The organism is Aquimarina sp. BL5, from assembly GCF_003443675.1.
Taxonomy (GTDB): domain Bacteria; phylum Bacteroidota; class Bacteroidia; order Flavobacteriales; family Flavobacteriaceae; genus Aquimarina.
Genome location: NZ_CP031963.1, coordinates 2,000,243 through 2,461,615, shown reverse-complemented (window position 1 = coordinate 2,461,615; position 461,373 = coordinate 2,000,243). Strand labels below are relative to the sequence as shown.

General features: G+C 32.7%; 415 protein-coding genes, 2 tRNA genes and 2 riboswitches (1 of these 419 running past the window's edge). Of the genes, 219 read left to right on the top strand and 198 right to left on the bottom strand.

The genetic code is table 11. The annotated features are described in order from the left end of the window. Positions 1 to 9 precede the first annotated feature (9 nt). The 4 genes from D1818_RS10635 to fabD all read left to right on the top strand — a co-directional run bounded on the left by D1818_RS10635 (position 10) and on the right by fabD (position 6,166). Positions 10 to 2,364 carry a T9SS type A sorting domain-containing protein gene (locus D1818_RS10635; protein ID WP_118458766.1) on the top strand — a complete coding sequence of 785 codons (2,355 nt, stop codon included), beginning with the start codon at positions 10 to 12 and terminating at the stop codon, positions 2,362 to 2,364. 129 nt (positions 2,365 to 2,493) lie between these two features. Then, complete coding sequence (locus D1818_RS10630; protein WP_162897272.1) at positions 2,494 to 4,467, top strand: tetratricopeptide repeat protein; 1,974 nt, start codon at positions 2,494 to 2,496, stop codon at positions 4,465 to 4,467. Beyond that, a complete protein-coding gene (locus D1818_RS10625; RefSeq protein ID WP_118458762.1) occupies positions 4,451 to 5,206 on the top strand; it encodes a LytTR family DNA-binding domain-containing protein in 756 nt (251 codons plus the stop codon). The genes D1818_RS10630 and D1818_RS10625 overlap by 17 nt, the downstream gene beginning before the upstream one ends. Before the next feature lie 78 nt (positions 5,207 to 5,284). Next, positions 5,285 to 6,166 (top strand): ACP S-malonyltransferase, encoded by an 882-nt coding sequence (gene fabD / locus D1818_RS10620; RefSeq protein ID WP_118458760.1) that lies wholly within the window; start codon positions 5,285 to 5,287, stop codon positions 6,164 to 6,166. Positions 6,167 to 6,248: 82 nt separating this feature from the next. Here fabD and D1818_RS10615 read toward each other — a convergent pair whose 3' ends face one another. The 10 genes from D1818_RS10615 to D1818_RS10570 form a co-directional block, all read right to left on the bottom strand. Next, positions 6,249 to 7,136, bottom strand: a complete 888-nt coding sequence (locus D1818_RS10615; protein WP_118458758.1) for a haloalkane dehalogenase — start codon at positions 7,134 to 7,136, stop codon at positions 6,249 to 6,251. 135 nt (positions 7,137 to 7,271) lie between these two features. Continuing rightward, positions 7,272 to 7,793 carry a hypothetical protein gene (locus D1818_RS10610; RefSeq protein WP_118458756.1) on the bottom strand — a complete coding sequence of 174 codons (522 nt, stop codon included), beginning with the start codon at positions 7,791 to 7,793 and terminating at the stop codon, positions 7,272 to 7,274. Positions 7,794 to 7,803: 10 nt separating this feature from the next. Then, on the bottom strand, positions 7,804 to 8,703 hold the full coding sequence (locus tag D1818_RS10605; protein ID WP_147406105.1) for an alpha/beta hydrolase: 900 nt from the start codon (positions 8,701 to 8,703) through the stop codon (positions 7,804 to 7,806). A gap of 7 nt (positions 8,704 to 8,710) precedes the next feature. Further along, a complete protein-coding gene (locus D1818_RS10600; protein WP_158596899.1) occupies positions 8,711 to 9,217 on the bottom strand; it encodes a TlpA disulfide reductase family protein in 507 nt (168 codons plus the stop codon). Positions 9,218 to 9,260: 43 nt separating this feature from the next. Continuing rightward, entirely contained in the window at positions 9,261 to 10,535 is a 1,275-nt protein-coding gene (locus tag D1818_RS10595) for an amidohydrolase family protein (protein WP_118458750.1), read from the bottom strand. 193 nt (positions 10,536 to 10,728) lie between these two features. Next, the gene (locus tag D1818_RS10590; RefSeq protein ID WP_118458748.1) at positions 10,729 to 12,168 is read right to left on the bottom strand and encodes an ankyrin repeat domain-containing protein; all 1,440 of its coding nucleotides are present in this window, start codon (positions 12,166 to 12,168) and stop codon (positions 10,729 to 10,731) included. 126 nt (positions 12,169 to 12,294) lie between these two features. Continuing rightward, the gene (locus D1818_RS10585) at positions 12,295 to 13,938 is read right to left on the bottom strand and encodes a DEAD/DEAH box helicase (protein WP_118458746.1); all 1,644 of its coding nucleotides are present in this window, start codon (positions 13,936 to 13,938) and stop codon (positions 12,295 to 12,297) included. A gap of 74 nt (positions 13,939 to 14,012) precedes the next feature. Further along, entirely contained in the window at positions 14,013 to 15,197 is a 1,185-nt protein-coding gene (locus tag D1818_RS10580) for an SNF2 helicase associated domain-containing protein (RefSeq protein ID WP_118458744.1), read from the bottom strand. Between the two features lie 63 nt (positions 15,198 to 15,260). Beyond that, the gene (locus D1818_RS10575; protein WP_118458742.1) at positions 15,261 to 16,430 is read right to left on the bottom strand and encodes a DegT/DnrJ/EryC1/StrS aminotransferase family protein; all 1,170 of its coding nucleotides are present in this window, start codon (positions 16,428 to 16,430) and stop codon (positions 15,261 to 15,263) included. A gap of 145 nt (positions 16,431 to 16,575) precedes the next feature. Further along, entirely contained in the window at positions 16,576 to 18,387 is a 1,812-nt protein-coding gene (locus D1818_RS10570; protein WP_118458740.1) for a T9SS type A sorting domain-containing protein, read from the bottom strand. A 208-nt stretch (positions 18,388 to 18,595) separates the two neighbouring features. Here D1818_RS10570 and D1818_RS10565 point away from each other — a divergent pair, with 208 nt between their 5' ends. Beyond that, positions 18,596 to 19,843, top strand: a complete 1,248-nt coding sequence (locus tag D1818_RS10565; protein WP_118458738.1) for a 3-deoxy-D-manno-octulosonic acid transferase — start codon at positions 18,596 to 18,598, stop codon at positions 19,841 to 19,843. On the opposite strand, the gene D1818_RS10560 is transcribed toward D1818_RS10565, so the two are convergent. Next, positions 19,840 to 20,496, bottom strand: coding sequence for a DUF2461 domain-containing protein (locus D1818_RS10560; RefSeq protein WP_118458736.1), 657 nt, complete (start codon positions 20,494 to 20,496; stop codon positions 19,840 to 19,842). The two genes, D1818_RS10565 and D1818_RS10560, sit on opposite strands and share 4 nt — an antisense overlap. A 107-nt stretch (positions 20,497 to 20,603) precedes the next feature. Here D1818_RS10560 and D1818_RS10555 point away from each other — a divergent pair, with 107 nt between their 5' ends. Then, a complete protein-coding gene (locus tag D1818_RS10555; protein ID WP_118458734.1) occupies positions 20,604 to 20,888 on the top strand; it encodes a hypothetical protein in 285 nt (94 codons plus the stop codon). Between the two features lie 79 nt (positions 20,889 to 20,967). On the opposite strand, the gene D1818_RS10550 is transcribed toward D1818_RS10555, so the two are convergent. Genes D1818_RS10550 through D1818_RS10535 form a run of 4 tightly spaced genes read right to left on the bottom strand, consistent with a single transcriptional unit; the run spans position 20,968 to position 24,596 of the window. After that, positions 20,968 to 21,588 carry a deoxynucleoside kinase gene (locus tag D1818_RS10550; RefSeq protein WP_118458732.1) on the bottom strand — a complete coding sequence of 207 codons (621 nt, stop codon included), beginning with the start codon at positions 21,586 to 21,588 and terminating at the stop codon, positions 20,968 to 20,970. 6 nt (positions 21,589 to 21,594) lie between these two features. Then, positions 21,595 to 22,380, bottom strand: coding sequence for a hypothetical protein (locus D1818_RS10545; RefSeq protein ID WP_118458729.1), 786 nt, complete (start codon positions 22,378 to 22,380; stop codon positions 21,595 to 21,597). Positions 22,381 to 22,411: 31 nt separating this feature from the next. After that, positions 22,412 to 23,092 carry a response regulator transcription factor gene (locus D1818_RS10540; RefSeq protein ID WP_118458727.1) on the bottom strand — a complete coding sequence of 227 codons (681 nt, stop codon included), beginning with the start codon at positions 23,090 to 23,092 and terminating at the stop codon, positions 22,412 to 22,414. Further along, positions 23,085 to 24,596 carry a sensor histidine kinase KdpD gene (locus tag D1818_RS10535; protein ID WP_118458725.1) on the bottom strand — a complete coding sequence of 504 codons (1,512 nt, stop codon included), beginning with the start codon at positions 24,594 to 24,596 and terminating at the stop codon, positions 23,085 to 23,087. The genes D1818_RS10540 and D1818_RS10535 overlap by 8 nt, the downstream gene beginning before the upstream one ends. Positions 24,597 to 24,744: 148 nt before the next feature. Between D1818_RS10535 and D1818_RS10530 the strand changes: the two genes are divergently transcribed. The 6 genes from D1818_RS10530 to D1818_RS10505 all read left to right on the top strand — a co-directional run bounded on the left by D1818_RS10530 (position 24,745) and on the right by D1818_RS10505 (position 31,080). Next, positions 24,745 to 25,563, top strand: coding sequence for a GLPGLI family protein (locus D1818_RS10530; RefSeq protein ID WP_118458723.1), 819 nt, complete (start codon positions 24,745 to 24,747; stop codon positions 25,561 to 25,563). A 163-nt stretch (positions 25,564 to 25,726) separates the two neighbouring features. Then, a complete protein-coding gene (locus D1818_RS10525; protein ID WP_118458721.1) occupies positions 25,727 to 26,608 on the top strand; it encodes a GLPGLI family protein in 882 nt (293 codons plus the stop codon). A gap of 29 nt (positions 26,609 to 26,637) precedes the next feature. Further along, positions 26,638 to 29,376, top strand: coding sequence for a TonB-dependent receptor (locus D1818_RS10520; protein WP_118458719.1), 2,739 nt, complete (start codon positions 26,638 to 26,640; stop codon positions 29,374 to 29,376). Positions 29,377 to 29,514: 138 nt separating this feature from the next. Next, positions 29,515 to 30,054 (top strand): hypothetical protein, encoded by a 540-nt coding sequence (locus tag D1818_RS10515; RefSeq protein WP_118458717.1) that lies wholly within the window; start codon positions 29,515 to 29,517, stop codon positions 30,052 to 30,054. A gap of 12 nt (positions 30,055 to 30,066) precedes the next feature. After that, positions 30,067 to 30,579, top strand: coding sequence for a DUF302 domain-containing protein (locus D1818_RS10510; protein WP_118458715.1), 513 nt, complete (start codon positions 30,067 to 30,069; stop codon positions 30,577 to 30,579). A 78-nt stretch (positions 30,580 to 30,657) separates the two neighbouring features. Next, a complete protein-coding gene (locus D1818_RS10505; RefSeq protein WP_118458713.1) occupies positions 30,658 to 31,080 on the top strand; it encodes a DoxX family protein in 423 nt (140 codons plus the stop codon). An 18-nt stretch (positions 31,081 to 31,098) separates the two neighbouring features. Here the strand turns inward: D1818_RS10505 and D1818_RS10500 are convergent, their stop codons facing one another. The 4 genes from D1818_RS10500 to metK form a co-directional block, all read right to left on the bottom strand. Then, on the bottom strand, positions 31,099 to 31,443 hold the full coding sequence (locus D1818_RS10500; protein ID WP_118458711.1) for a hypothetical protein: 345 nt from the start codon (positions 31,441 to 31,443) through the stop codon (positions 31,099 to 31,101). A 135-nt stretch (positions 31,444 to 31,578) separates the two neighbouring features. Further along, entirely contained in the window at positions 31,579 to 31,917 is a 339-nt protein-coding gene (locus tag D1818_RS10495; protein ID WP_118458709.1) for a hypothetical protein, read from the bottom strand. Between the two features lie 202 nt (positions 31,918 to 32,119). Continuing rightward, on the bottom strand, positions 32,120 to 32,482 hold the full coding sequence (locus tag D1818_RS10490) for a hypothetical protein (RefSeq protein WP_118458707.1): 363 nt from the start codon (positions 32,480 to 32,482) through the stop codon (positions 32,120 to 32,122). Positions 32,483 to 32,670: 188 nt separating this feature from the next. Beyond that, positions 32,671 to 33,927, bottom strand: a complete 1,257-nt coding sequence (gene metK / locus D1818_RS10485) for a methionine adenosyltransferase (protein WP_118458705.1) — start codon at positions 33,925 to 33,927, stop codon at positions 32,671 to 32,673. A 369-nt stretch (positions 33,928 to 34,296) separates the two neighbouring features. Further along, positions 34,297 to 34,423: riboswitch (SAM riboswitch) on the top strand. A 121-nt stretch (positions 34,424 to 34,544) separates the two neighbouring features. Between metK and D1818_RS10480 the strand changes: the two genes are divergently transcribed. From D1818_RS10480 to D1818_RS10465, 5 genes are all read left to right on the top strand, one after another. Next, complete coding sequence (locus D1818_RS10480; protein WP_118458703.1) at positions 34,545 to 35,834, top strand: O-acetylhomoserine aminocarboxypropyltransferase/cysteine synthase family protein; 1,290 nt, start codon at positions 34,545 to 34,547, stop codon at positions 35,832 to 35,834. An 85-nt stretch (positions 35,835 to 35,919) separates the two neighbouring features. Then, positions 35,920 to 36,882 (top strand): alpha/beta fold hydrolase, encoded by a 963-nt coding sequence (locus D1818_RS25905; RefSeq protein WP_370449398.1) that lies wholly within the window; start codon positions 35,920 to 35,922, stop codon positions 36,880 to 36,882. Positions 36,883 to 36,894: 12 nt separating this feature from the next. Further along, positions 36,895 to 39,306, top strand: a complete 2,412-nt coding sequence (gene thrA / locus D1818_RS10475; protein ID WP_370449397.1) for a bifunctional aspartate kinase/homoserine dehydrogenase I — start codon at positions 36,895 to 36,897, stop codon at positions 39,304 to 39,306. Between the two features lie 253 nt (positions 39,307 to 39,559). Further along, positions 39,560 to 39,985, top strand: a complete 426-nt coding sequence (locus tag D1818_RS10470; RefSeq protein ID WP_118458701.1) for an OsmC family protein — start codon at positions 39,560 to 39,562, stop codon at positions 39,983 to 39,985. After that, the gene (locus D1818_RS10465; protein ID WP_118458698.1) at positions 39,982 to 41,160 is read left to right on the top strand and encodes a PLP-dependent aspartate aminotransferase family protein; all 1,179 of its coding nucleotides are present in this window, start codon (positions 39,982 to 39,984) and stop codon (positions 41,158 to 41,160) included. The genes D1818_RS10470 and D1818_RS10465 overlap by 4 nt, the downstream gene beginning before the upstream one ends. Positions 41,161 to 41,202: 42 nt before the next feature. On the opposite strand, the gene D1818_RS10460 is transcribed toward D1818_RS10465, so the two are convergent. Together D1818_RS10460 and D1818_RS10455 are read right to left on the bottom strand one after the other, a co-directional pair. Next, positions 41,203 to 42,855: a hypothetical protein gene (locus tag D1818_RS10460; protein ID WP_118458696.1), complete on the bottom strand. Its 1,653-nt coding sequence runs from the start codon at positions 42,853 to 42,855 to the stop codon at positions 41,203 to 41,205. Between the two features lie 311 nt (positions 42,856 to 43,166). Continuing rightward, entirely contained in the window at positions 43,167 to 43,703 is a 537-nt protein-coding gene (locus D1818_RS10455) for a hypothetical protein (RefSeq protein WP_118458694.1), read from the bottom strand. Positions 43,704 to 43,947: 244 nt separating this feature from the next. On the opposite strand from D1818_RS10455, the gene porU reads away from it, so the two are divergent. The 18 genes from porU (at position 43,948) to D1818_RS10365 (ending at position 67,381) form a co-directional block, all read left to right on the top strand. After that, on the top strand, positions 43,948 to 47,142 hold the full coding sequence (gene porU / locus D1818_RS10450; RefSeq protein WP_118458692.1) for a type IX secretion system sortase PorU: 3,195 nt from the start codon (positions 43,948 to 43,950) through the stop codon (positions 47,140 to 47,142). Between the two features lie 175 nt (positions 47,143 to 47,317). Then, positions 47,318 to 47,584 carry a DUF2061 domain-containing protein gene (locus tag D1818_RS10445; protein ID WP_118458690.1) on the top strand — a complete coding sequence of 89 codons (267 nt, stop codon included), beginning with the start codon at positions 47,318 to 47,320 and terminating at the stop codon, positions 47,582 to 47,584. Positions 47,585 to 47,638: 54 nt separating this feature from the next. Then, positions 47,639 to 48,265 (top strand): phosphoadenosine phosphosulfate reductase family protein, encoded by a 627-nt coding sequence (locus D1818_RS10440; RefSeq protein WP_118458687.1) that lies wholly within the window; start codon positions 47,639 to 47,641, stop codon positions 48,263 to 48,265. A 54-nt stretch (positions 48,266 to 48,319) separates the two neighbouring features. Further along, positions 48,320 to 49,258, top strand: coding sequence for a sulfate adenylyltransferase subunit CysD (gene cysD, locus D1818_RS10435; protein ID WP_118458685.1), 939 nt, complete (start codon positions 48,320 to 48,322; stop codon positions 49,256 to 49,258). A gap of 77 nt (positions 49,259 to 49,335) precedes the next feature. Next, complete coding sequence (locus tag D1818_RS10430; RefSeq protein WP_118458683.1) at positions 49,336 to 50,583, top strand: sulfate adenylyltransferase subunit 1; 1,248 nt, start codon at positions 49,336 to 49,338, stop codon at positions 50,581 to 50,583. Between the two features lie 107 nt (positions 50,584 to 50,690). Beyond that, the gene (locus D1818_RS10425; protein ID WP_118458681.1) at positions 50,691 to 52,781 is read left to right on the top strand and encodes a HEPN domain-containing protein; all 2,091 of its coding nucleotides are present in this window, start codon (positions 50,691 to 50,693) and stop codon (positions 52,779 to 52,781) included. Positions 52,782 to 52,833: 52 nt separating this feature from the next. Beyond that, complete coding sequence (gene cobA / locus D1818_RS10420; RefSeq protein WP_118458679.1) at positions 52,834 to 53,601, top strand: uroporphyrinogen-III C-methyltransferase; 768 nt, start codon at positions 52,834 to 52,836, stop codon at positions 53,599 to 53,601. Between the two features lie 21 nt (positions 53,602 to 53,622). After that, positions 53,623 to 54,225: a bifunctional precorrin-2 dehydrogenase/sirohydrochlorin ferrochelatase gene (locus D1818_RS10415; RefSeq protein ID WP_118458677.1), complete on the top strand. Its 603-nt coding sequence runs from the start codon at positions 53,623 to 53,625 to the stop codon at positions 54,223 to 54,225. Continuing rightward, entirely contained in the window at positions 54,212 to 55,267 is a 1,056-nt protein-coding gene (locus D1818_RS10410) for an NAD(P)/FAD-dependent oxidoreductase (protein ID WP_118458675.1), read from the top strand. The genes D1818_RS10415 and D1818_RS10410 overlap by 14 nt, the downstream gene beginning before the upstream one ends. 85 nt (positions 55,268 to 55,352) lie before the next feature. Continuing rightward, complete coding sequence (locus D1818_RS10405) at positions 55,353 to 55,673, top strand: 2Fe-2S iron-sulfur cluster-binding protein (protein ID WP_118458673.1); 321 nt, start codon at positions 55,353 to 55,355, stop codon at positions 55,671 to 55,673. A 93-nt stretch (positions 55,674 to 55,766) separates the two neighbouring features. Next, positions 55,767 to 55,895, top strand: a riboswitch (SAM riboswitch). 190 nt (positions 55,896 to 56,085) lie between these two features. After that, positions 56,086 to 57,087, top strand: a complete 1,002-nt coding sequence (locus D1818_RS10400; protein ID WP_118458671.1) for a homocysteine S-methyltransferase family protein — start codon at positions 56,086 to 56,088, stop codon at positions 57,085 to 57,087. A 3-nt stretch (positions 57,088 to 57,090) separates the two neighbouring features. Beyond that, the gene (gene metH / locus D1818_RS10395; protein ID WP_118458669.1) at positions 57,091 to 59,838 is read left to right on the top strand and encodes a methionine synthase; all 2,748 of its coding nucleotides are present in this window, start codon (positions 57,091 to 57,093) and stop codon (positions 59,836 to 59,838) included. 200 nt (positions 59,839 to 60,038) lie between these two features. Next, the gene (gene metF / locus D1818_RS10390) at positions 60,039 to 60,992 is read left to right on the top strand and encodes a methylenetetrahydrofolate reductase [NAD(P)H] (RefSeq protein ID WP_118458667.1); all 954 of its coding nucleotides are present in this window, start codon (positions 60,039 to 60,041) and stop codon (positions 60,990 to 60,992) included. Positions 60,993 to 61,045: 53 nt separating this feature from the next. Beyond that, positions 61,046 to 62,770 carry a RagB/SusD family nutrient uptake outer membrane protein gene (locus tag D1818_RS10385; protein WP_118458665.1) on the top strand — a complete coding sequence of 575 codons (1,725 nt, stop codon included), beginning with the start codon at positions 61,046 to 61,048 and terminating at the stop codon, positions 62,768 to 62,770. A 97-nt stretch (positions 62,771 to 62,867) separates the two neighbouring features. After that, a complete protein-coding gene (locus D1818_RS10380) occupies positions 62,868 to 63,989 on the top strand; it encodes an acyloxyacyl hydrolase (protein ID WP_118458663.1) in 1,122 nt (373 codons plus the stop codon). Then, on the top strand, positions 63,986 to 64,735 hold the full coding sequence (locus tag D1818_RS10375; RefSeq protein WP_118458661.1) for a head GIN domain-containing protein: 750 nt from the start codon (positions 63,986 to 63,988) through the stop codon (positions 64,733 to 64,735). Before D1818_RS10380 ends, D1818_RS10375 begins: the two co-directional genes overlap by 4 nt. Positions 64,736 to 65,064: 329 nt before the next feature. Continuing rightward, on the top strand, positions 65,065 to 66,990 hold the full coding sequence (locus D1818_RS10370) for a PAS domain-containing protein (RefSeq protein ID WP_118458659.1): 1,926 nt from the start codon (positions 65,065 to 65,067) through the stop codon (positions 66,988 to 66,990). Then, entirely contained in the window at positions 66,977 to 67,381 is a 405-nt protein-coding gene (locus D1818_RS10365; RefSeq protein ID WP_118458657.1) for a two-component system response regulator, read from the top strand. The genes D1818_RS10370 and D1818_RS10365 overlap by 14 nt, the downstream gene beginning before the upstream one ends. A gap of 16 nt (positions 67,382 to 67,397) precedes the next feature. Here D1818_RS10365 and gldA read toward each other — a convergent pair whose 3' ends face one another. Continuing rightward, positions 67,398 to 68,291 carry a gliding motility-associated ABC transporter ATP-binding subunit GldA gene (gene gldA, locus D1818_RS10360; protein WP_118458655.1) on the bottom strand — a complete coding sequence of 298 codons (894 nt, stop codon included), beginning with the start codon at positions 68,289 to 68,291 and terminating at the stop codon, positions 67,398 to 67,400. A 72-nt stretch (positions 68,292 to 68,363) separates the two neighbouring features. Further along, the gene (locus D1818_RS10355; RefSeq protein WP_118458653.1) at positions 68,364 to 68,825 is read right to left on the bottom strand and encodes an Lrp/AsnC family transcriptional regulator; all 462 of its coding nucleotides are present in this window, start codon (positions 68,823 to 68,825) and stop codon (positions 68,364 to 68,366) included. 185 nt (positions 68,826 to 69,010) lie between these two features. Here D1818_RS10355 and D1818_RS10350 point away from each other — a divergent pair, with 185 nt between their 5' ends. From D1818_RS10350 to dnaG, 23 genes are all read left to right on the top strand, one after another. After that, positions 69,011 to 69,985, top strand: a complete 975-nt coding sequence (locus tag D1818_RS10350; RefSeq protein ID WP_199726262.1) for an NAD-dependent epimerase/dehydratase family protein — start codon at positions 69,011 to 69,013, stop codon at positions 69,983 to 69,985. Positions 69,986 to 70,034: 49 nt separating this feature from the next. Next, the gene (gene kbl, locus D1818_RS10345) at positions 70,035 to 71,222 is read left to right on the top strand and encodes a glycine C-acetyltransferase (RefSeq protein ID WP_118458649.1); all 1,188 of its coding nucleotides are present in this window, start codon (positions 70,035 to 70,037) and stop codon (positions 71,220 to 71,222) included. Positions 71,223 to 71,570: 348 nt separating this feature from the next. Next, entirely contained in the window at positions 71,571 to 72,401 is an 831-nt protein-coding gene (locus tag D1818_RS10340; RefSeq protein ID WP_118458647.1) for a prephenate dehydratase, read from the top strand. Then, entirely contained in the window at positions 72,398 to 73,555 is a 1,158-nt protein-coding gene (locus D1818_RS10335) for a pyridoxal phosphate-dependent aminotransferase (RefSeq protein ID WP_118458645.1), read from the top strand. Before D1818_RS10340 ends, D1818_RS10335 begins: the two co-directional genes overlap by 4 nt. After that, positions 73,552 to 74,400 (top strand): prephenate dehydrogenase, encoded by an 849-nt coding sequence (locus tag D1818_RS10330; protein ID WP_118458643.1) that lies wholly within the window; start codon positions 73,552 to 73,554, stop codon positions 74,398 to 74,400. The genes D1818_RS10335 and D1818_RS10330 overlap by 4 nt, the downstream gene beginning before the upstream one ends. Positions 74,401 to 74,445: 45 nt before the next feature. Further along, complete coding sequence (locus D1818_RS10325) at positions 74,446 to 75,528, top strand: bifunctional 3-deoxy-7-phosphoheptulonate synthase/chorismate mutase type II (protein ID WP_118458641.1); 1,083 nt, start codon at positions 74,446 to 74,448, stop codon at positions 75,526 to 75,528. 50 nt (positions 75,529 to 75,578) lie between these two features. Further along, positions 75,579 to 76,532 (top strand): ribosome small subunit-dependent GTPase A, encoded by a 954-nt coding sequence (rsgA, locus tag D1818_RS10320; protein ID WP_118458639.1) that lies wholly within the window; start codon positions 75,579 to 75,581, stop codon positions 76,530 to 76,532. Positions 76,533 to 76,585: 53 nt separating this feature from the next. After that, positions 76,586 to 77,038, top strand: a complete 453-nt coding sequence (gene dtd, locus D1818_RS10315) for a D-aminoacyl-tRNA deacylase (RefSeq protein ID WP_118458637.1) — start codon at positions 76,586 to 76,588, stop codon at positions 77,036 to 77,038. Between the two features lie 25 nt (positions 77,039 to 77,063). Then, positions 77,064 to 78,980, top strand: a complete 1,917-nt coding sequence (locus D1818_RS10310) for a DUF3857 domain-containing protein (protein WP_118458635.1) — start codon at positions 77,064 to 77,066, stop codon at positions 78,978 to 78,980. 16 nt (positions 78,981 to 78,996) lie between these two features. Then, a complete protein-coding gene (locus tag D1818_RS10305) occupies positions 78,997 to 81,021 on the top strand; it encodes a DUF3857 domain-containing protein (protein WP_118458633.1) in 2,025 nt (674 codons plus the stop codon). 1 nt (position 81,022) lies between these two features. Beyond that, positions 81,023 to 81,349, top strand: coding sequence for a nucleotide pyrophosphohydrolase (locus tag D1818_RS10300; protein WP_118458631.1), 327 nt, complete (start codon positions 81,023 to 81,025; stop codon positions 81,347 to 81,349). After that, positions 81,349 to 81,603: a hypothetical protein gene (locus D1818_RS10295; RefSeq protein ID WP_118458629.1), complete on the top strand. Its 255-nt coding sequence runs from the start codon at positions 81,349 to 81,351 to the stop codon at positions 81,601 to 81,603. Before D1818_RS10300 ends, D1818_RS10295 begins: the two co-directional genes overlap by 1 nt. A gap of 1 nt (position 81,604) precedes the next feature. After that, complete coding sequence (locus D1818_RS10290) at positions 81,605 to 82,825, top strand: 3-phosphoshikimate 1-carboxyvinyltransferase (RefSeq protein ID WP_118458627.1); 1,221 nt, start codon at positions 81,605 to 81,607, stop codon at positions 82,823 to 82,825. A 79-nt stretch (positions 82,826 to 82,904) separates the two neighbouring features. Next, on the top strand, positions 82,905 to 83,954 hold the full coding sequence (gene queA / locus D1818_RS10285; protein WP_118458625.1) for a tRNA preQ1(34) S-adenosylmethionine ribosyltransferase-isomerase QueA: 1,050 nt from the start codon (positions 82,905 to 82,907) through the stop codon (positions 83,952 to 83,954). A gap of 366 nt (positions 83,955 to 84,320) precedes the next feature. Further along, positions 84,321 to 85,292, top strand: a complete 972-nt coding sequence (locus tag D1818_RS10280; protein WP_118458623.1) for a chalcone isomerase family protein — start codon at positions 84,321 to 84,323, stop codon at positions 85,290 to 85,292. An 87-nt stretch (positions 85,293 to 85,379) separates the two neighbouring features. Continuing rightward, entirely contained in the window at positions 85,380 to 86,420 is a 1,041-nt protein-coding gene (gene rlmN, locus D1818_RS10275) for a 23S rRNA (adenine(2503)-C(2))-methyltransferase RlmN (protein ID WP_118458621.1), read from the top strand. Between the two features lie 99 nt (positions 86,421 to 86,519). Continuing rightward, positions 86,520 to 87,497 carry a polyprenyl synthetase family protein gene (locus D1818_RS10270; RefSeq protein ID WP_118458619.1) on the top strand — a complete coding sequence of 326 codons (978 nt, stop codon included), beginning with the start codon at positions 86,520 to 86,522 and terminating at the stop codon, positions 87,495 to 87,497. Between the two features lie 184 nt (positions 87,498 to 87,681). Next, positions 87,682 to 89,271, top strand: coding sequence for a S41 family peptidase (locus D1818_RS10265; protein WP_118458617.1), 1,590 nt, complete (start codon positions 87,682 to 87,684; stop codon positions 89,269 to 89,271). Between the two features lie 81 nt (positions 89,272 to 89,352). Further along, entirely contained in the window at positions 89,353 to 89,922 is a 570-nt protein-coding gene (locus tag D1818_RS10260) for an RNA polymerase sigma factor (protein ID WP_118458615.1), read from the top strand. Continuing rightward, positions 89,903 to 90,742 (top strand): hypothetical protein, encoded by an 840-nt coding sequence (locus tag D1818_RS10255; protein WP_118458613.1) that lies wholly within the window; start codon positions 89,903 to 89,905, stop codon positions 90,740 to 90,742. Before D1818_RS10260 ends, D1818_RS10255 begins: the two co-directional genes overlap by 20 nt. Before the next feature lie 75 nt (positions 90,743 to 90,817). After that, positions 90,818 to 91,888, top strand: a complete 1,071-nt coding sequence (locus D1818_RS10250) for a hypothetical protein (protein ID WP_118458611.1) — start codon at positions 90,818 to 90,820, stop codon at positions 91,886 to 91,888. Between the two features lie 525 nt (positions 91,889 to 92,413). Then, the gene (locus tag D1818_RS10245) at positions 92,414 to 95,428 is read left to right on the top strand and encodes a T9SS-dependent choice-of-anchor J family protein (RefSeq protein ID WP_199726263.1); all 3,015 of its coding nucleotides are present in this window, start codon (positions 92,414 to 92,416) and stop codon (positions 95,426 to 95,428) included. A 139-nt stretch (positions 95,429 to 95,567) separates the two neighbouring features. Beyond that, positions 95,568 to 97,529: a DNA primase gene (gene dnaG, locus D1818_RS10240; RefSeq protein ID WP_118458609.1), complete on the top strand. Its 1,962-nt coding sequence runs from the start codon at positions 95,568 to 95,570 to the stop codon at positions 97,527 to 97,529. Here dnaG and D1818_RS10235 read toward each other — a convergent pair. Continuing rightward, positions 97,526 to 98,158 carry a response regulator transcription factor gene (locus D1818_RS10235; RefSeq protein ID WP_091407582.1) on the bottom strand — a complete coding sequence of 211 codons (633 nt, stop codon included), beginning with the start codon at positions 98,156 to 98,158 and terminating at the stop codon, positions 97,526 to 97,528. The genes dnaG and D1818_RS10235 overlap by 4 nt on opposite strands. A 145-nt stretch (positions 98,159 to 98,303) precedes the next feature. After that, on the bottom strand, positions 98,304 to 99,092 hold the full coding sequence (nadE, locus tag D1818_RS10230; RefSeq protein WP_118458607.1) for an NAD(+) synthase: 789 nt from the start codon (positions 99,090 to 99,092) through the stop codon (positions 98,304 to 98,306). A gap of 190 nt (positions 99,093 to 99,282) precedes the next feature. Between nadE and gldB the strand changes: the two genes are divergently transcribed. The 3 genes from gldB to D1818_RS10215 are packed head-to-tail and all read left to right on the top strand — an operon-like array spanning position 99,283 to position 100,990. Then, entirely contained in the window at positions 99,283 to 100,227 is a 945-nt protein-coding gene (gene gldB, locus D1818_RS10225; RefSeq protein ID WP_233558504.1) for a gliding motility lipoprotein GldB, read from the top strand. Next, on the top strand, positions 100,227 to 100,565 hold the full coding sequence (gene gldC, locus D1818_RS10220; protein WP_118458604.1) for a gliding motility protein GldC: 339 nt from the start codon (positions 100,227 to 100,229) through the stop codon (positions 100,563 to 100,565). The genes gldB and gldC overlap by 1 nt, the downstream gene beginning before the upstream one ends. Before the next feature lie 59 nt (positions 100,566 to 100,624). After that, positions 100,625 to 100,990: a GTPase gene (locus tag D1818_RS10215; RefSeq protein ID WP_118458602.1), complete on the top strand. Its 366-nt coding sequence runs from the start codon at positions 100,625 to 100,627 to the stop codon at positions 100,988 to 100,990. On the opposite strand, the gene yihA is transcribed toward D1818_RS10215, so the two are convergent. Both yihA and D1818_RS10205 read right to left on the bottom strand, forming a co-directional pair. After that, entirely contained in the window at positions 100,987 to 101,592 is a 606-nt protein-coding gene (gene yihA / locus D1818_RS10210; RefSeq protein WP_118458600.1) for a ribosome biogenesis GTP-binding protein YihA/YsxC, read from the bottom strand. The two genes, D1818_RS10215 and yihA, sit on opposite strands and share 4 nt — an antisense overlap. A 13-nt stretch (positions 101,593 to 101,605) precedes the next feature. After that, positions 101,606 to 102,370, bottom strand: coding sequence for an alpha/beta fold hydrolase (locus tag D1818_RS10205; RefSeq protein ID WP_118458598.1), 765 nt, complete (start codon positions 102,368 to 102,370; stop codon positions 101,606 to 101,608). A gap of 304 nt (positions 102,371 to 102,674) precedes the next feature. On the opposite strand from D1818_RS10205, the gene mraZ reads away from it, so the two are divergent. The 18 genes from mraZ (at position 102,675) to D1818_RS10115 (ending at position 130,031) form a co-directional block, all read left to right on the top strand. Continuing rightward, on the top strand, positions 102,675 to 103,145 hold the full coding sequence (gene mraZ, locus D1818_RS10200; RefSeq protein WP_118463653.1) for a division/cell wall cluster transcriptional repressor MraZ: 471 nt from the start codon (positions 102,675 to 102,677) through the stop codon (positions 103,143 to 103,145). After that, positions 103,132 to 104,028: a 16S rRNA (cytosine(1402)-N(4))-methyltransferase RsmH gene (gene rsmH, locus D1818_RS10195; RefSeq protein WP_118463650.1), complete on the top strand. Its 897-nt coding sequence runs from the start codon at positions 103,132 to 103,134 to the stop codon at positions 104,026 to 104,028. Before mraZ ends, rsmH begins: the two co-directional genes overlap by 14 nt. After that, positions 104,025 to 104,336, top strand: coding sequence for an FtsL-like putative cell division protein (locus tag D1818_RS10190; protein WP_118458596.1), 312 nt, complete (start codon positions 104,025 to 104,027; stop codon positions 104,334 to 104,336). Before rsmH ends, D1818_RS10190 begins: the two co-directional genes overlap by 4 nt. A gap of 7 nt (positions 104,337 to 104,343) precedes the next feature. Then, positions 104,344 to 106,338: a penicillin-binding protein gene (locus D1818_RS10185; RefSeq protein ID WP_162897271.1), complete on the top strand. Its 1,995-nt coding sequence runs from the start codon at positions 104,344 to 104,346 to the stop codon at positions 106,336 to 106,338. Further along, positions 106,335 to 107,798, top strand: coding sequence for a UDP-N-acetylmuramoyl-L-alanyl-D-glutamate--2,6-diaminopimelate ligase (locus D1818_RS10180; protein ID WP_118458592.1), 1,464 nt, complete (start codon positions 106,335 to 106,337; stop codon positions 107,796 to 107,798). The genes D1818_RS10185 and D1818_RS10180 overlap by 4 nt, the downstream gene beginning before the upstream one ends. Positions 107,799 to 107,853: 55 nt before the next feature. Then, a complete protein-coding gene (gene mraY / locus D1818_RS10175; RefSeq protein ID WP_118458590.1) occupies positions 107,854 to 109,083 on the top strand; it encodes a phospho-N-acetylmuramoyl-pentapeptide-transferase in 1,230 nt (409 codons plus the stop codon). A 1-nt stretch (position 109,084) separates the two neighbouring features. Further along, positions 109,085 to 110,419 (top strand): UDP-N-acetylmuramoyl-L-alanine--D-glutamate ligase, encoded by a 1,335-nt coding sequence (murD, locus tag D1818_RS10170; protein WP_118458588.1) that lies wholly within the window; start codon positions 109,085 to 109,087, stop codon positions 110,417 to 110,419. A 66-nt stretch (positions 110,420 to 110,485) separates the two neighbouring features. Beyond that, a complete protein-coding gene (locus D1818_RS10165) occupies positions 110,486 to 111,718 on the top strand; it encodes an FtsW/RodA/SpoVE family cell cycle protein (protein WP_118458586.1) in 1,233 nt (410 codons plus the stop codon). Beyond that, positions 111,715 to 112,827 carry an undecaprenyldiphospho-muramoylpentapeptide beta-N-acetylglucosaminyltransferase gene (gene murG / locus D1818_RS10160; RefSeq protein WP_118458584.1) on the top strand — a complete coding sequence of 371 codons (1,113 nt, stop codon included), beginning with the start codon at positions 111,715 to 111,717 and terminating at the stop codon, positions 112,825 to 112,827. Before D1818_RS10165 ends, murG begins: the two co-directional genes overlap by 4 nt. Before the next feature lie 3 nt (positions 112,828 to 112,830). Beyond that, on the top strand, positions 112,831 to 114,180 hold the full coding sequence (gene murC / locus D1818_RS10155; RefSeq protein ID WP_118458582.1) for a UDP-N-acetylmuramate--L-alanine ligase: 1,350 nt from the start codon (positions 112,831 to 112,833) through the stop codon (positions 114,178 to 114,180). Next, a complete protein-coding gene (locus D1818_RS10150) occupies positions 114,177 to 114,893 on the top strand; it encodes a cell division protein FtsQ/DivIB (protein ID WP_118458580.1) in 717 nt (238 codons plus the stop codon). Before murC ends, D1818_RS10150 begins: the two co-directional genes overlap by 4 nt. 7 nt (positions 114,894 to 114,900) lie before the next feature. After that, positions 114,901 to 116,250: a cell division protein FtsA gene (ftsA, locus tag D1818_RS10145; protein WP_118458578.1), complete on the top strand. Its 1,350-nt coding sequence runs from the start codon at positions 114,901 to 114,903 to the stop codon at positions 116,248 to 116,250. Between the two features lie 135 nt (positions 116,251 to 116,385). Next, on the top strand, positions 116,386 to 118,383 hold the full coding sequence (gene ftsZ, locus D1818_RS10140; RefSeq protein ID WP_118458576.1) for a cell division protein FtsZ: 1,998 nt from the start codon (positions 116,386 to 116,388) through the stop codon (positions 118,381 to 118,383). A 153-nt stretch (positions 118,384 to 118,536) separates the two neighbouring features. After that, a complete protein-coding gene (locus tag D1818_RS10135) occupies positions 118,537 to 118,986 on the top strand; it encodes a GatB/YqeY domain-containing protein (RefSeq protein ID WP_118458574.1) in 450 nt (149 codons plus the stop codon). 32 nt (positions 118,987 to 119,018) lie between these two features. Further along, positions 119,019 to 119,092 (top strand) — tRNA-Arg (locus D1818_RS10130). Between the two features lie 875 nt (positions 119,093 to 119,967). Continuing rightward, positions 119,968 to 123,564 carry a hypothetical protein gene (locus D1818_RS10125; RefSeq protein WP_118458572.1) on the top strand — a complete coding sequence of 1,199 codons (3,597 nt, stop codon included), beginning with the start codon at positions 119,968 to 119,970 and terminating at the stop codon, positions 123,562 to 123,564. A 5-nt stretch (positions 123,565 to 123,569) separates the two neighbouring features. Next, positions 123,570 to 129,509: a DUF6443 domain-containing protein gene (locus tag D1818_RS10120; protein WP_158596902.1), complete on the top strand. Its 5,940-nt coding sequence runs from the start codon at positions 123,570 to 123,572 to the stop codon at positions 129,507 to 129,509. 18 nt (positions 129,510 to 129,527) lie between these two features. Further along, positions 129,528 to 130,031, top strand: coding sequence for a hypothetical protein (locus D1818_RS10115; protein ID WP_118458568.1), 504 nt, complete (start codon positions 129,528 to 129,530; stop codon positions 130,029 to 130,031). 262 nt (positions 130,032 to 130,293) lie between these two features. Here D1818_RS10115 and D1818_RS10110 read toward each other — a convergent pair whose 3' ends face one another. The 9 genes from D1818_RS10110 to D1818_RS10070 form a co-directional block, all read right to left on the bottom strand. Next, a complete protein-coding gene (locus D1818_RS10110) occupies positions 130,294 to 131,589 on the bottom strand; it encodes an IS1380 family transposase (RefSeq protein ID WP_118458566.1) in 1,296 nt (431 codons plus the stop codon). A gap of 203 nt (positions 131,590 to 131,792) precedes the next feature. Next, entirely contained in the window at positions 131,793 to 131,978 is a 186-nt protein-coding gene (locus D1818_RS25290; protein WP_256371977.1) for an integrase core domain-containing protein, read from the bottom strand. 435 nt (positions 131,979 to 132,413) lie between these two features. After that, positions 132,414 to 135,542, bottom strand: coding sequence for a CHAT domain-containing tetratricopeptide repeat protein (locus D1818_RS10100; RefSeq protein WP_158597019.1), 3,129 nt, complete (start codon positions 135,540 to 135,542; stop codon positions 132,414 to 132,416). Positions 135,543 to 135,790: 248 nt separating this feature from the next. Continuing rightward, a complete protein-coding gene (locus D1818_RS10095; RefSeq protein ID WP_118458561.1) occupies positions 135,791 to 136,534 on the bottom strand; it encodes a CDC27 family protein in 744 nt (247 codons plus the stop codon). 3 nt (positions 136,535 to 136,537) lie between these two features. Continuing rightward, on the bottom strand, positions 136,538 to 137,116 hold the full coding sequence (locus tag D1818_RS10090; RefSeq protein ID WP_118458559.1) for an RNA polymerase sigma factor: 579 nt from the start codon (positions 137,114 to 137,116) through the stop codon (positions 136,538 to 136,540). 622 nt (positions 137,117 to 137,738) lie between these two features. Further along, positions 137,739 to 140,705 carry a carboxypeptidase-like regulatory domain-containing protein gene (locus D1818_RS10085; RefSeq protein WP_118458557.1) on the bottom strand — a complete coding sequence of 989 codons (2,967 nt, stop codon included), beginning with the start codon at positions 140,703 to 140,705 and terminating at the stop codon, positions 137,739 to 137,741. Positions 140,706 to 141,036: 331 nt separating this feature from the next. Then, positions 141,037 to 141,993, bottom strand: coding sequence for a S9 family peptidase (locus D1818_RS10080; protein WP_118458555.1), 957 nt, complete (start codon positions 141,991 to 141,993; stop codon positions 141,037 to 141,039). Positions 141,994 to 142,015: 22 nt separating this feature from the next. Then, positions 142,016 to 142,693 (bottom strand): GTP cyclohydrolase I FolE, encoded by a 678-nt coding sequence (gene folE, locus D1818_RS10075; protein WP_118458553.1) that lies wholly within the window; start codon positions 142,691 to 142,693, stop codon positions 142,016 to 142,018. Between the two features lie 6 nt (positions 142,694 to 142,699). Beyond that, a complete protein-coding gene (locus D1818_RS10070) occupies positions 142,700 to 143,104 on the bottom strand; it encodes a MerC domain-containing protein (RefSeq protein WP_233558628.1) in 405 nt (134 codons plus the stop codon). Between the two features lie 102 nt (positions 143,105 to 143,206). Between D1818_RS10070 and D1818_RS10065 the strand changes: the two genes are divergently transcribed. The 5 genes from D1818_RS10065 (at position 143,207) to D1818_RS10045 (ending at position 147,238) form a co-directional block, all read left to right on the top strand. Further along, positions 143,207 to 143,839, top strand: a complete 633-nt coding sequence (locus D1818_RS10065; protein ID WP_118458551.1) for an ABC transporter ATP-binding protein — start codon at positions 143,207 to 143,209, stop codon at positions 143,837 to 143,839. A 2-nt stretch (positions 143,840 to 143,841) separates the two neighbouring features. Then, positions 143,842 to 145,029, top strand: coding sequence for an ABC transporter permease (locus D1818_RS10060; RefSeq protein ID WP_118458549.1), 1,188 nt, complete (start codon positions 143,842 to 143,844; stop codon positions 145,027 to 145,029). After that, on the top strand, positions 145,022 to 145,459 hold the full coding sequence (locus tag D1818_RS10055) for a hypothetical protein (RefSeq protein WP_118458547.1): 438 nt from the start codon (positions 145,022 to 145,024) through the stop codon (positions 145,457 to 145,459). Before D1818_RS10060 ends, D1818_RS10055 begins: the two co-directional genes overlap by 8 nt. Before the next feature lie 67 nt (positions 145,460 to 145,526). Then, a complete protein-coding gene (locus D1818_RS10050) occupies positions 145,527 to 146,312 on the top strand; it encodes a 5'-nucleotidase C-terminal domain-containing protein (protein WP_118458545.1) in 786 nt (261 codons plus the stop codon). Positions 146,313 to 146,323: 11 nt separating this feature from the next. Next, complete coding sequence (locus D1818_RS10045) at positions 146,324 to 147,238, top strand: bifunctional UDP-sugar hydrolase/5'-nucleotidase (RefSeq protein WP_118458542.1); 915 nt, start codon at positions 146,324 to 146,326, stop codon at positions 147,236 to 147,238. Positions 147,239 to 147,363: 125 nt separating this feature from the next. Here D1818_RS10045 and D1818_RS10040 read toward each other — a convergent pair whose 3' ends face one another. The 7 genes from D1818_RS10040 to D1818_RS25285 form a co-directional block, all read right to left on the bottom strand. Then, positions 147,364 to 148,575, bottom strand: a complete 1,212-nt coding sequence (locus D1818_RS10040) for a GTP-binding protein (protein WP_118458540.1) — start codon at positions 148,573 to 148,575, stop codon at positions 147,364 to 147,366. Positions 148,576 to 148,602: 27 nt separating this feature from the next. Beyond that, positions 148,603 to 149,424 (bottom strand): hypothetical protein, encoded by an 822-nt coding sequence (locus D1818_RS10035; protein WP_118458538.1) that lies wholly within the window; start codon positions 149,422 to 149,424, stop codon positions 148,603 to 148,605. 33 nt (positions 149,425 to 149,457) lie between these two features. Continuing rightward, positions 149,458 to 150,411: a DUF5829 family protein gene (locus tag D1818_RS10030; RefSeq protein ID WP_118458536.1), complete on the bottom strand. Its 954-nt coding sequence runs from the start codon at positions 150,409 to 150,411 to the stop codon at positions 149,458 to 149,460. A gap of 67 nt (positions 150,412 to 150,478) precedes the next feature. Continuing rightward, positions 150,479 to 151,066, bottom strand: a complete 588-nt coding sequence (locus D1818_RS10025) for a HupE/UreJ family protein (RefSeq protein WP_118458534.1) — start codon at positions 151,064 to 151,066, stop codon at positions 150,479 to 150,481. A gap of 13 nt (positions 151,067 to 151,079) precedes the next feature. Next, positions 151,080 to 151,598 (bottom strand): DUF6702 family protein, encoded by a 519-nt coding sequence (locus tag D1818_RS10020; protein ID WP_118458532.1) that lies wholly within the window; start codon positions 151,596 to 151,598, stop codon positions 151,080 to 151,082. 63 nt (positions 151,599 to 151,661) lie between these two features. Beyond that, positions 151,662 to 152,195 carry a hypothetical protein gene (locus tag D1818_RS10015; RefSeq protein ID WP_118458530.1) on the bottom strand — a complete coding sequence of 178 codons (534 nt, stop codon included), beginning with the start codon at positions 152,193 to 152,195 and terminating at the stop codon, positions 151,662 to 151,664. A gap of 15 nt (positions 152,196 to 152,210) precedes the next feature. Then, on the bottom strand, positions 152,211 to 152,399 hold the full coding sequence (locus tag D1818_RS25285; protein WP_147406226.1) for a hypothetical protein: 189 nt from the start codon (positions 152,397 to 152,399) through the stop codon (positions 152,211 to 152,213). A 408-nt stretch (positions 152,400 to 152,807) separates the two neighbouring features. Here D1818_RS25285 and D1818_RS10010 point away from each other — a divergent pair, with 408 nt between their 5' ends. Next, positions 152,808 to 154,076: a S8 family serine peptidase gene (locus D1818_RS10010; protein ID WP_118458528.1), complete on the top strand. Its 1,269-nt coding sequence runs from the start codon at positions 152,808 to 152,810 to the stop codon at positions 154,074 to 154,076. 86 nt (positions 154,077 to 154,162) lie between these two features. Here the strand turns inward: D1818_RS10010 and D1818_RS10005 are convergent, their stop codons facing one another. Beyond that, complete coding sequence (locus tag D1818_RS10005) at positions 154,163 to 154,546, bottom strand: Fur family transcriptional regulator (RefSeq protein WP_118458526.1); 384 nt, start codon at positions 154,544 to 154,546, stop codon at positions 154,163 to 154,165. Between the two features lie 262 nt (positions 154,547 to 154,808). On the opposite strand from D1818_RS10005, the gene D1818_RS10000 reads away from it, so the two are divergent. The 6 genes from D1818_RS10000 to D1818_RS09975 all read left to right on the top strand — a co-directional run bounded on the left by D1818_RS10000 (position 154,809) and on the right by D1818_RS09975 (position 162,138). After that, positions 154,809 to 155,315: a hypothetical protein gene (locus D1818_RS10000; RefSeq protein ID WP_118458524.1), complete on the top strand. Its 507-nt coding sequence runs from the start codon at positions 154,809 to 154,811 to the stop codon at positions 155,313 to 155,315. Positions 155,316 to 155,597: 282 nt separating this feature from the next. Beyond that, the gene (locus D1818_RS09995) at positions 155,598 to 155,903 is read left to right on the top strand and encodes a hypothetical protein (RefSeq protein WP_118458522.1); all 306 of its coding nucleotides are present in this window, start codon (positions 155,598 to 155,600) and stop codon (positions 155,901 to 155,903) included. 229 nt (positions 155,904 to 156,132) lie between these two features. After that, on the top strand, positions 156,133 to 156,828 hold the full coding sequence (locus D1818_RS09990; RefSeq protein WP_118458520.1) for an ABC transporter ATP-binding protein: 696 nt from the start codon (positions 156,133 to 156,135) through the stop codon (positions 156,826 to 156,828). A 24-nt stretch (positions 156,829 to 156,852) separates the two neighbouring features. Then, positions 156,853 to 159,339: a TonB-dependent receptor gene (locus tag D1818_RS09985; protein WP_118458518.1), complete on the top strand. Its 2,487-nt coding sequence runs from the start codon at positions 156,853 to 156,855 to the stop codon at positions 159,337 to 159,339. 4 nt (positions 159,340 to 159,343) lie between these two features. Continuing rightward, complete coding sequence (locus tag D1818_RS09980; RefSeq protein ID WP_118458516.1) at positions 159,344 to 160,795, top strand: DUF3526 domain-containing protein; 1,452 nt, start codon at positions 159,344 to 159,346, stop codon at positions 160,793 to 160,795. After that, on the top strand, positions 160,795 to 162,138 hold the full coding sequence (locus D1818_RS09975) for a DUF3526 domain-containing protein (RefSeq protein ID WP_118458514.1): 1,344 nt from the start codon (positions 160,795 to 160,797) through the stop codon (positions 162,136 to 162,138). Before D1818_RS09980 ends, D1818_RS09975 begins: the two co-directional genes overlap by 1 nt. A gap of 7 nt (positions 162,139 to 162,145) precedes the next feature. Here D1818_RS09975 and D1818_RS09970 read toward each other — a convergent pair whose 3' ends face one another. From D1818_RS09970 to D1818_RS09960, 3 genes are all read right to left on the bottom strand, one after another. Next, complete coding sequence (locus tag D1818_RS09970) at positions 162,146 to 163,192, bottom strand: succinylglutamate desuccinylase/aspartoacylase family protein (protein ID WP_118458512.1); 1,047 nt, start codon at positions 163,190 to 163,192, stop codon at positions 162,146 to 162,148. 252 nt (positions 163,193 to 163,444) lie between these two features. Further along, positions 163,445 to 163,756 (bottom strand): hypothetical protein, encoded by a 312-nt coding sequence (locus tag D1818_RS09965; RefSeq protein ID WP_233558642.1) that lies wholly within the window; start codon positions 163,754 to 163,756, stop codon positions 163,445 to 163,447. Positions 163,757 to 163,853: 97 nt separating this feature from the next. Further along, positions 163,854 to 164,819: a sodium-dependent bicarbonate transport family permease gene (locus D1818_RS09960; protein WP_118458510.1), complete on the bottom strand. Its 966-nt coding sequence runs from the start codon at positions 164,817 to 164,819 to the stop codon at positions 163,854 to 163,856. Between the two features lie 750 nt (positions 164,820 to 165,569). Here D1818_RS09960 and D1818_RS09950 point away from each other — a divergent pair. From D1818_RS09950 to D1818_RS09935, 4 genes are all read left to right on the top strand, one after another. Beyond that, positions 165,570 to 166,406, top strand: a complete 837-nt coding sequence (locus tag D1818_RS09950) for an RsiV family protein (RefSeq protein ID WP_118458506.1) — start codon at positions 165,570 to 165,572, stop codon at positions 166,404 to 166,406. Between the two features lie 78 nt (positions 166,407 to 166,484). Next, positions 166,485 to 167,372, top strand: coding sequence for a YitT family protein (locus D1818_RS09945; RefSeq protein ID WP_233558657.1), 888 nt, complete (start codon positions 166,485 to 166,487; stop codon positions 167,370 to 167,372). A gap of 31 nt (positions 167,373 to 167,403) precedes the next feature. After that, complete coding sequence (locus tag D1818_RS09940; RefSeq protein WP_120752615.1) at positions 167,404 to 168,195, top strand: hypothetical protein; 792 nt, start codon at positions 167,404 to 167,406, stop codon at positions 168,193 to 168,195. Between the two features lie 141 nt (positions 168,196 to 168,336). Continuing rightward, positions 168,337 to 168,666, top strand: coding sequence for a hypothetical protein (locus D1818_RS09935; RefSeq protein WP_118458500.1), 330 nt, complete (start codon positions 168,337 to 168,339; stop codon positions 168,664 to 168,666). A gap of 176 nt (positions 168,667 to 168,842) precedes the next feature. Here D1818_RS09935 and D1818_RS09930 read toward each other — a convergent pair whose 3' ends face one another. Together D1818_RS09930 and D1818_RS09925 are read right to left on the bottom strand one after the other, a co-directional pair. Then, entirely contained in the window at positions 168,843 to 169,373 is a 531-nt protein-coding gene (locus tag D1818_RS09930; protein WP_118463642.1) for a glutathione peroxidase, read from the bottom strand. 61 nt (positions 169,374 to 169,434) lie between these two features. Next, the gene (locus D1818_RS09925; protein WP_118458498.1) at positions 169,435 to 169,872 is read right to left on the bottom strand and encodes a 6-carboxytetrahydropterin synthase; all 438 of its coding nucleotides are present in this window, start codon (positions 169,870 to 169,872) and stop codon (positions 169,435 to 169,437) included. Between the two features lie 1,002 nt (positions 169,873 to 170,874). On the opposite strand from D1818_RS09925, the gene D1818_RS09915 reads away from it, so the two are divergent. After that, positions 170,875 to 172,155 (top strand): FAD-dependent oxidoreductase, encoded by a 1,281-nt coding sequence (locus D1818_RS09915; RefSeq protein ID WP_118458494.1) that lies wholly within the window; start codon positions 170,875 to 170,877, stop codon positions 172,153 to 172,155. A gap of 9 nt (positions 172,156 to 172,164) precedes the next feature. Here the strand turns inward: D1818_RS09915 and D1818_RS09910 are convergent, their stop codons facing one another. The 3 genes from D1818_RS09910 to D1818_RS09900 are packed head-to-tail and all read right to left on the bottom strand — an operon-like array spanning position 172,165 to position 173,242. Continuing rightward, positions 172,165 to 172,533, bottom strand: a complete 369-nt coding sequence (locus D1818_RS09910; protein WP_118458492.1) for a DUF2237 family protein — start codon at positions 172,531 to 172,533, stop codon at positions 172,165 to 172,167. Between the two features lie 21 nt (positions 172,534 to 172,554). Beyond that, positions 172,555 to 172,986, bottom strand: coding sequence for a hypothetical protein (locus D1818_RS09905; protein ID WP_118458490.1), 432 nt, complete (start codon positions 172,984 to 172,986; stop codon positions 172,555 to 172,557). Between the two features lie 34 nt (positions 172,987 to 173,020). Beyond that, complete coding sequence (locus D1818_RS09900) at positions 173,021 to 173,242, bottom strand: hypothetical protein (protein WP_118463639.1); 222 nt, start codon at positions 173,240 to 173,242, stop codon at positions 173,021 to 173,023. Between the two features lie 314 nt (positions 173,243 to 173,556). On the opposite strand from D1818_RS09900, the gene D1818_RS09895 reads away from it, so the two are divergent. After that, complete coding sequence (locus tag D1818_RS09895) at positions 173,557 to 173,901, top strand: hypothetical protein (protein WP_118458487.1); 345 nt, start codon at positions 173,557 to 173,559, stop codon at positions 173,899 to 173,901. 39 nt (positions 173,902 to 173,940) lie between these two features. On the opposite strand, the gene D1818_RS09890 is transcribed toward D1818_RS09895, so the two are convergent. From D1818_RS09890 to D1818_RS09860, 6 genes are all read right to left on the bottom strand, one after another. After that, positions 173,941 to 174,306, bottom strand: a complete 366-nt coding sequence (locus D1818_RS09890) for a hypothetical protein (protein WP_120752436.1) — start codon at positions 174,304 to 174,306, stop codon at positions 173,941 to 173,943. A 102-nt stretch (positions 174,307 to 174,408) separates the two neighbouring features. Beyond that, a complete protein-coding gene (locus D1818_RS09885; RefSeq protein ID WP_118458483.1) occupies positions 174,409 to 174,861 on the bottom strand; it encodes a TPM domain-containing protein in 453 nt (150 codons plus the stop codon). 27 nt (positions 174,862 to 174,888) lie between these two features. Beyond that, positions 174,889 to 175,134: a hypothetical protein gene (locus D1818_RS09880; RefSeq protein WP_118458481.1), complete on the bottom strand. Its 246-nt coding sequence runs from the start codon at positions 175,132 to 175,134 to the stop codon at positions 174,889 to 174,891. Positions 175,135 to 175,375: 241 nt separating this feature from the next. After that, entirely contained in the window at positions 175,376 to 175,600 is a 225-nt protein-coding gene (locus tag D1818_RS09875) for a hypothetical protein (RefSeq protein ID WP_118458479.1), read from the bottom strand. 389 nt (positions 175,601 to 175,989) lie between these two features. Then, positions 175,990 to 176,436 (bottom strand): nuclear transport factor 2 family protein, encoded by a 447-nt coding sequence (locus tag D1818_RS09865; RefSeq protein WP_118458475.1) that lies wholly within the window; start codon positions 176,434 to 176,436, stop codon positions 175,990 to 175,992. 34 nt (positions 176,437 to 176,470) lie between these two features. Next, positions 176,471 to 176,827, bottom strand: coding sequence for a VOC family protein (locus D1818_RS09860; RefSeq protein WP_118458473.1), 357 nt, complete (start codon positions 176,825 to 176,827; stop codon positions 176,471 to 176,473). Between the two features lie 284 nt (positions 176,828 to 177,111). Between D1818_RS09860 and D1818_RS09855 the strand changes: the two genes are divergently transcribed. The 8 genes from D1818_RS09855 to D1818_RS09820 all read left to right on the top strand — a co-directional run bounded on the left by D1818_RS09855 (position 177,112) and on the right by D1818_RS09820 (position 184,369). After that, on the top strand, positions 177,112 to 177,948 hold the full coding sequence (locus D1818_RS09855) for a universal stress protein (RefSeq protein WP_158596941.1): 837 nt from the start codon (positions 177,112 to 177,114) through the stop codon (positions 177,946 to 177,948). A gap of 23 nt (positions 177,949 to 177,971) precedes the next feature. Next, positions 177,972 to 179,393 carry a cardiolipin synthase gene (gene cls, locus D1818_RS09850; RefSeq protein WP_118458469.1) on the top strand — a complete coding sequence of 474 codons (1,422 nt, stop codon included), beginning with the start codon at positions 177,972 to 177,974 and terminating at the stop codon, positions 179,391 to 179,393. A 12-nt stretch (positions 179,394 to 179,405) separates the two neighbouring features. After that, on the top strand, positions 179,406 to 180,182 hold the full coding sequence (locus tag D1818_RS09845) for a patatin-like phospholipase family protein (RefSeq protein ID WP_118458467.1): 777 nt from the start codon (positions 179,406 to 179,408) through the stop codon (positions 180,180 to 180,182). An 11-nt stretch (positions 180,183 to 180,193) separates the two neighbouring features. After that, positions 180,194 to 180,826: a Crp/Fnr family transcriptional regulator gene (locus D1818_RS09840; protein WP_118458465.1), complete on the top strand. Its 633-nt coding sequence runs from the start codon at positions 180,194 to 180,196 to the stop codon at positions 180,824 to 180,826. Positions 180,827 to 180,890: 64 nt separating this feature from the next. Next, positions 180,891 to 181,688 (top strand): sulfite exporter TauE/SafE family protein, encoded by a 798-nt coding sequence (locus tag D1818_RS09835; protein WP_118458463.1) that lies wholly within the window; start codon positions 180,891 to 180,893, stop codon positions 181,686 to 181,688. A 126-nt stretch (positions 181,689 to 181,814) separates the two neighbouring features. Next, entirely contained in the window at positions 181,815 to 183,227 is a 1,413-nt protein-coding gene (locus D1818_RS09830) for a rhodanese-like domain-containing protein (protein ID WP_118458461.1), read from the top strand. 48 nt (positions 183,228 to 183,275) lie between these two features. After that, entirely contained in the window at positions 183,276 to 183,674 is a 399-nt protein-coding gene (locus tag D1818_RS09825) for a rhodanese-like domain-containing protein (protein WP_233558542.1), read from the top strand. Positions 183,675 to 183,724: 50 nt separating this feature from the next. Beyond that, entirely contained in the window at positions 183,725 to 184,369 is a 645-nt protein-coding gene (locus tag D1818_RS09820) for a Crp/Fnr family transcriptional regulator (protein WP_233558543.1), read from the top strand. A 6-nt stretch (positions 184,370 to 184,375) separates the two neighbouring features. Here the strand turns inward: D1818_RS09820 and D1818_RS09815 are convergent, their stop codons facing one another. Continuing rightward, positions 184,376 to 184,981: a bifunctional 2-polyprenyl-6-hydroxyphenol methylase/3-demethylubiquinol 3-O-methyltransferase UbiG gene (locus tag D1818_RS09815; RefSeq protein ID WP_118458454.1), complete on the bottom strand. Its 606-nt coding sequence runs from the start codon at positions 184,979 to 184,981 to the stop codon at positions 184,376 to 184,378. Positions 184,982 to 185,264: 283 nt separating this feature from the next. Here D1818_RS09815 and D1818_RS09810 point away from each other — a divergent pair, with 283 nt between their 5' ends. The 3 genes from D1818_RS09810 (at position 185,265) to D1818_RS09800 (ending at position 186,562) form a co-directional block, all read left to right on the top strand. Next, a complete protein-coding gene (locus D1818_RS09810; protein WP_118458452.1) occupies positions 185,265 to 185,468 on the top strand; it encodes a DUF2892 domain-containing protein in 204 nt (67 codons plus the stop codon). A 118-nt stretch (positions 185,469 to 185,586) separates the two neighbouring features. Next, positions 185,587 to 186,144, top strand: coding sequence for a YeeE/YedE family protein (locus D1818_RS09805; protein ID WP_118458450.1), 558 nt, complete (start codon positions 185,587 to 185,589; stop codon positions 186,142 to 186,144). Positions 186,145 to 186,148: 4 nt separating this feature from the next. Further along, the gene (locus D1818_RS09800) at positions 186,149 to 186,562 is read left to right on the top strand and encodes a DUF6691 family protein (protein WP_118458448.1); all 414 of its coding nucleotides are present in this window, start codon (positions 186,149 to 186,151) and stop codon (positions 186,560 to 186,562) included. Here D1818_RS09800 and D1818_RS09795 read toward each other — a convergent pair. From D1818_RS09795 to D1818_RS09745, 11 genes are all read right to left on the bottom strand, one after another. After that, complete coding sequence (locus D1818_RS09795) at positions 186,551 to 187,555, bottom strand: 2-hydroxyacid dehydrogenase (protein WP_118458446.1); 1,005 nt, start codon at positions 187,553 to 187,555, stop codon at positions 186,551 to 186,553. The two genes, D1818_RS09800 and D1818_RS09795, sit on opposite strands and share 12 nt — an antisense overlap. After that, positions 187,536 to 188,207: a hypothetical protein gene (locus tag D1818_RS09790; protein ID WP_233558544.1), complete on the bottom strand. Its 672-nt coding sequence runs from the start codon at positions 188,205 to 188,207 to the stop codon at positions 187,536 to 187,538. Before D1818_RS09790 ends, D1818_RS09795 begins: the two co-directional genes overlap by 20 nt. Beyond that, on the bottom strand, positions 188,200 to 188,712 hold the full coding sequence (locus D1818_RS09785; RefSeq protein ID WP_147406128.1) for a hypothetical protein: 513 nt from the start codon (positions 188,710 to 188,712) through the stop codon (positions 188,200 to 188,202). The genes D1818_RS09790 and D1818_RS09785 overlap by 8 nt, the downstream gene beginning before the upstream one ends. 11 nt (positions 188,713 to 188,723) lie before the next feature. Beyond that, entirely contained in the window at positions 188,724 to 189,167 is a 444-nt protein-coding gene (locus tag D1818_RS09780; protein ID WP_118458442.1) for a hypothetical protein, read from the bottom strand. 169 nt (positions 189,168 to 189,336) lie between these two features. Next, the gene (locus D1818_RS09775) at positions 189,337 to 189,777 is read right to left on the bottom strand and encodes an Hsp20/alpha crystallin family protein (RefSeq protein ID WP_118458440.1); all 441 of its coding nucleotides are present in this window, start codon (positions 189,775 to 189,777) and stop codon (positions 189,337 to 189,339) included. Between the two features lie 188 nt (positions 189,778 to 189,965). Further along, the gene (locus D1818_RS09770) at positions 189,966 to 190,388 is read right to left on the bottom strand and encodes a hypothetical protein (RefSeq protein ID WP_118458438.1); all 423 of its coding nucleotides are present in this window, start codon (positions 190,386 to 190,388) and stop codon (positions 189,966 to 189,968) included. A gap of 11 nt (positions 190,389 to 190,399) precedes the next feature. Continuing rightward, positions 190,400 to 191,251, bottom strand: coding sequence for a universal stress protein (locus tag D1818_RS09765; RefSeq protein WP_118458435.1), 852 nt, complete (start codon positions 191,249 to 191,251; stop codon positions 190,400 to 190,402). 68 nt (positions 191,252 to 191,319) lie between these two features. Next, positions 191,320 to 192,168, bottom strand: coding sequence for a universal stress protein (locus D1818_RS09760; RefSeq protein WP_118458433.1), 849 nt, complete (start codon positions 192,166 to 192,168; stop codon positions 191,320 to 191,322). A 127-nt stretch (positions 192,169 to 192,295) separates the two neighbouring features. Further along, positions 192,296 to 193,147 carry a universal stress protein gene (locus tag D1818_RS09755; RefSeq protein ID WP_118458431.1) on the bottom strand — a complete coding sequence of 284 codons (852 nt, stop codon included), beginning with the start codon at positions 193,145 to 193,147 and terminating at the stop codon, positions 192,296 to 192,298. A gap of 44 nt (positions 193,148 to 193,191) precedes the next feature. Then, positions 193,192 to 194,109: a universal stress protein gene (locus D1818_RS09750; RefSeq protein ID WP_118458429.1), complete on the bottom strand. Its 918-nt coding sequence runs from the start codon at positions 194,107 to 194,109 to the stop codon at positions 193,192 to 193,194. A 12-nt stretch (positions 194,110 to 194,121) separates the two neighbouring features. Then, a complete protein-coding gene (locus D1818_RS09745; protein WP_118458427.1) occupies positions 194,122 to 194,970 on the bottom strand; it encodes a universal stress protein in 849 nt (282 codons plus the stop codon). A 144-nt stretch (positions 194,971 to 195,114) separates the two neighbouring features. Between D1818_RS09745 and D1818_RS09740 the strand changes: the two genes are divergently transcribed. Beyond that, positions 195,115 to 195,342, top strand: a complete 228-nt coding sequence (locus D1818_RS09740) for a hypothetical protein (protein ID WP_118458425.1) — start codon at positions 195,115 to 195,117, stop codon at positions 195,340 to 195,342. Between the two features lie 28 nt (positions 195,343 to 195,370). On the opposite strand, the gene D1818_RS09735 is transcribed toward D1818_RS09740, so the two are convergent. After that, positions 195,371 to 196,282, bottom strand: a complete 912-nt coding sequence (locus D1818_RS09735) for a universal stress protein (protein ID WP_118458423.1) — start codon at positions 196,280 to 196,282, stop codon at positions 195,371 to 195,373. 118 nt (positions 196,283 to 196,400) lie between these two features. Here D1818_RS09735 and D1818_RS09730 point away from each other — a divergent pair, with 118 nt between their 5' ends. Both D1818_RS09730 and pdxH read left to right on the top strand, forming a co-directional pair. After that, positions 196,401 to 198,803: a heavy metal translocating P-type ATPase metal-binding domain-containing protein gene (locus D1818_RS09730; RefSeq protein WP_118458421.1), complete on the top strand. Its 2,403-nt coding sequence runs from the start codon at positions 196,401 to 196,403 to the stop codon at positions 198,801 to 198,803. Then, a complete protein-coding gene (gene pdxH / locus D1818_RS09725) occupies positions 198,800 to 199,414 on the top strand; it encodes a pyridoxamine 5'-phosphate oxidase (RefSeq protein WP_118458419.1) in 615 nt (204 codons plus the stop codon). Before D1818_RS09730 ends, pdxH begins: the two co-directional genes overlap by 4 nt. Positions 199,415 to 200,685: 1,271 nt before the next feature. On the opposite strand, the gene D1818_RS09720 is transcribed toward pdxH, so the two are convergent. The 8 genes from D1818_RS09720 to D1818_RS09685 form a co-directional block, all read right to left on the bottom strand. Then, a complete protein-coding gene (locus D1818_RS09720) occupies positions 200,686 to 202,218 on the bottom strand; it encodes an alpha/beta hydrolase (protein ID WP_118458417.1) in 1,533 nt (510 codons plus the stop codon). 116 nt (positions 202,219 to 202,334) lie between these two features. Next, entirely contained in the window at positions 202,335 to 202,799 is a 465-nt protein-coding gene (locus tag D1818_RS09715; protein ID WP_118458415.1) for a hypothetical protein, read from the bottom strand. Between the two features lie 20 nt (positions 202,800 to 202,819). After that, positions 202,820 to 203,335 carry a hypothetical protein gene (locus tag D1818_RS09710; RefSeq protein ID WP_118458413.1) on the bottom strand — a complete coding sequence of 172 codons (516 nt, stop codon included), beginning with the start codon at positions 203,333 to 203,335 and terminating at the stop codon, positions 202,820 to 202,822. 157 nt (positions 203,336 to 203,492) lie between these two features. Beyond that, the gene (locus D1818_RS09705; RefSeq protein WP_118458411.1) at positions 203,493 to 203,867 is read right to left on the bottom strand and encodes a VOC family protein; all 375 of its coding nucleotides are present in this window, start codon (positions 203,865 to 203,867) and stop codon (positions 203,493 to 203,495) included. 85 nt (positions 203,868 to 203,952) lie between these two features. Beyond that, entirely contained in the window at positions 203,953 to 204,768 is an 816-nt protein-coding gene (locus D1818_RS09700) for a helix-turn-helix domain-containing protein (protein WP_118458409.1), read from the bottom strand. 99 nt (positions 204,769 to 204,867) lie between these two features. Further along, on the bottom strand, positions 204,868 to 205,833 hold the full coding sequence (locus tag D1818_RS09695; protein ID WP_118458407.1) for a hypothetical protein: 966 nt from the start codon (positions 205,831 to 205,833) through the stop codon (positions 204,868 to 204,870). Positions 205,834 to 206,212: 379 nt separating this feature from the next. Further along, complete coding sequence (locus D1818_RS09690; protein ID WP_199726289.1) at positions 206,213 to 207,334, bottom strand: glycoside hydrolase family protein; 1,122 nt, start codon at positions 207,332 to 207,334, stop codon at positions 206,213 to 206,215. Positions 207,335 to 207,355: 21 nt separating this feature from the next. Beyond that, the gene (locus tag D1818_RS09685; RefSeq protein WP_118458405.1) at positions 207,356 to 209,293 is read right to left on the bottom strand and encodes an FAD-dependent oxidoreductase; all 1,938 of its coding nucleotides are present in this window, start codon (positions 209,291 to 209,293) and stop codon (positions 207,356 to 207,358) included. A 646-nt stretch (positions 209,294 to 209,939) separates the two neighbouring features. On the opposite strand from D1818_RS09685, the gene ccoS reads away from it, so the two are divergent. The 7 genes from ccoS to D1818_RS09645 all read left to right on the top strand — a co-directional run bounded on the left by ccoS (position 209,940) and on the right by D1818_RS09645 (position 216,241). Then, entirely contained in the window at positions 209,940 to 210,134 is a 195-nt protein-coding gene (gene ccoS / locus D1818_RS09675) for a cbb3-type cytochrome oxidase assembly protein CcoS (RefSeq protein WP_118458402.1), read from the top strand. A gap of 1 nt (position 210,135) precedes the next feature. Next, a complete protein-coding gene (gene ccoN, locus D1818_RS09670) occupies positions 210,136 to 212,328 on the top strand; it encodes a cytochrome-c oxidase, cbb3-type subunit I (protein ID WP_118458400.1) in 2,193 nt (730 codons plus the stop codon). 11 nt (positions 212,329 to 212,339) lie between these two features. Then, positions 212,340 to 212,531, top strand: a complete 192-nt coding sequence (locus D1818_RS09665; RefSeq protein ID WP_091407395.1) for a CcoQ/FixQ family Cbb3-type cytochrome c oxidase assembly chaperone — start codon at positions 212,340 to 212,342, stop codon at positions 212,529 to 212,531. Continuing rightward, on the top strand, positions 212,528 to 213,469 hold the full coding sequence (locus D1818_RS09660; protein WP_118458398.1) for a cbb3-type cytochrome c oxidase N-terminal domain-containing protein: 942 nt from the start codon (positions 212,528 to 212,530) through the stop codon (positions 213,467 to 213,469). Before D1818_RS09665 ends, D1818_RS09660 begins: the two co-directional genes overlap by 4 nt. Positions 213,470 to 213,490: 21 nt before the next feature. Continuing rightward, positions 213,491 to 214,915: a cytochrome c oxidase accessory protein CcoG gene (gene ccoG, locus D1818_RS09655; RefSeq protein WP_118458395.1), complete on the top strand. Its 1,425-nt coding sequence runs from the start codon at positions 213,491 to 213,493 to the stop codon at positions 214,913 to 214,915. Between the two features lie 174 nt (positions 214,916 to 215,089). After that, positions 215,090 to 215,536: a FixH family protein gene (locus D1818_RS09650; RefSeq protein ID WP_118458393.1), complete on the top strand. Its 447-nt coding sequence runs from the start codon at positions 215,090 to 215,092 to the stop codon at positions 215,534 to 215,536. Beyond that, positions 215,537 to 216,241: a sulfite exporter TauE/SafE family protein gene (locus D1818_RS09645; protein WP_118458391.1), complete on the top strand. Its 705-nt coding sequence runs from the start codon at positions 215,537 to 215,539 to the stop codon at positions 216,239 to 216,241. A gap of 53 nt (positions 216,242 to 216,294) precedes the next feature. Here D1818_RS09645 and D1818_RS09640 read toward each other — a convergent pair whose 3' ends face one another. The 5 genes from D1818_RS09640 to D1818_RS09620 form a co-directional block, all read right to left on the bottom strand. Beyond that, positions 216,295 to 216,903: a DUF6799 domain-containing protein gene (locus tag D1818_RS09640; RefSeq protein ID WP_118458389.1), complete on the bottom strand. Its 609-nt coding sequence runs from the start codon at positions 216,901 to 216,903 to the stop codon at positions 216,295 to 216,297. A 216-nt stretch (positions 216,904 to 217,119) separates the two neighbouring features. Further along, positions 217,120 to 218,484: an oxygen-independent coproporphyrinogen III oxidase gene (gene hemN, locus D1818_RS09635; RefSeq protein WP_118458387.1), complete on the bottom strand. Its 1,365-nt coding sequence runs from the start codon at positions 218,482 to 218,484 to the stop codon at positions 217,120 to 217,122. 21 nt (positions 218,485 to 218,505) lie between these two features. Next, positions 218,506 to 219,345 (bottom strand): universal stress protein, encoded by an 840-nt coding sequence (locus tag D1818_RS09630; protein ID WP_118458385.1) that lies wholly within the window; start codon positions 219,343 to 219,345, stop codon positions 218,506 to 218,508. A gap of 75 nt (positions 219,346 to 219,420) precedes the next feature. Further along, complete coding sequence (locus D1818_RS09625; protein WP_118463633.1) at positions 219,421 to 220,476, bottom strand: response regulator; 1,056 nt, start codon at positions 220,474 to 220,476, stop codon at positions 219,421 to 219,423. Positions 220,477 to 220,482: 6 nt separating this feature from the next. After that, positions 220,483 to 221,712, bottom strand: a complete 1,230-nt coding sequence (locus D1818_RS09620) for a PAS domain-containing sensor histidine kinase (protein ID WP_118458383.1) — start codon at positions 221,710 to 221,712, stop codon at positions 220,483 to 220,485. 107 nt (positions 221,713 to 221,819) lie between these two features. On the opposite strand from D1818_RS09620, the gene D1818_RS09615 reads away from it, so the two are divergent. From D1818_RS09615 to deoD, 7 genes are all read left to right on the top strand, one after another. Beyond that, the gene (locus D1818_RS09615) at positions 221,820 to 222,224 is read left to right on the top strand and encodes a hypothetical protein (RefSeq protein ID WP_118458381.1); all 405 of its coding nucleotides are present in this window, start codon (positions 221,820 to 221,822) and stop codon (positions 222,222 to 222,224) included. Between the two features lie 93 nt (positions 222,225 to 222,317). Next, positions 222,318 to 222,602, top strand: a complete 285-nt coding sequence (locus tag D1818_RS09610; protein ID WP_118458379.1) for a hypothetical protein — start codon at positions 222,318 to 222,320, stop codon at positions 222,600 to 222,602. A 134-nt stretch (positions 222,603 to 222,736) separates the two neighbouring features. Next, complete coding sequence (locus D1818_RS09605) at positions 222,737 to 223,624, top strand: RsiV family protein (protein ID WP_118458377.1); 888 nt, start codon at positions 222,737 to 222,739, stop codon at positions 223,622 to 223,624. 2 nt (positions 223,625 to 223,626) lie between these two features. After that, complete coding sequence (locus tag D1818_RS09600) at positions 223,627 to 224,256, top strand: DUF998 domain-containing protein (protein ID WP_118458374.1); 630 nt, start codon at positions 223,627 to 223,629, stop codon at positions 224,254 to 224,256. 111 nt (positions 224,257 to 224,367) lie between these two features. Then, positions 224,368 to 224,667, top strand: a complete 300-nt coding sequence (gene trxA / locus D1818_RS09595) for a thioredoxin (RefSeq protein ID WP_118458372.1) — start codon at positions 224,368 to 224,370, stop codon at positions 224,665 to 224,667. 2 nt (positions 224,668 to 224,669) lie between these two features. Continuing rightward, complete coding sequence (deoC, locus tag D1818_RS09590) at positions 224,670 to 225,314, top strand: deoxyribose-phosphate aldolase (protein WP_118458370.1); 645 nt, start codon at positions 224,670 to 224,672, stop codon at positions 225,312 to 225,314. Between the two features lie 6 nt (positions 225,315 to 225,320). After that, a complete protein-coding gene (gene deoD, locus D1818_RS09585) occupies positions 225,321 to 226,019 on the top strand; it encodes a purine-nucleoside phosphorylase (protein WP_118458368.1) in 699 nt (232 codons plus the stop codon). 121 nt (positions 226,020 to 226,140) lie between these two features. Here deoD and D1818_RS09580 read toward each other — a convergent pair whose 3' ends face one another. Then, entirely contained in the window at positions 226,141 to 226,977 is an 837-nt protein-coding gene (locus tag D1818_RS09580) for a universal stress protein (RefSeq protein ID WP_118458367.1), read from the bottom strand. A 148-nt stretch (positions 226,978 to 227,125) separates the two neighbouring features. Here D1818_RS09580 and D1818_RS09575 point away from each other — a divergent pair, with 148 nt between their 5' ends. The 3 genes from D1818_RS09575 to D1818_RS09565 all read left to right on the top strand — a co-directional run bounded on the left by D1818_RS09575 (position 227,126) and on the right by D1818_RS09565 (position 229,324). Then, complete coding sequence (locus D1818_RS09575) at positions 227,126 to 227,398, top strand: acylphosphatase (RefSeq protein WP_118458365.1); 273 nt, start codon at positions 227,126 to 227,128, stop codon at positions 227,396 to 227,398. Between the two features lie 190 nt (positions 227,399 to 227,588). Further along, positions 227,589 to 228,470, top strand: coding sequence for a sterol desaturase family protein (locus D1818_RS09570; RefSeq protein WP_118458362.1), 882 nt, complete (start codon positions 227,589 to 227,591; stop codon positions 228,468 to 228,470). Between the two features lie 107 nt (positions 228,471 to 228,577). After that, positions 228,578 to 229,324 (top strand): YoaP domain-containing protein, encoded by a 747-nt coding sequence (locus D1818_RS09565; protein ID WP_118458360.1) that lies wholly within the window; start codon positions 228,578 to 228,580, stop codon positions 229,322 to 229,324. A 428-nt stretch (positions 229,325 to 229,752) separates the two neighbouring features. Here D1818_RS09565 and hpf read toward each other — a convergent pair whose 3' ends face one another. Next, the gene (gene hpf, locus D1818_RS09560) at positions 229,753 to 230,055 is read right to left on the bottom strand and encodes a ribosome hibernation-promoting factor, HPF/YfiA family (RefSeq protein ID WP_118458358.1); all 303 of its coding nucleotides are present in this window, start codon (positions 230,053 to 230,055) and stop codon (positions 229,753 to 229,755) included. A gap of 389 nt (positions 230,056 to 230,444) precedes the next feature. Here hpf and D1818_RS09555 point away from each other — a divergent pair, with 389 nt between their 5' ends. From D1818_RS09555 to D1818_RS09545, 3 genes are all read left to right on the top strand, one after another. Then, entirely contained in the window at positions 230,445 to 233,222 is a 2,778-nt protein-coding gene (locus tag D1818_RS09555; protein WP_118458356.1) for a helix-turn-helix transcriptional regulator, read from the top strand. A gap of 203 nt (positions 233,223 to 233,425) precedes the next feature. Next, positions 233,426 to 234,283, top strand: coding sequence for a zinc-dependent peptidase (locus D1818_RS09550; protein WP_118458353.1), 858 nt, complete (start codon positions 233,426 to 233,428; stop codon positions 234,281 to 234,283). A gap of 179 nt (positions 234,284 to 234,462) precedes the next feature. Next, positions 234,463 to 235,167 carry a Bax inhibitor-1 family protein gene (locus D1818_RS09545; RefSeq protein ID WP_118458351.1) on the top strand — a complete coding sequence of 235 codons (705 nt, stop codon included), beginning with the start codon at positions 234,463 to 234,465 and terminating at the stop codon, positions 235,165 to 235,167. A 73-nt stretch (positions 235,168 to 235,240) separates the two neighbouring features. Here the strand turns inward: D1818_RS09545 and D1818_RS09540 are convergent, their stop codons facing one another. From D1818_RS09540 to D1818_RS09505, 8 genes are all read right to left on the bottom strand, one after another. Continuing rightward, on the bottom strand, positions 235,241 to 235,774 hold the full coding sequence (locus tag D1818_RS09540) for a hypothetical protein (protein WP_118458349.1): 534 nt from the start codon (positions 235,772 to 235,774) through the stop codon (positions 235,241 to 235,243). A gap of 1 nt (position 235,775) precedes the next feature. After that, a complete protein-coding gene (locus D1818_RS09535; protein WP_118458347.1) occupies positions 235,776 to 236,741 on the bottom strand; it encodes a YpdA family putative bacillithiol disulfide reductase in 966 nt (321 codons plus the stop codon). After that, positions 236,741 to 237,400 carry a ribulose-phosphate 3-epimerase gene (rpe, locus tag D1818_RS09530; protein ID WP_118458345.1) on the bottom strand — a complete coding sequence of 220 codons (660 nt, stop codon included), beginning with the start codon at positions 237,398 to 237,400 and terminating at the stop codon, positions 236,741 to 236,743. The genes D1818_RS09535 and rpe overlap by 1 nt, the downstream gene beginning before the upstream one ends. Positions 237,401 to 237,450: 50 nt before the next feature. Then, the gene (locus D1818_RS09525) at positions 237,451 to 237,858 is read right to left on the bottom strand and encodes a BLUF domain-containing protein (RefSeq protein WP_118458343.1); all 408 of its coding nucleotides are present in this window, start codon (positions 237,856 to 237,858) and stop codon (positions 237,451 to 237,453) included. Positions 237,859 to 237,971: 113 nt separating this feature from the next. After that, positions 237,972 to 238,376: a BLUF domain-containing protein gene (locus D1818_RS09520; protein WP_118458341.1), complete on the bottom strand. Its 405-nt coding sequence runs from the start codon at positions 238,374 to 238,376 to the stop codon at positions 237,972 to 237,974. A gap of 134 nt (positions 238,377 to 238,510) precedes the next feature. Beyond that, positions 238,511 to 238,918, bottom strand: a complete 408-nt coding sequence (locus D1818_RS09515) for a BLUF domain-containing protein (protein ID WP_118458339.1) — start codon at positions 238,916 to 238,918, stop codon at positions 238,511 to 238,513. A 219-nt stretch (positions 238,919 to 239,137) separates the two neighbouring features. Beyond that, complete coding sequence (locus D1818_RS09510) at positions 239,138 to 240,001, bottom strand: RNA polymerase sigma factor RpoD/SigA (protein WP_027395748.1); 864 nt, start codon at positions 239,999 to 240,001, stop codon at positions 239,138 to 239,140. A 177-nt stretch (positions 240,002 to 240,178) separates the two neighbouring features. After that, the gene (locus D1818_RS09505; protein ID WP_118458337.1) at positions 240,179 to 241,147 is read right to left on the bottom strand and encodes a hypothetical protein; all 969 of its coding nucleotides are present in this window, start codon (positions 241,145 to 241,147) and stop codon (positions 240,179 to 240,181) included. Between the two features lie 250 nt (positions 241,148 to 241,397). Between D1818_RS09505 and D1818_RS09500 the strand changes: the two genes are divergently transcribed. The 8 genes from D1818_RS09500 (at position 241,398) to D1818_RS09465 (ending at position 247,782) form a co-directional block, all read left to right on the top strand. Beyond that, positions 241,398 to 242,546: an LA_2272 family surface repeat-containing protein gene (locus tag D1818_RS09500; protein WP_118458334.1), complete on the top strand. Its 1,149-nt coding sequence runs from the start codon at positions 241,398 to 241,400 to the stop codon at positions 242,544 to 242,546. Between the two features lie 2 nt (positions 242,547 to 242,548). Next, a complete protein-coding gene (locus D1818_RS09495; protein ID WP_118458332.1) occupies positions 242,549 to 242,935 on the top strand; it encodes a hypothetical protein in 387 nt (128 codons plus the stop codon). Between the two features lie 164 nt (positions 242,936 to 243,099). After that, on the top strand, positions 243,100 to 244,197 hold the full coding sequence (locus D1818_RS09490; RefSeq protein ID WP_118458330.1) for an acyl-CoA desaturase: 1,098 nt from the start codon (positions 243,100 to 243,102) through the stop codon (positions 244,195 to 244,197). After that, positions 244,187 to 245,245, top strand: coding sequence for a fatty acid desaturase (locus tag D1818_RS09485; protein ID WP_118458328.1), 1,059 nt, complete (start codon positions 244,187 to 244,189; stop codon positions 245,243 to 245,245). Before D1818_RS09490 ends, D1818_RS09485 begins: the two co-directional genes overlap by 11 nt. Positions 245,246 to 245,424: 179 nt before the next feature. Next, positions 245,425 to 246,240, top strand: coding sequence for a hypothetical protein (locus D1818_RS09480; protein WP_118458326.1), 816 nt, complete (start codon positions 245,425 to 245,427; stop codon positions 246,238 to 246,240). A 101-nt stretch (positions 246,241 to 246,341) separates the two neighbouring features. After that, complete coding sequence (locus tag D1818_RS09475; RefSeq protein ID WP_147406187.1) at positions 246,342 to 246,524, top strand: hypothetical protein; 183 nt, start codon at positions 246,342 to 246,344, stop codon at positions 246,522 to 246,524. 150 nt (positions 246,525 to 246,674) lie between these two features. After that, positions 246,675 to 247,043: a hypothetical protein gene (locus tag D1818_RS09470; RefSeq protein ID WP_118458323.1), complete on the top strand. Its 369-nt coding sequence runs from the start codon at positions 246,675 to 246,677 to the stop codon at positions 247,041 to 247,043. A gap of 178 nt (positions 247,044 to 247,221) precedes the next feature. Next, positions 247,222 to 247,782 (top strand): hypothetical protein, encoded by a 561-nt coding sequence (locus D1818_RS09465; RefSeq protein ID WP_118458321.1) that lies wholly within the window; start codon positions 247,222 to 247,224, stop codon positions 247,780 to 247,782. Between the two features lie 75 nt (positions 247,783 to 247,857). On the opposite strand, the gene D1818_RS09460 is transcribed toward D1818_RS09465, so the two are convergent. The 3 genes from D1818_RS09460 to rpsO form a co-directional block, all read right to left on the bottom strand. Then, on the bottom strand, positions 247,858 to 250,362 hold the full coding sequence (locus D1818_RS09460) for a chondroitinase-B domain-containing protein (RefSeq protein ID WP_118458319.1): 2,505 nt from the start codon (positions 250,360 to 250,362) through the stop codon (positions 247,858 to 247,860). Between the two features lie 159 nt (positions 250,363 to 250,521). After that, the gene (locus D1818_RS09455) at positions 250,522 to 252,726 is read right to left on the bottom strand and encodes a polyribonucleotide nucleotidyltransferase (RefSeq protein WP_118458317.1); all 2,205 of its coding nucleotides are present in this window, start codon (positions 252,724 to 252,726) and stop codon (positions 250,522 to 250,524) included. A gap of 250 nt (positions 252,727 to 252,976) precedes the next feature. Next, positions 252,977 to 253,246: a 30S ribosomal protein S15 gene (rpsO, locus tag D1818_RS09450; RefSeq protein ID WP_025664998.1), complete on the bottom strand. Its 270-nt coding sequence runs from the start codon at positions 253,244 to 253,246 to the stop codon at positions 252,977 to 252,979. Positions 253,247 to 253,409: 163 nt separating this feature from the next. Here rpsO and D1818_RS09445 point away from each other — a divergent pair, with 163 nt between their 5' ends. The 3 genes from D1818_RS09445 to D1818_RS09440 all read left to right on the top strand — a co-directional run bounded on the left by D1818_RS09445 (position 253,410) and on the right by D1818_RS09440 (position 255,732). After that, on the top strand, positions 253,410 to 254,240 hold the full coding sequence (locus D1818_RS09445; RefSeq protein ID WP_118458315.1) for a hypothetical protein: 831 nt from the start codon (positions 253,410 to 253,412) through the stop codon (positions 254,238 to 254,240). A gap of 212 nt (positions 254,241 to 254,452) precedes the next feature. Next, positions 254,453 to 254,884 carry a transposase gene (locus D1818_RS25600; RefSeq protein WP_205487263.1) on the top strand — a complete coding sequence of 144 codons (432 nt, stop codon included), beginning with the start codon at positions 254,453 to 254,455 and terminating at the stop codon, positions 254,882 to 254,884. Next, positions 254,848 to 255,732, top strand: coding sequence for an IS3 family transposase (locus D1818_RS09440; protein ID WP_205487267.1), 885 nt, complete (start codon positions 254,848 to 254,850; stop codon positions 255,730 to 255,732). The genes D1818_RS25600 and D1818_RS09440 overlap by 37 nt, the downstream gene beginning before the upstream one ends. 39 nt (positions 255,733 to 255,771) lie before the next feature. On the opposite strand, the gene accD is transcribed toward D1818_RS09440, so the two are convergent. The 3 genes from accD to D1818_RS09425 form a co-directional block, all read right to left on the bottom strand. Beyond that, positions 255,772 to 256,644: an acetyl-CoA carboxylase, carboxyltransferase subunit beta gene (gene accD / locus D1818_RS09435; RefSeq protein WP_118458313.1), complete on the bottom strand. Its 873-nt coding sequence runs from the start codon at positions 256,642 to 256,644 to the stop codon at positions 255,772 to 255,774. Between the two features lie 68 nt (positions 256,645 to 256,712). Next, positions 256,713 to 257,780 (bottom strand): class II fructose-bisphosphate aldolase, encoded by a 1,068-nt coding sequence (gene fbaA / locus D1818_RS09430; RefSeq protein WP_118458311.1) that lies wholly within the window; start codon positions 257,778 to 257,780, stop codon positions 256,713 to 256,715. An 87-nt stretch (positions 257,781 to 257,867) separates the two neighbouring features. After that, positions 257,868 to 260,354 carry an outer membrane protein assembly factor gene (locus D1818_RS09425; protein WP_370449393.1) on the bottom strand — a complete coding sequence of 829 codons (2,487 nt, stop codon included), beginning with the start codon at positions 260,352 to 260,354 and terminating at the stop codon, positions 257,868 to 257,870. 115 nt (positions 260,355 to 260,469) lie between these two features. Here D1818_RS09425 and D1818_RS09420 point away from each other — a divergent pair, with 115 nt between their 5' ends. Beyond that, positions 260,470 to 261,201, top strand: a complete 732-nt coding sequence (locus tag D1818_RS09420; protein ID WP_118458307.1) for an RNA methyltransferase — start codon at positions 260,470 to 260,472, stop codon at positions 261,199 to 261,201. 6 nt (positions 261,202 to 261,207) lie between these two features. Here D1818_RS09420 and D1818_RS09415 read toward each other — a convergent pair whose 3' ends face one another. The 3 genes from D1818_RS09415 to D1818_RS09405 form a co-directional block, all read right to left on the bottom strand. Then, positions 261,208 to 261,930: a porin family protein gene (locus D1818_RS09415; RefSeq protein WP_118458305.1), complete on the bottom strand. Its 723-nt coding sequence runs from the start codon at positions 261,928 to 261,930 to the stop codon at positions 261,208 to 261,210. A 1-nt stretch (position 261,931) separates the two neighbouring features. Next, positions 261,932 to 262,660 carry a bifunctional demethylmenaquinone methyltransferase/2-methoxy-6-polyprenyl-1,4-benzoquinol methylase UbiE gene (gene ubiE, locus D1818_RS09410; RefSeq protein WP_118458303.1) on the bottom strand — a complete coding sequence of 243 codons (729 nt, stop codon included), beginning with the start codon at positions 262,658 to 262,660 and terminating at the stop codon, positions 261,932 to 261,934. A 315-nt stretch (positions 262,661 to 262,975) separates the two neighbouring features. Then, positions 262,976 to 263,773, bottom strand: a complete 798-nt coding sequence (locus tag D1818_RS09405; protein ID WP_118458301.1) for an alpha/beta hydrolase — start codon at positions 263,771 to 263,773, stop codon at positions 262,976 to 262,978. 291 nt (positions 263,774 to 264,064) lie between these two features. Here D1818_RS09405 and trkA point away from each other — a divergent pair, with 291 nt between their 5' ends. Further along, positions 264,065 to 265,414: a Trk system potassium transporter TrkA gene (gene trkA, locus D1818_RS09400; RefSeq protein WP_118458299.1), complete on the top strand. Its 1,350-nt coding sequence runs from the start codon at positions 264,065 to 264,067 to the stop codon at positions 265,412 to 265,414. 1 nt (position 265,415) lies between these two features. Continuing rightward, positions 265,416 to 266,912: a TrkH family potassium uptake protein gene (locus tag D1818_RS09395; RefSeq protein WP_118458296.1), complete on the top strand. Its 1,497-nt coding sequence runs from the start codon at positions 265,416 to 265,418 to the stop codon at positions 266,910 to 266,912. A 239-nt stretch (positions 266,913 to 267,151) separates the two neighbouring features. On the opposite strand, the gene D1818_RS09390 is transcribed toward D1818_RS09395, so the two are convergent. From D1818_RS09390 to D1818_RS09380, 3 genes are all read right to left on the bottom strand, one after another. After that, positions 267,152 to 267,430, bottom strand: coding sequence for a hypothetical protein (locus D1818_RS09390; protein WP_118458294.1), 279 nt, complete (start codon positions 267,428 to 267,430; stop codon positions 267,152 to 267,154). 200 nt (positions 267,431 to 267,630) lie between these two features. Continuing rightward, positions 267,631 to 268,818, bottom strand: a complete 1,188-nt coding sequence (locus tag D1818_RS09385; RefSeq protein WP_118458291.1) for a pyridoxal phosphate-dependent aminotransferase — start codon at positions 268,816 to 268,818, stop codon at positions 267,631 to 267,633. Positions 268,819 to 268,867: 49 nt separating this feature from the next. Continuing rightward, a complete protein-coding gene (locus D1818_RS09380; RefSeq protein WP_118458289.1) occupies positions 268,868 to 269,962 on the bottom strand; it encodes an acyl-CoA desaturase in 1,095 nt (364 codons plus the stop codon). A gap of 137 nt (positions 269,963 to 270,099) precedes the next feature. Between D1818_RS09380 and rsmG the strand changes: the two genes are divergently transcribed. Then, complete coding sequence (rsmG, locus tag D1818_RS09375; protein WP_118458287.1) at positions 270,100 to 270,729, top strand: 16S rRNA (guanine(527)-N(7))-methyltransferase RsmG; 630 nt, start codon at positions 270,100 to 270,102, stop codon at positions 270,727 to 270,729. A 106-nt stretch (positions 270,730 to 270,835) separates the two neighbouring features. Further along, positions 270,836 to 271,435 carry a hypothetical protein gene (locus D1818_RS09370; protein WP_147406122.1) on the top strand — a complete coding sequence of 200 codons (600 nt, stop codon included), beginning with the start codon at positions 270,836 to 270,838 and terminating at the stop codon, positions 271,433 to 271,435. Positions 271,436 to 271,454: 19 nt separating this feature from the next. On the opposite strand, the gene D1818_RS09365 is transcribed toward D1818_RS09370, so the two are convergent. The 5 genes from D1818_RS09365 to pruA form a co-directional block, all read right to left on the bottom strand. Continuing rightward, positions 271,455 to 271,895: a 2-dehydro-3-deoxyphosphooctonate aldolase gene (locus D1818_RS09365; protein ID WP_118458283.1), complete on the bottom strand. Its 441-nt coding sequence runs from the start codon at positions 271,893 to 271,895 to the stop codon at positions 271,455 to 271,457. Positions 271,896 to 271,989: 94 nt separating this feature from the next. After that, on the bottom strand, positions 271,990 to 273,729 hold the full coding sequence (locus tag D1818_RS09360) for a hypothetical protein (RefSeq protein WP_118458281.1): 1,740 nt from the start codon (positions 273,727 to 273,729) through the stop codon (positions 271,990 to 271,992). A gap of 284 nt (positions 273,730 to 274,013) precedes the next feature. After that, the gene (locus D1818_RS09355) at positions 274,014 to 275,273 is read right to left on the bottom strand and encodes a nitrate/nitrite transporter (protein ID WP_118458279.1); all 1,260 of its coding nucleotides are present in this window, start codon (positions 275,271 to 275,273) and stop codon (positions 274,014 to 274,016) included. Positions 275,274 to 275,588: 315 nt separating this feature from the next. Beyond that, positions 275,589 to 276,062: a GNAT family N-acetyltransferase gene (locus tag D1818_RS09350; protein WP_118458277.1), complete on the bottom strand. Its 474-nt coding sequence runs from the start codon at positions 276,060 to 276,062 to the stop codon at positions 275,589 to 275,591. A gap of 64 nt (positions 276,063 to 276,126) precedes the next feature. Continuing rightward, a complete protein-coding gene (gene pruA / locus D1818_RS09345) occupies positions 276,127 to 277,755 on the bottom strand; it encodes an L-glutamate gamma-semialdehyde dehydrogenase (RefSeq protein ID WP_118458275.1) in 1,629 nt (542 codons plus the stop codon). Positions 277,756 to 277,915: 160 nt separating this feature from the next. Between pruA and D1818_RS09340 the strand changes: the two genes are divergently transcribed. Continuing rightward, entirely contained in the window at positions 277,916 to 278,632 is a 717-nt protein-coding gene (locus D1818_RS09340) for an NRDE family protein (protein ID WP_118458273.1), read from the top strand. Between the two features lie 59 nt (positions 278,633 to 278,691). Beyond that, entirely contained in the window at positions 278,692 to 279,702 is a 1,011-nt protein-coding gene (locus D1818_RS09335) for a DUF6695 family protein (protein WP_118458271.1), read from the top strand. Here the strand turns inward: D1818_RS09335 and apaG are convergent. Both apaG and D1818_RS09325 read right to left on the bottom strand, forming a co-directional pair. After that, positions 279,677 to 280,063, bottom strand: coding sequence for a Co2+/Mg2+ efflux protein ApaG (gene apaG, locus D1818_RS09330; protein ID WP_118458269.1), 387 nt, complete (start codon positions 280,061 to 280,063; stop codon positions 279,677 to 279,679). The genes D1818_RS09335 and apaG overlap by 26 nt on opposite strands. Position 280,064: 1 nt before the next feature. Beyond that, positions 280,065 to 281,123, bottom strand: coding sequence for a DUF3667 domain-containing protein (locus D1818_RS09325; protein ID WP_118458267.1), 1,059 nt, complete (start codon positions 281,121 to 281,123; stop codon positions 280,065 to 280,067). Positions 281,124 to 281,505: 382 nt separating this feature from the next. Between D1818_RS09325 and D1818_RS09320 the strand changes: the two genes are divergently transcribed. Further along, positions 281,506 to 285,012, top strand: coding sequence for a starch-binding protein (locus tag D1818_RS09320; RefSeq protein ID WP_118458265.1), 3,507 nt, complete (start codon positions 281,506 to 281,508; stop codon positions 285,010 to 285,012). 49 nt (positions 285,013 to 285,061) lie between these two features. On the opposite strand, the gene D1818_RS09315 is transcribed toward D1818_RS09320, so the two are convergent. Then, complete coding sequence (locus D1818_RS09315) at positions 285,062 to 286,330, bottom strand: DUF5103 domain-containing protein (RefSeq protein ID WP_118458263.1); 1,269 nt, start codon at positions 286,328 to 286,330, stop codon at positions 285,062 to 285,064. 190 nt (positions 286,331 to 286,520) lie between these two features. On the opposite strand from D1818_RS09315, the gene D1818_RS09310 reads away from it, so the two are divergent. From D1818_RS09310 to nqrF, 6 genes are read left to right on the top strand one after another with little or no spacing between them, the layout of a single operon-like run. Next, positions 286,521 to 287,873 carry a Na(+)-translocating NADH-quinone reductase subunit A gene (locus D1818_RS09310; protein ID WP_118458261.1) on the top strand — a complete coding sequence of 451 codons (1,353 nt, stop codon included), beginning with the start codon at positions 286,521 to 286,523 and terminating at the stop codon, positions 287,871 to 287,873. A 4-nt stretch (positions 287,874 to 287,877) separates the two neighbouring features. After that, complete coding sequence (locus D1818_RS09305) at positions 287,878 to 289,122, top strand: NADH:ubiquinone reductase (Na(+)-transporting) subunit B (RefSeq protein WP_118458259.1); 1,245 nt, start codon at positions 287,878 to 287,880, stop codon at positions 289,120 to 289,122. 2 nt (positions 289,123 to 289,124) lie between these two features. Next, on the top strand, positions 289,125 to 289,880 hold the full coding sequence (locus D1818_RS09300; RefSeq protein ID WP_118458256.1) for a Na(+)-translocating NADH-quinone reductase subunit C: 756 nt from the start codon (positions 289,125 to 289,127) through the stop codon (positions 289,878 to 289,880). 3 nt (positions 289,881 to 289,883) lie between these two features. Next, positions 289,884 to 290,582: an NADH:ubiquinone reductase (Na(+)-transporting) subunit D gene (locus D1818_RS09295; protein ID WP_051336378.1), complete on the top strand. Its 699-nt coding sequence runs from the start codon at positions 289,884 to 289,886 to the stop codon at positions 290,580 to 290,582. Positions 290,583 to 290,639: 57 nt separating this feature from the next. Continuing rightward, positions 290,640 to 291,353, top strand: coding sequence for an NADH:ubiquinone reductase (Na(+)-transporting) subunit E (gene nqrE / locus D1818_RS09290; protein WP_118458254.1), 714 nt, complete (start codon positions 290,640 to 290,642; stop codon positions 291,351 to 291,353). A gap of 1 nt (position 291,354) precedes the next feature. After that, positions 291,355 to 292,662 carry an NADH:ubiquinone reductase (Na(+)-transporting) subunit F gene (gene nqrF / locus D1818_RS09285; protein WP_118458251.1) on the top strand — a complete coding sequence of 436 codons (1,308 nt, stop codon included), beginning with the start codon at positions 291,355 to 291,357 and terminating at the stop codon, positions 292,660 to 292,662. Between the two features lie 78 nt (positions 292,663 to 292,740). Here nqrF and D1818_RS09280 read toward each other — a convergent pair whose 3' ends face one another. From D1818_RS09280 to D1818_RS09260, 5 genes are all read right to left on the bottom strand, one after another. Next, positions 292,741 to 293,427: an outer membrane beta-barrel protein gene (locus D1818_RS09280; protein ID WP_118458249.1), complete on the bottom strand. Its 687-nt coding sequence runs from the start codon at positions 293,425 to 293,427 to the stop codon at positions 292,741 to 292,743. Positions 293,428 to 293,648: 221 nt separating this feature from the next. Further along, complete coding sequence (locus tag D1818_RS09275) at positions 293,649 to 294,515, bottom strand: hypothetical protein (RefSeq protein WP_118458247.1); 867 nt, start codon at positions 294,513 to 294,515, stop codon at positions 293,649 to 293,651. A gap of 9 nt (positions 294,516 to 294,524) precedes the next feature. Continuing rightward, positions 294,525 to 296,201, bottom strand: coding sequence for a fibronectin type III domain-containing protein (locus D1818_RS09270; protein ID WP_158597063.1), 1,677 nt, complete (start codon positions 296,199 to 296,201; stop codon positions 294,525 to 294,527). A gap of 111 nt (positions 296,202 to 296,312) precedes the next feature. Then, a complete protein-coding gene (locus tag D1818_RS09265; RefSeq protein ID WP_118458243.1) occupies positions 296,313 to 296,948 on the bottom strand; it encodes a response regulator transcription factor in 636 nt (211 codons plus the stop codon). Between the two features lie 17 nt (positions 296,949 to 296,965). Continuing rightward, positions 296,966 to 298,909: a sensor histidine kinase gene (locus D1818_RS09260; RefSeq protein ID WP_118458241.1), complete on the bottom strand. Its 1,944-nt coding sequence runs from the start codon at positions 298,907 to 298,909 to the stop codon at positions 296,966 to 296,968. Between the two features lie 117 nt (positions 298,910 to 299,026). On the opposite strand from D1818_RS09260, the gene D1818_RS09255 reads away from it, so the two are divergent. Genes D1818_RS09255 through D1818_RS09245 form a run of 3 tightly spaced genes read left to right on the top strand, consistent with a single transcriptional unit; the run spans position 299,027 to position 301,336 of the window. After that, the gene (locus tag D1818_RS09255) at positions 299,027 to 299,905 is read left to right on the top strand and encodes a DUF4846 domain-containing protein (RefSeq protein ID WP_118458239.1); all 879 of its coding nucleotides are present in this window, start codon (positions 299,027 to 299,029) and stop codon (positions 299,903 to 299,905) included. A gap of 52 nt (positions 299,906 to 299,957) precedes the next feature. After that, positions 299,958 to 300,335 carry a Na(+)-translocating NADH-quinone reductase subunit F gene (locus tag D1818_RS09250; RefSeq protein WP_118458237.1) on the top strand — a complete coding sequence of 126 codons (378 nt, stop codon included), beginning with the start codon at positions 299,958 to 299,960 and terminating at the stop codon, positions 300,333 to 300,335. A 5-nt stretch (positions 300,336 to 300,340) separates the two neighbouring features. Further along, positions 300,341 to 301,336 (top strand): FAD:protein FMN transferase, encoded by a 996-nt coding sequence (locus D1818_RS09245; RefSeq protein WP_118458235.1) that lies wholly within the window; start codon positions 300,341 to 300,343, stop codon positions 301,334 to 301,336. Between the two features lie 24 nt (positions 301,337 to 301,360). On the opposite strand, the gene D1818_RS09240 is transcribed toward D1818_RS09245, so the two are convergent. From D1818_RS09240 to D1818_RS09225, 4 genes are read right to left on the bottom strand one after another with little or no spacing between them, the layout of a single operon-like run. Beyond that, positions 301,361 to 302,116, bottom strand: coding sequence for a LytTR family DNA-binding domain-containing protein (locus D1818_RS09240; protein ID WP_118458232.1), 756 nt, complete (start codon positions 302,114 to 302,116; stop codon positions 301,361 to 301,363). Next, positions 302,097 to 303,179 carry a sensor histidine kinase gene (locus tag D1818_RS09235; protein WP_118458229.1) on the bottom strand — a complete coding sequence of 361 codons (1,083 nt, stop codon included), beginning with the start codon at positions 303,177 to 303,179 and terminating at the stop codon, positions 302,097 to 302,099. The genes D1818_RS09240 and D1818_RS09235 overlap by 20 nt, the downstream gene beginning before the upstream one ends. A 10-nt stretch (positions 303,180 to 303,189) precedes the next feature. Continuing rightward, a complete protein-coding gene (locus D1818_RS09230; protein ID WP_118458227.1) occupies positions 303,190 to 303,990 on the bottom strand; it encodes a hypothetical protein in 801 nt (266 codons plus the stop codon). Beyond that, positions 303,990 to 304,409 carry an ABA4-like family protein gene (locus tag D1818_RS09225; protein ID WP_118458225.1) on the bottom strand — a complete coding sequence of 140 codons (420 nt, stop codon included), beginning with the start codon at positions 304,407 to 304,409 and terminating at the stop codon, positions 303,990 to 303,992. Before D1818_RS09225 ends, D1818_RS09230 begins: the two co-directional genes overlap by 1 nt. A 602-nt stretch (positions 304,410 to 305,011) precedes the next feature. Between D1818_RS09225 and D1818_RS09220 the strand changes: the two genes are divergently transcribed. After that, a complete protein-coding gene (locus D1818_RS09220; RefSeq protein WP_118458223.1) occupies positions 305,012 to 305,614 on the top strand; it encodes an RNA polymerase sigma factor in 603 nt (200 codons plus the stop codon). Between the two features lie 27 nt (positions 305,615 to 305,641). On the opposite strand, the gene D1818_RS09215 is transcribed toward D1818_RS09220, so the two are convergent. Both D1818_RS09215 and map read right to left on the bottom strand, forming a co-directional pair. Continuing rightward, entirely contained in the window at positions 305,642 to 306,409 is a 768-nt protein-coding gene (locus tag D1818_RS09215) for a class I SAM-dependent methyltransferase (protein ID WP_118458221.1), read from the bottom strand. Between the two features lie 13 nt (positions 306,410 to 306,422). After that, positions 306,423 to 307,241 carry a type I methionyl aminopeptidase gene (gene map / locus D1818_RS09210; protein WP_118458219.1) on the bottom strand — a complete coding sequence of 273 codons (819 nt, stop codon included), beginning with the start codon at positions 307,239 to 307,241 and terminating at the stop codon, positions 306,423 to 306,425. Positions 307,242 to 307,661: 420 nt separating this feature from the next. Between map and D1818_RS09205 the strand changes: the two genes are divergently transcribed. Further along, positions 307,662 to 308,519, top strand: a complete 858-nt coding sequence (locus D1818_RS09205) for a hypothetical protein (RefSeq protein WP_118458217.1) — start codon at positions 307,662 to 307,664, stop codon at positions 308,517 to 308,519. A 451-nt stretch (positions 308,520 to 308,970) separates the two neighbouring features. Here the strand turns inward: D1818_RS09205 and D1818_RS09200 are convergent, their stop codons facing one another. From D1818_RS09200 to gpmI, 3 genes are all read right to left on the bottom strand, one after another. Beyond that, positions 308,971 to 310,068, bottom strand: a complete 1,098-nt coding sequence (locus D1818_RS09200) for a FecR domain-containing protein (protein WP_118458215.1) — start codon at positions 310,066 to 310,068, stop codon at positions 308,971 to 308,973. 24 nt (positions 310,069 to 310,092) lie between these two features. Then, positions 310,093 to 310,659: an RNA polymerase sigma factor gene (locus D1818_RS09195; protein ID WP_118458212.1), complete on the bottom strand. Its 567-nt coding sequence runs from the start codon at positions 310,657 to 310,659 to the stop codon at positions 310,093 to 310,095. A 176-nt stretch (positions 310,660 to 310,835) separates the two neighbouring features. Next, a complete protein-coding gene (gene gpmI / locus D1818_RS09190; protein WP_118458210.1) occupies positions 310,836 to 312,353 on the bottom strand; it encodes a 2,3-bisphosphoglycerate-independent phosphoglycerate mutase in 1,518 nt (505 codons plus the stop codon). 478 nt (positions 312,354 to 312,831) lie between these two features. Between gpmI and D1818_RS09185 the strand changes: the two genes are divergently transcribed. After that, entirely contained in the window at positions 312,832 to 313,212 is a 381-nt protein-coding gene (locus D1818_RS09185; protein WP_118458208.1) for an ankyrin repeat domain-containing protein, read from the top strand. A gap of 59 nt (positions 313,213 to 313,271) precedes the next feature. Here the strand turns inward: D1818_RS09185 and D1818_RS09180 are convergent, their stop codons facing one another. The 8 genes from D1818_RS09180 to D1818_RS25280 all read right to left on the bottom strand — a co-directional run bounded on the left by D1818_RS09180 (position 313,272) and on the right by D1818_RS25280 (position 331,586). After that, the gene (locus D1818_RS09180) at positions 313,272 to 314,039 is read right to left on the bottom strand and encodes a M48 family metalloprotease (protein WP_118458206.1); all 768 of its coding nucleotides are present in this window, start codon (positions 314,037 to 314,039) and stop codon (positions 313,272 to 313,274) included. A gap of 168 nt (positions 314,040 to 314,207) precedes the next feature. Continuing rightward, positions 314,208 to 314,693, bottom strand: a complete 486-nt coding sequence (locus D1818_RS09175) for a CAP domain-containing protein (RefSeq protein WP_158596984.1) — start codon at positions 314,691 to 314,693, stop codon at positions 314,208 to 314,210. Positions 314,694 to 314,744: 51 nt separating this feature from the next. Beyond that, positions 314,745 to 315,470, bottom strand: a complete 726-nt coding sequence (locus D1818_RS09170) for a M15 family metallopeptidase (RefSeq protein WP_118458202.1) — start codon at positions 315,468 to 315,470, stop codon at positions 314,745 to 314,747. A 172-nt stretch (positions 315,471 to 315,642) separates the two neighbouring features. Next, complete coding sequence (locus tag D1818_RS09165; protein WP_118458200.1) at positions 315,643 to 316,191, bottom strand: ClpP family protease; 549 nt, start codon at positions 316,189 to 316,191, stop codon at positions 315,643 to 315,645. 308 nt (positions 316,192 to 316,499) lie between these two features. Continuing rightward, a complete protein-coding gene (locus D1818_RS09160; RefSeq protein WP_118458198.1) occupies positions 316,500 to 317,660 on the bottom strand; it encodes a gliding motility-associated C-terminal domain-containing protein in 1,161 nt (386 codons plus the stop codon). Positions 317,661 to 318,035: 375 nt separating this feature from the next. Further along, positions 318,036 to 323,177, bottom strand: a complete 5,142-nt coding sequence (locus D1818_RS09155; RefSeq protein WP_118458196.1) for an S-layer family protein — start codon at positions 323,175 to 323,177, stop codon at positions 318,036 to 318,038. A 17-nt stretch (positions 323,178 to 323,194) separates the two neighbouring features. Further along, the gene (locus D1818_RS25595) at positions 323,195 to 324,283 is read right to left on the bottom strand and encodes a hypothetical protein (RefSeq protein WP_199726291.1); all 1,089 of its coding nucleotides are present in this window, start codon (positions 324,281 to 324,283) and stop codon (positions 323,195 to 323,197) included. A gap of 67 nt (positions 324,284 to 324,350) precedes the next feature. Beyond that, a complete protein-coding gene (locus D1818_RS25280) occupies positions 324,351 to 331,586 on the bottom strand; it encodes a hypothetical protein (protein WP_205487262.1) in 7,236 nt (2,411 codons plus the stop codon). A 356-nt stretch (positions 331,587 to 331,942) separates the two neighbouring features. On the opposite strand from D1818_RS25280, the gene D1818_RS09140 reads away from it, so the two are divergent. Together D1818_RS09140 and D1818_RS09135 are read left to right on the top strand one after the other, a co-directional pair. Next, positions 331,943 to 332,015, top strand: a tRNA-Gly gene (locus D1818_RS09140). Positions 332,016 to 332,195: 180 nt separating this feature from the next. After that, positions 332,196 to 333,131: a lysylphosphatidylglycerol synthase transmembrane domain-containing protein gene (locus tag D1818_RS09135; RefSeq protein ID WP_118458194.1), complete on the top strand. Its 936-nt coding sequence runs from the start codon at positions 332,196 to 332,198 to the stop codon at positions 333,129 to 333,131. Between the two features lie 9 nt (positions 333,132 to 333,140). On the opposite strand, the gene D1818_RS09130 is transcribed toward D1818_RS09135, so the two are convergent. Further along, a complete protein-coding gene (locus tag D1818_RS09130) occupies positions 333,141 to 334,241 on the bottom strand; it encodes a glycosyltransferase family 2 protein (protein WP_118458192.1) in 1,101 nt (366 codons plus the stop codon). Positions 334,242 to 334,261: 20 nt separating this feature from the next. Then, on the bottom strand, positions 334,262 to 336,220 hold the full coding sequence (locus tag D1818_RS09125; protein ID WP_118458190.1) for a tetratricopeptide repeat protein: 1,959 nt from the start codon (positions 336,218 to 336,220) through the stop codon (positions 334,262 to 334,264). A 288-nt stretch (positions 336,221 to 336,508) separates the two neighbouring features. Here D1818_RS09125 and D1818_RS09120 point away from each other — a divergent pair, with 288 nt between their 5' ends. Both D1818_RS09120 and D1818_RS09115 read left to right on the top strand, forming a co-directional pair. Further along, positions 336,509 to 337,084, top strand: coding sequence for an acyltransferase (locus D1818_RS09120; protein ID WP_118458187.1), 576 nt, complete (start codon positions 336,509 to 336,511; stop codon positions 337,082 to 337,084). A gap of 3 nt (positions 337,085 to 337,087) precedes the next feature. Then, positions 337,088 to 338,041 carry a Gfo/Idh/MocA family protein gene (locus D1818_RS09115; protein ID WP_199726304.1) on the top strand — a complete coding sequence of 318 codons (954 nt, stop codon included), beginning with the start codon at positions 337,088 to 337,090 and terminating at the stop codon, positions 338,039 to 338,041. Here D1818_RS09115 and D1818_RS09110 read toward each other — a convergent pair. Both D1818_RS09110 and D1818_RS09105 read right to left on the bottom strand, forming a co-directional pair. Beyond that, a complete protein-coding gene (locus D1818_RS09110; RefSeq protein WP_158597025.1) occupies positions 338,034 to 338,720 on the bottom strand; it encodes a GNAT family N-acetyltransferase in 687 nt (228 codons plus the stop codon). The two genes, D1818_RS09115 and D1818_RS09110, sit on opposite strands and share 8 nt — an antisense overlap. Before the next feature lie 53 nt (positions 338,721 to 338,773). After that, the gene (locus tag D1818_RS09105) at positions 338,774 to 339,694 is read right to left on the bottom strand and encodes a glycosyltransferase family 2 protein (protein WP_118458183.1); all 921 of its coding nucleotides are present in this window, start codon (positions 339,692 to 339,694) and stop codon (positions 338,774 to 338,776) included. Positions 339,695 to 339,869: 175 nt separating this feature from the next. Between D1818_RS09105 and rffA the strand changes: the two genes are divergently transcribed. The 4 genes from rffA to D1818_RS09085 all read left to right on the top strand — a co-directional run bounded on the left by rffA (position 339,870) and on the right by D1818_RS09085 (position 345,975). Next, positions 339,870 to 341,000, top strand: a complete 1,131-nt coding sequence (rffA, locus tag D1818_RS09100) for a dTDP-4-amino-4,6-dideoxygalactose transaminase (RefSeq protein WP_118458181.1) — start codon at positions 339,870 to 339,872, stop codon at positions 340,998 to 341,000. Further along, positions 340,990 to 343,236, top strand: coding sequence for a hypothetical protein (locus D1818_RS09095; protein ID WP_118458179.1), 2,247 nt, complete (start codon positions 340,990 to 340,992; stop codon positions 343,234 to 343,236). Before rffA ends, D1818_RS09095 begins: the two co-directional genes overlap by 11 nt. 21 nt (positions 343,237 to 343,257) lie before the next feature. After that, positions 343,258 to 344,700, top strand: coding sequence for a hypothetical protein (locus D1818_RS09090; protein ID WP_118458177.1), 1,443 nt, complete (start codon positions 343,258 to 343,260; stop codon positions 344,698 to 344,700). 174 nt (positions 344,701 to 344,874) lie between these two features. After that, positions 344,875 to 345,975, top strand: a complete 1,101-nt coding sequence (locus tag D1818_RS09085) for a hypothetical protein (protein ID WP_120752488.1) — start codon at positions 344,875 to 344,877, stop codon at positions 345,973 to 345,975. 48 nt (positions 345,976 to 346,023) lie between these two features. Here the strand turns inward: D1818_RS09085 and D1818_RS09080 are convergent, their stop codons facing one another. Both D1818_RS09080 and pepE read right to left on the bottom strand, forming a co-directional pair. Next, positions 346,024 to 346,938, bottom strand: a complete 915-nt coding sequence (locus D1818_RS09080; protein WP_118458172.1) for a glutaminase — start codon at positions 346,936 to 346,938, stop codon at positions 346,024 to 346,026. A gap of 7 nt (positions 346,939 to 346,945) precedes the next feature. After that, on the bottom strand, positions 346,946 to 347,653 hold the full coding sequence (gene pepE / locus D1818_RS09075) for a dipeptidase PepE (protein WP_118458170.1): 708 nt from the start codon (positions 347,651 to 347,653) through the stop codon (positions 346,946 to 346,948). An 83-nt stretch (positions 347,654 to 347,736) separates the two neighbouring features. Between pepE and D1818_RS09070 the strand changes: the two genes are divergently transcribed. The 6 genes from D1818_RS09070 (at position 347,737) to D1818_RS09045 (ending at position 354,633) form a co-directional block, all read left to right on the top strand. After that, positions 347,737 to 348,552 (top strand): carboxypeptidase-like regulatory domain-containing protein, encoded by an 816-nt coding sequence (locus D1818_RS09070; protein WP_147406157.1) that lies wholly within the window; start codon positions 347,737 to 347,739, stop codon positions 348,550 to 348,552. Positions 348,553 to 348,697: 145 nt separating this feature from the next. Further along, the gene (locus tag D1818_RS09065) at positions 348,698 to 349,456 is read left to right on the top strand and encodes a hypothetical protein (protein WP_118458166.1); all 759 of its coding nucleotides are present in this window, start codon (positions 348,698 to 348,700) and stop codon (positions 349,454 to 349,456) included. A gap of 89 nt (positions 349,457 to 349,545) precedes the next feature. After that, the gene (locus D1818_RS09060; protein WP_118458164.1) at positions 349,546 to 350,052 is read left to right on the top strand and encodes a DUF6702 family protein; all 507 of its coding nucleotides are present in this window, start codon (positions 349,546 to 349,548) and stop codon (positions 350,050 to 350,052) included. Between the two features lie 61 nt (positions 350,053 to 350,113). After that, positions 350,114 to 352,426, top strand: a complete 2,313-nt coding sequence (locus tag D1818_RS09055) for a M1 family metallopeptidase (RefSeq protein ID WP_118458162.1) — start codon at positions 350,114 to 350,116, stop codon at positions 352,424 to 352,426. Positions 352,427 to 352,515: 89 nt separating this feature from the next. Beyond that, positions 352,516 to 352,809 carry a twin-arginine translocase TatA/TatE family subunit gene (locus D1818_RS09050; RefSeq protein WP_118458160.1) on the top strand — a complete coding sequence of 98 codons (294 nt, stop codon included), beginning with the start codon at positions 352,516 to 352,518 and terminating at the stop codon, positions 352,807 to 352,809. Positions 352,810 to 353,139: 330 nt separating this feature from the next. Continuing rightward, on the top strand, positions 353,140 to 354,633 hold the full coding sequence (locus tag D1818_RS09045) for a S8/S53 family peptidase (protein ID WP_118458158.1): 1,494 nt from the start codon (positions 353,140 to 353,142) through the stop codon (positions 354,631 to 354,633). Positions 354,634 to 354,907: 274 nt separating this feature from the next. On the opposite strand, the gene D1818_RS09040 is transcribed toward D1818_RS09045, so the two are convergent. From D1818_RS09040 to D1818_RS09015, 6 genes are all read right to left on the bottom strand, one after another. Further along, the gene (locus D1818_RS09040) at positions 354,908 to 355,549 is read right to left on the bottom strand and encodes an O-methyltransferase (protein WP_118458156.1); all 642 of its coding nucleotides are present in this window, start codon (positions 355,547 to 355,549) and stop codon (positions 354,908 to 354,910) included. A 121-nt stretch (positions 355,550 to 355,670) separates the two neighbouring features. Beyond that, complete coding sequence (locus tag D1818_RS09035) at positions 355,671 to 355,880, bottom strand: hypothetical protein (protein WP_118458154.1); 210 nt, start codon at positions 355,878 to 355,880, stop codon at positions 355,671 to 355,673. Positions 355,881 to 356,190: 310 nt separating this feature from the next. Next, positions 356,191 to 357,510, bottom strand: a complete 1,320-nt coding sequence (locus D1818_RS09030; RefSeq protein ID WP_118458152.1) for a hypothetical protein — start codon at positions 357,508 to 357,510, stop codon at positions 356,191 to 356,193. Positions 357,511 to 357,632: 122 nt separating this feature from the next. After that, positions 357,633 to 360,314 carry a CHAT domain-containing protein gene (locus tag D1818_RS09025; protein ID WP_147406156.1) on the bottom strand — a complete coding sequence of 894 codons (2,682 nt, stop codon included), beginning with the start codon at positions 360,312 to 360,314 and terminating at the stop codon, positions 357,633 to 357,635. Positions 360,315 to 360,761: 447 nt separating this feature from the next. Next, the gene (locus D1818_RS09020) at positions 360,762 to 361,202 is read right to left on the bottom strand and encodes a hypothetical protein (RefSeq protein WP_118458148.1); all 441 of its coding nucleotides are present in this window, start codon (positions 361,200 to 361,202) and stop codon (positions 360,762 to 360,764) included. A 135-nt stretch (positions 361,203 to 361,337) separates the two neighbouring features. After that, entirely contained in the window at positions 361,338 to 361,799 is a 462-nt protein-coding gene (locus D1818_RS09015; protein WP_118458146.1) for a hypothetical protein, read from the bottom strand. A 125-nt stretch (positions 361,800 to 361,924) separates the two neighbouring features. Between D1818_RS09015 and D1818_RS09010 the strand changes: the two genes are divergently transcribed. Both D1818_RS09010 and D1818_RS09005 read left to right on the top strand, forming a co-directional pair. Then, a complete protein-coding gene (locus tag D1818_RS09010; RefSeq protein ID WP_118458144.1) occupies positions 361,925 to 362,485 on the top strand; it encodes an RNA polymerase sigma factor in 561 nt (186 codons plus the stop codon). After that, positions 362,485 to 363,297, top strand: a complete 813-nt coding sequence (locus D1818_RS09005; RefSeq protein ID WP_118458142.1) for a hypothetical protein — start codon at positions 362,485 to 362,487, stop codon at positions 363,295 to 363,297. The genes D1818_RS09010 and D1818_RS09005 overlap by 1 nt, the downstream gene beginning before the upstream one ends. A gap of 58 nt (positions 363,298 to 363,355) precedes the next feature. Here the strand turns inward: D1818_RS09005 and D1818_RS25275 are convergent, their stop codons facing one another. Next, positions 363,356 to 363,520, bottom strand: coding sequence for a hypothetical protein (locus D1818_RS25275; protein WP_158596969.1), 165 nt, complete (start codon positions 363,518 to 363,520; stop codon positions 363,356 to 363,358). A 205-nt stretch (positions 363,521 to 363,725) separates the two neighbouring features. On the opposite strand from D1818_RS25275, the gene kynU reads away from it, so the two are divergent. Next, on the top strand, positions 363,726 to 365,024 hold the full coding sequence (gene kynU / locus D1818_RS09000; protein ID WP_118458140.1) for a kynureninase: 1,299 nt from the start codon (positions 363,726 to 363,728) through the stop codon (positions 365,022 to 365,024). On the opposite strand, the gene D1818_RS08995 is transcribed toward kynU, so the two are convergent. Next, positions 365,016 to 365,864 carry an AraC family transcriptional regulator gene (locus tag D1818_RS08995; protein ID WP_118458138.1) on the bottom strand — a complete coding sequence of 283 codons (849 nt, stop codon included), beginning with the start codon at positions 365,862 to 365,864 and terminating at the stop codon, positions 365,016 to 365,018. The genes kynU and D1818_RS08995 overlap by 9 nt on opposite strands. A 137-nt stretch (positions 365,865 to 366,001) precedes the next feature. Here D1818_RS08995 and D1818_RS08990 point away from each other — a divergent pair, with 137 nt between their 5' ends. Then, positions 366,002 to 367,165 (top strand): MFS transporter, encoded by a 1,164-nt coding sequence (locus D1818_RS08990; protein ID WP_118458136.1) that lies wholly within the window; start codon positions 366,002 to 366,004, stop codon positions 367,163 to 367,165. Positions 367,166 to 367,183: 18 nt separating this feature from the next. Here the strand turns inward: D1818_RS08990 and D1818_RS08985 are convergent, their stop codons facing one another. The 9 genes from D1818_RS08985 to D1818_RS08945 all read right to left on the bottom strand — a co-directional run bounded on the left by D1818_RS08985 (position 367,184) and on the right by D1818_RS08945 (position 374,972). Continuing rightward, positions 367,184 to 367,897, bottom strand: coding sequence for a hypothetical protein (locus D1818_RS08985; protein WP_118458134.1), 714 nt, complete (start codon positions 367,895 to 367,897; stop codon positions 367,184 to 367,186). A gap of 151 nt (positions 367,898 to 368,048) precedes the next feature. Further along, positions 368,049 to 368,417: a cupredoxin domain-containing protein gene (locus tag D1818_RS08980; RefSeq protein WP_118458131.1), complete on the bottom strand. Its 369-nt coding sequence runs from the start codon at positions 368,415 to 368,417 to the stop codon at positions 368,049 to 368,051. 56 nt (positions 368,418 to 368,473) lie between these two features. After that, the gene (locus D1818_RS08975; protein WP_118458129.1) at positions 368,474 to 369,022 is read right to left on the bottom strand and encodes a carboxymuconolactone decarboxylase family protein; all 549 of its coding nucleotides are present in this window, start codon (positions 369,020 to 369,022) and stop codon (positions 368,474 to 368,476) included. A 467-nt stretch (positions 369,023 to 369,489) separates the two neighbouring features. After that, positions 369,490 to 369,861, bottom strand: a complete 372-nt coding sequence (locus tag D1818_RS08970) for a DoxX family membrane protein (protein WP_118458127.1) — start codon at positions 369,859 to 369,861, stop codon at positions 369,490 to 369,492. A 28-nt stretch (positions 369,862 to 369,889) separates the two neighbouring features. After that, positions 369,890 to 370,363, bottom strand: coding sequence for a hypothetical protein (locus tag D1818_RS08965; protein ID WP_118458125.1), 474 nt, complete (start codon positions 370,361 to 370,363; stop codon positions 369,890 to 369,892). A gap of 406 nt (positions 370,364 to 370,769) precedes the next feature. Next, entirely contained in the window at positions 370,770 to 371,051 is a 282-nt protein-coding gene (locus D1818_RS08960; protein ID WP_118458123.1) for a UBP-type zinc finger domain-containing protein, read from the bottom strand. Position 371,052: 1 nt separating this feature from the next. Next, the gene (locus D1818_RS08955) at positions 371,053 to 372,717 is read right to left on the bottom strand and encodes a response regulator (protein ID WP_118458121.1); all 1,665 of its coding nucleotides are present in this window, start codon (positions 372,715 to 372,717) and stop codon (positions 371,053 to 371,055) included. A gap of 21 nt (positions 372,718 to 372,738) precedes the next feature. Beyond that, positions 372,739 to 373,575, bottom strand: coding sequence for an aldo/keto reductase (locus D1818_RS08950; protein WP_118463627.1), 837 nt, complete (start codon positions 373,573 to 373,575; stop codon positions 372,739 to 372,741). Positions 373,576 to 373,583: 8 nt separating this feature from the next. Beyond that, on the bottom strand, positions 373,584 to 374,972 hold the full coding sequence (locus tag D1818_RS08945; protein ID WP_118463625.1) for an ATP-binding protein: 1,389 nt from the start codon (positions 374,970 to 374,972) through the stop codon (positions 373,584 to 373,586). Positions 374,973 to 375,161: 189 nt separating this feature from the next. Between D1818_RS08945 and D1818_RS08940 the strand changes: the two genes are divergently transcribed. Further along, the gene (locus D1818_RS08940; RefSeq protein ID WP_118458119.1) at positions 375,162 to 375,962 is read left to right on the top strand and encodes a bifunctional 2-polyprenyl-6-hydroxyphenol methylase/3-demethylubiquinol 3-O-methyltransferase UbiG; all 801 of its coding nucleotides are present in this window, start codon (positions 375,162 to 375,164) and stop codon (positions 375,960 to 375,962) included. Between the two features lie 153 nt (positions 375,963 to 376,115). Next, positions 376,116 to 377,489 (top strand): NAD(P)/FAD-dependent oxidoreductase, encoded by a 1,374-nt coding sequence (locus tag D1818_RS08935; protein ID WP_118458117.1) that lies wholly within the window; start codon positions 376,116 to 376,118, stop codon positions 377,487 to 377,489. Here D1818_RS08935 and D1818_RS08930 read toward each other — a convergent pair. The 8 genes from D1818_RS08930 to D1818_RS08895 all read right to left on the bottom strand — a co-directional run bounded on the left by D1818_RS08930 (position 377,479) and on the right by D1818_RS08895 (position 384,663). After that, positions 377,479 to 378,843, bottom strand: coding sequence for an aldehyde dehydrogenase family protein (locus D1818_RS08930; RefSeq protein ID WP_118458115.1), 1,365 nt, complete (start codon positions 378,841 to 378,843; stop codon positions 377,479 to 377,481). The genes D1818_RS08935 and D1818_RS08930 overlap by 11 nt on opposite strands. A gap of 31 nt (positions 378,844 to 378,874) precedes the next feature. Next, positions 378,875 to 379,816, bottom strand: coding sequence for a sterol desaturase family protein (locus D1818_RS08925; RefSeq protein WP_118458112.1), 942 nt, complete (start codon positions 379,814 to 379,816; stop codon positions 378,875 to 378,877). Between the two features lie 148 nt (positions 379,817 to 379,964). Next, entirely contained in the window at positions 379,965 to 380,390 is a 426-nt protein-coding gene (locus D1818_RS08920) for a VOC family protein (protein WP_118458110.1), read from the bottom strand. A 14-nt stretch (positions 380,391 to 380,404) separates the two neighbouring features. Continuing rightward, complete coding sequence (gene rluF / locus D1818_RS08915; RefSeq protein WP_118458108.1) at positions 380,405 to 381,271, bottom strand: 23S rRNA pseudouridine(2604) synthase RluF; 867 nt, start codon at positions 381,269 to 381,271, stop codon at positions 380,405 to 380,407. Positions 381,272 to 381,293: 22 nt separating this feature from the next. Then, a complete protein-coding gene (locus D1818_RS08910; protein ID WP_118458106.1) occupies positions 381,294 to 382,133 on the bottom strand; it encodes an alpha/beta fold hydrolase in 840 nt (279 codons plus the stop codon). Beyond that, complete coding sequence (locus D1818_RS08905; RefSeq protein ID WP_118458103.1) at positions 382,130 to 382,498, bottom strand: cupin domain-containing protein; 369 nt, start codon at positions 382,496 to 382,498, stop codon at positions 382,130 to 382,132. Before D1818_RS08905 ends, D1818_RS08910 begins: the two co-directional genes overlap by 4 nt. 18 nt (positions 382,499 to 382,516) lie before the next feature. Beyond that, on the bottom strand, positions 382,517 to 383,083 hold the full coding sequence (locus D1818_RS08900) for a hypothetical protein (RefSeq protein WP_118458101.1): 567 nt from the start codon (positions 383,081 to 383,083) through the stop codon (positions 382,517 to 382,519). Between the two features lie 44 nt (positions 383,084 to 383,127). Further along, positions 383,128 to 384,663 (bottom strand): helicase HerA-like domain-containing protein, encoded by a 1,536-nt coding sequence (locus tag D1818_RS08895; protein ID WP_118458099.1) that lies wholly within the window; start codon positions 384,661 to 384,663, stop codon positions 383,128 to 383,130. A gap of 157 nt (positions 384,664 to 384,820) precedes the next feature. Between D1818_RS08895 and D1818_RS08890 the strand changes: the two genes are divergently transcribed. Together D1818_RS08890 and D1818_RS08885 are read left to right on the top strand one after the other, a co-directional pair. Continuing rightward, positions 384,821 to 385,273: a RidA family protein gene (locus D1818_RS08890; protein WP_118458097.1), complete on the top strand. Its 453-nt coding sequence runs from the start codon at positions 384,821 to 384,823 to the stop codon at positions 385,271 to 385,273. 68 nt (positions 385,274 to 385,341) lie between these two features. Beyond that, positions 385,342 to 385,971 carry a 7-carboxy-7-deazaguanine synthase QueE gene (locus tag D1818_RS08885; RefSeq protein WP_118458095.1) on the top strand — a complete coding sequence of 210 codons (630 nt, stop codon included), beginning with the start codon at positions 385,342 to 385,344 and terminating at the stop codon, positions 385,969 to 385,971. Positions 385,972 to 387,361: 1,390 nt separating this feature from the next. Here the strand turns inward: D1818_RS08885 and D1818_RS08880 are convergent. Further along, positions 387,362 to 387,895, bottom strand: a complete 534-nt coding sequence (locus D1818_RS08880; RefSeq protein WP_118458093.1) for a DUF2911 domain-containing protein — start codon at positions 387,893 to 387,895, stop codon at positions 387,362 to 387,364. A gap of 259 nt (positions 387,896 to 388,154) precedes the next feature. Here D1818_RS08880 and asnB point away from each other — a divergent pair, with 259 nt between their 5' ends. Next, positions 388,155 to 389,837, top strand: a complete 1,683-nt coding sequence (gene asnB / locus D1818_RS08875; RefSeq protein WP_118458091.1) for an asparagine synthase B — start codon at positions 388,155 to 388,157, stop codon at positions 389,835 to 389,837. A gap of 130 nt (positions 389,838 to 389,967) precedes the next feature. Here asnB and D1818_RS08870 read toward each other — a convergent pair whose 3' ends face one another. Further along, positions 389,968 to 391,146, bottom strand: coding sequence for a M12 family metallopeptidase (locus D1818_RS08870; protein WP_158597016.1), 1,179 nt, complete (start codon positions 391,144 to 391,146; stop codon positions 389,968 to 389,970). A gap of 514 nt (positions 391,147 to 391,660) precedes the next feature. Between D1818_RS08870 and gyrB the strand changes: the two genes are divergently transcribed. The 9 genes from gyrB to D1818_RS08830 all read left to right on the top strand — a co-directional run bounded on the left by gyrB (position 391,661) and on the right by D1818_RS08830 (position 406,337). Continuing rightward, entirely contained in the window at positions 391,661 to 393,601 is a 1,941-nt protein-coding gene (gene gyrB, locus D1818_RS08865; RefSeq protein WP_118458087.1) for a DNA topoisomerase (ATP-hydrolyzing) subunit B, read from the top strand. 180 nt (positions 393,602 to 393,781) lie between these two features. Beyond that, complete coding sequence (locus D1818_RS08860) at positions 393,782 to 394,783, top strand: DUF6588 family protein (protein WP_118458085.1); 1,002 nt, start codon at positions 393,782 to 393,784, stop codon at positions 394,781 to 394,783. 107 nt (positions 394,784 to 394,890) lie between these two features. Continuing rightward, entirely contained in the window at positions 394,891 to 395,817 is a 927-nt protein-coding gene (gene mdh, locus D1818_RS08855; RefSeq protein ID WP_118458083.1) for a malate dehydrogenase, read from the top strand. An 88-nt stretch (positions 395,818 to 395,905) separates the two neighbouring features. Further along, positions 395,906 to 396,841 (top strand): hypothetical protein, encoded by a 936-nt coding sequence (locus D1818_RS08850; protein WP_118458081.1) that lies wholly within the window; start codon positions 395,906 to 395,908, stop codon positions 396,839 to 396,841. 84 nt (positions 396,842 to 396,925) lie between these two features. Next, positions 396,926 to 397,549 carry a hypothetical protein gene (locus D1818_RS08845; RefSeq protein WP_118458079.1) on the top strand — a complete coding sequence of 208 codons (624 nt, stop codon included), beginning with the start codon at positions 396,926 to 396,928 and terminating at the stop codon, positions 397,547 to 397,549. 227 nt (positions 397,550 to 397,776) lie between these two features. Continuing rightward, on the top strand, positions 397,777 to 400,815 hold the full coding sequence (gene secDF / locus D1818_RS08840) for a protein translocase subunit SecDF (protein ID WP_118458077.1): 3,039 nt from the start codon (positions 397,777 to 397,779) through the stop codon (positions 400,813 to 400,815). Between the two features lie 448 nt (positions 400,816 to 401,263). Beyond that, positions 401,264 to 404,947, top strand: coding sequence for a starch-binding protein (locus D1818_RS08835; protein WP_118458075.1), 3,684 nt, complete (start codon positions 401,264 to 401,266; stop codon positions 404,945 to 404,947). Between the two features lie 110 nt (positions 404,948 to 405,057). Then, positions 405,058 to 405,489 (top strand): helix-turn-helix domain-containing protein, encoded by a 432-nt coding sequence (locus D1818_RS25590; RefSeq protein ID WP_205487253.1) that lies wholly within the window; start codon positions 405,058 to 405,060, stop codon positions 405,487 to 405,489. Then, positions 405,453 to 406,337, top strand: coding sequence for an IS3 family transposase (locus D1818_RS08830; protein WP_205487267.1), 885 nt, complete (start codon positions 405,453 to 405,455; stop codon positions 406,335 to 406,337). Before D1818_RS25590 ends, D1818_RS08830 begins: the two co-directional genes overlap by 37 nt. A 60-nt stretch (positions 406,338 to 406,397) precedes the next feature. Here the strand turns inward: D1818_RS08830 and D1818_RS08825 are convergent, their stop codons facing one another. From D1818_RS08825 to D1818_RS08770, 12 genes are all read right to left on the bottom strand, one after another. Further along, positions 406,398 to 406,892 carry a DUF192 domain-containing protein gene (locus tag D1818_RS08825; RefSeq protein WP_118458073.1) on the bottom strand — a complete coding sequence of 165 codons (495 nt, stop codon included), beginning with the start codon at positions 406,890 to 406,892 and terminating at the stop codon, positions 406,398 to 406,400. Positions 406,893 to 407,049: 157 nt separating this feature from the next. Further along, complete coding sequence (locus D1818_RS08820) at positions 407,050 to 409,875, bottom strand: MSEP-CTERM sorting domain-containing protein (RefSeq protein ID WP_118458071.1); 2,826 nt, start codon at positions 409,873 to 409,875, stop codon at positions 407,050 to 407,052. Continuing rightward, the gene (xrtK, locus tag D1818_RS25900) at positions 409,859 to 410,392 is read right to left on the bottom strand and encodes an exosortase K (protein ID WP_118458069.1); all 534 of its coding nucleotides are present in this window, start codon (positions 410,390 to 410,392) and stop codon (positions 409,859 to 409,861) included. The genes D1818_RS08820 and xrtK overlap by 17 nt, the downstream gene beginning before the upstream one ends. Before the next feature lie 77 nt (positions 410,393 to 410,469). Continuing rightward, positions 410,470 to 411,822, bottom strand: a complete 1,353-nt coding sequence (gene creD / locus D1818_RS08810; RefSeq protein ID WP_118458068.1) for a cell envelope integrity protein CreD — start codon at positions 411,820 to 411,822, stop codon at positions 410,470 to 410,472. Between the two features lie 29 nt (positions 411,823 to 411,851). Beyond that, positions 411,852 to 412,505, bottom strand: coding sequence for a DUF1361 domain-containing protein (locus D1818_RS08805; protein WP_118458066.1), 654 nt, complete (start codon positions 412,503 to 412,505; stop codon positions 411,852 to 411,854). Beyond that, complete coding sequence (locus D1818_RS08800) at positions 412,505 to 412,819, bottom strand: hypothetical protein (RefSeq protein ID WP_120752620.1); 315 nt, start codon at positions 412,817 to 412,819, stop codon at positions 412,505 to 412,507. The genes D1818_RS08805 and D1818_RS08800 overlap by 1 nt, the downstream gene beginning before the upstream one ends. After that, entirely contained in the window at positions 412,816 to 413,277 is a 462-nt protein-coding gene (locus D1818_RS08795; protein WP_118458062.1) for a hypothetical protein, read from the bottom strand. Before D1818_RS08795 ends, D1818_RS08800 begins: the two co-directional genes overlap by 4 nt. A gap of 80 nt (positions 413,278 to 413,357) precedes the next feature. Next, a complete protein-coding gene (locus tag D1818_RS08790; RefSeq protein ID WP_118458060.1) occupies positions 413,358 to 413,651 on the bottom strand; it encodes a transcriptional regulator in 294 nt (97 codons plus the stop codon). Between the two features lie 71 nt (positions 413,652 to 413,722). After that, a complete protein-coding gene (locus D1818_RS08785) occupies positions 413,723 to 414,217 on the bottom strand; it encodes a hypothetical protein (protein ID WP_118458058.1) in 495 nt (164 codons plus the stop codon). 14 nt (positions 414,218 to 414,231) lie between these two features. Continuing rightward, positions 414,232 to 414,843, bottom strand: coding sequence for a hypothetical protein (locus D1818_RS08780; RefSeq protein WP_118458056.1), 612 nt, complete (start codon positions 414,841 to 414,843; stop codon positions 414,232 to 414,234). A 102-nt stretch (positions 414,844 to 414,945) separates the two neighbouring features. Further along, complete coding sequence (locus D1818_RS08775; RefSeq protein ID WP_147406133.1) at positions 414,946 to 415,692, bottom strand: hypothetical protein; 747 nt, start codon at positions 415,690 to 415,692, stop codon at positions 414,946 to 414,948. Continuing rightward, positions 415,655 to 416,437, bottom strand: a complete 783-nt coding sequence (locus tag D1818_RS08770; protein WP_118458052.1) for a carboxypeptidase-like regulatory domain-containing protein — start codon at positions 416,435 to 416,437, stop codon at positions 415,655 to 415,657. The genes D1818_RS08775 and D1818_RS08770 overlap by 38 nt, the downstream gene beginning before the upstream one ends. A gap of 57 nt (positions 416,438 to 416,494) precedes the next feature. On the opposite strand from D1818_RS08770, the gene D1818_RS08765 reads away from it, so the two are divergent. Continuing rightward, positions 416,495 to 416,857, top strand: coding sequence for a DUF1801 domain-containing protein (locus tag D1818_RS08765; RefSeq protein WP_118458050.1), 363 nt, complete (start codon positions 416,495 to 416,497; stop codon positions 416,855 to 416,857). 23 nt (positions 416,858 to 416,880) lie between these two features. On the opposite strand, the gene D1818_RS08760 is transcribed toward D1818_RS08765, so the two are convergent. Both D1818_RS08760 and kdsA read right to left on the bottom strand, forming a co-directional pair. Then, positions 416,881 to 418,281 carry an insecticidal delta-endotoxin Cry8Ea1 family protein gene (locus D1818_RS08760; RefSeq protein WP_118458048.1) on the bottom strand — a complete coding sequence of 467 codons (1,401 nt, stop codon included), beginning with the start codon at positions 418,279 to 418,281 and terminating at the stop codon, positions 416,881 to 416,883. A 317-nt stretch (positions 418,282 to 418,598) separates the two neighbouring features. Further along, complete coding sequence (gene kdsA / locus D1818_RS08755) at positions 418,599 to 419,417, bottom strand: 3-deoxy-8-phosphooctulonate synthase (protein ID WP_118458046.1); 819 nt, start codon at positions 419,415 to 419,417, stop codon at positions 418,599 to 418,601. Between the two features lie 290 nt (positions 419,418 to 419,707). On the opposite strand from kdsA, the gene typA reads away from it, so the two are divergent. Both typA and D1818_RS08745 read left to right on the top strand, forming a co-directional pair. After that, entirely contained in the window at positions 419,708 to 421,507 is a 1,800-nt protein-coding gene (gene typA / locus D1818_RS08750; RefSeq protein WP_118458044.1) for a translational GTPase TypA, read from the top strand. Positions 421,508 to 422,025: 518 nt separating this feature from the next. Beyond that, on the top strand, positions 422,026 to 422,967 hold the full coding sequence (locus D1818_RS08745) for a GNAT family N-acetyltransferase (protein ID WP_118458042.1): 942 nt from the start codon (positions 422,026 to 422,028) through the stop codon (positions 422,965 to 422,967). A gap of 22 nt (positions 422,968 to 422,989) precedes the next feature. On the opposite strand, the gene D1818_RS08740 is transcribed toward D1818_RS08745, so the two are convergent. Continuing rightward, complete coding sequence (locus tag D1818_RS08740; protein ID WP_118458040.1) at positions 422,990 to 424,135, bottom strand: glycosyltransferase; 1,146 nt, start codon at positions 424,133 to 424,135, stop codon at positions 422,990 to 422,992. Positions 424,136 to 424,320: 185 nt separating this feature from the next. On the opposite strand from D1818_RS08740, the gene D1818_RS08735 reads away from it, so the two are divergent. The 4 genes from D1818_RS08735 (at position 424,321) to D1818_RS08720 (ending at position 428,351) form a co-directional block, all read left to right on the top strand. Continuing rightward, on the top strand, positions 424,321 to 425,439 hold the full coding sequence (locus D1818_RS08735; protein ID WP_118458038.1) for a DegT/DnrJ/EryC1/StrS aminotransferase family protein: 1,119 nt from the start codon (positions 424,321 to 424,323) through the stop codon (positions 425,437 to 425,439). Between the two features lie 4 nt (positions 425,440 to 425,443). Next, the gene (locus D1818_RS08730) at positions 425,444 to 426,739 is read left to right on the top strand and encodes an O-antigen translocase (protein ID WP_233558558.1); all 1,296 of its coding nucleotides are present in this window, start codon (positions 425,444 to 425,446) and stop codon (positions 426,737 to 426,739) included. Positions 426,740 to 426,831: 92 nt separating this feature from the next. Then, positions 426,832 to 427,938, top strand: a complete 1,107-nt coding sequence (locus D1818_RS08725) for a glycosyltransferase (protein WP_118458036.1) — start codon at positions 426,832 to 426,834, stop codon at positions 427,936 to 427,938. Continuing rightward, positions 427,908 to 428,351 carry an FdtA/QdtA family cupin domain-containing protein gene (locus D1818_RS08720; protein WP_118458034.1) on the top strand — a complete coding sequence of 148 codons (444 nt, stop codon included), beginning with the start codon at positions 427,908 to 427,910 and terminating at the stop codon, positions 428,349 to 428,351. Before D1818_RS08725 ends, D1818_RS08720 begins: the two co-directional genes overlap by 31 nt. On the opposite strand, the gene D1818_RS08715 is transcribed toward D1818_RS08720, so the two are convergent. Both D1818_RS08715 and D1818_RS08710 read right to left on the bottom strand, forming a co-directional pair. Beyond that, entirely contained in the window at positions 428,334 to 429,284 is a 951-nt protein-coding gene (locus tag D1818_RS08715; protein ID WP_118458032.1) for a glycosyltransferase family 2 protein, read from the bottom strand. The genes D1818_RS08720 and D1818_RS08715 overlap by 18 nt on opposite strands. Then, the gene (locus tag D1818_RS08710) at positions 429,284 to 430,162 is read right to left on the bottom strand and encodes a glycosyltransferase (protein ID WP_118458030.1); all 879 of its coding nucleotides are present in this window, start codon (positions 430,160 to 430,162) and stop codon (positions 429,284 to 429,286) included. The genes D1818_RS08715 and D1818_RS08710 overlap by 1 nt, the downstream gene beginning before the upstream one ends. A gap of 59 nt (positions 430,163 to 430,221) precedes the next feature. Between D1818_RS08710 and D1818_RS08705 the strand changes: the two genes are divergently transcribed. Then, positions 430,222 to 431,052 carry a 2OG-Fe(II) oxygenase gene (locus D1818_RS08705; RefSeq protein ID WP_118458027.1) on the top strand — a complete coding sequence of 277 codons (831 nt, stop codon included), beginning with the start codon at positions 430,222 to 430,224 and terminating at the stop codon, positions 431,050 to 431,052. Between the two features lie 5 nt (positions 431,053 to 431,057). On the opposite strand, the gene D1818_RS08700 is transcribed toward D1818_RS08705, so the two are convergent. Continuing rightward, complete coding sequence (locus D1818_RS08700; protein WP_118458025.1) at positions 431,058 to 431,897, bottom strand: class I SAM-dependent methyltransferase; 840 nt, start codon at positions 431,895 to 431,897, stop codon at positions 431,058 to 431,060. Between the two features lie 26 nt (positions 431,898 to 431,923). Continuing rightward, a complete protein-coding gene (locus D1818_RS08695) occupies positions 431,924 to 432,607 on the bottom strand; it encodes a cell division ATP-binding protein FtsE (protein ID WP_118458022.1) in 684 nt (227 codons plus the stop codon). A gap of 300 nt (positions 432,608 to 432,907) precedes the next feature. On the opposite strand from D1818_RS08695, the gene D1818_RS08690 reads away from it, so the two are divergent. The 15 genes from D1818_RS08690 (at position 432,908) to D1818_RS08620 (ending at position 452,634) form a co-directional block, all read left to right on the top strand. Further along, the gene (locus D1818_RS08690) at positions 432,908 to 434,158 is read left to right on the top strand and encodes an MBOAT family protein (RefSeq protein WP_370449401.1); all 1,251 of its coding nucleotides are present in this window, start codon (positions 432,908 to 432,910) and stop codon (positions 434,156 to 434,158) included. A gap of 38 nt (positions 434,159 to 434,196) precedes the next feature. Continuing rightward, complete coding sequence (locus tag D1818_RS08685) at positions 434,197 to 435,087, top strand: hypothetical protein (RefSeq protein WP_147406132.1); 891 nt, start codon at positions 434,197 to 434,199, stop codon at positions 435,085 to 435,087. A 179-nt stretch (positions 435,088 to 435,266) separates the two neighbouring features. Continuing rightward, complete coding sequence (locus D1818_RS08680) at positions 435,267 to 438,287, top strand: tetratricopeptide repeat protein (RefSeq protein WP_118463618.1); 3,021 nt, start codon at positions 435,267 to 435,269, stop codon at positions 438,285 to 438,287. A gap of 24 nt (positions 438,288 to 438,311) precedes the next feature. Continuing rightward, positions 438,312 to 440,099, top strand: a complete 1,788-nt coding sequence (locus D1818_RS08675; RefSeq protein WP_233558557.1) for a TonB-dependent receptor — start codon at positions 438,312 to 438,314, stop codon at positions 440,097 to 440,099. 83 nt (positions 440,100 to 440,182) lie between these two features. Beyond that, positions 440,183 to 440,995, top strand: a complete 813-nt coding sequence (locus tag D1818_RS25845; protein WP_120752441.1) for a M23 family metallopeptidase — start codon at positions 440,183 to 440,185, stop codon at positions 440,993 to 440,995. A 235-nt stretch (positions 440,996 to 441,230) separates the two neighbouring features. Then, entirely contained in the window at positions 441,231 to 443,147 is a 1,917-nt protein-coding gene (locus D1818_RS08665; protein ID WP_118458012.1) for a DUF1963 domain-containing protein, read from the top strand. Between the two features lie 188 nt (positions 443,148 to 443,335). Next, positions 443,336 to 443,920: an SRPBCC family protein gene (locus D1818_RS08660; RefSeq protein ID WP_118458010.1), complete on the top strand. Its 585-nt coding sequence runs from the start codon at positions 443,336 to 443,338 to the stop codon at positions 443,918 to 443,920. 307 nt (positions 443,921 to 444,227) lie between these two features. After that, entirely contained in the window at positions 444,228 to 445,040 is an 813-nt protein-coding gene (locus tag D1818_RS08655) for an AraC family transcriptional regulator (protein ID WP_118458008.1), read from the top strand. Between the two features lie 70 nt (positions 445,041 to 445,110). Continuing rightward, positions 445,111 to 446,820 (top strand): serine hydrolase, encoded by a 1,710-nt coding sequence (locus D1818_RS08650; RefSeq protein ID WP_118458006.1) that lies wholly within the window; start codon positions 445,111 to 445,113, stop codon positions 446,818 to 446,820. A 539-nt stretch (positions 446,821 to 447,359) separates the two neighbouring features. Then, complete coding sequence (locus D1818_RS08645) at positions 447,360 to 448,064, top strand: RluA family pseudouridine synthase (RefSeq protein ID WP_233558555.1); 705 nt, start codon at positions 447,360 to 447,362, stop codon at positions 448,062 to 448,064. A 194-nt stretch (positions 448,065 to 448,258) separates the two neighbouring features. After that, positions 448,259 to 448,822, top strand: a complete 564-nt coding sequence (locus D1818_RS08640; RefSeq protein WP_118458002.1) for a TetR/AcrR family transcriptional regulator — start codon at positions 448,259 to 448,261, stop codon at positions 448,820 to 448,822. Positions 448,823 to 448,894: 72 nt separating this feature from the next. Continuing rightward, the gene (locus D1818_RS08635) at positions 448,895 to 449,443 is read left to right on the top strand and encodes a carboxymuconolactone decarboxylase family protein (RefSeq protein ID WP_118458000.1); all 549 of its coding nucleotides are present in this window, start codon (positions 448,895 to 448,897) and stop codon (positions 449,441 to 449,443) included. Between the two features lie 238 nt (positions 449,444 to 449,681). Further along, the gene (locus D1818_RS08630) at positions 449,682 to 450,407 is read left to right on the top strand and encodes a murein L,D-transpeptidase family protein (RefSeq protein ID WP_118457998.1); all 726 of its coding nucleotides are present in this window, start codon (positions 449,682 to 449,684) and stop codon (positions 450,405 to 450,407) included. A 5-nt stretch (positions 450,408 to 450,412) separates the two neighbouring features. Next, positions 450,413 to 450,889: a hypothetical protein gene (locus D1818_RS08625; RefSeq protein WP_118457996.1), complete on the top strand. Its 477-nt coding sequence runs from the start codon at positions 450,413 to 450,415 to the stop codon at positions 450,887 to 450,889. A gap of 119 nt (positions 450,890 to 451,008) precedes the next feature. Beyond that, positions 451,009 to 452,634 (top strand): amidohydrolase, encoded by a 1,626-nt coding sequence (locus D1818_RS08620; protein WP_118457994.1) that lies wholly within the window; start codon positions 451,009 to 451,011, stop codon positions 452,632 to 452,634. A gap of 81 nt (positions 452,635 to 452,715) precedes the next feature. Here the strand turns inward: D1818_RS08620 and D1818_RS08615 are convergent, their stop codons facing one another. Further along, entirely contained in the window at positions 452,716 to 453,246 is a 531-nt protein-coding gene (locus D1818_RS08615; protein ID WP_118457992.1) for a hypothetical protein, read from the bottom strand. Between the two features lie 91 nt (positions 453,247 to 453,337). Continuing rightward, the gene (locus tag D1818_RS08610; RefSeq protein WP_118457990.1) at positions 453,338 to 454,108 is read right to left on the bottom strand and encodes a hypothetical protein; all 771 of its coding nucleotides are present in this window, start codon (positions 454,106 to 454,108) and stop codon (positions 453,338 to 453,340) included. A gap of 45 nt (positions 454,109 to 454,153) precedes the next feature. On the opposite strand from D1818_RS08610, the gene D1818_RS08605 reads away from it, so the two are divergent. After that, the gene (locus tag D1818_RS08605) at positions 454,154 to 454,675 is read left to right on the top strand and encodes a DUF2059 domain-containing protein (RefSeq protein ID WP_118457988.1); all 522 of its coding nucleotides are present in this window, start codon (positions 454,154 to 454,156) and stop codon (positions 454,673 to 454,675) included. On the opposite strand, the gene D1818_RS08600 is transcribed toward D1818_RS08605, so the two are convergent. Continuing rightward, positions 454,672 to 455,388 carry a bifunctional 2-polyprenyl-6-hydroxyphenol methylase/3-demethylubiquinol 3-O-methyltransferase UbiG gene (locus D1818_RS08600; RefSeq protein ID WP_118457986.1) on the bottom strand — a complete coding sequence of 239 codons (717 nt, stop codon included), beginning with the start codon at positions 455,386 to 455,388 and terminating at the stop codon, positions 454,672 to 454,674. The two genes, D1818_RS08605 and D1818_RS08600, sit on opposite strands and share 4 nt — an antisense overlap. Positions 455,389 to 455,437: 49 nt before the next feature. Between D1818_RS08600 and D1818_RS08595 the strand changes: the two genes are divergently transcribed. Next, positions 455,438 to 455,956 (top strand): YkgJ family cysteine cluster protein, encoded by a 519-nt coding sequence (locus tag D1818_RS08595; protein ID WP_118457984.1) that lies wholly within the window; start codon positions 455,438 to 455,440, stop codon positions 455,954 to 455,956. A gap of 36 nt (positions 455,957 to 455,992) precedes the next feature. On the opposite strand, the gene D1818_RS08590 is transcribed toward D1818_RS08595, so the two are convergent. The 7 genes from D1818_RS08590 to D1818_RS08560 form a co-directional block, all read right to left on the bottom strand. Next, on the bottom strand, positions 455,993 to 456,487 hold the full coding sequence (locus D1818_RS08590; RefSeq protein ID WP_120752519.1) for a hypothetical protein: 495 nt from the start codon (positions 456,485 to 456,487) through the stop codon (positions 455,993 to 455,995). 216 nt (positions 456,488 to 456,703) lie between these two features. Beyond that, entirely contained in the window at positions 456,704 to 457,363 is a 660-nt protein-coding gene (locus D1818_RS08585) for a hypothetical protein (protein ID WP_147406173.1), read from the bottom strand. Positions 457,364 to 457,596: 233 nt separating this feature from the next. Then, complete coding sequence (locus D1818_RS08580; RefSeq protein WP_118457978.1) at positions 457,597 to 458,286, bottom strand: Lipl32 family lipoprotein; 690 nt, start codon at positions 458,284 to 458,286, stop codon at positions 457,597 to 457,599. Positions 458,287 to 458,316: 30 nt separating this feature from the next. Continuing rightward, positions 458,317 to 458,661, bottom strand: a complete 345-nt coding sequence (locus tag D1818_RS08575) for a zinc-ribbon domain-containing protein (protein WP_118457976.1) — start codon at positions 458,659 to 458,661, stop codon at positions 458,317 to 458,319. A 123-nt stretch (positions 458,662 to 458,784) separates the two neighbouring features. Next, entirely contained in the window at positions 458,785 to 459,207 is a 423-nt protein-coding gene (locus D1818_RS08570) for a hypothetical protein (RefSeq protein ID WP_027393777.1), read from the bottom strand. Between the two features lie 333 nt (positions 459,208 to 459,540). After that, positions 459,541 to 460,185, bottom strand: a complete 645-nt coding sequence (locus D1818_RS08565; RefSeq protein ID WP_118457974.1) for a response regulator transcription factor — start codon at positions 460,183 to 460,185, stop codon at positions 459,541 to 459,543. Next, positions 460,160 to 461,373, bottom strand: partial view of a tetratricopeptide repeat-containing sensor histidine kinase gene (locus tag D1818_RS08560; protein ID WP_147406174.1) — the 3' portion only. The gene runs 964 nt beyond the window's last position; 1,214 of the gene's 2,178 nt are visible here — the last part of the coding sequence; the start codon falls outside the window, past its right edge; it ends in the stop codon at positions 460,160 to 460,162. Before D1818_RS08560 ends, D1818_RS08565 begins: the two co-directional genes overlap by 26 nt.

Sequence of the window (461,373 nt, the reverse complement as noted above, 5' to 3'; positions counted from 1 at the left end):
TGTCAGATTATGAAAAAAATAAAATTAGCGATAATGTTCTGTCTGCTATGCGTGATTTTCGCAAATGCACAGAAAACATATTACGTAAGCTCTCAAAATGGGAATGATAATAACTCAGGACTTGAACAAAATATAGCTTTTGAATCAATTCAGAAAGCAGTTAATTCTGTAAATGAAGGAGATACTGTAAAGATTTTACCAGGAACCTATACAGGAGGAAGTGATAGTCCTTGGAGTGAAATATTTATGTCTATATCTGGATCAGAAGGAAAGTATATTACCTTTTCTGGGGTGCCTGATGCACAAGGAAAATTACCCATAATAATTTCAGCTTCGGTGAAGGGGATTGATTTACTAGGATCCTCATATGTGATTATAGAAAATTTAGAGTTTATTCCGGATAATGAAGATGTAAAAGGAATGATTGATGATCCGTCATTTGGATTAGAGCTCTGGAGAGCAAGAAGAGCTATTGGTATTGATAATGGTTCTCATCATATTATTATCCGGAATAATTATGTACACGATTTTCCAGGAAATGGAATTGCCATTGGAGGATCCGAAGTAGTTTTGATAGAAGGAAATTTGGTGGAACACTGCGCGTTTCAAAGTCGTAATGGAAATAGTGGTATTTCATCTTATCAACCTGCAAATTTGAACGTAAATAGCTTTCCGGAGTATCCGAATCACAGAATCATTTATAAAGATAATGTTTCAAGATACAATGTAAATCTAAGAGGATTTCTTGGAGGAGGTAATAGAATTACAGATGGTAATGGAATTATCGTTGATGATCATATCCAAGATCAAAAAGAAAACGGGATTCCTTATAACAGCAGAACCCTTTTGATCGGAAATGTCTGTTACGGTAATGGAGGTCAGGGAATTAATGTGTTTTCTAGTGATAATGTGGATGTTTATAATAATACGTTATTTGACAATGCACAGAGTACACGTATTTCTAATCCTGCGTATCCAATTGCTGTGGGTGATTCTCAATTATCAATTGGAAGAGTAAAAAACGCTCGCGTTAAGAATAATATTTTGTATAATTCCAATGCGTCAAAAACTACGATATCACGATATCAGGACGAAAATATAAGCTATGATCAAAATATACATTGGAACCTAACTGGAAATCCAGAACCTTTAAGTTCCAATGATCTTATAGCGGACCCAAAATTGAAAAGTATTCAGGCATTAAATGAATCACAAACTAATTTATTAGCTACTACATCTAATCCATTTAATATAAATGGGGCTTCAGCAAAATTATTTACTCCCACAAAGAATAATAATTTTCCAATTCATGATATGAGTTTACAATCTAGTAGTCCAGCAATCGATACTGGTGTTAATGTGGGATTTGGAGCTATTATTGGATCATCAATAGATATAGGGGCAAAAGAATTTGATGGAACAATAAATTCAATAGAGGACAAGATTATTGCTTCATCAGTACCTGATCAGGTTCAACCTGGACAAGAAGTTCTTATAACAATATCGTATGAAGCAAAAGAGGATAGAGATATATCGATAGTTTTTCAATTAGACTCAAATCCTTTTACCGTATACAAATCTAACAAAACTAGAGTTTCAGTAGGGAGAGGAACAATAAATATACCGATTTCTATACCAGAAAACACTCCTATTGGGAACGATAGATATCAGTTTCAAGTATATATTGCTCCCATTGGAGGAAATTGGAATAATCGATTAGACAACCTTAACAAACCTAATATTGATTGTGTTTCGGGTGATTCAGGAACCACCGGAGTTTTAGAAGTAGGAGCAAAAGGAAATTGTTCTGGTGAACAAATAGAAATTCTTCTAGATGACCAATCGGTGGCTCAGTTTACGTTAACTAATAATATCGAAGTTTATCGCTACACGGATTATAAAGAAGGTCAAAATATTAAAATAGCTTTTGTAAATGATGATAATAGTGTTTGTGATTTTAATGCTTATATCGATTGGATTAAAATTTGCAATACTTTATATCAAACTGAAGATTATTCTAGTAGAACAGGATGCGGTTCTTCAGAATGGTTATATTGTAATGGGAATTTTGATTTTGGTGATTTGTCTTGTGGTCAAAACAGAAGAGGAGAAACTAAAATAGAATCAATAGTAGTATACCCAAATCCAGCTCAGCATGCTCTTTTTGTAGAGAATACAGAAGGTCAATCGCTTTTAATAAAAGTTATAAATGTTGAAGGAAGAGTACTTAAATCGTTTAGATTAGAAACAAATGATATTGCAACGAGCATTGATATAGATGATCTCCCTAGTGGAGTGTACTTAGTGAATATCTTTTCAATAAAAAATAGAGAACAAAAAACAATTAAAATTTACAAAGAATAAAACTTGTAGCCATATATTTAATTTAGATAAAGCAGATGTCGAACTAGATCATTTGCTTTATCTATTGTAATTTGATTTTGAGAAAATTACTTCGGTTCATAAAGAAACACTTATAATATCAAGTTGAAATTGTATAATAAACATTTATATTGGTTTTTTTTACTTTCTGCTATAGTAGCGATATCACAGGCTCAAACTAAGAAGAGCGTTGCTAAAAGAGATAGTTTATTAACTATTTATACTATTTGTGAGGATATTGAACAAGCCAAGGCGTCTTATGGTCTCAGCTTGTATTACAAAGATGTAGATATGGATACTTCTTTACAATATGCAGAAACGGCTAAGAAACTATCATTATTACATAGAGATTATGGTTTGTATGCGCGTAGCTTAAAACGACTAGGTGTCATTTATATGTATTCTGAGGATGCGGACTTAGCTCATAATTATTTTAAAAGAGCGAAACGTATCGCAAATGACGAGAAAGATTATTTTCTGATTGCAGATATTCAATCGGATATAGGGTTATTATACCAGAGAGGAAGTGATTATAAAGAATCACTTAGTAATTTGATGGAAGCTTATTATTTTTTTAAGGATAAAGAACCTTCTGTAGAAAAACATAAATCGCTAAATAGACTTGGGATTTTATATTCTAAACTAGATAAAAATAATAGATCTGTTGATATATTCACTGAAGCATTAGACGTAGCAATATGTCTAGGTGAAAAAGATAGAGAAATTACCAGTTATATAAACCTAGCAGTAATACAAACCCAGTCTAAAAATTTCGAAAGCGCTATTATTTTGTATAAAAAAATATTAGATAAGAATCTAGATGATAATCTCACATATCAGAATCAAAAGAGAACCTGTTATAACAATCTAGCATTTAATTATTATAAAATAAAGCAGTATGATTCTAGCCTTATTTATGCTAAAAAATCCTTGAATATTAAACCTGATAAATTATTTGATAGCCGGGTAGCTCAGACATATCGTACTTTGGGGAATGTATATTTGGATATAGGTGATTATAAAAAAGCAGCATCTAATCTTAATCGAGCATTATCCATAGCAGAAGAATATAATATTAAAACAGCCATCATTGATGCCTACAAAGATTTATACAGGTATCATAAAAAAACAGAAAACTATAAAGATGCCCTTGCTTACTATGAAAAATTCACTTCATTAGAATCTAAGTTGCTGGACAATAGTTTTTCTGAACAAATATCGAAAATTGAATCTTCCAAAGTAATTGAGCAAAAAGATGTAGCTTATGCCTCTCTATCAAAAGAGAAAGCAGAAGATAAAAAAGAATTCGAGTCTGATATTGGAAGGATTATTTGGATAATGAGTATCATTTTAATTATTATCTTAATTACCGTTGTGTTCTATATATATAGAAATAGATTGTATTTAGCAGAAAAACAAAAACAAATTTCGATAATGAAATTATTTGCATTACGATCACAGATGAATCCTCATTTTATCTTTAATACAATAAATGGAGTACAAAACTCCATATTGAAATCAGATAAGTTTAATGCTTATAACTACCTGAGTAAATTTTCTCAATCTATTAGGTTGATTTTGGACAATTCTAATGATTCGTTTATCAGATTACAAAAAGAATTAGACCTAATTAAGGTATATGTGGATTTAGAAAAAATACGATTCAGAAATAAGTTGGATTTTACATTAAAAGTAGACCCTATTATCGAGGAACAAAACCCTTATGTTCCTGCAATGATTTTACAACCAATTGTAGAAAACTCTATAATCCATGGCATTAGTAATAAACCTGAAGGTGGTCATGTTTCTTTAATTATAATGGCTTCTAATGATAATTTAAAAGTTATAATTGAAGATAATGGTATTGGAAGAAAAGAGGCTCAAAAGATCAAAATGTCGAAGCCAAAGGGCTTTATCGGAATTACTTCAATAAACACAAAACAACGAATAGAAATTTTGGCAAAATTGGGATATAAAGATGCTAGATATTATTTTGAAGATCTTTTTGATGAAAATGATGAGGCAAAAGGAACTAGGAGTATATTAATTCTGCCATTAAAGAATATGTATGACAAAAATAATTAACGCAATTATTGTAGATGATGAATTAAACGGAATTGAAAACTTGCAATCTTTGATTGTAACATTCTATCCGAAAATTCAAATATTGGGTACAGCCCAAACTTTTACAGAAGCTCAAATACTGTTAGAATCATATGATGTTGACGTAGCTTTTTTGGATATCCAAATAGGTACTAGAAGTATTTTCGAGTTTTTAGAAAAATTCGACAAAATAGATTTTGAAATAATTTTTATGTCTGCTCATAATCACGCTTTGGAGGCTTTTAAATTTATGGCATTAGATTATCTTCTAAAACCTATTGATATTGATGATTTTAAAAAATCTATAAATAGACTTCTTGAAGGTTTGGAGAGAAGATACTTTGCTAATAATGCAAAAGAATTGATAGAACAACTTAAGCTAGAAAAAGACAAGTTTAATAAGATTTCTATTCCCACTTTTGATGGTTATGAAATTGTTTCTATAAGTTCAATTTTATATTGTTTGGCAGATGGTAGTTATACGCAGTTGACACTTAAGGATAATAAAAATATTGTTGCTTCACAGAATTTAAAATATTATGAATACTTGCTAGAGAGTTTTGGTTTTTTGAGGATTCATAATTCTAGCTTAATCAATAAAGATCATATAACTCGTATTAGTAAGTCTGATGGAGGTTTTGTTGTAATGGATAATGGTAAAAAACTATCAATTTCTAAAACAAGAAAAGTGGATTTTTTTAAAAGTTTTAAAATTAAATAGGCTGTTTAAAAACATTTTTTAGATGAATTACTTTTGACATTTATACTTACTTTTGTTAAAATTTTAAATACACAATACATGAACGCATATGTTTTTCCAGGTCAAGGGGCTCAATTTTCAGGAATGGGTCTGGATTTATATGAAAATTCGGAAATCGCAAAAGAACTTTTTGACAAAGCCAATAATATTTTAGGTTTCGAAATTACTAAAATCATGTTTGAAGGAACTGCTGATGAGTTAAAGGAAACAAAAGTTACTCAGCCGGCGATATTTTTGCACTCTGTTATTCTTAGCAAAGTATTAGGAGATAGTTTTCAACCAGATATGGTAGCAGGTCATTCTCTTGGTGAGTTTTCTGCTTTAGTGGCTAACGGAACATTAAATTTTGAAGATGCACTTAGATTAGTTTCTAAGAGAGCATTAGCGATGCAAAGCGCTTGTGAATTAAAACCTTCTACAATGGCGGCAGTGTTAGGATTAGAGGATGAGGTAGTAGAAAAAGGATGTGAAGAAATTGACGGAGTAGTAGTGGCAGCAAATTATAATTGCCCTGGTCAATTAGTAATCTCTGGAGAAGTAGAAGCTATAGAAAAAGCTTGTGAATTGATGAAGGAGAAAGGAGCTCGTAGAGCATTGGTACTGCCGGTTGGTGGTGCTTTTCATTCACCATTAATGGAACCTGCAAGAGAAGAGTTAGCGGCGGCAATAGAAGCAACAACGTTTAATACGCCTAAGTGTCCAATATATCAAAATGTGACTACAACAGCTGTTACTGATCCAGAAGAAATTAAAAAGAATCTGATTGCACAATTAACTGCTCCTGTAAAATGGACGCAAAGTGTACAAAATATGATAAAGGACGGAGCAACGTCTTTTACAGAAGTTGGTCCTGGAAAAGTTTTATCAGGATTGGTGAAAAAAGTTGATAGATCAATGGAAACTATTTCTGCTTCGATCTAAAATAGGAAAAGACTAAAGATAGTAGAACCTCGAAGTTGATTAAGCTTTGAGGTTTTTTTATATCATATATAAAAGCGTTTTGTTATTTAACTCTTAATTCATCTTTCATGAATTTATGAATATACTGTGCTATTTCTTCACCTTTCTCTTCTTGTAGAAAGTGTCCTGCATCTTTAATCTTGATTTTTTGCTGCTCTTTTGCGGTAGGAATTAGTTTATAAAAGAATTTATCCAATCCTCCAAGAATCTTATCCTTATCCGAAAATAATACCAAAGCAGGTTTGTTCCATTTAGAAAGAACATCTCTTGCTTTCTGAATTGGTTTAACTGCAGGATCATTTCTATTAGCTGGAACTAATAAAGGAAAAGCAACGGCTCCTCCTTTATGCTTTCTATTTGGAAAAGGTGCATCATAAGCTTCGAGAACTTCTTTTGATAGTTTTTGGAAAGAACCACGCTTTAGGATTGTGCTAATAGATAATGATGGATGATACTTTGCGTACATCCGCCAGATCTTAAAGAAGAGTGACATTTTTTTACCTACTGGTAAGAAAGTATTTAATACAACAACTCGTTTAAATCTCTCTGGATATTTTGCTAATAAACTTAACCCTAACATACCGCCCCAATCTTGCACAACTAGCGTAATATCGTTGAGGTCTAGTTTATGAATAAAATGTTCTAAAGATCTAAAATGAAGATCGAAAGTATAATTTTTCCATCCCACAATTTTATCTGATTTACCAAACCCAATAAGGTCTGGAGCTATAAATCGATAGTCTTTTAATGTGGGGATAAATTTTCTGTATAGATATGACCAAGTGGGTTCTCCATGAAGCGCTAAGATTGTCTCGCCTTTTCCCTCATCTATGTAATGCATTTTGAAGTCGTCAAAATCAATGAAATTTTCCTGATATGGAAAATCTTTAATAGCTTCGAAACGAGTGAGATCTGTTTTTAGAATTTGCATGTTATAAATTTTATTAGCCGTTTCTCGTGATTATAACATATTCGTCGTGCAAGATCTTATTTCCTGAATTTATATATTAAAAAAATTATTAATTACTTGTTGTTTTTTATAAGAAAGATCAATATTTAAAAAAGATTAGTGGGCGCTATTATCACTTTTTTTGGCTTTAAATTTAGTTTCTAAATAGACTTGTTTCCATTTGCTATCTACATATTCTCCAACCTTAAAATTGTAAGTGTGATCATTTACATATTCCCACATATCAGTCACGATTGATTTTCCATATTGATATTGGTAGATGAGGTTTTTTCCATCCACTGTAATAGCTCCTTCTGTTACGCCTCCAAAAATATCAAACTCCCAGAATTTAATGGTTTTCGTTTCTTTATCAAATTTTCTAATACCGTGGTTACGCCATCCGTATTTTGTTTGTTTTGGATCAACAAACCCTTTGGATCTTGTAATAACTAATGTGTTGTCTAGGTCAAACTTAAAGATGGTTTCTTGCTTAAATACGGTACCATCTCCCCATTTACCTTCAGCCTTCCATTTTTTCCCGATCAAGTTTTTAAATATAGAAAGATCGGTTTCTTGGCTCTGGGTAGATATAGAAATAATAACTATCAAAAGAAAGATCTTAAAGGTCTTTATGGTCATCTTCTAAATTTTATAATTTATTAGTAAATAACCACTCAATTGCCGAGGTAAAATGTTTTTTCCAAAAGGCTTCGTTGTGTTCACCTTCAGGATCGATAATCATGTGGATGTTTTCTTTAGGATGATTTGACGAAAGGATTTGAGTATGCATCTTTTCAGTGTTTTCTGTCATTCCTTGTCCTTCTTTTTTGCCAACCAATAAGAATAGTCGAGCTTCTTTAGGGATAGGGTTATTTTTAGTAAATGTAAAAACATCGTCAGAATACCAATAAGAAGGAGAAAAGATCCCTACTTTGTTGAAAATTTCAGGGTATTCATAGATTGCATAGTGAGAAATCAATCCACCCATAGAACTTCCTATAATTGCAGTATTGTTTTTATCGGCTAATGTCCTGTAGTTATTGTCTATATAGGGTTTAATTTGATTTACGATAAACTTCATATATGCTTTGCCTTCCGCTTCTCCAAACTGTGAGTTTTTCCACGGACTAAGTTCATTCATACGTCTTTCTGCTCCATTATCAATCCCAACAACAATGAGCTCGATATCAGATGTTTTTGCTAGTTGGTTAAGGCTTTCGTCTACTTCCCATTCTCCGGAATATGAGGTGTACTTGTCAAATAAATTTTGTGCGTCATGCATATAAAGCACAGGGTGTTTTTTATCAGATGTATGGTAGCTAGGAGGGAGATAAACTCGAATCTGTCGGTTACGATCTAAGCCAGCTATCTTGAATTGTTTTTCTACTACTTTTACATTAGACTGTGCAGTAGTTTTTAACGTAACCGTATCTGTTATGAGTTGCCTTGCCTCTTCTTTTTGTATAGTTCCAGAAATTTTTGATGCTTGATTCTTACATCCTATAATAAATATTGAAATGAGTATAAGATAAAGATATTTGGTATTCATTTTTTTATTAATTAGAATAGGTTTTTGATAATAAATTATCAATTTGTGTAAAGGAATATTTTCCTATTAAGTCACCTTCGGGTGAAATCAAAAATTTAGCTGGAATTTCTGAAACCCCATATTTTCTTGCAATATCCGATAACAGAACAAATCGGTTTTGATTTACAATTTGATTCTTCCACGTATACCCGTATTTGTCAGCCACTTTTTTCCAAGATTTTAGATTCTTCTCAAGCGCAACAGTAACTATAGTAAGTTGGTTGTTATGTTTTTTATAAAGTGCTACCAATTCAGGGCTTTCTTTAAGACAGGGAGCACACCATGAACCCCAAAAATCCAACAGTACATATTTCCCTTGTAGATTTGATAACTTAAACGGGGTACCATCAATAAGAGTCGTTTCAAAATCTGGAGCTAAATCTCCTTTTTCGGCTGCTGAAAATTTTGTAAACAAATAGAAGATCCCAAATAATATGATTACTCCAAGAATACTATAATTCAATATCTTTTTCACAATTACGAATCTTTTGGGAACTAATCTACAGGCTGGTTATAAATTACTGTTTGTAAACTTTACCCTCTTTCATTACAAATACTACATTTTCCATAGTCTTTATTTCTTCGGTAGGATCTCCATTTACTGCTACTATATCCGCTATAAAATCTGGAGCTATTTGCCCTAATTTTTTGCTCATATCCAATACTTTAGCATTTACGATTGTAGCACATTGTATAGCTGTTATAGGTCGCATACCAGCTTCTACCATATACCCAAATTCTTTAGCGTTTTGTCCATGCTTAAAAACTCCGGCATCAGTACCAAACGCTATACGAACACCTCGTTTATATGCTTTCTTAAAAGTGTCTTGGATCTGAGGTCCTATTTCTAGCGCTTTAGGAACAATAACGTCTGGATAATATCCTTCAATGTTTGCTTTTTCGGTTACTTCTTTTCCAGCTGTAATGGTAGGTACTAAATAGGCTTTCTTTTTTTTCATTAAATCCATAGTCTTAATACTCATTAATGTTCCGTGTTCGATTGTTTTGACACCGCCATTAATAGCACGCTGCATTCCTTCATCTCCATGTGCATGAGCAGCCACGTGAAATCCATAATCTTTGGCAGTTTTACAAATTGCCTTTATTTCGTCTAAAGTAAATTGTGGATTAGAACCACTTTTGGCAACACTTAGCACTCCTCCTGTCGCAGTAATTTTAATGAGATCTGTTCCATTTTTATACCGTTGTCTCACCGCTTTTTTTGCATCTTCTAAGCCATTTACCACACCATCTTTTGGTCCTGGATCTCCAATAATAGTTTTTTTGCTTCCATTAGTTGGATCTCCGTGGCCTCCTGTGCTGGATATGATCTTTCCGGCTGTAAAAATTCGTGGTCCTATAATTTTTTCCTGAGCGATTGCTTTTTTTAAAGAAATATTAACTCCACTTCCTCCAAGATCTCTTACCGTAGTAAAACCTGCCATTAATGTTGCTTTAGCAAACCCAACAGAGTTGTAGGCAACATCTGCATCATTATGGGTGTAACGCTCTAAATAGGCTTTTGGGTTGGATTCACTCTCCATATGTACATGCATATCGATTAGCCCTGGCATAACGGTTTTGTTTTTAAGATCAATAATGATATCATTACTCTCTCCCTCGGTATAACCGATCTCTACTTTTGTGATTTTATTGCCAGAAACAACAACTGTTCTTTCGGTTAGAATTTTACCAGTTTTGGTGTCGATTAATTTTCCGCAATGAAGATAAGTGTCCTGAGCAAAAAGAGTAGTACTTATTAAAACAAAAATGAAGGTATAAAAGAATTTCATAAGCTTATAAATTGTGTGTAGTTGTTTGTGAATGAATTTGTGCTAAATTATAAGATTAACAATTTAAAATAAAATACTGTAATTGATGAAAAATTATGATTTCTTTTAGAAGAATTTGCCGTGATACTTCCTTTTAGGTATAAAACCAGTTTTCTGTTTAGGGCTTTGTTTTAAGATAGATTTTGTCGAGATGCTATAAGTATTTTTTTTGTTTTAAAAATTTAACCATTCCCATCGGTATTTCTTTTCTGGGAATTTTCCGCAAAGGCTTTGTTTTTGCTCCATTTTTGACTAGTAGATTTACAATGTCTTTTTGGTTTTCTCTTGCGGCATAACATATAGGAGGTTCTATATAGATACCGCTTTTAAGTTCCAAAGAAGCTCTTGCATCAATAAGAATTTCCACCTGTTCTATTTTTTTATTTTTTATAGCATGACATAGAGGTGTACCAGTTCGCAGAGAAATGAAATTAACATCAGCGCCTTTTTTTAGTAAATAATATATTATTTCTAAATCGTCATTAGTAGATGCCATACTTAACGCAGTCGTATAAAGGAATGAGTTTGGGTCTTGAATGTAATCAATATTGGCTCCATGTGTAATTAACAAGTCGGCAATCTGTATATGTTTGTTAAATAATGCTGCTTTTAGAGGAGTGTTTCCTAATGTACCTGTTACATTAGGAGAAATACCCGTGGATAGCAGTTTAGATACTGTGTCATATTCCCCTTTATTACAGGCAAATATAAGTTCATCTGTTTCACTTAATATTGGAATTATTTTTTCATCTACAGTAGAGTGTATTTGTGCTTCTGTTGTCTCGGTGACTTTTTCTTGATGAGATTCTTCAAAATCTACACCTGTAATTTCCCAAAATAGTAATGATTTTTTCTGACGTTCTTTTTGTGATAAATAAGCTATGCTTTCTTTGAAATATGAACGTAATGAAGAGTTTAATTGTTCTACATACCTTGTGTCTTTTTCTTTTTTCTTTAATGATAAGGTAGCCATAGTATAAGCAATTAATTGCTCTGGTAAATATCCTTGATTGGTCATTTTCCATCCAAAGCCATTGTCTATTCCAGATTGAAAAACAAATTTGGAATTGCCAATAAAAATTCCAAAACCATATACGATTGCAACAAGATCTGTAAGATGTTCATCGTTTGTAGTGATTCTTTTTTCACCCAATAATTTTTGATGTGCTAGTTCATGACTTATTGTAGCAATTAGGGACTCTGTTTTTTTTAGCTGTGATTTCTCTATACTAATGATGATTTTATTGTTGACTTTTTGATAAGTTCCGGCGGCGCTTTTCCACCTACCGAAATTATCAGCTGGTGTTGTTAGAATACTTCCGTCTTTTTGATATATTGGTTGATCCGAAAAGAATTTTAATTCAATCGGAATATCACCTAAGTTCATGGTGGTTTTGATATAATCTAAAATATAATATGCATCAGATTCATTTTTTTTAAACTCATAATTAGATAAAAAGGTTTCCGGAGAAATCGTAGTCATTTTTAAAACCTTTTCTAATCCAATGCTATCTTTTAGAAAAGTAAGTTTCTCTTCTATCCATAATTGATCTTCAATCGTTACTGGTAATTTTATTTTTTTTCTCCAAAACATAATTGGTAATTGTATTTAGGTGAATTTAGATTAACATCAAGATTTCTTTATTAGGAGACATTGGATTAGAAAGTATGTATGCTCATACTTAAAAATGAATACCTCTTTAAGATAATTTCATATTAATTACCTCAATAATTCCTCTAAATCACTTTCAATATAATCAGGAATCGCGTCAATAGCAATAATCTCATCAGAAAGGTTCTTTTTATGTTCTTGTAATTTAATGATCTTTTCTTCTATTGTGTTTTTAGTTATAAAACGAGTGACCATAACATTGTTTTTTTGACCGATACGATGAGCACGTGCAATAGCTTGTTTCTCAATAAAAGGATTCCACCAGGGATCTAACAAAATAACGTAGGAAGCCTTAGTCAGATTAAGACCTACTCCTCCAGCTTTTAATGAAATAAAGAACAAAGAGATTGCATCGTTTTCCTGAAATTCATTAACAATCTTTTCTCTGTCCGAACCTTTAGTTTGTCCTGTAAGACTGACAAAAGAAATGCTTTGATTTGTAGACCATTCCTGATATAAGTTTAAGTGAGATACAAAAGAGCTGAATATCAGTACTTTTTTATTGGATTTTACTAAGGTTTCTAAATAGGAGGTAACATCTTTAAATTTTCCGGAAGAACTTTCGGTATTATGATTTAGTAATTTAGGATGGTTGGCTAATTGTCTAAGTTTAGTTAATGTGTTTATAATATGAATTTTGTTAGTAGATACAGTATCAATACCTAGTAATAAATTTCTAGCGGCAGATTTTTGAGATTCGTATTCTTTTTCTTGCTCTGTAAGCATCTCTGTGTAGATTGTTTGTTCTGATAATTCAGGTAAATCCTTAGCTACTTGTTCTTTTGTTCTTCTTAGAATAAAAGGTTCTATTAATGCTTTTAGTTCTTTTACACGCTCTTCATTTTGATGTTTTTCTATCGGAGTTTTAAAGTGATCTTTAAAAAAAGGATAGCTTCCTAACATGCCAGGATTGATAAATTCCATCTGAGACCAAAGATCAGATAATGAATTTTCGATAGGTGTACCGCTTAAAGAAATTTTATGTTTTACGTTGATATCATTAATCGCTTTGAATATCTTAGATTCTTTATTCTTGATTTGCTGACTCTCATCAGTGATTAGATACGTAAATTCTGTTTTTTGTAGCGTAACAATATCTTTTGATAATGTAGTATAGGTAGTTAGAATAATATCATAAGTCTCTAGATATGGAGCTATTTTTTTACGATCGCTTCCTATATATTTTGTTATGGTTAAGTGTGGGGCAAATTTCAATATTTCCTGAGCCCAGTTAAATACTAATGAAGATGGTAATACAACTAGTGCTTTTAGATATGTTCTGACCTCTAAAGGATTGCTAAACAGATCTAATCGAATAGTTTTGATATCATCTGGAGCTGGAGCAAGCTGTTCTTTTGCAAAAGCTAATGTTGCGATGGTTTGCAATGTTTTTCCAAGTCCCATATCATCAGCAAGGCAAGCTCCCAATTGATTTTGATAATGCTTTACTAACCATTTTACACCTTCTTCCTGATATGGTCTTAAGGTAGCTTTTAATTTAGAAGATGGTTGGTAATCAATATCAATATTTTCTGAGATATCTAGTTCTTCTGGAGGAACAATCTGTTTTAAGAGCGTATAATTAACTTTGCTAACTAGAATACTATCTTCTTTTACCTTTCCAAAATTTGCTAGGCTTTTATAACGCGTCATCCATTCCAACGGAATAATGAAAATAGATTCATCGTTCATTGGAAAAAAGCGATTATTCTCTTTTATATATTTAATAAATTTAGAAAACGGAATTTCCTGAGAACCAATAAGAACTACTCCTTTGACATCGAACCAGTCATTTTTTTTTTGTTTTGGATCTCGATCTGATGCGGATCAAGATTTACCGATCTGTTTTCCAGATCAGGAAGTATTATCTCAAACCCTTCTTTTTCTAGTTCTTTATGATGTGTTTGAACCCAATTAAAAATAGCTAATGGATCATCAGAAGTTTCAAGCTCAAGCAAAAGATTACTATTGATCGATAGTCCTTTAGATTCAAGTAAAGCTATAATTTCTTTTTCGGCATTAGGATCTCTTTTGATCTGAGTTATTTGAATTTCTTCATTTTCTCCAAAATGTACGTCAGAGGAAGTTTTTTTGGCACTGTTATAGTCAAAAGAGGCTTGACCATAATTAAAAATTACCTTGGCAACATAATTTTCTTTTATGAAATCCTGAATAATTTCTATTCCATAAGATGCTATGTTTTTGTGAATTATGATCTCAAAACCATTCGCAATTACATCTACATTTTTTATAACAGGAATAATAACTTTATCTAGATAGGTTTTAATATGTTTTTTAGCAATAGTAATCTTTTCCTTGCTGAAAAATGGTTTTAATTTGTTAGCATTTAAGTTGCTAATATGGTAAATAGATTTATTAACTGTAATCCAGGAAGGTTCATTTAGTAATATCTGAATGCTATGATTCTGAGGAATTATAACTTTTTCTCCATCTTTTAAAGAAAAAGCATAATCTATTCCTTCATCTGTTTTTGTGAATTCTAAAATTGGATTGAGAATACTAGCACCAATTGATAATCTATGGACTTCAAAAGGGTCTTTTCTTTGAGCATTATGCACTACAGCATATTGGTTCTCAATTAAAAGGGCATAAAAAACAGAAAGCTTATTATTTATGTAATTGATAACTACATCTTTGATTTTTGGATCTTTTAGGATATCCGCTAAACCAAATGTTTTTCTTTTTTTAGCTGGTCTGAATTGCTGTTCTAAAACAGGAATTTTTAGACTAGCACATATTTCTAACAACTGTTCATGCGGTGTCTCTAAGTATGCTATTTTGAAACTAGCTAAAGTCTGAGGAGTAGCCTGCTTTTCTACATAACCAAGGCGGTCATTATTTACAGGTACAATATAGGTTTCTGGTAAAGGGGGAATTCCAGGAAAATTATTATGATCTACAAGATTATAACAAATACAAAATGAATCCATTATAGGCGTTTATGAGTTTTGTAATAATTAATTAAACAACTATGAATAATTAACTTTTTTAGCTTATTTAGTAATAAAATCGATAATAGTTTTTGTGATAAAATCAATTTGTTCATCATCTAATTCTGTATGCATAGGTAACGAAATGACTTCTTTCACAAGTTGATTGGTAACGGGGAAATCAGACTCATTATAACGCTCATCACGATACGCTTTTTGATTGTGTAAAGGTATAGGATAATATACACCACACGGAATTCCAGTGTCATTAAGATGTTTTGCTAATGCATCACGATCTGCATTGATGATACGAAGTGTATACTGATGAAATACATGACAGTTACATGAATCGCAAATTATATCTGAACTAGTTCCACAACTATTTCCTTTTACTTTTGGTGTTATTATATTCTCTACACTTTCAAAAGCTTTGTTATATTTTCTTGCTGCCATTCTTCTGGCATTATTATAAGAATCAAGATTAGGTAGTTTGGCTCTAAGTACTGTAGCTTGTATGGAATCTAATCTAGAATTAACGCCAACTACATCGTGATGATATCTTTTATACATTCCGTGATTCACAATTCCACGAATAGTATGTGCTAAATCATCATCATTAGTGAAAATAGATCCACCATCTCCGTAACATCCTAAATTTTTCGAAGGGAAAAAAGAAGTAGAAGACACATGACCAATAGTTCCTGTTTTGGCAACTTTTCCATCTGCAAATTTATAACTAGAACCAATACCTTGTGCATTATCTTCTATTACATACAAATTATGCTCTTTGGCGATTTCCATAATTTCATCCATATTGGCAGCTTGACCAAATAAATGAACAGGAACAATTGCTTTTGTGTTTGGAGTGATAGCTTTACGGATAGCATTTGGATCAATATTAAATGAATCCGGTTCTACATCTACTAAAACTGGTGTGAGCTGCAACAATGCAATTACTTCCACAGTAGCGGCAAAAGTAAAATCCGCAGTGATAACTTCATCTCCCGGTTTTAGGCCTAATCCCATCATCGCTATTTGCAAAGCATCTGTCCCATTTGCGCAAGGAATTACGTGTTTTACATCCAGATATTCTTCCAATTCTTTTTGAAAACTATGTACTTCCGGACCATTTATAAATGCGGCATTGGAGATGACATCGAGAATAGATGCATCCACACGCTCCTTTATTTGTTCATATTGACCCTTTAAGTCAACCATTTGAATCTTCTTCATAGGATGAGTTTTGTAACCCGACGAAAGTACGAAATAATGACACGATTGCCAATGTGATGACTAAGTTTTGATATGTTTTTTATTAACGAATAGCATCAAAATAGTATCATATTAGCAAACGCTTTTCTTTCAGATGTTTATAATCTTATTTTTTTACGAATTTTATAGTCTCCTTTTTGTTAACCTGCAAAAGATATATACCGCCAGATAATAGTTGTAGATTTTCCGATATGTTATACTGCGAATTTTGATTTACAGGAACAACAAAATCCATAATCTTTTTACCTGTAACATCGTAAATGTCTATTGAAATTTTATCAGAAATATTATATCCCTCAAGTGATAACAAAGCGTAGTTTTTAACCGAATTTGGAGTGATCTTCATAGATTTTTCAGTTTTGTTAAAGATATCACTTGCTCCTTCATCCATATTCAAAGCTTTATTAATATCACCAACTACAAAACCAGAGATGATACTCCTTTTAAAATTGCCGTTACTTTCTGAGTTTAGAAATAGGCTGTATACACCTTCATCAAGATTTTTAGTGTCAAAATAGAAACTACCATCCTTTTTATGGAAAGTAATTACTTCTGGATCATTTTTTAATGAAGTTCCATCAATTTTAGAAGTTTTGGTAATTACACCACGTATTTCCGTATTGACAAGTAATTCACTATTTTTTTTCTTTGAAAAAATATCAACTTTTAATGTGGGATAGTTGTTTTTTATTTGATGTTCTAAAGACATGGTAATTCCATTATTTTGTCTGATAAAAGCGGCAAAACGAGAATCACTTTTCAGCTGAATATTACTTTCAGAAAATGGAATCACTGTTTTATGATCCTCTTGATTATGACTTTTTAGTGTGCTTATTTTTTTTTGATCCTGATCAAAACCCTGAAATTCGGCCGTTGGTTTTTCATGAAGAATTTCTGCCACTGCAAATGAGGAGTTTTTGTCTAATAATACTTTATCATACTCGTTTTCTGAATGAATGATATAATAATTGCTTTCTGTGATAAAATTGGCAGGAGTTTCCGTTTCAAAAGTTTGATTACTATTGCGAGAGCGATTTTGTAGATATGATTTTACATATGGCCAACTAAACTGTCCCAAACTTACATCAATATGATCAAAAAAGGCTCGAAAATCATTTTTCCTGAATACATATTCTGCACCAGGTCTAAGCGTACTTCGATAAGGAGCGACACCATCATTAGCTCCTTGCACTGGAAGTAAAATTCCGCCTGTAGCCGTAAAAGCTGCTCTGGCAAGTAGGTTGGATCCATTAAAATATCCAGATGCCCCTAATACTACAAATTTTTCAGGTTCGTTATTAGGATTATTGTCTAGATAAGGGCGCACTACATCTCTACAGTAATATGTTGTTGATGTTCTTGCTCCTTCGTTTAACCCTGTTAGTCGCCAGGCCCAATTTAACCAAGGCATTTGGGAAATATCGGCCAAATAAGTTCCCCAATAAGGAGTGCCCAACGCAAAAACTTGTTGCACTTTATCCTTTTTTCCATATTGTATCATGGCTGCTTCTGCAGCTTTTCCACCATTACTATGTGCTATAATGGATACATCTGTTACATTATATTTTTCTGTGATAATGTCTATTGATTCGGCTAATAATTCTCCATTAACCCATATACCGCCACCTCTTGTAGTGGCTACAAAAACCGCTTGATACCCTTCATCATATGTTTTTTGATAAAAATTGTTATCAAATAGAAATTGTGTTTGATTTAGATCGATATATCCATGATTAAATAGAATCACTTTTCCATTATAATTAGGTGGAGTAACACCGTGGTGAATTGTAGATTTAAAAAGAGGTCCTATAAAAAAAGGACTAAGTTGATCTGGTTTTGGGAGTTGAACTTCTACAAAATTCTGGGAGCATAATATTGCACAGGAAAACAATGCAATTAAAGTAGTTTTTAATTTCATAAAGCTTAGAGTTTGTGTGATGATAAGTGTCAATTTAGTAATTTTATTGATTTTATTTTGTTAAAAACATAAAAAAACATGTTTATTTTTATTAAAATTTAAATTTCATTGAATTTTAATCAATTTGGCAAATATACTTTTTGAATAGAATGTTTATCAGTTTTTATAAGAAAGAGCCGTATTTTAGCGACGCATAAAATCAGAACTCTTGAATTTTTTATATAATCTTCTTATCTCAGCATTCAATGCGTTGCTTCCGATTATAGGATTAATAAGTCCAAAACTTACACTGTTTGCAAAAGGAAGGAGAACAGTGTTCGAGGTATTAGCAAAAAGTATAAATAAAGAGGATAAAGTGATTTGGTTTCACTGTGCGTCATTAGGAGAATACGAGCAAGGGGTTCCTGTAATGGAAGAGGTTAAGAAAAAGTACCCTACTCATATCTTATTAGTTACTTTTTTTTCCCCATCAGGGTATGAAGTGAAAAAAAATAGTACCCTTGCGGATGTTATTGTTTACTTGCCAATAGATACTAAAGCGAATGCTAGTAGATTTGTGAAATTGGTAAACCCACAACTTGCTATTTTTGTGAAGTATGAGTTTTGGCCTAATTATTTGAAGAAGCTAAAATCTAACGATATTCCTATTGCCATAATTTCTGCCACATTTCGAAAAGATCAAGCATTTTTTAAGTGGTATGGTGGTTTTATGCGATCAGCTTTAAAAACGGTGGATCATTTTTTCGTACAGGATACTACTTCACAACAATTATTAAATCAAGTTGGGTTTGATAATGTTACTATAAGTGGTGATACACGTTTTGATAGAGTATCACATCAAATAGAAATGGATAATCAAGTAGATTTTATTTCAGAATTTATTGGAGATAGACTATGTATAGTTATAGGAAGTTCCTGGTCAGAAGATGAAGAAGTATTTATAGATTTTGTAAACCAGGCTTCGGATGATTTGTGTTTTATCATTGCGCCACATGAAATAAAAGAGAATGGGGTACAAGCGCTAAAAAAGAAGCTGAAACACAAAACGGTTCTTTTTTCTGAAAAAGAAGGAAAAAAAATGAGTGAATATAAGGTGTTTATTATGAATACAATTGGGTATTTATCACGAGTCTATAGTTATGGAGACATTGCTTATGTTGGTGGAGCGATGGGAACATCTGGATTGCATAATATTCTAGAACCTGCAACTTTCGGAATCCCTATTATAATTGGTAAGAATTTTGAAAAATTCAGAGAAGCGAAACAACTCCAGAAGTTAGCAGGGTTATTTTCGGTAGCTAATGCAACCGAGTTTACTAATATCCTGAACAAATTAATCGATAATAAAAAATTCAGACAACAGACAGGTATGATTTCCGGTCATTTTATCAATAGCAATACAGGAGCAACAAATAGGATCGTTAAATATTTAATTGAGAAAATAGATAAATTCTAAACCGTTACTGCCTCATTTAAGTATCTTCTAAAAGGAAGCATTTCTTTATATACTTCAATTACTCTTTCATTAAAATTACCTTGTAGAATTTCTTCTTTTGTCAAAGGATGAATAACAGCAATAGTTTTACGGCGTAATAAGTCTATGTGCTGGTGATCCATTGTATATCCTTTGGGAGCTTTTTTTAAAGAATCTCCATCATCGTATAATTGGCCAAATGTTTTTCGAAAAGTTTTTTTATTTATGATCTTAAGTAATTCATCTCCATTATAGTCAATTGCTTCACGAATACTATTTAGGATTTTATTATCCGGTTTCCAATAACCTCCCGCCAGTTCGCAATCGTTGATGCCAATTTGTATGTAAAAGTCTCCTTGCTTGGATCGTTGATCTAATCCGGCGGCAAAGTGATCTTTGTAAACTGGTTTGTTAGGGTGAAAAAGAAGATTATTATTAATTCTGTTAATTCCCTTTTTGCCAGATGTCGGATAATAATCGGGATCAATTTTAGCAAATTCTGTATCTAAATGATCCAACCAGTCGATAAAAGAATTACGAATTTTTTGGTACCATTTTCGGTTAGCATCCATCCATTCTTTGTTGTTGTTTTGTTGCAATTCAGAAAGAAATTGAAATAAGTCATTGAAATTCATTGTGTTAAAAAAATTAAGATTTTTTGTGAAAACATTACCAAGGTAATAGAAATAGTGAGATTAGAATGGCGTTATAGCCATATAATAACAACTAAAATTTTTATATTATGAAAAAAGTAATTTTAGCATTAGTGTTTTTATTTACTTTAAATGTAGCGTTTGTTTCTTGTAGAGATACAAATAAGGAAACAGAAAATGCCACTGAAGAAACTAGCGAAGTACAAAAAGAAGTTGAAAATACTGCTGAAGAAGCTGTAAAAGAAGCTGAAGCGATTGAAAAAGAAGCAGAAAATGCTGTGAAAGAGGCTGGTGAAAAACTTGACAAATCTTTAGAAAAAGCCGTAAAAGAAGATAATAAGGAAACTGAAACTGAAGGTGAACAACAATCTTAAGAAGTTTAAGTAGAAAGTAAACTTGCCAAAGGTGAGTTTTTAGAAAAAAGAAGGCCTTTCGATTAAGAAAGGCCTTTTATTATTTCTGGAATAATCCGTTTAATTCTGCATCAATACGGTTTATAATATTACCAAGATCTTCTGGATTGTCCACAAAATTAAGATGATCCACATCCACAATAAGTAGATTGCCTTTATCATAGCCATGAGCCCACGCTTCGTATCTTTCGTTTAGTCGGCTGAGATAATCTATGCTAATTGTATTTTCATATTCGCGACCGCGTTTATGAATTTGAGACACAAGATTAGGAATACTGCTTCGTAAATAAATAAGTAAATCAGGGCCTTCTACCACACTTTCCATTAAATCAAATAGAGATTTGTAGTTTTCGAAATCACGATTCGTCATTAATCCCATTGCGTGAAGGTTAGGAGCGAATATGTAAGCATCTTCATAGATCGTTCTGTCCTGAATGATATCTTTTCCACTTTCACGAATCTCAAGAATTTGTCTAAAACGACTATTCAGGAAATAGATTTGTAGATTAAATGACCAACGCTCCATTTTATTATAAAAATCCTCTAGATAAGGATTTTCCAATACATCTTCGAATTGAGGTTCCCATCGATAATGTTTGGCCAATAGTTTGGTTAATGTTGTTTTTCCGGCACCAATATTTCCAGCAATGGCTACATGCATAGTTGATTAATTTTTTTGGGGTGTTAGATCAAAACTGTAAATCTTACTTTGGTGGTAAATATAAAGGATTTCATTAGTAACATAAAACTGTTTTATAGGAATTTCCGGAAGATTTATTTTTTCTATTTCTTTTGTCTTTGTGGAATGATAATATAACCCGTCTTCTTTTAGTAATAACAGATCATCATTAATAATTCTCATATCGATATACCCGTCATTACCACTTCTGGTTAATAAACTTCCATAGACATTGAATTGGGAAAGCGTTTCTGAAGTAAGAATCCAGCAATAATTAAAATTACTATGTAGTTTAGTCGGAAGTTCGGTAATAGGTTGTGTGGTGATTAACGTTTTGTTAGAGATCGTATTAAATAGTTCTAATTGCTGTGTATTATTATCAAAAACCCAAACACTATTATCATTTGCGGGAGAAACCAATGAAACACTCTTAAATTCTGCAATAGTATTAAAGTTTATACGATCAATTTCGGATAAATACTTGTCAACTAGTACAATGGTGTTAGAAGACTCATAGAACAATACAATTTTTAACGGATTCAAAATAGATACTTGTGTGAGTTGGCCTAGAATAAAATCACCAAATTGCCACTCTTGATTATTCCATTTTTTATAAAAAATATTTCCTTTGGTGTAATAAACTGCACCAAAAGAGTCAAGCCCTAAAAAATGATCAGCTCCTAATGAGATGGAATCTCTTGCAATAGCATTCCTCTGAGCAGGACTGCTATAGACAAAACCGAATAAGATTAAAAAGAATAGTGCCTTCTTCATGAATTAGCAAAGTACAAAAATAAGGCCATTTCTAACAAACTAATTTATACCCAAACCCTCTAACATTAATAATCTGAATGGAATCGTCTTGTTTTAATTTTTTTCTTAGCTTGGTGATAAACACATCCATACTTCTACCATTAAAGAAATCATCATCCCCCCAAAGTTTTTTGAGAATCATAGAACGGTCTAATACTTGGTTTTTGTTTTTTACTAAATGAAATAACAAATGTGCTTCTCTATGGGTAAGCTGATGAGATTTACCTTCATAGTTAAGGATCTGTTTTGGGAAATCAAAAATATATTTACCAATTACAAGTGTTTCAGAATTTTGTTGCGTTTTAGTTCTATGAAGTAGATTGTTGATTCTAACTATAAGTTCTTCCATGCTAAAAGGCTTCTTTAAATAGTCGTTGCCTCCAATTGTGAAGCCTTCCACAACATCCTGTGTCTGTGATTTAGCCGTGAGGAATATAATAGGAATCGTATCATCTTCTAATCGAATTTGTTTGGCCAAAGTAAATCCATCTTTTTTAGGCATCATTACATCCAGCACCAATATTTTTGGCGCAACAGATTTATATATCGAATAGGCTTCTTCACCGTTTTGCGCAAGGTGCACTTTAAAGTTTCTTGTTTCTAAGCTTTCTTTGATAATTTGCCCTAATGAAGGCTCATCCTCAGCCAATACTATTTCAATGATTTTATCCATTGGGTAAAGTTATTTTGAAATTAGTTACTTCTTGATTAAGAAATAATTCTATAGTTCCTCCGTGCTTTTCGATGATAGTTTTAGTATAAAATAATCCAATTCCGAAACCTTTTACATCATGAGTATTTCCTTTTGGAACTCTATAAAACTTCTCGAATATTTTATCTTTTTGTGATTTATTTAATGATGTTCCATTATCCTTAATTTCAAGAATAATATGTGAATTCATGTTTTTTAAGTAAACTTCAATAGTATTTCCTCCATATTTGATTGCATTATCCACGATATTATTGATTGCATTTTCAAAATGAAAAGCATCTACTTTTTTCCGTATAGTCGATTTTGTAGAATGAAATTTGATTTTCTTTTCAGAAACACTTGCTTGATATCTGTTTGAAATTGTTTGAATAAGGTGAACAAGATTTAACTCTTCTAGATTTAATTCAAGTTCTTCGCTATCCATAGTAGCGGTTTCTAATATTTTCTCGACCATAGTGTTCAGCTTTCCTAGTTGGTTAGAAGACATCTCCACATATTTTTTAGTTTTTTCGGGGTCGTTTTCGCGATTAAAGTTTTGGATGCCTTCCAGAGCTGCACTAATAGTAGCAATAGGGGTTTTGAATTCATGAGTAATATTGCTAATAAGATCATTTTTCAACTCTGCTAGTTGTTTTTGACGATTAATAATATTCAAAAGATATAAAAGACATCCGATCACAGCACTTACTAGTAAAAATGATAACATAATACCAAAAAGATTTTTCTTAAGAATCATACGTGTAGTATTCATAAAAGATAATTCTAAAGAGCTTCCTCTTGGTAAATAGGATGATTTTGTCTTAGTTTTTAATTCGGACTGATTTATAATGGTGTCGCGCAGATTGAAAGAAGTACCTTTCTGATCCAGAAAAGTAACTCCATAGTTAATATTTAGCTGTTTTCGTTTTAATTGATTCCGGAGAATGGTATCTAAAACTTCTAATTTTAATGAATCTTCATTAATAGAAATTATAATTTTAGAAGTAAGTTCTTCAAAAATCTTTTTTCTTGAATCATTATTTTGGACGTGATTAATTGGACTAGAAAATTTGGAAGTTCCAGACGAATCTAAGTTATGATGCATATGCACATCTCTGAAATTTATACTATCCGCGGAAAAACTTCTGAATATTCTAATATCACTATGAACTGAATCATCAGAAAACGTATAACTCTTAAAATTAACATCCCCAGAATCTATTTTCTTTAGAAATCTTGAAAAACTACTTTTTTTAAAAAAATCTTTAATGTTTGAAGAGTCCGATGAAAATCTAATAGCGTTTCTTTCTGCTAATTCAGTGTAGTATTGATCTACTGCATTGTCTAAACTTATTTGTACATCATTAATTAACTGTTGTTTACTTGCTTCATAATTTTTAAAGTTCCAATAAACCTGAATGTTCAGTGTAACTAGAATTACAAGTGTAATGAAGTATAATACATTTTTATAGCTATTCTTTTGCATACTTCAAAAATAGGATTCTTAAACGATATAAAAACTATCGCTTAACACTCGTTAACACTGGTTAACTGTTTGATTTGTATGGACTCTTCATCTTTGTAAAAGAACAATTAAAATAAACAAATCTCAATAATAACTAAAAGATATAATTATGATAAGATTAATCGTACTGATAGCTCTATCCACATTAGGAAATATCTCTGCACAAGATTTTCAGGGAGTTGCAACCTATCAAACTAATAGGAAGTTGGATATTAAGTTAGATAGCACTCAGTTAAATTCTGAAATGCAGAAGCAGATACATGAGATGATGAAAAAACAGTTTCAAAAAGAATTCACCTTACATTTTAATAAAACAGAATCTGTTTATAAAGAAGAAGAAAGTTTAGAAACTCCGCAACCCTCTACAGGAATTAGGGTAATGGTAGCTGGATCTGGGGCTTCTGATATTCTTTATAAAAATAATAAAGAAGAGCGATTTGTAGCGCAACGAGAAATGCTGGGAAAAATGTTTCTGGTAAAAGATACACTAACTCATTATAATTGGAAGCTAGAGAATGAAACGAAGAAGATAGGAAACTATACCTGTTATAAAGCTACAGCCAAAAGAACAATTCAACGAATAACAAGTATGTCAACTAATAATGTTGCTGAGGAAAATGTAGAAACAGAAGAAGAAATAACGGTTACAGCTTGGTACACGCCAGAGATTCCTGTTAATAATGGTCCTGCTAATTTTTGGGGATTACCAGGATTAATTATGGCTATTAATGATGGTCAACAGAGTATGTTATGCGATAAAATAGTGTTGAGCCCGAAGAGAAAAGTAGAGATTTTAGAATCCAATAAAGGCAAAGTTGTAAATGAAAATAAATTCGAAGAAATTATGCGTAAAAAAATGCAAGAAATACAGGATAGAAGACCAAACCGGGATGATGGAAATAGTATGCAGATACGAATAGGAGGATAATCATCATAATCAATCAAAAAATGTTACAGAAAACTTGTATAAGCCGGTTTTGTATTGACATAAACAGTAGGCAATCAAAAGCTACTTTTTTAGGATATAATTAACTTATTTCTATTAAACCGTAAGCTAATACTAGAGTCTAAATATTTTAAAACTGCCTTATATGAAGACTGCATGTACTTTAGTTATTATTCTCGTAACCTCATTAACAATCGCACAGGATTTTCAGGGGAAAGCTTATTATTTTAGTAAGACAGGAATGGATATGGATTTTGTTAGACGACAAATGTCTGAAGATCAGAAGAAAGCCATAGCCGATCGGATGAAATCTGCTTTGGAAAGAACATTTATACTCACTTTTAATAAAAGCGCTGCAACCTATAAAGAGGAAGCAAAACTAGAGACGACTGAAGTTGGAGGTAGGTGGGGAGCGATGATTTCTGGAATAACATCTAATAACTATTATAAAAATATTAAAACGTCCCAGTATTATGATCAACGAGAATTTTATGGAAAAAACTTTTTGATTAAAGATTCGTTACCCTCTTATAGTTGGACTTTGGTTAATGAAACTAAAAAAATTGGAAATTATACTTGTTTCAAGGCTACAGCTACTAAAAAAGTTAATGAAGTTTTGGACTTTAGAGCTATGAGAAGAAAGGCTAGGGAGCAAAGAGACCGAAGAGAAAAAAGCAATGCTGATCAAGTAAGTATCAAAAACACTTCAGATGAGTTAGAAATATTAAAAGAAATAGAAGTTACAGCTTGGTACACACCAGAGATTCCCGTGAATCAAGGTCCTGGAGCCTATTGGGGGTTACCAGGTTTGATTTTAGAAGTTCAGGAAGGAAGAACAACATTATTATGTAATAAAATAGTTTTGAATGCTGAAGAAAAAGAAGAAATCAAACCGCCTACAAAAGGAAAAGATGTCACGCAAACTGAATTTGACGAAATCACAAAGAAGAAAGTAGAAGAAATGATAGAGCAATTCAGTACACAACGAAGAGGAAGAGGCGGCTTAGGTGGAGGGCGTCGAAATTAGACTTCTTTTTTAAAAAATTAATCAACAAAATGAAGCAAAAAATACTATATACCATATTGTTGGTAGGGATCACTATGTCCGCACAGAAAGTTCAGATTACTGGATTTGTAAAAGATTCATTAGGAAATCCATTAGAAATGGCCAATGTTATCGCTTATAAAAAAGCAGATAATGCTATGACAGCCTATGGTATTACTAATGACTTTGGGAAATATAAATTATCAGTACCCGTAAATGAGACATATAAACTCAGGGTTAGTTTTATTGGACTCTCTGCTAATGATAAAACTATTGCGGTAACTACTCAGGATGTTACAACTAATTTCGAAATGACTTCTGAGGCAGATAGCCTTGATGAAGTAGAAATAGTATATGAGATGCCAGTAGTAGTTAAAGGAGATACACTAGTCTATAACACTGATTCATTTACTAATGGTAATGAAAAAAAGTTAGGTGATGTTTTAGAAAAATTGCCTGGAATAGAAGTAAACGATGATGGAGAAATAGAGGTAGAAGGAAAAACGGTATCTAAGGTAATGGTAGAAGGCAAAGACTTTTTTGACGGAGATTCTAAATTGGCTACTAAAAATATTCCGGCAGATGCATTAGATAAAGTAGAAGTGCTAAGGAATTACGAAGATGTTGGGCAGATGCGTGGTTTACGAAATACTCAAGATCAAGTAGCTATTAACATTAAATTAAAAGAAGGGAAAAAGAACTTTTGGTTTGGAGAGATCACAGCTGGTGCAGGAGTTGGTGAGACTGAACGGTATTTAGTAAAACCCAAATTATTTTATTACAGCCCTAAATACAGTCTCAATATTTTAACAGATTTTAATGATATAGGAGAAGTGCCTTTTACAAGAAGAGATTATTTCAATTTTACTGGTGGTTTTAGAAATATAGGAAGAGGAGGAACATCTTTTAATGTCACGACAGATGATCTTGCTTTTGCAGTGTTACAGAACAATCGTGCCAATGAAATTAATACAAAGTTTGGCGCAGCTAATTTTAGTTTATCTGCTAATAAAAAATTAGATATTAGTGGATATGGAATTGTTAGTGATACCAAAACAGATTTGATCACTACTACCAGAAGAACCTATATTGATGATACGTCAGATTCCATTGATAATACGATAGAAGAGACTTTTGATAATACAGAACAGCGAAGTAAATTAGGATTGTTAAAACTAAGTGCAAGTTATAGACCAAACAATGATTTTAGGTTGGATTATGACATTTTTGGAAAACTCTCCAAACAAGAAGAAGATGATGTTTTCATTTCTGAAAGAGATGATATCTCTGAGGATATCAATGAAAGACTAGAGAATAATCCCTTTTCTGTGAAACAGAACTTAAATAACTATTATACTCTAAATTCAAAAAACATTTTTGCTTTTGAAGCCCAACATCTATTTCAGGAAGAAGATCCGTTTTATAATGCTATTAGGTCCGAAATTCCATTTAGAGGAGTTTTTACTCAAATTACGAATCCAGATGATTCCAGTTTGGATACATATAATCCGCTAGAGGAGTCAGATAGATATAACATCAACCAACAAAAAAATGTAAAAACTAGTAAGTTCGATGCTACACTTGATTATTACTATATTTTAAATAAAAAAAGTAATCTAAACTTCACAGTTGGATCTACGTTAAGTACTCAGAAATTTGATTCCGATATCTTTCAAATTTTAGATAATGGAAATCAAAATGATTTTGAAGCTGATGAATTTACTAATGATGTGACTTATAAATTTAATGATGTTTATGCAGGATTACACTATAAGTTCATCACAGGGATTTTTACATTTAATCCTGGAGTTAGTGTTCATAATTATAGTCTTAAGGATGAACAGTTAGGAACCACTGCTAAGCAAAATGAGTGGCAGGTATTACCCGATTTTTTTGCTTTGGTTCAGTTTAAAAAGAGTGAGAGTTTACGTTTTAATTATTCAATCACCGCTAATTATACAGATGTGAATAATTTAGCAGAAGGATATGTATTTAATAATTATAACTCACTATCCCAAGGAAATAGAAGTCTTGAGAATGCTTTATATGATAATTATTCATTAAACTATTTTAGTTTTAATATGTTTAATTATACTAATATTTTTGCTAGATTGAATTATACAAATAGACGGAATCCTATTAAGAATACTAGTGTTATATCTGGTATAAATAGAGTAAATACTCCAATTAATTCTAATCTTGCGGATCAGATTTTATCAGGTAGTGGTAATTTCACAAGAACTTTTGGTAAGATTAAAGGAAATCTAAGTGCTAATGTAAGTTGGTCTAGTTTTAATAACATAGTAAATACGTTGCCAAGTGAGAGTATAAGTCTTACACAAATGTACCAAACAGAATGGTCTACGAATTTTAAAAAAGGTCCAAATTTCGATTTAGGATATAGTATTACAGTTAATGATTACGATAATAATGGTGCGGAAAGTACTTTTTATACTAGCCGCCCTTTTGCAAGACTAGATTGGGCATTTGCCAAAGGTTTTTTGTTAAAATCTTCTTATAGCTACTACAATTATAGTGATACGAATACCACATTGAATGAGTATAGTTTTTGGGATGCAGAAGTATTTTATCAAAAACCTGATAGTAAATGGGAGTATAAATTTTCTGTTACTAATCTATTAAATACCGAAAGCATAAATAGGGATAGCTTTAATGAATTATTTAACAGTACTTCTAGTTATGTAGTGCAGCCTAGGTATTGGATATTAAGTGTGAAATATAATTTATGACAGTAATGTTTCCAAAAGATTTTAATCTTTTGGAAACATCTATTTAATATATTTTAATAGGGTTTGGTAACATGTTAATCTTATATGAAATTAGAATTTGTTTTGGTTTTAAGTTATCTTTAAACCAAAAGTTATTGGATGTTTAAGGATATTATAGTACTATTTTTATTGGTTTTATTAAGTTCTTGTAATATTACAACACAAAAAGAAAATGTAGAAGATAAGAACAAAGGATGGCAGGTTATTTATAGTAATGATAATGAAGGAAATGCACTGTCTGGTGATATTGATAATCTTAAAAAAGCTGTTCGTCAGGGATGTGAAATACGAGTTGGATGGGGGCAATATAGTGAATACAAGAAAGATGGCTTAACAGGTGTTTTTGCTGTTGAACATACAGCTGATGCGCAATTTTTAACAATTAATAAGGGACATGTATATGCTCAATTATCTAGAATTATGGGGCAAGCTCCTTCTAGAGAGCGGCATCATATTAATCTTGTTAAAACTCATTATTGGCAATCGGTTTTGGGAACAACAGGAGAAATGACTCAAGTATATCTAGATCATTCTGATGTAAATAAAAGCGATGATTATAGTGATAACGTAAAAGTGATCTGGTATGTCAATAGGAATGATTGTAACTATGAAAAAAACGATAATCAGGTTTTGTATTAAAATTTATTTCAAATGAAAAGATTCATTTTTAGTTTTCTATTTACTTTATGTTTGATTTCCTGTAATCAAGTTGTTAATGATACGTCTAAAGCAGAACAAAATGCATTAGAATCTATGGAAATAACAACGCAAAAAGGAGTCATCACTAAAGAAAGTACTAAGAGTTTTGACGAAACATATAGCACCCTTATTAAGGTGCTCGAGAATAATCCTAATTTGAAAATAATAGCCCAATTAGATCATCAAGCAAATGCCGCTTCTGTTGGGTTAACGCTAAACCCAACAAAGATTGTTATGTTCGGTAATCCTAATTTAGGAACTCCTTTAATGCAAAGTGCTCAAACTACGGGATTAGATCTTCCTCAGAAAATATTAGTTTGGCAAGATGATCAGGATATAGTTAGGATTTCATATAATGATCCACAATTTTTACAACAACGTCACGAAATAAAGGATGCACAAGAGATATTGATTAAGATAAGTGTAGCTTTAGACAAGATTACTTCTGTTGCTTCAGGATTATAATTAGCTGAATACGTTATATTTTTTTATTACATTAAAAATCAGTATCTTATGGTTGTGTAATCAATATTTTTTTACATTATGCTAACTATAAAATCATTAAATAAATGGGCTAATGCTCATACGTATTATCCATTAGACCTTCTTAGAATTGCCTTAGGTGTATTTTTATTTTTAAAAGGAATAAATTTCATTAGTAATAGTCAAATATTAGTGGATTTACTAAAACCGGTTCAAAACCTCGCAGGAGGAATGATCGTAATTCACTATGTCGCTCCAGCTCATTTAATTGGAGGAATTCTAGTTGCTTTCGGTTTATTGACTCGATGGTCTGTAGCTGTACAATTACCTCTTTTGATCGGAGCGATCGTTATCAATTTTGTAGGAGAGATGCACATAGCTAATCTGATTGTTGCCAGCGTCGTATTTTTGCTGTGCGTATTCTTTATATTTTACGGTTCTGGAAAACATTCTGTGGACTATTATCTTAAAATGCAACAATAGAAAGAATGGCTTAGAAAATTAATTGTGTATTTTAACTTTGATCGGGCCTCCGCTTGATACATAGTTACCGCCTATTTCGTCAATGTTTATATTCAGTTCATCACTTGTACTTACTTTATTGATATCTACCTTGAGTTTATCGTAGGTATTGATGCCTTTTATATTTACATCAATTTGGTCAGAGGTATCTAGTTTAACCATTATTGTCCCATCATCATTAATAGGCACTATTCCGTAATTGGACGATGTCCCAGTACCGTTTGCATATGCTTTTGGTATAATGTTTATATCTTTTAAAACAATAATACTTAAACAAACGGCAATAATGGTTAGGATAGCTTTAGTGTAACTGTCAGTTCTCATAATGAAGTATTTTATATTTTTAATTGATATCAAAAATTACGCCGATTAGTATGTAACTGTTAATTTTTTTGATTTCTTTCAAAATCTTAGATATCATTAGAATATAAAAAAAATAGACAAACCTCTCTATTACTTTTACCACTCAGTTATTTGTGAATTGGTTTTAGGAATTGTTATCTCTAAGTAAATAGTGTCAATAATCTTTGAGCTATGAATCCCATTCTTATTACTTGTAATTCTTTTTTTATTTCTTCGAATTTGCCTTTTAACCTTTTTCCATTCCCTTTCACTATAAAATTTCTCATTATTATTGTTATAAGATATGCCTTTGTCGGAAACAGGTTCAATAAGAGTATCTTTAGTACTTTTCTCCTTTAGGTTTTCAGAATTACTGTTTTTAGTTTGACTAACTTGTCCGAATACGCTTTGACCAATCCATATCAAAGCTATCATCATTACCATTTTTAATTTCATAGTTCTTTCTTTTTCTTTTTTTATAACTGTTTGATCTTCAAGTGCTAAATTAATATGTTTATAATGATATTGCTAGAGGGAAAACAACCCTTTTTATTTAAGAATTATCCCCTCAACTAGGAAATATGATGTATTGACCACAAAAAAAAGACTGTCGGAAGGACAGTCTTTATAGTATTTATTAAAATGATCAGTGTTTATTTTACCAACCAGATAATTGTGATTTTTTACTGAAACTAGGAGCAGTAACAAAAACAGTGTCTACGGTTTTGGAAACAAAAACTTCGTTATTTTCTGCAACCCTTTTTTTATTATTTAAGATTTGTTTTTTAATATCTGCCCATTCTTCATCAATACAAGAGGTATAGTCTTGATTCAGAGCAGCATTTTCAGAACTTTCAATTATTAATCTATCTGCAGATACAGAATCATCTGCACTGTATTGCCCTTCCTCTATCTTGATATCAACTTCTTTGAGGGATTTAATATTGTTTTTGTAATCTTGTCCAAAAGACAAGCTACAGATACAAAACAATATGAAAGCGATTCCAATTTTTAATCTCATTTCAATACTTTTTTTGATAATTTAATCATTTGTGCTAAAGATATTCGTTTAGAATAATAGTTACTTTAACAATTTAGTATTCGTAGGTCTTCATATAGTATCTGATTTAACGATAAAACTGATTTTATCGTTAAATAAATACTATAAAGTATTGGAGGTTACAAATTTACATCAAATTAATGATAAAATTATATTTTAAAAGCCTTTTTTACCTGATCTACATAGTCCAATTTTTCCCAGGTAAATAATTCTACTTCTTTTTCTACTCTACCGGAGTATGGACTTTCAAAAACTTTTGTTACTATTTTTGATTCTTTTCCCATATGTCCATAAGCTGCAGTTTCTTTATAAATAGGATTACGTAACTTAAGACGCTCTTCAATTGCAGCAGGTCGCATATCAAAGATTTCTGCTACTTTTTCTGCAATTTCTCCATCAGTAATCTCTAAGTTACTGGTACCATAAGTATCAACAAAAATTGAAGTTGGTTCTACTACTCCAATGGCATATGATACTTGCACTAATGCTTCACTTGCAACACCTGCAGCAACTAAGTTTTTTGCTATATGTCTAGATGCATATGCCGCAGAACGGTCTACTTTACTAGGGTCTTTTCCTGAGAATGCTCCACCACCATGAGCTCCTTTACCACCGTAGGTGTCCACAATGATTTTACGTCCGGTAAGTCCGGTGTCTCCGTGCGGCCCACCAATTACAAATTTACCTGTAGGGTTAATATGATATGTTATTTGATCATTAAATAAATCCCGTACATATTTAGGCAATTGAGAAATCACTCTAGGCATAAGTATAGAAACGATATCATTTTTGATCTTTGCTAACATCACATCGTCATCAATGTCAAAATCGTCATGCTGCGTAGAAACAACAATAGCCACAATACGTTGAGGTACATTGTCATCACTATATTCTATAGTAACCTGACTTTTAGAATCAGGACGTAAATATGGAATTTCAGCTCCTTCTCTTCTTAGCTTAGCCAGTTCAAGAAGAATCTTATGAGAAATATCTAATGCCAAAGGCATATAGTTTTCAGTCTCTTTGGTAGCGTAGCCAAACATCATTCCTTGATCACCAGCGCCTTGCTCTTCCTTAGTCTCTCTATCTACACCTTGATTGATATCTTGAGATTGTTCGTGTATAAGAGAAATTACTCCACAAGAGTCTCCACTAAATTGGTAAGCTCCTTTGGTATAACCGATTTCATTAATTACTTCTCTTGCAATTTGCTGCACATCAAGGTATGTTTTGGATTTAACCTCTCCAGCAAGTACAACTTGCCCAGTAGTCACCAAAGTTTCACAAGCTACTTTTGAATCTTTATCAAAAGCTAAAAAGTTATCTAATAAAGCATCACTAATTTGATCTGCTACTTTATCCGGATGTCCTTCAGATACACTTTCCGAAGTAAATAAATATGCCATTCTTTTTTGTTTTTATAGAATAAACTATAATAAATTATGACGGGATTGCAATAAAGAAGCTTTCGATTAGAATAATATTGTATCGAACTGCTTTAGCATTTAATTACTGAAACAGTCTAGTATTCACTTACGAATGCTGCTATTTTCAGCTCTTTAGGGTTGCAATCAGTCAAATCTATCCCTTTTAATAATTCGGCAAAGGTAAAAAAAATGATAATATTGGAAAGTATTTAACGTATCATTAATTTTCTTCCAATGAAAATTTCTTTTTTAGAGCGTTTTTTTCGATACATATAATTTTTAAAACAAATTGTTTCAAGTTTAAAAATAATTACTAGCTTTGCTTCGAAGTTTCTTATACATATTAGTAAGTTATTAAGAAAGGTGGAGGGAATAGACCCTATGAAACCTTAGCAACCCTTTATATGTTCTGATGCATATCAGGATTTTAAAGAAGGTGCTAAATTCTATTCGTCATTGACGAAGAAGATAACTCGATCCAATTACAAGACTTGTAATTGTCGTTTCCTTTCTTTTTAATTTTCTATAACCATACACTAGACGGTGTTTGATGTATTTGAATTTTATTTAATTATTAAAATTTAAAATAGAAAATTATGAGTGCACAAAAATTTGCAACAGAAGCTTTACACGCTGGTCATAACGTGAAAACTAATGGAGGAACAAGAGCAGTTCCTATTTATCAGACAACATCCTATGTTTTTAATGATGCCGATCATGCTGCTAATTTGTTTAATTTATCAGAACCAGGATTTATTTATACAAGATTGAATAATCCTACTAATGATATTTTAGAACAACGTTTGGCAGCTTTGGAAGGTGGAATTGCAGCAGTAGTAACAGCATCCGGTACGGCAGCAATTAATACTGCATTATTAACATTACTAAAAGCGGGTGATCATGTTGTTGCTTCTAGTAGTTTGTATGGTGGAACATATAACCTTTTAAATGTTACTCTCCCAAGATTCGGAATCACAACAACTTTTGTAGATCCATCGGATGCCGATAATTTTAAAAGCGCTGTACAGGAAAATACCAGAGTGTTTTTTGTGGAGTCACTTGGTAATCCAAAGCTTGATGTATTAGATCTTAAAGCTATTTCTACTCAAGCTAAAGCGTATAAAGTTCCTCTTATAGTTGATAATACAGTGGCGACGCCTGCTTTATTGAACCCAATAGAACACGGAGCTAATATTGTAATTCACTCTTTAACTAAATATATTGGTGGAAATGGAACTTCTCTTGGAGGTGTGATCATTGATGCAGGTACTTTTGATTGGTCAAGCGGTAAATTTCCTGAGTTTACAGAACCATCACCTGGTTATCATGGGTTAGTATATCACGATGCTTTAGGTGCTGCGGCATTTATTGCAAAGGCACGAATAGAAGGATTACGAGATCACGGCGCTGCCTTAAGCCCTTTTAATGCATTTCAGATTATACAAGGGTTAGAAACCTTAGAAATTAGAATTAAAAAACATAGCGAAAATGCTCTTTCATTAGCGAAATGGTTACAGGAACAGGATGAAGTTACGTGGGTAAAATATCCAGGATTAGAAAGTGACCCTTATCATAAACTAGCAAAAGAATACCTTCCTAAAGGTCAAAGTGGTATTATAACTTTTGGAATAAAAGGAGGTTTTGATTCTGCTAAAACGGTAGCTAATGAAACTAATATATTTTCATTATTAGCAAATATTGGAGATTCTAAATCCTTGATTATTCATCCAGCTAGTACGACACATCAGCAGTTAAATCCTGAACAACAAGAATCAACAGGAGTAACTCAGGATTTGATAAGACTCTCAGTTGGGTTAGAAGATATAGAAGATTTAAAGACAGACCTAAAAAGTGCGTTTGCTAAAGTAGCCGAAAAAGTAAAATAGATATAATTCATTAGAATTGAGTTTCTAACCTTTTGACTGTAAGTCGGTAAAAAGATTGGTAGCTCTTATGAAGTTAACGTAAAATATGCTCCTACAAGTTCAAATATCTGATTTCATTACCTCTAAAGGCAAAAAGATTGATCAAATGCCTTTGTTTTATGAGGTATTTGGAAAACCTTTACATAAGGCTCCAATAGTTTTGGTTAATCACGCATTGACAGGTAACTCTACGGTTTGTGGAAATCAAGGATGGTGGAGTGGTTTGATAGGAACTGGAAAATGTATAGATACAGATAGGTATACGGTATTGTCATTTAATATTCCGGGTAATGGCTATGACGGTAAAGAAGGGAATTTAATTTCCGATTATAAACTTTTTAATGCCAGAGATGTCGCTATGATTTTTGCAAAGGGATTGAAACAATTGGATATCAATAATCTCCATGCTGTTATTGGAGGATCTGTTGGTGGAGGAATTGCCTGGGAACTTGCAGCTTTAAGTCCAAGTTTAATTGACCATTTAATTCCTGTAGCTACCGATTGGAAATCTACCGATTGGTTAAAAGCAAATTGCTTGGTACAGGAACAAATTTTATTAAATTCTGATAACCCTATCCATGATGCTAGATTACACGCGATGCTTATCTATAGATCTCCAGAGTCATTTAGACAAAAATTTGATAGAAGTTATAATGATGAAAAAAATATGTACAACGTAGAGAGTTGGTTATTCCATCATGGAAATAAACTAGATGATCGATTTACCCTTTCTGCATATAAAGAATTGAATTACATATTAGCAAATATTGATATAACAGAAGGAAGAGATAGTTTTAAAGTGGTAGCAGCTACAATTACATCCAATATCCATATCATAAGTGTGAATTCTGATGGCTTTTTTACTGCAGCAGAAGATGAAATCACTTTTAAAGAGTTAAAAGAGGTAAAACAAAATGTGACGCATCAAATTATAGATTCCGTTCACGGACATGATGCGTTTTTAATAGAATTTGATCAACTCAGTAAGTTGTTAGTAGATGTGTTTTAAAATAATATAAAGATGAAGATTTTAAAATTTGGAGGAAAGTCACTATCAAATGGTGAAGGAATTCATAAAGTGGTTGATATAATAGAAGATAAAGTTAACAATGGCGAATTGATTACCGTGGTGTTGTCTGCAAGGGGAAAATCAACGGATGAATTAGAAGCTATTTTAAATAAAGCCGTTAGAAGTGAAAGTTATCAGAAACAACTAGAAGTATTTAAGCAATATCAAGTAGCTAATTATCCTAGTTTTAATGTAGACGATGAATTCGAAACATTAGATAAGCTTTTTGAGGGAGTATCCCTGTTAGGAGATTATAGTAAAAGAATAAAAGACCAAGTATTGTCGCAAGGAGAAGTGATTTCTGCAAAACTACTTACGCATATTCTTAAAGAAAAAGGAGTGAATGCTAATTTTACGGATGGTAGAGAGTTAATCAAAACTGATGGTAAGTTTGGTGAGGCAGAACCTTTGGATAAATTATCTAAAAAAAATGTAGTTGATCATTTTAGAAAGTATAATGGAGCAACAGTAAATGTGGTAACAGGATTCATAGCTTCTAATATGAATAATGAAACAACAACGCTTGGTAGAAATGGTAGTAATTATACGGCTGCTTTATTGGCAAATTATCTGGATGCAGAAGAATTGCAAAATTTCACCCACGTAAGTGGTATTTATACTGCAAATCCTGATTTAGTACCTGACGCGAAAAAAATAGAAAAACTATCTTTTACAGAAGCGAATGAACTGGCTTATTTTGGAGCTAATATTTTGCACGCTAAAACCATTATTCCACTGATAGAAAAAAATATTCCTTTACGCATTTTAAACACTTTTGATCATAAAAATAAAGGAACTTTGATCACTGCAGAAAATGATGAGAAAGGAATTAAATCTCTTTCTGTTTTAGAAAATGTTTCTTTAATTAATTTAGAAGGAAGAGGTCTGTTAGGAAAAGTAGGAGTAGATGCTAGGATTTTTAAAGCATTAGCTTATAAAAATATAAGTGTAAGTATAATTTCTCAAGGTTCATCAGAGAGAGGTATAGGATTAGTGGTAGAAGGGGATAAAGCAATAGAAGCTAAAAAAGTTTTGGAACAAGAGTTCGAGACTGATTTTTATAAGAGAGATGTGAATACAATCACAGTAGAAAATAACGTTTCCGTAATTTCCATTATCGGACAAGATTTAAGTACTTTTCATCGACCATACAATGCATTGATTAAAAACCAGGTAATCCCTTTGCTTTTTAATAATACTATTTCTGGAAAGAATGTAAGCTTAGTCGTTTATAAAAACCAACTTCATAAGGCATTGAATGTTATTCATGGAGAGATTTTTGGTGTCTCAAAAAAAATAAATATCGCCATATTTGGACACGGTTTGGTAGGAGGAACATTGATATATCAGATTTTGAAATCTGCAAAGAAGATTGAAAAGAGAAAAAAGATTGATCTAAATATTTTTGCCGTTGCGAATTCCAAAAAAATACTTTTAAGTAAAAATGGAATTGATACTAATTGGCGATCCGATATAATAGAAGGAAGTTCTTACGGAATAGAAGATCTCATTAAGTTTGCAGATGAACATCATTTAGAAAATTTAATTGCAATTGATAATACAGCGAGTAAAGTATTTGTAGATAATTATATCACTTTGGTGGAAAATGGATTTGATCTGGTTTCATCCAATAAGGTGGCAAATACACTAGGTTTTGACTTTTATAAAGAACTTCGACTAAAGTTAGACGAGCATCAAAAAAAATATTTTTATGAAACCAATGTAGGTGCTGGATTACCACTAATAGATACAATTAAACTTTTGCATTTATCCGGCGAAAATATTACAAGAATTAAAGGTGTTTTTTCTGGATCGTTAAGTTATTTGTTTAATACTTTTTCGAAAGATGATCGGAAATTTAGTGAAGTATTACAAGAAGCTATTGATAAAGGTTTTACTGAGCCCGATCCTCGTGAAGATCTATGCGGGAATGATGTCGGAAGGAAATTGCTGATTTTAGCACGGGAGTTAGATCTTAGTAATGAATTTACAGATATTAATATCCATAATTTAATTCCTGAGAATTTGAGAGAAGGAGATGCAAATAAATTTTTGGAAAGATTGGAAGAATTAGATGCTGTATACCAAAACATAAAGGATGAACAAAAACCTAATCATGTGCTACGATATATTGGAGATTTACATGGGGATTTATTCAAAGAAAAAGGTATTTTGGATGTTAAATTGGTATCTGTTGAAGAAAGTAGTGCGTTAGGACAAGTAAAAGGATCCGACTCTATATTCGAAATTTATACAGAATCATACGGAGATCAACCAATAGTAATTCAGGGAGCAGGAGCGGGAGCGGCTGTAACTGCTAGAGGAGTCTTTGGAGATATATTAAGATTGACCGAAAAAGGATAGAAAATTAATTGCGTTAGGGATTACTCATTGTTTTTTATTGATTTAAGAGATAGTGAATATAAAACATTTGATGCGGCATCCTTTTTTACGTGAGTTCGAGTGTCCGCCCAGGCGGATTGCCTGCCCGCCTTTGGAGGGTATCGAGAACAAGTAAAAAAGATATAGCAGAAGGCTGACCCTATGATGTCACACTGAGCTTGTCGAAGTGTAGTCGAAAGGTAACGTTCAAATAAAATAGATAAAAACAGATACGATGAAAATAGAATTAAAAAGAATAGATAACGATTATCATTTTGAGTTAAAAAATGAAAGAGGGCATCTAACCTATATAGATAGTAAACCCGAAGTGGGAGGTCATGATTTAGCACCAAGTCCAATGGAATATGTGTTGATGGGAGTTGCAGGCTGCAGTGCGATTGATGTAATTTCTATATTAAAAAAACAACGACAAGAAATTACAGATTACAGAGCAGAAGTAGATGGGTCAAGAGTAGAAATTGATGGAGCGAAACCATTTAAAGAAATTTCGGTTACTGTATACTTAGAAGGAGAGATAACTCCAGAAAAGGCAAAAAGAGCTGCGCAATTATCATTCGAAAAATATTGCTCTGTATCAAAAACATTAGAGCCAACTGCAACGATCAAATATAAAGTAGTCGTTAATAACGAAGAAGTATGAGCTTAAAAAGCCAAAATTTTGAAACACAAGCTGTAAGAACTCAGACAGAAAAAACTCAGTTTTTAGAACATTCTACACCAATGTATCTAACATCAGGATTTGTTTTTGAAGATTCTGAGGAAATGAGAGCAGCCTTTGCAGAAGAGAAAGATCGTAATTTATATAGTCGTTTTAGTAACCCGAATACCACAGAGTTTGTGGATAAAATCTGCAAATTAGAAGGAGCAGAAGACGGTTACGCCTTTGCTACAGGAATGGCAGCAGTGTTTTCTACATTTGCTGCATTGCTAGATGCGGGAGATCATATAGTTTCTGCGCGATCCGTATTCGGTTCTACACATTCGTTGTTTACTAAATACTTTCCTAAGTGGAATATAGAGACAAGTTATTTTCCAGTTAATGAGGTTGATAAGGTAGAAAGCTTAATACAGCCTAATACAAAAATTATCTATGCAGAATCTCCTACCAATCCTGGAGTAGATGTGCTAGATTTAGAGTTACTAGGTGAGATTGCAAAAAAACATGAGCTGTTATTGATTATTGATAATTGTTTTGCGACGCCATATTTACAAAACCCAATAAAATTTGGAGCTGATCTTGTAATCCATTCAGCTACAAAATTAATTGATGGGCAAGGACGTGTATTAGGTGGAGTTACCGTTGGAAAAAAGGAATTGATCAGAGAGATCTATTTATTTTCACGAAATACCGGACCAGCTTTATCACCTTTTAATGCTTGGGTATTGTCAAAAAGTTTGGAAACATTGGCAGTAAGAGTAGATAGACATTGCGAAAATGCCTTAAAATTAGCCAAGTTTTTAGAAGAACATCCTAAAGTGAATTGGGTGAAGTATCCTTTTCTAAAATCTCATCCACAATATGAAGTGGCTAAGAAGCAAATGAAATTAGGAGGTAATATCGTAGCTTTCGAAGTTAAAAACGGAGTAAAAGGAGGAAAAACATTTTTTGATAGTATAAAAATGTGTTCACTTTCTGCTAATTTAGGAGATACCAGAACTATAGTAACCCATCCAGCTTCTACCACGCATAGTAAACTAGCGATTGAGGATAAATTGGCAGTAGGAATTACAGATGGAATGGTAAGATGCTCAGTAGGATTAGAGCATATTGATGATATTATTGCGGATCTAGCACAAGCTTTAGAACAATCATAAAACATATCTAATTTAAAACTAGATATGTTTTATGACTTTTTATTAAAAAACTATTTTTCCATTGCAATAATTTCCTGTTGTTGTGTTTTTTAGAGTATACAGCAGGATAGAGTTCTTTGGAGCATAGTTCTTAAGTGGTATTAAGTTTTCTTTATTAGAAAGTGATTTGCTGATTATTTTTTGTCCAGAAATGTTATAGATTTCGATATTGTAAGAGCCATTGGTTAGCACTGGTAATATTAATGTGTTATTTTTAATGTATATGTTATTACAATCTAATGATGTTTTTGAGGGAACGTTTCTTTCTTTTGATATTATGAAATCTAATGGTTCAAGACAAGATATCTCATCGTTTGAACAGGTTAAATTTAACTCCCATCTTCTTATTTTATCGAAGCCATTAGTTTTACTGAACAATATATAGAATTTATCCCTGTCGATAACTGTATTTGATTTTCCGTATTTATCCATAAATATAGGATAATGCAAATCACTATTACTCCAAGCTTGACCATCCTGATCATCTGCAAAATAAATATCATATCCTTCGCTCCAATTTGTAAGATCGAACGATTTGTGTAAAGAGATATGGTAAGTTTTATTTGTGTGATCGCGATATTCTCTCACTCCTATAAAGTAATCGGTATCTTGAACTTTTGCAACACTAAATCGATGACTAGATCCTAAAATAGAAGTGCTTTTCGGGCCTTCAATTTGAAGAAAATCAGCTAGCCTTTCTTTACTGAAATTTTCAGGTAATGATTTATACCAACCACCATTGTAATAAATTTTGTATGCATTTGGATTTGTGGCTTGGGGTTCTGGAACTCTTATGACTTTGATGCCAGAAGCAGAAATCATTCTTGGGCTAGATTCAGAAAAGAATACATAGATATATCCATTGTATTTAATAGATGAAGGATGTCTTAATCCGCTAGTTAATTTTTCACCTCCTACGTAGTATGGTGAGAATGTAGGAGCCGTTGAATTATTGTCATAGTTAATCTTGGTGGCATTTTTTAAATATCCAGTACTTGGCCAAGCGATTGGTCCCATATCAATATATTTTTCATGACCCCATCCATTTTCTTGATCACTTTTTAACCATGCCATACTTAAAAATGCATAGTAATTTTCTAAAGGGGCAGACCATACAGCAGTGGTGTCGTAGCTTCTAAAGTTGTTTTGATATTCATGACTATAATTCGCGCCATTTTCACCGTGAACAAAACCTATATTAATTATTTTATCTAATTGCTTAATCGTTTCTGCTGCGTATATTCCGGCATAATTTCTTATATGATCAGTTGATCTAGTTTGCCAATTTGCGTGATGGACTTCGCTAATAGTATAGTTAGGTATTCTAACCGAGACGTTGAAATCTGTTCTTTTGGGAATGCAAGCTTCTATAAAACTGTCACATGATCCAGCTTCAGTATTATCTACCATATTTTTTGCAGTAGTTATAAAACGTGAGTTTCTGCCCACTTCGTTGTAAAAATATCCTCTCCAACATCCCATAATTATCCATGGTGGAACTTCGGTAATTATACTATTTGTAGAATTTTCTGCTGAAATTGTAATTTCCGTACCCCTTGTGTTTGGGTTAATTTTTTTTACGCAGGTAAAAGGAGCAGTTTGCGAAATACACAAATTACTAATAAAAAATGCCAATAAAAATGTGATATGCCTCATGTTTCTTTAATTGATAAATTTTTATTTTAAAAATACAGTTTTCCAAATATTTCATCTTCAAAATATTGTTTTATTGATGGAATTCAGAAAAGTAGTTTAAAGTATCTTTTAGTAAGTGTCTTAAGCTTATGATTTGTTACCGTGAATTTTGAAATAAATTATAATTTATCATTTTGTGAGGATAAATTGGCGGTAGTGATTTTTTCATTTCACTAAGATTTTAGTGTATCGATATTTCAGGACGGGACAGTTATATAATAAAAAGGGTGGGGCAATTTTTCCACCCTTTTTATTAAAAATCTTTATAAAGTCTATTGTTTTGTAAATGTGAAAAATGTCATACCTGTTGAAACCTGTGTAAATCCTGAAAAAGGAATGGATTCATTTAGTGCTTTCTCAAGTAAAAGAGTTTGAGAATTCAAACCAGAAATTTTAAAAGACTCCTCAGTTCCTTGAACGTCTAAAATTAGATTCCCGTTTTCAATTATCCATTCTCCAGAAGCTGCGAAACCGGGAGTAGGAATTTCTTGAGTAGTGGTTTCCTGACCAAGAACTGTATTTGTAAGAACGGTAGTGTATCCTCCATCACTTGTAAAAGTTTGAGGGTCTTCAGAAAAAGTAACAATCGTATTAAAATCTTTTCCAAACGAAGAGAATTCAGAAAATAGAACACGAGTTCCTTCAGATTCAACAAAAGTCTGACCGTTATCCAATCGGAATGCCTCTAATTTCCACTCTCCTGTAATTTGAGTTTCATCAATCCCTATAGAAGGATCATTGTCATCACTTCCGCAGGAAAGGAATAGGGTGGTAGAAGTTAAAAATAAAAGTAAAGTAAGTTTTTTCATAATAAAATAATTAATCGATTTATAAATTTATCTGAATGGTAAAATCCAAATAAGGAGTACGAATCAAATTTTAGCCAGAGGCAAAAGTAAAATGATCTATCATTAATTTTCCCACCCGAAAAGGATGGTTTTTGAAAATTGAAAAAATAATGATCGCATTTAGAAATCATATCTTTTCTTAGGAAATAAGAATGGTACGATTCATGAAATATAAAATGTATATTTATTTTATCATTTTGTTTTTATGAAAAGAAGTGTTTTATTATGTTTTGTTGCTTTGTTGAGTGCTTCTTTTTATGGAAATCAACAACAGTTTATTACTGAAAAAGGAAAGGACACAACTAGGCAAATTGTAAAAAAGATTCCTTTATCTCACTCTGTATTGGCAACTGGCAACTGGTACAAATTTTATATAGAGAAAACAGGAATATATAAGCTTACTCCAGAATTTTTATCCAATTTAGGGATTGATGTCGCTACAACAGATCCTGCAACAATTAAAATTTACGGAAATGGAGGACACATGCTTCCTCTTAAGAATAGTAGAAATACCGAGTTTGATCTAAGGGAAAATGCTATAAAAGTAGTGAGAGGAGAAAACGGTAAGTTATCAGAAGGTGGCTATATCCTTTTTTACGGTCAAAGTACTAAGGGATACAATTCAGATAGTAAAACCCATATTAATATATACGATGATAAATCATATTATTTTATCACCACATCTGGAAAGAGAGGAAGAAGAATAATCAATTCAGAATCCTTTGACAAAAAAGCGGATACAATTATTACCACATTTAACGAGGATCAGTTTTACGAAATGGATCAATACAATCTCGGGATGATGGGGAGAAGATGGTTAGGAAATCAAATTAAAAATAATGAAGAAAAACAATTTTCATTTCATTTTCCTAATAAAGTAGATGCAACAGCTATTACCTATAAAATTATGGCAGTAGCTAAATCGAATAAACCATCAAAACTTAAAATTAGTTTGAACCAAAAAGAAGCTGGAGAGATTAAATTTAGACCTGCATCAGATCGATTAATAGCAATAGAAGGTAGTTTAGAAAAAAACAACAAAAGCTATGATGATCCTATTCGGATAGGTTTGCAATACGAAGTAGAGGGTAAAGCACTTGGGGAAAGTTACCTGGATTATATCCGGGTTTCTGCAGAAAGATCCTTGGTAGGATCAGATAAACAATTAAAATTTACGATTCCGAACACTAATTCTAAACGCGAAATTGGAGAAATACAATTGAAAAAAGCAAGGAAAATCTCTGAAGTGTGGGATGTAACAAATCCAGAAGTAGTCAAGGTTTTCGAAAACACATCTTTTTCCAGTAAGTTTTCTTTCAAAACGCAATTAGATACTAAAAGAAAGTTTGTTACGGTCACTACTTCGGATTATTATGAACCCTTAAAACCGTTAGAGAGTATTGTAGAGAATCAAAATCTGAAAGGGACTATTTTTCTTGATGAAGAAAATAATTTTAAAAACATCGATTATCTTATTATTACCGAAAAGGATATGTTAACTGCTGCTGAACGATTGGCAGATTTTCATAGAACACGAAACAAGATGAATGTTAAAGTAGTTCCTGTGCAGAAAATCTACAACGAGTTTAGCAGTGCGAAACAGGATATAGGTGCAATTCGTAATTTTATTAGGTATGTGTATGAAAACGCTTCACATGATAACAAAAAGCTTTCTTATGTATGTTTTATGGGAAATGCTACAGTCGATTACAAGGATATACTCAAGGATAGATCTTTATTAAATACCTACAAGAAAAGTATAATTCCAAGTTTTATGAGTTATGAGAGTTTTTCTAATACGAGATCCTATGTGTCTGATGATTTTTTTGGAATGATGGATCCAGAAGAAGGTGAAATGAAATCAACGGATGATCTTGATATTGTACTTGGACGAATATTGGTTGATACGGATGTAATGGCAAATGATGTAGTTGATAAAACTATTAGATACTATAAGAAAAATTCTTTTGGAGATTGGAGAAATAATGTGCTCCTATTATCAGATGATGTAGATAAAGTGTGGGAACAAGGTATTCAAAGAAATTTGAATAGTTTAGGAGATTCTTTAGTTAAAAAATATCCTTTTTTAAATATTTCTAAAGTATATAGTGATGCATATATTCAAAAATCAACATCTAATGGCGAGCAATACCCAGAGGTAACCAAAACGCTAATAGAGAAAATAGAAAAAGGTGTTGCTGTATTAGATTATTTTGGACACGCGGAGGAAGAAGGTTTCGGTACTGAGTTTTTCTTTACCAAAAAGGATGCTATCAATCTTAAAAATAAAAATAAACTACCATTGTTGATTACGGTTACTTGTCTGGCAACTCGATTTGATAACCCTTTTGATATTTCTATTGGAGAACATGTTTTTAGAAACCCAAATGGAGGTGCTATAGCAATTATTGCAACAACTAGAGAAATATTTATGAATGCAGGAGTTAACATAAATAATGAAATAATGAAAACGCTTTTTTCAGAAAATGGGCCTTACTTGAAACCGGCAGAAACCGTCTTAAAGCTTAAAAATAAATTAAGGTATCAAGATAAAAGAAGCGTTTTTTTTATTGGAGATCCTGCAATGTCGCTTCAGATGCCTCAACCTGGTGTTCATATTACTAAGATTAATGGTATTCCACTCCAAAAGTTTAGAGATACGATAAAAGCCTTAGATAAGATTAGAATATCTGGACATCTAGTAGATGCTTTTGGAAAGATTAAAAAGGATTATAATGGAGAAGTTTTTATCAAGATTTTTGATAAAAAAAACAGTAAAAAAACATTAGGGAATAATAAAATTAAAAATAGGAAAGGAAATCTTATACAACTAGAATATAAAGATCAAGACGTAATAATATATAATGGAGATTTTGATATTGAAAAAGGAGTGTTTGATGCTGAATTCATGATTCCAAAAGATATAAATATGTCAATAGGTAATTGTAAGATAAGTTTATATGCTAAAAAGAATAATATTTTGGAAGATGCGGTTGGTGTGTATGAAAATGTATTATTAGGTGGAATATCAAATGTAACATCACTTGATAGTAAAGGACCAGAGATTAAAGTGTTTATAAATGGTAAAACATCGAAAGCGATTAACATTATTAAAGCTAATCCAGAATTGAAAATTGAGCTTGCTGATGAGAATGGAATGAATGTTTCCACCCAGGGAATTGGACATCAAATGAAAATGATTATTGATGGAAAAGGAAAGCGCGAGGTGATACTAAATGATTTCTATAAGAATAAAGAGAATGGTTTTAAAGAGGGATCAATTTCTTATACATTAGATACATTATCGCCAGGATATCATACTTTAGAAATTAAAGTATGGGATACTTTTAATAATAGCAGTACCAAAAAAATAGAGGTTGTGGTATTAGATTCTTTATAATATTGCTTACTTCGATAATAATCTACTAAATCACTAGGCTTTTTATTAATAATATCATAATTCTTTCATTTCTAGTAATTTTTTCAAAGATTTGGGACTAATGAATAGATTTTTATATATACATTTGTTTAATAACCTAGTATTCCGATAGGGTAATAGGTTTTTTTGAAAAAAAATGATTGTAGATCAAATGATATTAGATAAGGTAGCTACGAAGAAAACATCGTACGAGACTGATAGAACTTCAGAGAAGCCATTGCGTAGTATAGCAAAGGCAGTTAGTTGGAGGATTGTTGGTACATTGGATACATTGATAGTTTCTTACGTTTTAACTGGAGAGATAGCACTAGCTACTTCGATAGCATCAATTGATTTTGTTACAAAAATGATTCTGTATTTCTTTCACGAAAGAATTTGGAATCGTATTAAATGGGGAAGATAATTGCGGTTTTACTTCTCGACTGTGCTATAAGGGACAGAAAAAGAAATATTAAAAATGAAATTTACAGGAAAGGAAATAGAGAACTTAAATAATACGCTAAAGGATAAAACTCCTTTAGAGATTACTCAATGGGCAATTTTAAATGCGAAAAGTCCTGTCGTAACGACAAACTTTAGACCTTATGAAGCTGCAATTCTTAGTGTCTGTGCTAGTTCTCTATCAGATATTCCTGTGATCTGGTGTGATTCGGGTTATAATACTCCTAACACGTATAAACATGCGGAGGAAGTTATTGATTTATTAGAACTTAATGTACAGTTGTATGTGCCTAAGCAAACTTCTGCTCATAGAGATGTGGTAATGGGAATTCCTGATATTGAAGATCCCAAACATAAAGAATTTACAGAGCAGGTAAAACTGGAGCCATTTAAAAGAGCAATGTCGGATTTTAAACCAGATGTGTGGTTTACAAATCTTCGAAAAGGACAAACTGCTTTAAGAGATTCTTTGGATATTTTGAGTTTAGGAAGTGATGGAGTACTTAAGGTAAGCCCTTTTTATTATTACAGTGATGCAGAATTAGATGTGTATTTAGAGAAACATAATTTACCAAATGAGTTTAAGTATTTTGATCCAACGAAGGTATTAGGAAATAGAGAATGTGGATTACATACGAATTAAACTAATTTGTTATTTATTTAGATCAAAAGATTATTAAAAAAAAGATTAAATTACATGGAAGTAATTGAACAAATAAAAGAACAAGTTGTGAATGCAAAAGTACTAAAAGTAAATCCTTTAGAAAGTGAAGCGATTTACATTTTTAGAGAAGTTGTTGCTCAATTTGAGAAGCCTGTTTTACTTTTTTCAGGAGGTAAAGATTCTATAACATTAGTAAGGTTGGCTCAGAAAGCATTTTATCCTGGTAAAATTCCTTTTCCATTATTACATATAGATACTGGTCATAATTTCCCGGAAACTATTGAGTTTAGAGATCGTTTGGTTAAAGAACTTGGTGTAGAATTAATTGTCCGTAATGTTCAGGATTCTATTGATCAAGGTAAAGTAACAGAAGAAAAAGGTAAGTATGCCAGTCGCAATAGTTTGCAGACTACGACGCTTCTTGATGCTTTAGAAGAATTTAAATTTGATGCTGCCATTGGAGGAGCTCGTAGAGATGAAGAAAAAGCAAGAGCAAAAGAACGCATATTTTCGGTAAGGGATGATTTTGGTCAATGGGATGAAAAGAATCAGCGACCTGAATTATTTGATCACCTTAATGGAAAGATTGATTTAGGTCAGAATGTTCGTGTATTTCCGATCAGTAACTGGACAGAGTTAGATGTTTGGAGTTATATTCAAAAAGAAGAAATCGAAATCCCTTCAATATATTTTGCTCATAAGCGTAAAACATTTATTAGAGATGGTATGATTTGGTCAGCAGAGGATGAGGTAGTACATAGGGAAGATGACGAATTGGTTGAAGAAAGATTGGTTAGATTCCGTACCGTGGGAGATATGTCATGTACTGCAGCGGTGCTTTCTGATGCAATTACAATTGATAAGGTTGTAGCGGAAATTAGAGAATCCACAATCTCAGAAAGAGGAGCGCGAATCGATGATAAAAGATCTGAAGCTGCAATGGAAAAAAGAAAACAACAAGGATATTTTTAAAATAAGTTGATAGTTGTCAGTTGTTGGTTAATATATTTTCCATCAACGACCAACCATTAACAATCAACTATAAAGAAATGGACGTATTAAAGATAGCAACAGCAGGAAGTGTAGATGATGGTAAGAGTACCTTGATTGGTCGTATTTTATATGATACAAAATCATTAACTTCTGATAAATTAGAAGCAATCGAAACCAGAAGTAAAGCTAATGGGTTTGATTATCTGGATTTTTCATTAGCAACTGATGGTTTAGTTGCAGAACGTGAACAAGGTATTACTATTGATGTAGCTCATATTTACTTTTCCACAAAAACTAAAAGTTATATTATTGCGGATACTCCAGGTCATATAGAATATACCAGAAATATGGTTACCGGAGCGTCTACTTCACAAGCGTCAATCATTTTGGTAGATGCTAGAAAAGGTGTGATCGAACAAACCTATAGACATTTTTTTATCAATAATTTATTGAGAGTAAAGGATGTGATTGTAGCTATTAATAAAATGGATTTAGTTGATTTTTCACAATCAACATATGAAGCAATTAAGTCTGATTTTGAAAAATTAATTGCAAAAAGCGATTACAAAGAACAGAACATAACTTTTATTCCAGTAAGTGCGTTACAAGGTGATAATGTAGTTGACGCATCTAAAAATACTCCTTGGTATAAAGGTAAAACTTTATTAGAACATTTAGAAGAATTAGATGCTCAGGATGTCTATGAAAAGGCAGAGGTGCGTTTTCCTGTTCAAACTGTGATCCGTCCTAAAAAAGATGAGTTTCATGATTTTAGAGGATATGCTGGTAAGCTATATGGTGGTGATCTTTCTGTAGGAGATGAGGTGACAGTTTTGCCATCCTTAACAACATCCAAAGTTAAAGAGATATTCTTTTTTGACAAGAAATTCGATACAGCTGGTAGAGGCAGTTCTTGCACGATTACATTAGAAGATGATGTAAACGTAAGTAGAGGAGACATGATTGTTAAGTCATCAGAAAAGCCAAGAGTAGAAAAGCAATTAACCGCTACTATTTGTTGGATGGATAATAAAGACCTTAATCCTGGAGCTAATTATTTTATTCAGAGCGGAAGTAATAGGATTTTAGCAAAAGTGAAAAATATTAGTGGAACAGTTGCTACTGATTTTTCTGGAGAAGATACCGCTAAGAATTCGCTTAGTCTAAATGAAATAGGAAAAGTTGAAATACAATTAAGTAAACCACTGGCTATTGATTCTTACAGTAAGAATAAGGTGTCAGGGTCATTTATATTAATAGATTCTCAAACCAATAATACTTCAGGAGTAGGTTTTATCCAATAGATAAAAATCTTTTACTGAGAAGAAGAAAACAGGAATTTTAGAATAAAAAAACCTTTATACAAAAGTCATAAGTATGTTCTTTTTTAAAGGTTGAAATACGAAAGAAAATGCAAAGTTTTAGAACAGAAATAGAAAACCCAGTTGTCGAAAAAGACATTATCGAATTAGCTAATAAAATAGAGCAATTCCATAAAGGGACGATTGATGAAGAGAAATTTCGTAGCCTTCGTTTAGCTCGTGGGGTATATGGTCAGCGACAAGAAGGAGTGCAGATGATTCGTATCAAATTACCATATGGTAAGGTGTTGAGCAATCAATTGCGAAGAATTTGCGATGTTTCTGATGAATATTCTAGAGGTAGATTACATATTACAACCAGACAAGATATTCAGATTCATTACGTAGATCTTAATAGAACACCTGAGCTTTGGGCAGAGTTAGAAAGAGATGATGTAACACTTAGAGAGGCTTGTGGTAATACAGTTCGTAATGTAACGGCATCAGAAACAGCTGGGATTGATTCAAAAGAACCTTTTGATGTATCACCATATGCAGATGCATTGTTCCGATTCTTCCTAAGAAATCCAATATGTCAGGAAATGGGACGTAAGTTCAAAGTTTCTTTTTCTGGGACCGAAGAAGATACGGGATTGTCTTATATGCATGATCTTGGTTTTATTGCAAAAATTGAAGATGGAGTAAGAGGGTTTAAAGTAATGCTTGCAGGGGGATTGGGCTCACAACCAAGACATGCAGATGAATTATATAGCTTTTTGCCAACAGATAAGATCATTCCTTTAATGGAAGGAGTGCTTAGAATTTTTGATCGTCACGGTGAGCGAAAAAGTAGAGCCAAAGCGAGAATGAAATTTTTAGTAAAAGATATCGGTGTACAAGCTTTCAAAGAATTAGTAGAGGCAGAACAAAACGCAATTGCTCAAAAAACGGTAGCTATTGATGCCGAAGCCTATGTTGCATCCGTTCCGGTTTCTGTAGAAGTTCCTAAAGTAGAAATTCAAGATCAAAAAGCTTTTGAATTGTGGAAATCTACAAATGTGATTGAGCAAAAACAAAATGGATATGTTGCTATTGGAATCAAAGTGCTTTTAGGGGATTTTTATACAGATAAAGCCAGATTATTAGCGGATTTAGTGGAGAAATACGCTGCTGGAGAGATTAGATTGTCTTTACGACAGAATATTTTAATTCCTTTTGTAAAAGAAGATTTAGTACCATTTTTCCATCAAGAATTAGAGAAACTTGGATTTGTGGAAGCAGGTTATAATAAAGCGGTTGATATTACAGCTTGCCCAGGAACAGATACTTGTAATTTGGGAATTGCTAGTAGTACGGGTATTGCTGAAGAATTGGAAAGAGTTATTAAGACTGAATATCCACAATATTTAGAAAAAGAAGATCTGGTAATCAAGATTAGCGGATGTATGAATGCTTGTGGGCAACACAATATGGCTAATATTGGTTTTCAGGGGATGTCAGTAAGAACTAAAGATAAATTAGTTGCTCCGGCATTGCAAGTGTTATTAGGAGGAGGAAATCTTGGAGATGGAAAAGGTCGTTTTGCTGATAAAGTGGTTAAGATACCAAGTAGAAGAGGGCCAGAAGCATTACGAAGAATCCTAAATGATTTTGAAGAAAATGCAAATGGTAAGACTTTTGTAGACTATTATACAGATAAAGGAGAAAAATATTTTTATAATTTCCTTACGGATTTATCTAATGTTGAAAATTTGACTCAAGAAGATTTTATTGATTGGGGAACTGAAGAAGAATATGTAAAGGCTATTGGAGTTGGAGAATGTGCAGGTGTTGTGATTGATTTGATTGCTACTTTATTTTTAGAAAGTGAAGAAAAGATAGAAAATGCAAAAATATCTTTTGAAAATGGGATATATTCTGATGCGGTGTATCATGCGTATAGCTCTTTAGTGAATTCTGCTAAGGCATTATTACTAGCAGAAAATAAAAAAACTAATACGCACGCAGGAATCATAAGCCAGTTTGATGAAGAGTTTGTGACAAGTGGTAAAATAGAACTTGATGGAACATTTGCTGATTTGATATATCAACTTCAGAAAAATGCACCAAGCAGGGATTTTGCAGTGGATTATATCAAAAAAGCAGGGCAATTTTTGCAAAAAGTGCAAGCATTTAGAGCCATTGAAGTAGAAAATGTATAATATCTTTACGAAGATATAAAATCTTCATAATTAAGATAATAAGTTGTTGGAAATGAGTAATAAAACGCCAAAATTAACAGTGGTAGGAGCGGGGCCGGGAGATCCAGATTTGATTACGCTTAAAGCAATCAAAGCATTGGAATCTGCAGATGTGGTTTTGTATGATGCACTTATCAATGAATCTTTATTGGAATATGCACCGAAGGCAGAAAAAATCTTTGTAGGTAAAAGAAAAGGATGTTATGCATATCAACAGGAACAGATTAATGAGTTAATTGTTAGCAGAGCTAAAACTCATGGACATGTAATACGATTAAAAGGAGGAGATCCGTTTATTTTCGGTCGCGGAGCAGAAGAAATTGACTATGTTCAAGAATTTGGAATAGAAACAAATATGGTTCCAGGTATATCATCATCTTTGGCAGTTCCTGCGTATCAAGGAATTCCTTTGACAAAAAGAGGTTCTTCAGAGAGTTTTTGGGTGATTACTGGGACAACGAAATCCCATAAATTATCGCAGGATGTTCGCCTGGCAGCAAAATCTAATGCAACTGTGGTAATTTTAATGGGGATGAGCAAGTTAAACGAAATAGTTAGTATCTTTGCAGCCGAAAATAAACAGGATGTTCCCGTCGCTATTATTCAGAATGGAACTACTGAAAATGAGCGGTTTGGGTTCGGTTCAATAAAAACAATAGAACAGGTTGTATCTGATAAAAAATTATCATCACCTGCTATAATTGTAATCGGTGAAGTAGTTGAGCAAAGAGTGAAATTAGCTTCGATTTATAAAGAAGTAAAAGAAGAAATCGTATCTTGATAGTTCAGGATAGCTATAAAGATGGAAGAAAGAAATAATTTATATCCGGTTTTTCTGAAAGTTAAAAACCTTGAAATCCTAATTGTTGGAGGAGGAAATGTAGCTGAAGAAAAACTTACGTTCTTATTGAAATCTAGTCCAGATGCTAAAGTAACAATGGTGTCTCCAATGTATCGAGAAGATACAGTTACATTGGCGAATAAGTTTGGGGTAGAAATGATTAAAAAGAAATATCACAGACGTTTTCTAAAAGGGAAACATATTGTGATTGCTACTACAGACGTTCCTAAGGTTAATGTACAAGTGTATAAAGACTGTAGAAAAAGAAGTAAATTGGTAAATGTAGCTGACAATCCTCCATATTGTGATTTTTATATGGGAGGTATTGTAACCAAAGGAAATGTGAAAGTGGCAATTTCGACTAACGGAAAGTCGCCCACTACAGCCAAACGATTGCGTCAGTTTTTCGAAGAAGTAATTCCAGAAAATATTGATGATTTGGTCAAAAATTTAAATGAATATAGAAAAACAATAAAAGGTGATTTCGAAGAAAAAGTGGAGACGCTTAATGAATTTACCAAAGGATTAATAGGAAAAAAAGAAGTTGAACATGATCAAGACTGATATTCTAATCATCGGAGCAGGACCAACAGGATTATTTACTGTTTTTGAAGCTGGATTACTAAAATTGAAAACACATCTTATTGATGCATTACCACAACCAGGTGGTCAGTGCTCTGAGATATATCCTAAAAAACCAATATATGATATTCCAGGATTTCCTGAGATTCTTGCGGGAGATTTAGTGAACAATTTAATGGAGCAAATAAAGCCTTTTGAACCTGGATTTACTTTGGGAGAGAGAGCCGAAACTATTGAGAAATTAGAAGACGATACTTTTTTGGTTACAACCAATAAGGGAACTCAGCATAATGCTCCTGTAGTTGCTATAGCTGGAGGGTTAGGTTCTTTCGAACCTCGTAAGCCACCTATTCCTAATATTATAGATTTTGAAGATAAAGGAGTTGCTTATATTATTCGCGATCCAGAAGTATATAGAGATAAAAGAGTAGTAATTGCGGGAGGAGGAGACTCAGCCTTGGATTGGACTATTTTCTTAGCAGACGTGGCTAGTGAAGTAACCCTTGTACATAGAAGAAATGAGTTCCGTGGAGCATTAGATTCTGTGGAAAGAGTAGCGGAATTAACCAAGTTAGGCAAGGTAAATCTAATTACTGAAGCGGAAGTGAAAGAACTAAAAGGAGATGATCACGTTACTGGTGTTGGTATCAAACATAAAACCGAAGGGGATATTCACTTAGATACAGATTACTTTATTCCTTTATTTGGGTTGTCTCCAAAGTTAGGACCTATCGGAAACTGGGGATTAGAGATCGAAAAGAACGCTATCAAAGTGGATAACTCTTATGATTATCAAACTAACATTCCTGGTATATATGCAATAGGAGATGTAAATACCTATAAAGGAAAATTAAAATTAATTCTTTCTGGTTTCCACGAAGCAGCTATTATGTGTCAGAGTGCATATCAAAGAATATTTCCGGACAAGAAGTATGTAATGAAATATACAACTGTTGGAGGTGTAGAAGGATTTGATGGTTCTAAAAAAGAAGCCAAAAAAGAAGTTGTAAAAGCGATAGTTTAAAATTTTAGAATAAAATAGTCCTCGCAGTATATACTAAATGATTTGGTATATTTGCGAGGATTTTTATACAATTAAGACAAGAAATATGTCAGACGTTACCATAAAGATAAAAGATAGAGAAGGAGAGATTCACGAAGTACAAGCTCCTACCGATATGGCCATGAACCTGATGGAAGTGTGTAAGGCTTATGAGCTTCCTGTAGAGGGAACTTGTGGAGGTATGGCAATGTGCGCATCTTGTCAATGTTATGTTTTATCTGATCATAAACTTCCTGAAATGAGTCAGGATGAGGATTTAATGTTAGCAGAAGCTTTTTATGTAGAGGATAATAGTAGATTAGGATGTCAGATTCCTATAACTCCAGAACTTGATGGCCTGGAAATAGAATTAGCTCCTGAATCCTAAAAAAACAGAATAAACTTGCAAAACAAAAGACTATACCTTTAATTTGTAAGCAGAATCACAGTGAAAACTGTTTAGTTCATAAATTTATTTAATATGTTATCAAGAAAGGTGGAGGGAATAGACCCTATGATACCTTAGCAACCCTTTACACGTTCTGATGCTTATCAGAATCTTAAAGAAGGTGCTACGTTCTATTCGTTTTAAATACGAAATAGATAACAATGACACATAGCAATTAGCTATTTCCATTTATTTTCTTGATACATATTAATTATATTCTCTTTATAAGGGAAACTTAATACTATTTAATAATGTTACACCGAGCTTCCTCTTGAGACGGATAAGTGTCGAAGTGTTTCTATTAATAATTTTTTTTAAAAGGCTTCGTCATGTTGAGCCTAACAGTGCGTAAATGAAAGATATAAAAAAAATACTTGAAGAAAGAATTCTGGTGCTTGATGGAGCAATGGGAACGATGTTGCAACGACATAAATTTACAGAAGAAGATTTTAGAGGGGAACGATTTAAAGATTGGCCCGTTTCTGTTCAGGGTAATAATGACTTATTGAGTATTACACAACCCGAAGCAATAAAAGGAGTACATAGATTGTATTTTGAAGCAGGAGCAGATATTATAGAAACCAATACGTTTTCTGGAACTACAATTGCGATGGCGGATTACGAAATGGAGGAATTAGTATATGAATTGAATTTTCAATCTGCAAAAATAGCAAAAGAGGTTGCAGATGAATTTACAGCGAAAGAGCCTCATAAACCACGTTTTGTAGCTGGGTCAATTGGCCCGACAAATAGAACAGCTAGCATGTCTCCAGATGTTAATGATCCAGGATTTAGAGCAGTTACTTTTGATGAACTTAGGATTGCTTATAAACAACAGGTCGAAGCGCTATTGGATGGAGGATCAGATATCCTTCTCGTTGAAACCATTTTTGATACTTTAAACGCTAAAGCAGCACTTTTCGCAATTGAAGAAGTAAAAGATGAAAGAAATATAGAAGTGCCAATTATGATAAGTGGTACGATAACTGATGCAAGTGGTCGTACACTATCAGGTCAAACAGCAGAAGCTTTTTTGATTTCCGTATCACATATTCCGATGTTATCTGTGGGGTTTAATTGTGCTTTAGGAGCTAGTCAATTAACTCCTCATTTAGAAGTGTTAGCTCAAAAAGCAAACTTTGGAGTTTCTGCACATCCAAATGCTGGATTACCAAATGCATTTGGTGAGTATGATGAAACTCCAGAACAAATGGCTTCTCAGATTAAGGAATATATGGATAAAAACTTAGTAAATATTATAGGAGGATGTTGTGGGACAACACCGGAACATATAAAAGCGATTGCAGATTTAGCCAAGAATTATAAACCAAGATTAGTAGAAGTTTTAGTATAGATTATGAGTACGGAGCAAAAAAGAAAATATCTAAAATTATCTGGACTGGAACCGATGATTGTTTCAGCAGAAACGAACTTTATCAATGTTGGTGAGCGAACCAATGTCGCGGGGTCTCGAAAATTTCTTCGTTTGGTAAAAGAGGAGAAATTTGATGAAGCCTTAGATGTAGCTAGGCATCAGGTAGAAGGAGGAGCACAGGTGATCGATATCAATATGGATGATGGTTTGATCGACGGTAAGGAGGCAATGGTGAGATTTTTGAATCTTATTATGGCAGAACCTGATATTGCTAGAGTTCCTATCATGATCGATAGTTCTAAATGGGATATTATTGAAGCAGGATTGCAAGTTGTTCAAGGAAAGTGTGTCGTTAATTCTATAAGTTTAAAAGAAGGGGAAGAAGAATTTATAACACACGCTAAAAAAATAAAGCGATATGGAGCAGCTGTAATAGTGATGGCCTTTGATGAGGTTGGTCAAGCTGATGACTATGATCGTCGTTTAGAAATCTCTAAAAGGTCTTATGATATTCTTGTAAATCAGGTCAATTTCCCGCCAGAAGATATCATTTTTGACCTCAATATATTCCCTGTTGCAACTGGGATGGATGAACACCGAAGGAATGCAATTGATTTTATTGAAGCAACAAGGTGGGTCCGTGAAAATCTTCCTCATTGTAGTGTAAGTGGAGGTGTTAGTAATGTTTCTTTCTCATTTAGGGGAAATGATAGGGTAAGAGAAGCTATGCATTCAGTATTCTTATATCATGCGATCAAGGCTGGTATGAATATGGGAATTGTAAATCCTGCTATGTTGGAGATATATGATGATATTCCTAAAGAATTATTGGACCACGTAGAAGATGTTATTCTGGATCGTAGAGAGGACGCTACAGAACGATTATTAGATTTAGCAGAATCTGTAAAAGGAACAAGTAAAGAGCGAGTAGTAGACCTTTCCTGGAGAGAAGAACCACTACAAGATCGAATTACTAGAGCCTTAGTAAAAGGTATTGATCAATATATAGTAGAAGATGTAGAAGAAGCAAGGCAAGCAGCAGATAAGCCCATTGAGGTAATAGAAGGCAATCTGATGACAGGGATGAATGTCGTAGGAGATTTATTTGGATCAGGTAAAATGTTCTTGCCACAAGTAGTAAAATCAGCCAGAGTAATGAAAAAGGCGGTGGCTCATTTATTGCCCTATATTGAAGAAGAAAAAAAGAAAAACCCTCAGTTAGCACAAGGAAATGGGTCTGCTGGCAAAGTTTTAATGGCAACAGTAAAAGGAGATGTGCATGATATAGGTAAAAATATTGTTTCGGTTGTGTTAGGGTGTAATAACTACGAAATTGTGGATATGGGGGTAATGGTTCCGCCAGAAAAGATTATTCAGACAGCTATTGACGAACAAGTAGATATTATTGGATTGAGTGGCCTAATTACACCATCACTTGATGAAATGGTGTTTTTAGCTAAAGAAATGGAACGTAGAAATTTTAAAGTTCCTTTATTGATTGGCGGTGCTACTACATCAAAAGCACATACCGCAGTAAAAATTGATCCACAATATAAAAATGCTGTGGTGCACGTAAATGATGCTTCTAGAGCGGTTACTGTGGTTGGAGATTTACTTAATAAAAGAAGTAACCAAAAATATGTAGGCGATCTTAAAGAAGATTATGAGAAGTTTAGAGAAGGCTTCCTTAAAAGAACAAAGCAAAAAGAATATTTAACGATTGAAGAAGCTCGTACAAATAAGTATTCAATTGATTGGAGTTCTTCTGAAATAATAGAACCAAATAAGTTAGGAATTCAGGTTATTGAAGATCTTGATTTAAGAAAATTAGAACCTTTTATTGATTGGACTCCATTCTTTAGATCGTGGGATTTACATGGTAAATATCCTGCAATATTAACTGACGAGGTAGTTGGTGAACAGGCTACTTCATTGTACAAAGATGCGCAAGAATTATTAGAAAAAGTGTTTGATGAAAAATTATTAGGAGCTAAAGGAGTTTATGGTTTGTTCAAAGCGAATACGGTAAATGACGATGATATTGAAGTGGAGTATAGTCGCGCTGATAAGTCCTTCGAAAATGCTAATGATAGTCTAAGTCAAAATGCTGATAATGAAACTTTCAAGTTTAGAACGCTTAGACAACAGTTAAAGAAGCATGCGGCTAAACCAAATTTTGCATTGGCAGATTTTATTGCACCAAAAGAATCAGGTTTACAAGATTATATAGGATGTTTTTGCGTTACTACTGGATTTGGAACTAAAGAATTGGCAGAAGCTTTTGAAGCAGATTTAGATGATTATAACTCAATTATGATTAAGGCATTAGCAGATCGTTTAGCGGAAGCATTTGCCGAGTACCTACATAAGAAAGTTCGAAAAGAAGATTGGGGTTATGCAATAGAAGAACAGCTTACAAATGATGAGTTGATTAAAGAATCTTATAAAGGAATACGACCAGCACCGGGATATCCAGCTTGTCCGGATCACTTAGAAAAACTTACTATTTGGGAATTATTGCAAGTCAATGAGAGAATAGGAGTAGAGTTAACAGAGAGTTTGGCGATGTGGCCAGCAGCTTCTGTATCTGGATATTACTTTGCAAATCCTGAAGCAAGATATTTTGGATTGGGAAAAATAAAAGAAGATCAGGTTAAAGATTTTGCAGAGCGTAAGGATATAGATTTAGAATATGCGAAGAAGTGGTTAAACCCGAACTTACAGGATTAAATTAAATGTAATGATAATTTCACGGTTTAAAAATCCATAGTTAATGCGTGAGGGATAGAACGGTATGTCTGAGCTCTTTTATGATCCTAATGAGCTTGTCGAAGTACGATCATAAAAAGCGAGTAGTGAAAGCCCGACCGGAGTGTAGCGGAGGTCACGCCAAAATAAATAAAAATACCAACTAAGAATTATAAAGAAGAATGAAAGTAACAGATCATATAAAAAAAGCAAAAGGGAAGACCTTGTTTTCTTTTGAATTAATACCACCACAAAAAGGAAGAAGTATACAGGAACTCTATGATAATATTGATCCTTTGATGGAATTTGATCCTCCTTTTATTGATGTGACTACTTCGAGAGAAGAATTTATTTATATCGATCGAGAAGGTTTATTAGATAAAAAGCTGACTCGTATGCGCCCAGGAACTGTTGGGATTTGTGCATCTATAACTCATAAGTATAATGTAGATACCATTCCACACGTACTTTGTGGGGGGTTTACAAAAGAAGAAACTGAGTATCTACTTGTAGATTGTCATTATTTAGGGATTGATAATGTAATGGCTTTGCGTGGCGATGCTATGAAAGAAGAAAAGTATTTTAACCCAACAAAAGGAGGGCATTGTTATGCTAACGAATTGGTGGAACAGATCGTTAACATGAATAACGGACGATTTCTCCATGAAGTAATTGAAAGTGATAATCAATCTGATTTTTGTATAGGAGTGGCAGGATATCCAGAAAAACATATGGAAGCCCCATCTATGGATTCTGATATTAGAAGATTGAAAGATAAAGTTGATGCTGGTGCGGATTATGTAGTAACGCAAATGTTTTTTGATAATAAAAGATATTTTGCCTTTGTAGAAAAAGCCAGAGAAGCCGGTATTAATGTGCCTATAATCCCAGGAATCAAACCAGTTGCGGTATCTAGACATTTACAGTTATTACCACAAGTTTTTAAATTGGATATGCCGGATGAGCTGGTAAGAGCAGTAGAAAGTTGTAAAACAAATAAAGAAATTAGACAAGTAGGAATTGAATTTGCGATACAACAATCCAAGGAGTTGATGGAATACGGAGTGCCCGTTTTGCATTATTATTCAATGGGTAAATCGGATAATATTAAGAAAATAGCTTCAGAAGTATTTTAATTACTCATAAATAAACTTTTATTTTGTAGCGATGTAATTTAATAAGTGATTTGATGAAAAATAGATTTTTTTTTCTCTTCGTTTTCGTTTTTGCTGTTTTTGGATGTAAAAACGATGACGACATTCAGGTGCGAACTGGAGATATAAAAATAACCGTACTAACCGAAAATAATACTATAGTTTTAGGTGCTATTGTTAAAATATTACCTAATGATATTGAAAAAATTACAAATGAAAATGGTGAGGTGTTTTTTGAGGACTTATCTGAGGGAACCTATACTGTTATTGTTAGCGTTCCAGGAGATACAATAAATGAAGAATTTGTCATAGAACCTGGTCAGCTTAACTTACTTACCATTTTAGTAGATGGTATAGTGGTTATTGAACCAGATCCTTTGGATATTAATTTTCTTATTAATACTATTTATGCCAGATTAAAAGATGATACGCTTTTTGATTCCGGCGGTTACTCAATGTATTGGGGGGATATAGGTGTAGATGTCGTTTCGACTAATACTACAGTTTCTTCTAATTATAGAGACTTAGATAAATTTGAACTTACACCAACCAATTCGATTATAAATGATGTTTGGGTTAGCCATTATGAAACTATAATAGAAGCTAATACAGGACTAGAATTTCTTGAATCAATTGATCCGATTTCCAATCCAGAGATAGACAAAGAGTTACTTACTGGTGAACTGCGATTTTTAAGGGCGTTATTATACTTTAATTTGGTAAAATTATATGGTAATCCAGTTTTGATCACTTCTGGAAATAATATTGATATTAGTAATCCTCCTATTTTCATTCAGGATACAGAACAAGTTTATGATTTGGTAGTTGAAGATTTACAGTATGCTCAAGATAATCTAGTGGTTTCTGGTCCTAATAATAGAGCATCGGTAGCAGCTGCTCAAGCATTATTGGGTAAGGTATATATCCAAATGGCGGGTTTTCCGCTTTTTCAAACTGATAAGTATCAAAAAGCATTAGAGGAATTTGAAAAGCTTAGAGGTGGGTTCAATTTAGAACCGAATTATGAAGATGTATTCGACGTGTCAAATGAAGTGAATAATAGTGAGGTTATTTTTTCAATAGATTTTAGTGCAGATAACCCTAATGAAGGGAGTAACTACGGTGTGCTTTGGGGTCCTTTGGGATTAGCTATAGAAGATAATCTACTATTGGTTCCTAGTTTTTTAGAAAATTATTTTGAAGGTCCGATAGATTTCCCATTAAACACAAATGATCAAAGGTTTAATCAAAATATAGCTACGTTTACAGTACAAAACGGTATGGTAACAAACACTGAAGATATAACCGATTGGCGACCTTATAAATTTAAAAAAGATGTATCATCACCAGTTATTAGAAATGGTGAATCTTTTGATTTTCCTTATTTACGTTATGCGGATATTCTTTTGTTGATTGCAGAAGCTGAAAACGCAATTAATGGACCCACGCCAGCTGCTTACGAAGCAGTTAATATGGTTAGAAGACGTGCCTTTGGTACAGCGGATTATGAATTAACAGAGGGGTTAAATCAAGAAGAGTTTTTAGAGGCAATTCTTAAGGAGCGTCAGGTGGAATTGTGTTTCGAGGGACATCGCAAAGATGATCTAATAAGAACACAAAAACTAGAATCAACAATTAATTCCTTTAATAATGACAACCCAGGAGATGTGAAAGATTTTCAATCTCACGAATTTATCTGGCCAATACCACAGATTGAGATTAATCTAAATCCCAACACAATTCAAAATCCAGGATATTGATTGTTTTAAAAGAATACTTATTTTGTTCTAAGTTTATTTCTAATAGTAAGCGAGAATTGACAAGAGCGTTTAAAAAGGTATTACTACATTTGTCGGAATGATTTTACGGACTACTATACTTTTTTTTATTATTTCTCTTCAAGGTTTTGCGCAATACGAAGACCAGACAGGTTCTGATCACAGTAAAGCATATTATAGTTTTGATGTAAATAACTTCTATGGAACTATCCTGAAGCATAATCCTGATATATCACATTTGATTACAGGACATCCATCAGGAGTTATTCTTTCTGTAAATCGAAAAACTTTTGGGAATAAGGAATGGCAACGATTGTATAATTCTCCTGATTATGGAGTGTCATTTATTTATCAAAATATGGATAATGAGTTTTTAGGTGAAAACTATGGACTCTATGCGCATTATAATTTTTATTTCTTCAATCGTGTTTTGATGCTACGACTAGGTCAAGGGTTAGGGTATACAACAAATCCTTACGATGAAGATAATAACTTTAGAAATGTAGCCTATGGTTCTCATTTTATGAGTTCTACTTTTGCCATGTTAAACTTGAAAAGAGAAAATATAATAGGCGGATTGGGTTTGCAAACAGGATTGGGAGTGATTCATTATTCTAATGCTAATTTTAAAGCACCTAATAAAAGTACGAACACCTTTGTTTTTAATGTTGGGATTAATTATGTGTTAGATACCCAATACCCTGAATATGTTGAAAAGGAAAAAGGTACCGTTAGGGGCTCTGAACCTATTGGTTATGGATTTATTTTTCGAGGTGGAGTTAATGAGAGTGATGTTGTAGGATCTGGTCAATATCCGTTTTATACAATTGCAGCATTTGCAGATAAACGATTGAATAAAAAGAGTAGCATTCAGTTAGGAGCAGAATTGTTTTTTTCAGAAGCTCTAGAAAGATTTATTGATTTTAGATCTACGGGAAATTTTAGAGGGGATGATACAACAGGTGATGAAGATTCGAAAAGAATAGGTGTTTTTTTAGGGCACGAATTAAGAATTAATAAAATATCAATACTTACTCAATTGGGTTATTACGCTTATTACCCCTATGATTTTGAGGGGCAAGTATACAATCGTTTCGGAGCACGATATTATTTCAATAAAAATATATTTGGATCAATTACAGTAAGGTCACACGCAGCTAAGGCAGAAGCTGTAGAGTTTTCAATTGGATACAGATTATGAAAAGAATAGCCCTTATAGTGTCAATGTTTTTAGTAATCGCTTGCGATACGGAAAACGCTTTAGACTGTTTTCAAAGAACAGGAGATATTATAACACAAGAAGTTGAGGTTGCTGATTTCACAAGAATTTTAGTGAATCCAGGTGTTGAATTAATCTTAAAAGAAGGGGAAACAACTTCTGTGATTATAGAAACTGGAGATAACTTGCTGAATGAGGTTTCTGCCATAGTAGAAGGAGGTCGTTTGATTTTGAGCAATACCAATGATTGTAATTTTGTAAGAGACTTTAACCAAACTAAAATTTTTGTTACGGCACCTAATATTACAGAAATCAGAAGTGCAACACAGTTTGATATTTCTTCAGATGGAATTTTAAGATTTCCTTCTTTGCGATTGTTATCGGAGGATTTTAACGAAGATAACGCGGGTAATATTACCGGTACTTTTACTATGCAGTTAGATGTTGAAGAATTAGATGTAGTAGGGAATAATATTGCATCGTTTTTTATCAAAGGGAGAGTGGAAGATCTTTATGTTGGTTTCTTTTCAGGTACCGGAAGATTCGAAGGAGCTAGTCTTATAGCGGAAAATGTGGGTATTTTGCATAGAGGAACAAATAAGATAATTGTGAACCCTCAACAATCGATTAAAGGAGAGATACTAAGTACTGGAGATGTTATTTCGGTAAATAGACCTTCAATAATAGAGGTTGAAGAGTTTTTTACTGGTAGATTGATATTTCAATAAACTATATTTTTATTTTAGTAAAGGGAATATTCTCTGTTTTTTTAAAATGAATTGAGCTTTCTTTGTTCAGGTAATTATTTTGTTTTTCAAGGTTTTCTTTGATGTTATTAACATTGTTAGATTTCTCTCATCTATATATTTTAAAGGGGTTACGTTGTTTTTTTGTTTCGATTAGTATAGTTTTTTAGATATTTTTTTAAAAAGAAATATACATTAATACCGTAAAATTATTGCGTCTTTATTGTTTAGTAATGTGGTTAATAATTCATAAATTGAAGTAACCCTTCTAATAGAATACCCCCCCATTATAAAATCTAAGGAATTACACTATGAAAGAACAAGAAAATATAGAATTAAAATCTATTTCAAGTGATAGAGAAAATTATTTAAAGAAGGAGTTATATGATCTCATCAAAAAAGATGATTCTATATTCGATTTTATACAACAAGGAGTGCTTGACGGGCTATGGTTTTGGGATCTATTAGATCCTGAAAATGTGTGGATGAATTCCAAGTATTGGACTACTTTTGGTTACGATCCTGAAAAAATGCCGCATACAGTGGATTCATATCAAAATATCATTTTTAAGGAAGATTTAAAAAAAGTATATGCCAATTTTGCTAGTCATGCTAAAGATCCTTCTTGTCCTTATGATCAAATAGTTAGATTTAGACACAAACTAGGGCACACAGTATGGGTTAGATGCAGAGGTGTCATGATACGTGATGATAAGGGAAAACCGATTAAAATGTTAGGTGCCCATACCGACATCACGGATATTAAAAATCACGAAGAAGAAATTAGGCTTCGGTCGGCTCTTTATGAACATATAATCGATGGCACAGATTTGGGCACTTGGCAGTGGAATGCACAAACGGGAGAAACAATTTTTGGCGAAAGATGGGCAGGGATTATTGGGTATTCTCTTTCTGAGTTAGAGCCGATTTCTATAGATACTTGGTTTAAATATGCACATCCTGAGGATGTTAAGAAGTCTAATTTGCGTTTGCAAGAACATTTTGAAGGAAAAACATCCATTTATGAATGTGAAGTAAGGATGAAACATAAAAATGGAGACTATGTTTGGGTGTTGACTAAAGGTAAAGTTGTTAGTTGGCATCAAGAAGGGATCCCAGAATGGGTGTTAGGATCGCATCAGGAAATAACCAAAAAGAAAAAAGATTTTGAGAGAAATAGACTTTTTATAGAGCAAACGCCAAGTGCTATTGCTATGTTTGATACAAACATGAATTATTTGGCAGCTTCAAAAAAATGGTTCGAGGTTTATAATATTAAAAATAAAAATATTATCGGGAAATCACATTTTGAAGTGCTACCTGAAATAGCAAAAAAATGGAAATTTAATTACCAAAAATGTTTTGAAGGAGAAACTATTAAAAATGAAGAAGAATGTATCGAAAGAAAAGATGGAACCGCACAATGGTTATCTTGGGAACTTTGTCCCTGGTATTCTAATGAAAATAAGATTGGAGGATTAGTAATTCATACTTCGGATATTACAGAAATTAAAAGAGAAAAGGAATTAAAATCATTATTAAAAATAGCTGAAGATCAGAATAGAAGATTGAAAAACTTTGCTCATATCGTTTCGCATAACCTTAAATCCCATTCTGGGAATTTCGAAATGCTATTAGACTTATTCTTACAGGAGAATCCAGAAATAGAGGATAATGAAATTATTAAACTTTTTAAAACAGCTTCGATTAATCTTTCTGATACTATAGCTCATCTAAATGAAGTAGTCTTAATTAATACTTCTTTAGATAAAAGCTTGGTTTCAATAGGGTTAAAAGATGTTATTGATGAAGTAATAAGAGGAGTTTCTGCTATAGCACTGGAGGCTAAAGTAGAAATTAATAATTTAGTTAGTAATGATCTAGATGTATTGGCTGTTCCGGCTTATTTAGATAGTATATTACTTAACTTTATAACAAATGGTATAAAGTATAGATCAAAGAAACGAAAAAACCATATTACCCTTAGTGCAATTAAAAATAATAGTTATGTAGTATTGTCTATAGAAGATAATGGACTAGGCATCGATTTGAACAAGCATAGGTCTAAATTATTTGGTATGTATAAAACATTTCATCCTAATGTCCAGAATGCTAGAGGAATTGGGTTGTTTATTACTAAAAATCAAGTAGAGGCAATTGGGGGTAAAATAGAAGTGACTAGTATAGTTAATAAAGGAACGACTTTTAAAATTTATATGAAGTATGAAAAGAATTGATATCGCTTGCGTTATAGATGACGATCCCATTTTTGTTTTTGGAATCAAAAAAGTTATGCAATTGATTAACTTTTGTGAAGGAATTATGGTTTTTAAAAATGGCCAGGACGCATTAAATAATTTGAGAGCAATTATTTCTGCAAAAGAAAAATTGCCAGATGTTATTTTGTTGGATTTAAATATGCCGATATTGGATGGGTGGCAGTTTCTGGATGAGTTTGTTAAAATACCTTGTGAGAAGGAAATACTTATTTATGTAGTTTCTTCATCTGTTGATCCAGAAGACGTATTAAGGGCTAAGTCCTTTGATGGAGTTAGTGATTACATCGTAAAACCTATATCCGTCGCAAAATTAAAGGAAGTTTTGTACAACTTTGAAAATGCCTTTTAGCTTTACTCTAAAAGCATTATTTAGTTAGTTCTCTAAATAAGCTCTCTAAATCTTTGTTTTTTCTTGAAAGTTGAAGAATTTTCAATTCATTATCATGTGCAAAATCAAAGACTACAGAGCGCATATCTGTTGTTGTATCAAATATGAGTTGATAAGCAAATCCATGAATGTTCTTAACATTTTTTATGTGGTCAAGTTTTAGTAAGAAAGCTTCCTCAACTCGATAGTCAAACTCCACCTCAATAATCTGATCCGTTTGATCCATCATTTCATTTAAGTTTTTATCAGCTACTATTACCCCTTGATCAATTATAATAACTCGATCACACATGGCTTCTACTTCTTGCATGATATGTGTAGAAAGGAAAACGGTTTTTTCCTTTCCGACGGATTTAATTAGTTCTCTAATCTCCACCAATTGATTAGGATCAAGACCTGTTGTAGGTTCATCAAGTATTAAAACTTTTGGATCATGTAATAATGCGCAAGCTAACCCAACCCTTTGACGATACCCTTTAGATAATTGGCCTATTTTTTTGTTTGATTCTGGTGTTAGACCAGTTAGTTTAATGACTTCTTCTATTCTAGATTTTGAAATTTTGTAAACCTGAGCATTAAACGATAAATATTCTCTTATGTACATTTCCAAATACAACGGATTGTGTTCAGGAAGATAACCTACACTACTCTGTACATCAATTGGTTGTGTGTTTATATCAAAACCATTTACCAACGCTTTTCCTTCTGAAGGATCCAAATATGTAGTTAGGATTTTCATCATTGTAGACTTACCGGCACCATTAGGGCCTAAAAAACCAACAATTTCTCCTTCATTTACTTCAAAAGAAACTTCTTTCAAAGCATTTTGTTGATCATATATCTTGGAAATATTCGAAACTGAAATCGACATGAAATAATTTTTATCAAAAATAGACAATAAAGTTTCCCATGCTAACGGGTTTTAGTGATATTTATGTTTTGATCAAATATAAAACTCAGAAGAATGTTTTATTTCTTTTAAAACAAACGTACTGTTTAAAACTCCAATATTTTCAATTTTAGAAAGCTTTGTCTTTACAAAATCGTGATACTCTTCCAGGCTTTTGGTATGGATTTTTAAGATAAAATCTACTTGTCCAGCCATATGATAGCATTCCTGAACTTCGTCTAAATTCTGAATCTGCTCTTCGAATTTCTCAATAAAAGCTTCATTGTGATATCTCATAGAAACCTGACAAATAGTAGTTATTGATCTGTCGATTAGCTTCTTATCAAGGATTGCTACATATTTTTTGATAAAGCCGTGTTTTTCTAACCGTCTAACTCTTTCATAAACAGGAGATGGTGTTAGATTGAGAATTGTGGCAATTTCTTTGGCTGTTTTTTTAGAATCTCTCTGAAGAATCCTAAGAATTGTAGTATCAGTTTGATCTAATTGTTCCATTTATTAGTGATAAAAAATTACTTTAAAATAGTGATTGAACTTATTGTAAAAGTAAATATAGCTTCTATTATTTGAATATAAAGGAATTATTACTTAGTTTTTTGTAAAAATCGGATATAAAAGTTGCTATTATTACTTTAGTAAGTGAATAATGCTTAATGAGTGTTAAAATTTTAAGAATGAAGATGGATACAAAAATTTTAGTAATTGGTGCAAATGGTCAACTGGGTTCTGTGTTGACTACGGAACTTAGGAAGAAATATACAATAGAGAATGTAATAGCTTCAGATCTTAAAGAGAATGATAATCATAAGGGTATATTTGAAGTTATAGACGCCACGGATAGGAATAGAATTCAGGAAGTTGTAGAAAGATATGGGATAACCCAAATATATCATTTGGCGGCCATTTTATCAGCGAAAGGTGAAGAAACTCCATTAACAACTTGGGACATTAATATGAAAACCTTGTTTAATGTGTTGGAAGTGTCTAGGAATAATAATATTGATAAAGTGTTTTTTCCAAGTTCCATTGCAGTTTTTGGTGAAGGTGCACCTTTGGATAACACACCAGATAATGCATATCTTAACCCAGCTACAGTATATGGTATAAGTAAAGCTGCCGGAGAAAATTGGGCGCAGTACTATTTTCTTAGATATGGTTTAGATGTTAGATCTATTCGATATCCCGGAGTTATTGGGTATCAATCACTACCTGGAGGAGGAACGACGGATTATGCTGTAGATATTTACCATAAAGCAGTATTAAAAGAAAAATTTAATTGCTTCTTGAAAGAAGAAGCAACACTTCCGATGATTTTTATGGATGATGCGATAAGAGCTACTATAGAACTAATGGAAGCGCCAAAGGAAAGTATAACCGTAAGAACCTCTTATAATATTGCAGGAATTAGCTTTTCTCCTGGAGAAGTTGTAGATGAAATTCGTAAATTATATCCTGATTTTAAAGTAAATTATAAACCAGATTTTAGACAAGAAATAGCTTCGAGATGGCCAAAATCAATTGATGATGCGTCTGCGGTAAAAGATTGGAGATGGCAATCGAAGTTTAATCTGAAAGATATTACGGAGATAATGATCCAAAAATTACAAGAGAGATATAAAAAAGGTTCACAAAATAAGGAGATTTTAATGTTTTAATTTTTCTTTTCTTGCTAGCTTATAAATACTAAAAATAAAGAATACTATCATGTTTTCAAATATAAAAGACAACTTACAAAAAGAAATAGAAGAGATTAAATCTGCCGGATTGTTTAAATCCGAAAGAATAATCACAACTCCCCAAGGAGCAGAGATAGATACTACGAATACAAAACATGTATTGAATTTTTGTGCCAATAATTATTTAGGTCTTTCGTCCCATCCTGATGTTATTAAAGCAGGAAAAGATGCAATTGATTCTCATGGGTATGGATTATCTTCTGTACGATTTATTTGTGGTACTCAGGATATTCATAAAGAATTAGAGCGTAAGACTGCAGAGTTTTTAGGGATGGAAGATTGTATTCTATATGCGGCGGCTTTTGATGCGAATGGAGGTCTTTTTGAGCCAATTCTTACCGCAGAAGATGCTATTATTTCAGATTCTCTAAATCATGCATCTATTATTGACGGAATTCGTTTGTGTAAAGCAAAACGTTTTAGATATGAGCATAATAATATGGTAGATCTTGAAAAACAACTTCAATCTGCTAAAGGATCAAGAAGGATATTGATTGTAACCGATGGTTCTTTTTCTATGGATGGGACGATTGCGCAATTAGATAAGATTTGTGATTTAGCAGATGCGTATGAAGCAATGGTAATGATAGACGAATGTCATTCTACAGGTTTTCTAGGTAAAACTGGTCGCGGAACTCATGAATATCGCGATGTTATGGGCAGAATAGATATTATCACGGGAACATATGGTAAAGCACTTGGAGGAGCTTCTGGTGGATTTACAGCAGCTAGAAAAGAAATTGTAGAGATGCTAAGACAACGCTCTAGACCTTATTTATTCTCTAATACAGTTGCTCCATCAATAGTGGGAGCATCTATTAAGGTATTAGATTTGCTTAGTTCATCTACAACACTTAGAGATAAATTAGAAGACAATACTAAGTATTTCAGGTCAGAAATGACCGCTGCAGGATTTGATATCGTACCAGGAGATCATCCAATCGTTCCGGTTATGTTATATGAAGCAACACTAGCGCAAGAATTTGCTGCTAAGTTGTTAGATGAAGGTATTTATGTAATTGGATTCTTTTATCCAGTAGTACCAAAAGGAAAAGCACGAATCAGAGTGCAATTATCAGCAGGACATGACCGTGAGCATCTTGAAAAAGCGGTAAAAGCATTTACTAAAGTAGGTAAAGAACTGGGAGTAATTTGATTACTAACGTTTGTTAGTGGTCTAAAACATAGAAGATTCTTATTATATTGGATTATTTATTTAAAATATTTCATTGATTCTAATTAAAAATTTGATATTTAATGATAATAGGTAAGAATCGATGAAAAAAACGAAAATTTATTTTCTATAGTTATAGTTTTAGCTACTTTAGCAGCGTAATAAAGAAACAACAATGAACAATTTGTTTACTTGGAACCGATTTTATTTTTTCTTCTTTTATTTTAAAAGTAGGAACGGGATCGCTATGTAAATAAATCAGCAAAATTTATAAAACTAGAATCCCGATGAAAAGTCGGGATTTTTTTTTGAAGTAAAAATTTATAACGTTTGAGAAAGAAGGTTGCTATACAAGGAATAAAAGGATCGTATCATCATGGAGTTGCACAAGCATATTTTGGTAATGACGTTGATGTTGATGAATGTATGTCGTTTCAAGAGCTTGTTCGTAGTTTAGAGAATGAGAAAAGTACGGATGCGGTAATGGCGATAGAAAATTCCATAGCAGGGTCTATTATTCCTAATTATGCATATATTGATGAGCATAATTTAACTATTTGCGGAGAATATTTCCAACCTATTCATCATTGTTTGATGGCTTTGAGTGGGCAGAAAATTTCGGATATAAAAGAAGTGTATTCTCATCCTATGGCATTGCTTCAATGCAAAGAGTTTTTTAGAGGGCTACCACATATCAAGTTGGTGGAAGATGCAGATACTGCGGATGTAGCAAAAAGAATTAAAGAACAACAACTGAAAGGCGTAGCGGCAGTTGCAGGAGAAACAGCCGCTAATATTTATAAGCTGAATGTTTTGGCAAAAGAGATTCAGACAATTAAGTCTAACAGTACTAGATTCTTTATACTGAACACAAAAGAGGATTCTGGCGTCGATAGTAAGGAAATTAATAAAGCATCCTTAAAATTTCTAACGGATCATAAAAGAGGAAGTTTAGCTACTGTATTAAACGTAATGAGTGATTGTAGATTAAACCTTACTAAAATTCAATCATTACCTGTTATCGATATGCCTTGGAAATACTCTTTTTTTATAGATGTTACTTTTAATAAATATGAGGATTATCAGAAGGCTATTTCAATATTAAAAATCATGGCTTTAGAGCTTAAAATTTTAGGAGAATATAAAAATCAAAACGGATGAGCATTCAGACGGCAAAACGGTTAGAAACAGTAGAGGAGTATTATTTCTCTAAAAAATTGCGAGAAGTAAGAGCCTTAGCGGCTTCTGGGAAGCCTATTTTGAATATGGCTATAGGTAGTCCCGATTTGGATCCACCTAAAGAAGTAGTGCAAGCGATACAAAGTGCGGTAGTTTTAGATGGAGCTCATAAATATCAGAGTTATCAGGGGATACCAGAATTAAGACAGGCGATCGCAGATTTTTATAATAATAAATATACAGTAAAGTTAAATCCCGAAAATGAGATTCTCCCTTTAATGGGATCCAAAGAAGGGATTATGCATATATCATTAGCGTATCTTAATGAAGGAGACGAGGTATTAGTTCCTAATCCTGGATATCCTACATATACCTCAGTAACTAATTTGGTCGGAGCTAAACCTGTATTTTATGATTTAGTAGCTTCTAATGGATGGGAACCTGATTTTGATGCTTTATCGAGAAAAGACTTAAGTAAAGTAAAAATTATGTGGATTAATTATCCGCATATGCCTACCGGTGCCAACGGGAATGTCAATTTATTTAAGAAACTTATTGCCTTTGCCAAAGAGCATAATATTTTATTGGTAAAAGACAATCCATATAGCTTTATCCTAAACGATAGTCCGTTAAGTATCCTGTCAATTGATGGATCTAAAGAAGTGGCGCTAGAGTTAAACTCATTGAGTAAGACGTTTAATATGGCTGGATGGCGAGTAGGAATGGTGAGCGGAAGCAAAGATAAAATAGAAGCTATTCTTAAGGTAAAAAGTAATATGGATAGTGGAATGTTCCAGGGTATTCAAAAAGGAGCTATTGCAGCATTGAATATTTCGGATAGTTGGTATTCAGAAATGAACACTATCTATAGAGAAAGAAGAGAATTGATTTGGGAACTGGCTTCGGTTCTAGGTTGTACTTACGATAAAACAGCAACAGGAATGTTTGTTTGGGCAAAATTACCCAGCGGAGTAAATGCAATGGAGTTTATTGATACTATATTACATCAGAATAGCGTATTTATTACTCCAGGTGATATTTTCGGAAGTAATGGAGAAGGATATATTCGTTTTTCGTTATGTGTAACTAAGGAAAATATAAAAGAAGCGATAAAAAGATTACAAGTAGAAGCATGAAAGTATTCGTCATTGGTATAGGATTAATCGGAGGGTCATTTGCGATTGATATCAAAGCAGCATTTAATGAAGCAGAGATTTACGGTATTGATAAAAATGAAGAGAATCTTGATAAAGCTATTTCTTTAGGTCTTATAGATGAAAAATCAAATTTTTCAGCGTTAGATCAAGCGGATATAGTGATTACATCAATTCCTGTAGATGTTACAGTAAAAATTTTACCAGAGATTTTGGATAAGATAAATGATGAATGCCTGGTGTTTGATGTAGGATCTACCAAAATGAAATTATGTAACTCTGTGAGTGATCACCCTAAACGAAGAAATTATTTAGCGGCTCACCCGATTGCCGGTACTGAATTTTCTGGACCGCAAGCAGCTATTGCTAATCTGTATCGCGGTAAGACCAATATCATATGCGAAGTAGAAAAAACCGCATTTAAATTACAGGAACGAGGAATGGAGATTTTTACTAGGTTAGGAATGCGAATTCGATATATGGATCCTGCATCACATGATAAACATATCGCATACGTTTCGCATTTGTCACACATCAGTTCGTTTATGTTAGGAAAAACTGTAATCGAAAAAGAAAAGAACGAAAGAGATATTTTTGATATGGCTGGCAGTGGATTTGCTTCGACCGTTCGATTGGCAAAGAGTTCTCCAGAAATGTGGGCGCCAATTTTTAAGCATAATAAAGAAAATGTAATTGAGACTTTAAATGAATATATAGCGAATCTTACTCAATTTAAAGAACTCATGGAAGAGGATAATTTCGTTGAAATTTATAAAGAAATGGAAGACACAAATCACATAAAAACAATCTTAAAAGGAATATCATAAAATAACCACATAAAATAAAATACTAATAGAGAATAAAAAATAGAGATGGAGAATAAGAAAGAACTTAGAAACTGGTTAGACGAATATAATTTAGATCACCCTTTAGTAATAGGAGGTCCTTGTAGTGCAGAGACAGAAGATCAAGTAGTTAAAATTGCGCATCAACTTAAGGAGTCGGATGCTACTGTTTTGCGTGCGGGAATATGGAAACCAAGAACAAGGCCAGGTAATTTTGAAGGAGTCGGAGCTTTAGGATTAAAATGGCTGCAACGTGCCAAAGAAGAAACAGGAATGAAAATCGCAACAGAAGTTGCGAATCCGCATCACGTAGAGTTAGCTTTAGAACATGGGGTAGATGTATTATGGATAGGAGCAAGAAGTACAGTTTCTCCTTTTATTGTGCAGGATATTGCAGAGGCATGTAGAGGAATCGATAATCCAGTTTTGATCAAGAACCCTATAAATCCAGATTTATCACTTTGGTTAGGAGCTGTGGAGCGTTTTTATACGTGTGATGTTAAAAACTTAGGAGTGATTCATAGAGGTTTTTCAACCTATGAAAAAACAAAATATCGTAACATTCCAGAATGGCAAATACCTATCGATTTGCAAAATCGTTTTCCAGATCTACCGTTGATTTTGGACCCATCACACATCGCAGGAAGAAGAGATTTGATCTTTGATTTATCACAAACCGCTTTGGATCTTAATTTTGATGGATTAATTGTAGAAACACATTATGATCCGGATAATGCTTGGAGTGATGCTGCACAGCAAATTACACCAGATACTTTAATTCAGCATATGAAAGATTTAAAAATCCGTAAAGAAGTTGGCGTAGATGAGGCATACCAGAAAACCTTAAATGAATTACGCGCAAAAATTGATGTTGCAGACAATCAATTATTAGATGTTTTATCTAAAAGAATGAAAATTTCAGATGAGATTGGTAAAGCTAAAGCAAAACAAAATGTAGCTATATTACAGTCCAAACGTTGGAATGAAATTCTAGGGAAAATGATTCTGGAAGGAGAAGAAAAAGGATTAAGTGAAGAGTTTATTCTAAGGATATATAAAGCGATTCATCAAGAATCAATCAATCATCAAGAAAAAGTTGCTAGATCTTAAAAATGTATAATAGCTATTTGATATAGAGATTTATTCGCATCTTTGCGATTATGACAGGTACTGTATATAAATCTACCGGAAGTTGGTATACCGTTAAAGCAGATAATGGTAAGGTGTATGAATGCCGTATTAAAGGTAAATTTAGAATTAAAGGTATTAAAAGTACCAATCCTGTATCCGTTGGTGATAGAGTAGATTTTAAGTTGGAGACCGATAATGATACGGAAACCGGTGTGATTGAAAATATTCGGGAGCGACAGAATTATATTATCCGAAAATCTGTTAATCTCTCAAAACAAACCCACATCATTGCGGCAAACATTGATGTGGTTTTTTTATTAGTTACGCTTAATAATCCTCCTACGTTTACTGCGTTTATAGATCGTTTTTTAGTAACTGCAGAAGCCTATGATATTAAAGCGGTATTATTATTTAATAAAATAGATACGTATGATGAGGATGAACTTCTCGAAATAAAATATTTAGCAGCTTTATACAGAGAAATAGGCTATGAATGTATTGGGATTTCGGCAAAAACAGGTAAGAATATTGATAAGGTAAAAACACTGATGGAAGGAAAGGTTAGTATGTTTTCTGGACATAGTGGTGTAGGTAAATCTACACTAGTAAATTTGATTGAACCTAATTTGTCTTTAAAAACAGCTGAGATTAGTGATCAACATCAGCAAGGTCAACATACCACTACTTTTGCAGAAATGTACGACCTTAGTTTTGATGCTAAAATTATTGATACTCCTGGTATTAAAGGTTTTGGAATCGTGGATATGGATAAAGAAGAGGTTGGTGATTATTTTCCTGAGTTTTTTGAACTTAAACAACAATGTAAGTTTAATAACTGTCTCCATATAAACGAACCAAAATGTGCTGTAAAAGAAGCGTTAGATAACGAAGAAATTGCCTGGTCACGTTATAAGAGTTATTTGCAGATTTTAGAAGGAGAAGAAGAGCATTATAGGAAAAATCACTACGATAATGAAAATTAATTATTTTTTTTGAATTTAGATGGTAACATTTCCTTTCTAAAAGACACATACATATGAGAGCTGTTGTTCAAAGAGTTTCTGAAGCATCTGTTGAGGTTGAAGGAGAAAAAATTTCACAAATAGGTTGTGGCCTTTTAATCTTGATTGGTGTCGAAGAAGAAGACACTAAAGAAGATATTGTATGGTTGTCTGGAAAAATAAGTAGATTAAGAATATTTGCAGATGATAATGGTATAATGAATAAAAGTCTTCTTGATATAAATGGTGAAGCCATAGTGGTAAGTCAATTTACATTACACGCCAGTACACGTAAAGGAAACCGACCAAGTTATATCAAGGCCGCTAAACCAGAAACTGCAATTCCTCTGTATGAAGATTTTGTAAAACAGCTAGAGTTAGAATTAGGTAAAAACATTGGAACTGGTGTATTTGGAGCGGATATGAAAGTATCCCTTCTTAATGATGGACCGGTAACCATAATTATAGATACTAAAAACAGAGAATAATAACTACCCCAAAATAAAATTTTATATGCAAAAAAAAGTACAACTAATTCTGGTTGCCGTTTTTCTATGTGTTTCTGCGAAAGTTAATGCTCAAGATGATCTTAGTCTGCAAGCCATATTGATTGATTCGGTACTTACTAAAAATGCCAATGCTATCGTGAGATCAGAGGATATTGTGATTACTATTAACTCAATAAATTCTGTAACCGTAAAAACGAAAAGAGTCGTTACCGTATTGAATAAATATGGAAATCCTTACGCAGATCTGAGTGAGTATTATGATCCTGAGGTCAAAATTAAAAAGGTTCAGGCAATTGTTTACAATGCTTTAGGACAGGAGGTTAAAAAAATTAGAAGAAAAGATTTTAAAGATAGGAGTGTTTATGATGGTGGATCTTTAATAGATGATAATCGTATACTTTATTTTGAACATACGCCAACAGAATACCCTTATACTTTAGTTTATGAATGTATAACTGAGAATAAAAGTACAGCTTGGATTAGACCTTGGTTTCCAATAGGAGGAGTATATTTAAGTGTTGAAGAGTCAAAGTATACTGTAATTAATCCAAAAAAAATACCATTAAGGACAAACGAAAAACAATTTAATGGGTATCCGGTAGATGTGAAAAGGGGAGATCAGGAACTGACTTATAAGTTGTCTAGAATCGCGGCAATCGAACCGGAACAAAAAGGACCTCCTATTCGTGAATTAGTACCCAATGCAAAAATAGCTTTAAAAGATTTTTCATTAGTTAATGTAGAAGGATCTGCAATGGATTGGAAATCCTTTGGTAAATGGCAGTATGATAATTTGGTATCAGGGAGAGATGAACTTTCTACGGAAACCATTCGTAAAGTGGATGCCTTAGTGTCTGATGCTAAGACTAATAGAGAAAAAGCAAAGAGGATATATGAATATGTTCAAAAAAAGTCTAGATATGTTGGTATTCAATTAGGTATTGGTGGATGGATGCCAATGCTAGCAAGTGATGTGGATAGATTAGGGTATGGAGACTGTAAAGCATTAACCAATTATACGAAAGCACTATTGGATAGTCAAGGTATAGAATCTTACTATTGCGTAGTTTGGAGAGATGATTATAAGAGGAATATTGATCCTGAATTTGCTTCTTTAGAAGGAAACCATGTGATTCTTAATGTTCCTGATGGAGAGAAAGATATTTGGTTAGAATGTACGAGTCAGACACTGCCATTTGATTTTAATGATTCTACAACAGATGATAGGAATGTGCTGGTTGTTAAACCCGATGGAGGGGAAATCAAAAGAACCAAGAAGTATATGCCAGAAGAAAATACGTTGCACACGATGGCAACAATTTCATTGCAACCAGATGCATCTATCGAAGCTGAAGTAACTTCTGTAGCCAAAGGTTTACAATACGATTGGAGATATTTGACAAAGTTAGAATCTGTTAAAGATCAAAAACTATATTTTAAGGAGTACTGGGATCACATTAATAATCTTAATATTTTATCTATGGATTTAGAAGATGATAAAGATAATATTAAGTACCAAGAAAAAGTAAAAATAAATGCTAGAAACTATGCGACAAAGGCAGGAAGTAGATTGTTGGTGATTCCTAATGTTTTTAATCGTTTAAATGGTAAAATGACAAAGTATAAGGATAGAAAAACTCCATTAGTAATTTCCAGAGGGTATGTAGATACCGATGAATATATAATTAACATCCCAGTAGGTTATTCGATTAACAAACTTCCAGAAGTGAAAGTTTTTGAGACTGTTTTTGGTATCTATAAAAACAGTCTCGAAAAAATAGATGAATCTACTTTGAAGTATTCTAGAACATTAAGAATTAATGATGGTTCATATCCAAAAGAAAAATATGAAGAATATAGACAGTTCATGTCTAAAATTCGTAACGCAGATAAATCAAAAATAGTACTTAAACAACAATAAATAACGATTAACAGTGATGAAAAAAACACATAAAATAATTGGGATCATGTTTATGGTTTTGACTATTCATATGTCAGCCCAAGAATATAAATTTGGTAAAGTATCTAAGGAAGAATTATTAGAAAAAGCATATCCCTTAGATAGCGCTGCGAACGCTGCGGTATTATATGAAAACAAGAAAGTGAGTGTAGAATATAATTCAAGTGACGGTTTTCAATTAATAACGGAGGTTTTTAAGAGAATCAAACTATATAATAAAGATGGATTTGAGTATGCTACAGAAGAATTGTTTTTATATAAAAACGGAAGTGATAAGGAAAGTGTAACTGGTTTAAAAGGAACCACATTTACAATTGCTGATGGTAAAATAAAAGAAACTAAACTTAAAAAAGATGGTGTTTTTAAAAGTGAGTTTTCTGAAAATTATAATCAACAAAAATTTACGATGCCCTCTATAGAAGAAGGTTCTGTAATTGAGTATAAATACAGAGTTGTTTCGCCTTTTTTATCTATTATTGATAGAATTTATTTGCAATATAAGATTCCCGTTAAAAAAATGGAGGTCAAAGTAGCATCTCCAGAATACTTTAGTTACAAAAAATTCTCTACAGGTTATTTACCTGTAAATTTAAAAGAATCTACTTCCAACGATAAGATCACTTTTAATAATAAGGTTAGATCTAGACCAACTCATGGTCAGGGTGGAGGTACAAGTTTTTATCAAAATTCTGTTGATTTCAAAGTGAAAGTAGATAACGTAGAATCTACTGATGTGCCTGCGTTCAAAGAAGAACCTTATTCTGGTAATGCACAGAATTATATTTCATCTTTAAGTTATGAATTGTCATTTGTTAAATTTCCAAATGAAGCGATAGATTATCGATCCACCACCTGGGAAGATGTGACTAAAAAGATTTATAAGAGCCCTAGTTTTGGAGATGAATTAAAGAAAACATCGTATTACAAAGAAGACGTAAATAATCTTATTCAGGGAGCAACGGGCGAAGTGGAAAAGGTAAGTTTGATTTATAGTTTTGTGAAAAGCAAAATGAATTGGAATAAGAAACGAGGTGTATACACTAGAAAAGGAGTTAAAAAAGCATATAAAGAAGGTACCGGTAATGCTTCAGAAATTAATTTAATGCTTACCTCGATGCTTGCTTATGCTAAGATAGATGCAAATCCTGTAATAGCAAGTACTAGTGATAGATTGATATCTCTTTTTCCAACGTTAAATGGGTTTAATTATGTGCTCACCAGAGTTAAACTTTCTGATGGGAGTATTTTTTATTTAGATGCTACAGATAAATATGGAATGCCTAATATTTTGCCAAATAGAATTGTAAAAGGAATGGGGAGAGTAATTGCTAAAAACGGAACATCTCAGATGGTAAGTTTCAGACCCACAAAACCTTCAGCGAACATATATCAAGTGCAATGCCAGATTGATGACCAGGGAATAGCAAAAGGGAAGGTTAGTATTAGTCATAGAGACTATTTAGCTCATAACTTTAGAGCGGTATATGCGACAAAGGATGATGAGAGTAAAGTAAAACGTTTTGAAAAAAGATATGGAATTACTGAACTTGATGAATATACCATAAAAGGTGTTAAAGAATATGGTAAAGGCATCAATGAAAGATTCAATTTTATAATTGAAGATGAAATTGAGGCAATAGATGATGAGATATTCTTTTCTCCTTTGTTATTTTTGAGGGATAAAGAAAATGTTTTTAAATCAGACGATAGAAAATATCCAATAGATTTTGGATATGGTTTTTCAAATAAGTATATGGTGAACCTTAAAATACCAGAAGGGTATGAAGTTGTGGAGTATCCCAAAACATCAGCATTTAAATTGCCGGATGATATGGGTAAATTTTCATTTAGATCTATTGTGTCTAATGGTATAATACAGGTTGTGGTAGATGAAACCATTACATCACCTGTTATCCCAGCTGATTATTATCCTGCTATTAAGGAATTTTATAATCAGATTATACAGAAAGAAAACGAACAGGTAGTTCTTAAAAAAATATAAGATGAATATTCAAAACGCTCAGAAAGCCGTAGACGATTGGATTAAAAATCATGGTGTTAGGTATTTTAATGAGCTAACAAATATGGCTCAACTCACAGAAGAAGTTGGTGAAGTGGCTAGAATAATAGCACGTAGATACGGCGAACAAAGCGAGAAAGAAAGTGATAAGAATAAAGATTTAGGTGAAGAGTTGGCTGATGTGATGTTTGTGGTCTTGTGTCTTGCTAATCAGACTGGGATTGATCTTCAGGAAGCATTCGATAAAAAGCTAGATATTAAAACAAAAAGAGACCACGATCGCCATCATAATAATGATAAATTAAAATAATGTTTAAATCAATTATTTCTTCGAAAAGATATTGGGTTTCGGTACTCTTTTTAGGGCTGATCTTTATAATACCGTTTAGTGTTATTCAATATCTTATGGAATATGGAGGTTTAGCATTTGATACTTTTATAGAAGAAAAAATAAATAATGGCTTTTGGGTACGATATCTATTGTCTCGAATTGTGGGAGGACTATCGTATGGGATGATTTTAGGGTATTATTTTGAATTAAGAAAACGCAAATCGAACCAATAAAATGAATTTGAAATTAAAACGCATTTCGAATATTAAAAGCAATACATTACAAATCACTGGATCCAAGAGTGAAACGAATAGGTTATTGATCTTGCAGTCACTATATCCCGAGATAGAAATTGAAAATGTATCAAACAGTGATGATTCACAGTTAATGCAGGCTGCATTGGCAAGCAAAGATGAGCTTGTGGATATATACCATGCAGGAACAGCAATGCGTTTTCTTACTGCTTATTTTGCAGTACAAAAAGGAAGACAAACTGTTTTAACGGGTAGTAATCGAATGCAGGAGCGTCCCATTAAAATTCTTGTAGAAGGACTTAGACAATTGGGATGTGATATTAACTACGAAAAAGAAGAAGGATTTCCACCAATAAAAATTATTGGGAAAGATCCAATATCGAATAGAGTTTCATTAGCAGCCAATGTAAGTAGTCAATATATTTCAGCATTGATGTTAATTGCATCATCACTATCAGACGGTTTAGAAATTGTATTAGAAGGAAAAGTCACTTCCGTACCGTATATAGAAATGACATTAAGTTTGCTTAGAGATATTGGAATTTCAGGAAGTTTTGAAAATAATGTAATAAGTATTAAACCGGTAAAAGTAGTTTCTCCAAAACTAGTAGTAGTCGAATCTGATTGGAGCTCCGCTTCATACTTCTACAGTATCGTGGCGTTGTCTATGGGTAGTACTATAACATTAGGAAGTTACAAACAAAGTAGCTATCAGGGTGACTCGGCTTTAGCAGATATTTATAAAAAACTTGGGGTAGAAACTATTTTTAATAACAACAAGATTACTTTAAAACAGATTCCTTTACCAAATGATTCAAAAGTGTTAGAATTAGATTTGGCTAACTCACCTGATATAGCTCAAACAATTGCTGTTACTTGTTTTGGTTTAGGAAAAGCTTGCTATCTCAAAGGATTACATACACTAAAGATAAAGGAAACAGATAGGTTAGAAGCGTTAAAAACAGAAATTGAAAAATTAGGAGGCGAAGTCACCATAACAGAAGATTCACTAAGATTAGCTCCTGCTAGATCAATTAGATCAGAGATTTCTATAGATACATATCATGATCATCGCATGGCTATGGCTTTTGCTCCATTAGCTTTAAGAACAACACTGTTTATAAATGATGCTGATGTAGTATCAAAATCGTATCCAGATTTTTGGGATGATTTAAAGAAATTAGATTTTAAAGTCCTGTAAATAAAAATATATATGGTCATTTACTTGACAACCCCTATGTCCAGATTGTATATTTGCACCTCCAAAAAAACAAACACTAATGAAGTTATCACATTTTAGTTTTGATCTTCCACAAGATTTATTAGCGGAATATCCCTCAGAAAATAGGGATGAAGCTCGTTTAATGGTTCTGAATAGAAAAGATCAAACAATAGAGCATAAGCAATTTAAAGATCTTATCGATTATTTTGAACCTAACGATGTTATGGTTCTTAATAATACCAAAGTTTTTCCAGCTAGATTATATGGTAATAAGGAGAAAACGGGTGCTAGAATTGAAGTGTTTTTATTACGTGAATTAAATTCAGAAACTCGTCTTTGGGATGTACTTGTAGATCCTGCTCGTAAAATTAGAATTGGTAATAAGTTATATTTTGGTGATGACGAAAGCTTAGTAGCAGAGGTAATAGATAATACCACTTCTAGAGGACGTACACTTCGCTTTTTGTATGATGGTTCTTATGATGAATTCAGACAAAAGCTTACGGATTTGGGAGAAACTCCTTTACCAAAATATATAAAGAGAGATGCCGAGCCAGAAGATGAAGAAAGATACCAAACAATTTACGCTAAGAACGAAGGAGCTGTTGCTGCGCCTACTGCAGGTTTGCACTTTTCTAAACACTTAATGAAACGTTTAGAAATTAAAGGGGTGGATTTTGCGGAGATTACACTTCACGTTGGTTTAGGTACTTTTAATCCAGTAGAGGTTGAAGATTTATCCAAACACAAAATGGATAGCGAAGAAGCATACATAACAGCACGTGCTACTGAAACTATTAATAATGGTATTACCAATAAGCAAAGAATCTGTGCAGTTGGTACCACTGTAATGAGAGCACTAGAAAGTTCTGTTTCTTCAGACAATACATTAAATGAGTTTAGAGGATGGACAAATAAGTTTATATTTCCTCCGTATGATTTTAGTATAGCTAATAGTATGATAACAAATTTTCATACGCCAAAATCTACTTTATTAATGATGGTTTCTGCTTTTGCAGGACACGATTTTATCAAAGAAGCATATGAAGAAGCTGTGAAAGAAAAATACAAGTTTTATTCCTATGGTGATGCTATGTTAATTATATAAGGAAAAAATCTTTTAATGATAGTATACAAAACTCTACTTTGTTATATAAAGTAGAGTTTTGTGTTATTAAACTTTAGTAGGAGTTGGTAGTTTTTAGCCTACATCAATTAAGTAAAATATGGAGGCATTTGTTGTATAAATCTTAAAATTAATAAGTTATAATGATTGTTTCGTAAAAAATAAGTATTTTCGCCAAGCTTTTTGAAAAACATTACGGTTTTACCGTAGTTCAAACAAGCTGTATGTCGATTAATTTGGTTTTTTGTCGAAAAAGATGAATTGAGAGAATTATTGGTTCTTCTTTTTTAAGAAATTAGTCGTTTATTGCGCATACCCTAAATTAATAAGTGAACTAAATAGTAACCTATGAACAGAATATTACACATCGTTTTGTTTTTTGTAACCTTCATTTCATTTTCACAAACCAAGGTCGGTAATCTTCATTTTAATGATATTGATGTTTTTGAAAACACTGAGCTAATGCTTAATGGAGCTGGAGAAACAGATAAGCTATATACTATCGGCTTATATCTAGATTTTGAAGTAGATGGAGTTGAAGATGGACTTATGGTAGCAGATAAAAATGCTACTATGGCACTTACTATTAAAACAATTTCTGATATTTCTAATGAGGAATTAAAAGGAATTATAAGAAATGGATTAGAGCGAGCCACTGATGGGAATAGCTATCTAATGGAAGATAATATTAGAGATTTTCTTAAACTTCTTCCGAAAGCGATCAATAAGTATGAGATTTTTAAAATAGTATATACTAAAGATGAAAATCTTACTCTCTACAAAAATAAAGAAAGACTTGGAGCTGTAAAAAACAGTCTAGAGTTCAAAAAAGCGCTTTTTAAAATTTGGTTAGGAGATAATCCTGTTGACACTGAACTAAAAGAGGATCTATTAGGAACATTTGATACTAACCCGATATTAGGTCAATGGAAAGCATATGATAAAAAAACAGGAGTAGCAATTAATATTGTTCAGTTGTATATGATAAAAAATAAAGTTTTTGGATCTGTACAACAAATGTTACGTCAATCAGAAAGAGATGCAGTATGTTATCAATGTGAAGGAGATGATAAAAATCAGCCGGTAGAAGGATTGGTTATTATAAAAAACTTAAGAAATAAAAGTGGGTTTAAGTACGTAGATGGTAGATTTACAGATATCACAACTGGAAAAGTATCAATCTGTCAAATATGGATAGATGAAGATGATATGAATGTACTTAATGTAAGATATAAAGGCGGAGGCGGTGTACATCAATGGAAGCGCGTTGAAAACACACGTAAAGATAATCGAGAAGACTTTCGTACAGTAAAATTCTAAAAATAAGTCTACCAACTTTTATAATTCTTAAATAGTTTACACTTTCAATTAGAGAGCCATTTATCTTTTGCATACTTTTGCAAAGAAATGAAGTCAAAAAAGAAAGACATACGAGCTCTGACAAAAGAGCAACTTCGAGAATTTTTTGTGTCAAGTGGAGATAAAGCTTTTCGTGGCAATCAAGTATATGAATGGTTGTGGAGTAAAGGTGCTCACAGTTTTGAGAATATGACCAATATCTCAAAGACTACAAGAGAAATATTAGAAGATAATTTTGTGATTAATCATATCAAGGTTGATCAAATGCAGCGTAGTACAGATGGTACTATTAAAAATGCTGTTCGACTTCATGATGGTTTAGTGGTAGAATCCGTTTTAATTCCTACTCCAAGTAGAACAACTGCTTGTGTTTCATCACAAGTTGGCTGCAGTTTAGATTGTAGGTTTTGTGCTACTTCTCGTTTGAAAAGAATGAGGAATCTTAATCCTGATGAAATTTATGATCAAGTTATCGCTATTGATAACGAAAGTAGGTTATATCATAATCGTCCATTATCTAATATTGTTTTTATGGGAATGGGAGAGCCATTAATGAACTATAATAACGTTCTAAAGGCAATTGATAAAATTACCTCTCCTGAAGGTTTAGGCATGTCTCCTAAAAGAATTACTGTATCTACTTCTGGAGTGCCAAAAATGATTAAGAAGATGGCTGATGATCAAGTACGGTTTAAATTAGCAGTATCTCTACATTCTGCAATTGATGAGGTGAGAACTAATATAATGCCATTTAATGAAAACTTTCCGCTTACAGATCTAAAAGAAGCATTAGAGTACTGGTACGAGAAAACCAAAAGTAGAATAACCTATGAATATGTAGTTTGGGAAGGAATTAATGATAGAAAAGAAGATGTAGATGCGTTATTAAAGTTTTGTTCATATGTCCCATGTAAAATAAACTTAATAGAATACAATCCAATTGATGATGGAGAGTTTCAACAAGCATCGAATGCAGCAATAGAAAATTATATAAATGCATTAGAGTCAAGAGGTTTTGTGGTGAATGTGCGCAGAAGTAGAGGGAAAGATATTGATGCAGCTTGTGGACAATTAGCGAATAAGACGTAATTCAGCTTCCGGTGTTAATTATTTATTATCTGTTTTGACCCTCAATTAGGATTATACTATCTTCGCAACTAGTTATAAAACAAAATTATCTACCTGGGATTGAAAGTTGTAGAGCAAATAAAACTACCTATAATCGATGAGATGGAACTTTTTGAACAAAAGTTTTCTCAATCAATGTATTCTAAAGTAGCTTTACTCAATAGAATCACGCATTATATTGTAAATAGAAAAGGAAAACAGATGCGTCCCATGTTTGTTTTTCTTGTGGCTAAAATGGTATCTGGAGGTGAGATAGAAGAACGCACCTATCGCGGAGCTTCGGTTATAGAATTGATACATACAGCTAGTCTCGTTCACGATGATGTAGTGGATGATTCTAATCGCCGTAGAGGCTTTTTTTCTGTCAATGCCCTTTGGAAAAATAAGATTGCCGTACTTATAGGTGACTATCTACTTTCAAAAGGAATGTTGGTTTGTATTGATAATGATGATTTTGATCTACTAAAAATCATCTCTGTTGCAGTTAGAGAGATTGTAGAAGGTGAGTTGTTACAAATTGAAAAAGCAAGAAATCTCGATATTACAGAAGAAATTTATTATGAGATCATCCGCCAGAAAACGGCTACCTTAATAGCGGCTTGTTGTAGTTTAGGAGCTTGTTCAGTAGAGCCAAATTCCGATTCGGTAGAAAAGATGAGGAAATTCGGAGAGCTAATTGGAATGGCGTTTCAGATCAAAGATGATTTGTTTGATTATGGAGATACTGCAATTGGTAAACCTACTGGTATTGATATTAAAGAACAAAAGATGACATTGCCATTAATTTATACATTAAATCACTGTACAAAAGAAAAAAAGAAATGGCTTATTAACTCTGTTAAAAATCATAATAAGAATAAAAAACGAGTTAAAGAGGTTATTGATTTTGTAAAAATGAGTGGTGGACTAGAGTATGCTACTAGTATAATGCACCAATTTAAAGAAGATGCATTGGCTATATTATCTGAGTACCCAGAATCAGAATACAAATCTTCATTAGAATTAATGGTTAATTACGTTATTGATCGAAAGAAATAGCCTTTATTCACTTCCTTTGTTAAGGGAACAGTATTTATTTCATCCAAAAGACAGATATTGGTATTAGTTTTGATGCCTATTACTGATCAAAGATTATTTTTTCATACTAAGACAACCTTTTTATATTTTTTAGCGTCTATCATTAAGAAATAAGGTTCATTAAATTTTAAAGAAAGTAGTATTTATGACTAGGAAATTATTTTTATATGTTACAATCATATTGTTGTCAAGTTGTGCATCTGTAGAAAAGTACAATCAACAAATAAGTGAAATTCATAGTCCTGAAGAATTACATCAAGATGTTGATTATGCTTATAAAAAGCTTAAAAAACTACATCCAGATGTAAATTGGTATATTTCTAAAGATGAATTAGACAAAAAGATAGATGATCTAAAGAGTGAATTAACGAAGCCATTAACTACTAAAGAATTCTATAAGTTATTCGCTCCGGCTATTACTAGTATAAAACAAGGTCATTTATCAATTCATACACCCGTTAAAAGACAAACTAAAAAAGAAATAAAAGGAAAGGGAAAAAGAGAGTCACCTTTTAATTCTTTATCATTTTATACTTCAGATAATAAACTGTTCGTAAAAAAGGTTTTTAAAGGTGATACCACATTAATAGCAGGATCCGAAGTAATATCTGTTGATGGCGAAAAAGTTAATGATTTATTAGATTCTTTTACAATACTACACGCTAGTGATGGGTATAATGAAACTTTTATGCCAGAATTTGTAGGAAGTCGTTTCGGCTTTTTTTATTCAAATACGCATAAACAAAAGGACAGTATTTTATTACATCTAAAATCAGAAGATAGTTTGTATAACAGATATTTATATGCGCACTATGATAAAACAAAAGCTTCTTCGGAAGAAGGCAAAGACACTGTACGTGTTGAAAAGAAAAAGTTAAGTAGATCTGATAAGAAAATAGCGAAAGAAACTCAAAAGAAAATACGTAAGAAAAATTATAAATATGGATACAATAAAAAAACAAAAGAATATAATAGAAATTTTAGTTTTTTAGAATCTGATACGGGAGTATCTATTGGTTATTTGAAGATTAGAAGTTTTACTAATGGAGGATATAAAGACTTTTATAAAGAGAGTTTTGCTAAAGTTGATTCTGCGCGGTGTAAAAATTTGATACTGGATTTAAGAGGTAATTTAGGTGGTAGATTAGTAGAAATTGATGATTTGTATTCTTATCTAACGGATAAAGAGTATGTGTTTATAGAAAAGTCTAAAATGACTGGAAGATTAAGTTTCTTATATCCATATTTTCATACAGAATCTTGGCCTACGAAAACATTTGCTACGATTCTATCACCAGTATTAGCTGTATATCAAATTTTCAAGGTTAAGAAAGAAAACAAAGAAGCTTATTTTAAATTTAAGTATAGCAAATTACGAAAGCCCAAATCGGATACTTTTACAGGTAAAGTATATGTGCTGATTAATGGCGAAAGTTTTTCTGCAAGTAGCATTCTTGCTACGCATTTAAAAGCAACAAAGCGAGCTACTTTTGTTGGAGAAGAAACAGGTGGTGCTTATAATGGAACAGTGGCTGGAGTATACGCAAAAGTCGAGTTGCCTAATTCTAAGATTAATATACGCATAGGTCTTATGAAAATAAATGCTCCTTATACCATAGAGCCGGATGGTTATGGTATTAAGCCAGATATCCCAATAAAAAGCAAAATAAACAATGAAGATGAAGAATTACAATGGGTTATAGAGGATATTGAGATGTCTAACAAAAAGAAATAATTTTTTTATTCGTGCCAGGCAACCTTTTTGATTTTTATAGCGTCTATGTAAATAGAGGGTCTTAAATAATTAATTTTTATTTTGAAAGTTATTCAGTTTTATAAAAACGAAACACAGCTTATCAAGAAAGCTACCAAAGAACATCGTGATGCTCAGTGTCAGCTGTATGACAAATATTCTCCTAAAATGCTAAGCGTATGCAGGCGTTATGTTAGAGATATTCATTTTGCAGAAGAAGTAATGCTAAGTGGTTTTCTTAAGGTGTTTACAAATTTAAAACAATTTAATTTTGAAGGAAGTTTTGAAGGATGGGTTCGAAGGATTATGGTTAACGAATCGATATCATTCTTAAGAAAACAAAAGCAAGTATTATTTACAGAGGATATCTCAGTGTATCACGAAGAATCTTGGAATAACATCAATATAGAATTAGAAGTAGAGCAGATACAGGAATTGATAGATAGTTTGCCAGAAGGTTATAAAATGGTGTTTGTATTATATGCTGTAGAAGGATATAAACATAATGAGATTGCTAAAATGTTAGAAGTAAGTGAGAGCACTTCGAAATCTCAACTTTTTAAGGCAAGAAAAATGCTACAGCAAAAGTTAAACGAACAAAATAAGATTAGTAATGGCGCCATTAAAATTTGAAGATAGTATAAAGGATAAGTTGGAGCAGCGCACAATACAGCCATCTAGTGGATCTTGGGATAAGTTAGAGGAACAATTGGGTCAAAAAAAAGCTAAAAACCGTCAATGGTTAGCTCTAGCAGCCAGTATTGTAGGCTTTTTAGTTATTACAACAGTTTTTATTACGAATAATAAAGATGTTAAATCTTCTGATGTAGAGCTTGTCGATATTGATAAAGAAATTATTAAAGAAGATAAATCAACAGATTTCGTGGAAATATCAACTGAGAAATCTAAATCCGAAATAAAGAAAATTCGAGATACAGAGGAAGATCTAGCTTTGCCCGTTGTTATAGCAAAAAACGACAAAAAAGAAAACGACAAAAAAGAAAATAATAAATTAAGAAACAGCATAGCTAAGGAAAATATACAGGCTGATAATAATAGAACAAATATTCAAGAAGATGTTTTTAAGGAGAATGCTATAGAGGCTATTGCTGTCCAGGCCGAAACCATTGAAAATGAAATTGTAAAAGAAGATAAACTCTTGCGGGTTACGACAGAGGTAATAGATAGTAAAATTGCCAGTGTAATAGAAAAAGTTAAAGAGCTAGAAAGAAATAAAGGAATAGTTACGGATGCAGAGGTTGAAGCTTTATTACGTAATGCCCAACTTGAAATAACTACTCAACAAATTTTAAAATCTAATTCAGTAAGCGCATCAGCTTTGCTTCTAGACGTAGAATCAGAGCTTGATGAATCATTTAAAGATCGTGTTTTTGAAGCACTAAAAACAGGTTTCGAGAAATTAAAAACTACCGTAGCAGAAAGAGATAATTAAACATTCATTCATCAATCAATCCTTACCGATTCCCTCTCTTAACTGAGAGGGAAGAGTAAGTAAAATCTAACATTTATGAGAACAATAATAATGTATGTCGTATTAACGACAATGACCCTTAGTGCCCATTTTTTAAATGCACAGGACACCAATAATTCGGATAAAACTGAAAAATTAAAACAAGAAAAAGAAGAAATAGTAATCTCGGAAAAAGAGGCACTTAAAGAAGAAGTAGAAGCTATTAATGAGCGATTAGTAAAAGGAGAAATAACTACTGAAAAGGCGCAAAAACTAAAGGAAGTTGCTGCAGAAAAACATGCTTTAAATATAGAGAATAGATTGACGATTATTAATAATCAGATTGCTATAATAGAAAGGAATGATAGTGATTATTTGAATTCTAATAAGGGTAAAATTTCAATAGGTCTAGGCGCTAAAGATGAGGATAATGGAGATATCTTATTTGGATTTAATGTTAATACCGGAAAGAAATCAAAGATACGATATGATAGACGTACTTATTCTGATTTAGTAGTAGCTTTTGGGTTGAATAATGCAATAGTAGATGGACAATCATTAGATGATTCGGATTATAAGATCGCAGGAAGTAGATTTTTTGAAATTGGCTGGGCGTGGAAAACTAGAGTGTTCAAGAATTCCAATTTCATGAGAATTAAGTATGGTATCTCATATCAATCTAATGGGTTGAAACCTACAGATAACAGATATTTTGTAGAAAACGGAGATCAAACAGAATTACAAGAATTTAGAGTAGAGTTAGACAAGTCTAAATTTAGAATGGATAATATCGTAGTACCTATACATTTGGAATTTGGAGATTCAAAAAAGATAGAGACAGAGGAGAAAATTAGATTCTCAACTTCAGGAAGGTTTAGGATTGGGTTAGGTGGTTATGTTGGCGCAAATATTAGTACACGTCAGAAGTTAAAGTATAAAGAAGACGGTGATCGAGTTAAGGATAAAATAAAAAGAGACTATAATACTAGCGATCTGATATATGGATTAAGTACTTATATAGGTTTCGGTGATATGTCCTTATATGCAAAGTATGATCTCTCTCCAATTTTCCAAAATGCATTGGTTGATCAGAACAATGTGTCTTTGGGGTTGCGTTTTGACCTTTAAGAATTACCATAATCGGTAAGGTTCTCTATAGAATTTAAATTGAAAACATAATACAAGTATAAAATTGAGGGTGATTTAATTTTTTAGTGTTAGCCTATTTTTTATGGGGAAAGAGTTGCGAGTAATCGTGACTCTTTTTTTGTTATATGAAATTAGATGTTTTATTTTATCTAGATTCTGCAAGGGATAGAGAATACTCTACTAGTATACTATGAAAAGTTTAGTTATTTTATTTTTGTTAAATATTACACAAATAAATACCAATTGTTAAATATGCAAATAAATACAAATACCTTAATTTGATTACGGTTTTAAAGTAAGTTATTGATTGTAAGTATTTTATGACATTTATTTTTTTTATTCTCTATATAAATAACATATATTTAAATCCCTTGAAATTTTGATTTTTTAAGGTTTATTAAAAACTTTTACTTGTGTACTTCCCCCTTTTCCGCAGGTCAAAGATAAACTACTTATGTGGAAATTGGTATATAACTATGTAACTGTTAACCAAATTTTATATATATGAAAACAAAATTCTATTACGTAGCATTTCTTATGCTTTGCAGTTTTGGTATGCTTGCCCAAGTAGGACCAAAAAAAGCCAATACTATTAGTGAGTCTGTTTATATGAGAGAAATACAGGCATTCTCCAAAATGGATAATATTATTTCGGCAAAGGACCAAGGGCATGTTGCTCCTCCCAAAAGAAGAGGGTCTAATACAGTAGTTCCTGGTAAAGGATTTCCAAAAGGAGAAGATCCTTTTTATACTGGTGTTGAGAAAAGTGCATCAGGTGTTCAAATGAGAGCGCCATTAGCTTCATTTGATGCACACATTGGGACGGTTCTAAATGATGCTACAGGAGCAATTGGACCCAATCACTATGTATATGCTTTTAACTCTGGTTTTGGTATTTTGGATAGAGCAGGAAATGTGCTGTTGCCAGAAGCATCACTTGCAACTTTATTTCCAGGAGAATCACTAGGAGATCCAGTAGTGGTTTATGATAATTTTGCAGATAGATTTATTATAATGCAATTCAGTAATACTCCAAATGGATTTCTAATTGCAGTAAGTCAGGGGCCAGATCCGGTAAACTCAGGATGGTTTACATATCGTTTCAATACAGGAACATTTCCTGATTATGAAAAATTATCAATCTGGAGTGATGGATATTACATTACCGCTAATAAGGATCAAAATGCTCCTGATAGCAATGATGTAGTATTTGCAGTAAATAGAGATCAAATGCTTGCAGGAGAGGCTTCTGCTCAGTTAATTGGATTTCCACTTCCTGGAGCAGAAACAAATGGATTCTACAGTCCAGGAGGATCAAATGCAACAGGTACTACGTTGCCTCCAGTTGGGGTTGGACACTCTATAATTTATTTACAAGATGATAGTTGGGCAGGTGTTTCTAATGATCACTTGAAAGTTTGGACAACTAATGTTGACTGGGCTAATCCTGGTAATTCTTCAATTTCGCAACCACAGGAGATCACTACTTCTCCTTTTGATAGTGTATTTGATGGCGGTTCATTTCAGAATTTAGATGAGCCTGGTAATGGTCCTGATATCGATGCTTTACAAGCTACTATGATGTATATGACACAGTATAGACGATTTGGAACTCATAATTCGATGGTACTAAATTTTGTTGTTGATTTAGATGGTACTGATAGTCTAGCAGGTATTCGTTGGTATGAATTAAGGCAAACTGCAGATGGACAGCCATGGACAATTTTTCAAGAAGGTACTTATGTACAACCAGATGGTTTAAGTGCATTTTGCGGTAGTATTGCTCAAGATTCTCTAGGTAATATTGGATTAGCATACACAGTAGTTAGTAGTTCTGTATTTACTTCACTTAGGTATACTGGTCGTCTGGCTAATGATCCGCTAGGTACTATGACAATGGCAGAAGAAGTTTCTGCTGATGGGGATGCTCAAAATAATAGATCGGATGGTCGTTATGGAGATTATGGGCAAATGACTATTGATCCATTAGATGATATGACTTTCTGGCATATTGCAGAATATATGAAAGGTCCAGCTCCTAATGTTAGAAGAAGTCATGTAGTTGCTTTCAAGATTGAACCTGCAATAATAGATGAAGAAGCACCTTCTACACCTGCAAACTTGGCTGCATCAAATACGACAGCTAGAGAAACAACATTAAGCTGGGATGCATCTACAGATAATATAGGAGTAACAGGATACGATGTATATCAGGATGGTGTAGTAGTAACAACAGCTGCTGGTACGACTACCACAATTACAGGTCTTACGCCAGAAACAACATATTCTTTCTTTGTGATTGCTAAGGATGCATCTGGAAATGAATCAGGATCAAGTAATACGGTTAGTATAACTACGTTAGAAAGTACAACAGGCCCAGGATGTCTTGATGGAATAGTAGCACCTTATGCGGAGAGTTTTGAAGCTGGTCTTGGTGCTTGGTCTCAAGCTGCAGGAGATGATCTTGATTGGACGGTAGACGCTGGTGGTACTCCATCTAATAATACAGGACCTTCTAGTGCGGTAGATGGATCAAACTATATTTATGTAGAGGCTTCTGGTAACGGAACTGGATTCCCTAATAAGCAGGCGATTTTAAATTCACCTTGTTTTGATCTTAATGATGCAACTTCTGCTTCTTTCTCATTCCAGTATCACGCGTTTGGAGCCAATAATTTTGGGTCTCTAGATGTGGAGGCAAGTAACGACGAAGGTGCAACTTGGACTAGTATTTGGAGTATAAGCGGTAATCAGGGTAATTCTTGGCAAGCTGCTAGTATCGATTTATCAGCTTATTTAGGTTCTGGATTACAATTAAGATTCAATAGAGTAACTGGTACAACTTGGAGAGCTGATGCAGCTATTGACGACGTAAGATTAACTGCTGGTGGAGGATCAGGAGGCGGAGATTGTGTTTCTGGAGATGTGACATTAAGTATTACTTTTGATAATTATCCTCAGGAAACTTCATGGACATTAACAAATTCTGGAGGAACTATAGTAGCTTCAGAAAGTTATTCTACTGCAAATCCTGATGGATCGACTGTAACAGAAACTTTTGCTGGCTTAGCCAATGATACATATACTTTTACGATTTCAGATTCGTTTGGAGATGGTATCTGCTGTGGGTTTGGTAATGGTTCTTATACATTGTCAAGCGCTGGTGGAACAATTGTAACTGGAGGAGATTTTGGTAGTTCTGAGGCTACAGACTTCTGTATAGAAGGAGGTGCTAGATTAGATACATATCCTCTTAGTGGGCTTCGTTCTGTAGATAATGACGCATTTAAGATTTATCCGAATCCAGCTTCAAACATATTAAATGTTACTGTCGGAGATAAGTCTATTGATAATGTAAAGATCTTCTCTATGTTTGGGCAACTGGTAAAAGAAATTACTAATCAGGGAACTCAGCAACAAATAGATATAAGTAATTTAGCTTCAGGCACATATTTTATTCGTTTTACTTCTGATAAAGAAGAACTTTTGGTAACAAGAAAGTTTATTATTTCGGAATAGAAATTATTGAAGTTATAATTTAGCCACAAGGAGGCTGTCTTTTTTAAGGCAGCCTCTTTGTTTGTATCATAATTGAGAAATGGAGTCTCAATGAATTGTCTTATTTTTGCTAGTTGTATAATATTACATTTATTGCTTAATGATTCATAAGTCAACTATAGATACTGTATTCGAAACTGCCCGATTAGAAGAGGTGATAGGAGATTTTGTGCAACTTAAAAAATCTGGAAGTAATTTTAAAGGACTAAGTCCTTTTAGTGAAGAAAGAACACCATCGTTTATGGTTTCTCCTGTTAAACAAATCTGGAAAGATTTTTCCAGCGGTAAGGGAGGTAACGTAGTGGCATTCCTTATGGAGCATGAGCATTTTACATATCCTGAAGCAATAAAATATCTTGCAAAGAAGTATAATATAGAAATTGAAGAAACGGAACAAACCGATGAACAAAAAGAACAAGCTAACGAAAGAGAAAGCATGTATTTGGTCAGCGAGTTTGCAAATACCTTTTTTCAAAATACGCTTCATAAGACCGAACAAGGTAAGGCAATAGGTTTATCTTATTTTAAAGAACGAGGTTTTACTACAGAGACAATGCAAAAGTTCGGATTAGGGTATTCTCCTGATACTTGGGATGCATTTACATCAGAAGCAATAAAAAAAGGATATAAGCTAGAGTTTCTTGAAAAAACAGGGCTTACCATTGTAAAAGAAGAAAAGCAGTTTGATCGATTTAAGGGTAGGGTAATGTTTCCTATTCAATCGATGTCTGGTCGTGTATTAGGTTTTGGTGGAAGAATTTTGACCAATGAAAAGAAGGCTGCAAAATATCTAAATTCTCCAGAAAGTGATATTTATCATAAAAGTAAAGTGCTTTATGGTATATATCATGCGAAGCAATCAATAGCAAAAGAAGATAATTGTTATCTGGTAGAAGGATATACAGATGTGATTCAGTTTCATCAAACAGGAGTGAAAAATGTGGTTTCTTCTTCTGGTACAGCACTTACATCTGATCAAATTAGATTGATAAATCGACTTACCAAAAATATTACTGTTTTGTTCGATGGAGATGCTGCGGGTATGCGGGCATCTATTAGAGGGATCGATCTGATTCTGGAACAAGGGATGAATGTAAAAGTATGCAGTTTTCCTGATGGAGAGGATCCCGATAGTTTTGCGAAGCAAAATACATTAGAGGAACTAACAGTATATTTAGAGGAAAACGCTCAGGATTTTATAAGGTTTAAAGCTTCACTTTTGCAAGAAGAATCTAAAACTGACCCGATTAAGAAAGCCGAATTGGTGCGTGATATGGTGGCTAGTATTGCCAAGATTCCAGATGTTATTAAACGAGAAATCTATGTGCAGGAATGTTCGCGTATCATGGATATTTCTGAAGACGTACTTTTCGATACGCTGGCTCAAATGCGTAATGTTGAAGCCAAAGATCAAAGAAAACAACAAAAAGATTCCAAAAAACCTTTAGAGGTTGTAAAACAGGAAGTACAGCAACAACCTAAGGTAAATGAGCAAAACGGTCTGGAAAAAAAGATTATCGAAATCTTATTGTTATATGGCACCCATGAAGAAGAATTTGAGGATCTCATTATGAAAGAAAATGATGAAGGAGAACTGATTCTGGAACCAGAACTATATACTACAAAGGTTTTTGAAAAGATATATCTGGATCTTCAGGAAGATGAAATTGAATTTACGCAAAGCACATTTAAAGCGGTGTATAAAATTTTAATGGATCAATTAAACCAACAAGAGGATTTTAAAATTGAGCATTTCATAAATCAAATCCCTCCAGAGGTTGCTTATGAGATTACTGAAATTATGATGGATGAAGAGCGGCATTCTCTTCACAGATGGGTGGACATGGAGATTCATGTGAAGAAGAAAGAACATTCTGTATCACAATATGTTTCTGATACAATTCTTAATTTGAGAAGATTTTTAATTAACGAAAAAATAAATGAGCTTTCACGGGAAGTGAAAGCTCAAAATTTTGATGATAATAGAAACATCCTAGAGGATATTAATAATTATTATATTCTTAGGAGACTGCTCTACAGAAAATTAAACCGCGTGATTTAATTAATATGTAATAATCTACTTTGATGGATTAGATCTGCTAGATTATCTACTTTTAGTTTCTTAAGTAATCTGGTTTTGTAAGTGCTAACAGTTTTTTCATTTATAGATAAAGTACTAGCAATATCTTTATTACGTTTTCCTGAAGACAATAAATTTAATACCTCTATTTCTCTAGAAGATAATTTCTTGTACTTCACAACCATATTGTTTTCGTTAGTATTACCATTAGCTAACTGTTGAGTTAGATTATCATTAAGGTAAATACCTCCACGAGCAACTCGTTCTATTGCTTTCTTAAGAGTTTTAGTAGCAACTGTTTTTGATAAATAAGCAGAAGCACCTGCTTTAATAGCACTTAGAGCATACATTTCTTCAGGATGAGAGCTAAAAATAATAACTTTAATTCCTGTAAATTCTTTTTTTATGGTTCGCAATGCCATAATGCCGTTAATCTGAGGCAAGTCTAACTCCATGATCAATATGTCAGGAGTGTTAGATTTTAGAATATCATACATTTCATTTCCATTACTTACTTTTCCGATGATTTCAAAATCTTCAGAGTTTCTAAGTAAAGAAACAATCCCTTTTCTAGTAATAGGATGATGATCTGCGATTAGTACGTTTGTCATTCTTGTTTACAATTGATAAATGTTAATTTTTAATTTAAAGGGGTTAACATCTCTAGGGGTAATTCTGATATTTAATTTCATTGCAAAATTACTAAGAACTAATAGTCGTAAACTTTTTTTTATGAAGTTATCGATAAAATGTCATTTAAATCAGATTAACGGGTATTTCGCAGACAGGAATCGGTATCATTTTGTGTTGATTTACCGTATTTAAACGGGAATAAATCTTAAAGACCTCTTGTTCTCGGCCAGAAAAATCTTCATTTTTCTTACCTAAGTCCTTCATTTTCATAGCCCATTCTAATTCGTCATAACTCGCTCCAATCTGATCCTCATCACTTCTGCTATCTCCAAATAAACCATCAGTTGGAGTAGCAACTTGTATCGAATCAGGTACTTCCAGTACCCTTGCTAATTCATAAACTTCACTCTTTAATAAATCTGCAATTGGACTTATATCAACGCCGCCATCACCATATTTAGTATAAAAGCCTACGCCAAAATCTTCAACTTTATTTCCAGTACCGGCTACTAAGTACCCATTTAGTCCTGCTAAATAGTATAAAGTAGTCATTCGCAATCGCGCTCTGGTATTGGCTAGAGAGAGGTTTAAGCGTGTGTCAGAATCACTTTCTGGAACCGAATTTTTAAATTCTTCAAAAACTGGGGTTAGATCTACTTGAGTGTCAGATACTTTGTTAAATCGTTCTTTTAGTTGAGAGATATGTTCTTGCGCTCTGTTTACTTGGCTTTGTGCTTGATGTATTGGCATTTCTACACATAAAACATTTAAGCCTGTTTTAGCGCATAAAGTAGAGGTGACCGCACTGTCAATTCCACCGCTAATCCCAACAACGAATCCGCCAATATTTGCTTTCGTTGCATAATCTTTCAACCAATTTACAATGTGGTCAATTACTTTTTCAGTTTGCATATTTTATTTTTTTAGTAATGATTGTGTTAAAGTTAGTATTGCTTTTGTAAAGAATTATCTTGCAAAACGTAATTCGATAATATTAAATTTGTGGTTATAAAATTAATAAAAAAAGATGGCGTTAGAGAGTAAGGGTAATTATTTATGTAGATACGATAATATTATAATGAAGTATATTAAATTTTTAAAAATGATCATAGTTTTTTGCGTTTTATGGTCATGCGCAGAGGAAAGTAAAATCGAAAAGGAAATAGCTGCGATACCTGTAGAAATTGGTATTGAACGTTTTGATAGAATTTTTGCGGATGTAACATCAGAAAATTTGGCGGATGTAAAAATGAGATATCCTTTTTTGTTTCCAGAAAAAACGCCAGATAGTATCTGGATTCAAAAAACCAAAGATACTATACAATTGGAAATTAATACAGAGGTTGAAAAAGCCTTTAGCAATTTCTCAATAGAAAAAGAACAAATCCAATCTCTCTTACAACATATAAAATATTACTTCCCGGAAGTAACAACACCAAGAGTAATTACAGTAACGTCTAATGTCGATTATCAACGAAAAGTTATCTTGTCAGATAATTTGTTGATTATTTCTCTTGATACTTATTTGGGAGCTGATCATCACTTTTATAGTGGTATACAGGCGTATCTTAAGGGGCGTTTTGTAAGAGATCAAATTTTGCCGGATATAGCCACTATGTATGCTAAGCAATTGGTTGAATTACCAAGAAATAGAACTTTTTTAGAGAATATGATATATTACGGAAAAGAAATGTATCTAAAAGATTTGTTTCTTCCTAGCTTTTTGGATAGCCAGAAAATGGCATATACAGAGGATCAATTTGCTTGGACGCAAGCAAATGAAGAGGAAATATGGAGGTACTTTATAGATCGTCAATTATTGTATAGTACAGAAGCTGAGTTGTTACCTAGATTCTTATATCCTGCCCCTTTCTCTAAGTTTTATTTAGAAGAAATTGATCAGGAAGCGCCAGACAGAGTCGGTCAGTATATAGGATGGAAGATAGTGAGTTCGTATATGAAAAATAACAATGTATCTTTGCGCCAATTATTATTAACAGATGCTGAAACAATTTTTAATGCTTCAAAATATAAACCCGAAAGATAATGGCAAATACTCATAAATCCGAGATCAAAATAGAAATAGAACTTGATGAAAATAAAGTTCCAGAAAAGCTACATTGGACTGCTAAAGATGGAGGAATCGAAAACGAAGAAACAAAGGCAATGTTATTATCGGTTTGGGATAATAAGAACAAGGAAAGCCTTCGGATTGATTTATGGACAAAGGATATGCCAGTTGATGAAATGAAGGTGTTTTTTCATCAGACTTTGGTGTCAATGACCGAAACATTTAATAGGGCTACACAAGATGAAAAGATGTCTGCAACAATGAAAGATTTTTGTGATTATTTCGCTGAGAAACTTGATCTTAAGGAAAAATAATCTCATTTTGATATAAGAAATTATTTTTTTTCTCGACTAAGGTTATAAAAATCGAAAGCTTGAAAAGAACAATTATATTCATATATAACGCTGATTCTAATATTTGGAATAAGTATTTGGATTTTGCACATAAAATTTTAAGCCCATCTACCTATTCTTGTAATCTTTGTAGTTTAACACATGGAAATTTTTCGGAGAATAAAGCTTGGAGACAGTTTAGAGAAGAAGTTCCCTATGAATTTATTTTTAAGTATAAAGATCAATTTGTAGAGGAATGTAATGAGTCTGAATATGAAAAATTTCGATTTCCTATAGTTTTAGAGCAAAAAGAGAGTGTATTAGATATTCTGGCGAATGATAAAGAACTTAATATGATGAGTTCTGTAGAGGATTTAATAGAAACTTTAAGAAAGAAATTGACTTAAGAATTGGCCATTTGCTGATTTATATCCTGTATATAATCTAATACTTCATCTTTACCCAATCCAGAAGAAGATGAACTAATAAAATAATTTGGCATTTCTTCCCAGTGTTTTAGCATTTCATTAGTGTAAGCTTCAATATTTAGAGGTAATTTGGTTTTTGTGAGTTTGTCCGCTTTCGTGAAAATTATGGAAAAGGGAATTTGGTTTTCACCTAGCCATTGCATGAATTCCAAATCAATTTTCTGTGGTTCATGTCTACAGTCTATTAATACAAATGCAGAAACTAGCTGGGTTCTTTTAGAAAAATATGCAGTAATAAATTTCTGAAATACTTTTTTAGATGATTTAGAAACTCTTGCATAGCCATAGCCTGGTAAATCTACCAAAAACCAATTTTTGTTAATTAGAAAATGATTGATTAATTGTGTTTTTCCAGGTCTTCCAGATGTCTTTGCTAAACTTTTGCGGCTAGTCAACATGTTGATCAAAGAAGATTTACCCACATTGGATCTTCCGATAAATGCATATTCGGGTAAATTATTTTTTGGACATTTTGCAACATCACTGTTGCTCATTACAAATTCAGCGCTACTAATCTTCATAAATTATAGTTGATTAGAAATTACGCTCCTGTAACCAAGAATGTAATAGTTTATTAAACTCTTCTGGATGTTCCATCATGGCAGCGTGCCCACATTTGTCTATCCAGTATAAATCAGAATCTGGCAGTAATCGGTTAAAATCATCTGCAACTTCAGGAGGAGTAACATTATCATTTCTACCCCAAATAATACAAGTTGGAGTTTTCATATTAGGAAGATCTTTAGCCATATTATGTCGTATGGCACTCTTGGCAATTGCTAATGTTCTTATAAGTTTATTACGGTCATTAACTGTCGCATATACTTCGTCAACAATTTCTTTAGTAGCAATTGCAGGATCATAAAATACATTTTCCGCTTTAGCTTTTATGTATTCATAATCACCTCGTTTAGGATAGCTTTCACCCATTGCACTTTCATAAAGTCCTGAACTACCTGTTATTACCAAAGCTTTTATTTTTTCCGGAAACATTTTAGTGCATAACAATCCAATATGTCCTCCAAGAGAATTACCTAATAAAATTACTTCTTTGTAACCAAGTTGATCGATAAAGTCCTTAAGGTATTTAGCAAAAGTACCAACGCTAGTTTTTATCAACGGCATTTCGTATAGCGGAAGCTCCGGTATCAAAACCTTATATCCATTTTCTGGAAAATAAGTGCTTACGCCGTCAAAGTTGCTTAAGCCACCCATTAATCCGTGTAAAATCACGATTGGTGTGCCTTCCCCTAATTCAAGATAACTGAATTTTCCGTCTTTTTTTAATTCGTGCTTCATTAATACTTCTTACAAGAATTAAAAGCAAATATAGCATTTTCATAATTAGTTTGAAGATTTTTTATCAATAGTGCGATATGATTTTTTTAGATTTTTTCAATCGGTCATTTTTTTTAATCATGAATACATCAAAACCAAGATTTTATACCTCCAAAGGTGCCTTATCAATAAACAAAATATTAAAGTTTAGGAATACCTCTTGCTTCACTTTTTGGTGACAACTTATTAACAATGTGGTAGATTGTGGTAAAAAGTGGTAAATTTTTCAATATATTTGACTAATTATAGCAGCAAGAAAGTAAAAGTGGTAAATCTTATAGGTACATACGAGTGTAAAGCAGACGCTAAGGGACGTTTGATGATGCCTGTTGCTTTTAAAAAACAACTTTCGCCGGTATTGCAAGATGGATTTGTATTGAAAAGAGCTGTATTTCAGCCTTGTTTGGAGTTGTATCCTATGGAAGAATGGAATCTTTTGATGCAAAAAATGAATAAACTAAATCGGTTTAAAAAGAAAAACAATGATTTCATCCGAAGGTTCACCGCTGGAGTAAAAGTTGTAGAAATCGATGCTAGTGGTCGTCTTTTGATACCAAAGGATTTAGTGAGTTTTGCTGGAATCACAAAAGAACTTGTGTTGTCTTCTGCTGTTAATATTATAGAAATTTGGGATAAGGAGCAGTACGAAAAAGCAATTGATGATGCCGCAGTAGATTTTGCTGACCTTGCCGAAGAAGTAATGGGATTTGACGATGAAACAGATGGAATATCATAACCCAGTTTTACTGAAGGAAACTGTCGATGGTCTAGCGATCAAACCTGATGGCGTATACGTAGATGTTACTTTTGGTGGAGGAGGCCATTCTAGAGAGATTCTGGAAAGACTTGGGCCTAAAGGTAAATTGTATGCTTTTGATCAGGATAAAGATGCGCTCCTTAATACTATTGATGATGAACGGTTTGTTTTGATTAATGAGAATTTTAGGTTTATCAAGCGTTTTCTTCGTTTTCACGGAGTAAGAAAAGTAGATGGAATCTTAGGCGATTTTGGAGTTTCGTCTCATCAATTTGATGTAGCAGAACGAGGTTTCTCTACTCGGTTTGAAGCGGATTTGGATATGAGAATGAATCAAGGTGATGAGCTGTCAGCTTATCATGTGATTAATGAATATGATGAGTCAGATTTGAGAACAATGTTTTTTCAGTATGGAGAGTTGAGAAATGCTCCTAAGCTGGCAAGAGCTATCGTTAGCTCAAGAAAAGATAAGCCTATCAAAACGAGTGCAGAACTGAAGGAAGTGCTAAAACCGTTTATGCCAAAATATAAAGAACATAAAATATTGGCGCAGATATATCAGGCTATAAGGATAGAAGTGAATCAGGAAATTGAGGTGCTCAAAGAATTCCTAATGCAGACGCAAAATGTATTAGATGAAGGTGGTAGAATTAGTCTGATATCATACCACTCTTTAGAAGATAGATTGGTGAAAAGGTTTATCAGAAGCGGTTTGTTTGAAGGAGAACCTGAGAAAGATATGTATGGTAATGTTTCGGTGCCTTTTAAAAAAGTAGGAGGCTTGATAATTCCTACAGATGAAGAAATTAAAGTAAATAACAGAGCACGAAGTGCGAAACTAAGAATAGCAAAAAGGATTTGAAGCAAACAGTATATGATATATTAAAAGGTAAGTTTCTAATTGCTGATGACGCAATGAAGAACTGGCGTATGCTACTTTTCTTGTCGTTTTTAGCAATAATCATGATTGCGAGTTCTCATAATGCAGAAAGCAAAGTTCATGAAATTGCAAAATTGAATAATGAAGTACGAGAATTAAGAACTCAATTTGTAGATGGTAGAACAGAATTGATGCAATTAAAAATGGAATCATCTGTCATCGGAAAAATGACAAAAAAAGGAATAAAAAGACCAACAAAACCACCACAAAAAATAATAGTAAAAGAATAGAGTTGTTTTGGCAGTAAAAGATAAAAACATATTAAACAGGTTATACTTCATTGCGGGATGTATGTTCATCTTCGCAATTTTAGTTGTGGTAAAGCTGGCGAAAACACAATTCGTAGAGGGTGATATGTATCGTGCTAAGGGAGAACAACGTGTTTTTAAAACATTTGATATCCCGGCAAACCGTGGTAATTTATATGATAGTAAAGGTAATCTGTTGGCTACATCGGTACCTAAATATGACATTCGTTTTGACGCGGTTACGGTAACAGACAAAGATTTCAGAGAAAATATCACAGAGTTGTCTAAAGCATTGTCAAAAGAGTTTGGTAAATCAGCAGAACATTACGATGATGTATTAAGGAGAGCTAGAGATAATAAAAACAGATACTTTTTAATTCAAAGAAATCTAGGGTATTCTCAATATATACGGGTTAAAAATTTCCCTTTGTTAAAATATGGCGCAAACCGTGGGGGATTGATTGTAGAACAGCGAACAATTCGAGAACATCCAATTGGGAAAATAGCAGAAAGAACCGTTGGGTATGAACGTCGCGATGATCAAGGGTATTATACCAGAGTTGGATTAGAAGGTGCTTATGGACCTTTTTTGAGAGGAAAAGAAGGAAAACGTAAAAAACAAAAAATAGCAAAAAATCAATGGAAACCTATTGGAGATGCTAATGAAGTAGAACCGCAGGATGGGTACGATGTGATTTCTACAATAGATGTGAATGTTCAGGATATCACACATCACGCTTTATTGGCTCAATTAGAAAAGTTTGAAGCAGAACACGGAACTGTTGTGGTGATGGAAACCAAAACTGGGGAGATAAAAGCAATCTCTAATCTTGGACGTACCAAGTCAGGTAAATACTATGAGAAATTGAATTATGCAGTCGGAGAATCTCATGAGCCAGGATCAACATTTAAACTAATGGCTATGGTAGCAGCTTTAGAAGATAAAGTTATTGACTCTAGTTATGTAGTAGATACTGAAAATGGTCGTGTAAAATTTTATGATAGAGTTGTAAAAGATTCTAAATGGGGTGGATACGGAAAAATATCTGCTGCAAAAGCATTTGAATTGTCATCAAATACTGCTTTTGCAAAGATAATTGATGAAAATTATAAGAATGACCCAAAGAAGTTTGTAAATAGATTAATGAATATGGGGTTACACAAAACCTTAGGATTATCTATTAAAGGGGAAGGCAAACCAAAAATTCCTTATCCAGGAGATAAAGATTGGTATGGTACTACATTGCCATGGATGGCACACGGATACGGTGTTGCAATAACTCCGCTTCAAACATTAGCTTTCTATAATGCCATAGCTAATAATGGGCAGATGGTAAAGCCTAGGTTTATAAAAGAAGTAAAGGCTTGGGATAGAACCAAAGAAAAGTTTGACAAAGAAGTACTGAATCCGGCAATATGCTCTAAAGAAACAGCAAAGATTGTTCAGGAAATGATGAAAAATGTAGTAATCAGAGGAACGGCGGATAATATACAGACTGAGAATTTTCAGATAGCAGGAAAAACAGGTACATGTTGGGGTAATTATGGGAAAGCTAAAGAAAGAGAATACATATCCTCTTTTGCAGGATATTTTCCTGCAGAAGATCCTAGATACTCTTGCATAGTAGTTATTCATAAGCCTAATAAAGAAAAAGGATATTACGGGAATATCGTTGCAGCTCCGGTTTTTAAAACAATAGCTTTAAAAGTTTACAATGATATACCGGTTGTTGATGAGGTGTCTCCCAACATTGTTGAAAGCAAAGAAATAGAAAAAAGCTATGAGGAATACTTTCAGAAGGCAAGAAAATACAAAACTATAATGCCAAATTTAAAAGGGATGCCCGCTATGGATGTTATTTCTCTTTTAGAAAATATGGGATTAAAAGTAGAAGTAAAAGGCTCAGGAAAAGTAAAGAGTCAATCGATTGAGCCAGGAACCAAAGTACAAACAAATCAAACTATTAGAATAGAGTTATCGTGATCGAGTTAAAAGATATTTTATATAAAGTGCCTATGAACGCTGTCGTTGGAAATACTACGACTCGCGTAAGGAAGATCGAATTCGATTCAAGAAAAGTCGAACAGGATGATGCGTTTGTTGCGATTAAGGGAACTGTAGTAGATGGTCATGATTATATTGAAAAAGCTATTGACCAAGGAGCAATAGCTATCATATGCGAAACAATGCCAGAATTTTTGATTGATGGTTTGGTATATGTCCAGGTAGAAGATGCACAGAGAGCACTGGCAATAATCGCAGCGAATTACTATGGATCTCCATCAGAGAATTTAAAACTTGTGGGAGTAACAGGTACTAATGGAAAAACAACCATAGCTACTTTGCTGTATCAACTCTTTAAAAAGGCTGGCTATAAAGTTGGCTTGCTATCTACGGTAAAAATTCTTGTTGATGATGTAGAATATAAGGCAACCCATACAACGCCAGACTCTTTAACAATAAACTACTACCTAAAGGAAATGAATGAAACAGGTGTAGAATATTGCTTTATGGAAGTAAGTTCTCATGGAATTGATCAGAAGCGTACAGCTGGTTTGGTGTTTGAAGGAGGTGTTTTTACAAATCTGTCACATGATCATCTTGATTATCATAATACTTTTAAAGAGTACAGGGATGTAAAAAAAGTGTTTTTTGATGAATTAGGTAATAAGGCGTTTGCATTAACTAATAAAGATGATAAAAACGGAAGCTTTATGCTTCAAAATACGAAGGCTAAACAATATACGTATGCATTAAAATCTTATGCAGATTTTAGGGGGCAAATTTTAGAAAATAGCCTTGGTGGTCTGCTGTTGAAGATAAACGATAATGATGTTTGGACGAGACTTATAGGAAGCTTTAATGCTTATAATCTATTAGCAATTTTTGGAACAGCAGAGTTATTAGGACTCGAAACATTGGAAATTTTACAACTACTAAGTGATCTGGAAAGTGTTAGTGGAAGATTTCAATATCTAATTTCTGATAAAAAGATTACCGCTATCGTTGATTATGCACATACACCAGATGCGCTAAAGAATGTGTTAGAAACAATTAATGATATACGAACCAATAATGAAACTTTAATCACCGTGGTAGGTTGCGGAGGTGATAGAGATAAAGGAAAAAGGCCTGTGATGGGTAATATCGCTACTACATTAAGTAATAAAGTAGTTTTTACCAGTGATAATCCAAGAACAGAGAGTCCTGAACAAATTATTGAAGATATAGAGAAAGGTGTAGAGCCTCAGAATTATAAGAAAATAATGTCAATTACAGATAGAAAGCAAGCTATAAGAACTGCTTGTCAATTCGCAGAAGAGAACGATATTATTTTGATAGCAGGTAAAGGTCATGAAACCTATCAGGAAATAAATGGAGAGCGAATAGATTTTAATGATTTTGAAATAGTAAAAGAAGAACTAAAAAAAATAGGAAAATAAATAAATCCTTTCAGCTCTGTTCTTTTTGGAATGGAGATAAAAGGTGAAAATATATATGTTATATTATTTGTTTCAATATTTAGAAAGTGAATACCAATTTCCTGGAGCATCCTTGTTTCAGTTTATCACATTTAGGGCGGCAATGGCGATTATTCTATCGCTATTGATTTCTACTATTTATGGTAAACGAATCATAATTTTTCTGCAAAAAAAACAGATGGGAGAGAGTATTAGGGAACTTGGTTTAGATGGACAGGCTGAAAAAGCAGGTACTCCAACTATGGGTGGGATTATAATAATTTTAGCTACACTGGTTCCAGCACTACTTTTTGCTAAACTTGACAATATTTATATCATCCTCTTGATCATAACCACTTTGTGGATGGGTGTTATTGGTTTTACAGATGATTACTTAAAAATTAAAAAGAAAGATAAAGAAGGATTAGCCGGGAGATTTAAGGTAATAGGTCAAGTGGGACTTGGACTTATTGTGGGTTGTACTATGTATTTTCACGATGATATTACAGTTAAAGAAGAAAAGGTTAATTCTGATATAGAACAAGTTATAACGGTAGAAGGTGAATCGGATTTTAACCCAGCAATCAAATCTACAAAAACAACCTTACCGTTTATTAAAAATAACGAGTTCGATTATGCTAGCTTGATTACATGGATCAATCCTAGTCTAGCTAATTACGCTTGGTTGGTTTTTATTCCTATTGTGATTTTTATTGTAACAGCCGTTTCTAATGGTGCTAATCTTACGGATGGAATCGATGGATTGGCAGCTGGTTCTTCTGCCATTATTGTGCTTACGTTGGCTTTATTTGCCTGGGTATCAGGTAATATTGTTTTCTCTGATTATCTAAATGTGATGTATATCCCTAATTCTGGAGAGATGACTATTTACATAGCGGCATTTGCAGGAGCATTGGTCGGTTTTTTGTGGTATAATACCTATCCGGCTCAAGTGTTTATGGGTGATACGGGTAGTTTAACGATTGGAGGAATAATAGCAGTAATAGCAATTGCAATACGTAAAGAGTTTTTAATTCCGATTGTATGCGGAATCTTTTTTATAGAAATTGTATCTGTGATGATGCAAGTGAGTTGGTTTAAATATACCAAGAAAAAATATGGAGATGGAAGAAGAATTTTTCTAATGTCACCATTACATCATCATTATCAGAAAAAAGGAATACACGAAAGTAAGATTGTAGCTAGATTCTGGATTATAGGAATTTTCCTGGCAATCATTGCTGTGATTACTTTAAAGGTAAGGTAGTGTGAAAAGATTAGTTGTTTTAGGTGCAGGTGAAAGTGGAGTGGGGACTGCTATTCTAGCGAAGAAAGAAGGATTTGATGTATTTGTTTCTGATAAGGGAACAATTACAGATACATATAAAGAAGTTCTTGGAAATTTTGAAATCGAATGGGAGGAGCAAACGCATACAAAAGATAAAATTCTGAATGCAGATGTGGTAATGAAAAGTCCAGGAATTCCTGATAAAGTAGCTTTAGTTCAGAAGTTACTTAACAAAGGAGTGTCTGTGGTATCGGAAATTGAGTTTGCTTCAGAGTTTACATCAGCTAAAATTGTTGGAGTAACAGGAAGTAATGGTAAAACTACTACCACAATGCTTACGAATCATGTATTGAAGAATGGAGGCTTGGACATAAGTATGGCGGGTAATATTGGAGATAGTTTTGCAAAGCAAGTTGCAGAAAATGATACACCATATTATGTGTTAGAGTTGAGTAGTTTTCAGCTGGATGGAATTAAAAAGTTTGCACCGCATATTGCAGTGTTAACGAATATTACACCGGATCACTTGGACCGATATGAATATAAATTTGAAAATTATATCGCTTCAAAGTTTAGGATCACAATGAATCAAACAGAAAGTGATTATTTCATCTACGATGGGGATGACGAAGTAATTATAAAGTATATAGAAGAGCATCCTATTCGTTCAAAATTATTACCATTTTCATTAAAGAAGAAGGTAGAAAACGGAGCGTATTTGGAAGGAAAAAACATAAAAATAACAATAGACAACAACGAATTTATCATGCCAACAAAAAATTTAGCATTAAAAGGAAATCACAACGTGAAAAATGCAATGGCAGCTGCCACGGTATCACAATTATTAAAAATTAGAAAGACTACCATACGGGAATGTCTTGAGAATTTTCATGGAGTGGAGCATCGTCTAGAAAATGTACTTAAAATAAACAATGTTCAGTATGTGAATGATTCTAAAGCAACAAATGTTAATGCTACTTTTTATGCACTAGATGCTATGAAATCAGCAACTGTATGGATCGTTGGTGGCGTTGATAAAGGAAATGATTATACAGAGCTATATCCTTTAGTTAATGAAAAAGTAAAAGCAATTATTTGTTTAGGTGTAGATAATACAAAGATAATTAATGCTTTTGGTAATTGTGTGGATAATATAGTAGAGACACAGTCTATGAAAGAAGCCGTTAATATAGCTTATAAAATTGCGGAGCGTAATGAAAATGTGTTGTTGTCACCAGCTTGTGCGAGTTTTGATCTTTTTAAAAATTACGAAGAGCGTGGAAGACAATTTAAAGAAGCTGTTCGCGAGTTGTAATGAAAGAAAATAGATTTAGAAAACGGGAAATAAATAATTACAATAAAAAATAAAGAAGAATATACATTGACCAAGGTTTTAAAAAATATAAAAGGAGATAAGGTGATATGGGCAATTGTTGCGCTGTTAGCATTGTTTTCATTTCTTCCTGTGTATAGCGCTAGTAGTAATCTAGCGTATTTATATGGTGATGGAAACACTTTTGTGTTTTTGATAAAGCATTTTGCACACTTGCTTTTGGGGTTTGGTATCATGTACTGGGTTCATAAAATTCCATATCATTATTTTAAAGGGCTTTCTATTATTATGTTGCCTGTTGTTGTAGTCTTGTTGTTGTTTACAATGGCTCAGAATAATACAATTGGTGGAGCAAACGCTAGTAGATGGATTCGTTTGCCATTTGTAGGGGTTACCTTTCAGACTTCCACCTTAGCAGCTGTTGTTTTAATGGCCTATGTAGCCAGGTATCTTTCTAAAATTAAGGATAAGAAAACAACTTTTAAAGAGTCGTTGATTCCACTTTGGTTACCCGTTTTTATAATTCTTATGCTGATACTACCAGCTAACTTTTCTACCGCAGCGATTATTTTTTCTATGGTAATTATGTTAGTGTTTTTAGGAGGGTACCCTCTAAGGCATATTACGGTAGTACTAGGAACAGGTTTATTAGCACTCACATTTTTTATTTTAACAGCGAAGGCTTTTCCCGATGCTTTTCCTAACAGAGTTGATACATGGGTGAGTAGAGCGGAGAATTTTTTTAATGATAAAGATACACCAGAAGATTATCAGATAGAACGTGCAAAAATTGCAATAGCCAGAGGAGGAGTTATGGGAAAAGGGCCTGGTAAAAGTGTACAAAGAAACTTTTTGCCGCAATCTTCATCTGATTTTATTTATGCTATAATTATTGAAGAGTGGGGATTAGTTGGAGGCGTTTTTCTAATGTTTCTATATCTAATGCTCTTGTTTAGATTGGTCATCGTTGCTCATAAAAGCTCTGATGTATTTGGTAAACTGTTAGTAATTGGTGTAGGGTTACCTATCGTTTTTCAGGCGTTGATTAATATGGCTGTTGCTGTAGAATTATTTCCAGTGACAGGTCAGACACTTCCTTTGGTTAGTAGTGGGGGTACATCCATTTGGATGACATGTATGGCAATAGGAATGGTGTTAAGTATAAGTAGTAGCAGAGAGGAAATGTTAGAAACAAATCCGTCTAGTGCGAACGGTGAAAATGAAGAAGATTCAAATATAAAAGAAGAAAATCCATTAGAGGTTTTGAGTGAAGCAATATGAAGGAACAGCCAAGAATCATATTATCAGGTGGGGGAACTGGAGGACATATTTATCCTGCGATTTCTATTGCCAATGAATTAAAGAGTAGGTATCCTGAAGCTTCTATATTGTTTGTAGGTGCTAAAGATCGTATGGAAATGCAAAAAGTTCCACAAGCAGGTTATGAGATAGAAGGTCTATGGATTAGTGGTATTCAACGTAAGTTGTCGTTGAGTAATTTGTTGTTTCCTTTCAAGTTATTAAGTAGTCTTTGGATGTCCAAAAAGATTATCAAAAAGTTTAATCCGGATGTTGTAATCGGTACAGGTGGTTTTGCTAGTGGTCCATTATTGAAAATGGCAAATTCTGCAAAAATCCCAACGGTGCTTCAGGAACAGAATTCTTTTCCTGGTATTACTAATAAGTGGCTGGCAAAAGCTGCAGATAAAATTTGTGTTGCTTATGATGATATGGAACGCTTTTTTCCAAAAGATAAAATTATCAAAACAGGAAATCCTGTTCGTCAGGATTTACTGGAAATAAACAGTAAGAGAAAAGATGCCATTTCTAAGTATAATCTCGATCCCGAAAAGAAAACAGTTTTGGTTATAGGTGGAAGTCTTGGTGCAAGAAGGATCAATCAGTTGATTGAGAAAGAACTTGGTTTTTTTGCAAAGAAAGAGATTCAAATACTTTGGCAGTGTGGTAAGTTATATTATGATGAGTATCAAAAATACGATGCAAATAGAGATGTGCAAGTACATCAATTTTTGGATACAATGGATATGGCATATGCTGCTTCTGACGTAATCGTTTCAAGAGCTGGAGCTAGTTCCGTTTCAGAATTATGTATTGTGGCGAAACCAACATTGTTTATTCCATCACCAAATGTAGCAGAAGATCATCAAACTAAGAATGCGAATGCAATTGTAAGCCAAAAAGGAGCTAAAATGCTAAAAGAAAGCGAGCTTGATGAAAAGTTTCAGAAAACAATTACTCAATTATTAGAATCTGAGGCTATGCAGATAAAACTGACGCATGTAATAAAAAAATTAGCATTACCCAATGCAACCAAAGATATCGTAAATGAAATCGAACAAATAATAAGAAAAGAAAAGGTAGAACGTTAAAGCATGAATAAGGGCTTAAAAGACATAAGGAATATATATTTTATCGGTATCGGAGGTATTGGTATGAGTGCTCTTGCACGATACTTTAAGTTTTTAGGTAAAAATGTGGCAGGATATGATAAAACGCCAACTCAGATTACTTCAGATTTAAAAGAATTAGGAATTGAGATTCATTTTAGCGATGACGTAAATGCAATTCCAGAGTTGTTTTTAAATCCAAATGAAACACTGATTATTTATACTCCGGCGATTCCAGTGAATCATTCAGAATTGAACTATGTGAAAAACAATGGATTTTCGATTAAGAAAAGAGCCGAAGTTTTAGGGATTGTTACAGAAAACACATACACCTTGGCTGTAGCTGGAACTCACGGAAAAACAACCACTACCGCAATTTTGGCTCATTTGTTAAAAGAAAGTGGAGCAAAAGTAACAGCTTTTTTGGGGGGTATAAGTGAAAACTATAATTCAAATCTTATACTAGAAGGGAATGAAGTGGTAGTTGTAGAAGCAGACGAATTTGATAGATCATTTTTGCAACTCTATCCGGATATCGCTTCAATTACCTCTATGGATGCAGATCATCTGGATATTTATAAAAAAGCCAATGAGTTAGAAGAATCATTCTTGGAATTTTCATCTAGAGCAAAAGACCATCTTTTGGTTTGTAATGGATTACCTCTTTCTGGTAATACTTATGGAATAGAAGATGATTCTGATTATTGTGCTCAAAATGTACGAATTGATAATGGCACATATATTTTTGATTTAAAAACACCAACTCAACTCATTAAGGATTTGCATTTAAACCTGCCAGGTAAACATAACTTGTTAAATGCTACAACAGCCTTTGCTATGGCATTGCTATACGGCTCCCCAACCACTGCCTTAGCAAAGGCTTTATTTTCTTTTAAAGGAGTTCAGAGGCGTTTTAGTTATCAGGTCAAATCCGATGATTTAGTTTATGTAGATGATTATGCACACCACCCAACAGAGATTAATGCGTTGCATCAGGCAATAAGAGAGATGCATCCGGGAAAAGAGGTGTTAGCAATTTTTCAACCTCATTTATATAGTAGAACTCAGGATTTTGCAGTTGATTTTGCAGAAAGCCTTAGTCAATTCGATCAATTATTACTGTTGGATATATATCCAGCAAGAGAGTTGCCGATTGAAGGAGTAACTTCAGAATGGTTGCTGGGAATGATAAAATTAGAAAACAAAAAAATAGTAAAGAAAAATAATTTAGTAGACGAAATTTTAAAGAGTAATGCTCGTGTAATTACAACAATTGGAGCAGGTGATATAGGAGAAGAAGTAACTAGTATAAGAGAAGCATTGTTGACGTTATGAAGAAGATTTTGACATATACGAAATTTGCAGGTCTTGTGGCTTTGATAGCATTTCTTTTTGCATTTACAGGCAATCGAAATGATAGTAGAAAGATCAAAGAAGTAGAGATAGAATTTGTCGAAGAACAGAATCCTTATGTAAATGAATTAACGGTTAATAAATTGTTAATACAAAATCAGGTAGGGGTGACGGACGTAGGTAAAGAAATTTTAGTTTTGAATATTGTAGAGAAGGGACTGGATGCACACAAAATGATTGAAGATTCAGATGTGTATCTTACTGTAAACGGACAACTTAAGGCAAGAATCAAACAGCGTACGCCAATTGCAAGGGTGAATGCGGTTGTTCCTTTTTATGTAGATGTTACAGGTAATACGATGCCATTATCGGATAATTATTCGGCTCATGTTCCTCTGGTAAGTAATGTTTCTGAAAGAGAAGTTTCAGAAATTTTTCCTTTGTTAAGAAAAATTCAGCAAGATGAGTTTTTAAAAAAACATGTGGTAAGTGTTTATAGAAACCAGAGTGGAGATTATGAGTTAGGGTTAAGAGTGTATGCTTTTAAAGTAATTTTTGGTAAAGTAGAACAATTGGATAATAAGGTTGAAAACTTTAAGGCTTTTTATCAAAAAGCACTAAAAGATAAAAGCCTGGATAAATATAAAAAAGTCAGTTTGCAGTTTAGAAATCAAGTTGTGTGTACAATAAAATAATACCAATATGGGAAGAGAAGAGAATGAAATAGCGGTAGGATTAGACATAGGAACAACAAAGATTGTTGCTATGGTTGGGAGATATAATGAGTATGGGAAGATGGAAGTATTGGGTGTTGGTAAATCCAAAAGCCTTGGTGTGCACCGTGGTGTGGTAAATAATATTACTCAGACTATACAGTCAATTCAACAAGCTGTTCAGGAAGCAGAGAGTGTTTCTGGAGTAAAAATAAGCGAAGTAACAGTTGGTATAGCAGGTCAGCATATAAGAAGTTTGCAACATAGCGATTATATCACGCGTCCTAATGCGGATGCGGTTATTGATGAAGAGGATATTGACACCTTATGTAATCAGGTGCATAAATTAGTAATGCTTCCTGGTGAAGAAATATTACATGTATTACCGCAGGAATATAAAGTAGATGGTCAAGCCGAAATAAAAGAACCTGTAGGAATGTACGGAGGAAGACTTGAAGCTAATTTTCATGTGGTAGTCGGTCAGGTAACATCTATTAGAAATATTGGGAGATGCGTAAAAAGTTCTGGATTAGAATTATCAGATGTTACGTTGGAACCTTTAGCTTCTGCGAATGCAGTGCTAAGTCAGGAAGAAAAAGAAGCTGGTGTAGCATTAATTGATATAGGAGGTGGAACTACTGATCTAGCTATTTTTAAAGATGGAATTATCCGTCATACGGCTGTAATTCCTTTTGGAGGAAACGTAATCACCGAGGATATTAAAGAAGGTTGCTCCATTATTGAGAAACAAGCAGAGTTGCTTAAAATTAAATTTGGATCTGCTTGGCCAGGAGAAAATAAAGACAATGAGATTGTTTCTATTCCAGGATTAAGAGGAAGAGAGCCAAAAGAGATTACACTAAAAAACTTATCTAAAATTATCCATGCACGAGTTGTGGAAATTATAGAGCAAGTTTTTTTAGAAATCAAAAATTATGGTCACGAATCTCCTAAGAAAAAATTAATTGCAGGGATCGTTTTGACTGGTGGAGGATCACAATTGAAACATCTAAAGCAATTAGTAGAATATATTACAGGTATGGATACTCGTATAGGATATCCCAATGAGCATCTGGCAGGTAATAGCGATCCAGAAACCACAAGCCCTATGTACGCAACGGCAGTAGGATTGGTGATGGATAGCCTAGTACATATTGGTAAACAGAAAAAGGCTGCTATAAAAGAAGCTATAGTAGAAGAGGAGATAAAAGAAGAAGCCACAACGATCGAAGGAGAAGGTATCGAAGAGGAAAAACCAGTAGTGGATAATAGACCTAGAAAAAATATCCTAGAGAAATGGACTGAGAAGTTCAAGGAGTTTTTGGATAACGCAGAGTAGGACCGAACGTATAGAAAATGTCTAGTAGACATTTTTTAGTGAGGTGCCAGCGTTTAGAGATGGCAAAATATAGTTCAGTTTTGAACATAAGATGATATTAAAAATAAAAGTAAGAGAACAAGAAAATTAGCAATTATGAGTAACAATGAGGAGTTCGAGAACATTTCTTTTGATTTGCCCAAGAATCAATCAAATGTAATTAAAGTTATTGGAGTTGGAGGAGGTGGTAGTAATGCCATTAATCATATGTTCCAACAGGGAATCAAAGGAGTTGATTTCGTTATTTGTAATACCGATGCGCAAGCATTAGAAAATAGTCCTATTCCGAATAAGATACAGTTGGGAGTGTCTCTTACAGAAGGATTAGGAGCAGGTGCTAACCCAGAAGTGGGCGAACAATCTGCGGTAGAAAGTTACGAAGAGATTAAAAGGATGCTGGATACCAATACCAAGATGATATTTATCACTGCAGGTATGGGTGGAGGAACAGGAACAGGAGCAGCACCGATTATTGCTAAAATGGCAAGAGAATTAGATATTCTTACAGTGGGTATCGTTACAATTCCATTTCAGTTTGAAGGGAAAATGCGTAACGAACAGGCGCAGTTAGGTGTAGAAAAACTCCGTGCTCAGGTAGATTCTTTAGTAGTTATCAATAACAATAAGCTACGAGAAGTATACGGTAATTTAGGTTTTAAAGCTGGTTTCTCTAAAGCAGATGAAGTACTTGCTACTGCATCTAGAGGTATCGCAGAGGTAATAACACATCACTATACTCAGAATATTGATTTACGTGATGCTAAAACGGTACTTAGTAATAGTGGTACAGCAATAATGGGCTCTGCTAATGCCTCAGGTGCTAAACGTGCTCACGATGCTATTGTAAAAGCATTAGACTCGCCACTGCTTAACGATAATAAAATTTCGGGTGCTAAAAATGTACTTTTATTAATAGTTTCCGGAAAAGAAGAAATTACTATTGATGAGATAGGAGAGATTAATGATCACATTCAGCAAGAAGCCGGTCATGGTGCTAATATCATTATGGGAGTTGGAGAAGATGAATCATTAGAAGATGCAATTTCTGTAACGGTAATAGCAACAGGTTTTGATGTAGAACAACAAGATGAAATTGTAAATACAGAAACAAAAAGAATTATTCATACCTTAGAAGAGGAGCAACGTGCGGCGACTCATGATTTGACTCCTAAGTCAACATCTAGAACGACTCCGATAATAGCTCCTGCACCTCAGAAAGAAGAAGTGAAAGAAGAGCCGATTATCAAACATGAATTAGTTGAGGAAGAAGAGGAGGAAAATATTAATGAATCTTTGTTATTACCCACTACCGAATTTCTTAAGAATTTAGATGTTGTAGATCACGAAGTGGTAAACCCTTTCTCTACGGAGAGTGATTTTGTTATCATCAATGCTCAGGAAATCATCAACCAGATAGAGGTTAACGATGCTAATGAAATTGCTGCAGAAGCGGAAAAAGAAAAAGAAGATCAGTTTACCTTGGCATTTGATATGCCTGTAAGTGGAAATGAGGATAGCAATGAACATAACCGGATTGAAGAGACTACACCTGCTATTGTAAATAAGGAAGAAGAGGAAAAACCAATAGTTTTTGATCTTACAGATGATATTTTAGAAGTGGAGGTAAACGAGCCTATAGAAGTAGTTCCTGTAACTGAAGTTGAAACCGGTGGTGTTCGTAAGTATAGTCTTGAGGAGTATATGGAAGAGGAAAAAAGGTTAATAGATGCTACACCTGAAGCAGAAGTAATGGAGGAAGATAAAGAAGTAGTTTTTGAAAAGAAAACTATTGCTCCTGCTCCAGAATCAGAACCTTCTGAAGGTGATGATCCTATAGATCAACCAATTTCTGAAACCCTAAAAGCCAGAGCTGCGGAGCGTAGAGCTAAAATGAAGGAGTTTAATTATAAGTTCAGAAATAATGCATCTAATATAGATGATATCGAAAAAGAGCCTGCTTATAAACGTGCTGGACTGGATGTAGATTCTAAACCAGGATCGTCTGAGTTATCAAGAACTTCTTTAGGGACAGATAGTAATGATGATATTCAATTAAGAAAAAATAATTCTTTTCTACATGACAATGTAGATTAATTATTTGTCATGCTAGCTCTTCGAAGAGCTCAGCCTAAAACTTTGGAATAGAATCCACAATTTAATGAAATTAGATAAACTAAACCGATAATCTAAAATGGATTATCGGTTTATTTTTTATCTTCGCAATCCAAAAGATTAAAACCACTAGTTATGAGTTTACAGGCGAAAGTAATGACTGCTATGAAAGAAGCAATGAAAGCAAAGGATACCAATGCATTAACATCATTGCGAGCTATCAAATCTGCTATTTTATTGGCTCAAACAGAAAGTGGAGCTAAAGAAGAATTGACAGAAGATCAGGAGCTGAAATTATTACAGAAGCAAGTGAAACAACGTAAAGATAGCGCGGCTATTTTTGCGGAGCAAGGTAGAGATGATCTAGCGCAACCAGAATTGGATCAGGCAAAGGTAATTGAAGCATTTTTGCCAGAGCAGATGAGCGAGGAAGAAATAGAAAAAGTAATTGCTGATATCATTGCTAAAACAGGTGCATCAGGAATGAAAGATATGGGTAAGGTAATGGGAATGGCTTCCGGACAACTAGCGGGTAAGGCAGATGGAAAAACGATTTCTACTATTGTAAAAGCTAAATTATCTTAGATCAAATAATGCGGTAAAAGCATAAAGACAATGGCCCAGTGGCGCAACTGAATAGCGCATCAGATTTCGGCTCTGAGGGTTGGGGGTTTGAATCCCTCCTGGGTCACTATAATTAGAAAACCACGCCAATGGCGTGGTTCTTTGTTTTTTTGGAGAAACCGGAAGCTAAAAGCTTCGAGGTTTCGTGGGAAAATAAAGAACTAGAGCGATAGCTTATGGTTTTCTATTTGTAAAGGGGAGTATAATGGGATCAATACTAGTCAATCTTTCCACGATCACTGAAAGAGGTGAATACTAAATCAGTGGATTAAAGTATTGTAGTTTAACTTTTTTCTCATCAGATTAAGTTTTTTAAAATCATTAATCTTTTGATTTTTGATTGATCAAAAAGTTTGAACATTTCCCGTTTAGGTTTGAATAAAATGATTTCTTCTTTAACTCTATTTTTTTTTTTTTTTTTTTTTACATAGGGTAATTTTCTCATTTATAATTGATTATAAAAGGTTTTGTTAACCAAAATTCTCGAATCATATACACGATTTTCAGGAATCTAGACTTATTCCCTTTGTATTAAAAGAACCCTCATCTCTATATTTGATTCAACAAATAATCAGAATAAGGAATATCTCTTATAAACTAATTGTAGACATAGTTATTGATATTAATTGGAAATTCTACTAAAAGTAAAAAAACGGCTACAATTAAACCATTAAGTGATGAAGAGAAAGGCGATTTTCTCTAGATACAAAATATTGAAAAGAAGTATTAAGAGTGTTTTTAGTGTAAGAATTAGAAAATCAATGCTTTATGATGATTTGTGAAATTATGTTTTCATTTTTTTTAAAAATAACACCCAAAACAGGGTATCATTTTTTTCTACAACGACACTATAGGCATAAAACTCAAACTTCTACCTTCAAAATGACTAAAGGATAAATTTTTATTAATCACACAAATCAATCATTTATTGAATTTTTTATTATGAAATTAAAAAAAACATTACTTTTTTGTTTGATACAAATCTCTATTAATTCGTTATTAGTAGGGCAATCAAATGATCAGTTAAATCCACCTGCTGTAGAGTTTTCTGCTACTCCAACAGTAGCCGCATTAGCTAAGTATGCAGATACTCCTGTTAGTTACTATTCGGGAGTACCACAAATCAACATCCCATTATATCAAATTAACGCCAACGGATATACCTTACCTATAAGTTTAAGTTATCATGCCTCTGGTATAAAAATTAAACAAGAAGCTAGTTGGGCAGGTCTGGGATGGAGCCTTAATGCTGGAGGAATGATTACCAGACAAATCCGCGGTATTGATGATTTTGGTTTTAATGAAAATGGAGGATTAGGCTATTTTTCTAACCCTGAATATAATGTCCCTACAGCAAATTTACTTACATGTTACACTCAAACCACTCCGACTGATTGTGAAGTTACACCTTCAGCACAAGAAACTCCAATATTCGGAAGCAGCTATCAAAGTTGTAGAGTTCATTATGATGCCGAACCAGATTTGTTCCTATATAATTTTGGGGGATACTCAGGAAAGTTTATTGTACAATCTCTTCCTAAAGTGGGATCACGTATACCGGGTAAAGGAATTATGATCGATCAAAAAAATAACCTAAAAATAGAGTACAATCCTACTAATAATCGAAATTTCAAGATTACAACACCTGATGGTATTATATATGAATTTTCTAAAAAAGAAGAATCCGAAACCTGGTTTAAAAGTACAGAACCTGTATCAACCGAGTTTAGTAATACCAGATCAATGACAAACTCTTGGTTACTAACAAAAATTATTCTTACGAACAATTCTGAAATTAATTTTCTATATAAAAATGATGGAGATTATGGACAAGAAAGTCTAATAAATACTACTGTCGTAGATCGACGAATTATTGGATCTGCAGATGCTTCTTATACCAATAGACCCACCAATTGTTTACCTGATTATGAAAAACTTGAAAAATCTATTTCATACACCCGATATTTTGATAAATATGTACTCAATGAAATACAATGGGATGAAGGTAAAATAGTTTTTAATACAGATACAAGGCTGGATTTAGGAAAAGGGAATCCACAAAGACTTTCTAATGTTGAGATTTATAATACTCAAAACACAAATCCGATTAAAACCTACAAATTTACACATGATTATTTTAATCCAGAATACAAAAACCAGAATCACGAGCAGAGAAAACAAAATTTAAGGTTAAAGCTCCTGCAAATTGAAGAATTTAACATAGGCCAAACCGAGACTATACCTCCTTACAAATTTGCATATCATGAAGAGTATAATTTGCCTTCTAAATATTCTAATAGTCACGATTATTGGGGATATTACAATGGAGTTAACAATCAACAAGATAACTTAATACCTAAATTCCTGCCAACAGAAGTAGTAAACCTTGAAGAGTTTGAAGATTTTTATAATTCCTTGTCAAGTGTTAATATTTCAATTGAAAAGAGAACTATTTTTGAAAAAATAGCAGCTTCCTTAGATAAAATAGGGATAGGTGATTTAAGATCTGGTGTTGGGTTTTTGAATTCCATTTCATCAGAAGATGATATTGATGTTATTAAAATTCCTTACATTAAAAACACTACCGATTTAAGATTACTAGAATTAACTGGCGCTGACAGAAAATCGGTGTTAAAATATAGTAAAACGGCTACACTAAAAGAGATTACTTACCCTAGTTCTGGTACAGTCTCTTATGATTATGAACTTAATGAACATCTACCGTTAAAACCATTAAATAAAACGAGCGACTCATCCCATAATATAGAATTTATCGCTCGAAATGGAGTTCAGCAAAATAACACTGGAGTTCCAACCAGTTTACCTATTACTATTACTGGTAATGTAGAGTCAATAGAATTATCTTATGACATTAGATATGAGAATTTTGGTGGTGTAACTAATTTATTTAGTAATGATATAAACCTACAATTAGTAAAACTAGAAGGGGTTAGTGAAACCGTGATCAGAAAATTTTCTCATACTGCATTTCAGGATGACATTGCAAATTGGCCACAACAAGAGTTTATCAAAACATTTAAAGCTAAGTATTTTGTTGATTTAGGTCCTGGAGAATACCAACTAAAGTTTGAAGTTTCTCCCTATATATTAAGTACAAATCCAGATGTTGAAATTTTAAATGGAACTATTGAGTACGATGAGATTTTTTCTGAATTTGTTACTAAACTTAAAACAGGAGGCCTCAGGATACAAAAAATTATTTCACCAAAAAATACCAGAACATACGATTACACAATTTCCAAAGGTATTTCTTCAGGAAAATTAATTAGTTCTCCCAACTATTCTCAGGTCTATAGTATACAAAGAAGTAGTAATCTGGGGACAGTTATATATACATTATTAAAGAGACAATCCAATAGTAATATTCCTACTACAGGAACTATTACCGGAAATATCGTTGGGTACTCTGTGGTTAAAGAAAATATTATTGGGAATGGTAACAATATAACCTCAAGTTATGTTTTCTCTAATGATTTCGAAAGAATAATAGATTTTGATGTCCCTAATACTCCAGTCATAACAAATGGATATCTATTAGGTACATATCATTATAATGAAGAAAAACTTGTAGAATCTATACGAAATAAATATTCGACTAAATATACCGAAGAAATTAGGGCTGCAAATTATTCTCCAGTAGCTTATTTTTCTGGAGAAATAGGGGTTACTCAATATCAAATACCTAGTAAATGGATACCACTAACAAGTGTAGAAAACACAAGGTACAATTCTGGATCATCTTTAGATTCTATTACGAATAAAATTACTTATATATACAATAATGATATCACAAAATTGCATAGACAACCTATAAGTATGGAAACATCTAATAGTAATGGAGAAAGACAGAGTTCTATCTACTATTATCCCGAGAGTTTAGAGTTTCTTAATGATGTAAGTGATGAGGAAAAACAAACTGCAATATCCTTAATCCAAGCAAATAGGGTAAACGAGCGTATTCGTACAGAAAACTATATAGCTACAAAAAAAATAACGACGCAACATATTGTTTATAAACAAGAAAATGGATTATTAGTTCCTGAAACTTTTAAACAAGGTAAAGAAAGTGATGATCTCAATACTGTGATTACATATCATAAATATGATCATAAGAGTAATATTCTTGAAACTTCCAATAGAGAAGTAGGTATTCATACTGCATATATATGGGGATATGATGCTAATTATCCTATAGCAAAAATAGAAAATGCTACTTATGAAGATATATCTGAGTATGTTACAAGTTTGCAAATCAAATCCAAAAATGATGTCGATCACTGTAGAGAAACCACCTGTACAGAACAAATTTTAAGGGAAGCTCTTCTAAATCTTAGAAGTGCATTACCTAACAGTATGGTTACTACTTATACCTATGATCCATTAATTGGAATTACTAGTGTAACCGATCCAAAAGGCTATACCATGTATTATGAATATGATGACTTTAATCGTTTAGAATACGTAAAAGATGATGAAGGAAATTTGGTGTCAGAAAATAAATACAACTACAAAAACTAATGATGATGATAAAGAATAAAATAGTAAATAATAAGATAATCACATTAGCTATCATGTTGGTTTTCTTCGCACTAAAATCGAATACTATATCAGCACAAGTACAAGGAAATATTGGGGGGCCGACTATTTCAAATATTGGAGAAACTCATAGGTATGAATTATTTTTATCTGGTTTTCAAGGAAATCCTACATACCAATGGTATGTGACAGGCGGAATTATAGTTTTTCAAACAGAAAACAAAGCAGATATAAGCTTTGTAGATTCTGGTATGGCAAGAGTAACTTGTGTAGTAAACCAACAATATTCTTATGAAATAGATGTCACTTTAACAGGTAGTGTTGTTGCTCCTCCAAACCCTTCGGTTAGTTTAAGTTGTAATAGCGCAGTATTAAACCGAACGGGAGAGCCTGACCCCAATGTGATTTGGTTTTGGCAAGGAAAAAATCCTAATGGTGAAAATTTTAATTTGGGAAATGATGCAACATATACGGCTAATGAAGGTTCTGGACGGTATTATATTAGAGCCTATGATTATAACAGTGGCTGGAGCGATGACTCTGGATCTGTTTATGTTACTATACCACCACCAGTAACGGCTCCTTCTATGCCTTCTATTACAGAACTTTGCGGTAGTACAACCTTAAGTTTTAACTCTAGTAATGTTCCAAATGGTCTTACTTGGTATTGGCAGAGCTCCGATTCTGGAACTGATAGATCTAACTCTGAATCGTTAATAAGTTTTACCGAGGGTAATGCTACAGGAAATGTATATTATATAAAAGCACAAAATAATACTACAGGATGTTGGAGTACAGCCACCAAAATAACGTATAACCTCAAAAAACTACCTTCGAAACCAGAAATACCTACAATTAAAAAAGATTGTGGTAGTACCACTTTGTCATTTTCAGTAAAACCACCAGGTGGAGAAGATTGGTATTGGCAAAAAAGAGCTAATGATACCAGTATCTTAGAAGGAGGAAATACAAAAAAATTTAACACGAGTGGTGTTTATTATTTAAGAGCCAAAAGCAAATCAAACGACTGTTGGGGGCCAGCAATAGAAGTACAGTATACTGTTAACCCTATACCAGATCAACCTACCGTAAAGAGCCCTATTCAAAATTGTGGTAGAACCATACTAAGAAGAAATAATCCACCTAACATTAGTACGATATGGTACTGGCAAACTACTTCTGAAGGAGAAAGTTTTGATAATAATAGTGAATCTATTTCTTTTGCAGAAAGTGGTGTACATTACCTTAAAGCATATCATAAAGGAGGATGTTGGAGTACAGCTACAAGAATTGATTATATAGTTAATCCAATACTAAAAATAGCTTCTGGAACAGATGTAAGGAGATGCGGTTCGGGAACAGTTACACTGAATGCAACTCCAGGAACCGATGCTAATAGCATACGCTGGTATAATCAAGCAGGAACATTATTAAAAACTGGAAATCAATTTATCACACCTTCTATCAATACTACCACCACGTACTATGCAGAAAGTTATAATACAGATACAGGTTGTAGTGCAGGTTCTTCAAACCGAAAAGCAATTAGAGCGGTAATTAACCCAATACCTCGAATAGCTTCTGGAGCAGATGCAGGTCATTGCGGTTCAGGAACAGTTACACTTAGCGCAACTCCAGGAACCAATGCCAATAGCATACGTTGGTATAATCAAGTGGGAGCATTGTTAAGTACCGGAAATCAATTTGTTACGCCTACTCTTAGTACCACCACTACCTACTATGCAGAAAGTTATAATACCGATACAGGTTGTAGCGCAGGTTCTTCTAACAGAAAAGCAATTAGAGCAGTAATTAACTCAGTACCGGGAATAGCTTCTGGCGCAGACGTAAATCACTGTGGTTCGGGAAAAGTTACACTGAATGCAACTCCGGGAACCAACGCCAATAGCATACGCTGGTATAATGAAGCAGGAACCTTATTAAAAACTGGAAATCAATTTATCACTCAAACTATCAGTACCACTACTACGTACTATGCAGAAAGCTATAATACCGATACAGGTTGCAGCGCAGGTTCTTCTATGCGAATAGCAATTAGAGCAGTAATTAATCCGGTACCGGGAATAGCTTCTGGAACCGATGTAAGCCGATGTGGTTTGGGAACAGTGACACTTACTGCAACTCCTGGCACTAATGGAAATAATATTCGATGGTACGATTCGGGAGGAACACTAATTAGTACTGGCAATGAATTTATTACACCTACTATTAGTACCTCCACTGTGTACCATGCAGAAACCTATAACTCGGTAACGCAATGTTATGCTAGTACCAAAACACCTGTGCAAGCAAAAATTAATCCTATTATCATATGGTATGCAGACACAGACGGTGATAATTTGGGAGATCCTAATACTATGCTAAGCGCATGTACACAACCTACAGGTTATGTTGCTAATAATAGAGACCGATGTCCTGATGAATACGGTACAAATCAAGGATGTGTAGCATCAATACACGATCTAACATTATCTGATACAGAAAACTATATATTCACTAGGGTTTATCAAGAACCTATGAACACTTCTAGTGAGATCAAATATAATAAAGATGTTATTGAGAATGTGATATACTATGATAATATAGGACGTGAAAAACAACTCAGAGCTATAAAAGCATCTCCTCAAGAAAAAGACATTGTTACCCATGTAGAGTATGACGTTTTAGGCAGGCAGACTAAAGAATATTTACCTTTTCGATCAACGAACCCTGTAGGAAGTTATAGCGTTGTAGATATAAATACTCATATTAATGAGTACTATAAAAATAAGTATCCTAATGATTTTCCAGATGTATTAGCATCCGATAAAAATTTTAATGCCTATTCTGAACGTATACTCGAGTCTTCTTCATTAGGTCGTATATTAAAACAAGGGGCTCCAGGAACGGCTTGGAACGCAGATCCAGCTAACAATGATGACCATACCATAAAATTTGAATGGAGTACTAATGTTATAGATACAGTAATACGCTTCAAAGTTATTTTTGAAAGGAAAAACACAGGAAAACCGCAATTGGTAAAAGATGGATTTTATAATGCTAATCAATTATATGTTACTATTACTAAAGATGAAAACTGGCAATCCGATCAAACCCATCTCGACGATCATACAACCAAGGAATATAAAGACAAAAGAGGTAGAGTAATTTTAAAACAAACATTTAATGAAGGTATACCGCATGATACTTATTATGTATATGATGATTTTGGGAATTTAACCTATGTAATTCCACCAAAAGTAAATACTAGTGATGGAGTGAATTCTGTGGAATTAAATACTCTCTGTTATCAATATAAGTACGACTACAGAAACCGTCTGGTAGAAAAGAAAATTCCTGGAAAGGGGGGGTTCACCGATTGGGAGTCTATTATCTATAACAAATTAGACCAACCTATACTCACGCAAGATGCCAACCAAAAAGTAAAAGGAGAATGGTTGTTTACCAAATACGATGCTTTTGGAAGGGTTGCTTATACCGGTATATATAAGAGTACACGTAATAGAGGAACCTTACTTGTGGCAATGAGCGGAATTAGTACGTTTTGGGAAAAGAGAGAACCAGCTAATATAATCGGAGGAACTACATTACATTATAGTAATGATGCGTTTCCAGATAAAGATATAGAAATACTTACAGTCAACTATTATGATGATTATAATTTTGATATCGATGGGTTATCAGATCCGGGAACGGTCTACGGAGTAGACACCAGTGATCGTACCAAATCGTTAGTTACAGGAAGTAAAATAAAAGTACTTGGAACAGATAAATGGATCACCACCCTTACATATTATGATCAAAAAGGAAGACCAATTTATGTTTCGAATAAAAATGACTATCTCAATACTATAGACATTGTAGAGAATAAATTGGATTTTATAGGTAGAGTCGAAGAAACCAAAACTATACATGCTAAGGATAATAATCCTGCCATAGTAACTGTAGATAAGTTTAACTATGACCATACCGGACGATTATTACAACAAACGCAAAAGGTCAATACGCAAGCAGAAGAAGTTATTGTAAATAATACTTATGATCGATTAGGGCAATTAACAACCAAAGAAGTTGGAGGAGCACTTAACTCAAGTAGATTGCAGGAAATCAATTATATCTATAACGTACGAGGGTGGCTAAAACAAATAAACGATCCAACACAGGATCTGGGTGCTGATTTATTTGCTTTTAAGATTAATTATAATACAACTACGACTCTTAATATTAAACCCTTGTATAATGGTAATATAAGTGAATCGCATTGGAAAACTGCTAATGATAACACCAATAGAGGTTATGGCTATGATTATGATAATCTGAATAGGCTAAAATATAGTTCTTTTATAGGAGGTGCTTCTGGATCTGCTCAATATGACATGGGAGCGAGTTATGATAAAAATGGAAACATTAAAGATTTATATCGTTTTGACACTGGTGGATATAGTAATGTAATGGATAATCTTACCTACAAATATGATTGGGGTAATAAATTATTATCCGTTAGCGATACTGGTAATACCAAAGGTTTTAACGATGGAAATACATCTGGTAACGATTATGTTTATGATGTAAATGGTAATATGACGATGGATAAAAATAAAGGGATTACCAACATTAGCTATAATCATTTAAACTTACCTAATAGTGTTGCGATTTCTAATAGTGAAGGAACAGGAAATATTAGCTATATTTACGATGCCACTGGAGCGAAACAAAAGAAAGTTGTCTCTGGAGGAAGTTCTTTAATAGTAGAATACGCGGGTAATCACGTGTATGAAAACGGACAACTTAAGTTCTTTAACCATCCAGAAGGTTATGTAGAACCTAATGGAGAAGGTGAATTTGATTATGTATATCAGTATAAAGACCATTTAGGGAATATCAGACTCTCATACGCAGACCGCGACAACGATGGGAAAATCGATGTTCTTAGAAATGATGCAGATGTTGACGGAGATAATGATTATGCGCACGAAATCTTACAAGAAAAGAATTACTATCCTTTTGGACTACAACATAAAGGGTATAATGACCTGATTGTATCTGAACACAACTACGGTTTTGGTGGGAAAGAAGAACAGGATGAATTAGGCTTAGAATGGCTAGACTTTGGAGCAAGGAATTACGATCCTGCATTGGGTAGATGGATGAACATTGACCCATTAGCTGAATTTTATCATACTGATACGCCTTATGCATATGTATTGAATAATCCTTTAAGCTTTATTGACCCTGATGGAAGAGAAGTTATTGGAGTAACGAAAGATGATGCTAAAAAAGTTCACAACAATTTTAACACAGTATTTGCTGATAAGAAATTTGATGCTTTAAGAGCTTTATTTACAAGAGGAAAGAGAAACAATAAAAAAACGTTTGATAAAATTGATGGAGATGCACTAAAGGAAGCTTTATCTGGACTTAAAGGAGATGATTTAGCGTTGGCTGAAATTGTAACAGGAGCTATCAATTCTGATTCCGAGCATAAAGTTGAGTTTAAATCAGATGGTTCTAAAAATGTTTCTACATCAGGTAAAAACGCATTTAAAAGTAAATTACCATCTTATTTAGACCTAGCAGCTATTGAAGCCAAATATGGAGGTATTCCTGCATCTACTATAGCTGGTGATATTGGAGGTGCAGCAACGGTTATAACCGATGACGGCACACACTCTTTAATAATTGAAAACCATGCTGACAATGATGGTGCTGTAACTTCTTTCCATGAGGTTTTTGGTCATGGACGTCCATTGTCATTAGGAAGAAAAAGTACTGCACATCAAGATGCAGTTAGAACAGAGAACTTGGTTTTAAGAGTTTTAGGAAGAAGTTCAGACCAAATCGACGGAACAACACATGGACCAAAAACTAAAGTACCAAATGCGAAAGCATTACCAGGGTTCAAATAAAATTATGAAACTATTATTATGAGGCATTTACTTTTTAATATTATATTAATACTATTTGTAACATCTTGTAACTCACAAACAAATTTTGATAAAGCAAGGATAGATAGTATAAATCAGTTTATTAGTGAAAATTTAAAAAATGATTTAGGAAAGCATATTGTTTTTAATATTAATGACAAGTATCTTGTTATTGATAATAATGACCAGAATAAAGTTTATTATTTATCTGATAAAAAAGGTTATGAGAGTTACGAAATTGATAAAAGTGAAATACTTAATCAGTTTTTTGAATCAAAGTCGAATATTAAAAGGAATATAAAAGCCTATTCAGGAAGTGATTATAAAGATTCTTGTTCAAGCACTTTTATATATTTTGCTATGAATGATAAAATTGATACTCTTTTTGATTTTCATCTACCATCAATGCTATTATGCGATGATAAAAAAGTTAGTTATCCAATAGATAATAAAATTCTAAACTATTTAAATGGACTTATTTTAAAAAAATGGCCAAATGGCTGATTGTCTATTTTATCGAGTTTTATACCCCCCGCTCCCGCTAGTCTGTGCCTTAAATCCGCATGTCTCGATTAATTTAAGTTTTTTTTTAAGATTAAGTTGAAAACCCTCTAAGGTATTTAGATTTTTCCACTTTTTAGTTCTAAATTTTTCAGAGAACTAATTGTATAGGTGTTTGAGAAGACAATGAGGTATATGCTTTAGCCCCAACTTTGTTGGGGTTTACTTTTTAATAAGTCATTTTGGGATCTTCCTTGTTTTTTAGTTAGGTTTTGAAATGTATATTCCCATATATCCTGAGTTTGCGTTGTCGAGAAGTTTTAACCCATTTGGCAGGGATTGTAATAAATCTAAAGATAAATTTTTTGATTCTAAAATTGGATTTAAGGTTCTCAAATATTTGAGAAAAGCTAGTAATTACATAGTTGTATAGATTTCTACACATTGCAGTAAAAATCATAAAAACGGTATTCTGTTCTAATTTTGAAAAAGGTAAATTATCCCATCCAAAATCATTTTTTAATACATCAAATTCTTTTTCAACTGTTCCGCGTTGATTATAAAAAAAGACAACATCATTAACATCCATATTCTGATCATTAGTAAGAATAGCTGAATAAATATAAGCTTCATTAGTAAAAAGATTCACTTGTTTATCATTTCGTTCTATTTTGGATACTACCAGACGGTATGTTTTAAGATCCTGAGGGTTTATGGTATCTCTATTAGCTCTTATAAAAGGTTTGAATTGAGTTTCTCCACGATATATAATCTCTTGTTTACTTTCTATTTTTTGCCAAGTGGAAATACTAGCAATGGCTTTTGAAAGAGCAGCACTCATGCGAGCTGTTATATAAAAATAATCTGTCTTTTGACTAACTAGATTGACCACATCATATAAATAAGAACCACTATCAGCTCGAAAAGATTTGATTTTTATCTTAGATTCATCCAATAAGTCAAACATTCTTGAGACGGTTTGATTCTGTAAAGTACGAGGATTGCTATTGCCGTTTCTGTTCTCTACATAGACAATATGATTTCCAACTATACCTACTCCTGGACAGTATCCATATCGCTTTTTATAGGTATTGGCACTATCTGCTTTATCATTAAAAATGAAGGTGTTATCGTAATCAAGAGTCAAGCTATCTCCTAACAATCCTCCCAAGGATGTCAATACTTTTAAATTTAAGGTATTGATATCTTTATTAATGCTCAATTCATGTGTGCTTTTTCCTCTGGGACTTTTTATCACCACTTTAGGAAGAGCTAGTTCCTTGAACCTTTCTAATACTCTATCAGGACTTGGGATATTTAAAAAATGAGTATGCTTTAAGTGATGATGAAAATTACCTCCTAAATCTTCTATACAATCTCCTCCACAAAAATAGATTGACCAAAAAGAATACAATATATCTTTCCAAGAATATTTGCATTGAGCAGGTAATTTTGGTAAATGTTCCTGCAACAATTTCCCTATTTTTTTGTTTTCAAATTCTTGTAAAACAAAATTTAAACCACCAAAAGGGTTTATGTGAGAAGAATTTAATATTTTCATATCAGTGTTTTATCGCAACACCAATTTAGGTGAAAATACTAAAAACCGCAAACTATTTGGTTTCAAAGGTTTGCGGTTGTTTTCTCTTATAAACATGCGGATTTAAGGCTGTGACTAGTGGCGGTAAAGATGTCTCGTCCTAAAAAAAGTTTACATATTTTACATTAATCCTAAAATAGATTTACAACTTAATCTTAGTCCTATTATTGATTTACAATGATAGGACTTTTTACATAATAATTCTTCCATAGTTTTTCGGTTTTTATGTTGTTTTGATATACTTGATTCGGAGTTAAATTTCCAATACTCATATGTGGTCTTTCTTGATTGTATAGATTGATCACTGTTTTTAATAAGTTTCTAGCTTCCCCTGCTGCCGCTAGAGTGATCGCTACCGCTAGAATTTTTCTAGTGGCGTCGATGAGTATGCGGTAAGAGTAAGAACATAATAATTAACAGACAGTCATCTAGAGATAGGTGGCTGTTTTTTTATGAGAAAGCTTGCTTAGTTTTTACGTTTTGGATAACATTATCTATCAAATATAACAAGTGATTTTTATCTTCATTAGGTAACTTTTGTATGTCTTGAACCCAATCGTTCGGATGTGACAGCGCGGAAATGTTTTCCGTGTTGCGTATGAGTAAGCGATAAGAGTAAGAACTATGGTAAATAAACACTGACTCTATTCTCTGAAAATCGTACTCAGACTCAGGTATAAAAACACTATTCTTTTTATCAACTATTTTAGGACTTTGTTTAATAGAACTAAGATACGCCAGTTTAAACACTGGATAAAATCCGTGACTGACGTAAATTTTCTTAGCTATCTTCTTTTTCGTTTATATAAAAACAATCCTAACAATAGTATTCCTAAAGCTCCAAACCCAAGAATCCAATACCAGTAATTAATAGTACTAAACTGTATCGGAGCACTATCTCCTACCAGATAAAATCCTCCCCAGTAAAAAGGTGCTTTGCGATAGCGATCTGCGGTTTTAAGATATTGTAATTTTGCTTGTTGTAAAGCTCTCCCTTTATTCATCCCCGCTTTAAGATTGGTATAAAAATATTGCATCAATTCTGGAGCTGTATTATCAGGTACTTCCCAACTGCTTAGGAGCAAGCTTTTGGTACCTGCATATTGAAAAGCATTCCCCAAACTCATGATTCCTTCTCCTTTGGCGATTTTCCCCGTTCCTGTATTACAAGCACTTAATACAGTAAGTTCTGATGGGATATCCAAAGCAAATAATTCATGAGCATATAATAAATTATCTTCTATCGTATCTTTAGATTTGGTGAAAAAGAGTTTAGAATTCTCTGGCCTTTCATTATCCACCTCACCATGTAAGGCTAAATGTACAATCTTATACTGATTCGCTTTTTTCTTAAAGTTAGCCTCATTTGCTGCTGTTCCAAAATAATATTGGCCATCAATAATGTCAGCGATAGCTCTAATCTCTTTGCGAGTTCCTGGCAGGTCGTCAGCGGCATCTCTTAATGTAGCCAAACTCATGTTTTTTGAGTTTACAATATTGGTCGAATCTGAAAAAGAAAATGCAAGGCATCCTTCCTTCTTATCTTTTGATGTTACCTTTTTAAAAGGATTAAATAATAGGTTGGCAGAGTTTGCATAGTTAATGGCATAATCTTTCAGTAAATATGAAAGTTCTCCCGGATTTTCTGATACATCGTTCTGAGTCAATAGCAATTCAAAATTAAGATGCCATAGAGATCCATCAGGAACAATGATGAGTTTATCTCCCTTAAGTTGTTCTTTTATCGGAGTTACAAGTGCATTATATAGTAAATGTGATTGTTTTTTAAACTCTTGGATGTTTTTACTAGTAATACTTTCACGAAATTGTTCAACCTGTTTTGTGAGTTTTGGAGTTGCTAATTCTTGCACAGCAATTTCATTTTTAGAAATGGTAAAAGCATAGGTGATGCTATCTCCGGTAAAAAACTCTAATAGCGTTGTTTTATCATCTAATTGTTTCTGGATATCAGAAGTTTTAACGATATCATTATTATATTTAAGCTTAAAATATTTAGGATAGTTTTTTTCTAATGATTGATTTAAGGAATCTCTTCTTCTATTAATATTAAATAATTCATTTTCATACTCCTTAATTTTTAGCGTATCAATTGATTTTTTAGATTCTTCTTTTAAGATCTGCGAGATATAAAAAGCTCGATTTGTTCTTATTATTTTTTCCGTTGTTAAAAGTTCGTCTGGTAATCCTGTATAATTTTTTGCATGAGAATCATTCAGGAGTTCTTTTAATATATTGCTTTTGTTTCTCTCTAGATAATAAAATACTCGTGCCAATAATGATTCTTCTTTTGTTTCCTTATATTCTATTAGGAGTGTATTAATCGCATCTGTATAGATTTCCTTTGCTTGTTTAGCAAAAGAAACTTTATCTTGATAATTTTGGTAGGATTGTCGTATAGTATTAATGACAAGATCTGCTTGTTTGTATATCGCAATACTTTTAGTTAAATCTTGCTTATTATTATTATCCTTAAATTTTGATAATAATGTTTTGGCTTTTCCTTCCAAAGTCTGCAGAAACAAATGTACATCCTGATATTCATTAACATTAAACGGGTTAACATTGCTGGAAGTATTATTTCTGGAATTGGCTATAAATGCCTTATCAAAAAAAGAAATTGCCATATCATATTTTTGTTGTTTATGATATACGGTTGCAATATCGTTATAAAAAGCTCCTGTAAGAATATGTTCTTTTCCATATTCAATACATAAAATTTGTAATGCTTTTTGATAATATTTTAAAGCATCCTTATACTCCATCTTCTCTAAACTGACTGCACCTACATCACTATATACAGAAGCAATGAAAGTTTTATCTTGCTCAACGATAGTATTGAATATTTTTAAAGCATCTTTATAATATTTCAAAGCTATTTCATACTTTTTTTTACGAACATATACATTTCCAATATTAACATACATACCTCCAACCTTGCGATGATTTTTTGTTAGTGAAGCCTCATAGGTCTGTAATGCCCTTTTATAATAATCTAGAGCTTTTTCATTAGAACCCATACCAAAAAACATACTCCCTACATTTTGATATGTATCTCCCGCATGTAAACTATTCTCTCCATAAAGTTGATGTTCGATATGTAAACTTTTTTTAAAATAAGTTAATGCTTTATAATATTCACCATTTGCGGAATAACTACTTCCTAAACCTCTATATACTAGGACTAAATTTTGTAAATGATTGTGTTTTATAAAAATCAACAATGCTTTTTGACCATAATCTATTGCATTACTAATATTATTAAGACTTCTATAAGTTGCAGCTAAATTTCCATAAGTATATCCAACATAGAGGTGATCTTTGCCTAAAGTTTTAGTCTTTATTGTTAAATTCTTTTTGTAATATTCTATTGCTTTCTGAGATCTTCCAAGTTGAGTATATGCAGCTCCTATATTATTATACATATCTCCAGTTTTTGGATGATTTAAACCCAAAATCTTTACATTAATAGCCAAAGCTTTTTCATAATCATGTATTGATTTTGTATAATCGCCTGTTTGATAATGGAACACACCTATGTTATTATATGATTTTGCTATGTCCAGGTGGATTTCTGAAAATAGTTTTTGTCTAATTTTTAACGCTTTTTTGTATAATACGAGAGCTTGATCATAATCAGGAATATTTTCATAATAATTAGCCATATTATCAAAAGCATTTGCTTTTTCTTGATTTTCTTGTATTAGATATTTATCACTTATTTCTAAAGCTTTCTTTGCATTTTGTAGTGACTTTTCAATTTTGTGACTCCGCCATTGATTTTCAGAAATCTTATTATAACAACTAGCAACTTTTTCCCAGGCCTTTGCTTTTTTATATTCTGGAAGTGCTTTTTTGAAAGATATTATAGATTCTTCATGTTTTTTTTGGGTCAACAGAGAATCTGCTTTTTTATAATACTGCGAAGCCCTTGTAGTATCGATTTTGGTTTGTGCAATTGTACTTTTAAAAGGAAAAAAGAGAGTGCAAAAAAAGAATAGTACAGTGAGACGAAAGTTTGAGATAATTATCATATATTAAATGGTAACGTGGCTAAAATATAAAAATAGGATATAGATAACTTTATTGATTGTTTTTAAACCGTGAAAACTACAAAGCAAATGTCATTATCCAAAAAATGTATTTATTGTAATTTTTCAAGTAAATCCACGGCACTCTTTTTATATAAGTTTTCATAAGAGACTAATTCTTTAAGGAAATTAATAGCTCTATCGTAATCTTCTAACTTTATATAGACTAAAGATAAAAACCAAAGTGCATCATCGCGAAATGTATCATTCTTTAATATGCTTTCGAATAAAACAATGGCCTTTTCTTCTTGGTTAAGATTAAGATAACTGTTGCCTAAATACAATTTTAACTTATCATCTGTGGAATGTTTTTGAACAAGTTTTTCTAGTGTCGGAATTGCCTTTTGATACTTTTTTTTCTCATAAAGTATGGATACATCTTTTAATTCGCTTAGAGTAGTATGGCTGTTTCTTGTAAGTTCATCCATCGGATAAGGAACATAATAATGCTCATATAAGTTGTTTTCTATAGGATTAAACAACCATAAAAATGATGAAACCCCTACTATTGCTATAAAAACAGCGGCTATTTTATAATATATACTAAAAGGTTTTTTTGATGTAACTTTTTTAAATTTCTCTTCTTCTATTTCAGTGTCAATAGTTTTAAGTCGTTCTCTAAATGTAATTACATCGGTATCTTTTAACGCCTCTTGCATTAATCGATATGTATCAACTTCTTCTTGTAATTCGGCATCAGATTTTAAGGTGTTTTCAAATAATTCTAGATCATTTCCTTTTAAATCACCATTTAAATATGCATCGATTTTTTCAAATAATTCCTGAGTTCTTTTCATGACTTATTTGGATTTATATGATTCTTTTAGTTCTCTGAAAATAGGATCTTTTTCAATTATTCCTGTTAATTTTTTTTGGCACATAAACTTTCTCTTTCTGGTATAGGCTTCCGTAAGATTTCTTTTTACAGCAATATCTCGTATATGATAACCACTAAAAAATAACAATAAAATTTCTTTACAACCTTCCCCAAGTTTTAAAAGATGTTTTTGGATTAAGAATATTTTGTCCATTTTATCCATATATTCGATAGGAATTTTTTCTTCCTCAATATCCGGAATAATGATATTAGTCTTAATTAACAGCTTATTATCTTTTCTTAGTCTATTACGCCACAAATTTCTACTTATTCCACATACATAGGTTCCAAGAGCACATTTTATATCTAAAGTGTTGGTTTTGATTTTTTCGTATATGATTATCATCGCATCCTGAAAAACATCCTTAGCATCGTCTTGATTCCCATGATTTTGTGTGACATAAATAGACACTACAGGTAGGTTTTTTTGGTAAAATTCCTTAATAACTTTATCATCATCGTTAATGAATGCTGTAATAATCTTAGTATTGTCTTTGCTCATAAATGATCAAAATGCTTTTCCTGATTTTGGATGATTTAAAATAAGTTTAGTAGTGCTCATAAAATGAGTTCATATAGTATAAAACAAAAATAAGGCTCTTAAGTGACAATTTTTATTATATAATAAGAATCTTGTTTGTGGTTGGAGTAGTGCTATCTAGCTTTTAGAATTCAGGTTCTAATTTAATAATTTCAAAATCAATTTTTTAGAAAAATCCTACTTTACATAGTTTTTGTTGTTCTTTGCCAGTGTTAACAAAAAGACTCTAACCTGTAACATTGAGGTCGCCAATAGTATTCAAAAGATTTACTTGAGGTACAAATAGCAAAAAATAGCTATATTCTAATTATGTTCTTTTTACTCCTTTTCAATCTCTAAGAAGGCAGTAATCAGTTAAATGTTCTGACTTTTCTGCATAACTATTAGAAACAGTAATTCTTTACGATCAATTTCCCATCAATTAATCACTTTTCGAGAGCATATAACTCGTATATCGTTATAGAAAGGAACTTATCCAAAAAAGGTTAATGTATTTAAGAACCGTATGATTAGAAAATAACGAGCTTCCTAAAACTTTTAAATGTTTAGGCAAATGTTAAAATAGAATTCTCTTTATATTGTTTTATAAAACAAATTTATCTAATGTTACTTTCTGTTCTTGATTATACAGTTTAATAACTTTCACACTTTTTGTTTGATTAGAAAGTCCATAGTTTCTATAAATTGTATATTTCATTAACGAAGGAGTAGGGCTCGATTCTTTTTCAAAAGATTGAATATTAATAATCCATTCTCCTTCTATAAAAGGGTCGTCTATAATGAATTCTTCTGATAAGACACCGCTTTTTATTCTGGTCGAAAGTAATTCTTGATTTCCTTCAAACGTATGAGACCATTTATAAAACTTTTTCTGAGGATCAACGAACTGTAATTCAAATTCTGTAAGAGGTTTATTCCATTCAAAAACTATACGTACATGAGAGCCTTCTGCAATTAGTAGATCTTTTGGTAAATCGGTATATGATACTTCGGATCTATGATTATTTAGGAAATGTCTGAATTGCGCTTCTGCTTGAGGTAATATTTCAGAGAAATCGATATTCTTGTCGTCATTATTTAAAATTCTTTTATAAAGTTCAAACGATTTTTCATACTTTTTATTCTCTTTATAACTTTTGGCAAGATCAAGATAGGATTGAGCATAATGTGGTTTTAAATCTCCTATTTTTTCATAGATTAATAAAGCCTTTTCTATTTCATTTCTTTCTTCCAGATAAAAGGCTAAGGTCCGTAATACGCTATAGTTACTTTCAGATAACTCTGCTAGATTTGATAAGATTTCATCCGAAAAATTTTTATCCCATCTTTTAAAATAGTACATACTGTAGATGTGAAAAGGTACTTCTAATCGATGTGTTTCTAGCAATGAAAAATAGATGTTTTTTGCATTTGAGTAACTATTGCTTTCCCATAAGGCTTTTAAGTATGGAGGTCTTTTTAGATTAGGATCTAATAAAAAGTGAGATTCTTTGTATTCATTACCTTCAACCAAAAGTGATGGAGTAGACTCTTTTTCGTCTAATTCATCAATATTAAAAACTGTTGTAATAATAAATACGCCACCACTTGTACCATATTCAGTCATTTTAGCTAACGACCTTATCAACGTGATACTTTTTATTTGTGATGGTAATAGATGAACTGGAGGCCTTTTATATACAGCACCATCTACTACAAAAATAGGATAGGCTCCATACCAAGTAACAAGCCTAACAACACCAATGCTTACTTGATCACCAAACCCTGTAACCTGAACACCTGGCATCGTTCGAAAAACATCAGCAAAGAAAAATGAAGATTTAGGAAACTGTTCGTTATATATAGTAAAATTAGAACCAACCATCCTTTTCTTTTTATCTTCTCTGATTATGTCTTGTTTTGATCGTGAATCATTTTTTGCTTTTAGATATACTTGATCAAGAGTTTTATATTTGGGTTTTAATGTTACTGATAATTTTTTTGATGTATCTATTTTTACTCGTTTTGAAAGCATTCCAAATGCTTTAAAAACAAGCACATCATCGTACTCTGCATTAATTGAAAATTCACCATTGGCATTTGTCTCTACCTCTTTAAGAGAACCAACCAAAGATACTTTACAACCTTGTATTGGCATGTTGTTTTTTGTGAATACGGTTCCTTTAATGCTGTTTTTTGTGAAATCGATATTGTATACCGATTGATCTTCGATATCATTCATGATAACTTCGACAGCAGTTTCTGTATTTATTTTTGACAGGTTAATATAATATCCTTCACTAGAAATACTTGCATCTTGGAGGATCATATGATTTGCTTTTGGATTACTACTGACATAAAACGCAGGGATGGAATACATAAATTTATGATCTCCGTAGGTGTGAATACCATCGGTAAATACCAAATATTGATCTGGTGTTTGTTTTTGTTTAAAAAGATCAATAAAATTACTTCCGCCATTGTATCGTAGCTTACGGATCTCAGAAAGCAGCTCTTTACTGTTTCCTCGTTTTATGTAAAATACTTTATCATTTCCTACAATATTAGAAAAGGGTATTAAAGTTATCCGGGCTTCTTTAAGCTTATCTATGTATTTCTTTAAAAAATCTAATTCTGTTTCTAAATCTAAGTTTTTCCTTGATAATGAGGTGTCCCAGTACAATGTTATATTTTCTGGTTTCTTTCTTTTTTTGATAGTATTAGAGGAATCTGGAAACGAAATATCTAATTTAAAAGCCATACTGATTCCGTATTTGACTTCCCAATCATCCTGACTAATATATTTTACAAATCCCTTTTTGTTATTGCTTCCGCAAATTGCAAAACCAATATCATCACCATAAACTTCTACAAGTTCCAAACTTACAATGATATCTTCATTGACCACAATATTATGAGGGGATAAGTCTATAATTTCTTCTCCATCTTTGGCGACTATAGTGTGATATATGTTATTGTTAAGAATGTTTGTTCCTGGTTTATTTTGGTGTTTTTTATAGATATTGACTCTTACTAATAAACTATCACTGTAATTTTCTAAGACATAAAATTTTAATTTTTCAAGCTTTGTATTTTTCTTTCTAATTTTCATAGAAGATGCGATTTCTCCTCCTAGTGCTTTTTTATCTTTCCAGTATCCCATAAATTTTTTGGAATAATCGTAAGGACCAATAGTCATTTTTTGTCTTTCCTTTGCTATGACAACAGTCTCTTCTAAAGTAAAAACATCGGGTTCGATATAAATTTTATCATCCTTTAATAAAAGGTGATATAATTCTTTAGCGCTAAGAGTAATGCTCTTGTAGCCAATGCTGGATATTTGCAAAACATCATCATTGTTTATTTTACTCTCATCGTACCGTAGTAGAAACCTACCGTCACTTTGACTTACGGTACCAATCCCTTTTTCTAAAAAACCTACATTAACATAAGGTACAGCTTGCTGCGTTTCCTTATTTAAGACATATGCATCGATGGTAATCTCATATTGACCTGTAGCAAGTTGATAACTTGCAAGGAACATAAAAAAAAATAGAGCTTTTAGTTTCATAAACGTGATTGATTTTATTAGAATATTTTTACAGTATAGATAGTTTTCGCGATCATTACTAAAAATACTAATGAAACCGTAGTTTATACTCCTTAATGCTGTTAAAAATGTGTTATAAAGATGGTTACAGGTCTATTTTTCTATTTTGTTTAACATTTGTTAGACGAAATAGAAAAAATACTTTGAAAAAGGAAAGCTATTTTAAACTCATTATTGGGATTGAGAATACTGTTGAAGGACTTAATTCTTTAGTAAACTACCACGTATTGATTATGAACTCTCGGAGCAAAGAAAATATCAGAACTCTACTGATTCCTAAAATGTAGGTCGGCTATCTTCCGTGTAATTCCATATTTGGTAAGTCGTTAAGATCTTTTACATAAAAATCGAAAAACCTTTTGGTTTGTGCAAAAAACTCCTTTCTGAATTCTCTTATTCCATGGTCGGCTCCTTCGAATAAAATATAGCGTACAGGATGCTTATATTCATATAATTTATTTACTAATTCTAATGATTCTGAAGCTTGAACACGCCAATCAGAACTACCATGCATTATTAAAAGTGGGGTAGTTTTACACATTTTATCAGCCCAGAATACTGCTGATCGAGCTTTAAGCTCTTTTTCTTTATTCTTACGATAATTTGGGATAAATTTTTCATAAACGTGTTTTTCAAATTCTGGTCGATTTTCAAGTGCTTTAAAAGCATTAGCAGCGCCAGCCAGTACAACAGCCGCCTTGAATTGACAAGATTCTTTAAGAGCGAGATAGGTCATCATACCACCTCTACTTGCACCTTCGATACCTATTCTTGAAGTATCCGCATTATCAATTTCATTCAAAGTAGGCACGAGATTTAAAACATCATTTAAGTCTTTTCCTCCTACTTCCTCTTTTCCTTCGCTACCACTATTTCCTCTATATTGACTAGCCACTACGACGTATCCCCAGCTAGCAAGTTTTCCCAAAAAAAAGCCTACACCAGTTTCATTCCATTGTCCAAATTCTGCAGTTCCACCTCGATTTGAAATAATACAAGGAAAACTACCTTCTCGAATGGGTTTAGCTATAAAACCTTTAATTTTAAGAGAATCGGATAGATAAGTGATCTTAAAAAACTCAATTTCTTTAAGAGCCTTAATCATTGTTGAATCCGCCTTATGAATTTTGGCAATAGTTGAATCGCTTAAAATTAGCCTTTCTCTTTCTATAATTTTCCCATTCTGAGAATAGGAAAGAAAACACTTTAAAAAAGTTAGGAGTAGAAGTATTGTTAGTTTGGATCTCATTATTTTTGTTTACTTACAATAATTAAACTGCATCAAAAGGTTTATTTACAATCTCTAAGAATTCTTTTCTAGTATCGGATTCCACAAACTTTCCTCTATATTCTATGGTGGTAGTGAAGCTGCTTTTATCTTTAATTCCTCTGGAGGAAACACAAAGGTGTTTAGCCTGTATTACTACAATAACATCTTCGGTTCCTAAGGTTTGTTGCAAATCTTTTAGAATCTGTAAACAAAGCCTCTCTTGTACCTGAGGACGATGTGCATAATAATCTACCAACCTATTTATCTTAGATAGCCCAATTACTTTTCCTTTAGGAATATACCCTACATGTGCAGTACCTACAATGGGTAGAAAATGGTGCTCACAAGAAGAATCAATATTGATGTTTTGCTCCACTAACATCTTGTCGTATTGATATTTGTTCTCAAAAATGGAAGTTTTTGGACGGTTTTTAGGATTTAAACCATAAAAGAGTTCTTTTACATACATTTTAGCTACTCTATAAGGAGTTCCAGAAAGGCTATCATCCGTCAGATCAAGTCCTAGCTCTTTCATGATTTCAGCAAAATGATGCTGTATATTTTTAATCTTATCATCATCAGATGTATCAAAAGCATCTGCTCGTAAGGGCGTTTCTGTCGAATTGGAAATATGTGCATCTCCAATGGATTCTATTTCTATTTCATTTCTAGTGCTCATGATAAATTAATTTGTACAGCATTTTTTATTGTTACATCTACAATACTTTTGATTGTAGAAATGTAGACTAACTAATAGAATAGCAACCACATATATAATCTCTTCAACTAAATGTACTAGATGCAGTTTTTCATTAAGTACAATTGCAAATAGAAGAGACCAGCATATCCAAAAAGCATACTTTAGTTTTTGATTAGAAGTGGTCTGTGTAGTTTTATATACGGCTATAAAAGATAGTCCTAGAAAAATAAAATCTAAAGATTTCCACCAAAAAGGGTGTTCACCTTCGGATAGTATAAATTCCGTGTTAGCTAAAAATAAAAAAGGAGTCGCTAAGCAATGTACTAAACATAGACTACTGACTATGATACCTAATGTATCGGAGTTACTGCGTATGTGTAAAATGTTCAAAATAAAAATGTATGTATTTTAATGAGGGCAAAGATAATATATATTTAGTAAATGCAACTTTGTTGCGTTAATAAAATTATTTATTTTTGTCAAAATGATTTTATGATCCGAACGACATCGCTAAGGTTTACATATCAGAATACAAAAACGCATACTTTTTATTTTCCTGACATAGATTTATCATTTGAACAGAACGCGTTAATTCTGGGCCCTTCTGGTGTTGGAAAAACCACTTTATTGCACCTTATGGCGGGTCTCTTAATTCCTGAAAAAGGAAATGTTTTTATTGGCAATACTTGTGTACAACAACTCACAAGAAATCAATTAAATAATTTCAGAGGAAAACATATTGGAATAATTCTTCAAAGAGGATATTTTATGAAGTCTTTAACCTTATTAGAAAACCTGAAGATACGAGAGAAGCTATCCAAAAAAGCAACAGATCAAAACAGAAGAAGACAATTACTTGAACAATTAGAATTAACAGAAGTTAGGAATAAGAAAGTTTATGAATTAAGCGAAGGCCAGCGACAACGACTTTCTATTGCTCTTGGGGTTATCCACAAACCAAAGGTCATATTAGCGGATGAACCTACCTCTAATTTAGACGATAATAATTGTGAAAAAGTCGTTTCCCTATTGAAAAAAGAGGCGGAGATTTGTAAAAGTAATTTGGTCATTATAACCCATGATCAAAGAGTTAAATTACATTTCAATAAACATATAATTCTATAAAATTGTTATACCTAGCTTTCAAGAATATAATTTCTAAGCCTTTGAATACGTTGCTTAGTATCTTGCTTTTAACGCTAAGCATTTTGTTAGCTACCTTTGTTTTACAAATAAGCAAACAACTTAATCATCATTTAGAGAAAAACAGCAAACCATTTGATATGGTAATTGGTGCTAAAGGAAGTGCGCTTCAGCTAGTATTATCTGCTATCCTACATATAGACAACCCCACTGGTAATATATCTCTAGATGAAGTTTTAAGAATACGTAAAAACCCTATGGTAAGAGAAGTTATACCAGTTTCTTATGGTGATAATTATAGGGGTTACCGGATTCTAGGAACATCAAATGAATATGTACGTAAATATGGTGCAACCTTAAAAGAGGGAAAATTAAACACCAAAAATTTTGAAGCAATATTTGGTGCTGAAGTAGCCAAAAAACTAAAGCTTAGTGTAGGAAGCTCTTTTGTTAGTTCGCATGGATTAATACAAAATGAAATAGAAGCTCACGATGAAAAACCTTTTGTAATGACCGGTGTTTTAAGACCTACTGGTACAGTGGTAGATCACCTTATTATCACAAATCTTGAAAGTGTTTGGGAAGTTCATGAGCATGGGGATGAACATATAGAACATCATGATGAGCACAAAGAGATTACAGCTTTATTACTGAATTTTAGGAATCCTATTGGAGCGTTACAACTTTCTAGATCTATTAATAAAAATACTTCGTTACAAGCAGCACTTCCAAAATTGGAAATTGACCGATTATTGAAATTTTTGGGTATTGGTTTTAAGGCAATAAACGGCATCGCTATGGCAATACTGCTAGTGGCTGGTTTAAGTGTTTTTATTAGTCTTATAAAAACAGTAAAAGAAAGAAAACACGAATTAGCTTTATTAAGAACGTATGGGGCTACTACATTTCAATTATTAACATTGGTTTTTCTTGAAGCACTTTTTTTGTCATTGATTGGATTTGTCTTTGGATGGTTTCTAGGAAGAGTAAGCATTCTTTTGTTTTCTAATTTAGCCTCGGATGCATATAAATATCATTTAGAGATCAATGCACCTGATATGCAGGAGTTTATTATGTTACTTATAGTGATTTTCATGACGATACTTGCTTCGATTTTAGCGTCTTATTCTTTATTTAAATTAAATGTTTCAAAAATTTTAACCGATGCCTAAAGTATTTTTATCACTTATTTTCATAAGTATTTCGTTTCATCTTTTTGCTCAGCAAAAATTATCTTGGGAGGATTTAGAAGAAGTTAGTTTTCATAATATTTATAACGTACATTATGATGACTATTTTCTGAAACCAACATTTGGCCCCATTATAAAATCATATGAAGGAGATAAAATTACTATCAGAGGTTATTTTTTAGATTTTTCTTATGAAGAAGAATTTCATATGGTATCCAGAAACCCTATGTCTTCCTGTTTTTTCTGTGGAGGTGCAGGTCCTGAAACTATTATAGAAGTTATTTTTAGAAATAAACAAAACTATAAAACAGATCAGGTAATAGAAGTTACCGGAATACTGGAACTAAATGTAGAAGATGTAGATCATTGTAATTATATATTAAAAGAAGCAACAGCGAAATTGGTACAATAAATTGAATTAAAATTATACCTTAGTTGTTAGGAAAAGAATTCATCAAATTTTAGAATACATAGATAAAATGACACATCATAATTACCTTCTAAAAAATATAATTTATAAAAATTTCTTTTTACTTACAGTTATAATAGTACTCTCATCTTGCCAAAAAAAGGAACATCTAGTACAAGTAGAAGGAATACGAATTGAAATCAACGATACTATTCCTAATAACTTAGATATAGAGGCTTTTATTAAGCCATATAGATCACACGTAAATAAGACCTTAGATAGTGTTTTGGCTTATGCACCAGAGGCATATTCCAAAAGGGATGGAATCTTGAATACCGCAATAGGTAACTTAATGGCAGATATTGTTTTAGAACAATCCAATCCTTTTTTTATGTCGAAGACTAAAAATGCAATCGATATGGTACTGTTAAACCACGGTGGAATACGAGCATCAATACCGAAAGGAAATATCACAGCGCGCACAGCATATCAAGTGATGCCATTTGAGAACAGTATTATAGTTGCTGAAATGAAAGGTATCCATATCAGAAAATTGATTGAATATTTACAAAAAGCTAGAAAAGCGCATCCTATTTCTGGGTTAAAATTAACTGTTGATAAAGATTTTAATATTGTGAGTGCATTGATCAATAATACGGAAATTAACGATGAAGAGATTTACTTTGTAGCCACTAATGATTATTTATATAATGGGGGAGATGAGATGTATTTTTTTGAGCTTGCTGAGAGAACGCATAAGTTAAATTACAAAATACGAAATGCCATGATCGATTATTTTACAAAGGTAGATACGATCTCACCAATAATAGATGATAGATTTTTACAAATTAATTAATAAATAAAGAAATGAAACGAAGAGAATTTGTAAAACATACCGCTTTAACTACAGGTTTGATGACTATTGGTGGAGTTGGTTTAACATCATTTTCTGCTAGCCAAGCAAAAAAAATAACGATTTTACATACAAATGACGTGCATAGTCATATAGATCCATTTGGTCCTGAAGAAGGCAGGAATTCAAATAAAGGAGGCGTTGCACGAAGAGCAACCATTATTGAAAGTATTAGAAAAGAGAACCCAAATACCTTGCTGTTAGACGCAGGTGATATTTTTCAAGGAACCCCTTATTTTAATTTTTATGGAGGTGAACTAGAGTTCAAGTTAATGAGTATGCTTAAATATGATGTCGCCACTATAGGCAATCATGATTTTGATAATGGTATTGAAGGATTGCATGCCCAAATGCCGTATGCTGGATTTAAATTTGTTTCTGCCAATTATGATTTTTCTAATACGGTAATGGATACGTTTGTTAAACCTTATGAAATAATAATAAAAGATACTATCAAGATAGGAATATTTGGTTTGGGGGTAGCACTGGAAGGGTTAGTAATGAAAGATCTATATAAAGAAACTAAATATCTTAATCCTATAGATATTGCTCAGGATATGAGTGCCAAACTAAAAAATGAGGAAAAATGTGATTTAGTTATATGTTTATCTCATTTAGGATATGATTATAAAAACGAACCAAATAAGGTTAGTGATCTGAGTCTGGCTAAAGCTACAGAGAACATTGATCTTATCATTGGGGGACATACACATACCTTTCTTAAGGAACCAACAGTAGTAAAAAACAGGAAGGATAAAGATGTACTTGTCAACCAGGTTGGTTGTTATGGCTTATATTTAGGAAGAATAGATTTCTATTTTGACAGCGAAAAAAGTAAGGTCTCTAAAGCAAGCACGATTACAGTATAGATGAACTTCATTTATTACTAATAGTTTTGGAACTCATGTTTTTATAATTGCAAAGAAACAGGCCCAGTAAGATGATGCGCAAACCGGGCTGTTCCTTTCGAATCTTTTATTTATATCTGTTGTATTTATGATTCTTGGTAATTAGGAATAGGCCAATGATCATTTGTTGAAAATGTTCCACTTTTCCATTGATCAAGCTCTGATTCTGTGAGCAAACAGTTATCAAGTTCTTTAGTTACAAGATTTACATCGATATTTTGACCGATGAATACCAATTCAATTTTACGGTCACCAAAAGAAACGTCCCAATCTGATTCAATCATCTTTTGATTGTCTATGAATGAGGCATAACTGATTCTTTCACTAAAATCCATAGAAGCCCACCAGACTCCGGCTGGGTCTGTTTTTAATGATCCACCTGCTGAGCCCCAAATAAGAGCTTGATCGGGGCGAGAGGCAAGCCAAAATAATCCTTTACTTCGAATAATGTTTGATGGAAAGTGATCCGTTGCAAAATCTAAAAATCGCTCTGGATGAAAAGGTTTACGCTTTCTATAAACAAAAGAACCAATCCCATATTCTTCGGTTTCGGGCACATGTTCATTCTCAAGCTCTTGAATCCATCCTGCAGATGTTTCTGCTTCTTCAAAGTCAAATAAACCTGTGTCAATTACTTCTTTAAAAGAAACTTGGGAATTTTGAGTAGGGATGATACGAGCATTTGGATTTAACTTATGGATAATATCGTATAAATTCCTTAATTCTGATTCTGTTATCAAATCAACTTTATTCAGCAAAATTACATTTGCAAACTCTACTTGGTCTGTAAGTAGGTTTACAATGGTGCGGTCGTCACCTTCAATATTGGTGAGATTTCTATCCGTCAAATATTGCGGGCTGGAAAAATCCTTTAGAAAATTATAACCATCCACAACAGTAACCATGGTATCTACATAGCTAAATCTACTTAAATCCAGTTGCCCATCTTCACTGGCGAAACTAAAAGTTTGCGCTACCGGAATAGGTTCAGAAATTCCAGTACTTTCTATAATTAGATAATCAAACCGTTGCTCTTTGGCTAGTTTTTCTACTTCTACCATTAGATCTTCTCGTAAGGTACAGCAGATACATCCATTGGACATTTCCACAAGCTTTTCTTCAGTTCTAGAAAGCGTATTTTCGTTTTCTACAAGTTGCGCATCAATATTGATTTCACTCATGTCATTGACAATAACGGCAACTTTTAATCCTTCTTTGTTGTGTAAAATATGATTTAAAAGTGTTGTTTTTCCTGCGCCAAGAAAGCCGCTCAATACAGTTACAGGTAGTTTTTTCATTGATTTGATTTTTTTTGGTTTGAGAATCTATTCTTTTAGTGTTACAGTACGAGTTACTTTGTTAAATGGTCCTGGAATCAAATTTCCCGATGCATCAACTAATTCTAATTGAATAGTAACTTCTCCCATAGGAAGCCCTTTGATAATGTGAGGAACCCATTCGGTAATTATAAATTCTTTATTATTAATTTTAGCTCGAACTTTATTTCCTTCTTCAGAAAGTGTGGTGTTTAAAACAAAGAAATCCAATAAAATTTGTTCTGTATCTTTTCCTTTGTATTCGCCTTTAGGTCTGCTATAAATAAGAGCTGGTGTTTTCATAGTAAGATTTAGCTTATCCTCAGGGTTTTCTCCTACTATCAGTTTACGAACCACTACAGAATTTTCATTTTTTACAGATTCATGAAATGAACGGCTTAAAAAAGCAACCAAATGATGAATGCCGTCAGGGATTTCTTTTTTGAAAATAGCTTCATAATGAGCAGAGTAGGGTTGATTATTTAGAATAAAATGAATATGCTGGCCTTTTCCCGAATTTGCTAACTTTTGTGCATTTGCACCTGAAGTTTGAGCACCTAATTCGTAATTTTCAACTTTAAAAGAAAAATCCATTTCTCCAGATTTTTTAGCAACTATTTCTTCAGAACTATCCAAAATAAGTGTTGCATCAGCATATGCAGGAGAACCTTTTAACTTTTCTAATATAATTTCTGGTTCTACTACCTCTTCAGTAATTTCAGTATCAACACTATCAATAGTCTCAGGAACTTTTTTTTGTTGTTTACAGGCTGAAGTGATTAAAAATAGTAGAGATAAAGCAAAAGCCAGATGATGTGTGTATTTATTCATTTTGTTTTAGTTTTAATTAATATTAAATCTTTTTCAAAGGTTATTTTTATGTAATTCATCAAAATTCCATGTAGATTCGGCACCTTGATTGGTGACAGTAATGTTACCTAATTGTGTAATACTATTATCCTCATTATTTAATCGACAAATTATCTTAGTAATTCTACTATAGGTAACTTCGTCTGAAGGTTCTATTTTGATTGTGACATCACCACTGGCTATAGTAAGTATTTCACCATTTTTTTCTAAGAGTTTACATTTTAAGTATCCTAGCTCTTTGGCAATACGGCGGTAATCATTTGGGGTACAGCTTAGATGAATTTTTTTAATTCCGTTAAAAAGTTTTTGGTCTGTGTAAGCGGGTTTCAGAAATGCTTCTCGCGAATACGTTACGTGTTTTTTTCCATAAAGACTATCTAAGAAAGCTGGATTATAAAAACCATACCAGGTATGCAAAGCTGTACTAGGACTAGGTGTGTAAAAAGCTTTAAACCAAGTGTGTTTATGGCCTTCTAAAGGCATTTTTACAATTTCAGTAGCGTAAAGAAACGAGTCTTCAATTTCTTTTAATTTTGGTTTGACTCCTAAATGGAAACGTTCATTGTTATTTTTTAGAGAGAAACCGATACCGCTTTTTCCAACAGGTTCGTTATATGAATTTTCTGGACCTAGAATTTCAATATAATGATGATGCCCTCGTAAATAGCACGTAGATGCTTTCTCATGTATGGGAGCAAAATCTGGTAACCCCAAATCTAGAGAAGCATATGTGTTTTTCCAGTGATTATGCTTTAGTAATTTCTCATAAGTAACGCTGTCCACAACGATATATAAATGATCTAATAATAATTTGGATACGTCGTTACCAAAAGCTGCATCAATCTTTTTTCGATCGATAACAGAAGGTTCTTCTAGCTCTTGTGTTTTCTTCTGGCAAGAAATAAAAATAAAGCAACATAAAATAGATAAAAGGATACGATCCAACATATTAAAATTGTATTAAGAAATAGTTCTCGCTAATAATTTGTTTTTTCTTGAGTGGTATTGGTTCTTTTTACTGTCCACCATGAACTGCATTCAACAAAATAGTTGCAGCAATTCCAAAACCCGCTCCCGAAATAAACAAGTTCCATTTAAAATGCGCTCCTTTAATAAATTTAGTATATACCCATAGTGATATCATAAAAAGTAGTACAATAAATAATTGTCCAACCTCAATTCCAATGTTAAATGCCAATAGGGGCATAACGATACTATCACTAAATAGCATAAATTTAAAATTACTAGCAAACGCTAATCCATGAATTAAACCAAAAACTAATGCAATACCATACTTTAATTTAGTATCTGAAAATTTACCCTCTTTATTATAATTAATAATGTTTGCTAATGCTGTTATCATAATGGTAAAAGGGATTAGCATATCTATAAGTTTAGAATTGGCTGGAATTATATCCAAAGCACTTAATATGAGAGTTCCGCTATGTCCAATAGTAAAGGCCGTAATAATAACTAATATTTGTTTCCATTGCTCTAGTTTAAAAGCGGCACATAATGTCATTACAAATAATAAATGGTCGTACGCATTAATATCTACGATATGATCCCATCCATTAATAAAAAAAGAACTTAAATTATCCATTAGGATTAGGGTATTATAAATTAAGGGTGATAGGTTTGTCTAGTGATGTAACTTCGAAGTAATCTTCTGAAATAAAAGGAGGTATACGAACAGTCATTCTATTTGATTGTAAAAAATCAAATTCTTGAAAAAAAAGTGTGTTTTCGATACAAATTTGATCTCCCTCTTTTATCACCGGAATCTTTTTGGAAAACTTAATTGATAAAACATTATGCTTTTCAAAAACTTCTGATGAAATATATGTAAGGGTATATATTTTATCATTAATGATTATTTTATAATACTTTTTAAAATAATTTTCAATTCCTTCAATATCTTCTTTGGATAAGTCTGATGCATTAAAATTTTTGGTAAATGTATCGTTCATACTAAAAGTAAAATCATCAATAAACACTCTGCACTCTACTCCTAAACTATTACTTTCCGGAAAAGATTGAATTAATGATGAGGTTAATTTTATGGGATGCGAACTGCTAAATGATGTTGAAAAAAGTAATAAACATCCAAGAAGTAATATCTGGTGGGATTTCATATCGACGGTGTTTTAATTATTTTGATAATATTTGTTTGAGATAAGAGATAATAATATTCACGTTTAGTTAGGAGATAATTGACCATATAACAACACTTTTTTTTCAATCATTTTTGGAGGGTAAAAAATTTGATTATTGGGGTGGTATATAAAACTTTGTGTTGTGATTGTACGTTGTTTTAGAGCTTTTCCAAGTATCGAAGTTTTTAATATGCGCTTTTGCTGTCTTTGTAAATGACGAGACGCAAAAAGCATCACTCTTAAAATTGGATCACTTTGATTTAGCAAACAATCAGGCAATGTTTTATCCATTTGTAGTAATGTTTCATTAACATTAAAAAATGGTTCAATTTCTGGTTCAAGTACTTCTCTATAGAAAAGATTCGTGTATTTTGTTATAAAAATAACTTGAGTAATTTTTTGATTTTCAATTAAGGTGATAAGACTTTCCTGCGTATCAGTATCCCACCTAAAATTAGCTCCAAGAGCGGAATAGAAAAATGCTTTACTATCAGTTTTTCTTAAAACACTTTCTATATTATCCGTTGGACAAATCATAAACAAACAATTGTCGGATTTTAGTTTATTAGAAATCATACATTTTTTGCTACATTAAAACAAAGTGCTAAATGAGACATATTTATCTTTGCTTCTCCACTGGATTTGTTTATGACATCCATATGAATATGCCACTTTAGTTTTGATTCCATTTGTATTGATCAAGAAGTAATCTCTCATGATTAATGTTCTAGTTTCTCCTATGTATGTTGGATACACCCAAGGAAATAAGTTTTTAATCATAACAAATATAGTATTATTTTATCAAATGCAACATTGTTGCTTTAGTTAAAACTAGAATGAAGTCCAAGATCAGATAGATTACTTGTGCGGATAAAGTTGATCGCGATTAGTACAAGTCAAATAATTGCATTTAATGTTAAATAATAGTTAATTTAAGTTAAATAATGTTAATGTTTTAATTGTTTGATAATGGAAATTTCTTACAAATTTGCCTTGAAGGATTTTTCTGGTTAAATACTTTGTAATACGTTGTTTTTATTAAAGCAACATTGTTGCAATAATGTTTTTTGGTTTTATATAAATTCCTTCTTAATTTTTGTTTTTCAGTCACTTAGCTTGTGGTTTTGCCATAATGAGTTTTTCATTTGAATTTATACATTTGGCATCTAACACAAATTTAAACTCAATATGAAAAATTTAGGTAAACTAGCTGTGGGCACACTACTCTCAGCACTAGTCATGACTTCGTGTCAAAATGAAAAGCTCTCTGATGGAGCGGTAGAATCGATTGTAGAACCTACTAGTACAGAGGGGAAAATAATTCCTGGTGAGTACATCGTAGTATTTAAAGATTCTAACATTGTTCCGGCATCGAAAGCTTTAGAAAAACGATCTTTTACGAGTAGAGAAGAAAAATCAAAATCGGTTCGAGACATTTCTGAAGTATCTATTAAAAAAATGAATACGATTTTATCAGAAAATGATTTGGATCAATCCAAAGTACTTAGTTATTATACAACCAAAATTTCTGGGGTGGCTATCAAACTTGGAGATAATGAATTCCAAAAATTATCTAAAGACCCTAGTATCGCTGCAATCGAGTATAATCGAGTTGTAGAATTGCCAAAGTTCGAAATAGAAGAGGTTATCAATGGGAAAATGTCCCAAAAAATGGCTCAACAAACTCCTTGTGGTATCACAAGAGCCGGAGGAGCTGCAAATGGTGCAGGTAAAGACGAGTGGATTTGGGTAATCGATAGTGGTATTGATTTAGACCATCCAGATCTAAATGTAGTTACGAATAGTACTTATGCAAGATCTTTTGTAGGAGGATCTCCTAATGATTGTAACGGACACGGAACTCACGTAGCTGGAACAGCAGCAGCTGTTAATAACAGTATTGGTGTTGTAGGAGTTTCTGCAGGAGCAAGTGTAGTACCTGTAAGAGTTTTTGGATGTAGTGGTGGTAGTAGTACTGCTACAATATTATCAGGAATTAATCATGTTGGACAATATGATTTAGCTGGAGATGTTGCTAATTTAAGTCTTGGAGGATTCTTTGGATCTGGGTGTGCAAGTAATTCTTCATACAGAAGTGCATTACTGGCTTTAGCAAACGGAGGAACTAGAGTTGCAATTGCAGCAGGGAATAGTAGTGCGAATTCTGCAAATTATCAGCCAGCTTGTGTAAATGGAACAAACATCTTTACTGTAGCTTCAATGACTTGTAATAGAGGATTTTCATCTTTCTCGAATTTTAATATGAATCCTGTCGATGTAATCGCTACGGGTAGTAGTGTAAGAAGCACATATCTTAATGGAGGTTACGCTACATTAAGCGGAACTTCAATGGCATCGCCTCACGTAGCAGGAATTATGCACGCTAGAGGAAACGGACCTAGAACATCTGGTACTGTAAGTAACAGAGGAGAAAACTATCCCATAGCTGTAAGATAAGACCATAGTCTTAGTCTTGTCTTTGTTTATAAGTTGGGACGTGTAGTTACGAAACCATCAGCTGGAGAGCGGGTGGTTTCACTTTTTTATTTACATTTATTACAAATACCTATTACTAGGAATTGGGTTTCCTGAATAGTAAAGCCTTCTAAGTTAGGGATATGTAGCGTATTAGGTTGACAAGTTACCTCTTTACACATTTGGCATTCAAAATGTATGTGATTATGAATCTTATGAGATGTTCCACAACTATCACAAAGTGCGTAATACGCTTTACCATTTTTACCAGTTACGAAATGAACCTCTCCTTTCTCTGCAAAACGATCTAAAATCCTATATATAGTTGTTTTGTTAACTTTTATAGGCATCGCTTCCATAATATCCTCTGCCGCTAAAGTATGTTCCGCTTTGGATAAAATATCTTTTACCAAGTTTTGTTTTTCAGTGTTTCTTGATTTTTTGATTTCCATGACACAATATTCAAACTCCTTTACTTTATCTAAAGTAGTAATTTTTTAGTCATTAGAGATTTTTTTCTATGAAATTGAAGAAAAGTGATCCATTAATACTTTGTTTTTCAATGAATTTATTTTTTAAGAAAGTGATAATCTTTATGAATTTGATTGTTAGGGAGGTAGAGTTTTTTTAATTTTTAAAAAAAGATATTGAAATAATTTCACAAAATAATAGTTTTATATGTGATTTAAATCATAAACCAATTAACCAAAAATCATGAAAACATTTAGTAAATTAACAGTAATCGCAACAGTTCTTTTATTTGTATCCTGTAAACAAAATCCTGCCGAAGCTCCGGAACATAAAGCAATGGTGTCTGAACATTCTGTAATGGAAGAGTCTCATAATAAAATGGAAGCAGAACACAATGCTATGAAAGATGATCATCAACAAATGGAAGCTGCTCATAAAACTATTGAAAACGACTCTATTCATCTATTAACAGAAAAGAATCATAAAGCTTTATTATCTAAACATAATGAACTTATTACTGCACATGATGCATTGATGAAAAAACATGCCGAATTAGAAACAAAGCATACTGCTGGTGAGATTACACTAGAACAAATGACAAAGGAACATGAGTCTATGAAAGCTGAACATGAAAATATGGAGAAAGAGCATAAGAGTATCACAGCAGAGCATAAACGAATTACAGAAGAAGATCAAAAAATGATTAAGGAAGATAAAGAGAAAGCGGCAAAAGAAAATTCTGACCAATAAAACTTTAATCACATCAGAAAAATCCTTGAAATAGTATATTTCAAGGATTTTTTATTTAGTACAACTATATATCTTTGATCTTACTTTGGTTCTGCCACTTTCTCTCGGTTTTTTCATAAAATATTCTTTCTAATACTAATAAATATTGGGTAATTGGTAAGTTTTAAACTCTCTTAATGAGATCGAATACACCAAACAGAATTGTTTAGATAAAACCTAACGAATAGTTTAAAGTTTTGTTAAAACAAGAGATTCTATTTTATTATTTCTGAAATTGCGTGAATGCACAGACGTGTACTTACACATATCATTACGCTATTATTTACAGCGGCATTCCTAGTTCCGAGAATAGCTAACTTGCATGCTTTAAGTCATTTATCGGATGATGATGCTTCTATTTCTTGTGAACTTTGTGACCTTATAGTTGATGCTCATCAGCTTGATTTAGTCAATGATAACAATTCTTATTTAGAAAGTGAACAACAAAATATACCAAGTACATTTGTTGTCGTACCTCAATACAATACTCCACAAGAAAAGATTGTTTCTCCAACTTTTATTTATAACAAGCCTCCACCTTTTGTGTAAAGGGGATATAGCAATTGTTTATAAAGTTTTAAGAATGATGACAGTTTATTTTGCATCATAAGTTTTAAGTATTTTTATTTATTATTCGAACTATAGAATAACGTTTTATACTATTCATAAAACGTATTGCACATTCGAATTAAGTATTCCTCTCTTTATATCCGAATTATTATCGGTTCCAACCGAATTTACAAACACGAATCGTCAAACTCATTTTTACATAATACATATGCTAAAAGCAATCAATCTTACCAAAACATACGGTAAGCACCAAGCACTTAGTCAATTGAATTTATCAGTTGACAAAGGGGAAATCTTTTGTTTACTAGGTCAGAATGGTGCTGGTAAAACAACAACAATCAATCTGTTTTTAGGACTAATAGAACCTTCTAGTGGTGAAGCTTCGGTAAATGGAATTACTGTTAGATCAAACAATAATAAGACCACTAAAATGATAGCATATATCCCTGAAGTTGTTCAGCTATATGGTAATCTTTCAGGTGTTGAAAACCTTAATTTCTTTAGCAGGTTAGCTGGGTTTAAATATAATAGCTCAGAGTTATCTAACTTTTTATCAAAAGCAGGTCTTCAAGAAACTGCCCATCAAAACAAACTATCTTCTTATTCCAAAGGAATGCGGCAAAAAGTTGGTATAGCCATCGCACTTTCTAAAAATGCGGATTACATTTTTATGGATGAGCCTATTTCTGGCCTCGACCCCAAAGCAACATTAGAGTTTACTAAAATATGCAAAGAACTTAGCAATGAAGGGAAAGCTATTTTCATGGCTACTCACGATATCTTTAATGCAGTAAACGTAGGTACTAAAATAGGTATCATGAAAGAAGGTCAATTAGTTCACACCTCAAGCACAGATGCTATCAATGCAACCCAATTGCAAGATTTATACTTAAAAACTATCTAAACGTACAACAAATCAATTAACACAATGAAACTTTTTAAATTAGTACCCAAACTTTTATTTCTATTATTTAGTTACGCTACTTTCGCACAAGTACAGGTAACAGGAACCATCGTCGATACTCAAAACATCCCTATTGTGGGAGCTTCAATTTCGTTAAAAAGTAAAGCCAACACTTTTGGAAAACTTACAGATAACTCAGGACAATTTGAAATAGATGTTCCTTCAGGAACTTATACTATCGAAATACGCTATTTAGGTTTTCAGCCTTATAAAAGTACTATAGAAACTGGCAATAGTGCTACATATGATATAAAAATTATTCAGCTAGAAGAAGGTACAGAGCAGCTTCAAAGCGTCGAAATCGTTGGTCGTCCTCGAACGGATTACAACAGTGACTACTCTTTTTCATCTACCAAAATAGCGATTAAGAATAAAGAGCTGCCTCAAGCAGTTTCCACAATCACAAAAGAATTAATTAATGATCGGCAAGCATTTCAGATAGCAGATGCTATAAAAACCGCTAGTAGTGTTACACATACAGGATTCTACAATCACTTTAACATTCGTGGTATTATTCAAGCAGAAGATGGTCAGCTTATTAATGGTATGAGAACGCGTCAATATTATTTTCTTCAACCAATTACTTCTCATATAGAAAGAGCAGAAGTTATTAAAGGTCCATCTTCAGTAACTTTTTCAAGTGTGGATCCTGGAGGATCTGTTAATTTAGTAACCAAAAAACCTTTAAAAGAAAAAAGAAATGAAGTAAGTGCCACAGTTGGAAGTTTTGGAACATTGAGAGCAACTGCAGATTTTACTGGACCATTAAATGATTCAGGAACTTTACTATATCGTTTTAATACTGCTGTCCAAGAAGCTAGATCTTTTCGAGATTTGGTAGAAAACAATCAATTTTTAATAGCACCTTCTATCACTTTCTTACCTAATAATACTACTGCTCTTAATGTAGAAATGATATATAGTAATGGAGTAGGAAACCTTGATCGTGGTCAACCGCTTTTTGGAGCTATCAATGGTCAGTTTGATCTAAATAGTACGGATATTACTACTAATGTGGCTGCTGCGAATGACTTTTATGCTTCAAAAGAGTTTATGGTGATTAGCAATTTTAGTAAACAGTTTACCGATGATATAGGATTTAATGCTTCCTATATGAAACAAACTTGGAAAGAAGATCTTGCAGAACACCGTGTTGCAGGTTCCGCTGCTGTGGATATAGATGGAAATGCCATTCCAACACTTGCTGAACTGCGTTATACAGAGAGACAGCAGTTTTGGATAACGGATAACTACACCGCATATATTAATTTTGATCTTGAAAATGATACTTTTACCAATAAGCTTTTAGTTGGATATGATGGCAGTAGATGGGAAAGAACTGTTGGTGGAGCTTCTAATGGTGCTCGTCGCTACCGAAGATTAAATGGTACAGCGACGTCATTCGATCCTGCAGAAGCAGATCAATTTGAAACTATAGATATTGATGGTGTAACTGCTCCAAGGCCTAATGTTGCTCATTTTGATCTTGCCAATCCTAATAATACAGCAAGAGAAACCTCTGGTTATATCACTTCAGAATTTGCAATTCCGGCAAATCTTACTACTTCAAATGGTATATATATTCAAAACCAATTTAAAATAGGTAAATTTTCTGCTCTTCTGAACCTTCGTTATGACTGGTATGAAGATATATTCAATTACAAATCAAATAATGAGCAATCATATAAAAACGAAGCTTTTATTCCTAGAATAGGATTAACATATGAAGCTACAGATGCAATTAGTGTATATGCTTCTTATGTAGAAGGATTTCAACCACAATCTAATACTGTGACACTTTCTCCAGCAACAGAAACCTTTTTCTGGGCAGATTCTCCTGCTAGTTTTGACCCTTTAGAAAGTAATAACATAGAATTTGGTAGTAAAGGAGAATTTTTAGGTGGAAAATTGACCGTGAATGCTGCATTATATCAAATAACTCAAAAAAATCTATTACAACAAGATCCGAATGATGAATCCGTATTAACTGAACGAGGAGAACAACGCAGTAGAGGTTTTGAAATAGATGTAAATGGTTATGTGTTACCTAATTTTCAGTTAAGTGCTTCTTACGCATTTATCGATGCAGAAATTGTAGAAGACGACGATCCGGCATTAATTGGTGAGCGCATTGGAGGAGCACCTGAACATAGTGCTAATTTTTGGGGGCGATATGATTTCACCAACGGAGCTTTAAAAAATATTGGAGTAGGTTTAGGTATGGTATATCGTGGAGATCGTTTGTCCTGGTATGGAGATCGCATAGAGTTGCCATCTTACACGGTATTTGATGCAGCTTTGTATTATCGCCCAACAGGTATCGATATGCAGATTGCTTTAAAGCTTAATAATTTATTTGATGAAACATATTGGAATGGTGCATTAAATGCAACCAGATTATTTCCAGGTGCTCCCAGAAATGTATTGCTAACTACAACTTATAAATTCTAAAAAGATGCAATGGGCAAATATTCGATTATTCGCAGGTCACTTTTGGCGTAATGCGACAGCACTAAAAAGTTTTTATCTATTATTATTAATTTTTATACTGTTAACAGCCTATTCGGCTGTTAGCGGTATAAAAAATCATATTACACAAAATAATATTCGACAAGAACACCAGGTTAAGGCAAGACAAAGTTGGGAAGCAAATCCTGATAAACACCCGCATCGAATGGCTCATTTTGGGACATTTGCATTTCGAATACAACCTACTTTGGGGATATTTGATTACGGATTAGAAAGCTTTACAGGAAGTACAGTTTTTTTAGAAGCACATCGACAAAATAGCGTAAACTTTTCTGAAGCCACATTTTCTACAGGCATGCTACGATTTGGAGAATTAAGTTTAGCATTATTACTACAACTGGTATTGCCTTTGATACTGTTTTTTACGGGTTTTTCTAGCGTTGCGAGAGATAAACAGAATGGAACTTTAAAAATACTTTTATCCCAAGGTGCTACTTGGAGAGAGTTGTTATTTGGTAAATCTATTGGCCTTTTTGCAATTTCTTTATTGTTTTTTATACCTATTCTTTTAGTAGTAATTATTACACTCTTACTATTTGAAAATCCAGAAATAAACGACTTTAGATGGTTACGTTTATTTATAATTGGCACAAGTTATTTGATATTCCTTTTTATGATATCTTCTATTACTGTGATAGTATCGGCGATTAGTAATGCGCCAAAAAATGCTTTATTACGATTATTAGGAATTTGGCTTTTGTTAGTAATCCTATTACCAAAATCTGCACAAGCGATGGGCAACTATTGGTTTCCTACTCCTAGTAAATTGGCCTTTCAATCTGCTATCGAAAAAGAAGAGATCCAAAAAGGTGATAGTCATAACCCTAATGATCCACATTATAACCACTTAAGAGATTCTGTATTCGCAGTTCATAATGTAACTAAGGTAACCGACCTACCATTTAACTATTCGGGTTTTGTAATGCGCGAAGGTGAGAAAATAACCTCGGCTTTGTACAGAAAACATCACGCTAAGTTGGTGGATATTTATAAAAACCAAAACGATGTAACTCGATTTTCATCATTTATCAATCCTTTTACCGCAATAAAATTAGTATCAATGACTATGTCTGGTACCGATTTTTCATCTTATATCGATTTTCAGGATAAAACAGATGATTATCGATATCAATTATCGCAAGCCATGAATGAATTACAAATGGAATATATCAGTCCAAAAAAAGAAAGTGGTTCTGAAGGAAAAGCCCATGTTGTTGGGCATGAACATTGGGAAGATTTTCAGGATTTTAAACATGAACCCATAGCATTTACTAATTCTATGAAACAAGCTTTTCCTGCATTACTATCTATCTTGTTTTGGGCAATGGGTACGATAGGATTATTACTATTCATTTCAAAAAGAGCAAAAGCAATATGATGTTATATAAATTATTTTTACAACAATGTATTCGATCCAAAGAAGTATGGATAAGCCTTGTGTTAATAACATTATTGGGTATAGTAGGAATTGTTATTGGCAATAAACATCTACAAAGACAACAAGATGCAATTGCTGAAGTGAAAACGTATCAAGAGCAACATTTCGACCGACAAGTATCACTGCATAATGATGATTTAGGGTTATTGTTGTATTATGCGAAATTCGCTTATATCAATACCTTAAATCCACTAGCTGGATTATCAATTGGTCAGTCAGATGTACATCCAACAGTAAAAAGAATCACAATTAAAACCTTTGAAGCCCAAAAGTATGATACCGATTTGGTAAACCCGATGAACTTACAGTCTGGTAATCTCGACCTTTCTTTTGTGATCATTTATCTCTTTCCATTATTGGTGATTGTATTAACTTTTAATGCGGTTTCCGAAGAAACAGAGACGGGTACCTGGAGGCTGGTAGCTATTCAATCAAAATCTAAACTTAGATTTATCATCTCCAAACTTTTGGTACGACTGATATTATTATACACCATATTGATTTTTCTTTTTTTTATTGCAAAATTAGTCTTGAACTTATCTATGGATGTTCAGTTTTTTTGGGTATTTGGATTGTCTATGCTTTACATACTTTTCTGGTTTACAGTTAGTTTTTTTATCATAAGTTTTAAAAAATCTTCTGGTTTTAATGCATTACTACTTTTATCGGTTTGGTTGGTGTTAATTATTCTTTTACCGGCTGGAATCAATGCGTATGTTACCTCAAAATACCCTATGCCAGAGGCTTTGAGTACTGCAATAGCGCAAAGGGATGGCTATCATGTTAAATGGGATACTGATAAACGAGCTACTATTGAGAAGTTTTATCAGCACTATCCACAATTTAAAAAGTATGGATATCCTACTGATGGATTCAACTGGTTATGGTATTACGCTATGCAGCAGATGGGTGATGATGATTCAAAAAAACAGCAAGACGCTTTTAATAAGAAGATTACATTACGTGAGAACAAAAGCAATCAAATTGCATCTATAATCCCAAATATGCATCTGCAATTAGCTTTTAATCAATTGGCAGGAACGAGTATGAGTCAGCAATTAGAATATCTAAATGCAACCGATGCATTTCATGAAAAGTTAAGGTTGTTTTTCTATCCAAAAATATTCGAAGGTAAGCTTGCTAATACTATAGATTGGAATCAATTGGTACCGGAATATTATAAGGCAAAAACAACTTTGAAACCAACAAAAGCTATTGCACCACTTATGATAGCTTCAATTGTTATGATACTATTTTCGATACCAATGATAAAACGATTATAATAAGAACTTAGGGTAGAATACCTATATTCATAATAGTGTCATTCTTATTAATAGGGGGAGTACCAATCATATATAGGATCATTCCACTTTGTGGTGCCTCGATATTTTCTAATATATTTCCGAAAAAATCGGTAATATAACCAACAGATTCTCCCTTTTTAATAAGATCACCGGCTTTTTTCGTAGTGTAAAAAAGACCGGTTGATTTACTTTTGATTGTAAATCTCTTGGCTATAATTGTTGGTTTGGTTTTAGTAGATTTAGTACTAATATCTAACATTTGTAGATGTTCGAATAAAGAAAACATCCCATTGACAATTCTATCCGTTTTGGCTTTACTGGGAATACCTAGACTTCCACACTCAATATCCACTGAAGGTATTTTACGATGGAAAGCTTCTTGAGAACAATATAAGCTAGGTTCTTTGAGTCTTTCTTCAGGAATATTAAAAATAATAGAGTAATCAAACCCCATAGCCAATGCCATTTCTCTACCTTTTTTAGAAACTTCAGGAAGTGCCTTGCTTTGATACCAAGCATTATACGAACGCAAATCTTCTGGCGCATCTCCGGCATGCATATCTACAAAAAAATCAGATTTGGCAATTACTTGTGTCGTTATTGTATGCGCTATGCGCTCGGTTATTGAACCTGTGGGGGCTCCCGGAAAAGAGCGATTTAAGTTCTTGTTATCCAATGGGTTTAAAAATGGACTTCTGCCTAAAAAAGCAGGAATATTGGCTATTTGAACCAAAATAATGGTGCCTGATAATTGTTTAGGGTTAATTTTTTGATTTAATTGTTGAGCCGCTAGGATCGGAGGATATTCATACCCATGAATTCCGGCTGTAATACCTAGAACTGGTCCTGGTTTTGAACCATGAAATATTGTAACAGGAATAAACGTACTATCCTTTTTACTGATTACTGGTATCTTAAAATGATGTTTGTTACCAGATGTAACGGACTTATTTTGGAAAATAAAAGGTTTTTGAGCTGTTGCAAAAGTTGAAGCAAGTAGAAATGTAAATAAAAATGTTCTAGTCTTTATCATAAAAACAAAGATAACTATGTGGGAATATATATAATAATTTCTGTTTAGGTTATTAAAATGTATAATACTCAGAATACTTACTTCAGTATCTTCAAAAAATAAAGAATAAATGAATGATATTATTGGTTGAGTTAGTAATTATATAAAAGAAGAGAGTCCCTTGCAATAAGAAACTCTCTTCTTTTACATTAAGTTTATTAACTAGACTGAACAAAAAGTATTAATGTTCTATTATCAGACTAATAATAACGTCTAGTCTTCGACAGAAATATTAATAATACTACTCATTTTTAATTTTTTTCCGTTTAGTCTTGCCTGAGCAAAAAATTCTTTCGCAATAATTTGTTCTTGTAATAATTCATCTATTCTTCCACTATCATATTCACACTCATCACCAGCATTTCCTTCTGTTATTGATAATCGGTGCAGTTTATGAAAGTTGATCTTAACATTAAGTACAGCGTTAATAATGTCTGCTGCTTCTGATGCTGTAAAGTGACCATCAATTAAATTTATTTTTTGATCTGTTTTTACTTCCATTGTTGCTGTTTCTATAGCTTCCATAATTTGTTATTAAATTTATTTCTATTATTAATACAAAGGTCGAATTAATATGTTATATATTTTTATTTATATAATTTATTATAATCATTAATTATTATTATGTAACCTGGATAATACACAGATATAGAGGCATTCCCAATGTTATATTAAAGGGAAAAGTGATTGCCAAAGCCATCGGAATATAAAGACTAGGGTTTGCTTTTGGAAGTGCTAATTTCATAGCTGCAGGTACCGCGATATAGGATGCGCTAGCTGCGAGTATAGCAAATAACAATCTATTTCCTTCTCCAGAACTAAAAAGACCACTTACTACCGCAACAACACAACCGTTTATGACAGGTATGATAATGGCGAACAGAAATGCAAACCATCCCTTTTTAATAAAATCAGAAAGTTTACGACCACTAGTAATTCCCATATCCAAAAGAAATACAGCTAAAAATCCTTTGAATATGTCTGTGGTAAAAGGTTTGATTCCTTCGGCTTGCGCTTCACTTGCAAACAACCCTACAATCAAACTACCTATTATGAGCAGCACACTGCCATTGGTTAATGCGTGATGTACTACCGTTTTCATAGGAATCTTATCTTCGTTCTTATTTTTTTTGAAGATTGTGACTAAGAGTAACCCCACCATTATGGAAGGTGCCTCCATTAACGCCATTACTGCTACCATATGACCGCTAAAAGCAATATTCTCTATTTCTAAAAAAGATATGGTGGTTACAAAGGTTACAGCACTTACAGAACCATAAGATGCTGCAATAGCTCCGGCATTTTCGAGACTAAATTTTCTTCGTAATATAAAATAGGTATACACAGGAATGAAAATGGCTAGAAATATTCCAAAAAGTAATGACCATAGTATTTCTGCATTAAATGTACTATGCGAAAGCTCTTGGCCACCCTTAAAACCAATTGAAAGTAAAAGGTAAAGTGAAATAAATTTTGAGGAATTTTCGGGAATATTAAGGTCACTTTTAAGTTGAACTGCGATAATTCCTAGGAAGAAAAAAAGTAACGCAGGGTTTGTCAGGTTATCTATAAGTAAGTGTAAATCCATATAGTTGTTACTGTGATTTTATAATAGCTATTTATCTGAAAAATTTAAGATGTTTACCTCTTTGTTTTAGATGCGAAGTTTTGCAGACTTAGTAAACATATTATCACTCCAGAAAGTAGTATTTCTGTTAGGAAAAGGTTGTTATTTCCTATAGAAAGTGTAATAAAAGTAGAAAAGAGGACGATGATTGTAATTAGACTAAAGTTTGTTAGTGATGTTACTTTTTCGTTACTATTTGACGAAATAACTTTTACTTTTTCGGATTGGTTTTTCTTTGAATTCAAATCTCTCATTAGTTTTGTTTTTGCAAAGATGTATGTATTTTTTCATATGTTTTTATTTATATTTATAATAATTTACATAAATAAAAATTATGTAATATTCATTTCAGTAATTACATTTTTTCTTTAGAAAAGGAGGGAAAGATAATTACTTAAAGAAGCTTCGGGCGATTATAAAATAACGTGAATGTATTTAATTTTCTTGTTTTTAGGGTTTTAAGATAAAGGTAGACTGTTGTTCTTTGGGGAGTGAATCATTTTTTCACGCCGATTACTTATTTTCGATTAGCATTTTTTAACAGCTCATATTTTCGAAATTACTTAATTCCTGTATTTGCTTATTCACATCATTTTAAAATTGTTTTTATAAAATTATTTTATACAAATTATTATAAATATAAATAAAAATATATGAAACTATTTGTGGAGATTTGTATCAAATACTAATGATACTAAATCACCTTAAAAGATGAAAAATCTAATTTATATTTCCTTCGTTACAATATTTATCTCTTGTAACACTATCACGGATGGTTCGAATCATAAATTGATAGAACAAGATGGTAAAACGAGCTTAATGTCTCATAATTTATCTAAAGAGAAATCAAATTATTGGGTAAATAAAAATCAAAAGGCTTTACTTAACGATTTTGTTAGCACTAAAAGCTTTTACAAAAAGGAAAATTCCTTAATTCTCGATTATAAATATCCTCATTTAGATGAAGAGTTCAACCCTTTGTTTAACAGTTTCAATTCCTACATAGAGAGGAATTATTTAAAGACAGAAACATCAATTCAGCAAGTACTTGATAATGAATATTTATCCTGTGATCCTTTATTCAAAGATGCCGAAAGGAAGAGAAGAAATCTGGATTATAAGGTATATACTAAAAATAATCAGTTCTTAAGTGTTCTATTATACAAAACTAATTATTACGATCACGATCGCCATAATTCTTTTATGTTCAAAGGGCTGAATTATAATATAAAAACAGGGACGTTTATTACATACGATGATTTGTTTGAGGATAATAGTGAGAAATTCTTATTGTTTAAACTAAACCAAGAGTTACAAGCACGTATTGCTGGTCAAGACTCTTTTAATGATTGCTGGGAGTTTACTAAAGATACCTTTGAAGTTTTCAAGAACAATTTTGTTGTCGATGCCAATCATATAAAATTCTATTTTGATGATTGTACTGTATGTCCTACGTATGCAGGAAATTATTTTTTGGAAATACCAATAGAAGAATTATCCTCAATTTTAAGAGCAGAAAATTCTGAGATGCCTTATTATAAATCTTAACCAATCGTACATATGGATCCGCAATAGTTTCTTACTGTTGCGGATTACATTCCTACGTCTTATTAAATAGAAATCGATATGACCCAATATACCTCGATATATAAAAACCAGATGATAAGAGGTGCTTATGAGTACATACAAATTGCTTTGGGAGTATTGTTAGCGAGCATTGGTCTAAAAGCTTTTTTGCTACCCAATGGATTTTTAGATGGTGGTGTCACAGGAATTGCAATTTTATTAAACAGTCTGTTTAATATTAATATATCAATTGTATTAATAGTTCTTAGCATTCCGTTTTTGATTTTGGCGTATTTCACCATCTCTAGATATATGGTTTTTAAATCTTTGGTTAGTATTATCAGTTTTGCAGTTTTTCTGCATTTCGAAAATTTTGAAGTAGTTACTAGTGATAAACTATTGACTTCAATTTTCGGAGGGCTTTTACTAGGCTTAGGGATAGGTATTACCATAAAAAATGGTGCTGTTTTAGATGGATCTGAAATTTTAGGAATATATCTCAATAGGCATTTTGGAATAAGTATTGGAAAAGTAACCTTAGTTTTTAATTTTATACTCTTTGCTATTACGGCAATCATTATTTCTAAGGAAACTGCTATGTATTCTATTCTAGCGTTTTTAGTAACTGCAAAAATAACAGACCTCACAATAGAAGGATTTGAGAATTTTATTGGATTAATGATTGTATCAAAAAGATATGATCAGATTAGAGAAGCAATTACAACCAAATTAGGGTCTGGGATGACTGTGTTTAATGGAGTTCATGGATATGGAAATCAAGGAAAGACTGAAAACTTTGAAGTAATTCACACTATTATAAATCGAATTGAAATTGGCAAAGTAAATAAAATTATTGATCAGATCGATCCTAATGCTTTTGTAATCGAATATGATGTGAATCATATAAAAGGAGGCATTTTAAGAAGGTATCTTTCTAAAAAGAAATAAATATATTTTGAAATTTTAAAAGGTTGATATTATGAAAAAGTACTATATCCTACTATGTTGTATACTCTCTTTGTTATGTACAACCGCATCTGCGAATAAAATAGAAAATGTCGATCCTGTTATCGAAATCTTAGAATCTTATATAAAGCTCATGAATTCTATAGAGAAAGACAATTCGGTTACCAAGGTATTAGAACTATATAGCGAACAGTATTCTGGGAACACAACCTATGTAAAACTGTCCGGAGCGATCGTTAAGAAAAACTACACAAAAGAGAACATTAGATTTCAACTTAATGATATCATTCAGGATGGTAATTACAGTCTTAAGATAAAGCTGAACAAAATTTTATATAGTACCCAAAAAGAAACTTCGGGAACCGTTTCTGTATTACTGGATTTTGAGTCTATTATAGATGATAAAATTGCAGAAAAAGGTACTATTCTTATGAATATTGTGGCTGTACAACAAAAAGGACAGTGGAAAATTATTCAGAATAATATGGTTCGGGTTTCTGAATTAAAAGATATTGGAGATTGTGTTTGCCATATTTTTGAGAAAGGTAGCACCCAATTTGTGACAGAGTTATATTACCCTGCAGGTGTTAAATATGATCATAAATTTGAAGCTTTTCGAATAACATCCAATGAAGAAAATAGGATCGTAAAATCCGGCGGGAAAATCTTTGTTTGGGAAAACAATAGTAATAAATTGATTTTGAATAAGGAAGAATTAGGAGTTGTAAAAACTCCAAAACAAATGGTCCAATTACTTATTCAAAAAATAAATGCCGAAACCTGTGCTTCAATCATCTTTAGATAGTTAAATAATTCAGTTGCCTCAATCTTTAATACCCGTTCTATGTCACGAAAATTTTGATTTAACTCAAGTATAAAATGGGTGTTAAAACAATACCTAATTACTACTTAGAATTTATAAACATTAATTAAAAAACAAAATACTATGATATTATTATCACACAAAACACTTCTGGAAGATATCCAGAATGTAAAGAAACAGGGATTTACAGTAGATTTTTTGTTCAAAGACGATATGATATATGATCGTAAAACAAATAAAGGGTATGGTAAACGCGATTGTGTTTTGATAGAATATTGTAGACATGAAGGATTAAGTGATCCTAGTGATGCTTCCATTTTGTTCTTAATTGCTTGTTTTGATGGAGTAAAAGGTTGTCTAAGTAGTAATTACGGGGTACACGCTGATCTTGATCTCATGCAATTTGCTTTATCGCTTAGAAGTCAAGATCACGAAAATAAAAGTCACGTTTAATAAACAAAGCAAGTACTATAACCTATTGTGCATTTTGAATAAAAAAATCAAAATGCACAACGGGTTACTATACGCAAAGTGTAATTTATAAGGTAAAGTATATGAAAACAAAAACAATTATAGCATTACTAATAGTAATAATAAGATACTTAGGGCTGTGACAAAGTGAAAAATATTTAGTTGAGATGCTTTTTTATTTTTAAACTCATCGGGCTAGTTGTCGAAAAATAATAATCAATAAGTTGACCTTGTTCGTCAATCAAGTATTTTTGAAAATTCCACTTTACACTTGAATTTTTCTTACCGTTTTTTTGTTTACTAGTTAGCCAATCATATAGTGGATGTTGACTATTTCCTTTAACATCAATCTTTTCAGTTATTAAGAATGTTACACCGTAATTACGTTCACAAAAAGATTGAATTTCAGAGGTGCTTCCTGGTTCTTGTTTACCAAATTGATTACAAGGGGATCCAATGATCATAAGACTATCTTGGTAGATATTATATAGTTTTTGTAAATCCTTGTATTGACCAGTAAAACCGCATTTAGAAGCTACATTAACAAACAATATCTTTTTTCCTTTAAAGCTTTCTAAGTCAATATCTTTCCCCTCTATACTGTTGATTTTGATATCGTAAATAGATTCAGCCGATTTGATTGTTGTACTGTCGGATTTTTTTGGTGCTGTCTTAATTTTATTAATCATTTTCATGAGCTAAAGTTTAATTAATACTATATCATAATCCATATTAACTTGCGATTATTATTTATAGTGGGAATTCAACATAATTTCTTGGTGTTTCATAAAGCTTTATTTTTAGCTCTAGTTTTTGATCCAAATGTTCTCTTAAGATATCATAGGTTACCATTGCTATATTTTCTGCGGTAGGGTTTAAATTTTTAAATTCCGCTACATCCAGATTTAGGTTTTTATGATCAAAACGACCGGTTATTTGATCTTTAATTACATCAGATAGGATCTTTGTATCTATAACATATCCGGTTTCTGGTTGGACATAACCAATAACTTTAACTTCAAGCTCATAATTATGACCGTGGTAATTAGGGTTATTACATTTGCCAAAAACTTTTTTATTTTTTTCTTCAGTCCAATCAGGATTATGTAATCTATGGGCGGCATTAAAATGTTCTCTTCTGGTAATGGCTACTTTTCTATTTAAGGAATCTTCTACCTTGTCATTCATATCTTATTTATATTTTGTACATCATTATATATTGTAATGAAAAAATGTTCCGAGTTATTTTCGGTTTTAAATTTTTGTAAAGTTAAAGCATGTTGTATATTTGTTTAATGTTTTTAACAATAGTTTAAACAAAACTAAAAATCAAGCAAAATTAAATTCACTATCTTGAACATGATTAAAAACTTTATAAAGAAAGTTGGTCTAATGAATGTCATTATGCTACTAACAGTTATTGGTGTTATTTGTTTATCACATTACTCCTTTATTAGGGGAAGGCACCTTGAAGCCATTTTTATAGGTTTATGGGCGCCTACAATTTTGGGTTTCCTTAATTACTTTAAAAACAACTTATAATGGATCCGGTAATTTTATATTCTATAATAGTTACTACTATTTTTTTGGTTTGGATTGTTTTTGTAATACGTTCTTACAATAAGAATTATAATCAAAAGAATGATTAGTAATCAAAAAATATTCTTTCGAATTGATTGATTATTTCTGAAACCAAAAGCTTCAGATCTTTGAAGAATAGTAACAACGGTAATACGAATCGCCTATTCGTTTGGTATCCTTCTTTTCGGAAAGACAGGTTTTTAGTAGAAATTATGATAGTATTTTAACTAAGAAAATAAAAATCCCCAAAGGCACAGTTGTAAATTCCGGACTATACGGACTGACTTGCCATAATAAATTTTGTTTATCTATTGATTATAGTCATTCTCTGGGGATTATACTGTAAAATAACTAATAAAGTCCATAAAATATGTGCTCTAAAAGTTTTTAATTGTTTTCAATCAAATTTTATACAAGGTATGAAATTTATAGACCCAATAGTCTTTTATGAGGTATTTACTACGTTTTTTGTGAAACGTTTGACGCCTTCATTTTAAAACTAAACAAAAATTAGAAAAATACTATTCATAGTAATTTGAAACCCTTTAGACCTTTAAGACTATATAGCAGGCAGAATAATTTTATTATAGATATCGAAACGCATAGTGTATGAAAAAAGAAGGATATAAAATCCATATTATTGGTGCTGGAGTAAGTGGATTAATTGCAGCCCAGGTACTAGAAAACTACGGATATTCTCCTGTAATTATAGAAGCTACGGACCGTGCTGGTGGTCGTGTTAAGACAGATATGGTAGAAGGATATCAATTAGATTATGGTTTTCAGGTATTACTAACTGCATATCCAGCAGCTCAGAAATATCTGGACTTTGAGAAGTTATCACTTCAAAAGTTTTTATCTGGAGCCTCTATTTTTATTAATGGAAAGGAGAAAACTCTTGGTGACCCAATGCGTAATCCATCACTTCTGATTCCTACGTTATTGTCAAATATTGGTAAGTTTTCAGATAAAATAAAAGTGTTACGGCTAAATATGATGTTGAAGAAAAAGTCCATCACAGATATTTTCAAAGATGATGAGATTAGCACATTAACGTATTTACAGAATTATGGTTTTTCTGAAGAAATGATTAATAATTTTTTTAGACCTTTTTTTAGTGGAATTTTCTTAGAACCTAATCTGGAGACCTCTAGCCGTATGTTCCAGTTTGTATACAAAATGTTTGGTGAAGGGTTCGCGGCATTACCAAAAGACGGTATTGAGGGAATTATAACTCAATTAGTTTCAAAATTAGAGAAAACAAAATTCTTGTATAACACTTCTGTAAAACAAGTTGTTGATGGCAGTGTATTCTTAGATAATGGAGAAGAACTAAAAAGTAATTTTACGATAGTTGCCGCGCAAGCTCACCAGCTTATTACCAATCTTAATAATCAAGAGACGGAATGGAGATCCTGTGATACCCTATATTTTGAAGTCAATGATCGAGTAATTAAGAAACCGCTCATTGGTCTTATCGTAGATAATGATGCTTTGATAAATAATATTTTTTACCATACGAGTTTAAAAACATCTGCAAATGCCAGAAAAGAACTTTTATCAGTTACTGTTGTTAAAAACCACCAACTGAATGGGAAAGAATTAAAACAAAAAGTAATGGAAGATTTGGATCAGTTTTGTGGTATTTCTGGGTGTAAATTTATGAAGCATTATCATATCAAAAATGCACTTCCTAAGCTTGAAAATTTACAATATGAAATTTCGGCTACAGAAACTAAATTAACAAATACGATATTTTTAGCCGGCGATCAATTGCTTAATGGTTCGCTAAACGCAGCAATGATATCCGGAGAGCGTGCAGCTTTAGGAATCATAAAAACCTTAGAAGATGGTCTTATTGTAGAGGAGTTTACTTCTGAGTTTAATTAAAAAAAGCTGTTACAAAGTGTGTTTGTAAGCTAATAGTGTTTCAATATCCGTGTACTCTAAGGCTTTTTGGTGGCAGCTTTCTAACACAATTAGAGGTGCATTTCCAGCTTCTTGAGCTTGTAACCATCTAGATATGCATAGGCACCACTTGTCTCCCGGTTTCAAACCAGGAAAATTCCAATAGGGCAGCGGAGTAGAAAGATCATTTCCTTTGGATTTAGTATATGCTAAAAAAGCTGAGGTTACCACCGCACAAATTATATGAGTACCCGTATCTTCTGTATTCGTTCTACAAAGTCCATCTCTATAATATCCTGTCATTGGTTCATAACAGCAAGGCTGCAGCGGAGTTCCCAGCACGTTTAATTCTGTGGTCATTTTTTAGTTTAAAATCTTGTATTAAATAGAATCTACATGCGGGAATCTTAGGTCGTACTCAGTCTTTAAACGTGTCAATTTCTTAAAAAAAGGAGCATTCTCTTGGTGCGTACGATTATTTCTAAAATGAACAAATCGACCTTGTGCGTGGATACTAATACCATTCGTTTTGTAAAGATAAAATTGATAGTACGGGACAACCCAAGTAAAGTTTTGCAACCCTCTATTCATAGCTATTAAAATCCCACCAGGTCTTAATTCAATGCTGCCATAATTTACATCCGAAACAGTATTTAGAATTTTTTTCAGATTAGGGCTTACATTTTCTATAATCATACGTTTAGAACCGATACCATTCATCTTAATTGAACTGATCAACGAAAAGGGTTTTCCAACCATATCGTTGATCAATTTTTTATTTTTTTTGTTTGAATATGTGGTGTCTAATATCATAATTAAGAATTCTTGATTAAGAAGTAATAATGAATTATATCGTTGGTACTCCTCTAAGACGTTTTTCTATTTTTCTTTTCTTGGCTGTAAGTCGCTTCATTATATCCATAAGTTTAGACTCTTTTGTCTTTTTATAGATTTCATTTATAGCAAGAACAAGTGATTTTGCTTCTCTAGAAGCAGCTACACGATCACTGGTAGTCATATTACTCATCTTTCTATTTTCAAACTCTAAAGCTTTTTCAATAAGTTCCATATCTTCTAATTTTATATAAAGATATGAAATGTTTAATTTATTTTTAAAATGTTTAAACAAAATTAACTATTGTGGAATAGTGTATTTCTATAACAGTCGTTATATTTATTAGAATAATACACTAACAAACCGATGAATTGAGCTATCTCAATTTCCTTAGATTCTTTAATACTATAAAAAAAAGGGGTATTTACCTCTTTTTTTATACTGTTGTTTTTTAGATATTTATAATGATATTTGTTGCTGATCCAAATACAAGTTTGCCTACCGTTCAGGATAATTATTAGGTGATATATCGATAAATCTTTTATATTATGATGAATGAAAAAGAACTATTTGTATTCGGAAATCTAGAAAAGAAATCAAATGCGATTACTGCCTTTACTATTATTCAGAGTTTATTACTTGCGGATAGATTCTCGGAAAGAGCATTTAGATTAGCTGTAAAAGAATATGAATCTCTTTGGGATATTATTTTGTACGGTCACGCAATTCTTATCCTATTTTCAGTACTATTTTTAATGCTGATTAATAAAAAGAACAGTAAAAATATAGGAGATCTAAAAAAAGAAATTTTCTTAACTCAATCTACTGTCGTAAAGATTTATTTGATCATGTTTTTTGGGATTATTCCTGTTTTCGTTCTCTTAAGTCCATAATATGTTGACATATAGAAACTAAATGACTATTTAATGTTTTTAATGTGTCTTTTTTAATTGAATAATATTTCTTCGACCGATAGTTGAATAATAGATCGAGATTAATAGAAATGGTGCTGCGATATACAGAAAAATAAGTTGTTCTTGTTCTAATACAAATTTGGACAGAAAGAATAGAGCCACGAATAACCCTACTACATATGTCGTTATGGATGCTATTAAATTTTGTCGTATTACGTACGTTTCAAATTCTAGGGAATCTAAGGTTATTGGTTTTGATTTATAGTTCATAACCTTTACTGTTAATTCTTTTGAATTTAAGGGGATATTTATTCTTTTTACTTCTCCATTACTGATGGAGTCAACTAAATGATCATCAATATAAATTTTGAATTTCCTCCCCATTAATATGAAGTTGGATTTTCTTTTCACCGTTAATGTGCCCATCGCTTATTTAGAATTTAGTTTTCATTTTACTATCATTTTATTGAACTTTTGTTACAATAATTAATCTGATATGTAAAAATACACTTGCTTCATTCCTTCTTCCAATCCGGCGAGTATTTCTCCATCGCTAACTCTTTTTTGTACTAGATTTTCTATTTCTGATTTTTGAAAATCATTTATCAAACTACTCATGTTTTCCCCGACTACAATTCTTACCTGTTCATCTTGCATGTTAGTAATAATTGATAGATACTCTTCTTTTTCAAGTCTTAAGCCATAATCGTGAATCTCTTCAAGATTGGCGGTTCTTAAATCTTGATTAGTTGTAACAACATGCATACTATAAAAAGGAAGTTCATATTTCTTCAACAATTTAAAAAGCACTAAAGTATTATATTTATTATAACCAATTGTTTTTAAACCCAGTACTTCTCTCAACTTATAATTCAAATATTTGAGTTCAATAAGAAACTTAACCTTATAGCTATTCCATTTAATTATCAATTGGTTCATTTTATTTATAATCTGTATTCCATCAGATTATTGCATTTTTAAGTTTTCCTGAGTTTCTTTAATACTCATTTTTTCAACCTTGATTATTAAACCATCATCTAAAGTTACCCAAACATAAGTATTAGGAATTCTGCAGTCTTCTGGTACAATATTTATAGTAACCTCTTTGAGTCCTCCGCCATCATTCATTCCATAATCATATCCTACATGAATAGTTATTGTTTTGGGCTTCAAACTACCAAAAATGATTCCTCTGATCCTAAATTCCCGCATCGGCTTATTGAACTTTAAGGTAAATTGAAAAGCCTATAAAGAAAAGTATTATAAGAATTCCAAGTGTTATCCCTAGCCTTTTATTCCCTTTAATATACTCCGCAATCAAATTAAGTAGCGCTTCAAGCATCAGTTTATTGAATTTTATTTTTAATACATAATATATCAAAAACACTATAATTAAGAATCTAAAAACCTTCTAATTATCGTATTTATTACAAATGCGTGTTATCATGTTTATTTACTCTACAATTTCGTAGTCAATACTTAATTTTCGCAAAGCTCTTAAACCAGAACCAGCGTTTTTATCTTCCATCTCAATATCTACAGCATCTCCTTCTAAGAGTATATCCGTAATCTCACTCGCCAGAGATTCATTAATGTTAGATGAAATCTCTGCAATACATTTGACTATTGCTCTTTTATCTGGTCTCTGAGCATCACAAGACAATAAGTTTAATTTCATAATAATAGTTTATGAACGCAATATACTACTAGAACTGAGATAAGTCTGGTTTCTGCTTACAACATTATTCTTTTGTTTACAAAAATGAATTATCCTTTTATTAAACTTTTAATGTAATTTACTTATTTGAATAAATAAAAAAGTTAGTATTACTATTGGAATGGCAGAAAAGAAAAGGCCAAATCCTATATATTTTTTCTTTGAAAGGAAAAATATTAATCCAGAAACTGGGATTAAAATAACGGATAACAAAGCCCAAAATCCATGTTCTAATACATTAGTTAATAAAACACCTATCACTAGCAATGTAATTGCTAGTATAATACCTAAACAAAACCCAAGTAGGTTTCTAATATTTTGGTTCATCAGTTATTTAGTCTCTATGATTTCTATTGCTCTTGACTAAACAGATTGCTTTGCTGTAATACATCTACTCGTGAAATTTTGCCAGATTTGTCGAATGTAAAAATCTCCACGATATTACTAGGTTCTTTATGTTTTGGGGTGAGCCATATTTTATCGTGCATAACAATCCTGTTGTCTATTTCTGCTAAATGCTGAATTTCATTACGAACATCAGGATGTTTCTTAAGATGTGCTGCTCGGTTTTTATATAATGCCTCTATGCCATCAACCTTTAGATCGAAGGTCCCGTCCTCGCCGTACATATAGATTTTTACATCTTTGGTGAAATTCTCAATATATAGCTTTGCATCTTTTTGATTTACTGCTGCAACTATATTTTTTGCCCTATCCATTTTTGATATTTCCTGAGAGAATGCCAATATTGGAAACAATATTAATACTCCTATACATAACAGTTTTGAATTTTTCATAATATCGTTTATTCAGAAATTGAAAACAACTATTTTAAATATGCTCTCCGAAAGTTAGCAAATTATTGTCAGGATCAAGAATAGAAAATTCCTTTTGCCCCCAAGGTTTTATCTCCAGACTTCCGTTGGGATGGATTTTTGTTTCGTTATCCAGCAGTACTTGATAAAACTTTTCAATTTCCTCTACTCGTATATACACTTGCCCATAATTTTCTTTTGGATCCAGCGCTTTGAATTCAAAAAAGTGAATCTCAATATCGTCTTTTTTTAGCATCAGATAACCATCATAATCCACACTTCCTAATGGTTGAAAATTTAGTTCGTTTAAATAGAAGTTCTTGGTAATCGTTTTATCACGCATTGGTAACTTAGGATGAATGTGTTTTAGCATTTTAATGTTTTTTTGAAGTCTTAAATAACTATTCCGAACGGATTATAAATCACGCGTTATCTGAAATTTGCTTATTGAATTTTAATTACTATTTTTTAACTTTAGTAATCTTATTTGATAAATATAAAGTATAATTACTAATAAAACTTAACACATCTAAGTTACTAATTTCGAGTAGCTACTCACAAACCTACGCTTCCAACCATATTTACCAACTAAGCTGATAAATATCATAGTTCCACCGCAGCTGCTATAGTACTTTTATGATATTAAATCATCAGACCATGAAAAACATCCTGCTTCCTACCGACTTTTCAGAAAATGCAAGAAATGCGATTGATTATGCAATGGAATTCTTTAAGAATGAGCTCTGCGCATTTCATATACTAAACGTACAAAAAGCTTCTAATTATATGATGGATGATCTCATGGCTGCACCAGCCAATACATCCATCCATCAATCCGTTGTACAGGGATCTAAGGAAAAATTGAGTACGCTGCTAAAAGAATTGAAAGAAGAAATAACCCATGAAAACTATACCTTTCACGCTCTAACTGATTATGATATTTTTACGGATGCAATTCAACAAGCTGTAAAGTCAAAAAATATCGATCTCATTGTTATGGGAACTAATGGAGCAACCAGTGCCAGAGAAGTTGTTTTTGGGAGCAATACCCTTAATGTGATACGTAAGGTTGATTGTCCGGTACTCGTAATTCCCAAAGGTTATGTTTTTGAGGGACTAAAAACGATATTGTATACCATTGATTATAACGATCATTTCACTACAGAAAACATAGAACCATTAGTAGACACCTTGCATAAATACAAAGCTTCTTTAAGGATTCTTAAGATTAAAGAAGACGATACAGTAACCATAGCAGAATTTGATGATAAGAAACATTTAAAAGATTTTTTTAAAGACATCAATCATACTTTTCATTCTATTACGAACGTGCCTACTCCTGTAGCGATCGATAGTTTTGTGCAGATTATGGATGTAGATATGAATGCGATGTTTATTCACAGAGAAACCTTTCTGGAACGTTTCTTTCGCGGTTCAGAGACTCCCAAAATAAGTTATGGCACCAGAGTTCCGTTACTTGTTATGCATAATTGATGTAGTAAAAAATCGATCATAAGATGATGTATGTTGCTTTTCTTATCCTATACTTTTTGGCAGGAATCGTAATTGTCATTAAACTTATATTATATGGTATGCGTCCAACCAAAACCTTGGCTTGGATGCTTGCTATTTTTACAATTCCTGTGGGTGGAATGCTGTTTTATCTTCTATTAGGTAGAAACCGAAGAAAAAATAAGCTATTTCAATTAAAACGAACAGATGAAATCATTTCCTATCTAGAAAAAGCAGAAAGCCATTATGAGTCGGTCACCGAGGAAGAGTACCAAGAACATCAGAAACTGATGAAACTTATTACGATGAATTGTGGTTTTGCACCTAGCACGGGTAACCAACTTAAGCTTCTTAAAAATGGAGGTGCTACATTTCGTGCAATATTCGAAAGCTTACAAAAAGCAGAACACTTTATCCACTTACAGTATTATATTTTTGAAGATGGACATTTGGCGGAAGGGCTGTTCGATCTTTTTGCGGAAAAAGTAAAAGAAGGTGTTCAGATACGGATTCTCTATGATGGAATAGGAAGTCGTTCCTTAAGCAAAAAGTATATCCGGAAACTTCAGAAAGCAGGAGTGGAGGTATATAGTTTTTTACCCGTTAAGTTTGGTAAGTTTTTATCGTCCATAAATTACAGAAATCATCGCAAGATTATTGTGATAGATAATAAAATAGCTTTTACTGGTGGTATTAATGTTTCTGATAAATATGTAAAAGGAGATCCTAATTTAGGAATCTGGCATGATATACATCTACAGTTAGAAGGTCCTGTCGTACATAGTTTACAGGCAATTTTCGTAATGGATTGGTATCTAATTAGTAATCAGGATGATGTTTTAAGTCCATCCTATTTTACGACCTATAAAAAAGTGGGAAATATGACTGCCCAAACGGTGCATAGTGGTCCGGACGAAGATTTCTCGGCTACCAGGCAATTATATTTTTCTTTGATCAATGAAGCTAAAGACTATGTGTATATCGCTAATCCATATATCATTCCTGGTGAAGCAATTTTGGAAGCATTAAAAGTAGCTGCGTTAAGTGGTGTAGAGGTAAGACTCTTACTTTCTGATATATCTGATAGTAAAATTGTACGATGGTGTGTACGGTCTTATTTTGAGAGATTGTTAGAAGCTGGTGTTAAAATTTATTTGTTTTCTAGTGGTTTTGTGCATAGCAAAATCATTGTTGCGGATGATACAGTTTCTTCTTTAGGTACCGCCAATTTGGATATCAGAAGTTTTGAGCAAAATTATGAAGTAAATGTGGCGATATATGATGATGCTTTTGCAATCGAATTAAAAAATGATTTTTTAGCGGATTGTGAACGGAGTATTCAGTTAGACTATACTACTTTTGTAAATAGACCTTGGCATGAAAAAATAAAAGAAGGAGTGGCTAAAATTTTCAGTCCAGTTTTATAGAAAAAGTGTATAATGGAAGCATTAAAAAATATAGGCTTGGTACTCTCCGGAGGAGGATTTAAAGGAGTAGCACATTTAGGAGCCATAAAAGCACTAGAGGAAGCAGGAATATATCCCAATTTCGTTTCTGGAACAAGTGCCGGAGCAATTGTAGGCGCTTTATACGCTGGTGGTTATGCTATAGAAGAGATTAAAGAGTTTTTTAATAAAACACCTTTGTTTAAATTGAATAGGTTTACTAGAAAAAAAGCAGGGTTTTTAGATTCTGAAAAGTTTTTTGATGATCTGATAACATATTTTCCTAAAAACACTTTTGAAAGTCTGGAGAAAAAACTTTTTGTAACTGCTACCAACCTTGTAGAAGGGACGGCTATGGTTTTTAGTACTGGAAAACTTATTAGACCGATATTGGCTTCTGCAGCTTTTCCAGGAATGTTTTCTCCGGTAAAAATCGAAGATGAATTATATTCTGATGGAGGGATTTTGGATAATTTTCCTATAGAACCTTTGCAGAAACAATGTGAGATGATTATTGGTATCGATGTTACACCTATAAAAAAGCTGAAAATTTCAGATTTTAAACATTCCTATAATGTTATGCAACGCGCATACTACTTACGTGCAATGCCTAATTCTGAAACAAAATTTAAGCACTGTGATCTTATAATTCAACCAAGAGAACTGATAAACCACGGGGTTTTTAGCAGCGGAAATCTGGATAAAATATTTGATGTTGGATATCAGGAAGCAAAGAAACAATTAGCAGTATATTTCAAGAATCAAAAATAATAATAGGGATAATGATTCAGGAACTTAAAAATAATTACGGACATCTTTTTGAAAATGAGCTATTAGAAGAGATTAATAGTGTAGCGACTTTTAAAGAAGTTTCTGAAGGTGTTGAACTCATAAAACCTGGAAGTTATATAAAATCAATGCCATTAATTATTAGTGGTGCGATTAAAATATTAAGAGAAGACCAGGATGGAGATGAACTGTTGCTCTATTTTCTGGAAAGAGGAGATACTTGTGCGATGACATTATCCTGCTGTATCGGTCATCATAAAAGCGAGATCAAAGCAATTGCAGAAACAGACTCTAAACTGATTATGGTTCCTATCGGAAAAATGGAAGAATGGACTGCAAAGTATAAATCTTGGAGGAGTTTTGTTTTCGAAAGCTATCATAAAAGACTTATGGAGGCTATAGAAACGATTGACAGTATTGCTTTTCTTAATATGGACGAACGATTGCTAAAGTACCTAAAAGACAAAACTAAAGTCAATAACGATACTATAGTGCATAATACTCATCAGGAAATTGCCTACGACCTGCACACTTCTCGCGTGGTAATATCCAGATTACTGAAAAAACTAGAAGTAGAAGGAAAGATACTATTAAACCGCAACAGCATTAAAATTATAAGCCTTTAAATGCTATGTAACTAATGTTACTGTGATCGCCTTCACCTGATATTATTTTTACCAAAAATAATTGATGGAAGTAATAGAAGTTCTGGGATACATTGGAGCATTGATCATTGGAGTTGTGTTAGGTTTGATTGGTGGAGGAGGTTCTATACTGACGGTACCGGTTTTTGTATACTTGATGGATATAAATCCTGTAACTGCTACTGCATATTCATTATTTGTTGTTGGATTTTCCGCTTTAGTAGGAGCCGTTAAAAACCTAAGAAAAGGATTGGTTAGTTTCAGAACTGCCATTGTATTTTCTATTCCTGCGTTTATCGCCGTGTACTTGACCAGAAAATTTTTGGTTCCGGCAATACCCGAGGAACTTTTTATGATGGTTGACTTCGTCATTACCAAAGATACTGGGATCATGGTATTTTTTGCAATGATCATGTTAGCGGCTTCTATTTCTATGATAAAAAATAGAAAAGAAGCACCAGAAAAAGAAGAGACAGTATCCTACAACTATCCATTGATTGTGATAGAAGGAATAGTAGTGGGAACCTTAACCGGAATCGTCGGAGCAGGAGGAGGTTTCTTAATAATTCCGGCATTGGTTTTGTTTGCAAGATTACCCATGAAAAAAGCGGTTGCGACATCATTATTAATTATAGCAATTAAGTCGCTTATAGGATTTTTGGGAGATGTAGAAAATTTAGTTATTGAATGGAGTTTTCTAATTGTATTTACAGGTATTTCTATAATTGGAATTTTTGTAGGGATGTATTTATCGAATTTTATAGAAGGCGAAAAACTAAAAAAAGGATTTGGTTGGTTTGTTTTAGTGATGGGGGTTTATATACTTATCAAAGAATTGACTTAACCTTAATTTCGATTTTGTATTTTGTAACAATTGTTACTGTAAAAAGATAATAGGAGTCGTATTTTTGAAACTAAATAATAGGAATAGTAGCCTTCGATTTACGAAGTACAATATAAAATAGAAGAGATGAAGATAGAACAAATATATACAGGATGTCTTGCACAAGGCGCTTATTATATAGAGAGTGAAGGAGAGGTGGCGATTATAGACCCACTTAGAGAAGTAAAGCCATATATAGAAAGGACAAAGAATGATGGAGCGAAAATCAAATATATTTTCGAAACGCATTTTCACGCTGATTTTGTGAGTGGGCATGTAACTTTGGCTAAAGAAACTGGAGCAGAGATTATTTATGGACCAAATGCTAATCCGTCTTTCGAGGCCACTATTGCAACGGATGGACAGGAGTTTATTTTAGGAAATCTTACAATAATAGCATTACATACTCCAGGACATACAATGGAAAGTACCACGTATTTGTTGAGAGATAAAAACGGTAAAGATCACGCTATTTTTAGTGGTGATACGTTGTTTTTAGGAGATGTAGGCCGTCCTGATTTAGCACAAAAAGCTGCTCATATGACTCAGGAAGAACTGGCAGAAACATTGTTCGACAGCTTACGAAATAAAATAATGCCTTTGGCTGATGATGTAATCGTATATCCCGCTCATGGAGCAGGCTCTGCTTGTGGTAAAAATATGATGAAAGAAACGGTGGACACTTTAGGGAATCAGAAACAAATGAATTATGCCTTACGTGCGGATATGACCAAAGAAGAATTTGTAAAAGAAGTAACTGATGGTTTGTTACCACCCCCACAATATTTTCCTTTAAATGTGAAGATGAATAAAGAGGGATATGAAGATATAGACGAAGTTCTGGAAAGAGGAACCAAACCATTATCACCAGAAGAATTCGAAATGTTGGCTAATGAAACAGGCGCTATTATATTGGATGTAAGACATCAAAAAGAATATATAAAAGGTCATATTCCGAGATCTATATTTATTGGAATCCAAGGGGGGTTTGCTCCTTGGGTAGGAGCGCTAATTGCTGATGTAGCGCAACCTATTTTATTAGTAACTCCAGAAGGTAAGGAAGAAGAAACCATTACCCGATTATCTCGTGTAGGGTTTGATAAAACACTAGGATATCTGGAAGGAGGAATAGAAGCCTGGAAAAAAGCAGGAAAAGAGTATGACACCATATCATCGATAACCGCCGAGGAACTTAAAAATAAATTGAAAATAGAAGATACAGTAGTTTTTGATGTGAGAAAAGAAACTGAATTTGTTGCTGAGCATTTGGATAAGGCTAATAATTCACCATTGGATGTTATAAATGATTATCTGAACGATTTTCCAGAAGATAAATCATTCTATATACACTGTGCTGGTGGATATAGATCAGTAATTGCTGCGTCTATATTAAAAAGTAGAGGTATACATAATCTTATTGATGTGGCTGGAGGCTTTTCTGCAATGAAGGAAGCTGGCATAGAAACGACAGCATATGTATGTCCAAGTACGCTAAAATAACTGATGATCTACCTGGTGAATTTCAAATCAATAAAACTTAGTTTGTGTTTGACTCTGTTGTTATTTAGCGTTTCGACTGTTTTTTCGCAAGAAGTTTTCAGAAATACAAAACCCGATACTACAATAGAGAACGAAAAAATCATCATTGTAGATATCAATACAATAAAAGAAAAAGTAATAGATAAAGATGTTCAGTTTGTGGATATTCGTACTCCTAAAGAGTATAACGATGGATATATTGATGATGCAATCAATATTAGTATTGCGGATAAAGAAAAATTTATTGCAGCGTTCGAAAAACTGAATAAAGAACAACCTGTTTATATTTATTGTTATTCTGGCTGGAGAAGCAATAGGGCTGCTAAGTTGTTAGTCTCTTTAGGCTTTAATAAAATATATGATTTTAAAGGCGGATATAAAGTCTGGAGTGAACATCCCAAAAGATAGTATTATATAGAGAATAAATTATTGATTAAATTAGTAAAAAATAGTTCCTATTGATCTCAAAAGTACTAGATACGTATTTCCCAAAGTTGGCAACAATGCCAGAATTAAAAGCGGAACTTGTAGCAATTAGCAGCATTCATACCTTTGATGCTGGAACCGTAATTTTAAGGCAAGGATCGTATATAAAGATAATTCCATTACTTATTTCTGGTTTGGCTAAGGTCTTTAAGGAAGAACAAGCTCACGGAAATGAAGTATTACTGTATTACATAAAACCTGGAGAAAGTTGCGTGATGTCAGTAACTACTTTGATTAAAAATGGAACAAGCAAAGTAAAAGCGGTTATCGAAGAAGATTCTGAAGTGGTAATTATTCCGGCAGATAAAGCACTTGCCATAGCAAAAAAGTATCCCAAGTGGAATGAGTTTATTTATGACCTTTTCAATCTTAAATTCGAAGAACTATTAAATGTTATAGAAATACTGACATTTTCTAACAAGGATACCAGATTATTAGAATATCTAAAAAAAGAAGCAAAGCTAAAAGGTCGTAATACGCTAAATACTACACACCAGCATATCGCCTATGATTTAGGCTCTTCTAGAGAAGTGATATCCAGATTACTAAAAAAACTAGAACAAGAAGGTTTTATACTTTTAAAACAAGGTGCGATAGAACTGATTGATAAAGGTTAATTTTATTTAAGCATTTTTCTGAAGTACTAAAGTAGATATAGACCTAAGGTCATGAACATTTGTAGATTTTAAAGGTTCCAAAAATGATAATTGATGCTCTTCCATTAGTAACGATAATAACTCTTTAGTAAGTAAAAATCGATAAGACTCATCACCTAGTCTATAAACACCTTCTCCTATATGAGTTCCTTTATTTTCAATTCCAATATCAGACGTCATTCGTATAAATAAGCTTCCCGAAGGTTTTAATACACGTAAGAGTTCTGAAAACATAGTTTTAAAATGATCAGTACTCACTGCAAAATGTAGCACTGCACTACAGATGATATGATCAAAAAAATCATCGCGATAAGGCAATTCTTCTAATGAAGCACTGCTAAACTGATCGCTCCAGTCGGGATAGATAAGTTTTAGGTATTCGATCTGCTCAATTTCTTTATCTACAGCATATATGGTAAACCTATTTTTATAAAACCAATGCATATTTCTACCACTTCCACAACCAGCATCAAGGATCTTATCGTTTTGTGAATAACGATCTTTTAATATTTGATCTAATAAGTAGACATCTATATTTCCTATTGATTTTCTTAGTTTCTCTGTATGCTTCATAAAACAATCTTAGTTGTAACAATTGTCACATCTTTTACTGATTTTCTTAAATAAATTTGTTTCACGCTAATTTGAGAAAATTAAAACAATACTCAAATAATTTATTTCAAGATACTTATTTGTTAGCCATTTGATATCTGTTGATGAATAAAACCTAAAAACAAGATAGTGTATGCGGATGCATAAGGGATTTAAATTACTAATTGTTTGTGTTATATGTTCGAGTATTGTAGCAGGAGTAGTGCTGATTATTGAATTTTTTTAACATAAAATATATGAGAATATGAAAAAGAATATGGGCGGCTTGGACCGCATTGTAAGAATACTAGCGGCTATTGTGATTGGGATATTGTACTTCACTGGAGTTATACAAGGTACTTTGGGATATGTCCTATTAGGGCTTTCTGCGATATTTGTACTTACCAGTTTTGTTAGTTTTTGCCCTTTGTATTCCATTGTTGGGCTAAATACCTGTAAGGTTAAATAGGTTTTTTAACATTACCATTTGTAATTACATTTTTTATGTAGAATAATATGCTGAGTGTAACATAAGTTACTTACTTCTACTAGAAAATACAGGTTATTTGTAGGAAATTAAAAAGTAGATGAATTGGATATATGAACCTTGGCCTTGGTACGTTTCAGGACCATTAATAAGTTTAGTGATGTTTTTGTTGTTAATGATCGGCAAAAAGTTAGGTATGTCATCTAACCTTAGAACTATGTGTACGATTTGTGGAGCAGGTAAAACAGTAGGTTTTTTTAAGTTTGACTGGAGAGAACAGCGTTGGAATCTTGTTGTAGTTTTAGGCGTAATTATCGGAAGTTATATTGCGAAAAATTATTTATCTGTTGATACTGCCGTTACTTTAAATCCAACAGTAGTTAAAGATCTGCAATCTAAAGGGTTTACTGATACAAGTCAAGCCTACCTGCCAGATATGTTATTTTCTAATGATGTTTTTACAGATCCAAAAGGCTTAGCAATTCTTATCATTGGTGGGTTACTGGTCGGTTTTGGTGCACGTTATGCAGGAGGTTGTACCTCTGGTCATGCGATCTCCGGTTTAAGTAATTTACAAGTACCTTCACTTATTGCTGTAATTGGTTTTTTTATAGGAGGTTTGGTAATGATTCATTTAATATTCCCTTTAATATTCTAAAAAAATGCGTACAATTATATATTTAGTTATTGGTATATTCTTCGGAATTGTTTTATTTAAATCCGAAGCTGCTTCGTGGTTCAGGATTTATGAAATGTTTCAATTTGGATCGTTTCATATGTATGGCATTATAGGTTCTGCAGTCGGGCTTGGTATTATAATAGTTCAATTAATTAAGAGATTTCGTGTAAAATCTATTTATGGAGAGAAAATAAATATAGCTCCAAAGGAAAGAAGTTTTAGTAGATATATTCTCGGAGGAATTATTTTCGGATTAGGTTGGGCATTGGCTGGAGCATGTCCTGGTCCTATGTTTGTTTTGGCAGGTGCAGGATATTTTCCAATACTTATTGTAATCGGAGCTTCAATCTTAGGTACTTTTTTATACGGTTTATTAAAAGATAAATTACCGCACTAATTCTATCGTGAGTTCATTGGCTGGAGTTTTATTTTGTTGCCAGCAAGTGATATTATAAAATGTTGTTTCCGCAATGTTTGTTAAGGCTTCTTTAGTAGCAAAAGCCTGATGAGGTGTTATGAGTACATTTGGTAAATCGATTAGTTGCAGTAATAATTTATCATTTGGCTTTGTCTCAGAACGATCGTAGAAAAACACATTATCTTCATATTCATAAACATCAGATCCGTAAGCTGCAATTCTATTCCATTTTAAAGCTTCTACTATTTCCGAAGTATTTACCACAGCTCCTCTGGCAATATTGATGATATAGACATCTCGTTTCATTAATAGAATAAGGTCTGCATCAATCATATAATGAGTTTCCGAATTAAGAGGTACACTAAGCATGATAATGTCCGATTGCTTACACAAATCTGATAATGTTAAATATTCAATATCGTATTGTTTTGTAAAACCTTGATCTTCATTAATATCGTGAGCTATTATTTTGCATCCGAATCCGTTCATGATTTTAGCAATCACTTTTCCAATCCTTCCGGTTCCTATGACTCCAACAGTTTTATTATGAAGATCAAATCCTACAAGATTACTTAGAGAAAAGTTATAATGAGTTACTTGCTGCTGAGATATGATAAGTTTACGATTCAATGCTAATAATAGGGCTACCGCATGTTCTGCAATAGCATTAGGTGAATATTCTGGTGTATGTGCAACTTTAATCCCTAGTTTTTTTGCAGTTTTTATATGTATATTATCATAACCTGCAGAACGCAATGTGATATACTTGACACCAAAATCATATAATAATTCTAATACCTTAGATGAGGCGTCGTCTGCTGAAAAAATAGAGATTGCATCAAATCCCAAAGCGAGTATTGCTGTTTTAGAAGTAAGTCTTTCAGAAATGTATTTGATATGATATACATCACTATTTGCTTTTTCAAGAAAAGGGATCTCAAAATCTTTTGTACTATATATCAATATCTTCATTGTTCAGTTCTTCTTCAATGATTAAGAGTTTTTGTCCTTTTAATGCCCAAATTAGTACTTTTATATAATCTCCTACGGCTTTTTTTACATTTTCAGGCTCTGTAATGTCAATAGACCCTTTCCAGATTAATTCTCTTTCTTTGTCCGGGCATATGCAGTATAAAGATGTTTCTGCGTGATAGATTTCATACGCTGAATAATAACCATCTTCGTAATAAATATCTTGATTCTGGTAATAATCATCTTTAAAACTCTTGAAATTTTTATCCAGATTTCGATACGCTTTTACAACAGTAATTTTGTCTTCTACAGCAAGGACTTTAGATAATAGAATGGCATCAAAACCGGCCTCTAAAAGTTTGCCTTCCATGGCAAGCAACTCTTCTTCAGTTTTTGGTGATTTGGTAAATGATTTTTCGAAAAAATCGAGGCTTCTTTCTGATTTTACTCCATTTTTTTTAAGTGCAGCAGTAAGTTTTTTCTCAAATACTTTTCTTCCATCAGTGTCGGCAGTCATTCCTATTACCAGTACTTTATTAGCTTCAAAAGTATCGATATCAGGATTTGTCCATACCTCGACAAGCTCACTAGATGAACAACTCATTAACAATCCTGCAACGATTAAGATGATATATGTGTTTAGTTTATTCATTATTTCTTTTTATTATTTGATTTAGTCTATTTGCTACAGTATCTGTGTATTGAGATGTTTTTTCGATAATAGATTCTCCAGAAATCACATCAACATCTTTTAGAGTAATATTGCTACTACCAACAGTGGATAAAATGATTAGTTTATCTAATTGTTCAGGATAATTTTTTATAAATTTTTTTACGTTTCTTGGTGGATTTCCATATTCCCAAGAGTTAATAAGTATTAAAGCATCCCACTTTTCAAGATTTACAGTGAATAATGTATATACATCTATTACCTTAAAATAAATGGTGTCTTTTTCATATTTTCTTAAAATTCCTTGTACCACAGAATCCTTAAACTTGCTGCCTTGAGAAGCTATTAGAACTTTTGTTTTAGCCCTGGGATTATTTACTTCAAATGGAATTACAGTATCCATTGAATATGTATATTCATACCAAGCCCAGAACCCGATAAAGAGAACTACAATAACTAACACTGTTTTTTTTAATATTCTTATCAAAAGGATTATAGTTAGTTTAATAGCCGTTTTTGTTTCCCTTTCTTAATAATATCTTTGATAAGATCAAAAATGTTTCTTTTTGTTTGCTTATAGCTGTCAAAATATATGCTTACTTCTATCAATAATTTTCCGTGATATTCTTTATACTTTTTTTCTTCTTCTGGTTGATCAATACCATCTATAAGTATTGTAAGCTGATTACAGTGTCTGACTACTTTTTTTAGCAAAGGATTAATGTCTTTTCTACTTTGATTTAGTTCATTGATTATTTCACTGCTTTTTTCAAAAGTCTTTTCTGATATCAGTAGTACAGTGTAATTTTCTATTAGTTCATCTAAAAAATGTTGCTCATCTTTGATGAACTTTAACTCAGAGATCCAATTAAGAGAAACTTCGTGCAATTCTTCTGCACTTTTCCACTCTATATATTTGATATTGGGTTTTTTCGATTTCATCTGTTTATATTTTATAGTTTATTGATAATCAGTCAAAAGACGATATAGATCACTATGGTGGTTGTTAGAAATATTGCCGTATTTATCTATGTATAGAATTATTATAAACACATATGAAATAAGGCAGAAAATAACTTTCCCAAAATTATTTTCTGCCAATAAACTGAGATTACTCTATCTCAATTACTTTTTTGGGTTGCTCTTTCGCTTCTTCTTTTTTTAATAGATTAAGTGTAAGAACCCCATTTTTATATGTTGCTTTAACTGCTTCATTTTGATCTACACTTGTGGGTAATTGTATCTTTCTGTCAAAAGAACTATAGTTAAATTCTCTGCGAGTGTAATCATCGTCTTCTACTTCTTCTTTACTTTTCTCCGCACGGATGTGCAATACATCATCTTCCATGGTAACTTCGATATCTTTTTTTGAAAACCCTGGAACTGCAAGTTCAATTTCAAAATCATCCTCGTGTTCTTTTACATTCATTGCTGGTAAATTTTTGTCTTTAATAAAAAAGTCATCTGCAAAGAAATTATCAGTATCCATCCAATTAGAGATGGTATCATTGAACCAAGGAAATCTGTTTCTGTTAAATTTAATTATAGACATAATGTTTAGGTTTTAATTATTAGTATTCTGTTTAAGTATCTTAAAAGTAGTTGCTAATTGCGCTAAAAAAAATGATAATTATCAGTTGTTTACTATTTTTTAAAATCTAGAAAGGAGGATGTCATTATTAGTTTGATAAGGCATATAATTCGTAAACTTATCAGAAAATAAATAGTAGTAATTAGTCTTTAAATGATTTGTTGTTCCTGGTTTTTAAAATAATCTCGGATCAAAGCTTTTATTTGGTTCTCGGTCATACTATCAGCTTTGAGGACAGCTTTAACCTTATTACCAATATCCTTATAATTTTCTGCTAATTCCTTATTGAATTTTTTACCAGCTTCTGCGGGACCATAAATTACAATCATATCAGCATTTTCGATATGAGGGATTATTTTTTTAAAATATGCTTTAAATTGATTCTTTTCTCGTTCCAGATATTTACTATCCTGAACTACATCTTGCGGCCCTCCTTTAAAGCGAGTTCCCGAGCCTCCGTGAATACGATAATCCTCTATTTCCGAAAAAATAGTGATCATGTCTTCGTTATTTTCTTTTATGTCGATGATATAGGCTTTTTCCTTATCCATCCATATTCCTGTATTTTTCATAACTAGTAGATTTAATTTTTAATATCGTGGAGCGCCAATACCGGTACTTTAGAGTGATATCCAAGGTCCTTAACCATTGGTCTCGAAAATATACTCCCAAAGAAACTATGCTTCCTATTTATAAAAGTGATCATATCGCTATTTCTACTTTCTACAAAAGCACTGAGCCCTCCTTTTACATCGACATTGTGTAAGGTGTGAAATGTATGAGGTATTGTTTCAAAATATTCTTTTAATAATTTTTGATTATTTACCTGCTGGTCATCTAAGGTGTCGTCATTAGAAACGTATAAAAAGCATACAACTGCATTACTGATTTTTGCAATTTCAATCAGATATTGTAACTCTCTGCGCTTAATCTGCGTTTTGTAATCGGTTGGAAACACAATTTCTTTGGGTTCTGTGTAGATTACATTTTCTGGAATTGCCATTACGGGGCAGTTTCTTACTTTTTCCATAACCAAAACAGTATTACTGCCATAGATGACATCCCCAGCATTAGTGGTGCCTTTTGTTCCCATAATAACCATTTCTACGTCTTGTTTATCAACAATATCCTTAATTCCTTCCAGTATACTGTTAAACTGAGAGACCATAATAAATTTATGATTTGGATATTTATCTCTAAACGAAAGCCGTTCTAAAATTTTACTAAGCCCTTTTTCTGACTTCTCTTTGGCTTCGTCATATTTTTTTTCTCCTGGTTCCGGAATCATCATACTTTCTAAAGCATAACCAGTAGCATTAAAAACATTAAGTATGTAAAAATCACATTCCTCATTTTTATAAAGCTCAATAGCATAACTTATAGCGTTCCAAGCATTTTTGGAAAAATCAGTCGGTAATAAGATCTTCTTTTTCATTAGAATAAGGTTTTAAAGATTAATAGTTTAAATGTAATAGCTTTATTAACTGAAAACTATGATAATTATCAGCTAGCATCGGGTATAACCAGAAATGGAACAGATGGATGAAATCCAATTTTTTTGATGACAGGTTCGTGCGTTATGTTTTCCATTAAGCTATGTCGATAATTCACCATTACTAATAAATCAATATCTAATTCATCAATAAAATCATTAATTAACCTTGCTTTTTGTCCTTCTTTTGATATCCAATGAATACTATTTGTAAAATTGGTTAAATGATTTTTTAGCGAATTGTAATTATGCTGCTGTATATCATCTAATTTTTCTTCTTCATGGATATGGAAAATTCTTATACTAGAACCAAATAAAGAAGCAATATCGATTAATGGTTTTAATTCTTCGGCTATATAAAATCGTTTGAAATCTGTTGGGAAAGCAATTTCCGTAGGTTTTTGGAAATCATACTCATCCGGTACTACCAAAACAGGGCAATTATAGATTTTTTGAACTACCTTCACCGTATTACTGCCCATAAAAAGAGCGGCAGCTCCAGAAGCTCCTTTGGTACCCATAACCACCAAATCAATATGTTTCTTTTTAATGGTTTTATTTATAGTCTCTGTCAGGTCTTTAGAAACGGAGATAGTTTCAAAGGTATGGTTAAGATCATCGGTATCTCTAATAATTGAGTGAAATGTTTGTGTTAATCCATCTTTAGACTCAGCACTAAGTTTTCGATATAGCAAATCTCCTTTGTTCGTATCAATTCTGCCCGTTAATACAGGGGTATGAACTTCGAAAGCATTCAAAATATAAAATTGACATTCATAATTCTGAAATAATCGGGTAGCATAAAAAAGAGCACCATATGCATTATCGGAAAAATCTGTGGGAACAAGTATTCTTTTCATCGTTTTTAAGTTTTAGAAATTATATCATAAAACTATTTCCAAAAAATCAGGAATACTATGACAATGCTCATATGAATGGGAGACTTGTAGAATACTATAGGTTTTTTATTTAATAACAATTATTTTTTTAAATGTGATCTGCCGGAATAATCAAGAAAGGAATTTTAGTGTTGAATGTGATTTTCTCTATGATAGCTTCTCTTGTTAACCGTTCAATAAAACTATGCTCATATTTGATCATTGATAACAGATCTATTTCCAGTTCTTCTATGAAGGTTTGTATTCCTTTCTCTATAGTTGAAAATTCTGGCATTACATGGAAATCAAATCTTACATTTTTAAAAAAGTTTTCTAAGGTTGTAGAGTTATAATTTTGTGTGAGACTTAATTTTGGACCATCATAGACATGGATCATTCTCACTGTAGCGTCATTGTTTTTTGCCAGATCTATGATGGGTTTAATCTCTGATTTATGGTATATTCGTTCGAAATCTGTAGCGAAAGCAATATTTTTAATTCTTTCGAAATAAGCATCTTCTGGGATAATAAGAATAGGACAATAAAAATTATTTTCTAATACTCTCTTTACACTACTTCCCAGAAAAATATGTTTTGATCCTGTAGTTCCTTTAGAACTCATTACAATCAGATCAAATTGATTCTTTTCAGTCATTTGCTGCAAAATCTTTGTCAAAATACCAGATTTTGAAACGGTTTTGAAAGTATGATGTTCAGCAGGCTGAGAATTCTTGATATCCTCCAAAGTCATTTTTAATCCCTGTTCGGATTCTATTTTAATAGATTCGTAAAAATATCCTACTCTTTGAGAGCTTAATGTAGTAGCTAACCGCACAGAATTAAGATCATATGTATTAAGTATATGAAATTCGCAGGGGCTATCACGGTATAAATCGATTGCATATACAAATGCATTCCAGGCTCTGTCAGAAAAATCTGTTGTTACCAGTATCTTTTTCATCTTTTAAATGGTATTTGTAAAGGTTGGAGCTATGCGAATTATCGTTAAACAGCTAAACCTTCGTCCTCTTTTTCTTTTCTTTTTTCATCGGCTCGATCTTCTTTGGGATTCGATCCTATTCGTTTTTCTGATGGTATTACTAAAAATGGGATGTTGGTGTGATATGCTACTTCGTTTATTACCGGTTTGAATAACAAATTCTCAAAAAATGAGTGTTTATTATGAACCATAACTAGCAAGTTTATGATATTCATTTTTTGAAAATCTTCTACTGCTTCAATTACATCCATACCATCTGCTATGTGAAAAATATGAGCATTTTTATCAAAGTAAGTATCCATAAAATCTTTTATTTCTTTTTGATTTTGATCTAAAGGAATGCCATAATAGGCATTAAGCATATGAAGCCTTGATGTATGTCTGGTACAAATGTCTTTAATTAAAGGTAGATACTTATTAGACGTACTAAGATAATAATCTGTTGGAAATAATATCTCTTTAGGTTCCTCATATTCAAAGTCAGAAGGAATTGCTAGAACCGGACATTTTGCTTTTTTAATAGTATACATAGTATGCGTTCCGATAAAGATTTCTTTTGCTCCTGTAGCTCCTTTGGTACCCATAACTATCAGATCAATGTTGTAGCGATCTACGGTATCTTTGATTTCATTAATTAGCATATTAAAGGCTGAAATCCTCACAAAACTATGCTTTGGGTTATTAAACTCATTTTTTATTTTTTCTTCAGTACTTTCAATATCTCTTTTCGAATTCATCATAACGATATCTTCAATTCCATAAGGCACTGGATTCTCTATAAGATATCCTACGTTATAAGAGACTGGCGTAAATGTATGAAGGAGATAAAATGTACATTCTTCATTCTTAAAAAATTGCATAGCATACCGTATAGCATTAAATGCATTGTCAGAAAAATCAGTGGGTAATAAGATCCGTTTCATAATTATATTGTTTTAATTTCGTTGTAAGTTTTGCATTGTTAGAAATGGTATTTTGATATGTAATCCAATCTTATCGATAGTGGATTGATACAATACACATTCCAGATATGAGTGTCTGGAGTTTATCATCACTAACATGTCAATATCATTTTTTTCGATATATAGGTTAATAGCAGTCGTAATATCCGTTTCATCTATAGTATGAAAAGATAAGTCTGCATCGGGTAAACACCCTTTTAAAAAGGTTTTGTTGTCTTCCTGCCGTAGCGACAGTTTTTTATATTTAGAAATATGTAAAAAGTTAATAGAAGATCTAAAGCTTTTAGTCAATGTACTCAGTAATTTTAATTCTCGCCTTTTGTATGGTAACATATAATCAGTAGGGAAAAGAATGTTTTTTGGGGGATTGTAACTACAATCTTCAGGTATTGCTAACACCGGGCTTTTTATGTATTTAAGTACTTGTAAAGTGTTGCTTCCAAAGGTGATTTTACGGTCATCTGTTTTGCCTCTGGTAGCCATAATTAGGGTATCAATATTTTCCTGATCCACCAGATCATTCGCTTCATCTACGAGTGTTCCAAAAATCGACAAGGTTTTGTATTCGTGTCTTGGATTTGGAGAAACCTTATGCAGAACTGATAGTATTTTTGCTAGCTCTTCGTCAGAGTTCTGATGAATCTCTTTTTTCAATTCTTCAAAAATTAAACGCGAGACTAAGGTGTTATGATTGTATACTTCGTCTGCATAGGCATGAAAGATTAAAAATTCACTCTTTTCATATTTAAATAGCTCTACTGCATATCGAATTGCATTCATCGCATTTTCTGAAAAATCTGTGGGAATCAATATTTTTCTCATTATTCAGCTATTATTAAGTTTTTATCCAAAACTAGATAACAACAAGCTTAGAAACTATGATTTTTGTCAGCTAACTAATTATGTTTTAGCTAACAGTTAAGAGTATTTCTTATTGATTTTTTTTAATTTTAAGAAAAACAAAATATGAGAATTTCTGGGATGGTAATGGTTGTTATTACTACGATACTATTATTATTTATTACGATAATGGTACTAATGGATATCGAATTTAGTTGGGTGTTTTATCTTACTTGTTTTGGTCAGGTGCTGGTTATTCTGATGGTATATGCAGTCCTTACCGATACGTATAAAACGAATAAAACTTTTGACGATTTGTATGAAGATCGACCAGTAGCTAAAGATCAAGATTAATTCATAATCATGAATGGGTAAATCGTTTTTATGGTGTTTCTTCTAATTTCGAATTTTTTCGAGTTTCTTTGGAGAAAGAAGCACTCATGCCCAGTTCAGGTAGTATCAATAGCGGTATTTGGGTATGGAATGAAACGGTTTTTATTACAGGTTCTCTAGTAAGTCTATCCACAAAACTATGAGAATAGTTTAGCATTGCCAATAGGTAAATGTCAAGTTCTTCAGCGAATACTTTAAGTGATTTTGAAACCGAATCACTTTTAATTAAGGTATGCTGATAATGCTTTATGTCTTTAAAATATTTTTGTAACATTCCTAAGTTAAATTTCTGTTCTTCGGTTAAGGATCCTTCTTCTTGCTGGACATAAACGATTCTAATAGTTGCGTTAAAGGATTTCGCAAGATCTAATAGAGGTCTTAACTCCTCTTTACTATAAAAATGTGTAAAATCTGTTGCGAAAGTAATTTCGGAAGGCTTGGAAGTAAAAGTAAAACCATCCGGCACTGCTAAAACAGGACATTTTTTTATAGTATTAATAATACGCACCGTATTGCTGCCCATGAATACTTCTTTTGTTCCTGTGGCACCTTTGGTTCCGATAATTATGAGATCTATTTTTTCAGATTTCACAACTTCTTTTGTTACCTCTGTTAGAGAGCCCAAAGCAGCAATTATTTCGAATGTATGCTTCTGATTAGGACTTGTATGTATTATGGTCTTTTTTAGATGCTCCAGATTTGTTACTGCATTCGCTTTTACAGTATTTTCAATACTACGCTCAGAGGGTATATCAGAAAGATGTACAGATTCATAAATGATCTTACTATATACATTTAAAAGGAAAAAAGTACAGGCTTCTTCTTTAAAAAGTTCCGTAGCATAATCAATAGCATTCCAGGAGTTATCTGAAAAATCAGTAGGTAACAAAATCTTTTTCATCATCAGTAGTGTTATGGTGATATGCCAAAACTAAATCTTTACTAGACCTAAAACTATGACTTTTATCATATGATATACTCCTTGTCTTTTTGATTTTTGTATCTCAAATTAGATACTTATGATAGAATCCACATGTTATCACTGTGGTAATGATTGTGATGCGTTGGCCATTACTTTTGATCAAAAAACATTCTGCTGTAATGGGTGTAAAACTGTATATGATATTTTTTCGAGTAATGATTTATCCTGTTATTATGACTTACAATCTGCTCCTGGAGCCATTCCTAAAGAAATTGAAAGAAAATACGATTATCTCGATACTCCTGCTATTGCTGAAAAACTAATCGAGTTTAGTGATGATACTACAGAGATTATTACATTATACATTCCTCATATACATTGTAGTTCATGTATCTGGATATTAGAAAATTTACATAAGCTCGAACCTTCAATTACAAATTCTCAAGTTGACTTCCCGAAGAAAACCGTTCGAATTACTTTTAATAATGAAAAAACATCTCTGAAAAAAGTAGTGATGTTACTTAATTCAATTGGTTATGAACCTTATATAAGTCTAGATGATTATTCTGAAGGAGAAAAGCATATTAACAGGAGTTTGATTTACAAATTGGGGATTGCTGGATTTGCTTTTGGTAACGTAATGTTCTTGTCATTTCCTGAATATTTTGAAGTGTCAGAATACTGGTTGGAACAATATAAGTACGTGTTTCGCTGGCTGATGTTTGTGTTTTCTTTGCCAGTTGTATTGTATGCTGCACAAGATTATTTTATATCCGCATTTAAAGGGTTAAGATCCAGAATATTGAACATAGATGTGCCCATTGCTCTTGGAATCGTAGTGCTTTTTCTTAGAAGTACTACCGAGATCATATTTGATTGGGGAACTGGTTTTTTTGATAGCCTTACGGGATTGGTGTTTTTCCTATTATTGGGTAAATTTTTTCAACAGAAAACATATTCTTTTTTATCTTTTGAAAGAGATTATAAATCCTATTTCCCGATTGCGGTAACTCGATTAGTTTTTGACAAAAAAGATAAAAAAAATAAAGAAGAGAGCATTCAGGTGTATGATATTGAAGAAGGGAATAGATTGCTTATACGCAATGGAGAATTAATACCAGTAGATGCTATATTAATTACAGGAGAGGCAAGAATCGATTATAGTTTTGTAACCGGAGAAAGCGAATCAGTTCCTAAAAGATCTGGTGACAAACTCTTTGCAGGAGGCAAGCAATTATATGGAGCTATAGAAATTGAAGCTATAAAAACCGTAGAACAAAGTTACCTTACCCGTTTATGGAGTAATGATGTGTTTAACAAGGATAAATCTGCATCTTTTACCAATCTTACAGATACAATTAGTAAATATTTCACGATCATTATTTTAAGTATAGCGGTCATCGCTACAACTTTTTGGTTGTTTATTGATGCCGGAAAAGCTATTAATGTTCTCACTGCTGTATTAATTATTGCGTGTCCTTGTGCATTAGCATTGGCTAGACCTTTCGCCTTGGGAAATATGCTCCGAATTTTTGGAAAAAATAAATTCTATCTTAAAAATGCAGATGTTATCGAACAGTTGGCTCAAACGGATAGTATAATTTTTGATAAAACAGGAACCATAACGACCAATACTACTAGTAATATAGAATACGAAGGGATGGAACTAACTTCGGAAGAGGAATCATTGCTCAAAAGCACATTGAGAGCATCCAATCATCCACTTAGCAGAGCGTTATATAATATTTTAGAAGATCAAGAGATATATACACTTGATGAATACGAGGAGTATGTCGGAAAAGGAATTAAAGCAAAATTAGCAGAAAGTACTATAAAAATAGGTTCTTCAAATTTTGTAGGAAATAAAGAACTTTCAGCAATACAAAATACAAATGTTCATATAAGTGCAAATAATGAATACAAAGGGCGATATGTTTTTCATAATCAATATAGAAAGAACGTAAAGGATGTTTTTAATACTTTAACCAAAGCCTATAAATTATCTATATTATCCGGTGATAATGAAGGAGAAAAAAAGCACTTGAAACAATTACTTCCAGAAGGCACTTCTTTGCTATTTAACCAAAAACCAGATCAAAAACTGAATTATATCAAATCATTGCAGGAGTCAACACAAAAAGTAATTATGATTGGCGACGGATTGAATGATGCAGGTGCTTTAGCTCAAAGCAATGTCGGTATAGCGGTTTCAGAAAATGTAAATGTATTTTCTCCTGCTTGTGATGCAATTTTAGATGCTTCTCAATTTGACAAAATCCCTAAGTATCTTAAGATTTCTAAAAAGGCAATTAAGATTATTAAATCAAGTTTTGTCTTGTCATTCCTATACAATAGTATAGGTTTGTATTATGCCGTTACAGGACAATTATCTCCAATTATAGCCGCTATATTGATGCCATTAAGTTCCATTTCTGTAGTTGTTTATGTTACGATATTAACCAATTGGAATGGAAGAAAAATAAAACTTCAGGAATCATGAATACGGTTGATGATCATAATCCAATAGAACATTTTCAGAAATGGTTTCATGAAGTGGATAAAGCGCATCCGGAAGATGAAGCAAACGCTATGTTATTATCAACTAAAGGTGTAGATGGCTTTCCTAAAAGTAGAATCGTATTACTGAAACGTTTTACTTGGGAAGGTTTTGTGTTCTTTACCAATTATAACAGTGAGAAGGGAAGGGCAATTGCTAAAGATAATAATGTTTCCGTCTTGTTTAACTGGAAAAAATCTAAACGAGAAGTCTTTATTTCTGGTAAGGCAGAAAAGCTTCCAGAAAATTTATCAGAAGGATATTTCGAGTCTCGACCTGAAGGAAGTAAATTAAGTGCCTGGGTTTCTAATCAAAGTGAAGTGATTACTTCCCGCAAAATATTAGAAGATCGTTTGAAAGAATATAAAGTTCGTTTTCGAAATAAAACGATTCCTAAACCAGCATATTGGGGTGGATATATGATCAAACCTTCTCACATAGAGTTTGTAGAACAGGATCCTGCAATGGCGGTTACCTATATTGTTACTTATAACCTTGGATTTGATTTTCGTTGGTATAAGGGAATGAAAAATCGTAAAAGTTGTATGTTTTAATATATAAAAGCTGAATTTTAGAGTTTGTTCTAAAATTCAGCTTTTTGTTTTATCGTTCAACTTGGTAAGTGTATCTTTTATTTCCTGTAATAATGTTTCCTTCATAATCGTAGAATTGTGTGATGTAATTTACGAACCTATTATATTGTGGAGTAGCGCTGTTTCGCGATATATTCCTTATGTTTTGTAATGTTCTCATGATGATTAGTTTTTTGACCCACCTAAGGCGGAGAGGTTGATGAATACTTTTTTACTAGACTATCTAAAACGTCTTTTTGAGTTCCAGATACTTCCGTTAGTGTTGTTTAGTTTTTTAGTAATTTGATTGTTGTCTAAAGTTCTCATGATATTGATTGTTTTTTGATCCACCAGAGGTGAATAAGTTGATTGATGAATATTTTTTTGTTGGACTACTATCTAAAACGTCTTTTAGCGTTCCATATACTTCCGTTAGTGTTGTTTAATTTTTTAGTAATTTGATTGTTGTCTAAAGTTCTCATGATATTGATTGTTTTTTGATCCACCTAAGGCGGATAGGTTGATTGATGAATATTTTTTTGTTGGACTACTATCTAAAACGTCTTTTAGCGTTCCAGATACTTCCGTTAGTGTCGTTTAATTTTTTAGTAATTTGATTGTTGTCTAAAGTTCTCATGATGTTGATTGTTTTTTGATCCACCAGAGGTGAATAAGTTGATTGATGATTTTATTGTTGGACTATCTAAAGCGTCTTTTAGCGTTCCAGATATTTCCGTTTGTCTTGTTTAATTTTTTAGTGATTTGATTGTTGTCTAATGTTCTCATAATTTCTATTGTTTTAGATTGTTATATACTTACTAGACGCAGAGGGTTGTGTTTTGTTACAGTACTATGTATAAAAAGGTACTATTTTAACACTTTTTAACTAAAATTCAGCTGTTTTGAGGTGCTTTTTATACTCAAAGGGCATTTTTTTAGATTGTTTGTGTTTATTATTGTTTTGATTTTTTTATCAAAACAAGTAAATAATAGGGAAGAGGATAATTATATATCAATATGTTCCTTTATTAGTTTGATTTAAGCTTATTCGTAGGTTAAAATAATAATCAGATAACCAAAAAAATGATTGTTTTCAAAACGAAAAAAATGCCTGAAAAATTCATCTAGATATAGTTTATGGATATTTATGAAGATTTTTTCGAAGGTTTCTTTTTTTTGATAGTGGAGAATACCTCTTCATAAAAAGAATCTTTTTTTAATTAATTGATAAATGCATTCATACTTTCTCTACCTTATTTCTCCAATTTTTTAAGTTTATCAATTGCATTCTGATTTTTGGGATTTAATTCTAATGACTTCTTAAAGTTAGCAATAGCGTTTTTAAAATCCTTTTTATATAGATATGCTTCGGCCAAACTATCGTATAAATTTGCCGATTTTGGATAAATATGCAAAGCTAACAAGAATACATTTATGCCCTGTTCAATCTTTAAGGGATGGAATGATAGTCTTAATCCTAGTGTATTTAACATACCTTCTTTTAGTTGAAGTTTTGGATGCATTGTTAGGACTTTTTTGTACAATGAGATCAAGTCTTGATAATTCTGAGAGTGCGCTAAATCATTAAAATCTTTATAATCAAATTCTATCTCAATAGATTTTTTCATTTTTTTTGAGATCAGACTTTCTGAAAAGCTATTACTATAAGGGCTATTTTCAATGAATAACTTTGCTTTCTGTTCATTTTTTAGAGTTGCGTTTAAAAACTGTAAAGTATGTTCAGAAAGTAGTTTATACGAAGCCATAATTTTATCATCGCTTTTGTCTTGTCTTTTATCTCTATTGGTAAATAAAACTCCGAAGGAACTAAAATACGAATGTGAGAGGTCGTGAAACTTATAACTACTGACATTACTATACTTTAAAGAGTCATAAAGTTGGAATTTATAATTCAACTCCACAGGAATTTTATCATTAACAAGTACTTCTTTGGGAATATCTTTTTGTGCAAAATGGATGTAAGGAATATTAAACTTATCTAAATTAAAGTAAGGTGATTTTTCTAAGACAGAGTAATTGTATCTTTCCGTCCCATCTAAACTTACTATTGCACTTATATTCTTATTTTTCATAACTGTTATAGCATTGGATAGTCCGCCAAAACTGAAGCCCATAAGTGCTATTTTATCGAAATCGATATTTTCATATTTACGAATTTCCTTTAAGATAAATTCCACATCTCGAGATTGTGTTTCTATATCTTTTATAGTTCCTCCTTCTAACCATCTTGTGTTTGTTCCTCTTGAAGGGCTTGATATCACTATAAAACCATTACTTGCTAAATATTCAAATAAAACAAAATTCTCAATTGATGAGGCTTGATAACTTGCAGAATAAACTACAACAGGGAATTTCTCTTCTAAAAAAAAGGAGTCAGAAAAAGCAACTACTTTTTCAGTTAGATGTGCCTTATTTTGTGGTGTATTCCATAAGTAAGGAAACCAATCTAATAAAAACTCATTCGGTAAGTTTTTCCATTCTTCTTCTTCTTTTAGAACTTCTAAATAATCTAAAACAGTTAATTGTTTAGAAATATTATTTTTAGTTTTTGCTGGATGCCAAATACTGATAGGAATTGGTCTATTTATTAATTGATTATTAAACTCATTTTTAATTTGATAAGTTCTTGTGCTATCAACTATTGTATAATGTTTGAATCCTACTTTATACTTTCCACGATTTAGGTTCATTTGCTTTATCGAAGTCTGTCCGTGTATTGAGCATATTTGGAAAAATATGAATACTACCAAGGTTGTTATTCTCATTGTTTTTAGATTTATGTATTCAATTCTAAAGATTCGATATTTCAGTAGTTGTTACAGTTAGTAAGTGATAGCTGCCGATATGTGGCTATGATTTGTTATGCATTGTTGTATATAGATTATTTTTTATTCCGGTTTATATCAAATTTTGCAATTGTCTTGCCGTCTTTATTCATCGAATGGTATGGAAGTGGTGGGCTTAAAGAATGAAATGGAGGATAGCCTTCTTGTATGTGATATAGATGTTTTTTCAGTTTTGAATATCTTCCGCAGCATTCCAAAGAAAAATAGGTGTAATTTTCATCATAATCTTCAACTTGAATATTTATCCATTCTGGAATTGCGTGATCCATCCATAGCATCTCAATTACTTCTTTAGCTTCAATTGGTTCCGTTGTTTGATTAAGTTTTTCAACATCAGGAAAAGTCATTTCACCTTCTTCCAGTCCCTCCCTGAAACTTGAATATATTTTTACAATATACTTAAAGTCATCTGGGAGTTCGTTAAGGACCATTTCACTGGTAAAAGGGTATACAATATTGGTAGCTTTGATTAGATTATTGTAAAATTCCTCTCTATTCATATTATAATGTATGCTAATGTTTAAATCATTTGTGTCCATGCAAGATATAAGGTTAAGAAAATTCCAAGAGAAAAAGCTTTTATATTGGTAATCAAAACTTCGTTCTTTTTAAGACTGTAAACTTTCTCAAATATTTTTTTTCGATTCATTATCCAAATGAATAGTAATATTAGTATCAATGCAATGGCAAAAAACATTATTTCTTCATTATAATTTAGACCATTGGATATAGTAGAGAATACTAGCCTAGTCAGTAAAAAATAAAAATATGATGTGATAAAAATCCAACCAATTTTTTTATTTGCAAAAATGCCAATAAGTGGTAATAATAGAAGGAGTGAAGGTCTAAAATACGTTCGTCTTGTCATTAATCGAATGAAATCAGTTACCTTATATCGATTACTATGATGCATATCCAATTCAAAAATAGTTTCTTGATAACCTTTAACGGAAACAAAAATAAAGAATAGTAGAATTAATAATTTAATTACTAAAATCAGATAATTTACTTTCTTTTTATTTAGCGTTTGTTCCATTATATATTATAGCCTTTAATATATGTGTCATAGCAGGTTACAATGTTACCATGCTTTTCGTAAATGAAGATACTTAATTAAATACAAAAACGGCTTAGGCTAATACCCAAACCGCTATTACTTTTATACAATATTGTACATTAGTGTTTCCCTTTAATCATTTTCTTGAGTGCAGACCAATGGTATTTCCATCTATATCCATTAAGATAGATACAAAACCAAATTCTCCTATTGACATTTTTGGGCGTATGATTTTTCCTCCGGCCTTTTCTACTAAATTTTCTTCAGTTGTGCAGTCTAGTGATTCAAAGTAAATAATGGTGTTATTGCTATTTGGTACAAAATCTTCTTTTTCTACTAATGCTCCGGTAATATTTAGACCTTTTGGATCAAATGGAAAACCAGATTGTTTCCCAAATTCGATAGGGAAATCAACAAGTTTTATATTAAAAACAGTTTCATAGAATTCTTTAGCATTGTTTAAGTTCGATACATTTATGTCAAACCAGTTTACAGGATTTACATTTTTCATTTTGTTTTCTTTTATATTTTGTTGCGTTATTGCATTACAAATATGCTATGTCTTTAAAATATAAAATTGTAAAAATGGGACACGCTTAGTCTTTGGTGTCAAAAATCAAAGACATCTTTAAATTGTCTCCATAAAACTCTTTAGGTGTCAATCCTGTAAATTCTTTGAAATCTTTTATGAAATGCGCTTGGTCAAAATATTCATTTTCATAAGCCAAATCCGTAAGGCTTGTAACTTCTTTATTTAATAATGTTTTTAGTGTATTTTGAATTCTTACAGTTTTTGAAAGCTGTTTGGGACTTAAACCAATTGTTGACGAAAATTTGCGAGTTAACTGTCTCCGATTAATATTGTTTTGCTTTGAAAGTTCATTTACTGAAAATTGACCATTCCCATTTAAAATTATTTCCACTGTTGATTTGACGATATTGTCAATATTTTTTCTGTCAATTAATCGGTTTAGTAAAAATGTTTCTATTAATTCTATTCTCTTAGAAGTAGCATCTGCGGTTAAAATTTTTTCTCCAATTTCTCCCCCATCTTTTCCAAAGAGTTTATCTAATGGTACAGCTGTGTTTTGAATTTCTTTTATGGATATATTCGCAAAAGGTAAAAAACCGTTAGGTTGAAATCGAACAACGAAAGAACCAGTAACTCCAAGCGGCTCTACAACATATGGACGTGTTAACTGTCCTATTAAAAAACATTTTGGCAAAATTATACTCTCTTTACCTTCTGGGTGATGTTTGTAAGTATCTCCATAATGAAAAATCAATTTCATTGTTCCATCAGGAATAATAGTATTCTTTAAAGGGGTGTTTTCAAAAGAGCTTTCTAATGTCCAATAACATTTAACCCATTCTGCTAAATTCGGTTGTGGTTCAAATATTTTATGATTCATTTTAAATCTTGGTTTTTCTGAATGGATTATAATATTTAATATAACAAACGTTGCCAATTTATGGGGTAATTATGTTTTGTTATATTGTGTTAGGTTTTTTTAACCTGTATCTATTTGATGACTGAAAAATTCATCAGATATGTACTTTTTAATCCTAGAAAATATGAAAATATCTATATCGTTTGCTTCTCTGGATACTATTTCCATATTCTTACTATCCTGGTATTGAGATTGTAAAGTAACTTTTTGTTTTTCGTCAATTATTAACGAGTAATTAGTTATTAATCCCAAGTTACTTTTAGAAAAGGATAAATCAATAAACTCATTACTTTCAGAATAGATCGTTAGAATATTAATAACAAATTCCTTTTCTGGTAAATTAACTTTTTCCTTTCCTATAATATTGTCTACTAAAAGCTTCAAAATATTATCAAAATAAAGGCTTGTCTTCTGATTGATGTCAATAGTTTCTAAAACACTAATAACAAAGTCAGATAAAACATCACCTGTTTTACTATTCTTAATTAACTTGATTGAAAGAAATTCTCTATAAAATTGAATAAGTCCAAAATAAGAGAATCTATCTTGAAATGCCGTAACTGATATGATACCTAAACTTTGTAAATTGTAAATAGTTACAATAAGCATTTCGCTCGCTATTTCTAGCCATTCATCATCATTTATAACCGATTTTAAGCCCTTAGGGAGCTCTTTTTTACTTAATAAACATAAAGCTGGAAATTCGGAAAAGGGTTTAGAAATTATTGGTTTAGGAGTTATACTATGAACTCTTATTCTTAGAAAAATTTCAAGCCTCAAAAACTTGCTTATACCTATAATTTCATTTTTCACAGAAAGACTGTCCCAGTCAAACTTAGGTGCTATTGATAAATCATCTTTGAACTTTTGAAGTTCAAGTTCTTTAACCCATTTTTCTATTTCATTATTATTAATTTTTAAGTTTCGTTTTTTTACTTCAATCAAATAAGCATTTAATGCATCCAAAGTATATTGCTTATAATGCTCTTGTATAGTTACTAACTCAGAATCAGATTTGCTTTTCATTATATCGAGGAAAACGGAACTCATGTTAATTATCTGTAGATTATTTATTTCTTATTTAATTTATAAGATTTAAAGCTACTGGAAAAAAAGGAAATGATCTTTAGAACCGATATTAAAATTTGCTCTGATTTTATACATCACGTTCCTAGATGTTTTATCTAATTACCGAAAGTAATCATATATTCTCTTTATCTATAAAACTAATCATTTGTAAATAATTATAATACTTTATACCAGATATTACAATCTAAAATTCTTTAGGTATAAATCATAAATCACAATATTAAAAGAGATTCTATCTATCGATTCAACCTAAACAAATATGAATAGGATTATCTGGATGATTTCATTTAGCGTAATAAATAAGTTTAAATACGGACTATTCCAAGATTGGAATTTGTACATTAAATGATTGTATTATATTGTCATCTTCTTTTATGTCACCGGCACAAAGCAAAGCAATTGGTTTGCCATTTTCTATATAAAGTTGTGGACGTTCCAGATGATCTACCTGCTGTTTATAACCATTTGTCCAATTAATTTCTAATGTAGACACTAAAGGGTTCTTTGATAGTTTCCAATCAAAACCATCTTTAGAATCAAACATCACTAATGCTCGACCTGCATTGGTAAATGCACCGTGCATGTCTTTGACAATTGCTCGATATTTCCCTTCCTGATGCCATATAAAAGGATCTTCAGCTGGAAAATCATGCCCTTTTGCTTTAAAAACAGCTTTATTATATTTGTTAAACGGACCAGTTGGATAATCAGCAGTAGCGACACAATGCACAACGGGTCCTCCCCAAATTCCTGGTCTTTTTTTCCCAACAGCTTTGTAAACCATGAGGTATCCGCCTTCAGGACGTTGAGTAATGGATGGATTACTAACCATTAATGCATCTAATGCTGTATTTTCTGGGCTCACGTCAATGAGCGGAGTATCAAATCTTTTCCAAGGACCATTGGGACTATCGGAAACAGCTACCCCAATGCGTTGATTGTTCCGATGTATAGGGTTTAACGCCATTTTTCCGGGAGCAGAAGGTACGTTACCATCTCCTGTATTTCCCATATAATATAAGTAGTATTTTTTTCCAAATTGATGCACTGTAGGATTGTGCGTGCACAATCCATCCCAATATTCTTTTCCTCTTGTCGGGAGCGCAACATCTTTAAATGTAAAGGGACCAAATGGAGAGCTAGAAACTGCATGCGCAATTTCAGAATCGGTTACCCAAGCCCATCCTAATTCTTTTTCCCATCGCGAATAGAACATGTGATACAATCCGTCATTTCCTTTTACCATAGAACCACCCCAAATACTCCAAATACGGTCTTCAAATTTTGATTTGAGATCTGGTTTCCCCAAATCCAATGTAAAACTGTCTGTAGTGCTCGTGGTTTTTTGTTGATTGCTAGTATCTTGAACAGGGCTATTATTTTTGCACGCGGTTAAAAAATGGAACGTTAAAATAAATATATAAAAATGAGTATTCATATAGGATCTATTATTTAAAGGCTAAACTCGTTTTGCTCCTGGTTGTTTCATCAGTTCTTTTAATTTGTTTAAATGATTTTTATAAACGTCTCTAGGAGTTGTTTTATGATTGATACAAATTGAGGCGGCTTTGCCTATTGCTTCTCCCATCATTCCGCAGGTCTTCATTACTCTTACAGGCCCTAGACCTTCTCTGCTCACACTTATATTACGCCCAGCCATAAACAAATTGGTAATGTTTCGACTATACAGTGCTCTATACGGTGCCCAGTAGGGACCTTCATAGTCATACCCTTTTCCTGTGGTAGCAAAAGAAATAAACTCTTCTCCTTTTAAATCTTCATCAAAAGATTCGTGCGGGGTATGCACATCGATTCCCCAAGAGCACGGAAATACACCATCTTCAAAATCAACCTTATCCCTAAAATTGTCTGCAGTTAATTTTAGATCTCCCATAAGCCTTCTGGATTCTCGTTTGCCCGAAATAAATGCCGACCACCCTAGACGGTGGTTTGGATACAATTTATCTACATTTTTTAAAGCATCCCAAGCGCCATACATAGCACGAAAATTAAGGTCACGAATTTTTTCTACATCGGTGATAGGGTCTTTATCAAAACCACTTTCCCAAAACCAACCTCCAAGATTTCCTAAAGGATCTTCTGATCCCCATTGTCCTTTATAATTAGCTCTTCCTGGAAATGGTTTATCACTTAAATCTAGTGCCCAAGGACATCGTGGAAAAGGTTGTTCGACCTCTCCAATCTCACACGATAGGGTGAGTGCCGTTTTATCTTTACATTCACATTTAAGGACTTCTTCTTTATTGGCAGCATCCATTACATTCCACATGTTAGAGAATCCCATAAATCCAGAACCAGATATTTCAAAATCTGCTCCGGCCAGAAAACCAACTGTAGCATCTCCTGTACAGTCTGCAAAAAAATTACCTTTAATCTTGGTATGGATTGCGGTTCGGGTGTTTTGAGAAACAACCGCATTCACCGCATTATTTTCTTGTAGTACTTTAATTACTCTTTCTTCTAAAAATAATGTAATTCGCGGTTCTTTTTTGATTACTTCTATTTTACGTTGGTCATCATATGACTCACCCAATCTTGCATTACGCGTTCCGTATTTTCCTAAGTCTATTGCGCTAGGAGCTATTTCATCAACAATTTCTCCTACATGTGTATACGGTTTTTGTTTTGTATGACCTTCCGGCCAAACGCGAACTTCAGAACTGCCGTTTCCTCCTAATACGGGGCGGTCTTGTATGAGCGCCACGGTAAGTCCGTTTCGTGCAGCTGCTAACGCAGCGCAAGTACCAGCAAACCCACCTCCGCTAACAACAAAATCAAAACTACCTCCATCTTTTGGTTGTTCAGGCAAACCTAATAACTTCCTCCTAAATTTAGTAAGAGCAGTAACATCATTAACAGGTTTAAAATTTAGATCTTTGCAAAAAAGAATTGCCTCACATCTTCCTTCAAAACCGGTTAAGTCATGTAGGGATAGTTCTATTTTTTTAGATACTTCTGTAACTCCTCCATCATGCCAATGCCAATCAGCACCTTTTGTACCAAAAGTTTCTGTTAAAGGCTTATTATCAAGTAATAACTGAAATTTTCCTGGAGCACCAGGTGCCTTCCAGGGAGCGACCCAATCTCGAGTACGAACCCATATCCGATATTTGCCTACCTTAGGAAAAACAATCTCAGTAGTTGCATCTTCTACAGGAATACCTAATCCATGAGCTAATAAATAGGGAGAACCCATTTGATCCATAGACTGCTGATCTAACTCCCATCCTCCTTGATTGATAAATTGTTCAGCCTCAACAAAAATAAATTCTCCAGAAATATCATCAAGAGTTTTGCTTTTTGCCAATAGCTCTACAGGAGCTAATAGTAGCAGTGTTGCTTTTCCAACGGTATTGATAAATTGCCTTCTTTTCATAATCAAGTGATTCAAACTTTTATCTCTTTTCTTTTTTAAGTTTTTTTATTGCTATCATAAAGAATGTTAGGTGGTTAAAACCTTTTTGTCTTCCTGTTGCAATATCAAATCGATTAAACAAAGACCTAAAGCTATCCATCCAAGCATTGGTACGTTTTATTATATAGCGCTGGTCATATAATTCTTGATCAAAATATTCTTCTTTATTCTCAATATTTCCATTGTGTTTATAAACTGAAAGGACCCTGTTGGTGGCAAACCTCGTTTTGTTTTCGAAATAAAGGTTACTATTTCCATTTCAATTGTATTTTTATTTAGTACTGTGTACATAATAATGGGTTGGTTTTAGAGATGTACGTATTTTAACTTAAATATCTACAACCCATTTTTATTTCGTCTAAAAATTTGAACTACTTCAATTGAAAAATTCGACACTTAAAAATACGTAGTTGTTCAATTACTTTGCTATAACAGAAGTTTAAAAGTATATAACAAAGTGTTCAAGTGGTACGAAAAGACAGCGTACATTATCTTAGTAAGCTTCAATAACGCTAAGTTATAATGTAAAGTAATCCCTCAAAACCTGATAAATGTCATTTTTTGAGAAAATGTTCACGCATACTTTTGGGGCATAATTAAATGCTTTATGGGTGTTATTTATGTTTTACTGACTATTAGTATTGTTGTAGCCATTGTTTTTTTTGTTGCTTTTATTCTTTCCGTAAAGAATGGGCAATATGATGATACCTATACGCCATCTATCAGAATACTTTTTGATGATGAATTGGTCAAAGAATCCAAAGAAAAAACTTCAGTATCCACTAAAAACAATCAAGTATAATATGAAAATGGAACAATTCTATTACGATAACAAAATCGTAAAAAAATTCTTGTACGCCACACTTCTTTGGGGAATTGTAGGGATGTCAGTTGGATTACTGCTGGCATTTATGTTTTTATTTCCTAATCTTACCGATGGTATTTCGTGGTTGAGTTTCGGGCGCTTGCGGCCTTTGCATACCAATGCGGTAATTTTTGCTTTTGTCGGGAATGCCATATTTGCTGGAGTGTATTATTCTACCCAGCGATTGCTAAAAACACGAATGTTTAATGATACGCTTAGTAATATTAATTTTTGGTGTTGGCAATTAATCATAGTAGGAGCAGCAATTACATTACCCTTAGGATACACAAGTTCTAAAGAATATGCTGAGCTAGAATGGCCTTTTGATATTGCTATCGCTGTTATTTGGGTAGTTTTTGGTTGGAACTTGATCGGTACAATTCTAAAACGTAGACAACGTCACCTGTATGTAGCAATTTGGTTTTACTTGGCTACTGTAGTAACAGTCGCTGTACTGCATATTTTTAATAGTTTAGCTTTACCGGTTAGCGCGCTAAAAAGTTATTCGGTATACGCAGGTGTTCAGGATGCTTTAGTACAATGGTGGTACGGACATAATGCAGTAGCATTTTTCTTGACTACTCCGTTTTTAGGATTGATGTATTATTTTGTTCCAAAAGCAGCAAATAGACCCGTATATTCTTATCGATTATCTATTGTTCATTTTTGGTCTTTGATATTTATCTACATCTGGGCAGGACCGCACCATTTATTATATTCTTCATTACCAGATTGGGCGCAAAACCTGGGAGTAGCTTTCTCTATTATGTTAATTGCACCTTCTTGGGGTGGTATGATCAACGGATTATTAACGTTGCGCGGCGCTTGGGATAAAGTACGTACGGATCCTGTACTTAAATTTATGGTGGTGGCGATTACGGGATATGGTATGGCTACGTTCGAAGGACCCATGCTTTCCTTAAAAAATGTAAACGCGATTGCACATTTTAGTGATTGGGTTATTGCTCACGTACACGTCGGTGCTTTAGCCTGGAATGGTTTCTTCACCTTTGGGATGGCGTATTGGTTAATTCCTAAATTGTTTAAAACCAAATTATGGTCTACAGGATTAGCAAATGTACATTTCTGGATAGGTACCTTAGGTATCATTATGTATGCATTGCCTATGTATGTAGCAGGATTTGTACAAGCATCTATGTGGAAACAATTCAATCCTGATGGAAGTTTAGTGTATGGTAATTTCTTAGAAACTGTAAACGAAATCATTCCAATGTATTGGATGCGTGCTATTGGTGGTAGTATGTTCATCTTCGGGATGTTTATCATGGTTTATAATGTGATTAAAACCATTAGAGCTGGGGCAAAAGTAACGGATGAATTAGCAGAGGCAGCTCCATTAACCAAAGTGACTAAACATAGAACTGCAAAGGAAGGATATCATACTTGGTTAGAAAGAAGACCTGTGAAGTTGACCATTTTTGCTACCATCGCAATTCTTATTGGTGGAGCTGTGCAGATTGTTCCTACACTGATGGTGGATTCTAATATACCCACAATCACCAGTGTAAAACCCTACACACCCTTAGAGTTAGAAGGTAGGGATCTCTATATAAGAGAAAGTTGCGTGTCTTGCCACTCCCAGATGATCAGACCTTTCCGTAGTGAGGTAGAGCGATATGGAGAATATTCTAAAGCTGGTGAATATGTATACGACCATCCTTTCCTTTGGGGAAGTAAACGTACTGGTCCAGATTTAATGCGAATTGGAGGGAAATACTCTGATAATTGGCACTTGAATCACTTTTATGATCCGCAGAGTACTTCATCGGGATCTATTATGCCGAGCTACAAGTGGTTGCTTAAAAATGAATTGGATCGATCCGATACAGAAGCTAAGATGGAAGTCATGGTTACTCTTGGAGTTCCGTATACTCCTGAAGAAATAGCAAGAGCTCAGAAATGGATGGATGAACAGGCTACTCAGGTTGAGAAAAACCTGTATGATGATCCAGATTTTGCGAAAACCTATGAAGCTGATAAAAAGTATGCGAAGGAAAACGGATTGAATTTTATAGAGATGAGAGATAGAGAAGTAATTGCCTTGATCGCTTATATACAGCGATTAGGAACTGACATCAAAGTTAAAAACGAAACTGCAAATTCAAACTAAAGAAATAAATCATGTTTAAATTTATAAAAGGACATATGGAAAGTATCGAAGGTGTAGAGATATATCCTATCATATCCCTACTTATATTTTTCATCTTTTTTACTGCCTTATTCTGGTGGGTAATTTCAGCAAAGAAAGAACATATTAAAGAAGTGAGTGAGATTCCATTTGAATCAGAAAACGAAAACGAGCTAATACTATGAGAAGTACAGTATCTTATATAAGAGTTATTATCTTTCTATTTATAGCATATCTTTTAATAGAATGGGCAGTAGCATCAGGAGAAGAATCTGCATTTATTGCGGAACCGCTTACTTGGGTGGTAATGGGAATAATTTTATTATTTGCAATAGCTATTGAGATTTGTGTAGAAGCATTGCGAAGTGTATTATTTAAATCACTAAAATCCGAAGCTCAGGAACGCTATTTAGTAGTTCGAAATGCTAAAAAAGAAAAGCAATTCCGATGGATTAAGGATATCTATCTAAAATTATTGGATAGTAAACCTGTAGAAGAGGAAGGCGAGATTATTTTGGACCATAATTATGACGGTATTAAAGAGCTTGATAACAACCTTCCGCCTTGGTGGGTATATGGTTTTTATGCAACCATTTTGTTTGGAGTGATTTATTTAGCACGTTTTCACGTATTTAATGATTATACGCAGACAGAAGAATACGAAACAGAAGTAGCTGAAGCATTAGTAGCAATAGAGGCGTATAAGAAAACGGCTAAAGATTTAGTAGATGTAAACACAGTAGTATTACTAACAGAAGCTTCAGATATCAGTGCTGGTAAAGCGATTTTTACCACTAATTGTGTGGCTTGTCATAAGGCAGATGGAGGAGGAGGTATAGGCCCTAATCTAACAGATCCGAATTGGATTTTGGGTGGTGGAATCAAAAATGTATTCCAAACCATTTCTGAAGGAGGTCGAGACGGAAAAGGAATGGTAGCTTGGAAACAAACTTTGAAGCCGGCAGAAATGGCTCAAGTAGCGAGTTACGTAATTACGTTGGGAGGAACCACTCCGGTAGATCCCAAAGAAGCACAAGGTGAAATTTGGATTGATCCAGGAGCTCCAAATGAAGAGATCCCTGAAAAGATTGTTGATTCTACTACCGTAGTAATTAACGAGTAATGTATTAAAAATAATTCCCACTTGGAAACACCAGAAAACGAAACATTTAGAGATTCTATCGGTACGATTAACGAAGAAGGAAAACGTGCTTGGGTATATCCTAAAAAACCTAGCGGTAAATTTTATAAATATCGAAAATGGGTAAGTTATGGGTTATTGATCTTTTTGTTTTCTGCGCCATTTATCAAAATTAGCGGCAACCAGTTTTTGTTATTTAATGTTTTAGAGCGACGTTTCAACATTTTCGGAGCTCCTTTCTGGCCTCAGGATTTTCATCTGTTTGTAATATCAATGATTATTGGGGTAGTCTTTGTAATATTATTTACGGTAGCTTTTGGACGATTATTCTGTGGTTGGATATGTCCGCAAACAATATTTATGGAAATGGTTTTCCGAAGAATAGAATACTGGATAGAAGGAGACCGAGGAAAACAAATACGGCTGGATAAACAACCTTGGAATGCTGATAAAATTAAAAAACGTGTGCTGAAATGGTTTGTTTTTTTTATTATCTCTTTCTTGATTGCTAATGTGTTTTTAGCCTATCTGATCGGGAGTGATAAACTTATTCAATATGTTTTTGTCGATGGCCCTTTTAAGCACGTGAGTACATTAATCTCATTACTCATATTTACAGCAGTATTTTATTTTGTATTTGCCTGGTTTAGAGAACAGGTTTGTATTATTGCTTGTCCATATGGTCGATTACAAGGTGTGTTATTAGATGCTAAATCTATTGTAGTTGCCTATGATTATAAGCGTGGAGAAAAAGAAGCTGGGCGTGCTAAGTTTAAGAAAAATGAAGATAGATCTACTACAGGAAAAGGAGATTGTATAGACTGTTTCCAATGTGTTCATGTCTGCCCAACAGGAATTGATATTCGTAATGGTACACAATTGGAGTGTGTGAATTGCACAGCCTGTATCGATGCCTGTGATCATATGATGGAGAGTGTAAACCTACCTAAAGGATTGATTCGCTATGCAAGTGAAGATAATATAGCAAAAAAGGAGAAATTTAAGTTTACACCACGCCTAAAAGGATATACAGCAGTACTGGTTATATTGACAGGTGTTTTTTTAGGAATGTCTTTTTTAAGAAACGATGTAGAAGCCAATATCTTAAGATTACCAGGTCAGCTCTATGAGAGAAAAGATAATAATATCATCAGTAATGTGTATACCTATAAACTGGTTAATAAAACCATAGATGAGATAGAAAATGTTCGTTTTGAATTATTATCTCATAAAGGAACTATTGAATTAGTAACTCATAAAAACTTTACGGTACCTAAACAGGGATTGGCAGAAGGGACATTATTTATAGAAATCAATACATCTGCCCTAAGTGGAGATAGGGACAAAATAAAAATAGGAGTATATTCTAATGACGAACTGGTAGAAACGACAACAACAGCTTTTCTTGGACCAAGAAGCTATAGATGATTGTTAGTTTATAGTTACCTGTTGTTAGTTGATGGTTGTAAAACTAAAGTTGAAATTTAGAATCAGAGAACAATTTCAGCTTCTCTCCCTTTGGGAGAGATGTCCGCTAAGTCGGACAGAGAGGGTTGATGAAGTTGAGTTATGAGTTAATAAAAAAATCAAAATGTAAAAAAGATGAAAGTAAACTGGGGTACCGCTATTGTACTGGTATTTATAGGATTTATAAGTTTTATACTATACTTCGTAGTACGAATGAATACAGATAAAAAGTACGAACACGATTTGGTAACGGAAGATTACTACAAACAAGAACTGGCTTTTCAGAACGAAATTAATGCTGAACAAAAGGGAAACGCATTGCATAATAATGTAGAAGTTAAAAAGATAGCAGAAGGATTACTAGTGGTGTTTCCCAAAGACAAGAACTATACAAAACTATCAGGTAGTATTTCTTTGTATCGACCATCAAATAAAAAATTGGATTTCGAAATTCCAATCACGCTTCAGAGTTCGGAAATATTAGTGCCGCAAAATAAGTTGATAGAGGGGAGATGGAATATTACTGTAAATTGGAGCTATGAGAATACTTCTTACTTATTTAAAGAATCATTCACGTATTAAATGTTATTATCAGCATTCATATTAGGCCTTTTGGGAAGTTTTCACTGCATTGGAATGTGTGGCCCTATTGCTTTTATGCTGCCTTTGGATCATAAGAATCATCTTAAGAAATTTTTTCAGATCTCTTTATATCATTTGGGTCGTTTACTAGCGTATAGTATTATTGGATTGTTTTTTGGACTAGTAGGCAAGAGCCTGAACATTTTTGGAATGCAGCAGGGACTATCTATAAGTATAGGTGTTTTAATGATTTTATTGGTTTTGATTCCATCATCAATATTCATGAAATACAATTTCTCTAAACCCGTATATAAAGTAATCTCAAACGTCAAGAATGCTTTAGGGAAAGAACTTAAAAAGAAAACACCAGATACATTTTTGACTATTGGTTTTCTGAATGGTTTTCTTCCCTGTGGATTGATATATATGGCAGTTTTTGCAGCAATTGCTCTAGGTAGTATTATGGAAAGTAGTATGTATGTATTACTTTTTGGATTAGGAACAGTTCCCCTTATGACAGCAGTTGTTTACGCAAGAAATTTGTTCAAAGGAAAGTGGATAAGAAAACATATTCAAAAAGCAATTCCGGTGTTTGTAGTTATGATGGGATTGTTATTTATCTTAAGAGGAATGGGATTAGGAATTCCATATGTTTCTCCAAAACAATCAACTGAAATTGTTTCTGCAAATTTCGAATGTCACTAATAAAAAAGCCTTTCGCTTAGAAAGGCTCTGTATTCATCTAGTAATATCACTTTTTATTGAACTTCATTGTTTGTCTTTTTGATTTTCTTTACCAGGATTTTTCTTTGATCATAACTATTCTCAAATTTAACTCCACTTAGGTTAATACAATCACCATCTATTAATCGAATTTGTTCTTTACCAGATTCCTTATATATACCATATGGATCTACTATAACTCCGTTAGCAAGATCAAAATTATCGCGTAACGGTTTCTGAGATATATTAGTTACCTGATATACTTTACCAGATATTTTTATGTAATGAAGTTTGTTTTGATATTTACTAGTTAGTTGTGTTTGTGTAAGACCTTTATTCTCTTTCTTTGTTTTATATCGATATTGATACTCATTACGATATTCAATACCGTACATATCCATACATTCTCCTTCTTTTAAACGAGATTGATACCCATCCATCGCCTTAAAACTGCCGTCTGAGTTAAGTACTCTACAATCCTGTAAAATAATACTTTCTTGAAGAGGTGTGATATCTCCATCAATTACTTGTAGCATGTCACCATCTACATACATAAGCATGGTTTTTTCAGGATCTTGATTTTGAGCGTTAAGAATTACCGTTCCTAGGATTAACAATCCAAAAAATAATATTAGTTTTCTCATGATCTTAAGGTTTAAATTTACTACAATTTACCATCTAAATAGATCATAAGGTATGACCTAAATCATTTTTAAAAAATTAGTAAATCATAGATTAATGATCAGTAAAATTTACGATAAAAAGATGTTTGTTGTCCTCTAGCGGGTATGATCAAAGTCATAGATAATGATCTCATCATTACTAAATGTAATATATAAAACCTGAAATCTTTTTGTTTTCTAAACCGTCATAGAAAATAATTGCGTATTGGGTTTGTTTTTTTGCAGTCGTAAGTCAAAAGCCATACAGATATTACGAACAAAGGGTCGTCCTTTTTCAGTCACTTTAATATAGTGGTTGGTAATTTCTACTAAACCATCATTTTCCATTTCTCTTAAGCGTGCAGATACATCTGCTAATTCATCAAAATGAAGAGGGTTTATACTCCAATCGGTCTTAAAATGACACATAAGATTTAAGATATGTTGCCTGATGATTTCATCTTCTTTAGTTAGTATATGACCTCTGTATACGGGAATGATGCCTTCATTAACTAAATTTTGATATTCTTCTATACCCTTAACATTTTGGGCAAAACCATACCAACTATCACTAATAGAAGACACACCTAAACCGATCATCATATTAGTTTTAGAAACCGTATATCCCATAAAATTACGATGTAAACTTTTATTTTTCATTGATTTATATAACGAGTCACTTTTCAGTGCAAAATGATCCATCCCAATTTCTACATAACCAACTTTGGATAATAGTTCTTTACCTATTTCATACTGTTTTCGTTTTTGTTCCCCTGTTGGAAGATCAGACTCATTAAATCCACGTTGACCGTTTCCTTTTTGCCAAGGAACATGTGCATAGCTATAAAATGCTAAGCGATCAGGTAATAGTTCTTTAGTTTTCTGTATGGTGTGAATAACTGCTTCTTCGGTCTGAAAAGGTAATCCGAATATAATGTCGTGACCAATAGAAGTATAACCGATTTCTCTGGCAATCTCTGTAACATGTTTTACATTCTCGAATGGTTGTACTCTATGAATTGCTTTCTGAACAGTTTCATTATAATCTTGTACACCAAAACTCACTCTTCTGAAACCTACATCATATAACGCTTGTAGGTGTTCTCGAGTGGTGTTATTTGGATGTCCTTCAAAACTAAATTCACAGGCTGAAGCCGATTTTGCGGACCAGAATAACCCTTTAATCAAGAATGCTAAATTTTCTGGAGAAAAAAATGTAGGTGTTCCACCACCTAAATGCAATTCCTTGATTTTTGGTCTGGTTTCGAATAAATTAAGATATAATTGCCATTCTTTTAGCAGAGCATTGATATATGGTATTTCTACATGATGTATTTTAGTAATTCGCTTATTACATCCACAAAAAGTACACATGCTTTCACAAAAAGGTAAGTGAATATATAAGCTGATTCCTTCTGAGTCATTACTTTGAATAAAAGATTTCTGAACTGATTGTGTCCAATTTCTTAACGAAAATGTACTATTATCCCAATATGGAACTGTAGGGTAACTCGTGTATCTAGGTCCTGGAACGTTATATTTATCTACTAAATTAGAATTCATTCTATTAGTTTTATTGGGTTTTTATTCGTGTAATACTAAAAAGGGGATTCTGGTATGATAACTTATCTTTTCTACGGTTGGATGAAATAAGATTCTTTGGAAAAAGTTGAGGTTTTTGGCAACCATAGTAATCATACCAATATCTCTACTTTCTGTAAAGCACTGTACTGCTTGCTCTATATTTGGATTGGACAAAAAATGAAAACTATGTTCTTCATTTTCTCCTAAGTAATCATTAAGAAAATCTTTATTTTTTTTTTGTAGCTCTGAAAGTTCTTTCTCTTTTTTGGAAATATGTAATATTCTTAGTGCCGCATGATTTAAGTTGAGTACTTCAGTAATCGTATTCAATACCTTATTCCTGTAAAAGATGTTATAATCCGTTGGAAAAGCAATCTCATTAATGTTATTGTATTTTGCTTTTTCAGGAATTACAAGTACAGGACATTTAACTTTCGTAATAACATCACCTGTATTACTGCCTATTGTTTTTTCTTTTAATCCAGAAGCACCTTTGGTACCCATTACTATGAAGTCTATATTTTTCTCCTCGACATGTTTTCTAATAGTATCTACAAAAAAGATATGCTCGTATATGGTAAAGAAACGATGCTTCGTATTTAATGGTAATTTTTGGATTTTTTTTAGCAATAATTGCATTTGCTCTTTATCACTGCGAGTAGCTTTTTCGAGAACGTGATCTTTGGATTCGAAAAAAGAATCACTTCCTATCACTTCCTGATATGGAGAGACATGCAACAAATGGAAATTACATTTTACTTTTTTAAAAAACGACAAAGCGTAAGTAATTGAATTCCATGAGTTTTCCGAAAAATCTGTCGGAATAAGGATATTCTTCATCTTTAATACTTTCTAATGCAACAAATGTATTAGGATGTATTTATGAAAAGTATGACAAAAATCAGTTTAGATATTTTATTCTACTAGTTGAAGCCCTGGCAAATCCAAAATTTTAATATTACGTCCTTCAATTTCAATAAGTCGGTCTTTTTTAAAGGTAGATAGTGTACGGATTAAACTTTCTGTAGCGATACCGGCAACACTAGCCAGATCATTTCTGGATATTTTAATACTATCTTCTGGTTTTTTATTTAATACTTGAGCAAATTGCAAAATGGTTTGAGCCGTTTTTTTTCGTACGGAACTATATGCCATTTGTAATAACTGCTCTTTTATTTCAGAAAGATTATCACTCAGCAATTCCATGAGTTCTAAGGAAATGTTTTTACTTTTTTCTAATATATCCTTTAGATCTATTTTTGATACACCTGCAAGTTCAGTGTCTTCCACTGCGGTAGCTGATTCTTGATAAGGTGTATTGTCTGTAAATGATGTAAAACCTAAAAAATCATCTTCTTTAAAGAGAGCGGTAATAAGTTCTTTACCATTCTCATCCATCTTATGTGTCTTTACCACACCTTTTAGAATCAAATAGATTTTATTAGAATGATCTCCTTCCTTAAAAATAGAATCACCTTTCTTACATTGAGAGATATCTCCGTGATCGTCAAAAAAGTTTTTAAGCTCATTCAGATTTCTTAAACCATTTTCTGAATTCTCCTTTGGTACTTGAACTTGTTCCTGTAATATTTTAGAAATTATCTGAGCTTTTGCTAAACGACTTTCTATGGCACTCAGTAGTTCATCTTCTTCAAATGGTTTAGTCAGATAATCATCAGCACCTAAATCCATTCCTTTTCGTATTTCCTTGTGTTCTGTTTTAGCAGACACGAAAATAAAGGGTATTTGGTTCGTATTAGTATCATGAGATAATGCCTCCAAAACTCCATAACCATCAACTTCTGGCATCATAATATCACAGACGATGATATCAGGCTTTTCTTCTTTTGCTTTAGTAATACCTATTTTCCCGTTAGGAGATGTAATCACATTATAGTCTGATAGCTCCAGCAGCTCTGCTGTGTTTTCTCTAAGAGCAGTATCATCCTCTATTAATAAAACGGTTTTTATCATTAGTTAAGATTGTTTTGCTACAGGTATTTGTACTGTAAAGGTCGAGCCTTGGTTTTCTTTACTTGTAAAAGTAATATTACCGCCCAGATTTTCCAAATGACTTTTTACGATATTCAACCCGATTCCAGTACCTTGATCTAATAAAGCGTTTTCTGCTCTAAAATATCGATTAAAGATGAATTGTTGTTCTTTTTCCGGAATACCAATTCCTTGATCAATGATATGAAATGTAAGAAGGTCATTCTCAAAAACTACCTGAAGGTCAATCTCAGTATTCTCTCCAGAATATTTTATCGCATTTCGGATTAGATTGGTTAATACCAATTCTAATATTTTCTCATCAAAATCAATGATGTGCTCATCAATATCCTGAGGATATTTTATTCTTTGTCCATCTTTAAGCAACATATTTGCATCATATATCACTTCATTAATTACTTTACTCAAAGGAAAGGTAGCGAACTTATATTTTACCTTGCCACTTTCCAGACGTTCTACAGACAAGAAATCATTAAGAATGTTATCAAGATATTTTACTTTATTTTTTATAGTAGCAAGATGTTTATCTCTCTTTTCTTGCTGCTCTTCCTTAGTGTATTTTCCGATCAATGTTGTTGAGGTAAGAATTCCACTTAAGGGTGTCTTAAACTCGTGAGATACCAGAGAGAGAAACTTGGTTTTTAGTTCATTTAGTTGCTGTTCTTTTTTTAAGGCTTCTTTTGTAACCGCTTCTGCTTTTTCACGAAGCTTTATCTCTTCTTCTAGTTCCTTTATTGTAGTGTAAAGTTCTTGCGTTCGTTTTTTTATTTTTTGCTCTAGTTCAGTATTTAATTCTTGAATTTTTACTTCCTGTTCTTTACGCAATGTAATATCGCTTATTAAAGCCATTACATAAGAGTTATCATAAATTTCAAAAGGGTTTAATCCCACTTCAACCGGAAATTTGTTGCCATTTTTTCGCACACCAAAAAGATCACGTCCTAGTCCCATTTTCCTTTTTCCACTATCTGCTATAAATTTATCTACATATCCACCGTGTGTGTTGTGATGTTTTTTTGGAATTAAAATAGTCAACTCTTTGCCAACTAATTCATTTTTTTCATACCCAAAGATGTTATTTGCAGATTCATTAGTAGCAACAATTATTTGATCCTTATTCACTACAATTATTCCTTCTGAAATAGCTTCAGAAAGTATTCTGAAAATATTGTTGTTTTTTTCGAAAACTTTCATTCTTCAAAAGTAACAATTTTGTCCTGTTATAGTAGCTGATTTTTATCATAAAAAAGGTTGGAACTACTTATTAAATTTATCCCATAAACCAATAAATTTTGTAGAAAATGGATACAACAGAAAATATAGGGATTACATTTTACCAAAATTTAGGCAAACTATTTTATGCTATAGCAGCAGCTGATAAAGTAGTACGAACATCTGAATATGTATCTTTAAGAAACCTCGTAAAATCAGAATGGCTAGCTGTTGATGATCTGGAAGATGAGTTTGGTGCAGATGCTGCTTTCCAGATCGAAATCGTTTTTGATTGGTTAGATTATTCAGCACTCGAGGCAGAAGCTAGTTTTAATGAGTTTTCTTCTTTCTATAATAATCATAAATCACTTTTTACGGATAGAATTAAACAATTGATTTGGAATACTTCTAATAGTATTGCCAATGCTTTTTCTGGTAAAAATAAGTCCGAATTAATGATGCTCGGAAGACTTCACATAATTCTTAATAAATGATCTTTAATAATATAAAATCTAAGAACTGACTTTTGTCATATTTTAACAACCGTAGCATCTCTAATTTTACTTCAAATTAAAAAACAAACTACTATGACACTATACGCAAAAATGAATGCTGATTTTTCTGAAAACTATATAGGATACTCTGCTCTGGCAATCATAGCATCGACCTGTTTAGGTTCCATCGCCATTATGACTACTTTGTTTGATGGGAATGGTTTTTTACAAATGTTTCTGGTTTTTCTAACAGTTACGGTATGTAGTGCGCATAATGCTGCTATATTAACCGTTCAGAAACCTAAATTGGTATTAGATCTTCTGATTACAAGTTTAGTGGTAAATAGTTTGATAATTATTGGGAACGGCTTGTTTTAATATTTTACATATTGATTATTTACAAGGGCGAGTTTCTATAAAAGAAACTCGCTTTTTTTTACTTCTTAACTGATTGATATCATATTTTTTGAGTACCCTCAAAACTACCTTTATAAAAAGCAAAAAATCATAATATGAAAACCCTAATCATTAGTGTTGCTGTCATAAGTTTGATGGCGTGTAATACTAGAACTCAAATAAAAGAAAACCCAAAAAAAGATGTTATAGAGCGTGAACAGCTTCTTGATCAAAATACAGATAGTACCCAATATTTCTCAGAAGAAACGCTAGAACTAAATCAGGAAAAAACAAAATCCATAAAGGTAGAACGTCTTATTACTACGGAAGATGACAAGAATAAATTACAAGAGCTGGTAATTGCTAAAAAGTTATATAAGGAAGAGGATTTCTATATTTTGAACTATAAATATCCTTATCTCAATGAAGAAATGGATGTTGATAATGTTCAGTTTAATGATTTCATAGCAGAAAATTACTTGAATATAGAAGCTACAGAAAATGAGATTTTAGAAGATAAAGTAATATTCTGTGATTCTCTCGGGATCGGGAGATGTATGGATAAAAGAATAATTGATTATAAAGTATATGCTGTGAAAAGTAACCTTATCAGTGTACTGCTTTATAAAGAAAACTATTATTCAGGAATGAAGCATTCTACGTATATGTTCGAGTGTCTAAACTTTGATCTCAATAATCATAAATTCATTTATTACAATGATTTTTTTATCAATAATTCGGAAAAAGAATTACTTACAACTATAAATAAAACAATAACCAATAGTATAAATTCTGGAGAATTGTATTATGAATGTTGGGAGTTATCAGAAGAAGATTTTAAGGTGTATAAAAACAATTTTGTGGTTAATGATGATACTGTAGAATTCTATTTTGATGATTGTATTATTTGCCCTTCATATACCGGAACTTATTCTATCGAAATTCCAATTAAAGAGATAATGCACCTTATTAAAAAATATAATGATCAACCATTAATAGGATAACAATGAATACTAAAAATTCAGAAAAGAGTTATGTTCTTTTTTTGGTAGTATATATCCTTATGATATTAACAGGATTCATATTACCTTTTTTTTCGGATCCGGACTATTTGATATCGGAAAATACCTTAAGTGAATTAGGAGCTCAAAATACACCAAATAACTGGATAATGAATTTTGTTTTTATCCTATTGGGTTTTATAACTTTTATCAACGGTTTCAAAGTTGTGGGAAAGCATCGTGTTCAAATATTCGCTCTTTTTATTTTTTGCCTTTCTTTCGTTTTAACAGGAATATTTATGCACGCACCTATCGATCGTGGAGTGGTTTACGATTCGTTTCAGAATGAAATGCACTCTGTTTTTTCAACAATAACAGGAATTTCATTTTGTACCTACTGTTTAGTCGTTAGTTTTATTATTAGATGGAGGTATCAAAAAATAATGGCCATATCTGTTGGGATTATAGCTTTAATCGTATCCTATTTAATGATTGTACATTCTGATTATAGAGGATTGTACCAGCGAGGTATATTTATAATGGCTTTTGGATGGATCCTATATTCTTTCAAATTCTATGAATATGTTTTTACAAAAAAAGAGTATTTTCAACTTATAAATAGAAACGGAAAATGAAATAAGCCATAAAATATGGATTATACCAATTGATATGATTAATTGGTGATTTCATCCTTACACTGAATTGAGTCGAAGTGGGATCCTTAAAAAACAATAAATTATAAATAGATGAAAGATAGCTTTAGCAATATTATTGATTCCGAAACACCGGTACTAGTAGATTTTTATGCAGATTGGTGTGGTCCTTGTAAAATGTTAGGGCCAATTCTGAAAGAGGTGAAAGAAGAGCTAGGTACTGCCATAAAAATTGTAAAAATTGATGTTGATAAAAATCAACCTTTAGCAGCTAAATATCAGGTAAGAGGAGTGCCAACTATGCTTTTGTTTAAAGAAGGAAAGCAGCTCTGGAGACAATCTGGTGTTTTGCAAAAACATGATATTATTGGAGTCATAAATTCTCATAAATAGCTATGGATCTTAATAGATATATTGATCACACCATTCTAAAAGCAACTGCCACGGTAGAGGATATAAAGAAGTTATGTAAAGAAGCAAAGAAGTATAATTTCTATTCGGTATGCGTCAATGGTGCATATGTTGGTCTGGCTTACAGTGAATTAATGAAAACTGATGTAAAAATAGCAGCTGTAGTAGGGTTTCCATTAGGCGCAATGACTATTAAGGCTAAAGTATTTGAAGCAAAACAATGTATTGAAGAAGGAGCAAATGAAATAGACATGGTTCTTAATATAGGATTACTCAAATCAGGTTATCACAAAATTGTTCAGGATGAGATTGCTGCGATTAAAAGAGCTGTTGGGGATACTATATTAAAAGTCATTTTTGAAAATTGTTATCTTACTAATGAAGAAAAGAAAATTGCTTGCCAATTATCCATTGATGCGGGAGCAGACTTTATAAAAACTTCTACAGGTTTTGGAACAGAGGGAGCTACTGTAGAAGATATAAAGTTAATGAGAGATATGGTTCAGGATAAGATAAAAATAAAAGCTTCTGGTGGGATTAGAGACATAGAAACTGCCGAAAGATATATTAATATGGGTGTTTCCCGACTTGGAACCTCTTCAGGAGTAGCTTTGGTAACTTCAAAATAAAATCAGATGAGTACACATATCGCAGCAAAAAGAGGTGAGATAGCAGAAACTGTTTTATTACCCGGAGATCCTCTGAGGGCAAAGTGGATTGCTGAAACATTTTTAGAAGATTCGGTATGCTATAATAAGGTTCGCGGAATGCTGGGATATACTGGTAGTTATCGTGGGAAGAGAGTTTCTGTGCAAGGAACAGGAATGGGTATTCCGTCTTCATTGATTTATTGTCATGAATTGATTAATGATTTTGGTGCGCAAAATTTGATTAGGGTAGGTTCTTCTGGATCTTATCAGAAAGATGTTAAGCTTAGAGATATTGTGATTGCTATGGCTGCTTCTTCAACTTCTGGGATTAATAACTCTAGATTTATCAATGCAGATTATTCTCCCACCGCTAATTTTGAACTATTTATGAAAGCTGCTTTATATGCTCGGGAACATAATATTCCTATTAAGGCAGGAAACGTTTTATCTGCAGATGAATTTTATGAAGATGACTTTGACTCTTATAAAAAATGGGCAGCATTTGGAGTGCTTTGTGTAGAAATGGAAGCTGCAGGTTTATACACGATTGCAGCAAAATTCAATGTGAAAGCGTTAGCAATTCTCACCATTTCTGACTCTCTTGTTACTGGAGAAAGAACTACTTCCGAAGAAAGAGAAACTACCTTCAGTAAAATGATAGAAATAGCGTTGGGAACTTTATAAAATGAACCGACAGTTCTAGTTTTGTTAAGGTAAGACCGTTATAAAAAATAAGCCGTCTGAAAGGATAATTTTCAGACGACTCCATACAAACTTAACTTTAATATATATATAATCTAAGATCTTAGATCTTAAATGTAATTACAGGTTTATTAGAGTGATTAGCAATATCCTCTCCAATACTTCCATTAAAAAAGTGTGATAATCCTCTTCTGCCATGAGTTGGTATTGCAATAACATCTGCGTTTATTTTTTGACAATAGTTAAAAATACCATTCTCTACAGAATAATCATTCTGAACTACTACTTTATCAAAATTTTCTAAATTGCCTGAATCTGCTTTGAAAAGAAATTCTTTTACTCGCTCTTCAATTTGATTAGAATTCCTAAATCGATCACCTGGTAGATTTACATACACCATATGTACGGTAGCATTAAATAAAGTGAATAATCGATTGGCGTTATGATACGCACGGATATTTTCCATTTTAAAATCACAGGCAAACACTACTTCTTTTAAATCGAATTCATCAATCTGATTTTTGATTACCAAAACTGGGATATCAGAAGTACGAACTACTTTTTCTGTATTAGAGCCAACAAACACCTCACTTAATCCACTACTACCGTGAGACCCCATCACAATAAGATCTATTTCATTTTCATTAGCTACTTCATTTAATTCACTAAATACTTTATAGTTCTGTACAGTTTCTGTGATTTTAATGCCTTTCAGATATTCTTTATCTAAGAATGTCTTAAATCTTTTTTCTGCTAGTTTTAAATAATAAATAGCCTCCGCAGCTTCTTGAGCTTCATCTTTGGTAAGAATAGCTTCTGATAAGCCAAGCATATGTAATACAATGATTTCTGCGTGTTGCTTTCTTGCAATATCAGCGGCAACTTGTAATGCATATTCTGAGTATTCAGAAAAGTCAATTGGGACGAGGATTTTTTTCATGATTAATTGTTTTTACAAAATCAAAATTAGAAGATGTTCAGAGTAATTAATATGATAATTGTCATTGAATTTGTTTTTTAGTATTTTGAGTAGGATATTGTTGTAAACAAATCCAATCTATAAAATAAATGGATAAACCTTTGTAACTATGCTTAAACATTATAAAATCTCAGTAAAAGGGAAAGTCCAGGGAGTGTGGTATCGAAAAAGTACTTTAGAAAAAGCACTGGAATTAAATATAAAAGGAATAGTGAAAAATCAATCAGATGGTAGTGTTTACATTGAAGCAGAAGGAAATGAAAATCAGCTCAAAATATTTTTAGAATGGTGTACCCAAGGACCAAAGTTTGCTGAGGTGAGTGATGTTTCTAAAGAAGAAGATGTTCCTTTATTTTATAAGTTTTTTGAGATCTTATATTAATTTCTAGTTACTGTTGCAAGATGTTCTGTTTAAATAGTGCAGATTGTAACTTTTGTTACCGAAACAGATAATAACTTTTTCTACCTTTAATATTTAAAACTCTTTAGGTTATTTGATACATTATAAAAAAGAGTTGTTTTAGTGATACGTTATAGAAGTATGATGTTATCTCTGCTGTAAACTAGATGCTATGGAAATATATATCAATTCATTCATAAATGCTTTTAAAAATAATGTACAATGGACTTGGAATTCTATAGTACTAGAAGTTCCATGGTACACAAATTATTTCTGGGGATTGATTATAATTTCATTATTAGTTTGGGTATTGGAAGTAACATTTCCTTGGAGAAAAGAGCAATCTACTTTCAGAAAAGATTTTTGGTTAGATGGATTTTATATGTTTTTCAATTTTTTTGTTTTTGCTATTGTTATAGGTGGTTTTTATGAGTTGTTAGGGGTGTTTTTTGGTGATCTAGGAATTTCTACTAAAAGTTTAACGATTATCGATATATCAGCTTTACCAAAATGGATCCAATTAGTTGTCTTTTTTATCATATTAGACTTTGTACAATGGTTTACGCATGTGTTATTGCATAAATATCCATTTCTTTGGACGTTTCATAAAATTCATCATTCAGTGAAGGAAATGGGATTTGCAGCGCATCTTCGTTATCATTGGATGGAAAATATATTCTATAAACCCTTAAAAACCATTGGAGTAATGATTCTAGGTGGTTTTGAGCCGGAACAAGCCTATATAGTACATTTTTTGGCGATAGCAATAGGCCATTTTAATCATGCTAATATTAAAATTACTTGGGGACCACTGAAGTATATTCTCAACAATCCGGTGATGCATTTATATCATCATTCTTATATTTTGCCCAAAGGTTCTTATGGTGTTAATTTTGGGATTAGTTTGAGTCTCTGGGATTATATTTTCAAAACTAATTATATACCCGAAGATAGTGGTACCATTGAAATTGGTTTTCCGGGTGATGAAAAAATACCTAAAAGTTTTTTGGGTCAACTTACCTACGGTTTTGGAAAAACGAAAAAGGATGTATAACATAAAGGAGGTAGGGCATTTGAGGAACACCAGGACTAACTCGGAAAAGTTGATGATTATCATAGGAAAGAAATTACAACCATTCTACTTTTGATAAAACCGAAAAAATGGAAATTCTAAAACTTACCGATAAGAATATTCAAGACGAGCATATTTGTTGTGCTATAAGTGACAAAAAATGTCAGAATGGATATGAGAAGAAAAAAGAGTGGCTGAAGAAAGAATTTAAAAATGGCTACAACTTTCAAAAGGTTGATGTTAGAGGAAAAGTATTTATCGAATATGTTCCAATAGAAAGTTCTTGGCTTCCATTAATCGGAAAAAATTTTATGGTTATAAATTGCTTTTGGGTTTCTGGACAATTCAAGAGAAAAGGTAATGGAAAAAAGTTGTTGGAACAATGTTTAGCCGACTCTAAAGAAATGGATGGAATTATTGCAGTTTCTAGCGATAAGAAAAGGCCTTTTATGACTGACCCAAAATTTCTTAAACACCAAGGATTTGAAATTATTGACGAGGCAAAACCTTATTTTAAACTTTGGGGATTAAAAACTAATTATAATGCTGAGTTTCCAAAATTTATGGAAAGCGCAAAGTCAGGAAATTGTCCGAATAAAAATGGAATCACAGCATACTATTCCAATACGTGTCCATTCACGGAATTTTACACGAATGAATCACTTAGAGAATATGCGAAAAAGAAAAATATTCCTTTAGAAATTATCAAGATTAAATCTCAAGAAGATGGACTAAAAATGCCAATCCCGTGGATCATAAATAGTGTTTTTTACAAAGGAGAATTAGTGAGTTTAGAAATGAAAGTAGAAAGACATTTGGAAAAGCTAATTGAATAAAGACGTGCTCTAACAATTTAATTCTAGTCTACTTGATTTGCAAAAATCCAGGATTATTTACTATTGGGCTTTATCTTCTAAATTAGATGTATACAACACGCAATTAATCTTATGAAAACTAGTTGAAATTTCTTGATAAAAACAGAAACAGGTAAGCGTAAACCTACCTGTTTCCTACAAAGAAATTAATTTTATTTTTCGATACGATTACCTTCAATGTTCCATTTATTACTAAATATCGAAAATCAGGTTATTTTCCTGAAAAAATATAGTCAATTTCTCTGTTTCAGTTGCAACTGTTTTACAACAAGAACAACTTATTTTTTAACTAATCCTTATACTAAAGAATTAGTAATTAACTACCATATAAAAGTAGTTCGTTTGATGATCATAAAATATGATATTTATCAGTTTTTTGAAATCCTTACTTACATATAAGGCTTCATTTCTTGTTTTCTTTTCTTGAGTTGCCTTTCCAGGTCACTAAGAGTTTCTTTGACAGCCATCTCATAATTTTTTTCATTAGAGGTAGCGTATATTTTAGGACCAGGAAGACTTAATTCTATATCACAAATTTTTCCGCTTCCTTTCGGGTCTTTTTCTTTTTTAAAAAATACATCCGATTTGATAATCCAATCATACTTTTTATATAATTTCTCTAATTTTTCCTGTACATAACCTTCCATGTATTCGCTTGTTGGCATTTGTACGAATTGAATGTTTATTGTCATTATTATAGCATTTTAAATCTATCTCAAAAATAGGAACTCTCTTTATTTTTAAATATGATAAATATCATTCCGAAACATTGTGTTTTCAATGTAATTTGAACAAAAAACATAACCTGTAACTCATAATATTAAAAGAATTAAGAAAAAAAGAATTAAAAAAGACTGTTGTAAATTACGGTTTCATTTTACTCTTAGAAAGAATGATGGTGTTCTGAAAATGGATTTTTATAGTATGAAACACGGTTATTTGTATAGATGTTCTTGTTTTTAATTGAGATTAAAAAAATTAAGGAAATTTATTGAATTGTTTTTATGGCGACTCTAATCCATACTGTTAAGATTATTTTTGGTATATTTGAGAGACTACCTTAGCTTAAATAGAGCAATTAATGAATCGTATTTGTTTTTTATTTTTCCTATTTCAATTCTTTTCTTTTTCGCAATCTATTGAAAATAAGATTTTGCCTGAGATCATCCATTATGACACTAAAAATATGGGATTTGGTGCACAATCTTGGGATATTGAACAAGACGAAAATGGAATTGTATATGTAGCAAACGAAAATAAAGTCTTAATTTTTGATGGAAGTGAATGGAATGCTGTGGCGACTAACGACGTCATGGTTAATAGAAGTTTATTTGTTAAGAATAAGGATTCGATTTATTTTGGTGCGGATGGTCATTTTGGATTATTAATTAATGATAATAATGATGCTTATAAAATTTCATTATTAAATAAGGTCAGTAAAAGTGTTTCTGATAGTGCAGAAGAGTATTGGAGAATACACGAAATAGATAATGAAGTCGTTTTTCAGACTTTTAGTAATTTATATATTAATCAAGGTAATATCATTACCAAAATACCAGCTCCTTGTTGTTTTAGATGGAGTTATAAAATAAATGGTGACTTATATGTAAATGATTATGAGTATGGTATTTTTAAATTATCTGGAACAAGTTTGTTGCCCATATATAATAGCAAAGAATTAAATGCGAATATTATAGGAGTCACTAAAGTTGGTGAAAATTTAATTCTCATAAGTGATACAAAAGGACTTTTTACACTTAATAATGATGAAGTTGTTCCATTAGATTTTTCTTTATCCGAGGAAGTGAAAGAAGCACAAATTTTCTCCTTTTTAAAACTTGAAGAGGATAGGATTGCGTTAGGAACGGTATCGAATGGATTGTATATACTTGATTTGGATAATGGAAAAACCGAAAATATTAACAAGTTAAAAGGATTACAGAATAATACGGTTTTGTCAATATTTCAGGATGATGAACATAATCTTTGGTTAGCATTAGATTATGGAGTTGATTATTTAAAATTAAACTCTTCTTTGAAATATTTTTATGATTACTACGGTAAACTAGGAACAACATATGCTGCAATAAAAGATAAAGGTTCTTATTATATAGGCACTAACCAGGGATTGTATCTGTTGGACGGTGAATCGACAGTTCAGGAAGAAGATTTTGAGCAATTATTAAAAGGGCAAGTTTGGAATATTGTCTCTGTGAATGAAGAGGTATTGGTTGGGCATGATACAGGCGCATACACTTTGAGCGGAAAAACATTAAGTAAAATGGGCTTTAGTAAAGGAGCCTGGGATTTTAGAAGTTTTAGGTATAAGGATAAAGATCTTATTCTTTCACCTCATTATAATGGAGTCTCGTTATATGAGAAAGTTGATGATAATTGGAAAGAATACCAACTTAAAGGATTTAATAAATCTGTAAGATATCTAGAAGTTGATAAGAATAATCACATATGGCTAGCCTTAAGATCAGAAGGTGTATTTAAGTTTAGTTTAGACGACAACAATACACTTGTAGAAGAAGCTTTTTTTCCTCTTAGTGATTTTGAAGGAACTGTTTTATCAATGTCTAAGGTTAGAAAACAAATTGTCATTACGTCAGGTTTTTATTCTTACACATATGAGCCAGAAAATGATTCTTTTGTTAAAAAAGAGCTAGGATATAAAAAAGGATATGCACCTCGTATTATTGAGAAGAAAGACGAAATCTGGTATGTAGATAATGGAAGTATTGTAATAGAAAATAAAAAGGGTTTAATAAACCTAGAAGAGCTTCAGGATCAATTGGTCCCGGATGTTTTAAATTCTTTTACACTAGATGATGAATTAGAACTTATTCCTATTTATAGCGGTTTTTCAGTATATGCTAGAGATAATTTGACACCTGTAGATAGTGTTAGAGAAGAGGTGTTAATTCGAGATTTTGTTTCGGTTAATACTAGTGTTTCTTATTTAAAAAATTCAGAAATACCTTTTCAGGACAACGACCTTAAAATAAGGTATGCTTTGCCTATATACGGTAAGAAAGTAAGTTATCAATCAAAAATAGACGAGGAAGACTGGAGTGATTGGACAACTTCAACAGAGCATACATTGTATAACCTGACTGAAGGGGATTATACATTCTATATCAGAGCTAAGTATGATGGAACTGTAAGAGAGTCTTCTATTTTCTTTACAGTAAATCCACCTATTTATAGAACTCCCTTGGCGTATATACTTTATTTATTATTGATTAGTGGGATAGTATTTGTAGCATTTTCTATTAATCGCTATAAAATGAAGAAGCAAAAAAATCAACTTCTGAAGCAGAAAGAAGAAAAACTGAATAAGCAGGAGGAAGAATACAAAGCCCAAAAATTAGAACAAGAACGTAAAATCATAGAACTCAAAAATTCTAAGCTAGAAGATGAAATAAAGGCAAAAAACAGAGAGCTTACTCAGATTGCTTATGTAAATCTTAATAAAAATAAGATTTTGAAGAAAATTAGAGATAAGATTGTGAAAATCCAAGAGTCTCCAAATGTTCGATCAAAAGATAGTAATTACACTGATTTAAAGAGGCTTGTAGAATATTATATTACTGATAAGGAGAGTAAATTGTTTAAGATAAACTTTGATAAGTCTCATCAGGAGTTTTATGAAAGATTGTCCAAACAACATCCCGGTTTAACCTCGAAGGATTTAAGATTGTGTGCGTACCTTAAAATGAATTTGTCTTCAAAAGAAATAGCTCCTTTACTTGGGATAAGTCCTCAAAGTGTGGATGTAAATCGACATAAGCTTAGAAAAAAATTAAATCTAAGTTCAGATGATAATTTGACTCAATTTTTGATGAGTTTTTAGATGTTCTCTTTGATTATCTATAATATATATGTTTTTTGATCAATAGTTTTTTTAAGAATCCCACACTCGTGGTGCTTTTATTGTCTAAAGCTCGTGTTCTTTTTTAATACTATTATTTAAGGATTAACGTTTTAGTAATTGATTTAACAGAGTTTTTATCTCAAAAGCATTATTTTGTGACTTTGTAAACCTACTTAGCCTTTTTGATTTTTAATTTTTCATACACATTGTCCTTTCAGGAAAAACCTGAACCTGGGATTCCGAAATTCCTTGGAATCATACTTACCGTTGGTATTGTTTCGATATGTTTGTATTATGTTTTTCGATATCTAGAAACAGTATATGCAAAATTTTACAAGAAACCTTTTTTTGTGCATTTTTATTTTGTTCCTAAAAAATTACCAACTCATTTATTGTCCATTTTAAAAACAAATACATTATATAATCAATTAGACAAACAGAGAAAACGATATTTTGAGCATCGAGTTGTACAATTTTTAGAAAGCACCAAGTTTGTCGGTAGAGAAGGACTTGTCATTGATGACGATAAACGGATGCAAATTACGATGATGGTAATTCAGTTAACCTTTGGGATGCGTAATTATTTGTTAGAATATGTAGAAACTATTATTTTGTACCCATCTTCATATTACTCTATTCTGAATAAAACAGAAAATAATGGAGAGTTCAATCCAAGATCTAAGGCATTAGTGTTATCCTGGGAACATTTTAATATAGGAAATTTACATCAGCAAGATGGAATAAATCTGGGGATTCACGAAATCACCCATGCCATCCATTATTGTTCGCTGAAGAGTAATAATATTAGCTCGGAAATATTTTACGATACTTTTTTAGAACTAGAGAAACACCTTTCTTCTCTCGAATTACGAAATAAGATTATTGAATCTAAAATATTAAGAGAATATGCTTTTACAGATAAATTTGAATTTATAGCAGTGTTAGTAGAAGTTTTTATGGAATCTCCTGAGAAACTTAAAGAACAATTCCCGGATATTTATACATACGTCGGTCGTATGTTAAATTTTAGATATTTTTAGTTTTAAAACTGGTATTAAAACATTTTGAATCTTGTATGCTTGTGGTATATAAGTTATTTGATAATTAATTTGTAAAAAAAGCAAAAAGTAGGGTAACATTTTACTCAACTATGACACTTATATTAAACGATAAAAACTATATTTATCGTACTTAACAATTTTGATAAAAAAAGAATAACATGGAAGGATTTCAGCAAGTAGCACCTGTAGTAAGTTCACTTACGGATGAAAAAAGAGTAGCTTTTTATAAAAAAACCTATACGCATCTGGCGATGGCTGTATTGTTATTTGTGATTGTAGAATGGGTGTTTTTTCAGATCGAACCCCTTGTAAACTTTGCGTTTTCGATGGCACAAGGCTGGAGTTGGATGTTAATGCTAGGAGGTTTTATGTTGGCAACTAGTTATGCCGAAAAAATGGCACATAAAAGTCATGATATCAAGCAACAGTATTTAGGTTTGCTTCTATATGTGGTAGCAGAAGCGTTTATTTTTATTCCTTTGATTGGGTATGCGATGATAATTGCAGGAAATGGAGGAGGAGATATTTTAAGTCAAGCAGCAATTTTAACATTAGCCTTGTTTACAGGTCTTTCTGGGGTAGTTTTGTTAACAAAGAAAGATTTCTCTTTCCTAAAATCAATGTTAACAATTGGCTTTTTTATTGCATTAGGTTTAATTGTAGCCGGATTGCTATTTGGATTTAATCTTGGATTGTGGTTTAGCGTTGGAATGGTTGTTTTAGCTTCAGCTTCTATATTATATCAAACATCCAATATGGTTCATAAATATTCTGAGGATCAGTATGTGGGAGCATCCTTAGGGTTGTTCGCTTCACTAATGTTACTTTTCTGGTATATCCTTAGTATTTTATCTAATGATTAAGAAACCTGCTTAAATAGGTTGGAAAATACTTCATATAAATAATGAAAGGCTGTCTTACTAAGACGGCCTTTCATTATTTATTCATAGATTCCAATCGTTTCTTCTGACGTTCGTGATGTCTCATATGAATTTCGATTAGAGAAAACCACTCTATAGCATTAATCATCCCAAAGAACGGATGACTATGTTTTATTTTTGTATCACATTTCTTTACTAATGATTCTTTGGATATTGTTTCTGCTATAAATTCTTTGAAGTTATTTTCTAATATATCTCTATCCAGTATTTCAGGAGTAAAGTCAGCTACAATTTTAGAAGGAAAAGATTCCATTTTGATGTTACGAGAAGGAGTGATATTCAGATTAAAGATTAAATACGCTGCACTGTTCTTAGGTTTTCCATTTCTAGTATCATTATCTATACATTTATGGAAATTTGGGAGTTGGTATGTCTTTGCTACGCGCATAATATGATCATATAATTCAGCAAGAGTCCATTGGTCAGAAGATGGTTTATGATATAAACTTTCCTGGCTGTAATTCTGAAGATCTTGATACCATTTTTCAGATCTTTTTTTAAATACAGCAACAGGATTTTTACTAAACATCTTATTTTCCTGAAATTATATGTTTTATTATTGTTTTTGCGTGTATTCTAGAATTTTCTATAAACCATATATGAGTATCCATACCACCACATATCACTCCAGCTAGATATAGATTATCAATGTTAGATTCCATGGTTTCCTCATTATAGTTGGGATACATTTTTTCATCATCAGAAAGTTGAATTCCAATTTTTTTAAGAAAATCAAAATTGGGAGTGTAACCAGTCAAAGCTAATACATAATCATTTTCTACGCTTATTTCTCCATTAGGAGTATTTAGGATGATTTGCTGAGGTTTTATTTCTTTAACTGTAGCGTTATAATATGCTTTGATGCTGCCTTCTGCGATTCTATTTTCGATATCTGGTTTTACCCAATATTTTACACGTTTACCAATTTCTGGACCTCTAATAATCATACTTACATCAGCTCCTTTTCGGTAACATTCTAAAGCAGCATCCACTGCAGAATTACTAGCACCGATAACTGCTAGTTTTTGTTTTGCAAAGAAATGAGGGTCTTTATAATAATGTGAAACTTTTGGAAGCCCTTCTCCCGGAACATTAATCGTATTCGGGATATCATAAAATCCGGTTGCCAGAATAATGTATGAAGCAGTATATTCTTGTTTATCCGTTTTTATATGAAAGATGTTTTCTTCTTTATTTACAGAATTTACTTTTTCAAAAAGATGAATGTTTAAATCGTTAGAAGTGACAATCCTTCGATAATACTCTAATGCCTCATTTCTTTTTGGTTTCGATTCATTGCTAATAAAAGGAATTTCATCGATCTCCAGTTTTTCCGAAGAAGAGAAAAACTGCATGTTTACAGGATAATTAAAAAGAGAATTAACGATTGGTCCTTTTTCTATAATAAGATAATTTAGTCCCTTTTTCTTAGCTTCCAGACCGCATGCAATACCGATCGGACCTCCACCAATTATTATTAGATCTATGTGTTTCATTAAGAAATTATCTCTTTCAACCCTTTTATGGTTTGGATTGGATCTTCACTTTTAAAAACATAACTCCCTGCCACTAATACATCTGCTCCTGCATCGACCAGTTGCTTGGCATTTTTGTTAGTAACTCCTCCATCAATTTCAATCAATGTATCAGCATTATTGCGATCAATGATTTCTTTAAGCTGCCTTACTTTTTTATAAGTGTTTTCTATAAAAGATTGTCCGCCAAAACCTGGATTAACACTCATAATACATACTAAGTCAATATCCTTAATAGTATCTTCAAGTAAACTTACATTAGTATGAGGGTTTATAGCTACACCAGCTTTCATGCCCTCCGCTTTTATTGCTTGTAGTGTCCTGTGCAGATGAGTGCAGGCTTCATAATGAACGGTAAGGATATTACTTCCTAAATCAGCAAAAGTCTTTATATATCGATCAGGATCTACAATCATCAAGTGTACATCAATAGTTTTCGAAGCATGTTTTACAATATCTCTTAAGACAGGCATTCCAAAGGAGATGTTAGGAACAAAAACACCATCCATAATATCGATATGAAACCAATCGGCATTACTGTTATTGATCATTTCTACATCACGCTGTAAATTAGCGAAATCAGCAGCTAATACTGAAGGGGCAATTAGTTTTGAAGACATAAAATTGTATTATTTGCCACAAAAGTACTACTAAACTTTTGAAATTATGGTTAAGAAAGCTCCATAAATTTGTTTGTTAAATAAGATACGCTTTTGAATGTTTCAGGATTATAAGATTTTTCTTTTTCTAAAAATTGCTTTAATTCCGAATGTTCAGATCTTTTGTTAATCGTAGAAAAACTAGAATTATATTTAGAGAATGATGGTTCCTCCATTTCATGATCAAATATCTTGATTATATCATAATGCATAGAATCAAGAAGTATTTTTTTAAATAATTCCTTTATAATAGTTTTTTCACCTTCGAGGATTTGAAAAAAATTTCCATCAGAATACATTAAAATACCAGTTATGTTTAGACTATTATTCTTAACCTTAACAAAATCTAATAGTTCATTAACATCAGAGTTAGTTAATAATCGATTTGCTGTACTTACATAGCTGATGGTTTGCCACATGATAGAATTAATGTTTATTAAATTTAATATTAATGTAGGGAGTTATCCCTAATCTTAAAAAAATTAACATTTGTTTAATACTTTAGTCTTATCCGTTTTTTTGATCTTATATTTTAAGAAAGTCCCAAAAATTTATTAGTTAAATATGAAATGTTCTTAAAACTTTTTCGATTATTTGCTTTTTCTTGCCTTAGGAACTGCTGAAGTTCGACGTGATCTTTTTTTCCGCGAACTGTAATATAACTACTATGAAAATTTTTAAAAGAAGGAATTTGAATGGGTCTGTCAAATATTTTAATAAGGTTGAAATGTCTTAAATCGTCCTCAATTTTTTGATAAAGATTTAATATGATTTTTTTTTCACCTTCTATAATTTGAAAAAAGTTTTGATCAGAATGCATCAAAATTCCAGTAATATTAAGATCATCATTTTTCAGTTTTGAAATACACAATAACTCATTGATTTGAAAATCAGAGAGTTTTTTCGAAGTACTCACATAAGATATAGTATGCAACATATTAGTTTTCTTATAAACTAAAGTTAGTTATTTTTTGGGGAATATTTATGTTAAATTTACTTTTTATCGTTTGTTTATTCTTTTGTAGGAATTACTTTTACGAAACGTTAAAAAAACACAGAATATAACATTCACTACGATAGTTTCATGAATTTATTAGCTAGATAAGAGATGCTTTTGTAATTATCTGGATTAAAGGATTTTTCTTCACTTAGAAAAGTTTGAAGTTCACTATAATCATAAGATTCACCTACTACAGTGAAATTAGAATGGTATTTAGAAAAACATGGGTTTACTATAGCTCTATCAAAGATTTTGATAATATTGTAATGTCTAGAGTCCTGTTTTATTTTTAGAAATAAGGAATCGATTAGATCTTTTTTTCCTTCTAATACCTGAAGGAAATTACCGTCAGAGTACATTAAGATTCCTGTAATTTTAAGGTCATTATTTTTCGATTTAACGAACTCAAACAATTTCTCTATATCATCATCTCTTAGTGAGGGATCTACGGTACTTACATAACTAATAGTTTGCCACATCTGATATGAATCTTTCTTAAAGATACTATTTTTTGTGTCAATAAATACTTGAAGAACACAAAATGATTTTAAAAGTTCGCAGGGAAATTTTTGTTAAAATTTTAAAATCATGCGTATACATGAAAAAACCTCCGGTAATCAGCCGGAGGTCATTCATCAATCAAAAAACGAACAGTTATGTTATAAACTGTTTGTAATCGCAATTTAGGAAATTAAAAGTTATCCTAAATAAGTTTTTAATATTTTACTACGAGATGTATGTTTTAATCTACGAATAGCTTTTTCTTTAATTTGACGAACACGTTCACGTGTTAGATCAAAAGTTTCTCCAATTTCTTCTAGTGTCATAGGATGTTGATCTCCTAGACCAAAATATAAACGAATCACATCTGCTTCTCTTGGTGTAAGTGTCTCTAAAGCACGTTCTATCTCTGTACGAAGAGATTCGTGTAATAAAGATCTATCTGGATTAGGAGACTCACCAGAATTTAATACATCATAAAGGTTAGAGTCTTCTCCTTCTACTAAAGGAGCATCCATACTTACGTGACGTCCAGAGTTTTTCATAGACTCCTTAACGTCGTTTATAGTCATATCCAGTTCTTTTGCAATTTCTTCCGCACTTGGTGGACGCTCATGAGATTGCTCTAAGAATGCATATGTTTTATTGATCTTATTAATAGATCCAATTTTGTTTAATGGTAAACGAACAATACGTGACTGTTCTGCCAACGCTTGTAATATAGATTGACGAATCCACCATACAGCATATGAAATAAACTTAAAACCTCTGGTCTCATCAAAACGTTTTGCCGCTTTAATCAATCCTAAGTTACCTTCATTAATTAAATCCGGTAATGTAAGTCCTTGGTTTTGATATTGTTTTGCTACAGATACTACAAATCGTAAATTTGCTTTTGTTAATTTTTCAAGGGCTCTCTCATCACCAGCTTTTATTCGCTGAGCTAATTCTACCTCTTCATCCGCGGTAATAAGATCTACTTTACCTATTTCCTGCAAATACTTATCCAGCGATGCAGTTTCACGATTCGTTACCTGCTTCGTAATCTTAAGTTGTCTCATCTATGTTATCCTTGAATTTTTATTTGTGAATACTTTATTTAGGGCGTTGCTTTTATTTATTATACGTGTATTGTTACCAAAATGTTACAAAAAAGTAAAATTATTTTTTCAATCATCTATTTTTTTGACTTGAATCGTTGGACTTTTAGTCGTATCATTAGCTGTTTAATTACAAATTTATTCAAACTCTAAAACATTTTTTGCTACAATAAGAGATCGCAGTGCTTCAATCTTTTTATGCATCTTATTAAAAAATAAGTTTCTTTCTTTTTCTCCTGCGGTACTTAACAGCTTAGATCCTTCCATCTGGATCTTTAAGAATTGTTCTGCTTGATCACAGGTTATTACGTCATTGGTTCTGTAATAGGAAAGAATTGTAAAAGGCACATATAATGACCTTTCCGTAGGTGTTTTGACCAATACTCTATTGTTCATCAATAGCAGTTCGTTATAATAGAATTTGAAATTATCTTTTTGTTCAATTATTTTTTTAGAAATCTTATTAATTAATTCTCCAAGATCATCACATATTTCTAGAGCATCCTTAGAGGTAAGTGAATTCGATTCAAAATAAAAGTGTATTTGTTTTAGTGTGCTATTTATGGTAGTGATATCCCATATTTCTATAGAGTTTAGATCATTATACATATTACCTAAACGTTTAGCTGCTTCTAGAAGCGATAATGATGGATTAAATCCTGTAAATCTTACATCACCTAGATCAGAATCCATGATTTTTAACCAGACATACATTTTAAATTTAGAAAGTAAGTTGTCATCTGATGTGTAGAAGATGGGTAAATCTTTCGCAGAATAGATCATTTCTACATCTTTATTATTAATAAGAGGAGATAATGATTTGTATGAGTTTTCATAATAAGCCAGTAGGCTATCCATATCTTGAACTGGAGCAGTCTTTTTTACGGCTACTATATGCTCATCTTCACTAGAGAATAGTTGATCTATGGATAGGCTGAAATATTTGGCTAATGTTACACCTTCTTCTAAAGATATTTTACTTTTTTTACTAATCCTTCTATGTGCAGCATCATAACTAATATCTAATGCAGTGGCCACTTCATCTATTAATGAAGTTTTAGAGCTGATTTGTTTTTTGATGAGTTCTAAGAAATTTTCTTGTATCATTTCAGGCTTTTTGATGATTGACAATGTTGTTTAGTGTTGTAAAGTAAAATAGAAAAATAAGTTAATTTTTGCGATTATCACAAAAAAATACTTAACCTCTTGCGATTATTACTTTTATCGCAAATAACGAATTTAGTTCTTTATATTTTGTGATAATCACAAAAAAATAAATTTCTATTCGCATTTATCACTTTCTGTCTTGTAATTATCACAATAGTTTTGACTTGTGAAATTATTAAAAAATGAAAAAATGAAAAGTAAAGTTGTAAAAGTGTTCGCTTTCATCTTATTGATGAATTGGATAAACTTAAAAGCTCAGGAAACGAATCTGTTACTGATCAAAAAAGGAAAAAGCTTTGAACAAAAGGATAATATGTTGAAAGCTAATCCTACAGGATTTTATTTGTACGAAAATGTTTTGTATGACTTAAAATTAAAAAGTGGAGAACGATATAATGGTAGGTTAGTAGATATAAAGAAAGATACAATATATGTTACTAATACTTTTAATGGAGCAGTCGCAAAAAAACATAATATTGGTTTTGATACAATTTCAGTTCCAGTGAAGAATCTAGACAAATTGTTTTTAATATCAGATAGGTCCTTAGGGTTGTATGAAAAAATAAACCTAAAAAAATATAACTTTATATTTGAGAGTGATCTAAAAAACAAGTCTGTAGAAATCAAAAATATACAGGTGTATTCTAATGATATTAATTTATATGAATCAGGCCTTTTGTTGACTGCACAAGGATTAGACTTAATCTACGAATCAGATGGACAAACTTACTATTATGAAGGTTTACAGGAAAAACCTAAACCTATTATTAAAAGGGAGACATATGTTTCTAGAAAGATAGGTATTGTCCCTTTTAATGTGGATGAGGTAAATGGGTTCGCTTTATCTATAAGTACAGCTCCATTTAATGATGAAGCATCTTTAAAAGTAAAGGGATTTCTTATAGAGGTTGAGCCTATTAACTTGTTCGCATATACTTTTGGATTCATGAATGGTTTATTATTTACTTCTGACTCTAGTTTAGCACGTAATAAAGATGATATGAATGTTTTTATAAAGGGATTAACGATTAGTGCTGTGGGATCAATGAGTAAATCAAGACAATCTGGAGTGACGATAGGAGGAGTATATACAGGTATTTATACTATGAAAGGTTTTTCGCTAACAGGTGTGCATACGATGACTTATGATTTTGAAGGTGTTATGATTTCCGGAGTAAGGAATCAATCCAGAAAGGGAAAGGGAGTACAAGTTGGGTTGTTTAATTCTTGTAAAGATTTTAGAGGAATACAATTAGGTCTTTGGAATAAGAATGAGAGACGTTCTTTACCTTTTATTAATTGGCAGTTTAAAAAGAAAGTGAAATCAAAAACATCATAATTATGAACATCACTAGCAACTTAAGCATCGAAGGGGATTATGGATTCGAGGCATTTTATGTACTTACTGGAGACTTGGTTGGTCTTATTCCGGTAAAAGAAAAATTGTATACACGTATTAAACTAATGGACGGGGAGACTTTAAAAATTAGTCTAATGAAATCAGAAACTCAGAGGATTTCAAAATATATAAAAGGATCTTTAAAGGATGGAATTTTTAGTGTTTCATCAAGCAATAGAGTCATTTCAATATTGTCATTTATCAAACATTGGCGAACTCAAAAAATAAACGTACGTTCTGGTAAAGAACAATTATTAGTTTTTTTATCAAAAACTGGAAAAGTACAACTTGGCGTATTTAGAGATATTACTTCGCGTAAGAGAAAGTAGGTTGTCACTTTTTTAGAGACCTAAGAGTTAGCAAAGTATTGCTGTTTTAGATACTATCAATTTATTAATCACACCAATAAATAAATGTTGCTATCGAGATACCAAGACCAACGTCTTTGGTTATCACGCTACAATTGATATGTCAAATTTTAAAAGAAATAATTATGAAAAAAATAAAGTTTTCTAAAGATGAAGGCTCAGAGTTTTATAAGGAGCTTAATGAACGAATCAGGAATTATTTTGAAAGTAATCAAATAGATAAAACAGGAAATAGAAAGATGATTTTTAAAATAGCTCTGTATTTTACCTTAGTATTTTTGTTTTATTTTTTGATGCTCACTTCATCAAATATAGTAACATTCTTCGTTTTCTATATTGGTCTAGGTATATCTGTATTATTAAATGCATTTAATGTTTCTCATGATGCAGCGCATGGAGTTGCGGTAAAAAGTAAATTTTGGAATAAACTTTTATTTCAATTAAGTTTTAATCTACAAGGGAATAACTCATATGTATGGGGTAAGAATCATAATGAGTCTCATCATCTGTATACCAATATAGAAGGAAGCGATATAGATGTCCTTAATAATCCTCTGGTAAGAATGACAACAGGCCAAGATTTAAAAAGGTATCATAGATTCCAGTATTTGTATGTCCCTTTTTTATATTTATTCTATTCCCTTAATTGGTTCTTATTCCGAGAGTTTTTAATGATTTTTAATCGTTCTAGTAGAACGATTAAGATTACTATTCCAACTTGGGAGATTATTAAGCTTATCTTTTTCAAGATAGCTTACATCACTTACATGATTGTGATCCCAAGTATCCTATTGCCATTTGGCTGGGAATATATTTTAACAGCATTTTTATTAAATCATTTCCTGGTGTCCATAGTTTTTACAGCGGTATTGGGAGTATCACATTTATCCGACTATGTGGTGCATCCTGAGCCTGATTCAAATGGGAAACTTAGTATGAGTTGGCCTAAATTACAGATGTGTACTTCTGTAGATTATAATGTGAATAGCACTTTTTTAAATTGGACGTTAGGCGGTTTTAATGCGCACGCGTTACATCATCTATTACCTAATATTTGTCACGTACATTATATAAAATTACTACCGATATTTAGAACGGTGGCAGAGAAATATGGAGTTACATATATGGAGATGACATATAGTCAAGCGTTACGATCACATTTTAGATTTCTGAAAAAAATGGGAACTCAAGTTACATTTAAACCTCTTAATTATGAAATCTAAACATATTTCTAACCCATCTCATTCAGAATTATTTCTTTCTATTCAGAAAGAGGTTAACGAGAAATTGAATTTTTGTCGTTATCGGTTTAAAAACCGGATTGTATTAAAAGGTATTATTTACTTTATCTTAACGCTCATCGCTTACATAAGTCTTTATGTTATAAATCATCCATTTATGTTGGTTGTGGCTTATATTGCATTCGGTTTAATTTCGTTGTTGTTTGCTTTTAATTTTGCACATGACTTTTCGCATAATACTATTTTTAGCGATAAAAAACTGAATCATACTTGTTTTGTATTGCTTTATACTATGGTAGGTGCACATGCGGAAGCTTGGAAAGAGAGGCATGTGAGTTCACATCATCATGCGCCTAATGTAGAAGGGTATGATACAGATCTAGAGATTACAAATCTCATTAGAGTAGTTCCTGGTTCACGAATCAAATGGTTTCATAAATTTCAGCATTGGTACGCTCCGATTTTATACACTACGTATTCCTTATTTTGGGTGTTCATTAAAGATTTTAAAATTTTCTTTAGTAAAACAATTACCGGAAAAACTAAAACTATGCGATATAAAATTTCTTTCTGGTGTCAGAAAATATTTTATATATCATATTTATTAGTAGTACCATTGATATTCGTAAATCAAGAATGGTATTGGATTTTTACAGGGTTCATAATGATGCATTTAGTGCAATCTTTGTTTTTATTGTTCACTTTTTTTATGACACATCATATTGAGGGTGTTATGTACCCTGAAACTGATGACTTTGGATTTATCAAAACTTCTTGGTTGATGAATCAAATAGAAAGTTCTAATGATTTTTATCCGTTTAGTAATGTGGCTAATTTCATTTTTGGAGGATTCAACAATCATATTGCACATCATCTTTTTCCTCATATACATCATATCTATTACCCAGAACTAAATAAGATTCTATATAAGATTTTGAAAAGTAATGATATTATACCTAATCAAACATCTTATTTAGGAGGAGTAGTAGCTCACTTATTGCATTTAAAAACTTTAGGGGCAAAAAAGTAAGTTTTATAAATCATAGAATAGTAGTGAGGCACTTTCATTTTTTTTGAAAGTGCTTTTTTTATGAAGATTTCTGCATTGTGATTATCGCAAGAGCCAAATTTTAGTCTTGTGTTTTCGACAACTGTAGTTAACGAATAGCCACTATGTTTGAATCACTAAACAATTTTAAAAGCAATATTATGATGAAAAAATGTATTAAAGTGGGAATACTTTTAATAGTAGTTCAATCCATAACTAGTTGTTCGGTCTCTAGATTGTCCAAAGCCTATACAACAGCCAGTTACGGCTCGGTAAATTCATACATCGCAAAACCCCTATATGAAGGAGAGAATACAGCTGTAATCTATGCTTCCGGAGCCATAGATATAGCAAGACAACAACAATTTAGACAAGAGGAAGATGACAGAAAAACCGTAGCGTCTCTAGATGTATACAAATCTTTTTCACAAAAGTGGTTGAACTTCTTTTATGGTGCTAGTGCGGCATATGGTACGTTTACCTTTAAAGGAGAGGAATTAGACATTACTACAGGCCTTCCTATTATAGCTTTAGATGAAAAGTTAGATTTTTATAACGTAGGATTAAAAGCGGGGGTTAATTTTAGGGTATCCACTTCCAAATTCGAGTTTAGGCCTATAGGGCTAAAAGTTATGTATAACTATGAGTTTGGACCTTATCAGGATAGATTAGAAGAAATTGACGATATCACTTTACAAGATTATAATATATTTAATAAGAAATCTTTTTTTACCATTATTACCGAAAGTGAAGCGGTATATAAAATTAATACCGATAACTCTGTAAGTTTAGGTGTATTCTTAGGATTAAACACCATTAGAGATACAGATGCGTCAATTACTGGAGGTATGATAAGTTATCGATATAAACGATTAGTAGTGAGTTATTTATCACAATTTACCGGTGTCGATACACAAGAGAATCAAAGTATAGGAATAAGATCTCATAAAATCGGAATTACGTATCAACTTTTTTAGTTGTGATAATCACAATGAAAATTTTTACAAAGCGTGTTTTTAGCAACCACAGTCGGCGAATGACTAGTATGTTTGAATCACTAAACAATAAAATTTTTATAATGAGAAGATTAATTAAACTATTCGTTTTACTACTGTACATTTCCAACTATTGTTCAGGTCAAGATGTGAAAACTGATAAAAAATCAATTGCTTTTACTAATGGACTCAGTACGATAGTAAGCGACGAAAGTAACGATTTGGATATTTACGCGGGTTTAATGTTCGAACGGAAGAATGGATGAGGGTATGGTTTTGATTTTACAAGTTCAGCTTATACACCTGAAAGTACTAAAGGAATTCCTCCAATCGAGGAGATAGAAAATTTTGAAGGTACTGAATTACCAGAAGGAACAGAAAAAAGGTTTCCTTATGGTGGTGAACGAGACAATAGATTGTATTCACTATCACCTAATGTGTTCAAATCTTTTGCACTTAACAAAAAGAAATCTCTTAAAATATTTATTGCAGGTGGGCCTTCTATAATATATAGTGAAGATTATGAGTATAAAGCCGAGTTTTCTCCAGCTTCTTCCTGTGGATTCGGAGGTTTCTGTTTTCCTGGGATATCTAGAGGCCCTTCTTTAGACTATAGAAGAAGTAAGGAGAGTAAAAAAGTAATTTTTGGAGGATTCTCAAAAATATCTTTACGATACACTTTTAATCGAGTAGTAGGTTTAGAACTCTCTACTTATGGTAATCTAAATGGAGTGAAAAGTGTATATGGTTTGCAGTTTGGAGTTGTGTTGGGAAGACTCTTTTGAATTGGTTTATTCAACTATTATTAAAAACCTTTTAATAATATTTAAAAGGTTTTTTTATGATACAAAGTATTGATTGCGATTATCGAAAGGATATATTTTTACCCTTGTAATTTTGACAACTGTGGTCGATTTATTGCCAGTATGTTTGGAATACTAAACAATTTTAAACTTTCTTATTATGAGAAGATTTTTTATTACCAAGATAGCGATGTTGTTATCAATAATTACTTTTGGTCAACAAGGTAACACCTCTTTAAAAAACAATAAATTCAAATTCAGATCTATACAGTCAGGTTTTGGGATATATCATACTAAACCTAAAAATAATGATTTATATGATCATAGTGGAATAACTGTTAATAGTCTTATTTCTATGTCGTATAATAAAAATATTTTTTCTTTTCGTCTAGAATCGGGAACCGAATTGGTAATTATAAACTTTGGAGGAGATCCTGAGTTACAGGGTTTTTATGGAGTTAATTTATTATATGGAAGGGAACTAGAATTAACGAGATGGTTCAAAATAGAGGGTAACGTTGGCATAGGTCTGTATCATCATAAAATTATAACAAAAAGGGGTGCTGTGGATCAAAAGAATGTTCTGGGAATGTCTATGAATACTAAGTTTTTGTTTTATCCGGCTAAAAGATTTGCTTTTGGTTTAAGTCCCTTTGTAAACTTTAATTCTATAAACACAACGTATAGCGGAAATGTTGTTTTTCAATATAAATTTAATTGAAGTAATTCTTCTTTATTTAAAACAAAAACGCTTTTAAAAGATGGAGTTAAAAGCGTTTTTGTATATTATTTATGATTACTGAATTATAAAACGACCGTAAGCTCCTTGTACTTTAGCGATGTAAGTTCCTGTACTAAAATTACTGGTTTCTAATTCTCCAATATTATTGTTAATTTCTTTTTGAAATATCAATCTACCGTGTAAATCATATATTTCTACTGTTCCGATTGTTGTTTTAGATTCGATAACAATAGGTTGGTTTTTTGCTGGGATAGGGTATAATAAAATTCCTCTAGAAGAAAGAAGATTGTCATCTATACCTAGTGTTGCATCGCATTCTGTATTTCCATAAATGTTTACCTCTACAATACTTGCAAAACCAGATCCAGTATTATTTCCGTTAGAGATGAACTTTAGATACCTACCTGTTACGTTATTAAGATCAAAAAATTGTTCTGTATTTTCTGCACCTGTTTCAATTGCACTATCTTGATTACTTAATACATTGGTAAATGGTCCTGCTTGATCGTCAGCTACGGCAATATCAAAATTGATAGTTCTTTCATCAGCCTTTAATATATGGATTCCAATTTGACTTAAAGAGCGGATACAGGCTAGGTTAAAGGTTATGGAAACTTCTGGTTCTGTATTTGCATCTCCTGTCCAATATTCTGCATCTGTTATATTATCATCCCAAGTAAACTGGGGTCCTACATTCGGTTTTCCTTGTTCAGTTCCTATAGCTGTCGCACCAACTATAGTGATTTCTTCAGAAAAAACATTAGACTGTGTAATGGTTAACATAGTGGTTAAATTACTTCCTCCTGTAACTTCATTAATAGTTACAGTAGCTGTTCGCTCTGCAGAAGTAGTGTTTTCTGTAAAATTAGCCGTAATTATTGCAGAGTTACTTCCCGAAGAAATGTTAAGAGTTAACCAATCTGCGTTATCCGTAATTGTCCAATCAACATTAGAATCAATATCAAATAAAGTGCTTCCTGCACTTCTGGCAACATTTAATGATGTAGGGTTCGCAGTTAATCTCGGAGCGTCAATACCTGTACCGCCAAAACCAATAGAAACACCCACATCTGCAGTTGTGTGTGGAATACGTGAGCCGCCAGAGTTGAATTCCTCAGCACCAGCATCGGTAGTTCCAGAACGATTTCCACCCAAAATATCGGTAGTTACAAAAGAATAGTTCCCTACTGAAGCATCAATAGCCGGACTATTGGTTCCTAATTCATAATATAAAGTGCCATTTTCTAAAAGCCCATCAGTAACTACTTGATTATTATTGGTTCCTGTGGTAAGATCCCAAGCGCCATTTTGAGTAATATTCCCTTGATAAACAGAAGAACCTATTGGAGTTGTTTGTTCATCAAATGCATTTTCACTGGTGTTGATCATAATATTATTGGCGATTATAAGGTTTTCAGGAGCCAAGGTTAAATCACTACCTACATTAGTTCCAATTCTAAAACCATAATCACAATTTACAAAGGTGTTGTTTACAATAGTGGCATCGATAACCTGAAAATATCCATTAAGTGCTGAATTAGGACGACCATTACTCACGTTAATTGCTCCAGCTGTCTTTGTGTTACCACCATCTGGTTTTTCAGAGTTTACTCCTTCAATATAATTATTGTATACCTTATGTCCTTCTCCAATTACTCTAATACCACCAGAGAAAAGATTGTTTTCAGCGAAAAAGAAGTTATTATAAACTTCACAATCGTCTCCATGTCTTAAGGTAAGTGTTCCTTGGTAATCTCTAAAAGTATTATTGTAATATTTATTCTCACCACTCTTATTAGAAATGATCTCTACTTCTCCAGACCAATTATAGAATAGATTATCATATACTTCCGTATTAGATGGGTGTAATGAAGTGCTACTATTTCCAATTCTAATGGCATCCTGATCATTTTCATCATTTACAACACCTACGGGAGTACGATCAGCAAAGTAATTATGGTGTATTTTTGTGAAATCTGGCTCTGCAAATTCAGTAGAAGTAGCGTTTCTATTGTCGTTTATGATACTTCCTATACCGTATTTACCGATAAATGAACTAAAACTTATTTCATTGTATTGTCCATAAACGATAATCCATTTAAATGTTAACATCTCTTGAGCAGCGGTACCATTGTAACTATCTATTTTGATATTCGTAATTGTACAATGATCACATTCGTTGTTGCTAGAATCTCTAAGTTCAATTACGGGCTCGATGATACTTCCACTAACTTCTAAATTAGATGGGTTTTGAAAAATTACACCGTCAAAAATGATGTAAGAACCACCCATACTTACTCTGGAATTTCCTTCAAAAAATACTGATCCAGAAGTTTGCGCTTTAATGGTAATAGGATTACTCTGGGTACCATTTTTATTAATATTAATGAATATATCAGTCCAGGTTCCATTTGCTAAGGTAATGGTAGTTCCGGCTGAAGCATTTGTGATAGCAGTTTGCAATTCTGATTCGTTATTTACAATCTGAGAGTAGGTGTAATTGTGAAAAGCTATCAATACAAGTAGGAAGGTAAATACCTTTACATATTTGTTTTTCATAATTTAGGGCTTTACTTTTTTTGTTTATAAATTGGTTGACCAAATTGGTCAACCAATACAAATATACTATTCATTTTTGTAAAATCAATGTTTTTGGTGAAAAAACAAAAACGCCTTCAAATTTTGAAGGCGTTTTCTATTCGTCATTAAGAGAGCTTATTAATTCTCTTTTTGATCATTGTTTCTCGGTTTTCTATCACCTCTTGGCTTGTCATCTCTAGACTTACTACCTTCAGGCCTTGGAGGTCTCGGTAATAATGCTTTTCTAGAAACTTTTTCTTTACGAGTTCTAGAGTCAATACCGAAATATTTAACATCCATAACATCACCCATATTCACAACGTCACTCACATTTTCAGTACGCTCCCAAGCTAATTCAGAAACGTGAAGTAGTACTTCATTACCTGGCGCATCCATATATTCTACTACAGCACCAAAATCTAACATTTTGACTACTTTAACTTCATATATACTACCAACAACTGGCTTAAATGTGATAGAATCGATTTTTGCTAATACCGCATCGATTCCTTCTTGACCTGTTCCTAGTATTTCTACAATACCTTCTTCCGTTACAGGATCTTCATTAATAACAATAGTACACCCTGTTGCTTTTTGTAATTCTTGAATTACTTTTCCACCAGGACCAATTAATGCTCCAATATATTCTCCAGGAATTGTTCTTGTAACCATTTTTGGAGCGTGTGCTTTCACATCATTATTAGGTGTAGCAATAGTATCCGTTAACTTTTCTAGAATATGTAAACGTCCGTCACGAGCTTGTTTTAATGCATTTACTAAAATCTCGTAGCTTAATCCTTTTACTTTAATATCCATCTGGCAAGCAGTAATACCATCTGCAGTTCCGGTAACTTTAAAATCCATATCTCCTAAGTGATCTTCATCACCTAAAATATCAGATAATACAGCGTATTTTCCAGAATCAGCGTCAGAGATTAATCCCATAGCGATACCAGAAACTGGTTTTTTCATTTGTACACCAGCATCCATTAATGCCATAGTACCAGAACAAACAGTTGCCATAGACGAAGAACCGTTAGATTCTAATACTTCAGAAACAACACGTACTGTATAAGGGCAATCGTCAGGAATCATTCCTTTAAGTGCACGCTGTGCTAAGTTACCATGTCCAACCTCTCTACGTGAAGTACCTCTTATTGGGCGTGCTTCACCTGTACAGAAAGGAGGGAAGTTATAATGAAGATAAAATGTTTCCTCACCTTCATAAGAAGGCATATCGATTTGATTAGCTTCTCTAGAAGTTCCTAGGGTTACGGTAGCTAATGCTTGTGTTTCTCCTCTTGTAAAAATAGAAGAACCGTGTGTAGAAGGCAAATAATCTACTTCACACCAGATAGGTCTGATATCTGTAGTTTTTCTACCATCAAGACGTAATCCTTCGTTTAATGTTAGATCACGAACAGCAGCTTTTTCTGCTTTCGAATAATATTTAGACACTAAATCTCCAAAATCTTCTAACTCTTCTTCAGAGAATGTAGCTTTTATTTCTTCTTTTATTTCTGCGAACGCAGCTCCTCTTTCATGCTTAGAAGATCCTAGTTTTGCTACAGCATATACTTTGTCATATGCCATGTCATAAACTTTCTTAGCTAAATCTTCATCATTTCTTTCAGGTTCGTATTCACGTACTTCTTTCTTTCCGAAAGCTTCAGCTAGTTTTACTTGAGCAGCACATTGTACTTTGATCGCTTCATGAGCAAACTTGATAGCTTCGGTCATTTCTTCTTCAGAAATTTCGTCCATCTCTCCTTCAACCATCATTACAGAATCCGCAGATGCACCAATCATCATATCGATATCAGATACTTCTAGTTGAGCTCTTGTTGGATTGATAATAAACTTACCATCTACACGTCCTACTCTTGCTTCAGAGATAGCACACTCAAAAGGGAAATCAGAAAGTTGTATCGCTGCAGAAGCTGCTAATCCAGCCATTGCATCAGGCATAACGTCATCATCATGAGACATTAATTGAATCATTACCTGTGTTTCAGAATGATAATCTTTCGGGAACAAAGGGCGTAATACACGATCTACTAATCTCATTGTTAATACTTCTCCGTCACTTGGTCTTGCTTCTCTTTTGAAGAAACCACCAGGATAACGACCAGCAGCAGCAAATTTTTCACGATAATCTACTGTTAATGGTAAAAAATCTACATCACTTTGCTTGTAATTAGATACCACTGTGCATAATAACATACACTTGCCTGATTGAACAACAACAGATCCATGTGCCTGTTTTGCTAATTTTCCGGTTTCAATAGATATTTCTCTACCGTCACCAAGGTCTATGACCTCTCTATAAACTTTTGGAATCATATTTTTTTGATTCTGACCTAATAGTACTACTAATGTGTTTCATTAATAATTACCAATAGGTTTAATTAAACATTGGTTTCCGTCTTACTCGGGCGGACAAGGTTGTGTTGTTGTTGTTGTAGTTGCGCGACCAATGAAAAACTAAGGCATTCATTTTGATCACCTTTGGATCAAAATGTTTTTATTTAAACTTCAATAAAAAGGAGAAGAGTATAATTAAAAAGAGAGGCATACAGCCTCTCTTTTTTGATTATTTTCTTAATCCTAATTCTTTTACAATTGCACGATATCTCATAATATCTTTCTTAATAAGATAATCTAAAAGATCTCTACGCTTACCTACAAGCTTTACTAATGAACGCTCTGTATTATAATCTTTACGATTCTTTTTTAAGTGCTCAGTTAAATGTGTAATTCTGTGTGTAAACAGTGCAATTTGTCCTTCAGCAGAACCAGAATCGTTTTTACCTTTTCCGTGTTTTGCGAAGATTTCTTCTTTAACTTCTTTCGTTAAATACATTCCAATATTATTTAAATGATTTTTATGTATAAATAGCATTCTGCTATCAGCGTGCAAATATAATACTTTTTAGATTATAAATACTTTTAGTAAAAAAAACATTTTTGATTAAACCTTTTCTAAGTGATTAAGTCATAGAAGGGTAACATTAAAAATTAAGATAATGAAGAACAACATTTTGAAATTTGGTTTTATTGCATTCTTTTCCATAGTTTTAGTAGGATGTAATAGTGAAGAGACGATAGATGAATTACCACTTGATAGTATTGATAGTGAAGAAGCGACACTTACTGCAAAGATTGATGATGGTGCCGAAGTGCTAAGTGACCTCGCATTACAAGGCTTTGAAGATGAAGAAGGCTTGGCTAAAAGTGGTAATAATCGCTTTTTGCCTGATTGCGCTACAGTAACGATAGAATTAACAAGTACTTCCAAAAATGTTACTATCGATTTTGGTACAGACGGATGTGCGATAAGAAGTGGGCATATTGTCAAAGGAAAGATTCTTATGTCGTATGAGTTAAGTGTAGAAGATATGTCATTGGTGATTAATTATAGTCTGGAAGATTTTTTTATTGATGATTTAGGATTTACCGGTTCCAGAACAATTACCAGGCTTAAAGCTAACGATAATGGTAATCCACAATATTCAATGAATCTTGATTTTACAGTAACATTTGCAGATGGTACGCAAGCTTCAAGAACAGGGTCTAAGACTCGTGAATGGATAGAAGGCGCTTTTAATGGTAATTGGGGAGATAATGTTTTCTTAATTACAGGTTCATGGCAAACTAATTTTGCAAATGGTAATATGCATAGCACTACTATTACTAATTCTTTGCGACGTGAAGCCAGCTGTAGGTTTTTGGTCAGTGGAGTAGTAGAGTTGGTAAGAACTGGCTTTAGTGGATCATTGGATTACGGTGATGGGTCTTGTGATAATAAAGCCGTTTTTACAAATGACCAAGGGGTAGAAAGAGAGATATTGTTGTAAAGTTTGGTTTTAAACAGGGTTAAAAATTAAAAGCGTTTTCTTCGGAAGACGCTTTTTTTGTGCAACAATAATATAAGAAATACTGAAAAAGGTTTGAACAATGTTATTTATGGGTGTAAAAAAACCCGGTAAAAACCGGGTCGTAAATTTTAAATTGATTTTTTTTGATCTAATGTCTCGTCCTGAAATATCGTTACACTAAAATGTTATTTATGGAGTCATTACATTCAAATTATGTAAAGCGTACACAGAAGGATTACAGTTTATCCTTTAAGCTACAAGTTGTTCATGAGATTGAACAAGGCTTATTAACAAGAACTCAAGCTTTGGATAAGTATGGTATTCAAGCAAGATCTACGATTCGCACTTGGTTAAAAAAATATGGTAAATTTGATTATGATTTTAGTGTAAATAGATCCATGTCCAAAACACCTGAACAACGTATTTTAGAATTAGAACAGCAAGTCAAGCTTTTAGAGAAACAAAAAGCAAGAGCTGAATTTTTAGCAGAGCGTGCGGATAAGAAAGCAATTATATTTGATATGATGATTGATATCGCCGAAGAGGAATTTAATATTCCGATCAGAAAAAAGCACGTACCCGAGTTATCGAAAAATATAGCCAAGAAAAACAAGAAAGCATAACTGCTACCTGTGATTTACTCGGGGTGAATAGACAGGTGTATTATAGAGCTATTCGGTCTTATCAAGACAAACAAAAACTAAGTAAAAAGGTAATTGATTTAGTAAATACCATTCGCATATCAATGCCTAGAATCGGTACAAGAAAATTATTTCATCTTTTAAAATCTCAACTCAAAGTAATCGGAGTTGGTCGCGATAAGCTATTTAAAATACTAAAGGCTAATAACTTGTTGATTTTACCTAAAAAGAATTATCATGTAACTACGGATTCTCATCATAGATTTAGAAAACATAAAAATCGAATAAAAGATGTTGAATTTATCAGACCAGAACAAGTATGGGTCAGTGATATAACTTATATAGGAAATAGGGAAAATCCATGTTATTTGGCTTTAATCACGGATGCTTATTCTAAAAAAATAATGGGATATAATGTATCAAATAGTCTAAGTGTAAAAGGATCTTTAACAGCTTTAGATATGGCTATTTCTAATAGAGATTATAATGAAAAACCTATAATTCATCATTCCGATAGAGGATTACAGTATTGTTCCAATGAATATCAAAAAACATTAAACATCAATAATATTAGCCCTAGTATGACTGAAAAATATGACCCTTACGAAAATGCCATAGCAGAAAGAATTAATGGAATTCTTAAACAAGAATTTGCTATTGACAAGTATGATACTTCAATGCAAATCAAAACCAAACTGGTTCAAAATGCAATCCGCATTTATAATCAGATAAGACCTCATTTATCTAATTCAATGTTAACACCTGATCAAATGCATCAACAAAATAAATTAAAAAGAAAAAGCTACAAAAAACAAAAGGTAGCAAATTAAAATTGCTACCTTGTATTTATTAATTCCTGTAACGATTATTCAGGACGTCACATAATTAGAAGCTAAAGGTCTATTTAGGATTAGATTCAGATATAGATTTATTTTTTCTTTTAGGTTTTGTCTTGGAGTAATAAAATCCAGAAAACCATGTTCTTTAAGGAACTCTGCTGTCTGGAAACCTTCAGGAAGTTCTTTTCCTGTAGTATCTCTAACTACACGTGGACCAGCAAATCCGATTAGTGCACCTGGTTCTGCGATATTAATATCTCCGAGCATAGCAAAAGATGCTGTAGTACCTCCTGTGGTAGGATCTGTACATAGAGAGATATAAGGAATTCCTGCGTCTGCTAACTGAGCAAGTTTGGCAGAAGTTTTAGCCAATTGCATTAATGATAAAGCTGCCTCCATCATACGAGCCCCTCCAGATTTAGAGATGATCATAAAAGGAATTTTGTTTTTAAGAGCGTGATCAGCGGCTCTTGCGATTTTTTCACCAACAACGCTTCCCATAGAACCTCCGATAAATGAAAAATCCATGCAAGCGATAACTAAATCATTACCATTTGACTTTCCAACTGCAGTTCTAACGGCATCCTTTAAATTTGTTTTTTCCTGAGCATCCTTAAGACGGTCAGTATACTTCTTTTTGTCTTCGAATTTAAGAGGGTCCTTAGAGGTTAGATTTTTATCTAATTCTTTAAACTTATTGTCATCAAAAAGAATTTCGAAATATTCTTTACTACCAATTCTTACGTGATATCCGTCTTCTGGACTCACATAAAAATTTTTCTCCAATTGTTCTGCGTCAACTATCTTACCTGTTGGGGATTTATACCAAAGCCCTTTTGGAACATCTTTCTTGTCCTCAGTAGCAGTCTGTATACCTTTTTGAGTTCTCTTAAACCAAGCCATAAATTAATTTGTATTAAAAAAGCTGAAACTCTTTACTATGTTGAGTTTCAGCTTGGTTTCCTATCTTATTATAATGTATTTACATTATTTAAATCTTCAAAAGCCTTTTTAAGTCGGTTTTTAAAGGTAATTTCTCCTTCTCTTAACCATTTTCTAGGATCGTAATGTTTCTTATTAGGTTCCTCGGCTCCGTCAGGATTTCCAATTTGTGTTTTTAAGTACTCGATTTTACCAGTCATGTAATCTCTAATACCTTCACAAAATGCAAATTGAAGATCTGTATCAATATTCATTTTAATTACTCCGTACCCGATAGCTTCTCTGATTTCTTCTAAAGTAGAACCGCTTCCTCCGTGAAATACAAAGTCAATGTGGTTATGTTCTACACCATATTTTTCAGAAATAAATTCTTGAGAATTCTTAAGGATTTTTGGAGTTAATTTAACATTACCAGGTTTATAAACACCGTGAACGTTACCAAAAGCAGCTGCAACAGTGAATTTATCGCTAACTTTACTTAATTCTTCGTAAGCATAGGCAACTTCTTCTGGTTGCGTGTACAGCTTAGAATCATCTACATCACTATTGTCTACGCCATCTTCTTCACCTCCTGTAATTCCAAGTTCGATTTCTAAAGTCATACCCATTTTACTCATTCGAGCAAGGTATTCTTTACAAATCTCTATGTTCTCCTCAATTGGTTCTTCTGATAGGTCAATCATATGAGAACTATAAAGAGGTTTTCCTGTTTCTTTATAAAATGCTTCTCCGGCATCTAATAATCCGTCTATCCATGGTAGTAATTTTTTTGCGCAGTGGTCAGTATGCAAAATTACTGGTACTCCATAGGCTTCGGCCATTAAGTGAACGTGTCTTGCTCCTGCAGTAGCTCCTGCAATTGCGGCTTTTTGGTCTTCATTAGAAAGTCCTTTTCCTGCATTAAATTGTGCACCTCCATTAGAGAACTGAACAATTACAGGCGAGTTTAATTCTGCAGCAGTTTCCAATACAGCATTAATTGAATTGGATCCAATTACATTTACTGCTGGTAAAGCAAAGGCTTTTTCTTTGGCGTAATTAAAGATAGCCTGCACTTCGTCTCCTGTAGCAACTCCTGGTTTGATGTTGTGACTCATAATTTACTTTTAGTTAATAAGCCTACAAAAATAGTAAAATAATACGGAATGAATTTTATATTTAAGAATGAAAAACAGGGATTGTTTTTAGAAGGGATAATTGATTCCGACATTATAAACACCTTCAGAAAAATTATATCCTTTAAACCACCTTTGGTCTTCAATTCTTGCGGGATTAAATGTTTTGAAACCCAAATCTAGCCTTACGACAAAGAAATCAAAATCATATCGTAGTCCCAGTCCACTACCTACAGCAATTTCCTGGAGATCATCCCACCTAGAAAAAACAGCATCTTCTTCTTCTACATTATCTAATACATTCCAGATGTTGCCAGCATCAATAAAAAAAGCACCATTAAGAGCTCCTAAGATCTTATATCTATATTCTGCATTTATTGCCAGTTTCATATTAGCTTCATTAAATTCATTTCTGCCGCCACTGCTTCCCGGACCTAGGTCGTAAGGTAACCAGGCGCGATTGTCGTTTGGTCCCCCACCAAAGAAACTTCTAGCAAATGGAATGCTATTGGCATTTCCGTAAGGTAGAGCGATGCCACCGAATGCTCTAATAGCTAACACACTTTTTCTACCTAAATCCCAATGTTTAATATAATCTAATTCTGTTTTGATGTATTGAGAAAACTCGACACCGAATATTTCAAATCGATTATTTGAGTTTTCTTTTAACCCCACAAGATTAGAAACTGTACTCAGTACGTTTCCTGCAAATTCAATTTTCGCTCTAAATCTAGAGAAGTTTTCGTCATAAAGATTTTCTCGATTGTTTTTTAGATAAGTGTAATTAGAGGCAAAAATCAGGTTGTCTTCTGTTAGTCTTTCTTTTCGTTCATTGATATTTCTGATTTCCTGTAATTGATCTGCTGTTAAATCTGTATCAGGAATATCTCCAAGAGATTGGGCTATGAAACTATTGGCACCCGACGGAATAGATAAAAAATTTTGATTTGTGTTTTCTGGATCAAAGAAGGGTGAATTAGGGTCGAGTACTTCTGTCGCGATATTATTAAGTCTGGTAAATGAGTTAGAGTATACATTAAAATAGTTACCAGTATTCAGATTTCGGACATATTGTACGTTTACTAAATCAATCTGATTTGTTAGCTTTGTACTTGGCTTCCATTGATAATTAAATATTCCAGAAGCATTTTGCTTATCAAGTCCTATATTTTGTTGTGAATTAATACCAAAAATAAGATTTGTCGTTGGTGACATGTATTTCGGGATAATTCTTCTTGTCTGTAATGGGAATATTATTTTAGGGAATGATAATTTGAGATCAACACCAATTTCCGAAATATCAAAAAACTGTCCATCTGGATCTACTGGATCCTTTGAGGAACCTACACTTCCCCTTGCTGAGATTTCAAAGATTTCTGCACCACCAAAAACATTTCTTATCAAAAAAGAGCCACTAAAACCAATTCCGAATACCTGAATGTTAGATGTGGATACGTCAAATTCTACATTGGTACTGTATTTTTTTCTGGGAGTCAGTAAAACATTTGCTATTAGATCAGTTCCATTAGGATCATCCGGGTCTACGCTATAACGTATGTTAGGGTATTTAAAAGTTTTTAAGTTACTGATCTGGTTATAAGTAAGTGTTCGGTCATTATCTCTAAAAATTTCTCCTGGTGTTATTAGAATAGAATTAGTGATTGCCTTACGGGTGTATCTTAGTTTGTCATAACTATATATGTTATAGCCATTATAAGATACGCTGTCTTTAGGTTTTTCATCTTTGTTTTGATAAGAATAATCCGTAAATACGTTTACTTTACTAATCTTATGAACCTGAAAAGGAGTTCTTTTAGTGTCTTCTCCTTCGGTTATTTGTCGATTGTTAATTAGTAAGTTAAGTTGTATTTTTTGGTTTGTGTTTATAGTATCGGCATCAAATTTTATAAATTCTTTTTCGAAATGATACAGTCCAGAATTTCTGTATAATCGCGTTAACCTTTCCCTCTCAGTCTCTATGTCTAAGGTCCTATACTGTTTTCCAGAGATTATAGATGATTCACTTTGATTCAGTTTGTAAATAGAATCTGCTACTTTGGATTCTATTTTAGTATGAAGAGAATCAATAAAATATGGTTTATGAGGCTTAACGTAATATGCTACAGATGCTCTTTGGTTTTCTTCCAAATTAATTTTATAATCCGTTTCTACATTAAACCACCCATTATTCCAGTAATATGATTGTAATCTTTTAAGAGAACGTTTCGCTTTTGATTCATCAACTATGACCGGAGCTTCTCCGGTTTTTTTTAGCCAATTGTTTACGCCAGTATACCCAACACCTAATCGATCTACTTGTTTTTTAGACAAGAAATTATTTAATTTTCGTTCTCTGTTAGGTTTTTTGTGAAGCCAATTTTGATAAGAAGAGTCGGGATGTACTTTGGCAAGATTGTAAATATGCAGTCTAAGTGGTGTCCAGGCAATCTTAGCATTAGGTTTTTGATACAGTTGATTGAATAGTTTAGTGTCATTAGTTTTGGTGCTATCAACAAAAATTTCATTTTTAGTTAATAGGTATTCCTCTTCTGGCACTCTTTTAATTGCATTACATGAAATTAAAAAAATTGTAGTTAATACAACAAATACTATTTTTGTGTGCAGGTGTTTCAATCGAAATTCATTATTGTGTCAAAAATACATTATTTGTATGGTTAGCAAAAACCAAAAGAAATTAATAAATAGTTTACATCAAAAAAAATACCGAAAACAATATGGATTGTTTGTAGCGGAAGGGAAAAAGGTAATTAGTGAGCTTTTAGAAGCAGATTTAGAACTTCATTCTCTTTTTGCATTAGAAGCTTCTTATTTCGAAACGTCATCTGACAAAACCTTTGTGGTAACTGAAACGGAATTAAAAAGTATTAGTTTCTTAACAACACCTCAGTTTGCGGTAGCAGTATTTTATATTCCAAAAGTTAAACCTGTAAATTATCAGGGATTAGTGCTGGCATTAGATGATATTCGGGATCCGGGTAATCTGGGAACGATTATTCGTTTATGTGATTGGTTTGGTATTACTGATTTAGTTTGTTCGGAGCAAACAGTAGATTGTTTTAATCCAAAAGTAATTCAGGCTACTATGGGTTCTGTTACAAGAGTGAATATTATCTACACTAATCTACAGGATTTTTTAACTTCTCAAAAAAATGAAAGACCGATATATGGTACTTTTATGGATGGAGAAATAATTTATCAAGAAAAATTATCTCAAAAAGGAATTATTGTAATGGGTAATGAAGCTAATGGTATTTCTAAAGAAATAGAAAAATTAGTGTCCAAAAGAATTGCAATACCAAGATTTGGGAATACTCAAATAACCGAAAGCCTAAATGTGGCAACGGCGACTGCAATTATTCTAAATGAATTTAGACGGGACTAGTTTTTTTTATTGAAATGTAAAATTGATAAAAATCCCTCTAGATGACATTTTATCTATAGACGAAGTATAAGGACTATTAGGGTCGTTATCAGCTACTAATTCATCAGACATAGCGAATACTCCTCGTATCGAAGGCGTAAATTTAAAATAGTACATATAAAAATCTATTCCAAAACCTAGCTCAAAATAATTAGTCCTTGTCTTAGTTCTAAATTGCCCAACGCTATTATCATCAGGATTATCTTCATTACTTGATAAATTAAGAGAAGTAGAAACTCCTCCTACAATAAAAGGTTTAAAATTGTTAAGCCTTTTGGTAGAAACTTTTAGTAATAATGGAATATGTACATAGGTTGATGTAACTTCTCTTTGAGTTTGGTTGTCATCAAGATCGGGTGAGTTAAAAGTTAGGTCTCTTCTTACAAAAGATACCTGAGGCTCCAGTCTTAAGTCTAAATAATCATTAATTCTAAGGTTACCTAATAATCCAACATTAAACCCTACGGATTTAGCAACTTGGATGTCTCCATCCAGTATAGGATCTTCTCCTTCTGGTGTTGCTTTGTAATCAAAATTAAAATCATAGCTGTTAAAACCCAGAATATACCCCCAACTTAATCGTGGTTTATCATAATTCTGAAGATTTTTAACACGTTCTTTAGAAAACAATTGTGCACTCACATTCTGAGTACAAACGATAACAGCTATTGCTATAAAAACTTTTTTCATATTATTTTGTGGCTGTATAAATTGTGGCAACACCAAAAGTTTGCGGATTATCCTCGACTTCTATAAACCCAATTTTTCTCAAAATATTGTTGAAAGCATCTCCATAAGGAAAAGCTGCAGCACTTTCGCTAAGGTATGAGTATGCAGATCTGTCTTTAGAAAAGATCTTGCCAATTAAAGGTAAAATTGAAGAAGTATACAGTTTGTACCCCTGTTTATATGGGGTTTTAGTTGGGACAGAGGTTTCTAAAACGACAAATATACCACCTGGTTTAAGTACTCTATATATTTCTGAAAGTCCTTGTTCTAAGTATTCAAAATTTCTTACACCAAAAGCTACCGTAATCGCATCAAAATAATTTTCTTCATATGGTAAGCTTTCTCCATCTCCTTTTACCATAGAGATTATCTGATCTAGTTTTTTTGCTTTTATCTTATCTTTTCCCACAGCCAGCATTCCTGCCGAAATATCTAAACCAATAATTTCTGAAGCACCTGTTTTAGCAAGATTGATAGCCAGATCTCCGGTTCCAGTTGCCACGTCAAGAACCCGGCTAGGTTTAGAATCTGTAACAATTTTTACAACTTTCTTACGCCACTTTATATCAACCCCAAAAGAAATTACTCTATTAAGACCATCATAGTTGCCCGAAATCGTATCAAACATTTCGGTAACCTGTTCTTTTTTGGTTTTGTTTTTATCCTTGTATGGAGTTATTTTTTCTGACATTCAAAAAAATTTAGGCAAATATACATTTTTGATATGGATCGTAGGAAAAGATTGTCATTTTGTTGTGAATGATTAGATTATTTACACCGTCTTAGTGTGTAGTATAGGGTTTTGTTAATTTCGTACTGATTCAGTTTATTGTTGTTTTTGTAATTATGAGTAGTTATGGAGCTTAATAGGTTTTTTTAAGCCTGTTGGGTTCAGTATTATGCGTCAGGGATAGTAGCGGAAATCCCGCAGCTCGATCCGCCGCGACGGAGAGATGCGAGGAATTGTAACGGATAGCCCGCCCGGACGCCAAAAAGCAGCCTTCTTTTATTTAGTCATTTCCTCAATCTTTTCGAGTATTTGCTCTTTCTCATATTTTAGCCCGTACAAATGCGCTCCTGTAAACTCTATAAAGTCTTTAACACCTGATGCGTTATCATAAATAACTTTTCCTTGTGTATAGGGGACATCTTTATCTTCTTTGCTGTGTATAAATAGTTTTTGAATTTTATCAATACTTTTTATGTCTTCTTTTGCTGCATATGGTGAGATATAATTTTTTTCTAAAAACTCTCTGTATTGAGGTGTGGCATGCATAGCAATATCCGTGAATGAAGCCATGGCTCCTTCTAAAACCAATCCATCGATTTTGTCTTGATTATTTTTTGCTAAAAGTGTAGCAATTTGGGTTCCTATAGAAATTCCATAAATTATTTTTGGCGTTTCTTTAATTTCTTCTCGTTCAACAAGCATTTCGAAAAATTGCTGACCGTCTTTGGCTATATTTTTATGAGTTGGAGTTCCTGTTGACTTACCATAACCCCGGAAATCTACCATAACCACCTGAAAGTTGTTTTCTGCCAATATTTTGGTAAGTGGTAGATAATAAGTGATGTTTCCGCCTGCTCCGTGAAAATAGAAGATGGTGGCTTTGGGTTTCGTAACAGGTTTTAAGATTAATGCGGAAATTGTATCTGTTTCTACATTAAACTTTAATTCTTCATAGTTTTTCCATTCGATAGGTTTCAAATCCTTTTTAGGGTAATAGAATTTGTCATCCATTTGGGCACTAACAAAAATAGTGTTAGTTAATAATAAGGCTAGTATTAAAAGTTTTGTTCTCATTGATTAAGAAGTTAATGTTTATACTGCTAAGATGTCACTATTACTGAATTTTTTTAAAAACAAATCACCCAATTGTTGTTTTTAACTTCTGAAATGTATTTGATGAGTTTTTTCGAGATAACAGATCAAATAACAGCTTATTAAGTTGCTATTGCCTAATTATTTCACCAGTTTCTGAAATTCCACTATCTTTGTAGTCTTTTATTTTTCAGCGCTAAATTTTCACCCTATTTGGGGTTGATGTGCTGAAGTTTAATTTTATCTTTTGATGATAAATAATAAAATATACAGATGAAAATTATTATTGCCGGTGCTGGTGAAGTTGGATTTCATTTGGCAAAATTGCTTTCATTTGAATCTCAGGACATTACACTTATTGATCCTGATAAGGAATGCTTGAATTACGCCGATAGCCATCTGGATATTAGAGTAATTAAGGGAGATGCTACTTCTATTAGTATTCTAAAAGATGCTAGGGTTCAGAGCGTGGACATGGTGATTAGCGTTACTTCTAGTGAGACTACTAATATTACTGTGTGTGTATTAGCAAAACAGCTTGGAGCTAAACGTACAATCGCCAGAATTTCTAATACAGAGTTTATAGAGAATAAGGAAGAAGTTGGTTTTATCAAGTTTGGTATAGATGAATTAATCTCTCCTGAAGCTTTGGCAGCTAGCGAAATAGAATTATTGCTCAATCAATCCGCGTTTAGTGATAGTTATGAGTTTGAGGATGGCGCACTAACAATGGTGGGAACAACACTATCTAGTACAGCACTGTTTGTAGATAAAACTGTTAGAGAAGCTGCTGAGATATTCCCGGAGCTTCATTTTATGCCAATTGCGATTCAGCGATCAGGAACACAGTACACAATTATTCCTAGAGGGGATACGAAGTTTAAGGAAGGCGATCAGGTATATTTTGTTACTTCGAAGGGTGGAGTAGAGGAACTGTATAAATTAACAGGTAAGGTTAAAGAGCAAATTAAAAAAGTAATGATTCTGGGAGGTAGTAAAATTGGTTATAAAACTACCTGTGATCTATGTGATCATAAATTTAGAGTGAAACTTATCGAAACAGATAAGGAGAAAGCTTTTGATTTGGCGGATGATCTGCCTAATGCCTTGATTATAAATGGTGATGGGCGTAATGTAGAGTTGTTAGAAGAAGAGAATATTGATGATATGGACGCTTTTATTGCGGTAACAGGTAATTCTGAGACTAATATTATGTCTTGCCTAGTAGCAAAATCAAAAGGAGTTCGTAAAACAATCGCCTTGGTAGAAAATATGGATTATTTTCAGCTGTCACATTCTATAGGGATCGATACGTTAATTAATAAAAAACTGTTAGCAGCAAATAACATATTTAGATTTATTAGAAAGGGCGAGGTGGTAGCGATGACCAAGCTTAATAATATGAATGCAGAGTTGTTGGAATTCGTTGTTAAGCCAACTTCCGAGGTAAGTGATAATTTAATTAGAGATTTAGATTTTCCTCGTTCTGCCATTATCGCTGGAGTAATCAGAGATGGAGTAGGAATGATTCCGTTAGGAGGTTTTTACATCAAAGCAGGTGATCGAGTCGTAGTTTGTTGTTTGCCGAAGTCTATTAAGAAAATAGAAAACCTTTTCTTATAACATGTCCAAACTAAACTTTAAAATTATTACTCACATTATGGGGCTTTTATTGCTCTGTAATGGAGGGTTTATGCTTATAGCAACCATTGTAAGTTTTATTTACAAAGATGGTGTTACTATGCAAATTATGCTAGCAGCATTATCAACGATGTTTTTGGGGATCATTTTAATGTTTCTTACTAAGGAGCATCAAAAATCGATAAATAAAAGAGAAGGGTATATTGTAGTTACGTTTGGTTGGATATTTATGTCCTTAAGTGGAACGCTACCTTATCTGTTTTCTGAAGCAATTCCGTCGTTTACAAATGCTTTTTTCGAGACGATGTCTGGATACACTACTACAGGTGCTTCTATTCTTAATGAAATAGAAATTGTTCCAAAAGGAATTTTGTTTTGGCGTAGTCTTACCCATTGGATTGGTGGAATGGGAATTATCGTACTGGCAGTGGCTATTTTACCATTACTGGGAATAGGAGGAATGCAGTTGTTTGCAGCAGAAGCACCTGGACCCAGTGCTGATAAATTACATCCGAGAATTACGGATACAGCAAAAAGATTATGGTTGATCTACTTTGGATACACTGCTGCGGAAACTATTTTACTGAAACTTGCAGGAATGGATTTCTTTGATGCGATAAACCATGCATTGAGCACATTGTCTACAGGAGGATTCTCTACTAAAAATGCTAGTGTTGCGTATTGGAATGACCAGCCACTTATTCAATATATTATTATGCTATTTATGTTTCTGGCGGGGATGAATTTTATATTGAGTTATTTTGGTTTTAAAGGAAAGTTCGGAAAGTTTCTAAAGGATGAAGAGTTTAAATGGTATATGATCTTTTTGGTTGCTTTTACTGCTGTATCGGCTTTAATTATTTATTTGAAAGCAGATCCAGCGAACTCTGTTATAGACCATCCAATGGTTTATGGTGAGGCAGAGAGCGCTTTTAGGCATGCGCTATTTCAGGTGTTAGCTGTAATCACCACTACAGGATTTGTTTCTGCGGATTTTACGGTGTGGACTCCTTTTTTAAAGATCGTCTTTTTTGGGTTATTCTTTTTAGGAGGTTCTGCAGGATCCACAGCTGGAGGAATGAAGATAGTAAGGCATCTTATTACTATAAAAAATGGTATTCTAGAGTTTAAACGAACCTTACATCCTCGTGCCATCGTTCCAGTGAGGTATAATACAAGGGCTGTTTCCAAAGAAATTGTATTTAATATATTAGCCTTTTTTATACTGTATATGTTATCCTTTATTATAGGATCTTTGGTGTTGGGAATGTTAGGATTGGATTTCGAAACAGCCATTGGTGGAGCTGCATCATCTCTCGGAAACGTTGGTCCAGCATTGGGTAAGCTAAGCCCAGTAAATAACTTTGATGTATTACCGGCATTTGGTAAATGGTGGTGTTCTTTCTTAATGCTTATCGGAAGATTAGAACTATTTACTGTATTGATTCTATTGACTCCTTTCTTTTGGAGAAATAGGTGATTAGATTATCTAGCATCAATTCGATATATGGAAATTTATGTCGGTCAAATCCATTTCAGGTAGATTGCACTTCGACAGGTTCAGTAGAACTGTCGAAGACAAGTGAATTTTATTAGATTGAATTAGAATCTATTACGAGGTAAAGTATATTTACCCAAGCTACTTCCTTTAAAGATGAAGAGCTAAAAGTTCCTATTAGGTTTATATCGAATTTATATTATAATTATTGGCAGAGAGTGTCAAAAAGATTCTTCCCAAGGGCCAAAGGCATATGGGTTTATGTGCCAAAGTTCTGCGACTTTTTTAATAGTGTCTTTTACACAGCCTTTTACGCTTTGTAGATATTCTTGTTCGATAAAAAAGATATCAAGAATAGATTCGTAATAAGGTGCAGTGTTTTCTACATCAGAAGGCGTGTAATTTAAGATTTCATCTTCTGAATATGGTGCTTTAAAATTTTCTTTGAAAATTTGAAGCACATTTTTTCGAACAATACGTTCTTTTTCAAGAATGTCCATAAATGCAAAAAGTAGGTTTTAAGAATGTTAAATATGTTCAAACCACAATTTGTCTCTTTCTTATAAGTGTTTTCCCCAAAACAGTTAAAAGTATTATGACCATAACTCCAAAAACATTAATTTATTTTTAGAAAAACAGAAAACCGATGATTTTTATGAAATCATCGGTTTTTTAATAAAAGTTATATGATTTTGTTAAGCTACAGTAGTGCTTTTTTGATTCTGCTTACTGCTTCAGTAATTTGTTCAGTGCTGGCTGCATAAGAAATTCTAATGCAATTTCCATTTCCGAAAGCATCGCCCGTAACTGTTGCTACATTTGCGTTCTCTAATAAAAACATAGAGAAATCAGAAGCATTTTCTATAATCTTTCCGCTAATTGTTTTTCCGAAGTAATAAGAAACATCCGGGAAAACGTAGAAAGCACCTTCAGGTTCGTTACATTCGAATCCTGGAATATCAGCTAGTAGACCTAAAATCAGTTTTCTACGATTTTTAAATTCATCAACCATATATTGGATGTTGCTAACGGGTGCTTCTAGCGCAGTAATTACCGCTCTCTGAGCGATACAATTAGCTCCACTAGTTACTTGACCTTGCATCTTGTTACAAGCTCTGGCGATAGCTTGTGGCGCTCCTATATAACCGATTCTCCATCCTGTCATAGCAAAAGCTTTTGCCACTCCATTAACCGTAACCGTTCTATCATACATGTCATCAAACTGTGCTATAGAAGCATGATCACCAACATAATTAATATGCTCATAGATTTCATCACTTACTACAATGATATCTGGGTGTTTTTGTAGTACATCTGCCAATGCTCTTAATTCTTCCTTACTGTAAATAGAACCACTTGGGTTACAGGGAGAACTATACCAAATCATTTTGGTTTTTGGAGTTATTGCCTTTTCTAACTGCTCAGCAGTCATTTTAAAGTCAGTATCGATAGAGGTTTTTACCTCTACAGGCACTCCTTCTGCTAATTTTATGATATCGCTATAGCTTACCCAGTACGGACAAGGAAGTATTACTTCGTCTCCTGGATTAAGGTACACCTGTGCTACATTATACAACGATTGTTTTGCACCTGTAGAAACTACAATCTGAGAGCGATCATACGTTAGATTATTATCTCTTTTGAATTTAGTAATAATCGCGTCTTTTAATTCTACATATCCATCAACAGGGGTATAAGAATTGTAATTGTCATTAACCGCCTGAATGGCTGCGTCTTTAATAAAATCCGGTGTGTTAAAATCCGGTTCTCCTAAGCTTAGTCCGATGATGTCTTTTCCTTCTGCTCTTAGTTCTCTGGCTTTTGCTGCCATCGCTAATGTTGCAGAAGCTTTAAGCTTGTTGATTTTGTCTGATAATTGAATACTCATTTCCGATACTTGTGTGCTCATTTTGGTAATTGGTAAATAAAAATTATGGTTACATCGCGGGTTTCATCCCCATTTCTTTTAGATGTCTGAAATGGGCAATAATCGCTTTGCGGGTGGTTTTATATTCGTTATAAGGTAGATTAAATTCCTGAGCAGTCTGTTTCACTATTTTAGAAATTTTGGTGTAATGCACATGACTGATATTTGGGAAAATGTGGTGTTCTACTTGATGATTTAGTCCACCAGTAAACCAGTTGACTAATCTATTTTTTGTTGAAAAATTCACTGTCGTGAATAACTGATGAATTGCCCAAGTGTTTTTCATAGTACCTGTTGTATCTGGCAATGGCATCTGAGCTTCTTCTACCATATGTGCTAATTGAAATACAATACTTAGAATCAGACCTGCTACATAGTGCATTACGAAAAATCCAATTAAAATTTTCCACCACGCAATAGACATGATAAGCATTGGAATTACAATCCAGATCATTACATAAATAATCTTGGTAACTACAATTGTACTCCACTGTTTTAATGGACTTGGCAGTTTTCCATAAGAAAGTTTTCGTGCCAAATATCTTTTAGTTTGTGTGAAATCTGTAGTTAATGCCCAATTAAAAGTCAATAAACCATAAAGGAATACGGAATAGTAATGCTGAAACTTATGAAACCGTTCCCATTTGGCGTGTTTTGTGAAACGGATAACTCTACCCGCATCCATATCCTCATCGTGGCCATGGATATTGGTATAGGTATGGTGTAAAACATTATGTTGTACCTGCCAGTTATATACATTACCCGCAAGCACATACATACTACTACCCATTAACTTGTTGATCCATTTTTTAGAGGAATAGGAACCATGATTTCCATCATGCATTACATTCATCCCTACACCGGCCATACCAACTCCCATAATTATAGTCAATAATAACATCCACCATTGAGAAATGTCTAGGGTAAGAATTAAAAAATAAGGAGTTAGGAAAAGAGAAAACATTACAATTGTTTTCAGATGTAATTTCCAGTTACCTGTGCGTTTGATATTATTTTCTTTGAAATAATCATTAACGCGTTTATTCAGTGTTCTGAAAAATTTTGCGGAATCCGCTCTGCTAAATCTTACATTAGGTGTAGTCATGGGTTTTTGGGTTTATAACTAAACGTTATTAGTCATAAATTATTCGGTAAAGTTAGGTATTTATATTTTTCTAACTTCTTAAAAAGTAGTAAAATATATCAAGTTAACATGTATTTTTGCGCTTTAAAAAATACGTAATGGATATTCTACTTAAATATTTCCCCGAATTAACAGAGGACCAAATACATAAGTTCGGTCAGCTGGGTGATTTGTATAAAGATTGGAACGCTAAAATCAATGTAATCTCTAGAAAAGATATTGATCTTTTGTACGAAAGACATGTACTCCATTCATTGGGAATTGCTAAGATTCAGGAGTTTAAAGCAGGGTCTTCCGTTTTAGATGTTGGTACAGGTGGTGGATTTCCGGGAATTCCATTAGCGATACTATTTCCTGAAACTACGTTTTATTTGGTAGATGTTATTGCAAAAAAAATACGTGTTGTTAATGAGGTTGCAAGTGCGTTAGGATTGACAAATGTTAAAGCAGAACAAAAACGTGCAGGAACATTTGATGCTCGTTTTGACTTTGTGGTTAGTAGAGCAGTGACCAATATGCCAGATTTTGTGAAATGGGTGCGTAAAAATATTACCAAAAAATCAAATCATGAATTACCGAATGGTATTTTGTATCTAAAAGGAGGTGACTTAACCGAAGAGTTGGCTTTGTTTCCAAAAGCGACTCAATATAATTTACCGGATTATTTTAAAGAAGATTTTTTTGAAACCAAAAAAGTAGTACATCTCCCGATAAAGTATAAGTTGTAAACTATTATCAGCAAGGAGTTTAGACGGAAAAACAAAAAGTTGTATTTGTGATTTCGATATATCAGATAATTATTATGTTTGTCAGCTTAATTGATAGATAAAGAATATGAGATACTCACTTAGTATAATCCTAATTATTTTTAGTTTAATGCCTGTTTTAGGTCAGAAAATAAAAACGGCTTCTGGTGATATTTCCATACTAGCAGGCGAAAAAGAACTATCAGTTACTTTTGGGTATGATAACATAAAGGTGCATGGTTATACCACAGAGGAAGAGTTTATAAAAGATAAGATGCGAATACGAGAAAGGCATAAACCTGGATTAGGTGAAAGATTTAAAGGCTCTTGGTTTGCAGATAGAGATACCGTGTATGCGCCAATGTTTATTGAAAACCTGAACTATGCAATACCTAAAAAAAGAAAACTTATAGTTTCTAGGAACAATCCTAATGCAAAATACAATTTGCATATTCAGACATTGTGGGTGTATCCTGGTTATAATGTAGGTTTTTCACAGCCGTGTAAAATAGAAGTAGCACTTAAGTTATATGAAGTAGCAAATCCAGAGAATATTGTTTGGGAGTCGAAATCACCCATGCGTGTAGAAGCTAAAATAGCTCCCTATAAGAGAGAAGTGAGAATTGGAGCTGCTTATGGAACATTAGCCATGAAGTTGTCCTGGTTTTTGAGAAAAAAGGCAAAGTAAAAACTAAGGGTTACAACAGCTACTTTTTTATAGTAAATCCAACAGGAGCTTTTAGTTTTCCGGAATCATACATATTAATATAAATTGAAATTGTATCTTTTGAATTCTCCCAAGTAACTCGATAATTATCTAACATAACACTACCAAAACCAAAAGGGTCATTCTTGCTTTTGACAGGACAACAGCTTCCTGCTCTATAATATGAAATTTTTTCTCCATTTGGTCCAGCTAACGCATTAAGAAACCTTCGTTCATTTTTTGGGCCTTGTGAATTTTTAGCACCTCCGACTTCTACTGGGTTTTTAGGTGACAATCCATAAGTTTTATCTGTTGATATTTCAGTTATCAAAAATGTATTATTGTTACCTTGTATTTGTGATGAGTTTTTAGAAATTTGTTTAGTGGAAGAACAAGAAAAAAAGAATAATAACATTCCTAATATTGATAATTGTTTATTCATTGTTAGTTTTATTGAAATTATTGATAACGTCTCTTGTATGGTGCGTTTGCTTCCCGAAGGAAGCATATGCATCATACAAATTGTTGTAGAACGTTTATGGGTTTAGGACATAGATATTATTTATAGGATCATAAACATATAATTCATATAAATCTCCATTTCTGTAGTTATTTATGGGGCTTGAATTAGAACTTAAATTCATATCAGCTCTATAAACACTTGAGTACCCATTGGTATTATAGAAGGTGAAAAAAGCTCCATTAATGAATGTACCGTCTAATTGAAAATTAAAATTAGAGTTTCGTGCTTGGTTGATTACTCCGTGAGTAAAATTACCTAAAATTACTCCGTCAAAATTAACATTTATACCTACAGATGGAATTTCATCATTTTCAAATCCATTAAAAATGGCAGCATGTATTGGCGATGATTCATTGTTTTTAATATATAAACCTGAGTAAACACAATTATCACCGGTATTTTTAATAACTACATTGTTTGATTTAATATTCGCATAAACATTAGTAAAAGAGACTTCTTTCGATCTATTCCATATGCCAAACCCAAATTCCCCAGTAAGCTCTATTTTACTAAGATTAATATTAGATCCATTAATAGGTTCAAAATGATCAATGTATATACCAATAGTAGAGAAATTAGGCCCAGAACCTTTTATCTGAATATTATTCATACTCAATAATTCTGCTCCGTATATATTAAAACCTCTAAAATCAACCTTATCAATTTCTACATTCGAAATACTTGTTTTAATACCTCTTAAGTTAAATCCCATATAAACTTCGTCAAGAAGTACATTATCAATTGTTAGACCATCTATTCTAATTTCATTACTTTCAGCACTTATTTGGCCACTACATCTAAAGGCTGCTTCTCGGTTATTGTTTTGGGGATTAATTTCATTTATACTAGAACCTATCACATTGTTTATTATAACATCTTTAACTAAACCGTGATTCAAGTCAATATTTATAACATTTACACCTCCTTCTTGCAGAACATTTTCGATAATTACATTTTCAATAATTGGATTATTTACAAGGTTTTCTCCTGGTGTTTGAAGAGCTATTCCTCTTAGACCTTCATCTCCGAGAATAGTTACACCAGATATTTTGATGTTCTTAGCATTTAAAATTGCTAATGAATTATCGTGATTATTTTTTGGTTGATATGTACCGCCTAGGACGGTTACATTTTCGACAGAATAATTCTCATCTAAATTAAAATTTCTATTTCCTATTGTTACCAATCCTCCTGCACCAAATAAAGTTCCTATTTCGGTTCCTATAAAATGACTTCCAGTAAAATCATAGTTTCTTTCATCTATATTTAGTAAAATTTCTTTATCTAGTAGAAATTTTCCACTTGACACAAACTTTTTAATACAATCAAAAGATTCAATTGCTGTTTGAAAATTATCTGATGCTGGAGTAGAGCCAGTATCATCTGTTCCCCACCATTGAGGGGTGATATATTCAATTTGTGGGCAACCATTTACTTTTCCTCCGTCTGCTATTTCAAATATTTGAAATTTTCCAGCTGATATTATACCATTTATTGTTACAGTAACACCTGAATTAATTATCATTCGATCTCTAACATTGAAATTGAGAATAACATCTTCTGGTATAGTAATGTCTTCTGTGAAGGTTACTGTATTTTCAGTTATTATGACTCCATTTTTGTTTTCAAGATTTGAAATAGCTGTAGTAAAAGGAATAGAATCTTCATTTATTGATTCTTCTAAATCATTTTCTTCAGTATCGCAGCTGTATAAAAAGATAAGAATGATAAAAGTTAAATTCTTTAATTTCATAATTTATTTGATGTTTTAAAACGGTTTATATGTATGTGTCGAATAGAAGTAAAATGTTACCTTAATTTTGGATCTAATTTAGTTGAATGTTCTACAACTACTGTATTACAGCAATTACATTTATTTATATTATATATTCGTTTGTACTCATTTATAAGTATTTGTAATCGTATACATAAGAGATTTAATGCTAAATTATTTTATAAAGAAAAGTAAATTTCCCTGTAAATAAAAACAAGGATACTGGAATTAATATTTTTTTTGTAGAGGTTTAAGAATAGAGTTTACTCTTTCTTTTGGTATAATCGATAGTAATACCAGGCAGCAATACCACCAATAGAAGAAAATAAGGCTAACATCCAGAATACATGTTTGTGTCCTTGTATTCCTGGAGAATTATCCAAAAGATATCCCATGGCAGGACCTGCAAAAATATCGGGGGTATAGCCGATTAAAGAAATAAGTCCAACAGCAGTTCCGGTAAGAACTAACGGAATTTGACCACGTTGCATCACTGCAAAATACAGAGAACGTGCGGCATATACTCCCGTTGCTACTACTAATATCGAAATAAAGAATAATGTGGTTGCAGATGTTGTGATTATACCTAGCGCAAATAATAACGCTCCAAAGAAAGATATTACAAAGCTTACTACTAGCCAGAAGGTGGTTTGTGTGCGATCTGCCAATACTCCGATCAAGACGCCAATTACTGGGCGGATAAATAATAGAAACGTACCTACTTGCGCAGATTTCACTTGGTCGTATAACATTACATCTTTTGCGTAGAGGGAAAATACATCCGTAATTTTGTAACCTACATATGCACAAAGAATAATAATCATTAGTAACCATACAGAGGGTAATCGAAGAACAGCTGTAACTTGAGAGATTGTTATTTTTTCTAAGATGATCTTTTGCTCTGTTTTTTGATCTAATTTCATAAAGAACCATACAAGAATTCCTACCAGACTTACAATACCAGAAGATACCAATATTACTTGTCTAAAAGCTGCTTTACTTTCTAAAACTGTAGCTTCCGAAATTTCAGAAGTAATAAATAATGAAAAAATAAATACACCCATTGCACCAAATAATGCTCCCACTAATCCACGTCCACCGTCTAGAAATCCAAATGCTTTTCCTTGTGATGAAGTTCCACCCCAAACTCGAGTAGCTTTGATCATAGGTGCCCAGAATAAAAAAATAGTCGTAAAGCCCCAATATCCATATAGTAGTTTCAGTGTGGTGTATCCAGGGAATGTGGCATACACCAATCCTCCAAGAGCGGTCATCCATAGTGCTACTGCAATCAGTTTTCTAGGAGGAAATTTATCTGCAATCGGACCTCCAAAAAGATAGGATAGTAAAGCAACGATACCATATACAGAAAAGCAAAGCCCTAACTGTAGGTTATCCAGTCCAAAAGCTTCTAGTACTGTAGGTCTAAAGACCCGAGCAAGTACAAAGGGAAGAATAAATACAGATTCTCCAGCCAAAATAAGTAGTAAAAGAAAATACCAAGGAGCTTTTTTTTGATTCATGGAGTTTTTAAGGATTATATTTTGCTTACTTAGAATGCAAATACTTGCCTAAAGATAGTGTTTGTAATTGTTTTTATTATAAAATGGGTTTTATGTATCAGGAACATAGATTTCAATCTTTATTTTGCAACACTTGGACAAACTTAGTGTGGTAGCTATATGAGATCCTAGAGGACAAGGTTTTTTTGTTATTCCAACGAAGGTTGGAATCCAATATAAAGGTAAAAATTATAAAGCGTTTATATTGTAGTAAATTTTTGATTATAAGTAAGTAAGATAAAGAATAAAGAAAATTGAAGGTTTCGAGATCGTTTATCAAGATTGATCTTTTAAATTAATTCGCATACGAACCAAGTATTTTTCAAATCCCGCTTTTTCATAAGCTCTAATAGCTCTAGGGTTTTGATCATAAACATCAAGCTGTATTTCTTTGATATTTTTTGCTGCAAACCAATCTGATAAATATTTAATTATTTCCTGGCTTACTCCTTGTCCTCTAAAGGCTTCTTTTACATACATAAAGCCGATATATCCCATTTTTTTTTGTTTGAAATATTCTTTTCGATCTCTGATTTGTCCATAACCACTGCCGATAATTTCTCCGTCTACTTCTGCAACTGCAACTTCTGTATGATCCGCTTTTATGTATTCACCAAGATCATAATAACTAATCCTTTCATCAGTCTTTAGTGTAGGATCCATAGGTGTTTCTGCTTCTATGATTTTTTGTTCAAAATCCAGTAGTGTTGCCAGGTCTTCAATTTTTGCTTTCCTAATGATGGAATCCATTGTGAATTAACGTGTGTAAAAAGTATAAAAGCGCCAAATGGCGCTTTTATCACTAAGTTTTATACTACTCTCCTAAGAAAGGATATCTATAATCTGCAGGTGTAACAAAAGTTTCCTTGATCGTTCTAGGTGATACCCAACGTAAAAGGTTAAGGTATGATCCAGCTTTGTCATTAGTTCCCGATGCTCTTGCTCCACCAAATGGTTGTTGTCCTACGACTGCACCAGTTGGCTTGTCATTAATATAGAAATTACCAGCCGCATTTTCTAATACTTTGGTGGCTTCAGCAGCTGCATATCTGTCAGTAGAGAAAATAGCTCCTGTTAATGCATATTCACTAGTGCTATCAACTAAAGCTAGTGTTTCTTCCCATTTGTTATCTTCATATACATAAATGGTAATAACAGGTCCAAAAAGCTCCGTACACATGGTTGTGTATTTAGGATCTTCCGCAAGAATAACTGTTGGTTCGATGAAATATCCTTTGGATTTATCATATCCACCGCCAGCAATGATAGTTGCTCCTTTATCTTCTTTAGCTTGGTCAATGTATTTGGCAAGTTTATCAAAAGAACCTTCGTGGATTACTGCAGTAATAAAATTGCCCATGTCTTCCGGCGATCCCATTTTAAAGGATTTGATGTCTGCTTTTAAGAATTTTTCTACATCAGTCCATAAACTTTTAGGTATATATGCTCTGGATGCTGCACTACATTTTTGCCCTTGGAATTCGAATGCTCCACGAGAAATCCCTGTGGCTACTTGCTTAGCATTTGCACTAGGATGTGCTACGATAAAATCTTTTCCTCCTGTTTCCCCTACGATTCTTGGATAGGTTTTGTAGTTATGAATATTAGTACCGATTTTAGCCCAGATATCTTTAAATACATGAGTGCTACCAGTAAAGTGAATACCTGCAAAATCAGGACTCGCCAATACTGTATCGGTAATCATTACAGGATCTCCGTATACTACATTAATTACTCCATCAGGTACACCAGCTTCTTTAAAAATGTCTATAATTACTTTTGCAGAATAGATTTGGCTATCACTAGGTTTCCAAACCACTGTGTTTCCCATTAAAGCAGCACTCGCTGGTAAATTTCCAGCAATTGCAGTAAAATTAAATGGAGTGATTGCATAAACAAAACCTTCTAATGGTCTGTACTCTAGTCTATTCCAAGCTCCAGAGGTGGAGCCTGGTTGATCTTCATAAATCTGAGTCATGAATTCTACGTTAAAACGCAGGAAATCTATAAACTCGCAAGCAGCATCAATTTCTGCTTGAAAAATATTTTTGGATTGGGCTAACATCGTAGCTGCATTAATTTTAGCTCTGTAAGGTCCGGCAATTAATTCTGCAGCTCTTAAGAAAATAGCAGCACGTTGTTCCCATGCTAAATCCGCCCATTTTTTACGAGCTTCGATAGCTGTATCAATAGCGGTTTGAACATGTTGCTTTTCAGCTTTATGATATATCCCTAATTGATGTTTATGGTCGTGTGGAGGTGACATTGTGCCCGTATCTCCAGTTCTGATTTCTTCGCCATTAATATATAAAGGAACATCGACAGATGAGTTATACATAGATTTGTATGTAGCCAGAACTTCTTCTCTTTCCGGAGTTCCTGGAGCATATGATTTTACAGGCTCATTTATCGCTGTTGGAACTTGAAAAAAACCTTTTCCCATAATCTTGTGTATTTTAGTTTGATTTGTAAGATGTGTTAGTATACTTCAAGCGGCAAAGATAGGAAATTATGTAGGGCAATATTGATTTTAACCTTTTATAAACATCTGCGGTATGTATTTTTTTTCGTAAGTTGTGCGAAATTTATCCGACCCAAAACCTATGTGTACAGTAACGTTGATCCCCACCCAAGAAAATGGTTTTATATTAACCTCTAATCGCGATGAGGCTATAAATAGGAAAACCTTAGTTCCGGAATTTTATCAAGTTGATAAAACCAGAATGCTATTTCCTAAAGATGCTGTAGCTGGGGGAACCTGGATAGGGCTTAGTGATAAAAACACGATGATTTGCCTTCTTAATGGAGGTTTCGAAATTCATGAAAGATCGGTGTCTTATAGACAAAGTAGAGGAGTGGTCGTAAAAGACCTTTTAGGTGCAGATAATTTGCAAAAAGCTATGCTGACATATGATTATAAAGGAATTGAACCTTTTACAATAGTTGCGGCAAATTGGCAATCGGATCTTGAGTTTTTTGAGTTGGTTTGGGATGGAAAACAACGACATTTCAGAATTTTAGGAAAAGAAACTCACATTTGGTCTTCTTCCACCTTGTATACTAGTGAAATGAAGAAAACAAGACAAGGTTGGTTTGAGGTGTTTGAGGAGGAAAACATATTAAGTGCTGATACATTATTGGGTTTTCATAAGAATGCCGGAATTGGAGATAAGGATGTAGATCTGCAAATTGATAGAGGTTTTTTAAAAACCAGAAGTATTACTCAGATTGTTAAAAATGATGAAGAACTGGCAATGCGCTATGAAGATCTTCAGAATAAAGAAGTAAATGTAGTTACTTTTGAAGCGATAACTGCATAATCAAAACTGATACTAAGTTACATTTTGAAAATAAGTATAATTAAAATTTTAAACGTGTGATGAATTACACGGGCAAAATAATATCCCTCGCTTTTCCAGATACTTTTGTTCGCTTTTCTGACGAAGAAAAAAAATCTACTGGTTTACTGCAGTTTTTTGGTTTAGGGAAAAACGGAATTATTAAAGCTGGTCACGCGGCTTTTGTTCTCATAGAGAATAGAACAGGTCTTGCAGAATATTACGATTTTGGAAGGTATATAACTCCCCCCGGTAAAGGAAGGGTTAGAAGTGCAGTAACCGACGTAGAATTGGAGATACCTTTTGAAGCTACTTTTGCAGCTGATGGTAAATTGGCTAATGTTGAAGAATTTCTTTTATGGTTAGAGGCACATCCCGAGAAGACTCATGGAAGTGGTCGTTTAGTTGCATCAGTTTGTGATTATATAGACTATGACAAAGCAAAGGCGTATGTTTTAGAGACTCAAAATAAAGGGAGTATTCCATATTCTACTTTTAGAAAAGAGGGAAGTAATTGTTCAAGAATAGTTACGGATACAATCCTGCATAGTACTAATAAATCCAAAATAAGAACACCTTTATTGCGTAATAAATTATTTACTCCAAGCCCTTTAGGTAATGTAGAAAAAGGGTCTATGGAGAACATGATATATCAAGTGGAAAATGGAGTTTTGATAGAGTATCCAAACTCTGTTTTTAAAGAAAACCTTACTAATTATTTCGATAAAAAAGTACCAAAGTTAGAAGAGAACAAGAACATTAGATTGCCTGATTTCTTAAAAGAAGCTCATTTTCTATCAGGAATAGGAAGTGGTGCATATTTTATTTTAAAAGAATCTTCGACAGTGTCTTTGTTTGAAATTAGGAGATATACGGAGTATGGATATGAAGATTTCAGAGGTCTTTTTGAAGCAAAATCGACCTTTGTTTATACTAAAAAATATAAGTTTGTGTATGATTCACACTGCAAATATTGTCATATAGAACAAGAAGGTAAAATAATACGGTTTGATCTTGTAAAGAAACTTAATTTAGAGCAAAAGGAGAACTAAGCTTAAAACTAGGGATAATTACTTTGAATTTTCGGGTGGATGTGAAGTTCACCATGTTATAATGTCCTTTCATAGCGCCAAATGGAGAGCTTAAGAGGCATCCGCTATTATAAGTGTGAGATTCTCCTGGTTTTAGTACCGGTTTTTTACCAATTACACCTTCGCCTTCTACAATCTCTGTGCTGCTTAATGCATCTTTGATTTCCCAAAAACGGGAAGTGAGTTGTACTGAGTCTTTACTTTGATTTTCAATGGTAATTTGGTATCCAAAGGCAAAATGGATCTTATAGTTCTTAAAGAACGTACCCTCAAAGGTGGTGTCCACCGAAATTTTTATGCCTCTGGTTATTTGCTCAACCATATTAAAAAATAAACATAGACCCTATAATTGTTATAATAGATCCGATTCCTGCTAAGATAAAAAATAATACGTTCACTAATAGAAATTTAACAATAGTTTTAGCCCTTCTTTGCTGATAAAATTTACGCATGGCTTTATATAAATAGAATAGGAAAACTAGCATTGCAATGCTGGATGCAGCTTCACTTTTGGTGATTTGATCAATCAAGATTGCAATTCCGATTAATATAAAAAACATGGTTTGGGTATGAAAAATAAAAACTAAATGCTCCATGTAATTAAAAGGTTTTCTTATATATAATAACCACATCATTAAGGCAAAGAATGGTAAAAAGAAAAATATGATAAAGGGTAACTTGTTAAAAACGAACTTAAGAAGCTCCAAAGGGTTCTCATTAAGGTTTTTTGTTTTGATACTTCTTTTATATAAATATTTTGTATACGTGTTTTGTTCGTGTTTTAGGCTGTCTAATGCTATCGTAGCCATTGGTTCTCCAGTTTTTTTGTAATGAGACTTATAGGTTTTCCAACGTTTGTTTACTGCGGTAAACATACTCATAGTGTCTAATTGCGTTTCAGTGAAGTATACGTATTCATCTTCTTTGTCAACACCGGGTTCTGCTATAGAATCGTTAATTATATCGTTCTCTTTATGTTCATTATTGGTTAGGTTTATTTCTAATAGCCCATTGTTTTGCTCTTTTTCTTGAGGAATAATACTATCGAAATCTATGAATAAACCACTAATGATAAAAAACAGGATAGAAACACTTAAGAAAAACCTAAAAGGATTAGCATATTTTACTCTTTTACCTTCTATATAGTCTTTAGAGATCATTCCTGGTCGAAATAATAGACCTACAATGGTGTGTCTTAATCTAGAGTCGTATGAGAATATACTTGCAAAAAACTCATTAAAAAAGTCTTTAAAAGAAAGTTTCTTTGTAGTGTTAATCTGGCCACAATTATGACAATAGCGATCAATAATATCAAGTGGGACACTACAATTTAAACATTCATTTCCTCTATACTTTTTAAGAAATCTCCCCTTTTCTTTCATTTTTAGTTGATGGTTTACGTAATAAGACTAAAGTAAAGGTATTTAGTGACAAAACATAAAAATTTTGAATGCGTTGGATTACAGGTTAGTACTAAGTATAAAAAACATGAAAACTCAAACGATAGAAACGTAATGTAGGAATTTTTTTTACAACGTTTTAGGTGATTGTTAGTTGTGTTTTTAGGCAATTTTATTGGTTTTTAATCGAAAAAAATAATTTAACCTTTATCGATATAGATGATTTTAATTACTTGATTTTAAGTTTTTTATGTTCTTTTGTTGGTTGTGGTGTAAATGGTTTTTAGGATGTTTAGTATGTATTTTTACGTAGTTGTGTTACGGTGTAACAACAACGTTTTAATTAATGCTTTAAACCAAACAGATGAAAAAAACAATACCTTTCTTAAAAGTATCTTTTATGCTTTTATTCATTTTTTTGAATTTTACCCCTTCAAATGGACAATACAATTTGGATGCGCCATGGATGTCTGAAATCTCACTGAAAGAAAAATCTAATAAAGCTAGTGTTCCTAAATTTGATGAGGTGGTAAATGCCTTTAATAATTATTGGAAAGAAAAGGATGATACTGTTAAGGGAAGTGGACATAAGCCTTTTATGAGATGGCAAGAATTTTATAAGAATGCTGTTATGCCTGATGGTACTTTACCTACTCCTGATTTCTATTGGAATATTTGGGAGCAGAAACGATCTAAGAAAGCTTTTGGACAAAAAATCGCAAATACTTGGTCGCCAATGGGACCTTTTGATCATTATCCTTCTAATTCATGGTCACCTGGTCAAGGTAGGGTTAATGTAGCAATACTAGATCCGAATCAATCTAATGTGATGTATGTGGGTGCGCCTGCTGGCGGAATCTGGAAATCAATAGATAGTGGCCAGCATTGGGAGCCATTGTCTGATTATTTGCCTCAGATCGGAGTTTCTGGAATTGCTATAGATCATAACAACTCTAATATTATTTATATTTCTACAGGAGATGATGATGCTAGTGATGCGCTGGGCATTGGTGTTTTAAAATCTATAGATGGTGGTATAACCTGGAATAAAACAGGACTTGATGCGGCTGATCGATATGAAATCGGGAATGATATTTATATAGATCCTAATAATTCTAATAAATTATGGGTTGCTACAAGTAGAGGAGTTTATAAGACGGAAGATGCTGGAGTGACTTGGATAAAAACCTTATCAGGTAATATCAAAGATATTAAAATAAAGCCTGGAGATACGAATGTTATATATGCAGCAACTTCCAATACGTTTTATAAATCAACTAATAGTGGTAATAGTTTTTTTGTGGTCCGTAATGGATTGCCAGTTAGTTCTTCCAGGTTGGTTATTGATGTAACTCCTGCTAATCCAGAGTATGTATATTTGTTGAGTTCTGATTCTCAGAGATCATTTCAAGGGTTATATAAATCTATGGATAGCGGTTCTAGCTTTACCAAAACTCAGGAGACAATAAATATTTTTGAAAGTACTCAATCTTGGTATGATCTTGCTTTAGCGGTTTCTGATCAGGATCCTAACGTAGTATTTGTTGGATGTTTAAATGTTTGGAAATCTGTTAATGGAGGAGATGATTTTACTAAGATTAATAACTGGAGTAGTCCAACTCAGGTAACTTATACTCATGCAGATATTCATTTTTTACGCTATTATGATGGGAGATTGTTTTGCGGGAGCGATGGAGGTGTTTATGAATCTCAAGACAATGGAGGATCATTTAGCGATTTAACTAAAGGGCTTCAAATCGGGCAGTTTTATAAAATTTCGGTAGCAGAAAACAGTAGTGTTGATTATTTGGTTGGAGGTTTGCAGGATAATGGCGGATATGCCTTAGATGGATTACAATGGAATGTATATCACGGAGCAGATGGAATGGATTGTGCGGTTAAAGGAAATAATCCGGATACATATTTTGGTTTTATACAGTATGGTAGAAATCTATATAGAACAGAGGATAGAGGTAAAACCAGAACATTTGCTGCATCAGGTCCGGATCGGGGAAATTGGGTAACTCCACTAGTTTCTGATCGTAATGGTAATTTGTATGCAGGATTTAAGAGTTTTTATAAACTTGAAAATAGTTCGTTTAAAAATCAAACAGAATTTGATTTTGGAGGTAATAATATAGAGCATATCGAGTTAGATCCTTCGGATGTAAATATCATGTATCTCGCTAATGATTTAAGTTTATACAGAAGTATGGACGCAGGAGTTACTTGGTCTAAAATCTATTCTTTTCCAACATTGATCACTTCTATAGAAGTTCATAATGATGACAATCAAATTATTTATGTTTCGACTTCTGGGTCTGTAAGTGGAAAGGTTTTTCGTTCAAATAATCAAGGAAATGATTTTGTAGATATCTCTGGTAATCTTCCTGAAGAAGGGAAATTTGTGGTTAGACATCATAAAGGAACCGAATCGATATATTTAGGAACTTATTTAGGGGTATATTTTAAGGATGGAGATCGAGATTGGGAGGATTACTCAGTTAATCTTCCTAATGTGGCAGTAAGAGATTTAGAAATTAATTTAAAAGACAATTTTTTAGTAGCCGCTACCTATGGTAGAGGTGTATGGAAAGTGCCATTAGAAATAGAAATAACTCCAGATGATTCGGTTCCTTCGGTTCCTTCCAGTCTTATGGCTTCAGATATTGATCAGACTTCTGTAAGGTTAAGTTGGGATCCATCATCAGATAATATAGCAGTAACAAGTTATGAGGTATATCAAGGTGAAGATTTCGTGAAATCTGTGAGTACTGTAACTACTGTAATTACAGGATTGTCTCCTAATACTAATTACGATTTTAAAGTAGTGGCTAAAGACCGAAAAGGGAATCAATCGATTCCTAGTGAAATCGTTTCGATTACTACTGATGTAATATCAGAAATCGAAATTAATTTTTACAAGCCATCTGGATGGAGTGATCAGATGAATGTTTACTTTTTTAGCGCTACTTCTAACTCGACACTTCTAGGAACAATTGAATGGCCGGGACAGCAAATGAGTAATTATCCTTCTACAAATTGGTATGCATATAGGTTACAGTTACCTCCAGGAGTTAATGCCGATGATGTGCGGATAGTTTTTAATGTAGAAGGTAATCAGACTGATGATCTGGCAAGAGGCTCTACAGGATGGTATTATAACGGAATCTGGAGTGATGAGTGTCCTGTGGATTGCGATGGTCTAAACTTAACTGCAATAGATGTTTATTTTAAAACACCTACGTATAGTTGGAATGGAGCCTCTAATATTTATGTGTTTGATAATAAGCAAAATGTTAGATTGGAAAACACAGAAGCTTGGCCTGGACAAACGATGACAACGATAGTAGGATCTCCTTGGAAAAAATGGTCTTTTGTAGTTCCTGATGGAGTTTCTCTGGATGATGTGGGGATTGTTTTTAATGATGGTAATGGAATGCAAACTATAGATTTAGAAAGGAACAGGACAGGATGGTTTACCGTCGGGTATATAGATAACGGAAAGTATGTAGGATTTTGGAGTGATTCTTGTCCTTCATCTTGTGATCAAATACCGTCTAATGAAGAATTGGGGACTACACTACCTAATATCGAATCTTCGTCTACTAAAGTAAAAAAAGCATTTATATTTCCTAACCCGATTAGTGGGCAGTCAGTATTAAAGTTTCATTCAAACAATAATGGAGTATTAGAGGTTACTGCTGTAAATCTTTTAGGTCAGAAAAAAGTAATTCACAGTCAAAAAATTGAATCTGGTGTGCAATCGATAATGATAGACAGAAATGACGTAGATAGTAAAGGAATTTATTTTTATGTAATTTCTATTAACGGAATAAAACAGGAAAATTTAAAAGTAGTTGTCCAATAATAATCTAAATTACTGTTCTAAAAAGGTGGGGTCTTTGGCTTCGCCTTTTTTAGTTGGTTATATTTCTAGAATTCCCAATTCCTTTACCAATAGCTCTGTCATATCTGGCTCCTGGAGCTCTATAGTAAGGAATTACCATATATTCGTTTTCGGTCTCATCAAAATTACCACTTATAAAACCTGGATCTATGGTTCCATCAGATTTTACTAAAATATACTTGTAATTATTAAAACCCTGTTTGAATAATCTTTTTGTCGTATAAATCGCATTCTCCTTGTCGTATGTTAGTCTAGTAGACGCATCTGTTACGTAATTATTGAAATTGCCATAAATATGAATTTCTCCACCTTCTAGTGGCTCATAGCACTCTAGTGAAAAGTGTATCCAAGCGTAATCAGCCTCTGTGTCGCTGTTCTCTGCTCTTAAATTTCTTACGACAAAATTACCATTGATGTCTGGGTAATATGTATATATTCTGTTGCCTCTAACGATATCGGTGTACAGGTAATTATGGTAAATCTCTTGAAGATCAATTCCTTTAATATTTGCAGTAGGTGATCTTATTTCTTTATTGTCAAAGAAAAGATATTCATTACCACCCCAAAAACTAGATTCTGAATCATACTTATATACTAAACTATTCGCAATGGTGAATTGCGGTACTAAATTGGTTATAGCATTTTTTATGTCATTATTTTGTATGACTAATGTTTTTACTGTGCGCTTTGGGTTTTTTAGAATTTCATTAGGTGAGCTAATTTCGAACTGAACAGTTTGTCGTGTGTCTATATATTTTAGATTTCTGGATCGTTTCGTGTATACTTTTACGTTAGCTAAACTTTCGTAAACGATAAATTTCCTGGAAAAAACAATTTCATCATCGTCATCATAAATTTCAATCATATAATTCCCGCTTACTTTTAGACCTCTAGTGTCTTCATTAGGGATTCTTAACATATAATGACTATATAACTGTAAAGTGTTAAATGAATTTTCATAGTTGACGATTCTGATGTCGTCAAAACCATTTAGGTACTCGTTTTTATAAAGCGGAGAAGGAGTCCAATCAAAATTATAATGCGTTATTTTGTAATAATAATCTACTTCATCACCGTTTATATCATCAAATTGAATATTAAGTGGTGTTCCGAGTTTCATAATAGGCGTTCCAGAAAATTCTTCAGTACCAAATAATTGAATTGTTTTGATATGATCAGGGGGGTTGACTTCTTCTTTGCTTTCTTGAGCCGAAATAAATGATTGAAATCCAGTAAATAATCCTAAAATTAATAGGGTTTGTTTAAGTTTTTGTGACATTAATTCAATAGTTAACTGTGTAAAGATAAACAAAATGTATGCCTGAATAGATGTATCTTGTTTCAGAGCTTAAAAATTCATTATTTAGAATTGTTATAAATAAAATCTTATAACAGAACCAGCTTTCACTTACGTGTTTTAATTAGTAAATTTGCACGATTTTTTTAGTTAATTAACATAGACTACAAATATGTCAAAAGACATTCGTATCAGAAAAGGTTTAGACATTAAACTGGTTGGCGAAGCAGAGAAAATTACTGCAGAAGCTACCAAAAGTAATGTTTACGCAATTAAGCCTGACGATTTTCATGGTATCGTACCTAAAGTTATTGCCAAACAGGGTACAGAAGTTAAAGCCGGCGAACCACTATTCCATTCTAAAACTAATGAAAAAATGCTTTTTCCTTCCCCAGTAAGTGGTGAGGTTGTGGAAATTATTCGCGGTGCTAAACGAAAAATACTATCCTTCAAAATTTTAGCAGATAAAGAACAACAATTTGCAGACTTTGGAACAAAGGATGTAAAAGCAATGAGTGGAGAGGATATTAAGTCTCACTTATTATCTTCTGGTTGTTGGCCTTTTATCAAACAACGTCCCTATGATGTTATTGCTAATCCAGATGTTGCTCCAAAAGCAATTTTTGTATCTGCTTATGTCACTGCACCTTTAGCTGCTGATTTAGAGCACGTACTAGCAGGTAAAGAAAAAGAACTTCAGACTGCTCTTACTGCATTAAGCAAATTAACAGAAGGAAATGTTCACGTTTCTATAGGTAAAAAAGGAAATTCTCCTTTTTCTGGATTAGATAATATAACCTTGCATAACGTAAGTGGGCCTCATCCAGCAGGAAATGTGGGAGTGCAAATCGCTAGACTAGATCCTATTAATAAGGGAGAAGTTGTTTGGGTTGTAAATCCACAAGATCTTGTTATTATAGGAGAGTTATTGTTAACAGGTAAGTTTAATTCTGAACGAATTATAGCTTTGGCTGGATCTTCTTTAAAAAACCCAAAATATTTTAAAACTAGAATAGGTGCTGAGGTTTCTTCGGTTATATACGATTCTGGAGTGAAAGATAATAATATAAGGGTCATAAGTGGAAACGTGCTAACTGGAGATAATGTAAAACCTGATGGGAATTTAGGATTTTATCACGATATGATCACGGTAATTCCTGAAGGTGATGATTATGAGTTATTTGGTTGGAACAAGCCAATTTTTAATAAGATCTCTCCATCTAGAGCCTTGACTTTTTCTTGGTTATTTCCAAATAAAAAATATGACTTAAATACCAATACAAATGGCGAGCATAGAGCATTTGTAGTTACAGGTAATTATGAAACTGTTTTTCCTTTAGATATTTATCCATTACAGATCTTAAAGGCTTGCGCGGTTAATGATCTTGATGCTATGGAGCAATTAGGGATGTATGAAGTAGCTCCTGAAGATTTTGCGCTGACTGAGTTTATATGTGTTTCTAAGCAACCTCATCAGCAGATCATTAGAGAAGGACTAGATTTAATGTTAAAAGAAATAGGATAAAGTCATGGGTTTAAAAAGTAAATTACATAACTTAAAACTTAAGTATAAGGATAAAAAGATGGCGCCAGCATTTAATGCACTCCATACTTTTTTATATCTGCCAAATGAGATTACACATTCTGGATCTCACGTTCGTGCAGCAGATGATTTAAAGCGTACGATGAATACGGTTATCATGTCGTTAGTGCCATGTTTAATTTTTGGTATGTTCAATGCAGGTTATCAACATCATTTAGCTTTAGGTGAGATAGAAGCCGCAGCTAATGGATTTTTTAGTGCTGCATTTTGGTCACTAGATAATTTGGTGATCGGACTCTGGAAAGTATTACCATTGGTAGTAGTTTCATATGGAGTTGGATTAGCTGTAGAGTTTTTATTCGCTGTTATTAAAGGACACGAAGTAGAAGAAGGATATTTGGTTACCGGAATGTTAGTTCCTTTAATTGTTCCCGTAGATACGCCTTTATGGATGTTATCAGTGGCAGTTATTTTTGGAGTAGTGATTGGTAAAGAAGTATTTGGTGGTACTGGAATGAATATTCTAAATCCAGCGTTAACTATTAGAGCATTTTTATTCTTTGCATATCCAACTTGGATGTCGGGAGATAAAGTGTGGGTGCATGGAGCTGTAGAAAGAGCTAATGAAATTGCTGGAGGTGCACAATTGGATGCTATTTCTGGAGAGACTGTTTTAGGAGGTTTAGCACAGGGTAAAAATATTTTAGGTTCTGGAGATGCTACGTATTCTGTTATGGATGCATTTTTTGGATTTATACCTGGTTCTGTAGGAGAAACATCGGCATTATTAATATTGTTAGGAGGAGCTTTTTTAATTTTCTCAAAAATAGGAAGCTGGAGAATTATGGTAAGTGCTGTATTAGGAACATTAGTAATGGGACTAATATTTAATGGAGTTACTAACGCAGGTTGGATAGCAGAATCAAGTAAGTTTTATGCGTTAATGAATTTGGAGTTTTGGAAACATCTTATAGTAGGAGGTATTGCTTTTGGTATTGTGTTTATGGCTACAGATCCAGTGACAGCATCTCAAACTAATAAAGGAAAATGGATTTATGGATTTTTGATAGGTTTTATTTCTATACTAATTAGAGTATTTAATCCAGCGTATCCAGAAGGTGTGTTCTTAGCAATTTTGTTAATGAACGTATTTGCCCCTACAATTGATCATTATGTAGTTCAGGGTAATGTTAAGAAAAGAATGAAACGTCTAAAATTAAAAACTGCTTAGTTATGGCGATTAATACAGATAAAAATTCATATACAATTATCTTTGCAGTTGCAATGGTAGTTGTGGTAGGTTCGATATTAGCAGGTATATCTTCGGTACTTAAACCAAATATAACGGCTAATAAAATCACAGAAAAGCAACAGAATATATTATTCGCAATGGGGATTTCGGATACGGAAGATCCTAACGAATTTGTACCTGCAGAAAAAGCACAAGAATTGTTTGATAAATATGTAGGAGATGAGCAATATATAATTACTGGAAATTCTGCTGATAAAACAACTGATGCTTTTAACATAGAAGTAAAGAAGGAGAATGATAAGGTAAAGCAGGATCCAAATTATGAGCGAAAAATGCCATTATTTATTGGTAAAAAAGACGGTCAGGAGTTTTATGTTGTGCCTATGAGAGGAAATGGTCTTTGGGATGCAATTTGGGGATATGTTTCTTTAGATAAACAATTTAAAACCGTGAAAGGTGCCTTTTTTGATCATAAAGGAGAGACTCCTGGTTTAGGAGCCAATATCAAAGAAGCTTATTTTAGAGATGACTTTATAGGAGAGAGTATTTTAGATGCTTCTGGCAATTATAAAGGAATTACCGTAAAAAAAGGTAATGGAGATCCTAAAAATGTAAGAAAAGATGATAATGCAGTAGATGCTATGGCGGGAGCTACAATCACCGGAGATGGTGTAACTGCAATGGTGAAGAAAGGAATTAAGATGTATCAACCTTATTTCGAAACTTTAAAAAAATAACAAATGGCTGAAGTAACAGAAGAAAAAGTTGAAGTTAAAGTAAAAGAGCCTAAAGAGCCATTGTTTTCCAAGAAAAACAAGAAATTATTAACGGATCCTCTAGCAGATAATAATCCTATTACTATTCAGGTATTAGGTATTTGTTCCGCACTTGCAATTACTGCCCAACTGAAGCCATCGATTGTAATGGCTATCTCGGTAATCTTTGTACTTGGTATTGGTAATGTTGTGATCTCGTTAATGAGAAATATAATCCCGTCAAAAATTAGAATTATTGTACAGTTAGTAGTAGTAGCTGCTTTGGTAATTGTAGTTGATCAAGTATTAAAAGCTTTTGCTTATACATTAAGTAAGGAACTTTCGGTTTTTATTGGTCTGATTATTACCAACTGTATTATTATGGGACGTTTCGAGGCTTTTGCTTTAGGGAATGGACCTTGGAAATCTTTTTTAGATGGTATTGGTAATGCAGCTGGATATGGAGTTTTATTGATAATAGTAGCTTTTTTTAGAGAGCTATTAGGATCAGGAACATTGTTCGGTGCCAAAGTATTGGGAGATCCAATAGAGAAAACTGGATTGTACGCTTTTGGTTATGAAAATAATGGTTTTATGGTATTAGCCCCAATGGCTTTGATAACTGTAGGGATCATTATTTGGATTCAGAGAAGTAGAAATAAAGCACTAATCGAAGATCACTAGAAAGTTCACAATTGTTGATGGTATAAAGTTACCATTAGCAATTTAAAATTATAAAAAATGGAATATTTAGAATTATTTTTAAAAGCTATCTTTATAGATAACATGGTATTTGCATTCTTCTTAGGAATGTGTTCTTACCTTGCGGTATCTAAAAAAGTATCTACTGCTGTGGGTCTAGGAGCTGCAGTTATATTCGTTCTAGCAATCACAGTACCTTTAAACTTTTTGTTAGATAAGTATATACTTAGAGAAGGTGCTTTAATATGGTTAGGTCCTGAGTACGCAGATTATGATTTAAGTTTCTTAACGTTTATCCTTTTTATTGCTACGATTGCGACTATGGTGCAATTAGTAGAGATTATTGTTGAGAAATTTTCGCCATCTTTATATAACTCATTAGGTATATTCTTGCCATTAATAGCTGTAAACTGTGCAATCCTTGGGGGGTCATTGTTTATGCAACAAAAAGAATTTCCAGCGATCTCTCATGCAGCGGTGTATGGAATTGGATCGGGAATTGGTTGGTTCTTAGCAATCCTTGCTATTGCTGCAATTAGAGAAAAGATTAGGTATTCTAACGTTCCTGCTCCTTTAAGGGGATTAGGAATCACTTTTATTTTAACTGGACTTATGGCAATTGGATTTATGAGTTTCGGAGGAATGCTTACAGGAGGAGATGAAGAGGAATCAAAGAAACAGGAAACTGTTCAGATAGAAGAGAATGCTGCTAAAGAAGTAGCAGAAAACATTAACGTTTCAACACTTAAATAATATGATATTTTTAGCGTCAACACTTGGAACAATCGCTATCACCATTATTTCATTTTTGGTACTTACTTTGGTATTGGTAGGGATTTTATTATTTGCAAAAGATAAATTATTACCATCAGGACCTGTAAAGATTACTATTAATGGTGAAAAAGAGATAGAAGTAGCTTCAGGAGGTACTTTATTATCTACGCTAGGTAGTGAAAAAATATTTTTACCATCAGCTTGTGGTGGTGGTGGAACCTGTATTCAGTGTGAATGCCACGTATTAGAAGGAGGAGGAGAAGCCTTACCAACAGAAACGCCACATTTTTCTCGTAAGGAGTTACAACATGGTGCGAGATTGGCTTGTCAGGTAAAAGTAAAACAAGATATGAATATTGAGATTCCGGAAGAAGTATTCGGAATCAAGAAATGGGAGGCTACAGTCGTTCGTAATTATAATGTAGCATCTTTTATTAAGGAGTTCGTAGTAGAAATTCCTGAAGATATGGGGTATAAGGCTGGAGGATATATCCAGATTGAGATTCCACAATGTGAGATCAAATACTCTGATATTGATATTACGGCGCATCCAGAAGAACATGATACACCAGATAAGTTTCAGGCAGAATGGGATAAGTTTGGTTTGTGGCCATTAGTGATGAAAAATAACGAAACTGTAGAGCGAGCATATTCTATGGCTTCTTACCCTGCAGAAGGTAGAGAGATTATGCTTAATGTGCGTATTGCTACTCCGCCTTGGGATAGAAGTAAAAATGGATGGATGGATGTAAATCCCGGTGTTGCTTCTTCTTATATTTTCGCACAGAAACCTGGAGATAAAGTAACTATTTCAGGACCATACGGAGAATTTTTTATCAATGAATCTGAATCAGAAATGTTATATGTAGGTGGAGGAGCTGGTATGGCGCCGATGCGTTCTCACTTATATCATTTATTCAAAACCTTGGAGACAGGTCGTAAGGTTACATACTGGTATGGAGGAAGATCGAAAAGAGAATTGTTTTATTTAGATCATTTCGAACAACTAGAAAAAAGTTTTTCTAACTTTAAATTCTATTTAGCGCTTTCTGAGCCATTAGAAGAAGATAATTGGAAAGTTAAAAGTGATATTGATGCAGAAGGAGATGGGTTCGTTGGATTTATTCACAACTGTGTGATTGATAATTATCTGAATCATCATGAATCCCCAGAAGATATAGAGTTATATTTCTGTGGTCCACCATTAATGAACAAAGCTGTTCAGAAAATGGGAGAAGATTTTGGTATTCCTGATGAGCATATCAGATTTGATGATTTTGGAGGATAGACATACAATGTCTTTAAGATAAGTAAAAGCCGATATACAATGTGATATCGGCTTTTTTTGTGAATTGTTATCTTGAGTTTAGATTCTATAAAGTACTCCAAAATATAAGCTACTTAAAGAAATGTTGGCATTAAAACGGTCTCTTTTATTTGTCCCTATATCTCCATCAGAATCATTAAAACTATCTTTAATATGCGAATATCCTATACTTCCAATTCTAGAGGTTAAAGAAAGGTTTTTGTTGACAAATAAATTAATTCCAGGAGCTGCTGTCATATTATAACTCTCATTTTTGTCAGTACTAGTCGTAAGATTATTAACTTGGAATATTCTATCCGAATCTGTTTTGATCATTTGATATCCAGCATTTAGCTCAATAAACAAAGAGACTCTTTTTTGTGGAGAAAAGTAATATCTGCCAAATATGCCCGTACTATATCCTTTTCCCTTTGAAGAGAAATCATAAAGATCATTATCATAGTTTTCTGTTTTAGAACTAATATATCCGAATTTTAAACCGGCCATAAGATGTGAGGATATGAAATACCCTATTTCTGGAATGATACTAAAATTATGCCCTTTGGTTTCAAATTTATAAGATTCTCCTTCTATATTATTTCTGAAAGATTCGGAATTTTGATAAGAATAATTCATTGTTCCGGAAATTGTAAAGTCTCCTTTTTCGAACCCAAATGAAGAATCTTCTTGTGCATAAATGCTTGATAATGTAATCGCTGTAATAAAAAGTAAAAGTGTTGTTTTCATATTGTCTTATTTAAATTTATGTTGTGAATTACTTTAAAGACAAAGGGAAAAAATAGATTGTTTATTAATATTTTGTTAATTTATACTTGTATATTTAATTAAAATAGAAAAGGGAAATCATTATTGATTTCCCTTTTACCTATTGGCTAAATGTTTATATATGAAAGACTTTAATTCATATTAGTACGTTGCATAAGATTGTTTTAAAATATTTTGATATATCAATAACAGGTTACATCACCTAGATAATATCTGCCTCCATCAAGAAATGTTTTGTCATCTTTGTAGCGCACAAGAAGATTTTCTTTACTACCATTTCTGTAATTTAAGTTTAGATATACGCTTCCGTTTTGATCTATAAATTTCCAGGTGCCGTGACTTTGGCCATTTTTTCTATAAGGGTCAAAATTAGGATCTGTAAAATTTAGATAACTGCTACCGTAATACGTAAATGCGCCATTAGGACATAGATTAATTTCTTTGCTTCGTTCATAACCACCTCCACCAGGAGTATTAGAATAATAACTTTCTGAGTAAATTAGTTTATTTCCTCCTAAATCTTTGGTTACTTGAGCTGCATTTAAACCATTAGAAGAGTTATTAGATGGTTGAGGAGTATTAAAACGTACACTATTAGCTACTTCTCTACCTATCTGTAAAGTTCGATTAGAAAATAAATCTGGACTTATTAAAGAAAATATGACGATACCTTTTCCATAAGAATTTAATAGTCCAATAGCATTTCCTTGTACCTTTTGATTGTCTATAACACCTTCATACATACCTTCTACTGATGTGTCAGATAATTTTTTAAGGTTGTTTTTTAGACGTAGTGTAACGCCTCCTTCTTGTAGTCCTAATTGCATATTATCTTGTAGTTCTTTTAAGTTCCTAACGGGATGCGCAGTAATTGCTACTAAGCCTGCTTCTTTCTGAGATCCCATAATAAAAACTTCTTCTACTTCTTGTCCTACCCAGTTTGTTGGGATATTAAAAGTTACCCCTTCTTCTTTGTATTCCACGCGACCCGTCAATTGACCGTATATACTGCTAGAAATTATCATGATGATATATATAGATTTTTTCATGTTGATTTTTTATAGTTTACATCCTTCTCTAGTAGCGATCATCGCTGTAGTTGGGTTGTACAGATTTCCTTGAGTAATGATTTCTTTTTGTTCCTCTAGTGCTTTAACTGCATAGCTCGCTAGACTGCAGTAATCTTCAAGAATTTCATTATTTAGAATGCTAAAACTAGTAGTTACATTTTCTAGATTATTGAGTTGGATGGTTGCTAGTTTTTCATTTTGTTCTATTAAAATTTTGTCAATAGTATGAATACTCGGGAGCGTAATATTCTCTAATTTTCGATTTCCATTGATTTCTAGAGAAAAATTAGCGCTATTCCCTATTAAATTTTGAAAGCCATTAATCGTAGTTAAATCGTCGTTACTAGAAATTAGGAGTTCGTTTTCAATGGTAGTTATACTATTCATTGTAACTTCTGTAAGAAGAAAATGATATCGTATTTCTATTCTTGAAGCCTTTGTCAAAGCCGGCATTTGTATTTTTTTTAGCTTACGATTAAGGGCTATTTTTATTCCGATTTGATGGCCGATGTTATTGATGATCTCTCCGTTTACTTCTTCTAAATTAGGGAACTCAAGGTTGGTTATTAGATTACCTTGAATCCATAAGTAACCATTTATCTTACGTATTTTTTCAAGAATTGACATATTACTTAATGAACTATTTTCAATAAAACTTACATGTCCATCCATAGTAAAAGCAATGTTTTCAATTCCTTTAAGGTCAGAAAGCAGTTCATTGCGGAGAATGAAAAGCCCCTTGTCAATTTTTTTAATTCTCTCAAGACCTTCTAAATTTGATATAAAGTTATTCTTCGAAATTAAAAGATCCCCTTCCATAATTTCTAGGTTTTTAAAACCTTTTAAATCCGATAAATTGGTTCTACGTATAATAAGGTTTCCATCAATTTTGTTAAGTGATTGTAATCCATCGCTATTAGTATCAGCGTAATCTATGAGAGAAAAATTGCCTGTAATTTGTGTATAGCCTTCATTAGCAAATGTTTCCATTTCTTGAAGGTTATTAATTTCATAATCTCCTTCAAAAACTTTTTCATATACCTTAAAGCCTTTAATCTCTGAATCGGTTCTAACCAAACCATCAAATACGCTTATCTGCCAATAATAGGTTTCTCCAGTAGTTAGATAATCTATAATATAGTTTTCTTCTGTATAATTAAATGCCATTTGCTGTAGACTGCCAGGACTTGGTCCAATTCTTACAGTATATGTTAATGGATCGTTTTCTTGATCCATTCCTTTCCAGGTTAGGGTAATATCTGTGAATTGTTGTATTACTTCACCATTATCGATACCTAAAAGCTCAATAGTAGGAGGAGTATTATTTTTTTCTCCAATGCTAAAGCTAAAATCGCTAGTCGTGGTTAATCCATCAACATCTCTAGCTATGATACTTCCTTCGTAAGTAGTGTCATAGGATAAATCATCTATTTGAAACGATGTACTTTCCTGATCAATGCTGATGCTTTCAGAGTTTAATATGACTTCATAAGTAACTTGTTCTCCTTCTGGATCTGTTGCTTCAGTCCAAGAAATAGTAACATCATTATTTATTATTTCTGTAGTTACCGTAAAATTAGCTGGCGCTTGATTCGTTGTGGTAGAATCGTCATTGCTACAACTAATTAAATAGCTAGCAATAAGTAATAGAAGTATTTTTTTCATTTTTGACATGGCTTATAATTATATAGCTAAGGTCTAAAATGAAGTGATACCGCGAATCAGTAATATGTTGTAAATGTGAATACTAGGGTAAACCCTGAGTTTTTTAATGCGTTAAGAAATAAAACCCATATTCATAGCATTTTTTATAAGTCCTGCTGCATTTTTAACTCCAAATTTTTGGAGGAGATTATTTCGATGACTTTCTACGGTTTTAATGCTAACTATTAATTTTTCTGCAATTTCAGCATTTGTCATTTCATCACTGATCAGTTGTAATATCTCTTTTTCACGACGGGTTAATTTTGGAATACTTCTTTTGGATTGTGGAGAACCTATACTATCATTTAATAAAATAGTTTCTACAGAACGAGGTAAAAATGTTTGATCATTCATAACGGTCTTAATCGCGTCTACCAGTTCTTCTTGTGTAGTGTTTTTTAGAAGATATCCTTTGGCTCCGCTTCTTAGCATGTTTTTTATAAAACCAGGTTCTGTGTAATTACTAACACCAATAACCTTAATGGTAGGATATGTTTTAGAGAGCTCACCACATATTGCTATCCCATTATCATTTTTAAGATTAATATCTAGAAGTAATACATCAGGGATTTCTTTTTCAAAAAAATCATAACAGTTTGCTTTATGCGTAAAACTGTTAATTACAGAAATATCGGTTTCTAATTTTAACATGGATTCTAATCCTTCTATGATCATTTGATGATCATCTAAAATACATACTTTGATCATAAGTTTTCTGTGCTGGTTTAGTAGGGGATAGTAATGGTAAAATCACTACCGTCATTTCCTGAGTTTATATGTAGATTACCTTTTAAGAAAGAAACACGTGAAGCTATATTTTGCAAACCGATTCCATTCTTCACATTTTGGATATCAAATCCTTGACCATCATCTTCGACAGTTATTTCTAAGGATTCTTCGGTATTGTTTAGCTGAATTAAAACTTCAGTAGCTTTAGCATGTTTAGCAATGTTGTTTAGTAGTTCCTGAATGATTCGATATATAGCAGTTTCTTTCTCACTATCAAAAGAAAAAGAGTTTCCGAAATCTTGAAAATCAATAGTAAAAGGATTTGTTTGTTGTATTTTATTACAATACTGTTTGATCGCTTCTAATAAGCTGAAATTATGCAAGGATGGAGGTGCTAGATTATGTGAAATTCTACGAACCTGATCAATTGCATTATCTAGCATCTCTATGGCTTGGATATGCGTATTTGTTTCGGTCTCTGAAAATGCCTTTTTGTTTAAAGAATTCATTTTAAATTTTATGACCGATAAATCACCATTAATACCATCGTGTAAGTCTTGAGCCAATCGTACTCGTTCTTTTTCTTCACCTGAGACCAAAGCTTCTAGTTTTATGATTTCTTGCTGTTTCTGAAGGTTCTCAATTTCTTGTTGTTTTCTCTTTTGTCTTTCTTTGTTGAACCAAAATGTAATACCTAATACTAATGCTAAAATACCTCCAGTAATTGACCATAAAGTGACTTGTCGTTGTTTTTTGATTAAATCTAATTCTTGATCTTGAATCTGAATTTTCTGTTCTGCAATTTCTCTTTCTTTTTTCTCGGTCTCGTATTTGATTTCTAATTGATTAACATTATTTAGTACACTTTCATTAATTATGCTATCATTTAAGGTGTTAAATTGTTCAAGGTTTTTTAAGGCATTTTTGTAATTAGATCTTCTTTTATATAGCAGATATCCTGACCTATATATCTCTCTTTTTGATTTTTTGGATTCAGATTTAATAGAAATACCTTTTTTAAATAAAGTTTCAGCTCTGTTAAAATTATTGTTGTCAACTTCTAACAATACTAGGTTTGCAATGGTTAAAATTAAATTTGAATTAAAATTATTTTCGATTTGAAGTTCATAAGATTTGTTTAAATAATATATACTACTGTCTATCTTTTTTTCTTCTCTATAAATATTTCCAATTTCAGTAAAGTTAAGAGCTACCCCCCATTTCTTATCAATCATTTTATTTAATTTGATTGATTTTCGATAGTATTTTAACGCGCTATCTGTTGCTTTTTTTTCATTAAAAATTGAACCTAGGCCATAATATACATCACTTAAACGATTCGGATTTTTTTCTCCTTCATGAATTTTTATTGCTTTTCTATACGTTTGTATCGCTTTGTTATATTGTTTTGTATTTTTATAGATTATTCCTATTGAATTTAAGACAAAACCTATGCTATCAATATTGTCATTTTTTTCATAAATAGTGATTGCTTTTTGGTATTGTTCTAAAGCCTTAGGGTAATCTCCCATCTCGCTGTAAATAACACCCAACTGGAAGGCAGCGTTTGCTATATTCTTTTCGTTGTTTTCTTTCTCCGCAAATACTTTAAATGAATTCATTTGGCTAAGCGCTAATTCTAAATTCCCTATCGTTCTGTTTATAACAGCTTTTCGATAAGAAGTGTATACTAAGCCTCTCTCATCATTAAGTTTTTTGTAAATGGCATGAGATGAATCTAGATGTTGTAGCGCTTTTTTAGAGTCAGTATACATTGTAAGCCAACCTATTCTTCCGTGAACTTTGGCAATAATTGAATCACTTTTTTTAGTATTCAGGATATTGTATAAACTATCAAGTTCTTGTGCAGGAGTAGAAAAAGAAGATAATAATAAGAATACAATTAAATAATGTTTTATAGTTTTTACTAAATGGATCATACTCAAAAATATCAAATTTAAATTATTTGGATATCAGGGGATTAATTGCTTATTAAAAACTAGGGTTTACCCTGATTTTTTCTTTTTTAAGTATCTTGCTTGGTATATGCTGTTTTTATGAAGAAATATTTTTTAATTGGATTAGGTGTTATTGCTTTAATAGTCATTCTTAGAATGAATTCAAGAGGAAAACAATTAACTAACCATGTAAAAGGAATCATAGAAAACACAATTTCAACACCCAGTTATATTAATGAATTAGGAGATTCTATTAGTACTAGAGTTACGCTTCCAAAAGGATATAAAAGAACAGTGTATCCAAAAGAATCTTTTCAGGAATATCTTCGTCATTATCGATTAAAAAATCATGGATCACCGATTATTAATTATGATAATAGCAGATACTTTGCGCAACATTGGCATGATGCTATTTTAGAAATTCCTGTTCCTGCTAATGGATTGCAACAATGTGCTGATGCTTTAATGAGAATGAGAGCAGAATATTTATGGGATGCGAATAGAAAAGATGAAATAGGATTTAACTTTACCTCAGGTCATTATTGTTCCTGGAAAAAATATGCTAAAGGATATCGACCTAAGATTCGAGGAAATAAAGTAACTTTTCATAAAACAGCATCACCTAATTCTTCTAAAGCTAATTTCTATAAATATCTCAATCTGATTTATACGTACGCCGGGACTTTATCTTTGTACACAGAACTACCTAAAATTAAAGTTAAAGATTTAACGATCGGTGATATGTTAGTAAATCCTGGAACTCCTGGGCATATAGAAATCATAGTGGACGAAATAGTAAATGATAAAGGAATGAAACTATTTTTGTTAGCACAAGGAAATACGCCAGCTCAGAATGTCTGTCTGCTTAAAAATTTTGAAGATACCAGTATTTCGCCTTGGTATAGATTTAGCGAAAATGTAGCTGTGTATACGCCTAGCTATCATTTTGAAGAGTCATTGTTTATTCGGTTTAAATAATTCAAAATTCTGCATTCTTAATTCAGAATTAAGGTACTATCTTTGCCCTGCTATGACAAGGATATTAACTAAACAAGAACTTCATAATCTGGCAATGAATATTGTTGGGGAAGAGCTAGAAGAAAGGGGTTACGAATTTATTGCGATTAATAGTAAATTAGGAAAGCATCCACAGTTTGTATGTATTGATGCTTCTAATCAAAGATACTTTGTAATTGTAAAAGCAGTAGCATATCCCGATAATCCACATAATTATGATATGGTATGGATGGAAGCATTTAAAAAGCATGCCAGAGAACAAGAGGCAAAAGTATTTTATGCAGGTGTTGGATTACAGAATTCAGAAAATCCCAATAAGCCTATTTTATTAAATGAAGAATATGTTTTAGAATATGCCGGATTACAAGTAATAGAAACACATCTTAATTAAAGCCTATGATTCGTAATCTTCTTATTTATTGCTTGCTAGTATGTCTGTTATCTTGCAAGAAAACACCGGAACAGTATCTTAATTATACAAGTGGAGATGCATTTGGCACTACATTTTCGGTTCAGTTTATTGATAAAAATGAAATTGATCTTTCTGCGTCTTATGATAGTATAATAAATGTGATTAATACCTCAATGTCGACGTATCAAAATGACTCTGATATTTCTAAAATAAACTTTGGGGATATAACCGTTTCTGTAGATAATCATTTTAAAAATGTATTTAATACTTCAAAAAGAATTTATAAAGAAACAGAAGGAGTTTTTGATCCTACTGTTGGCGTTTTGGTGAATGCTTGGGATTTTGGGCCAGAAGGTAAAATAGTAGCGTTAGATAGTCTTAAAATAGCTAGTTTATTAATCTCTGTTGGATTGGATAAAGTAACATTGCGGGATAATAAGATTATTAAACAACACCCTAAGACTTTTATTGATTTTAATGCTTTGGCAAAAGGGTACGCGGTTGATGTATTTACTGAGTTTTTGGAAGCTAAAAACTTTGAAAATTATTTAGTGGAAATAGGAGGTGAGATTAGAGGCAAAGGCAGTAACTTGATCAAAGTGAAGCCTTGGAAAATTGGAGTAGAAGATCCAAATTTTGATCAAACACAATCTTATAGTAAAGTACTTTCTTTAAAAAATGAAGCAATGGCCACTTCAGGAAGCTATCGCAAATTTAAGTTAGATGAAAATGGGAATAGGTATGCACATATTATCGATACAAAAACGGGGTATCCTCATAAGTCCAATCTCTTAAGTGTTTCGATTTTAGCTAAAACCTGTATGGAAGCCGATGCATACGCTACTGCTTTGATGTCTATGGGACTAGAGAGATCCAAACAGTTTCTAAATAAACATCCAGAACTGAAAGTTTATTTTATTTATGAAGATGATAAAAAGGAACTAAAAACACTTACGCTAAATGGTTTCCCTGATAACTAATCAAAAAAAAAAGTAGTTAACCGATCAGCTGTTTAACCATTCTTTAAAGTCATTTGTCTTTTGTCTACTTACTATAAATTCTTGATCTCTTGAGTTTGAAATAGAAAGTTTAACTCGATGATTAAAATATGAATCTATTTTCTGAATTGAATTTTTAGAAATAATTTGCCCACGATTTATTTTATAGAATTCATCAGAATTCAGTGAATTAAATAATTGATCCATAGTTTCGTTAATAATATATCTCTTATTAGAAGTTACTCCGAAGGTGATGCTATCCTCAGAATAAAAATATAGAAGATCAGAAACCTTAATTTGCACAAATCCGTTTCCATCTTTAACCAAAATCCCTATTCGATTATTGGTTACAATCTGCATGCTGTCAAGTAATTTTTTTAATACACCTGGATCGACTGTAGGTTGTTTATTGGATTTGGTAAATTTATTTAGGGCGCTATCTAATTCATCTTGCTGTATAGGTTTTAATAAATAATCTATGCTATTTACTTTAAACGCCTGAATAGCATATTGATCAAAAGCTGTGGTAAAAATGATTGGGACATCAACATCTGCTTTCTGAAAAATTTCAAAACTTAATCCATCTGCCAATTGGATATCCATAAAAACTAAATCGGGAGCAGTGTTTTTTTGAAACCATTTTACAGCATCTTCAACGGTATCGATGATATCTAATAATTGATACTTAAAATTACAAGAAGCAAGCTTACTTTGTAATTGATTTGCCGCTCTTGGTTCGTCTTCAATGATTAATACCTGCATACTTATTTTTTTGATCAGAAAGTTCTAACAATGGAAGAGAAACAATGAATTGATTTCCATCATTTTTTATTTCGATTGGTTTACTAGAAATTAATGTATAGCGTTTTTCGATATTTTTTAGTCCCAATTTTGTAGAAGGTATTTGTGTTGATTTAGGTTGAATCTCATTAGTTACGATGAGAAAATTATTTTTAGTTGCTACTAATATTACTAATGGTTTTGATCTCGAAATGACATTATGTTTTATGGCGTTTTCTAATAAAAGCTGAAGACTCATAGGTACAATCATAGCATTTAATGAAACTTTTGGAATATCCCAATTCACTTTCAGGTTATTCCCAAATCTTTCTGATTGTATATGAATATAGGACTTTGCGAATTTTAATTCATCTCTAAGTGAAATTAGATTTGCGTTTCCAGACTCCAATATAAAACGATATACATCCGATAGTTTGTCTACAAATTCTTTTGCATCCTCTTTAGAATTTTGATCAATGATATCACGCAGTGTATTAAGAGTATTAAAGAAAAAGTGTGGCTGTGCTTGATTTCTAAGCGTGTCTAATTGTGTTTGTACGATCATTTGCTTTGCTTGTTCTTCTTCTCTTATTGATTTCTTAAGTCTTATATAGAAATAAATAGCCTCATATATCGCCATGGTCATGGTACTAATCAAAATAATAGGAAGCAATATTTTAGCTCTGGATAAAGGATTATAGTTCAATCCCAAAATAAAAGATAATATTATGTTGCCGAAAAAATCTACTAAAAAAACAGTACTCACAATGGCGATAAAGAACAAAAAGATACGCTTTGAATTATCTTTAAAACTGGGTAATCTTTTTCGTAAAAAAATCATGATGGAACGAATAATAAACCAATCACAAGTAGAAAAGAAAAGGGATACACTCCAACTAATAATAGCCTTACCGAAAGGATGTCGTACAAATGAATTACTAAAAAGGTAATCTGTAATGAAGCTAAGAATTAAAATCCCTATGATAATAAACCAAAAGTCATCAAAACCTAAGTATTTTATGCGCTTCTTTTTATTAATTAACATGTTGGTTTAATTATAGTTTAAGTAAAGGCATACCTTGTTTCGCCTGATAAAATGTGAATCCTATCCACGTAGCATATAGTAATCCAAAAAATAGTACTGTAACGATCTGGTTTCTATTGGAAACCTTCCATTTCTTAGATACCCATAATGCGAATAACGGAATTATTTGTATCCCATGCAATCCGAAAAAATGAGCTACCCTCAAATCTCCACTTATTGTACTCCAATTTACCAGTGGGAGACCAGTTCCTTCATCAATAGAGCCAATATTGTGTGTCATTTGGGTTATCATCTGACCACCAACCCAGCTACCAAAAAATAAAATTAACCAACCCATTAAGATAGCATATTGAATAGATTTTGTAGTGTCTAATTTCAATCGTATTGTATCAAAAATAAATAATAGCATGATCAATACATTGATTCCAATGAAAAATCCCATTCCTAAAAATAGTATAGCATCAAAGGGAGTAGACTCGTTATAATGAGAAGGGACACCTCTAGAAGCTTGGTAAAAAATAATTGCTAATTCTAATAATAATGTACAGGAAACGATATTGTTTATAATGTTCTTCTTTCTTTTGGAGTACGGATATAAAGTGGTCAAATACCCTACGGTCAAAGTATAAATAGCTATAGAGATTGAAAATTTTAAAGGTTTGACCCAAACATTAATTCCTGCTATGGTTCTGTCGTCTATAAAAAGTCCTGTTATACATACAATCGCAGTAATAAAATTGATTAGTACCGCCCAATAAAGAATAGGGCTTTCCTTTTTTACGATACGAAATACTTCACTTAGATACTTCATTATTTTTTTAGTTTAATTGTTCTGATGATTATAAAAAGTAGAAAACCTATTGGCCCTAGCATAAATGTGGCAAAAAGGCAAGGAGCGATTAATAATTGATGAATTCCTAATTTTTTATTTTGATCTAGTATCCACATTCCAACAAGGAGGTCAAAAGCTAGATAATGTACCCAGCCAGCGAGTACAGCATTTTCTTCGGTAAATAATTCCATAACCGAACTTAAACTGCCAAAATCCATTCCTCCGCCTATTTGCATAGCTAGAAAAATATAAATAGCGTATACTATGGATAATAGTAAGGGGACTATTTTAAAATCAATTAGAAATCGAGTTACTTTCCATTTTGGAAGCAAAACCATTAAGATCCACATAGGCATAGCGATCATATTGGCAAAAGAAAAAACATCAGTCGGAGTCATATTTGTTCGGTTTTTAAATGATGAATTGATTGTTTGATGAGCTCAATTTCCTACTATTGAGAAGAACATAAAATAACTTTATCCCTGAATCGTCGCTAATTCATATTGAAATGTAATATTACAGGTTGAATAAAAAATATGGTTCAGAAAATCTAGTATGCATGTAGAAGGAAACTAATAACCCAATACTCATATTGATGTGAAAATCTATTTTATTTGTGAAATGAAAGTTGCTTAGCAACACATTCAAAAATAGATAACTGAAATAATTCCGCTTTTTCAGCGGTATCTTAGTTTTAATACCTCGAAGCTTGCTTCGGAACTTTAAAATCTATTTTCCATTGAATATCTTATATGCATGTATCGAATTGGTTTATTGTCTTTTTGTAAAATCATTTTTACTCATTAAAAGTAGGGGTTCCCTAATTTATACTTTTAAGTTTTTTAATTCATAATTAACTTCATTATCGAATACTTGATATCAGGGGTTTTATTGAATTATGATGTTTTTAAAATGTTATAATTTCTCATGTAACAATGGAATAAAATTTGCTACAGATATTATGTAGGGCAAACAACTAACTAACACTCAAATCATCAATATGGGGTACAATGATGAGATCAAAATTTTTAACGGAATTGTAAAAGGGAATGAAAAGGTATTAAAGGAGTTTTATGAAAGGAATTTTACTGTAATTAATAGTTTTATAATTAAGAATTCAGGTACTGAAAGAGATTCTGAAGATATATTTCAGGATGCACTTATTATATTATATCAAAAACTAAAATCCGATTCTCTGGTTATAAATTGTTCAATACACACCTATTTTTATGGGGTTTGTAAAAATATATGGAGAACCAGATTAAGAAAAAAGAGTAAGATATCATGTGGTAATAATGTTGATGATTTAAAGTTGGAGGATAGTACGGATATTATAAATGAGATAGAACAAAGCGAAAGGGAAAAATTGTTTAGAAAGCACTTTGTAAATCTGAATTGTAAATGTAAACAAATATTAAGCTTGTTTTTAGAAGGAAAAAGTATGAGGGAAATAGGTTTGATAACTGGTCATTCTGAGGGATATGTTAGGAAAAAGAAGTTCGAGAGTAAAAAGCAATTACTAGAAATGATCGAAAACGATTCATTGTTCTCAGAATTGATGTTTATATCAAAGCCTGAGGTTATAAGTAAAGAAGTTTCTTGACAATTAATAGATTATAAGAAGTTGGATTTATGGCTTATAACATACCGGAAGTATTTCTCCCGGAGCAAGGCAATATTTAGTCACTTCTTCTTTAGAAAGATCATTAGTATAATCAACTTCGTTCACTTGGAAACCTATAGATCGTAGTTTATCGAAGTAATCTCTTCCATATACTCGTACATGATCGTATTGACCAAAAATTTTAGCACGTTCTTTTGGATCTGTAATACTATTATCTTCAAAAGTAGTTGTTCTGCTGAGATCTTGAGGAATTTGTAAGATTGCCATTCCGCCAGGTTTAAGAACTCTTAGGAGCTCTTGCATAGCTTTCGTATCATCCGGAATGTGCTCTAAAACATGATTACAAAATATGATGTCATATTCATTGGTTGGAAATGGAAGATTACAAATGTCAGCTTTCACATCTGCTAATGGAGAGATAAGATCTGTAGTAGTATAGTCTAATTTTTTTAAGTTTCTAAACCTTTTATAAAAAGCTTGTTCTGGTGCAAAATGCAAAACTTTAGCTTTCGCTGTAAAAAAACTAGTTTCATTTTGGAGGTATAACCAAAGTAATCGGTGTCTTTCTAAAGAAAGGGTAGAGGGAGAAAGTACATTGTCTCTTTGGGTACCATAGCCATATGGTAAAAATTTCGAAAAACCTTTTCCATCGATTGGATCTATATATTTACTTCCTCTTAAGAAAAATGAAATTAACGGTCTTACCACATAACTCAAACGAATTAGCAGTGGTCTTGGGATGGTATTTAGTATAAGTTTAAAGAGTTTTTTCATTATAAGAAAAAACTTAAACGGCTAATAATTCTTGTCTAAAAGCATCTTCTTCATCGGATTCAATACCTAATGCCTGATAGATGTATTTAAACGTAGAAAGAATTTCTGGTTTTCCATCTATAATAGCAACATCATGTTCGAAATGAGCACTTGGCTTACCATCTGCAGTAAGAATGGTCCATCCATCTCTAAGTTGTTTGATACGATGCGTACCCATATTAGTCATAGGTTCTATAGCGACTACCATTCCTTCAATAAATTTTTTGCCTCTTCCACGGCGACCATAATTGGGCATTTCTGGATCTTCGTGCATTTTACGACCTAAACCGTGTCCTACAAGTTCTCTAACCACTCCGTATCCAGCTTCTTCTGTAAATTTCTGGATCGCATATCCTACATCACCTACGCGTTTTCCAACTTTTAATTCTGCAATGCCTTTATATAGAGACTCTTTAGTAATCTTTAATAATCGCTCAACTTCTGGAGATACTTCTCCCACAGGAAAAGTATATGCGTGATCTCCATAGAATTCATTTTTGATCGCGCCACAATCTATAGATATAATATCACCTTCTTCTAATGGAGTATTATTGGGAATACCGTGTACTACCTGTTCATTAGGACTCATACATAGAGTATTAGGAAAATCATATAACCCTAAAAACCCCGGAATAGCACCGTGATCTCTTATAAACTCTTCGGCTAACTTATCTAGTTGTAAGGTAGTTACTCCTGGTTTTACTTCGGTAGCTAGCATACCTAATGTCTTAGAGACAATGAGTGCACTTTCGCGCATTAATTCTATTTCTTCACGTGTTTTAACGATAATCATAGTACTCCTAATTATGGGAAGGCAAATTTACAAAGAATATTATTAGTGAAACCGTGTTTTGAAAATTCCATATCTACTAATTTAGAACCCTTTTTAGTAAAATTCATGATGAAATTCATGTAAAAAAGAGGAGGCGTCTGAAAAGTATTGTATTCCTGTCAAACTGAGCCTGTCGAAGTTTTTAATGTCTTGATTTTCAAAATGTCTTCGACAAGCTCAGACTGACAATCCAGAATTTATAATACTTTTCAGACACCCTCGTAATTTTTTTTATAGTTGTTAAGCCCAGTTATATTGAGGATAATTTAAAAACATGGTTATGGATTTTAAAAAAAAATAAAAAAATTACGCAGCGTTTTTATTTTTTCAAGTTTAATAGATAGAAAACCCAATATAATATTCATTTAAAAAAAGTAAACCATGAGAAAATTTTTGATTTGTACAGTAACTTTAGGATTAATAGCAAGTTGTACCGTAGAGGATATGGATGACAATGTATCTATTCAGAATAGTGATAAGGAAAACTTTGAGATATTTAATAGCCTAGATGGTGCTATGGATAGTTTTGATATAATTTCAGAGAAGGCTTTTGAAGATGTTCAAAGTTCATCAAAAAGTTTTCAGGAAAGTTGTGTTTCTGTCGAGTTGTTAGTTTCTAACCAGGAAAACCCATTGCCAGGTTTTGAGGAATATGACTATTACAGTAAGATGATTCTTAATTATACGGAAGAACAATGTCAGTTTGATGATTGGACGGGTAAACTAGAATATTATGTGGCAGGAGTATTTAATCAGAAGTGGAAAGATTCTACCATATTCAAAAATGTAAGAGGAAATGATGGTCATATGTTTGATGGTTATAGAGTAGCTGAACAAAATGAAGCTTTAAGTACAGAAACGATAAAGGTGTTTGATGTTGTTATAGATGGAGTTATTACTGAACCTAATGGGAATTCTTATCGTTATACAGCTAATAGAAACTTTGCATTTGAGAACCGATTTACTTCGGAAGAAGTCATTACACTACAAGAATCATCATCAGTAGAGGGAATTACTGAGGCATTTTTTATGAAATCAGAGTCTGTTGATGGTGCGCCATTGGTTTATAAAGTAGCTTGTTTTAATAGATATAATTTTTTAAAATATCCTGTTCAAGGATCGTTAGATTTTTCTAGCAGTTTTGGTATCAACTTTAATATTGATTTTGGAGATGGAGCTTGTGATAAAGAAGTTATATTAACAGGTGATAATGGAGAATCTATTGTTTTTGATTTATAATAAATAGTTTAGTTAAATGTAAAAACCGTTTGTAAACCTACTTACAGACGGTTTTTTTTATGCATTTTTTTTAGATTTCAAATCATTTTCTTCAAGAGGTTCTATACTATTATTTGTATAAGATAGAGTCTTTGTATAAGTATGAAAAACCTTTCTTATTAGGATTAAATCACTTCAATGTTAATGGTTATAAATGTAAGAATCTATTCATTGCTCTTGATTAAATAGATAGGTCCTATTCTTTTCTGGGGGAAGTAAAAATATAAATTGTATTTTCTATAAACTCTAATATAAAATTATAGCTCTTCTATTGATATTAACTCTGATTCAGGTATCCGATTGCCTCAATTAATAGGAGTTTTATATTTATGCACAGGATTTAGAAACAAAATCCTGATTAGAATCTCAATCAATTTGATGTGTTTTTTGAAGAATGAAATTTAGGTCATTATTATTTATTACAACCTTTTCCAGTAATAACGTGTATACTATCCTTTTTTGATATCTTCAATTTTAGGGATTTGGCTAATCTGTTTAATACTTTTATAGTCGTAGCTTTTTCAAAAGATCCTGAGTACGTACATTTAAGAATATCTGCATTTTTTAGTAGGATTTTAGCATCATAATTCTCTCCAAGATCTTTAATGATTTGGTCAATACTTGTATCTTGATAATCTAACATACCTGTTTTCCAGGCGAATCGATTTGAAGGTCTTTTTAATGAAGAAATACCATTTTGATCGATTCTAAGACTTTCTCCAGGAGTTAAATTCCTAACTTCTTTGGTGCTGTTGTGAACCACTTTAGCAGTTCCGTCAATAAGAGTCAATAGATCTCCTTTAGTATCAGAATGGATGGCAAAAGAATTACCTGTAATTTGTGTTTTAGAATATTTCCCGAACAGTATAAATGGTTTAGATGTATCACTCTTAATATTTAAAAATACTGTTCCTGTAATGTCAGCTCTTCGAAACCCTTGTTTCGTAGCAGTAAAATTTACTTTACTGTTTTTTCTAACTACAATAGTACTGGAGTCTGGAAGCTTATTGTATTTGGTGTGTTCGGTAGAGGCGTATTTATCCGAAGCTGTATAGGTAACCGTAATGACTCCTTTTTCAATAATTTCATCTTCTGGTTCTAACGTAGTTACATCTATCGGTTTATCAATTATATCTTTTTTTGATTCATTTATATCCTCTGTTGTAGCATTTTCTGTTATAAGGATATTAGTATCTTCTTTTTCGTGGGATATTGTATCGGTAGTATTTGTTACAAGGTTGAGATTTTCTTTTTGAGTAGGGATTTCTTTGCTTGTTTCTTCTATGTTCGTTTTTGAGGTTTGATTATTCTTGATATAATACAAAGTAAAGACACCAATAAGCATTAGGACAATCACACCAATCGTATACCATAAAAAAGAACTTTTATTATCTGATTTTTCTTGTACAGCATCAAAAATATTATCAAAGCTATGTCTGGACGATTCCATGACATCATCTTTAAGTTTTGTGTTCAAAAGCTCTTTTAAAAGGTCTTTATCCTCTTTCATTTGGTTCTCGTTTAGAGATAGCAATTAGTGTTTTTCAATTCCGATAGCTCTCATGTTTTCTAAAAGTTTTTTCCTTGCTCTTGTATAATTTGATCTAGAAGTACTCTCTTTAATCTTCAATATTTTTCCTATTTCTTTATGCGAATAGCCTTCAATAGCATATAAATTTAATACGTATCTATATTGTTCAGGCAAATCACTTATCAATGTTCTTAACTTTTCTGCAGAAAGTTGTTTTGAAAATTGATCTTTTTCAATTTCATCTAATTCCTGAACATCACTTTCTTCTATGAATTCTGAATTATCTATTAAAACAGTCTTTTTCATTTTATGCCAGTGATCAATTGCACTATTCACAACGATTCTTTCTATCCAACTTCCTAATGTTCCATTATGTTTATACTTTTTAATATTTTTAAAAACTTTGATGAAGGCATCCTGCACTATATCCTCTGCATCAGATTGATTTTTGCAATAGCGAAAACTTACCGAAAGCATCCTGGGCATATAGACGTTATACATTTTTTCCATGGCATCCCGGTTATTCTTTTTACAGGCTTTAACCAGTCTGTCTTGTTCTTCTTTATTCATGAATAAGGGTTAGTGCTTACTCTCATAAATTATAACTGAGAATGTAGGATTCCGCTGCGTGTATTATTAATATATTATTATAATAAAATGTTAAATATACTAAAATGAAATTTTGATATAAAAAAAGCAGCCACACTAGATGTGTGACTGCCATATAACTTCAGATACTTAATAATTTACTTAATTAACGACTTTTGAGTCATTGCAGTAGGTTGATCTACTCCAATAAGTTCTAGAATTGTAGGTGCAATATCCCCAAGTACTCCATCTTTAATTTGTATTTGATCATTGTCAATGAAGATCATCGGAACAGGGTTCGTTGTATGAGCTGTATTGGGAGATCCATCAGGATTAATCATTGTCTCGCAATTCCCATGATCTGCAATTAATATTGTGCTATATCCGTTTTCTAATCCCGTCGTTACTACATCCTTAACACATTCATCTACTGCTTCACAAGCTTTGATAGCTGCTTCCATAACTCCAGTATGACCTACCATATCACCATTGGCAAAGTTTAAGCATACAAAATCAGTTTCTCCTTTTTGTAATTCGGGTATAAGAGCATCTTTTAATTCATAGGCACTCATCTCTGGTTTAAGATCGTAGGTGGCTACTTTTGGAGAATTTCTAAGAATTCTGGACTCACCTTCAAAAGGTTCTTCTTGTCCACCAGAAAAGAAAAAGGTAACGTGTGGATATTTTTCGGTTTCTGCAATACGAATTTGTTTTTTGCCAGCTTTAGATAATACTTCTCCTAAGGTTTCAGTAATGTTATCTTTATCATAGATTACATGGATTCCATCAAAATTCTCATCATAATTAGTCATTGTTACATAATACAGTGGTAATTTATGAGTGTTGTATTCATGCATATCCGATTGAGATAACATTTCTGTAAGCTCTCGACCTCGATCCGTTCTAAAATTAAAGAATATAACTACATCATTATCCTTAATTGTAGCTACAGGAGATCCATTTTCTTCTATAACTATTGGTTTTATGAATTCATCGGTGATGTTATTATCATAGTTTTTTTGGATACTCTCAATGGCATTAGTACTGGGTTCTCCATTTCCGTTAACGATAAGATCATACGCTAGTTGCACACGTTCCCATCGTTTATCACGATCCATCGCATAATATCTTCCTACTATAGAGGCTAATTTACCTGTAGATTCAGCCATATGTTTTTGAATGGCTGCTATATGATGTATTCCTGATTTTGGATCTACATCTCGACCATCGGTAAAAGCGTGTAAAAATACATTTTCTAATCCCTTAGAATTCGCTACGTCTAATAATCCTTTTATATGATTAATATGAGAATGTACTCCACCATCACTTACTAATCCTAATAGATGAACATTCTTATTATTTTCCTTTGCATAACTAAGTGCATCGGTTAGTATTTGTTCATTTTTCAATGTATCATTTTTGATAGCTAGGTTAATTTTCGCTAAATCCTGATATACTATTCTCCCTGCTCCCAGATTCATGTGACCTACTTCACTATTTCCCATTTGCCCATCAGGAAGACCTACATGAAGACCATCAGTTCTTAAAGCTGCGTTTGGATATTTTGTGTATAAACTGTCAATAAATGGTGTTTCAGCATGATCTATAGCAGAAACTTTAGGATCTGGAGATGTTCCCCATCCATCCAGAATCATTAAGATTACTTTTTTGTTCATTTTTTTTATGTGATTTGATGTTTCTCAATCATCTCGAGTTAGTGACTATTGAAAAGCATAACAAGAAGCTAAATTACAATATAGATTAGAAGCGCCCAAAAAAACAAGAATTGTCTCTTGCTAATTTTAATGAAGTATCATTGCTTATTTGTATATTTTTTTGAAGAACTATTAATGGGCTTTAATTGTCAGGGTTTAAAATAAGTAATTCTTATAATTAACTACATTTTAATGATGATAACTTAATTCTTTGTTAACTAGAAAGAAGGAGGTAAAATTTAATTTTGGTACTCATTTTATTTACAAAAAGTATTGCAGGATTTTGGTTTGTTAATTTTTTTAAAACATTATCAGAATATTTTGTTATGAACAGGTTAAAATTCTGTTATTTATATTTTTAAGTGTAACAAAATATGCGTTTACGAAGTCATGTAATTAATCAAACGTATTAAACATAATTTAATAAATTCAAAACATCATGAAAAAAACAATTGTAACCGCATTGATGATCTTATTCATCACATCTGTAAGCTTTGCTTCAGAAGAACCAATGACTACAGATAGTCATAATTACGAACTAACAACTTATAAATTAAGCGCTTTTTGCATGGCAATCGTAAAAGGAGATCTAGAAACTGTAAAAAAGATGATAGAGCTGGGAAGCGACGTAAACAAGCAATCAGACGGGAAAACACCATTAATGTACGCTGCACGATATAATAGAGCGGATATCATTAAATTATTGGTAGCAAAAGGAGCAAAGGTTAAGACTAGAGATAGCAAGGGGTATACGGCAATGAAATTTGCTAAGTTATCAAATGCTAAAGATGCAATAGCTATTCTCAAAGAATTGTCCTAGCATTTTAAAAAATTGAACATCAATAAAACTTCGCTTAGAAACATTCTAAGCGAAGTTTTTTATTGTCCACTATATTCTTCTATAGCTTCCTGAATTTTTTCGATACGATTATCAGGATCTGGATGCGTACTTTGAAATTCTGGAGTACGGTTAGGACCAGCTGCATTTTTTAGAATTTGCATAACACCAATCATTTCCTGTGGATTATAACCAGAATTGATCATAAACAAAACGCCTAATTTGTCACTCTCTAATTCATCATCTCTACCATTACCTAAAAGTACATTTTGTCCTATTCCACTTACGAGTCCTCCAGCATCTGCACCAACAGAAGCTCCTGTAGAAATAGTTTTCCAAAATTCATGTTCCGCAATTCGTTCTGCAGAATGCCTGCCTAATACATGCCCAATTTCATGACCCAAAACTCCCGCTAATTGATCCTCATTCTGTAATTGGGAATAAAGTGCAAAGGTTATAAATATTTGACCTCCTGGTAGTGCAAATGCATTAATGGTGTTAGGGTCTGCCAAAAGATGAAATTCATATTGGTAAGGTGACTGTCTCGCCATCGTATTAGCGATAAGCTTGTTTCCAACATTATCTACATAATTTTGAAGTTTTTGATCTGGATAAAGACCACCATGTTGTCTGGTTATCTCCGGTTCACTCTGAAGCCCTATTGCTATCTCCTGATCGGCGGTCATGTTTATATTTTGGATTCTATTTGTATACTCATTAAGAGTTTTGTTGTTGCACTTCTTAAAGAAAGCAAAAGCCACAATAGCAAGCCCTATTAATATTCTTATTTTTAATCCACCACGTCTCATGGAGTTATATTTTAATTAATGTAAATGTTTTTTTGGATACCTAAAGTTACTAAATATAAAAGTTGCTTACCAATAAATGCAAATAACATTTTTGGTAAGCAACTACTAGAGGTGTTGTGTTCGGACTATGGAACACGAATAGTGCTAACTAGCATAGTTGATGCATGGTTAACGATAAAAAAGTTGGGTATAATAGTACCTGCCATCTTGATCTTTTATTGCAGAAATACCAGTATACATATAATTACCTTCTATATTTTCCTTATGTCCAGGACTATTAAGCCATCCATTTACAACACTTTGTGCATCCGTATAAAATCTCGCTACATTTTCTGCCGTTCCTGTTGCATTCTCTTGATCGCTTAGAGCATTTCCTCTTTGATTAAAATTATCATGATTGATCTCGTTTACGGAAATCATATATTTGGTGTGATCAATAGCTAATTGTTCTGCTGTTCCGTTTTTGGATAAGACGGATAAGCCTAAACCTTCGCGATGTTGATTGACAAGTGTTAATATGGCATCAGAAATATTGGTTTCATTAGTGAGTTCACTTGTTTCTACATCTGTAATTCCTGCATCATCTTCAGAAGAACAGGAGGCTATTGTTATTATAATCAGTGTTATATATAAAAATCTTAAAATGCTTTTCATAAGATATTGGACTTTCATATTATAACTTAGAGAAACTGATTTTAGTATATATTACAATAATTTAGGATTAATGTCTAATACGTTTTGATCCATATATTGTTGTATAAATTCTGAAGTAAAATTAGAGCTGCCCATTAATACCGTCTTTTGCAATTCAGATTTAATATCGAGTTTTTTAAATTCTTTAAGCATAGGTACTGATGACGGGGCGTAGGAGTAATGCCAAGGCTCATATTTAAATCCTTTCCTACCTTTTTTATTGGTATAAACAAGATAGAAGCCAAAATCATTGGCGTTGTGATCCATCCATGTCTTAAATCTGGTAAAAGGTCCTTCATTATGAAAGTGTTTTTCTAAAAGCACATTTTTAGGTTGTTTAACACTCCCATCTACAATATCCATATCTGTACCCCAATGATGACGAGAAGTACCAGGAATGGTAGAGTACTCAATTATTTTGTGGATCGCTTTTATCGGGGATAATCCACTCGCAGTATATCTTTCATATTTGCGTTCCCAAATACGATTTTGATGCTCATAGTCCCTATAGCTAGAAACTACTTTAAGTTTAATACCTTGCGCTAAGGCTGCACTTTTCATTTTTAAAAAAGCTTGATGTGCTTTTTTTCGTAGTTTATGTCCTTCGCCTACAAGTTTAGGATTTCCTTTTCCCATAAGATCACCTTTTGTATATTGCGACTGAAAATCGGTAAATGATATAGAAGATAATCCTACCAGTCCCATAGCACTTACTTGAATAAATTTTTTTCTTTGCATTAGTAACAAATTTATCTTTTTGAATCAGAAAGAGTGATCCCTAAAGCTTATAAACGTATCTGTAATTTAAGAAAATAAAATGAGACACCGCAGTAATACATCCTATTATTGATGTCCTGCGGTGTGTTTTTAATCTTAAAAAAAGAAGGTTTAGTAATAAAATATTTTGTGATTAGGAGAGAACTCCATCAACAATACCATATTCTATGGATTCTTGAGCATCCATCCAGTAATCACGATTGAAATCTTTTAATACCTTCTCAATTTCTTGCCCACAATTGTCTGCTAGAATTTGAGCACTTAATTCTTTAGTTTTCAAAATTTCTGTAGCTTGAATTTCTATATTAGAAGCTTGACCTCTAGCTCCACCACTAGGTTGGTGTATCATTACTTTAGCGTGAGGTTGGATAAATCTACGTCCTTTTTCGCCAACACTTAACAGAATAGATCCCATAGATGCAGCTAAACCTGTGCAGATAGTAGAGACAGGACTTTTTAGAGCTTTAATAGTATCATACATAGCAAATCCAGATGTTACATAACCGCCAGGACTATTAATGTATAGTTTTATTTCTTCATTGTTAATCGTATCCAGATACATCAACCTATCAATTACGTGCTTAGCTGATTTGTCGTCAACTTGACCCCATAAAAAAACACTACGCTCTTCTAAAAATTTCTTATCTATTATATCTTGGATTTTTCCTGATTTCTCTTTCATGTGATGTATGATTATTTTTTCTAAATGTAGTTAAAAGTATAATTATTTTTACAAAATATCGCGAAATAAATGATAACAAATTTGATACTTGTCTACATAGGTATAATATTTAACAAGATTTTAGAAATCTATTTTATTACTAGTTAAACTATTAATTCAAAATTGATGAATTCATAGTTTCTAAAAAAGATGTTGTTTGATAAGTTTTTGAATTAGTTGTGATAATTTAAGTATTTTACATATTCAAATTACTTCCTAGTGAAGAAACGTTTTTTGATTTAAAACACAAATAGATAGCGGTCGGGAATCTACCTATTGACATAAAGATATCCTGCTCTATCTTTTGTTCCTTTAATATTTAAAACATAGTAATAAGTTCCTACTGGTAACTCTTCTCCTTTTGCAATAGTTGCTCGACCTTGAGAAATACCATTAAAAGCTTCAGAAGTTTGTTGAACTTCGTGATACGCTTTTCGGCTATAGACCAATACACCCCAACGATTGTATATAAACAATTCGTTATCTGGAAATTGCGTTAGTCCTTGTATAACAAACGTATCATTAAATCCATCTCCATTTGGCGAAACAGCGGTAAAAATTTCTAAGTCTCCATCTAATATAATACCAGAGGTGCCAAATGTAAGAGCAACGTAATTATCAGGAACTATTAATTCTGAAGTGATTTCCCCTGTATCAAGATCTCCTGTAACAATAGTGTTTCCTAAATTAACCCATTGTTCTAAATTAGGATCCCATCCTACAACTCTTAGATCAGATAAGTCATTTACTAATGTTGGTATATTACTATTAGTATCCCACGTGAGCGTTACTCTTGTCTCTTGATCTCCGTCTACGTCCCAAAATTCAAAAATGCTAATACCAAATAATAAATCTCCAAAACTATTGGTATCAAAGTTATCAGAGAAGAAGTTTGGGAAATTAGGGTTTTCGAAGAAATAAGCTGCTCGAGCAGTATTGTTAGCTGCTTGACTCTCTATCCGTGCAGGTCTGTGACGAAAATCATCACCGATAGGAAAAGAAAAATCAAGTTCACCGGTAATAGTAGCGTAACCATCCACGTAACGATCATTATTTTCTCCTAAATAAGGAGCGTCATTAAGATAATCTAAAGAAACATTTATTTGATCTCTCGGAGTAAAAACTCTTCCATTTGTAAACTCTTGAAAATTATTAACTCCTACGGCAACTTCTAGAAATAAATCATTTAATACATCAATTTCCATATCATAGAAAATAGGACGATTAGTTCCAGAAATTGTTAAGCTATTTTGATTATAGAAACCAGTAAAGCCAACATTTTGATCAAAACCTCCATCGTTTATTAAATCTAAATGAAACCCTATTTGACCTTCATCATGTATTTGAATATCTCCATAGTTATGAAAGGCTTGTTGACTAAATAAAGTCGAGGCGATTAGTAGGAATAAGAGTAAAAAATATTTTTGCATAATTTGTTGGGGCAAATTTTACGTTTTAACCGTAATTATTATGAGGTAAAAATAACATTTTTTTTCGAAATAAATGTTTATTACAGGCGAAATGACATATTTTATCGATTAAATGCATTTTATTGACGATAAAAGACATTTATTTCGAAAATTACGTTTTGTAGTAAGAATAATAAGGGCTTTGTGGTTAATGATTTTTTCCCTTATTATTTTTTACGATATCAATAGATACTCTTAAAAAATAAATTGATTTCGGATTGAAGATTTTTCATTATGACGATTTTTAATAGTTTATATTCTTATTTGATATATGGGTTATACTTCTGGGTAGGTTTTGGTTAGCTAAATATAATATTATTTTTTTGTTCTATAAGTTTAGTTTGGCTTAACCCTATATGTGATTCTTCTATTGGTAATAACTGTCCCTGCCCTAACGGTAAATGTACTTCCAAATTCTGAAGTGGAATTAGTACTTGCTTCGGTTGCTGTTGCTGTAATTAGGCTCCCTAAAGGAATGGAGGAGCTGAGTGATAATGTTATATTAAATCTATTCGTAGTATCAGTATTTCCATCAACATCGCTATATAGTGTGCTAGTCCCATCAGTATCAGTGCCACTTCCTTCTGTAATTGTTCCAAGATAGGTCTGTCCTTCACCATAATCTTGTGTAATGCCAGCACCCACTGTATTGTCTCCAATGGTAGCGCCCAGACTAATATCACTTATAAAAACCTCAATAATTGCTCCGGGACGTGCCCATCCCACTAACTTTAAATTAGTTCCTGAGATGGATGCAGATTCAAAAACTGGAAAGTTAAAACTTCCGTTAGGGCCTGTATCCGCATCACCAGTATCATTAATGGTAACTCCATCATCCGAAATATCAATACCAAGAGCATCTGCAAACGTTCCATTTGCATAAATAGAGTTTTGCGAAATTAGATTTCCTGAGGTTGTACCACCAGTCAAAGCAATACCAGACCCTGCATTAGCATTAATAATGTTATTGGTAACTGACGAATTATTTTGTGCTAAATTGATACCGCTAAGTTGTGCACAACCAGTATTACTACCTGCTGTAGTTATTGTGTTTTCTGTTATCGTTACATTACCTTGATTATCAAAAATTCCAGTTGAAGCTGAACTATCAATAAGGTTGTTTTGTATAGTAACTCCGCTACCATTATTTATCCTGATATTATATTCACAGGCTCTAAAGCCGTTATTAGTAATGTGATTGTTTTGAATAAGTGTTGAAGTACCTCCATTTACGGAGATTCCGAAATCTGTATTTTCAGAGATATAATTGCTATCGATAACAGCTGTTCCTCCATTAATTTCGAAACCATCATCGCTATAACTTCCTACGCCAACAACACCTCTAACTCCTAGAGCATTTACACCTAAGAAATTCTCCAAGATAAGATTTCCTGTTCCTGAATCTTGTCGAATTGATCTTCTATTACCACCATAAACAGCTATGTTTCTGATGCCTATATCATTAGCTTGTATTATAAAAACATCTCCAAAATCACTTCTCACCTGAATTTCTGGCCTATTGTAATCAGGGAGGAGGGTAGCGGTGGTTCCGACCGCTGTACTTCCAGATCCCACAGTACCTGTATTAGTATCTCCAGAAAAAGCTGTTTGAGTTCGTCCATCAATTTTGGTGTTATTAGAAGCAATAATAGGTAAATTCCCAGAATCAAGGATGATATCAAAATATCCATCAGCAGAAATATATCCGAGATCAGTGATTGGTATATTAAATATTGAAGTATCTTCTCCAGCCAAAGGATTAAGTACAGCATCATTTGGATGTACTTCAATGTCTAATCCCGTTTCATCGAGATTATTAGAATTTATAATAAATTGGTCTAATGAGCCCTGCCCATCTCCATTAGTATTTACGATGGTATTAAAGTTAAAGCCAAAATCTATATCAACGGCTCCTTCATTCGTTATTGTGATTGTAGAAATTGTTTGTGCATTGGCGGTAAGTGTTCCAGCAGCGTCATCTTCACCTGCAGGGTTAGCACCACCAATTTCATTGGTTATGGTTCCCAAAGTACTGGCTGTATAATCTGATCTAAATGTCTGGATAGGCAAACAGGTTGTACATGCAGCTCCACCTCCTCTGGTTGACCTTACAGTATTATTTACCACACGTAGCGTGTACGTGCCATTGGCCATACCACCAATATTATAATCTCCATTTACATCAGTAACATCAGAATCTACAAAAGTACCTGTATTATCATATAACTCTACAATGACTCCTTCTATTCCTACACCAGAAGATGATGCTAGGTCTCTACCTGCACCTCCTGGATAATTAATGTCTTCAAAAACAGTACCTGTCATTAAATTACTCGGTACTTTTAGTAATACAGAATTTAGGATTAAAAAATCACCTTGCGTTTGGATATTTGTTGTTGCTGTAGTTTCACCTTGAGCAATAAGTGATGATATATTATAGGTATCTAAGTCAAAACCAAATAAGGATGAATCGTTGATGACCGGGCTTGCGGTGTCATCATATATCGTAGAATTAAAAACATTGGCTAGAGCAGGTGAATTGTTACCATCTCCTGTTAAGTTGGTAGTTCCTGAACCTGTAGTTACAGATATAATTTCATTTCCTGTTCTAGTAGGATCTCCTTCCCAAGATAATACAGAGGTTTTAGAACCTGTAGAACCAATAGCAAAGAAGCCATCAAGAGTATAACTTGATGTTTCTATTGTTGTTCCACCTCCTTGGGCATCAAAACCATTATACATGTTAATACTAACCGCAGGTAAAGAAGGATTCGTGTAGAATATATATAAAGACCATCCTCCAAAAACTACAGAACCACAATAAGATGGACCGTTATCAATTACCAGGTCTGTAAAAGTATATGTAGCTCCAGAAGGGTCAGGAAGACTATTAATTATAGAGGTAACATCACTCACCATTCCATAATAAAAGCCAAATGCTGTATTGACCACGTCAGCAGTAACGGATTGTCCTTGGAACGTAACTACATCATCCGCTGCCAGACCAGAATGTCCCCAGGTTAAATATGCCTTTTCGATTGTAGAACCGGCAAGTATAGGTGTCGTAAGCGTATTAGAAGAAGTAGTAGTAATTGCACACGGATCTACTCCTTCATCAGCTGTTCTAAGAGTTCCTGCAGTTAATGCATAATCATAGTATCCATTAAAGTCATCAAAGAGCGTAAGTGGCACATCATTACCTAAAGCAGGGTCTCCATCATCTAATATAGTTCCAATTCCACTAATTAATCCTACTGTTGTAGAGGGATTATTTAAATTTAAGAAAAAGGTCTCTGTATTTTCAGCAAAAATATTATTTATGATAGGAACTGTAATAGTTTGTGTCTCTCCTGGTGTTCCTGAAAAATTTAAGGTTCCAGAAGTAGAAACGAAATCAGAATCTGCATAAGCAGTATCATCGATAGTTGTATAATCTACGCTAAATCCACCTGGAATGCTACCTCCGGAAAAAGTAGCTGTAAATGTCGCTGTTCCTGCATTTTCGTTTACAGTTATATCATTCAATGTAACCAAACTATTTCCAGCATTAGTACAAGATATATTTGCTTGCCACCCATTTCCTACTACAGAACCATCAGAGGAAAAAATAAACGTTAAACAGCCCGAAGGGTCAGAAGATATTATGGTGGTTGGTATATTACCATTGTTATAACTATCTATTAAAGTTGTCGTTGTTGTTCCTTCATACACTTGTAAAAAATCAAAGGTGTTTTCTACGTCAAACGAAGTGAAATTTAACACAACCGAACTACCGGGAGTGTCCGGGCATAAGGTATAGGTAATTGATTCATTATTACTGTAGAGACCATTAATTGAACCGCTATCCACAAAAATCCCGCTACAGGTGTTATCTGTAATTGTGTCCGTGATAATAAAGGGAAGTTCGTCATCAATTATTGTTCCTATCCCTTGCGAATCAGTGACGTTGACTAAAACACTATTTGCGTTGCTCAGGTTAACGAAAAAAGTTTCATTACCTTCTAAATCTGTGTCATCTATTATTTGAATAGTTATAGTTTGAGTTTCTCCATCAGTTCCCGTAAATGTCAAAATAGGGTTAGGACTTGTAGTTCCTGCGTAATCCTCAGGGTCTGTGGCAGAGGCATCAGCTGTGGCATATTCTAAAGTAAAGCCACCTGGTATGATTCCTGTTAGAGTAACAGTAAAAGTTGCATTACCCGCGTTTTCATTAACAGATATATCATTGATACTGACTCCAGCTTCATTGTCTTCTATTGTTCCTATTCCTTGAATGTCAGTTATTGTGACCAGAGGGTTGCTTGAATTATTTAGATTTACAAAATATGTTTCATCTCCTTCAAAAATAGTATCATCCAGAATAGGTACAGTAATTGTTTGAGTTTCTCCAAGAGTTCCTGCGAAGGTTAGGGAAGGAGGAGAGGAAGTACTAGTGTAGTCATTACCGGCTGTGGTTGCAGTATTATCTGCCGTGGCATAATCAATGGAATATCCCCCTGTCAAAGAACCTCCGGATGAGGTGACTGTAAAAGTAGCCGTACCAGCCGCTTCATTAACCGAAACATCATTGATAGTTATGGATATAGCATCACTGGCATTAATTGTTCCAATTCCCTGAGAGTCTGTTATGGATACCGAGCCATCACTTGGGTTGCTTAGATTTACTGAAAAAGTTTCCGCAGGTTCAGCTAGTGTATCATCCAAGATAGGAATAGAAATGGTTTGGGTACCTAAGCTTGTTCCAGTAAATGTAATAGTACCTGATGTACTACCATTAAAATCTGCTCCCACAGTTGATATATTGGTTGCACTATAATCTATAGTAAAACTTCCTGAAGTAGTTCCACCAGTATGTGTAACTGTAAAATCTAATGTTCCAGCATCTTCATTGACTGTTACATCGTCAATGGATATCTCTGGAGTAGATCCGGTTGCCGTAATAAGAACATTATCAATAAAAACCGTTTCGGTACCACCCCAATTTCCACTATTAGAAAAGAAAAGTAATGATGAACTTGCATTAATATAAGCTGCAGGAATAGTAAAGCTTAGACTTCCAGTATTTCCTCCACTGGTTGGAGTCCCAATGGCAAAATCATAAAATCCAGTGGCTGTATTAAGAAAGAAAGCTCCAACGCTTTCATCTCCACCACTTGATCTGTCATAATCAAATGTTAATACAGCAGCAGAATATGCAGATAAGTCTACATCTCTTAGAATAAATAGGTTAAATTGTGAATCAAAATTTCTGAATCTTAATCTATTATTGTCAATTTGTATCCTCCCAGTAGTAGGAGAATTGGCAGTACCAAAATCATTTTCTGTCCAACCTCCATTCCAATTTTGTGTTCCATCATTTCCAGTATAATTGGCTGGACTAAAATTATCCAAAAATGTATCCTGACCAAACACTTTAATATTTGGTGAAACCATTAGCAATACTAAAAGCAGAAAGTGTATGTGGTTTGTTAGTTTCATTGGACTAATCTGCTAAATTATTTTACTACAAATACTACATTGATTAATGAATTAAAATCGATGGGTCGTCCAACAATGTCAAAGGTCATTTCGCCAGTATCTCCATCAATCCTTATATTATCAAATACTGTTGGGTCTGCAAAGGTTACATAATAATAAAGCTCGTCAGCGTTATAAATCGGTATATCAGGAGCAGCTGTTCCTCCCGGTGCTGGACTTCCATTTGTTTCTGATCTTATAATTCCTGCTCCCGTATGCTGGGCAACATATTCATTATATAAATTGATTGAAAAAGTACCATTTGTAGAAGCATCAATCTGAATAGATGGAGGATAAAACACTCTTCCTGCTTTAGATGTTATCGGGGCAATTGCTTGAATAGCTTCTTCCACGTTTGTTTCATCAGCTGGAGATGGATCCGTAGAGACTCCATTTACATCAATATTTGTTACTAAGGGAACTTCAGAAGCGTTTTGATCATCTGTCCCTATGGTTGTTGGATTAACTTCAACTACATCGCCATCTGTTTCAACTCCCAAAAATCTGAATGGAGTGTTATTTAAGAAAGTATCCGATCCGTACTGAGAAAATTGGATTTGATTGTTATTTTGAAGTGCAAGAGTTTTAGTTAGCGTGTTTGCAACTGAAACATTACCTCCGGCATAAAAATCTAAACCATTAGAGTTTCCACTGGTTGTAGTACCCAACGAAATAGTGGTGGGGTAGGCATTCCCTGAATTTCTAAATGCAATGCCAATCTGGTTAGCGTTATTAGTTCTTCTAAGGGTTAGTGTGGATCCACTATCAGCATCGCTATCAAAATTTAACTGATTTCCAACCATGTCAACCGTTCTATTCCCTGTAAGAGTTCCATCAACGCTATATATATTCTCACCATTAATAACTTGCCATCCGGTACTAGTAAAACGGTATACTTGATCATCATCAAGATTATATACTATTGCTCCTATTTGTGGACCTACTATCCCATTGATTTCTGTAAAATCTGTAGCCGCCGGAAGACCTAGTAAATTACCAGCATCAATTTGTGCATCTAAATTAGATATACAAAAAATAAATAATAAATAACAAAATATTTTTTTCATATCCTGATTTTGAAAAATTTGATCTATTGGCTTTTTAAATTAATAACTACAATAAAATACTTTTTAATTAAGGTAATCTAATGACTGTAAACATAAACCCTAGATCGGCTAAGTCTAAGTTCGTAGTACCATTATCATTATCCCCTGCTCTTATTCTAAATCCAGTTGAGGAAATAGTAGAAGCGATATATCCAACAGTAGGATCATCGTAGCCAGCTCCTCCGTTATCGGGGCAGTTACCACCACAATCTTCAGGTGTTATCTGTATAATGTAATTAGTGCTTCCAATATCAGGGAACGTAATATCAAACAATCCTTGACTTACACGAGTAATGGTTGCATTATAAACTGATTTAGAAGCGGTCCCACTTAATTCATCAGCTCCATGTCTACCTGCTGCCCATATCTTAGGTAAGGCGGCTAGATCTGTTAACGCTTCTTGAACATTCGTCTCATCTGTACCATCATTATCTACATCTATGTTAGGACTTAATGGAACTTCAGATGCATTTTGATTGTCTGTGGACGGGTCTCCTGGTGCTCCAGCAGGAGTAAAGTTGATATATCTAGTATCTCCACTGCCTGGTAATGGTAAGCCAGTAGTTACATCTTCGAAAGTAACATCAATCTCCCAATTAGTTCCATTAAATGTAGGTAATGAATCTACAGTATAAGTAACAAAATTCGATAGATTAGCTGGATCCCTAACTAATATAGCAGAGTTTGTTTCTAAATTTTGTATAAAAGCATCGGTTGTTATGCCATTTAAATCATCAGGATGAATAACTATTTGAGTTGTGGTATTATAATTAGCAGAGTCAAATCGATATTCACCTGCAATTACATTTCCTGAAGTTGAAGTGTTGAAATTATATTCAAATGTGTTAGGTCCTTGATTTCCAGTAGCCCCTGTAAATCCTGTTCTTCCGGTAGCCCCAGTGAATCCTGTTCTCCCTGTGAAACCTGTTCTTCCGGTAGCTCCAGTGAACCCAGTTCTCCCTGTAAATCCTGTTCTTCCAGTAGCCCCAGTGAACCCAGTTCTACCTGTAAATCCTGTTCTTCCAGTAGCTCCAGTGAATCCTGTTCTCCCTGTAAATCCTGTTCTTCCGGTAGCCCCAGTGAATCCTGTTCTCCCTGTAAATCCTGTTCTTCCGGTAGCCCCAGTGAATCCTGTTCTACCTGTAAATCCTGTTCTTCCAGTAGCTCCAGTGAAACCTGTTCTACCCGTAAATCCTGTTCTTCCAGTAGCTCCAGTGAAACCTGTTCTACCCGTAAATCCTGTTCTTCCGGTAGCTCCAGTGAATCCAGTTCTCCCTGTGAATCCTGTTCTTCCAGTAGCTCCAGTGAATCCAGTTCTCCCTGTAAATCCTGTTCTTCCGGTAGCTCCAGTGAACCCTGTTCTACCTGTAAATCCTGTTCTTCCAGTAGCCCCAGTGAATCCCGTTCTACCCGTAAATCCTGTACGTCCAGTCGCCCCAGTGAATCCAGTTCTACCCGTAAATCCTGTTCTTCCAGTAGCTCCAGTGAATCCTGTTCTCCCTGTAAATCCTGTACGTCCAGTCGCCCCAGTGAATCCAGTTCTACCCGTAAATCCTGTTCTTCCAGTAGCTCCAGTGAATCCTGTTCTCCCTGTAAATCCTGTTCTTCCAGTAGCTCCAGTGAATCCAGTTCTACCCGTAAATCCTGTTCTTCCAGTAGCTCCAGTGAATCCTGTTCTCCCTGTAAATCCTGTACGTCCAGTAGCTCCAGTGAATCCGGTTCTCCCTGTAAATCCTGTTCTTCCAGTAGCTCCAGTGAATCCAGTTCTACCTGTAAATCCTGTTCTTCCGGTAGCTCCAGTGAATCCTGTTCTCCCTGTAAATCCTGTTCTTCCAGTAGCACCAGTGAATCCTGTTCTCCCTGTAAATCCAGTTCTTCCAGTAGCTCCAGTGAATCCTGTTCTCCCTGTAAATCCTGTTCTTCCGGTAGCCCCAGTGAATCCTGTACGTCCAGTAGCTCCAGTGAATCCAGTTCTACCCGTAAATCCTGTTCTTCCAGTAGCCCCAGTGAATCCTGTTCTCCCTGTAAATCCTGTTCTTCCGGTAGCCCCAGTGAATCCTGTTCTCCCTGTAAATCCTGTACGTCCAGTAGCTCCAGTGAACCCAGTTCTACCCGTAAATCCTGTACGTCCAGTAGCACCAGTGAATCCTGTTCTCCCTGTAAACCCTGTACGTCCGGTAGCTCCAGTGAATCCGGTTCTACCTGTGAATCCTGTACGTCCGGTAGCACCAGTGAATCCAGTTCTACCTGTGAACCCTGTTCTTCCAGTAGCTCCAGTGAATCCTGTTCTACCTGTAAATCCTGTTCTTCCAGTAGCTCCAGTGACCCCAGTTCTACCCGTAAATCCTGTTCTTCCAGTAGCCCCAGTGAACCCAGTTCTACCCGTAAATCCTGTACGTCCAGTAGCTCCAGTGAATCCAGTTCTACCCGTAAACCCTGTTCTTCCAGTAGCTCCAGTGAAACCTGTTCTACCTGTAAATCCTGTTCTTCCGGTAGCGCCAGTGAATCCAGTTCTACCCGTAAATCCTGTTCTTCCAGTAGCTCCGGTGAATCCTGTTCTACCTGTAAATCCTGTTCTTCCGGTAGCACCAGTGAATCCGGTTCTACCTGTGAATCCTGTACGTCCGGTAGCACCAGTGAATCCAGTTCTACCTGTGAACCCTGTTCTTCCAGTAGCTCCCGTGAATCCAGTTCTCCCTGTAAATCCTGTTCTTCCAGTCGCTCCAGTGAATCCAGTTCTACCCGTAAATCCTGTACGTCCAGTAGCCCCAGTGAATCCAGTTCTACCCGTAAATCCTGTTCTTCCGGTAGCACCAGTGAACCCAGTTCTACCTGTAAATCCTGTTCTTCCAGTAGCTCCAGTGAACCCAGTTCTCCCTGTAAATCCTGTTCTTCCAGTAGCTCCAGTGAATCCTGTTCTACCCGTAAATCCTGTACGTCCAGTAGCCCCAGTGAATCCAGTTCTACCCGTAAATCCTGTACGTCCGGTAGCTCCAGTGAATCCTGTTCTACCCGTAAATCCTGTACGTCCGGTAGCTCCAGTGAATCCTGTTCTACCTGTAAATCCTGTTCTTCCAGTAGCTCCAGTGAAACCTGTTCTCCCTGTAAATCCTGTTCTTCCAGTCGCTCCAGTGAATCCAGTTCTACCCGTAAATCCTGTTCTTCCGGTAGCTCCCGTGAATCCAGTTCTACCCGTAAATCCTGTACGTCCGGTAGCTCCAGTGAATCCTGTTCTACCTGTAAATCCTGTTCTTCCAGTAGCTCCAGTGAATCCTGTTCTACCTGTAAATCCTGTTCTTCCAGTATTACCAGTGAATCCTGTTCTACCTGTGAATCCTGTTCTTCCAGTAGCTCCAGTGAACCCAGTTCTACCTGTGAATCCTGTTCTTCCGGTAGCACCAGTGAATCCTGTTCTACCTGTGAATCCTGTTCTTCCAGTAGCTCCAGTGAACCCAGTTCTACCCGTAAATCCTGTACGTCCAGTAGCTCCAGTGAACCCAGTTCTACCCGTAAATCCTGTACGTCCAGTAGCTCCAGTGAACCCAGTTCTACCCGTAAATCCTGTACGTCCAGTAGCACCAGTGAACCCAGTTCTACCCGTAAATCCTGTACGTCCAGTAGCTCCAGTGAATCCGGTTCTACCTGTGAATCCTGTACGTCCGGTAGCACCAGTGAATCCAGTTCTACCTGTGAACCCTGTTCTTCCAGTAGCTCCCGTGAATCCAGTTCTCCCTGTAAATCCTGTTCTTCCAGTCGCTCCAGTGAATCCAGTTCTCCCTGTAAATCCTGTTCTTCCAGTCGCTCCAGTGAATCCAGTTCTCCCTGTAAATCCTGTTCTTCCAGTCGCTCCAGTGAATCCAGTTCTACCTGTGAATCCTGTTCTTCCAGTAGCTCCAGTGAACCCAGTTCTACCTGTGAATCCTGTTCTTCCGGTAGCACCAGTGAATCCTGTTCTACCTGTGAATCCTGTTCTTCCAGTAGCTCCAGTGAACCCAGTTCTACCCGTAAATCCTGTACGTCCAGTCGCTCCAGTGAACCCAGTTCTACCCGTAAATCCTGTACGTCCAGTAGCTCCAGTGAACCCAGTTCTACCCGTAAATCCTGTACGTCCAGTAGCACCAGTGAACCCAGTTCTCCCTGTAAATCCTGTACGTCCGGTAGCTCCAGTGAATCCAGTTCTCCCTGTAAATCCTATTCTTCCGGTAGCTCCCGTGAATCCAGTTCTACCCGTAAATCCTGTACGTCCGGTAGCTCCAGTGAATCCTGTTCTACCTGTAAATCCTGTTCTTCCAGTAGCTCCAGTGAACCCAGTTCTACCCGTAAATCCTGTTCTTCCGGTAGCTCCAGTGAACCCAGTTCTCCCTGTAAATCCTGTTCTTCCGGTAGCACCAGTGAACCCAGTTCTACCTGTAAATCCTGTTCTTCCAGTAGCTCCAGTGAATCCAGTTCTACCCGTAAATCCTGTTCTTCCAGTAGCTCCAGTGAATCCTGTTCTTCCAGTAGCCCCAGTGAATCCTGTTCTCCCTGTAAATCCTGTTCTTCCGGTAGCTCCCGTGAATCCTGTTCTACCCGTAAATCCTGTTCTTCCAGTAGTTCCAGTGAATCCAGTTCTCCCTGTAAATCCTGTTCTTCCGGTAGCTCCCGTGAATCCAGTTCTCCCTGTAAATCCTGTACGTCCGGTAGCTCCAGTGAATCCAGTTCTCCCTGTAAATCCTGTTCTTCCGGTAGCTCCCGTGAATCCAGTTCTACCCGTAAATCCTGTACGTCCGGTAGCTCCAGTGAATCCTGTTCTACCTGTAAATCCTGTTCTTCCAGTAGCTCCAGTGAACCCAGTTCTACCCGTAAATCCTGTTCTTCCGGTAGCTCCAGTGAACCCAGTTCTACCTGTAAATCCTGTTCTTCCGGTAGCACCAGTGAACCCAGTTCTACCTGTAAATCCTGTTCTTCCAGTAGCTCCAGTGAATCCAGTTCTACCCGTAAATCCTGTTCTTCCAGTAGCTCCAGTGAATCCTGTTCTTCCAGTAGCCCCAGTGAATCCTGTTCTCCCTGTAAATCCTGTTCTTCCGGTAGCCCCAGTGAATCCAGTTCTCCCTGTAAATCCTGTTCTTCCGGTAGCCCCAGTGAATCCTGTTCTACCCGTAAATCCTGTTCTTCCAGTAGTTCCAGTGAATCCAGTTCTCCCTGTAAATCCTGTTCTTCCAGTAGCCCCAGTGAATCCTGTTCTACCTGTAAATCCTGTTCTTCCAGTAGCTCCAGTGAATCCTGTTCTACCCGTAAATCCTGTTCTTCCAGTAGCACCAGTGAATCCTGTTCTACCTGTGAATCCTGTTCTTCCAGTAGCACCAGTGAATCCTGTTCTACCCGTAAATCCTGTTCTTCCGGTAGCTCCAGTGAATCCTGTTCTCCCTGTAAATCCTGTTCTTCCGGTAGCCCCAGTGAATCCTGTTCTCCCTGTAAATCCTGTTCTTCCGGTAGCCCCAGTGAATCCTGTTCTACCTGTAAATCCTGTTCTTCCAGTAGCTCCAGTGAATCCAGTTCTACCCGTAAATCCTGTTCTTCCGGTAGCTCCAGTGAATCCTGTTCTACCTGTAAATCCTGTTCTTCCAGTAGCACCAGTGAACCCAGTTCTCCCTGTAAATCCTGTTCTTCCAGTAGCTCCAGTGAACCCAGTTCTACCTGTAAATCCTGTTCTTCCGGTAGCTCCAGTGAACCCTGTTCTACCTGTAAATCCTGTTCTTCCAGTAGCCCCAGTGAATCCCGTTCTACCCGTAAATCCTGTACGTCCAGTCGCCCCAGTGAATCCAGTTCTACCCGTAAATCCTGTTCTTCCAGTAGCTCCAGTGAATCCTGTTCTCCCTGTAAATCCTGTTCTTCCAGTAGCCCCAGTGAATCCAGTTCTACCCGTAAATCCTGTTCTTCCAGTAGCTCCAGTGAATCCTGTTCTCCCTGTAAATCCTGTTCTTCCAGTAGCCCCAGTGAACCCTGTTCTACCTGTAAATCCTGTTCTTCCAGTCGCTCCAGTGAATCCTGTTCTACCTGTAAATCCTGTTCTTCCAGTAGCTCCAGTGAATCCAGTTCTACCCGTAAATCCTGTTCTCCCTGTAAATCCTGTTCTTCCAGTAGCCCCAGTGAATCCGGTTCTCCCTGTAAATCCTGTTCTTCCAGTAGCTCCAGTGAATCCAGTTCTACCTGTAAATCCTGTTCTTCCAGTAGCTCCAGTGAACCCTATTCTACCTGTAAATCCTGTTCTACCAGTGAATCCTGTTCTCCCCGTAAATCCTGTTCTTCCGGTAGCTCCAGTGAATCCTGTTCTCCCTGTAAATCCTGTTCTTCCAGTAGCTCCAGTGAATCCTGTTCTCCCCGTAAATCCTGTTCTTCCGGTAGCTCCAGTGAATCCTGTTCTCCCTGTAAATCCTGTTCTTCCGGTAGCACCAGTGAACCCAGTTCTACCTGTAAATCCTGTTCTTCCAGTCGCTCCAGTGAACCCAGTTCTACCTGTGAATCCTGTTCTTCCAGTAGCACCAGTGAATCCTGTTCTCCCTGTAAATCCTGTTCTCCCTGTAAATCCTGTTCTTCCGGTAGCTCCAGTGAACCCAGTTCTACCTGTAAATCCTGTTCTTCCAGTAGTTCCAGTGAATCCAGTTCTCCCTGTAAATCCAGTTCTTCCAGTCGCACCAGTGAACCCAGTTCTCCCTGTGAAACCCGTTGGCCCGGTAGGTCCAGGAACGCCTATAGCTCCTATATTAGTGATTGTGCCATCTTCAGCTGTATAAGTAAAAGTGCCATCACCATTATCAATAAGTGTAGATATCGTTTCAGTAACACTTCCACCTCCATTTGATAGAGATATGGTGTTTCCACTTTGACTTAGTATTTGTATTTCGTTAGTAGGATCTGGGTCTGGATCATTAATTAAAGAAGTTAAATCAACAGATCCTCCATTTTCCAAAGTTAGTATATTGGTAGTAGAATTAAATGTTAATACTTGATTGTCGTTACCTGAACAGAGGCTTGTCCAGCTATTATTGTTGTATTGGAAAATACAGCTATCATCAGTATTATATACTAAAGCTCCATTCAATGGAGTGATTGCATTCATCTGTGAGGTAGTAACCCGTGTTAAAACAAAAGCTTTGTCAACACTTTCTAATTCCAATATAGATGAATCATCTATTTGATCGGGATTGTCACCAACTTTTACCTGAGCAAATACATGGGCAAAAGACGAAAGCATAAATATAAAAAGAAGTAATTTTACCTTCATAGGCTGTAGGAAATTTCTTTTTAAAAAAGAGTTTTACCTCTTTTTAATTGGGGTTATCACGTAACTCTGTTTAATTGAACAAAATTAACCGCTTATCTAAGTAAATATAGATAAGTTGCTAATATATTAATATTTTCTTAACTACAAAAATACATGTTTTATCCGATTAAAAGCATTTTTTTTCGATAAAACACATTTTTTTTAAAATTTTGATGTTAAATTAAGTTATTGTTAATCAGCTGAAATAGCTGTTTTATTTAATGTTAAAGCCTATAATATGTAAATAAATATCTTAAAAATAATTTTGTTTTTATTTTTATTTTTGAAGAAATCTAATACATTTGCCATCAGTTAAGGCGGGAGTAGCTCAGTTGGTAGAGCGTCAGCCTTCCAAGCTGAATGTCGCCGGTTCGAACCCGGTCTCCCGCTCAAAGCCTCATCTTCAAGATGAGGCTTTTTAGTTTATCTTCCTCAGAGTATGAGAATTTTTAATGTTTCTTTCTTGAGTTAATTTTAAGTTGTGTTGTTGGTTTTTATAGTTAGAACGGATTTTTTGCACAGTAATACTTACATTCGTTATTTTGGCTTTTAATAGTTATTGTTTTATTTATGGGTAATAAAAGTTTTCTAAATATTAGCTTTTGGTTAAAATTCGTTGGAATCATCTTGCTTTCTTATCTTATTCATAAAGTGGGGTGGGAAGAAACTTTGGATTCAATGAAGAAAGTTTCTTTTTTTCATATACTTATTGGAGTATTAATTTTGTGGATCGCTTTTTATTTAAAAAGTGTAAGATGGAAAATTATCTCCAATTCTTATGGAATTCCATTGGGAAAATATAAAGCTTTAAAAGTTTTTTTTATAGGTCTTTTTTTGGCTAATATTACACCGGGACGTTTGGGAGATTTTGGAAGACTAATTTATATTAAGGATGATTTGCCTACACAGAAAATTGGATGGTCCAGTCTAATTATGGATCGTCTTTTTGATTTAATTTGTTTGTTACTTTTTAGTTTCGCAGCTATTATTTATTATCAGTTTAGTTTTTATATTTTAAAACTACCCAAAGAATATATAGGAATTGTTTTTTGTTTATTAGGAGGGGTAGTATTCCTTTTAATTCTTTTTAGATATAGAAAGAGGTTTACAAAAATTATTAAGCCTTGGTTGGAAGCATTTAATTCACACGATTTAGGATGGTTTAAAAGTGGTCAAGGTTTTGTAATTACTTGTTTTAGTATGGTGTTAATTTATGGCGTTTTTAATTATATGGCTTGGGCAATGGGAATTGAGATTGATCATTTGGGGTTATTTCTGGGGACTTTTATTTTAGGAATATTAACATTACTTCCAATTACTGTATTAGGAATAGGGGTACGAGAAACATCTCTTGTTGTAATTTTTCAATTGTACAAGCTGCCAGCTGAAGATGCTATTGCATTATCCTTGATTATTTTTCTACTCCAACTTATTTCTTTTATTCCTGGAGCTATTTGGTTTTATCTTTCTCCAATAAGGTTAAAGGATTTAAAACAAATAAAATAGCATTTATTATTATTTTGATAGCCTTTCATTATCCTGGATATCCATCCACATTGCAAATAGTAAAGACTGGAAGCCTGATATTGTTAGGAAAATAAATATGATTAGGTAATCTGTTGGTGTTTTCGAATTTGGTATGAAAAAGTTAGCAATTAACTGATATAGAAAATAACTATTTATAATACCAATAATAAATGCTACCCAATACAATAAATATAGAGGATGAAAACTACGATATAAATATTTTGTTTGGAGTCTTGTGAAAAAGCATCGAATTAATAAAAATAAAATAGGAAGAGAAACTTTGATAATATTTAGTTTTGATTTTTCTCCTACGCCATATATTGGTTTTATTTTTACTTCTCGAATAGTACAAAACGCTATGTTTAGTTTTACTAATAAATCATTAGGCATTCCATATCTTTTATAAATATCATATAACGGAACGGAATTTAGTGCGTTATTGGATATGGCTGTGTATCCACTTTGGGTATCGGATACTCCCCAATATCCCGAAGCAACTTTTGTTAGAATGCTGAGAATTGAATTTCCTAAAAAACGTACTCTAGGTATTATTACCCAAGCGCTTTTATGAATTAACCGATTCCCTTTCACATAATCTATTCCTTCATCAACCACTGGTTTACAGATAGATTCTAACTCATCAGGATCCATTTGTCCATCTCCAGCCATTACCGCAGTACAATCAATATCATGATCTTTGCACCATTTATAACCGGTGGCGATAGCAGCACCTACACCGCCATTGGTTAAGTGTTTTATTACGACAATTTTCTCTTGATCAGGAATTTTGTTTACAATTTCTGAAGGAGTGAACTTTTGGATCTCATCGATACTTTTTTGTCTGACTTCTATATCCGCACGATTATAAATGTTTGGTACAATCTCATTTTTTAGGTTTGAGGTTAGCTTAAGGTCGGATGTGTTGTTATCTAAATGTTTCATAACCGTGTCTACGGTGTCATCTTTTGATGCATCATCCACTACTATAATTCGATCCACAAATGATGGCATGCTATCAAGAACCATCATTATTTGCTGAGATTCATTGTAGCAAGGTACTACTACCGCTATTGTTTTATTGTTAAGCATTGTGTTTTTGTGTAATTGTATTAGTTGTCAATATTATCTGTAGCCCATTTCAGGTTATTTTTAGCTAATTGAAAATTTGGACTAATCTCCAAAGCCTTTTTACAAGCTTCAGCTCCTAATTTCCATTTTTTTAATTGATTATAAGAAGCGCATAAGTTATTATAAGCATTTGCATTGTTTGGATCAATTTTTAGAATTTCTTTGCAAGTTTCTATAGCCTTGTTATAATTTTTAGCATCATAATACTTTAAACTAAGTTCTATGTGATTTTCAATAGAATTAATCTCTTTTGTATTGTTTTCAAGATCTTTTATTTCTTCTTGGTAATTAGTTGCTTTTCCAGAAATTTCAGTTAATAATTCTTTTGACCTTATATGGTTAGGACTTTTTTGAATGGCTAGGTTAAGATATTTTTCAGCTTCGGTATACCTCTTTTTATCAATTAGAAAAATAGCATAACAGTATTCAGGGTCTGGAGAAGATGAGTTTAGATTAAGTGCTTTTTTAAAATGTTCTGTAGCTTTGGATTCGTTATTGATCGAATGATATAGTATTCCTAGATTAATATGCAGTACATAGTAATTAGGTAAAAGTTTGAGTGCTTTGTTAAAATAGAACAATGCATTCTCATAATTACCTTTTGCCATATGAGTAAGTCCATAGTTCATAAGACCTCTTCCATTATTAGGGCTTTTTTGAGTAACATCGAGCCATAAGGTTTCTGAGGAGGACCATACTTTCGTTCTATTTATGGTGCCTATTCCGTGTGCTATGAAAATCAATACGGATGCCAAGATGACAACATTTTTGTATTTTTTAAGTAATTCATATTTCTTCAAGAGATAAAATATCCCATACGGTATTGCTACAAAAAGACCTATATACGGAAAGAAAGTTCTGTGATCATTCGCAATTTGAAACAAAGGGTTTATAGCTGTGGGCAATAGAGCGATAAAAAACCATGCTATCCCAAAAGAAATTGGCCTTAGATTCTTTTTAAGAGATGTTTTGATCATTAAGGTAAACATGGATATAATGATTAATAATCCAAAGATATTTTTAATGTGATACCAAGGTTTTATTACAGCAAGATCTGGATCCGCACTTAAATTAATAGGTAGCAAGAAGTTTGCTAAATAATGAACCGTTACATACCATTGTGTGCTAAAATACTCGAACCTTGAAACTCCATAATTTGTAGAATTGGTTGAAGATGGAGTTAAAAAGTATTGATTAAATATAAATAGTGATATAGCAATTATTCCAACAGGTGCAATTTTCTTAGCAATTAGTATAATATTTTTAGAAGTATCTTTTTTAAAGTTAGTTACTAATGAATCTTCTTCAAATAATAATATATATACTCCTAAAATAGGAAAGAACATGACTCCAGTTTGTTTTGTCCAGATTCCAATAATCATAGTTATAATATATAAAAACCACTTTCTACCAAAAGGATGTATGTAAAGTAGGAGAGAAGCAACAATACATAAAGTAGAGAATGAGTCAGAACGGGCACAGATGTAATTAATCGTTTCCGCATTGGCGGTGTGTAATGCAAACCAGGCGGTTGCAAAAAGAGCAATTACTCCAGCATACTTATTATCTATTAAAGAAATTCGATATAGATGTTTAGATAATGTATAAACAAGAATTATGAGTACAATAAACCAAAAAAAGATGTGATAATGATAATACCTTGAATCCAAACCTCCTGCGATCGAATAGTCTATTGCATTCATTAGTGTTACCATAGGTCTGTAAGCTCTATTAGCTGGTAATGAGCTAAAGGTATCAGCATCCGTAAAAAAATCACTCCAATTTTCTAAACTTCTGATAGATTCGTTCTCGGATATTGTATGTTTATCATCAAAAAAAAATGGATTATCAAAATGACCCAAATACACTACTATAGTAGACGTAATTATAAATATCAAGAATAAGATCTCAAATTTCCTAGAAGCAAAATCTTTAAGCATATGAATCTTGAAGTGTTAGAAAATTAGTATTAATGATATGTAAGTTTTATTTTGATATTCTTTTTCATTGAATGTTGGTAGCGAGTATATATAGATTTAGGAGTTAAATATAATAGTTTTAAGTTGTTTTAGATATTGATGTAAATAAATATTTTTGAGATATGGTGAGGTTTTATCCATGTAATTGAGTTTTTGAAATAAAACAAAACGAATTATTTTATATTTGAGAATCTTAAATAAAGAGATTAAATCAAAATACCCTTTTTTAAGAATAATTAAATTGTACCAATGGATAATGAATATTTTGCTCACGAAACAGCTGTTATTGATTCTGATTGTCAAATTGGAAATTCCACTAAAATCTGGCATTTCTCCCATATTATGTCTGGATCTGTGATAGGTAAAAATTGTAATATCGGACAAAATGTTGTGATTTCACCTGAAGTAATTTTGGGTAATAATGTGAAAATTCAGAATAATGTTTCTGTGTATACTGGGGTTACTTGTGATGATGATGTTTTTTTAGGTCCATCCTGCGTTTTTACTAATATTATCAATCCGAGAAGTGCAATCATCAGAAAAGGTGGTTATGCTAAAACTCATGTAGGTAAAGGAGCGACAATTGGAGCAAATGCTACTATTGTTTGTGGTAATGATATAGGTATCTATGCTTTTGTCGGTGCCGGTGCTGTTATAACTAAAGAAGTTAAACCATACGCGTTAATGGTAGGCAATCCTGCAAAGCAAATAGGGTGGATGAGTGAGTATGGGCATAGACTAGATTTTGATGTAAATCATACCGCTGTTTGCACTGAAAGTAATGAAAGATATGAACTTGTTGATGGAAACGTCTTTAAAATATAATATATGGAGAATAAAAACTTTGCGATTATGGGTGTTGGAGGTTATATAGCTCCTAGACATTTAAAAGCGATTAAGGATACAAATAATAATTTGATTGCTGCACTTGATAAATTTGATAGTGTAGGTATTATTGATAGTTATTTTCCTGAGTCACATTTTTTTGTCGAGTTTGAGCGTTTTGATAGACATATTGAGAAACTAAAAAGACGAAGGAATATCCAATTGGATTATGTAAGTATTTGTACACCAAATTATCTTCATGATTCTCATATTAGAATGGCATTAAGAAGAGGAGCAAGTGCCATCTGTGAAAAACCTCTAGTATTGAATCCATGGAATATTGATGCATTGGTTGAAATTGAAAAAGAATCTGAAGGAAATGTGAATACTATTTTACAATTACGATTACATCCAAGTATTATTGCCTTAAAAGAAAAAGTAGACAATGGACCAAAAGATAAAGTATACGATTTTGATTTAACGTATTTAACTTCTAGGGGTAATTGGTACCATGCTTCTTGGAAGGGAGATGTTTCTAAATCAGGAGGTGTAGCTACAAATATTGGTGTACATTTTTATGATATGTTGTCATGGGTTTTTGGAGAAGTGAAAAGTAATAAGGTTCATTTGTTGACTAATGATAGCGCTTCAGGGTACTTAGAATTCGAAAAAGCTAGAGTAAGATGGTTTTTGTCTATTAATTATGATAATATTCCCGATGCTATAAAAGCACAGGGTAAGAGAACATATAGATCTATAACTATTGATAATGAAGAGATTGAGTTTAGTACTGGATTTACAGAATTACATACAAGAAGTTATGAAGGAATATTAAAAGGTGAAGGATATGGACTTTTGGATGCTAAAACCTCGATACAAATTGTACATGATATTAGAAATGCTGAGATTTCTCCTTTACAAGAGGATTATCATCCTTTTGCGAAAAGAATTATTTAAACCAATGGTGATAAATGTACTCTGTTGATTTTATTTGGTATCCATTTTTTTTATAGAAATTACAAGCAATTTGATTGTCTAACTGAGTCACAACAATTATTCTAGAAATTTTTTCGGACTTGGCAATCTCTTCTGCTTTTTGTAACAAAATTGATCCTATTCCTAAACCTCGATGTAGTGATGAAGTAGCAATTAAGCCTATTTGATAATAAGAATCATTTTTCTTTAATGATATGAAGCCTATAACTTTATTTTCCTTTTTGTAAACGTAAACGAAATCTGCTAATTTTCCATTTAAGCTGTTTTTAATCCATAAAGTGAAAAAATCTTCGAAACGATGAGAAAGGTTTGGATCTAATTTGAATCTTGAATATGTTCCACTTGCAATCGCTAAATCAGTTAACTCTTTAGTTAGTTCTTTATCATATTTCGTAATTGAAGAGGTTTCGAGGTTTTTTTTTATTGAAGTTATGTTCTTTTCAAAAGTAACTTTTTTATCATATAAATGGAGACTAGTGTTTTCTAATAAAATCTTAGAATGAATATATATTAGATCGAAATCAGAAACTTTAGTCAGATCTATTTTTTTTAGATCCGAATAAACTCTTCCAACACGAATGTTAAAGAAATTAGAATCCCATTCTAAAAATTCTATCTCTTTGTTTAATTTATTATTCAAGTGTTTCATCCTAAATAAGACTATGCTCCGGTAAATTTCTTATTAAATTACTTTTAGTTATTTATTCTTTTTGAAATAATATAAGTTGGTCTTTCTTTTACTTTATCAAAAGTTTTTCCTAGATAAATACCAATGATTCCAAGGATAAAAATTATTAAACCTGATAAGAACCAAATAGAAATAACAATACTAGCAAAACCAAGTACTTTAATTTCTCCATTAATATATCTGTAAATGTATATCAGACCAGAAAGAAATGAAAGTGTAGCTATTATTAACCCTAACCGGATTGTTAGTCGTAGAGGTTTGTCAGAAAAAGCAATGATATTATTAATCGCTAAATTAATTAATTTTCTCCAAGAGTAAGAAGATTTACCTTCTGCTCTTGAACTATGTTCTACATTTATTTTAGCACTTTTAAACCCTACCCATTGAACCATGGTGGGAAAAAAGCGTACATGATCGTTCATAGACAATATGGATTGTATTACTTTTTGATGATAAATTCCAAAGTTAGCAATAGAAGGGTCTTGTTTACTATCTGTTAAATAACCAAAGGTTTTATAAAATAATTTTGATGATATTTTTTTAAAAACTCCATCTTGCCTTAGTTCTCTTTGGGCATACACAATATCATATCCTTCTTTGGTTTTATTAAATAGTTTTGGTATTTCTTCGGGTTGATCTTGTAAATCACAATCCATTACAACAATCCATTCTCCAGTAGCACTAGCTAATCCAGCGGTTATTGCATAATGCTGCCCAAAATTTCTACTTAATTTAATTCCTTTTACATTTTTATTTTGGACACAAATATTTTCAATTTCTTCCCAAGAATTATCAGGACTCCCATCTTCAACCAATATGATTTCATATTGATTGAAGATTTGGGATAAAGAATTTTCCAATCGTTCTACAAGTTCAACTACAAGATTCTGAGCTCTGTAGACAGGGCTTATTATTGATATTTTCAAATATTTCGTTTTATTTATGGATGATTATTTTCTAAAATTACTAAATAAATTGAAGAGTTTAGTAAATTGCTAATTGATAAAATGTGTATCTCTGTTTTTATATGGTAAGTTTTCTGGAAAATATAAGTACACATTAAAGTAACTAATCAAAAAGCAATCTACATATTTTAACTAAATGATTCCATTTAACAAACCCTATATGACTGGCGATGAGTTGTATTATATAAAAGATGCAGTTTTACGAGGGAAAATTTCTGGTAACGGATATTATACCCAAAAATGCCATAATTTTTTTAAAGAGGTTATAGGTTTTAGAAATTGTTTATTGACGTCTTCTTGTACAGATGCTTTGGAAATGGCAGGAATACTCATTGATATTAAACCAGGTGATGAGGTTATTATGCCATCGTATACTTTTGTTTCTACTGCCAATGCTTTTGTTTTACGTGGTGCTAAAATAGTGTTTGCGGATAGCTATTCTGATAATCCAAATATCGATGCAAATTTAATTGAAGGATTAATTACATCAAAAACAAAGGCAATTGTGGTTGTGCACTATGCGGGTGTAGCCTGTGATATGGATACAATTATGGATATTGCGAATAACCATAAATTATTTGTTATAGAAGATGCAGCGCAGGCAATTGATTCATATTATAAAGGAAGGCCACTTGGTACAATAGGGCATTTAGGAACATTTTCATTTCATGAGACTAAAAATATTATTTCAGGAGAGGGAGGAATGTTAGTTATTAACGACGAACGTTTTGATAAAAGAGCTGAAATTATTTGGGAGAAAGGAACGAATCGATCCGCATTTTTTAGAGGAGAAGTGGATAAATATTCTTGGGTTGATGTTGGATCTTCTTTTTTGCCTTCAGATGTAACGGCTGCTTTTTTGTTTGCGCAATTGGAGAATTTAAAGAAGATCCAATCCAGAAGAAAGACACTATGGAATCAATATTACGAAGGTCTTAAAAAACTTGAAAATGAAGGTTTATTTGAATTACCAAGCATACCAGCATATGCCAGCTGTAATGGACACTTGTTTTATATATTATGTAAACATGTAGAGGAACGAAGTCGGTTAATTACTCATTTGAAAGAAAATGGGGTATATGCCGTTTTTCACTATGTATCCTTGCATAAAAGTCCTTTTTATGAATTAGAAAATGATAACCTTGAGTTAGATAATTGCGAGATGTTTTCCGAAAGATTGTTACGATTACCTTTATACTATGAATTACATATGGAAGATCAAAATAAAATAATAAATCTGGTTATAAGTTTTTTTGATGAAAAATAAGGATTTCACGGAGTTTGATCTAAAAAAAATGATTACCTATCGAAATGGCTTTATATTAACCGCTTTCGTTATTGGTTGGACTATGATGTTTTTGAGTAAAGATTATGGTCCATTAGAAGATACCAAAATTCATCAAGATCATGGAGAGAGGATATTAAATTATTTTAAAGGTATTGATGAAATAGCAAAACTAAGTCCTGTTGATGAAAATGGAAAATATATTGATGTAGCCTTAAGTAAAGATCACGAAAATCGTGGTATGAATGGTTTTGGTGGTTTCTTTGATTTGGTTACTAATTTTTTACATCAATTTTTTGATTCTTATAATGCCTATGCCTTTAAGAATTTGATAAATTCAGTTTTTGGTTTTCTTTTGTTTTTGTTTTGCGGACTGATAGGGAAGGAGTTAGGAGGTTGGAAATCTGGGTTATTAGCTTTGGTATTTGCAGTGTTGTGTCCTGTCTTTTTTGGGTATTCAATGAATAATCCAAAAGATATTCCGGCTGCAGCATTCTATATGTTTTCTTTATTCCATATCATAAAGCTATTGAAAGAACTGCCAGCGATTACCATTAAAAGAGCTGTTTTCTTGATTTTAAATATTTCATTGCTAATAAATATTAGGGTCATTGGACTTATTGCTATTGGGTATCTTATTTTGGCGGTTTTTTTATGGTGGATCTTAAGGCATTATGAATCCAGATTTAAAGAGATTCAATGGAAAGACTCATTACTTTTATTTGGTAAAACATTAGGTGTTTCGATACTATCTTACTTGGCAACTAGTATTTTTTGGCCGTACGCTCAGACCAATCCGTTTAAAGTTCCTGTTGAAATCTTGCTTAAAATGGGTGAGTTTAGAGGTTTTGAAAACTTGCAATTGTTTGAAGGAGAGTGGAAGAGTAGTTTTGAAATGCCTTGGTATTATGCTATAAAAAACTTGTTTATTATCATGATGCCGTTACACGCATTTCTAGGGTTCTTTCTAATACCTTTACTTTATTTTAGAGAAACTAAGCAGAATATACTTAAGATTTCCCTGATTTTATTCGCATCAGTATTTCCAATGATCTTGATAATTATTGCGAATCCAAATAGCCATGATGGTTCTAGACAGTTTATGTTTTTGGTATTACCGATGGTTATTTTAAGTGCAGTTAGTTGGTACAAATTATTCAGTATGATTCCTGCCAAAAATATAGTCAAAATTGTTTTTGGTTGTATGGTATTTCTCATGTTACAACCATTAAAATTTATGATACAATATCACCCTTTGCAAGCGCTATATTTTAGCCCAATTGTAGGGGGAGTGTCTGGGGCCTTTGGTAATTACGAAATAGATTATTATGGCGTAGCAGTAAAATCTGCTGTAGATTGGTTAGAAGAAAATATAGGAGATAAAAATAATCCTCCAAAGGTACGTATGTACTATGGAAGTCAAACTAAATTAAATTACCAGAATAAAAAAGAAACTGGTTTGATTTATGTAGAAGATAGAAGACATTCTATGGATTGGGATTATTCTATTATTTTATTAGCCGAAGGAAAATATAACAAAGATCATTTAAATGTAAACTGGTCTGAAGATCACACAGTACACGAGATAAAAATTGAAGGAGTACCTATTTGTTTTATAATTAGAAACCATAAAAATATAGATAGACATATTGAAGAATTAACGTCAGAGTTAAAAAAGAAAACTTCATCTAATGGGTATGGTCAACTAGCTTTATTACAGTATAATAAAGGTGATTATTTTAAAAGTATAAGCTCTCTGAAGGAAGCAACTAGATTGGATCCTTATAATTATATAGCATTTAATAATTTGTGTTCGGCTTATAATAAGTTGCTCCTTTTTGAGGAGGCCAGATTAGCCTGTGAAAGAGCCCTGTTGGTTAAACCAAATATGGAATTGGCTAAAAACAATTTTATAATTTCTAATGAAGGAATTCACAGAAGAAACATCAAAAATTTTACGATAGAAGAATATAATTTTATTAGTGATAATTACTATAAATTAGGTGACCAGAGGAAAAGTATTATTGCAACTCTAGAGTTATTAGAAAAAGATCCTAACAATGCAGTTGCCTATAATAATTTATGTACATCATATAATCGTATGGGAGAGCACGATAAAGCAATAGAAGCCTGTGAAAAAGCTATAGAATTGGCTCCAAGCTTTCAAATGGCTAAAAATAATCTGAAATGGGCAAAACAAAATAAGAAGAATAAATAGATTTTTTAATAAATTTTGTGAATGAAAATTAATATAGTAAAAAACTTATTATTTATTGATATAGCACTAGGTCTAATAGTATTGTACTTGATTTTTTTCAATTATTCGCATTTAATACTTTTAATATCAGATAATTATCTTCCGGTATGGAGTGATGAGTATTTTTATTTTATAAATGCAGATTCTTATATTCAAAATAATACATTACAAGCAGCTTTGACTTATAGTGGAAAAGGCAGTGTTATTTTTAGTTCGGATGCCCATGGTTTTGCATATTCATTATTACACGGTATTGTGGCTTATTTTTTTGATTGGACCAATTTGAGTTTTATTTATTTAAATTTCGCTCTTATTGTTGTTGCTATATTATTAATTAGTTTTTTGAAACCATTAACAATCAGTCAAAAAATTTGGATTTCTTGTCTGATTTTACTCTATCCTTTTTTTCAATTATATGGTTTTACATATATGCAAGAATCTATTCATGTTTTTATAGCTATTGTACTAAGTATTTTGCTTTATAAGTTATACGAAAAAGAAGAGAACAGTTTATATGTATGGTTATTTATAGGAGTGATTTTTATAGGAAGTTTTTTTAGAAGTCTTTGGTTTTTTTGGTTGATAGGTTTGATTCCATTAGCAGATTCTAAAAGAGAATATAAAAAATATGGAATTATATTTTTTTTAGGAGTATTGTTATCATTTTTGTTTACAAAAATGTTTACAGAATCAATACCTAACTATTTTTCTTCGTTGTTAGTTTTATTAGAGAATGGCGATGTTTGGGGGTTTTTAGTTTCTTTAGTTACTCACTTTTTTGAAAATATTAAATTTTATTTCTCAATAAAAAATTTCAATTCCGTATACGATACAATAAAATATATAAATATAGGAGTTGTTTTTTATTTTGTATTTGATGCTATTAAAAATAAAAATAGATTATCTAAAGCGATAAGTTTAATAGGAGCTGTTAATTTTTTATTACTGTTTTTTTTATACGATGCATTTGGAGGGAGAGAAATTCGTACAATGTCACCTTTATTTTATTTTAGCATTATTTTTATTGTTACAGGGGTGAAAAATTATTTAAGATACCCAATAATTGCTAGTGTTTTTGTTTTATTTGTGCTTAACCTAGATACAACTAAGGAATGGATATTAGAGCGAAATAGAATTAATTTAAATAGTTCACAGAACTTACATAGAAAAGCTGCTTTTGATCAAATAGCTAAAGAGCTCAAGGAAAGTTCAACTATTTTACTTAATTATACCCCTAGAGATTATTCTTTAGATTTATTTGGTTTGCCTTTAAAAACATCAAATGGGGCTCCTATAAGGTATATTGTTCCCTATTATCAGGTGGAGATAGGAGATTATGATTATCATATTATTAGACCAAATAGAGCTGGGATCAATAATAAAATAATTGACAATAGATATTACATACTTTCAAAGAAAAAATAATTGTTTTACAGGGTCTTTATAATTGTTATTGGCTATTACGAGATATTAATTTACTTAATTTGAATTAAAACTAGAATGAATAAAATTTTAAAGTATAAAGACCTGGATAACATTTTACTTTTTGTGTTATGTACTGTACTTTTTTGGTGTATCTTAAAGTATCTCTCAACGGATATGAATTTACATATAGAATCTATAATTTGGGTTAATAATGGTCAGTCCTCATATTCTCCTCATTTTTTGTTCTTTTTTATTCTTAATTTTCTCTCTTTTTTTTCAAGTAATGTTACTATAATGACATTAGTTGCAGTATTATTATTAGCAATATCGACTTTAGGTAAATATGTTATTTCCAAGTATATGCTTTCCGAAGTGGTTTTGGACTCTAAATTTGAATATAAAGTGCTTTTGATTAAAGTTATTTCATTTGCTTTGATTTTTTGTTTTGCGATTCCAGATGTTTATAATTTTTTTGTCTTAGAAAAGATGTATTTAGGCAGAATTCCATCCGTAGTTTGGCACAACTCTACTGTTATAGCAGTATTTCCGCTAGCAATACTTCTTTTTTGGAAACAGTTAAAAATATTTGACAAAAACTATAATTCTTTATGGTCCAAGGATATTTGGTTTATAACATTGCTTGTTGTTTTAAATATTTTTGTAAAGCCTTCATTTATATTTGTTTATGCTCCTGTTACGGCTTTGTTTCTTGTCAAAGACTTTACATTGGAGAAAAGGATTAGTCATTCGATAAAGTTTTTCCCATTATTTATTGGTTTAGTTGTTTTGTTTCTTCAATATATTAGTATTTATTATTATCAGACCGGTACATTTGTTTCAGGAAAAAGCTCATTGACAATAGGAGCTCCTTTTGAATTTGTTAGGAATTTTATACCTGCTTGGTATATTCCAATAGCATTGTTTTTTTCATTTGCATTTCCTATAGCAGCAATTTATTACCATAGGGATATTCTAAAGAATAAGGCTTTTTTATATGCATTATGTCTTACGATCTTTGGAATTTTAATAAGCGCTTTTATCGTAGAAGATGGCCCGAGAAGACTTCATGGTAATTTTACTTGGCAAAATATTATTTGTGCCTATATCCTTTTATTGTCTACAGCTACTTTTTTATTGCCTAAATTACTTAGTAAGAATGAAGATGTGAAGATAAAAATTATTTTATGGACAGTTTTTATGCTACATTTTTTATCTGGGATTTTGTATTTATTTAAGTTGTATTTCGTTGATTCTAAACTTGTGCACGCTCATTAATACTTTCTTTAGTATATGTTTAAAATATAGACTTAATCCGATAGAGTTTCAAAATATAGAAAACCCAGTCAAAGTCGTCAATCTTTCTAGCGCATACATTCCCAGTTCAGAATTTCCTTTTGGATTAAGAGGAGGACTCCATACAGTTACTGCATATTGACCTGGATGAATAGCTGCAATTCCTCCACCTACACCACTTTTACCTGGTAAACCCACTCTAAAACTAAATTCTCCTGCTTCATCATAAAATCCGCAGGTCTGCATAATAGCATTGATACGTTTTGTTTTTCTAGAAGTGATGACCTCGATGTCATCCGACAAAGTATTTCCGGCGTTAGCATAAATCATAAAGGCAGTTGCTAATTCTTTGCACGACATCTCAATAGAACATTGATAAATGTAAAGATCTAAAACAGTTTCTATGTCATTTTTTATATTACCAAAAGATTTCATGAGGTTCAACAAAGCAGCATTGCGATGACTATATTTCTTTTCAGAATCAAAAACTTTTTGATTGATGTTAATAGTAGTGTTTCCTGTAATTTTATGTATAAAATCCAAGAACTCTTGCTGAGGGTTTTCAAGTATTGAAACTAAAATATCAGCAATAACCAATGCGCCTGCATTTATAAAAGGATTTCTTGGGATTCCATTTTCATACTCTAACTGAATCAATGAATTGAAAGGGTCTCCCGATGGTTCTACATCTACTCGCTCAAATAATTCATCATCCAATAAAGACATTGCCAGTGTTAATGAGAATACCTTAGAAATACTTTGGATAGAAAAACGCTCACTCTCATTGCCAAAACCATAATGACCTGAGTTAATACAGTATAAATGCATTCCGAATTTATCAGGGTCAATCTTAGCTAATTCTGGAATATAAGTAGCTACTTTTCCTGTAATAGGTCTGGCTAATGTTTCAGATTTAATTGTATCAAGAATTTTCTGGTATTGCATACATCAATTAGTTTAATCCTGATAAAGAACTACCTGTAGGTATTTCATAAGGGCTTTTATTTTGTTCAAAAATTCTTGCGGATAAATCACCTTTTAGGGTTATATCATTTTGATGAATTCTTAACCAACTTCCTTCTCTAAGTCCAACTACAGGTTGCGGATTTATTGTATGAAACTCTTTAATACGTGTTTCTCGGGTTTCACCTTTATGCGTAGAATTGGGATCAGGATCCAGGTAATGCGCATTTACATTAAAAGGTACAATGCCTAAAGTTTTAAGACTTGGAGGATGTACTATTGGCATATCATTGGTTGTCTGCATAGTAAGCCCGCATATATTGCTTCCTGCACTAGTTCCTAAATAAGGGATGCCAGAATCTATTGCTTTTTTAAGGGGTGCTATTACTTTATTTCGGTATAATTGATCCACCAGAAGAAATGTATTCCCTCCGCCAGTAAAAATACCCTGGGTGTTTTTAAAAGCTTCTATAGTATCTGAAAACATATGTATTCCAAGTACTTTTTTATTAATTTTCTTAAAAATATTATTCACACCAATAGTATATTCATCAAGAGAAATTCCTCCAGGTCGAGCATAAGGAATAAATAGTATTTCATCAGAATCAACAAAAAGCTCAATTAATGGCTCAAATAAATATTCTAATGGACCGCTTCCGTGAATAGTAGAGGTGCTGGCTATTATACAGTTTTGCATGAAGTTGTTTTTTTAGTAAAGGTAGTTTAACGTTTTCTTATAAAGAAATCTTCTCAGCATATTGAAAAAATATAGTATCTTCAATGAAAACAAATTTAATTCGGCTTACTATGAAAATGAAATTATCCCTACTTTTTATATGTTGTGCAATTAGTTTTTCATTTGCGCAGATTACCTCTAGAGTTATGATTGATGGGCGTATTAGTGCTCCAATAGGCGATGATGTAGAAGGAGTAGTTGTATATAATCTTACTACTAAAAAAGGTACTATTACAGATAATAAAGGTGATTTTAGAATTAGTGTTGGTGCCAATGATAAAATAGAAATTATAGCTATGCAGTACCAGAAATTTGTGGTGTTGATTGATAAAGGAGTTTTAGATAATAAAAGATTGAACATTTTCTTAAATGAATCTGTAAATCTTTTGGACGAAGTAATAGTAACGCCTTATGATCTGTTAGGAAATGTTTCGATTGATGTGAAAAAAATTGGTGTAGAGGATAGCGGAATTGAAGAAGTAGCTAAATTAACATCAGATAGGATTAATGATACGGATTACGATTGGACACCAGACGAACTTTCTGAATTAGAGAATAAAGTGTTTTTAGAAGATAGAATGATTTATGGACTTAATTTTGTCAATCTTTTTAAGGTTGTTTTTCAGGATAAAGATAAAAAAGACAGCAAAAAACCTGTAGATATCGATGTTCAAGTTCGAAATATATATAATGATGAATTTTTTAAAACAAATTTAGCTCTAGAAATGGATCAGATTAATGATTTTATATTCTTTGCCGAAGAAAACGGACTTAATAAGTCATATTTGGAAGAGGGAAATGAACTTAATTTGATAGAATTTTTGGTGTCGCAAAGCAAAGTATATAAGGATCGTAAATAATATTTTGGGTATTGACAGCGCAACACTTTTGATTTCTCTTCGTCTTTTATGATGATGTGACGAAGTCCTGAGGATCAATGTATCCAAGGAAAACTAATAGTGTGAGTTTTTCCTTTTGATTATAGTCATAAAACAAATTCAGTGTATGACTAGACGATTACCCATTTTATTTTTTCTTTTCATTTTAGTAAATACTTTTGGTCAATCTCAAAGATTAAAAGGTAAAATCATAGCTGATTCGTTAGAAGGTTTTGCAATTAATATTGTGAATTACACTAAGAAAATAGGAGCGACAAATGATCAGAGAGGTAATTTTGAAATTCCTGCAACCGTTAATGATTCAATTATTTTTTCTTCAGTTCAATATGAGGTGATTTCCATTTTAGTTAAGGAAGATGATCTAGAGAATGAAAATTTTCAAGTAAAACTGAATCCAGTTGTTCGTAAGCTCCAGGAGGTAAACGTGAGTGATATAAATCTTTCAGGAAATATAGATAAGGATGCGAAATATATAGAAATTAAACCTTTTGTAAATAATAGAAGTTTGGGCTTGCCATTCAGAGATATAAAACAGCCAACACAAATAGAAAGAAGAATTTATACTGCAAAATCAGGTGTTATAGATCGGCCGATCAATTATTTAAATGGAACATTAAAAAAACTAAAACGGATAGAAGCTCTTCAAGATTTAGATAGACTCATTGAAAAAGGAGAGGCCTCATTTAATATGGCTTTTTTTACGAAGGATTTGGGAATACCAGAGACCTTAATCTCTGACTTTATGTATTATTGTGCAGAAGATGAGTACTTCGAAAACTTATTAGAGAATACAAAAAGATTGTCGTTGTTAGAGTTCTTTCAAGAAAAAGCGAAATTTTACAAAGAGTATAAGGAAATTGATTGATAAGTATTCTTTTTTAGATAATAAGACGCTTTTGGCATAATATTTTATGTCAAAATAGTACATTTACCCATCTTTTAAATCATAATAAATTGAAGAAATTATTATTCATTTTACCTGTACTTCTAGTTTTTGTAAGTTCTTTTACGGTGCTCCATAAATTTTATGTCAGCGTTACCCAAATAGAATATAATGAGGAACAAAAGTCATTGCAAATTATCTCAAGAATTTTTATCGATGATATTGAAGAAGTGCTTAGAAAACGATATGATGAAACCATAGAATTAGTTTCAGAAAAACAAGAAGCTAAAGTAGATCAATATTTGAGCACATATTTAAATCAAAAATTGGTGATTACTGTTAATGGTCAAGAAGTGTTTTTTAATTTTCTTGGAAAAGAATATGACAATGATCTTGTACTATGTTATTTGGAAGTAGAAAATGTTACTTCACTCGAAAAAATAACAGTTTCTAATCAAGTTTTGATGGACTTTTTTGATGAACAACAGAATATTGTACACGTAAAAAAAGGGAAAAATCGAAAAAGCCTTATCCTCGAAAAAGAAAAGGATAAAGGCATGTTAAAGTTTAGTGAATAAATCAGTAAACTTTTAAAAAACAACTATTTTGCAATTTATTACTTAACACAATTTCACTCTAATGAAAAAAATACTTTTTGTCCTTTCAGTTACTTTTTTTGTTTCTGCCTCAGGATTGTATGCGCAAAATCAAAATGAAAGCGAACAAACTCGCGAGTTAGGACATACAAATCAAAACAAATTTAAGCAGATGTACGATGAGTTTGCAACTCCTAATATGTACAGAACTGCTTCCGGAGCTCCTGGATCTGCATATTATCAGCAACAGGCAGACTATAAAATGGATATTGAGCTTGATGATAAGAACAAAAAGCTTACCGGTAAAGAAACCATAACATACACCAACAATTCTCCTGACAATTTAGAGTTTCTATGGGTGCAATTAGATCAGAATATGCGATCTAGAAAATCGAAATCTCCATTAATTCAACCAAGTGGAGTAGATGCAGCAGATCCGCCTAATAGATTTGTTGGGAAATATTTAGGAGAGTCTTTTGATGGAGGATTTAATATAACAGCTGTTAAGGATGCTTCTGGTAAACCTTTGGAGTATACTATTAATGGGACAATGATGCGTGTAGAGATGTCTAAAGACCTAGCGTCTGGCGGCAAATTTGTGTTCTCTATAGATTGGTGGTATAATATTAATGATCACGTTAATGGTAGAGGAAGATCAGGTTACGAAGAGTTCGAAGATGGTAACAGAGCATACGTAATTGCTCAGTTTTATCCAAGAATGGCAGTTTATAATGATGTAGAAGGTTGGCAAAATCACCAATTTTGGGGTAGAGGAGAATTCGCACTTCCGTTTGGAGATTTTGATGTGAATATTACAGTTCCTTCTGATCATATTCTAGATGCTACTGGGGTGTTAGTAAATAGGAAAGAAGTATTTACTAAAGAGATGATGAGCAGATATGAAAAGGCGAAGAAATCATATGATAAACCAGTTCTTATTGTAACACAAAAAGAAGCTGAAGCTAAAGAAAAAACATTTGCTGAAAGCAAAAAAACATGGAAACTAAGTGCTAAGAATGTAAGAGATTTTGGATTTGCAACATCAAGAAGATTTATCTGGGATATGATGGCGGTTAAGATCGGTGGAAAAGATGTGATGGCAGTTTCTATGTACCCTAAAGAAGGAAACCCATTATGGGAGGATTGGTCGACTAAAGCTGTAGCCAGTACATTAAAATCATACAGTAGAATGACTTTTGATTATCCTTATCATAAAGCTATCTCTGTACACGCTAAGAATCAAGGTATGGAGTATCCTATGATTTGCTGGAATTATGGAAGACCTGATAAAGAAGGTAAATTTAGTAATCGTACTAAATTTGGAATGATGAGTGTAATTATTCATGAAGTAGGACACAATTTTTTCCCTATGATCGTTAATAGTGATGAACGTCAGTGGACATGGATGGATGAAGGTCTTAATACTTTTGTACAGTATGTAGCGGAGCAAGATTTTGGGGAGTGGTATCCTGATGCAATCGCACCTTTAAAAAAATACCCATCAAGAAGAGGTCCTGCACCTAAAATCGTACCTTATATGAGTGGTGATCAAAGTTTTATTTCACCGATTATGTCGCAGTCTAATAATATTCATCAGTTTGGTTCTAATGCTTATTCTAAACCAGCTACAGGATTAAATATTCTTAGAGAAACTGTAATGGGTAGAGATCTTTTTGATTATTCATTTAGAACGTATTCTCAGAGATGGATGTTTAAACATCCAACACCAGAAGATTTCTTTAGAACAATGGAAGATGCATCTGCAGTAGATTTAGATTGGTTTTGGAGAGGATGGTTTTATACAACTGATTATACCGATATCGGTGTAAAAGAAGTGAAGAAATTTGTAGTTTCTAAAGAACCAAACCAAAGAGCAAAAGATTTTGCAGCTTCAAGAGGAGCTAAAATAGAAGACTTTGGTCCATTAGTATTTATGGTAGAAGAAGGTAGTGAGGAATATGAAGCGATTAAGAAGAAAGGCAACATTATAGATGATGCAAAAACATTGAAAGAATACTTAATGGATAATTTCTCTGTTGAAGAAAGAAAAGTTCTAAAAGAACCGAAGTATTTTTATGAAGTTACTTTCGAAAAACCTGGAGGTTTAGTGATGCCATTGATAGTAGAGTATACATATGAAGACGGAACTTCGGAAACCGTAACATATCCTGCAGAAATATGGAGAAAGAATGATGCAGCAGTTAAAAGAGCGATAGCTTCAGAAAAAGCGATTTCTAAAATTGTTGTAGATCCTAATCAAGAAACGGCAGACATAGATACTTCTAACAATAGCTGGCCTCAGAATAAAAAACTAGGTAAGTTTGATAAATTCAAAAATAAAGTAAAAGGTCAATAAGTTAAAAAACCTTTAAATTATAAATTAAAGCCGTTCGTGATTGCGAACGGCTTTTTTCTGTACATTATTGTAGCTATATTTGCAGTGTTATGATAGCATTACCATTATTCATAAGCGGAACAGAGATAGCCTTTATAGTATTTATATTGGTTATGGTTTTTGGCGCTGATAAAATACCTGAAATCGCTAGAGGTTTGGGCAAAGGAATGCGCATTGTTAAGGATGCTACTAACGATATTAAATCCGAAATTACCAAAAGTGCAGAAAAGCACGGTATTGATACCGATATACCTACTTCCATTACTTCTGATATCAAAAAAGAAATAACTCAAGTAAAAAAGGATATTGAAGACGTTACAGGTCCTGTAAAGCGTAAGTTCTAATCTACCACACTATAGATTTGTCATTTAGATAAATTATAATCTTAATTTTTGTTGTTTTATTAAAAAAATCACTCTTTTTTTAAGGTGATCTTATTTTGTAGTCTTTTTCTGTAAAACCCTTATGAACATTGGTAATTGAGACAGTTTTTTAGTCTTATGCAAGCATAGTAATAACAATTTTTTTAAGATTCTTTCATTGTAATGTGTTAATATTTGGATTTTATTTAATAAATTAGGGGTTAAATTAACTAAATGATAATTATTTGATGTTTTTAGGATTTAGCTACCTCAAAACATTAATAACACACAAACTCATTAATTTATATTAAAATGAAAAAAATTATTACGCTAGTTTTAGGGCTATTCCTTGTCCTATCATGTTCTCAAGAAGACTCAGCCGAAATCATTGATGAAAGTTCAGAATCCCAAAAAATTCTCTCCATTGAAGAAATAAACGCTTTCATAGAAAAACAACTTAAACAGAATGGTGATTTAGATTGGACGAAAGATGCTTCTGCCAATATGTTATATAGTGCGGTGATGCATGGAGGAGAAGTGTTAACAATCGGTTTTGGAGAAAAGGGAGAAAGTTTTATAGACGGTACTCAGCGCTCTCCTAGATTGAACAATGTTATAGAAAGCATATATAGTGCAGTACAAAATATGGAAGGAGTTACACGTTCCAATGTTCAGGTATCACAAGATGGTACATTGAATGTTTTAGATGTAAGAGTTACGAAATTGGAAACGATTGTAGAGTTAAAAGCAATGGACAATATTCGCTACCTAGAACCAAATGGATATGGATTCTACCTTAAGCAGGAAACACAACAAAAGTCCGCTGGTTGCAGTCAAAGTGGACAATCAATCAATAGTGGCGATTATAGTGTGATCTCACCTAATGCGAGACTACCTTGGAACTACAAAAATCATAATATTGACGATGCCTGGAGCCTTAGTACTGGAGCTGGAATTACAGTAGGTCTTATAGATACTGGCTTATCTGCTAACCAAAACCTTTTGGGAAATGGATTTAATGATGGGGCCTCTAATGGTAGATCTGTACAGCGGTTTGGGACATTTATTGATTCTCCTTGGTGGTGGTCAAATAATATAGATGGACCTAATGATAGATGTGGTCATGGAACTCAGATGGCATCTGCTATAGCATCACCACGTAATAATGATTTTATGCCAGTTGGTGTTGCATACAACTCTAATTTGGTAGCATATAGAGGAACAGAAGATGTTGTTTTAAACGATTATCACGAGCGTAAAGGAGTTAGTAATGCACTAAAGGCATTAGGAAATAGAAGTGATGTTAAAATAATTTCAATGTCAGTTGGATATCCTTGGTCAATTGGTAATGTGAAAGATGCTGTAAAATATGCATATGGAAAAGGTAAAATGATCATGGCAGCTGGTGGAACTTCTACTACTTTTACGAATTGGTATGGTGTTATATTTCCAGCAAGTATGAGTGAAACGGTGGCTGTGACAGGATTAAAAGATAATGGATATAATCGTTGTGATATTTGTCACGATGGTAATAAAATTGATTTTACTATTATTATGCAGAGAGCTAGTAATACTAATAGAACCGTACCGGTATTAGGATTTAATAATGGTGCACAATCTTATGTTGGAGGATCTTCTGTAGCAACAGCTATGACAGCGGGTATTGCAGCATTAGTTTGGTCGCGTAATCCTAATATGTCTAGAGCACAAGTATTGGACAAGTTAAAAAGAGCTGGGGAGTTTTATCCTAATCGTAATAGTAAGTTCGGTTATGGAAATATAGATGCATTAAAAGCGGTACAATAATAAGTGAATTAGCAATTGTAGTTACTAATACATGTAAGAAGTGGAATCTCTATGGATTCCACTTTTTTTATTAGTGATCCGTCTAGGCGGATGAAAAGTTGTATGACAATGCATTCAAAATAGATAGTTGAACTAATCTCGTTTTTTTCAGTGGGATTTCATGTCCAATACCTCGAAGCGTGCTTTGGAATTTTAGAAACTATTTTCCATTGAATACCTCGTATGCTTGAATCGGGATAGTTTATTCTGTTTTCAAATATAAAGTGTGGGTGTATTATAAGACTCTACTAATTGTTAATCCATCTCTAATAGGTAACAATACCGTTTCTACACGCTTGTCTTCTGCAAGTAATTTATTATAAGCCAAAAGTGCTTGGGTAGAAAGATCATCCTCAGCAACATCTTGAATCACTTTTCCGCTCCAAAGAACGTTGTCGGATAAAATAATTCCACCTGAATTCATTTTATTTATTATTAATTCAAAATAGGTTGAATAATTTGGTTTATCCGCATCAATAAAAACTAGATCAAACTTTACCTCCATATTAGGTATGATCACGGTGGCATCTCCAACATGTTGGTGTATTTGGTCACCATAAGAAGAAAGGTCAAAATATTTACGCTGAAAATCTTCTAGTTCTTCGTTGATATCAATTGTATTTAGAACACCGTCTTTTTGTATCCCTTCTGCCAGACATAAGGCTGAGTAACCAGTATAGGTCCCTATTTCTAAAATGTTTTTTGGATTGATTAATTTAGAAAGCATACTCAAAACACGACCTTGATAAGGACCGCTAAGCATACGTGGTTGTAATATCTTTTGATACGTCTCTCTAGTTAACTGTTGTAGTAATTCAGGTTCTTTTTCTGTATGGTTTACCACATATGTATCTAGTGCTTCAGGAAGGAAGTGCATAGGAATTATTTTTTTGCAAAGCTAAAAGTTTATGAAAAAAAATAAAGTTTTATTTGATATTATTGGGTCATAAAAAAGCCAGGATTATTATCTATCCTGGCTATATTATTTTTTAAACAGTCTAGAAGCAACCACAAGTTTGATTACCTATTAGAATTCCTCCATCGCAATGATCATCTGTTCCACATTGCCAGTTTGCAGTTCCACAACATTCAATGTCTCCGCGACCACCACAATTACCAGAGGGTCTTAAACGTCCTCCGTTGATAATTTTTTGTTCATTTTTAGTTAATTCTTCAGCTCCTTGTAATTTTAAGATACTTTTTTTCATGTGTATTGATTTTAAGAAATATTTTTTCGGGATCTGTTATAGACACTCCAAAATTTATGTGTCCCTTAAAATACGGATTATAATTTGATTATTAGGGTTTTATGATTAATTGTTGTAATAACTTTGATTCTTTTTCTGTATGGTTTACTACATAGGTTTTGGTATGAAGCGCATGATTTTACTTTTTTTGCAAAACCAAACGTTTTATAATTTAGTAACTAAAAAATAAACTCTTTACCCTTATTATTGGGTAAAGAGCTTATCAAGTTTTTTAGAAATTAATTTATTAGTAAAATCTATTTCTTATTAGTTACTGCCTAACCTGAAATTTCATTAATCCGGTATTATAGGTATATCCGTCTCCATCAGTATTATCACAATATTCGATAATAGATTGACCTATTTCATCATCCTCAAATTTGATTGTAATGGTCGAATTTATTTTAGCATTGAATCCTTTAATTTTTGTTGATAAACTAAATTTTAAAGGTATTTGACCACCTCCATCTTTTTCAACCCATATATATAACATTTTATCTCCATAGATATCCTTATCCCACGTATCAATTTCCGTGTTGTACAAATCAAACCATTCTGGATTACAATTAAATACGCTACAGTTTTTGAATTGACCTCTTCTACCGTTGAACCTTTTTACTACGTCTTTAAAAGTATTAGTACCTGTGCCTAGAATTGCAGTAAGCTCGAGTTCTACAGCACCATCGTGCCATTCTGCAATTTCTCTAAATGATGGCATCGAATTAAATTTTAATTTGTTTAATCGGTCTTTGCCCGATTTTCTATCTCTATCGCATCCAGTATTGCCGGATCCACCTCCGGTTCCTCCGCCACCAGATCCTCCACCGCCACCGGAACAAAGACTAGCCTGGTTCATAAGATCATCAGTAAAATGATACTCATTGGTGTCATTTTGATGAAATGCAGGCGCGATGATTTCGCAGTTATCAAATATGTTTGATCTATTTTTAGTGCTTTTATCTAGAACTGTTACTCTTTCATTTTGTTTTACAACAATAACTAAATTTTCTGGTGGTGTAGAGGCACTAAGTTGATAATAGTTTCCTTCTACATCATAAGCAGGTATAACATCATCTTTAATATGTAAAGGAAGATAAGCAACCAAAGGTATAGATGATTCTGTATCCCAATCTGCCACTTTATGATTATCAAATTCTGGTAATGCAATTTGTAATAATGGATAGTTTACTTTAATAGAATTCATTAGTTGAGAAGTTGTACTGCTCTTTTTTGATGAATCATTAATATCTCCTTCAGAAAGAAAATTCGAAAAAAGTATTTGTTGACCACTTTTTTTATTGGTGATATTTTCATTTTTCGAAGTTTCAATTAAAAAATTGTAATCTCCATCAAAAGCTTCTAAAGCTTTGGCCTTTATGAAATCCCTTAACTCAGCGTTGGATAAATTTTTCGCTAAGTTTTTTGCTACTTCTAAGCCAAGCTGATCTTTGGATAACAAGGTTTCGTCTTGTGGTATTTCACTTTCTTGATCTGTTAATCCTTCATTAATTTCATCTTTATTACAGGCTGTAAAAAAAGTAGCAAGTATAAAAATGAAAATGTATAAAATTTTTAATTTGTGATTATTCATGATTTCTGAATTTTGTGTTTTGTACTCTTGAACATTTAATGACAATCAAGTTTTTGTCTACTCTTCGCGAATGAGTTTTCATAGAGTAGTTCAGGAAGAATTGTTCTGTTACCCAAAAAAATTTATTTTTTTGAAAATCTTTTGAAAATAAAAAATATAATAAGAGAAGAAATGAGGATTCCAATAAGTAGATACCAAGTATTTATGGAAGAATACATAGGTTCAGGATTCCCAATAAGAACAAGCGAAGACCAGTAATACGGCGAAGCTTCACTTAATGAATGGTTTTTAAGATAGATGAGTTTAGCTTGTCGTAAAGCCTCTGACTTGGATTTTCCTTTTTTTAGATATGTATAAAAGTCAGTAATAATTTCCTGTGTGGATTGATCATCCGCTTTCCATAAAGTAGAGACCAAGCTATTAGCACCTGTATTAAAAAAACCTCGAGCCAGACTCATAACACCCTCTCCTTTTTGTAATTTCCCTAAAGAGGTGTTACAGGCACTTAAGGTTACGAGTTCTGCATTGTTTTTAGTGCTATAAATATCATTTAATGTAATTTTTTCGGTATTGGTTGCTATCCAAGGTATAATAGAATCATTAGCATTTGCGTGGGTAGAAAGATGAATGATTTTATAATTTGATAAAGAATTTAATAAGTTTTGTGATGAAGCTTCCTCTTTTAGTAAGATATCGCTATCAAATTTTTTTGCTAAAGTGTTTATTTCTTTCGAACTATTTTTAAGAGTTGGTAATGTATTATATTGAACGGGCGCAAAACCTAAAAACTCTTTTCGGTAAGTTCTTTTTAAATCTTTGTTCTGTTCTAGAAAAGAAATAGAATAGGCATAACTTATGTCATGGTCCTCAATTAAATAGTTTCCTTTTTTACCGCTTAAAGCTTCAAAAGGGAGGCTTAGTAAATTGTTATCCGGGATGATAATGATTTTGTTTTCTTTGTGTTTAAATAAATTATCTGGTAATAGGCTTTTAGATAGTTCTTTACTTATTTTTTGAAATTCTTTTTTATCCGTGTTAGAAGAAAACGGTTTTGATACAAGTACATTAAATTCGGAAATATGTTTTTGAAGTAATTGAATATTTTGTATTTCAAATAGTTTTTGTTCATTTTCAGAAATAGCTAATCCATACCCTGATTCATCATTAAGGATATAATGAATGAAGGTTGTGTTTTTTGTTTTTGCTTGTATAATAACTTCATCAAAAGACAAGATGTTGGTGTCCTTTTTGGATTTATAATATGTAGGATGCTTATGTCGTAAAGAGTCCATAAATAATTCATATTCTTCTTTAATATCAAAAAGACGAATTGATTTGTTATCCTTCTTTTTGAGAGATATAAGATCATTTTGAGCCTTCGCAATTTTTCGTTTTAGTTCCTGTTCTTTTTTTAAAATACTATCAGGAATATTAAAGAATACTTTAGATCGTTCTTCAGTTAAGTCTTCTAATAGCAATAATGCTTTGTTCTTTTCTAAATAATAGTATGCGGATTTAGGGTCATCTAGTAGAAAGTAAATTTTCACTAAATTAATATAAAGATCAGATGCTTGTTCTCTCCAAAACAATTTAGACTCTCTATGTGTGTTTTCAAGTCTTATCAAATCGATTAGTTTATCTGCTTCTTTTAAATGTTTAAGTGCCTCTTCAATGTGATTTTTTGATGCTCTATCATTTCCCTGTTTTTTGATCAAAGTGATTGCTAATTGTTTAAGAATTGATATGTGTAAGGACTTATCTTCGGAGTTAGTTGTTTGTTGTTTTGGTCTTAATGTATGCAGTGATTTACTGAAGGATTTATAAGCTTGGTCGTATTTTTTTTTATCAACATTAGTAAGACCTATCATATAATGAATTCGAGCAGCTTGTACAATGTTGTTATGAGTAGGTTTTAGAGCTTCTTTAAAATAAAATAGAGCAGAATCGTTATTAACTTTATAGTAAATATTACCAATATTACTGTAAACAGAAGAAATGAGTCGATTGTTTTTTAATTTTTTAGCAACTGAAAGTGCTTTTTTATAGTAAGGAAGACAGGTATATGTATCAAATAGATTTTCATAATTGTGCAGATTTCCAAGTGTTTCATTTATTAAAAATTCGTCATAGAGATCAAAATTTACTTTAGACTTTAAAGAATCTAGTGTTTTCAGCTGTGCGATTCCTTTTTGAATACTTTTATCATCTAAAATTTTTTGATAATTTATAGATGAATTTATGATCGTATTAAACAACTTTCTGTCTTTTTTTTCTTTATTAAATTCTTCAATGGCTTTTTCGTAATAAGAAGAGGCAGTATGGAAATTACCCTCTGCTTGATAGTTTTCTGCAATGTTTTGGTATGCTGTGCCAAATCCACCATTGATGTTTTTTAATTTAATAATTTCAAAATATGCGCGATTAGAATTGGTATAATCTTTAGTGTTTGAATATGATCTTCCTAATATTCTAAGATTACCTATATGAAGTTTCTTATTATAGGGCATATAAGTTTTATAAAAATCAACTGCTTTCTCCGATTTCGAAATGCTTTCGTAGAAATATCCATGATTATGAAGCCAATATGAAAAAGCAGTTAAATCAATTCCGTATTGCAAAGAATCTTTGTTTTTTATGTGTTTTTTTAACAAAATTTCAATTTCAGATTTTTTGTCAGTATCCGTATAATTTTTAGCACCTACAATTTCATAAAATGCTGCTGAACGTTTTTGTGCTCGAACACCAAGTATCATAAATAGTAATGAGAATAAAATGATACATCTTTTATTATACTCAGTTTTCAAAGTTTTCTGCAATCTTATTTGTTAAACAATAAACAATATTACAAGTAGTTACATTCTTCATGTGACCTATACATAAGGTTTTTTAGTTTAGAGCTACCAAACCTGTCACAATCTCTATACAATGATAATTGAAGTCGAAATTGGAATTTATACTATTATAAATTTGGTACTTAACAAAATGTATTATCCATGTTTCAACTATTTTTTCTTCAATTTTTCGTTACTATTAAAAGGAGATAAAAATCAAATATTTTCTAAACTACTTTAATTTGATTAAAAGTATTAATTTGATTTCAAAGTTTGAGATTAAATTTAAATGATTTAGCCACTATTAGAATACTATTTTAATAGTATTCTAATAGTGGTGTTGATGTTCTTGAAGCATTGGATAAGTCAATTTTTGAAGATAAAACCAATCCTTATCAAAATGTAATGAAACAATAACTGTTATTGATCGGAACCTAGCGGATCTTCTATTGGATCTTTTGGTTTAGGCCCACTAGATCCACATCCATCTCTTGGGCAACTTTGTATAGTATAACAACCACTAACATCACAGCCTGGATTTAAATCATTATAATTATTAAAATCTGAACAATCTGTATACCATATTTCTGTATTGCCATTCACTGATTTAAGACCTAGAAAAAAACTATACGAGTATCTAATAGCTGCTTTTTCAGAAGGTGTTAGATTAGGATCACTAAAGGTATATTCAATTTCGCAACCTTCAATAATAGGTCCCATTTTATTAGTATTGTTACCCATTTTGGTGTTGAACTCTTTGAATAATTCTGTACTTTCTTCAAGTATCTCGTCATCATAGGAACAATTCTGAAAAAGAGTTAAAAAGGTTCCAATAATTAATATGCATATAATTTTTCTCATTGTTTTGTTTAATTTTAAGTTATTAATATTTGTAAAATTGTTTATAACAATTAGCCTTTATAGAAGGTTTCTAAAATAGCTAAAAGTAATAGCTATGTAATTTAGTACACGTTTTCCTAGTAGTATTAGAGAGTTCTAGTTGTTATTTTCAAGAGGATCTTCTGGCGGGTCTTTCGGTTTGGGGCCACTAGAGTTACAACCATCTCTCGTACAACTGAGGCACCCGTCGGTTCCACAATGCGCATTGTCTTGAAGGTAAGATTCAAATTCTCGGCAATTAACAAACCATATTTCTTTATGATCACTACCTATAGTGTGATCACTTACAGTGTAATCATAGATGGTAAAGTGATTGTAATGATACCATTTTCTAATAGCTAATTTCTCAGAGGCGGTAATATCAGGATCGTGAAATGTGAAAAACACTTGGCAAATTTCTATTGAAAAGCTGTCACTATTTTTAGCTTCGGTAATAACCTGAGTTAATTCTTCAATTAGTTTTACATCTTCTTTAAAAACTTCCTCGTCGTCCACAGAACATCCCTGAAAGATAAATAGTAAGATAGTGATTAAGATGATATTTGTGATTTTTTTCATGATGATGATTTGATTTAAAAATATTAATATTTAACTGTTTTGAAAACCTTTGATAAATAGTTTTCACACTGTAGTTCAAAATAATTAGCTTTGTTACCCAAGTCTAAAATTTTAGCACATAGTTAATGAAGAATAACGATTATTTTATGATGGGGATATTACAATCTGATGAGAAAGTCATTACGGATATTTATTCTTCTTTCTTTCCTAAATGTTTGAAATTTGTACTCCAAAACAAAGGTCAACAAGTAGATGCGGAAGATATTTTTCAGAAAGTATTGATGCAGATTTCGGCTAGAATTAGGTGCAGAGAATTAAAAACTATCAATTCTACTTTTGAAGCTTATATGTTTACGGCTTGTAAAAATTTATGGCGTAGAGAATTAAATAAAAGAAAACGGGTAACAAATACAGAGGTAAAGGAACTAGTAAGTGAAGAATCGGATATGACGTATGCTTTACTCGAACAAGAAAGGTGGGAATTGTTTAAAGAAAAATTAGAAAAATTGTCTGATAATTGTAAGCAGGTATTGATGCTATTTCTAAAGAAAGTATCCTATGCAGATATCGTCGTTCAATTATCATATTCTTCTGAAACAGTTGCAAGACAGCGTGTTTTTAAGTGTAAGGCAAGATTAATTAAAAGTGTAAAATCCGATGAACGATTTGAAAATTTGATGTCATAATGGATATTAATCAAGAAAAATATCACGATCAAATCGACGCATACCTCAGAGATGAACTTTCTACAGAGGATAGAGCGCTGTTTGAACAATTATTACAAAATGATCCTGAATTATTAAAAGAATTCAAGGTACATGAGGAACTGTTTGCTCAGCTGGATGAGTCTGCTTGGATTACTGATGCTTTTACTCCAGACATAGAAGAAGTAAAACAAGTAGAAAACTATTTTAGGAGCGCAGAAGCTAAAAAATTAAAAGATACAATTGCCAAAGCTCAAGCCAATTATCAGAAAAAAAATAACACTTCTTTTTTGAAAAACAGATTGTTTCTTTCGGTTCTTGCAGCTGCTTCTATTGCAATATTTGTGGTGCTATATACGATGAATTCTAACAATGCTGATCAGGATCTGTATGCAGCGTATAGTGACTGGCGAGATTTACCTTCTCTAACTAGTAGAAGTGATGAAAGTCAATTAGCAGAGGGACAACGATTATTCGAACAAAAGAAATATAATGATAGTTATATTTTGTTTAAAGAATATATAAAAGATAAAAATGAACTTTCACCAGCTGTGTTAATATATTTCGGACTTTCTGCTCTAGAACTCGATAAATATACAGAAGCAATTTCATATTTTGATCAAATAATAAATTCCGATACGATTGATCAGTCCAAAGGATATTGGTATAAATCATTAGTGTATCTAAAACAAGATAAAAAGAATGCGGCAATAAAAGTTTTAGAAATTATTCTTAAAGACAAGGAAAACTTTAATTTTGATAAGGCCGAAGTTTTATTAAAAAAATTGCAGTAGCTATACAATTAACCACTGCAATTTATTGTTGTTTTATTTTTTCTAAATTATAAAACTCTTAGCATTCAACACATAAAAAATCAGGTCCTGGAAAAATGATTTGACCACACATACCGTGAGGACAGCCGGATCCACCACCATGTGTAGGGCACCCTCCAACAACTTCTTTTTGTGCAGTTTTACTAATTTTTTTTACACCATTTAATTTCTGTAATTCTTTCATTATAATATGAGTTTAAGATGATATTGTTTACCCGAACATATAGAGACACTCGGGATTTATGTCTATATGTTATAACTTTTTTAGTGTTTTTTTGGTTAGTATGAAGATAGTAATTATGTTGTAATTTTCCCCACCTTTCCGGGGTGGTTTTTAAAAGATTATATAATCTCGGTTCTAATATGTATTTTTGAATCAAAACTAAAAAATGCAATTCGAAAATAATCGAGAATTTGCTAAGAAATTAGACGAACAAGATCCACTGAAATCTTATAGAAGCCAATTCCTTTTTCCTAAGGTGAATGATAAACAAGTCATATATTTTACAGGAAATTCTTTAGGACTCCAGCCTCAAAACACAAAGAAGTACGTTGATGAAGTAATGAAAGATTGGGCAGAACTTGCTGTAGAAGGTCATTTTTATGCTAATAAGTCTTGGTGGGATTATCATGAGCGAATGGCAAAACCACTAAGTAAAGTAGTTGGTGCTAAACCTTCAGAAATTACTGTGATGAATACGCTAACAGTAAATCTTCATTTGTTGATGGTTTCATTCTACAGACCTAAGGGAAAAAGATACAAGATCATCTGCGAAGAAAAAGCTTTTCCTAGTGATCAGTACATGTTACAAAGCCAGGTTCGGTTTCATGGATATGATCCAGATGATGCTATTGTAGAAATTAAAAAGCGTAAAGGAGAGCATAATTTTAGGATAGAAGATATCCTCTCTACGATCAAATCCGTCGGAGAAGAGTGTGCCTTAGTTTTGATAGGTGGAGTTAATTATTATACAGGTCAGGTTTTCGATATGGAAACAATAACCAAAGCAGGTCATGATGTCGGAGCATTTGTAGGTTGGGATCTAGCACACGGAGCAGGTAATATTGAGCTAAAACTTCATGATTGGGATGTAGATTTTGCATCTTGGTGTAGTTATAAATATATGAATAGTGGGCCTGGAAATGCTTCGGGATGTTTTATACATGAACGGTTTCATGACAGAAAAGATATTCCTCGCTTCGAAGGCTGGTGGGGGACTAAAAAGGAATCTAGGTTTCTTATGAAACCAGAATTTGAACCAATGCCTAATGCAGATGCTTGGCAATTGAGTAATGCGCCCATTTTATCTTTAGCCCCCTATTTAGCCTCGTTAGAATTGTTTGATGAGGTTGGTATGGATGCGTTAATAGAAAAGCGAAACCTAATTGTAGCATATTTAGAATTTGTACTAAAAGAGATTGACAGAGAAGTAGATAGCACTTTTGAAATCATTACTCCATCAAATCAAGAAGAACGAGGAACACAACTCTCTGTATTCCTTCATGGAGAAGGACGAAAATTGTTCGATTATTTGATGAAAAACGGTGTGATTACAGATTGGAGAGAACCTAATGTGATCAGATTAGCACCAGCTCCTTTTTATTGCTCGTATGAAGATATGTATGAATTTGGTCAGATCCTTAAACAAGGAATTTTAGGAAAAAAGCAAAGCAATGCTTTAGTTTAATTCCTTGATGTACATAGAAGGAGAAACACCAGTGTATTTTCTAAATTGTTTGCAAAAATAAGATGGATCGTTAAATCCGCATTCATATAAAACTTCGGATATAGAAGTATTCTTGTTTTCGAAATGCTCCTGTGCTTTTTTGATTCTAAATTCATTCAGGAAGCTAATAAAACTTTTATTTGTAGCCGATTTAAACATTCTGCAAAATGAATTGGTAGTCAATCCTAATTGTTTAGCAATAGTTTTAGATTGAATTTTTTTTGCATAATTCTTATTTACAAAATCGAAAACCTTAGATATTCTTGGTAAGGCCGTTTTGTCAATTTCGAGATGGTTGGATGTTACAATTGGTTTTCTATTATTAGAAACAGAGAGATCATATAGGATATGCATAAAGTTTAATAACTTCTCTACATTATTCTGGTTTGAAAGTTTTAAAAAAGAGGCGGACAGTTTTTCTTTGGTTGCTTTAGAAAAAAGGCAGCCCTTAGGAGAATTCCGGATGAACTCCAGGATACTATAGAACTCCGGAAAATGCGTTAATTTTTCTTTGATAAAACTTTCATTAAATTGAATAACTACTTCTACGTTATCCTCGAAATCGGTATTCCCAAATGGCATATGTGGCATGTTTGGTCCAAGAAAAATAAGCAATCCCTCCTGATATTTTTCAATATTTGACTCAACTTGAATTATTCCATTACCGTTTCTAATAAATACTATCTCATATTCTGGATGTAAATGCCAATTCACTTTATTACATAGAGAGTCTTTGGTATAGCTTTCTATTTTCAAAGATTTTGATTGATCTAGATAAATCTGTTCGTATGATGGTTTCATAAGACAAAATTATCATATTTATATGATTAATTTTATTAATATGAATAAATTACCTTAGTATTAGAATATTTTGTATTAATATGAAGGTGTTTTTGTAGCTAATTTTGATATATAGTAAATATGTTAAATAGAATATCTTGAATTCTTTATACCTAATTATTACAAAATTACGATACTTTGGACCGGCTTGGGTTTTTGCATCATTAAATATTATGACCGGTACATGGGTATTATATATTCCTGCGGTGAGAGCAAAATTATTAATTGATGATGCACAGTTAGGTATTGCACTTTTTTGTTTTGCACTGGGGACATTAATAATGATCCCTTTATCATCCTTAATCATAGAAAAACTTGGTGTCGGAAAGGTAACTTTTATGGGAATCACACTATTTTCTTTGTTATTTCTTATGCCCATAGTAGCTCCAAGTTATTTACTACTATGTATAGTCTTGTTTGTAGTTGGTTTATCTGCTTGTTTAACAGATATCGCAATGAATGCGCTGGTATCGGATATTGAACAAGAGGATGATATTCATATTATGTCAGCATCTCACGGGTTTTTTAGCTTAGGTGGAGTTATTGGCGCTGGTATTGGAAGTTTTTTGATTGCCTATTTTCAGGTTCCACTATTTCATATGCTATGTGCTTCACTATTTGTGATTATAACAAATATCTTAGTTTGTAAGGAGTATATCACTATAACAGTAAAAAAAGAAGAGGGTTCAAAAAAGTCTTTTGATCCAAAACTTATAAAGCCGCTTTTGGGGCTTACTATCATTGCATTTTTAATTATGGGTAGTGAAGGAGCAATAGAGCATTGGAGTAAACTCTACATGCAAGATATTGTAAACATCTCTTCAGAAAAGGTTTCTGGATTTGGTTTTGTCGCTTTCTCTTTGATGATGACCTTGGGGCGTTTTTTTGGAGATGCAGTAAGCAAACATTTTGGATCCTTTGTAATAATTATTGGTGGTTGTTTAATCAGTGCTTTTGGTTTTTTTGCGGTATTAAGTTCTACATTAATACTAACTGTAATTGGCTTTGGATTAGTAGGTCTTGGGTTTTCTGTGATTATACCGGAGTTGTTTAGGTTAGCTGGAAAAACCCATGGTGTTTCTTCTGCAGAAGGAATATCTTTTGTTGCAGGTTTTGGTTATCTCGGATTTTTAATAAGTCCTCCATTTTTGGGACTATTATCCAGAATAGATAGTCTAAAACTTAGCTTTACCACTTTATTAATTGCAACAGTAATTGCATTAATAGTTACATTCTTTATCTCTAAAAGAGTATCTAAATGATATAAATGAAATTTGGAATTAGTTCAAAAGAACTTCAATATTGGTGAAATAAAGTTTCCAATCACCCTCATTTTTATTATGGGTTTTTGCTATTTTAATTCCGTTGAAGTTTTCATAATCTTCCCAGGAAGTTATTAAAGATGCTTCTTCCTTGTTTTTTTCTCTAAATACCCATTCTTTTATTTTAAAATCACCTTCAAAATAAAAATCATATGCATCTCCAGGGGTATAACCTCCTTCGTTTTTATATACAATCGTGAATTTTTGCATTTCCTTGTTGCTGATTGGAGCAACCGCTTTTACCTGATGTTCTGATGTAAAACTGTCTTGATCCCAAACCAAATTAAACGGAGCTAATAACCAATATTTATCATTAATAAACCCTTGATCAGCTTTTAACGAGGTACTATCTATTTGAGCTCTGTTATAAGAGATAGTGTCTTTGGCAGTGGTTAAGGTAATTTCATTTTTTTGAGGTTTCCAACTCCAAGAACGCTCATAATGACTACTATCTCGATCTACATTAAAAGTGAATTTTATTTCGTTTACATTTTTCCAATGTTCAAAGCCATTGGCGTTTGCAATGGATTCTGCCGTAGTTAGTATTTTATTTTTAGTAGTCTCAGTGGTTTTTATTTCTATATCATCTTCATATTTATATTCCTTTTTTGCTTCTTGTTTACAAGCAATCATAAATAAGGAAAATATGGATAACAGTATGATATTTTTCATCTTAAGTTAATTTTTGGCTAAAATATAGAAAACAAAAACCTTGCTAAATTGAATTAACAAGGTTTTATGGTTTAGATATAATAGTATTTTTCTATCGCAACAAAAAAAAGCTTCCTAGTTATGGAAGCTTTTTTTAATTGTTTTGATGTAATTACTCTACAATCAATTTGTATTGTGGAGTTTTATTTAAAGGACAGAAGTAATTATACTCTCCTTTTTGTAATGTTACTGTTTTAGAACTTTCTGTTTTTCCTTCTGCAACTACTTTAGTTACATACGCCGCTTGGATATGGTTTTTAGGATCAGAAGCATCTTTCCCTGCAGGTACTAATACAAAACCTACATCTGTTCCCGAGTTATTGTTCGAAATATTGAAAACATAACTTCCTTCTGATAAGGTAACTTGTTTCTGAGTAAACTCTCCTTTAGTTTGCTCTAAAGAAACTGTTTTAACTTCTTGTGCTGATGCGCTTAATGTAATTGCAAAAATAAATGTGAATAATGTGATTAACTTTTTCATGATTTTAAAATTTATATGTTAATGGTTTTCTTTTAAATTAATTTTTTGAATGTTATTTATACAGTTGCGTTTTCGAGTGGTTGTGCTACAGGAAAATCTACAGGAACTTCTGTTGTGCTATGGATGTAGTTAGAAATTGTTTTGTCTCCTACTAATACAATAGTATCAATTAAGTTTCCTTTATTATATCCAGCAGCAAAGAAATTGTCCAGTACATCCTGATCTGTACGACCTCTGTTTTCTGTAATGTTTTTAGCTAATTTTGCTAAAGCATCTAATTTAGTGTCAAAAGAAGCATATCCTGCTCTTAATTCTAGTATTTGCTCATCAGTAAAACCGTTCATTTTTCCAATTGCAGTATGTGCTGATAAACAATAAACACAGTTGTTTACTTCGCTCACTGCTAAATTTACTACTTCTTTTTCCTTAGCTTTTAATGAGGTTTTTGCATTGGATAGATTTAGATAATTTTCTAATGCAGTTTCACTATGCGCATAGGTTGCATATAAATTTGGAACGAAACCAAGTGCGCTATTAAGATTGTCAAAAATTCCTTGATTTGTAGTATTTACTTCTTCTCTTGTTGGTACATTAAATGTTGCCATAATTATTGTTTTTAATATCCTAAATTTATCTTCAGGATTCGTTTATATTTTTGTTTTAATTATCTTTTAATTTGATAAGGCAAAGATGCGATAGGAATACTGATTCTGAAATGTTGGTTTTTCCCAACTACTTGTCAATTTTTCCCTTCTGTTATTTTTTAGCTTATATATGTGGTGTTTCTGCATCACAATAAAAATCATGATGACTTCTTTGGTCACAATGTGATTTGATATTTAAGGTGTTTACTATTTTTCTTTTTCCTTGACGGAAAATCTCTATTAAATTGAATATTGACTTATTATTTGTGATCATTTTATATTGTTTTAAATTAACAGTACAAAGATGGGGTGATAGAGCAATTTCTGAAATGTTAGTTTTTCCCGACTACTTGTCGATTTTTCCTTAGACATAAAAAAACCTCCAATTAAGGAGGTTTTAATAATCTTATATTTTAAGTTTTTTTTATTTAGAAAAACTTGATCTCTTTTCTTTTAATCCACAATATTATTGCGCTAAGAATAAAAGTTAACATTGCTGTAATAAATAGGATTCCTCCATCATCATTAATTTCTATTCCCAATTTTGTAATATGCATAAAGATGGCGCCACCAATCACTCCTAAAGTTAATGTAGCTCCGATCCAAACGGTTTTAGGGATTAATAGTAAAACACCGGCTATTAGTTCTGCAATTCCTATAACTATTCTGCCGTATGGCTCCAGGCCAACTTTAGAAAAGATATAGACACTATCCGGATGAGCAGTAAATTTAAATCTAAGGGTTTGTATGAGAATAATAGCAACAATTATCCTCAATACCAGGGGTAAGGCATTCTTCATTTTAGTATGTTAGAGTTTGTGTTTGTTATTATAGAACGCTGGGTAAGGCGTCTATTTTCCCATTAAAGGTATCTTTTCTAGATATAAAATACAATTCTTTAAGATTGTTATCAATAGTAAATTGACGTGATAACTGTGGTAAATTGTTTATTAGAAAAGTCTGAAATTCCTCTGTATCTCTACTTCTATTTGCAGCTTTTCGTATGGTTTTCAGATATGAAGCTGTCATTAATTCTACATTGTTTTTATTTGAAGCGAAAAGTAAAGAGTTGTTTTTTCCCTTAGAAATTTTTATTTCTTTTTTGAAATTAATTTGATTAGAAGCTATTAAACTTTCATTATAGTTGCTAAAAGTATTTTTGTAAACTACTTCCTTGGTGTTTTTAAGATATACAGTTTCTAGTTGAGTATTGTACATTTTTTCCTGTGAGTGTCCAGAAAAAACTGTGATAAAAAAAGCGAATGTTAGAGTTGCAGTGATGTTTTTATGTAAAGTTTTCATATCTATATTTTTTACCCGAAATTACTTATGTGTTTAGTAAATTAATTTATTACACTACAAAGTTGGGGCTAAAAGATGTAGATTAAAATATCTCTTTTTCCTTATTACTTGTCAATACTTCCCTATGGTATTAAAAGTAAATTGAAGTAACAAAAAAAAGTAGGCATACTCTTTAATATAAATTATACGTCATTATCGGTTTTTGAAAATTATCTATGCGGATATATTTAAGAAAAACAATAAACTATAAAGTGTATTAGTTTTGTAAGCTTATATCGATTTGTGATTTATAATCTCATGATAAATTTAAGGATTAACTATTACAAAATATGTTATAAAAAGTTTAATTGTTTTTTATAATATTCAAATTTACAGTTAATTATCTCAAATATTAGTTTTGTAAGCCTCAATATTTCTTAAAACTCTTATGTTCATAACACCACGCCCATTTTTCATTAGGTTCGGCGGAGATCACTGCAGGATGGTTATGATTTGCATAATGATTACTAGCATGTCTATTAGGTGACGAATCACAGCATAAGGTAACTCCACACTCCTGACAAGTTCTAAGATGTACCCAACTACCTCCTGTTTTTATGCATTCTGAGCATTCATAATTATTAGTTTTTTTGATGTTTTGTACATCTAAGTTTTGAAGATGATTACAAGTTTTAGTTTTAAACCCCATATTATGTTTCTGCTAAATATTCGTGTACAAATTTTATGGCCATTGCACCTTCACCAACAGCAGATGCCACTCTGTTCATCGCACCAGCTCGGACATCACCAGAAGCAAAGATACCTGGACTACAGGTCTCTAGTAAGAAGGGTTCTCGATCTTTTTTCCAGATTTTTTTAAAATTATCATATCGATTGAGATCTCTTCCTGTCTCAATAAAGCCTCTTTCATTTTTTATGATGTCTAATGCAATCCAATCCGTATAGGGTTTTGCTCCTATAAATATGAATAAGGCATCTGCATCCACTATTTTAGTTTCAGAAGTTATACTATCTGTTAGCTCTAGTGCAGTAAGTCTTTCTTTTTCTCCTAGAGCTCTCGTAACATTGGTATTACCTAATAATGTGATGTTGTCAATAGCATCGATTTGATCAATGAGATAGCTTGACATACTACTGGTAAGATCTTTTTTGCGAACAGAGATATATACATTCTTTGCAAATTTAGAAAGGTAAACTGCAGATTGTCCTGCAGAGTTGCCACCCCCCACAATATATACTTCTTTATTGGCGCAGGCTTGTGCTTCAGTCATAGATGAGCCATAATAAATACCTGCTCCAGTATAATTTTCTATACCTTCGGCTTCAAGCTTTCTATAGTTTACACCAGTTGTGATGACTACACTTTTAGCACTGATACATTCACCATTACCTAATAAAATACTTTTATATCCATCTTTTTCTGTAATTGAAGTAACTTCCTGGGGAGACAAGAACTCTATCCCGAATCGCTTAGCTTGTGTAATCGCACGATGTGTTAATTCCTGGCCGCTTAATCCATTAGGAAATCCAAGATAATTCTCTATTCTAGAGCTGGTTCCCGCTTGCCCTCCAGGAGCATGTTTTTCTATAAGTAAGGTTTTTAGGCCTTCAGACCCACCATAAACTGCAGCTGCTAATCCCGAGGGCCCTGCTCCAATAATTACCACATCATATAAATTGTCTTGCGGATGAGCGTTTAGACCTAGTGCAGTAGCTAATTCTATTATATCAGGATTTTTATAACAATTACCATCTTCTAACGAAATTACTGGAAGGTCAGTTGGTACTAGTTTATATAGTTCAATGATTTCTTTAGCCTTATCACTGGTTTCTGCGTCCAGCCATTGAAAAGGAAATAAATTGCCAGATAAAAAATCTTTAATGTCATGAGATTTTGGAGAATATTGATAACCAACCACTTTTATGCCATCAAACTCTGGTTGAAAATTTATTTGCCAAGTATCTAATAAATCATTTAGTGTAGGATATAGTTTTTCTTCTGGTGGATTCCAAGGTTTTGTAAGATAATAATCTAGCTGTACATCATTAATAGCTCTAATAGCTGCATCGGTATCAGAATATGCTGTAAGCAGTACTTTTTTAGCATCCGGAAAAAATTGTTTAGCTTTTTTGAGAAATTCTACGCCTAGCATTTCAGGCATTCTTTGATCCACTAGAAATAAAGCGACAACCTCATTTTTCTTTTTTAAATTTTCTAAAGCTTCTAAGGCATCATTGGCGGATTCTGTGCTCATAACCCGATATTCTTTTCGATACTCTGATTTTAAATCGCGAGTTACAGCTCGTAAAACTTGAGGATCATCATCAAGGGCAAATATGATAGGTTTTTTCATTGTTTTTTAATTTAAAACAGACTAAAAATTAAAATTATCAGGATCTGGTCCTGTTCTTTGATTTCTATCTAGAGAATCAATATAGGTTACATCTTCCTGAGATAATTCAAAATTAAAAAGATCCGCATTAGATATAATTCTTTCTTTTTTAGCCGATTTAGGTATGGTGATAACTCCCTTTTGCAAATTCCATCGCAGGACAATTTGAGCGACGGTCTTATTATATTTTTTTGCCAAATTATCTAATATTGAAAGCTTAAAAATCTTTCCTTGCATCATTGGAGACCAGGCTTCATACCGGATTTTATGTTTATTGCAAAAATCAATCAAGTCCTGTTGAACCAAATATGGATGAAATTCCATTTGATTAACCATTGGTATTATTTCTGAATTTTCTATAAGGTCTTCTAGATGATGTTGCATAAAATTACTAACACCTATGGCCTTTATCCTTCCATCTTTATAAAGTTTTTCCAATGCTTTCCAGGTTTCAATATACTTTCCTTCAACTGGCCAATGAATGAGATAGAGATCTAGATAATCTAGTTGTAATCTCTCTAGACTTTTATCAAAAGCTTTAAGAGTTGATTCATATCCTTGATCCGAATTCCAAACTTTACTTACTACAAAGATCTCTTCTCTAGACACATTACTCTGGCGTATGGCTTTCCCAACACCTTCTTCGTTTTTATAAATACTTGCAGTATCAATATGGCGATATCCTGTATCCAAAGCCCATTGAATCGCATTAACTACTTCTCGATCATTATCGGATAAATACACTCCTAATCCAAAATACGGCATGTCTATTCCGTTGTGTAACCGGAATGTTCCTTTTATATCTGTTATTGTTTCCATTGTTCTAACTAATTGATCGGTAAACAAACGGTAAATATTGTTTCTCCTTTTCTAGATTTTACCCTAATATCACCTTCATGTTGATTAATAATTCTTTGCACTACTTCTAATCCCATTCCTGTCCCTTCTCCAATAGCTTTGGTGGTAAAAAAAGGATCAAAAATATTGTTCAGATGCTCTTCTGGAATCCCTTCGCCATTGTCAATAATTTCCACTTTTAGGAATTCTTGATCTTTAGAGGTTTTTATTTTCAAAACTCCAGAGTGATCCATGGCATCAACTGCATTATCAATGAGATTAGTCCAGACTTGATTAATTTCACTAACAAAAACCCTTGCTTCTGGTAGATTTTCTTGAAAATCTTTTTCTAAGGATATATTTTTCTTTTTCAGTTTATGGTTAAGCATGATAAGAGTGCTTTTTAAACCGATATGGATGTCTGTTGGGGTTTTTTCGGGAGCGCGATCCATATGTGTATAACTTTTAATAGAGCCTACCAGATTGGATATCCTATCAGAAGCTTCGTCAATTTCATCAACCATTTTTTCTGTGGTTAATACATTTTCAATCCATTCGATTGCACTAGGAAAGTTTTTGTCACCTGTAGCTTTATAAACTTCTTCCATTGCTTCTATATCCATACAGAAGTCTAACAATGTCTCTGTCAATTCGTAACTATTGTTTACACCATGATCTTCTAACCATTCTTCTAGTTCATCTTCTTTTTCATTACGCTCAGTGAGTTTCATATTATTTTCTGGGCGATTATTTAGTTTCTCAAAAAGAATAGTATTGATAACATCTATTTCTTTATCCGTAGCTCTAATAGAAACGACTCTTTTAAACTTTTCAGGAACATTACCTAGATGTTCCTTTAGCGCTTTGGCACTTCGTACCATAGCAGAAGCAGGGTTATTAAGCTCATGTGCCAATCCCGCAGATAATTTTCCTAGTGACATCATTTTTTCTGCCTGGACATTATCTTTGGTAAACTCTCTGACTCGAGAGGTCATTTTATGTACCAATGTTTCAGTAAGTTCATAATGATTGGAGATCATTTCTTTGAAACAGGATTTTTTGAGGACTAAAACATCGCTATCTTCTAGTACTTCTCCAAAGCCTAAGGCGGAACTAGCTCTTGAAAAAGGAAGTAATCCACCGATTTGATTTGTATCCATTAAGGCTACATGCTTGTAGTTTCCATTTTGTTCAACTTTAATCTCAATCTTTCCTTCCAGAACAATAAAAAGTTTATCAATGGGATCACCTTTCTGAAAAAGATACTCACCTTGTTTTAAAATTTCTACATAAGATTTGTCAATTAACCATTGTAATTGATCATCTGGAACCTGAATAAACTCTGGGATTTGCTGAAGGTTTTGTGTGGTAGGTTTCATTAGTTTAAAATTAGTTAATAAAAAACCTCCTTGCAATACCTGAGATGACTAGAAGTCTTAAGGTTTTTATAAAATTTAGCCTATAAAAAATTAAACGCTAATTTTTTATGATTTGTTTATCTAAAAGGAGATAATGAGGTAAGATTTGTAATGATTAGTTATATTTAGAAACCATTAAATAAAAAGATGATGTCTAAGGAATTTCAAAAGTATTTTAAAACTAACCAAGCAACCTGGAATGAGAAAGTAGCGGTTCATGCATCTAGTAATTTTTATGATTTGGAATTATTTCGAAAAGGTAAAACTTCGTTGAAGCAATTTGAATTAGAAGGATTAGGTGATGTTTCTGGGAAATCACTATTACATTTACAATGTCATTTTGGTCAAGATACATTAAGCTGGAGTAGGATGGGAGCAAAATGTATTGGTGTAGATCTTTCTGAAAAAGGTATCGAATTGGCAAAACAATTAACTACAGAATTACAGTTAGATGCCGATTTTATATGTTGTAATGTTCTAGATACTTCAGATTATATAAAAGATCAGTTTGATATTGTATTTACCAGTTATGGTGTTATTGGATGGTTACCAGATTTAAAACCTTGGGGTAAGATGATTGCCGAGAAATTGAAAACAGGAGGTGTTTTTTATATAGTAGAGTTTCATCCGATCGTTTGGATGTTTGACTATCTCGAAGGAACTCCTAAGATTAAGTATGGATATCATCAGAAAGAAGCCATCTATGAAGAATATGAAGGCACGTATGCGGATACGAGTTCTAAAATGATCAGTAAAGAATATGGTTGGAATCATGGTTTGGGAGAAGTTGTTTCGGCATTATCCGAAGCTGGATTAACCATTGAATACCTTAGAGAATATGATGAATCACCGTATGATGTTTTTCCTAATTTGACAGAGAATAAAAATGGAATGTTTGAGAGTTCTGATAAATTATTTCCACTACTGTTTGCGATTAAAGCATTTAAGTAACAATTCTTTGATAATTTTTTTACATTTGTTAAAGGTTTTAATGTTTGCATAAGCTCTAAAATATATAGAGCTGGTTTGTCAAGGACATTAAGACTCGGATCTTATGACTTAGTTCCTATTCATACTTTGACAAACTGGAATCATTAAAAAAGTATGCAAACAAAAAACATAGCTATTGTAGGAAGTGGTTTAGCTGGTTCACTATTAGCAATTTATCTAAGAAAGCGTAATCACCAAGTCACAGTATTTGACAGAAGACCAGATATTAGACAAATCCAATTTAGCGGTCGTTCTATTAATCTTGCGATGTCTGTTCGAGGTTGGAAAGCATTGGATAGGGTTGGTATTGGAGAAGAAATCAGAAAACTGGCAATTCCAATGGGTAAAAGAACCATGCACGTTAATGGTCAGTCCGAATATCATCAATATTATGGTAAAGAAGGGGAGGCTATCTATTCTATTTCTAGAGGAGTATTAAATCGCAAAATGATTACTCTGGCAGAAGAATCTGGTGTTGTATTTAGATTTAATGAAAAAGTATGGGATGTAAACTTACCCGAAGCTAAAATATACACAGGAGAAACAGAAAAAGGCGAATGGAAAGAGTATCAATACGATATGATTTTTGGCTGTGATGGGGCTTTCTCAAGAGTAAGACATAAAATGCAGAGAAGAAGTAGATTTGATTATTCTCAGGATTTTCTGGATGCAGGGTATAAAGAACTAGGGATACCTGCTAATACGGATGGGACACATAAACTTGATAAAAACTCATTGCATATATGGCCAAGAGGGAAGTTTATGTTAATTGCATTGCCCAACTTAGACGGTAGTTTTACGTGTACTTTATTTATGCCTCATGAAGGCGAAAATTCTTTTGAGAGTTTGACCAATGATGATGAAGTAATAGAATTCTGGAAACTACATTTTCCTGATACTATAGAATTCATGCCTACGTTGCTTAAGGATTTTAAGAATAACCCTACGAGTGCTTTGGTTACAATGAAATGCTACCCCTGGACATATTGGGATAAAGTAGCTTTGGTTGGCGATTCTGCTCATGCAATTGTGCCATTTTATGGACAAGGGATCAATGCTGGTTTTGAGGATATTTCGGTGCTGGATGATATTATTGAAGCATATAGAGGGGAGAATTGGCAAGAGATTTTTGAAAAATATCAGGAATCCCGAAAACCAAATGCAGATGCTATAGCAGAGCTTTCTTATCGTAATTTTATGGAAATGAGCAGTAAAACTGCCGATCCAGAGTTTATTTTAAGAAAGAAAATAGAAAAACGATTCTCTGAAAAATATCCTGATAAATGGATTCCACTTTATACTAGAGTAACGTTTACTAATAGACCTTATGCCGAGGCACTGGATATTGGTGACCAACAGGCTAAGGTTATGGATGAGGTCATGAAGCTTGATAATATTGAGGATATTTGGGATACTGATGAGGTATCGCAAGAAATTATAAACCGTTTAGATATTTATAAGATCAATACTAAAAGTATTACCCAATAAGTCTCTTCAACCATTTTAACTTAGAACTTGTATAAGGTGAGTATTTAAGATTTAATTCTATTAAAAAGGATTTTTGCAAAATACTTTTATAATGAGAGAATGTTTCGAATCCTGCTTTACCATGGTAATTACCCATACCGCTATCTCCAACACCTCCAAATGGGAGGTTTTGTTCCATAAAATGCATAACCGCATCATTTACAGCTCCACCACCAAATGATATTTCATTTAGGATTTTATTTTTCACTGCTTTATTTTTAGTAAAAATATAACAAGATAAAGGTTTTGACAGCGTTTTAATATCCGCAATGGCATTATCTAAATCGTCAAAGGATATAACGGGAAGAATAGGACCAAAAATCTCTTCTTGCATTACTTTGTCGGAGAATGTAACTCCACTCATAACTGTAGGAGATATGACTCTAGTCTCAGCATCGCAGTGACCTCCAAAATATACTTTATCTTCTTCAATAAAATTTTGTAATCTTTCGAAGTTTTTTTGATTTACAATTTGAGTGTAATTTTGATTTTCTATTTTATAATCAGCACTTTCTATATGTTTTTTGATCGCCAGTAATAATTGGTCTTGTACCGAAGACGCTACCATGATATAGTCTGGAGCTATGCATGTCTGACCTGTGTTTAAAAATTTTGCCCAAACTAAACGTTTGGCGGTCATATCAATATTAACATCTTTTGTAATAATAGCAGGGCTTTTTCCTCCTAATTCTAAGGTAACGGGAGTAAGATGTTTGGCTGCGGCCTGATAGACGATTTTACCCACTTGAATGCTTCCGGTAAAAAAGATTTTATCAAACTTGATCTTTAATAATTCAGTGGTCTCTTTTACACCTCCTTCGATTACTTTAAAAAACTTAGAGTCAAAATTTTCACCTATAATCTTAGCCATTACAGAAGAAGAATTTGATGGAATCTCACTTGGTTTAAGAATAACCGTACAACCTGCTGCTATTGCAGCTATCGCAGGAACTATTGATAATTGATAAGGATAATTCCACGCTCCCATTACTAATACAGTCCCAAAGGGTTCTGGTATAATATAGCTTCTTCCTGGAAGGTTTGCTAGCCCTGTAGAAACACTTTTTCTTTTAGACCATTTCTTAATACTTACCAGTGCAAGATCAATCTCATGATAAATAATAGCTAACTCCGTGGTGTAAGTTTCGTATTTTGATTTTTTAAAATCTTGATAAATAGCTTGATATAATAGTTCCTCACTTTTTTGTAGAACACTTTTTAAACGCTTTAATTCCTTAACTCTAAAAGATATATCCTTAGTAGTGTTTGTATTAAAAAAAGCCTTTTGAGTATTAATGATTTCTTGATAATTCATAACAGGAATATAGACTTACTATAGAAATGAATTACGATTCAACGCTCATACGTTTCTCTAATTCGAGTTGTTTTTGCATTTGTTTTACAGTGAGTGTGCTACCGTCATGACTCCATCCTGGAGGACCAAAAATGTACATGAACTTATGATACCAGTTTTTAGATTTTTTAGTGTCATTCCATATGTCTTTATACTCATGTGTAAGAATGACCCAAGGGTTATAAGAGTTTGGAGCATGTGTTACTCCGTATTGTACTTCAATATCATCATCTAGTTCTTTCCAGGTTCCGAATATCTTATCAAAAATATTCAAGAATCCTCCGTGATTCTTATCCATATATTCTACATTCTTGGCATGGTGTACCTGATGCATTGTATGTGTATTAAAAATCTTTTCTATAAATCCCATTTTTGGAATAAATACAGAATGTAATTGAAATTGCCATAATGCTTCTATACCAAGACAAACAATAACCATTTCTGGAGGAAACCCTACAATTGGCATCCACATATAAAACAAAGGTTTGTATAAAAGAGTGAACCATCCATTACGAACAGCCGTTCCGAGATTAAAGTTATCGGATGAATGATGAACAATATGAGCTGCCCAGAGTGCTCTTACCATATGATTTTGTCTATGAAACCAATAATATGTAAAATCATCGGCTAATTGACATAGTAGCCATACATACCACGCATAACTAAAAGATTCCCAACCCATAATATTAGTGCGAATGCCATTAACTTCTGGGTTAAAAAGGTTGTACATAAACGTAAATAGGACTACCGAAAAAACCGTCTTCAGAAAAGGTCCTAAAAATGCGGATCCAAGACCCATTGTGAAACTGGCAGATAAATCCTTCCAGTTATATAAGTTTTTATGCTCATCATGATGTTTACTATATGCTAATTCTACCACGATAAGTACCAGAAACAAAGGTACACCATACTTTAGGGGCTGTATAAAATCCATTTTATTTTTGTTGTATTCTAATTGGGGCAGAATATAATAAGAATTTGCAGTATAACTTTAACATTTTACTTTTTTAAATAAAAAAAAGTACATTTTTAACGATTGTTTACTATAACGAAGATGTTGTAATCCAAAATTTTTGATAATACTATTTCGAAAAAATCTGAGATGGATCTTTAAATGATTTGAATTCTAGCGCATTTCCGCAAGGATCGCAAAAAAACATAGTAGCTTGTTCTCCAACTTCTCCTTTAAATCTTATATACGGCTCAATTACGAATTTTACGTTTTTTTCAGAAAGCATATTGGCAAAATTTTGCCATATTTCCCATTCTAAAATAATACCGAAATGAGGCACAGGTACTTCTTTGCCGTCAACACTATTATGATGTGCAGTGTCAGAATTTGATTTTTGTTTATGATGTATCACTAATTGATGCCCAAAAAAGTTAAAGTCCACCCAGTGATCACTGCTTCTACCTTCATCCAGTTCTAATGTGTTATTATAAAAATCTCTGGCAAGATTTAAGTTATCAACGGGGATTGCTAGATGAAAAGGAGAAAGTTTTTCCATGTGTTATTATTTATTTAGCGGTTTCTATCGCTTCGTTTTCTTTTTTTCGAAGTTTCGGAACCTCTCGAAGCAGCATTTCGTTTGATGTTACTTTTTACATTAAATCGTTTTGGAGCTTGCTTCGTTTTTTTTGGTTTTTCATCAATTTGAGAAGCTTCTTCGGTTTTACTGGAGTCTCCGACATCGGTATTGATGATCTGTAATTCTTTTTCGGTTAAGTATCGCCATTCTCCTATCCGAGTATCTAAACTGATATTCATAATGCGAATCCGTTTCAATCGTATTACTTCATACCCAAGATATTCACACATTCTTCTAATCTGTCTATTTAAGCCTTGAGTAAGTACGATTCTAAAATCATATTTATTGATCTGTTCAACTTCGCATTTACGAGTTACAGTATCTAAAATAGGAATACCGTTTCCCATTCTTTTAATGAATTGGGGACTGATTAATTTGTTTACAGTAACAATATATTCCTTTTCGTGATTATTTCTGGCTCTCAGTATCTTATTAACGATATCTCCATCACTCGTTAGTAGAATCAGACCTTCACTAGGTTTATCTAAACGACCAATAGGGAAAATACGTTTGGGATAATTGATATAATCAATAATATTATCTTTTTCATTTTGTGCGGTGGTACAAACGATTCCAACAGGTTTATGAAAAGCAAGATATACGTGTTTTTCTTTAGGCTTGTTGATGACTTCACCATCAACTCTTACTTCATCTCCCAGAGCCACTTTCGTGCCCATTTCGGGTACTTTACCGTTTATAGTTACGCGACCTTGATCAATCAGTTTATCTGCTTCTCTTCGAGAACAGTATCCAACTTCGCTAAGAAATTTATTGAGTCTTGTAAGATTAGAGTTTTCCACAATGCAAAGGTGATCATAAAATTTAATCTTTCAAAAAATCAATGATCATATCATCTACTTCATCAAAAAATAAAGAGTGTCCAAAATCTTCTGTGGTGATGAATTTTGCATTAGTCCAGTTTTTATGAATCTTCTCGGCACCAGAATGTGGAGCTATATCATCGTGCTTATCGTGTATAAGTAACCCTGGATGTTTTAGCTTTTTTGCAAATTCCGCAATAGAAAATTCTTCAAAATGGAACCCAAATTGATCTTTAAAATATTGACTTAAGGCCTCCATAAATCTATCGGATAGTTTGAGTGTTTTTTGATACCCTTCCATAATCACCGATAATTCTGTTGGAGGTGCTAATACAACTAGTTTTTCTATTTCTAGATTAGGAAATTTAAACTGATGAAATATAGTAGTCATTCCACCGACAGAATGGCCAATAATATAATTAGGGCGGTACAGTTCTACTATTTTTTGGAGGCATTCTGCATATAAAGGAACACTAAGTGTTTTTCCAGAAGAATTGCCATGTGCAGGAGCATCAAAAGCTATAATGTTATAGTTTTTTTGATGTAGTTTTTCTATAAGTGTTTTCCATCGATGACTATTACTATCCCATCCGTGTACCATTAATATCGTTTCTCCCATATTAGGCCAACGGTAGGTTTGTAGATAATTTCCATTTACAGAAATAACTTCATCTTCCGCTTCTTCCAGAAAATATTCCTGATCAGGTAATACTTTTCCTTTTAGTGGTGTAGAGAATAAAATATAGGCTTTATGTAATGCTTTTTTTTTATTTAAAAAAAACAGGAGTAAAAGTCGTTTTCCGATCAAAATCGGGATGTACTTTTTTAACTTTTCCTTCATAATTCTTCTCTATGTACGGACTCTATAGAAAATGCAGGAAGGCAAATCGAAATATACTCACAAGCGGACTCGAAAGGGTTAGCATATTGGATTCTAGTGTTTTTTTCAATTTTAATCGACTGCCCAGATTCTAGAACTATCTTTTCTCCATCTATAATAAACTGTTTTTTTCCACTAATTATATAAGTGTATTCATCAAATTCAGGTGTTTGGAATGGTTCGCTCCAACCTGGAGGCGCAATCATATGTGCAATACTTACCTGAGCATTACCGTCCGTTGCTTTTCCAAAATGCTCTTCTATTAATTTTCCATCTGTAGTGGGTACAACAAATGGTGATTTCTGAATTTGATATTTTTTACTCATAGGACTAATCGTCAAAATTTAATTAGCATCCCAGTTGATGATGAAATGCTTAATTGTAGCAGAGTCAGGTATTTGCGAAGCTTCAATTTTTTTATCAGTAGTAAACTTAAGTTCGCTTGGTAATTCTTTTTTATCAATAGTTATAGATGCTTGTATGCTATCAACAAATATAACTGCTGCACTTAATGTATTATTAATTTTGGTAATACTGTAGTTGTCTTTAATATCTTTAAAAACTCCATCCACGGATAACCCTGATACAGTTTTATATCTGGGATCGATAATCTGAATACTTTCGATAACTGATGATGGATCGTTTTCTTTTTTAGGTTCTAGTGTTAATAGTTTTGCTCCACCTTTTTCATAAATTTCAATCGTGTTAGAAACATTTAAGAATTGACTGTTTTTAGACATTTTTACAATAGAATCACTTGCGTAGATTGAATCTAATTGATTTACTTTTATGGTATTGGTAAGTTTTCCTATTCGATTATAAGAAATTTCGAAAGGATCTTGCTTTTTGTCTTTCTGACAACTTAGTATCGTTATACAAATAAGTAAAAGGCAGCTAATTTTTTTAGACATAATAAGGTAATTATCTCAAGATTAAACAAAGATTTGTGTTGTGTTTAGCGCAATAATTTATTTAGAACTCCTAATGCACCTCTAATAAAGGTAGCACTTGTCAGTACTTTAATGACAGCTTTTTCAGTAGTGCTGGATCTTCTACTTCCAGAGCGTGAACTTGACGATTTTCGATTTAGTTTTTCGCGTTCCTTTTTTGCAGCAGCTTTAGCTTCTTCTGCTTCAGCTTTTTCTATTTTTTCATTTAAAATTTCGTAAGCACTTTCTCTATCAATATCTTCATTATATTTTTTAGAAAGTGTAGATTTTTTTAATAAATTTTTCAATTCACTTTCCGAAAGGATATCCATTCTACTCATTGGAGCTCTTAGCATCGTTGCTGCAAGCGGAGTTGGACGGCCTTTTTCATCAAGAGCAGATACCAAAGCTTCTCCAATACCTAACGATGTTAATACTTCTTTAGTGTCATAATATTCAGAAATTGGATAGTTCTCTGCTGTGAGTTTGATAGCTTTACGATCTTTTGCTGTAAATGCTCTTAATGCGTGCTGAACTTTAAGTCCTAATTGGCCTAAAACACCTTCTGGAACATCTGTTGGATTCTGAGTAACGAAATAAAGACCAACCCCTTTAGAACGTATTAATTTTACGATACTTTCTATTTGATCCATTAATGCGTTAGAAGCTTGCTTGAATATCAAATGTGCTTCATCTAGGAAAATTATCAATTCCGGTCTTCCGCTATCTCCTTGTTCTGGAAATGTGCTATACACTTCTGCCAGAAGACTAAGCATAAATGTAGAAAACAGTTTGGGCCTATCCTGTATATCTGTTAGACGCAGAATATTGATAAAACCTCTACCATCATCATCAACTCTGCATAAATCCTGTACATCAAAAGATCGTTCTCCAAAAAAGACATCGGCTCCTTGTTGTTCTAATGCCACTATTTTACGAAGTATAGAGCCTGTAGATGCTGTAGAAATTCTTCCATAATCTTTTTCTAATTCTTCTTTTCCTTCTCGAGTAGCGAACTGAAGAACTTTCTTAAGATCTTTTAGATCTAATAATGGTAATTTATGGTCATCACAATATTTAAAAATAATAGAAATAATACCAGCTTGCGTTTCGGTAACATCTAGTATTCTGGAAAACAAAACTGGGCCGAATTCACTTACGGTTGCTCTAAGTCGAACTCCATCTTGTTCTGATAAAGAAAGAATTTCTACAGGAAAATCTTTTGCTTCAAATGGAATTCCTATTTTTTCGTGTCGTTCATCAATTTTTGGATGGCCAGGACTTGCTGCAGCTAGTCCACTAAGATCTCCTTTAATATCCATAAGAAGAACAGGTATACCTTTTTCACTTAGGTTCTCTGCGAGAACTTGTAGTGTTTTAGTTTTACCAGTTCCAGTAGCACCTGCGATAAGTCCATGTCTATTTAATGTTTTTAGCGGAATCTTAACGTGAGCATCTGTTACGGTTTCTCCATTATGCATTGCTGCACCTAAGGCGATAAAATCACCTTTGGTAGTATATCCTTTATTTATATGATCAAAAAAATCTTGATTACTACTCATAGTTGATGTAAATTTTGATAAAAATAGGAATCTTACGTATTCTATCGAAATGAATATGATTTTGTTTTGGATAAATTTATAATTTTTAATTCAATAAGAAGAGGTGTAGAAAATTATAGTTTACTTTTATATGTTACAAATCATAACCTCTAGTGTAATGAAAAAGATCTATTTATTTTTAATTCTAATTGCCTTTTCGTTGAGTTGCAGTCATCGTTCTGATTCAGAGACTTCAATCGTTTTTCATAAAACTCATGAACCTAAAAAAGAGAACGCCCCATTTTCGGATGCTGTGCAGGTGGGAGATTTATATTTTCTTTCTGGTCAGATCGGAATGGATCACACAACACGTAAATTAGTAGTTGGAGGTATAGCAGAGGAAACAAAACAAACTCTTGAAAATATTAAAGCTGTGTTAAAGCAACATGATATGGACATGAATAATGTTGTTAAATGTACAGTTATACTTGCTGACATAAAAGATTTTGCCGCGTTTAACGAAGTTTATAAGACGTATTTTCCTCAAAAGCCAGCAAGAACTACCTTTGCGGCAAAAGGTTTAGCGGTAGGAGCGAAGATTGAAATAGAATGTATCGCTGCTAAAAATTAAAGTTAGATTACTTTTCCATATAGATTTTATAATTTTAATTATCTAATGTTGTGTACCTTTGCAGCCTTATGCAAAAAAGTACAGAGAAATTGGTGAATGAGGGTAAGATGCTTCCGCTTATGGAAGAATTTTATACCATACAAGGAGAAGGGTATCATAAAGGTACTGCTGCCTACTTCGTAAGAATTGGTGGTTGCGATGTTGGATGTCATTGGTGTGATGTAAAGGAAAGCTGGAATGCAGATTTACATCCGCCTACTGCAACGGATGTTATTGTAGAAAATGCAGTAAAATATAGCAATGTGGTTGTTGTTACTGGAGGAGAACCATTAACTTGGGATATGACAGAACTTACTAAAGGACTAAAAAACAAAGGTGCCCAAACCCATATCGAAACATCAGGAGCCTATCCACTAACTGGCCATTGGGATTGGATATGTCTGTCACCAAAAAAAGTAAAACTTCCCAAACAAGAAATATATAGTGAAGCTCACGAGTTAAAATGCATTATCTATAATAAGAATGATTTTGATTTTGCAGAAGAGCAAGCTGCACAAGTTTCAGAGAATTGTGTGCTATATCTTCAACCGGAATGGAGTGTAAGAGATAAAGTTATTCCATTAATAGTGGATTATGTAATGAAAAACCCTAAGTGGAAGGTGTCTTTGCAGACGCATAAGTATCTGAATATTCCTTAATTAACCCATTTTGATTACGGTTTTCTGCTTTTTTTTCAAAAATCAAGATCTTGATTTCTAGATGATTATGGGTTAACCATAATGGTAAGGAGAATATTCCTTTGTTTCATGTGGTTAAAAGTAAGAATAAGACTACTTGATTTGATTTTTATTTTTTCTTTACTAGTTTTTAATCGATGATACATGTTTTTTTATCAAAAAGAATTATGTTTTTAACATTTATATTTGATAATCATTAAAGTAGTTGTTAATTTTATGTAAATAATTTAAAATAATATACTATGAGAAATTTTTACACTATTCTAAGTTCGCAATTTAAGTCTGTTTTAAGCTTTATTAAGGAGTTGCCTTCTGCTTCAAGCCATGTAATAAGACATTAATTATTTATAATACATAAAACTTAAATTCTATGTATTTCAGAAAATTTTAAAGGGATTATCAGTTGGATAATCCCTTTTTATTTGTATTTGTTATTCTACACTTTTTTAACTATTCTGTTATTTAGAAATTATTGATAAAGTCTCAAAACTCAAAATCTTCTAATATATAGGACATTCATTTGGTACATACAAGTGGTATGTTTTAATCCAATATCTTTCTTTTGGAATACTGTTGACTATTAGTTGCTTAAAAAAACAGGGGTATAAACCCCTTGTTTCATGTTTTTGTTTGTAGGATAATTCTTCAAAATTTAACATTAATATTTTTGATTATGTCTTTATGTCTGAGATAGGTAATTTTATGTCTAAAATTTAAGTTTCGGTATGTTAAATTTTTTTAACCATACTCATTAGCGATTTATATTTGCATAACGAATTAAAAATCAAACTATTATGAAATTATTTTACGGTATAATGACAATAGATATTAAAGCTCTAATGAATTTTTTGAAAGAATTGCCTTCTGCTAGTAGTAATGCTATTCATAGATAATCAAATTGATTAACTCGGAAAGGAGAAGAGTAGTAATATTTTTGTTTAGTAAAAAATAATTTTTTACTGTATGTAATAGGAACTTCATAAATATGTAGGAATTGATTTTACTAGTATAAATAAAATTTGTGTTTTTAATCGATTAAACATCACTTTACATCTAAAAGCTCTTACATATTTTGTTAAAAAAATTGATTTTGAATCTTTTAGGTATTATATTGTAAACAATTAAATTGGAAATATTATGGGGCTATTTTACACTAAATTCAGATTAACTTTTAGGATTGTCATGGACTTTCTTAAAGAATTACCAGGAGCGTCTAGTCACGCTATCCACAGATAGTTATTATTTCAGTGAAATAATTATACCTTTTTAGTCAAAAGGTAAATTTAAAAAATAAAAAACGAGGTTAATTTTTTAACCTCGTTTTACTTTTTATCTAAATTGTATCAACTACTTAGTTGTAGAAAGGAACTTCTACTCTAGTAGTTTCCCATCCCAGTACCATGTGATACCCTTTATCAACTTTTTTGAAAGCAATAGAAAATGCTTCTAATTCGTCACCTTTTCCTGTTGGGACCTTGATTTTGGCAACATCATTTTTGTCATTATAAGAATATGCTCCCCAAACATCTAAGTCAGAACTTAAGATAATTGTCCATTCTTTTTCTCCAGGTATAGTAAACAGAGAATAAGTTCCCGCTTTTACTATTCCATCACCTAATTTCATGTCCTTAAAAAGTTTAATTTCAGTAGCTTCATCAGCTCCCGTTCTCCAAACTTTTCCGTAAGGTACTTTATCCCCTAACATAGTTCTACCTTTTTTCTGTGGTCTGCTGTAAATTACCTTAATATCAGGTTTAGCATTTCTATCAGTTTTTGCATAAGAAATATCGGTTGGACTTTTCTGTAGCCCTGCAAATTTCTGAGCGTTCATACTAGTAACAGTTCCTAAAAACATAATAACTGCCAGTAAGAGTGATTTTTTCATAATTTGTGATTTTATTTTTTTAATAGTCGTAAAGATATATAGGAACATACATGGGAAATGTTAATCCTCTCATTAAATTCTGTTAAAACAGTTAAATAACAACTTGATAGTTTTACGCGGTTTTTTATATCCAAAAGTATTTTTTTGATAGTTAATTTATCTGTATTGGTTTTAATTTGAAAGTAATTAATGTTTTAATGTTTAAATAGTGTAACTATAATATCATCTTTGACTTCTCAATTAATAGAAAAAGAAGAATATGTGTGGAATTGTTTGCGCTTTTGAATTAAAGGAAAAAGCAGAGGTTTTAAGACCTAAGTTATTGGAAATGTCAAAGAGAATACGTCATAGAGGTCCTGACTGGAGTGGTATTTATTCTGATGAGAAGGCAATCTTAGCTCATGAAAGATTGGCGATAGTTGATCCTGTATCTGGTAAGCAACCTTTATTCAGTGAGGATAAGAAATTAATCTTGGCAGCCAATGGTGAGATATATAATCATGGAGAAATTCGTAAAGAATTTGAAGGGAAATATAGTTTTCAAACGGAATCTGATTGTGAAGTTATTTTAGCTTTATATAAAGAGAAAGGAACTGAATTTTTAGATGATCTAAACGGGATTTTTGCATTTGCGCTATATGATGCTGAGCAAGATTCGTATTTAATTGCAAGAGATCATATGGGTATTATTCCTTTATATATGGGGTGGGATCAAAACGGAACTTTTTATGTGGCGTCAGAGTTAAAAGCTTTAGAAGGAGTTTGTGCTAAGATAGAGTTGTTTCCGCCAGGACATTACTTAGATAGTAAAACAGGAGAATTGACAAAATGGTATATTAGAGATTGGTCGGATTTTGATGCTGTTAAGGACAATCAGACAAGTATAGATGAATTAAGAGATGCGTTAGAAGCTGCTGTGCACAGACAGCTCATGTCTGATGTGCCATATGGAGTATTATTGTCTGGAGGTTTAGATTCTTCGGTAACTTCAGCGATAGCTAAAAAGTATTCCGAGAAAAGAGTGGAATCTGGCGATACTAAAGAGGCTTGGTGGCCACAGCTACATTCTTTTTCTGTTGGATTAGAAGGATCGCCGGACCTTGCTGCTGCGCAAAAAGTGGCTGATCATATAGGGACTATTCATCACGAAATTAAATTTACCATCCAAGAGGGATTAGATGCTATTAAGGATGTTATATATAACTTAGAAACCTATGATATTACTACGATTAGAGCGTCAACTCCAATGTATTTGATGGCTAGGGTAATTAAATCTATGGGAGTAAAAATGGTGCTGTCTGGCGAAGGTGCAGACGAAATATTTGGGGGTTATCTGTATTTTCATAAAGCGCCAAATGCACAAGAGTTCCATGAGGAGACCGTTCGTAAGTTAGATAAGCTTCATATGTACGATTGTTTACGGGCGAATAAATCCTTAGCAGCTTGGGGGATTGAAGGAAGAGTTCCCTTCTTAGATAAAGAATTTATGGATGTAGCAATGCGAATCAATCCACAGGACAAGATGATTAATGGAGAACGAATGGAAAAGTGGGTGATTCGTAAAGCTTTTGAGTCTTACTTGCCAGAAAGCGTAGCTTGGAGACAAAAAGAGCAATTCTCTGATGGTGTGGGATATAGCTGGATCGATACTTTAAAAGAGGTAGTGGATGCAGAGGTGACAGACGAACAAATGGCGAATGCACATTTTAGATTCCCAATTCAAACACCACAAAATAAAGAGGAATTTTATTATAGAACTATATTCGAAGGTCATTTTCCTAGTGATGCTGCTGCATTAAGTGTTCCGCAAGAGCCTTCTGTGGCTTGTAGTACGAAAATTGCCCTTGAGTGGGATGAAGCTTTTAAGAATATGAACGATCCTAGTGGAAGAGCTGTGGCAAACGTTCACGATGACGCTTACTTATTAGGAGAAGTTGTTTAATAGAATAATATATCGAAGAGATTTAAAGATTTCAGCTTGAGTCGCTGAAAGTTGAGTTAATTGAGATGTGAAAACCCTGAGAAAATTTCTCAGGGTTTTTTTTGTTTAATTTTAGTAAGCAATATTACTCTTAATTGCTTCCGCAACGTCCTTGATTAGACCATCTTCTATTGTTTTGTAAAAGATAAAGGTAGCCATTGTAGGTAACTTGATCACCAGGAGAATAACTTCTATTTCTGCTGTAAGCATCAATACCATCGCAGATATCAGCAGTTTGCGTGTCACCACACTCTCCTAATCGATTCCATCCGTTAAAATCTCTTTCGTATAAGAATCCTTGGTAGGTTACTTTATCACCAACACTATATCTAATATTAGGAGACCATTCGTCAATCCCTTCACATATATCATTTCCGTCTCCATCGCCACCGCCGTCTCCGCCACCGTCGCCATCTCCAGCTGGATATATTTGATTTGTACCTGCGATATCTCCTGCAGATAATTCTGGTCTTCTTCTTGGGTGTGTAGTTCCATCTAATTGAACGATAGTAGGTTGTCCATTTTTACTAAAAGTATATGCGCCATACATCATCGTTGATTTGATGTCGAACTCACCAATGTTTACAGAGTTTTCATTTTTTCTAAACTGACTTGCAGCACCATTTTGGATATTTTCGAAAAGAATTCTTACGTGATCATCTCTGTCGGAACGAGTTTGTTCATGAATATAACCAAGAGTGTGACCAATTTCATGAATCATTACTACTTCGCTAGTTCTAACACCCATATTGATTCTTCCGCGAGTACCGTTAACACCTAAGTTAGCACTTGCACAATTACAGTTGTCTCCATTATTTGTTATAGTAACGTAGTAATTTTCGTTAGTTCTTTCTTTAAACTTGATGTTTGTTTTGCTCGTCCATTCCTGCATAGAGTTTAGAGATACCTGTCTTTGATTGTTGCTTAGGTTACTATCAAAAACATAAATGATGGTATTGTTTGGCCACTTTTGAACTCCTCTGTAGAAACCTAATCTTTCATCCAATTCTTCATTTGGTATTGGGTTGGCTTCATATCCAATTTTTTGATCTGTAAGTTGTCTAGATTCGTAAATGATATCACCACCCAAAAATGTCCCGTCTCCTAGATCTTTTACTAAGACAACATCGTCATTAAAGAATTTTTTGATCAATTCAGTTTCTTCAGTGCCGGCTACTTCTTCAAAACTTTCGTTTGTACAGGAGCTTGCTAAAAGTCCTAAACATAGGAAAGCAGCTTTACCGAAATTCATTAGATTTTTAGTTTTCATTTTAAAAAAAATTAATTGAGTTTGTGTTTTACTTTTTATTTGTTTTAACATTATAGTTACTTTGCTACTCTAACGGATGGTCCTAATAATATTGTAAACAAAGCTCTTAAAATGATTAGCTTTTATTATTCGTAAGCGTTGATTGAGAAATCGTAGTTATTAAAACTTCTATTGATTATTTTTGTCGTAAGTGAAATATGTTTGTGCGACGTATTTTTTGGAATTTGCAATGAAAAATAACTATTGGTTTTTTGTAGAGATTTTTATTATTAATGTCTTTATTTACAAAGTGTTGTGTTTGCTTTTTCTAAAGAAATTGAATTATTAATTTAATCTTAAATCCATTTTAAGACCGTTTTTATCACTTTTAAGAGCATTTTTTCTTTTTCTGGTAGTTGTTCTTAACTAATTGTTGATAACTCTTTAAATCATATCCTATAAAACGCTTTGTACATTTCTCTCTTTTTTTATCTTTGTTTGTTGACCAAAAATTGTAATTAATTAAAGCCGATTTATGAGCGAAGAAGCAAATAAAAGTAATTATTCTGCCGATAGTATTCAGGCGTTAGAGGGAATGGAACATGTTCGTATGCGTCCGTCGATGTATATAGGGGATGTTGGAGCTAGAGGTTTACACCATTTGGTATATGAAGTGGTAGATAACTCTATCGATGAAGCGCTTGCAGGTCATTGTGATGCTATAGATGTCACAATCAATGAAGATAATTCTATAACCACCAAGGATAATGGGCGTGGTATTCCTGTAGGTATCCACAAAAAAGAAGGTGTCTCTGCGTTAGAAGTTGTAATGACTAAGATAGGTGCAGGGGGTAAATTCGATAAAGATTCCTATAAAGTATCAGGTGGTCTTCACGGAGTAGGTGTTTCTTGTGTAAATGCGCTTTCTGATCATCTACATGCGATCGTACACAAAGATGGAAAAGTTTGGGAACAAGAATACGAAAAAGGAAAACCATTATATCCAGTAAAATCAACTGGAGATACTGATTTTAATGGTACCATTGTTACTTTTAGACCTGACCCTACAATTTTTCAGCAGACATTAGAGTATAACTATGATACTTTAGCAAGTCGTATGCGAGAGCTGTCTTACCTTAATAAAGGTATCACGGTTAACTTAACAGATAAACGTCATAAGGATGATGATGGTAATTATGTTACCGAAAAATTCCATTCGGAAGAAGGTTTAAAAGAATTTGTTAGATTTTTAGACACAAGCCGTAGTTCTATTATTGCAGATGTGATTTCCATGGAAGGAGAGAAAAATGATATTCCTGTAGAAGTCGCAATGATTTATAATGATTCATACGCAGAGAATCTTCATTCTTATGTAAATAATATTAATACTCACGAAGGAGGAACACATCTTTCTGGGTTTAGAAGAGGTCTTACTTCTACACTTAAGAAGTATGCAGATGCTTCTGGGATGCTTGATAAGTTAAAGTTCGAAATTGCAGGAGATGATTTTAGAGAAGGTCTTACTGCAATTGTTTCTGTAAAAGTTCAGGAGCCTCAATTTGAAGGTCAAACAAAAACTAAATTAGGAAATAGAGAAGTTACTTCTGCGGTTTCTCAGGCAGTTTCTGAGATGTTAGAAAACTATCTTGAAGAAAACCCTAATGATGCTAAAACGATTGTTCAGAAGGTAATTCTTGCAGCTCAAGCTCGTCACGCAGCTAAAAAAGCTCGTGAAATGGTTCAGCGTAAAACTGTGATGAGTATAGGTGGACTTCCTGGTAAACTATCCGACTGTTCAGAACAAGATCCGGCTTTATGTGAAGTGTTCCTTGTCGAGGGAGATTCTGCAGGTGGAACTGCTAAGCAAGGACGTGATCGTATGTTTCAGGCGATTCTTCCATTACGTGGTAAGATTCTGAATGTAGAAAAAGCGATGCATCACAAGGTGTTCGAGAATGAAGAGATTAAAAATATATTTACAGCTCTTGGTGTAACAATTGGTACAGAAGAAGACAGTAAAGCACTTAACCTTTCCAAATTACGTTACCATAAAATAGTAATTATGTGTGATGCGGATGTCGATGGTAGCCATATTTCTACCTTAATTTTGACTTTCTTTTTCCGTTATATGAAGGAATTAATAGAAGCAGGTCATATTTATATTGCTGCACCACCTTTGTATTTGGTGAAGAAAGGAGCAAAGAAACAATATGCTTGGAATGATGATCAACGAGATATTATAGTAAAAGAATTTGGAGAAAATTCTAAGATACAGCGTTATAAGGGTCTTGGAGAGATGAATGCAGAGCAACTTTGGGATACTACTATGAATCCTGAATTTAGAACTATGCGCCAGGTAACAATAGATAATTTGACTGAGGCGGATAGAATTTTTTCTATGTTAATGGGTGATGAAGTACCTCCTCGTAGAGAATTTATCGAGAAAAATGCTGTGTATGCTAATATTGATGCTTAATATAAGTGTCACTAAATAATTTAGAATGAAATCCGTTGTACACTGTATAGCGGATTTTTTTATATATTGTTGCGCCTATAAAACCCAAATCTTATGAAATGAGCACGCCAAAGCACTTCGCATTGTTCGAATATTTGGCTATGTGAATTCCATCTGATTATTGAAAAACGATACAAACAGATGAAAAAAACGATACTACTTTTTATGATACTTGTATTCCATGTGTCATACTCTCAAACTAATGTAGATCAATTGTTAGAATTAGGTATAGAGAATGCCCAGCGTTTTAGTACGGATTATTTTGCTCCAGCGGGAGAGGCATTGGTGAATAGTATGTCTAATGGTTGGTATAAAACTGCTAAGGTGAAGAAATTATGGCGTTTTGAAGTTGGTTTTATCGGAAACCTGTCTTTTGTAAGAGAGGAAAAACAATCATTTATTCTAAATACTGCGGAATACGATGGAATAGAGTTCAGAGAAGGACCACCTAGTCAGGCGGTTGCAAATGCTTTTGGAGGTAATCAAGGCGATATTGTTGTAGTTTTAAATCAAGGTCAATTAGCACAAGTAGAAATAACGCTTCCTGATGGCATTGGTGGTAAAGAAGTGAATATAGCGCCTACTGGATTTCTTCAAGCCTCTATGGGGGTGTCTAGAAGTACGGAGGTTAAGGCAAGATTTTTACCAAAAATTGCAATAAGAGAGAATACAGAAGTTTTTTTATATGGTTTAGCAGTACAACATGAATTAACGGATTGGATTTTTTCTTGGAAAAGACTCCCGTTTAGAGTTTCTGGATTAATAGGGTATACAAGTGTAAGGGGGTTTTATGATTTTACCGCTGATAGTGAGATAGATGGAGAAGATCAGGAGATACGATTAAAATCCAATTCTTGGTTAGTTAGTGGTATTATTTCTACGAAACTTCCTAAGTTTAATTTTTATGGAGGTTTTGGGTATTATGGAGGAAACAGTACAGCAGATATTTTGGGTACGTATAGAGTGCAAAATGGACCTTTGGCTTCGCAAACTTTAGAAGATCCAATTTCTGTAGATAATAAAACTTCAGGTCTCAAAGCAACTATTGGTGCTAATGTAAAATTAGGATTCTTCAGAGCAAATTTAGATTATACACTTCAGAACTATCAAAACCTTTCTATTGGATTGAATTTTGGTTGGTAATTTAACTAAGAATTCACAAACAAAATCCTTAAAGAATTTGTATTTTCGCGCTGATATTGAAGAAATTCAATAAGCAAGTTAATAGTAATCAAAAATATATAGAGATAATGAAAGTTACAGTAGTAGGAGCTGGTGCAGTAGGTGCAAGTTGTGCAGAGTATATCGCCATTAAGGATTTTGCTTCAGAAGTAGTATTGTTGGATATCAAAGAAGGATATGCAGAAGGGAAAGCAATGGACTTGATGCAGACGGCTTCTTTAAATGGGTTTGATACCAAAATTACAGGAACTACCAATGATTATTCTAAAACTGCAGGAAGTGATATTGCTGTGATTACATCTGGTATTCCTCGCAAGCCGGGAATGACAAGAGAAGAACTAATCGGTATTAATGCAGGGATTGTAAAATCGGTTTCTTCTAGTTTGATTGAGCATTCTCCAAATGCTATTATTATTGTAGTTAGTAATCCAATGGATACGATGACATATCTTGTTCATAAAACTACTGATCTTCCTAAAAATAGAATTATCGGTATGGGTGGTGCTTTAGATAGTGCTCGTTTTAAGTACAGGTTGGCTGAAGCATTAGGAGCTCCTATTTCTGATGTAGATGGAATGGTAATTGGAGGTCATAGTGATAAAGGTATGGTTCCTTTAACTAGGTTAGCAACTAGAAATAGTGTGCCGGTTTCGGAATTTATCTCTGGTGATCGTTTAGAACAAGTTGCCGCTGATACTAAAGTTGGTGGGGCTACGCTTACAGGTTTATTAGGAACTTCTGCTTGGTACGCGCCAGGAGCTGCGGTTTCTGGATTAGTTCAGGCTATTGCTTGTGACCAGAAAAAGATATTTCCTTGTTCTACCTTGTTAGAAGGTGAATACGGTTTAAATGATTTATGTATCGGAGCGCCTGTTGTATTAGGTAGAAATGGTATTGAAAAAATTGTGGAAATAGAACTTAGCGATGCAGAAAAAGCAAAACTTGCTGAAAGTGCAGAAGGAGTTAAGAAAACAAATGGATTATTAGAGTTATAGGCAATATTAATCCTTGTTGTTAATATAATATAAGAGCTGCTACCTTAAATAGCAGCTCTTTGTTTTTAGAATAAATAAAAATGTATATATGTTCCCAGTTTTTATTAGAACAATTTTGTTCTTATTGATAGTAAGTTCTTGTGATTTTGGACCAAAACCAGATAAGGTCATTGAAATGACTTTAGAATTACATGAAAAAATCGATTCTGATGAGCAAATCAACTTAATCCTTTTAAAGTTGAATAAAAGGTTGCAAAAAATAACTAAAAACGCTGAGGTAAAGGTATTACCTAATAAAAATCATATCAAAATTACAATAGCTACCAATTTTCTAGAAGATAGATTTAAAAAATATATTCTAAATCCGGGAAAATTAGATTTCTACGAAACATATAACTCAAAGGATTTGTCACTTTTTTTTGGACAAGTTAATGAAATATCGAAAATCAATAAAGAATCCGAAGATAATCCATTTTATGACTTGATTAAAGGAGGAGGTTATTCAGGAGGTGCTGTTTTGTTTTATGTAGCAGAAAAAGATACTGTTTTGGTAAATGGATTGATATCTTCTAAAGAGGCGGAGTCTGCGTTGCCAGTAAAAAAGAGATTCATAAAGTTTTTATGGGGTATTAAGGATAAGGATAATGGTAATTTTCCTTTGTATGCACTAAAAAAAGATAGATTAGGAGCCCCAGCGCTTAGTGGTGATGTAATAGTAGATGCTTTTCCGAGGTATAATGCATTGAATATGCCTGTAATTTCTATGCAAATGAATCCTGAAGGAGCGGATAAGTGGGAGGATTTGACAGGAAAAGTTTTTCAACAAAGATCTAATATTGCGATAGTTTTGAATGATCAGGTATATAGTGCTCCTGGTGTGTCATCTGGTCCAATACACGAAGGTCGTTCTGAAATATCTGGTGATTTTACTAAAGAAGAGGCGCAAGATTTTGCGAATATCTTAATGTCAGGTTCTATCCCAAAAATGAAGATGATTAATGTTGAAGTGAAAAAAATAGAATAGAACTTTCTTAGTGTACAATCTATTATGATTTATATTTATTAGAAGACTTTAGAAATGCAGTTTTAATTTTTCTATATTTGCGGCATGAAGAAGGAATGGTACTTCAAGATTTTGATCAGTGCGTTTGCATTACTCGTAGTAATGCAGCAACAAACTGTTGTGCCTAACCAGGAAATCGTTCTGGAGTTTACAGATATTGAGGTTACTTCTTTAGAAGCTCAAAACGCGATAGCAATTGTAAAGAAGCAATTGGAATCTATCGGAGTTAAAAACACTCGTATATCCGAAGAACTGCATAATGGTAAGCTTAAGATTGCTTATTATAGCGATGCGGATGTAGAAAGTATAAAAAAAACACTTTCAAAAGAGCAGCGCATAGCGCTAGATCACGTTTTTTATGATCAGAATACATCAGAAAATAAAGTACCTTTAGATAAGAACTCTGCCGATTATAATCTTGATGTTTATAAAATTCAGAAAAGTAGAGATACGGATACTGACTTTAATGGGATTTATGTTTTAGAAATAAAACAAAAGCAGGATAATAGGGCTTCAGGTTCTTATGGGTATAGTTTTGCTACTGAAAATGGTAACAATAACAAGGATGAGCTCGTAGAGCTTGCCTTAAAAGTAAATGGTGCAATTGCCATTGGAATTGATAATACTTCATATCGAATTCCAGAGGTAAGAGCTGGACCAATTTCCTAATAAAGGGATGTGAATTTTCACAAAAACCCTTGAATTCAAAAGATTTAGAAGTTAAAAATAAAGAGTGGTTATTAACTCTTTATACTACTTTTTGACTTTTAAATAAAGCTACTATTTGTACGATGATAGAGCTTTTTAATTACAGAATATTAATAAACTAGTAACCGTCGAGTCTCGAGTGATTTTAATAATCATTTATTTAAAAGATTTGACAAAAATAAAGAATAATGCAAAATAAAGGACTTGTTAGAGTGTTTGCGATTTTATTTGGATTGGTATGTATTTACCAACTATCGTTTACGTACTTAACATACACAAAAGAAAAAGAAGCTGAAGCTTATGCCTTAGCTAAACACCCAGAAGCAGACGCTTCTGCATTAAGAGATACAGCAGAAAAAACTTATTTAGATTCTATTGGTAAGGATCCAATTTTTGCAAATTTTAGTTATAACGATGCTAAATCAAAAGAACTAAATAAAGGGCTTGACCTTAAAGGAGGAATTAACGTAATTCTTCAGATTTCGGTAAGAGATATATTAGAAGGATTGGCTAACAAATCTAAAAATCCTGCTTTTATCCAGGCGTTAGATGCTGCCGATCAAACTCAGAAAAACAGTCAGAATACGTATGTAGAAGACTTTTTTAATGAGTTCGAAAAAATCCCAGATGCTCAATTAGCATCACCGGATATTTTCGCAAATAAGAACTTAAGTGATGATATCACTTTTGATATGACGAGTGATGTAGTAAAGCCGGTTCTAAAAAGAAAGATCGACGAATCTGTAACTTCTGCATTCGAAGTTTTACGTAAGCGTATTGACAAATTTGGGGTTACACAACCTAACATTCAGCGTTTAGGGGAGTCTGGACGTATTTTGGTAGAATTACCAGGAGCAAAAGATGTAGATCGTGTTAAGAAGCTTTTACAGAGTACAGCTCAATTAGAATTTTGGGATGTGGAAGGTTCTCAGGAACTTGGGCTTTTTCTTAACAGGATGAATGAAAAGCTTAAAAAGGAGTTAGAATCTAAAGATACTAAAGAAGTTAAAGAAGAGGTAGTAAAAGATACTATCGAATCGGAAATCGCTGATTCGGAAAAAGTATTAGATACCGTACAGACAGATACTACTAAAACTGATGCGGATGCTGAGATAGAAAAATTATTAGCAGATTCTGAAGATTCTACTGATATAGAAACTCAAGTAAATCCAATTAATGATTTAGCGGGTCCTCCATCAGTACCTGGGGCGTTAATTTCTGTTGCACTTAAAGATGTTGAGAAATTTAACGAATATTTAGAAAGAAAAGATATAAGAGCTTTATTGCCACAAGCTTTAAGATACACAAAATTTGCTTGGAGTAAGGTTGAGAAAGAAGGTGAAAGAGTTGATCTTTATGCATTAAAAGGAAACCGTGATAATACTCCAGAATTAAGTGGAGGAGTAATTACGGATGCTGCACAAACTTATGATCAAGTGAATAATGTTGTTGTGACCATGCAGATGGATGGTAAAGGGGCTAAGAAATGGGAAGAAATGACAGGAAGAGCTTCACAAACAAGAGGCCAGATCGCTATCGTTTTAGATAATATTGTATATTCTGCACCGGGTGTTTCTAAAGGACCAATTTCTGGAGGTAGAAGTGAAATTTCTGGGGATTTCACGGTAGAAGAAGGACAAGATTTAGCGAATGTTTTAAGAGCTGGTAAATTACCTGCTTCAGCAGATATTATTGAGAGTGCAATAGTAGGACCGTCTTTAGGACAAGAGGCTATTGACAGTGGAGTGATGTCATTTGGTATTGCATTAGTATTGATTTTAATCTGGATGATTTTTTACTATGGTAAAGCTGGAGCTTTTGCGGATGTTGCATTGGTGGTAAATATTCTATTTATTTTTGGGGTATTAGCTGGCTTAAAAGCTGTATTGACATTACCTGGTATTGCGGGTATTGTATTAACGATCGGTATGTCTGTGGATGCGAACGTACTTATCTTTGAAAGGATTAAAGAAGAACTTGCTAAAGGTAAATCCCAGGTGGATGCAATTAAAGATGGTTTTAATAATGCATTGTCATCAATCTTAGATGCAAACATTACAACAGGTCTTACAGGTTTGATTCTTTTATTCTTTGGTACAGGTCCGATTAAAGGGTTTGCAACTACTCTATTAATTGGTATTCTTACATCTTTATTTACTGCAATATTCATTACTAGATTATTTATAGATGGATATGGTAGAAATGGTAAAGAACTAGCGTTTTCTACGGCAGCTACTAAGAATTTATTTAAGAATATAAATATCAATTTCCTTGCAAAAAGAAAGATTGCATATGTGATTTCTGGTATTATCGTAGTAGCGGGTCTTGTATCACTATTTACTCCAGGACAAGGATTAGATGAAGGTGTGGATTTTGTTGGTGGAAGAACCTATACTGTTCGTTTTGCTCAGGATGTAGTCCCTACAGATGTAGAAAAGGAATTGGTAGCTGTTTTTGGTAGTGCGCAAGCAAAAACCTTAGGTGCTAATAATCAGTTAAAGATTACAACCAAGTATAAGGTAGATGAAACAGGTGAAGAAGTAGATTCTGAAATTTCTAATTCTTTGTTTACTGCTTTAAAGCCTTATTTGACGGATGGTATGACTTATGCGGAATTCTCTAATGGAGATGAAGATAAACAAGTGGGTATTATGTCTTCTAGAAAGGTAGGGCCAACTATTGCAGATGATATTCAACAAGCAGCATTTGTTTCTGTAATTGGATCTTTAATTGTAGTATTCTTATATATCCTATTTAGATTTAGAAGATGGCAATTTAGTTTAGGTGCAGTAGCAGCAGTATTCCATGATGTATTAGTGGTATTAGGTGTATTCTCATTAACTTGGAAGTTTATGCCATTTAATATGGAAATAGATCAGGCCTTTATTGCAGCCATATTAACGGTTGTAGGATACTCTCTGAATGATACGGTGGTTGTATTTGATAGAATCCGTGAATATTTTGCAGAACATACAGGTTGGCCATTAGATAAGAATATTAATGGAGCATTAAATAGTACATTGAGTCGTACATTGAATACGTCTTTAACGACTTTACTAGTATTAATTGCGATCTTTATTTTTGCTGAACCATTAAGAGGATTTATGTTCTCATTAATTATTGGTGTATTAGTAGGTACATATTCTTCATTATTCATTGCAACACCTGTAATGTATGATACTGTGAAGAAAGTTGGTCTTAAAGAAAAGAAGAAGACTGAAGAGTAATTTTCTGTAGACTTTGATAAAAAAGAGCTGTATTCTAAAAAGGATACAGCTTTTTTTTGTTTGATTTTTCCCCGATGTTTCAGGGGTGATTTTGTGAAACTTAATCTTTTTGTTAACACTATATCGTTTGAGTAGTGTAGTAATGAGAAATTAACTTTTTTAATTACTTACATTTGAAAACATCATCATAAAATAGTTATTTTTTTGACTTATCGATAGTTGAAAATATGATTTTAAAATAATATCTACACCCTTTTTAGTATTATACAATTGTATATAATCGAAAATTTTAGTTGTTATTTTTTAATACTAATTATACCAAAATATTTATAAGTAGTTTGCAAATATAGGATGTGGGAAAACTTTCTTTGCAGGTAATAGTTGTTTTTTGGAATATATAAATGCTGTTAACAGCACAATACAATTATATATTAAACACACAAGATTCATGAAAAACACTAACTTATTTTTACTACTACTATTTGTCTATTCTGGGATAGTAGCGCAACAAGTCCATACTTCTTATTTATGGCATATGCAACAACCTAATTATTGGCCGGAAAAAAGTAAAGAGAATCCTAATCGATATCAAACGGTTATGGAATCTCATAATTTGAAATCTTCCGGAGACTCTTGGAATGTATACGAGGATGGAATAAGTCATCCTTTAAATAATTTAGAAGAAATTTTCGAAAAATATGATCGCGTAAAAGCGTATCAATACGGACCCAAAAATTCTGTTCAAACATTATTGGGATTACCAAATGGAGGTGCACAGGTTAATTACTCTGGTTGTTTAATAGAAAATGTAAACAGCCTTGCTGATGCTGGTGCTTGGGGGTATAGTCAAGGTTGGGAAAATAATTTTATAGAGGCTAAAAACTGGAAAACATCTGGTGGGCAACCAAGAATGGACCTTACTGGATTTACATTTCATCACGCCTTAGCGCCATTAATAAGTGAACGCGCTTTGAGAATGGAATTAAAAACACATAAATTAATAATGGCAGAAACTTTTGGAGGTGAATATTCTAAAGGTTTTTGGCCAGCAGAATGTTCGTTTTCAGAAAGGATTATTAAAGTCTTGGTAGAAGAAGGTTTTCAATGGTCTGTAGTTGCAAATAGTCATTTATCTCGTACATTGAATGATTATCCATTAGATTATGGTACATCTGGCGTGAATATCGATCCACCTAACGGAGCCGATAAAGTAGCTACCAACGGTCAGAATTGGTGGAAAGGTCAAATCGATGGAAGAGGAGGTACTTTTGCTGCTCCATATTGTTATCAAGCACACAAAGCACAATATATAGATCCAGAAAATGGTCAGACATATAAAATGGATGTAGTCCCGATGGCAGATTTATTGAGCTATCAGAATGGATTCAGTTCTATGGGGACAGGAGAAATAGATGCTAATATCGCTCCTTTTAGTAATTCTAGTCAACCATCAATTGTATTGCTTGCTCATGATGGTGATAATGCTTGGGGTGGTGGAGATAGCTATTATCAGGAATCTGTTCCTGGGTTTGCCAATGCAGCTGCTTCTAAAGGATACGATCCTACTACCATACAGCAATTTTTAAATTCTTATCCAGTTCCAGAAAGTGATATTGTAAAAGTAGAAGATGGATCTTGGGTCAATGCAGCAAACGATTGGGGGCATCCTCAATTTATTAATTGGTTATGGCCTTTGTATGACACTACTGATTATAGATTTAATCCAGATGGATGGACAGAAGATGCTAGAAATTGGGCTGTAATTACTGCTGCTGAAAATTACGTATTAACAGCAGAAGATAATAGTGGAGGGGTAGATATAGCTAAAGTAATTGATCCTTCTTCCGGCGCTTCTAATGCAGAAAAAGCTTGGCATTTTTTCTTGCCATCTCTGACGAGTGGTTATATGTATTATGGAAAAGCAATTGATATGGAAGTAAAGCAAACTTTAGCTGGTAATATTGCAATAGAACATGCTAAAGAAGAAATAGGTGATACTCCCAATCAGGATAATACTGCACCTTCTGTATTTATACCACAGCGTTTTCCATATAACCCAGGAGGCAAGGGTTTTGGGCCTATATATGCATATCAAGAAGTTCAAAACACTTCTGATTTTCATGTTTGGACATTTGCCTATGATGTGAGTGGATTAGCATCGGTTGAATTGAAATACAGAACGGATAATGATGGTGAAAATCCTATCTCTGATAATGTTAATGATACATATTCAGGAGGAGAAGGTGTAAGTTCTTGGAATAGTCAATCAATGACTCAAAAACAATTCCCTAAAAGAAATATAACACAAGATCCAGAAATTGATTTCTTTATAGAGCCAACCGCAATTGCGGATTTATGCTATGCGGAGATTAAGGGGTTATCTGATGTGTTAGTAGATTATTATGTAGAAGCAGTGGATACAAAAGGAAACGTGTTTAAGACACCTATTCAGCATGTCTATGTTGGAGGGTTTAATAGTAGTGATGAGGTAACTCTTACGGTTACTCCGGATTCTGGGAATTATGATGATGCTATCGCAGTAGTAATGGAAGCTTCTACAACCTCCGATAATGATGGAGTAGCAATTTATTATACTACTGATGGATCAGAGCCAAGTCAATCAAGTACAGAGTACGTAACTTCTTTTACTATTGGAGATAGTGATAGTGAATCAATCACTTTAAAAGTGATAGCGTACGATGCTGATGAAAATGCTTCGGAGGTTATTACTAGAAATTATACATTTGGGGACATACCTTCTTATGATATCCATTTTAAGAATACTTCTAATTGGAATCAAGTTTATGTATATGCTTTTGATAAAAATAGTAATACAGCCTTGCCAGGGTGGAATTGGCCAGGTAAGTTAATGACTAAAGAGCAAGATTCGCCGTGGTATATTGCTTCCATAGCAGAATCAGTAGAAGTTGGTCTTGTTTTTACAAATGGAAATGGAGAGCAGTCGGACGATCAATTTAGAAACGTAAATGGTTGGTATGTGTATTCAGAAGATATTTGGTATGATCAATGTCCCTCGGATTGTCCGGGAGTTTTAGGAATACCAGAATTATCAGTTGCTCCTTCTGGCGGATCTTATGAGGGAAGCGTATCGGTTAATTTATCATCTAGTAACCAAGGAGTAATTTATTATACTACAGATGGAACAGAGCCGTCAGATTCAAGTTTTTTATATCAAGATGAAGTAATTTTTACAGAAAATACTACTTTAAAAGCTATTGCTTATAATAGTACAGGTCAGTCAGCTATTGTTTCCGAAAATTATAGTATTACTGAAATTCAATCATATTCTGTTTATTATCGAAATGTATCTAGTTGGAATGATGTGTATGTGTATTTATTTGATAAAAATACCAATCAACCTTTACCAGGTTGGAATTGGCCAGGTAGATCAATGAATAGAGAACAAACCTCTCAGTGGTATTCATTTCTGGTTGAAGAAAATGCCGAAATAGGTGTTGTTTTTAATAATAACAATGGTATACAATCTGATGACTTAACTAGAGTAACAGATGGATGGTATGATCCATCCACTAATCAATGGTATGATGTGTGTCCAACGGCATGTCCAAGTAATGTTTCTGATGACGAATTGATTATTCATTATAATAATAACAATACAAATTGGAATCCTGTAACATTGTATTATTGGGACACAACTCCTGAGTCTTCAACCTCATCTTGGCCTGGTGTTGAAATGACCGATATAGATGGAGACGGATGGTATGAATATACCTTATCAGGTGTAGAATGTGCAAAAGTTATTTTTAGCACAAATGGAGGGCAGCAGACAGAAGATTTAGAAATCTGTGGAGAAGGATGGTATGATAATGGTTGGGTAAGTAATCCATTAAACAAGAAGCCGGAGACAAATACAACCCTAATTTCTTCACCGTACCCTAATCCTTTTCAGAACGAAATTAAATTTAATTTATTAGGAGAAGTTAAATCTCTCAATGTTACTGTTAGAGATGTAAAAGGAGCCTTGTATTACTCAGATACGGTATCTAGTAAGAATGGAACAATATCAATACCGCTTGATGTTGCAAAAGGAATATATTTTGTAAAATTCAGTAATAAAACTATTAATAAGGTTGTGAAAGTTATTAAATAAATTTTCCAATTGTATCCCTAGGTGAACCCCTTGAAAAATTATTTTTTTAAGGGGTTTTTATTTGATACTAATGTCTCGTCCTGAAATATCGTTACACTAAAATGTTATTTATGGAGTCATTACATTCAAATTATGTAAAGCGTACACAGAAGGATTACAGTTTATCCTTTAAGCTACAAGTTGTTCAAGAGATTGAACAAGGCTTATTAACAAGAACTCAAGCTTTGGATAAGTATGGTATTCAAGCAAGATCTACGATTCGCACTTGGTTAAAAAAATATGGTAAATTTGATTATGATTTTAGTGTAAATAGATCCATGTCCAAAACACCTGAACAACGTATTTTAGAATTAGAACAGCAAGTCAAGCTTTTAGAGAAACAAAAAGCAAGAGCTGAATTTTTAGCAGAGCGTGCGGATAAGAAAGCAATTATATTTGATATGATGATTGATATCGCCGAAGAGGAATTTAATATTCCGATCAGAAAAAAGCACGTACCCGAGTTATCGAAAAATATAGCCAAGAAAAACAAGAAAGCATAACTGCTACCTGTGATTTACTCGGGGTGAATAGACAGGTGTATTATAGAGCTATTCGGTCTTATCAAGACAAACAAAAACTAAGTAAAAAGGTAATTGATTTAGTAAATACCATTCGCATATCAATGCCTAGAATCGGTACAAGAAAATTATTTCATCTTTTAAAATCTCAACTCAAAGTAATCGGAGTTGGTCGCGATAAGCTATTTAAAATACTAAAGGCTAATAACTTGTTGATTTTACCTAAAAAGAATTATCATGTAACTACGGATTCTCATCATAGATTTAGAAAACATAAAAATCGAATAAAAGATGTTGAATTTATCAGACCAGAACAAGTATGGGTCAGTGATATAACTTATATAGGAAATAGGGAAAATCCATGTTATTTGGCTTTAATCACGGATGCTTATTCTAAAAAAATAATGGGATATAATGTATCAAATAGTCTAAGTGTAAAAGGATCTTTAACAGCTTTAGATATGGCTATTTCTAATAGAGATTATAATGAAAAACCTATAATTCATCATTCCGATAGAGGATTACAGTATTGTTCCAATGAATATCAAAAAACATTAAACATCAATAATATTAGCCCTAGTATGACTGAAAAATATGACCCTTACGAAAATGCCATAGCAGAAAGAATTAATGGAATTCTTAAACAAGAATTTGCTATTGACAAGTATGATACTTCAATGCAAATCAAAACCAAACTGGTTCAAAATGCAATCCGCATTTATAATCAGATAAGACCTCATTTATCTAATTCAATGTTAACACCTGATCAAATGCATCAACAAAATAAATTAAAAAGAAAAAGCTACAAAAAACAAAAGGTAGCAAATTAAAATTGCTACCTTGTATTTATTAATTCCTGTAACGATTATTCAGGACGTCACATAATAAATTTAATTTTTCTTAAAATAGATAGAATCTCCAACTTTTAGATTCCACTTATCAGATAATCCGCCGTTGATTTCTAAAACATATTTTGCAGGTTTTCCTGATGGTAAAGATGTTTCATCTAGTGGTTTTGCATTTTTCTGAAAACTTACAATTTTAAACTCATCATTTATATAGATAATGTCTAATGGGATCAAAGTGTTTTTCATATAGAAGCTTTGAGGTTTAAAATCTTTCTGAATAAAAAGCATACCTCTCTTTTCTTCCATAGTTTTACGATACATTAAACCTGTTTCTCTTTCGTAATCATTATCAGCAATTTCAATATCTAAAGCAACAACTTTGCTAGGAATAGAATCTACTATGTTATGTATGGACAGCTCTCCTTCTTTGGTGAATTGTATTTCTTCGGTAATAATCTTTTTCTCACTTTCTTCCTTACAAGAAAAAATAGATAAAGTAAAGACAGCTATAAGTGTGATAAAAATGTTCTTTTTCATTAGTGTTTTCTTTTTGTTATTCTGATATAAAAAGGAATATATTTTAGAATCTGAAAGTAATAGTTTTATTTTTGAAACACAATTTCAAATAGAAACAAATCTTTGTTAAAAAAAAAGCCGCACTTCAGAAATTCGAAGCACGATTTTTCTCAACTAACTAACCAGCATTTTTGTTTTTTTGTTTATTCCTGTAAAAAAGAATCGAAATAAGAAGAAGGAGTAGTATTAAAATATTAGGTTCACTCATTCGTGGAGTATCTTCTCCGATATCTAGGTCTTTATTACCAGACAGAATTTGTTCCTGTTTCTTTTTGAGAATTGCTTTTTGAGCTTCGTTCTCTACTACTAAATAGGAAGTAACAGGAGACATTACTTTAGAAATAAAACTATGTTTTACTAGGTTTAACCACTCTTTTTTAGAGCTTTCTGGAAATAGAGTTTGGGATATCCACATGCCGTGCATAGATAAAGCTTGATTCCAGTTTTTTTCTAATATCTGACTTTCTGTTGCTTTGTAGGGTCCTTTTTTAAGAATAATTGAAGATTTTTTATCATTAGGAAGATATGCTATAGTATCGTCATCATCTATATATTTAAGTACCGTTTTGTCAAATTTATTTTCAATAGTGTCAGTTATTTGTTTTTTTGGATTTGTGAGAAGAGAATGAGGTTGTAGCATCCCTTCTTTAGATAGATTATAAAATTCATTGTTTTCTGGGGAAGTAATTTTGAAATCAGAAAAATCTTTATCCAAAACTGAGTTTTTAATAGAGTCAGTAACAATTACCAGTATAGGATATGAATCAGTATCATTATGATAAGAATTATATAACGTTTTTTTTATTGCCCTATCTAAATAAAATCCTCCTTCGAATGACTGATTTTTATATTCTTTTTCCCAATTATCATTATATCTAATTGATGAAGTGTAGGTGTTGACAAAACTGATTTTAGCATTTTTAGAAAGTTCATTATTTTTTGTAACTAGTTTTTTAATTCTACTACTGAACTCATCTATGTTGTTTTCTTTGTGTAAAGATGCATCTACGAGAAAATGATAATAAGGTGTACGTTTTACTTCTTTAAGTTTTTCTTTTTCTTTAGAAGAGATGTAAATTACATTATTGTTTTTAACAGAAGAATTATTGCTAAGTTGCCCCGTATGACCTAGTTTTATTTCTTTTCCATCAAATGTTAATGTTACAGGATCTTTATGAATAAACTCGATTCCGGTTTTTCTTGTTTCATTGCTTGTAAAAGGAAAAACTCTAAATGCTACCTTGTTTCCGGTTAGATAATAAAGTAATCCTGGATCTTTATTTTCATTTCTTATTTGTGAGAACACCCACATAGCAGCTTTTTTTTCAGCTAATAATCCCATTTCTTTTCTGTCACCTACGTATAGGTAATAATCACTAATCCAGCAACCAGTTGGTAGTTTTAGTGTTGTAGCATATTCCTTAAGCCCATTTGTGGATTCGTTATTTACAATTTCTAGATGAATCCAGCTTTTCCAGGCATTTTGTGAAGGGTCAAAAAAACTTTCGCTCGTTATATTAGAAATTTCGACCTTATCATTTCTTATATCTTCAGGCAATAATTCTGATGAAGGAGTTCCATAAAATATATGTTCAATGACATCTATTTTAGCGTTTGATAAAGTTAGATTTCCTAAGACAATCCAGTTATAAAAAGAAGATAAATATGGAGTTTGACGCCCATTAAAAATCTCACCGTTTCTTTTTTCTTTATGTTGTTTTACAGTATTAATTGTCTTTGATAATGAATTTTTATCTATCGAATATTGTTTAGAGTAATTGGGATTGTATATGTAATTGAGTGTTTCTTTTAGAGTGTTTTGATCTGATTTATATAAAGTGGTTAAGCATATCGGAATAACTAAAAAACTAGCAATAGAAATTATGCGCAAGATGTTTGCAGAAAGATGTTTTTTTAGTAGAGAAAAATTCTCAGTGAGCTCTTGTATATGTATTATGAATAATAGTAATGGAGTAAGCATTAAGAACCCAGTACCAATTATAATTATTGCAATCACAGATAATGGAAGAAATGGAAGGAATACAATGAAAAAATATAGACTATATGCAAATGTGATGTTTCTTCCTATAAACAGAAAAATTTGATACTTTATATTGGGACGATTAGGTAAGCATATTAGAACTCCGTTTATGACAGCAATAATATAAAACCAAGGGTCATTAAAATTGCCAAATAGACCAGAAGAATTATCGAATGAATTGAAATTAGATAATAGACCATTATTTAATGCTAAACCTAGTAAAGGGAATAAGATTGTTATAGGGATTTTCCATCCTAATTCATATTTTTTCCATAATGCACCTTTTTTGGTTGCAAGTATGAAAACTCCTCGAATTACAAAAAAAAGAAATAATAAAGTTCCAGAAATTAAAAAGATCAAAAAAGCATGTGTGCTAAAGTTACTTTCAACAGGTTGCCAAAGAGGCAAAATTAATTGAAAAAAAAGATACCAGCATAATGGAACCGCAATAGCAGCAAGAAAATTCATCCATGCATTGTGCTTTTTGTTTTTGGATGTAAGACGAATAACTATTATAAATAGAGAATATGCTATTGTAGGCATAAGAAAAGTTCCAACATATAAAGTAATGTTACCAGATACCATCCATCGTGGGATTGAGAAAGGTATAATCTCATCAGAATATTCGTTGAATAAGTATATGAAAGGAATGTATATGAGTAGGGCTATAATAGCATAAAAAATCGAAACTTTTCTTTTTTTAATAATAAGAAAAATGGCATAAAGAAGATTTAAAAAACCTAATATGAATAATGTACTTCCAAAGGTTTTCCAATGTGTTATATGAACATCTTCTAATAAGCTATGAATAATGGTAAATTGTCCAAAAAAAAGAAAATATAATATTATTAGTGGAACCGTATTGATTATTAGGATCCACCTAGGGTTAAGCAAATTTTGCATGACTTTTATATTTAATGATGATCTTTTCAAGAATCAGGTAAGTAATAATTAGAAATGATAAATTAATAAGAATTCCTATGCTTTCATGGATGACTGAGGTTTCGATATTTGATAGGGAACTTAATTTGTTTTGTGTGACAATCGAGACAAAAATTCTAGATGTATTTACAGTAATAGTTAAAAAAAACGCGAAAATCAGTGCGATAAGGATTGATACAATTTTTTTGAAATGTGAGTTTGTGTATTTAAGTAATAAAAACATAATCATAAGAAAAGATAAGATCCAAAAGTTAAAACCAGCACAAGATTTGTCAATTAATATGTCCAGATGATTGTTATAATATCCATCATTCTCTATATAAACTGATGTAGATCCAGTTAATGAATTAATTAGTGTATCTGTTGGTTTAATTAAAAAGATTAATTCCTCATGGCTAGCGTATTTAAAGCCAAGTTTGAAAACTAAAAAAAGAAAAATCCCAAAGATATAATATGGTAAGTTTTTATCTAGGTTCATATCATTTTAGCTATTTGTACATGATTATGTTTTTATATATGATAAAGCTACAATATATAAGATTTATTTGATTGAAATTATTCAGTCAAATCAATCTTTCTAGATATCATCATAATGGTTCCTAGGATTAGAAATAATCCAATGCTTCCCACTAATAATGCATAATTTTCTAATTGAATGATGACGAAAATAAAGGTGTATAAGGCAGCAAGCGAAGCGCCAATCAATCCCATGAATTTAAAACTTCTAAGAATTGCTTTAGAGTAAATCGATATTAGTAATACGACGGCTATTCCTGCGATTCCATACGCATAGAGAAAACTAGAATGCTCAGAAATTGAGATCAATAACGTATAAAACATAGTAAGCGCCAATCCGATCATTAAGTATTGAAACGGATGAATAGTAATTTTACTAACCGTTTGTATTAAAAAGAATATTAAAAAGGTTAATGCAATGACCAGATATCCATATTTGGCAGCACGTTCACTCTTTTGATATTCATCTACCGGAATTAATAGCTTAACTCCAAAAGCGGATGAATTGATATGAGGTAGTTCTCCAAAAAACTCTTGTTCGAATTCTCTATTTATTTGTAAAACCTTCCAGTTTGCTTTAAATCCATTTTCGGTGATTTCTTTGGTTTTTGTATCCGGTAAGTAGTTCCCGTTAAAGCTAGGTGAAGCCCAGTTAGAGGTCATTGCTACATTGGTTTCCCTTCCGACAGGTATAAAGCGTAATTGCTCACTACCGTTCACTTTTAGATCCATCTCAAAATTGATTTGATTTTCTTTAGGTAAAGAAGCATCCTTAAGAAATTTCGTTTCGAATCTATTGGTACTGGAGTTTTGAGTGTATCTGGATTGTAATGGGTAATTTTCTGCACCAATTTTTAATTCTAAATTACTTCTAATTCCTTTAGAATTGGTAGAATTTACTATAACAGTAGCTTTGTTCCATAATATATCTTCTGCCTTAATATCTTGAATTTCGAAGTTAGGAATTGTAAAAGAACCTTTAATATTCATATCTGCTGTATATACAACCGATTCATAGATGCTTCTTCCCAAATTTTCGGATTCTACATTGGTATTGATGTTCAGTGTATTCGGAAAAAAGAAAGCCTGATGAACAGAGATGATATCTTCTTTAAGATATGATTTGGTCTTTTCGTCCCAGATTTTTTTGAGTTTATGCTTTTGATAAGGAATTTTCAGGATTGGTCCGTATAGTAATACTTCATTTCCCCATTTTTGATTAATCTCGCTTACTACCTCTTCTTGTCTGTAAGCTCTTTCCTGTATCAAATTTTTGATATACGAAAGCGGAATTAGTAATACCAAAATTAATATTCCTACCATTAGCATTCTTACGGTAATTGAAGTTTTTATCCATTGTCCAAAGGATTTTTTTTGTTTTTGAGTCTCCATAGTTTCTGAAATTTATAGTGATTGTATTTTTAATTATTTTCTTTGTTATAATGATAGAATAGGTGATAGGTAATGATTAAAAAACCACCAAAACCCAATGTAAACGCCCAACTGTTTATGTGTTCTATTGGGAATATGATTCGCTGAAATATATCACCAAGAATGTTCATTGGGTTTTGCAGAAGATCCCAACTATTCCATCGTAATACTCTTCCCATATATATTCCAAAACCACATAATAATAGTGTAAGGTGTGTTATGAAATTTGTTGCCTTTTTAGAAAAATGTGTTTGAAGTAATTCTTGCATAGTTCGTAAAGAGGCAAACCCAACGATCAATCCATTGATAGCAAAAGATAGGATCAGTAAAACATCGAACCAAACAGAATGTAAAGTACTGACACGGATGTGCTGTAAATCGGTAAGGATATATGGAGCATTAGGAAGAAAGACTAGCCAACAGATGAACCCTAATCCAAACAAAAATCTATTCTTATGTATTTTGTTAAAACTTAATATCGTGGTTACTCCATATGGAATACAGGCTAAAAACAGATTCCAAACTAAGAATAAGAAAAAGTTAGATTCTAGCTTTATTATTCTTATGAATAGGAGTATTAGGCTGAATGTAACAGCAATACTGAAACCTTTAATAAAAGGTAATTGTTTATGGATTGTATTCATTAGATGAAAGTATTTAGAAAAGGATTATTGATTACAATAAGAAAGTATCCAATGGCGATCGGAATATTGAGTAAGAATATCGATATGGTTTTTAGGTTTTCTTTGTAGTAATGATAATTCACGATGGTATTTGCTAGTAATCCTATGAACGTAATTGCGTTAAGGATAAAAGCAATTAACACATAAAAAAGGCCGATTACTATAATTTTTTCCCAAGCTGTGATTAGATGAATTAAAAAAATAATAGTGCCAAGTAAAAAGCTAAACGTAGCAATCATAAGGGCGTTTCTGTTAACGGATTGTATTATTCTCATGTCGTAGAAATTAAAAATGTAGTACGGATAGTATCTAATGATTGGTTTAATATTTTTTTGAAATCCAATTGATGGAAGGTATATGCGCTGCGACCTTTTTTGTAGGCGGTTCTAAATACTTTGAATTTATCTGGATAGAGCAGTGTACCTATAAAAATGACAGTATATAGATATGCACTCTTTTTTCCGTTACCTAAGAGATAATATTGCATAGATATTTCTTCAGGTACAGTAATTCCTGTTTTTGTTAAGACATGAAACACATCATGATTTTCTAGTTTCGGTTGAGGTGTGAAATCATGCTGAAGCAAGAAACTTCCTAGATGAAACCCAAGACTGGTTGTAGGGTATTTCAATAATTGTGAAACTGAGATATCCCAAGGTTCATCTTTCTTGAACCATTTTTGATATGGAATCTTACTCCATTCGTATAGTATTTCTAATAAAATTGATCTCATTTTGCATTTTAAAAGTACTTTGAATTTCAAAGTAAATTGATAAAAAAAATATGTTTGTCATATCGAACGAAGTCGAAATGTTATTGTTTCAGTAATTTTTCGATGGCTTCTACGTGTTTTTTAAATGCTTCGCGGCCTTTTTTAGTAGCACCATATCGTGTATTAGGTTTTCGTCCAATAAATGATTTTTCCACTACTATATATTCCTCTTTTTCCAAAGCTTTGGTGTGGCTAGCTAAGTTGCCATCGGTTGCACCCAATAATTCTTTTAACATTTTAAAATCAGCATATTCATTAACCATAAGAATTGACATAATTCCTAATCGTATCCGATGATCAAATGCTTTGTTTATGTCGTTAATTATGTTTTTCATTTGGTATCCCAAGATTAGTTTAGGATTTTATACTTGTCTTCCAGCTATTATTTATTTAATTATCTATGATCTTATTTTTTACAATAAATAGCTTTTAAATCTTTTGTTAATTCAGTTTGACACTTTTTAAGGACTAAACTTGATATAGATATAGCGTTTTTACCTTTTTTATAATCTTGATAAAAAGTATTCCAATGCTCAGGGAATAGTATGCCTGATGTTAGAAATAAAATACAAGATATACTATAATTACCATTCCCAAATAAATAGGCTTGCATTCTTACTTCATCAATGGATGACATACTGTATCCCAATATGATATGTTTCATGTCATGTTCTTCAAATTTTGGAATTATTTTTAAATGATGACTATTTAACATTTTAAAAACATCATTTCCAATTGTTCCTTCTGGTAGTAAACTCAATTCATCTAATGTTATTTCGCTTTTGGATTGAAACAAATATTGTAATGGTTTAATAGCAATTGATACCTTTAAATTTTCTATTAAAGTTTCTCTTATTTTAGATTGCTTTTTTATTTCTTTTCGGCTGAGATTAAGTATCATCACATTATTGTTTATTAATTAGAATAATCATGTGTAAAGTAAATTAAACTTCCATATATAATATGCATTACACCAAATCCAAGAACCCAAAACCAAAATCCAAAACCTGGATATATCGCACAGATTAGACCTAATATAATCTCTATATATCCCAAATATTTTACATTACCAATAGTATATTTTGAGGCATTCACCAGCGCAAGTCCATAAAAAATAAGCATTAAAGAACCAGTTAAGCCATAATGATTACTAAATATCTTAATCATAATATAAATCCCACCTGTAATTAGTGGTACTAAAAAAGCGGTGAGTAATCTTTTAGAAGTACCGTTCCATAAGGTTTCATTATTTTTCTTGGCTTTTCTGTTACTTAGAATTGCTGCAGTCACAATGCTTAAAAAAGCAATGACCGCTAGATCAATTAAAATATAATTGAATATTTTTCCATCCAGAATTAGGTATTCTCTTCCGCTGATGCTAACAAGGTAATAGGCAACACCTGCACCGATTAGTGCATAGATCCCTGCCAGGATTCCGGATAAACCACTAAGGGAGAAAAAACGAGATGACTTATTCATCATATCCTTGATCTCTGTAATATCTTTTAAATAATCTTCTGTGCTCATATTAAAAGTACTTTGAAATACAAAGTAAAATCAAATTATTGAATTGTGCAAGTTTTATTTTCACTCTAGTTATATATGTGTTAATGATTAAACTTGAAAAAACTATTTTTTTTCCTGGAATTGTTTCTCTAAACTTATCTTAGTCCCTAGATCTTCTAGCGCTTTCCCAACGATACCAGTTGGAACTAAGGTGCTATAATTTTTCCAAAAGTCAGGACTGTATGATAAATTGTGATTAAATAAAGCATTAGAAAACGTACTGTCAAACTGTTCTTTTACCGAAAAGTAGTCAATGTTTTCGGTTTTTACGGTAGTAACAATCAGTTCAGATTCTGTTGTTGCAGTATAATTCTCAAAAAGATCACCTGTGTTTTGATATTCGTTTATAGCCTTAATTCTTTTTAAATACCACTTGTTTTTATAATTAGAAAACGAAACAAAAACTTTATAATCGGTTAAGCTTGTAGTACGCGTTATAAAAGCTTTTTTAGTCTCTTTTTCTACTAGTAAAGGAGTTTTTAATTGAGTTCCGAATTTTTGATTTAGCTTCTTTTTTGCTAAAGAAGTTAGTTGATATTGATAGCGGATAATTGCTTTGCTTTTCTCATCTATTGTTATTTCCCCTTTGTATTTAGCTTTTACACTTGTAGAATCTTTAGGTGCAAAAGAGATGATGTAGACAGGTTTGTCATTATAGATGCTTCTCCCGTATAATGTAAATAGATAGTTGTCTATTATTTTTGGATCTAAAAAATCTTCTTTTCGTTTTACTTTATCCGCTCCAGTTAGCCGAAGTGGGCCACCACCTATTTCATTGTTTTCTAACCATTTTAAGATCAACGGTGTCAATAGTTTTTAATTTCTTGGATTGTTCCATGATTTTATAATCCTGAAGGTTGTTACTCCGGCGAAGTGCAATGATTTTTGTTCGATCTTTAGAATCCGCCACAAAATCTTGAGGTTCAGGATAAGGTACTTTTTTCATTTCAAATTCTAATCGGTTGAATCTTTGATAATCTGTTTTTGATAGTAGTGCATCAAAAGTATTATCATACGGCGAATAGTATATGCTGCTAGCCGCATCTGAGAATTTGGTATAAGTATCATCTATTTTGGTAAGTTCCCTGTAATAAGCTTCGAGATTTACAGGCTCTTGTGCATAATTTTTTGGAATAAGAGTTATTGCTTCATCAACGAGTTCTTTATACTTATTTTTGACTGTTACGACAATTTCTTCTAAAGAAGTAGAGGCAGTTTCGAGATATATTAGTTTTTCTGGGTTTTTGAATTGCTTAACCGGAATTGCAGTATTTTGATATCCAACAAACGAGAAAATAACAGTGTTAGTACTATAATTTTTAGTTAAGGTAAGTTCAAATTCGCCTTTTTCATTTGTGATTGTACCGATAGATGTGCCTTCAATAATAACATTGGTAAAAGGGAGCGGTTCTTTTGTGTCTTTGTCTAAAACCGTAGCTTCAATTGAAATTGTATTCTTATTTTTACTTTTTTGGGCAAGTAAAGTATGGGATTTTATTCCAAAAAGGAATAAGATGGTAAAAATGATAGTTCCAATCTTTTTTGATTTGCACATAATATATAACTTGTGTTTTGGAGTTATTGGATACTAATATAAAAATACCGCTTTTTCATGAAACCAGCAGAAGAGTATATTCTAAATCAGGCAGAACCATTTAAATCAATGTTACTTCATTTACAAGTAATTATTGAGGCTACCTTACCAGAAGTTGAATTGTTGTTTAAATGGAGAGTACCTTTTTATTATGTCGGTAAGAGTCCAATTTGTTATCTAAATGTAACAAAAGGATATGTCGATGTTGGTTTTTGGGGAGCTCAATATTTTACAGATCACGCAGATAAACTAGTGGCTGACAAAAGAAAATACGTAAAATCCTTTCGTTATCGTAAGCCAGAAGAGATAGACGAGCAAGTTTTTGTAACGATTCTTCAGCAGGCATATACCTACAGAAACGAAAAATTTATTACAGATTAATTATCCGTTTGATTAAAGAAGAACTACATAGCTTTAATTACTGGGATTGGATTATCTGCTAATTTTCTCCACTTTTTGGCTACTTCTCCTGCAGTTTCTTGTAGTTCTTTATTTGTAGTGTCTTTAACCTGTTTTATATAGTCTTTTCTATGTTTTTCAGCTTTGGTTTTACACTTTTTTTCTAAAGCTTTCTCTCCACCTTCTCTGCCTATGTCCTTGGATTGTTTACCAGTTTTTCCGTCAGTATAATAATAACTATAAGAACAAATTAAATCTCCAATACTAGATACAATGCAATCTTTTTTAATCTTTAGACCACCAATTTCCTTAGCTCTGGACGCTACAAGTTTAGGGATCACCGCTTCCACGTGAGCTGCATATTCTTTCGCTTTTTGAGATAATGTTTTAGCATAAGGAGAATTGGAAGGGTCTGTGAGGTGATTGGGGTCTTGCAATGCTCTCTCCTGGAATAAAGCAATATGAGTGCTCGCAGCAATTAAGAAATTTCCTAATGCTGCATTTGCATAACGTTCGTCTTGAAAAATAGACAGGATTTTAGTGTATAGTGTATGGTTGTAGAATTCAAGTTTGGATTGTAATGTCTCTTTTGGTGTCTTAGGGTCTTCCGCCAGGTGTTTGTACTCACTAGATATATAATCTAATACCCCACTAAGTTCTGCATACGTATCCGTAAGTGTCTTTTCATCCAGTTCTTCAATAATAATTTTACGGATATTGTCATAAACTACTTCCCAATCAGTGTCACTTCCATTTGGCCATACCATAGTAAGTAGAGCTGCACCTAATATATTTAATGGTGGTGGAGCTGTTCCTATAAGTGCATCGAGTAAAACCTTTACTCCTTTTGTCCAATCCACATCTTGTCCGTAAGTTTGCCCAGATAGAAGAGATAGGTTTATTAAATCAGACGGCATTTCGATATCCTCCTGAGAAATATCTTTTAGTTCCCCATTTTCAATAATCAAATCTGGACGAAAAAAGTAGAGTGTAGATTTATTAGTGACTCTTTTTACGAAAGGTGTTCCCTTTTTGTAGTTTTTCCAATCTTCTAACAAATAAGAAACGGTTTGGCCATTCGGTATTATTTGTTCATCCATGCCTAATGATAAGATTGCTTCAGTTTCTTGAAGAAAACAATCAATCTTCTTTTTTAGTTTTTGCTGTACAGCTAATCCGTGTGGAATATTTTCTGTAGTAGCGACCTTTGGTTCTGAACTTGCTTTGCGTTTTGAAGAAATGGCCTCCGTCATATCTTTAATTTTTAAAGCTCTGATTTGATCATCAATGTTAGAAAAAGTGGTGGTCTTAAAATGCAGAGGTTTGCATATTTTTTCATTCACATAACCTTCTAGGTTATCTGTATCATTTATAGTGTTAAATACGATATGAACTTTACTGGACATGGTATTGTTTTTTGTTAAAAATTACCTTGAAAAATAAATGTTATGGCATTTTTCTACTATAAATATACATTAATTTTCGCCTATATGATTGAGGTTCAGGAGTGAATTGTTGATTGATTATGGATTTAATAGCCGAATTAAAGACTAAGATTGGTTATAGATTTTTATATAAATCTGAAAGTTGTAGATATGAATTATTGTATTTCGAGACGAAATATATTTCAATAACTAATTTTGAAGGAAACATATTTAAACGAAGCCTTTTGATTTAGATAGCCAGACTGGATATTAGAGAGATATAGTTTTATGAAAAGTAATTATAGTTTATTTACAGTTTGTCTGATTGCAACTAAATTACCTAACAGTTTTTCTAAATAGTGAAGATCTAGCATGTTCGCCCCATCACTTTTTGCATTCGCAGGATCGAAATGTGTTTCTATAAATAAGCCATCTACACCTGTTACAACTCCTGCTCGCGCAATTGTTTCTATCATATCGGGTCTACCACCTGTTACTCCACTAGATTGATTAGGTTGTTGTAATGAATGCGTTACATCTAGAACTGTAGTGGCATACTCTTTCATAGTTGGTATTCCTCTAAAATCTACAATCATATCCTGATACCCAAACATAGTTCCTCTATCGGTGATCATTGCCAAATCACTACCACTATCTTTTATTTTTCTAACAGCGTGTTGCATTGCCTCGGGACTCATAAATTGCCCTTTTTTAAGATTTACAGTTTTTCCGGTTTTTGCCGCAGCTACAACCAAATCTGTTTGTCGAACTAAAAATGCAGGGATTTGTAAAATATCAACATACTCAGCCGCCATTGCAGCATCTTCATTCTCATGAATATCTGTTACGGTTGGAACTTCAAAAGTTTCTCCGACTTTACGTAAAATTTTTAAAGCCTTTTCATTTCCAATGCCAGTGAAACTATCAATACGACTACGATTCGCTTTCTTAAAAGAACCTTTAAAAACATATGGAATTTTTAACTTAGAAGTAATTTCTACCACTTTTTCAGCAATTCGCAATGCCATTTCTTCTCCCTCGATGGCACAAGGTCCTGCAAGAAGGAAAAAATTATTAGCATCAAGGTTTTTTAGATTTTTGATCTTAGAAAGTTCCATAACGATATTTTAAAAAAGCAAAGATATGCGTTTTAATAATCGTATGAAAAGTTTACATCATTCAATAAAAAAAATTGTAGATAAAATAATTTTAGAGTATCAAATGTTGGCTTTTCAGTTAGTTGTATTATAGGCAGATAGTCTTCCAGATCGCCTACTTAGACTGAAAATATAAAGAGCTTCAAAAGATAGATTTAAGTATCTGATTTTGAGGCTTTTTTAATATTTTTAATTTAACATACAACCTATTAAAATATAACGTACATTTGCAGCCTTAAATTCAGGCGTATATGACTGCTATAAAAAACATTGCTATTATTGCTCACGTAGATCACGGTAAAACTACCTTGGTTGACAAAATTATGTATCACTGTCAATTGTTTCGTGAAAACGAAAACACGGGAGATTTGATTTTGGATAACAACGATCTAGAGCGTGAAAGAGGAATCACAATTACTTCTAAGAATGTTTCTGTTACTTATAAAGGAACAAAAATTAACATTATTGATACACCAGGTCACGCCGATTTCGGAGGAGAAGTGGAGCGTGTATTAAATATGGCAGATGGAGTTTTATTATTGGTAGATGCTTTTGAAGGGCCGATGCCGCAAACACGTTTTGTATTACAAAAAGCGATAGACCTTGGTTTAAAACCTTGTGTAGTTGTAAATAAAGTAGACAAAGAAAATTGTACTCCAGACGAGGTACACGAGAAAGTGTTTGACTTGATGTTCGAATTAGGAGCAGAAGAGTGGCAGTTGGATTTCCCTACCGTATATGGTTCTGCGAAGAACAATTGGATGAGTGATGACTGGCAGAAAGAAACGGATAATATTGAACCTTTATTAGATATGGTAATGGAACATATTCCTGCGCCAAAAATTGAAGAAGGAACGTTACAGATGTTGATTACATCTTTGGATTTCTCATCATTTACAGGTCGTATCGCAATCGGGCGTTTACAAAGAGGTGTATTGAAAGAAGGAATGCAGGTGTCATTGGTAAAACGTGACGGAACTATAAAGAAAACTAAGATAAAAGAACTTCATACTTTCGAAGGTTTAGGAAGAATGAAAGTAGATAAAGTAGAAGCTGGAGATATTTGTGCATTGGTTGGTTTAGAAGGATTTGAAATTGGTGATACTGTTGCTGATATCGAAAACCCTGAAGGATTAAAAACGATTGCCATTGATGAGCCAACAATGAGTATGTTATTTACGATTAATGATTCTCCATTTTTTGGAAAAGATGGAAAATTTGTTACATCAAGACATATTAAGGAAAGATTAGAGAAAGAATTAGAGAAGAACTTAGCACTTAGAGTGAATAAGACGGATAGTGCTGATAAATTCATAGTATTTGGTAGAGGTGTACTTCACTTATCTGTATTGATCGAAACAATGCGTCGTGAAGGATACGAATTACAAATCGGTCAACCGCAAGTTATTATCAAAGAAATTGATGGAGTTAAATGCGAGCCAATTGAAGAGTTAACCATTGATTTACCAGAAAATGTATCCGGTAAAGCTGTGGAAATGGTAACTATGAGAAAAGGAGAAATGCTAAGTATGGAAGCTAAGGGTGATCGTATGGTTTGTGAATTTATGGTTCCGTCAAGAGGAATTATTGGTTTACGTAATCAATTATTGACAGCTACAGCAGGTGAAGCAATTATGGCGCACCGTTTTAAAGAATACCAACCTCTTAAGGGAGATATTCCTGGTCGTATAAATGGTTCATTAGTTTCTATGGAGAAAGGTTCTGCAATACCATATTCAATTGATAAGTTACAGGATAGAGGTAAGTTTTTTGTAGATCCAGGAGAAGATATTTATGAAGGACAGGTGATTGGAGAGAATTCTCGTGGAGATGATATGGCTGTAAATATTACTAAGACTAAGAAATTAAGTAATGTACGTTCTTCTGGTGCTGATGATAAGGCTAAGATTGTTCCTGCAATCAAATTTTCTTTAGAAGAAGCTTTAGAATATATTCAGAAAGATGAATATGTGGAAGTAACTCCTAATCATTTACGATTAAGAAAAATATTCTTAACTGAAGTAGAACGTAAAAGAAATAAGATCGTATAATTTAATTTCTAATTTATATACAATTAAAAAATCCCGAGGAAACTCGGGATTTTTTGTCGAAATTATGGGGTAATTATGGTTTTGGGATTAATTCGTTTTTGAGGGGTAAATTATTTATTCTCAATATTTTTATCTTCGGCAAATATAAATGCTTAAACTGACGGGAAACTTGTAAAATCCTTTAAAATAACGGTAAAATACTTATTTTGTCGATAAAATGCATATTTATGTATTTTTGAATCAAGGTTTTATGGTAGGATTGGTAAGAGATTTTACATCATTTACCGTGCCTATATCCTTCTAATGCATAACATCAAAAAATTTGTCTTATAAATATTGTGGGGTGTGGTTTTAGTAATTTATAGATTGCCACTTAATTTGTTAATACTAAAGCAGCAATATCAGGTGTAAATTTTTATTCCTTTTGTAAGAAAAAAACATAGCTATTTTCCTTGTTAGCTAAAAATAAGACTAATATTCCTAATACTCAAACAAATTAAGTATTTTCACTTTTCTAAATGATTATTTTGCAAACGTATACGATTAAGAGATATCATAAAGATGATTATTCTTTATGGAATAGTTTTATAGATAATTCTAAAAACGGTACACTACTATTCCATAGGGATTTTATGGAATACCATTCGGATCGATTTCAGGATTTTTCTTTGTTGATTTATGATAAAAAAAAATTAGTAGCTGTTTTTCCTTCTAATGTAAAGGACGAAAAAGTGTATTCTCATCAAGGGCTTACTTATGGGGGATTGATATTAGCCGATAGTATTGGTGGAGAAAAAGTACGAAATATTCTTTCTGATTTAATCGGTTTTCTTCGGTTACAAAAGATTGATAATTTATATATTAAATCCATTCCGGTTTTTTATCATCAAAAACCTTCTAATGAGTTCACTTTTTTCTTTTCTGATTTTGGCGCTAAGCTTTATAATAGAGATCTCAATCTGGCAATAAATTATAGTTTTCCTTCTACTATTCATAAAAGTAAACTGAAGCATTATGAAAAAAGAAGAGATATCGGATTTGAGATAGCAGAGGTAAATGATTTTTCTGGTTTCTGGAATGAAGTATTGATTCCAAGATTAGAAGAAAAGCATGGTGCTAAGCCTGTACATACTCTGGAAGAAATTCATGTACTCAAAGATAAGTTTCCCGAATCCATAAAGCAATATGTAATTAGTCTGGATAATGAAATTTTAGCAGGAATTACTATTTTTAAAACCAAAGAAGTGGTAAAGTCTCAATACGGGGCTGTTACGGATAAGGGTGAAAAACATAGAGCACTTGATTTTCTTTTTATTTCGTTAATTGACCGATATCGTGAAGAAGGATATAGATTCTTTGATATGGGGACTGTAACCGAAAACAATTTTGGACTTCTAAAACAGAAAGAAGAATTAGGTTGTGAGATCTATACACAAGATTTTTACAAATTAAACCTTTAATCTAAAACTAATGATTGGTTTCCTAACAGTTATTTTGCCAGGTTTCGACATATTTTTTTGCTATAGCTATATAATGATGTTCTTTTTCTAAAAAAGCTCTGGCATTTTTGCCAATTTCTTGAATTTGATGAGGATTAAGGATGAGTTTCTCCAAGTTTTCTGCTATTTCAGAACTATCCGGAGAGGTGTTGATAGCTACAGTATCTTGTAGTTTGTAGTATTTTGTAAAGGCAGCTCCAGCACCTGTAAAAACTACTTTTCCCATAGCCATAGCTTCTAAAGCATTATATCCCTGATCGTGAGCTTGTGCTTGATCCAAAATAATATGAGCCGATAAAAAATGCTTTATGTATTCTTTATATGGTAGATTTTCGGTAATAATTACTTCAGTTCTAGTTGGATATTTTTTGGTGATAACGGCTAATGCTTCTTCAAAATATCGATTTCCTTTTTTTATGTAATTAGAGCTGTTAATTCCGTGTAGTATTTTTATTTTCCCATTATTTACAAAAGGGACAGTAGTAATTTTATCAATATTTACAGGATTAGGAATTAGTGGCAATGTTTTAGATGTGTTTTTATACGCAATATGATATTCTACACTCACGGGGATAACACCCTTAATGTGTTTAAAAACAAAATCGTGAATTTCTTTTTGTTTGTTGGATACAAATTTTAACGTATGTTGGTAGGCCGTTTTTAAATTGGGATTGTCTAGTAAAGGACTTACTGTGCTATATGTAAATTTTCCTGAAAGTAAATAGGATATATATCTGTAGTCATCACCACAAGCTAATAAAAAGACATTTTTGTTATTTTGAAAAATGGTTGCTAAGAGTTTTTTTTCAAAGTACGATCCAATATTAAAAGGAGTTTCATTAATCAATTGAACAAAATCATAGTTTAACAGAGACTTCTTATTTCTATGGAATTTTATAAAAGTTTCAATAGATGCGATGTCGATTGAAGTAAGTTTAAAGATTAAATGTCTGATTTTATTTAGAATAAAATTGTTTTTTATAAACTTTCCATCTATATCAATATCTACAGGGTATTTTTTGAAAACATCACCGTTACCAATAATAGTTACCTGATGCCCATTTTTTATCAAACCTTCTTTAAGCGAATTATGTAACCGACTATATTCTCCTACTAGTAATATTTTCATTAAAATAATATTAAGCCTTTATTTTTAAGACTTTAAAAAAAAATGACACGTTCTTATGGGCTTACACAAAAACAAATATCTTTGTTGTAAAGGTATTTTTAATACTTTAATAATAAAAACAGAATCCTACCGAATTATTTTTGTGCCCATAGGATTAATAAAAAGGTAGTTAGATATTTTTGATAATGACAAAGCGTAAACCGTCGATTCCATTTTTAGATCTACATAAAATTAATAGTCGTTATCATAAACAACTTAAAAGTCGGTTTTCTGATTTCTTAGACTCGGGGAGTTATATCAAAGGAGATTTTGTAGAAGAGTTTGAGCATACATTTGCTAGATTTTGTGGAGCGAAATATTGTATCGGTGTTGGTAACGGTTTAGACGCATTGACGCTAGTACTAAGGGGATATATTGAATTAGGTAAAATAAAGGCTGGGGATGAGGTGATTGTTGCGGCAAATACATTTATAGCGACAATATTATCCGTAAAATATGCTGGTTTACAGCCTGTACTTGTTGAACCAAATACTGATACCTTTAACCTTGATATTCGTAAGATTGAAGAAGCTATAACTGATAAAACTAAAGTAATCCTTCCGACGTATCTATATGGTCAATTGGCTCAAATGGATGAAATTAATATAATAGCAAAGAAGCACAGTTTATTAGTGATTAGTGATTCTGCTCAAGCGCATGGGGCAAAAGGTATTCATGGAACTGTTGCAGGAAATCTTTGTGATGCTTCTTCTTTTAGTTTTTATCCAGCTAAAAATCTTGGTGCATTTGGAGATGCAGGTGCTGTCACAACTAATGACGAAGAACTAGCAGGAGTCATTAGATGTCTTGGTAATTACGGTTCTTCGGAGAAGTATGAAAATGATTATTTAGGAGTAAATTCTAGATTAGATGAACTGCAAGCTTCATTTTTGTTAGAAAAGCTTAAAGATCTAGAGGATGATAATAAATTAAGAAGGCAAATAGCAAAACGGTATTTGTCAGAAATTAAAAACGAAAAAATTCAATTACCATTTTGGGATGGTTCAGAAAATCATGTGTTTCATCTTTTCGCTGTAAGAGTAGCTGATCGTTCTGGATTTTGTGATTATTTAGAAAAATCTGGAATAGGATATCATATACATTATCCAATTCCACCACATCATCAAAAAGCCCTAAAACAGTTTTCCAACCTTTCATTACCAATTACCGAAAAAATACACAAAGAAGTGGTTAGTATTCCTTTAAATATAGCATTGGAAAATCATCAAATCGAGCAGATAATAATGACACTAAATCAATATTAATAGAGTGAATTCATACTTTGATAAATTGAAAAGCAACGTGTTAATTAAAGTTAGCTCTTTTAATGCGATTGGTGTTTTTGTAAAAATGATTACTGGTGTTATAAGCCTAAAAGTAATAGCAATATTCTTAGGTCCGGAAGGCTTGGCTTTGATGGGCAACCTTCGTAATGTTTTGACTTCAATACAATCTGTTGGTACCTTAGGGTTGTATAATGGAGTTGTAAAATATATAGCAGAATTTAAAAGCAATAAAGAGGAGTTAACGGCAATGTTATCGACTAGCTATCTGTTTTGTTTTATAGTCATCCTGATATTATCAGGTTGGTTATATCTTGATCCTAATTTTTGGAATACACTAATATTTGGTAAAGAATACGATTATAGTTTTATTTTTGAAGCTATAGCAATCGCATTACCTTTTTATTCTATAAATACATTATGTCTTGCAATAATCAATGGTTATTCTAAATATAAGGAATATATAGGGATTAACATCGTTAGTAGTTTGATCGGTTTATTGATCACTGTTTTTTTAGTATGGGAATACAGGTTGGAAGGTGCATTTATAGCAATCATAATAAATCCTGCGGTTTCACTTATAATTACGATAGTGATTATAGCCAGATTGAAAAATATTATTAAACCTCTAGAGTTTACAAAGGTCTCTTTCAAATACATAAAAAGATTAAGTTCTTACGCTATAATGGCATTGATATCCGCTACCGTATTGCCTGCTATTCTTATTAGAATTAGAAATTTTATTATTAATACCCAAGGAGTGGAAGAAGCGGGGTATTGGGAGGCTATACAAAGTATAAGTAATCAGTATATGCTTTTTATAACAACTTTATTAACGATTTATCTACTTCCTAAATTGGCAGAAATAAAGAGGAGCAAAGATTTTAAATTGGAGGTTATAAATTTTTATAAGACGATCTTACCTGTATTTGTTCTTGGGTTTTTAATTATTTATTTTCTAAGGAATTTCATCATTAAAATTCTTTTTTCTGATGATTTTATAGCTATGGAACCTTTGTTTTTATGGCAATTGTTTGGAGATTTTTTTAAAATAGCTTCCTTGGTAATTGCATACCAGTTTCTAGCTAAAAGAATGTTTTGGTATTATATATTTACAGAGATCATTTCATTTGGGTTTTTATATCTGGCAAGTATTTATTTAATAAATCAATTTGGCTTTATTGGTGCTTCTATGGCGTATTTTTTTAATTATGTCTTTTATTTTTTATTATTGATGTTGGTATTCAGAAAATCACTTTTTGGACCAGATAGAAGCATTTAATACATTGTTGGAGCCAATCTCTCGAGTGTTTTCTCGAGTATAAAATATTTTGAAAGACATCTTGCTAATTTACTGAAGGCGTTAGATATCGAATGATTAAAAAAAATAATATAAAAGTTTGCATAGTAGTTTCTTCTTTAGGAGTTGGGGGAGCAGAAAGATCAAGCGCAATTTTGTCTAGAATGCTGGTGGATTCAGGATATGACGTAACCATAATTAGTATTTTGGATGATACCGTATATGATTATAAAGGAAATTTAGTAAATCTAGAATCGCTAACTTCAGCTTATAGAGGATTACGGAAACGCTGGCGTAAGTTTATTATTAGTAGAAAGGTATTGAGCAATAATAAATTTGACTATATTATTGATGCAACATCACGGCCATTATGGTTTAAACAATGGTTTATTAATACTTTTGTATATCGAAAAATAGATACAATATTTGTAGTTCACAATTATAAGCTGAGTGGTTATTTTCCAAATAATAGGGTTTTAGGTAAGTGTTTATATCAAAACTCATACGAATTGGTAGGTGTTTCTAAAGGTTCAGTTATTCATTTTAAGGAAGAATATAGTTTAGAGAAAGGAAGATGTATATATAATGCATTTGACGAAACTCATTGGGATATGTTGTCAAAAGCTAAGGCTGATGTGGTGGAAGATTCTTATATATTATCCTACGGTAGGATTTTGGATGAATCTAAAAATTATAGTTTTTTAATTAGGACATATGCACAATCAGAGTTATCTAAAAAAGGAATAAAACTTTTGATAATTGGTGATGGGCCGGATAAAACAAAGATTCAAAACCTAGTTAAATCATATGGGATACAAGAATATGTTGTTTTTAAGAAGTTTTTAGAAAACCCGTTTCCATATGTAAAACACGCATTGTTCACTACTTTGACTAGTAATTATGAGGGTTTTCCTATGGTTTTGATAGAATCTTTAGCAATGGGAACACCTGTGGTTTCTGTAGATTGTAAATCTGGACCCTCTGAGGTTATAGTTACAGGTAAGAATGGTATATTAGTGCCGTTAAAAAATGAACAGAGTTACACCGAGGCATTGAATAAAATGGTAGAAGATCAGGGTTTTTATAAACGTTGTAAAGAAGGAACGATCACCAGTGTATCCAAATTTAAAATAGAAAATATAATTCCACAATGGCAAGCAATACTTCCACGCAAAATATAAAGAACACAAATACCGTTGAGGATTGTAAGATTATAGAGATTCCTAAGATAAAAGATCCAAGAGGAAATATAGCGGTAGTGGAGAAGGATGTGATTCCTTTTGAAACGAAACGAGTGTATTATTTATATGATGTTCCCAGTGATGCGAGTAGAGGGGGTCACGCGCATAAAAACTTATGTCAATTTCTTATAGCACTAAGCGGAAGTTTTGATGTGATTTTACATGATGGTAAAGAACAAAAGAAGGTTACCCTTAATAAACCAAATAAGGGATTATTGATTAAACCTGGAATATGGAGAGAGTTGGAGAATTTTTCTTCTGGCTCTGTTTGTCTTGTGTTAGCTTCTGAAGTCTTTGAAGAAGAAGATTACATCAGAGATTTTAACGACTTTACATTATTCAAAAGCAGATAGTTTGATACTTGCATTTAAAATTAATTTCCTTCTAATAATTTTTAGAAAGTTGTAAAGAAATTTAGGAGCAGCCAATAATATTTTTTGTTTGGTATTTAGGTTTTTATAATCAATTTCTTCTTTATACTTTTTGGCTGTTTTTGGGTCTCCAGCAGATTTGTATTGCAGCGAAATTGAATATCTGTTTTGATCTAAATATTTTTTCAAACTAAGATTGGTTTTCTCTTCTTTTTGGAACTTATTTAGATCTTGAAAATTTCTTTTCAGTGTATCTGTGTTTGAAATTCTATTATTAGCATCTAAATTATAGGTGGCAGTAACATAGGTGGCAAGAGCGACTTTGTATTTAAGAGCAATTCTAATCCAAAGATCCGTGTCTTCTCCTGCTCCATGTGTGATAGAAGTGTCAAAAACTCCAATATTGTTTAGAGTGTTTTTAGGAACAGCACAAGCCGATGTCCACGCTATGGAATCAATAATGCTGGATTCAAAAAAGTCGTTAACAATCATGAAAGTGTTACTATTAGCATCGATATTCTTGAAATTAGCTAAAAAAGTAGATTTTGCATTAAATCTTTTTTCATAAGATGTAGAAAACAGACCAGCATCAGGAAATTTCTCATACAATCGGAATACTATTTCAAGATGATTGGGATACCAATAATCATCTGCATCAAGAAAAGCAACGAGCTTTCCATTTGCCTTCTCTATACCTAGATTTCTAGCTTTAGAAACACCATTGTTTTTTGTAGAAAAGAACTGTATTCTTTTGTCTGTATATTGGTTCACAATCTCTTCACTATGATCCGTAGAACCGTCATTAATAATTACAATCTCATAATCGGTATAAGTTTGATTAAAAATGGATTCTAATGTATTAGCAATGCTATTTTCTTTATTGTAAAGCGGAACTATAATGGAGAAAAAAGGCACTAGATTTTATTTTTAGTTAAGCAAAAGTAACCCAAACGATAGAAATCATAGCATAAAATGGACGGATAAGATGAATTGAAATTTCTTTTAAGTAAATTTCTTGAGATTCTAAAAATTAAAGAAATAATTTTATCAGCCTTAATTTTATTCAATTTGTAGTATAAACTGGATACCTTATATCGGTCATATTCAAGTTTATTAGTATTAATCAACTCAATTAAGTTTTCAATAGCAAATTCAGTCTTTTTTATAAAAGTTTCTGCGTCGTCATTAGCATCATGAATTACAGGATTATCGATATATGTAATAGGTATTCCTTTTTTAGTAATTGAATCAAAAAAAACTACATCTTCACACCCGTACCTTTGTAAGGATTCGTCAAACTTTATGATTTTAAAAATTTCTTCGTGGATTAAAAAGTTAGAAGAACAAACTATAGGTCGCTTATTTTCTTGATTTTTAGGAACAGACTCTCTTTTTTTGGTGTAAACCCAACGCAGTTTAAAAGGTTTTTTTGGAGGTTCTTTTAGGTAAGTCATTCCACCAGTTACTACTTTTTGATCTATATTGTCTAAATACGTTCTGATAAAGTTCTTGTTCTTAGGAAATGTTCCTGCATCAATGAATAAAAGAAAATCATATAAAGCTGTAGAGGCTAATAGATTTCTGATAGCACTTCGTCCTATGTTTTTTGATAATTTCTTAAACGTACAACCTGGTATGTTATTGATAACATTATTTTCTTCTGAATGAAACTCTGATTGATCATCTAAAACAAGTATTTCAAAAGGTATGTTACATAAAGAAGCTTGTTTGTGAACTTCTTTAATCAAAGGAATTACATTGTAATTATAAACTGGGATCAAAATTGATAACATTTAAAGATGCTTTACTAGAAGTTTATAATTATTTTTAGGTCAAATTTGTAATTGGATAGATGAGTCACCTCGATAGAGATAAAATAGCCGATCTTATTTTTTTAAAACTCAAAGATAATGAAGAAGTTTTAAAAAATCACTTTCACCAGACTAGCAAAGGTATTGGTTATTTTTATTTAGATAATCTGTTACCAGATGAATTGGCTAGAGAGATATTTGATAAATTTCCAAGAACCAAAGACGTAAAGGTTAAAAAAAGTATTAGAGAATATAAGTATGTAGCTGCCCAGATGAACAAATATCACCCTTTGTTAGAAGAGGTTATATATGCATTTCAAGATCGTAAAATTGTCGATCTTATTGCCATGATTTGTAGTTATGAAAATGTAGTGCCTGATAAAAATCTTTATGCAGGAGGAATTTCTATGATGGGAAAGGGAAATTACTTAAATCCTCATCTAGATAATTCTCATGATAAAGATGTAAAGCTATGGCGCGTACTTAATTTATTATATTATGTTACTCCAAATTGGGAGCCTGATAATGGAGGAAGTTTAGAATTATGGCCAAACGGATTAAAAAGTGAGCCTGTATCAATAAATTCGAAGTTCAATAGATTGGTAGTTATGGTTACTCACAAAAGCTCTTGGCATTCCGTTAGTAAGGTAAAAGAAGATCAAGTGCGATGTTGTGTTTCTAATTATTATTTTTCTACAGAACCCGTGGATGATAAAACATCTTTTCATGTAACTACGTTTAGAGGACGGCCTGGTCAGTTTTTTAAAGATAAAATACTGAAACTAGATTCATCTCTACGAATGGGAGTTCGAAAAATATTCAAAAAAGGGATTCGAGAAAATCCTCATGTCTATAAGAAGGATGATTCTTAGATATGTTATAAAGAATTTTTCTTTTTTAGGATTAATATGTCCTGATAATCTGTGGCACTTTCCTTTTTTATTCCATCAATCCACCATCCTTGAATAAAATTTTCAACAGAAAACTTTTTTTTACGAATAGTATTATACAAATATTCTTTCTTGAAACAAATATTAGCTTCTTTTACATTGGTATTGTATAAGCTGAAATCTTTTTCTTTCTCAAAAGTAAATGTTATTCCTTTGTTTGTGTATTTTTCTGGACTATTCTGATCATAAATAAAAAATGTTGCAAAACAAGTCCCATTATTTTTTAATACCCTATTTATTTCAGATAAATAATGATCCATATCATCAGGCATCATATGAGTAAACACAGAAGTAAGAAAAACAAAATTAAAAGAATCATTCTGATAAGGAAAAATATAGGAAGAAGCTTTCTTTTCTGTATTTAAATTATATAAGTCGTTTTTTAAATCTACATGGGTAAAATTGAAGTTGCTAAATTTTGATGTAATATTTTTTTTGCACCAATCTACTCCGTCTTTTACAATATCAAAACCTTCATATCTGCTAGTTTTGTCTAAGTATGAAGTTAGTGGAACAGCCATTCTTCCTATTCCTGAACCAATATCTAGGACATTATGATCTGGAAGTAATCCTCCGTGTTGTTTGAACAATTCTAGAGTATTTTTTCCGTGAGAAATAAAATCTCCAGAACCCACAAAAATTTTTCCTTTTGGCGGTTCCATGTCGGATCTTTTTCGGAAAAGGTCGATAGGGAAATATACAAGTCGTCTGGCAAATAACCTTTGTCCTGGAGTGAGTTTGTAGTATAGATTTCTTAATAGTGCCATTTCATTTAGTTTGTTATTTTACTCTTTTACCCTTTTCGTTGTACTACTTCAAAAACCTTATTCCCTTCACATTTTAATGTTTTTGAAGGATATTTAAGTAACAAAGCATAGTCGTGAGTAGCCATTAAGATGGTATTGCCATTTTTATTAATATCCTGTAATACCTCCATTACTTCTACAGAAGTTTGTGGATCTAGGTTTCCGGTAGGCTCATCTGCCAGAATGAGTTCTGGATCATTGAGCAATGCTCTAGCAATAGCGATTCGTTGTTGTTCTCCACCAGATAACTGATACGGGAACTTAAAATCCTTGGTTTTCATCCCAACTTTATCCAGCACATTATCAATCTTACTATCCATAGCTTTCTGATCAGTCCAACCAGTAGCTTTCAATACAAATAATAAATTATCTTTTACAGTTCTATCATTAAGGAGTTTAAAATCCTGAAAAACAATCCCTAATTTTCTTCTAAGAAAAGGAATTTGACTTTCTTTTAAGGTACTCAGATCAAAATCTACGATACTGCCTTCTCCCTCTATCAAAGGGATGTCTCCATAAAGTGTTTTCATAAAACTACTTTTACCTGTACCTGTTTTTCCGATCAGATATACAAAATCCCCTTTGTTAACTTCTACATTAACATCTGATAAGATTAGGTTTTCGCGTTGATAGATTGAAGCGTTTTTAAGGCTTAGAACCGGTTCGGACATAATATGAGATTCTGAATTTATTAATTTTAGTAAAAGTAAAAAGTTTATGCAATAATGTATTTATTAAAAATGTTTTTTTATCCACGTTGATTTTAAGTACTTTTCCAAAGAATTCATATCACATACATTTTGCAATTTAATACTGTCGATTTTGCGTTATTTTTTCCAATCGTTTTTGTGTTGTATTGGTTTGTATTTAATCAATCAATAAGGATTCAAAATGTTTTTCTTCTTATCGTTAGTTACTTGTTTTATTCTTTTTGGGATTGGCGATTTTTATCATTGATATTTTTGAGTTCTGTGATAGATTTTTTAGTTGCCAGACAATTAAAATCTACTTTAGGTAACCAGAGAAAAGTGTTGTTTGGAGTTAGTTTGTTTTTTAATCTTGGCGTACTTTTTATTTTTAAATACTTTAATTTTTTTATAGAAACGTTTACAGAGGCCTTTTTGTTATTCGGAAGGCCTATATCTTATAGTTCATTAGAATTGATTCTTCCTGTTGGGATTAGTTTTTATACTTTTCAGACCTTAAGTTATACTATAGATGTATATAGAAGAAGAATAGATGCCACTGATGATGTTGTTTCATTTTTTGCATTCGTTTCATTTTTTCCTCAACTAGTCGCCGGCCCAATAGAAAGAGCTTCTAATCTTTTACCACAGTTTAGAAAAACCAGAGTATTTAATTATCATAAAAGCATAGATGGATTACGATTAATTCTAGGAGGTTTGTTTAAAAAAATGGTAATCGCAGACAATTGTGCATTGATCGTTAATGATCTTTTTGAAAATTATACAGAGCATTCAGGTAGTACTTTGTTTTGTGGAGCTATATTTTTTGGTTTTCAGATTTATGGTGATTTTTCTGGGTATTCTGATATTGCTATTGGCTCTGCTAGATTGCTAGGTTTTGATTTAATGAAAAATTTCAGTTTTCCATATTTATCAAAGAATCTGATTGAGTTTTGGAGACGATGGCATATTTCACTTTCTACCTGGTTTAGAGACTATGTATACATTCCCTTAGGAGGTAATCGAGTTTCAAATTTCAGATTGATTTTTAATATTTTAACTGTTTTCTTACTTAGTGGTTTATGGCATGGTGCCAATCTTACTTTTTTGTTTTGGGGGTTGATTCATGGAGTCGTATTGATAGGTACCATTTTTATCAATAAAAACCCCAAATTGGGCATATTTCTTAAAGATCAAAAATCCCCTGTTGTTGACTTTTTAAAAATAGGTATTACATTTTTTATAGTTACGATTGCTTGGGTGTTTTTTAGAGCGGAAACCATTACAGAAGCTTTTGGGTACATTGATCGAGTTTTTTCTTTGTCCTTCTTTTCTATACCGCAAGGAAATAAGTTGTTTTTGATTGTATTGATGGGATATTTAGTAATAGAATGGTTTCAGAAAAAAAGAGAACACTTATTGGATATTCGACATATACCTTTAAAACCTGTCAGATATTTGATTTATTACGGTACTATGTTTTTGGTGTTTTATTATGCGGGAGATTTACAAACCTTTATATATTTTCAGTTTTAATGAAGAAGGTCTTTATCAAAAAAATAGTAATATTTCTTGTGCCTATCTTAATAGTATGGGGAGGTTTAGAGTATTTCTATAAAACAGTGGAGTCTAATTACTCTTATAAACATCAAATAATTAGGACGGGTTATGATGATATTGAAACATTGATTTTAGGAGATTCTCACGCTTTTTTTGGTATTAATCCAGAATATCTTGATACAAAGGCATTAAATCTATCCAATGTAAGTCAAAGTCTATATTTTGATCAATTGTTATTCGAGAAGCACGCGGATAGTCTTCCTAACCTACAGAATGTTATTATTACCATTGGCTATTATAGTTTAAGCCAATTAGAAAACACCAAAGAAGACGTATGGCGAAAATATTTTTATCGCAGTCAGATGGAACTGGATGTCCCAATTATTAGTCCATTTGATTTAAAAAAGTATAGCCTGTCAATGACAAGGCGTTTTGATAAATCAGTTTCTTTAATTAGTAAATATCTAGAGAAAGGAACAATCATAGGATGCGATGCGAATGGTTGGGGTACATATTATAAAAATACAAGTGGAGTGCTTTTAGAAATAGAAAGCAAAGCTACTGCAGAACGACATAAAGACTTCTTATTAAATTTTGAAGAAAATATGGCTAGACTTCAATCTATGATAGCGCATTGTAAGAAGGTAAATTGTAATGTGTATTTGGTTGATATGCCCGTTTATGAAGGATATTTAGAATTACTTGAAGCTAATAAGCTTGAGAAAATTACCAAATCCTGCAATGATTTAGCAATTAATAAGAATGTAACTTATATTAATTTGCGTCAAGATCCTCGACTGGAGACATCTGATTTATACGATCCAGACCATTTGAATCATAAAGGAGCCAAAAAGTACACAAAAATCATAAATACAATCATATCTGATCCGAAAAATGATGATTGATGTAATTATCTCCAAAAAATTTCGTTATTAAGATGAAGATTAGGGTATCTTTAACACAAAATTTATTCACGGGAAGCGATATTTACTTTAAGAAAAATTGGTCAAGGAAAACCTTGAAATTTCTATTAAACTGGTATTCTGGTATAATCCAGAATCTAAACTTTGAAAGAAATATTTACATGAACAAATACATCACTTTGATGCTTTTTGTTGCGATCCTATCTTCGAAGATTTCTGCGCAGCAATCAGCAATTTACACTAACGAATTAGTACTGTATAATCAGGCTTTAGAACTTTATAATAATAAGCAGTTTCTGGCAGCTCAGAATTTGTTTGATAAAGTTAGAGACGCCGTAGATGACGAAAATATTGATGCAGAATGTACTTATTACATAGCGAATTGCGCCGTATGGCTTAATCAAAAAGGAGCGGATGCATTGATGGAAGAGTTTGTGGTACAATATCCTACCAGTATTAAACGTAATGCAGCATATCTTGATGTAGCCAATTATTATTTTGATAATGGTAAATATGCCTATGCCCGTAAATGGTACGATAAGGTAGATGAGGGCAATATGAGCCGTTCTGAAAAAGAAAAGTTTAACTTTAATAACGGCTATGCGTATTTTAAAATTCAGCGATTTAATGAAGCGAAAAAGTTCTTAACCAAAGTTGAAGAGACGGATAAATACGGTGCTCAGGCAAAATATTACCTTGGTTTTATAGCTTACGAAGGAGATAATTATCAAGAGGCAGATAAACTGTTTGATGAGGTAAAGGATTTAGATAAATACAATAAGAATTTATCGTATTTCCAGAGTGATATGAATTTTAAATCTGGAAAATTCGAGGATGCTATCAATGATGGATTAGGACAGCTTTCTAAATCTAAACCTTCAGAAAAATCAGAATTGAATAAAATTATTGGTGAGAGTTATTTTAATCTTGGTCAATATGATAAGGCGATACCACATCTGAAAGCTTACAAAGGCCGAAAAGGGAAATGGAACAATACCGATTATTACCAGTTAGGATATGCTTATTATAAAGGAGGTGATTATACCAATGCAATCTCAGAATTTAATAAAATTGTTGATGGTCGAAATGCTACTGCTCAGAATGCTTATTATCATCTAGCAGAATCTTATTTAAGAACAGATCAAAAACAACAAGCGCTGAACGCCTTTAAGAATGCATCGGAAATGGATTTTGAAGCGAAGATTAAAGAAGATGCATTATATAATTATGCTAAGTTGAGTTATGAGATTGGTAATTCATATGAAAGTACACCTAAAGTTTTATTATCCTACGTAGAAGCCTATCCCAATTCTGAATTCAAAGAAGAGATACAGGAATTGTTAATCAGTTCATATATCACATCTAAGAATTATAAGGAGGCTATGGACTTATTAGAAGGGAGTCGTAATTTTAATGATAAAGTGGTATATCAAAAAGTAGCTTATTTTCGAGGGATAGAACTTTATAATGAAGGGAATTATACAGATGCTAAAGTATATTTTGATAAATCTTTGGCGCAACAAACGGATCCGAAATTTACAGCAAAAGCTATTTATTGGAAATCAGAATGTGATTATCTACAGAATAATTTTGAAGAAGCGCTAATTGGTTTCAAACAGTTTAAAGGAAATGAAAGAGCTTCCACAACTAACGAATATGGCGAAATAGATTATAATATAGGATATACATATTTTAAACTAAAACAATACCCACAAGCTGCCGATTTCTTTGATATCTATTCTAAGAAAAGAGGTGTTGATGAAATACGATTGACAGATACATATCTGCGATTAGGAGATAGTCATTTTATATCTAGTAAGTATTGGCCAGCTATGGAAGCGTATAATAAGGCTATCAAAAATGGCGGACCAGATTCCGACTATGCACATTATCAGAAAGCCATTAGTTATGGTTTTGTCAAAAAAAATGGTAAAAAAATAAGTGATCTAGAGATGTTTATCAAACAATATACGCGATCTACTTATCGCGATGATGCCATGTTTGCTTTAGGAAACACTTACATAGCAGAAAATCAAACCCAAAAAGGTATTGCCGCCTATGATCGATTGGTTAAAGAAGTACCTAATAGCTCTTATGTTCCAAAAGCTTTGTTAAAACAAGGATTGATCTATTATAATGGAGATCAAGGGAATAGAGCATTGACAAAATTTAAAAGAGTAGTTGCAGATTATCCAGGAACTGATGAGGCTGTACAAGCGGTAAATACAGCTAGATTGATCTACGTAGATTTAGGAAGAACCGATGAATATTCTAGTTGGGTAAAAGGGTTAAGCTTTGTGGATGTTACGGATGCAGATCTAGATAATACATCCTATGAAGCCGCAGAAAAACAGTACTTAGAGAATAATGACAGTAAAGCTATTACTGGATTTCAGAAATATCTGGATGAATTTCCAAATGGCCTTCATGCCTTGAAGAGCCATTTCTATTTAGCACAATTATTCTTCAAAAAAGGAGATAAGCAAGCTACGATTCCACATTATGAATATGTGTTACAAAAAGATAGGACAGAATTCACAGAACAAGCATTAGCAAGATTATCCCAGATCCATCTGGAGAATCGTAATTACGATAAGGCTATTCCTGTGTTAGAACGTTTAGAAATAGCTGCTGATTTTCCCCAGAATATTGTATTTGCACAATCTAATCTGATGAAATCACATTATCAATTAGTACACTATCGGGAAACCATAGCGTATGCAGAAAAAGTATTGGATAATCCAAAAATCCAAAATGATGTAAAAAGTGATGCACAGGTTTTTATTGCACGTGCAGCATTACAAACTGCGGATGATGCTAGAGCGAAAAGGGCATATGCAGAAGTTAGAAAAATAGCTACTGGAGAGTTAGCCGCAGAAGCTTTGTATTATGATGCGTATTTTAAAAACAAAGCAGGGAGTTATAAAGCATCAAATGAAACAGTACAAAAACTAGCCAAAGATTTTTCGGGATATAAATTATATGGAGCCAAAGGTCTTGTCCTAATGGCTAAAAACTTCTATGGATTAGAAGACGCCTATCAGGCTACATATATTTTAGAAAGTGTTATCAAAAACTTCACTGATTATCAAGATGTGATTGAGGAAGCACGATCCGAACTCAAAAAAATCAAAGCTGAAGAAGCTAAAACAAATTCATCCATCCAAACCGAACAACAATAATCAGTTATAAACGCTAAGATATTTATGTCGAGATATATCAAGAAATTAAGAAGTCCTCACGATTCTATGGGACGTGTGAGGTCTAAAGTAATATCATTTTTATGTCTAAGTGTTACAATATTGGGTAATACTTTTGCACAGGAAAAAGAAGAAGAAACTATAGAAACCGAACGAGTGGTTATTGTAAAGACGTATACACCAACAATAAGTGATGCGTTTAAGGTGAAATCTACACCGATACTAAATGATTCTGTTACTCAAAAGAAAAAGCAATTACGATATAGTATTTTTTCAGTTCCTGTAGCATCCACATTTACTCCAGAGAAAGGTAGAGCAGCTAATATAGATCGACCAAAAAAAATACCGTTATATGATAATTATGCGACTTTAGGATTTGGTAATTTCACTTCTGTACTGGCAGAGTTTTATAGTAATTTTCAAATAAATCGCACGGATAATGTTGGATTGTATTTACATCATAACTCTTCTCAAGGAGGAATAAAAGATATAGAACTAGATGATAAGTTCTATAATACATTCTTAGATCTTAATTATACATCACGTACTAAAGATTTCACATACGGAATAGAAGTAGGAGCAGAGCATCAATTATATAATTGGTATGGCTTGCCAGAAACTCCTGCATTGACACAAACAGAAATTGATGCAATTGACCCTCAACAGAATTATTTTGGGGCCAAGTTGGGGGGGAAATTGCAGTTTGATGATTTATATTTTAAAAGAGCTTCTTTAAATTATCGATATTTTGGAGATGCTTTGAGTACAGCAGAACATCATGCTGTTTTTACCCCAACATTCGAGTTTGAAGTTGCAGACGAATTGATCACTACAGATTTTATTATTGATTATCTAGGAGGAAGTTTTGATAGACCACTGGATTTTGCACTACAGACACCTAATGACTTTAGTATTCTTAATTTAGGGATTCAACCAAGTTTAGTAGTGCTAAGAGATAATTTGACATTGAATCTTGGAGCATCCGTTTTTTACAGTATAGACAGTCAGAATAATGATAATGACTTTTTTATCTATCCTAAAGTTACAGCTTCTTATAGATTATTGGATGAAGCTGTGATTGCATACGGTGGTTTAGAAGGAGGTTTAAAGCAAAACACCTATAGAGACGCAGTACAAGCCAATCCGTATGTGTCGCCTACCTTATTTTTAACTACTACACACAATCAATTTGATGCCTATGTAGGGTTAAAAGGTAAAATCTCCGATGTAGTGAGTTATAATTTTAGAGGTGGTTATGCTTCTGAAAATGATAAGGCTTTGTTTGTAAACAATAGACCAGAAATATTACAATTAGAAGGGTATGATTTTGGTAATTCCTTTTCATATCGATATGATGATATTTTGACATTGAGTGGATATGGAGAATTAAATTTTAATATCAATAAGAAATTTAAATTGGGAGTATCTGCAGAATATTTTAGTTATAACACCGAAGATGAACAAGAGGCTTGGAATTTACCAGACCTAAAAGTAGCTACTTTACTAGATTACCAGATTACAGAGCAATGGTTTGCAGGTGCACAACTGTTTTATGTAGGAGAACGAAAAGATATTAATACAGCTGTTACTTTTTCGCCACCAACTCCAGAAGCTACAATAACCTTAGATAGTTATTTTGATGCGAATGTAAATCTAGGATATCGATTTAATGATAAACTGTCTGTTTTTGTAAAAGGAAACAACCTAGCTGGCGAAAACTACGAGCGTTGGTCTAATTTTCCTGTACAGGGAATACAAGTATTAGGGGGTGTAACATACAAGTTTAATTATTAAGAGATTTAGTTAAAACATTTCTGATTAGGAATTATATACTAAAAAAACTGTATTTTATTCTAGTAATTGGAAATTAATTGAATATGAACAAGGTTATCATTTGGATATGCAGTCTGCTATCGATATCCACTTTTGCACAAGAAAATTTCAAGGTGTATTATGAGGAAAATGAGAATGGATATAAAATCTATGCAAATAATGGTGAGTTTTGTCCAGTTTCTGTAGAGATTGATTTTAAAATAGAGAATCTTTCATCCAGTATTGGTGATATTAAGATTATAGAAGTGCCAGCGCAGACTACTAAATTTTACATAGCTGATCTTACCGTTATAGACAGAAGAAAAGCGTTGAGACTGGGATTTAGTGTGCGATATAATCACGGCAATCATTTACAGACTTCTTTCGATAAGGATTATGCATATCACTTACCTTTTAAGAAAGGAGCAGAGTATATGGTGACACAAGGATATAATGGTACGGTCTCTCACCATAACGAATATGCCTTGGATTTTAAAATGCCGATAGGAACTGCTATATATGCTGCAAGAGATGGAAAAGTAGTATTGGTAGAACAAAGCTTTAATAAAACCTGTACGGAACAGGATTGTGCCAAGTTTAATAATTACATATTAGTATATCACTCTGATGGAACTTTTGCAGAATATACACATATTAAAAAAGGTGGCGCTAAAGTACAACCTGGAGAAATGATAGAAAAAGGTCAGCATATTGGATACAGCGGTAATGTAGGGTGGTCAACTGGGCCACATTTACATTTCATTGTATTTCTACAACGATTTAGAGATAGAGAAACACTACCTACAAAGTTTTTAGTAGGTAACGGTAAACAAATAACTCAGTTAGAAGAAAAGAAAAAGTATTCTAAAAGCTATTAATTCTCGAGGACTTTTTGTGATGGTTGGTTATATAAAAATCACAACCTTTGTATTAAAAAAACCTCAATCACCTATACAATTCGATATCCGGAAGTTTCATAGTGAAGTATTATAAATAGGTTGTGTTTTATTAGCACTGTTAGAAGATAAAATTAATACTTGGATTGTTGTTCTTAAATAAACTCTATAATCTAACCGAATGATAGGAGTGTGTTCATAATTAATTTCTAAATATATGCAAGAGTATTTCAAAATAAATAATATAGATGTTGGATTTGCAAATCATTCGACAGAAGGGACAATGTTTACCAGAGGTTCCTTAAATACTGAAGTAATTATTAGAAAAGGTAAATTGAGAATTAGTCTGTTAACTCCTGCTTTAGAGATTGCGGACGACATGCATAATGATTTTTTAAGTGATCCTTATTACGATAATCTACGAAATATTGACTATTTACGAATGGTTACTTATAGCGATTTGGAGGTAGAAACAGGAACTTATAATACCCAGATTAAATGCCCTTACAGTGAAAATTTAAATGGTTTTGAAGTATATGGTTTTCCTGAAAGAGTGAAATTCCATGGTATCATAGATTTACAAGAAGGTTATGTTCATATAAAAGGAGAACTAAAAAGTGAGTTCGATGAAAAAAAACCTGGTATTCCCATTGAAGTTTTAAAATGTTTTGATCCTAAACCTTTACTTCCTAAAAGAAAGCAATATACTCTTGAACAAGCACGAGATGAAAACCCACTAGATGTGTATAGCCTTAGTATTGGAAAAGGAGTTTTTACCAAATTTCCTGAAGAAATACTTGCTTTTAAAAATTTAGAAAATCTTTGGATTGGTGGACAAGCACAAAGTAGTTTTAGTACTTTACCAGATTCTTTTTTTGAGCTCAAAGAGCTGCATACTATTCAGATTTATAGTAGTGATATAGACGAAATTTCAGAAAAAATAGATCAATTGCAAAAGCTTGAAGAATTGACGATTCGATCAGCTTATCTTCGTTTACTTCCAGATACTATTTGTAATCTTTCGAAACTTTCTCTTATAAGCTTTGAGTATAATCAACTTATAGACTTACCAAAGAATATTGGTTTGATGCCAAGCCTGAAAGAGCTAAATGTCATTGGTAATGAATTTAAAAAACTTCCTAAAAATCTAACGAATATCTATAATGTAAAAATAGATCGGAAGCATATAAAATTGTATCAGGAGATAGGCTACAAAAGTGATAATCCATTAGAAATTGATGAAATACTTTATGATCTATCACAGTACCCAGAACAAAAAGCGGAGTTAGAAAAATTGATACTAAAAATTCCTGAATTGAAGGAGTACAAGAATTTGATTCTGGATTATAGTACTTTGGCCACTTATCTTGTACTAAATACTGAACAAAAAGAAATCCCGATTGGAGTCTCAAAAGTAGGAGGTGGTCCAGATTTGCCGAAGGACTGGGAACATCCAGCAAATAAAAATGGATTATTGTATATTTTTCACGCGCAAATTAATTGTAAAGAGATTGCAGCATATCAACAATATCTACCTAGAAAAGGGATGCTCTATTTTTTTATAAATGATGAAGAGTATGCACAAAATCCAATAGTTTTATATGCTGAAAATATCAAAGAATTAGTACGATTTGAATATAGCGAAAATACAGAGTTTACCGATAATAATTTTGATAGTTGTCCTAGAAGTGCAGTGGCTGTTACTTTTCGAAATGCTATTAGTGTTCCTGTTTTTTATAACTCCTTTAATCATGGTACAGAACGCTATCCTAAATATGCTAGTTTATGGGAAGGCGAAGACACAGACGAAGCCAATAGAAGAATAGAATTCTTCGAAGAGTATATGGAGCAGTTAGAAGACAGTATTGATACTCCTTTAGCATTAGATAGCGATTACGTAAAGTTAACAACGCATAGTATACATAGCTCTGTATTTACTCAGCACGAATCGCCACAAGAAATTGCAGCTGCTAAATTTGGTGGAGAACCAACAGAATGGGTAGTTTTATTAAACATGGAAAGTGTTGATGAATTTAGTTTTTGGGATGCAGGTACATTAACCTATTGTATTCATAAAAAAGACCTGGCAATTAAAGACTTTTCTAAGATTAGCGCAAGTATAGAAAGTAGTTGAAGATTTATTTTTTTATGTTTTCAGAATGAGACGTGTAACCTGTCTAAGGAAGATATTCTAATTAATATAGGTTTTTATACACTAAAAACCAGTGAAATACGTTTTGTTGATTTTTTGTTTGAAGTCAATGTAGTTCAGTTTTATCAGAAAAAATTATTAAATTTATATGAAGACAAAACTTCTTAATCATGAAATATTTAAAGTATTTACTGTTTTTAATTATAATACTCGCACTTATATTCTTTGGAAAAGGAATGTTAACACCATCAGTGTCTTATGAAAATGAAATAGTAGTCAGCAAACCTGCCAATGAATCCTGGGCAGTGATGTCTGACGAATCTAATTTGCCAAAATGGATTGAAGGATTTAAAAGAACCGAATTAGTAAGCGGTATGGAAAACACAGTTGGAGCAGTGTCTAAGGTATATGTAGAAGAAAACGGTGATGAAATGATGATGGAAGAAACGATCACAGCTGTGAAGCCCAACGAACATATGGCGATGACCTTTACTATGGATTTTATGGATATGGATTATGAAATGCTTTTTAAAGAAAAAGACGGAAAGACTACGATCTCTTCTAAATCAACCACAATGGGGAATGGTATTTTTGCAAAATCCTTGATTTCTTTTATGTCGGGTTCTATGAAGGAACAAGAGGATAAAAACTTAAATAACCTTAAAAAAATAATTGAAGAAAACACCAAAAACTATTTTCCTGAAGCAGTACCAGAAACTGTAATTGATACCACAACAGTTTCTGTTAAGGAGTAAACGGACCCGGATTTCGACTACGTCAATCCTCTTGTTTCCTGAATCCAGAGGCTCGCGAATGGTGACTAATCGGAATTCCATTACGCGAATTCTTGCTGAAGTACAGTCATCGGGAATAACGAATCCTAAGCTGTAGCAATGAGCCTTTAGAGGAGGTAGCAGAAAGGAGGTGAAAACTAAGATAACTAGGCTAACAGGTAATTTAATCTACTCTTCTTTCTTATTAAACCTTGAATTCAATGTAATTTGCTATCTTAGAAATTCACAGAATTTTTATATTAGATTTTCAGAGCAACCCTAAGAACGAATGAAAATATTAAAGGAGGGAACATATTATGGAAAACAAAACTCGGAAGTTTCCTTTAATGGCATTCTGTTATCTCAATACAAGTACACAGTAGAAAAAACAGCCTGGCATTATCATGAGAACCCTTATTTCATGTTTGTGCTACAAGGTAATATGATGGATTGTAATTCCAAGGTAAAAACTTTGTGTCCATCAGGAAGTATTATGTTTAATAATTGGCAAGAAGCACATTATGGTTCTAAACATTCTGAAAATGCAAGTGGATTTCATTTAGAATTTCAGCAAGATTGGTTACAAAACAAAGGGATAAATATCAATCTCTTAGAAGGAAGTCAATTAATTGAAAACCCTAGGATACATTTTCTTTTTGCAAAACTATATCACGAATTTATATTGTCGGATAAGTATAGTGAGGTTTCGGTAGAGCTATTATTGTTACAAATCAGTGAAGCGTTAGGAGAGATTAAAGAAAATGACTTCAAGAATATTCCTAATTGGATTATTAAATTACAAGAATTGTTACATTATGACACCTCGGAGTTGAGTCTTCAGTATCTTTCTGATCAATTGGATGTCCATCCGGTACATATATCCAGATCTGCACCAAAATACCTTTCCACCAGTTTAGGTGAATATATAAGACAGCATAAAATTAAAAAAGCCATTCCCCTGATGTTGGATTCGTCAAATTCACTAACGGAAATTGCATATCAAGCAGGCTTTTCAGATCAAAGTCATTTTAATCGTGTGTTTAAATCCTATTTTGAAATGAATCCTAGTTTTTACAGAAAAAATGTTTATAAAAATTTATGATGTTAATCTGATACAATTTTTTGAAGGAGTAAGAAAGTATTTTTGACTTTCATAAAAAGTATAAAAAACTATGTTTAAAAATGTAATGACAATAGTATTTCTTTTTGCATCCGTTTTAACAGGTTGTTCGCAACAAGGGGCAAATACCTACGATGGGAACTGGGAAGGAAAACTAGCAAATGCAAATACCTTAAATTTTAATCTCGTTGTAAAGGAGTCATCAGCTAATTTGTATGAGCTAATGATTATGAATTCTGAAACGACCATAAAAGAAAAACTAGTAATAACCAATACTAAACGTCTTAAGGGAAGTATTGATGATGATATTCATTTTGATCTTTCTTTTTCCCAAGATAAAACGGCAATCGCTGGATTTGTAAAGTCGGGAATTTTAATGTATCACGTTATTTTACAAAAGACTAATGATGGTACTTATAGTGGTGTTTGGAATATATTTATGGTGGATAGTCTGCAATCCCAAGGAATGTATCTAGGTGTAGAAAATAATGAAGATGGTAGTCTTGCTATGTATCCATTTTTTGGTGATCAACGATTCACAGGAACTTGGGTTAATGGTAGTGAGAAAGAAGGAGAAGCTATTGTATTTAGGGATTATAAAACCGGACTTAGATTTAGAGCTAAACTTCTAGAAAATACTATTAAGTTAGAAATTTTATTAGGTAAGCAAACCGTAACGGTTACAAATTTTAAACGTTCTGATATTGATTTATCATCCTTAAGACCAAGCGGTCTTAACAGTCAAAACGTTAACAAACCAGTAGTGCTGAATGATGGTTGGATCACAGCCAGTGCTACTGATGTTGGAGCTACAAAGGCTTCTTTATCAAAGTTGATTGATAAAGTGAATAAGAAAGAACTGCCTAATACGCACAGTGTTCTTATTGCCAAAGAGGGTAAATTGATTTTTGAAGCCTATTTTGATGGACACAATCCTAATATTTCTCACGATCAGCGATCAGCATCCAAAAGTGTTTCATCTGCTATGATTGGGATTGCCATTGATGATAAGATGCTAACCGGCGTAGATCAAAAACTATATGATTTTATACCTAAAGAATTTCAGTACACAAAAGATCCTTTAAAATCTAAGATCAACTTTGAAGATTTATTGACAATGAGTTCTGGATTAGATGTGGATGGTGATGCATCAGAGAATAACTATCAGAGTTCTGATAATTGGTTAAAAACAACACTTGAGGCAAAAATGACTCACGAGCCAGGAACTCATGCTAATTATGGTTCGGCCAATCCATTTTTATTGGGTGTAAGTTTAGATCAGCAATTGCAATCTCCGTTAGAGTTATATATGGAAGAAAAGCTGTTTGCTCCGTTAGGAATTACCAATTACATCATCCAGACAGAGAATACGGCAACAACCCCTTATTTTGGGGGAGGTATGTATTTAACACCAAGGGATATGCTAAAATTTGGACAACTATATCTGGATAAAGGAAAGTGGAAAGGAAAGCAAATCATTTCTGAAAGTTGGATAGCTGCATCATTTAAAAAATACCGAAGACTACAAGATGTAAAAGACAAAAACGAATATGGATATCTATGGTGGCATAAAACCTATACTGCAGGAGATAAGAAGGTGTCATCTATAGAAGCAAGAGGTGCTGGTGGACAATATATTTGTGTTATTCCAGAGTTGGAATCTGTAGTAGTAATCACTTCTGGAAATTATAGAAGTCGAAAATTACTACAACAACCAGAGAATATTCTGGAGCGATACGTACTTCCAGCAATCATTAAATAAACCGGACTTCGAGAGCCTCAGTCCTCGTGTATCCGCTTTTCGAATGCTGAGTTTATCGAAGTATAGTCCTCTTGCATTGATTTTCACGCTGAGTGTAGTCAAAGGGTGAAAATAGCAGAATAACGAATCGGACTTCGAGAGCCTCAGTCCTCGTGCATCCGCTTTTCGAATGCTGAGTTTACCTAAGTACAGTCCTTTTGCATTGATTTTCACGAACCCCGAGGTGACCCGAAGGGTGAGCTGTCACGTTGAGTAGTCGAAGTGGTTGTCGAATGCTCAGGAAATTCACCTTTCTTCAGAATATGTTTTTAGAACAAGTATAAACGATAGATATAGTTATACCTTTACCTATGAATATGTAAACTATAATTATAATTTATCCAAAAGAAATTCATATTGTTCCTGAGATACCTTCTCCAATTCGACTACAAGAATATGGTGTTGGTGTTTTTATTGCAGCGTTAACGAAATCAGCATTAAAAAAAGTAATAAAGAAAAATTTTATTAAGGTTAATGATGTAATTGCTACTTCGGCTACCATGATATATGGTGGGGATCGTATAAGCTTGTGTATTCCTGATGATGTTAATTTAGATAATAGATTAGTTTTTCCACTTACGGTTTTATTTGAAGATGATCATTTAGCTGTGATTCATAAACCCGCGGGTATTTTGGTAAGTGGTAATAGTTTTAAAACAATTGCTAATGCATTAGTTCAAAACATTAAACAGAGTAATCTTCCTGATGCTACGAAACCGCAGCCTGTGCATCGATTGGATTATGCAACAACCGGTATTTTATTAGTTGGAAAAACGAGTAGTAGTATTCGTGTTTTAAATAAAATGTTTGAAGATAAAAAGATTGAGAAAACATATTATGCAATTACTATTGGGGAGATGAATGATGAAGGAAAAATTACTTCAGAAATTGGTGGTAAGAAATCACAATCGAATTATAAAGTGCTCGAATCCGTTTTCTCCAAGAGATTCGGAAGATTGAACCTGGTAAAATTGAAACCTCAAACGGGAAGAAGACATCAATTACGTAAACACCTGCTCAGTATATTGAATCCTATACTAGGAGATAAAGACTATGGAATAGAACATCTTATTTTAAATGGTAAAGGATTGTATTTACATGCCTATTCATTAGATTTTATACATCCATTTACAAATAAAAAAGTCTGTTTTAGAGATGAATCAATTCGAAGATTTGAGAAAATTTTTACTTCTAAAATAGAGTAGAACTTGATTTTTACTTATGAACATCAAAATGATGATGGAGGTTTTAAAATAACAAAATACGCGCCAACTAGCGATATATATAGTGTTGAGTTCAATTAGCAAGTCAAAACCTATTCAATTTCAACTGTAAGAATTAAAAAAATGTTATAATTTTTTTAATTCTAAACGATTGTTTAGTTTTGTCACTATAAATAATGGCAAGAAAAAAACAATATATAGAGGAACAAGTGATAGAAAAAGCAATGGCTTTATTCTGGCGCGAAGGCTATGAGACCACTTCCATGCAAATGCTTGAGAAAGAAATGGGTATTAATAAGTTTTCTATATATGCTAGTTTTGGAAATAAGGATGGAGTGTTCCTCGAAAGCATAAAATGTTATAGACAAAAAATAAAGGAGATTACAGAGAAATTAAAAGTTTCCTCAAATGGTATTAAGGGTTTAAAGCAATATTTCTATGACTTTATAGAGTTTTCAAAAGATGCTACATTGAGAAAAGGGTGTTTGATAACCAATGCTGCTAATGAGTTATCTCAAAACGCAAATCCAAAAATAAAAGAGGAACTATCAAAATTCACAAATAATATAAGAAGCTTATTTGCAAACAATTTGAAACAAGAAGAAAATTTTAATAGTACTGAAGTAGAAGAAAAAGCGGATTATTTGATTATATCAATGTTTGGACTCGCTTCAGCTTCACGAGTATTTAACGATACGCAACTACATAACTATATAGAAAACATTTTTAAAAGCATATAACTTTTTTTTAAATAATAACTAAATGATCGTTTAGTTATTGAAAATCAATAATTATAATAAAAATTAAAAATCATGAGTACATTAAAAGTTTACACAATCGAATCTGCTCCAGAAGGCAGCAAATCACAATTAGAACAATCCGTAAAAAGTTTCGGAATGTTACCAGGTTTACATGGCGTTTTAGCTGGATCTCCTGAGGCTCTAAAGGCTTACAAGACATTACACGAACTTTTTTCAAATTCATCTTTTAATGCAGAAGAACTAACAGTAGTTTGGCAAACTATTAATGTCGAACACGAATGTCATTATTGTGTTCCTGCACATACAGCGATAGCAAATATGATGAAAGTGGATCCTGTATTATCGGAAGCTTTAAGAAATGGAGAAGCAATGCCAAATGAAAAATTACAAGCCCTAAAAGATACTACCTTAAGCATTGTTAGAAATCGAGGTAGAATTTCTGATACAGAACTAGAAGCTTTTTATGCTGCTGGTTATGGAGAACGTCAAGTTTTAGATATCATTCTAGGAATAGCGCAGAAAACGATGAGTAATTATACAAATCATATCGCTAATACTCCCGTTGATGAACCATTTCAGAAATTTACTTGGAGTAAATAATTCAATACAATAACGGATATAATTAATAACTTGTCGAAGTGTTTTCGAAGAGTGAATCATACGTTAAAAACCAGCAAGACATATACTGCTGGTTTTTTTATTTGAGAAATTTATGTTTCTTTAGAACTCGTTTGTAGTAATCTAGTCGATTAAATCTATACTTTTATAAACAAGAATGAAAGTATAAAAGGAATATAACTGATACATTATACTAGTATTTTGGGTAGCGTTTAAAAAAATGAAGAAAAAACTGATCTTAATATTAAGTTTTATGGTAATTACCATTGTATTTCTAAATATTGGAAGGTCAATTTATATGCCATTTGTGAATAAAGTAAAAGGAAAAGAAACTGTTGATTCAAGAATCAAAGATTTTCAAGAAAAAGTATGGGATCGACTTGAAAAAAACTTAGGTTTAGCTGGTTATAAAATGGACTTCCCAAAAGAGATAATTATTGTAGCTTTCAAAGAAGAAAGAAAACTTCAAGTTTATTCAAAAGATTATAATGGAATCAAATTAATAAAAGAATATCCTTTCACAGCTTTTAGTGGTGAATTAGGACCTAAATTAAAAGAAGGAGATAAACAGATTCCAGAAGGGATTTATAAAGTTGAGTATTTAAACCCTAACAGTTCATACTATCTGTCCATAAAGGTTAGTTATCCAAATGAGTTTGATAAATCAAAAACCAAATTGACAGATATATCAGATATGGGTGGAGATATTTTCATACATGGAAAATCAGTAACAATTGGCTGCATTCCAATAGGAGACGAGGCAATAGAAGAAGTTTTTTTATTGACACAAAAAGCAATGAACAATAGTGTTAAAGTAATTATCAGCCCGAGAGATTTTAGAGTAAATTCTAGTTACCCAAAAATCGAAGGAATAGATTGGGAAAATGAATTATACGAAATAATAAATAACGAATTAAAGACACTACCTAGTTCAGGTTATATATAATTAAGATGAAGAAATTAACTCTCTTACTTTTATTAATAACTATTGGGTTTAATAGTTGTTTTGATTCCTCTACGTTAAAATCAAATAAACTAGACAGTGATGATTATGAATCCAAAACGGAACGAGTAGAAATTCTAAGAAATGAAATCAAATCTTTTAGCGATTTTAAGAATGCTGAATTCGAATTATTTAATGTAAATGGATTCTCAAATAGCAGAACCACGCTTCCAGGAGCCTCTTCTTGGGATTACAAGTTTGTAATTAAAATAGATTCTTCGGATATCAAAAAATGGACTGAGGGAATGATCAAGACCATACCAGAGGATCACGATGATAAGTGGATGAAAGAAATAATTGAGAAAAGAAGAATGGAGTGGCAAACAACAAGTGATCCAGAGAAATATACTCGAAATGGAGATAATGTTGTGATGATAGTATATAGATCAGAAGCAATTATCTTTAAAAGAGTGGTTAATTTATAAACTTATCTAAGAGAATAATTATATAGGTAAGTATACAAAAGTTAAGAATTTGATAAAAACCTGATATCATCATTTTTATCTTTAATTTTAGGGCAAACACAAATCAAACTCAACACATCATGAAAAAAGTACTTCTAGGTACAATTAGTACACTTTTGTTTATTTCTTGTCAACAACCCAAAGAAACAGCGGATCTGCTGGTTTTTAATGCCAATATTTATACGGTAGATGATAGTCAGGCCAAAGCAGAAGCTTTTGTTGTCAAGGATGATAAGTTTATCGCAGTAGGTAGTTTAGAAGAAGTAAGCAAAACATATACGTTTACGGATTCGATCGATGCAGAAGGAAAAACCATTGTACCCGGTTTGATTGATGCACATTGTCACTTCTATGGACTTGGGTTACAGCAACAAAAAGTAGACTTAGTTGGGACTACTAGTTATGATGAGGTACTGACACGTATTGTAGATTTTCAGAAAAAGAAAAAAGTACCTTTTATTACCGGTCGAGGTTGGGATCAGAATGATTGGGAGATTAAGGAATTTCCAACCAAAGAAAGGTTAGATAGTCTGTTTCCAGAAACTCCAGTAGCTATGACTAGAGTAGATGGTCACGCGATGCTAGTCAATCAAACAGCTTTGGATCTAGCTAAGATAACAGTAGACACTAAAGTCTCTGGAGGAGAGATTGTACAAAAAAATGGAAAATTAACTGGAGTACTAATCGATAATCCAATGGAGATGGTCGAAGCGATATTTCCACAACCTACCATTACAGAGCAAGTGACGGCACTAAAAGATGCAGAAAAAATTAACTTTAGTTATGGATTAACAACTGTTGATGACGCAGGATTAAGTCCAGAAGTTATTGCTGTTATAGATAGTTTACAAAAAACAGATCAATTAAAAATCCGGATGTATGCAATGGTGAGTAATGTTCCTTCATATGTGGACCATTACCTAAAAAATGGAGTTCATAAAACAGATAAATTAAATGTGTCTTCTTTTAAGGTATATGCAGATGGTGCGTTGGGGTCTAGAGGAGCAGTGCTTAAAAAACCATACTCGGATAAAGAGAATCATCACGGAGCAATGGTGATCGGTGTTGATGAGTTTAAGGAATTAGCTAGAAAATTAGCAGGTTCTCCTTTTCAGATGAATACACATGCGATCGGTGATTCTGCCAATGCTGTGGTGATCAATACCTATTATGATGTATTAAAAGATAAGTCAGACAGAAGATGGCGTGTGGAACATGCACAAGTCGTATCTCCAGAAGAATTTGATCTTCTTAATGATAATCTGGTGATGAGTGTACAACCTACGCATGCTACAAGTGATATGTATTGGGCCGATGAACGATTAGGAGAGAAAAGAATCAAGGGAGCGTATGCGTACAAGCAATTATTAGAAAAAACGGGTAAAGTTGCTTTAGGAACTGATTATCCGGTAGAAAATGTAAGTCCATTTTATACATTTTATGCAGCAGTAGCTCGTAAAGATCTTAAACAATATCCTGCAGGAGGTTTCCAAAAACAAGACGCTTTAACCAGAGAAGAAACCTTAAAAGGAATGACGATTTGGGCTGCCTATAGTAATTTTGAAGAAACCGAAAAGGGAAGTATTACTGCTGGTAAATTTGCTGATTTTGTGATCTTGGAAGAAAATATCATGGAAATCGAGGAAGACAAAATTCCTAATATCAAAGTTAACGCTACTTACCTAGGTGGAGAGAAAGTATACTAGTTTGTGAGTGTGGGAGTTTGTGAGGACGCTTTGCTTTGAGAGGTGAAGAATCAGAAGTTATACCGTGTTATGGTTAGTTTTTTATTTTTTCAGATACCAAGACCTGTCTTTTAATTCATTTAAATCACTTGCGGGAATTCCATTTAATTCAGTCATTTTTTTGCAAAGTTGCTCAAAATCTGCACTCTCATTAAAAGCCATATCCATGATATGGTCAGTTTCTCCAAATCCACCTGCTCCAATTAGTATTTTGTCAGTCGTTCTAAATATGTTGCTTAATTCAGTTATAATTTGAAATAATTCTTTAGCTATATTTCTTTCAGTTAGATATAAACTCGAGAATCTTTCTACTGAACTAATGCATATTGTTTTATCATAAATATCAATACTAAAACTATCTCCTTCTCCTGTCTTATATTCAGGATTTCCATTTTCAGCCGGAATAAGGCTAATCCACCATTTTCCATGTACGTTTTCTGTGAAAGTTCCATATTTTTCTAGATGTAAATATTCAGATTTTAGTCTATTAAAAACACTTGTCAGTTTTTGTTTTATTTCCTTAACAGGATAATCATTTTCTTTCGGAATGAAACAGTCAATATGTGTTCCCATAGTTTGTTTTCAGAATTAACCACAACTAAAAGATAAATATACTATTTTACTACCTACTTAATACTGCCTACTAACTACTCAGTACTATATACTACCTTCCTCCATTTGCTTGTAGATCGGCAATACATAATGCATCTAGTTCTGGAACTCCGTTGTTTAACATACTCATCATTCCGGTTTCGAATTCTATAGCAGCTTCCATTAAACAGCTTTGTACATTACAATGACCTCTAGATTCATTATCTTCATGCTGAGATTGCAATGATGTACCAATATTTATGAGACCTAATAGATGTGCAAATTCATGATTTAATGCAGCAGCTTCGACCGTAGATAACATCGGTCCATTGGGATTACTACTTAATTTGCGGAGTGTATTCTCATAAATAACGATAGAAGTATTTAAGTAAGCAGTACCTAAGGTTACTCTAGCTCCTTCATCGATATCATTAGTTCCATCTGCAAAATAAATATATACCTTTATTTCATCTCCTTCATTAAATTCGGTTCTTGTAGTAGTTTCAATTTGTTTTACTTTTTCAATATTAAATGGTGCTAATCCTGAAGAAGAAACCGAACGTTGATTTATCGTAATTCCATCTGGTTTAAAAAGACGTTCTTCCAGAAAATTTCTAAATGTATTTATGGCTGTCACCGTAGGTTCAAACCCTTGCACAGAAACAATCTCTACCGTCAATCCTTTAAAATTAGTATCACTTAGCAAGTCATTGGCAGAACTGCCTAAAGGTTGTTTGTTAGAAGACTGGCTATCAGGTACAAAAGTGTTTTCGTCATCATCAGAACATCCAACCAATAGTAAAGATGTAAATAAAAGTATACTAAAGAATTTTGTAATTTGCATAAAAATTGATTTTCCAGAGGTATTGGTTAGTAAATAAACGAATTTATGAGAGATATAGTTTTTGCTTTAACTTTATTTTTAACAAGTACTGCTTGTACGTCACAAAGATCGTACCATCAAGATGCTATTCGATATTTTGAATTAAACGGAACTGAACAACAATATGATGCGGCAATAGATCAAATGTTTACGATGCTAAAACAACAACATAGTACACAGGATATTCCAGACAAAGTTTGGGAAGAATTAAAAGGTAATAAGACAGCTGCATTGACTAATATTAAATCATTATTAGTATCGGCGTATCGCAGTAATTTTACTCACGAAGATATCAAACAGCTTATTGTTTTCTACGAATCTGAAACTGGACAGCAAATGGTTAAAGATAGAACTCAGCTCAGTGATGATCAAAAAAATAAATTATCTCTGTTTTATGATTCTGAAGTTGGAAAAAAGGTTCAAAGTCAAAGCAATTCATTAACGACAATGGTAGCAGAAGTTAGTGAGCAATGGAGCAGGGATTTGTATAATGAAACTGTTAAGAAACTAAAGGCTAAAGGGTATTAGATACCATAAATTAGTTTAGCGACATAATCATCATTTTCTCCTTGAAGCACTAACTCACAAACAAAACCATTGGCATTTGCTGCATTCTGTAACGTATTATAATCAATATACAACCAATCAAACCAATCAGACTGTAGTTTTTTATATTTTAATTGATATTGCATCTCTCCGTAATATCCAGCGGATGCATCTACCCAAAAACTTCCATCATCCTCACTAAATAAATAGGAGATATCCGAAGAGTCAATCAGTATTTGACCATTGGGTTTCAATAGTTTTTTTACGTTGGAAAAAAAAATGTCAATGTTGTTTAGTTTTCCTATGATTCCACTTCCGTTCATTAAAAACAATAAGGTATCATACTGCGCTTCTTTAAGATTAAAAATATCTTGAACAGATGCGTTGGTAACTCCTCTCTTTTTAGCTATTTCTATAGCTCCTTCAGAAATATCTATAGCGTGTACATTTAGTTTTCTTTCTTCCTGAAGAAATAAACTATGACTTCCGGCGCCACAACCTACATCTAAAACATCTCCAAAAGCAAGGTCCAATGCTTTTTGCTCGATTTTTGGCATTTCGGAATAACTTCGGAATAAATAAGGGATTGGTATGATATCATCATCAAAATCCGGAGCCTGTACTATAATATCTTCGCTATACTTTTTGTAATAAAAATCTTTAATCGCTTCTCCGAAAATATCTTTGTTAATCATTATAGTTCTTAATTCGAAATTCGTAATTCATAATTCGTAATTTTGTTCTATGCAAGAATTCATAGATCAATTACCGAAACTGGCCAAAGATACACAGAACGAAAATAAAAAGTATTTTGCAAAGCTTAAAAAGAAACCCCCAAAGAATTTGGATACGTTTATGCAGGATTTGCATACGAAAGAGTTTCAGAAAACAGATTGTTTAGAATGTGCGAATTGTTGCAAAACAACCGGACCTTTGTTTACAGATATTGATGTAGATCGAATTTCGAAGCATTTAAAAATGAAATCTATTCAGTTTGAAAATCAATATCTAAAAAAAGATGAAGATGGAGATTTTGTATTACAAGAAACACCTTGTGCTTTTTTGGCTGCGGATAATTATTGTTTGATTTATGATGTAAGACCAAAAGCCTGTAAAGAGTTTCCTCATACCGATCGAAAAAAGTTTCATCAGATTTCTGACTTAACTATGAAAAATATCACCGTTTGTCCTGCTGCTTATAATATAGTAGAGAAGATGAAGGAATTGATGCCTTTGGAGCATAAGAGTAATAGACGTGCATAGAGTGGCTTTTTTTTGGCAATTATTCTTAATATGTTTTTATTCGTCAATTGTTGCGATAACCCAGTTTCTGTAACCTGTACGAGATTCTACTGCTATTTTCTGATTTTTGCCATCATCACTAAAAAATAATTTCCCTTCACGTTCGATGAGCATGTTAAAATTAGATTTTTGATTATTTTTCTTAGTATATGTTTCTAAAAGTAACTCTAAGCTTTCTAAACTAAATCTTCTATTCTTTTCTGCAATCCATTTTAGACGACCGTTCGATGTATATTTTATAACTACATCCGTACTTTCCGCAGGTTCACCATCGTATAGGTATGATTTAGTTTTGAAAAATATGTCGGAAGCGCCAAAATCATTAAAGATTTCTTGAGTTTTGAAAATTGAATCATTCGTACTTCCTGAAAGTACTTTTTTAATTTTAAACGTAAAGACATGAGAATTATGTCTTTTTCCTGTAGAAAAAATATCGATCAGTTCAGCAACCGCGGTGACATACATCTCTGAATTTGGTTCTTGTGCTTTCATTGGATTATTCAAAACTAAGACTAGAAGAATAAATACTTTTTTAACCATATGATTATTACGATTTTGTTTCCTGCATTTTAAGTGTTTTTTAATAATTATGATCAGTTTATTTCAGATCAGGTTTCACACTAAATACAAGATCATTATTAATTTTTGGTTTCTATTGTGACTCCAAAAATTAATATAATTTTATTCTCAAGTTTCTTTATTTTGAAGTCAATTGCTAATTTCAATAAATTCTTCTCGTTCAATTTTTTCACCTGATAAATCTCTCGGAAACATATCTTCTGGCATTCTTGCATAATGACCACTCAGAGTAGAGAGTACTTCTCCGGTTTCTTTATCTATCTCTTCTTTAGAAAACCCTCCTCCTAATTCAGGATCTCTTGCAGAAAAATCTACTAAGTAGTGTTTTTCTTTTTCATAAATAATCGTTGGGGACCATCTCTTTCCTTTGTTAAAAATATCAGTACGTGCTCCATCAGGATTCATGATGAAATTAATAACTTTTATGTATTCTGATGTTGGTCGATAAAAAGTAGTGTTTTCTCCATCATTATTTACGCTGCTTTTGGAAACAAATTTAGATGGAAACTCTACCGAAATACCCGAATAATAACTAGTATTCTTGGGTAAGTATAAAACATTATAACCCAGTTCGACCAATATTCTTTGATCACTAGCTTTTACTTTAATAAAATGAAAATCATCTTTTTTGATATCTTCTATTTCTTGCTCTTTTATTTTTTTTAACGCTAAATCAATGATATGATCTCTTCCTAATTCAATTAATCTTTTTACTTCTTGGTTTGGTTTGGTGTTTTGAGAATATGTCATTTGCATACATAATGTGATTAGTAAAAGGATTGATTTCATTTTCGGAATTTGTGGTATTGATCATACGGATTAGAAATATACCATTATTTCATAAAACAAATGACCCGATTTAATCAAGTGTTAACTATATCTAATGTCATGGAATTTATTGATAATTATCAGGTCATTGTCATCTTAAATGCTTTAAGTGTATAAAAACATTTTAGATAAAAGTTATCCCCATGTTTTTTGAACATAGGAATAACTATCCAGTTTTGTTTGTTAGAAATATATTATTTGCTAAGTCCTTCTTTTAAGTCTTTAATAGTTTTAGCCATTACTACACCTGGTATTTTTATTGGAGCCGCAACTTCTGCTAAGAAAGTACCTTTTACTTCTCCGGTTTTATAGGTAGTAAAACCTATACGGTATAACCCAACAGTTAATGCTTTTAAAGGATCATTAATGTCACTTTTATATCTTAACAAAGAGTTATACGTACTACCACTTGGTTGTTTCGGCATCTCTCCACTATCATCATTACGTTCTAGAATAGTCCAGTTTGCACTATCCACTGCGTCTTGACTAATATTAGCAGTACTAATAATATCAGAACGCTCTAATGTAATATAGGTGTCAAAATAATCGGCAGATTTGGCATTCTCTTCGTATGCCTTAGACATTGTAGCTTTTTTAATTTTATTTTTCCCTACAGGCGACATCATTCGAACTCCCAATTCTGGAGCGGCTAATGGTACCCATACATAGATATAGTAGAATTTTTTCCCATCCTTTACTTCATCTTCGTTACCTGGAGCTGCATATCCAAGATATGATACTACATCTGTATATGGCACTTTTATTGTTTTTGGACCTATTTTTTTCTCGACAGAACTACCGAATTTTTTTAGTTTTTGCGCTTGTAATGTTGTTGAAGTTCCAAGTATAATAATACTTAATAGAAATAAAATTTTTGTTCTCATAATTTGATAATTTGTGTAATTTAAAATTGTTTATTTAGTTAAAAATGGTAATATGGATATCAACATAATCAATAATAATACAAGGATAATACCGGTAAAATGATACCAAGGAATTTTGATTTTATTGTTTTCGAAGTATTCGAAACTAGTGGTCAATTCTTGATCTTTAAATTCTTTTTTTTCAAAAACACCTTTGCAATGACTACATACTGAGTAGATTTTTTTCCACAGTGGGAAAAACGGAATCCAGAATACGTGAAAATATTTTCTATACCCCTGAATCCACATCTGATTTTTGGTTTTGCAAAAAGGGCAACAACCTCCATCAAGTTTTGCAGGATGTATGGTAGAAGAACTTGTCCCGAATATGATCATGGCTAATCAATGTATGTTAGATATTCTTTTAGTTTGAAACTTTACTTGAGTTAGGAATAGGAGAGAGAATTCAATCTCAAAGAAAGGTTTCTTTCTCTCTCCATTCTTCAACTAACTAACGTCTTATGTAAAGAATAGGAATGATGCTACGATCATCCATCCGCCAACGATTAGTCCAAATACTCCTAGTTTACCTTGTTTAGGAGCTAATTTTGCTCTTAGTTCGTTAGCTTTTTCTTTTGCTGCTTCATTTTTAGATAAGAAAAATTTATTGATAAGTCCAAAACCTAACATGAATCCTAATACTGCAGAAATAATGTTACCTGCTAATAAGGTTACCCACCAGATTGGATATGTAGTAAGCCATCCAAGATTTAAGATAGCAGAAATAATTCCCCAAACACCCCAGAAACAGAATACAAGTCCAATCCATCCTTGGTAAGGCTCGATTTTTTCTAAAAGTTCTTTGGCGTTAGGTTTTTTTGAAAGCAATAATGATGGTACTGCTAAAATACTTAATAAAATTAATGAGATTCCCCAGATCATATCTTTATGGTTTTATAGGGTTAGTAATTAGTTTAATGCTGTAAGTCTTGATGTATTGTTTGTCAATAATTACAGTACAAAGATGGCATATATCTAAGCTACTGGAAACACCCTTTCTAGGGGAAATGAATACCCTGAAAACAGTGGTAAGTATTCTTGTAATGGATAATTGGTATTAAATGAGAGAGCGGTAGGGTTTCCTGTAGGTTAGTAGATGTTTTTAATTTTACTAATAAATACTACTTTTGGTTTATGTTAATTCCATTGCGACAAGGGAGTTAACAGTTTAATTCATTAGGACTTAGTCTTTACTATATAAATACTATAAAAAAATTAGTGTTGTATATACTTCATTTTTAAGGCATACTTAGTTAATCCAGCAAGATTTCTTACGTTAAGTTTAGCAATTAAGTTTTTTCGGTAACTTTCTATTGTATGTTTACTTAAGAATAATTTATCAGCGATTTCCTGAGTTGTAAATTCCTGTGCGATTAGTGTAATTACATCTACTTCTCTTTGAGTAAGTTTTACTTCTTCGTCCTTTTTTTTAGAGAACTTATTTTCCATATAGATATCCTTTATCTCACGCGAAAAATATTTTTCTCCTTTTAATATGGTTTGTATTGCTTTAAGAAGTTCTTCTTTTTCGGCATTTTTTGGCACATAACCATCGACATCATGTTCAATGAGATTATCAATCATATCTGGATTATTGTGCATGCTTACTACCAGTGTTTTAATGTTTGATTTTCTTTGCTTTACAATCTTATTAAGAGCAATACCATCCATTTCTGGCATTGTGATATCCGTGATAATTAGGTCTATTTTTTCATCTGGATTTATCTCTAAATATTTGGCAATATGTTTACCGTTTTTGGCAGTCAACAAAATATTATAATCTTTTTCAGAATTCAGAATACTTAATAAGCCATCCAAAAACATTTTATGATCATCAGCTATAATTAGGTTGTATTTCATTTATGGTAGTTGTTAAGTTGGTAATTTCTATATTAATAATAGTTCCTCTTTTGATCCTAGAATCAATGTCTATGGTTCCAGAAATTTTGTTTAATCTACTTCTTATATTTCTAAATCCAATTCCTTCTATATTTTTATTTGTATCAAAACCTACACCATCATCTTCGAATAAAATACTTAATTCATCTTCTACCAAATTAAGTTGGAGCTCGATAGATGAAGCTTTCGCGTGTTTAATACTGTTGGTAATAAGTTCCTGGATGATTTTAAAAGTTTCTATTTGTAATTCTTCTCCCAATAAATCAATTTCTTTTCTTGGATATACGCTGCAGGAAGTCCTAAGACTACTTGCTCCACCAATATTTTTGAAATATTCCTCAAGTACATCACAAAAATTATTTTTACTAAATTTTTTAGGTATCAAGTTATGAGAAAGATCACGAACTAATTCATAAGTGTCGTCTATTTGAGTATTAATTCCCTTTATGTAGCCTTCGTTTTTATTTTTATTATTATTTAATTGAAGTTTAATTGCAGCAAGATTCCCTCCAATACTGTCGTGTAATTCTTGTGCAATACGTTTTCTTTCTTTATCCTGGCTCTCTATAGAGGCTTTAATAACTTTCAATTCCTGATCTTTTAGTAAGGATGAAATTCTTTCTTCGTTTATTTCCTCTTGTTTTTTAGTTAATTCGCTTTGAGCTTTTATTTTTTGATAATAAGTAACTAGTAAACCAATAACCGGAATTAAAAGTATTAAAAAAGAATATAAAATGATATTTTTAAACCCTTTTTGTCTAGTTGTTTCAGCTTGTTGTATTTCTAATTGTGCATCCTTAATCTCTTCATTCTTCTTTAAAAGAATATTTTCGTTTAATGTTTTTTCTGTTGCATTCTGAAAAGATAGAAGTTTGTTTTCATTTTCTTTCTTCCGTATTTCACTCTCTTTCTTTTCAATCTCCTGTTGCAGCGTTAGATTTCTAATTGCTTCTTCACGATTTGCTAACTCAAGTTTTTTATTGGTGTTTTCTACTTGTAAAAATTTAATTTCTTTCTCTTTTTGTAAAGTCTTAAATTTTATCTCAAGTTCTCTTATGTCATTATCCTTTTGGAGTTCGTTGATAGAGTCTTTTATTTTGATTTTTTTTCCAAAGTACATGTATGCATCTTGATATTTGCCTTGTATTT

Bases quoted from the DNA above. Each gene is read 5' to 3' on its own strand.
- D1818_RS10635 (WP_118458766.1), top strand. From the start codon at position 10: ATGAAAAAAATAAAATTAGCGATAATGTTCTGTCTGCTATGCGTGATT.
- D1818_RS10625 (WP_118458762.1), top strand. From the start codon at position 4,451: ATGACAAAAATAATTAACGCAATTATTGTAGATGATGAATTAAACGGA.
- fabD (WP_118458760.1), top strand. From the start codon at position 5,285: ATGAACGCATATGTTTTTCCAGGTCAAGGGGCTCAATTTTCAGGAATG.
- D1818_RS10615 (WP_118458758.1), bottom strand. From the start codon at position 7,136: ATGCAAATTCTAAAAACAGATCTCACTCGTTTCGAAGCTATTAAAGAT.
- D1818_RS10610 (WP_118458756.1), bottom strand. From the start codon at position 7,793: ATGACCATAAAGACCTTTAAGATCTTTCTTTTGATAGTTATTATTTCT.
- D1818_RS10605 (WP_147406105.1), bottom strand. From the start codon at position 8,703: ATGAATACCAAATATCTTTATCTTATACTCATTTCAATATTTATTATA.
- D1818_RS10595 (WP_118458750.1), bottom strand. From the start codon at position 10,535: ATGAAATTCTTTTATACCTTCATTTTTGTTTTAATAAGTACTACTCTT.
- D1818_RS10590 (WP_118458748.1), bottom strand. From the start codon at position 12,168: ATGTTTTGGAGAAAAAAAATAAAATTACCAGTAACGATTGAAGATCAA.
- D1818_RS10585 (WP_118458746.1), bottom strand. From the start codon at position 13,938: ATGAACGATGAATCTATTTTCATTATTCCGTTGGAATGGATGACGCGT.
- D1818_RS10580 (WP_118458744.1), bottom strand. From the start codon at position 15,197: ATGGATTCATTTTGTATTTGTTATAATCTTGTAGATCATAATAATTTT.
- D1818_RS10575 (WP_118458742.1), bottom strand. From the start codon at position 16,430: ATGAAGAAGATTCAAATGGTTGACTTAAAGGGTCAATATGAACAAATA.
- D1818_RS10570 (WP_118458740.1), bottom strand. From the start codon at position 18,387: ATGAAATTAAAAACTACTTTAATTGCATTGTTTTCCTGTGCAATATTA.
- D1818_RS10560 (WP_118458736.1), bottom strand. From the start codon at position 20,496: ATGAATTTCAATGACTTATTTCAATTTCTTTCTGAATTGCAACAAAAC.
- D1818_RS10555 (WP_118458734.1), top strand. From the start codon at position 20,604: ATGAAAAAAGTAATTTTAGCATTAGTGTTTTTATTTACTTTAAATGTA.
- D1818_RS10550 (WP_118458732.1), bottom strand. From the start codon at position 21,588: ATGCATGTAGCCATTGCTGGAAATATTGGTGCCGGAAAAACAACATTA.
- D1818_RS10545 (WP_118458729.1), bottom strand. From the start codon at position 22,380: ATGAAGAAGGCACTATTCTTTTTAATCTTATTCGGTTTTGTCTATAGC.
- D1818_RS10540 (WP_118458727.1), bottom strand. From the start codon at position 23,092: ATGGATAAAATCATTGAAATAGTATTGGCTGAGGATGAGCCTTCATTA.
- D1818_RS10535 (WP_118458725.1), bottom strand. From the start codon at position 24,596: ATGCAAAAGAATAGCTATAAAAATGTATTATACTTCATTACACTTGTA.
- D1818_RS10530 (WP_118458723.1), top strand. From the start codon at position 24,745: ATGATAAGATTAATCGTACTGATAGCTCTATCCACATTAGGAAATATC.
- D1818_RS10525 (WP_118458721.1), top strand. From the start codon at position 25,727: ATGAAGACTGCATGTACTTTAGTTATTATTCTCGTAACCTCATTAACA.
- D1818_RS10520 (WP_118458719.1), top strand. From the start codon at position 26,638: ATGAAGCAAAAAATACTATATACCATATTGTTGGTAGGGATCACTATG.
- D1818_RS10515 (WP_118458717.1), top strand. From the start codon at position 29,515: ATGTTTAAGGATATTATAGTACTATTTTTATTGGTTTTATTAAGTTCT.
- D1818_RS10510 (WP_118458715.1), top strand. From the start codon at position 30,067: ATGAAAAGATTCATTTTTAGTTTTCTATTTACTTTATGTTTGATTTCC.
- D1818_RS10505 (WP_118458713.1), top strand. From the start codon at position 30,658: ATGCTAACTATAAAATCATTAAATAAATGGGCTAATGCTCATACGTAT.
- D1818_RS10500 (WP_118458711.1), bottom strand. From the start codon at position 31,443: ATGAGAACTGACAGTTACACTAAAGCTATCCTAACCATTATTGCCGTT.
- D1818_RS10495 (WP_118458709.1), bottom strand. From the start codon at position 31,917: ATGAAATTAAAAATGGTAATGATGATAGCTTTGATATGGATTGGTCAA.
- D1818_RS10490 (WP_118458707.1), bottom strand. From the start codon at position 32,482: ATGAGATTAAAAATTGGAATCGCTTTCATATTGTTTTGTATCTGTAGC.
- metK (WP_118458705.1), bottom strand. From the start codon at position 33,927: ATGGCATATTTATTTACTTCGGAAAGTGTATCTGAAGGACATCCGGAT.
- D1818_RS10480 (WP_118458703.1), top strand. From the start codon at position 34,545: ATGAGTGCACAAAAATTTGCAACAGAAGCTTTACACGCTGGTCATAAC.
- D1818_RS25905 (WP_370449398.1), top strand. From the start codon at position 35,920: ATGCTCCTACAAGTTCAAATATCTGATTTCATTACCTCTAAAGGCAAA.
- thrA (WP_370449397.1), top strand. From the start codon at position 36,895: ATGAAGATTTTAAAATTTGGAGGAAAGTCACTATCAAATGGTGAAGGA.
- D1818_RS10470 (WP_118458701.1), top strand. From the start codon at position 39,560: ATGAAAATAGAATTAAAAAGAATAGATAACGATTATCATTTTGAGTTA.
- D1818_RS10465 (WP_118458698.1), top strand. From the start codon at position 39,982: ATGAGCTTAAAAAGCCAAAATTTTGAAACACAAGCTGTAAGAACTCAG.
- D1818_RS10460 (WP_118458696.1), bottom strand. From the start codon at position 42,855: ATGAGGCATATCACATTTTTATTGGCATTTTTTATTAGTAATTTGTGT.
- D1818_RS10455 (WP_118458694.1), bottom strand. From the start codon at position 43,703: ATGAAAAAACTTACTTTACTTTTATTTTTAACTTCTACCACCCTATTC.
- porU (WP_118458692.1), top strand. From the start codon at position 43,948: ATGAAAAGAAGTGTTTTATTATGTTTTGTTGCTTTGTTGAGTGCTTCT.
- D1818_RS10445 (WP_118458690.1), top strand. From the start codon at position 47,318: ATGATTGTAGATCAAATGATATTAGATAAGGTAGCTACGAAGAAAACA.
- D1818_RS10440 (WP_118458687.1), top strand. From the start codon at position 47,639: ATGAAATTTACAGGAAAGGAAATAGAGAACTTAAATAATACGCTAAAG.
- cysD (WP_118458685.1), top strand. From the start codon at position 48,320: ATGGAAGTAATTGAACAAATAAAAGAACAAGTTGTGAATGCAAAAGTA.
- D1818_RS10430 (WP_118458683.1), top strand. From the start codon at position 49,336: ATGGACGTATTAAAGATAGCAACAGCAGGAAGTGTAGATGATGGTAAG.
- D1818_RS10425 (WP_118458681.1), top strand. From the start codon at position 50,691: ATGCAAAGTTTTAGAACAGAAATAGAAAACCCAGTTGTCGAAAAAGAC.
- cobA (WP_118458679.1), top strand. From the start codon at position 52,834: ATGAGTAATAAAACGCCAAAATTAACAGTGGTAGGAGCGGGGCCGGGA.
- D1818_RS10415 (WP_118458677.1), top strand. From the start codon at position 53,623: ATGGAAGAAAGAAATAATTTATATCCGGTTTTTCTGAAAGTTAAAAAC.
- D1818_RS10410 (WP_118458675.1), top strand. From the start codon at position 54,212: ATGATCAAGACTGATATTCTAATCATCGGAGCAGGACCAACAGGATTA.
- D1818_RS10405 (WP_118458673.1), top strand. From the start codon at position 55,353: ATGTCAGACGTTACCATAAAGATAAAAGATAGAGAAGGAGAGATTCAC.
- D1818_RS10400 (WP_118458671.1), top strand. From the start codon at position 56,086: ATGAAAGATATAAAAAAAATACTTGAAGAAAGAATTCTGGTGCTTGAT.
- metH (WP_118458669.1), top strand. From the start codon at position 57,091: ATGAGTACGGAGCAAAAAAGAAAATATCTAAAATTATCTGGACTGGAA.
- metF (WP_118458667.1), top strand. From the start codon at position 60,039: ATGAAAGTAACAGATCATATAAAAAAAGCAAAAGGGAAGACCTTGTTT.
- D1818_RS10385 (WP_118458665.1), top strand. From the start codon at position 61,046: ATGAAAAATAGATTTTTTTTTCTCTTCGTTTTCGTTTTTGCTGTTTTT.
- D1818_RS10380 (WP_118458663.1), top strand. From the start codon at position 62,868: ATGATTTTACGGACTACTATACTTTTTTTTATTATTTCTCTTCAAGGT.
- D1818_RS10375 (WP_118458661.1), top strand. From the start codon at position 63,986: ATGAAAAGAATAGCCCTTATAGTGTCAATGTTTTTAGTAATCGCTTGC.
- D1818_RS10370 (WP_118458659.1), top strand. From the start codon at position 65,065: ATGAAAGAACAAGAAAATATAGAATTAAAATCTATTTCAAGTGATAGA.
- D1818_RS10365 (WP_118458657.1), top strand. From the start codon at position 66,977: ATGAAAAGAATTGATATCGCTTGCGTTATAGATGACGATCCCATTTTT.
- gldA (WP_118458655.1), bottom strand. From the start codon at position 68,291: ATGTCGATTTCAGTTTCGAATATTTCCAAGATATATGATCAACAAAAT.
- D1818_RS10355 (WP_118458653.1), bottom strand. From the start codon at position 68,825: ATGGAACAATTAGATCAAACTGATACTACAATTCTTAGGATTCTTCAG.
- D1818_RS10350 (WP_199726262.1), top strand. From the start codon at position 69,011: ATGGATACAAAAATTTTAGTAATTGGTGCAAATGGTCAACTGGGTTCT.
- kbl (WP_118458649.1), top strand. From the start codon at position 70,035: ATGTTTTCAAATATAAAAGACAACTTACAAAAAGAAATAGAAGAGATT.
- D1818_RS10335 (WP_118458645.1), top strand. From the start codon at position 72,398: ATGAGCATTCAGACGGCAAAACGGTTAGAAACAGTAGAGGAGTATTAT.
- D1818_RS10330 (WP_118458643.1), top strand. From the start codon at position 73,552: ATGAAAGTATTCGTCATTGGTATAGGATTAATCGGAGGGTCATTTGCG.
- D1818_RS10325 (WP_118458641.1), top strand. From the start codon at position 74,446: ATGGAGAATAAGAAAGAACTTAGAAACTGGTTAGACGAATATAATTTA.
- rsgA (WP_118458639.1), top strand. From the start codon at position 75,579: ATGACAGGTACTGTATATAAATCTACCGGAAGTTGGTATACCGTTAAA.
- dtd (WP_118458637.1), top strand. From the start codon at position 76,586: ATGAGAGCTGTTGTTCAAAGAGTTTCTGAAGCATCTGTTGAGGTTGAA.
- D1818_RS10310 (WP_118458635.1), top strand. From the start codon at position 77,064: ATGCAAAAAAAAGTACAACTAATTCTGGTTGCCGTTTTTCTATGTGTT.
- D1818_RS10305 (WP_118458633.1), top strand. From the start codon at position 78,997: ATGAAAAAAACACATAAAATAATTGGGATCATGTTTATGGTTTTGACT.
- D1818_RS10300 (WP_118458631.1), top strand. From the start codon at position 81,023: ATGAATATTCAAAACGCTCAGAAAGCCGTAGACGATTGGATTAAAAAT.
- D1818_RS10295 (WP_118458629.1), top strand. From the start codon at position 81,349: ATGTTTAAATCAATTATTTCTTCGAAAAGATATTGGGTTTCGGTACTC.
- D1818_RS10290 (WP_118458627.1), top strand. From the start codon at position 81,605: ATGAATTTGAAATTAAAACGCATTTCGAATATTAAAAGCAATACATTA.
- queA (WP_118458625.1), top strand. From the start codon at position 82,905: ATGAAGTTATCACATTTTAGTTTTGATCTTCCACAAGATTTATTAGCG.
- D1818_RS10280 (WP_118458623.1), top strand. From the start codon at position 84,321: ATGAACAGAATATTACACATCGTTTTGTTTTTTGTAACCTTCATTTCA.
- rlmN (WP_118458621.1), top strand. From the start codon at position 85,380: ATGAAGTCAAAAAAGAAAGACATACGAGCTCTGACAAAAGAGCAACTT.
- D1818_RS10265 (WP_118458617.1), top strand. From the start codon at position 87,682: ATGACTAGGAAATTATTTTTATATGTTACAATCATATTGTTGTCAAGT.
- D1818_RS10255 (WP_118458613.1), top strand. From the start codon at position 89,903: ATGGCGCCATTAAAATTTGAAGATAGTATAAAGGATAAGTTGGAGCAG.
- D1818_RS10250 (WP_118458611.1), top strand. From the start codon at position 90,818: ATGAGAACAATAATAATGTATGTCGTATTAACGACAATGACCCTTAGT.
- D1818_RS10245 (WP_199726263.1), top strand. From the start codon at position 92,414: ATGAAAACAAAATTCTATTACGTAGCATTTCTTATGCTTTGCAGTTTT.
- dnaG (WP_118458609.1), top strand. From the start codon at position 95,568: ATGATTCATAAGTCAACTATAGATACTGTATTCGAAACTGCCCGATTA.
- D1818_RS10235 (WP_091407582.1), bottom strand. From the start codon at position 98,158: ATGACAAACGTACTAATCGCAGATCATCATCCTATTACTAGAAAAGGG.
- nadE (WP_118458607.1), bottom strand. From the start codon at position 99,092: ATGCAAACTGAAAAAGTAATTGACCACATTGTAAATTGGTTGAAAGAT.
- gldB (WP_233558504.1), top strand. From the start codon at position 99,283: ATGATCATAGTTTTTTGCGTTTTATGGTCATGCGCAGAGGAAAGTAAA.
- gldC (WP_118458604.1), top strand. From the start codon at position 100,227: ATGGCAAATACTCATAAATCCGAGATCAAAATAGAAATAGAACTTGAT.
- yihA (WP_118458600.1), bottom strand. From the start codon at position 101,592: ATGAAGATTAGTAGCGCTGAATTTGTAATGAGCAACAGTGATGTTGCA.
- D1818_RS10205 (WP_118458598.1), bottom strand. From the start codon at position 102,370: ATGAAGCACGAATTAAAAAAAGACGGAAAATTCAGTTATCTTGAATTA.
- rsmH (WP_118463650.1), top strand. From the start codon at position 103,132: ATGGAATATCATAACCCAGTTTTACTGAAGGAAACTGTCGATGGTCTA.
- mraY (WP_118458590.1), top strand. From the start codon at position 107,854: ATGTTATATTATTTGTTTCAATATTTAGAAAGTGAATACCAATTTCCT.
- murG (WP_118458584.1), top strand. From the start codon at position 111,715: ATGAAGGAACAGCCAAGAATCATATTATCAGGTGGGGGAACTGGAGGA.
- murC (WP_118458582.1), top strand. From the start codon at position 112,831: ATGAATAAGGGCTTAAAAGACATAAGGAATATATATTTTATCGGTATC.
- D1818_RS10150 (WP_118458580.1), top strand. From the start codon at position 114,177: ATGAAGAAGATTTTGACATATACGAAATTTGCAGGTCTTGTGGCTTTG.
- ftsA (WP_118458578.1), top strand. From the start codon at position 114,901: ATGGGAAGAGAAGAGAATGAAATAGCGGTAGGATTAGACATAGGAACA.
- ftsZ (WP_118458576.1), top strand. From the start codon at position 116,386: ATGAGTAACAATGAGGAGTTCGAGAACATTTCTTTTGATTTGCCCAAG.
- D1818_RS10135 (WP_118458574.1), top strand. From the start codon at position 118,537: ATGAGTTTACAGGCGAAAGTAATGACTGCTATGAAAGAAGCAATGAAA.
- D1818_RS10125 (WP_118458572.1), top strand. From the start codon at position 119,968: ATGAAATTAAAAAAAACATTACTTTTTTGTTTGATACAAATCTCTATT.
- D1818_RS10120 (WP_158596902.1), top strand. From the start codon at position 123,570: ATGATAAAGAATAAAATAGTAAATAATAAGATAATCACATTAGCTATC.
- D1818_RS10115 (WP_118458568.1), top strand. From the start codon at position 129,528: ATGAGGCATTTACTTTTTAATATTATATTAATACTATTTGTAACATCT.
- D1818_RS10110 (WP_118458566.1), bottom strand. From the start codon at position 131,589: ATGAAAATATTAAATTCTTCTCACATAAACCCTTTTGGTGGTTTAAAT.
- D1818_RS10095 (WP_118458561.1), bottom strand. From the start codon at position 136,534: ATGAAAAGAACTCAGGAATTATTTGAAAAAATCGATGCATATTTAAAT.
- D1818_RS10090 (WP_118458559.1), bottom strand. From the start codon at position 137,116: ATGAGCAAAGACAATACTAAGATTATTACAGCATTCATTAACGATGAT.
- D1818_RS10085 (WP_118458557.1), bottom strand. From the start codon at position 140,705: ATGAAACTAAAAGCTCTATTTTTTTTTATGTTCCTTGCAAGTTATCAA.
- D1818_RS10080 (WP_118458555.1), bottom strand. From the start codon at position 141,993: ATGAGATCCAAACTAACAATACTTCTACTCCTAACTTTTTTAAAGTGT.
- folE (WP_118458553.1), bottom strand. From the start codon at position 142,693: ATGAGCACTAGAAATGAAATAGAAATAGAATCCATTGGAGATGCACAT.
- D1818_RS10065 (WP_118458551.1), top strand. From the start codon at position 143,207: ATGATCCGAACGACATCGCTAAGGTTTACATATCAGAATACAAAAACG.
- D1818_RS10055 (WP_118458547.1), top strand. From the start codon at position 145,022: ATGCCTAAAGTATTTTTATCACTTATTTTCATAAGTATTTCGTTTCAT.
- D1818_RS10050 (WP_118458545.1), top strand. From the start codon at position 145,527: ATGACACATCATAATTACCTTCTAAAAAATATAATTTATAAAAATTTC.
- D1818_RS10045 (WP_118458542.1), top strand. From the start codon at position 146,324: ATGAAACGAAGAGAATTTGTAAAACATACCGCTTTAACTACAGGTTTG.
- D1818_RS10040 (WP_118458540.1), bottom strand. From the start codon at position 148,575: ATGAAAAAACTACCTGTAACTGTATTGAGCGGCTTTCTTGGCGCAGGA.
- D1818_RS10035 (WP_118458538.1), bottom strand. From the start codon at position 149,424: ATGAATAAATACACACATCATCTGGCTTTTGCTTTATCTCTACTATTT.
- D1818_RS10030 (WP_118458536.1), bottom strand. From the start codon at position 150,411: ATGTTGGATCGTATCCTTTTATCTATTTTATGTTGCTTTATTTTTATT.
- D1818_RS10025 (WP_118458534.1), bottom strand. From the start codon at position 151,066: ATGGATAATTTAAGTTCTTTTTTTATTAATGGATGGGATCATATCGTA.
- D1818_RS10020 (WP_118458532.1), bottom strand. From the start codon at position 151,598: ATGAAATCCCACCAGATATTACTTCTTGGATGTTTATTACTTTTTTCA.
- D1818_RS10015 (WP_118458530.1), bottom strand. From the start codon at position 152,195: ATGATTTCTAATAAACTAAAATCCGACAATTGTTTGTTTATGATTTGT.
- D1818_RS25285 (WP_147406226.1), bottom strand. From the start codon at position 152,399: ATGATTAAAAACTTATTTCCTTGGGTGTATCCAACATACATAGGAGAA.
- D1818_RS10010 (WP_118458528.1), top strand. From the start codon at position 152,808: ATGAAAAATTTAGGTAAACTAGCTGTGGGCACACTACTCTCAGCACTA.
- D1818_RS10005 (WP_118458526.1), bottom strand. From the start codon at position 154,546: ATGGAAATCAAAAAATCAAGAAACACTGAAAAACAAAACTTGGTAAAA.
- D1818_RS10000 (WP_118458524.1), top strand. From the start codon at position 154,809: ATGAAAACATTTAGTAAATTAACAGTAATCGCAACAGTTCTTTTATTT.
- D1818_RS09995 (WP_118458522.1), top strand. From the start codon at position 155,598: ATGCACAGACGTGTACTTACACATATCATTACGCTATTATTTACAGCG.
- D1818_RS09990 (WP_118458520.1), top strand. From the start codon at position 156,133: ATGCTAAAAGCAATCAATCTTACCAAAACATACGGTAAGCACCAAGCA.
- D1818_RS09985 (WP_118458518.1), top strand. From the start codon at position 156,853: ATGAAACTTTTTAAATTAGTACCCAAACTTTTATTTCTATTATTTAGT.
- D1818_RS09980 (WP_118458516.1), top strand. From the start codon at position 159,344: ATGCAATGGGCAAATATTCGATTATTCGCAGGTCACTTTTGGCGTAAT.
- D1818_RS09975 (WP_118458514.1), top strand. From the start codon at position 160,795: ATGTTATATAAATTATTTTTACAACAATGTATTCGATCCAAAGAAGTA.
- D1818_RS09970 (WP_118458512.1), bottom strand. From the start codon at position 163,192: ATGATAAAGACTAGAACATTTTTATTTACATTTCTACTTGCTTCAACT.
- D1818_RS09965 (WP_233558642.1), bottom strand. From the start codon at position 163,756: ATGGAAGCTATAGAAACAGCAACAATGGAAGTAAAAACAGATCAAAAA.
- D1818_RS09960 (WP_118458510.1), bottom strand. From the start codon at position 164,819: ATGGATTTACACTTACTTATAGATAACCTGACAAACCCTGCGTTACTT.
- D1818_RS09950 (WP_118458506.1), top strand. From the start codon at position 165,570: ATGAAAAATCTAATTTATATTTCCTTCGTTACAATATTTATCTCTTGT.
- D1818_RS09945 (WP_233558657.1), top strand. From the start codon at position 166,485: ATGACCCAATATACCTCGATATATAAAAACCAGATGATAAGAGGTGCT.
- D1818_RS09940 (WP_120752615.1), top strand. From the start codon at position 167,404: ATGAAAAAGTACTATATCCTACTATGTTGTATACTCTCTTTGTTATGT.
- D1818_RS09935 (WP_118458500.1), top strand. From the start codon at position 168,337: ATGATATTATTATCACACAAAACACTTCTGGAAGATATCCAGAATGTA.
- D1818_RS09930 (WP_118463642.1), bottom strand. From the start codon at position 169,373: ATGATTAATAAAATTAAGACAGCACCAAAAAAATCCGACAGTACAACA.
- D1818_RS09925 (WP_118458498.1), bottom strand. From the start codon at position 169,872: ATGAATGACAAGGTAGAAGATTCCTTAAATAGAAAAGTAGCCATTACC.
- D1818_RS09915 (WP_118458494.1), top strand. From the start codon at position 170,875: ATGAAAAAAGAAGGATATAAAATCCATATTATTGGTGCTGGAGTAAGT.
- D1818_RS09910 (WP_118458492.1), bottom strand. From the start codon at position 172,533: ATGACCACAGAATTAAACGTGCTGGGAACTCCGCTGCAGCCTTGCTGT.
- D1818_RS09905 (WP_118458490.1), bottom strand. From the start codon at position 172,986: ATGATATTAGACACCACATATTCAAACAAAAAAAATAAAAAATTGATC.
- D1818_RS09900 (WP_118463639.1), bottom strand. From the start codon at position 173,242: ATGGAACTTATTGAAAAAGCTTTAGAGTTTGAAAATAGAAAGATGAGT.
- D1818_RS09895 (WP_118458487.1), top strand. From the start codon at position 173,557: ATGATGAATGAAAAAGAACTATTTGTATTCGGAAATCTAGAAAAGAAA.
- D1818_RS09890 (WP_120752436.1), bottom strand. From the start codon at position 174,306: ATGGGGAGGAAATTCAAAATTTATATTGATGATCATTTAGTTGACTCC.
- D1818_RS09885 (WP_118458483.1), bottom strand. From the start codon at position 174,861: ATGAACCAATTGATAATTAAATGGAATAGCTATAAGGTTAAGTTTCTT.
- D1818_RS09880 (WP_118458481.1), bottom strand. From the start codon at position 175,134: ATGCGGGAATTTAGGATCAGAGGAATCATTTTTGGTAGTTTGAAGCCC.
- D1818_RS09875 (WP_118458479.1), bottom strand. From the start codon at position 175,600: ATGAAATTAAACTTATTGTCTTGTGATGCTCAGAGACCAGATAAAAGA.
- D1818_RS09865 (WP_118458475.1), bottom strand. From the start codon at position 176,436: ATGAAAAATTCAAAACTGTTATGTATAGGAGTATTAATATTGTTTCCA.
- D1818_RS09860 (WP_118458473.1), bottom strand. From the start codon at position 176,827: ATGCTAAAACACATTCATCCTAAGTTACCAATGCGTGATAAAACGATT.
- D1818_RS09855 (WP_158596941.1), top strand. From the start codon at position 177,112: ATGAAAAACATCCTGCTTCCTACCGACTTTTCAGAAAATGCAAGAAAT.
- cls (WP_118458469.1), top strand. From the start codon at position 177,972: ATGATGTATGTTGCTTTTCTTATCCTATACTTTTTGGCAGGAATCGTA.
- D1818_RS09845 (WP_118458467.1), top strand. From the start codon at position 179,406: ATGGAAGCATTAAAAAATATAGGCTTGGTACTCTCCGGAGGAGGATTT.
- D1818_RS09840 (WP_118458465.1), top strand. From the start codon at position 180,194: ATGATTCAGGAACTTAAAAATAATTACGGACATCTTTTTGAAAATGAG.
- D1818_RS09835 (WP_118458463.1), top strand. From the start codon at position 180,891: ATGGAAGTAATAGAAGTTCTGGGATACATTGGAGCATTGATCATTGGA.
- D1818_RS09830 (WP_118458461.1), top strand. From the start codon at position 181,815: ATGAAGATAGAACAAATATATACAGGATGTCTTGCACAAGGCGCTTAT.
- D1818_RS09815 (WP_118458454.1), bottom strand. From the start codon at position 184,981: ATGAAGCATACAGAGAAACTAAGAAAATCAATAGGAAATATAGATGTC.
- D1818_RS09810 (WP_118458452.1), top strand. From the start codon at position 185,265: ATGAAAAAGAATATGGGCGGCTTGGACCGCATTGTAAGAATACTAGCG.
- D1818_RS09805 (WP_118458450.1), top strand. From the start codon at position 185,587: ATGAATTGGATATATGAACCTTGGCCTTGGTACGTTTCAGGACCATTA.
- D1818_RS09800 (WP_118458448.1), top strand. From the start codon at position 186,149: ATGCGTACAATTATATATTTAGTTATTGGTATATTCTTCGGAATTGTT.
- D1818_RS09795 (WP_118458446.1), bottom strand. From the start codon at position 187,555: ATGAAGATATTGATATATAGTACAAAAGATTTTGAGATCCCTTTTCTT.
- D1818_RS09790 (WP_233558544.1), bottom strand. From the start codon at position 188,207: ATGAATAAACTAAACACATATATCATCTTAATCGTTGCAGGATTGTTA.
- D1818_RS09780 (WP_118458442.1), bottom strand. From the start codon at position 189,167: ATGAAATCGAAAAAACCCAATATCAAATATATAGAGTGGAAAAGTGCA.
- D1818_RS09775 (WP_118458440.1), bottom strand. From the start codon at position 189,777: ATGTCTATAATTAAATTTAACAGAAACAGATTTCCTTGGTTCAATGAT.
- D1818_RS09770 (WP_118458438.1), bottom strand. From the start codon at position 190,388: ATGAAAAATACAGGAATATGGATGGATAAGGAAAAAGCCTATATCATC.
- D1818_RS09765 (WP_118458435.1), bottom strand. From the start codon at position 191,251: ATGAAAAAGAAGATCTTATTACCGACTGATTTTTCCAAAAATGCTTGG.
- D1818_RS09760 (WP_118458433.1), bottom strand. From the start codon at position 192,168: ATGAAAAGAATACTTGTTCCCACAGATTTTTCCGATAATGCATATGGT.
- D1818_RS09755 (WP_118458431.1), bottom strand. From the start codon at position 193,147: ATGAAAAAGATACTGGTAACAACAGATTTTTCTGACAGAGCCTGGAAT.
- D1818_RS09750 (WP_118458429.1), bottom strand. From the start codon at position 194,109: ATGAAACGGATCTTATTACCCACTGATTTTTCTGACAATGCATTTAAT.
- D1818_RS09745 (WP_118458427.1), bottom strand. From the start codon at position 194,970: ATGAGAAAAATATTGATTCCCACAGATTTTTCAGAAAATGCGATGAAT.
- D1818_RS09740 (WP_118458425.1), top strand. From the start codon at position 195,115: ATGAGAATTTCTGGGATGGTAATGGTTGTTATTACTACGATACTATTA.
- D1818_RS09735 (WP_118458423.1), bottom strand. From the start codon at position 196,282: ATGAAAAAGATTTTGTTACCTACTGATTTTTCAGATAACTCCTGGAAT.
- D1818_RS09730 (WP_118458421.1), top strand. From the start codon at position 196,401: ATGATAGAATCCACATGTTATCACTGTGGTAATGATTGTGATGCGTTG.
- pdxH (WP_118458419.1), top strand. From the start codon at position 198,800: ATGAATACGGTTGATGATCATAATCCAATAGAACATTTTCAGAAATGG.
- D1818_RS09720 (WP_118458417.1), bottom strand. From the start codon at position 202,218: ATGAGAATAACAACCTTGGTAGTATTCATATTTTTCCAAATATGCTCA.
- D1818_RS09715 (WP_118458415.1), bottom strand. From the start codon at position 202,799: ATGAATAGAGAGGAATTTTACAATAATCTAATCAAAGCTACCAATATT.
- D1818_RS09710 (WP_118458413.1), bottom strand. From the start codon at position 203,335: ATGGAACAAACGCTAAATAAAAAGAAAGTAAATTATCTGATTTTAGTA.
- D1818_RS09705 (WP_118458411.1), bottom strand. From the start codon at position 203,867: ATGAAAAATGTAAATCCTGTAAACTGGTTTGACATAAATGTATCGAAC.
- D1818_RS09700 (WP_118458409.1), bottom strand. From the start codon at position 204,768: ATGAATCATAAAATATTTGAACCACAACCGAATTTAGCAGAATGGGTT.
- D1818_RS09695 (WP_118458407.1), bottom strand. From the start codon at position 205,833: ATGAAAAGCAAATCTGATTCTGAGTTAGTAACTATACAAGAGCATTAT.
- D1818_RS09690 (WP_199726289.1), bottom strand. From the start codon at position 207,334: ATGAATACTCATTTTTATATATTTATTTTAACGTTCCATTTTTTAACC.
- D1818_RS09685 (WP_118458405.1), bottom strand. From the start codon at position 209,293: ATGAAAAGAAGGCAATTTATCAATACCGTTGGAAAAGCAACACTGCTA.
- ccoS (WP_118458402.1), top strand. From the start codon at position 209,940: ATGGGTGTTATTTATGTTTTACTGACTATTAGTATTGTTGTAGCCATT.
- ccoN (WP_118458400.1), top strand. From the start codon at position 210,136: ATGAAAATGGAACAATTCTATTACGATAACAAAATCGTAAAAAAATTC.
- D1818_RS09665 (WP_091407395.1), top strand. From the start codon at position 212,340: ATGTTTAAATTTATAAAAGGACATATGGAAAGTATCGAAGGTGTAGAG.
- D1818_RS09660 (WP_118458398.1), top strand. From the start codon at position 212,528: ATGAGAAGTACAGTATCTTATATAAGAGTTATTATCTTTCTATTTATA.
- D1818_RS09650 (WP_118458393.1), top strand. From the start codon at position 215,090: ATGAAAGTAAACTGGGGTACCGCTATTGTACTGGTATTTATAGGATTT.
- D1818_RS09645 (WP_118458391.1), top strand. From the start codon at position 215,537: ATGTTATTATCAGCATTCATATTAGGCCTTTTGGGAAGTTTTCACTGC.
- D1818_RS09640 (WP_118458389.1), bottom strand. From the start codon at position 216,903: ATGAGAAAACTAATATTATTTTTTGGATTGTTAATCCTAGGAACGGTA.
- hemN (WP_118458387.1), bottom strand. From the start codon at position 218,484: ATGAATTCTAATTTAGTAGATAAATATAACGTTCCAGGACCTAGATAC.
- D1818_RS09630 (WP_118458385.1), bottom strand. From the start codon at position 219,345: ATGAAGAATATCCTTATTCCGACAGATTTTTCGGAAAACTCATGGAAT.
- D1818_RS09620 (WP_118458383.1), bottom strand. From the start codon at position 221,712: ATGAAAGTTTTCGAAAAAAACAACAATATTTTCAGAATACTTTCTGAA.
- D1818_RS09615 (WP_118458381.1), top strand. From the start codon at position 221,820: ATGGATACAACAGAAAATATAGGGATTACATTTTACCAAAATTTAGGC.
- D1818_RS09610 (WP_118458379.1), top strand. From the start codon at position 222,318: ATGACACTATACGCAAAAATGAATGCTGATTTTTCTGAAAACTATATA.
- D1818_RS09605 (WP_118458377.1), top strand. From the start codon at position 222,737: ATGAAAACCCTAATCATTAGTGTTGCTGTCATAAGTTTGATGGCGTGT.
- D1818_RS09600 (WP_118458374.1), top strand. From the start codon at position 223,627: ATGAATACTAAAAATTCAGAAAAGAGTTATGTTCTTTTTTTGGTAGTA.
- trxA (WP_118458372.1), top strand. From the start codon at position 224,368: ATGAAAGATAGCTTTAGCAATATTATTGATTCCGAAACACCGGTACTA.
- deoC (WP_118458370.1), top strand. From the start codon at position 224,670: ATGGATCTTAATAGATATATTGATCACACCATTCTAAAAGCAACTGCC.
- deoD (WP_118458368.1), top strand. From the start codon at position 225,321: ATGAGTACACATATCGCAGCAAAAAGAGGTGAGATAGCAGAAACTGTT.
- D1818_RS09580 (WP_118458367.1), bottom strand. From the start codon at position 226,977: ATGAAAAAAATCCTCGTCCCAATTGACTTTTCTGAATACTCAGAATAT.
- D1818_RS09575 (WP_118458365.1), top strand. From the start codon at position 227,126: ATGCTTAAACATTATAAAATCTCAGTAAAAGGGAAAGTCCAGGGAGTG.
- D1818_RS09570 (WP_118458362.1), top strand. From the start codon at position 227,589: ATGGAAATATATATCAATTCATTCATAAATGCTTTTAAAAATAATGTA.
- D1818_RS09565 (WP_118458360.1), top strand. From the start codon at position 228,578: ATGGAAATTCTAAAACTTACCGATAAGAATATTCAAGACGAGCATATT.
- hpf (WP_118458358.1), bottom strand. From the start codon at position 230,055: ATGACAATAAACATTCAATTCGTACAAATGCCAACAAGCGAATACATG.
- D1818_RS09555 (WP_118458356.1), top strand. From the start codon at position 230,445: ATGAATCGTATTTGTTTTTTATTTTTCCTATTTCAATTCTTTTCTTTT.
- D1818_RS09545 (WP_118458351.1), top strand. From the start codon at position 234,463: ATGGAAGGATTTCAGCAAGTAGCACCTGTAGTAAGTTCACTTACGGAT.
- D1818_RS09540 (WP_118458349.1), bottom strand. From the start codon at position 235,774: ATGTTTAGTAAAAATCCTGTTGCTGTATTTAAAAAAAGATCTGAAAAA.
- D1818_RS09535 (WP_118458347.1), bottom strand. From the start codon at position 236,741: ATGAAACACATAGATCTAATAATAATTGGTGGAGGTCCGATCGGTATT.
- rpe (WP_118458345.1), bottom strand. From the start codon at position 237,400: ATGTCTTCAAAACTAATTGCCCCTTCAGTATTAGCTGCTGATTTCGCT.
- D1818_RS09525 (WP_118458343.1), bottom strand. From the start codon at position 237,858: ATGTGGCAAACCATCAGCTATGTAAGTACAGCAAATCGATTATTAACT.
- D1818_RS09520 (WP_118458341.1), bottom strand. From the start codon at position 238,376: ATGTTGCATACTATATCTTATGTGAGTACTTCGAAAAAACTCTCTGAT.
- D1818_RS09515 (WP_118458339.1), bottom strand. From the start codon at position 238,918: ATGTGGCAAACTATTAGTTATGTAAGTACCGTAGATCCCTCACTAAGA.
- D1818_RS09510 (WP_027395748.1), bottom strand. From the start codon at position 240,001: ATGAGACAACTTAAGATTACGAAGCAGGTAACGAATCGTGAAACTGCA.
- D1818_RS09505 (WP_118458337.1), bottom strand. From the start codon at position 241,147: ATGATACAAGAAAATTTCTTAGAACTCATCAAAAAACAAATCAGCTCT.
- D1818_RS09500 (WP_118458334.1), top strand. From the start codon at position 241,398: ATGAAAAGTAAAGTTGTAAAAGTGTTCGCTTTCATCTTATTGATGAAT.
- D1818_RS09495 (WP_118458332.1), top strand. From the start codon at position 242,549: ATGAACATCACTAGCAACTTAAGCATCGAAGGGGATTATGGATTCGAG.
- D1818_RS09490 (WP_118458330.1), top strand. From the start codon at position 243,100: ATGAAAAAAATAAAGTTTTCTAAAGATGAAGGCTCAGAGTTTTATAAG.
- D1818_RS09485 (WP_118458328.1), top strand. From the start codon at position 244,187: ATGAAATCTAAACATATTTCTAACCCATCTCATTCAGAATTATTTCTT.
- D1818_RS09480 (WP_118458326.1), top strand. From the start codon at position 245,425: ATGATGAAAAAATGTATTAAAGTGGGAATACTTTTAATAGTAGTTCAA.
- D1818_RS09475 (WP_147406187.1), top strand. From the start codon at position 246,342: ATGAGAAGATTAATTAAACTATTCGTTTTACTACTGTACATTTCCAAC.
- D1818_RS09465 (WP_118458321.1), top strand. From the start codon at position 247,222: ATGAGAAGATTTTTTATTACCAAGATAGCGATGTTGTTATCAATAATT.
- D1818_RS09460 (WP_118458319.1), bottom strand. From the start codon at position 250,362: ATGAAAAACAAATATGTAAAGGTATTTACCTTCCTACTTGTATTGATA.
- D1818_RS09455 (WP_118458317.1), bottom strand. From the start codon at position 252,726: ATGATTCCAAAAGTTTATAGAGAGGTCATAGACCTTGGTGACGGTAGA.
- rpsO (WP_025664998.1), bottom strand. From the start codon at position 253,246: ATGTATTTAACGAAAGAAGTTAAAGAAGAAATCTTCGCAAAACACGGA.
- D1818_RS09445 (WP_118458315.1), top strand. From the start codon at position 253,410: ATGAAGAACAACATTTTGAAATTTGGTTTTATTGCATTCTTTTCCATA.
- D1818_RS25600 (WP_205487263.1), top strand. From the start codon at position 254,453: ATGGAGTCATTACATTCAAATTATGTAAAGCGTACACAGAAGGATTAC.
- accD (WP_118458313.1), bottom strand. From the start codon at position 256,644: ATGGCTTGGTTTAAGAGAACTCAAAAAGGTATACAGACTGCTACTGAG.
- fbaA (WP_118458311.1), bottom strand. From the start codon at position 257,780: ATGAGTCACAACATCAAACCAGGAGTTGCTACAGGAGACGAAGTGCAG.
- D1818_RS09420 (WP_118458307.1), top strand. From the start codon at position 260,470: ATGGTTAGCAAAAACCAAAAGAAATTAATAAATAGTTTACATCAAAAA.
- D1818_RS09415 (WP_118458305.1), bottom strand. From the start codon at position 261,930: ATGAAAAAAGTTTTTATAGCAATAGCTGTTATCGTTTGTACTCAGAAT.
- ubiE (WP_118458303.1), bottom strand. From the start codon at position 262,660: ATGTCAGAAAAAATAACTCCATACAAGGATAAAAACAAAACCAAAAAA.
- D1818_RS09405 (WP_118458301.1), bottom strand. From the start codon at position 263,773: ATGAGAACAAAACTTTTAATACTAGCCTTATTATTAACTAACACTATT.
- trkA (WP_118458299.1), top strand. From the start codon at position 264,065: ATGAAAATTATTATTGCCGGTGCTGGTGAAGTTGGATTTCATTTGGCA.
- D1818_RS09395 (WP_118458296.1), top strand. From the start codon at position 265,416: ATGTCCAAACTAAACTTTAAAATTATTACTCACATTATGGGGCTTTTA.
- D1818_RS09390 (WP_118458294.1), bottom strand. From the start codon at position 267,430: ATGGACATTCTTGAAAAAGAACGTATTGTTCGAAAAAATGTGCTTCAA.
- D1818_RS09385 (WP_118458291.1), bottom strand. From the start codon at position 268,818: ATGAGTATTCAATTATCAGACAAAATCAACAAGCTTAAAGCTTCTGCA.
- D1818_RS09380 (WP_118458289.1), bottom strand. From the start codon at position 269,962: ATGACTACACCTAATGTAAGATTTAGCAGAGCGGATTCCGCAAAATTT.
- rsmG (WP_118458287.1), top strand. From the start codon at position 270,100: ATGGATATTCTACTTAAATATTTCCCCGAATTAACAGAGGACCAAATA.
- D1818_RS09370 (WP_147406122.1), top strand. From the start codon at position 270,836: ATGAGATACTCACTTAGTATAATCCTAATTATTTTTAGTTTAATGCCT.
- D1818_RS09365 (WP_118458283.1), bottom strand. From the start codon at position 271,895: ATGAATAAACAATTATCAATATTAGGAATGTTATTATTCTTTTTTTCT.
- D1818_RS09360 (WP_118458281.1), bottom strand. From the start codon at position 273,729: ATGAAATTAAAGAATTTAACTTTTATCATTCTTATCTTTTTATACAGC.
- D1818_RS09355 (WP_118458279.1), bottom strand. From the start codon at position 275,273: ATGAATCAAAAAAAAGCTCCTTGGTATTTTCTTTTACTACTTATTTTG.
- D1818_RS09350 (WP_118458277.1), bottom strand. From the start codon at position 276,062: ATGGATTCCATCATTAGGAAAGCAAAAATTGAAGACCTGGCAACACTA.
- pruA (WP_118458275.1), bottom strand. From the start codon at position 277,755: ATGGGAAAAGGTTTTTTTCAAGTTCCAACAGCGATAAATGAGCCTGTA.
- D1818_RS09340 (WP_118458273.1), top strand. From the start codon at position 277,916: ATGTGTACAGTAACGTTGATCCCCACCCAAGAAAATGGTTTTATATTA.
- D1818_RS09335 (WP_118458271.1), top strand. From the start codon at position 278,692: ATGAATTACACGGGCAAAATAATATCCCTCGCTTTTCCAGATACTTTT.
- apaG (WP_118458269.1), bottom strand. From the start codon at position 280,063: ATGGTTGAGCAAATAACCAGAGGCATAAAAATTTCGGTGGACACCACC.
- D1818_RS09325 (WP_118458267.1), bottom strand. From the start codon at position 281,123: ATGAAAGAAAAGGGGAGATTTCTTAAAAAGTATAGAGGAAATGAATGT.
- D1818_RS09320 (WP_118458265.1), top strand. From the start codon at position 281,506: ATGAAAAAAACAATACCTTTCTTAAAAGTATCTTTTATGCTTTTATTC.
- D1818_RS09315 (WP_118458263.1), bottom strand. From the start codon at position 286,330: ATGTCACAAAAACTTAAACAAACCCTATTAATTTTAGGATTATTTACT.
- D1818_RS09310 (WP_118458261.1), top strand. From the start codon at position 286,521: ATGTCAAAAGACATTCGTATCAGAAAAGGTTTAGACATTAAACTGGTT.
- D1818_RS09305 (WP_118458259.1), top strand. From the start codon at position 287,878: ATGGGTTTAAAAAGTAAATTACATAACTTAAAACTTAAGTATAAGGAT.
- D1818_RS09300 (WP_118458256.1), top strand. From the start codon at position 289,125: ATGGCGATTAATACAGATAAAAATTCATATACAATTATCTTTGCAGTT.
- D1818_RS09295 (WP_051336378.1), top strand. From the start codon at position 289,884: ATGGCTGAAGTAACAGAAGAAAAAGTTGAAGTTAAAGTAAAAGAGCCT.
- nqrE (WP_118458254.1), top strand. From the start codon at position 290,640: ATGGAATATTTAGAATTATTTTTAAAAGCTATCTTTATAGATAACATG.
- nqrF (WP_118458251.1), top strand. From the start codon at position 291,355: ATGATATTTTTAGCGTCAACACTTGGAACAATCGCTATCACCATTATT.
- D1818_RS09280 (WP_118458249.1), bottom strand. From the start codon at position 293,427: ATGAAAACAACACTTTTACTTTTTATTACAGCGATTACATTATCAAGC.
- D1818_RS09275 (WP_118458247.1), bottom strand. From the start codon at position 294,515: ATGAAAAAATCTATATATATCATCATGATAATTTCTAGCAGTATATAC.
- D1818_RS09270 (WP_158597063.1), bottom strand. From the start codon at position 296,201: ATGAAAAAAATACTTCTATTACTTATTGCTAGCTATTTAATTAGTTGT.
- D1818_RS09265 (WP_118458243.1), bottom strand. From the start codon at position 296,948: ATGATCAAAGTATGTATTTTAGATGATCATCAAATGATCATAGAAGGA.
- D1818_RS09260 (WP_118458241.1), bottom strand. From the start codon at position 298,909: ATGATCCATTTAGTAAAAACTATAAAACATTATTTAATTGTATTCTTA.
- D1818_RS09255 (WP_118458239.1), top strand. From the start codon at position 299,027: ATGAAGAAATATTTTTTAATTGGATTAGGTGTTATTGCTTTAATAGTC.
- D1818_RS09250 (WP_118458237.1), top strand. From the start codon at position 299,958: ATGACAAGGATATTAACTAAACAAGAACTTCATAATCTGGCAATGAAT.
- D1818_RS09245 (WP_118458235.1), top strand. From the start codon at position 300,341: ATGATTCGTAATCTTCTTATTTATTGCTTGCTAGTATGTCTGTTATCT.
- D1818_RS09240 (WP_118458232.1), bottom strand. From the start codon at position 302,116: ATGCAGGTATTAATCATTGAAGACGAACCAAGAGCGGCAAATCAATTA.
- D1818_RS09235 (WP_118458229.1), bottom strand. From the start codon at position 303,179: ATGTTAATTAATAAAAAGAAGCGCATAAAATACTTAGGTTTTGATGAC.
- D1818_RS09230 (WP_118458227.1), bottom strand. From the start codon at position 303,990: ATGAAGTATCTAAGTGAAGTATTTCGTATCGTAAAAAAGGAAAGCCCT.
- D1818_RS09225 (WP_118458225.1), bottom strand. From the start codon at position 304,409: ATGACTCCGACTGATGTTTTTTCTTTTGCCAATATGATCGCTATGCCT.
- D1818_RS09220 (WP_118458223.1), top strand. From the start codon at position 305,012: ATGGGGTACAATGATGAGATCAAAATTTTTAACGGAATTGTAAAAGGG.
- D1818_RS09215 (WP_118458221.1), bottom strand. From the start codon at position 306,409: ATGAAAAAACTCTTTAAACTTATACTAAATACCATCCCAAGACCACTG.
- map (WP_118458219.1), bottom strand. From the start codon at position 307,241: ATGATTATCGTTAAAACACGTGAAGAAATAGAATTAATGCGCGAAAGT.
- D1818_RS09205 (WP_118458217.1), top strand. From the start codon at position 307,662: ATGAGAAAATTTTTGATTTGTACAGTAACTTTAGGATTAATAGCAAGT.
- D1818_RS09200 (WP_118458215.1), bottom strand. From the start codon at position 310,068: ATGAAAGAGGATAAAGACCTTTTAAAAGAGCTTTTGAACACAAAACTT.
- D1818_RS09195 (WP_118458212.1), bottom strand. From the start codon at position 310,659: ATGAATAAAGAAGAACAAGACAGACTGGTTAAAGCCTGTAAAAAGAAT.
- gpmI (WP_118458210.1), bottom strand. From the start codon at position 312,353: ATGAACAAAAAAGTAATCTTAATGATTCTGGATGGATGGGGAACATCT.
- D1818_RS09185 (WP_118458208.1), top strand. From the start codon at position 312,832: ATGAAAAAAACAATTGTAACCGCATTGATGATCTTATTCATCACATCT.
- D1818_RS09180 (WP_118458206.1), bottom strand. From the start codon at position 314,039: ATGAGACGTGGTGGATTAAAAATAAGAATATTAATAGGGCTTGCTATT.
- D1818_RS09175 (WP_158596984.1), bottom strand. From the start codon at position 314,693: ATGAAAAGCATTTTAAGATTTTTATATATAACACTGATTATAATAACA.
- D1818_RS09170 (WP_118458202.1), bottom strand. From the start codon at position 315,470: ATGCAAAGAAAAAAATTTATTCAAGTAAGTGCTATGGGACTGGTAGGA.
- D1818_RS09165 (WP_118458200.1), bottom strand. From the start codon at position 316,191: ATGAAAGAGAAATCAGGAAAAATCCAAGATATAATAGATAAGAAATTT.
- D1818_RS09160 (WP_118458198.1), bottom strand. From the start codon at position 317,660: ATGCAAAAATATTTTTTACTCTTATTCCTACTAATCGCCTCGACTTTA.
- D1818_RS09155 (WP_118458196.1), bottom strand. From the start codon at position 323,177: ATGAAACTAACAAACCACATACACTTTCTGCTTTTAGTATTGCTAATG.
- D1818_RS25595 (WP_199726291.1), bottom strand. From the start codon at position 324,283: ATGAAAAAAATATTTTGTTATTTATTATTTATTTTTTGTATATCTAAT.
- D1818_RS25280 (WP_205487262.1), bottom strand. From the start codon at position 331,586: ATGAAGGTAAAATTACTTCTTTTTATATTTATGCTTTCGTCTTTTGCC.
- D1818_RS09135 (WP_118458194.1), top strand. From the start codon at position 332,196: ATGGGTAATAAAAGTTTTCTAAATATTAGCTTTTGGTTAAAATTCGTT.
- D1818_RS09130 (WP_118458192.1), bottom strand. From the start codon at position 334,241: ATGCTTAACAATAAAACAATAGCGGTAGTAGTACCTTGCTACAATGAA.
- D1818_RS09125 (WP_118458190.1), bottom strand. From the start codon at position 336,220: ATGCTTAAAGATTTTGCTTCTAGGAAATTTGAGATCTTATTCTTGATA.
- D1818_RS09120 (WP_118458187.1), top strand. From the start codon at position 336,509: ATGGATAATGAATATTTTGCTCACGAAACAGCTGTTATTGATTCTGAT.
- D1818_RS09115 (WP_199726304.1), top strand. From the start codon at position 337,088: ATGGAGAATAAAAACTTTGCGATTATGGGTGTTGGAGGTTATATAGCT.
- rffA (WP_118458181.1), top strand. From the start codon at position 339,870: ATGATTCCATTTAACAAACCCTATATGACTGGCGATGAGTTGTATTAT.
- D1818_RS09095 (WP_118458179.1), top strand. From the start codon at position 340,990: ATGAAAAATAAGGATTTCACGGAGTTTGATCTAAAAAAAATGATTACC.
- D1818_RS09090 (WP_118458177.1), top strand. From the start codon at position 343,258: ATGAAAATTAATATAGTAAAAAACTTATTATTTATTGATATAGCACTA.
- D1818_RS09085 (WP_120752488.1), top strand. From the start codon at position 344,875: ATGAATTTACATATAGAATCTATAATTTGGGTTAATAATGGTCAGTCC.
- D1818_RS09080 (WP_118458172.1), bottom strand. From the start codon at position 346,938: ATGCAATACCAGAAAATTCTTGATACAATTAAATCTGAAACATTAGCC.
- pepE (WP_118458170.1), bottom strand. From the start codon at position 347,653: ATGCAAAACTGTATAATAGCCAGCACCTCTACTATTCACGGAAGCGGT.
- D1818_RS09070 (WP_147406157.1), top strand. From the start codon at position 347,737: ATGAAAACAAATTTAATTCGGCTTACTATGAAAATGAAATTATCCCTA.
- D1818_RS09065 (WP_118458166.1), top strand. From the start codon at position 348,698: ATGACTAGACGATTACCCATTTTATTTTTTCTTTTCATTTTAGTAAAT.
- D1818_RS09055 (WP_118458162.1), top strand. From the start codon at position 350,114: ATGAAAAAAATACTTTTTGTCCTTTCAGTTACTTTTTTTGTTTCTGCC.
- D1818_RS09050 (WP_118458160.1), top strand. From the start codon at position 352,516: ATGATAGCATTACCATTATTCATAAGCGGAACAGAGATAGCCTTTATA.
- D1818_RS09045 (WP_118458158.1), top strand. From the start codon at position 353,140: ATGAAAAAAATTATTACGCTAGTTTTAGGGCTATTCCTTGTCCTATCA.
- D1818_RS09040 (WP_118458156.1), bottom strand. From the start codon at position 355,549: ATGCACTTCCTTCCTGAAGCACTAGATACATATGTGGTAAACCATACA.
- D1818_RS09035 (WP_118458154.1), bottom strand. From the start codon at position 355,880: ATGAAAAAAAGTATCTTAAAATTACAAGGAGCTGAAGAATTAACTAAA.
- D1818_RS09030 (WP_118458152.1), bottom strand. From the start codon at position 357,510: ATGAATAATCACAAATTAAAAATTTTATACATTTTCATTTTTATACTT.
- D1818_RS09020 (WP_118458148.1), bottom strand. From the start codon at position 361,202: ATGAGAAAAATTATATGCATATTAATTATTGGAACCTTTTTAACTCTT.
- D1818_RS09015 (WP_118458146.1), bottom strand. From the start codon at position 361,799: ATGAAAAAAATCACAAATATCATCTTAATCACTATCTTACTATTTATC.
- D1818_RS09010 (WP_118458144.1), top strand. From the start codon at position 361,925: ATGAAGAATAACGATTATTTTATGATGGGGATATTACAATCTGATGAG.
- D1818_RS09005 (WP_118458142.1), top strand. From the start codon at position 362,485: ATGGATATTAATCAAGAAAAATATCACGATCAAATCGACGCATACCTC.
- D1818_RS25275 (WP_158596969.1), bottom strand. From the start codon at position 363,520: ATGAAAGAATTACAGAAATTAAATGGTGTAAAAAAAATTAGTAAAACT.
- kynU (WP_118458140.1), top strand. From the start codon at position 363,726: ATGCAATTCGAAAATAATCGAGAATTTGCTAAGAAATTAGACGAACAA.
- D1818_RS08995 (WP_118458138.1), bottom strand. From the start codon at position 365,864: ATGAAACCATCATACGAACAGATTTATCTAGATCAATCAAAATCTTTG.
- D1818_RS08985 (WP_118458134.1), bottom strand. From the start codon at position 367,897: ATGAAAAATATCATACTGTTATCCATATTTTCCTTATTTATGATTGCT.
- D1818_RS08980 (WP_118458131.1), bottom strand. From the start codon at position 368,417: ATGAAAAAGTTAATCACATTATTCACATTTATTTTTGCAATTACATTA.
- D1818_RS08975 (WP_118458129.1), bottom strand. From the start codon at position 369,022: ATGGCAACATTTAATGTACCAACAAGAGAAGAAGTAAATACTACAAAT.
- D1818_RS08970 (WP_118458127.1), bottom strand. From the start codon at position 369,861: ATGAAGAATGCCTTACCCCTGGTATTGAGGATAATTGTTGCTATTATT.
- D1818_RS08965 (WP_118458125.1), bottom strand. From the start codon at position 370,363: ATGAAAACTTTACATAAAAACATCACTGCAACTCTAACATTCGCTTTT.
- D1818_RS08960 (WP_118458123.1), bottom strand. From the start codon at position 371,051: ATGGGGTTTAAAACTAAAACTTGTAATCATCTTCAAAACTTAGATGTA.
- D1818_RS08955 (WP_118458121.1), bottom strand. From the start codon at position 372,717: ATGAAAAAACCTATCATATTTGCCCTTGATGATGATCCTCAAGTTTTA.
- D1818_RS08950 (WP_118463627.1), bottom strand. From the start codon at position 373,575: ATGGAAACAATAACAGATATAAAAGGAACATTCCGGTTACACAACGGA.
- D1818_RS08945 (WP_118463625.1), bottom strand. From the start codon at position 374,972: ATGAAACCTACCACACAAAACCTTCAGCAAATCCCAGAGTTTATTCAG.
- D1818_RS08940 (WP_118458119.1), top strand. From the start codon at position 375,162: ATGTCTAAGGAATTTCAAAAGTATTTTAAAACTAACCAAGCAACCTGG.
- D1818_RS08935 (WP_118458117.1), top strand. From the start codon at position 376,116: ATGCAAACAAAAAACATAGCTATTGTAGGAAGTGGTTTAGCTGGTTCA.
- D1818_RS08930 (WP_118458115.1), bottom strand. From the start codon at position 378,843: ATGAATTATCAAGAAATCATTAATACTCAAAAGGCTTTTTTTAATACA.
- D1818_RS08925 (WP_118458112.1), bottom strand. From the start codon at position 379,816: ATGGATTTTATACAGCCCCTAAAGTATGGTGTACCTTTGTTTCTGGTA.
- D1818_RS08920 (WP_118458110.1), bottom strand. From the start codon at position 380,390: ATGGAAAAACTTTCTCCTTTTCATCTAGCAATCCCCGTTGATAACTTA.
- D1818_RS08910 (WP_118458106.1), bottom strand. From the start codon at position 382,133: ATGAAGGAAAAGTTAAAAAAGTACATCCCGATTTTGATCGGAAAACGA.
- D1818_RS08905 (WP_118458103.1), bottom strand. From the start codon at position 382,498: ATGAGTAAAAAATATCAAATTCAGAAATCACCATTTGTTGTACCCACT.
- D1818_RS08900 (WP_118458101.1), bottom strand. From the start codon at position 383,083: ATGTCTAAAAAAATTAGCTGCCTTTTACTTATTTGTATAACGATACTA.
- D1818_RS08895 (WP_118458099.1), bottom strand. From the start codon at position 384,663: ATGAGTAGTAATCAAGATTTTTTTGATCATATAAATAAAGGATATACT.
- D1818_RS08890 (WP_118458097.1), top strand. From the start codon at position 384,821: ATGAAAAAGATCTATTTATTTTTAATTCTAATTGCCTTTTCGTTGAGT.
- D1818_RS08885 (WP_118458095.1), top strand. From the start codon at position 385,342: ATGCAAAAAAGTACAGAGAAATTGGTGAATGAGGGTAAGATGCTTCCG.
- D1818_RS08880 (WP_118458093.1), bottom strand. From the start codon at position 387,895: ATGAAAAAATCACTCTTACTGGCAGTTATTATGTTTTTAGGAACTGTT.
- asnB (WP_118458091.1), top strand. From the start codon at position 388,155: ATGTGTGGAATTGTTTGCGCTTTTGAATTAAAGGAAAAAGCAGAGGTT.
- D1818_RS08870 (WP_158597016.1), bottom strand. From the start codon at position 391,146: ATGAAAACTAAAAATCTAATGAATTTCGGTAAAGCTGCTTTCCTATGT.
- gyrB (WP_118458087.1), top strand. From the start codon at position 391,661: ATGAGCGAAGAAGCAAATAAAAGTAATTATTCTGCCGATAGTATTCAG.
- D1818_RS08860 (WP_118458085.1), top strand. From the start codon at position 393,782: ATGAAAAAAACGATACTACTTTTTATGATACTTGTATTCCATGTGTCA.
- mdh (WP_118458083.1), top strand. From the start codon at position 394,891: ATGAAAGTTACAGTAGTAGGAGCTGGTGCAGTAGGTGCAAGTTGTGCA.
- D1818_RS08850 (WP_118458081.1), top strand. From the start codon at position 395,906: ATGTTCCCAGTTTTTATTAGAACAATTTTGTTCTTATTGATAGTAAGT.
- D1818_RS08845 (WP_118458079.1), top strand. From the start codon at position 396,926: ATGAAGAAGGAATGGTACTTCAAGATTTTGATCAGTGCGTTTGCATTA.
- secDF (WP_118458077.1), top strand. From the start codon at position 397,777: ATGCAAAATAAAGGACTTGTTAGAGTGTTTGCGATTTTATTTGGATTG.
- D1818_RS08835 (WP_118458075.1), top strand. From the start codon at position 401,264: ATGAAAAACACTAACTTATTTTTACTACTACTATTTGTCTATTCTGGG.
- D1818_RS25590 (WP_205487253.1), top strand. From the start codon at position 405,058: ATGGAGTCATTACATTCAAATTATGTAAAGCGTACACAGAAGGATTAC.
- D1818_RS08825 (WP_118458073.1), bottom strand. From the start codon at position 406,892: ATGAAAAAGAACATTTTTATCACACTTATAGCTGTCTTTACTTTATCT.
- D1818_RS08820 (WP_118458071.1), bottom strand. From the start codon at position 409,875: ATGCAAAATTTGCTTAACCCTAGGTGGATCCTAATAATCAATACGGTT.
- xrtK (WP_118458069.1), bottom strand. From the start codon at position 410,392: ATGAACCTAGATAAAAACTTACCATATTATATCTTTGGGATTTTTCTT.
- creD (WP_118458068.1), bottom strand. From the start codon at position 411,822: ATGGAGACTCAAAAACAAAAAAAATCCTTTGGACAATGGATAAAAACT.
- D1818_RS08805 (WP_118458066.1), bottom strand. From the start codon at position 412,505: ATGAATACAATCCATAAACAATTACCTTTTATTAAAGGTTTCAGTATT.
- D1818_RS08800 (WP_120752620.1), bottom strand. From the start codon at position 412,819: ATGAGAATAATACAATCCGTTAACAGAAACGCCCTTATGATTGCTACG.
- D1818_RS08795 (WP_118458062.1), bottom strand. From the start codon at position 413,277: ATGAGATCAATTTTATTAGAAATACTATACGAATGGAGTAAGATTCCA.
- D1818_RS08790 (WP_118458060.1), bottom strand. From the start codon at position 413,651: ATGAAAAACATAATTAACGACATAAACAAAGCATTTGATCATCGGATA.
- D1818_RS08785 (WP_118458058.1), bottom strand. From the start codon at position 414,217: ATGATACTTAATCTCAGCCGAAAAGAAATAAAAAAGCAATCTAAAATA.
- D1818_RS08780 (WP_118458056.1), bottom strand. From the start codon at position 414,843: ATGAGCACAGAAGATTATTTAAAAGATATTACAGAGATCAAGGATATG.
- D1818_RS08770 (WP_118458052.1), bottom strand. From the start codon at position 416,437: ATGTGCAAATCAAAAAAGATTGGAACTATCATTTTTACCATCTTATTC.
- D1818_RS08765 (WP_118458050.1), top strand. From the start codon at position 416,495: ATGAAACCAGCAGAAGAGTATATTCTAAATCAGGCAGAACCATTTAAA.
- D1818_RS08760 (WP_118458048.1), bottom strand. From the start codon at position 418,281: ATGTCCAGTAAAGTTCATATCGTATTTAACACTATAAATGATACAGAT.
- kdsA (WP_118458046.1), bottom strand. From the start codon at position 419,417: ATGGAACTTTCTAAGATCAAAAATCTAAAAAACCTTGATGCTAATAAT.
- typA (WP_118458044.1), top strand. From the start codon at position 419,708: ATGACTGCTATAAAAAACATTGCTATTATTGCTCACGTAGATCACGGT.
- D1818_RS08745 (WP_118458042.1), top strand. From the start codon at position 422,026: ATGATTATTTTGCAAACGTATACGATTAAGAGATATCATAAAGATGAT.
- D1818_RS08740 (WP_118458040.1), bottom strand. From the start codon at position 424,135: ATGAAAATATTACTAGTAGGAGAATATAGTCGGTTACATAATTCGCTT.
- D1818_RS08735 (WP_118458038.1), top strand. From the start codon at position 424,321: ATGACAAAGCGTAAACCGTCGATTCCATTTTTAGATCTACATAAAATT.
- D1818_RS08725 (WP_118458036.1), top strand. From the start codon at position 426,832: ATGATTAAAAAAAATAATATAAAAGTTTGCATAGTAGTTTCTTCTTTA.
- D1818_RS08720 (WP_118458034.1), top strand. From the start codon at position 427,908: ATGGCAAGCAATACTTCCACGCAAAATATAAAGAACACAAATACCGTT.
- D1818_RS08710 (WP_118458030.1), bottom strand. From the start codon at position 430,162: ATGTTATCAATTTTGATCCCAGTTTATAATTACAATGTAATTCCTTTG.
- D1818_RS08705 (WP_118458027.1), top strand. From the start codon at position 430,222: ATGAGTCACCTCGATAGAGATAAAATAGCCGATCTTATTTTTTTAAAA.
- D1818_RS08700 (WP_118458025.1), bottom strand. From the start codon at position 431,897: ATGGCACTATTAAGAAATCTATACTACAAACTCACTCCAGGACAAAGG.
- D1818_RS08695 (WP_118458022.1), bottom strand. From the start codon at position 432,607: ATGTCCGAACCGGTTCTAAGCCTTAAAAACGCTTCAATCTATCAACGC.
- D1818_RS08680 (WP_118463618.1), top strand. From the start codon at position 435,267: ATGAACAAATACATCACTTTGATGCTTTTTGTTGCGATCCTATCTTCG.
- D1818_RS08675 (WP_233558557.1), top strand. From the start codon at position 438,312: ATGTCGAGATATATCAAGAAATTAAGAAGTCCTCACGATTCTATGGGA.
- D1818_RS25845 (WP_120752441.1), top strand. From the start codon at position 440,183: ATGAACAAGGTTATCATTTGGATATGCAGTCTGCTATCGATATCCACT.
- D1818_RS08665 (WP_118458012.1), top strand. From the start codon at position 441,231: ATGCAAGAGTATTTCAAAATAAATAATATAGATGTTGGATTTGCAAAT.
- D1818_RS08660 (WP_118458010.1), top strand. From the start codon at position 443,336: ATGAAATATTTAAAGTATTTACTGTTTTTAATTATAATACTCGCACTT.
- D1818_RS08655 (WP_118458008.1), top strand. From the start codon at position 444,228: ATGAAAATATTAAAGGAGGGAACATATTATGGAAAACAAAACTCGGAA.
- D1818_RS08650 (WP_118458006.1), top strand. From the start codon at position 445,111: ATGTTTAAAAATGTAATGACAATAGTATTTCTTTTTGCATCCGTTTTA.
- D1818_RS08645 (WP_233558555.1), top strand. From the start codon at position 447,360: ATGATATATGGTGGGGATCGTATAAGCTTGTGTATTCCTGATGATGTT.
- D1818_RS08640 (WP_118458002.1), top strand. From the start codon at position 448,259: ATGGCAAGAAAAAAACAATATATAGAGGAACAAGTGATAGAAAAAGCA.
- D1818_RS08635 (WP_118458000.1), top strand. From the start codon at position 448,895: ATGAGTACATTAAAAGTTTACACAATCGAATCTGCTCCAGAAGGCAGC.
- D1818_RS08630 (WP_118457998.1), top strand. From the start codon at position 449,682: ATGAAGAAAAAACTGATCTTAATATTAAGTTTTATGGTAATTACCATT.
- D1818_RS08625 (WP_118457996.1), top strand. From the start codon at position 450,413: ATGAAGAAATTAACTCTCTTACTTTTATTAATAACTATTGGGTTTAAT.
- D1818_RS08620 (WP_118457994.1), top strand. From the start codon at position 451,009: ATGAAAAAAGTACTTCTAGGTACAATTAGTACACTTTTGTTTATTTCT.
- D1818_RS08615 (WP_118457992.1), bottom strand. From the start codon at position 453,246: ATGGGAACACATATTGACTGTTTCATTCCGAAAGAAAATGATTATCCT.
- D1818_RS08610 (WP_118457990.1), bottom strand. From the start codon at position 454,108: ATGCAAATTACAAAATTCTTTAGTATACTTTTATTTACATCTTTACTA.
- D1818_RS08605 (WP_118457988.1), top strand. From the start codon at position 454,154: ATGAGAGATATAGTTTTTGCTTTAACTTTATTTTTAACAAGTACTGCT.
- D1818_RS08600 (WP_118457986.1), bottom strand. From the start codon at position 455,388: ATGATTAACAAAGATATTTTCGGAGAAGCGATTAAAGATTTTTATTAC.
- D1818_RS08595 (WP_118457984.1), top strand. From the start codon at position 455,438: ATGCAAGAATTCATAGATCAATTACCGAAACTGGCCAAAGATACACAG.
- D1818_RS08590 (WP_120752519.1), bottom strand. From the start codon at position 456,487: ATGAAAGCACAAGAACCAAATTCAGAGATGTATGTCACCGCGGTTGCT.
- D1818_RS08585 (WP_147406173.1), bottom strand. From the start codon at position 457,363: ATGAAATCAATCCTTTTACTAATCACATTATGTATGCAAATGACATAT.
- D1818_RS08580 (WP_118457978.1), bottom strand. From the start codon at position 458,286: ATGAGAACAAAAATTTTATTTCTATTAAGTATTATTATACTTGGAACT.
- D1818_RS08575 (WP_118457976.1), bottom strand. From the start codon at position 458,661: ATGATCATATTCGGGACAAGTTCTTCTACCATACATCCTGCAAAACTT.
- D1818_RS08570 (WP_027393777.1), bottom strand. From the start codon at position 459,207: ATGATCTGGGGAATCTCATTAATTTTATTAAGTATTTTAGCAGTACCA.
- D1818_RS08565 (WP_118457974.1), bottom strand. From the start codon at position 460,185: ATGAAATACAACCTAATTATAGCTGATGATCATAAAATGTTTTTGGAT.